Genomic DNA, 435072 nt, shown 5'->3' on the forward strand with positions numbered 1-435072 from the left:
CGACCCGTCGGACGAGGCAGCATCCCCTCGATCAACGACCACTGAGCATCCGAAAGCAACTGGAACCGCGACACGCGTCCAGACTCTCAGCCCACTCTCGAACAATTTGTCAGACACGCCCTAGACGATCACCTACAGGTAGAGCCACCAGACAGTCGCTGCCGTCGAGATAGCGTCCCCCAGCGCCGCTACCACCGTGTTGCCGGTGTTCGACCTCCCGACGTGACCGAGCGTCAGCATCAGAGACTGGTGATCAGGAGCGCCCCACGAGAGGCGGACTGAGTCTGGGATGCGCTGCCGCGTGCAGCTCGCGCGCCAGCTCGACGTGCCGTAGCCGCTAGCATCCAGCAGTGACTTTGACCTTCGTGGCTGCGTGGCTCTGGCTCATCGGCAGCGCCTATCAGGTGTTCACCCTCGGTGCGGCGTGGCGCTCGTGGGACTCTGAGATCGACGCGGCCGGAAGAAAGTACCGCGACGAGTTGGCCCCCGCCGAACAGGCTCTGCGCGAACCACTCGTGGGCGAAACGGCACACGAGCGCCGCGCGTCGCATGACGAGCGGTTCATCCACTACAAGGCCGAAGCCGACCGTCTCGCCACAGAGTTCGATAAGCGCGTCAAGCGGGGTCGGCGACAGGTCGTCCACACCTTCTTCGCCTGGATCGTGATCCTCGCCGCCGCGATCGTCGGGGTCGCCGGCACCTGGCCTGCGAGCGTCTGAAGCGCCGACCGAAGGCCTCAGGCGGGAGCAGCGCCTTCGTGCTCGGCGGTGTGTGCGCGGTAGGCGTCGGCGTTTCGCAGGATGCCGTCGCGCTCCTCGGCGGTGAGCTCGCGTCGTACTTTCGCGGGCACTCCTGCCACGAGCGATCCGGGTGGCACGATCATCCCTTCCAGCACGACGGCTCCCCCGGCGACGAGCGAGCCCGCCCCGATCACGGCGCCCGACAGCACGACCGAGCCCATCCCGATGAGCGAGCCGTCTTCGATCGTGCAGCCGTGAACGACGGCGTTGTGGCCGACCGACACGTTCTCGCCGATCACGACGGGCGAGCCATGATCGACGTGCACCGAGACGTTGTCCTGCAGGTTGCTGCCCTGCCCGACCGTGATCGTGTCGCCGTCTGCGCGCAGCACGGCGTTGTACCAGACGCTCGCGCCCGGGCCGAGGGTCACGGCGCCGATCACGCGGGCGCCGGCGGCGACGAAGGCCGACGGGTCGAGCTGCGGCGCGGAGCCGCCGACGGACAGGATGGAGGCACCTTCGGCAACGGTCATGATCCGACCCTATTGCGCTCGTGCCGCGAGTGCGTCCTCGATCGCCGCCGTGTACGCCGGCGCGAGCGTGTCGGCGAACGTCACCGTGAGGTGGTCCTGATCGCGGTAGATGTTGGCACCCCCGACGACGGGCCAGCACCTCGCGTCATCGCAGAACACGTCGGTGAAGTCGAGCAGCGTGACCCCTTCGATCCCGGATGCCGCCTCGCGCAGCGGATCCTCGGCGACGAGCAGCTCCGACCGGGGGCCGTCGCAATCCGCTTGCGCGCGCGTGCGCAGGCATTTGTTGGGGTCCGTCTCCCACACGGGGTTGTCGACGACGGTGATGACGGGGATGCCGCGATCGAGCACCTCTCCCCACGCGCCCCGATACCCCGCGACGGCCGCGTCGAACGACGAGTCGTAGCCGGCCGAGGCGTAGGGGGTCGTCGCGATCGCGGCGGTGAAGACGGCGTCGATATCGCGGTCACCCAGCGCCGCCCGCACACCATCGCGCCATTCGGTGCACGCCTCGCCGAACGCTCCGGGAGTCGACAGCGGCGTCGTGCTCCACGGGCACGCGCCCTTGAACCAGGTCGTGAGGTGCCAGCCGTTGTCGTCGGCCATCCTCTGGAACGTCGACAGCAGCTGATAGGCGTGACTGTCGCCGACGAGAGCGATCCGCGGGGCATCCGGGTCGTCCGACCCGAACTCGCACGACACGGGCCGGGCGTCGTTCAGCTGGATGAAGCACTGGGGATCCCCCGGACGATCGATGCCCGCGAAGCCCGGCGCGGGCAGGATCGTGTCCCCCGCATCCGTCTCGCCGCACGCGTCGTCGAGCACGACCGCCGCTCCGAAGCACTCCGGGGGGTTCTCGCGCAGCTCGGCGATCTCGCGCACGCCTGAATCGTAGGCCGGGGCGTTGATCGCCCACGCGCCGACAGCCGTGCCGGCCACGAGCAGCATCGCGGCGAGCGACGACCACAGCGTCACGCGCGCGGGACGCGAGGTGAGCACCTTCCAGCTGCGCGCCGGGTCCTCGACGAAGATCTTCGTCAGCCACGCGAGCACGAAGCACAGCACGAGCAGGGCGACCCGGTGATAGATCGTGAGTCCCCAGAACGGCACGGACGGCGCGATGACGATGAGCGGCCAGTGCCACAGGTACAGCGAGTACGAGATGTCGCCGACGAACTGGGCGGGGCGCAGAGACAGGATGCGCGTCGGATACCACCAGCGATCGGTATTGGATGCCGCGATGATGGCTGCGGCGCCGAGCGTCGGCAGCACCGCCATATAGCCCGGGAACGGCGTCTGCGCGTCGAACTCGAAGGCCACGTACAGCAGCAGGAGCACGCCGCCCCAGCCCAGGACGAAACTGCCCAGCGCATGGCGCACCCGCAGCATCGGGATGAGCGCGACGAGTGCTCCGACGCCGAACTGCCACATGCGCCCGAAAGTCACGAAGTACGCCGGCGCGGGGTCGGTGATCGTGAAGACGACGCAGAAGATGAACGAGATGACCGTCACGACGCCGAGGGTCACGAGCACGGCGCGTCGCCGCGCGCCGTGGAAGAGCTTCACGCCCATCCATGCGCCGAGCAGCATGATGAGCGGCCACATGACGTAGAACTGCTCTTCGAGCGACAGCGTCCAGTAGTGCTGGACCGTCGTCGGATCGCCCGCGTGGTTGAGGTAGTCCGCCGAGGTGAGCGCGAGGAACCAGTTCTCGACGTAGAACGTCGAGGCGAGGATCTCCTGAATTTCATTCGGCAGAGCCGACGTCGGCGTCAGATACGGGGTCGCGGCCGCGAGAGCGCACACGAGCAGCACGAGCAGGGATGCCGGCAGCAGACGTCGCGCGCGGCGGGCCCAGAACTGCCCGAGACGCACTGTGCCCGTCGCGGTGAGCTCCCGCATGATGTGCCCCGTGATGAGGAAGCCCGAGATGACGAAGAAGATGTCGACGCCGACGTAGCCACCTGAGAGCCTCGCCGGCCAGAAGTGGTACAGCACGACGAACAGCACGGCGATGGCGCGCAGGCCCTGCACGTGCGGCAGGAACCGGGACGGTTCGGCGTGCTCCGGCGAGCGGTCGTCCGGCTGACGCAGCACCACGCGTGAGGGCTTGCGCAGGTTTTGGGGACCGAGATCATGATCGGCAGAAGGCACGCCTCGACGTTAGTCGAGACAGCCGCGCTTGCCGCGCAGGCTCCGCGCGGTTAGCGGAGCCTTCTCTTGCTTGCGGAATGATGCCGGTTGAGTAGCGTTGGATTCGTTGGAACACCTGCGCGGGCGCGCAGCATCCGACCTGTATGGAGGCGAGAGACATGACCAAGACGAACACGACCCCCGCGACCGCTGCCGACCCCACCGTCGCCGCTGCGACCGCTCAGTTCCTCACACCCGTGGTCCTCGGGCTTCAGGGCCTCGCGGTGAACGGCAAGCAGGCGCACTGGAACGTGCGCGGCACGAACTTCATCGCGATCCACGAGCTTCTCGATTCGGTCGTCGCCAACGCGCAGGCCGGCGCCGACCAGGCCGCGGAGCGCATCGTCGCTCTCGGCCTGCCGGTCGATGCGCGTGTCGCGACGATCGCGGAGAAGACCGCCACGACCGCCGTCCCCGCGGGATTCACCCAGTGGGAAGCGCTCATCCGCAACGTCATCACCGACATGGACCGCGTGATCGCCGACACGCAGTCGGCCATCGACGGCCTCGACGAGATCGATCTGACGAGCCAGGACGTCGCGATCGCCATCAAGGAGACGCTCGAGAAGGACCGCTGGTTCCTCTTCGCGCACCTGGCCGAGTAGGCGCGACATCTCGATACGCGCCGGCGGCGCTACTCGATGACCGGGTGCACACGCCGGCGGCGCTACTCGATGACCGGGTGCACGCGCCGGCGGCGCTACTCGATGACCGGGTGCACACGCCGGCGACGCTACTCGATGACGGGGTCGGGGCCTTCCGGCCTCGGCCCCGTTCGCGTGCCGGCCCCTATCGCTGAAGGAACGCCAGTACGGCGAGCACGCGGCGATGGTCGGACCCGGAATCCTCGAGGCCGAGCTTCTGGAAGATCGCCCGCACGTTCTTCTCGACGGCGCCCACGCCGATGAACAGCCTTTGTGCGATCGTGCCGTTGCTGCGGCCCTCCGCCATGAGCTCGAGCACGTCGCGTTCACGGCGCGTGAGCGATGAGACGGGATCGGGCCGCGCGGCGATGAGCTGGCGAACGACGTCCTGGTCGAGCACCGTGCCTCCGGCGCGCACGCGCTCGACAGCATCCGTGAACTCCTCGAGTGAGGTGACACGGTCCTTCAGCAGGTAGCCGACGCTCCCGTCGCCGCCCGCGAGCAGCTCGCGCGCGTACACGCCTTCGACGTACTGACTGAGGACGAGGATGCCGACACGGGGCAGAGCCGCGCGCAGCGCCAGGGCGGCGCGGATCCCCTCGTCTCGAAAACCGGGTGGGAGCCGCACATCGAGGATCGCGACGTCGGCATCGGCGGCAGCGACACGAGCGACGATGTCCTCGGCATCACCGAACGCGCCGGCCGTGACGTAACCGGCCTCGTCGAAGAGACGCACGAGCCCTTCGCGGAGCAGAACGGAGTCCTCGACGAGGACGACCCGGGCGGGGCGGTCGGGGGCGGAACTCATCCGTTCAGGATAGGCACGGATCACGGCCCGGCGATCGGGATGTGCACGCCGACCGACGTGGGACCGCCGACCGGGCTGTCCACCACGAAGTGACCGCGCAGCCCCGCCGTCCGCTCACGCAGGCCCTCGAGACCGTGGCCGGAGGTGATCCGTGCGCCCCCGGCACCGTTGTCGACGACCCACACGTCGAGCATCGCGAGCGTGTCCGGTGTCGCGGGTCGCACGACGGCGCGCAGCGTCACGGCGGTGGCTCGTGCGTGCTTGATCGCGTTCGTGATGAGCTCGGACACCGTGAAGTACACGGTGCGGGCGACCTCGGGGGTCACAGCCGTGTCCAGATCCGGCGCGAGATCGACGTGCACGGTGAGGGGCGTCGCCGCTGCGACGGCGGCGAGCGCTGCGGACAGGCCGCGGTCCTGCAGGAGCGGCGGCGCGACTCCGCTGGACAGAGCCCGCAGTTCGTCCAAAGCGGCCTTGGCGTGCGTGCGAGCCTCACGGGCGAGATCGGCGGCAGCATCCGCGTCGCCCGCTTCGGCCCGGCGCTCGAGGGCGGCGAGGTCCATCTGCAGACGCACGAGCCGCTGCTGGGGTCCGTCGTGGATGTCGCGCTCGAGTCGGCGCAGGGCGACATCCTCCGCGTGCACGGCGGCTCCGCGCGCTGCCGCTTCGGCGCGCACTTCGTCGGCGAGGTCGTCCGAACGCCACCGGCCGAGCATGCCCGCCGCGATGGCGTGGTGCACGACCGCGAGTCCTCGCATCACCCACGGCAGGGTGATCGTGAACAGCGCTCCGGCCAGGAGGTAGAGCACGGACTCCACGACGCGCCCGTCCCACCCGCCGAACAGCCACGGCAGCGCGTCGGCGACGTACTCGCCCCACGGCGCGCCCTCGCGAGGCACGAACACACTCCAGAACCAATAGGTGAGCCCGCCCAGGCTCACGCTCAGCCACGCGATCGTGACCGAGAACGTCGCTGCGCTCACGACGGGATTCACGATCGTGCCGTGGACGAGCGAGAGCCAGTACCGCACATTCCGGATCGGACGGGTCACCGTCATCCAGAACCCGTTCTGATCCGGACGATCACGGCTCCAGACGGGCTCCTCGATGGCAGGCAGCCCCGTCAATCGCAGGATGAAGCGATCGGCGACGCCGAATCCGCGGGCGACGACGAGCGACAGGACGATGATCGGCAGACCGACGACGAGGACGATGAGACCGGCGCCCGCCGCGAACAGCGGCACGAGGACGCTGATCGATGCCATCGCGACCGCGAAGACGGCGATCAGATAGACGGCGCTTCCCGGAACGTGCTTCCACAGCGAGCCGTAGCCGGCCCAGAACCCTCGTCGGGCCGGGCGGACGTCAGTGGTCGTGGTGGTCATCGCTGTCTCCTTCGGGACGCTTCAGGGCCGGTGTCTGGCCCGGTTCGACGACCAGGAACTGTCCCATCATGCCCTGGTCCTCGTGCCACAGCAGGTGGCAGTGGTACATGTACGGCGTCGTGGGGTCGGCATGGTCGCTGAATCGCACGAGCAGGCGGTATTCGCGTCTCCACTCGAGAGCGATCGTGTCCTTCCACCCCGCGAGACGGGCGGGCGGCGGTGCGCCGTCGACGTCGACGATGCGGAACTGCGTGTCGTGGACGTGGAACGAGTGCGGGAGCGGATTGATGTTGCGCACCGTCCACAGCTCGTTCGTATCGACGACGGAGACGTGGTCGACGCGGCCCATGTCCATCTGCCGGTCGTTGATGTTGTGCCCGGACAGCTCGAACGTCCGCTCTGCGGCGATGTCCTCGGCCGCGACGGCGGGCAGTGTCGCGAGTCTGTCGGGCACATCCGGCGACGGCGCGAGGGATGCCGCGGCGCGCAGCTCCAGGACGTCGAACGAGTCCGCGCCCGCGTGCAGCTGCGGATCGGGCGACGTCGACCCGAGCACGATCCGCTCCCCGGCCGTGACGTGGACGACGATCTCGGCACGCTCTCCCGGGGACAGCGGGATGCCGGTGGCATCGACCGGCGCATCCAGAAGTCCGCCGTCCGTCCCGATCAGCTGGAAGACGCGGTCGTCGGCGAAGGCGAAGTGGTACATGCGGGCGCTCGACCCGTTGACGATCCGCAGCCGCACACGCTGTGTCGTGACCTCGAGGTACGTCGATGCCGTGCCGTTGACGAGGATCGTGTCCCCGAGCGCACCGTCGAAGGTCGTCCCGACCCGTCCGTCGAAGGAGCCGTCGCTGTGGAAGCGGCGATCCTGCACGATGAGCGGCACGTCGTCGATGCCGTAGGTGCGCGGCAGATCGAGCCCGGCTTCCTCGTCATCGCGCAGGAGGAACAGACCCGCCAGGCCTGCGTCGACCTGCTCACGCGTCCGCCCGTGCAGGTGCGGATGGTACCAGAGGGTCGCTGCGGGCTGGTCGACGGTCCACTCGGCGCGCCACGAACCGCCGGACGCGATGGCGTTGTGCGGTCCCCCATCCATCGCTGCGGGCACGTGCATGCCGTGCCAATGCACGGTCGTGGGGTCGCCGAGCTCATTCGTGACATCGACCCGCACCGATTCGCCGCGCTGCGCGGCGAGCGTCGGACCCAGATGTGCGCCGTTGTAGCCGAGCGTCCGCGTCGTCCCCTGCGAGACGATGTCGCTCGACGCCTCCTGCGCGACGAGGTCGAACACGCGCACGCCGTCTTCCATACGGCCTTCGTCCAGCGGCGGGATCGCGAGTTCGGTGTCGAACGTCGTCGTGCCGGCGGCGGGGGGCGCCGTGCGACCTACCTCGGTCACCGCCCACAGGCAGCCCGTCGCGACCACCGCCACGAGGGGCACCGCGACGAGCACGGCGAGCAGGCGCCTACGGCGCCGGTGCGGTGACGGCGCGGGTGAGACGGGTGGCGTGGGCGAAGCTGTGGACACTCATCCAGCGTCGCGGGAACGTGCGTCCCGCGGCATCCGAGCAGCATCCGAAGGTATCGGGGGGACAGCCCCCGCCCTCCGCCGCCTACCCCGCGTGCGTCACGCGTCCGGCGAGCAGCGTCGCCGCGACGCGCATGCCACGCAGCTGCGCCTCGGTCGCCTCGAGCGGATCGTGCTCGGTCAGCGCGAGGTCCGCGACGGCGCCCACCTCGATGCGTGCGCCCTTCGCCGAGCCGCCGTGTGTCGATGCCGCCAATGCCGTCGCGCGATCGACACCCTCCTCGGGACGCCACGGCTCACGGCCGTCGCGGGTGCGGAAGACGGCGGCGGCCATCGCCGCCCACGGGTCGAGCGGCGCGACGGGAGCATCCGACCCGAACAGCAGGTTCGCGCCCGTGTCGGCGAGCGCGCGCAGCGGGTAGGGCAGCGCCGTCTGGCCGGCCCAGATCGCGTCGGTCATGTCACGGTCGTCGATCGCATGCTCGGGCTGCACGCTCGCCCCGACGCCGAGGCGACCGAACCGCGGGATGTCGGCGTGCGCGACGAGCTGGGCATGCTCGATCGTGCCCCACGCTCCCGTCGCCGCGAACGCGTCGAGCGCGTGCGAGTTCGCGACGTCACCGATCGCATGGATCGCGCAGGCGATGCCCGCCCCGGTCGCGCGCGTCATGAGGCTGCGCAATGTGCCGGGGTCGACCGTGAGCAGACCGCGGTGGGACGGGTCCTCGGGGTAGGCATGCGAACAGGCGGCGGTGCGCGTGCCGAGCGAGCCGTCGGTGATGACCTTGAGCGGCCCGACGCGAACGAGATCGGATGCCGCCCCGCGGGCGACGTCGCCGGTGCGCAGCCCGTCGGCGATCGCGCGGTCGAGGAACTGCGGGTAGATGCCGTACTCGACACGCAGCGTGTCGAACCCCGATGCCAGACGACGTACCCACGCGTCCTCGTTCCACGACATGTCGAGATCGACGACGCCGACGACACCGCGGGAGGCGGCATCCCGCGCCATCGCGGCGACGAGGTCGTCGGCCACGGCCGCGTCGACGGCGTTGAGCCGGCGGGAGATCTCGAACGCGGGCTCCTCGCGGAGCATGCCGTCGCCGTCCGGCGGGTGGCCCTCACGGCGCAGGGCGGCGGAGTTGAGCCACACGCTGTGCACGTCGGCGTTGATGAGGTAGGTGGGGATGTCGCCGGTCGTGGCGTCGAGCATCTTGCGCGTCGGTGCGTCCGGCCAGAGGGCGTCGCGGAAACCGACGCCCACGCGTCGTCCGTCGGCGAGGACCGGCGCACTCCCCATGATTCGTGCCGCCTCGCGCGCGCTCGCGGCGGCGCCGAGTGCTTCTCGCTGCGCGACGAGTGCCCACTGCACGACGTGCACATGGTGGTCCCACAGCCCGGGCACGAGCCAGGACCCGTCGGCGTGAAGCGTCTCGCCTCGGTGCGCCAGAGCACCCGCCGGGGCGATGTCGGCGATGCGCCCGTCTGAGACGAAGACGTCGACGGGCCCCTCATCGGGAAGCAGCTCGCGCCCGGCACCGGCGATGCGGGCGTTCGCGATCGTCGCGATCCGCGCGCCCTTCATGCTCCCGCTCCGCGGGCCGCGGCCATCGCGTCGTGCGCGCGACGCATCTCGGCGGCGAGTGACGGATTCGCCCACGGCGCGTCTCCCGCCAGCTCGGCGATGATCGTCTCGACCACGTCGGTCGACTTGTTCTGACTCAGCTTGCGCTTGGCGACGACCTTCGACGGCGTCAGTCGGAAGCCGACGGTCCCCTTCGCCAGACGTTCGACCGCGGCGGGATCGTTCGGCGGCTCCCACATCAGCCGGGGCTGCGGCATCCCCCGTTCGAACCGCTCGACGAGCCCGTCGAGCACGCTCAGATTCTCGTCGTGCGAGAGGATCTCGGGGATGCCGGTGAGGTGTGCCGAGACGAAGTTCCAGGTCGGCACCTGGGTGCCGCCGTCGTACCACCCGGGCGAGATGTATCCGTGCGGGCCTTGGACGACCACGAGCAGCTCCCGTTCGCCGAGGCCGTGGATCAGGTCGTCGGGACGACCGACGTGCCCCACGATCGTGAGGTCGTCGCGCGTGTCGTCCAGCAGTACGGCGTAGTGGGACGCCACGAGGCCGTCATCGGTCTTGCTCACGAGGGTGACCCACGGATTCTCGTCGATGAGTCGTCGCAGCTCGGCGAGATCGGTCATCGCGAAGCTCGGGTTCTGACGCATCCCCTCAGCTTAGGTTTCACCGCTGACAATTCGGGCACCAGTAGAGCTTCCGACCGGCCGCCTCTTCGACGACGACGGACGTGCCGCAGATGCGACACGGAAGCCCCGCCCGGTGGTAGACCCAGTGGCGGTCGTCGCGGCTGGCCATGGCGGCGCGCCATTCGTCGGCACTCAGGTCGTCCATCGTCATCATCTGACCGGTCTCGACCCCGATCGACAGCAGCCTGACCCAATCGCGCCAGAGCTCGCGCACGGTCTCTTCGGGCACGTCACGACCCGGAGTGTGCGGGTTCTGGCGGGCGCGGAACAGCATCTCGGCGCGGTAGACGTTGCCGATGCCGCTCACGACCGCCTGGTCCATGAGGAGCAGCCCGATCGGGGTGGGCTTGCGGCGCACGACGGCGACGAATCGCTCTTCCCCCTCGACGACGTCGTCGACGAGCGGGTCGGGGCCGAGCTTCGCGATGGTCGCCGCCATCTCGTCGGGCGTCTGCAGCGCGCACGCCGTCGGCCCGCGCAGATCGGCGCACGTCGTGTCGGTCAGCAGCCGCAGCCGCACCTGGCCGACCACCGGCGGCGGCCACTCGTCGTCTTCGCCGGACAGGCCCGTCGTCTGCTCGGACATGCGCACGTGCACGCGCGCCCGGCGGGGCGCGCCGATCGATGTCAGCGAGTTCTCGCCCGCGGCATCCATGATCGGCTCGGCGTCGGTGGTGCCGCGCTGATTCGTCTGCCCCATGCGTCCGTTGGCGGCCGCGATCGTGGCATCCGCGACGATCTCGCCCGCGAAGTCCCATGCGCCGTACATGCCCAGATGCACGCGCAGCCAGATGCCGTCGTCGAACTCGAGGAACATCTGCTTGCCGACGGCACGGACGGCGGTCACCGTGCGACCGTCGATCACCGCTGCTCCGTCGGCGAAGCGACCCTGAGGGCTCGAGGCGGCGACGATGCGCCCCACGAAATTGCGGTCGAACTGACGGGCGATGCGGTGGACGGAATGCCCCTCGGGCATCAGCCCGCCTCGGGGTCCATCGCGTCGGCGGACTCGCCGCCGACGGCGATCGCGGCACGGGGGTCGGGTTCGAGCGATCCGTCGATCTCGAACGCGGCGATCTGCCCGATCCGGCGCACGTGACGCTCATCTCCCGGGAACGGGGTCGCGATGAAGCGGTCGATGAAGGTCGTCGCCTCGTCGAACGTGTGCTGGCGGGCGCCGATCGCGATGACGTTCGCGTCGTTGTGCTCACGGGCGAGTTCTGCCGTCGCGATGCTCCACACGAGCGCCGCGCGGATGCCGCGCACCTTGTTGGCCGCGATCTGCTCGCCGTTGCCCGAACCTCCGAAGACGACGCCGAGCGTCTCGACGCCGTCGGCCTGGTCCCGCGCGACGGCCTGCGCCGCCCGGATGCAGAACGAGGGGTAGTCATCGACGGCGTCGTACTCGAGCGGGCCGTGGTCGACGACCTCGTGGCCCTTCTCTGCGAGGTGGTGCTGCAGCTGCGTGGAGAACTCGAGGCCGGCGTGATCGGTCGCGATGTGGATGCGCATGGCACCCATCCTAGGGACGGGCACCGGCGTCAGGGCGCGACTCCCGCGGCGGCCGGCTTGAACCCCGCGCGGATGTTCTCGCAGCACGCGGGGCGGCACACGTCGAACCACGGCCCGAGGTCGGTCAGGTGGGGGCGATCAGCGGCGGGAGTCCCCCGCAGCCGCTCTTCGACGAGGTCGATCAGGCCCGAGACGAAGACGGGGTCGATGCCGGGGGTCGGCGTGCGGACGGCACGCACACCCGCTTCCTCGGCGGACTCCATCGCCTCGGTATCGAGGTCCCACAGCACTTCCATGTGGTCGCTCATGAACCCGAGCGGCACGATCGCGACGGCGGCGACGCCGTCGGCGGGCAGCTTCTCGATGACGTCGTTGATGTCCGGCTCGAGCCAGGGCTGCGTGGGCGGACCCGAGCGAGACTGGTACACCAGCTCCCACCCGACCGTCGCTGCGGCGGGGATCTCGGCGGCGACCGCGGCCATGACGACCTCGGCGACGGCGAGATGCTGCGCGGGGTAGGCGCCCAGCGGTCCGAGATCACCGTCGCGCGGTCCCGACCGTTCGGCGTCGTCTGTCGGGATACTGTGGGTCGAGAACAGCACGCGCACGGCTGCGGCGTCGATGCCGTCGGCGAGGAAACCCGAGACCGCGTCGCGCACGCCGTCGATGAAGGGCGTGACGAACCCCGGGTGGTCGAAGAACTGGCGCACCTTGTCGATCGTGACGGATGCCGCGAGGTCGGTCGCCGTCAGCACGCGTGCGAAGTCCTCGCGATACTGGCGGCAGCTCGAGAACGACGAGTAGGCGCTCGTGGCGAGCGCGAGCAGCGTCGTGTCGCCGGCGGCCGCGGCCTCGGTGACCGCCTCTTCGAGGTACGGCGCCCAGTTGCGGTTGCCCCAGTACACCGGCAGGTCGATGCCGCGCCGGGCGAGTTCGGCCTCGAGGGCCGCCTTGAGCGCCCGGTTCTGCGCATTGATGGGGCTGATCCCGCCGAAGTGGCGGTAGTGGTGCGCGACCTCTTCGAGGCGCTCGTCGGGAATCCCACGACCGCGGGTGACATTGCGCAGGAACGGGATGACGTCGTCCTGTCCCTCCGGACCGCCGAAGCCTGCCAGAAGCAGACCGTCATAGGCCAGGGGCGTCTCGACATGGGGGGCTCCGGACGCCGCGGCATCCGACGCGAACGGAACGTGCTGGCCTTCGCGAATCGTCATGCGTCCATCCTGACAGCGTGCGAGGCGTTCTCGGCCCGCGGAGCGCGGACCCGCTGACGTAGGCTGTTCGGGTTGCCGCCGTCGCCACCCGCGTCCGGCATCGACCCGATCCACAGACCACGGGAGCATCGCAGTGCCTGGAGAGAACCTCACTCGGATCGAGGCGCAGGAACGCCGCGCCGTCATCCGCCCCTCGACGACCGCGCTGAACGCGATCACGTACGACGTCGCACTCGACCTCACGAAGGGCGACGAGGTCTTCGGATCGCGCACGACCGTCCGTTTCGGCGCGCTCGAGGGTGCCGAAACCTTCATCGACCTGATCGCGCGCGAGGTGCACTCGATCACGCTCAACGGGCGCGACGTGCCGGTCTCGGCGTTCGCCGACTCGCGCATCGCGCTGACGGAGCTCGCCGCTCAGAACGAGCTCGTCATCGACGCCGACTGCCTCTACACCAACACGGGCGAAGGCCTGCACCGCTTCGTCGACCCCGTCGACGGCGAGGTCTACCTGTATTCGCAGTTCGAGGTGCCCGATTCGCGGCGCATGTACGCCGTCTTCGAGCAGCCCGACATCAAGGCGACGTTCCAGTTCACCGTGACCGCTCCCGAACCGTGGAAGGTCGTCTCGAACTCCCCCACTCCCGAGCCGAAGCGTCACGGCGACGGCACGGCCACGTGGACGTTCGAGTCGACGCCGCCGATCTCGTCGTACATCACGGCGCTCGTGGCGGGCCCCTACGAGGCGACGTTCTCCGAGCTGACGAGCACGTCGGGTCGTGTCATCCCGCTCGGCGTGTACGCCCGCAAGAGCCTCTGGCAGCACCTCGACGCCGACTACATCTTCGACAAGACGCGTGAGGGCTTCGCGTACTTCGAGGAGAAGTTCGACTACCCGTACCCCTTCGCGAAGTACGACCAGCTCTTCGTGCCCGAGTTCAACGCCGGTGCGATGGAGAATGCCGGCGCCGTCACGTTCACCGAGACGTACGTCTTCCGTTCGAAGGTGACCGACGCCGTCAAGGAGCGCCGGGTCGTCACGATCCTGCACGAGCTCGCCCACATGTGGTTCGGCGATCTCGTCACCATGAAGTGGTGGAACGACCTCTGGCTCAACGAGTCGTTCGCGGAGTGGGCCTCCACGATCGCGACCGCCGAGGCCACGGAGTGGACCGAGGCGTGGACGACGTTCAACGCGATGGAGAAGACCTGGGCCTACCGCCAGGATCAGCTGCCTTCGACGCATCCCGTCGTCGCCGAGATCACCGATCTCGAAGACGTGCAGGTGAACTTCGACGGCATCACATACGCCAAGGGCGGCTCGGTCCTCAAGCAGCTCGCCGCCTGGGTCGGCATCGAGCAGTTCTTCGCGGGCGTGGCGGCATACTTCAAGAAGCACGAGTGGTCGAACACCGAGGTCGGCGATCTTCTCGCCGAACTCGAGGAGACCAGCGGCCGCGACCTGACGACATGGGCGCGCAAATGGCTCGAGACGTCGGGGGTCAACACCCTCTCCCCCGAGATCGTGACCGACGTCGACGGGTTGATCACGCGGTTCGCGATCGTCCAGACCGCGCCCGCCGACTACCCCACGATCCGGCCGCACCGCCTCGGCGTGGGCATCTACCGGCTCCAGGACGACGCACTCGTCCGCGTGCACGATCTCGAGCTCGACGTCGACGGAGATCTGACCGAGGTGCCCGAGTTGAAGGGCGTCTCACGCGGCGATCTCGTGCTGCTCAACGACGGCGACCTCGCGTACGCGAAGATCCGTCTCGACGAGCGTTCCCTGCAGACGGCGATCGACCACCTCGGCAAGATCCACGACCCTCTCGCGCGTTCGCTCGTGTGGGGCGCTGCCTGGGATCAGACGCGCGACGCTGAAGCCTCGGCCTCGGACTACGTCGACCTGGTGCTGCGCAACATCGCGTCCGAGACCGAATCGACGACGGTCCGCACGACGCTGGCGCAGCTGCTGCTCGCGGCGAACTCGTACGTCGCACCCGAGACGCGCGCCGCCACCCGGAAGAAGGTCGCCGACGCGCTCTGGCAGCTCGCCGCGACCGCCGAGGCCGGCAGCGATAGCCAGCTGCAGTTCGCGACGTCGTTCGCCGCCGCCGCGTCGACGACCGCGCAGTGGGAGCAGGTGCGTCGGCTGCGGGACGGCGAGGACGTGCTCACGGGGCTCGAGGTCGACACCGACCTGTCCTGGCAGCTGCTCGTCTCGCTCGCCGCGGGGGGTCTCGTCACGGCGGAGGACATCGACGCCGCACTCGCCGGCGACAACACGGCGAAGGGCGGGGAATTCGCCGCACAGGCGAAGGCCGCGCTGCCCACGGGCGAAGCCAAGCGCGCAGCGTGGGATGCCCTCGTCGGCAACGACGATCTGCCCAACACGCTCGTGCGCGCGGCGGCTCTGGGATTCGGCAACCCGGCGAGCCGGGATCTGCTGCGCGACTTCGTGCCGGCGTACTTCGACATGCTGCTGCCGGTCTGGGAATCGCGCACGTACAAGATCGCGGAGTACCTGATCTTCGGGCTCTACCCGGCCGCGCTCGCGGACATCGAGCTGCGCGACGCGACGCGCGCATGGCTCGCGTCGCACCTGGACGCGCCGCCGGCGCTGCGCCGTCTCGTCGCCGAGAACCTCGCGGGCGTCGAGCGCGCTCTCGACGTGCAGGATCGCGACGCCGAGTAGACGCGTGATCATGGATGCCTCGGCTCTCGCACTCAGGCGAAGCCGAGGCATCCGTCGTTAGGATCGGGGCGATGATGTGGACCCTCGCCGACACGACCGCGCCCGACCCGGATGCGCCGGTCATCACCGATCCTCATTTCTGGGAACAGGTGCTGGCGTTCCTCGTCGAATCCGGCTGGAACATTCTGCGGGTCGCGGGCATCATCGTCGTGGCGTTCCTGATCGCGTGGGCGCTGCGACTGGTCATCCGTCGCGTCGTGCATCGCATCGTCAACGGCGCCAAGACGAAGGCCGACGTGACCGACACGATGGCGCTCGAGCGGTCGCCTCTCGCATCGGTCCGCCTCGTGCAGCGCACCCGGACGCTCGGGTCGATCCTGCAGAACATCGTCAACGTCTCGATCGTCATCGTCGCGCTGCTGCTCATCGTCAACGTGCTCGCGCCCAACGCCCTCGCCTCACTCACGCTTCTCACCGCCGCGATCGGCGCGGGCCTCGGCTTCGGCGCGCAGAACATCGTCAAGGACGTGCTCAACGGCATCTTCATCGTCGCCGAGGACCAGGTCGGCATCGGTGACGTCGTCGATCTGGGGCTGGCCACCGGAATCGTCGAATACGTCAGCGTCCGCATCACGCACGTGCGCGACGTCAACGGCACGCTCTGGTATGTGCGCAACGGCGAGATCCTGCGGATCGGCAACCTCTCGCAGGGCTGGTCGCGCGTCATCATCGACCTCGCCGTTCCCGCCGACAGCGATATCGACGCGGTCGAGCAGACCATGCTCGACACCGCCGGCGAACTGGCGAAGGATCCCAAGTGGCGCACGCGCATCCTCGAGAACCCCGAGGTGTGGGGACTCGAATCGGTGACCGGTGACGCGCTCGTGATCCGTCTGGTCATGAAGACGCGCGCGAACGCGAAGGACGACGTCGCCCGTGAGCTGCGGGTGCGTATCAAGCGCTCGATGGACGATCTGGGTGTCTCGGTCCCGCAGCTCAGCACGGTCATGCTGAGCGGTCTCGAGAGTGCCGGCCGCGTGCGCGGCTCGAATCCGCCCCGGACCAAGCCGCAGGCCACGATCAGCCCTGCGTCGGCTGCCCGGCCGGTGTGGAAGCCGAAGCGGACGCCGAAGACGCCGCCCGCAACACCCGACACACCTCCGGAGGACTCATGACGGATGCCGCATCCCCGACCTTCTTCGACGAGATCGGCGGCCACGCGACGTTCACGCGTCTCGTCGAGGTCTTCTATCGCGGGGTCGCCGACGACGACGTGCTGAAGCCGATGTATCCCGAGGAGGATCTGGGGCCCGCCGAACGCCGCCTGCTGCTGTTCCTGGAGCAGTATTGGGGCGGGCCGACGACCTACAGCCAGGAACGCGGCCACCCTCGCCTGCGAGCCCGCCACTCGCCCTTCCACGTCAACCCCGACGCGCGGGACCGCTGGCTCGCCCACATGCGGGTCGCCGTCGACGAGCTCTCCCTCTCGCCCCTGCACGAGGCGACGCTGTGGGACTATCTCGAGCGCGCTGCGCACGCCATGGTCAACACGTTCGAGCCCACCGAAATCGGCCCGTCTCCGGACGGCCGCGATTCGGCATCGATCGTGCTCACCCCGGAGTCTCCGGCCGCCGACTGAGAGACGTCCACCGACGAAGGAGTCGCCATGCCCACCACGACCCGCAGCACCGACGTGCTCATCATCGGATGGGGTCTTGCGGGGCTCGTCGCAGCGGGCGAAGCCGCCGCCGCCGGCAAGCAGGTCGTGATCATCGATCAGGAGCCGCGGGTCAACCTGGGCGGGCAGGCCTGGTGGTCGTTCGGCGGACTGTTCTTCGTCGACTCACCGGAACAACGCCGCATGGGCATCGCGGACTCGCTCGACCTCGCCCGCCAGGACTGGCTCGGCACCGCCGGCTTCGACCGCGACGAAGACGCCTGGCCACGCCGCTGGGCCGAGGCCTACCTCGACTTCGCTCATGCCGAGAAGCGCTCCTGGCTGCGCGAGAAGGGCGTCGGCTTCTTCCCGATCGTCGGGTGGGCCGAGCGCGGCGGCTATTCCGCGACGGGCCCCGGCAACTCGGTTCCCCGATTCCACGTCACGTGGGGCACGGGGCCCGGCGTCGTGGCGCCTTTTCGCGCCGCCGTGGAACAGGCCGAGGCGGTCGGCCGCATCACCATCCTGCCGCGCCACCGGGTCAGCTCGCTGTCGTTCACCGACGGCGTCGTCACCGGCGCGATCGGCGATGTGCTCGCTCCCTCGGGGGCGGCCCGGGGGCATGCGTCCTCGCGGGACGTGGTCGGCTCGTTCGAGATCGCAGCGAGCGCGACGCTCATCGCGGCGGGAGGCATCGGCGGCAACCATGACCTCGTCCGGCGACACTGGCCGCCGCGTCTGGGCACGCCACCGATGACGATGGTGACCGGTGTCCCCGCGTTCGTCGACGGGTCCATGGTCGGACCCGCGCAGAGTGCGGGTGCCCGGTTCATCAACGAGGACCGCATGTGGCATTACGTCGAGGGTCTGCAGAACTGGGACCCGGTTTGGCCGGATCACGGCATCCGGATCCTCCCGGGACCGTCCTCGATCTGGCTGGACGCCACGGGACATCGTCTGCCCGTGCCGCTCTTCCCCGGATTCGACACGCTCGGAACCCTCGCCCACCTGCGCGGGACGGGACACGATCACTCGTGGTTCGTGCTGTCGCAGAAGATCATCGAGAAAGAGTTCACGCTGTCGGGCAGCGAGCAGAATCCGGACCTGACCGGGAAGGACCTCGCGCTGCTCGCCCGCTCCCGACTCGGGAAGGGCGCCGCAGGACCCGTGCAGGCGTTCATGGACCGCGGCGCGGACTTCGTCGTGCGCGACTCGCTCGACGACCTCATCCGGGGCATGCAGGCTCTGCCGGGCGGCGACCTGATCGATGCGGCTCGTGTCCGATTCGAGGTCGAAGCCCGCGATCGGGCGGTCGACAACGACTTCACGAAGGATGCGCAGATCGCGATGCTGCGCTCGGCGCGCGCCTACCGCGGTGACCGCCTCATCCGAACGGCAGCACCGCATCGGATCCTCGACCCCGCGGCCGGTCCCCTCATCGCCGTCAAGCTGCACGTCCTGACGCGCAAGTCGCTCGGCGGCATCGAGACCGACCTCGCCGCTCGCGCGCTGTCGTCACAGGGCGACCCCGTGCCCGGCCTCTACGCGGCCGGGGAGGCGAGCGGGTTCGGGGGCGGCGGCATGCACGGCTATCGGGCTCTCGAGGGGACGTTCCTCGGGGGATGCCTGTTCTCCGGACGGATCGCGGGTCGCGCGATGGCGGCCTCCGTCTGACCGGATCAGGACCGCCCCGTGGGGCGGACCTCCGTCAGCCCGCTGCGGACCGGACCGCGTACGAGGACGTGGCCGCGCGCGAGCGTGAGTCTCGTCCAGGCACCCGCCGTGCGGATGACCGCGTGCTCCTCGCCTCCGATGAAGCCGAGCCCGAAGGCGGCGAACGCCACCCCCAGCGGCAGCCCGTCGAGCGCCTCGTCGGGGCTCCCCCACACCGATGCGCGCACGGCGCGCACGGCGTCTTCGCCCGCGTCGCGCGGCACCGCCTCGGCGACCGCGGCGATGCCCCATTGCGCCCGCGACGCGAGTGTGGCCGCGGCGATCGCTTCGCCCTGCTGCCAGCCGCCGCGCGGCGGCGAGACACCCGTCCATGCCGGCGAGAGACCGGTCTCCGGCAGCACGACGGCCGTGGCATCGTCATCGGCCGCGCGCAGCTCGCTCGCCTCGACGACGATGTCGCACACCAGTTCGGGGTCGACCGTGAGCACCCGCATCCCGAGCACCGTGGGCGTGGAATCCATCAGCCCGCGCGGCGCGAGGGGCGCGCTGGTCATCGCGAGCACGCCGTCCGCGCCGCGCAGCCGCACGGCGCCGTCCCCGAGAACGGCCGCGCGGCCGGCGAAGGTGAGCGCATCGGCAGCCGAAGCCGCGTCGCCGAAGACAAGACGTGGGGACATCCGACCTAAACTACCAAGCGGCAGCGGGGCGAGACTCCGGCCGACCAGAGATGGAGACCCCAGTGACGGATGCCCCCGAGCCCACGCACGCGAGAACGCAGGCGGATCCTGTCGCTTCGATGCTGGCCGTGCTCGACCTCGCCGATTCCGAAGCGCGCACGACCGAAGACATCTTCACGGGCGTGTCGCAGTCGATGCCGCTCGGACGCGTCTACGGCGGGCAGGTGCTCGCGCAGTCGATCGTCGCGGCGTCACGGACGCTTCCCGACGACCGCACGGTGCATTCCATGCACGGGTACTTCCTGCGCCCCGGTGACGCCGACGCGCACATCACGTTCGCGGTGGACCGCATCCACGACGGTCGTTCGTTCTCGACTCGTCGCACGCAGGCGTTCCAGGAGGGCGTGCCGATCTTCTCGATGATCGCCTCCTTCCAGGACGAGGACACGGGGCTCGAGCATCAGGCTCCGATGCCCACCGGAGTGCCCGACCCCGAGGACCTGCCCGACGTCGAATCACAGCTCGACGGGCTGCATCCCATGACGAAGCGGATGTACACGGATCGGCCGCTGGATCTGCGCCACGTCGCATCGCCGATCTACACGAAGGTGACCGGCGAGCATCGCCCCGAGCAGGCGGTGTGGATGCGGGTGCGCAGCGCGGTGCCCGACGATCCGGCCCTCCACCGCGCAGCCCTGGCGTACCTCAGCGATCTCACCATCCAGGAGGCGATCCTGCGCGCGCACGGCATTCCGTGGGCGACGCCGGGACTCAAGGTCGCGAGTCTCGATCACGCGATGTGGTGGCACCGTCCGGGGCGCGTGGACGACTGGATGCTCTACGTCCAGGAGTCCCCCAGCGCGCGCGGCGGTCGCGGGCTCGCGAACGGGCGCATCTACTCGCGCGAGGGCGTACTCATCGCGAGCGTCGCTCAGGAGGTCATGGTGCGGGTGCCGGGCGAGGGCTGAGCGGATCAGCGACGATAGCGGATCGGGTCGCCGAGGAACGGCGACAATGTCGATCGCTCGTGCGCGGTCAGGCGCGTCGGCGATCCGGCGGCGACGTCCACGAGCACCACGACGGCCGACGACCGGGCGTAGAGCACTTGCGGATCATCGCCCAGCGGGCTGAACACCTCGAAGCAGACCTCGATGCTCGAACCGCCGATCTTGCTGATCCACAGCTGCACGTCGAGCGGCCGGTGCCCGTAGGGCACGGGACGCAGGTACTCGATCTCCTGTCGGGCGACGAGGGTCGCGCGCTCGCCGCCGCCTTCGAGCACCGTCATGTCGAAGATCGCGGTCGGGGCGGCTTCGGCATCGCCTTCGGGCAGCCAGAAGGCGCGCAGACGAGCCTCTTCGAGCAGCTTGAGCATCGATGTGTTGTTGACGTGGCCGAGCGCGTCGAGGTCTCCCCACCGCAGATGGATCGGGATGTGCACTCGGCCGAGACCGGCGGCGTCAGTCACGCGTGAGCTTGCGGTATGCCGAGCGGTTCGGCTTGGCCGCGTCGGGCCCGAGGCGCTCGATCTTGTTCTGCTCGTACGCGTCGAAGTTACCCTCGAACCAGTACCAGTTGTCCGGGTTCTCTTCGGTTCCCTCGTACGCGAGGATGTGGGTCGCGATGCGGTCGAGGAACCAGCGATCGTGCGTGATCACGACGGCGCAGCCGGGGAACTCCAGCAGCGCGTTCTCGAGCGACTGCAGCGTTTCGACATCGAGGTCGTTCGTCGGCTCGTCCAGCAGCAGGAGGTTGCCGCCCTCTTTGAGCGTGAGAGCGAGGTTGAGTCGGTTTCGCTCGCCACCCGAGAGCACGCCGGCCTTCTTCTGCTGGTCAGGGCCCTTGAACCCGAACTTCGAGACGTACGCGCGCGACGGGATCTCGATCTTTCCGACCGTGATGATGTCCAGTCCGTCGGACACGACCTCCCACAGGGTCTTGTTCGGGTCGATGTTCCCCCGCGACTGGTCGACGTAGCTGATCTTGACGGTCTCGCCGATCTTGAGCTGGCCGCCGTCGAGCGGCTCGAGGCCGACGATCGTCTTGAACAGCGTCGTCTTCCCGACGCCGTTGGGCCCGATGACGCCCACGATTCCGTTGGGCGGCAGGCTGAAGCTCAGGTTGTCGATGAGCGAGCGGCCGTCGAACCCCTTCTGCAGGTTCTTCGCCTCGATCACGACGCCGCCGAGTCGCGGGCCCGGCGGGATCTGGATCTCCTCGAAATCGAGCTTGCGCGTGCGCTCGGCCTCGGAGGCCATCTCCTCGTAACGGGCCAGGCGCGCCTTGGACTTGGCTTGGCGGCCCTTCTGGTTGGAGCGGACCCACTCCAGCTCGTCGGCGAGTCGCTTGGCGAGCTTGGCGTCCTTCTTGCCCTGCACTTCGAGCCGATCGCGCTTCTTCTCGAGGTACGTCGAGTAGTTGCCCTCGTAGCCGATGAGGCGACCGCGGTCGACCTCGGCGATCCATTCCGCCACGTTGTCGAGGAAGTAGCGATCGTGCGTGATGGCGATGACGGCGCCGGTGTACTTCTGCAGGTGCTGTTCGAGCCACAGCACGCTCTCGGCGTCGAGGTGGTTCGTCGGTTCGTCCAGCAGCAGCAGGTCGGGCTTCTGCAGCAGCAGCTTGGTCAGCGCGACCCGACGCTTCTCACCGCCGGACAGGTTCGAGACCGACGCATCGCCGGGGGGCGTGCGCAGCGCGTCCATCGCCTGCTCGAGCTGCGAGTCGAGGTCCCAGGCGTCAGCGGCGTCGATCTCCTCCTGCAGCGTGCCCATCTCGGCCAGCAGCGCGTCGAAGTCGGCATCGGGGTCGCTCATCAGCGCGGAGATCTCGTTGAACCGGTCGAGCTTCGCTTTGATCGCGATGCCGTCCTGGATGTTCTCCAGCACCGTCTTGGACTCGTCGAGTTCGGGCTCCTGCATGAGGATGCCGACCGTGAACCCGGGGCTGAGCTTCGCCTCGCCGTTGGACGGCGTGTCCAGGCCCGCCATGATCTTGAGGATCGTGGACTTTCCGGCCCCGTTTGGGCCGACCATGCCGATCTTCGCTCCGGGGAGGAACGCCATCGTCACGTCATCGAGGATCAGCTTCTCGCCGACCGCCTTGCGGGCGCGGACCATCGAGTAGATGTACTCAGCCATGCGAATCCTGCTCTCCTTGGACTGCGGACGTCAGCCCCCCAGCCTACCGGCCGTGAGCAGGTCACCAGTCGATCGGCCGCGTGCGCCCGATGAGGCATCCGCCTTCGGCCAGTGCGTCGACGACCGTGGCGACGGGATCGCCGGTCGCGGGACCGACCTGCCCGATGAGACATTCGGATCCCCACAGCACCGAGAACTGCAGGCTCTCGGCGCGGTGCCCGACGGTCGAGAGGTCCTCCGTGACCTCCATCGCCGCCCTGTCGAATCCGGCCGCGGTGAGCGCGTCGATGTAGGCGCGGCCCGCGTCGTTGTGCTCCCCCGCCCACACGGCCTCGACGACCTGGCGGAAGATCGGCAGATTGTCCGAGGCTGTGCCGTCGGGAAGGAACACGACCGCGTCGGGCGTCGGCGTCTCGGTCGGTGTCGGGGGCGCACTCCCCGTCGCCGACTCAACCGGGCCGGGGGCGGTGTCGGTGCATCCGCTCAGCACCAGCAGACCGGCGCATACCGCGGCAGCTGTCGCCGTCGCACGGCGGACTCGAACAGAGTCCTTCTGAGTGGATCGGGGCACCGGAACAGTCTAGAGGCGCCGTCCCCGGCGGCCGTCGGCGGCTCAGTAGGGCACCTCTTCGAGGGATTCCGCGGTGTCTCCCGCCGGGACGGTGACCAGCGGCCAGCCCGCGTCGACGGCGTCGTCCGTGCGCGGAACGGACGGATTCTCCCATTCGCGCGATGGCGACGACGGTGCGCCGCCGGCGTGGGCCGCCTTCTCGAACGTCGTCGTCCCCCAGCGCAGATCGTGACCGATCGCCTCGGCGTCGATCTCGGCCTCTGTCCCGTGGTTCTGCGCAGTCTCCCAGTTTCGGATGCGCAGCCTTCCCGACACAAGGACGCGCTGCCCCTTCCGCAGGGACCGCGCGGCGTTCTCGCCGAGTGATCGGAAGACCGAGACGGTGTACCAGTTGGTACCCGCGTCAGCCCATTCGCCGGTCGTCTTGTCACGACGACGTTCCCCGCACGCGATTCGGAATCGCGTGTAGGGGACGCCGCCCGATGTGCTTCGCTGCTCCGGATCCGTCGCGATGTTCCCCGCGACCGTGATGGTCGTTCCGTTCATTTCTTCTCCTCTGCTCGGAGCCTTGATCGGTTGGCTCGCAGTGGTACCGGCGTGCCCGGCCGGCACCACTGCTGTCCCACCTTGGTCCGCGCGATCCGCATCCTCCGCGCGGCCGCCGGATCTGGGGAGAGAACGGCGAGCGTCCCCACCTGGGGAGGAACCGGACCGCCGCGGCGATGTCCGTGGTCGCATCTATGTTCGACGGAGGAAGGGAGAGCACATGTCCATCCAGCTCCACCCACCGGTCGCGGTCGCTCCGCGTCCGCGTCGGACCACCCCGCTCCGACTCGCATCCGCCGCGCCCGCGCTCTGGCGCGTCCTCGATCCGACGGGCCGCGTCATCGGTCACGTCCAGGCACGGAACAGTACGGGGGGCACTCGCTACCGTGCGCGTCGGTTCCACGCCGGCTCGCGCGCCTTCCGCGACCTCGGTGACTTCTGGTCGATAGACGACGCCCTGGACTGCCTGCGCTACACGCGCTGACCGCTCCGGGCGTACGAATATGGGGTTGGATGGTGCTTGTGCCACGCCGCGTCATCCAACTGCTCATCGGGCTGCTGCTCTACGGTGCCGGGTGCGCGCTCACCGTTCAGGCGGGCTTGGGTGTCGACCCGTGGACCGTCCTGGCCGAAGGCATCTCGATCCACACCGGCGTCGGCATCGGCTGGATCACGAATCTGCTCGGTTTTCTCGTGCTGCTGCTGTGGATCCCGCTGCGTCAGAAGCCGGGGGTCGGCACGATCGCGAACATCCTCGTCGTCGGCACCAGCATGCAGGCGGTCCTCACCGTCGTCCCGCCGATCGAGGGGCTGCTCGCGCAGATCGCCGTCCTGCTCGCCGGCATCCTGCTCGTGGCGCTCGCGTCGGGGCTGTACATCGGCGCCCACTTCGGACCGGGTCCGCGCGACGGTCTGATGACCGGCATGCACACGCGGCTGCGCTGGCCCATCTGGGTGTGCCGCGCCGCCGTTGAACTCACGGTGCTGTTCGTGGGGTGGCTGCTGGGCGGCACGGTCGGGCTCGGGACGGTCCTGTTCGCCGTTCTCATCGGCCCCCTCGTGCATGTCGCCCTTCCGCTGCTGGACACCCGTCGCCCGGCCCGCGGCACGCGGGCGACCACCACGCTCACAGCAGACGAGGCGCTTCCTCCTTCGCCCTGAGCGCCGCTCAGTGCTCGAGGAACTTCGGCCAGTCACTCCCCGGTGCCATCCGGGCGTGCAGCGCCTGCTTCGCCACATCCATCGAAGGGTATGTTCCGGCGGCAGCGGGCGCTCCGGCCATCGTGACGGTGTACCCCTCGTCGGATTTGCGGATGCTGCCGACCACTCCGCCAGCACCGTATGCGACCCACAATGCGTGTGATGTCTCGGTCGTGCTCATCATCGAACTCCTTCCGATGCACCAGACGCTACGCCGCCCGCGGGGAAAGAACCAGCGCATCCGCCGATTCCCGGCCGCTGTGAGCGGCCGCTACCCTTGATGACGTTGACCCCCAGTAGCTCAGTGGATAGAGCAGCGGCCTTCTAATCCGCCGGTCAGGTGTTCGAATCACCTCTGGGGGGCCGAAATCGCGTGTCCGTCCCGTCATTAGGATGGGTCCCATGGTGGGTGCCTCTGAGAATGACCGGCTTGTCTGGATCGATTGCGAAATGACCGGTCTCGATCTCGAGGTCGATGAACTCGTCGAGATCGCGATCGTCGTGACGGACTTCGAGTTGCGACCCCTCGACGGGGGCTTCCACATCGTCATCAAGCCCGATGCCTCGGCGCTCGAGCACATGAACGACTTCGTCACCGCGATGCACGAGAAGTCGGGCCTGCTCTCCGAGATCCCCGGCGGCGTCTCCGTCGCCGACGCGGAGTTCCAGGCTCTCGAATACATCCAGCGGTTCGTGCCGCAGCAGGGCAAAGCGCCCCTCGCCGGCAATACGATCGGCACCGACCGCATGTTCCTCGCGAAGTACATGCCCCGAGTCGATCGATGGCTGCACTACCGCAACGTCGACGTCTCGAGCATCAAGGAGCTCTCACGACGGTGGCATCCGCGCGCATACATCCACGCGCCGGCCAAGGACGGCGGTCACCGCGCCCTGGCCGACATCCTCGAATCGATTCGCGAGCTCGTCTACTATCGCCGGGCGGTGTTCGTTCCCGAGCCCGGCCCGACGAGCGACGACGCGCGTGCCGCTGCGGCCGCGGCCGTTTCGTCATTCTCGTCGGAGGTATGAGAGAATCTTCTGGTTGCTCGCGAAAGCGGGAGACATGGTGGGTATAGCTCAGTTGGTAGAGCGCGGCCTTGTGGTGGCCGATGTCGCGGGTTCGAGCCCCGTTACTCACCCCAAGAGAAGCGAGGCCATGGGGCATCGTATGGAGATGGATGCCGCGGCATTCGAGGAACTCGTCGTGGACGAGCTCGACAGGCTGCCCGATGAGATGGTCGACGGCCTCGACAATGTCGTCTTCGTCGTCGAAGATCGGCCCGAGGACGGCAGTCTCGATCTGCTCGGTCTGTACGACGGATGGGCGTTGACGGAGCGCGGCCAGTACGGCGGCGGTGAGCTCCCCGATCGGATCATCGTCTACCGCGAGCCGCATCTGATCACGTGCGAGACGCTCGACGAACTGCGCGATGAGATCCACACGACCCTCGTCCACGAGATCGCCCACTTCTACGGCATCGACGACGATCGGCTGCACGAGCTGGGGTGGGCGTGAAGACCCCGACGGTTCTGCCCGACACCGACCGCTCCCCCACGTCACAGCAGTTGGTCGACCGTCCGCGCCCGTGGCAGACGGTCGTGTGGAACGATCCGGTCAATCTGATGAGCTACGTCACGCACGTCTTCCGTGAGTACTTCGGCTATGCGCGGAGCGAGGCGGAACGGCTCATGCTCGCGGTGCACCACGACGGTCATGCGGTCGTGGCCGAGGGGGCGCGCGAGCAGATGGAGCTGCATACGCAGGCCATGCACGACTACGGCCTGTGGGCCACGATCCGGGAGGCACCATGACCGAACGGACGATCGTTCTCGAACTCGCCCGCATCGAAGGGGCGCACCTCGCCGACCTCGTGAACCAGTTCGACCGGCTGCTCGCCGAGAGCGACGTCGTCGGAGACCCCGCGCTTCGCCGCCTCGTCCCCGATGCGTACTCCGACCTGGAGGCAGCGAGAGAGTTCCGCTCGCTCACCGAACGCGAACTGCTCGCCCGGCGCTCCGAGGACGCGACGGTCGTCCTCGCCTCTCTCGCCGCGATCGGCGAGCTGCCGGAGGATCCGGAGGATCCTCGCCTCGTCGAAGCCGTCGAGCTCCGCCTCGATCCCGACGAGGCGCGCGCATGGCTGCGTACGCTGTCGGCGGTGCGCCTCGTGCTCGCGACGCGCCTCGACATCAGCGACGAAGACGACCACCACCCCGAGGATCCGCGATTCGGCATCTACGATTGGCTCGGCTACCGACTCGACGGGCTCGTCCGCGCCGTCGACGGGGGCTGAGCGGTCAGGGAATCTCGACGCGGACTGTCGCGAGCGCGGCCGGGTCGTTGCGTTCGATGTGGGCCTGCTCCTGCTTCGCCCATCGATCCCAGTGCGGCCGGTAGCTGTCACCGTCGCGCTCGAGCGCCCGTCGACGGCGTGATGCCGAGGGCGATTCGCACCACACGCGGACATCGGCAAGGAGCGCCGTTCCGGGCATGAGGATGCCGGCGCCCTCGATGATGAGCGGAAGGGCCGGGTCGACGGCATGGGCTTCGGCCTCACGCTCTTCGTGCCAGTCCCACCGGTTCCAGGTCCCGATCGTGCCCCGCGCGTGCGGGCGCAGGATGTCGACACGTGCGCGATCGACGCCGAGCTCGAGTCCGTCCCAACCGGGATACAGCGAATCCAGCGCGACGAGCTGCACACGGCCCGCGCCCGGCCACTCCGCGGCGGTGCGCAGCGCGAGCGACGACTTGCCGGCGCCGCTGCGTCCGTCGATGAGGATGACGGGGTTGGGCGCCTCGATCGCCTCGACGGCCTGCAGGATCCGTGATGTCGCAGCGGTCAGCGCCCGGCCGACGACGTCGGTGCTACTTCTTGAGGGCGCGGATGACACGGCTGAGCGCACGCCCGGCGACGCACACGAACGGGATCGCGACCGCCAGCAGCGAAACCAGGTTCGGCTCGAAGCGCAGGTCGTCGCCCTTGCGGACATAGGCGCCCACGGGGACCGAATAGCCGCCGCCTCCGCCGCCGCCGTTCCCCTCGTCATCGGAGCCGCCGCCGAACCCGGACCACGTCAGAGCGACCGGAATGAACGTGACACCGTTGACGTCCTGGGGTTCGCCATAGGCGCTCTTCACGCCGAGCGAGACGGATTGCTTGGAGAGTTCGAGAGCGATGTTGGGCATGCCTCCACGCTACCCGCCCGCGTCGATCGTGCCCAGAGCCGGATCACGACGCCGACGGCGGTCGAGGGTGCGAGGGCTGGGAGCCGCCGTCTCGGCGCGCACCGAGCAGAGTCGCCCGCGTGATCGCGTTCCGGCCGAATTTCGTCGCGGCTCCGTCGAGTGCGCCTTCGATCCGCCGCCATCCGTCGTCGTCATCCCACAGGGCGGGTGCGCCCGAGCCCGAGGGGCTGAGCTTCTCTGCGCGCACGCCCACGAGCCGCACCGGAAGGCCCCGGTGGACACCGGCGAACAGGTCGTGAGCGGCGCTGCCGATCCGCTGCCCGACGGCCGTGGGCTCGGCGAGCGTCTGAGACCTCGTCACCGTCGTGAAGTCGGCGAAGCGCACCTTGATCGACACGGTCGACGCCTCCCATCCGTGCTGCCGCAGACGCGCACCCACGCGATCGGCGAGGCGACGCAGCTCGGCTCTCAGAATCGTCTCGTCGGCGATGTCGTCGCGGAAGGTCTCTTCGTGCCCGATGCTCTTCTCCACCCGTGTCGTGTCGATCGGGCGCGGGTCGATCCCTCGTGCGAGATGCCACAGGCGATCGCCGAGCGCCGGGCCGAGAGCGCGATCGAGCACCTCCCGCGGCTCTTCGAGCACATCGGCGACGGTTCGGATGCCGCGGCGTTCGAGCGCGTCGCCCGCCTTGGGGCCGATGCCCCACAGCGCTCGCACGGGGCGCGGCGCCAGGAACGCCGCGGTGTCGGCAGGGGTCACGATGAGCAGGCCGTCGGGCTTTGACAGGGTCGACGCCATCTTCGCGATGTGCTTCGTGGCGGCGACGCCGATCGAGCAGGTCAGGCCGGTCTCGGCGCGCACCTGGGCGCGCAGCATCCGAGCGATCGTTCCGGGACTGCCCCACAGCCTTCGCGCACCGCGCACGTCGAGGAATGCCTCGTCGATCGACAGCTGCTCGACGAGCGGTGTGACATCGCGGAAGACGCCCATGACCTGCGCGGAAAGCGCGAGGTAGCGGTCGAAGCGCGGCGGCACGACGATCGCCGTGGGACACAGCCGGAGCGCCTGCCCGACCGGCATCGCCGAGCGCACCCCGAAGCGGCGTGCTTCGTAGGACGCGCTCGAGACGACCGAGCGGCTCTCGGGTGCGCCGATGATGATCGGCTTGCCGGCGAGCGTCGGATCATCGAGCACGGCGACGGCCGCGTAGAAGGCGTCCATGTCGACATGCAGGATGCCGGTGCCGGTGTCATCCGCACCCTGCGGTGACACCATCCGCCCGCTGCCGTCGCCTCGCCCCATGCGTCCATTCTCTCCTCGGGCACCGACATCCGGTGCCCGAGGAGAATGGTCATCCTGCCGCGCGCTCGAGGATCAGCTCGCGCACCCGCGCGGCATCCGCCTGTCCTCGCATGGCCTTCATGACAGCGCCGATCACGGCACCGGCGGCCTGCACCTTGCCGTCGCGGATCTTGGCGAGCACGTCCGGCTGCGCGGCGAGCGCGTCGTCGATGGCGGCGATGAGCGCACCGTCGTCGGACACGACGGCGAGGCCGCGCGCATCGACGATCTGCTGCGGCGTACCCTCTCCCGCGATCATGCCCTCGAGCACCTGACGAGCGAGCTTGTCGGTGAGCGTGCCCGCGTCGACGAGCTTCTGCAGCTCGGCGACCGCCGCGGGCTCGACGAGCTCGGCGGGCTCTCTGCCCTCGGCGTTCGCGACGCGCGAGAGCTCGCCCGTCCACCACTTGCGCGCGGCGGCGGGAGACGCGCCGGCGGCGACCGTGGCCTCGACCTCGGCCAGGAGTCCGGCGTTGACGACGTCCTGAAGCTCGAGGTCGGTGAAGCCCCAATCGCCCTTCAGACGCCGGCGACGCACGGCCGGCGGTTCGGGCAGCGCTGCGCGCAGCTCGTCGATCAGCTCGAGCGACGGGGCGACGGGCAGCAGATCCGGCTCGGGGAAGTAGCGGTAGTCGTCGGCGTCCGACTTCGGACGACCCGGAGAGGTCGTGCCGGTGTCCTCGTGCCAGTGGCGGGTCTCCTGCGTGATCGTGCCGCCCGCCGCGAGGATCGCGGCCTGACGCTGGATCTCGTACCGGACGGCCCGCTCGACGGAGCGCATCGAGTTGACGTTCTTCGTCTCGGTGCGCGTGCCGAGCGGTGCGGCGGGCTCACCGGCCGCGACCCGGGGGCGCAGCGACACGTTCGCGTCGCAGCGCAGATTGCCCCGCTCCATGCGGGCCTCCGAGATGCCCAGCGAGATCACGATGTCGCGGATCGTCGCGACGTAGGCCTTCGCGATCTCGGGCGCGCGGTGCTCGGCGCCGAAGATCGGCTTCGTGACGATCTCGACGAGCGGCACTCCGGCGCGGTTGTAGTCCACGAGCGAGTACTCGGCGCCCTGGATGCGGCCGGTCGCCCCGCCGACGTGCGTCAGCTTGCCGGCATCCTCTTCCATGTGCGCGCGCTCGATCGGGACGGTGACGATGTCGCCGCCGGCGAGCTCGATGTCGACGGACCCCTCGAACGCGATCGGCTCGTCGTACTGCGAGATCTGGTAGTTCTTGCCCAGATCGGGGTAGAAGTAGTTCTTCCGCGCGAACCGGCTCGAGGGTGCGATCGAGCAGCCGAGTGCGAGCCCCAGGCTGATCGAGTAGCGCACGGCGGTCTCGTTGACGGTCGGCATCGCCCCCGGCAGGCCCATGTCCACGGGAGCGACGAGCGTGTTCGGCGCCGCGTCGTGGTTCGCGGAGTTCGCAGGGTTCGCCGCCGACGAGAACATCTTCGTCTCGGTGTTGAGCTCGACGTGCACTTCGAAGCCGAGCACCGGCTCGAACTGCTCAAGCGCCTTGTCGAAATCCATCAGTTTGGCCTTCGCCATCAGAGAGCACCTCCGCTCGCATCGAGGGACGGTGCTCTGTCGAGAAGCGGTCCACCCCAGGAATCCACGAGAAGCGCCTCGACGGCGGCCCCCACTCGGTACAGGCGCGCGTCCTCGCGGGTCGGGGCGAGGAACTGGATGCCGACGGGCAGGCCGTCCTCGGCCGCGAGACCGGATGGGATCGAGATGCCCGGCACGCCCGCGAGGTTCGCCGGGATCGTCGTCACGTCGTTGAGGTACATCTGCAGCGGGTCGTCGATCTTCTCACCGAGCCTGAACGCCGTCGTCGGTGCGGAGGGCGTCGCGATGACGTCGACCTGCGCGAACGCCTCGTCGAAGTCGCGCTGGATGAGGGTGCGGACCTTCTGCGCCGAGCCGTAGTAGGCGTCGTAGTAGCCGGCCGACAACGCGTACGTGCCGAGGATGACGCGGCGCTTGACCTCGTCGCCGAAGCCGGCTTCACGCGTGGCGGCCATGACCTCTTCGACCGTCGCGGATGCGTGCGGCGTGACCCGCATGCCGAAGCGCACGGAGTCGAACTTCGCGAGGTTGCTCGACGCCTCGGCGGGGAGGATCAGGTAGTAGGCGGCGACGCCGTACTCGAAGTGGGGCGCGCTGACATCGACGATCTCGGCGCCCTGCGCCTCCATCGCCGCAAGCGCCTGCCGAAACGACGCCGCGACACCCGACTGGAAGCCGCTGTCGGGAAGCTCCCGGATGACGCCGACGCGCAGCCCCTTGAGGACGTCGCCCGATGCACCTTCGCGGGCGGCATCGGCGAACGACGGCCAGGCATCCGTGAGCGACGTGGAGTCGTGGGGATCATGTCCCCCGATGACGTCGTGGAGGAGTCCGGCATCCAGCACCGTCCGCGTGACGGGCCCGACCTGGTCGAGTGAAGAGGCCAGTGCGATCGCACCGTAGCGGCTCACGCCGCCGTACGTGGGCTTCATGCCGACGGTGCCCGTCACGTGTGCGGGCTGACGGATCGATCCGCCGGTGTCGGAGCCGAGCGCGAGCGGCGTTTCGAACGCCGCGACGGCCGCGGCGGACCCTCCGCCGGATCCACCCGGGATCCGCTCGAGGTCCCAGGGGTTGCGCGTCGGTCCGTACGCGGAGTGCTCCGTCGAGGAGCCCATCGCGAACTCGTCCATGTTCGTCTTGCCGAGCGGCACGAGTCCCGCCGCGCGTGAACGCGCGACGACGGTCGCGTCGTAGGGCGACATGTAGCCCTCGAGGATGCGCGAGCCGCTCGTGGACGGCATGTCGGTCGTCACCAGGACGTCCTTGATCGCGAGCGGGACGCCCGCGACGGGTCCGAGCCGCTCCCCCGCCGCACGGCGACGGTCGATGTCGGCCGCGACATCGAGCGCGTGATCGCTGACATGCAGGAACGCGTGCACATCGCCGTCGACGGCCGCGATCCGGTCGAGGTGCGCCTGCGTCACCTCGACGCTGGACACGTCGCCCGAGGCGATCCGGGCCGCGAGGTCTGCGGCGCTCAGCCGCGTGAGGTCGCTCACTGCTCCTCCCCCAGGATCGCCGTGACGCGGAAGCGGTCGTCCGCGGCATCCGGTGCGTTCTGAAGCACCTGAGCGATCGTCAGCATGTCGCCGGGGACATCCGGGCGGAAGACGTTCTGCAGTGGAACGGGGTGACTCGTCGCGGGCACGTCGGGGGTCGCGACCTGCGACACCTTCGCGATGTTGTCGACGATGACGTCGAGCTGACCCGTGAGGCGTTCGACCTCCTCGTCGCTCAGCTGTATGCGGGCGAGCACGCCGAGATGGCGCACGAGATCTGGGGTGATTTCCGACACCCCCCTATCCTACGAGCGCGCGCGACGCGCACCCGACCGGAATATGCTGTCCCCCGTGACGACGTACAACCCGCCGCGCCCGTGGATCGCCAGCTACGCGGCGGGAGTCCCCGCCGACCTCGAGCCCGTCTCCGGCTCGCTCGTCGACATCGTCGACGCGTCGGTACGGGACTATCCGGATGCCGTCGCCCTGCAGTTCTTCGGACGCGAGACGAGCTACCGGCACCTGCACGAGCAGATCGAGCGTGCCGCGGCGGGACTCAAAGCGCAGGGGGTGCGCGCGGGCGACCCCGTCGCGATCGTGCTGCCCAACTGTCCGCAGCACATCGTCGCGTTCTACGCGATCCTGCGCCTCGGCGCCGTCGTCGTCGAGCACAACCCGCTCTACACCCCCAGAGAGCTGCGCAAGCAGTTCGAGGACCACGGCGCGAAGCACGCGATCGTGTGGTCGAAGGTCGTCGCGACGGTTCAGGAGTTCCCCGCCGACCTGTCCGTGAGCTCGATCGTCTCGGTCGACGTCACGAAGGCCATGCCGTTCGCGACGCGCCTCGCTCTGAAGCTGCCGATCGCGAAGGCCCGGGAGGCCCGGACGGCCCTCCACGAACGCGTGTCGGGCACCATCCCGTGGGAGCAGATCGTCGGAGCCGACCCGTTGCCGCCGACGCATCCGAAGCCCGGGACGGACGACCTCGCCCTCATCCAGTACACGAGCGGCACGACGGGCACCCCCAAGGGCGCCGCTCTGACGCACCGCAACCTCCTGTCCAATGCCGCGCAGGCGCGCGCCTGGGTGCCGTCCATCGTGCGGGGTCCGGGATGCGTCGTATATGCCGTGCTGCCGATGTTCCATGCCTACGGGCTGACACTGTGTCTGACCTTCGCGATGTCGATGGGTGCGCGGCTCGTGCTCTTCCCCCGTTTCGACCCCGACATGGTGCTCGAGGTCACGAAGAAGCATCCCGCGACCTTCCTGCCGCTCGTGCCTCCGATCGCCGACCGGCTGCTCGCCGCTGCGCGCGAGAAGGGCGTCTCGCTCTCGGGGACGGAGGTCGCGATCTCGGGCGCGATGGCGCTTCCGCACGAGCTCGTCGTGCCGTTCGAGGAGGCCACGGGGGGCTATCTCGTCGAGGGGTACGGCCTGAGCGAGTGCTCGCCCGTCCTCATGGCCAATCCGGTCGCCGCGAACCGCGTGCCGGGGACGGTGGGGCTTCCGCTGCCCGGCACCGAAGCGCGCGTCGTCGACCCCGACGAGCCGACCGTCGACGTGCCGCCGGGCGAGCGCGGCGAGCTGATCGTCCGCGGGCCCCAGGTGTTCCAGGGCTACTACGGCAAGCCCGAGGAGACCGAGCGGGTCTTCGCCGACGGGTGGTTCCGCACGGGGGACATCGTCCAGATCGACGAGGCCGGCTTCGTTCGCATCGTCGACCGGATCAAGGAGCTCATCATCACGGGCGGCTTCAACGTCGCTCCGACCGAGGTCGAGATCGCACTGCGCCAGCATCCGCAGGTCGAGGATGCCGCTGTCGTCGGACTGCCCAGCGAGCACTCGGGGGAAGAGGTCGTCGCGGCGATCGTGGTCGACGGCGGCGAGGACGTCGACGTGGACGCGATCCGGGAGTTCGCCCGCGGCATCCTCACGCCCTACAAGGTGCCTCGCCGTGTCTTCGTCGTCGACGAGCTGCCCAAGTCCCTCATCGGCAAGGTGCTGCGTCGGCAGGTGCGGGACCGGCTGCTCACCCTCACGTCCGGCTCCTAGTCGCAGCCGCCGCCCAGCGCCGAGACGAAGATCACTCGGACTCCATGAGCTTGTGCAATGTCTCCAGCCGTCGTGCGCGAGTATCCGCGTCCGATGCCCCTCTTCTCTCGATGGCAGAGGAGGAGACCATACCTACGACACAGGCTCGTGCCGCTACCCCGCGTCGGGGTCGAGCACGTCGAGGGCGGCGGGCCCCTGCTCGACGAGGATGCGGAACTGCGCCGCATCGATGATGCGCACGCCGAGGTCCTCCGCCTTGGCGAGCTTGGATCCGGCGCCGGGGCCCGCCGCGACGAAGTCGGTCTTCTTCGAGACACTCGACGCGGCCTTGCCACCCGCCGCGATGATCGCTTCCTGAGCGCCTTCGCGCGTGAAGCCGTCGAGCGATCCCGTCGCGACGACCGTGAGCCCCTCGAGCACACCGCCCGCCGAGACCGCACCCGGGCCCGGATGACCCGGCGTCGCCCACCGGACACCCGCATCCGACCACTGCCGCACGATCTCCCGGTGCCAGTCGACGGCGAACCAGTCTCGCAGCGACACCGCGATGATGTCGCCCACGCCCTCCACCGCGGCGAGATCCTCAAGGCTCGCGTCACGGATCGCGTCGAGCGACCCGAACCACTGCGCGAGCGCACGGGCGGCGACAGGGCCGACGTGACGGATGTTCAGAGATACGAGGAGCCGCCACAGCTCTTTCGTCTTCGCCTTTTCGAGTTCGGCGAGCAGCTTGAGCGCGGCTTCCGACGGGAGGACTTCTCGGTGGTCCTTGCGGATGCCCGCGCGACGCCGGGCTGCGGCATCCAGCTGTTCGCTCCCTGGCGGATACTGCGCAGGCCCGAGCTTCTGAAACGGCGTGCGCCGCACGGGCTCGCCCGTAGTCTCGTCGATCTTCGGCTGGCCCGTCTCGGCGTCGCGAACGATCACGGAGATCGGCACGAGGTCTTCGAGCGTCAGCGAGAACAGACCGGCCTCGGTCACAAGCGGTGCGACGGCCGGAGGCTCCGCCTGCGTGAGCGCGGCGGCCGTCACTTCGCCGAGGACCTCGATGTCGAGTGCGCCGCGCGACCCGATGTGCTCGACGCGACCGCGCACCTGGGCCGGGCACGATCTCGTGTTCGGGCAGCGCAGGTCGATGTCGCCTTCCTTCGCGGGGGCGAGCAGCGACCCGCACTCGGGGCACCGCTCGGGCATGACGAACTCGCGCTCCGTGCCGTCCCGCAGCTCGACGACGGGCCCGAGCACTTCGGGGATGACGTCGCCCGCCTTGCGCAGCACGACGGTGTCGCCGATCAGCACGCCCTTGGCACGCACGACGTCCTTGTTGTGGAGCGTCGCCTGACGCACGACCGATCCCGCGACGTGCGCGGGCGCCATGACGGCGAACGGTGTGGCGCGTCCCGTGCGGCCCACTGAGACGACGATGTCGAGGAGTGTGGTCTGGACTTCTTCGGGCGGGTATTTGTAGGCGATGGCCCAGCGCGGTGCGCGGCTCGTCGCGCCGAGCTCGGCATGATCGGCGAGGTTGTCGACCTTGACGACGATGCCGTCGAGTTCGTGCTCGATATCGTGACGGTGCTCGCCGTAGTGGGCGACGAAGTCGGCGACCTCGTCGATGCTGTCGCACACCTTCGTGCGCGGACTGGTGGGGAGCCCCCAAGCGGCGAGGAGTCCGTAGACCTCGCTCTGCGTCGCAACCGGCGGTTCCGACCACGCCCCGATGCCGTGGACATAGAGCCGGAGGGACTCGATCCGGATGATGCCGGCTTCGAGTTCGAGCCCTTCCTTCTTGCCGAGCTGCTGCCGCAGACCGCCGCTGGCCGCATTGCGCGGATTCGCGAAGGAAGGGAAGCGTCGGGCCGCTGCGATGCGTGCCTTCTCCTCGTCGAACGGCTTCTTCGCGGTCGTGCGGGCGTCCCACCGTGCGAGCGACTCGGCGAATGCCCGCTCGCGGAAGTCAGCCTGCGCCGCGTTGAGCTTCTCGAAGGCGGCAACCGGGATGAAGACCTCGCCGCGCACTTCGACGATCGGCGGATGCCCGGTGCCCGTCAGCCGCGCGGGTATCCCCGTGACCTTCACCGCGTTCTCGGTGACGATCTCGCCGACGCGTCCGTCACCGCGTGTGGCCGCCGATGTGAGCACTCCGTCCTCGTAGCGCAGGTTGATCGCGAGTCCGTCGATCTTGAGCTCGGTGAGCCACGCGACCTCGCGACCGACCGCCGCTTGGGTCTTGCCGGCCCACTCCCGCAGCTCATCGATCGAGAACACGTTGTCGAGGCTGAGCATGCGCTCGGCGTGCTCGATCGTGTCGAGGCCCGTCGATTCAGCGGCACCGACCATCTGCGTGGGTGAGTCCTGCCCCTGCAGCTCGGGATAGAGCCGCTCGAGCTCGGTGAGGCTCCGCATCCACCCGTCGTACGTGGCGTCATCGACGATCGACGTGTCGCGCCCGTAATAGGCGTCCTTCGCATCGAGGATGAGCCCCGTCAGGCGCTCAGCCTCAGCCCGGGCGTCTTCTCGCGAGATGTTCTCCGACACGTCCGCAAGTCTACGAGCGGGCTCCGACGCGAACGGAATGCTCAGAACCGCCGGTCAGGCCGTTCTCACCGGTGCAGCCCACGACGCGGCCGGAAGACCTGTCCGATGCCCTGCCCGATCCCGTCCATGCCCCGTGTCGTCGGTGACATCGAGGATCGGCCCTCTCACCCCGCGACGGGCACGGCGGACTCGGCCCGGTCGATCGTGAACTGACCGATGACGCGGGTGCCGTCGTAGAGCACGGCGGTCTGGCCGGTGGCGACGCCGTCGAACGGGGTCTCGGGGGTGACCGTCAGACCGGAGTCGTCGAGTACCGCGACAGCCGGCACGGGGTCGGCATGGGCGCGGATCTGCACGTGGCAGGGGAACTCCCCCGCGGCCTGCGGGCGACCCGCCCACGTGTACCGGTCGCCGCCGATGCGCGCGGTCGCGAGGGCTTCCTTCGGTCCGACCACAACGGTGTTCGAGACGGGCCTGACCTCCAGGACGAACCGCGGCTTGCCGTCGGGTGCGGGCACACCGAGCTTGAGGCCTCGCCGCTGCCCGACCGTGAAGGCGTGCGCACCGTCATGCGAACCGACGACGGCACCTTCGCGGTCCACGATCTCGCCGGTCTCGGCGCCGACGCGCTCGGCGAGCCAGCCGCGCGTATCGCCGTCGGGGATGAAGCAGATGTCATGGCTGTCGGGCTTCTGCGCGACCGTGAGCCCACGCGCCTCCGCTTCGGCGCGCACGAGCGCCTTCGACGGAGTGGCGCCGAGCGGGAAGTACGTGTGCGCGAGCTGCTGGGCCGTCAGCACCCCGAGCACATACGACTGATCCTTCGCCGCATCCGATGCCCGGTGCAGCTCGAGGCCGTCGGCACCGTCGACGAGCGTCGCGTAGTGGCCGGTGCACACGGCGTCGAAGCCGAGCTCGAGCGCGCGCTCGAGGAGGGCGGCGAACTTGATCTTCTCGTTGCAGCGCATGCACGGGTTCGGTGTGCGACCGGCGCGGTACTCGGACACGAAGTCCTCGATGACGTCATCGCGGAAGCGCTCCGAGAAGTCCCACACGTAGAACGGGATGCCGAGCCGGTCGGCCGCGCGGCGCGCGTCCATGGCGTCCTCGATCGTGCAGCAGCCGCGGCTTCCCGTGCGCAGTGTGCCGCCGACTCGCGAGAGCGCGAGATGCACCCCGACGACCTCGTGGCCTGCCTCGACGGCGCGCGCGGTCGCGACGGCGGAGTCCACACCGCCGCTCATCGCCGCCAGAATTCGCATCGTTCCAGTGTAAGAGCTCGCCGATCGGTGTTCGCTGAGATCAGGAGATCCAACGTGGAGCCCGGGTACGGCTCAGCGCGCCGCGCGCGCCCGTTCGACGACCTCGGGGAGCACCGCGAGCACGGCCGAGATGTCGGCAGCGGTCGTCGTGCGGCCGAGCGTGAAGCGCAGCACCTCTCTCGCTTCGGCGTCGCTGCGACCGAGCGCCCGCACGACGTGCGACGGCTCGGGGACGCCCGCCTGGCACGCCGAGCCGGTCGAGACGGCGATGCCGCGCTGGTCGAGCAGGAACAGCAGCGTCTCGCCCGCGGCGCCGGGAAACAGCACGTGCGCGTTGCCGGGGAGGCGATCATCCGGATCACCGAGCAGCTCGACAGCCGGAACAGCCGAGCGGATGCCGCGAACCAGGTCGTCGCGCAGCGCTGCGAGCCGCGCCGCCTCCCGCGTCATCTCAGCCGCTGCGAGCTCTGCCGCGGTCGCGAACGCCGCGGCACCGGCCACGTCCTGCGTGCCGGCGCGCAGGCGGCGCTGCTGCCCGCCCCCGTGCACGAGCGGCGCGAGCCGGGCGGTGCGTGCGGTCACGAGCGCTCCCGTGCCGACCGGCGCGCCGATCTTGTGGCCCGACACGCTGAGCGCGACAAGTCCGGTCGCCGGCGCGGCATCCCCCCGCCACGTCGAGAACGCGACGGGAACGTGGCCGAACGCCGCGATCGCGTCGAGGTGCAGAGGCACGCCCGCCGCGGCCGCCGCCGAGGCGAGCGACGCCGCATCGTTGAGCGTGCCCGTCTCATTCGCCGCGACGAGCGCGGTCGCCACGGCGGCTTGCGGCAGCGCGAGCCGCCACGCATCGATCGGGATGCGTCCCCATCCGTCGAGGGACACCGGTCGGATCTCGGCGTCTTGCGCCGCGGCGAGCCATTCGGCGACATCGATCGTCGCGTGGTGCTCGCCGTCGGGCAGCACGAGCGCATCGCGACCCGGCTCCCGCGCCCACCACAGGCCCTTGAGGGCGAGGTTGACGGCCTCGGTGCCGCCCGAGGTGAACACGATCTCGATGGCGTCGCAGCCGAGGACGACGGCGAGCCGCTCGCGCGACTCCTCGAGCAGTCGCCGCGCGGCCTGTCCCTCGCCGTGGATCGACGACGCGTTGCCCACGAGCTCGGCAGCCCGCAGCCACGCTTCGCGCGACTCGGGGCGCAACGGCGCCGTCGCCGCGTGATCGAGGTAGACCGTCATGGCCCCTCCCTTCCCGCGTCGGGCACCGCCGGAGCGTTACTACTCTAGAACGCATGCATGACCCGGACGCTCCCGACTCCGCCGTGCCCTCACCGGGCCTGCTGCGTCCTGAACTCGACGGGCTCGGCGTCACGCAGGGACCCGACGGCGGCACTCTGCGCGTATGGTCGGGCGCGGCCGACGCCGTCGAACTCGTGATGTTCGACAGCGGCGATCTGGACTGGATCACCGACGAGCTGCCCCTCTCACCCGTCGGCGGAGGCGTCTGGAGCGTGACGACACCGCTGCTGCGCCCCGGCGCACGCTACGCGATCCGCGTCGACGGACCGCACGCGCCGGGCAACACCTTCAATCGGGGCACGCTGCTGGTCGAGCCCTACTCGCGGGGCTTGGACAGCGCGGGCTTCGAGGACTGGCGCTCGGTCGTCATCGACGGCGCCTTCGATTGGGGCGGAGTCGGAAAGCCGCACGTGCCGCTGGACCGCACCGTCATCTACGAGGCGCACCTCAAGGGCCTGACGAAGCGGCACCCCGCCGTGCCGCCCGCGCTGCACGGCACCTACGCGGGGCTCGGCAACCCCGCCATGATCGAGCACCTCGTCGACCTCGGCGTGACGAGCGTGCAGCTGCTGCCCGTCCACGCGTTCGCGACCGAGCCGCGTCTGCTGCAGCACGGGCTCACGAACTACTGGGGCTACAACTCGGTCAACTTCTTCACGCCGCATGCCGCCTACGCGAGCGAAGACGCCCGACGCGAAGGGCCCGAGGCCGTGCTCCGCGAGTTCAAGGGCATGGTCCGCCTCCTCCACGAAGCGGGGCTCGAGGTCATCCTCGACGTCGTGTTCAACCACACCTCCGAAGAGGGTCTCGGCGGCCCGCGCACGAGCCTGCGCGGCATCGACAATCGCGCGTACTACCGGCAGAGCGAGGACGGCGCCTACATCGACGTGACCGGATGCGGCAACTCGGTCGACACCGCGACGGATGCCGCCGCGCGACTCGTGCTGGACTCGCTGCGCTACTGGGCGAACGACGTGCAGATCGACGGCTTCCGGTTCGATCTCGCCACGACCCTGGGTCGCGACGCATCCCACGCCTTCACCCCCGACCATCCGCTGCTCCAGGCGATTCTGCACGACCCGGCGCTGGCGGGGGTCAAGAAGATCGCCGAGCCGTGGGACGTCGGCATGGGCGGCTGGCAGACGGGGAACTTCGGCGACGGCTGGCACGAGTGGAACGACCGGTATCGCGACCGGGTCCGGAACTTCTGGTTGAGCGACATCGACTACGCGCGTCGCGCTTCGACGTCACCGGTCGGCATCGGGGGCTTCGCGACACGGCTCGCGGGCTCGTCGAACACCTTCAGCGCCGAGCGCGGTCCGCTCGCGAGCGTCAACTTCGTCACGGCCCACGACGGCTTCACACTGCGCGATCTCGTCTCGTACGACGTCAAGCACAACCTCGGCAACGGCGAGCAGAACCGCGACGGCGCAGACACGAACCGCTCCTTCAACCACGGCGCCGAGGGGCCGACCGACGACGAGGGCATCCTCGCGACGCGCCGCAAAGCGATGCGCAACCTGATGGGCACGCTGCTGCTGTCCTCGGGCATCCCCATGATCACCGCGGGCGACGAGTTCGGGCGCACGCAGCGCGGCAACAACAACGCGTACTCCCACGACTCGCGCCTGACGTGGCTGTCGTGGGAGCACGCCCCGTGGCAGCAGGACCTCCACGCCCACGTGCGGCGGCTCACGCAGCTGCGCCGCGAGAACCCTGCGCTGCGACCGAGCCGGTTCGCGCGGCTCGGCGAGCACACGCCTTCGGCATCGGTCATGGAGTGGTACGACGAGCACGGTGAGACGATGTCGGGCGAACGCTGGACCGATCCCGCGCACCGCACGCTGCAGTACGTCGCGACGTCGACACCCGAGACCGAAGAGCTCAACCGCGTCCTGCTCATGGTCCACGGGTTCGAGCGACCGATCGACGTGACCCTTCCGCACATCGATGGGGTCACGCGATTCGTGTCGCTCTGGTCGAGCGTCGACGAACGCCCTGCCGGCGAGCACGACGTGCACGCGCCGGGTGAGACCGTCCGGCTCGAGGGCACCTCGATGCAGCTGTTCCGCGCGGAGTAGGCCGGCGCCCACCGCGACGGCCTGTCGCGCGCGGAGGCGGTTCGATAGGTTCGAACCGTGGTGAAGCCGTCGCGTACCGAACCCTCCCGCTCCTGGCGGAGCGCCGACGAGATCCCGCTGCGCGAGACTGCGCACGGCTCGCCGGACCGCGACACCGTGACGGCGCGAATCCCGCTCTCGCTCCCCACGCCGGCTGTCCCCGGCGGCCGCTTCCGTCCGAAGGCGTTCCGCGGCGAAGTCGTGCCGTTCCGCGTGACGGCCTTCCGCGAGGGGCACGACCGCATCGGTGTCCATGTCCGGCTCAGCGCCCCGTCCGGCGCGATGTCGCTACACAGGCTCCGCCCCCTCGGCGACGGATTCGATCGCTGGGAGGCGCTGATCGCCCCCCTCGAAGAGGGCGTGTGGACCTTCCGGTTCGAGTCGTTCGGCGACGACGTCGGCACGTGGCGGCACGCCGCCGATCTCAAGATCGCAGCGGGGGTCGACGCACCCCTCATGCGTGAGAGCGGCGCGCTCCTGTTCGACCGCGCCGCCGACGAGAAGACCAGGCCCGCCGCCGAACGCCGCGCGCTGCGGGTGGCGGCGGCCTCGCTGCGCGATCCCGAGACGACGGATGCCGCGGCCCTCGACATCGTCCGGGACTCCGACATCGCCGGGTTCTTCGAGGCACGACCGCTCATGTCGCTCGTCACGATCGGTGACGACCACGCGCTGCTCGTCGAACGCGAGCGCGCCGGGGTCGGCGCCTGGTACGAGTTCTTCCCGCGGTCGGAGGGTGCCGTGCGCCTTCCCGATGGGACAGTGCGCAGCGGCACTTTCCGCACGGCGGCCGAGCGTCTTCCGGCCGTCGCCGCGATGGGCTTCGACGTGCTGTATCTGCCGCCGATCCACCCGATCGGCAGGCGGAATCGAAAAGGGCCCAACAACACGCTCGAGGCAGGACCGACCGACCCGGGCTCGCCGTGGGCCATCGGCGCCGCGGAAGGCGGCCACGACAGCGTGCACCCCGACCTCGGCACGCTCGAGGACTTCCGGGCGTTCGTGCGCGCCGCCCGCGATGAGCGCGTCGAGATCGCGCTCGATCTCGCACTGCAGGCCTCACCCGACCATCCGTGGGTCACCGAGCATCCGGAATGGTTCACGACGCTTCCCGACGGGACGATCGCCTACGCCGAGAACCCGCCGAAGAAGTACCAGGACATCTATCCGGTCAACTTCGACAACGACCCCGAGGGCATCCGCGCCGAAGTCCTGCGCATCGTCGAGCACTGGATCGCACAGGGCGTCGAGATCTTCCGCGTCGACAATCCGCACACCAAGCCGCTGCAGTTCTGGGAGTGGCTGATCGATGCCGTGACCACGCGGCATCCGGGGGTCGTGTTCCTCGCGGAGGCCTTCACGCGCCCCGCCCCTCTGCAGGGCCTCGCGGCGGTGGGCTTCCAGCAGAGCTACACCTACTTCACGTGGCGCAACACGAAGCAGGAGCTCGAGGAGTTCCTCACCTCGATCAGTCAGGACACGGCCGACTTCCTGCGCCCCAACCTGTTCGTGAACACCCCCGACATCCTCACCGAGTACCTCCAGTTCGGCGGACGTGCCGCCTATCGCATCCGTGCGGCGATCGCGGCGACGGCCGCACCCGCGTACGGCGTGTACGCGGGCTACGAACTCTACGAGAACGTGGCGCGACCGGGCTCGGAAGAGAACATCGACAACGAGAAGTACGAGCTGAAGGTCCGCGACTGGGCGGCGGCCGAAGCGGGCGGCGACTCCCTCGCGCCCTTCCTCACGCGTCTCAATGAGATCCGGCGAGATCACCCCGCACTCGGTCAGCTGCGCAACCTCACGGTCCACTGGAGCGACGACGACGCGATCCTCGTGTACGCCAAGCACGTGGATGCCGCGCTCACGCCGACCGGCCGCAGCGACACGATCATCGTCGTGGTCAACGTCGATCCGCACTCGGCACGTCAGACGACGGTGCATCTGGATACCCGCGTGTGGGGGGTCGAACCGGGTGAACCCTACGAGGTCGAAGACCTCGTGACCGGCGCGACGTGGACCTGGACGGATCACAACTTCGTGCGGCTCGACGCATTCACCGAACCGGTGCACATCCTCCACGTCACGGAGCGCACATGATCGACGAGCACGTCCTCGACACCGTCGCGACCGGTTCGCATCATAACCCGCACGGGGTGCTGGGTCTGCACCCTGCGGCCGACGACGAGGGTGCGTCCGGCTGGGTCGTCCGCGCACGCCGGCCGCTCGCGCGCAGCGTCACCGCGGTGTTCGGCGACGGTACGCGCGTTCCCCTCGAACACGTGCGCAACGGGATCTGGGAGGGCACGCGCGGGGGTTCTGCGGGGGCGTATGAGCTGGTCACACACTATGAATCCGGTGCCGATCACGTCATCGACGATCCCTACCGGCACGGACCGACTCTCGGCGAGCTCGACCTGCATCTGATCGGCGAAGGTCGCCACGAGGAGCTGTGGCGGGTCCTCGGCTCGCACGTGCGCACGCTCGGCGACGTCACGGGGGTCGCGTTCGCCGTGTGGGCTCCGAACGCTCGTGCCGTCCGCGTCGTCGGCGACTTCAACGGCTGGGACGGCCAGGGCCACGCCATGCGCTCGATGGGCGCGAGCGGTGTCTGGGAGCTCTTCGTTCCCGGCCTCGGCGCCGGCACCGCCTACAAGTACGAGCTCCTGACGCGCGGCGGCGCATGGATCATGAAGGCCGACCCGATGGCGCGCTGGGCAGAAGTCCCCCCGGCCACGGCGTCGGTCGTGACCGAGTCGACCTACGCGTGGCGGGACCGCGACTGGATGGTCCGACGTGCCCGCACAGCCCCCGTGACGGAGCCGATGTCGGTGTACGAAGTGCACCTGGGTTCGTGGCGCCCCGGGCTGTCGTATCGCGACGCGGCAGAACCGCTCGTGGACTACGTCACCGAGCACGGCTTCACGCACGTCGAGTTCATGCCGCTGGCCGAACACCCGTTCGGCGGATCGTGGGGCTACCAGGTGACGGGCTACTACGCGCCGACGAGCCGGTACGGCACGCCCGACGACCTCCGGTACCTCATCGATCAGCTGCACCAGGCGGACATCGGCGTGATCATGGACTGGGTTCCGGGGCACTTCCCCAAGGACTCGTTCGCCCTCGCGCGGTTCGACGGCGAACCGCTGTACGAGCACGCAGACCCCCGCCGCGGCGAGCACCGGGACTGGGGAACCTACATCTTCGACTACGGCCGACGCGAAGTGCGCAACTTCCTCGTCGCGAACGCCCTGTACTGGTTCGAGGAGTTCCACGTCGACGGGCTGCGCGTCGACGCCGTCGCGTCGATGCTGTACCTCGACTATTCACGGGAGCCGGGCGATTGGGAGCCCAACGTGCACGGGGGCCGGGAGAACCTCGAAGCGATCGCGTTCCTGCAGGAGGTCAACGCGACGGCGTACCGGCGCTATCCCGGGATCGCGATGATCGCGGAGGAGTCCACGAGCTTCCCCGGCGTGACGACGCCGACCCATCAGGCCGGCCTCGGGTTCGGGTTCAAATGGAACATGGGCTGGATGAACGACTCCCTCGAGTACATCGCCCGCGACCCGATGCACAGGTCGCATCACGAGGGTGAACTGTCGTTCTCGTTCGTCTACGCCTTCAGCGAGAACTACGTCCTGCCGATCAGCCACGACGAAGTGGTGCATGGAAAGGGCAGTCTGTTCGGCCGCATGCCCGGGGATCACTGGCAGAAGCTGGCGAACATGCGTGCGTACCTGGCCTATATGTGGGGCCATCCGGGCAAGCAGCTGCTCTTCATGGGCCAGGAGTTCGGTCAGCCCTCCGAGTGGTCCGAGGGCCGCGGGCTCGACTGGTGGATCCTGGAGCAGCCGTCGCACGCGCAGCTGCTGGCCTTCGTCGGTGCGCTCAACCGCACGTACCGGGCCGAGCCGGCGCTGTGGTCACGCGACAGCGACGGGTCCGCGTTCGCACGCATCGGCGGTCCGACGTGGAACCCCGACGTCATCGCGTTCACGCGTCGGGATCGGCACGGCCGGACGGTCGCGATCGTGTGCAACTTCTCGGGTGCTCCGCTCGTCGGGTACCGGCTGGATCTGCCCGGACACGGTGTCTGGCACGAGATTCTGAACACCGATGCGCACGAGTTCGGTGGCTCGGGCGTCGGCAACGCAGGCGTCGTGCATGCCGATGCCGAAGGACGCGCCTCGCTCGCACTGCCGCCCCTCGGGGTGCTGTGGCTGCGCCACGAGCCCGACACGCACATCCCGACGCCGACACGTGGCTGACCGCGGCGTCAGAACATCAGGTTGGCCAGACGCCCCCGGGCGCGCAGAACACGAGAGTCGGCATCGCCGACCAGGTCGAAGAGCTCGAGAAGCCGCTCGCGCACCGGTCCGCGCTCGTCGGACGGCAGCGCCGCGAACAGTTCGAGCAGGCGCTCGAACGCGTCGTCGATGTGCCCGCCCGTGACATCGAGATCGGCGACGGCGAACTGCGCCGCGACACCCGTGGGCGCAGCCGCGGCCTCGGCGCGCGCCTGTTGCAGATCGAGGTCCTTGACCCGGTCGAGGAGGCGCACCTGACCGAGGCCCGCACGGGCATCGGCATCGCGGGGGTTCTCGTTCAGCGCCTGCTCGTAGGCGGCGATCGCGCGCGGGTAGTCGCCTTCTTCGATCGCGGCGAAAGCCTCGGCGTGCAGCGGCGGCAGCGGCGGTTCGACCTCTTCTGCCGGGGCGACCTCGTCGGCGTCCGCACCGGCGACGGGGACCGTGCCCGTCACTCCGTTCTGCGCCGCCAGCTGCAGCAGCTGGGCGAAGACGTCGCGCACCTGCTGCTCGGACACGGCGCCGGTGAACAGGGGTACCGGCTGACCGCCCACGAGAGCGAGCACCATCGGGATCGACTGCGCCCGGAAGGCCTGCGCCAGCTGCGGGTTGGCGTCGACGTCGACCTTGCCCAGCACGAGCTTGCCGGCGAGTTCGGTGACGACTTGTTCGAGGATCGGTCCGAGCTGCTTGCAGGGTCCGCACCATTCCGCCCAGAGGTCGATGACGACAGGCACCGTGCGCGAGAGCTCGAGAACCTGCGAGAAGGTGGCATCGGTCACATCGAAGACGAGCGACGGCGCCGCAGGCGCATCGCCGGACTCGGCGGTGGGGGCGGCGGGCCGGTTGCGCAGCGCGGACAGGTCGACGGCGCCGCGCAGTGCCGCGGCGGGAGTGGGATTGGTCAACTGATCACCTTCGCATCGAGGATGGCGGAGCCGTAGCCGAGGAGACGGATCTTCTCGGATGAGCCTTGGCCGGGGACGTAGAAGAACAGCTGGTCGCTGTAGGTCGTGCTGAATCCCGTCGACGACTGGTCGGCGCCCGCGAGCGTCTGCACGGTCGGGTTCGTCTCGAGTTTGATCACGGCGTCGGTATTGGTCGGCTTGACCGTGTCGACTTCGTGGATGTTCACAGCGACGATGGCTCCGCTCTCGAGCGTAGCGATCGCGAACGGCGGCTGCGCGCCGGCGACCGCCTCGAACGTGAGGCTTCCCGTGTTCGTCGCGGTCTGGTTGAACGCGTCGAGACGAGCCTGCCTGTCGGCGGCGATGCTCGTTCGGAACTGGTCTCCCTCGGGCTCGAACAAGCCGGCGAACTCGCTGTCCTCACCGTTGTCGACGATGTCGGCGTAGGCCGCCGCGAGCTTTTCGGGAGCCATGATGAGAAACGACGAGTCCGGCGGGATCTGCGATGCTCCGACGTACGATGCGGCCAGATCCGGCATGAGCGTCGCCGCCTCCAGGCTCGCCTGGTAGGTGAGCTTGTACGACGCCCAGGGGTCGGCCTGCGTCATGATCATGATGCTCGAGGTCTTGGACGCCTCGTCGTCGACGACCGCCATGATCGATCGCGGCCAGCCGTCGTAGGCCTGCGGCAGCAGGATCTCGACGGGCTTTGTGATGATCGGCTGCGGTGCCGCGTAGTCGGCGATCGCGCCCCGGAGGGTGTAGTTCGTCTCGCGTGTGGCCAGCACGGCGCCGTCCAGTCGCGTGGCAGCGAGCTCCGCGTCCATCGCCTGGTCCGCTTCGGCGACCGTCTCGCCGATGCGGGCCAGGATGCGCTCAGCCTGCGCCTTCGTCACGGCGGGAGACTGCTGCCCCTCCGGAACGATGACCGTCGGGGTCGGGGTGGGCGTGGGCGTCTCGCCCAGCTGCGGCCAGGCATCCGCGGTGCATCCCGAGAAGAGCAGGGCGGAGATCGTGACGACGGGAATCGCCGCGAAGGCGCGCCGCCCGCGCTCCACAGCACGGGGCTTCGGCTCGCCGGCGGAGATGACGCCCTTGTCGGGGTCCTCCAGCGCGAGATCGATCGGCTCGGTCACGGGCATGGGCAGTCCCTTGCGTCGCGGTCCGCGGGCGCGCCGCACGTGTCGGATGCCGAGGATGTACAAGACGATGCCGGCGGCCATGAAGATGCCGCCCACGGCGATGAGGGGTCCGGCCCACGGTGTGCTGTTGTCGATGGGCCACGAGATCGACACCGCGGATGGCGCGGGCTGCGTGCCGTCGGTCGCGACCAGGACGCTCATTTCGGCCGGCAGCTGCAGCGGCGCGATCAGCACGTCGCTCTCGAGGAACTCGTCGAGCCACAGATCCGATCCGATCGGCGATCGTGCCGGCGCCGCCTCGCTCTCTCCTGCTGCCGCGTCGTCTTCGGCCGTGGCCTCGTCGGCTTCATCGACCACCGGCGGTTCGGGTTCGACGAGGTCGACGACGGGGGCGCCCTCGCTGTCGAGCGTGACGCTGTTGTACGGGGTCTCGGCAAGCCACGAGACCATGTCGGAGGTCCGGCCGTAGGCGGCGAAGATCTCGCCGGGGCCCTGCGTTCGCAGCGTCTGGGTGCCCGGCATCGCGCCGAGCACGCTGCCGTCGACGAGCAGATACGGCGCGTCTTCGCTCACCGATATCTCGGTCGTCGTCGTCTTCGGGCCCTGGAAGACCGTGCGCTGGGCGATGCCCGCGCCGATCAGCACGGCAGCAAGGACGAACGCCGCCACAGCCCATACGAAACGCACGAAACACACCTCTTCCGGGTCCGCACCTGGCCTGGCGAACCCACGATCCGACATTTCAGACTAGCGAAACACGGCTGGACATCCTCCGAGAGGGAGCAATCCCGTGGCTGAGGGTCTGCACTGCGTATCCTTACGGAAGCAATCGCAGGAAAGGCGGGCCGCCGACGATGAAGGTGCACAACCCATTCCGGACGGCGTTCGTGGCGACCCTGGGGGTCGGTCTCGGACTGGTGCTCATCGGGAGCATCGAGAACCTGTCGACGATCCTGCTCTACGTCGGAACCGCCCTGTTTCTCTCGCTGGGTCTGGATCCCATCGTCGGCTGGCTTGAACGACGCAAGATGCCGCGCTGGGCGGCCGTCCTCATCACGATCTTCCTCGTCCTGGCGCTGTTCGCGGGGATCGTGCTGCTCGTGCTGCCGATCATCCTGGCCCAGATCGCACAGCTCATCGAAGTCATCTCCGACTACCTGTTCAGCCGCGACTTTCCGCAGTTCCTCGAAGAGACCACGGCCTGGCTGCAGTCGATCTTCCCCGGGCTGGATCCGGCGTTCATCCTCGATGTGCTCGACAACATCGAATCCTGGCTCATGGACAACTGGGGTTCGATCACCGGCGGTGTCATCGGTGCCGGGATGACGATCGTCGCCGGCCTCATGGGTGCATTCATCGTGCTCATCCTCACGATCTACCTGACAGCGTCGACCCCGAGCCTGAAGCGTTCGGTCTACCAGCTCGTCCCGGCATCCAAGCGTGAGCGGTTCGTCGACCTCGGTGAGCAGATCACCGATTCGGTCGGCTACTACGTCATCGGGCAGCTGAGCCTCGGCGTCATCAACGGCATCCTGAGCGCGATCTTCCTCACGATCATCCAAGCGCCGTTCCCCGCCGTGCTCGCGGTCGTCGCGTTCTTCTTCTCGCTCATTCCGCTGGTGGGAACCCTCACCGGATCGACCATCATCGTGCTGACGTGCCTCATCCCGGGCCTCGGTTCGCCCGCCACCGCCATCACGGCGGCCGTCTGGTACCTCATCTACATGCAGGTGGAGGCCTACATCGTCTCGCCGCGCATCATGAACCGCGCCGTCTCGGTACCCGGTGCGGTCGTGGTCATCGCGGCCCTCGCCGGCGGCTCGCTGCTGGGCCTGCTCGGGGCGCTCATCGCCATCCCCGTCGCCGCGAGCCTGCTCATCATCTATCGGCAGGTGGTCATACCCCGGATGAACGAGCGATAGCTGCGCTACGCGCCTTCGGCCGGCTCCCACGTGGTGGGCAGGGGCAGCGCGTCGGGGTTGACGGCGGCGACGATCTCGGTGAGCACCCGCCGGGTCTGGTTCTCGCCGACCCACAGGTGCTTGCCGCCCTCGACGGCGATGAGCTCGGCGTCCGGAACGCTCGCGAACTTCTCGGCGGCAGCATCCGGTCGCAGATAGTCGTCGAGCTCGGGCACGAGGATGACGAGCTTGCGCGGGTCCGCGTGCCACGCTGCGACTTCATCCGGCGTCGCGCGGTGCAGCGGGGGCGAGAGCAGCACAGCGCCCTCGACGTCGTGGTCGCGCCCGTACTTCAGTGCCAGTTCCGTGCCGAACGACCAGCCGACGAACCACGGCCGGGGAAGCCCGCGCTCGGTGACGAACGCCATCGCTGCGGCCACATCGAACGCTTCGGCCGCCCCGCCGTCGAACTCGCCCTCGCTCGTTCCGCGAGGCGACGTCGTGCCTCGCGTGTTGAAGCGGAGCACGGCGAGGTCGGCGAGTGCCGGAAGCCTGCCGGCGGCCTTGCGCAGGATGTGCGAATCCATGAAGCCGCCCGCCGTGGGCAGGGGGTGCAGCGTCACCAGGGTGGCGACGGGCTCGCGCTCGAGGGGCAGCGCCAGTTCGCCGACGAGCGTCAACCCGTCGAGCGTCTGCAGCTCGATGTCCTCGCGCCGCGCGGGGAGCATGATCGGTCCGCGGATCTCCATGTCAGCTGTTCCTCCAGCAGTGTTCGTGCCAGTGTCGCCGTGCCGCCAGATCGGCCGCATCGCCCATGACCCCGCCGTTACGCCACGCGACGACATGCGCCGTGCCGGACTCGATCGAGCCGCGGCATCCGGGGCACGTGTAGGCCTTGAGCGACTTCGCTGCAGCGACCGGCTGCACGCTCCATTCGACTCCGCGACGCGTCTCGGTGCGCTTCCACCCGGCGAGGAGGCGCTCGAACGACTCGTCGCCACCTTCATCGCGCCGACGGCGGTTGGACCTGGGCATCGTCAGCGACCTACCACCAGTGATTGCGGATCCAGAAGTCGTGCGCGCCCGCCCAGCTGCCGTAGCGTCCCGTCGCGTAGCCGTTGGCCCACGTGAGGTTCACCACCGGGTCGTAGGCGTTCGCGAGCTTGCCGCAGGGATAGACCTGAACGAGGCCGCATGCGCCGGAGGAACGGTTGGTCGCGTTGGGATTCCAGCCGCTCTCCCGTCCGACGATGAAGTCGACATAGCCCCAATCCGCTTCGGCGATGCCCGCAGCGGCCATCCATTCGGCGGGTGAGCCGCCGCCGCTGTACACGGGAGGAGGCGCCGGAGCGGCAGGAGCGACGCCCTCGCGTGCCGTCGGCGTCGGTGTCGGCGTCGGCGTCGGCTTGGGGGTGACATACACCGAGTAGCCGTCGCGGCCGAGATCGAGAAGCCCCTCCGCCTCGGCGGCGCTGGCCGTCATGACGCCCTCGTACGTCTGCACGTGCTCGAGCGATGCGGCGTACAGCGACGACGCGGGCTCTTCGGCGTTGGCCTGCGAGACGGCCATGCCCGCCGTGCCCGCGTATGCGGCGACGAAGCCCACGGCGGCGAACGCCGCGAAGACTCCGAGCACGCCCCGCCTTCGCGACCAGCGCGGCGTCATGGCTGACGAGCGACGCGACGGTGATGCAGAAGAAGCGGTCGCGACGTCCTGGCGGGCGGATCGCCGCGCGCGGAACATCTCATCGCCGGTAGTCACAGTGCCGCCGAGTCTACCGGCCGGTCCGGCGCCGTGCCATTCGCGTGCGGATGCTGCGCATGAGCGTCCTCTCACGTGACGGCGAGCATGACCTCGACCACCGCATCGAGCACGGCGTCGACCTGCACTTCGCGATATCCCCCGCGCTGCATGCGGAACGCGACCGAGCGCACCTGTTCGATCGTCAGCGGCTCACCTCTCTCGAGGTAGCGCGCCAGCTTGTCGGCGACGAGGTCGACCTCGTCGATGCGGTACCCGTACCGCAGGACGCCGACGGTCGCGAACCGCTTGCCGTTCGGACGGGACAGCCGGTCGAGCACGACCTGAGCGGTCTCGCGCGCGTGGTCGACCCAGGCTTCCGCGCCGAGCCGGGCCAGAGCCGCCTCCCGCTCGCGGACGGCGAAAGCGTCTTCGATGCGGCTCAGCGCCGCATCGACCGCCGCTATGGAATAGCCCTTGCGGACCAGCGGGAAGGCGACCTGGCGCACCTCGGCTGCCGTGACCCGGCCCGGGTCGTCGTCTTCGAACGCGCGGCGGGCGCGCGCGAGGAAGGCATCGACGGCGCGCTTCTCGTAGCCTTTCGCCCGGCCGCGGCTCTGCGGGAACCCGGTCGGTGTCGTCTCGGTCGTCGTCATGAGGCCACCAACGGAGTGAAGAGGTAGTAGAGCGCGAGCGCCGCCGTCGCGGACGGGAGGATCGAGTCGAGCCGGTCGAGGACTCCCCCGTGTCCGGGAAGCCACGAACTCATGTCCTTGATGCCGAGATCGCGCTTGATCATCGATTCACCCAGGTCGCCGATCGTCGCGGTGGCGAGGATGACGAGGCCGAAGACCACGCCCATCCACCATTCGATGCCGATCATGAACATCGCGATGAGCACGCCGGCGACGACGGCGGCGACCACGGCTCCGCCGAAGCCCTCCCACGTCTTCTTGGGGCTGATGCGCGGTGCCATCGGGTGGCGCCCGAAGCTGATGCCGGCGACGTACGCACCGGTGTCCGAGGCGACGGCGACGATGATGAAGCCGAGCACCCACCATTCCCCGCCGTCCTGGCGAAGCAGAACGAGCGCGAGGCTTGCGAAGAAGGGCACGTAGAGCTGGACGAACGCACCGACGAGCACGTCGGTGAGGACGTCACCGTACGTGCGGCCGTCGTGCGCGGTCATCTGCGCCAGGAGGCGCCAAATCACGATGACGGCGATGGCGACGAAGACGACGACCCACAGCAGCCACGCGTCGAGGAAGAAGCCCGCCGCGATGACGGCGGTCGCGGAGATCAGCTGCGGGATGACATCGATCCGCCAGCCGGCGGCGATGAGAGCGCGTGAGAATTCGAAGACCGCCAAGAGAGCGGCCGCGAGCGCGAAGACGGCGAAGCCCCACGAGAACAGCAGCAGCGACGCCAGCAGAACGCCGCCGATCGCGACCGCGATGACGATGGCGACGAGCAGGTCACGCCCCGTGCGCTGCTTGATACGCTCGTTGACCTCTTCGAAGTCGGTGCGCGCCTGCGCGATCTGATGCTCGAACTCGCTGCGCGCGGCTCGCACGTGCGATTGGAAGACAGCGGTGGGATCCGCCCCGTCGTCAAGGTGTCGGCGAGACTCCGCGGCATCCTTCCGCGTCTGCGGCGGAACCGGAGCCGGGGTGTCTCCCGGGTCTGATCCGGATGCCTCGGTCATGGGTCCGTCAGACCTCGAGCAGCTCTGTCTCTTTGCGCTTGAGCGCATCGTCGATCGCGTCGACGTGGGTGCGTGTGAGCGCGTCGAGGTCCTTCTCGGCCCGCACGAGTTCGTCCTCGCCGACGTCTCCCTTGAGCGCGTCGAGCTCGTCCTTCGCCTTGCGACGCAGTCCGCGCACGTGCACCTTCGCGTCCTCGCCCTTGCTCCGCACGAGCTTGACGTACTCCTTGCGACGCTCCTCGGTGAGCTCGGGCAGCGTGACGCGGACGATGTTGCCGTCGTTGGTCGGGTTCGCCCCGATGTTCGGCTGGTCGCGGATCGCCTGCTCGATGGCCTTGAGGGCCGACTTGTCGTAGGGCGTCACGATGATCGTGCGCGCCTCGAGGTTGTTCAGCGACGCGAGCTGATCCAGCGGAGTCGGAGTGCCGTAGTAGTCCACCGGGATCTTCTGGAACAGCTGAGGATTCGCGCGACCGGTGCGAACCGTCGCGAAGTCCTCCTTCGCTGCCTCGACGGCGCGGTCCATGCGCGCTCCGGCATCGGTCAAGACGTCCGCGATCACAGTGTCTCCTTCGCGTAGTGGTGCGGGGGCAAGTCTATCGGCGTGGTCCCGTCACGCCGTGACGAGTGTGCCGATCGGTTCTCCGAGCAGAGCGCGCGTGACGTTGCCTGCCGGCTCCATGCCGAACACGCGCATGTCCATGCTGTTGTCCATGCACAGGCTGAACGCCGTCGAATCGACGACCTTGAGGCCGCGCTGAAGCGCGTCGAGGTAGGTGATCCGGTCGATCTTGGTCGCCGTCGCGTCGGTCTTGGGATCCGCCGTGTAGACGCCGTCGACGCCGTTCTTGGCGACGAGCACCTCACGAGCGCCGATCTCGAGCGCGCGCTGCGCCGCGACGGTGTCGGTCGAGAAGTACGGCAGGCCGGCGCCGGCACCGAAGATCACGACGCGTCCCTTCTCCATGTGGCGCTCGGCGCGCAGCGGGATGTAGGACTCGGCGACCTGTGTCATCGAGATGGCGGACTGCACGCGCGTGGCGGCGCCGGCCTGCTCGAGGAAGTCCTGGAGCGCGAGCGCGTTCATGACGGTTCCGAGCATGCCCATGTAGTCGGCCCGGCCGCGCTCCATGCCGCGCTGGCTGAGCTCAGCGCCGCGGAAGAAGTTGCCGCCGCCGACGACGATGGCGATCTCGACACGGTCGACCGCCGCGGCGATCTCGCGTGCGATCTGGCTCACGACGTCGGGGTTGACCCCCAGCTGCCCCGCTCCGAATGCTTCGCCCGACAGCTTCAAGAGGACGCGGCGGCGTCCCGTGGCTTCATCGATCACTGTTTTCCTCTCGCCGTGTACAAACTACCCTCCGCGAACTCCGTGCATGCGAAGGGCCCGCATCGCCGAGGATGCGGGCCCTTGCGATGTCTTACGCGCCGACCTTGAAGCGGGCGAAGCCGGTCAGGGTGAGACCGGCCTCTTCGGCGACCTTCGCCACCGAGAGCTTGTTGTCCTTCGCGTAGTCCTGGTCGAGCAGCGACACCTGCTTGACGAAGGCGTTCACGCGACCGTCGACGATCTTCGGGAGCGCAGCCTCGGGCTTGCCCTCGTTGCGCGAGATCTCCGTGACGATCTCACGCTCGCGCTCGATGTCGGCGGCGGGCACCTCATCACGCGACAGGTACGAGGGGTTGGCGAACGAGATGTGCTGCGCGATGCTGCGCGCCGTCTCGGTGTCCGATCCCGTGTACGCGAGGACGACGCCGACCTGCGGGGGCAGGTCCTTGCTCGTCTTGTGCAGGTAGATCTCGAAGGCGTCACCGGTCAGCGTGCGAACGCGACGCAGCTCGACCTTCTCGCCGATGATGGCGGCCTCGTCCGAGATGAGCTCGGCGATCGTGCTGTCGCCGGCGGGCGCGGCGAGAGCGGCCTCGGCCGAGTCGGCGCCGGCGGCGATCGCGGCGTCGAGAACCTTGTCGGCGAGGGCGATGAAGCGCTCGTTCTTCGCGACGAAGTCGGTCTCGGTGTTCAGCTCGATGATCGTGACGGTGTCACCGGACTGCTTCGCGGCGACGAGGCCTTCGCTCGTGGAACGATCGGCACGCTTGGCGTTGCCCTTCGCCCCCTTGAGGCGCAGGATCTCGACGGCCTTCTCGAGGTCGCCGTCGGCCTCCTCGAGCGCCTTCTTGGTGTCGACCATGCCGGTGCCGAGCTGCTCACGCAGCGTCTTGATGTCGGCGATCGTGAAGTTTGCCATGTGGCGGCTCCTTGGTTGTGTGAGTTCTCGTGGATGTCCCGGGCCGGGTGGGGGCGGTGCACCGCACCCGGCCGGGACCTCGTCGTGTGGGGAGTCTTACTCCGCTGCTTCCTTGACGGCCTCTGCCTCGTCGGCGGCGACCTTCGCTGCGGCCTCGTCCTTGACGGGCGCCGCGGCGTCCTGGCTCGCCTCGTCGGCGGCTTCGGCAGCCTCCACGGCAGCCTCGGCCGGCGCGGCTCCGGCAGCGGCGTCGTGCGCGGCAGCACCGGCAGCGTCGGCGGCCGACTCGGTCGCGGCGATCTCGACGGCGGCGACGTCGGTCTCGACCGGCGCACCCTGCTCGAGCAGCTCGCGCTCCCACTCGGCCAGCGGCTCAGCGGCCTCTGCGGTCTCGCCCTGCGGCTGGTGACGCTGGATGAGGCCCTCGGCTGCGGCATCCGCGATGACACGCGTGAGCAGGCTCACCGAGCGGATCGCGTCGTCGTTGCCGGGGATCGGGTACTGGAACTCGTCGGGGTCGGCGTTGGTGTCGAGGATGCCGATGACGGGGATGCCGAGCTTCGTGGCCTCGTTGACCGCGAGGTGCTCGCGCTTCGCGTCGATGACCCAGATGGCCGACGGCGTCTTCTGCAGGTTGCGGATGCCGCCGAGCGACTTGTGCAGCTTGTCGAGCTCGCGCTTCTTGAGCAGCAGCTCCTTCTTGGTGAAGGGGCTCGAGGCCGGGTCGTCGAAGTCGAGCTCTTCGAGCTCCTTCATGCGGGCGAGGCGCTTGGACACCGTCTGGAAGTTGGTGAGCAGGCCACCGAGCCAGCGCTGGTTGACGTAGGGCTGGCCGACGCGGGTCGCCTGCTCGGCGATGATCTCCTGCGCCTGCTTCTTCGTGCCGACGAAGAGGACCGTGCCACCGCGGGCGACCGTCTCCTTGACGAACTCGTACGCCTTGTCGATGTACGACAGCGACTGCTGCAGGTCGATGATGTGGATGCCCGAGCGCTCGGTGAGGATGAAGCGCTTGACTTTCGGGTTCCAGCGGCGGGTCTGGTGTCCGAAGTGGACGCCGCTGTCGAGCAGCTGGCGGATCGTGACGACGGCCATGGCCGTTCTCCTGTTCTGGCGCTCGCGCGCCTCTTGCGGTTGTTTTCCGCCGACATAGGTCGGCGAGCCTGGTGCCCGGCGCACGCCCGCTCTTCATCGAAGAGACCGGTGGGAGTGGATGCCGCGCCGTCCGGTTCCGGGGAATCGTCGGCGCTCTGGGCACGCGTAGTCATCTCGATAGACGAGATGCGCCTCCAGTGTAACAGCCGGCGCTCCTCCCCAACGGGCCGTTGGACGCCGTTTCGCACGGGTTCCGGAGTGCTCGCATCTGCCGTTCGCGACGCCGCGAGAATCATCCGGGTGGAGACGAAGGCGGATGCCGCGCGCGCGAGGCGCGTCGTCGCGTTCGTGTTCGTCCTCGCGTGCTGTCTCGGCGGTGCGCAACCCGTCGGCGCATCCGGCCCTGCCGAGGACCCGTTCGATGGGTGGGACTGGCCGCTGGCCGCCTCGCGCATCGTGGCGCCGTACGCGGCTCCCGAGCACCGCTACGCCCCCGGTCATCGCGGCATCGACGTGCGGCCCGTCGGCGACGCGACCGTCGTCGCTCCCGAGGCGGGCGTCGTCGCGTTCGCGGGCGTCGTGGTCGACCGCAGCCTCATCACGATCGATCACGGTGGCGGGGTCGTGTCGACCCTCGAGCCGGTGGAGCCCGTGGTCGCGGTCGGAACCGTCGTCGAGCGCGGCGCGGTCATCGGTGCGGTGTCGGCGGGCGGACACGCGGCGCCGGGAACGCTCCACCTCGGGGTCCGGGTGGACGGCGAGTACGTCAATCCTCTGCTGTTCCTCGGCGGCGTGCGTCGCGCCGTGCTCCTCCCCTGCTGCTGAGGGGGTCAGGCGCGGGGGTGGGCCTGACGGTAGCTCGCCGTGAGCCGCTCGCTCGACACGTGCGTGTAGATCTGCGTCGTACCGAGGCTCGCGTGACCGAGCAGCTCCTGCACGGCGCGCAGATCAGCCCCGCCATCGAGCAGGTGCGTGGCCGCCGAGTGCCGCAGCGCGTGGGGCCCGACCGTTCCGCCGGCGATCGGCGACACTGCTCGGGCGACGACATCGTAGACGGCGCGGGGTCCGACCCGTCCTCCGCGGGCACCGAGGAACACGGCGCGTGCGGGGCCGGTCTCGGCCCGCGCCGCCAGCACGGGGCGCGAGCGGACGAGGTAGGCGTCGAGGGCGTTCGCGGCGGGAACGCCGTACGGCACGACGCGTTCCCGGTCGCCCTTGCCCACGACGCGCGCCGTGCGTCGCTCGCGGTCGACGTCGTCGATGTCGAGCCCGCACAGCTCGGCGACGCGCATGCCCGAGCCGTAGAGCAGCTCGAGCACGGCGTGGTCGCGCAGGGCGAGCGGGTCGCCGTCGGCGGCGGCCGCGCGCGCCGCATCCAGCATCGACGCGAGGGCGTCCGCGGCGGCCACCCGGGGAAGCGTGCGGCCGCGCCTGGGTGCGACGAGTCGCACCGTCGGGTCGGCGGTGCACAGGCCGTTCTCGAGCGCCCACGCGAAGAACCCGCGGACGGACGCCGTGCGCCGTGCGATCGTCGACCGCGCGTCACCGCGCTTGGTCGCGTGCCAGAGCCATTCCCGCAGCTGCTCGAGGTCGATCCCGGCGACATCGACCTCGCCGACGACGCGCGCGAGGTCCGCGAGATCCGCGCGGTACCCGCGCACCGTCGCGGGAGACAGCCGGCGGACGTCGGCGAGATGCCGCGCCCACCGGTCGATCGCCTCGTGCACGTGCATGTCTCCAGCATGCGGGGCACGGGCGGCGCGATCGCGGCGGCTCGCCGTCTCACCGCCGGGAGCCCGACACCATGCGCCAGCCGCGTGCGTCGCGCTCGACCTCTCCCGTCAGCTGAAGCAGGCCGAGGACGGACTCCACCTCGCCACCGCTCATGCCGGTGCGCCGGGCGACGTCGGCGGCGTCGCGCCACGAGCGCGTGCTCAGCGCGTCGCGGACGCGGCTCGTATCGTCGGTCGGCGGGCGGTCGTCCGGCGGCACGTCCGGCAGCATCGCGCGGTAGCCGAGCATCTCGAGCACGTCGGCGCTGCTCGTGATGCACTCGGCATCGAATTCGCGCAGCAGTCGATGGCAGCCCACCGACGACGCACTCGTGACCGTGCCCGGGACGGCACCGAGCGGCCGGCCCATCGCTGCGGCGTGCCCTGCCGTGTTGAGCGATCCGCTCCGGGCCCCCGCTTCGACGACGACCGTCGCGTCGGCCAACGCGGCGATGATCCTGTTGCGCTGCAGGAAGCGCCACTTGGTGGGTGCGGCGCCGCACGGCACTTCGCTCAGGAGCGCGCCGGATCCGGCGATCGCGTCGATGAGACCGCTGTGCCCGCGAGGATAGGCCTGATCCACGCCGCCGGCGAGCGAGGCGATCGTCGTGCCGCCCGCGCGCAGGGCGGCACGGTGCGCGCTGCCGTCGATCCCGTAGGCGGCGCCCGAGACGATCGTGACGCCCTGACCGGCGAGCTCCGCCGCGAGCTCGGTCGCCACATGATCTCCGTACGAACTCGCCGCGCGTGCTCCCACGATGGCGACCGACGGCGCCCCGCTCGCGAGCAGGCGCGGATCGCCGCGCACCCACAGCGCGAGAGGCGCGTGCTCGCCGAGGTCAGCCAGCACTGCCGGCCACTCCGCGTCGGAGGGCACGATCAGGCGTACGCCGACGGCCGCGGCGTTGCGCAGCGCGTCGGTGATCGGCCGCTGAACCAGGCGCGGCACCCAGCGGCCGATGTCGGCATCGCTGCGCGCCGCGTCGGCCCGTGCGCACACGTGACGCAGAGCGCCGACGGCCCCCTCGGCGGCGACGATGCGTCCGGCCGCACCGTCGCCGGGTTCGACCAGGCAGGACCACACGGCGCGGGCGTGGCGTTCCATGACGACCGCGTCATCGTCCCCGTCGCGAGCGAGCGAGGCGAGGGCGGCGCGGGCGGCATCGGGCGAGAGATCGATCCGGCTCACGGCATGAGACCTTTCTTCAGATAGAGGGCGCGTCCGACGTCGTCCAGCCCGAGCTGAGCGTGCCCGGCGAGGTCGGCGAGACTCCAGGCGACGCGCAGCACGCGGTCATAGCCGCGCAGAGTGATCCCGCCGCGGTGCAGCGCCGTATCGAGCGGTCGGCGCACCGTCGGCGACGGAGCGTGCGGACCATCGCGCAGCCACGCGCCCGAGACGGCGACGTTCACGGTCCAGGGCGTGTCGCGCAGACGGTGCGCGGCCCGCACCCTCGCGGCGATCACGCGCTCGCGCGCTTGCACCGTCGTCAGCCGAGGATGCCGCGAGTCCCGCGTCGCGACCGAGACGCGTTCAAGATGCAGCTCGATGTCGATGCGATCGAGCAGCGGCCCCGACAGGCGCCCGAGATACCGTCTGATCGCCATCGGCGTGCAGACGCACGATCCGCCGCGCACGCCGTATTGTCCGCACGGGCACGGATTGGTGGCGAGCACGAGCTGGAATCGCGCCGGGAACGCCGCCGTCACGCCGGCCCGATGGATCTCGATCGCTCCCTGTTCGATCGGTTGGCGCAGCGCATCGAGTGCCGAGCCGGCGAACTCGCCTGCTTCGTCGAGGAACAGGATTCCGCCGCTCGCACGAGCGATCGCGCCGGGTCGCACAATGCGCGACCCACCGCCGACGAGCGCTGCCATGCTGGCGCTGTGATGCGGCGCCTCGAAGGGCGGCGTGCGGGACAGCTCGGCGACGGGCCGCCCCGAGAGCGAGAGGATCGACGCGCATGCCAGCGCCGCACGATCGTCGAGGTCGGGCAGGATGCCGGGCATCCGACGCGCGAGCATCGTCTTGCCGGCACCGGGCGGTCCGGACATGAGCACGTGGTGCCCGCCGGCCGCCGCCACCACGATCGCCTCGACCGCGTCGGCCTGCCCCACGACATCGACGAGATCGAGGGGCGCTGACGGGGGCGTCACGCGCGCATCCAACGCGACGGGCGTCTCGTCATGCGCTTCGACGTCGGCGCCGTGTCGCGCGGCGACCGCGGCGAGGTTTACCGCGCCGTGCACGTCGATGCCGTTGACGAGCCGCGCCTCGGCGAGGTTCGCGTGGGGCACGACGACGCGCTGCATCCCCGCGCGTGCTGCGGCCACGACGGCCGGCAGCACACCCGGGACGGGGCGAAGACGCCCGTCGAGGCCGAGCTCGCCCACGTGCACGGTGGACGCCACCGATGCCGCGTCGAGACCGCCCTCGGTCGCGAGGGCGGCGACCGCGATCGCGACATCGAAGCCCGAGCCCTGCTTGGGCAGTGCCGCGGGCGAGAGATTCACCGTGAGACGGCGGCGGGGAAGATCGAGCCCGCTGTTCGCCGTCGCGTTGCGCACGCGCAGCACGGCTTCGCCGAGCGCCTTGTCGCCCAGGCCGATGATCCGGAAGTCGGGAGTCTGATTGGTCAGATCGGCCTCGACCTCGACGAGATGACCGTCGAGTCCCGTCAGCGCGACCGCCCACGTGCGCGCGACGGTCACGTCAGGTCCAGATCGTCGATGAGCTCGAGCCGACCGCGCGCGGGGTCGTCCCCCACGATGCCGACCGCGGCGAAACGCAATCGACGCCCTTGGACGAGCTCGCGATGCCCGGCGATCCACGCCATCGCGAGCCGCCAGAGGCGGGCGCGCTTGCGCGCGTCGATCGCTTCGAAAGGATGCCCGAATCCCTCGCCGCGTCGCGTCTTCACCTCGACGATGACGATGTCACGGGCCGTCAGCGCGACGAGATCGAGCTCACCCCCGCGGCACCGCCAGTTCCGGTCGACGATCGTGTACCCGAGGTGTTCGAGGTGCTGGGCCGCGCGTGCCTCTCCCGCGCGCCCGAGGTCGTCTTTGGCAGCCATCGACCCAGCATCGGCCGTGCGCCATCACCGCGAACGTCGTCGGCGGGATCGGTGGACCGATTCGCGAACCGGCCGCCTCGGGAGGAACCGTTGTGATCAGCTGTCGAGCGAGAGCTCGTCGGGGAGCTGGAAGTCGCGGCGCGTGAGCTCTTCGACGTTGACGTCCTTGAACGTCAGCACCCGCACGCTCTTGACGAACCTGTCGGCGCGATAGATGTCCCACACCCACACATCGCTCATCGAGATCTCGAAATAGAAGTCGTGCTCGGTGTCGCGGCGAACGACGTCGACGTCGTTGGCGAGGTAGAACCGACGCTCGGTCTCGATGACGTACTGGAACTGCGAAACGACGTCGCGGTACTCCTTGTAGAGCGCAAGCTCGAGCTCGCGATCGTAGTCCTCGAAAACGTCGTCATCCATGGTGGCTCCAGCTTAGACGCGCCGCGCCGAGGGGGCGGCATCCGTGGCTCAGAACAGCGCAGGCGCGTCGGCGATCGACCAGGATGCGCGATGGTGCGGGCTGATCCCGTGCGAGCGGATGGCCTCACGATGGCTCGGGCTCGCGTATCCCTTGTTGCGGGCCCAGTCGTACTGGGGCAGCTCGTCGTGCAGCCGTGTCATGAGGGTGTCGCGGGCGACCTTCGCGATGACGGATGCCGCGGCGGCGCTGGCGCAGTCCCGGTCGGCCTTCACGACGGGTCGAACCTGCAGTCCGACGGCACCCGCCGGCGTGATGTAGTCGTGGTTGCCGTCGAGCAGCACGATCGCCTCTTCGGGGACGACCCCGTGCGCACGCAGGTCGGCGAGGGCACGGATCGTCGCGAGGCCGAGTGCGCGCATGATCCCGATCTCGTCGATCTCGGCGGAGCTCGCCCATCCGACCGCGCTGGCGGAGACCCACTGCGCGGCACGCGCGGCGACGGCTGGGCGGCGAGGCTCGGAGACGAGCTTCGAGTCGCGCAGCCCCTCGGGCACCCGCTGACGCGAGCGCCGGGCGTCGATGACGGCGGCGCCGACGGCGACGGGACCGGCGAGTGCCCCCCGGCCGACCTCGTCGCAGGCGATCACGAGCGCGTGCTCTTTGAGCAGCCGCCGTTCCAGCGTGAGACGCGGTGCGATCACCGTCACGGCGCGTCGACCTCTTCGTCGTCGGGCACACCGGAGAAGACATCGTGGTGGAAATCCAGCAGCGAGAAGCGATCGAAGGGCCACGTGATGACGAACGCGCGGCCCACGACGTTGTCCAGCGGAACGAATCCCTTGCCCGGCTGGTTCGTGTTGTACCGCGAGTCCTTCGACCGGTTCCGGTTGTCGCCGAGCACCCACAGGCTGTCTTCGGGAACGACGACATCGAACGTGTCGGCCGAAGCGGGGCTCCCGCCGGGCAGCTTCGTGTACGACGTCTCGTCGATCGGAACGCCGTTGACGGTGAGCTGGCCGAGGGCATTGCAGCAGACGACGTGGTCCCCCGGCAGCCCGATGATGCGCTTGACGAGGTGGTCGTCGCTGTCGGGCGCGGTCAGTCCCACGAAGCCGAGGATCCCGTCGATCGCCTCGATGAACGGCGACCGTGCCGGCTGCGTCGTCAGGGGCAGCCAGCCCCCCGGATCGCGGAAGACGACGATGTCGCCGCGCTCGTAGCCGGTGAAGCGCGGCGTGAGCTCGTCGACGAAGATCCGATCGTTGACGACGAGCGTGTCTTCCATCGAGCCGGACGGAATGTAGAAGGACCGTACGACGAACGTCTTCACGAGGAAGGACACGAGCACCGCCACGAGCACGATCACGATCACGTCGCGCAGGAAGATGAGCCATCCGCGGCGACCGCCGCTCTCACTCGCCGCGTCCGCCGATGACCGAAGCGGTTCAGCCGGCGCCGTCTGCTCGGTCGTCATGGAGATCCTTCGCGGGGAGAACGCCGGGCGGCGGCGGAACCGTCCTCCAAGGTTCGCATACTCGGAGGCCGGGTGACGGCCAGGCGCGATGGATTCGGCCCGTTCCGGTCGCAGAGACGACGATGCCCCGGACACGCGGTCCGGGGCATCGTGACGGGAACGTCAGTTCTCGCGCTTCTCCTTGATCTTGGCCTTCTTGCCACGGAGGTTGCGCAGGTAGTAGAGCTTGGCGCGACGCACGTCACCGCGGCTCACGATCTCGATGTGGTCGATCACGGGGCTGTGCACCGGGAAGGTGCGCTCGACGCCCACCTGGAAGCTGATCTTGCGGACCGTGAAGGTCTCGCGCACGCCGTCGCCCTGACGGCCGATCACGATGCCCTGGAACACCTGGATGCGCGAGCGGCTGCCTTCCGTGATGTTGACGTGCACCTTGACGGTGTCGCCGGGGGCGAAGGCGGGAATGTCGGAGCGCAGCGATGCTGCGTCGACGGAATCGAGGATCTGCATGATCGTATCTCTCTGCGGCCGCCACAGGTCGACCGCGGGAAGGAATGGAAAGGATGTCGTGTGTCCGAAGCCATCGGCATGGATCCGAATGGCGGGCTCCCCTGAGGCAGAGCCGGATCAGGACACAAACAGCTATTCTGCCACGAATGACGGATGCCGCCAAAATGAGGCGGCCGCGAGGTCAGCCGCGTGTCGTGCCGGGCTTCTCGGTGATGATGATGACGTCCTCCGGCTCGGGGTCGGACCTGGTCGTCGTGGGCGGGATGTAGCCCACGCCGCTCGTGGTGCGCAGCAGGAAGCCCGAGGGCTTGGCCTGACTCCACAACTGGGACAGCTCGAACCAGAACAGGCCGAGGCCCACGACGATCGCGGCGACGAGCGTGAGCGCCCACCAGTTCGGATCGAAAAAGCCCAGGGCGATGACGAGCAGGTGCCACACCGTCAGACCGGCGACGTCGGGCCAGGTCACGGCGCGATGCGCACGGACGGTTCCTCGGGCACGGATGAGCAGGGTCAGCACGAGCTGCCAGACGAACACGCCGGGGATCGCGAGGAAGAGCACCCAGAGGAAAGCCCACGCGCCGGCATTGAAGACGCCCCAGCCGATGAGCAGCCACAGGGGCAGCACGAATGCGGCCGGGATGAGCCAGCCGAAGAACGCGCGTCGCAACCACATGTCCTCGATGCTACGCCGCGCTCGAGGCGTGCGGCGCGGTGCGCCGGCAAGGACACAGCAGATTCCCCGCGATGCGTCCGACAGAATGGACGAAGTCGATGAGAGGACACCCATGATCGAACTGCGCACTCCCGCCGAGATCGAAGCGATGCGACCGGCAGGACGATTCGTCGCCGAGACCCTGGCGACGTTGCGTGACGAGACCAGGGTGGGCACGAACCTCCTCGCGATCGATCGCCGCGCGCATGAGCTCATCCGCCGCGCCGGAGCCACCTCGTGCTACATCGACTACCACCCCTCGTTCGGCGCCAGCCCGTTCGGCAAAGTGATCTGCACGTCGATCAACGATGCCGTGCTGCACGGTCTCCCCCACGACTACGCGCTGCGCGACGGCGACCTCGTGTCGCTCGACTTCGCGGTCTCGGTCGACGGCTGGGTCGCCGACAGCGCCATCTCGTTCGTCGTCGGCACGCCCCGCGACGAAGACCTCGCCCTCATCGACACGACCGAACGCGCCCTGAGCGCAGCGATCGCCGCCGCGGGTGTCGGGCACCGTGTCGGGGACATCTCCCACGCGATCGCCGAGGTCGCTCGCGCGGACGGCTACTCGATCAACACGGATTTCGGCGGCCACGGAGTCGGCCGCATCATGCACGGCGACCCGCACATCCCCAACGACGGCAAGCCCGGCCGTGGATACCCGCTGCGCGCGGGCCTCGTGGTCGCGCTCGAGCCGTGGTTCCTGCAGACGACCGACAAGCTCGTGACCGATCCGGACGGATGGACCCTGCGCTCGATCGACGGATCGCGCGGTGCGCACTGCGAACACACGATCGCCGTCACGGAGGACGGGCCGGTCGTGCTCACCGACCGCTCGTTCCTCGGCGTCTCCTAGTCGGCCAGCAGGTCGGGCCGACGTTCGCGGGTACGTTCGAGCTGCTGATCGCGGCGCCACTGCGCCACTTTGCCGTGGTGGCCGCTCAGCAGGACGTCCGGGACGTCGTGCCCCCGCCACGATGCCGGCTTGGTGTAGGACGGGTACTCGAGCAGCCCGGCTTCGTGAGACTCCTCGACGAGACTCTCGGGGTTCCCGACGACGCCGGGGATGAGCCGGCCGGCGGCCTCGATCATCGCCATCGCGGCGACTTCTCCCCCGTTCAGGACATAGTCGCCGAGGCTCACCAGCCGCACCTCGCCGAGGGTCGCCGCATACGCGAAGACACGCTCGTCGATGCCCTCGTAGCGACCGCAGCCGAAGACCAGGTGCGGCGCGGCGGCGAACTCCCGTGCGGTCGCCTGAGTGAATCGCTCGCCGGCGGGCGACGGGAACACGAACAGGGGTGCGGATGCGGCATCCGCGACGATCGCATCGAGGGCTTCGCCCCACGGCTCGGGCTTCATCACCATGCCCGCACCACCGCCGTACGGTGTGTCGTCGACCGTGCGATGACGATCGTGCGTGTGCTCGCGCAGGTCGTGCACGCGGATATCGAGCAGGCCCGCGCCTCGGGCCCTGCCCAGCAGCGAGACCTCGAGCACGTCGAAGAACGACGGGAAGATCGAGACGACGTCGATGCGATGTGCTGAGCTCGCCGAAGTGCGATGTGCTGAGCTCGCCGAAGTGCTCACGTCAGTCCTCCGCGGACTCGTCCTCGGCGGCGGGCGGAGCGGCCGCGTCGTCGACCGTGAGGTCTTCGAAGAGCCCGGCGGGCGGTGTCACGACGACCCGCCCGGCGGCGATGTCCACATCCGGCACGATCGCCGACACGAAGGGCACGAGCACCTCGCGGCCGTCGACGAGGCCGACGACCAGCAGATCCTGCCCCGGCAGATGATCGACGCGCACCACGCGACCGACGACGGTCGCATCGCGCACGACGTCGAGGCCGACCAGCTGGTGGTCGTACCAGGCATCGTCTTCGGCCGAGACCGCCGCGGCATCCTGATCCACCCAGAGGATCGCGCGGATGAGCTCTTCGGCGGCGGAACGGTCATCGACGCCCTCGAAGAAGGCGACGGGGTGCGAGTTCATCCACCGGAACTCGCGGACGGTGAGCTGCTTGCCGTGCCACGGGGAGGAATCGGGCACCTGCAGCGTGAAGGCGGCTCCTGGAACGAACCGCCCGTCGGGGTCGTCGGTGTAGAGCTCCAGCTTGAGAGCGCCCTTGAGTCCGTGCGCCTTGACGAGGCGGCCCACACGGAGCTGGGTGCGGCCAGCGGGTGCCGCGGGCTTGGGCGAGCGGTCGTCGTGCGCCGGGGTCGCCGTGGGTTCCTCGGTCATCAGTCGTCCGCGACGTCGACGCGCACGCGGCGTCCGTCCGCGAGCGACGAGATGAGCGTGCGCAGCGCCTTGGCCGTTCGGCCGCCGCGCCCGATCACACGCCCCCGGTCGTCCGGGTGCACGCGCACCTCCAGGACGTCGCCTCGGGGCGACGTGGACGACTGGATGCGGACATCGTCGGGATGATCGACGATGCCCTTGACGACGTGTTCGAGCGCGGCGGCGAGCAACGTCTTACTCTGCGTCGGTCGCGTCGGCGGCGGGCGCTGCAGCCTCGGCCTCGGCCGCGGGCTCTTCGGCCTTCTTCTCGGCCTTGGGCTTGACGACGGACTTCTTGGAGGCGTCGATCTCGAACGGCACCTTCTCGGCAGCCGTGCGCACGGTCGACACGGCGTTCGCGTCGCCCTTGAACTTGCCCCAGTCGCCCGTCAGCTTGAGCAGCGCGAGGACCTGCTCGGTCGGCTGCGCGCCGACGCTCAGCCAGTGCTGGGCACGGTCGGAGTCGACCTCGATGATCGAGGGCTCCTCGGTCGGGTGGTACTTGCCGATCTCTTCGATGACACGGCCATCGCGCTTGGTGCGCGAGTCTGCGACGACGATGCGGTAGTAGGGCGCACGGATCTTGCCGAAACGCTTGAGACGGATCTTGACAGCCACGATTCTCCTGAAGTGTGGAAGCGGATGAACGTCGCCTGGAGCGTGGGGTGCACACCCGGCGGGAGCTCGGAGGTGGATCGCCGCATCGGATAGAGGGTCGAATGAGGCGTCCAGCCCTCTATTCTGCCAGATGACACGGGATGCCGCGAAACCACGGAGACGCGTGTCGACGCGTGCGAGACTGAGCGGATGACGGTGGCCTTCGCGACATCTGCCCGTTCTACTGTCGGGCTCGAATGGGAGCTCATGCTCGCCGACCGGGAATCGGGTGATCTCGTCCCCCGGGCGCCCGCGGTTCTCGACGCGCTCGGCGATTCCACGGCGCTCGAGCGGCACACCGTCACGGGGGAACTGCTCACGAACACCGTCGAGATCACCAGCGGCATCGGGAGCACGGTCGCCGCCGCGGTCGACGACATCGCCGATGCGATCGCCGCGATCCGCACCGTCACCGATCCACTCGACATCGAGCTGCTGTGCGCGGGCAGCCATCCGTTCGCGCAGTGGTACGACCAGCAGGTCACCGAGAAGACCCGCTACCAGACGCTCATCGAGCGCACCCAGTGGTGGGGCCGCAACATGATGATCTGGGGCATCCACATCCACGTCGGCGTCGACGACGTCACGAAGGTGTTCCCCATCATCAACGCCCTCTCGGTCTACCTTCCGCACCTGCAGGCACTGTCGGCCTCGAGCCCCTTCTGGGCGGGTGAGCGCACGGGCTACGCATCGAACCGCAGCCTGGTCTTCCAGCAGCTTCCGACGGCCGGACTGCCCTGGCCGCTGCGCGACTGGGCCGAATACGAGGAGTACCTGCGCGGGATGATCGCGACCGGCGTCATCGCCGACCCGACCGAAGTGCGCTGGGACATTCGGCCCGCACCACGCTGGGGGACCATCGAGGTCCGCGCGTGCGACGGCATGTCGACGCTTCCCGAGCTGGCCGCTCTCGCGGCCCTCGTGCAGACCCTCGTCGAGCACTTCTCGCGCGAGCTCGACGCCGGTCGGGAGCTCACGACCCTCCCGCCCTGGTTCACGCGCGAGAACAAGTGGCGCGCGGCCCGCTACGGCCTCGAGGCCGATGTCATCATCGACCGCGAGGGCACGCAGCGTCCCGTCACGGAGCATCTGCGCGAGACGATCGAACGCCTCGACGACGTCGCCGTCGAGCTCAAGTGCGCGCGCGAGTTCGGCGGTCTGGAGTCGATCCTCAGCGAGGGTTCGAGCGCAACGCGCCAGACCCTCGTCGCGGATGCTTCCGACGGCGACCTGCGCGCGGTCGTGCAGCACCTCATCCACGAGTTCCGCACCGGCCCGACGCTGCGCGAGCACCTGGCCCAGCACTGAGGATGCGCTGAGCGCGCAGCATCCGGAATCCGAGGTCAGCCGCGGCCGAGCATCTTCTGCAGTTCGGCGAGATCCTCTTCGCTCGGCGCGCCCTTCGCGCCGCCGAGCCCGAACCCCGAGCCCGTCGGAGCGGACGGCTCGGCCGCGATCCCGGCGTTCTCGGCGGCGCGCTTGGCGGGGTTGCCCGACCGCGAGCCCTTGGCCTTCTGCTTCTTGCCGCGCTTGGACGTCGCGCCGGGACGACCGCCGCCGGGGACGGGACCCATGCCCGGAATGCTCGGCACTCCCCCGCGCGCGACGGTCTTCATCATCTTCGCGGCCTGGTCGAAGCGCTGCACGAGCTGGTTGACGTCGGTCACCGTCATGCCGGAGCCGCGCGCGATGCGCAGCCGCCGCGATCCGTTGAGCACCTTCGGGTTGCGGCGCTCGACCGGCGTCATCGAGCGGATGATGGCCTCGGTGCGATCGATCTCGCGCTCGTCGAAGTCGTCGATCTGCTGCTTCATCTGGCCCATACCCGGGAGCATCCCGAGCATCTTCTTCATCGAGCCCATCTTCTTGATCTGCTGCATCTGCTCGAGGAAGTCCTCGAGCGTGAAGCTCTCGGTCGCGAGCTTCTCGGCCATCTTCATGGCCTCGTCCTCGTCGAAGGCCTGCTGCGCCTGCTCGATGAGGGTCAGGATGTCGCCGAGGTCGAGGATGCGCGACGCCATGCGGTCGGGGTGGAACGCCTCGAGGTCGTCGAGCCCTTCGCCGGTGGAGGCGTAGATGATGGGGCGGCCCGTGATCGATGCGACCGACAGCGCGGCGCCACCGCGGGCATCGCCGTCGAGCTTGGACAGCACGACGCCGGTGAAGTCGACGCCGTCCTGGAAGGCCTTGGCCGTGTTGACGGCGTCCTGGCCGATCATGGCGTCGATGACGAACAGGACTTCGTCGGGATCGGTCGCCTTGCGGATGTTCGCGGCCTGCTTCATGAGCTCGGCATCGACGCCGAGGCGACCGGCCGTGTCGATGATGACGATGTCGTGCTGCTGGCGCCGCGCGACCTCGACGCCGTCCTTCGCGACCTTGACGGGGTCGCCCACGCCGTTGCCCGGCTCGGGCGCGTAGATGGCGGCGCCCGCGCGCTCGGCGACGACCTGCAGCTGATTGACGGCGTTCGGGCGCTGCAGGTCGGCGGCGATCAGCAGCGGCGTGTGACCGTCCTTCTCGAGCTGGTGGGCGAGCTTGCCGGCGAACGTCGTCTTGCCCGAGCCCTGCAGGCCCGCGAGCATGATGACGGTCGGCGGGTTCTTCGCGAACTGCAGGCGGCGCTGCTGACCGCCGAGGATGGCCACGAGCTCCTCGTTGACGATCTGCACGACCTGCTGCGCGGGGTTGAGCGCGCGGTTGACCTCGTCGCCGAGTGCGCGCTCGCGCACCTTGGCGGTGAAGTCCTTGACGACGGGCAGCGCCACGTCGGCGTCGAGGAGCGCCCTGCGGATCTCGCGGACGGTGCCGTCGACGTCGGCCGGAGTGAGCTGTCCCTTCTTCCGGAGATTCCGGAAGGTCTCGGTCAGCCGGTCGGAGAGTGTGCCGAAAGTCGCCATGATGCCCCAAGTTTACGCGTCCCCGCACCCGACCGCCGAGCCACCCTCCGTTCGCTCACGTGCCACCGGTCGCTGAGCCTGCAGAAGCGTCGTCGGCGAGCAGCTCGGGGGTCATGCCGCCGTCATCGTCGGGGTGATGCCACCCTGTCCGTGTCCGGCATTCCGGGTTCGTCCGGTTACGCGGGTCCGAGCTCCTGGAAGAGCGTGAGCTGCAGATCGGCTGGGCCCCGCAGACGGGCGTTGAGCGAGCGCCACGGTGTCTCGCGAGCGGATGCCTCGACCTCGGCGCCCGCTGCGGCCAGTCGCTCCACGGCACCGGCCGTGTCGTCGACCTCGAGCGCGACGCGCAGTCGATCGCTCGTGCCGTCGTCGGTCTCGACCCCGTCGATGAAAGAGACCTGAGCGGAGTTCGCGAGCTCGAGCGTGGCCCTGCCCGCGTCGAGGATCACGACCCGGGCGCCGCCGTCGGCTTCGTAGGCCTCGGCCTGCGGCATCCCCACCTCATCCCGATAGAACGCGAGCGCCTCGTCGAAATCGGCCGCGTGCACGACGAGCCGGAGCTGCCGGACAGCACCCTCCGGTGCGGGTGGGAGGGTGCGCGCCGCCACATCGCACGCGAGCACGAGGAATCGCGCGAGCGACGTGCGCCCCGCGCCATCGAGCGCCCAGGTCTCGAGGGCTGCGAGCACGGCGCCTCCCCACGCGGCGCCGGCGACCTCCGCGGTGACCCGGTCCGCGCCGTGCGCGTGCAGGTGCGTCGCGACGGCGCGCGCGATGCGTGCCCGGCGGAGGGCCGCTTCGCGCGGCAGTTCGTCCTCGAGCCCCATCGCGGACGTGTTGATGACGGCCAGCGCGAGCGAGTCCGGCACGAAGCCGTCCGCGAGCGAGAGGACGGATGCCGCGAGTCCCGCGGGCCCGCACGTCTCCAGCAGCGCCTCCAGCCGGCCGATCCGCTCGTCGAGCCCGGCCCACAGCACGTCGGACTTGGAGGAGAAGTAGTTGAAGAAGCTCGACCTGCTGACGCCCGCACGTGTCGCGATGTCGACGATCGAGGTCGCCTCGAATCCCCGCTCGAGGAACAGTTCGCACGCCGCCTCGGCGAGGGTCTCCCGCGACGAGGCCTTCGGTCTGCCGGAACCCGCTGCCATGCGTTCAGGGTACGACCCTTCCCGCGGGAGTATTGTTGGACGCAATCCATCAATGCGCCAGAGGAGTACCGTGCTCGACATCGACGTCGTGGGAATCGCCCCCGTCTACATCCCGTATCTCGACGGCTGGGAGTTGCAGCGCCGGGTTCACGCCGACGTCGTCGCGCGGCGCCGGCCCGACACGATCCTGCTTCTCGAACATGAGGCCGTGTACACGGCGGGCACGCGCACGGAGGACCATGAGCGTCCGCTCGACGGAACACCCGTCATCGACGTCGACCGCGGCGGCAAGATCACGTGGCACGGCCCCGGTCAGCTCGTCGGGTATCCGATCGTGCGCCTCGTCGAGCCCGTCGACGTCGTGGGGCACGTGCGCCGGCTCGAGCGCCTGCTGATCGACGCGCTGCGCGTGCACGGCGTCGACGGCTACCAGGTCGCGGGGCGCAGCGGCGTGTGGGTTCGTCGCCCCCTGTCCGAGGACAAGGTCGCGGCGATCGGCGTGCGCGTCGAGAAGGGGGTCACGATGCACGGCTTCGCCGTCAACTGCGACAACACGCTCGCGGGGTTCCGCGGCATCGTGCCGTGCGGGATCGCGGATGCCGGGGTCACGACCATCAGCGAGGTGGTGGGCGCCGACGTCGCTCCCCGCGACATCCTCGACACGATCACGGGCGCCTTCGAAGCCGAGTACGCGGGGGTGCTCGCGTGAGCGGGTGCGGCGCGCCTGCACCGGCGAACACGGCGCCCGACGGCCGCAAGCTCCTTCGACTGGAGATCCGCAACGCGCAGACGCCGATCGAGCGCAAGCCGGAGTGGATCAAGACGCGCGCGAAGATGGGGCCCGAGTACTCGGCGCTGCAGTCGCTCGTGAAGGACGAGGGCCTGCACACCGTGTGCCAGGAGGCCGGCTGCCCCAACATCTACGAGTGCTGGGAGGACCGCGAGGCGACGTTCCTGATCGGCGGCTCGCAGTGCACGCGCCGCTGCGACTTCTGCCAGATCGACACCGGCAAGCCGGCCGACTACGACACCGACGAACCCCGCCGCGTCGCCGAGAGCGTGACGCGCATGGGCCTGCGCTACGCGACCGTCACGAGCGTCGCCCGTGACGACCTGCCCGACACGGGCGCCTGGCTCAACGCCGAGACGGTGCGGCAGATCCACGCCCGCAATCCGAACACGGGCGTGGAGCTGCTCGCGAACGAGCACAACGGGGACCCCGCGCTGCTCGGGGAGATCTTCGGCGCACGCCCGGAGGTCTTCGCGCACAACGTCGAGACGGTGCCGCGCATCTTCAAGCGCATCCGCCCCGCGTTCCGCTACGAGCGTTCGCTCGACGTGCTGACCCAGGCGCGAGCGGCGGGCCTCATCACGAAGTCGAACCTCATCCTCGGCATGGGCGAGGAACCGCACGAAGTCGTCGAAGCGCTGCACGACCTCCACGAGGCGGGCACCGACATCATCACGATCACGCAGTACCTGCGTCCCACGCCCCGGCACCTGCCGGTCGCGCGCTGGGTGAAGCCGGCGGAGTTCGTCGAGTTCAAGCTCGAGGCCGAGCGCATCGGATTCCTCGGCGTGCTGGCCGGCCCGCTCGTGCGCTCGTCGTACCGCGCGGGGCGCCTGTGGGCGCAGTCGATGCTCGCGAAGGGTCGCGAGATCCCGCCGCACCTCTCGCAGTTCGCCGAGACCGCCGAGACCGACTTCGCACAAGCCGTCTGACCCCGCCCCGCCACGCACAGCCGGTGAAGCGCGATCCCGCGAGCGCGGACCCCGCGAGCGGGACCCGGCGAGCGGGACCCGGCGAGCGGGATCCCGCGAGCACGATCCCGCGAGACTGCAACCGACCGCCGAGACTGCGGGTGGAGCCCGCTCTCTCGGCGCCCCGTTGCAGTCTCGCGGTAAAAGGGTGCTGTCAGTCGGCGCTCGTGACCGAGAGCACGTCGCCGTCGGTGCCCAGGTTGACCAGCAGAACGTCGTCGGTGGAGTCGGGATCGAGCGCGTACTCGAGCACGGCGAACGGGTCGGATCCCCCGTGCTCGTCGGCGAGGATCGTCATGCTCATGAGCTGCAGCGAGCGGATCACATCGATGTGCACATCGCCCGAGATGTCCACGAGCAGGTCTTCGAGTTCGTCGCCGAGCTCCTCCTGCTGCTGCAGGATGTACTCGATCACTTCGCTCGTGCGGTCATCGAGTTCGGCCACCATCGCGTTGCGGGCGCTGCGGTCGATCGTCTCGAGTCCCGAGATGAGCCCTGCCGCGACGTCGAGCGCCGCCGGTGACACGTCGGACTGATCGGGAGCGGTCAGATCGACCGTCACCGTCTGATCGCCGAGGTCGACCGTCTCGGACCAGAAGATCGAGCCATCGGGTCCTGATTCGAGGAGCCCGAAGTAGTCGTGTTCGATCGCCATGTCCCCATGAAACCAGCACGGCGCGCGGTGCGATAGTCCCGCACGGCGAGTCGAGGATGTCGGATGCCGCGCTCAGTCGACCAGCGACGCGGCGAAGACGTGCGGGGTGAAGCCCGTGAGGTCGCCGATGCTCTCGCCCTGCCCGAGGAGCTTGACGGGGATCCCCGTCTTCTCCTGCACGGCGAGCACGAACCCGCCCTTGGCGGACCCGTCGAGCTTCGTCAGAACGAGGCCCGTGACGCCGGCATGTTCGAGGAACGACTGGGCCTGCATCACGCCGTTCTGGCCGGTCGTGGCATCCAGCACGAGGAGCACCTCGCTGATCGGCGCCTGCTTCTCGATGACCCGTCGGATCTTCGAGAGCTCGTCCATGAGGCCGCCCTTCGTGTGCAGGCGGCCGGCCGTGTCGACGAGCACGATCTCGGTGCCGGTGCGCTTGGCGTACTCGATGGTCTGGAAGGCGACGGATGCCGGATCCTGACCCTCGTGCTCGGGTCGCACGATCGCGGCTCCTCCGCGCTCGGCCCAGGTCGCGAGCTGGTCGACAGCGGCGGCGCGGAACGTGTCGGCGGCGCCGACGACGACCGACCGCCCATAGCGCTGCAGGAACTTCGCGAACTTGCCGATCGTCGTCGTCTTCCCGACGCCGTTCACGCCGACGACGAGCACGACGGCCGGGCGCTCGGTGAGTCGCAGCGTCGTGTCGAACTTGGCGAAGTGCTCCTCGAGGGTCTCGCGGAGCATCCGCTGCAGATCGGCCGGATCGGTCGTGCGGAACTTCTCGACCTTGTCGCGCAGTTCGTCGACGATGTTCTCGGTGATGTCGGGCCCGAAGTCGGCCGTCAGCAGCGCCGTCTCGAGGTCTTCCCACGTGTTCTCGTCGATCGTGGGCTTGACGAACATGCCGCGCAGCGCGCGACCCAGCGACCAGGAGCTCTGTGCCATGCCACCAACTCTACGAGGCCGCGACCGCCGCCCCGCGCGCGCCGGCCCGGTGTCAGGACGCCGTGCGCTCCTGGATGCGCTGGCCTACGACGGCCGAGACGCCGTCCTGGCGCATCGAGACGCCGTAGAGGGCGTCGGCGATCTCCATCGTGCGCTTCTGATGCGTGATCACGATGAGCTGGCTCGAAGCCCGCAGCTGCTCGAACACGCCCAGCAGCCGGCCGAGGTTCGCGTCGTCGAGAGCGGCTTCGACCTCGTCGAGGATGTAGAACGGACTCGGCCGCGCCTTGAAGATCGCCGTCAGCAGAGCGACGGCGGCCAGTGAGCGCTCTCCGCCTGACAGCAGCGACAGCCGCTCGATCTTCTTGCCGACCGGCCGCACCGACACCTCGATGCCGGTCGTGAGCGGTTCGTCGGGGTTCGTGAGCGAGATGCTGCCGGTTCCTCCAGGGAAGAGGATCGGGAACACTTCGCCGAACGCGACCCTCGTGTCCTCGAACGCGGCGAGGAAGATCGTCTGCATCCGCTCGTCGAGCTCTTCGATGATGGTGAGCAGGTCCTTGCGCGTCTGCGACAGGTCGGCGAGCTGCTCCGTGAGGAACAGGTGTCGCTGCTCGAGCGCCGCGAACTCCTCGAGGGCGAGCGGGTTGACGCGTCCGAGCTGGGTGAGCTTGCGCTCCGCCTCCTGCAACCGGCGTCGCTGCTGCGCGCGGTCGTACGGCACCGTCTCGACCTCGGCGGGTTCGTCCGACGATATGCCCGTATCAACGGGCACGGGCTGATCCGGCCCATATTCCGAAAGCAGAATATCCTCGTCGAGCCCGAGTTCGGATGCCACGCGCTCGACGACGCCCGTCACGTGCAAGCGCTTCTCGTGGATCTGCAGCTCCAGGCTGTGCACGCTCTCGGTGAGGCCCGCGAGCCGTTCCCGCAGACCCGCCTCTCGCTCGCGCAACTGCACCAGCTCGGCCGTGAGCGCCGTGCGGGCCGCTTCTGCCGCAGCGAGTTCGACGCGCGCCTGCGCCATCGAGCGATCGACCGAATCCAGGACCGCGGGAAGCTGCGCGGCCACGCCCTCGGCGACGTCGCGCTGAGCGCGGCGGATGACGGCGCGCCGCGCGGCCTCGGCCGCAGCCTCGCGCTCGCGCTCTCGTTGCCGCACGAGCTGCGTGACGCGGGCTTCGCCGGCGCGGATGCGCTCGCGGAGGGTCTCGACGTCGAGGCGGGCACGCATCTCGCCGTCGCGTGCGGCCTCGAGCGCCGCGAGCATGCCGTCGCGGGCGGAGGCGTCGAGCATGGGCCGGGGCGCTTCGAGCGCTGTCGTGAGGCGCTCGTCGGCGACGCGGGCGGAATCCTCCGCCTCGGCGACCGCGGCTTCGGCCTGCGCGAGTCCCGCCGCGAGTCGATCGCACTCGGCGACAGCCGACTCGTGCCGCACCGTCGCTCGGTTGACCTGCTCGGCGTGGGCCGCGAGCGCCGCGTCGTGCTCCCGGAGCGTGGTGAGGGCGGCCTTGGTGTGCTGACGCGCGGCGTCCAGCCCGCGGTTCGCGTCGCCGAGGGCCTCGCGCAGCGAGTCGGCGACGACGGTCAGCTCGTCGCGCCGCTCGGCGGCGGCATCCCGCTCGGCGGCGAGCTCGATGCGGGACCTCGATGCCCCTGCGCCGGCGCGCAGCGAGTGCGGCGTACAGACTTCGCCCGCGCGCGTCACGATCGTCACGGGACGCGCGGACTCCAATGCCGGCGCCGCCGCGCGGGCGGCCGCGAGGTCGTCGGCGACCAGCACGAACGACAGGATGCCGCGCAGGCCGTCGGGTCCGCTCACGACATCGCGTGCGGGCGTGAGGCCCGCCACCGGCGACGCGCCGACATCGGGCGCGGCGGTGTCGGCGATGACGATGTCGACGACGCCCAGATCGGCGTCGCGCAGTTCGTCGGCGAGCTGGAAGGCGGTGTCGGAATCATCGACCAGGATGCCCTCGGCAACGGGCCCCAGCACGGCGGCGATCGCGGCCTCGAAGCCCGATCGCACCTGGATCGCGTCGCCGACGAGCCCCCGGAGACCGTCGCGCGCTTCGGCGAGCACCGAGGCCGACGCGCTCTTGATCTCGAGAGCGCGTCCGAGCGCCGTCGTCTGCGCCGTGAGGGCTTCGACTTCGCGCTCGGTCGCGTGCAGGCGGTCGCGCAGTGCCGCGACCTCGGTCTCGGCGTCGGTCGCCTCGCGCTGCGCCCGCTCGTACGCCGCGGCGTGTTCGGCGGCCGACCCCTCGGGCGCGAGGTCGGGCCGTACGCCGGCGAGCTCCTGCTCGGCTTCGGCTCGCCGGACGAGCGCGGCATCGAGTGCCTTCTGCTGACGTTCGACCGCCGAGCGGACGGCCGTCAGCGCCGACGCCGCGGCCTCGGCCGTGCCGCGAAGCGCCGTCAGACGCATGTCGTGCTCGGAGACGAGCGCACTCTGCGCAGCGATGTCGACGTCGAGGGCGTCGAGTTCGGCCCGTGCCCGCTTCACGTCGCGCGAGGCATCGGCTGCGGCATCCTGCGCTTCACCGAGACCGGCGCCGACGTCGTCGATCTCGGTGCGCGCGTCGTCGATCATCTCCTGCGACACCGTCGTGAGCTCGATGCGCTCGTCGTCGGCGTCGCCGAGCAGCGCGAGACGCTGCCCCGCGAGGGTGTACAGCCCGCGGACACGCTCCTGCACCCGCTCGAGGTCGAACGCGACCCGTCGGGCCGCGTCGACGGCCTCGGAGCGCTGGTCGGACTCGAGTTCGCGGATCCGGGCCCGCACGTGGTCGACCTGGTCCTGCAGCACGAGCCGCTCGGCATGACGCTCCTGCTCGTTGCGGGTGTGATCGGCCAGCTGCGTGCGCAGCGACGCGAGGTCGTCGGCGAAGAGACGCGCCTTCGCGTCGCGCACGACGGCGGCGATCGTCGCCGCCTCACGCGCGATCTCCGCTTGTCGCCCGAGCGGTTTCAACTGGCGGCGCAGCTCGCCGGCGAGGTCGCTGAGGCGCGTCAGGTTGCCTTCCATCGCCGACAGCTTGCGCAGCGTCTTCTCTTTGCGACGGCGGTGTTTGAGGATGCCGGCTGCTTCTTCGATGAAGCCGCGTCGATCTTCGGGAGTCGCCTGCAGGACGTTGTCGAGCCGGCCCTGCCCGACGATGACGTGCATCTCGCGGCCCAGACCCGAGTCGCTCAGCAGCTCCTGCACGTCGAGGAGCCGGCACGCGTCGCCGTTGATCGCGTACTCGCTGGCACCGTTGCGGAACAGCGTCCGGCTGATGCTCACTTCCGCGTACTCGATCGGCAGCGCCCCATCGCTGTTGTCGATCGTCAGCTGCACTTCGGCTCGTCCGAGGGGTCCGCGCGTTGCGGTGCCCGCGAAGATGACGTCCTCCATCTTGCCGCCGCGCAGCGTCTTGGGCCCCTGCTCGCCCATGACCCACGCGAGCGCATCGACGACGTTGGACTTGCCGCTGCCGTTCGGACCGACGATGCACGTCACGCCCGGTTCGAAGGCGAACGTCGTGGGCTGTGCGAACGACTTGAAGCCCTTGATGGTGACGCTCTTCAGATGCATGCGCGCGGCTCCGGGATGGACATTCCGTCAAAAGTAGCCGAACAGGCCCGGGATGCCGCGGCGGCGAGCCGCGACCAAGAGAGATCTCATCGCGACACGCCGAAAGTGCTTGACGCGCGTTTTCCGCGTGCGCTAGCGTGATCGACCGCGTGAGAAGTCGAAAGGAGGTCGCCATGATGATTCGCATGATCGCAGCCGGCAAGGTTCCCGCTGCCCGCCGTGCTCTCGCAGGAGCAGTCGCCTCTGCACCGGCGACCGCCTCCTTCTGCGTGTTCCTCCCCACCTTCGGCTGAGCCGACCAGGGGATGACTCTGCCTTCGGGCAGACCGGCAGCAGCTCTTCGGGCTCCCCTCGTGGCGGCCTCTGCGCCGCACCGCGCCGTCCGCGCACCACGGATCTTTCGATCCTCCGCATCCTTCCGATTCGAAAGACGACCATGTCCAAGCATCTCGTCGACGTCCGCACCCTCGATGTGCACACGTCACCCGTCCATGCCGCGTCCGTCAGCGCGTCGACGCGACCGGTTCGCCTCGCCGATCGGCTCGCACTGCGCGTCGGCCTCTGGCTGCTGCTGCACAGCACCCGCCGTGAACGCCGCGACGGCGACCGCGAGCTGCACACCCGCAGTCTCGCCAACGAGCGCAGCCGCTCCGAGCGGGAAGCCGCTCACCTGCGACAGCATCTGCTGTCACCGCGTCCGTGAGGTGGTGCGACGTCCCTGACGTCGCACCACCGAACGGCCCCCCACTCACCAAGGAATCGTCATGACCGGCACGACCCTCACGAGCTTCGAGCTCCGCCCCATCACCGTTCCCGCACACGTCGACGACCCGGACGCCGCCGACTTCGTCGAGCACGTTCGCGTGCGCAACCGCGTGTACGAAGAGATCTCAGGCCACGGCGACGAAACGATCACCGCCGCCGAGCTGCTCCCCCACTACCAGACCGAACCCGACGAGATCCGCCTGCTGTGGGCCGTCGTCCTGGACGGCGTCTTCGTCGGCCGGGTCGGTCTCGACATTCCCCAGGAAGCGGGATCGCGCACCGCTTACTGGCTCGTCGAGCTGCTGCGCGAGACCTGGAGCCGCGGGATCGGCGCGGCCGCGTACGACCTGGTCGAGCGCGTCGCGCGGGAGCACGGCCGCACCGTGCTGCAGTCGTGGGCGACGCATCCCTCGGCCGACGGTCCGCACCTGGATGCCCCGACCGGATTCGGGTCGATTCCACACGACCACGCGGCGCGCTTCTATCAGCGGCACGGGTACACGCTCGAGCAGGTCGAACGCAGCAGTGCGTTCGACCTCAAAGGTTCGTTCGACGGCGTCGAGCGCCTGCTCGACGAGGCGACCGGCGCAGCTGCCGGCTACCGCGTCGTGCAGTGGTCACCCCCCACGCCCGCCGAGTACCGCGACGGATACGCGTGGATGAAGTCCCGGATGTCGACCGACGCTCCGTCGGCCGGCATGGAGATCGATGAGGAGACCTGGGATGCCGCGCGCCTGACGCGACACGACAGTGCATACGCCGACACGGGACGACTCATGCTCGTGACGGCGGCGCAGCACATCGAAACGGGCGAGCTGTGCGCCTTCAACGAGCTCGTCGTCGGTGTCGACCGCACCGAGGCCTCTCACCAGGAGGACACCCTCGTGCTGAAGGAACATCGCGGTCACCGCCTCGGGATGCTCATCAAGTGCGCGGGCCTCATACGGTGGCGCGAGCTCGCACCGCTTTCGCCGCGCATCGTGACCTACAACGCCGAAGAGAACCGACCGATGCTCGACATCAACGAGGCGATCGGCTTCGCGCCGATCGCGTACGGCGGCGCGTGGAAGAAGGTGCTCCCGTCCTGACGCTGGCACACTGGCCGAATGCTGATTCAGACGCCGCGGCTGTCGTTGCGCGAGATGTCGGCCGCCGATCTGCCGGCGCTCCGCGCGATCCTTCAGGATGCGCCGACGATGACGGCGTACGAGGGTCCCTTCGACGATGGTGAAGTCCGGACGTGGCTCGATCGCAACCTCGAGCGCTATCGCATCGACGGCTTCGGTCTGTGGGGCGTGGACGCGCGCGCCTCGGGCGAGACGATCGGTCAGTGCGGGCTCACCCGGCAGCGCATCCTCGATCAGGACGTCATCGAGGTCGGCTACCTGTTCAACCGGGCGCATTGGCACCACGGCTACGCGACGGAGGCTGCCGCGGCGTGCCGCGACTACGCGTTCGAGACGCTCGGAGTGGAGCGGCTCTTCGCTCAGGTGCGCGACACGAACATCGCATCGATGAACGTCGCGATCCGCCTCGGGATGACCGTGCGTGGTCGCTTCGTGAAGCACTATCGCGGCGTCGCGATGCCGCACCTCGCGTTCGCCATCGACCGCCCTTCCGCGGGCTGACGGGTCACCGTCGCCGCTGGCAGCGCGGGCAGAAGTGCGACGAGCGGTTCATGAACGACACGCGCACGATGGGACGACCGCAGCGATGGCATGGTGCGCCCGTGCGACCGTATGCGTGCAGCGAGTGCGCGAAGTACCCGGCCTCACCGTTGACGTTGACGTACTGGGCGTCGAAGCTCGTGCCGCCTTCTGCGAGCGCCTTGTCGAGAACCCGGCGAACCGCGGTGAGCAGATTGCCGACCGCCCGCGACGAGAGCGCGGAGGCCGGCGATTCGGGGTGGATGCGGGCGTCCCACAGGGCTTCGTCGGCATAGATGTTCCCGATGCCGCTCACGACGGTCTGATCCAGCAGCACGCGCTTGATGGCTGAGTTCTTGCGCGCGAGGATCCGCGCGAACCCGACGTCGTCGAACGCGGGATCGAGCGGATCGCGCGCGATGTGCGCGACCTGCGTCGGCACGAGCGGGTCGGGCGTGCCGAATCCGCCGGACGCGCCATCGGGCGTCGCGACGAGGTCGTCGAGCGCGAGCGAGCCGAACGTGCGCTGATCGGCGAACACCACCGCGAGATCGCCATGGGCGGGGTGCGTGATGTCGAACCGCACGCGCTCATGACGCTCCACCGGTGCGCCGGCGGCACGAAGCAGCAGCTGGCCGCTCATTCCCAGATGTCCGACGAGGGCCTCGGACGACGCCTCGAGCGGGAGCCACAGGAACTTGCCTCGGCGAGCGGCGCCGCGGATCGTAAGCCCTGTCAGCGCGCTCTCGAAGTGCGCGCCGTCGCCCGGGTGCCGCGTGAGTGCTCGTTCGTCGAGCACCGTCACGGCGGCGATGGTCGCGCCGGAGACAGCGGGCTCGAGACCGGCGCGGACGACCTCGACCTCTGGCAGCTCAGGCACGTCCGCTGAGCTCGCGCCATGCCGTCAGCGCCGCCGCCATCTCGGCCTGCTTCTTGCTCGATCCGCCGCCGACGCGGGAGACGCCCGCGACGTGCACGGTGGCCGTGAACCGGCGGTCGTGGTCGGGACCGGTCGAACCGACCTCGTAGGTCGGCGGCGCCGAGTCCAGGCGCGCAGCGAGCTCCTGCAACGCCGTCTTGGGGTCCATCGCGGCCCCGTACCGTTCCGGGTCGTCGAGCAGCGGGCCGACGAGCCGCAGCACGAGTTCGGTCGCGGCATCCGGTCCCGCCGAGAGGTAGGCCGCCCCGATGATCGCCTCGGTCGTGTCGGCGAGGATCGAGTCCTTGTCGCGCCCGCCCGTGAGCGTCTCGCCCCGGCCGAGCTTGATGTGCTCGCCGAGACCGATCGTCCGCGCGATCTCGGCGAGGGCGACCGTCGAGACGACGGCGGCGCGTCGCTTGGCCAGCGCACCCTCTTCGAGTTCGGGATGCCGCGTGAACAGGCGTACCGTGACGGCTTGGCCGAGCACCGAATCACCGAGGAATTCGAGCCGTTCGTTGTGCGGACCCTGACCGTGCTCGTACGCCCAGGAGCGATGCGTGAGCGCGAGCGACAGAAGCTCGGGGTCGATGTCGACCCCGAGCTTGTCGGTGAGACGGGCAGAACCCGGCGTGACGGTGGTCACGGCGTCAGCCGCGATCAGACGTCGGCGACCTTGCGGCCCTTGTATTCCAGGAACAGCTCGGTGCCCTGCGAGTCGGTGACGACCTTCGCCTGGTGCGGCCGGCTGTAGACGACCTTGCCGTTCTCGATCGTCTTGACCAGCGTGGGGGCCTCGGCCTTCCACTGCGCGCGACGCGAACGGGTGTTGGAGCGGGAGACCTTCCGCTTCGGGGGGTTACCTGCCATGACTAGCTCTCTTCTGTGTTCTCGGCACCGGCACGCGGGGCGTCGGTGTCGGGGTCTGTGGTGAAGTCCTGGAGCGCGGCCCAGCGTGGATCGAGGGATTCGCGCTGCTCTGCGTCGGTGTTTTCGGCCATCCGCTCGCCCGTGGCCGGATCGAGGCCGGGGCAATCCGGCTGACACACCGGCTGAAACGGAAGCGACAGGACGATCGCATCCCTGACCGGAGTTTCAAGATCCACGTGGTCGTCTTGAACCTCGAAGTCAGATGTTTCCTCCCCAGGGTACGCGAAAAGATCCTGAAACTCGACTTCGACAGGCTCGACGATGTCGGTGAGGCACCGTCCGCACACGCCGCGGTACTCCGTGTCGATCGTCGCCGAGACGAGGATGCCCTCGTGCACCGATTCCAGTCGGACGTCGATCGTGAGGGGTTCGCCCGCTTCGACCGCGACGAGCCCCTCGCCCCACTTCTCGGGAGCGGTGAGATCGAGTACGTGCTCGCGCATCTCGCCGGCTCGGCGGACGATGTCTCGTACCGGGATGGCGAATGCGCCGGGTCTGTGCCTACTCACGGTCGTCGATCCTACCCGCGATGCGCGGCTCAGAGGCCGCGCGCGCCGGTGTCGAGGAACCGCGCGACGGGACCGGGCACATACGGCGAGACGTCGCCGCCGAGCGCGGCGACCTGGCGCACGAGCGAGCTCGAGACGAGGGCGTGCGATGGATCGGGCAGCAGGAACACCGTCTCGACATGGGCGAGATGCCGGTTCACGATCGCCATGGGCGTCTCATAGGCGACATCGACCTGCGAGCGGATGCCCTTGACGAGCACGCCGGCGTCGACATCGGTCGCGTAGTCGACGAGAAGACCCATGCTCCACGACGCGACGACGACCTCGGAGGCGATGCCCGCTTCGCTGATCGACTGTTCGAGCAGGGCGAGGCGCTGTGCGATGGGCAGCATCGCCTCTTTGTCGGGGTTGTGCACGACGAGCACGTGCAGCTGGTCATACAGGGATGCAGCCCGGCGGATGACGTCGAGATGCCCGAGAGTCGGGGGGTCGAACGAGCCGGGGACGACGGCGATCCTGGGATTCACCCCTCCAGCGTATCGTCGTGGGCGACCGGCTCGGCTCATGTGCGCGCGAGGGCCGCGCGCTCTTCGCGCCCCACCCGCCGTTCGATGGCCGCCTCGAGGCCTGGATGCCGCAGCAGTGCCGGGTCTTCTGCGAACACCCGTTCGGCGGCGATGCGGGCCTCGGCGATGAGGTCTGCGTCTTTCACGACGCGCAGCAGCCGCAGCGACGAACGGGCTCCGGACTGCGCGTCGCCGAGCACGTCGCCCTCCCCGCGCAGCTCGAGGTCGACCTCGGCGAGTTCGAAGCCGTCGAGTGTCGCCGCGACGGCTTCGACGCGGCGACGTGCGGGGCTTCCCGCTGCCGCCTCGGTGACGAGCAGGCAGAGCCCGGGAACACCGCCGCGCCCGACCCGGCCGCGCAGCTGGTGCAGCTGCGAGACCCCGAACCGGTCGGCCTCGAGGATCGCCATCGTCGAGGCGTTCGGCACGTCGACACCGACCTCGACGACGGTCGTTGCGACGAGCACGTCGACCTCTCCGCGCGCGAACGCCTGCATGACGGCATCCTTCGTCTCGGACGGCATCTTGCCGTGCAGGATCTCGACGCGGATGTCCGTGAAGGCCGGATGCCGCGACAGCAGGTCGCCGACCTGCACCACCCCCCAGCGCGTGCGCGGCGAATCACCCTCGACCGGCTCGACGACCACGTCTGCCTTCTCTTCCTTCGTGAGCGCTTCGGCGTCGATCGCCGCGCAGACGACGAACGCCTGGCGACCGAGCGCGACCTCTTCGGCGATGCGGTCCCACACGCGACCGAACCACGCAGGGCGATCGGCGAGCGGCGCCACGAACGATTCGATGCCCGCACGGCCGGCGGGCATCGTGCGGATCGTCGAGACGTCGAGATCGCCGAACACGGTCATCGCGACCGTGCGCGGGATCGGCGTCGCCGTCAGCACGAGCGCGTGCGGCGACGATCCCTTCGCGCGGAGCGCCTCGCGCTGCTCGACACCGAAGCGATGCTGCTCGTCGACGACGACGAGACCGAGGTCGGCGAATGTCGTCGACTCGCTCAGGAGCGCGTGCGTGCCCACGACGATGCGGGCCTGTCCCGACGCCGTGCGCAGCGCCGCCTTGCGCCGCTCGGCGGCCGGCAGCTGGCCCGTCAGGAGCGTCGGCATGAGCTCGGGGGCGAGCTCGGGACCCAGCATCCGTGCGATCGAGCGCACATGCTGCGCCGCGAGAACCTCGGTCGGTGCGATGAGCGCCGACTGCCCGCCGCTCTCGGCGACCTGCAGCATCGCCCGCAGCGCCACGAGCGTCTTGCCCGACCCGACCTCGCCCTGCACGAGCCGGTTCATGGGCCAGTCGCCGCGCAGGTCGCCCTCGATCTGGTCGCCGACCGTGATCTGGTCGGGGGTGCGCGCGAACGGCAGCGCAGCGTCGAAACGCTCGAGCAGCCCACCGGCCTCACGCCGCGTCGCCGACAGGGCGCGTACGAAGTTGCGCTGCTGCAGCAGGGCCGCCTGGAGCACGAAGGCCTCGTGCATGCGCAGCGTCTGCCGTGCGGCCGCATACTGCGTCTCGTCGGCGGGGCGATGGATCCACTCGATCGCCTCACGCGCCGTGACCAGGCCGTGGCGGATGCGCAGCTCGTCGGGCAGAGGGTCGGGCACGTCGCCGAGGCCGTCGAGCACGAGCTCGACGATCTTGGTGAACTGCCAGCTCGCGAGCGTGCTCGTCGCGGGGTAGATGGGGATGGGGATCGTCGCGTAGGCCTGCGCGTTCTGGCGGGCGGCCTCTTCGTCGTCGAAGAGCTCGTAGTCGGGGTGCGTCAGCTGCGTCACGCGGCGGTACTCCCCCACCTTTCCGGCGAAGATCCCGCGGCGGCCGGGCTTCAGGTCTTTCGCGCGCCACGCCTGATTGAAGAACGTCAGGCTCAGCTGCCCCTGACCGTCGCTGATCAGCACCTCGAGCAGCGTGCCCTTGCGGTTCTGCATGCGGCGCTCGTTGACCCGCACGACCTCGGCGACGATCGTGACGGGTTCGCCCAGCGGCAGCGAGGCGATCGGCGTGAGCTCGCCACGACGCGCGTACCGGCGGGGGTAGTGCGACAGCAGGTCGCCCACCGTTCGCATCTCGAACGCCTTCGCGAGCGCTGTCGCCGTCTTGCCGCCCACGACGCCGTCGAGGCGGGACTCGAGCGTCAGGGCGGGCATGCACCGAGTCTATGCAGGGCGTCGGACGTCGCCTCGTAGGCTGTGCGTGTGACCAGGATCATCGCGGGCCGTGCCGGATCGTTCGCCCTGACCGTGCCGGATGCCGGAACCCGGCCGACGAGCGATCGGGTGCGCGAATCCCTCTTCAGCGCCCTCGAGTCGGCAGGTGAGGTGGAGGGCGCCCGCGTGCTCGACCTCTATGCGGGGTCGGGCGCCCTCGGCCTCGAAGCGCTCAGCCGAGAGGCGGCCTCGGTCGACCTCGTCGAGAAGAACCCGCGTGCGGCGACCGTTGTGCAGAAGAACGCGGACCGCGTCGCCGCTGTGGACGGCGTGCAGGGCACCGTGCGCGTGCACCGCACGGCGGCCGCCGGCTACCTGCGCTCCGCGCGCGGGCCGTTCGACCTCGTCTTGATCGATCCGCCCTATGACCTGCCCGTCGACGAGCTCTCGCTCGTGCTCGACCTGCTCGTGCCGCTGCTCGCCCCCGGCGCCACCGTCATCGTCGAACGCGCGACCCGCTCGGGCCCGCCGGACCTGCCGACCGGGCTGGAGGCCGTGCGGGACAAGCGCTACGGCGACACGACGCTGTGGTGGTCGGGCACGTCAGCCGACGTGTGAGTCCCAGTCCCGGTACGGGTCCCAGCCCCCGCGGCCGGCATACGGCCGTCCGCCGACGAGCACGGGTGAGTCGCCTGCCGCAGTGACGCGGCCGATCGCCCGGAACCCCTCGGGAAGAGCGATGTCACCGGGGAACGTCGCGAGCAGCGCATGGTCTTCGCCGCCGCTCAGCTGCGCCTGATCGAGGGCGCCGTCCAGGTCGATCGTGATGCCGGAGGCCTCCGCGATGCGCGCCGCATCGAGCACGAGGCCGTCCGACACGTCCATCAGCGCCGTCGCACCGGCATCCGCGGCCACGGCGCCGAGGGGCACGGGCGGTGACGGACGCAGCTGCGCCGCGAGGTCGCGCGATTCGTCGGGCGTCAGCGTCGTCGCGTCGACGGGGGCCGGCCGACCCGCGGCATCCCGGAATCGGGAGAACAGCAGGTGCAGACCGCGGCCCGCGAGTCCCAGATCGCCCGCGACGGCGACCGTGTCGCCGGCACGCGCCCCCGACCGCAGCACGGGGGCACGGCCGTCGAGCGAGCCGAGGGCCGTGACGGCGACCGTCAGCGTGTCCGACACGGTCAGATCGCCGCCCTCGACGGCACAGCCGGGCGCGAGCGCGTCGCAGGCGGCTCGCAGCCCCTCGGCGAGCCCGTCGACGAACGACGAGCGTGTGTCATCGGGCATCGCGAGGGCGACCAGCAGCGCCGTCGGGCGCGCGCCCATCGCCGCGATGTCCGAGAGGTTGACGGCGGCGGACTTCCACCCGAGGTCGAATGCACTCGACCAGGCGAGGCGGAAGTCGGGTCCGTGCACGAGGGTGTCGACGCTCGCGACGACCCGCCCGTCGGGCATCGCCAGCACGGCGGCATCGTCGCCGGGCCCGACGAGCGCGTCCGAGGCGCCCAGGCGATCCAGGATGCGGCGCAGGATGGCCCCCTCGCTCAGGTCACCGATGCGGGGGTCGTTCGCTGCTGTCGTCACCCTCCCACGCTAACGCCGACCGGCGCCGGGGCGTCTCAGGGCCGGTTAGCCTGGAGGGGTGCGTGCATCCCGCGTCCTGTCCTCCCTCGTCGCCGCGACGGCTCTCGCCGCTGTCCTTGCGGGGTGCTCGACGACCGTCGCCCTGCAGCCCGCGCCCGATGCCAACGATCCGCTCTGCGCCGAGATCACGGTGCGCCTGCCGGGCTCCGTCGACGGCGAGCAGCGGCGCTGGACCGACGCGCAGGCGACCGGAGCGTGGGGCTCGGACGACACGTCGATCATCCTCGCCTGCGGTGTCACCCCGCCCGGTCCGACCGAAGCCCGCTGCATCACGCTGGGCGGCATCGACTGGGTGGTCGACGAGTCGCAGGCGCCGCGCTATCTCGTGACGACCTACGGCCGCACCCCCGCGATCGAAGTCTTCGTCGACAACGAGGTCGTCTCTTCCAACGCCGTGCTCGATCGACTCGGCCCCATCATCTCGGCGGCGATCCCGGCCGAGCGCGCGTGCATCAACACCAGTGACGCGCTCGAGGGCGCCGAGGACTAAGCGACCGGAGCGAGCGCCGCGTCGATGAGCTCTCCGACGAGCTCGGGGTAGGTCATGCCCGACGCGATCCAGCAGCGCGGGAACATCGAGATCGGCGTGAAGCCGGGCATCGTGTTGACCTCGTTGACGAAGAACTCGGTGCCGGTGAAGAAGAAGTCGACGCGGGAGAGCCCTTCGCCGCCGAGGGCTTCGAACGCCTGCGCGGCGATGCGCTGCATCTCGGCCTGCTCGCCCGGGTGCATGTCGGCGGGACACACGAGCTCCACGCCCGGCGCGCCCAGGTACTTCGCCTCGAAGTCGTAGAAGTCCCGGCCCGTCACGACGATCTCGCCCGGCATGCTGACCCGCGGCTCGGCGCCGTCGCGCCCCGGCAGCACGCCGCACTCGATCTCGCGACCGGACACGGCCTGCTCGACGAGCACGGTGCGGTCTTCGGCGAACGCGACCTCGAGCGCAGCGTCGAGCTCATCCCAGTCGGAGACCTTCGACACGCCCACGCTCGAACCCGCCCGGGCGGGCTTGACGAACACCGGCAGACCGAGCGAGCGGATGCGGCGTTCCCACAGGTCGCGCGCACGGGCGAGGTCGGCGCGGGTCACCGAGACCCAGGGCACGACCGGCACCCCGGCGGCCTTCAGGGCGGACTTCGTCGCGTGCTTGTCCATGCCGATCGCCGACATCAGCACACCGGCGCCGACGTAGGGCAACCCGAGCAGGTCGAGCATGCCCTGCACCGTGCCGTCCTCGCCGAACCGGCCGTGCAAAATCGGGAAGACGACGTCGACCTCTCCGAGCGACCGCGTGCCGCCCGCTTCGGTGACCCTCAGCTCGCGGGTGAGCGTCGAGTCGGGCCAGAGGATGCGCGTGCCGTTGTCGACGACCTCGGGCAGGTGCTCGGTATCGAGGGCGAACTTGTCGGGATCGTCGTCTTCGAGGACGAACGCGCCGTCACGCGTGATGCCGATCGGGATGACGCGGAAGCGATCACGATCGATCGCCCGCAGAACGCCCCCCGCCGTCGCGGAACTGATCGAATGCTCGCTGGAGCGTCCGCCAAAGAGCACCGCCACCGCCGGCCTGTCCATTCTGCGTCCTCTCCCCTTGGGGTGTGTCGTCGTCGGTCGTCAGGTGCGGCGCGATGTCGCGCGGGTTCATGGTGCCGTCGAGCACGCGCTTGACCTGCTCGACGATGGGCATCTCGACGCCCACCTCACGGGCCAGCTGCAGGATCGGAGCGACCGACGCGAGCCCTTCGGCCGTCTGGTTCATCTGCTTGACGACATCGTCGAAGCGGTAGCCCTGCCCGAGCAGTCGCCCCGCCGTGTTGTTGCGACTGAGGGGTGACTGGCACGTCGCGATGAGGTCGCCGAGGCCCGCGAGACCCTGGAGGGTGTCGGCCTGCGCACCGTAGGCGACGGCGAAGTCCGTCATCTCGACGAGTCCCCGCGTGATGATGGCCGCCTTCGTGTTCTCGCCGTACCCGACGCCGTCGACGATGCCGATCGCGACGGCGATCAGGTTCTTGAGCACGCCCCCGAACTCGGTGCCGATGACGTCGGTGTTCACGAAAGTGCGGAAGTAGGGGTTGCGTGCGCAGCGGGCGACGGCTTCGGCGGTCTCCTGGCTCGTCGACGAGATGACCGCCGCCGTCGGCTGCTCGCGCGCGATCTCGAGCGCGAGGTTGGGACCGGAGGCGACCGCGATGCGGTCGGCGTCGATGTGCAGCTCCTGCTCGATGACCTGGCTCATGCGCAGGCCCGAACGTCGTTCGACGCCCTTCATGAGCGAGACGATGGGCGCGTCGGACTTCGCCACGAGCGGTCGAACGGCCTTGAGGTTCTGTCGCAGCGCCTGGCTGGGGATGGAGAGGTAGACCTGATCGGCGCCGTCGAGCGCGTCGGACAGATGGTGGGTCGCCGACATCGAGCGGGGCAGGTTGACGCCGGGTAGGTACTCGCTGTTGCGCTTGCCCTCCTGGATCTCGTTGGCCAGCTCGGGGCGGCGCGCCCACATCGTCACGTGCGCTCCCCCGTCGGCGAGGATCTTGCCGAAGGTCGTTCCCCAACTGCCGGCGCCGATGACGGCGACGCGGGGACGTCCTGCACCGTGTCTACGACTCAAGTCGGCCCGTCTCCTTCTGACCGTGATCGGCCGGGTTCCATCGCGTCGCGGGAGCGGGCTCGCCGCGCAGCTCGCCCAGGAGCCCGGCGATCTCACCCATCAGCACGTCCGTGGCCTGCACGAGAGCGGACTGCTGGTGCTCGCGTCCGCGGAACGCGGTCAGGTCGACGGGGTCGCCGATGATGACCTGCACCCGGCGACGCGGCGGCCACAGTCGCAGCTTGCCGTAGCGCGGCATGATCTGCTGCACCCCCCACTGGGCCATGGGAATCAGCGGGATGCCGCCCTCGAGCGCGAGCCGCACCGCACCGGTCTTGCCCCGCATGGGCCACATGTCGGGCTCGCGCGTGAGGGAGCCCTCGGGGTACACGACGACTCCGCGCCCGTGCTCGACGAGCTGTTCGGACGCGGCGAGGGTCTGGCGTGCCGTCGAGGCGGATGCCTGCCGGGCGACGGGGATCATTCCGGTGCCGCGCAGCGCCGCGCCGAGCACGGGAACGCGGAACAGGCTCTCCTTCGCCATGAACCGCGGCGCGCGACCGATCTTCCACACGGCGACCGCGACGGCGACGGGGTCGAACTCCGAATAGTGGTTGGGTGCGAGCACGTACGCTCCCTCGCGGGGAAGCTTCTCGGGATTGCGGATCTCGACCTTCATCAGCACGCCCGCGAGCGGCACGACGATGCTCGCGAGTGCCCAGAACAGGCTGGGACGTCTCTTCTCGGCCGACGCGCGGAGTCGTTGAAGCGCCACCGGCTTATCCCACGACATCGAAGTCGGCGCCGAGCGCGTCGAGCTTCGCGAAGAACTTCTCGTACCCCCGGCGGATGATGCCGACGTTGCGCACGGTCGACTCGCCTTCGGCGGCAAGTGCGGCGATGACATAGCTGTACCCGCCGCGCAGGTCGGGCACCTCGACATCGGCACCGCGCAGAGCCGAGGGCCCCTCGATGACGGCGGCCTGTTCCAGCGCCCGCCGCGGCACGCGGCGCTCGGGGCTGTCGATGCCGTGCGGGTGCACGACGATGTCGGCGCCCATCTGGTTGAGTGCGTGCGTGAAGCCGAGCCGGTTCTCGTATACCGTCTCGTGCACGGTCGAGGTGCCGTGCGCCTGGGTCAGGGCGACGATGAGGGGCTGCTGCCAGTCGGTCATGAACCCGGGATGCACGTCGGTTTCGACCATGACGGGCTTGAGGTCGCCGCCGCGGCGGAACCGGATGCCGTCCTCGCGGATGTCGAACCAGCCGCCGGCCTTGCGGAAGACGTTGAGGAACGTCAGCATCTCCTGCTGCTTGGCCCCGCCGACGAAGATGTCGCCGTCGGTCGCGAGGGCGGCACACGCCCAGGATGCCGCCTCGTTGCGGTCGAAGATCGCCCGGTGGTCGTAGCCGTCGAGGCGATCCACACCCTCGATGAAGATGACGCGGTTGGGCTCGTACGAGATGATCGCGCCCATCTTCTGCAGCACGGCGATCAGGTCCATGATCTCGGGCTCGATCGCTGCGTTGCGCAGCTCGGTCGTGCCCTTCGCGCGCACGGCCGTCAGCAGCACCTGCTCGGTTGCGCCGACGCTCGGGTAGGGCAGCACGATGTTCGCGCCGTGCAAGCCGTCGGGGGCGGTGATGCGGATGCCCTCGTAGCTCTTGTCCACGACGGCGCCGAACGCGCGCAGGGCGTCCATGTGGAAGTTGATGGGACGGTCGCCGATGCGGCATCCGCCCAGATCGGGGATGAGCGCTTCACCCAACAGGTGCAGCAGCGGTCCGCAGAACAGGATCGGGATGCGGGAGGCCCCGGCGTGCGCGTCGATCTCTTCGAAGTGCGCGGCGACGGCGCCCGAGGGATCGAGGTGGATCGTGCCCTCTTCGTCGCCGTCTTCGACGCGCACACCGTGCACCTCGAGGAGCGAGCGGACGACCTGGACATCGCTGATGTCCGGAACGCCGCGCAGTGTGCTCGTCGTCTCACCGAGGAGTGCTGCGACCATCGCCTTCGTGACGAGGTTCTTCGCGCCCTTCACTTCGACCCGTCCCGAGAGTGGTCGCCCGCCGCGGATCGCGAGGATCTCTCCGGATGCTTCCTTGTTGCCCGCCGGGGCGGAGTCGTTGAGAAGGATCTTCATCCAGTGGACCTCACTTGTGTGTGACGAGGAACGGCAATGTCGTGCGGGTCTGCGCCCTTGTGGGGCGCGTCGCCTGGCTTACGGGATAGGGAGCGTCCGCGGTCGCCATGCCTCGCGGCGAGCCTCGAACTGCGCGATCTTGTCTTCGTTGCGCAGCGTGAGCCCGATGTCGTCGAGCCCTTCGAGAAGCCGCCACCTAGTGTAATCATCGATGTCGAAAGCGACGGTCGAATCACCCACCGTCGCCGTGCGGGCGACGAGATCGACCGTCATCTCGATGCCGGGCTGTGCGTCGAGCGCCGCCCAGATCGTCTCGAGGTCGTCTTCCGAGACGACACCGGTGACGAGTCCCTGCTTGCCGGCGTTGCCGCGGAAGATGTCGGCGAAGCGCGTCGATAGGACGACGGCGAACCCGAAGTCGCGCAGCGCCCAGACGGCGTGCTCGCGACTGGAGCCGGTGCCGAAGTCCTGGCCCGCGACGAGGATCGACGCACCCCGGTAGACGGGCTGGTTCAGGATGAACTCGGGATCCTGCCGCCAGCTCGCGAACAGGGCGTCCTCGAAGCCGGTCTTGGTGACGCGCTTGAGGTACACGGCGGGGATGATCTGGTCGGTGTCGACCGCGGAGCGCTTGAAGGGCACCGCGATGCCGGTGTGGCTGCTGAACTTCTCCACGTCAGAGCTCCGTTCCGATGAGGGCGGGCACGTCGAGGTCGGCAGGGCTCGACAGCGTGCCGCGCACGGCGGTCGCCGCCGCGACGAGCGGCGAGACGAGGTGCGTCCGGCCTCCCTTGCCCTGACGGCCTTCGAAGTTGCGGTTGCTCGTCGATGCGCAGCGTTCGCCGGGCGCGAGCTGATCCGGGTTCATCCCGAGGCACATCGAGCAGCCGGCGAACCGCCACTCGGCCCCGAACTCGGTGAAGATCCTGTCCAGGCCCTCGGCTTCGGCTTCCAGGCGCACGCGCGCCGAGCCGGGCACGACCATGACCCGCACGCCGTCGGCCTTCTTGCGACCCTGCACGATCGACGCGAACTGCCGCAGGTCTTCGATGCGGCTGTTCGTGCACGACCCCATGAACACGGCGTCGACGGGGACCTCCTTGAGGGGCGTGCCCGCCACGAGGTCCATGTACTCCAGGGCACGCTCGGCGGCGGCACGCTCGTTGGCGTCGGCGAAGTCCTCGGGCGAGGGGATCACGTCGCTCAACGACACCCCCTGCCCGGGGTTCGTTCCCCAGGTCACGAAGGGCTCGAGCTCGTTCGCGTCGAGGAAGACCTCGGCGTCGTACACGGCGCCCTCGTCCGAGGGCAGAGTGCGCCAGTACGCGACCGCATCCTCCCAGTCCTGACCCTGGGGCGCGTGGGGCTTGTCCTTCACATAGGCGAAGGTCGTCTCGTCGGGCGCCACCATGCCGGCGCGCGCGCCGGCTTCGATCGACATGTTGCACATCGTCATGCGCCCCTCCATCGAGAGGGCGCGGACGGCGCTGCCGCGGAACTCCAGGACGTATCCCTGACCGCCGTTGGTGCCGATCTTGGCGATGATGGCGAGGATGATGTCCTTCGCGGTGACGCCGGGCTTGAGCTCGCCCTCGACCGTGATCGCCATCGTCTTGAAGGGTTTGAGCGGCAGGGTCTGGGTGGCGAGCACGTGCTCGACCTCGCTCGTGCCGATACCGAAGGCCATCGCGCCGAACGCACCGTGGGTCGAGGTGTGCGAATCACCGCAGACCACCGTGACGCCGGGCATCGTCAATCCGAGCTGCGGGCCGACGACGTGCACGATCCCCTGCTCGGCGTCGCCGAGGGAGTGCAGGCGCATGCCGAACTCCTCGGCGTTGCGGCGCAGCGTCTCGATCTGGGTGCGGCTGGTCAGGTCGACGATCGGCTTGTCGATGTCGAGCGTCGGGGTGTTGTGGTCCTCGGTCGCGATCGTCAGGTCGAGGCGGCGGACGGGCCGGCCCTCGGCGCGCAGGCCGTCGAAGGCCTGCGGGCTCGTGACTTCGTGCACGAGGTGCAGGTCGATGTAGATGAGGTCCGGCTCGCCGTTCTCGCCCTTGACGACGAGGTGATCGTCCCAGACCTTCTCGGCGAGAGTGCGCGGGCGTTCGGACATGCCCGGAACAGTGGTGCTCATGCTGGTCGTGCTCCTTGAGATGGGGATCAAGCCCGTGACGAACTCCGCGACGAGGGAGGCCTGGAGACTAGGACTCGTCGCGGCCGCTAAGGAGAAGTCGGGCGATCCGCATCGGTGAAGCTTACCACCGGGGGCGTCAGCGGTCGTCGCCGCGGCTCTCGGGCTCGGGCTGTTCGACCGTGGGAGGTGTGCCCTTCTCCTCGGCGACGGCCGCGGCCGCGGCATCCGGAGTCTCCGCGTGACGATCGCGCGCAGACGCCACGAGGCTCGCGATCGTCGCGACCGCCATGGCCGCGATGATGACACCCAGCGACACCCATGTCGAGATCTCGGGAGCCCACTCGATGTGCTCGCCGCCGTTGATGAAGGGCAGCTCGTTGACGTGCATGGCGTGCAGGATGAGCTTGACGCCGATGAAGGCGAGGATGAACGCGATGCCGTAGTGCAGGTACCGCAGACGATCGAGCAGGTCGCCGAGCAGGAAGTAGAGCTGTCGCAGCCCCATCAAGGCGAAGATGTTCGCCGTGAACACGATGAAGGCGCTCTGGGTGATGCCGAAGATCGCGGGGATCGAGTCGACGGCGAACAGCAGGTCCGTCACGCCGATCGCCGCGAAGACGATGATCATGGGCGTCCACATCTTCTTGCCGTCGACGACGGTGCGCACCTTGTCGCCGTCGTATTCGTCGGAGATGTCGATCGTGCGGCGCAGAATGCGCACGATGAAGTTCTCGCGCTTGGCCTCGTCGTCGTGGTCGCCGCCAGGGAAGGCCTGCCGCCATGCCGTCCAGATCAGGAACGCGCCGAAGACGTAGAAGATCGGGCTGAAGTTCTCGATGACGGCGGCGCCGACGAGGATGAACAGCCCGCGCAGGATGAGCGCGATGATGATGCCCACCATGAGCACCTTCTGCTGGTAGCGGCGAGGCACCGAGAACTGCGTCATGATCAGGACGAAGACGAAGAGGTTGTCGATCGAGAGGCTGTATTCGGTCAGCCATCCCGCGATGAACTGCCCCGCGTACTCGCCACCGGCGAAGATCCACATCAACAGCGCGAAGATGAGCGCGAGGGTGACGTAGAAGACGACCCACAGGCTCGACTCCTTCGTCGAGGGGATGTGCGGGCGCTTGATGATCAGCAGCAGATCACCGATGAGGATGAGCGTCAGAACGACGAGCGAGCCGATTTCGAACCAGAGCGGAAGGACGAGGTCCATGCGGGCCTTTCGAGGGAGGGTGCGGCGAAGAACCGAAAGTCTCTCCCCGCGAGCTGATGCTCGCGACGCACACCCGGGGCCACTCTCATCGGGGCCCGTGATGACGGGTGCGCGTTGGCGGGATACTCCCTCTCGCGGGAACAACCCTACCGCCACGCACGGCAACCTGAGACGAACCGCGCGCGGGCGACACTGACATGCTGAGAGATGACGGATGCTTCACGCGCTCGACGGCGCGCGGACCGAAGGACGGGCATGACGATCGACCCCGCACGCAGTGATGCGACGCTCGTGGCGCAGGCCGCGGGCGGGAGCGAGCGTGCCTTCCGCACGCTGTACCGGACGTACGTTCGCCCCGTGTACTGGCTCGCGCACGGGCTGCTGGGCAACGCGGCCGACGCGGAGGACGTGGCACAGGAGACCTTCCTCGTCGCGTGGCGGAAGCTGCCCGGCATGGAGCTCGCGAGCGATTCGCTGCTGCCCTGGCTCGCGACGATCTGCCGGTTCCAGTCGGCCAACCGGATGCGGATGCAGCGCCGGGATCGCGAACGCACGTCGACCGCGGTCGAGGACACCTTGCCGTCCACCGTCGACGTCGAGCAGCAGGTGATCGACACCGAGCTCGCGGAGCGGATCCTGCGCGAAGTGGAAGGCCTCAGTCCGCTCGATCAGGACATCTTCCGGCTTTGCGCCGCCGAAGGCTACGCGTACCAGGCGGCGGCCGATGAGCTCGGTGTCGCACACGGCGTCGTCCGCAATCGTCTCTCCCGCATCCGGACGCGCCTCCGGACCGTCGTCAAGGAGAGCACATGAACACGTCACCCATCGACGCCGCCCTGCCGGAGCTCAGCGAGGCACGCATCGACGACATCGAGAACGCCGTCTTCGCCGACATCGCGCGCGAGCGCAGCGCCGAGCAGGCGCGCCGCGCGCGTCGTGGGCGCTGGGGCATCGCCGGTGGAGCGGCCGCCGCCGTCGTCGCGATCGCGGCGCTGATCTCACCCGCCGTCGGGGGCATGATCACCGTCACCGGCCAGTCGGGCGCCGACTCCGCCGTGCCGCTTGTCGCACCGGCATCCGATGGCGGAGCATGGGCCGAGAGCGAGTCGAGCGTCTCGCGCGAAGAGCTTGCCGGTGTCGAACTGACGCCCGAGATGGATGCGGGAGGTCACCTCGACGATGCCCGCGATGTCATCACGACGGCGTCTGCGTCGATCGTGGTCTCCGACGTCGCCGAGGCAGCGCGCTCCGTCTCCGACGCCGCCGTCGACCGCGGCGGCTACGTCGAGTCGATGAATGTCGGGACGACGGGCCGGGCGATGACCGTAGACCCCGCGACGGGCTTCGTTCACGAGCCCTATCCCCCCGTCCCGGTCGACGGCGCCTGGGTCACCGTGCGGGTACCCGCCGGCGAGCTGACAGCGCTCGTCGATGAGCTGGCGGAATTCGGCGACGTGACGGCGTCGTCCGTGCAGCGTCAGGATGTCACGGAACAGTCCGTCGACCTGTCCGCACGCATCGATGCGGCTCGGGCCTCCGTCACCCGGCTCACCGAACTGATGGCGCAGGCGGGCGACCTGTCCGACCTCATCGCCGCCGAGTCGGCTCTCGCCGAGCGCCAGTCCGAGCTGGAGTCCCTCGAGCAGCAGCTCGAGCTGCTCACGGACCAGGTGGCGCTGTCGACGCTCACGGTCTCGCTGTCGCCGGTTACCCCCGTCGTCGAGGCCGATCCTGCGGGATTCGGCGACGGCCTCGCCGCCGGCTGGAACGGACTCGTCGCGACGCTCAACGGCATCGTCATCGCGCTGGGGTTCCTCCTCCCCTGGCTCGCCGTGGTCGGCGTCGCGGGCGCGGTCGCGTGGGTGGTCGTGCGGTCCGTGCGACGGCGCAAAGCCGCGCGAACAGGCTGACCGCCGCCGCACGTGCCGCCGAGTTCGGAGATCCGCGCCGAGTTCGGAGATCGCCGCCGAGTTCGGAGATCGCCGCCGAGTTCGGAGATCCGCGCCGAGTTCGGAGATCCGCACCGAGTTCGGAGATCCGCGCCGAGTTCGGAGCCTCGACCTGGACAGGTCCGAGCTTCGCGTGAAACTCCGAGATTCGCGTGAAACTCCGAGCTTCGCGTGTAACTCCGAGCCTCGCCGGCCGCCCCGCCTGCGGTTCTCACTCTGCCGGAGCGTTAACAAGAGAAGGCCCGTCCTTACGGACGAGCCTTTTCTTGTTGGTGACCCCAGCGGGATTCGAACCCGCGTTACCGCCGTGAGAGGGCGGCGTACTAGGCCGCTATACGATGGGGCCGTTCGCGACAACCGTTCAATTGTGCCATGCCGCGGGCGCTGTTCCAAATCGGGGCGGGAGTGGCCTCGGGCCTTGCCGCGCGAGGCCCCGGCCGCTTGACTCGAGGCATGCGAGTGACCAAATTCGAGCACGCCGCGCTGCGGATCGACAAGGCCGACGGCACCCTCCTCATCGACCCGGGATCGTTCACGCTCCCCCTCGATGACCTGTCGAAAGTCGTGGCCGTCGTGCTGACGCACGAGCACCCCGACCACTGGACGAGCGAACACCTCGACCGGGTGCGCGCCGTCCACCCTGACGTGCCGATCTACGGCCCCGAGGGCGTCGCCAAGGCCGCGCCCGCATACGGGATCATCGTGGTCGAGCCCGGCGACACGGTCTCGGTGGCCCCTTTCGAGCTGCGGTTCTTCGGCGGCACGCACGCCGTCATCCACGACTCGATCCCGGTCATCGACAACGTGGGCGTGCTCGTCGACGACGCGTTCTACTACCCCGGCGACTCGTACGCCGTGCCGAAGGGCGTCGACGTCGAACTGCTGGCCGCTCCGCTCGGCGCTCCGTGGCTCAAGATCGGCGAAGCGATGGACTTCGTGGTCGCCGTCGCGCCGCGGCGCGCGTTCGGAACGCACGACATGACGCTGTCGGTCGCCGGCCGCGACATGCACCGCGCGCGTCTCGCGTGGGCGACCGAGCAGAACGGGGGAACCTTCCTCACGCTCGATCCGGGCGAGTCCACGGAGATCTGAGGCACTCGCCTAACGACAACGACGGATGCCGCGGCGGCTTCGACCCGCGGCATCCGTCGTTCGCTGTCGTAGAGACTACTCCGCGTCGAGATCGGTTTCGAGGAGGGCGACGAGTTCGTCCAGCGCCTGCTCGGCACCGTCACCCTCGGCCTTCAGCGTCACGACCGTCCCCTGCGATGCGCCCAGTCCCATGAGCGAGAGGATGCTGCCGGCGTTGAGATCCTTGCCGCCTTCGACCGCGATCGTGACGGGGATCTTCTTCTCCTGGACCGCCTGCACGAAGAGCTTCGCGGGACGCGCATGCAACCCGGAGCTGCTCGCGATGGTCGCCTGACGTTCTGCCATGGTCTCCCTCTCGTCGGAACTCATGCGGCCACAGCCGCGGCAGCCGAAGTCTCGGCCTGTTCGAGGCTCGTGCGGCCGACCCACTTCTTGAGCGCGACCACGACGAGCGCACTCACGACGGTACCGGCAACCAGCGCGACCAGGAATCCCCAGATGGGGCTGATCGCGAAGAGCACCCACACCCCGCCGTGCGGAGCCAGCGACTGCACGCCGAACGCCATCGTGAGGGCGCCCGTGACGGCGCCGCCCACCATCGAGGCGGGGATGACGCGCAGCGGGTCGGCGGCGGCGAACGGGATCGCACCCTCGCTGATGAACGACGCGCCCAGCAGCCAGGCGGCGACGCCGTTCTCGCGCTCGACCGGGGTGAAGGACGACCGCGCGAGGACCGTCGAGGCGAGCGCCATCGCCAGCGGCGGCACCATTCCCGCTGTCATGACCGCGGCCATGATGAGGTACGGCGTGGGGTTGTCGGGCGAGCCCGCTCCCAGCCCCGCGACGGCGAAGGCGTAGGCCACCTTGTTGACCGGGCCGCCGAGGTCGAAGCACATCATGAGCCCCAGGATGACCCCGACGATGATGATGCCCGCACCGCCGGCGAGGTTGGTGAGCCCGTCGTTCATGAGCTCCATGAGCGCCGCGATCGGACGCCCCAGCAACAGGATCATCAGACCGGATGCCACGATCGAAGCCAGCAGCGGAATGATGACCACCGGCATGAGACCGCGCAGCCAGCGGGGCGCATCGAGGCGTCCCAGCCACCACGCGACGACACCGGCGAGGAGTCCGCCGATGATGCCGCCGATGAAGCCGGCGCTCATGAGCACCGCGACGGCGCCCGCGACGAAGCCGGGCGCGATGCCGGGGCGGTCGGCGATCGCGAAGGCGATGTAGCCGGCGAGAGCCGACACGAGGAAGCCCATCGAGACGTTGCCGATCATGAACGCGACCGAGCCGAGGTACTGCCCGAGCGGGCCGAACGGTGAGGTGATGTCGTCGGTCGGGAGGTTCCACAGCGCGTTCTCGGTGATGACCGTCGCGGCGTTCGCCGTCACCTCGAATCCGCCGATCGCGAAGCCGAGCGCGATCAGCAGGCCGCCGCCCGCGACGAACGGGATCATGTAGCTGACGCCCGTGAGCAGAATGCGCTGGATCTTCGCGCCCCACGACAGGTTCGCCGTCGAGGTGCTCGAGGTCGCGGTGCTGCCGGCCGCGACGCGCGCCGCCGACGGGTCCTTCGCCGCCGCGACGGCCTCCGTGATCATCGCCGCGGGCTGCTCGATCCCCCGCTTCACTCCGGAGCGGACGACGGGCTTGCCCGCGAAGCGGCCGATCTCGCGGACGTCGACGTCGTTGGCGAAGATGACGGCGTCCGCGTCGTCGATGAGCTGCTGGTCGAGCGCCTTGTAGCCGCTCGACCCCTGGGGCTCGACGACGAGGTCGACCCCCGCTTTCTTGCCGGCGGCGGTGAGCGCGTCGGCGGCCATGAACGTGTGGGCGATGCCGGTCGCACACGAAGTGACGGCGACGATGCGGGCGGGGCGTCCCTCGATCTGGAGCTCGTCGTCGGCAGAGACCGCCGCCGCGGGTGCGTCGGGGGCGGCGGCCGCGGGCGCGGCATCCGCTTCGCCGATCGCGACGCGCACGATCTCGACGACGTCGTCGTTCGTCTTGGCCGCGCGCAGACCCGCCGTGAACTCGTCCTGCATGAGGCTGCGCGCGAGCTTCGAGAGCACTGCGAGGTGCGCCTCCGCCGCACCCTCGGGCGCGGCGATGAGGAAGACGAGATCCGCTGCACCGTCGGGCGCTCCGAAGTCGACTCCGGGATCCAGCCGGGCGAAGGCGAGGGACGGCGTGGTGACGGCGGCGCTCTTGGCGTGCGGGATCGCGATGCCGCCCGGCAGACCCGTCTCGTCCTTCTCTTCGCGTGCCCACGCGTCGGCGAACAGCGCCTCGGCGTCGGTCGCCCTGCCTTCGGCGGCGACGCGCGCCGCGAGGGAGCGGATGACGGCGGCCTTGTCTGGCCCCAGCTCGACATCGAGACTGACCAGTGCGGGGGTGATGGTGTCGGACACAGTGACCTCCAGGATGGGTTCTGCTTACGGGATGCGCGTGGTGGGGATGTCGTCGTCGCCGAGGTCGGCGGGCGTCGGCACTTGGGTCCCCGGCAGGGATGCCGCGGCGGAGCCGTAGCGGATGGCGCCGGCGAGGGCGTCGGATGCGTCCGCCCCGGCGCTCTCGGCGAGCAGGAAGCCGGCCAGTGAGCTGTCGCCGGCGCCGACGGTGCTCTGCACGCGGATCCGCGGTGCCGCCGCCGCCCACGCGCCATCGGCGTCGATGTAGGCCGCGCCGGCCGAGCCGAGGGTGACGAGGGCCGATCGCACACGGGCGGGGACGATCGTCCGCGCGACGTCGACGACGGTCGCCGCGAGGTCACCGTCGGGCAACGCGACCGACGCCAGCTCGGCGAGCTCTTCGTCGTTGGGTTTGATGAGATCCGGATGCCCCGACGCGACGACGGCGTGCAGAGCAGGCCCGGAGGTGTCGACCGCGATGCGCGGGGACCCGTCGCCGTGCGCGCTGCGCACGGCGCGGATCACGTCGACGTAGAAGTCGTCGCCGACACCCGGCGGCAAGGACCCCGCGAGCACGAGCCACCGCGCCCCCGCGGTGGCTTCGACCGTCGCGTCGACGATCGCCCGGGCATCCGCGTCGGCGAGGGCGGCACCGACGAGGTTGAGCTTGGTCGTCTGCCCGGAAGGATCCGTGATCGCGATGTTGGCGCGCGCGGCGCCGTCGATCGGCACGGTCCGCGCCGGCACACCGGACGCCCTCAGGGCCGAGCCGAAGGGATCGCCGTCGGCGAGGGGCAGCACGGCGAGCGTCTCGGCACCGGCTGCCGCGACGACTCGCGCCACGTTGATGCCTTTGCCCCCGGCATCCTCTCTCTGCCGAAGCGCCTGCTGGACCTCGCCCGGCCGCAGCGGTGCCGGGAGCACGATCGTGCGGTCGAGCGACGGATTGACCGTCAAGGTCACGATCATGTGAGCCACACCTCCACGTCGGCCTCCGCAAGAGCTGCGGCGAGCGGCTCTTCGGGGGCGGCATCGGTCACGAGCACGTCGATCTCGGACAGATCCGCGAACGAGACGAGCAGTTCGCGGTCGAGCTTCTCGGCATCGGTCACGACGACGACACGGCGCGCGGCGCGGACGATCGCCGACTTGACGGCGGCCTCTTCGGGATCCGGCGTGCTGAACCCGAACCCCGCGGACACGCCGTTGGTGCCGACGAAGGCGACATCCGGGCGCAGACTCTCGATCGCACGGACGGTCCCCGAGCCGACGGCGGCGGCCGTGAGCCCTCGCAGCCGCCCGCCGATGAGGGTGAGCGCGACGTTCGGGACGCTCGCGATCGTGTGGGCGATCGGAAGCGCGTGCGTGACGACGTCGATCGGCGCGCCGGGCAGGCGCGTAGCGAGCTCTGCAGCCACAGCGGCGGTCGTCGATCCGGCATCGAAGAAGATCGACCCGCGGAACCCCGGCGCGACGGCGTCCAGCGCGCGACTCGCGATCGCCGCCTTCGCGGACGCGTGCCGTCTGCGACGGTCGGCCAGCGACGGCTCGACGGTGCTGGCGCCGTCGACGGGCACGGCGCCGCCGTGCACGCGACGGAGCGCACCGGCTTCTTCGAGCAGCCCCAGGTCACGGCGCACCGTCTCGGTCGTGACCTCGAATCGACGGGCGAGGTCCACGACCCGGACACGCCCCTCTTGCGCGATGAGCCGCTCGATGAGCGCATGACGTTCGGTCGCGTACATGTGGGTCTCCCGGGAAACTTTCCCACACAGTACAACTCAGTCCCACATAAAACAAGATCTCCGGTGATCCAGAGGGCTACGAGAAGACGGCGAGGCCGTACAGCACGAAGACCATGAGATGCGCACCGCCGTGGAGGGCCGTCGTCTTCCTGCCGAGGAACGACGTGGCCGACAGCATCACCGTGATCGCGAGCAGCGCGAGATCGACCGGACTCTCGGCGAGCACCACGATCTGTCCGGTCAGCAGGCCGATCGCGAGGACGGCGGGGATCGTCACGCCGACCGTCGAGACGAGAGCGCCGTGGCAGAGATTGCTCACCCGCTGGATCTCGCCGATGTACGCGGCGCGGATCGTCGTGATCGTCTCGGGCAGGAACACGATCATCGCGATCAGGATGCCCGAGAGCGCGACGGGCGCGCCGAGGCGGCCGAGTCCTTCGTCGAGCAACGAGGCCATGTCGTGCGACAGCAGGACGATGGGAACCACCGTGAGAACGAGCACGAGCGTGCGTGCGAGCACCTCGACGCGGTGCGTCTTCAGGATCGCGCGGATATCGGCGCGCGGTTTGTCCGGTGACGACACGGATGCCGCGGGGTCCGGCGCGTCGAGCACTTCGCGGAAGTCGTCGCGCTGCGCCCCCATCTGCCGCCACAGGAAGAAGACGTACAGCGCGACGGTCAGCAGGAGGATGAGGACCGCCTGTCCAGACGTGTACGCACCGTCGACCCCGATGAGAGCGGGCAAAGCGAACGCCGTCGTGAGCAGCACGATCAGCAGCGACAGATACGACGACACCCCCGTGCGATTCGGCCGAAGCCCGCCATGACGGATGCCGCCCACCACCAGCGCGACGCCGACGACGAGGTTGAGGATGATCATCGACACGGCCATCACCGAGTCGCGCGCGATCGTCGGGTGCTCCCCCGGCCCCAGCATGACGGCCGAGATGAGGATGACCTCGATGACGACGATCGACAGCGTGAGGATGAGGGTGCCGTAGGGATCGCCGAGCCTGCGGGCCAGGTGCTCCGCCTGGGCGACGACGCCGAACGCGCATACGACGATGACCGCGATGATTCCCGCGAGCAGCGCGAACAACGTCGGAGTCGAGAGATGGCTCTGCAGAACCGGGCGCAGCAGCACCAGAACCCCGAAAGCGATCCAGCCCAGCAGCAGCTGGAGGATGGCGGCCGGCGTGAGGATCGCACGGAGATGGGAGATGACCTGCATGGATCACTGCCTCGTCTGCGGGCCGTCCCGACGAAAGTCCTGACGAACGGGTCGTCCCGCTCGATGCCTTCGACGAATCCTATCGCGCCGGTGCTCTTCACTCCGCGGACGCGATCGATCAGGATCGGAGAAGCAGACGCGCGACACCGACCGTACTGTGCTGTGCAGACACCATCCTTCCGACGGGAGAACAGCCATGAGCAAGACGAACGGATTCACTGACGACGAGCGGGCGGCGATGAAGCAGCGCGCCGAGGAGCTTCGCTCGACGAAGGGCCTGAAGGGAGCTGCGAAGCGCGCGCGGGAACTCGAGGCGTGCGTCGAGGCGATCGATGCGCTCGAGGGCACCGACAAGCAGATCGCGGTGGCCCTCAACGCGATCGTCATGGAAGAAGCGTCCCACCTCGACCCCAAGACGATGTACGGCTTCCCCTCGTATGCGCGCGACGGCAAGGTCGTCGTGTTCTACCAGCCGGCATCCAAATTCGACACTCGCTACGGCACCATCTCGTTCGACGAGGCGGCCAACATCGACGACGGCGAGATGTGGGCGACGTCGTTCGCGGTGCTGGAGATGACCCCCGCGGTCGAGAAGAAGATCCGCGCGCTCGTGAAGAAGGCGGTCAGCGACTAAGAGCGTGCACGATCGCGCAGAGCAGTGACGACGGCGCGCCCACCGGATGCACGGTGGTCGCGCCGTCGTCTCCGTTGATCGAGTCCGCCTCAGCCTCCGTACGGGCCGTACTCGACGGTCAGCGGTTCGGTGAAGCTCGCGCCGTCGCGCTCGCCCGTCGAGGTGACGGTGAGAGCACCGGCGGGCACCGACGCCGCCCTCGTGTTGAGAGAGACCGACACCGTCGCGCCGGGTCCGACGTTCGTGAACGTCTTCGACCCGAACGCGGCATCGACCTTCACCGTCACGGCGACATCCGACGGGTTGTCCACCGCGACCGACAGGTACGCGTTCGATCCGAGCGTGCGCGGCGTGACCGTGACCCGCGGGGCGTCAGGACCGGTCCCCTGCACCTGCTCGCCGTCGTAGTGCAGACGGCCCGTCTCGTCCTTGCTCCACTTCGAGAACCACTGCTCCCAGACATCCCACATCGTGTCCACCGACACGTTGTGGTCGCGCCCCGCCGTGAAGCCGTACATGTAGAGCGGAATGCCCTGGGCGTTCTCCCACCGCTGCAGCGTCGTGCGCTGGAGTTGTCCGACCCCGGTCTGCGTCGAGTCGGACGCATCCACGTGTCCGACGTGGTTGCGGTTGATCCAGTACGAGGCGACGTTGCGCACGCTGCCGGGTGCCGACAGGTAGGGGTTCCACAGGTCGATCTCGCCCATGTTCAAGAACATCGGCACGATCGAGTTCCCGGCATCCGGCGTCGGGTTCGAGGACCCGCCGTTGCCGGCGATGGCGGTGAAGTACTCCGGCATCCGGTAGGCCATGCCGTGCGTGAACATCGAGCCGTTCGAGTGGCCGATCGCGAACCGGCGGCCCGGGTCGGTGTTGTAGTCCTCGTCGATGACGGCGGTCAGCTTCTTGATGAACTCGTAGTCGTCGGCCTGCCGCTCGAGGCCGGTGTTGTTCTGGTTCCAGCCCAACGTGAGCGACGACTGGTACTGGGCACACGGTACGACGACGGTGAAGCCGTACTCATCGGCGATCTCCCACCACCGCGTGGCGTCGAAGAAGAGGGTGCATGGCTGGGTGGAACCGGCATGGACGTAGACGACGGGCGCGCCGCCTTCGGCCGCAGCCGCCTGCTCGTTCTCATAGACGACGTACTGGCGCTTCCACACCTGCCCATCGTCTTCCGTGACGATCAGGTTCTTGACGTCGACGCCGAGCTCTTCGTAATCAGGACGAGTGCCGAGCACGTTCCCGTAGATCGACGTGTTGTCGTAGCGCGTGTACGACGTCAGGAACTGCGCAATCCGCTGCGTGAGCTCGTGATCGTCGACCGCGACGTCGCCTTCCCGCACCGCGACCTGCGACACCCGCTCGCTGTAGGCGGTCGGGAAGCGGTCGGAGTCTGCCTTCTGGCGGAAGGACTGGCCGTATGCGCTGGCGGCGGCGTCGGCGACGACGTCGTTCGCGTGCTTCCAGTACGAGACCGACTCGGCGACGTCATCGGCATCGTCGTTCACGAACCAGACCGGAACGGGCACCTCGTTGTACGGCTCCGCCACGAACCGCGGGTCCGCATGCGTGTCGGTGAACCTCGGCTGCGGCGCGAAGATCTGTTCGCCGATCTCTTCGATGTCGGCGAGGTCCTCGGTGCCGATGAACACCGCACTCGCGACGAACAGCGGGTGGTTGGCGACATAGTCCTGCAGCGCCGTGCCGCCCGACCCGTATCCCGCGATGTAGTGCACACCGTGCGTCGAGTAGAAGCTCCGCGCCTCCATGACCCGCAGCGCCGCGGTGATGTACGCCGATTCCGCGGCCACGGTTCCCCACTCACCGGATTCCTGGTCGGCCTCGAGGATGAACAGTCCTTCGTTGCGTTCGTCGGCGATGTCGATCCAGCCGCTCTCATCGAGGAACTCATCGGTGTCCCAGCCATCCGGCACGCTCACGATGGTGAAGTACCCGCGCAGGTACATGTCTTCGGGGATGTACACCTTGCTCGTTCGCGTCTTGTCGCCGACCGTGACGTTCTCGACGTAGTACCCGGTGACCGGCAGCACGTTACCGCGCAGCGTGTCGATCACCGGCGGCCGTGGCCCGGTGTACGGCGCCGGGTCGAGCGAAGACCCTGACTCGATGTCGTCGGCGACGGCGGGCATCGGACCCGCGAACGCCATCGCCACCGCCACTCCGGCAGCGACGAGTCCGGCAGTCCGCTTACGTAACGAATCTCGTTTCATGTTCACGTATCCCTTGCTGATCCTTGCGAGAGCAAGCGATCACGGCGCCGGATGAGCTCTGGGAAACTGATCTCGACGGCTGCCTCGGCCTCTCGCCATTGAGCACATACGACTCTGACCTTGCAGCCCGCCACCGTTCACGGCAAGCAACCGTCCCATCCAGCGAGCCGGCGACGTCGGCGTTCGATACCGGCCAGGTCGTGAGGACACAGGCACCGGCACCGGCACCGGCACCGGCACCGGCACCGGCCGAGAAAAGCAAGAAACCCCCGGATCACCGAGGGTTTTCGTCTTGCTGGGGTACCTGGACTCGAACCAAGAACAACGGAACCAGAAACCGCCGTGTTGCCAATTACACCATACCCCACCGTGGCGCGGCAGAGCCGCGCACAAGGATCAAGTTTAGCCCGCGATCGCGCGCAGACCAAACCGGCGTGTCTCAGCCGATCTTCTGCACGAGCGCACCGAGCCGGCGGATCGATTCCGCCTTGCCGAGCAGCTCCATCGACTCGAAGAGCGGGGGCGAGACACGGCGCCCGCTGACGGCGACCCGCGGCGGACCGTAGGCGACACGGGGCTTGAGACCGAGTCCCTCGATGAGCGCCGACGACATCGCCTCCTGCACGGCCGCGGCCGTGAACTCGGCTTCGGGGATCATCTCGATCGCACCGACGGATGCCACGAGCACCTCCCCCGCGTTCGCGGGAAGTCCGCCGAGCGCGTCCTCGGCGTACTCCACCTCGTCGGTGAACAGGAAGCCCAGCATGCCGGGCACCTCGCCGAGCATCTGCACGCGCTCCTGCACAAGCGGGGAGGCTTCCGCGATGAGCGCGAGCTGGCTCGGGGTGGGCGGGTCGGCGACGACGCCGGCATCGACGAGGTACGGCACGATGCGCTCGGCGAACTCGGCGGGCTGCAGCATCCGGATGTGGTCGCCGTTGATCGACTCCGCCTTCTTCTGGTCGAAGCGGGCGGGATTCGGATTCACATCGACGATGTCGAAGGCGGCGATGAACTCGTCGAGCGAGAAGATGTCGCGATCGGGTCCGATCGACCAGCCCAGGAGCGCGAGGTAGTTGAGCAGACCCTCGTGGATGAAGCCCTTCTCGCGCTGCAGGAAGAGGTCGGCCTTGGGGTCGCGTTTGGAGAGCTTCTTCGTTCCGGTCTCGCCGAGCACGAGCGGCATGTGCCCGAACCGCGGCACGAACGTCGTGACACCGGCGTCGATGAGCGCGGAGTACAGTGCGAGCTGGCGAGCCGTCGAGGGCATGAGGTCTTCGCCGCGGATGACGTGGGTGATGCCCATGAGCGCATCGTCGACCGGGTTGGTGAACGTGTACAGCGGCTGCCCGCCGGCGCGCACGATGACGAAGTCAGGGAACGACCCGGCGGGGAAGGTCACCTCGCCGCGGATGAGGTCGACATACGTGACGTCACCCTCGGGCACGCGCAGGCGCCACGCCGGCTCGCGCCCCTCGGCGCGGAAGGCGGCCTTCTGCTCGTCGGTGAGGTGGCGGTCGAAGTTGTCGTACCCGAGCTGCTTGGCACGGCCCGCGGCCTCGTTGCGCGCGTCGATCTCGGCGGCGGTCGAGTAGCTCTCGTACACGGCCCCGGATGCCACGAGTCGCTGCAGCACGTCGGCGTAGATCTCGCCGCGCTCGGACTGGCGGTACGGCGCATGCGGACCGCCCGTCTCGACACCCTCGTCCCAGTCGATCCGCAACCATGTGAGCGCGTCGACGAGCTGACGATAGCTCTCTTCGCTGTCGCGCTCGGCGTCCGTGTCCTCGACGCGGAACACGAGCTTGCCGCCCGTGTGGCGCGCGTAGGCCCAGTTATACAGGGCCGTGCGGATCATGCCGACGTGCGGAATACCGGTGGGAGACGGGCAGAAGCGCACGCGCACGTCGGCGCCGTCGGCCGTCGTGGTGCGGGGATCGGGTGAAGAAGACATCGTCGCCCAGTCTAGTTGCGCGCGGCCGTCGCGACCGGGCCGGTCAGCGCACGGTCGAGCGCATCGAGCGCGGCGCGGACCGACGGCACGCGAGACGCTCCGTGCGCCGTCACGACGTGGAGCGTGCGGCTCTCGCCGGGCAGCGGCACGACAGTGAGTCCCGGCAGGAGCGGGAACGCGTCGACCGCGAGACGGGGCAGCGTCGCGACGCCGATGCCCTGTGCGACGAGACCCTCGACGGCGACGACGTTGTCGGTTTCGATCGCGATGCGCGGCGTGAACCCGGCGCGCCCGCAGAGCTCGAGCAGATGGCCTCGGCACCGCGGGCATCCGGCGATCCAGGGCTCGTCCGCGAGCGACGAGACCTCGAGCGTGCCGTCACGCGCGGCGGGGTGCCCCGCCGGCAGCACGGCGACGAGATCGTCGGTGCCGACACTGCGCAACGAGAGCCCGCGGGCGCTCATCCCGTGCGGGTCGTCGCGATCGCCCGGGTAGCTGAAGGTCAGCGCGATGTCGGCGCGATTCTCGCGGACGGCGTCGACCGCTTCGGGGGGCTCGGCCTCGACGTACGTGAGCGATACTCCGGGATGCCGCGCCCCGAGGTCGGCGATGAGGCGCGGCACGATCGTGGGAGACGCCGACGGAAAGCCGACGAGCCGCACGCGGCCCGAGCGCAGGCCCCGCAGTTCGGCGAGCTCTTCGGCTGCGGCATCCAATGCCGTCGTGACGGCGGGCGCATGACGCGCGAGGATCCGGCCCGCCTCGGTGAGGCGCACGCCCCGCCCCACGCGCTCCACGAGTGCGACCCCGAGTCGGGTCTCGAGCCGCTTGAGCAGCTGGCTGATGGCGGGCTGGCTGTAGCCGAGGCGAGCGGCAGCGGACGTGATCGATCCTTCGTCGGCGATCGACTTGACGACGCGCAGCGCGTGCACGTCGAAGTCACTGTCCCCCGTCATCGAATCGGTCACGCCAGAAGCATAAGCCGCCGTGATGCTCACACACCCCCTGCCGCAACCTCGCCGTCGGACGTAGGCTCACCCCGAGCGAGGAGGACGTCATGATCCGTCACCACAGACCGCACGCCGCGGCGCTCGGAGCGGTGCTCACCGCGGTGTTCGCCCTCGGTCTCGTCGCGTGCGCGCCCGACCCGGCGGGACCCGCGCCCGCGCCGACCGATACGCGTTCGCTCTCCCCCGCACCCGAGACACCCGTCCCGGAGCCGCCACAGCCGCCCGCGGCGAATCTGCCCACGTCGTGCGACCACGTCGGCTCGGCTCAGACGCGCGCCGAGACGGTCGACCCCCTCGTGCTGCAGGGCGACGGCGAGGGCTTCATCCGCCCCGTTCCCCCCGACGCCACCCTCGCGCTCGGGTGCGATTGGTTCGGCGGCGACACCACGGGCTACCTCGTGCTCATCAGCGAAGCGGATGCCGCGGCATCCGAGTCGTACATCGCATCCCTCGCCGCCGACGGCTGGTCCTGCGGACCCGGTGCCGGTGGTGGTGATCTGTGCAGCGTGACCACGCCGAACTCGCAGTACCCCGTCGACACGGTCGAAACGGTCTATACGCGCGGCGATGTCTGGATCTACCAGTCCGCGACGAATCTCGACGGCGCCGCCCTCCTGGCAGATCTGCAGAGTTCGATCTGGGAATCGTGACATCACGATGTGTGATGCATGTGATCCATAACCTGGTCTAGACGAATGAGTCGACGCGGCGGAGCCTGAGGACATGGACTCACTCGTCGCCGCGCGCGCCGCTTTCGACGGCGGACGCGGCTATCTCGCGGCCTGCACGGCGGGCTTGCCTCCCCGCGCCGCACGCGACGCCGTCATCGCGGACACCACCGCGGCAGCACGCGGCCACATCGACATCGCCGGGTACTGCGCCGTCGTCGAGCAGACGCGCGGGCACTTCGCGCGCCTCGTCGGCGTCGGTGCGGATCGCGTCGCGATCGGCGCGCAGGCGTCGGTGTTCGCCGGACTCATCGCGACCGCCGTGCCCGACGGCGGCGAAGTGCTCGTACCCGAGGGCGACTTCTCGTCGGTCGCGCGACCCTTCGCTCATGCGGGCCGGGGAATCCGGCTGCGCACGGCGCCGATCGAGCAGCTCGCCGAGGCGATCACCCCCTCGACATCGCTCGTCGCGTTCTCGATCGTGCAATCGGCGACAGGGATCGTTGCCGATGTCGACGCGGTCGTCGCCGCCGCCGACGCGGTCGGCGCCCGCACGTTCGCCGATGCGACGCAGGCGGTCGGGTGGCTGCCGGTCGACGCCGAACGCTACGACGCCGTCGTGTGCCACGCGTACAAATGGCTGTGCGCACCGCGCGGTGTCGCATTCCTCGCTCTGTCGCCCGGCTTCGCGCGCGAGCTCGAACCGATCTTCGCGGGCTGGTACTCCGGGGCCGACCCGTGGGCGTCGTGCTACGGCCACGAGTTCGACCTCGCACCCGACGCACGGCGCTTCGACGTGTCGCCCGCGTGGCAGGCGTTCGTCGGCGCCGAACCCGCGCTCGCGCTGTTCGCCGCGCTCGACCGCTCGGCCGCGTACGACGAGACCACACGGCTCGCCGCCCGCTTCCGCGACGGCATGGCGCTGCCGCATCCGCCGCGCGCGAGCGCGATCGTGACGTGGGCGGATGCCGCGGGCGACGACCTTGCGGCGCTCACGGCCGCGGGCGTCACGGCCTCGGGCCGCGCGGGCCGCACCCGGGTCGCCTTCCACATCTTCAACGACGACGAGGACGTCGAGGTGGCGCTGCGCGCGCTCGCCCGCTAATCGCGGGTCGGGGCGAGACGCCCGGACGGCGAGAGCACGAGGACGGCGATGACGGCGATCCCCGCGACGAGCGCGAGTCCGCCGTAGCCGATCCAGCCGAGCACGACGCCCGCGAGGATCGCTCCGGCGGCCCCGACGAGGCTCATCGCGAAGTCGCTCAGCCCCTGGCGCCGCGTGCGGCGGTCTTCGGCGCTCGCTTCGGTCAGCAGCGTCGAACCCGCGACGGTCGATGCGCTCCAGCCGAGCCCGAGCAGCACGAGGCCGACCGTGACGGCGGCCGTCGAGTCCTGGCCGAACGACGCTGTGAGGAGCGCCGCGACCAGAAGGGCCTGGCCGACGAGGATCGTGGGCACACGGCCGATCCGGTCGGCCAGGATCCCGAAGACGGGTGCGAGCGCGTACATGCCGGCGATGTGCAGGCTGATCGTCATGCCGATCACGACGAGGTCGGCACCGTGGTGCAGGAGATGCACGGGCGTCATCGCCATGACCGACACCATGACGCCGTGGGATGCCGCGATCGCGAAGATCGCGAAGCGCGCAACGCGCGCGCGATCCGGCTTCGCGATGCCCGCGCCGATGCTCGTCGCACGATCGGCGACGACCCGCTGCGCGAGCAGGAGCGGGTCGGGGCGCAGCACGAGCAGGTACAGCACGATCGCCAGGCCCTGCCCCGCGACGGTGAAGAGATACGGACCCGTCAGCGCAGGCATACCGATGAGCGACCCGAGTGCCTCTCCGGGCCCGGTCAGGTTCGGGCCCAGAACAGCGCCGATCGTCGTCGCCCACACGACGATCGACAGATCGCGCCCGCGGGTGCGATCTGTCGCGAGGTCGACGGCGGCGAAGCGCGACTGGAGATTGGCCGCCTGTCCGCCGCCGATGAGCAGGAACCCGGCCAGCAGGAACGGGAACGATCCGGCGCCGACCGCGGCGATGACCATCGCTACACCCACCAGAGCCACCAGCATCCCGATCGCAAGCGAGATGCGGCGGCCGAAACGGCGCGCGAACGCGGCGAGCGGCACGGCGACGACCGCCGTGCCGAACGTGACGGCCGCTGTGGCAAGACCCGAGAGCGACTCGTCACCGGATACCTCCGCGGCCAGGACGGCGCCGAGCGAGATGGTCGCCCCGAAAGCGATCCCGCCGAGGATCTGGCCGAGCGAGAGCACCCAGACGGAGCGTCGCTGGACGCGGGCGACGTCGTGCTCGAGGAGCGACGACGTGTCAGGCATCCGCGGCGCGCACGGCGTTTCGCAGGATCCCCAGCCCCGTGATGTCCACCTCGACGATGTCGCCTGGAGCGAGCGGGCCCACCCCTGCGGGGGTCCCGGTCAGGATCACGTCGCCCGGCAGCAGCGTGAAGGCCGCCGATGCATAGGCGATGACATCCGCGAGCGGGAAGATCATGTCGCTGAGCGGCGCCTGCTGCTTGACGTCGCCGTTGACCCGCGTCGTGAGCACGGCGTCGCCCGTCAGGTCGAACTCGGTTTCGATCGCGGGACCGAGCGGGCAGAAGGTGTCGAAGCCCTTCGCCCGCGCCCACTGCCCGTCGGTCTGCTGGAGGTCGCGAGCGGTGACGTCGTTGGCGATCGTGTATCCGAAGACGTGCTCGAGCGCGCGCTCGGCCGGCACGTTCTTCGCGACGCGCCCGATGACGGCCGCGAGCTCGCCCTCGAAGTCGACGCGCTCGGACTGCGGCGGGGTGACGATCGCGTCGCCGGGACCGATGACGGCCGTGTTCGGCTTGAAGAACAGCAGCGGAGCGGTCGGCACCTCGTTGCCCATCTCGGCAGCGTGGTCCTGGTAGTTGCGGCCCACGCACACGATCTTCGAGCGCGGGATGACGGGCGCGAGCAGCGCGACATCGGCGAGGGGCACGCGTTCACCCGTGGTGTCCAAGCCCGCGAACATCGGGTCACCCGCGAGCACGACGAGGTCGGCTTCGTCGACGATCCCGTACCGGATGGTCTCGTCGTGCCTGAATCGCGCGATCCGCACGGCTCAGCCGTCCAGCCGGGTGAGCCAGCCGTGCGGGTCTTCGCGTCGGCCGTACTGGATGTCGGTGAGCTCTTCGCGCAGCGACATGGCCAGCTCGCCGCGCGGCTGCACGTCTTCGAAGTCCCGACCCTTGAGCACGCCGATCGGGGTGACGACAGCGGCGGTGCCGCACGCGAACACCTCGACGATGTCTCCGGACGCCACACCCTCACGCCACTCGGCGAATGCCATCGGCCGGGCCTCGACCGTGTGGCCGCGGTCGGCGGCGAGCTGCAGGATCGAGTCGCGCGTGATGCCCTCGAGGATCGAGTCGGACTGCGGGGTGACCACGCGCCCGTCTTTGTAGACGAAGACGACGTTCATTCCGCCGAGCTCTTCGACGTTGCGGTCCTGATCGAGGAACACGACCTGGTCGCACCCGTTCTCGTGCGCCTCGGACTGCGGCAGGAGCGACGCGGCGTAGTTACCGCCGGTCTTGGCCGCGCCGGTTCCGCCGCGCCCGGCGCGCGCGTAGTCCTCACTGAGCCAGATCGAGACCGGCTGCACCCCGCCCTTGAAGTACGCGCCGGCCGGCGACGCGATGAGGTAATAGGCCACCTTGTGGGCGGGACGCACGCCGAGGAACGCCTCTTTGGCGAACATGAACGGGCGCAGATAGAGGCTCTGGTCGGCGCCCGAGGGCACCCAGTCTCCGTCGACCGCGACGAGTTCGCGGATCGACTGCAGGAAGTACTCGACGGGCAGTTCGGGCAGTGCGAGGCGCCGCGCCGAGCGCTGCATCCGCAGAGCATTCTGCTCGGGCCGGAACGTGTGCACGGAGCCGTCGGCGTGACGATAGGCCTTGATGCCCTCGAAGATCTCCTGCCCGTAGTGCAGGACGGCGGCGGCGGGATCGAGCGCGATCGGACCGTACGGCTGCACGCGCGGGCGGTGCCACCCGCCCCCGACCGACCAGCAGATGTCGACCATGTGATCCGTGAAGTTCGTGCCGAACCCGGGATTGGCGAGGATCTCTGCGCGTTGCTGCGGCGTCTTCGCCGCGAGGTTCTTGGTGACGGCGAACTCGAGCGGATCGAGGCCGGCGTCGGTGTCTGAATCGATGAGGGTCATGTCACGTCCTGGCTAGTGGGTGGCGACGCGGTGTGCGGTTACAGATTACGCCTGCAGGCGTGCTGCGATCGCGTCGCCGATCTGAGATGTCGTGCGGGTCTGGCCGCCGCGGTCGGCGATGTCGGCTTCGACGGCCCGGGTGACGCGAACGGCCTCGTCCTGCTGTCCGAGGTGGTCGAGGAGCAGGGCGATCGACAGGATCGCGGCCGTGGGATCGGCCTGCTGCCGACCCGCGATGTCCGGCGCCGAACCGTGAACGGGCTCGAACATCGAGGGGAACGTGCCGTCGGGGTTGATGTTGCCCGAAGCGGCGAGGCCGATGCCACCGGTGACGGCGCCGGCCAGGTCCGTGAGGATGTCACCGAAGAGGTTGTCGGTGACGATCACGTCGAAGCGGCCCGGGTTCGTGACCAGGAAGATGGTTGCCGCATCGACGTGCAGGTAATCTACCGCGACGTCCGGATGCTCGGATGCCACGGCGTCGACGATCCGCTTCCAGATTCCGCCCGCGTGCACGAGCACATTCGTCTTGTGTACGAGCGTGAGCTTCTTGCGCCGACGCTCGGCCAGGTCGAACGCGTAGCGGACCACGCGCTCGACGCCGAACGCCGTGTTGACGGATGTCTCATTCGCGACTTCCTGCGGCGTCCCGCGGCGGATCGACCCGCCGTTGCCGACGTACGGTCCCTCCGTGCCCTCTCGAACCACGACGAAGTCGATGTCGCCGGGCGCGGCGAGCGGTCCCGGCACCCCGGGGTAGAGCTTCGAGGGGCGCAGGTTGACGTAATGGTCCAGCTCGAAGCGCAGCTTGAGAAGGAGTCCACGCTCGATGTTCGCGTCCTTCAGCCGCGGGTCGCCGGGAACTCCCCCGACGGCGCCGAGCAGGATCGCGTCGTGACCGGCGATCGCCGAGAGGTCGTCGTCGGTGAGGGTGTCGCCCGTCTCGAGGTAGCGATCGGCACCGAGAGAGAACCTCGTCTTGTCGAAGCGGAGGTCGGTGCCCGCCGTTGCGGCATCCAGCACCTTCTCGGCCTCGGCGATCACTTCGGGGCCGATCCCGTCACCGGGGATGACGGCCAGCTTCACGACTCGCGACATTGTTTCAGCCTAGCGCCGGCGGCCCAGCGTCCCGGCAGCGATGACGGCCGCCAGGACGACGAGTCCCGCGCCGATCAGGGCCGTGACGACGACGCCCGCGTCGAAGGCGTGGGCAGCAGCGTCACGCAGCGCCTGGCCTGCCGCGCTCTCGAGGCCGTCCGCGACGTGCACGGCACCCGCGAGGGTCTCTCGCGCCGCGTTCTGGGCGGCGGCCGACAGCCCCTCGGGCAGAACGAGACTCACCCGGTACAGCGCCGTCAGGATGCCGCCGAGCACGGCCGTACCCAGCACGGCCCCGAGTTCGTAGGCCGTCTCGGAGACGGCGCTCGCCGCTCCCGCCTTCGCGGGCGGCGCGCTGGCGAGGACGAGTTCGTTCGAGATCGTCTCGGCCGCACCGATGCCGATCCCGAGGGCGACGAACGCGCCCACGAGCAGCCCGAGGCTGTCGGGCCCCGTCGCGAACGCGACGATGACATAGCCGAGCACCGAGAACGAGAGCGCAGAGGGCACGACGATGTGCGCGGGATATCGCTTCGCGATCGGCACGACCAGCAGTCCCGCCGCGATCATGGCGGCAAGCCCGGGGACGAGCGCGAAGCCGGCCATCATCGGACTCAGCCCGACGATGAGCTGCAGGTGCTGCGCGACGAAGAAGAGGAATCCGACGAGACCGACGACACTCAGCAGGTTCACCAGGAGCGCACCGCTGAAGGTGGGGTTGCGGAACAGCCCCATGTCGAGCATCGGCGTCTCGGAGCGCAGCTGACGGCGCACGAAGAGCAAGCCGAAGACGATCCCCGCCAGGAACAGCAGCGGGGCGAGACTGAGCGGCCCGTACACCGCGAGCTCCTTGATCGCGTAGACGATCGGGATCATGGTGGCCAGCGACAGCACGATGCTCACGGGGTCGATCCGACCGGGCTTCGGGTCGCGGCTCTCGGGCACGAGCAACGGGGCGAGGACGAGCAGCGGCACGAGCACGGGAACGGCCATGAGGAACACCGAGCCCCACCCGAAGTGCTCGAGCAGGATGCCGCCGACGATCGGCCCGAGAGCCGATCCGGCCGAGAACATCGACGCCCATATCGCGATCGCGATGCGCCGCTGGTCGCGGTCGGTGAAGATCGTGCGCAGCAGCGACAGCGTCGAGGGCATCAGCATCGCACCGAACACGCCCATCCCCGCCCGCGCGGCGATGAGGAGCGCCGCCGTCGGAGCGAAGGCGGCCAGCGCCGAGACGGCGGCGAACCCGGTGGCACCGAGCAGCAGCATCCGTCGTCGTCCGAACCGGTCGCCGAGGGTGCCCATCGTGACGAGGAGGCCCGCGAGCACGAGGGGATACGCGTCGATGATCCACAGCTGCTGCGCGCTCGAGGGCTCGAGATCGAGGGCGATGGCGGGCAGCGCGAAGCTCAGCACCGTGTTGTCGACCGACACGAGCAGCACGGGGAGCATGAGCACGACCAGGGCTGCCCAGCCACGCCAGCCGACACGCTGCTGGTGTTCCGCGCGAATCGCGGCCGTGATGGGGCCCGTTGTCATGAGGATGCCTTTCTAAACCGTCCAGACGGTATAGTAACAGGATGCCGACCGTGTCCGAGGCTCGCGCGTGAGCCGGCCTCCCCTCGCCCGTGAGAAGGTGCTCGACGCCTTCGAATCGCTGCTGATCGACGAAGGCGAGCGTGCCGCGACGATGGATGCCACGGCTCGCGCCGCCGGTGTCTCCAAGGGCGGCCTGCTCTACCACTTCGCATCGAAGGATGCTCTCGAGCAGGGCGTGCTCGAACGCCTGCGGCTGCTCGTTGCCGAAGACGTCGCCGCGATCCTGAAGGCACCCGAGGGCCCCGTCGCGTACTTCCTACGCTCATCGATTCTCGAAAGCACGCCGCTGGACCGGGCGATCGTGGCATCCGCCCGTCTCGCTCAAGGTGGCAACGCCGCCGCCGGTGACGCGCTGCGCGACATCCGTGAGCAGTGGGCGGACGCGATCCGGCCGTATGCGCCGGACAGCGCAGCTCTCGACCTCGTGATGCTCGTGAGCGACGGGCTCTACTTCAACACCGTGCTCGCGGGCGGTTCCCTCCCCGGCCCGACGCCTCAGGGCGCCGAGCTCGACGCACTGGTCGCCCTCGTCGAACGCGCGATCCGCCTCTGAGACGACCGGCTCACGCCGTCAGGACTCGGTGATCTCGATCTGACGGAAGAGGTCGGCCTCGATGGCTGCGCTCACCTCGTCGAGCAGGTCGTCGGGCGCGGGAGAGTCGACCGTGAGCACCGAGAGCGCCTGTCCGCCGGCCTCACGGCGCGCGATCTGCATGCCGGCGATGTTGATGCCCGCCTCGCCGAACTTCTGTCCGTAGACGGCGACGATGCCGGGGCGATCCTGATAGACCATGACGACGTGGTTGCGCTCGATCGGCAGCTCGATCGCGTAGCCGTTGATCCCGACGATCTTCTCGATCTGCTTCGTGCCGGTCAGCGTGCCCGACACCGACAGCTGCGAGCCGTCCGCGAGCGCGCCGCGCAGCGTGATGATGTTGCGGTACTCGGGACTGTCGTCGTCGACGAGCAGACGCACCTCGACACCGCGCTGCTCTGCCAACAGCGGCGCGTTGACGTACGACACCGTCTCGCTGACGATGTTCGTGAAGAGCCCCTTGAGCGCGGCGAGCTTGAGCACGCTGACGTCGTAGGCGCTGAGTTCACCGTGCACCTCGACGTCGAACGACGTGAGCGGAGAGTGCGCGAGCGCGGCGAAGATCTGGCCGAGCTTCTCGACGAGCGGGATACCGGGCCGAACGTACGGGTCGATGATGCCGCCCGCGACGTTGACGGCGTCGGGCACGAGCTCGCCGCCGAGCGCGAGACGCACCGAGCGCGCGACGGAGACGCCGGCCTTCTCCTGCGCCTCGTCGGTCGAGGCGCCCAGGTGCGGAGTGACCACGACGTTGGGCAGGTCGAGCAGCATCCGTGCGGGGCCGCCCTCGACGGGAGGCTCGGTCGAGAACACGTCCAGACCCGCGCCGGCGATCTCACCCGTCGTGAGGGCCTTGAACAGCGCCTCCTCGTCGATGAGCCCGCCGCGGGCGACGTTGACGACGTACGCGGTCGGCTTCATGCGGCGCATCTGCTCGATGCCGATCATGCCCGTCGTCTCGGGCGTCTTGGGCATGTGGATCGTGAGGAAGTCGCTCTGCTCGAGCAGTTCGTCGAGCGTGACCAGCTGAACGCCGAGGTGCTGCGCCCGCGCGCTCGTGACATAGGGGTCGTACGCGACGACGCGCATGTCGAACGCCTGCAGCCGAGCCGCGATGAGAGCGCCGATCCGGCCGAGGCCCACGATGCCGACGGTCTTCTCGAACAGCTCGGTGCCCGTGTAGGCGCTGCGCTTCCACTCCCCCTGCGCGAGGGAGGCGTGCGCCGCCGGGATGCGCCGGGCGAGCGAGAGGATGTGGCCGATCGTCAGCTCGGCGGCCGAGATGATGTTCGACGTGGGGGCGTTGACCACCATGACGCCCGCGGTCGTCGACGCCTTGATGTCGACGTTGTCGAGCCCGACGCCGGCACGGGCGACCACCTTGAGCACGGGAGCGGCTTCAAGCGCCTCGGCGTCGATCTTCGTCGCTGAGCGGACGAGCACGGCGTTCGCGTCGGCGAGTGCGGCCAGCAGCGCGGGGCGGTCCGTCCCGTCGACGTGCCGCACCTCGAAGTCGGGGCCGAGCGCGTCGATCGTGGCGGGTGAGAGTTGTTCGGCGATGAGAACGACAGGCTTCGTCACGGTGGATCCTTCGGGTGCTGTGCGACGGCAGATCAGACGGATGCCACGCCGCACGCCATTGGGACGAGGCTGGCGCCCAGCCTAGCGCGCCGCGGGAGCCGTCTCCGACCGTGTGACGCCCGGTCAGCCGACCAGCGACGTTGTGTTGAGCGTCGTGTAAGCGATGACGTTGAGCCAGAACACTGCGACCAGCGCGAGGCCGGTGAGCATGACGAGCAGCAGCTCGTGCGGCCGTCGGCGCCATCCGATCGCGAACGCCGCGCCCCACGCAAGAAGCGGGAAGACGGCGGCGAAGATCCACACGAACCAGCCGAGCGCGTTCAGCGTGAATCCGCCTTGGCCGTAGAAGGAGAGCGTTTCGACCAGGTTTCCGATCGCGTTCCACACGGCGTAGGCATAGAACAGGCCGAGCACGCCCGCAACGGTCGCGATGAGCCAAACCGGCATCGCACGCGGGGCGAAGGCCGTCGCCGAGGCGTTCGTTGTGCTGTCGCTCATTGGCCTACCGCCCCGATCATGATGAAGGGCCACGGCATGAGGAGGGCGGCACCACCGACAAGCCATGCGAACCGCACCCATGGCCGCGAGCGTCTGGCCAAGACCAGCGTCGTGCTGATCCAAAGCAGCGGCGCGAGCACGGCGAGCCAGAGGCTCCCCTGGTACATGAAGTCGGTCACGAGGAACGGGCGCCGCCCTTGCAGGCGGAGTCCGCCGATGACCCAGCCGATCGTGTAGAGCAGATAAATCCCGCCGAGCACTCCGAGACCGAGCAGCGCCGCGTTGCCGGCTTGCGCCGGAGCAGCCTCGATGAGGGCGGGCTCTTCGGTGTCAAGGGCATCGCTGCCTGCGCCGACGGCACGATACCCGTCCGGCAGCGCGGGGTATCCGCGCGGCTCGGTGGTCGAGGGGACGACTGTGCCGGACTCGGAGAGCGAGTCAGCGCCCCGTCCTCCCCCGTCATCGAGCGTCGGATCGTCGTCGCCCCAGGAGAGCGCGTCGTCTTCACGTCCGGATGTCACGCTGTTCAGCGTACTCGTCGCCCCGCGGACATGAAGGAGCCCGACTCCTTGTGAGGGTCGGGCTCCTTCCCATACGTCAGCGCGGCACTAGCGTGCCGCGCTGCCCTGATCTCGATACGCGCCTGCGGCGCTACTCGACCCCGGCACCTCTGTCAGCGCAGCTCTAGCGTGCCGCGCTGCCCTCGGTGTAACCCTCGTCAGCCTGCTTCCAGGCGAAGAGCGAGCGCAGCTCGCGGCCGACGGACTCGATGGGGTGCGACGCCGCCTTCTCGCGCAGTTCGATGAATTCCTTCGCGCCGTTGTCCTGATCGTCGATGAAGCGCTTCGCGAACGCTCCCGACTGCACGTCGGCGAGCACGGCCTGCATGTTCTCCTTGACGCTCGCGTCGATGACGCGCGGCCCCGACACGTAGTCGCCGTACTCGGCGGTGTCCGAGACCGACCAGCGCTGCTTGGCGATGCCGCCCTCCCACATGAGGTCGACGATGAGCTTGAGCTCGTGCAGCACCTCGAAGTAGGCGATCTCGGGCTGGTAGCCCGCCTCGGTGAGCGTCTCGAAGCCATACTGGACGAGCTGCGACACGCCACCGCAGAGCACAGCCTGCTCGCCGAACAGGTCGGTCTCGGTCTCTTCCGTGAAGGTCGTCTTGATGACGCCCGCGCGGGCGCCGCCGATCGCCATGGCGTACGACAGCGCGGTCGCCCACGCCGAGCCCGACGCGTCGCGCTCGACGGCGATGATGTCCGGGATGCCGCGACCGGCGACGTACTCGCGACGCACCGTGTGGCCCGGCGCCTTGGGCGCGACGAGGATCACGTCGACGCCGTCGGGCGCGTCGATGTAGCCGAAGCGGATGTTGAAGCCGTGGGCGAAGGCGAGCGTCTTGCCGGCCGCCAGGTTGGGCTTGATGTGGTCGTTGTAGATGCCGCGCTGGTGCTGGTCCGGCGCGAGGATCATGATGAGGTCGGCCCAGGCCGTCGCGTCTGCGACGTTCTTGACCTCGAAGCCCTCGTCGGAGGCCTTCTCGATCGACTTCGAGCCGTCCTTGAGCGCGATGACGACCTCGACGCCCGAGTCGCGCAGGTTGAGCGCGTGGGCGTGACCCTGCGAGCCGTAGCCGACGATCGCGACCTTCTTGCTCTGGATGATCGAGAGGTCGGCGTCGGCGTCGTAGAAGATCTCAGCCATGGTGTTTCTCCTTTTGCTTCGGTCCCCGAGCTGGTCGAGGGGTCGTGACCGGTCCTTCGACGAGCTCAGGAGCCGGAATGTGCGTATGGTCAGCTGCGCAGGACGCGCTCGGTGATGCTCTTGCCGCCGCGGCCGATCGCGAGCAGCCCCGACTGCGCGAGCTCCTTGATGCCGAACGGCTCGAGAGCGCGCAGGAAGGCGTCGACCTTGCCCTTGTCGCCCGTGACCTCGACGACGAGCGCATCGGAGGCGTAGTCCACGACCTGCGCCCGGAAGAGGTTGACGACCTCGAGCACGTTCGAGCGGCTCTGATTGTCGGCGCGCACCTTGATCAGCATGTGTTCGCGCTGCACCGACGACGCATACTCGAGCTCCACGATCTTGATGACGTTGACGAGCTTGTTGAGCTGCTTCGTGACCTGTTCGAGCGGCAGCCGGTCGACGTCGACGACGACCGTGATGCGCGACAGTCCCGGCACCTCGGTCACGCCCACGGCGAGCGACTCGATGTTGAACCCGCGACGCGCGAAGAGCCCCGCGACGCGGGTGAGCAGACCGGGCTTGTTCTCGACGAGAAGGCTCAGAACGTGCGTGGGCATCTCAGGCCTCCTCATCGAACGACGGCGAGTGGTCCCGCGCGTACTGGACGTAGCTGTTGCTGACTCCCTGCGGCACCATGGGCCACACCATCGCGTCGGCGCTCACCACGAAGTCGATGACGACGGGGCGGTCGTTCGTCTCGAGCGCGGTCTGGATCGCGGCATCCACGTCTTCTTCCTTCTCGACGCGGATCGCGAGACAGCCGTACGCCTCGGCGAGCTTCACGAAGTCGGGGATGCGCACGGTGCCGTGCCCCGTGTTGAGGTTCGTGTGCGAATAGCGGCCGTCGTAGAACAGCGTCTGCCACTGGCGCACCATGCCCAGTGAGGAGTTGTTGATGATGGCGACCTTGATCGGGATGTTGTTGATCGCGCAGGTCGCGAGCTCCTGATTGGTCATCTGGAAACAGCCGTCGCCGTCGATCGCCCACACGTGACGATCGGGCTGGGCGACCTTCGCGCCCATCGCCGCCGGTACCGAGTAGCCCATCGTGCCGGCGCCGCCGGAGTTGAGCCACGCGTTGGGACGCTCGTACTTGATGAACTGCGCGGCCCACATCTGGTGCTGTCCGACGCCGGCGGCGTAGACGCCCTCGGGTCCGGTCAGCTCGCCGATGCGCGAGATGACGTACTGCGGTGAGAGCAGACCGTCGGTGGTCGGCGCATAGCCGAGCGGGAACTCGTCCCTCAGGCCGTCGAGGTACGCCCACCAATCGGCGAAGTCGGGCGTGGTCCCCTCGACGGCGCCGCGGAAGGCGGCGTCGAGGTCGACGAGCACGTCGCGCACGTCACCGACGATCGGCACGTCGGCGGTGCGGATCTTCGAGATCTCGGCGGGGTCGATGTCGACGTGCACGACCTTCGCGTTCGGTGCGAACAGCGCCGCCTTGCCCGTCACGCGGTCGTCGAACCGCGCGCCGAGCGAGATGAGGAGGTCGGACTCCTGCAGCGCGAGCACGGCGGGCACCGTACCGTGCATGCCCGGCATGCCGAGGTGCTGCGGGTGCGAATCGGGGAAGGCGCCGCGAGCCATGAGCGTCGTCACGACGGGCACGCCGGTGGTCTCGGCGAGAGCGAGCAGTTCGGCCGCCGCCTGCGCCCTGATGACGCCGCCGCCGACGTAGAAGACGGGCTTCTTCGCCTCGGCGAGCAGCTGCGCCGCCGCCTGGATCTGCTTGCCGTGCGCCTTGGTGACGGGCCGGTAGCCGGGCAGGTCGACCCTCGGCGGCCACTCGAACGGTGCCTCGGCCTGCTGCGCGTCCTTCGTGATGTCGACGAGGACGGGACCGGGCCGGCCCGTCGAGGCGATCTCGAAGGCGGCGGCGATCGCGCCGGGGATCTCGGCGGCATCCTTCACGAGGAAGGAGTGCTTCGTGATCGGCATCGTGATGCCGACGATGTCGGCCTCCTGGAACGCGTCGGTCCCCATCAGGTTCGAGAAGACCTGGCCGGTGATGCACACGATCGGCACCGAGTCCATGTAGGCGTCGGCGATCGCGGTCACGAGGTTCGTCGCACCGGGCCCCGAGGTCGCGATCGCGACGCCGACGCGTCCGGATGCTGAGGCGTACCCCTCGGCGGCGTGCCCGGCGCCCTGTTCGTGACGCACGAGGATGTGCCGGATCTCGGAGGTGTCCATGAGCGGGTCGTAGACCGGCAGGATCGCTCCCCCGGGCAGACCGAAGACGTCGGTGACGCCGAGCATCTCGAGCGATCGGACGACGGCCTGCGCTCCGGTGAGCACGGGCGCCGAAGCGGTACGGGCGGGCGGCCGGGGAACGGCCTGTGCGGATTCGGCGGGCATGTGTGATGGTCCTCGCAGAGATCGGATCGGAATGCGGATGCCGCGGGCTCAGCCGGTCGTCGCGCCCTCAGCTGCGGAGCGCACGAGTCGGGAGTACTTGGCAAGGACGCCACGGGTATAGCGCGGAGGAAGCGGCTCCCAGCCGGAGCGGCGGGAGGCGAGCTCTGCATCGTCGACGAGTAGGTCGAGAGTGCGAGCCGCGATATCGACCCGTATCAGATCACCATCGCGCACGAAGGCGATCGGACCTGCGTCGACCGCTTCGGGTGCTATGTGGCCGATGCACAGGCCGGTTGTGCCGCCTGAGAATCTGCCGTCCGTCAAGAGTAGTACATCTTTTCCGAGCCCCGCGCCCTTGATGGCCGCGGTGATCGCGAGCATCTCGCGCATGCCGGGGCCGCCCTTCGGACCCTCGTAGCGGATGACCACGACGTCGCCCTTGTCGATCTCGCCGGCCTCGAGCGCATCCATCGCGGCGCGCTCGCGCTCGAACACGCGCGCGGGACCCTCGAAGACCGCGGCGTCGAAGCCGGCGGTCTTGACGACGGCGCCCTCGGGCGCGAAGGATCCGTGCAGGACCGTGATGCCGCCCGTGGCGTGGATGGGGTTGTCGAAGGAGTGGATGACGTCGCCGTCGACGGGATCCGGGTCGAGGTCGCGCAGGTTCTCGGCGAGCGTCTTGCCGGTCACCGTGAGCGCGTCGCCGTGCAGCAGTCCCTCGTCGAGCATCGCCTTCATGACGACGGGGATGCCGCCCTGCCGGTCGACGTCGTTCATGACGTACTGGCCGAACGGCTTCAGGTCGCCGATGTGCGGCACCTTGTCGCCGATGCGGTTGAAGTCGTGCAGGTTCAGATCGACCTCGGCTTCGCGGGCGATCGCGAGCAGGTGCAGGACGACGTTGGTGGAGCCGCCGAGCGCCATCGCGAGGGCGACCGCGTTCTCGAAGGCCTCCTTCGTGAGGATGTCCCGGGTCGTGATCCCCAGGCGCAGCAGGTTCACGACGGCTTCGCCGGAACGGTGCGCGAACACGTCGCGGCGGCGATCCGACGAGGGCGGGGCGGCGGAGCCGGGCAGTGAGAGCCCGAGCGCCTCGCCGACCGAGGCCATCGTGTTGGCGGTGTACATGCCGCCGCACGCACCCTCACCGGGGGCGAACGCGCACTCGATGCGCTTGAGGTCTGCTTCGCTCATGCGCCCCGCGAGGCACGCGCCGACTCCCTCGAAGGAGTCGATGATCGTGATCTCCTTCTCGGTGCCGTCCGACAGCTTGACCCAGCCGGGCGCGATCGAGCCCGCGTAGAGGAAGACGCTCGACAGGTCCAGGCGCGCCGAGGCCATCAGCATGCCGGGGATGGACTTGTCGCATCCCGCCAGCAGAACGGAGCCGTCGAGGCGCTCGGCCATCATGACGGTCTCGACGGAGTCGGCGATGACTTCGCGCGAGACGAGCGAGAAGTGCATGCCCTCGTGGCCCATCGAGATGCCGTCCGAGACCGAGATCGTGCCGAACTGCAGCGGGTAGCCACCGCCGGCGTGCACGCCTTCTTTCGCGCCCTGAGCGAGGCGGTCCAGGCTCAGGTTGCAGGGCGTGATCTCGTTCCAGCTCGACGCGATGCCGATCTGGGGCTTGTCCCAGTCGTCGTCGCCCATGCCGACGCCGCGGAGCATTCCGCGCGACGTCGTGGCTTCGATTCCGTCCGTGACGACACGGCTGCGAGGTTTGATGTCGATGTCAGTGCGAGACTCGGGCATCCCCTGAGTCTATTCCCGTGGGGCGCGCACGTCGGCCCCCGCGGGCGCCTGCCCCTGCGCCGCGCGGCGCTGCGCCGCGAGGTCGCCGAGCAGGCTCGCGAGTTCGTCGATGTCGGCCACGACGATACTCGCGGCGCTCGGGCCATCGCCCACGCGCACGCCGAGGTCATCTGCACCGAGACTGCGCAGCGCGTCCTCGTCGGTGACGTCGTCGCCGGCGAAGAGCACCGCGGTCGCGGCGAGCCGCTCGCGCAATGCCTGGATCGCCGAATCCTTGCCCTCGTGACGGAACGCGTACTCGACGATGTTCTTTCCCGTCCGGCGGCGCCAGTGGGGGGCTTCTGCGACGACCACCGCGTCGACGGCCGCGTGGGCCCGGTCGGCCGAGACGGGATCGGCGACGCGCGTGTGCACGCCGAGCCCGAACGTCTTGGGCTCGATCCACACGCCGTCGAGGCCTTCCGTCGCGCGACGCGCATCGGCGAGCAGGCGGTCGCGCAGGTCGGCGTCGACGACATCGGGTTCGGGATCGAGCGCGCCATCGCCCGGTACCCAGAACTCCGCCCCGTGACTGCCGGCGAGAAGGTAGATCGAATCATCGCCGTGCTCGGCGATCTCGCGCAGATCGACGAGGCTGCGACCCGACACGAATGCGACGGTCGTGTCGCGCAGCGCGGCGAGCCGCTCGATCGCTGCCCGCGCCGAGGGCAGCATCCGCGCCGTCATGGGGTCGTCGACCAGCGGCGACAGGGTGCCGTCGAAATCGAGCGCGACGAGCAGTCGATCGGATGCCGCGACCCGGCGCACGGCGTCATCGCGACCGGTCACGGCGTGCGCTCCTTCGCGGCGGCGAGGGCGTCGAGGAACGATCTCGACCATCGTGCGACGTCGAAGTCGAGGACTTTCCTGCGCAGCGCCCGCATGCGCCGGCCCTGCTCGGCCGACGGCATGTCGATCGCGCGCATGATGGTGTCCTTGAGGGCTCCGATGTCGTGCGGATTGACGCGCAAGGCGGACCCCAGCTCATCGCTCGCACCGGTGAACTCGCTCAGCACGAGCACCCCGCGGTTGTCGATGCGCGAAGCGACGTACTCCTTGGCGACGAGGTTCATGCCGTCGCGCAGGGCGGTGACGAGCATGACGTCGGCGGCGAGGTACAGCGCGACCATCTCTTCGCGCGGGAAACCCTGGTGAAGGTAGCGGATCGCGGAGTGGCCGATCGTGTCGTGGTCGCCGTTGATGCGCGTCACGGTGAGCTCGATCTCGTCGCGCAGCTCGATGTAGGCCTGTACGCGCTCGCGGCTCGGGCTCGCGACCTGCACCAGGGTGACGTCTTCGACATCGAGGCGGCCGTCGTTGATGAGCTCGCCGTACGCCTTGAGACGGTGGCGAATGCCCTTCGTATAGTCGAGCCGGTCGACGCCGAGCAGGATCCGTTCGGGGTTGCCAAGGCTTTCGCGGATCTCCGCCGCGCGGGCCCGGATGTCCGGCCGCTGTGCCATCTCCACGTAGGTCGCGGCGTCGATCGAGATCGGGAAGGCCTTCGCGAGGGCGATGCGCGAAGTGCCCTCTCCGACGGGAACGCGGATGCCGCTTGCCTTCGTCTCGTACCGCAGCTGTCGCCGCACGGCACGAGCGAAGTTGCTCGCGTCGGCGACCCGCTGGAATCCGATGACGTCGGCTCCGAGCAGCCCTTCGAGCACCTGTCGCCGCCAGGGCAGCTGCGAATACAGGCCGTATGCCGGGAAGGGAATGTGGTGGAAGTACCCGATCGTCAGATCAGGGCGTGCTTCGCGCAGCATCCGCGGCACGAGCTGCAGCTGGTAGTCCTGCACCCATACGGTGCCGCCGTGGACCGCCGCGTCCGCCGCGGCGCGCGCGAAGCGCTCGTTGACCTTGACGTAGGCGTCCCACCAGACGCGACGGTAGCGCGGCGGCGAGATGACGTCGTGATAGAGCGGCCAGATCGTGTCGTTCGAGAAGCCTTCGTAGTAGTTCTCCACGTCGGCCGCGGACAGGTCGACGGGAACGAGGTGCATGTTGCCGAAGTCGAACGGCTCGAGTGCCAGATCCGCTTGGCCGGGCCAGCCGACCCACGCGCCCTTCGTCTGTCGCATGACCGGCTCCAGTGCCGTGACGAGGCCGCCCGGAGACGGACGCCAACCTCCGGCATCCTCCCCTTCCGTGATCCGGTCGACGGGGAGTCGATTGGCGACGACGACGAAATCGGCCTGTGTCACGGTACTCCTGAGGGGCGGGGTGTGTCCTCAGGCTAACAGCGGCGCCGATCTACCCCGCGGGCCTTGACTGCCGGCCGCCGCGGTGTCAAGGGCGGCCGCCTGACCGCCAGGTGGCGCTAGCGTAAGAGCATGCGCAGATACCTCTTCAGCACGGGCCTGGTCAGCGCGATCCTGAGCGGATTCACGTTGTTGCGGTCGACACGCGACGATGCCCCGTTCACGTGGCGCACCGCCCTCGCCTGGCTGAGCTGGGGCATCACCCTCGCGCTCGCGATCGGCGCGATCGTCGACACGCGGCGCGCGTCGACCGGGCATCTCATCGCGACCGACTCCCCCGTGCACGGCAAGGAGAAGAAGCTCCTCGAGCGGCGCATCACGCGCTGAGACGGGTCAGCTCCCGAGCAGCGCGGCGCTGGCGAGCTCGTCGCGGATGATCGGTGCGAGCACCGCGGCGCCTTCCTCCGACAGCACGATCGAGTAGTGGTTGAAGCCGTCGACATGGTCGTGCACGATGTGCGGCGCCTGCGCCAGCACCTTCGCGAGATGGTCGGGAGCGTAGAGCCCGGGCTCTTCGTCCTGCAGACCCCTCGGCACCGTCAGCAGCCGCGTCGGATGTCCCAGCCCCGCCAGCGCGTCGACGAGCGTCGAGCCGGTGTTCATGTCGACGGTGTCGTCGACGGTGGTCTGATAGCTCGTCGCGGGACGCAGCCGCCCTTCGCCGTCATCGACGAGGTCGTAGGCGAAATAGGCATCCAGCTCGTCGGTCCACGCGTTCGAGAACGCGGGATGTTCGCGCCAGAACTCGAGATAGGCCTCGACGTCGGCGAACCGCATCGACAGGCGTGCGGCCGTCGGCCCCAGGATCCCGGCGACCATCGCCTCGGCGTCGAGCCCTGCGGGGGCATCGAGCGGCATACCGCCGTCGACGAGCACGAGACGGGTGACCCGGTCGGGGTGCCGGTGCGCGAACGCGAGCGCGACGAAGGCTCCCATCGAGTGTCCGACGACGAGGATGCGGTCGATTCCGAGGGCATCGAGCGTCGCGGCGAGATCGTCGGCGTGCGCCGCGAGGCCTGCGGAGCCCGCGACGGCGTTGCTGCGCCCGCGTCCGCGCAGGTCGGGAGCGATCGCACGGATGCCGGTGAGCCGGTCGACCACGAAGGGCCAGACCAGGTGCGACGACGTGACGCCGTGCACGAGCAGGACCTCGCCCGTCGTGTCGCCCGTGGGGTCCCACACGCCGACACGCAGGTCGCCGCCGGGGACGGGCACGTCGACCGCGCGGTACGCGTGCCCGCTCATCGCGCTGTCCACGCGCCGTCCATCGTGTACGACGCGCCCGTGACCATGCCGGCCTTGTCCGACGAGAGCCATCCCGCGAGCGAGGCGACCTCTTCGGGCTCGACGAGCCGCTTGATCGCCGTCTCGGTGAGCATGATCTTCTCGATGACCTCGTCCTCGCCGATGCCGTGCAGCGCCGCCTGATCGGCGATCTGCTTCTCGACGAGCGGCGTGCGCACATATGCCGGATTGATGCAGTTGCTCGTCACTCCGCGCGGACCGCCTTCGAGCGCGGTGACCTTCGACAGGCCCTCGAGGCCGTGCTTGGCGGCGACGTAGGCGGATTTGAACGCCGACGCGCGCAGGCCGTGGACGCTCGAGATGTTGATGATCCGTCCCCACCCCCTGTCGTACATCGCCGGCAGGGCCGCGCGGATGAGCAGGAAGGGCGATTCCAGCATGAGGCGCTGGATGAGCCGGAAGGCGTCCGGATCGAAGTCGGGGATGCTGCTCACGCGTTGGATCCCCGCGTTGTTGACGAGGATGTCGACGTCGAGCATCAGGTCGTCGAGAGCCGCCGTGTCCGACAGGTCGACGACCCACGGCTCACCCTGCACCTGCGAGGCGGCCTGGGCGGCGGCATCCGCGTTCAGGTCGGCCACGATCACGAAGGCACCGCGCGCCGCGAACTCCGTGGCGCACGCCAGGCCGATGCCGCTGGCGCCGCCCGTGATGAGGGCGCGCTTGCCCGCGAGGTCCTGATCGATCATGCTCGATCGCCTTCCTGCGCGGGCCGGGGGGCCAGCGCGTTGTCGATGAAGCGCATCATGGCGTCGAAGACGCCGGCGTCGAGCTCGGCGGGCGGCTTGTCGTCGGCGTCCCTCTCCCACAGCAGGAAGCGCATGCCGATGAGCTCGCCCATGCCCATGAGGGCCCACGCGGTCGTCTCCGGGTCGAGTGCACGGTCGACGTCGCCCGCCTCCTGCGCGGCGCTCAGGCCGGCCTCGTATCCCTCCACGATGCGGGAGTAGTGCAGGCGCAGCACCGCGGGTGAGACGAACTCCGCTTCGCGCACGACGCGATACAGCGCGGGATGCTCCGCGGTGAAGCGGAAGAACCCGCGAAATCCCGCGCGCTCGGCATCGAGACGCGAATCCGCGCCTGCCATCGCTTCGGACATGGAGTGGCGAACGCGCCGGTTCAGGTCGATCACGAGAGCCTCGAAGATCGCCTGCTTGCTGTCGAAGTAGAGATAGAAGGTGCCGAGGCCGATGCCGGCTCGCTCGGTCACCTTGACGATGGATGCCTCGTGGTATCCCAGCTCGGCGAAGACATGCTCGGCGGCTTCGAGCAGCCGTCGCCGCGTCGCCTCACCGCGTTTCGTCAGCGGGCGGCCGGTCGCCGAAGACACCGGGCGGTCCGTGTCGTCGATGAGCTCATCGGGCAGCGTCATGACGCACCTCTTTCGTCAGGCTCGCGGCTCGCCGTCGCAGAAGCGGGAGGGCGATCTTGTCGATCGTGGAGCGGGGCAGCTCCTCGACGATCTCGATGTGGACCGGTACTTTGAACGCCGCGAGGTTGCGGCGCGCGTGCGCGAGCACTTCGTCCACCGAGAGCACGGTACCGTCGGCAGGCACGACGAATGCGACGCCACGCTCGCCCCACACCTCGTCGACGACGGCGACCACCGCGGCCTCGGCGATGAGCGGGTGCAGCTCGAGCGCGTGCTCGACCTCGGCCGGGGCGACATTCTCGCCGCCCGAGATGTAGATGTTCTTCAGGCGATCGACGATGCGATGCACGCCGGCGGCGTCGCGGTGGACGAGATCCCCCGTGCGCAGCCAGTCCCCCACACGGGCGGCGGCCGTGGCCGGCTCGTCATCGAGATAGCCGGCGAAGACGCTCGGCCCCCCGACCCACAGCTCGCCCGTCGCCTCGCCCTCGAGCGGCAGCGACGACGCCGGGTCGACGATCCGCGTCGCCACGTGCGGGTACGGCCGGCCGACGGCACCCGGGAACGCCGACGCGTCGGCGGAGGGCAGGTGCAGCACGTTGGGCGCCGCTTCGGTGAGCCCGTAGCCCTGCGTCAACGGGATGCCGCGACCCGACCACTGCTGCTGGAGGGCGACGGGCATCGTGGCCCCGCCGACGAGGGCCAGGCGCAGCGAGCTCACGTCGGCTTCGGCCCAGCCGCGATCCGCCGCGATCATCGCGTACTGCGTCGGCACGCCCATCATGGCCGTCACGCCTCGCTCGGCGATGAGTTGCAGGGCGCGCGCAGGCTGGAACGAGCGCTCGAGCACGACCGTCCCGCCGACCCACCATGCCAGCAGCGGCTGACAGTTCCACGCCGCGACATGGAACTGCGGCAGCATCGCCAGGACGACGTCCTCGTGCGTGAGCGGCAGGGCCTGGGCCAGGGCCAGGTTGTTCCAGAAGCAGTTGGCGTGGGTCAGGACGACGCCCTTGGGCGCGGCCTCGCTGCCCGACGTGAAGATCACCAGGAGCGGGTCGTCGTCGTGCACCCGTCGCACGGGCCGGGGGGCGCGGGACCGCGGCACGACCGCCTCGATCCCCGTCGTGCCGAGCGATGCGACCGGCGGCGCGTTCCGGAGGGTGCGCAGCGCCTCACCAGCGAGGGCGGCGTGCTCGTCTTCGACGAGCACGAGCGCGGGGTCCGTGCGCATCATGATGTCGCTGAGCTCGCGCGGCGTCAGCCGCCACGAGAGCGGCACGAACGCGACGCCCGCCATCGCACACGCGAAGAAGGCCACGACGTGGTCGCTCGAGTTGCCCGACACGGTGGCGATGCGATCGCCCGGACCGTATCCGGCGCAGCGCAGCTGCTCGGCGAGCTCCGACGCGCGCAGGGCGAGCGTCGCGTAGTCGATCGTGACGCCGCGGTCGTCGATCGCGATGCGGCGCGGGGATTGCGCCACACGGTCGAGCAGCCAGCGGCCGATCGTGTGAGGGCCGTCGTCGATGAGCGATTCCGGGGTCATGACCGCACCTCGGCGGGCGCATCGACCGTGGCATCCGCGTCATCCATCGTCTGCAGGGCGCCGCGCACGCGCTCGCCCCGGCGGCGGCGCACGGCGGCATCGATCGTGCCGGCGATCCCGCCGGGGAGGAACATCACGACGAGGATGAAGAGGACGCCGAGCAGGAACAGCGGCTCGGAGAGCGGGATGCGCAGCACATCGGGCAGTCCCGCGATCGCCTCGGAGCCCGCGAGCACCGTGAGTCGCTGGTCGAGGAGGGTGTAGAGCACACCGCCCACGATGGCACCCCAGCGGAAGCCGACGCCACCGAGCACGACCATCACGAGCACCGTGATCGTGAGATCGGCGGAGACGGCGCGCGGCACGGTGCCGGATTGCAGCAGCATGTAGGCCACTCCCGCGAGGCTCGCGAGCACCGCGGCGATGACGAAGACGGCCAGGCGCACGCGGTACGGGTGCAGGCCGAGCACGCGCACACGCTGTTCGTTCTCCCGGGTCGCCCGCGCGAGGTGGCCCAGTCGCGACGTGTCGACCCACAGCGTGACGAGATAGACGATGACGAGCACGGCCAGGGCGAACCAGTACAGGTTGCGCGTGTTGACGACCCCGACGAGGAAGTCCGGAACGTGCGTCGTGTTGAGGCTGAGGCCCTCTTCTCCGCCCGTGATCTGCGAGTTGCGGCGTACGAGCACGGACCCCGCCTGCGCGAAGGCGAGCGTCACCATCGCGAACGGGATTCCCGAGACCCGCATCGCGACGGCACCGGTCGCGAAGGCGATGATCATGCCGCCGATGAGGGCGACGAAGACGCCCGGCCACAGCGGCACGCCGAAGTGCTCGAGCGCGATGCCGAGGCCGTACGCTCCCGCGCCGAAGTACAGCGCGTGACCGAACGAGAGCATGCCGCCCGATCCGAGCAGAAGGTTGTAGGACAGCGCGAGTGCGGCGAACACCATGCACAGCGAGAGCAGTGCGAGCGTGCCGGGCATGTAGGTGGGCGTGGGCAGGATTCCGGGGATGGAGATGTTCAGCAGGGGCAGCAGCGCCATGAACGCCACGAGCGCACCGCCGACGATCGCCGGCACGTACCGCCCGAGCCCCCCCGGTCCCTGAGCGCCACCCGTTCCCCGAGCACCACCCGGTCCCTGAGCGCCACCCGGTCCCTGAGCTTGCCGAAGGGTCGCCCCCTTGCGTCGAAGGATCATGCCTTCCTCCCGAGGAGTCCGGTGGGCCGCACGAGCAGGACCAGAGCGAGCAGGATGACGACGATGAAGTCGCCGGTTCCGTTGAGGTAGAAGTTCGCGAACTGCTGCAGCACCGCGACGATGACCGACGCGATCGCGGCTCCCGTGAGCGACCCGAGCCCGCCGACGACCGTCACGATGAAGGCGAAGATGAGCAGCGTCTGGCCGAGGTGGGCCGAGACGAAGGTCGAGTAGTGCATCGCGAGGACGCCCCCGATACCGGCGGCCGCTCCGCCGATCGCGAAGACGAGCGTGAACGAGCGGCGCACGTCGATGCCGAGGGCGGTCACCATGGAGCGGTTCTCGACACCGGCGCGGATGATCATGCCGTAGCGGGTCTTCTTGAGGAAGAGCACGAGCGAGGCGAGCACGAGCACGGCCGCGATCATGAGCACCCAGTAGGTGTTGGGGATGCGGGCGCCGAGGACCTCCGTCGTCTGCTTGAGCCATGCGGGCCCGGCGACGTGGATCGCATCCGTTCCCCAGATGCCCTCGAACAGGGCGACGGCGGCGAACGAGAGGCCGACCGTGACGAGCACCTGCTCGATGTGCCGCTCGTACAGCGGTCTGATGAGGACGAGCTCGGTCACGGTCGCGAACACGGCGCCGACGCCCGCGCCGACGAGGATCGACAGCAGGAACGAACCCCACGAGTCCGTGCCGAGCGACTGCGCGACCCACCAGCCGATGAAGGCGCTCAGGGTGAGGAATGCTCCGTGCGCGAAGTTCAGCACGTGCATGAGCCCGTAGATGAGACTCAGTCCGCTCGCGACGAGGAAGTAGAGGGCACCGAGACCGACACCCGTGATGAGGGTCAAGACGATCATGCTCATTTCGACTCCCCCCGGTCGGTGGATACTTCGGATGCGTGGGTCTCGGCGTGCACGCCGAGCAGGCGCCGGGTCAGGTCGTCGTCGTCGAGGATCTCGGCGGCCTGACCGGTGTGCACGACGCGGCCGCCGCCGATGACGATCGCGGGCCCGGCGAGACGGCGCACGACCTCGAGGTTCTGCTCGACGAGCAGGATCGGCACGATCTTGGATGCTTCGCGCAGAGCCTCGGTCACTTCGGAGACGATCTTCGGGGCGAGGCCCTTGGTGGGCTCGTCGACGAGCAGGATGCGGTTGTCGTTGAGCAGCGCGCGGGCGACCGAGACCATCTGCTGCTGACCGCCCGACAGCGTGCCGGCGGGCTGGTCGCGCCGCGCCACGAGATCCGGGAACAGCTCGGCGACGAACTCACGCCGCGGATTGCGCTGGCGCTCGGCGAGAGCGAGGTTTTCGGCGACGCTGAGCCTCGCGAACACCTCGCGGTCTTCGGGCACGTACCCGACGCCCCGCTGCACGATGCGGTGAGTCGCCAGCCCGTCGATCCGCTCCCCCGCCAGCGTCACGCGACCGCGGCGATGGAGGAGCCCTAAGATGCCACGGAGGGTCGAGGTCTTGCCGACGCCGTTGCGCCCGAGGACGGCCGTGATTCCCGTGGCCGGCACCTCGAATGAGACGTCTTCGACGACCTGCTGCCCCGCGATCGTGCAGCGCAGGTTCTCCACCGTCAGGATCGGTTCGGCGCTCATGCCGCGGTGCCCAGGTAGGCGCTCTGCACGAGCGGGTCGTTCATGACGTTCTGCGGCGTGTCGTAGGCGATGATGCTGCCGAAGTACATGACGGCCACCTTGTCGACGAGGCCCATGAGCACGTCGATGTGATGCTCGACCATGAGCACGGTGCATCCCTTCTCGGTGTGCAGATCGCGGATGTTCTGCACGAGGCCGGCGACGTCGCCCGAGGCCACGCCCGCCATGGGCTCGTCCAGCAGCACGATCGAGGCGTCGGTCGCCAGGAGCACCGCGATCTCGAGCTTGCGCTTGTCACCGTGCGACATGTCTCCCGCGGCCGTGTCGAGCTTGTGCGCGAGTCCCACGGCGGTGAGCTTGTCGAGGGCGAGTTCGGATGCGGCATCCGTCTTCTTCGGGAAGCCCAACAGCGATGCGGAGCCGCCGAGCGAGACCTGTGCGGCCAGGCGGACGTTCTCGAGCACGCTGAGCCGCGGGAACAGGCTCGAGGTCTGGAAGGTGCGCCCCAGTCCCGCCCGCGCACGGGCCGAGATCGACGACGACGTGATGTCGGCGCCGTCCATCAGGACGCGCCCGGACGTGGGCTTCATGATCCCGGAGATCACGTTGAACAGCGTGGTCTTGCCGGCACCGTTGGGCCCGATGACGCCGACGAGCGAGCCGGCGGCGACGTCGAGGGCGACATCTTTCAGGATCGTCGCGCCACCGATCTGCAGGCCGAGGCCTTCGATCCTGAGCGCGGACGGAACAGGGGTGTTCATGATGGTTCGCTGCCTCGGATCAACCGGCTTCGGCGGGGGCGACGTCCTCGCCCGCGACGGTGCCGACCAGTTCGGGCACGAAGCTTCCGCCGTCGGCGACGAGCTTGACCTGGTACATCTCCTGGATGAGCGCGTGGTCGCCCGCGCGGACGGTCATCGTGCCCTTCGGTCCGTCGAACTCGAAGCCCTCGAGCGCCGCGACCATCGCGTCGGGGTCGCCCTTGCCCTCCTTGATCGCCTGCACGATCATGATGGCGGCGTTGAAGCCGTCGGGGCTGAAGAGGTCTACCGTGCCGCCCTCTGCTTCGATCGCCTCGACCATCGCGGTGTTCACGTCGTTGTCGGGAGCACCGGCGAAGTAGTGATTGAGGAAGCTGATCTTCTCGGATGCCTCGCCGTAGGCGCCGAACGTCGCGGCGTCGCCGAGCCCCGTGACGACGGGGATCTGGTCCATGACACCCTGCTGGCTCATCGCCTGCCACATCGCGCCCGAGGTCGCACCCGCCCACGCGACGAACACGAGGTCGGGCTGCGCTGCGAGCACCTGCTGCGCGAACGGCGTGAACTCCGTCGCGTCTTCGGGCACCAGCACCGAGTTCACCGTCGCGCCCTGGGCGCCGAGGATCGCCTGAACGGCCGCCTCGTTGCCCGTGCCGAACGCGTTGTTCTGGGCGAAGACGGTGATCGTCTTGCCCTCGATGTCATCGAGGAAGGCACCGGCGGTCGCGACGTCCTGCGCGCTCTGGCGACCCGAGCGGAACGTGTACTCGTTGATGCCCGTGACGGCGTCCGCTGCGGCGGGACCGGCGATGTAGAGCACCTTGTTCTGCGCCGCCTGTTCGGCAACGGCGAGAGCGACACCCGATGCCGCCGTTCCGGCGATGATCGTGACGCCCTGCCCGATGAAGTCCTTGACGGCGGTGACGGCCTTGTCGGGGTCGCCCGCGTCGTCCTTGTACTCGACGACGATCGTCGTGCTGTCGACCTCGCCCGTGCCGTCCGTGGCGTAGTCGAGGCCGGCCTTGAAGGCGTCCAGGTACTGCTTGCCATAGCCCGCCAGCGGACCCGTCTCGCTCGTGACGATCCCCACCGTGACCTCGCTCGGACCCTCGGGGGTCGAGCCGTCCCCTCCGGCGTCGGCCGACGGCGCGCAGGCCGCCAGGACGAGGGCGGCCGTGGCGACCACGGATCCCAGGAGCAACTTCTTCGTAACCCGCATGTGCTTGCCTTTCACCGTTGGAAGGGATGCCCGTGAGGGCGACCTGAAAGCTGATTCAGGTATCTGAAATGTAGGCACATCCCACGCCGTCGTCAAGTCCGCCCGGGCGGCACCCGCGCAGTCGTTACCGTTTCGCGACAACGGACCCACGGGCACCTGCCCGCGGCGGGTCTACGCTGTGACGCGCGCAGGCCGCGCGGATCGCACCCAGGGAGCCCCATGACCTCGACCGCTCTTCGCCGCGCCGCGGCCGCTCTCGGCATCGTCGGCATGCTGGGACTGACGGCCTGTGCGCCCACCCCGTCAGAGGACCGGCCGCAGGCCGTCGCGACGCCCGCCGTCCACACGCATCCACCCGTGCCGACCGTCTCGCCGACGGCGACGCCGCAGCCCGAGCCGACCCACGGACTGTGCGATGCGGGAAGCATGCTCGCCATCTGGGCGCACTACGACGACGACCTCATCTTCGGCCACGGCCGCGTCATGGACGCGCTCGAAGCCGACAAGTGCGTCACGATCGCCTATCTGTCCGCGGGAGACGCGGGCCGCGGCGTCGAGTACTCCCGCGGGCGGGAGCAGGGCATCCGCGACGCGTACGACAGGCTGCGCGGCTACAGCGGCGCGTGGGGCGAAGAGGCCGACGTGCTCGAGACCGGCGTCACCGTCGAACAGTGGCGTCCCGCCGATGACCCGAGACTGGTACTGCTGTCGTTCCGGCTCGTCGACGGGAACATCGACGGCAGCGGGTTCGAGGCGATGGGCTACGAGAGCCTCGGCAAGCTCGCGGCGGGCACCATTCCGACCGTGCGCGATGTCGACGGCCCCGAGCATTTGACGATCGACGACATCACGCATTCGCTGGCCGAGATCATCGCCGACGCGGATCCCGACGAGATCGTCACCGGGATGCCCGTTGAGGCGGGCGAGCTCTCCCGCGGCGACCACTCCGACCATGCCACCGGTGCGTCGTTCGCGCGCGCTGCGTGGCGCAGCGCCGGCATCGACGCGGAGCTCGTGACGCTGGCGATCGGCTACCAGACGGCGGACTACGACGTGAACCTCGACGGCGAGACGCTCCAACGCAAGGTGGACGGGTTCTCGGCGTACGCCACCAAGGATCCGGTGACCGCGAACTGCATCGACCTGGATTCCTGCCTCGGCATGCGCTTCTTCGGCCCGCTGCTCCAGCGCGAGTACTCGCGCAGCGCGGCCGAGGTGCCCATGGACTGAACGTCGCCCGCGAAGCAGAAAAGCCCCGGTCACTGGCGAGAGTGACCGGGGCTTATCCGTGCACCCCCTGGGACTCGAACCCAGAACCCACTGATTAAGAGTCAGTTGCTCTGCCGATTGAGCTAGAGGTGCATGATTCGCGATGAGGCGAACCGAGGGTCCACATTAGCATCACGATTGCGTCACCCGGAAATCGCGGCGAGGGTTGCGCCGGTTATCCTTGATGTCGTGACCGCCCTCTCCTCTGCGTCCTCGTTCGACGTGCCGTTCGACGGCGATCTGCGGGCAGATCTCGAGCTCTCGCTGAGGCTCGCCGACGCTGCGGACGCGGCATCCATGCCCCGCTTCGACTCCCCCGATCTCGACGTGCAGGCCAAGCCTGACGCGAGCTTCGTCACGGAGGCCGACATCGCGACCGAAGAGGCGATTCGAGCGGTTCTCGCGCGCGAGCGTCCCGACGACGGCATCCACGGCGAAGAGTTCGGCACGAGCGGTTCGGGATCACGCCAGTGGATCATCGACCCGATCGACGGAACCCACAACTACCTCAAGGGCATCCCGATGTGGTCGACCCTCATCGCGCTCGCGATCGACGGCATTCCCCGTGTCGGCGTCGTGAGCCAGCCCGCGATCGGGCGGCGGTGGTGGGCGGCATCCGCACTCGGTGCGTGGACCAGCACGGCGAGCGGCGACACGCGACGGATCTCGGTGTCGGACGTCGACTCGATCGAGCGGGCGAGCGTGAGCTTTCAGAGCATCGAGCAGTGGCGGGATGCCGGTGAACTCGACGCCCTCGGCCGACTGACGTCGGCGGTGTGGCGCGACCGGGGTTACGGTGATGCGTGGCCGTACATGCTCCTCGCCGAGGGTCGTCTCGAACTCGTGGCGGAGTTCGGCGTGCAGGAGTACGACATCGCCGCGCACGTGCCGATCGTGCTCGAAGCGGGCGGATCCTTCACCGCCTACTCGGGGGCCGCCTCTCTCACGGAGCGGTCGTCCCTCGCGACGAACGGCACGCTCCACCAGCCGTTCCTCGACCTGCTGCACTCCCCCTGACCTCGTGGAGCCACCGATGACCTCACCCCGCCCTCTCGTCGCCGCTCTCACCCTCGCAGCCGCGGCATTTGCGCTGACGGGGTGTGCCGCGTCGGCGGACCCCGGCCCCGGCGGCGCCGAGACGACGGCGCCGACACCGAGTGCTTCCACGCCGGCACCGTCGGCGACGCCGACCGACGCTCCCGTGGACGCGGAACCGACGTGCGAGACGATCGTCCCCGAGAGCATCGTCGCTGATTTCGAGAGCCTCGGCTGGAGCGCGCAGGCCGACCGCTTCTACATCGGCGACCTCGAGGTCCCCGACGGGCTTCTGTGCGTGTGGGCCGACTTCGAGGCACCGGCGGGCGACCACCTGCAGCTCTTCGGCTGGGCGCCCATCGAGGAATCCGTCGCGCAGGAGGCGCAGGATTCCCTGCTCGCGCAGGGGTGGCGCCGGGAAGACGCCCCCGGGGGCGTGTACATCACCGAGCCCGCCGAGACGACGATCCAGGTCGATGACGAGGGATACGGCATGACGTACCTCTTCGTCGACGGCGCGGTCGAACTGGCGGACACCAAGCAGGGCCTCCTGTTGATCGAATGGCCGCGCGGCTAGGCCGCTCCGGCACGCTCGTCAACCCCGTCGAATCCGCCGCCCACCTCTCGTAGCCTCGGTGAGACCGACGAGAGGTCAGATCATGAGCAACACTCCGCCCGCCGCCATCATCCCGCCCAACGACCCGGAGCGCGACAGCGCCTCCCGCGACGACGGCGGACTGAAGCCCGACGATCCGATCCGCGAGATCGACGGTGAACCGACGATCGACCCCGACGTCGACCCCGATCAGGTCGACAGCGCGACCGCCGACCGTATCGCGAGCGGTGCCGGTCCGCGCGGAGATCGCGATTTCCCGGAGGAGCCCGCGCTCACCCACCCCTGATCACGGCGACAGATCGGGGCGGGCCCGCGTGCCGAAGTCGTGCCGCAGCGCGCTGAGCGCGGCCCACCACCCCGCCAGGCCGTGCACTCCGGGACCCGGGCTCGTCGACGCGCCGGCGAGGTAGACGCCCGGCAACGGCGTCCGCCAGGGGTCAGGGCTGAGGACGGGCCGTCGCAACAGCTGGTCGAAGGTCGGAGCACCCGAGGCGATGTCTCCGCCGACGTAGTTCGGATTGTGCCGTTCGACATCGAGCGCCGACCGCGAGTGCGACGCGAGGATCGTGTCGCGAAAGCCCGGCGCGAACCGCTCGATCTGGCGAATGACCGCCTCTTCGCGGTCGATGTCGCTGCCGGCCGGGACGTGCGTGTAGGTCCACAGCGTGTGGCGCCCGCGCGGTGCGCGCGTCTCGTCGAAGAGTGAGGGCTGTGCGGCGAGGACGTACGGCCGATCGGGCAGCCGTCCTCGGTTGACCTCGTTCTCAGCGTTCGCCATCTCTGTACGCGTGCCGCCGACGTGCACCGTGCTCGCCCGCCGGACTCCGTCATGGGCCCAGGGCACCGGCTCACTCAGCGCGAAGTCGACCTTCGCCACCCCGCCGCCGTAGCGGAACCGGCTGAGCGCCCGGCGATAACCGGCGGGGATCGCGTCGCCGGCCAGACGCAGCAGCGCCCGCGGAGTGACGTCGAGCAGCGTCACCCGTGCGCGCGGCAGGTCGGTCAGCGAGGTCACCTCGTGCTCGAGCACGAGTTCGCCCCCGTGCGCGCGCAGGTCGTCCACCATCGCGTCGCTGATCGCCTGGGTGCCTCCGACCGGGATCGGCCAGCCCCGCGCGTGGGCGTAGGTCGTGAGTGCGAGGCCCGCTCCCGCGCTCGCGATGCTCGGCTGCGGCAGGATCGTGTGCGCCGCGACGCCGGTCAGCAGCGCCGGGGCGACGTCTTCGCGGAACCGGACGTTCCACGCGCCGCTCCCCTGCTCGAGCGAGCGCAGGCCGAACGCGACTGCGGTCAGCGGGTGCCGCGGCACGCGCATGAGCGTCGATCCCGTGAACTCCGCGACGCGATCGGCGTGCCGCACGAGGGGGCGCAGGAGCCGTTCGTACGCGGGTCCGTCGGTCCCGAGTTCGTCGCGCGTGCGCGCGAGGTCGCGGTACGCGATGCCCGCGCGCCCACCGTCGAGCGGCTGGGCGAAAGACACGTCGGGCGTCACGAACTCCACGCGGTCGCGAAGCCCGAACTCGCGGAAGAATCGGGATTCGAACGCCATCGGATGGATCGCCGAGCAGACGTCGTGCCGGTACCCGGGCAGCGTCAGCTCGCGCGTGGCCGCTCCGCCTCCGGCCTGGTCGGCGCGTTCGTAGACGCGCACGGCGAGACCCGCGCGAGCGAGCGTGACGGCGGCGGCCAGTCCGTTGGGGCCGGCACCGACGATCACTGCGTCCAGGGAGTCCATGTTCACCACCGTCCCACACGCGCGGCCGTGAGCATGAGAGGTCGGACCGTGTCAACCCGTGGACGCCGCGAGACGGGCTCGGACAGCATGGAACGCATGACCGGACTCGCCATCATCCTGCTGATCATCGGACTCGTGCTGCTGTTCTTCGGCATCTTCGTGGAAGCCGTGAAGTTCTTGCTCTGGGTGGGCATCGTGATCCTCGTGATCGCCGTCATCGCCTGGCTCATGCGGTTCATCAGACGCCAGACCTGATGCCCGAGACCCGACCCGGAGGAGACACCATGTCCAACGACGCCTTCCCCCCTGAAGGGCCCGACTCGGCGCACGCGGATTCGGGCGACCCGAACCGAGACCGCGCGGACCTCGCCGACATGCCGCCGACCGAGGTCGACGACGACGCTGTCCGCGCGAACACCTCCGACGCGGACGACGACGCCGGAACGGACGCCGACGCGGCCCGCTCCTGAACGCTCAGTCCTCCACCGTGACCTGCGGCGCGAAGGCCACATAGCCCGCGAAGTCCCGCCCGACCCGCTCCACGGCGCTCGGGAACAGATCCGGATACGCCCAGGCGAGATCGTCGTGCTGCTCGCCGTCGACCACCACGTGGTAGTACTGCGCCGCGCCCTTCCACGGGCACGTGTACGGCGTGGAACTCTCGACGAGCGCGCCGTCGCTGATGCTCGCCGGTGGGAAATACCAGTTGCCCTCGATCCGCACGAGGTCGTCCTGCTCGGCCTCGGCGATCACGGTTCCGTCCAGCGTTGCGCGCATGCGTCGCTCCCTTCGTCTGCTTCGACACTTGTCGCCCGCGCCGTCCGACGTCAACCCCTTGCTCTCCGCACGCGTATCGGTTGGGCTCGAGACATGGACGACAGATCGATCCCCCGTGAGCCGGGGCCCGAACCCGACACGACGGATGCCGCCGAGCCCGACGACACCGACGCTCGACTCGAACCCGAGGACGCGCCGGCGATCCTCGACGAAGAGGGCCAATCCGTCGACTCCGTCGAGATCTAGGCGGCGAGGGCCTCGCCGATGAGACGAGCTGCGGAGTCGAAAGCGCCTGGATTCGGGCCCGCGAAGTTGAGCCGGATGTAACTCCCGGTCGGCTCGGCGGGGAACCATTCGTCGCCGGCTGCGATGAGCACGCCGCGCGCTTCGCTCTCCTTCGCCAGGCGGGCGAGATCGGTTCCGTCGTCAAGGCGGACCCAGAGATTCAGCCCGCCTCCTGGAATCACCTCGATGGTCGCGCCGGGGATGTGTGCGCCGACCGCGTCGACGAGCAGGTCTCTGCGCGCTGCGAGCTGTTGTCGGAGCCCCCGCAGGTGTGTGCGCCAGGCCGGCTGAGTGACGACATCCAGCGCGGCGGCCTGCAGGACGCCGCTGACGTACATCGTCTGGGCCTGCAACTCCGCCAGGAGCCGCTCCCGGACGGGGCCGCGCGCGATCACCGCTGCGACGCGGATGGCGGGCGACACGCTCTTGGTGAGGGACCGGACATAGACGACGTGCCCGTGGTCGTCGCGTGCCGCCAGCGATGCGGCATCCAATGTGATGCTGAAATCGTGCGCCCAGTCGTCCTCGATGAGGAACGCGCCGTGGGACCGAACGATGTCGAGCACGGCATCCGCGTGCGATCGTCGCCATTGCACACCGGTCGGATTGGCGAAGGTGGGCTGCGCGTAGAACCCGCGTGCACCGGTCTCGACGAACGCCCTCTCGAGCGCGTCGAGGTCGGGGCCGTCGGCACCGGTCGGGACAGGAACGAGGGTCACCCCGACCTGGCTCGCCGCGAGGATCGCGCCCCAGTACGTCGGCGATTCGACCAGCAGAGCGCCGCCGGGACCGACGATGCTGCGGAACAGCGACCCGAGACCGAGTTGACTCCCGGGCAGGATGATCACGTCACGCGCCGTGGGCGCGGCGAGCTCCGCGGACGTCTGGCGAGCGAGCTCCGCGGCGAACCAGGACCGCAGTTCGAACATCCCCGCCGACGGCGGCCGCTCCACTGCCGCATCGCTGCGCGCGGCCCGGGCGAGCGCGGATCGGACGAGCTGCTCGGGCAGGAGCTCGCGGTCGGGATAACCGGAATGCAGCGAGATCACCTCCGGCACGGTCGGCCGCAACGCTGTCGAGACCGTCGACAGCGTCGCGGGGGGCGGCCCGAGCGCCGCGGTCTGCCAGCCGTAGTCGTGGGCGCGCGCACGACGGACCGTACGGACGAACGCGCCGACGCCGGGGCGCGTCTCGATGAGTCCGTGCCGTGAGAGGGTCCGCAGCGCCTTCTGCACCGTGACGGGGCTCACCGAATGGCGCACGGTCAGGTCACGGGTCGAGGGCAGCCGGGATCCGGGCGCGGCAGCCGAAATCCACGCGCGCAGATCCGCCGCGACGCGCTCACTGCTACTCTCTTCCATGACGCACAAGAGTAGCGCTATCGCATATCCCCCGCAGCCGGTACTCCGCGCCCGGAGTGGCCTGGCGTGGGGGCTCCTCGGAGTCGTCGCGTTCTCGTTCACCGTGCCGCTCACCCGCCTCGCCGTCGAAGGCGAGAGGATGTCGCCGCTCTTCGTGGGCAGCGGACGCGCCGTGATCGCCGCTGCTCTCGCGGCAGCCGCCTTGCTTCTCACACGTCAACGCGCGCCGCGCGGCCGGGAGTGGCTGAGCGTGGCGATCGTGGCAGCAGGAGCCGTCGCGGGCTTTCCGCTGCTGACGTCGTTCGCGCTCACCACGGCCCCTGCGAGCCACGGTGCCGTCGTCATCGCGCTCCTTCCGGCGACGACAGCCGTCGTCGCCGTGCTGCGCACACGCGAACGTCCGTCGCGGTCGTTCTGGATCGCGGCAGCCCTGGGTGCCGTGGCCGCCGCCTGGTTCGCGACGATCCAGGGCGGCGGATTCGGAACCATCCACGGCACAGATGTGCTGCTGTTCATCGCGGTGATCCTCTGTGCCGTGGCGTACGCCGAAGGCGGAGTGCTGTCGAGGACGCTGGGGTCGTGGCAGACGATCTCGTGGGCGCTCGTCGTCGCGTCACCGGTGATGGCGGTGCTGACCGGGGTCGCGGTCGTCGAGCAGCCGCCCACCGCGACCGTCATCGAATGGGCCTGCTTCGCCTATCTCGGCGTCGTGAGCATGTTCCTGGGTTTCTTCGCGTGGTATCGCGGCCTCGCCATCGGCCCTATCGCGCAGGTCAGTCAGGTGCAGCTCGTGCAGGCCGTCCTGAGCATCGTGTGGGCGGCCCTGCTGCTGGGCGAGCGGGTCACGTGGACGACACTCCTCGGCGCCGCCGCCATCATCTCGTGCGCACTGATCGCGGTGCGATCGCGCAACCGCACGGGGTGATCGGCGCCGTCGATCAGCGCTCGAGCACGGTCGCCTCGACGCCCCAGCCCAGCGGGACGACGCGCGAGACGTGCCAACCGGCGGCAGCCGCGAGGGCGCCGATCGCGTCGGCGTCGCGGGGCGGCGAACCGGTGGCGGCGAAGACGTGCAGCGCTTCCTCGTCGGCGTGCGGATTCAACCCGTCGGGACGGGAATCCTCGATGACGACGGCGACGCGCGTGACGCCCGCCAGTTCGGCGAGCAGAACGGATGCCTCGGCGTCGGTCCGGTGCGCGAGCGCGCGCGCCGCGACGGCGAGATCGACGGATGCGCCGGCCCCGGAGTCACGCTCGATCCAGCTGATCTCCGTGAGATCGTCGGCTTCGGACCTCAGGGCGGCGAGGGCGGTGGCGGATTCCCAGATGTCGACGCGAGGGTTCCGCTCCGAGGCGGTGAGCGCATCGGCCACGAGCACGGCGCCCGGTCCCGTCAGCCGGACCGACGTGGCGGCATCCCATACGGGGTCGGCCATCAGCCCGTCGAGCAGGTAGGCGAGTGCGCCGGCCTCGTGCACGAGTTCGTCGTACCGCGCGGGGTCGGAGCGGGCCCAGCCATCGAGGGTCGTCCCGTGATACTCGGCCCACGGAGAGGTTCCGGTCCGCACGGCGGGCGCGAACGACGCCAGTGCGAGCAGCCGGTCGGCTTCGAGACCGTCGTACTCTTCGCGTTCGTGCTCGTCGGCGATGAGCTCTTCACCGAGGGCCCCCAGGTGCAGTTCGGCGGGGTCCCCACGCAGCACTCCGTGGGTGACCAGGGTGCCCAAGAGCAGGTCGAGGTCGCGACGCGCCAGTGCGCAGCGTGCCGCCACGTCGGTGGCTGACAGGCCCGGTGCATCCGCCACGGCGTCGACGATTCCCGTCTGCAGCGCGGCACGGACCGTCAGCCACACGAGCGGAGACACCACCGGCGGCAGCTCCGCGTCGCTCGCCGCGCCGCCGTCCGCGACCGTCTGGGGCTCGGCATGCCAGTAGCCGGTCACGTTGATGTGGGCCTTGGGAAGGCCCAGCTCGCGCGAGAGGAAGCGGCGGGCGGGCAGCAGCGCGCGGCTCTCGCCCGCGAGCCACGCATACAGCCCGGTGCCGTCGTCGCCGCACGCCCGCCGCACGATGTCGTCCAACGCGCCGGCGTCGGTGGCATCCGCCTCGATCCACTCCAGGGTGTCCTCCGCACGCACAGCGAGCTGCTGCCGTGCCGAGGGGTCTCCGATCATCACGGCGATCGTCGCGGGCACCTCGATGGGGCGCTCGTCGAGGAACCGGCCGATCGCCGGCAGAGCGGTCTCGTCGCCCACGAGCACGATGCGGGAGACGTCATCGGGAAGGATCGTCGACGACTTCGGCCCGACGAACCACAGGTCATCCCCCACCGCGGCGCGCATCGCCCACGATGCCGCGGGTCCGTCGCCGTGCAGCACGAAGTCGAGGTCGACCTCGACCTCGCCGTCGTCGTCGACACGCACGGCGCGCGGCGTGTAGTCGCGGCCCTCCCGCGTCTGACTCGGCCCCCACTCGATGCCGTGCTCGACCTGCTCCGGAAGGGCGGCGGTCACATCGCCGTCCGACGCGAAGATCAGCTTCACATGGTCGTCGAAGCCGGGGGCGGCGAACGCGGGGTGCCGCCATGCACCGCGGTCGAACGCGGCGAGCTGCTCACCGCCGATCGTGACGCGGCGCATCCGCGGGGTCACGTCGGTGACGCGACGCACCTGTACGCGGCGGACGACGAGCGGATGCGTCGAGAATGCGCGCTGGGCCATGTCAGGAGAACCGCTCCTCGATGATGTCCAGGAGCGCCAGCGCCTCGTCGTAGTCGCCGCGCAGCACCCAGTACGGAAGCACATGCACGCTGTCGCTCTGGAAGGCCGGGAGCGCGGCGTACACGGGGTTCGCCCGCAGCGCGTCGAGGTCGGCGAAGTCGCCGTTGAAGCCCATGACGAAGACGGTCGGCTGGGTGATGGTCTGGCCGACCTGCTCCGTGGAGAGCTCGAACATGTCGCCGCCCCCGCCGTACACCTCGAAGCCGCCGTCGGCGAAGATCGGCGCGGGCTCGATGCCGACCTCGGCGAACTCGGTCGGCAGGCCGAGCGACTCGACGAGCGCGTACGCCGTGCCGTCCGACGTCATGGCGAGGAAGGCCGATGGCGCCTCGGGCGGCGTGATCGCCGCGGCGACCTCCGAGGCGCGCGCGCTATAGGTCGCCAACGCCTGCTGATATTCGGCGTCGCGCTCGAAGACGCCGGCGAGGAACTCGAACTGCGCGCGCCAGTCGCCGAGATCGCGCCCGACGAGGACGGTCGGCGCGATGTCGCTCAGCTCGTCGTAGACCTCTTCGGCCTGCGCGAGGGGGAAGCCGATGCCGCCGCCGATGATGAGGTCGGGGTCGGTCGCGAGGATCGCCTCGAGGTCGAATCCGTCGACGCTCCACGGCAGGAACTCCGTGCCGTCGTCCTCGGCGTCGTCGGCCCAGAACTCCGAGTAGGTCCCCTCGGACTGGTTCGCATCCTCGGGGATCGTCGCGGTCACGGGCACGTCGAGGTTGTAGAGGTATCCCGCCAGCGCGTAGTTGAGCACGACGATGCGCTGCGGGTCGTCGGGAACCTCGACGTCGCCGTAGTCCGTCGTCACGGTGTGCGTCGTGCCCGCGGCATCCGGTGTCTCGGTCTCGGGCGCGTCGGATGATGCGGCGCAGCCCGTCAGGCCCAGGACGGCGACGAGGGCGATTGCGGCGAGCGGACGAGCGGTGTGCATGGGGCCTCGCAGTGTGGGATGTTCGATGGATGCCACCCCTCGAGGCGGCGAGTAAGGCAAGGCTATGCTTAGCTCTGTCGATTCTGAAAATCGGACACGCGCGGCCGTACCGACCCACCGTGCCCCTCCCCCGGAAACCACATGAGCCTGACGACCGTGCCGCCCCCGACGCGTTCCGCGTCGCCGCGCACAGCGAGACGGCTCATCGCTCTCGCGGGCGCGGTTCTGCTGCTCATCGTCGTCGCGACGGTCAGCCTGGCTGTCGGGTCGGCGATGCTGCCGCTCGACGTCGTCTGGGACGCCTTCTTCGCACCGGACGGGTCGCCGGCGCAGGTCACGGTGACCGAGGCGCGCGTGCAGCGCACGATCCTCGGTGTGCTCGTCGGAGCCGCGCTCGGCGTCGCGGGCGGACTCATCCAGGCACTCACGCGGAACCCGCTGGCCGATCCCGGCATCCTCGGCGTCAACGCGGGAGCCGGATTCGCGATCGTGCTCGGTGTCGCGCTGTTCGGCGTGACCCGCATCGACCAGTATCTGCCGTTCGCCTTCATCGGCGCGATCGCCGCCACGGCGCTGGTCTACCTCATCGCGAGCGGCGGCCGCGGAGCACCGACGCCCGTGCGCCTGACGCTCGTCGGCATCGCCTTCGGCGCCGTGCTCATGGGCGTGACGCAGACGCTCACCCTCATCGACCCCGAGACGTTCGATCGGATGCGCTTCTGGGGCGCGGGGACGATCGCCGACCGGCCCGAGGGCACGATCGCGACGATCGTGCCGTTCATCGTCGGCGGGCTCATCGTCGCGGCGATCGCGGCCCGTCCGCTCAACGCGCTCGCTCTCGGGGACGAGCTCGCCCGCTCGGTCGGTGTGAAGATCGGGCTCACGCGCCTGCTCGTCGTCGTCGCGGTCACGCTGCTGTGCGGTGCCGCGACGGCGGCCGCGGGGCCGATCTCGTTCGTCGGACTGATGATCCCGCACGCCGTGCGCTGGGTGACGGGGCCCGACTGGCGATGGATCCTCGCGTTCTCGGTCGTGCTCGCCCCGGCCCTCGTCCTGGTCTCCGACATCATCGGCCGGCTCGTCGTCTTCCCCGCCGAGCTGCAGGTCGGCGTCGTGACCGCGTTCGTCGGCGCACCCGTGCTCATCGCACTCGTGCGGCGTTCCCGCGCGAGAGCACTGTGAGCGCGGGCAGCGGCGTCCGGGCCGCAGCATCCGGATTCCTCGTCGTGCGCGCGGGCCCGGTCGGATTCCGCACGACGCGCCGGGCGGTCATCGTGGGCGTCGCCATCCTCGTCGTCACGATCGCGCTCGCGGCGTGGGCGCTGACCCTCGGCAGCTTTCCCCTCTCGATCGGCGACATCGTCGCGGCCTTCGCCGGCACGGCCGATGACCGCGTCTCGACGGTCGTGCTCGACTGGCGGATGCCGCGGGTCGTCGGCGCCGTCGTGTTCGGTGCGGCGCTGGGTCTGAGCGGTGCGATCTTCCAATCGCTGACGCGCAATCCGCTCGGAAGCCCCGACATCATCGGCTTCACGACGGGCTCCTATACGGGCGTCGTGGTCGTGCTGTTCCTCGGTGGCGGCGGGTACGCCGCGATGGCGTCCGGTGCGCTCGCGGGCGGGCTGCTCACGGCGTTCGCGGTCTACGTGCTCGCGTTCCGGCGCGGCGTGCAGGGGTTCCGGTTCATCGTGGTCGGCATCGCGGTATCGGCGCTGCTCGCGTCGGTCAACACGTGGTTCTCGGTCAAGGTCGACGTCGATCTCGCACTGCGCGCGGCCGTGTGGGGCGCGGGAAGCCTGGGACTCGTCGATGCGAGATCGGTGATGCTCGGGGCCATCGTGCTCGCCGTCATCGCCGCGTTCGGTCCGATGGCTCAGCGACGGATGCGACGTCTCGAACTCGGCGACGACGCCGCCGCGATGCTGGGGGTGCCGGTGGAGCGCACGAAGGCGCTCCTCATCGTGCTGGGCGTCGCAGCGATCGCCCTCGTCACGGCGGCCGCGGGACCGATCGCGTTCGTCGCGCTCGCGGCGCCGCAGATCGCGCGGCGCCTGACCGGCCACGGCGCATCCGTCGACCTGCTCGGATCCGCGCTCGTCGGAGCCGTGCTGCTGCTGGCCGCCGACGTCGTCGCGCAGCATGCGATCCCCGGTACAGCACTGCCGACGGGCGCTGTCACGGTCTGCCTCGGCGGCGGCTACCTGGTGTGGCTGCTCGCGCGCGAGAGCCGACGCAACCTGCAAGGGAGACCGGCATGACCGGAGTCGACAGGATCACGACGGGACGCCTGTCCGCGCGAAGCCTGAGCGCGGGGTACGGCGAACGCGGCGTGCTCGCGAACCTCGATCTCGACGTGCTGGACGGCGAGCTCACGGTCATCGTGGGACCCAACGCGTGCGGCAAGTCGACGCTGCTGCGCTCGCTCGCGCGTCTGATCGCGCCCACGAGCGGGCACGTGCTGCTCGACGGCGACGACATCCGACGGCTGCCGACGAAAGAGGTCGCGCGTCGCGTCGGACTGCTGCCGCAGACGTCGATCGCCCCCGAGGGAATCACGGTCGCCGATCTGGTCGGCCGGGGGCGGTATCCGCACCAGTCGCTGCTGTCATCGTGGTCGACGCAGGACGAGCGGGTCGTGGATGCCGCGATGGCTGCCACCGACGTGACAGATCTCGCGTCGCGGCACGTCGACGAACTGTCGGGCGGTCAGCGCCAGCGCGTGTGGATCGCGATGGTGCTCGCCCAGGAGACGCCGGTCGTGCTGCTCGACGAACCCACGACGTTCCTCGACATCGGGCATCAGCTCGATGTGCTCGAGCTCGTGTCGACACTGCGCGCGCAGGGCCGGACGGTCGTCGCGGTGCTGCACGAGATCAATCACGCCGCCCGTTACGCGACGCACCTCGTCGCGATGCGCGACGGACGCATCCTCGCGCAGGGTCGCCCGCGCGACATCCTCGACGAGGCACTCGTGCGCGAGGTCTTCGGTGTCGAGGCCCGGGTGTTCCCCGACCCCGACACGGGCGCGCCGGTCGTGCTCCCCCGCCGCGCCGTGCGCTGAGCGGCCCCGCAGGTTCTGCGACCGGAGCGCCTCAAAGCCGATCCCAGACACGGTGCCTCGTGAGCAGGTCGAGCATGCCGTCCACGATCGTCGAGGCGGACCCCGTGAGAACACCCGCCGCACCGCCGTCGATCCGCGCCTCGGTGAGCACGGACGCCCCCGCGTCGGTCGCGCCGATCGCCTTGCCGTGTCGGAAGGCCTCTTCGAACGCGCGCACGATCTCGGGGACGGTCGAGGGCGCGAGCGCGATGATGCCGTCGAGCTCGATGCTGGCCACCGTGTCGGCACTGCGTTGGATCGGGATGTCGCCGAGCGTTCCGCCGTGCTCGGCGATGACGAGCGGCGTGACGTCTTTCGCGTGCAGGGCCTCGCGAACGGCCTGCACCTCGGCGAGGTCGGCATCGGGGCCGGCGAGGATTCCGATGGTGCGTCCATCGACGGGCCACGTGCGGCCGATCATGCTGACCGCGGGGCTCGGCTCGAAGTCGCCGAGGACGGCGGATGCGGCGGGCGCGGGCAGACCGAGGGCATCCGCGACGGTCTGGCACAGATCGGCGTCGATGTTCGCGAGCGCGGCGAGCTGGCGTTCCTTGATCGCCCGTTCGTAGCATTTGCCGAGCTCGAACGCGTAGGCGCCCGCGACGTGCTCCTGCTCGATCGGCGTCAGGGAGAGGTAGAAGAGCCGCGCCTGTGAGAAGTGGTCGTCGAAGCTCGCGGGCTTGTCCCGCGTGATCGCGGCCTCGGGCACGACGGTCGGCACGTCGATGAACGCGCCGTCGGCCGTGCCGGCGTGGAAGGGGCATCCGCCGTCGAGGGAGTTGGGGTGGTACGGCGCGACACCGCCGTGGACCGCGGTCTGGTGCATCCCGTCGCGAAGCATGTCGTTGACGTCGGCGTGCGGGCGGTTGATCGGCAGCTGGGCGAAGTTCGGCCCGCCGAGCCGCGAGAGCTGCGTGTCGAGATACGAGAACAGCCTGCCCTGCAGCAGCGGGTCGTTCGTCACGTCGATGCCGGGCACGAGGTGGCCCGGGTGGAAGGCGACCTGCTCGGTCTCGGCGAAGTAGTTCGTCGGATTCGCGTCGAGCGTCATGGTTCCGATGATCTGCAGCGGAGCGAGTTCTTCCGGCACGAACTTGGTCGGATCGAGCAGGTCGATGCCGGCGAAGGTCTCATCCGGGGTGTCCGGCAGCACCTGGATCGCGAGGTCCCACTGCGGGTGGGCGCCCGCCTCGATCGCGTCGGCGAGGTCCCGTCGATGGAAGTCCGGGTCTTTGCCGCCGGCCATCTGCGCCTCTTCCCAGACGAGCGCGTGCGTGCCGAGCTTGGGCCGCCAGTGCAGTTTGACCAGGACGGTGTCGCCCGCCTCGTTCACCATCCGGAAGGTGTGGACGCCGAAGCCCTCCATCATCCGATACGACCGAGGGATGCCGCGATCGGACATGTTCCACATGACGTGGGCCTGCGCCTCGGTGTGCAGCGAGACGAAGTCCCAGAACGTGTCGTGCGCCGCCGTCGCCTGCGGGATCTCGCGATCGGGATGCGGTTTGACCGAGTGCACGATGTCGGGGAACTTGATGCCGTCCTGGATGAAGAAGACGGGCATGTTGTTCGCGACGAGGTCGTAGACACCCTCGGACGTGTAGAACTTCGTCGCGAACCCGCGGGTGTCGCGGGCGGTGTCCATCGACCCGCGTGATCCAACGACGGTCGAGAATCGCACGAAGACGCGCGTCTTCTCACCCGCACGCAGGAACGCGGCGCGGGTGACCGACTCGGCGGCACCGTTGGCCGTGAACGTGCCGTGCGCGGCGGCGCCGCGGGCGTGCACGACCCGCTCGGGGATGCGCTCGTGGTCGAAGTGCATGATCTTCTCGCGCAGGTGGTGGTCCTGCATGAGCACGGGCCCGCGCGGTCCGGCGCGCAGCGAGTGATCGGTGTCGCGCAGTCGGGTGCCCTGCGCCGTCGTGAGCCATTGGCCCTGCTGCGCGTTCGTCTCGACCGGTGCTCCGGTGGCAGCACCCGTAGGCGACCGGGTTTCGGGCCCGGACTGATCGGCTTTCGGGGGAAGCGGACCGCGGGGCGTCTCGGGCTCGGGCAGCGAAGGCGACTCGGATGCGGGGGCTCCGGGAATGGGCGGGTGGGCGTCGTTGCTCATGTTCGTCATGGTCCCTGGGTCGTATCGGCCCGGAGCCGGGAGACTGCCGGGGTCGGACAGGTCCCCCGAGGTTAGGCACGACGGCGCGGCTCGCTCCAGCGGGTTGACTCACCGGAAGTGCTCCCCTATGCGTCACTTCCGCGTGTGGACCTGGGTGCCTGTTCTCGGCATCGCATCGTGCATCCTGCTGCTGACTCCGCAGCGCCCCCTCGTGTGGCTCTTCGCGGGGGTGCTGCTCGCGATCGGCGTCGACTTCCTCGCCCGCTGGGGCCGGGCGCGCGGCGAGCGGTAGACCGCTGCCGTAGACGTCACCATGGCTGCGCCCTAGATTCGGCACATGATCGTGAGGATGCCGGCGGTCGAGCCGCTCGATGTCATCGGCGCCGTCGTCGTGCCGGTCGTGGCGATCCTGGTGAGCACGGGCATCGCGGTCTGGCTCGCGCGTCGCGAGCGCACGGCGAGCGAGCGTGCGCACACCCGCGTCGAGATCGTCGCGCTCGTGCGAGCGCTCACCGACCTCGAACGCACCGCGGCCCGGAACGACCACGATGGCGCGCGCGAGGCCTCGGTGCGCTTCTCGTCCACCCTGAACGCGTTCACGGCGCACCTCGAGAAGAAGGATCTCGCCGTGCCGCGCTATCTCGCGATCGTCATGAACCGGGGCATCGAGACCGGTGACCTCGAGAAGATCGGCCGGACCGCACTCTTCCTCAGCAACTGCGTCGATTCGTGGCTGCGCGGCACGGTGACATCCGCGCAGTTCGCGCAGCACACTCCCCCGGACACCAACGAGGTCTGGCAGGACGACGTCGATCTGGCCGGATGGGCTCAGGCGATCGGCATCGAGACCCGCTGATGTCAGACGGCGCCGTGCGTGTGCATGCGCTCGCCGTCGGCGTTGAAGATGCTCAGCACCTCGGCGGGGCGCGAGCCCGCGGCGCTCAAGGCATGCGGCGTGCGGGTGTCGAACTCGGCGGCCTCGCCGCGCGCGAGCACGAGATCCTGCGCGCCCAGCCGCAAGCGGAGCCGGCCGCTCAGGACATAGAGCCACTCGAACCCGTCGTGCACCTGAAGATCCGGTAGCTCGGTCACGGGCGGGTAGGTGATCTTGAAGGTGCTGACGGGCGAGTCCTCGAGCGCCAGCGGTGCGATCACGAGCCCGTTGCGCCGGATCACCGGCCGCCGCACGCGCGGATCGGCGGACTCGTCGCGCACGAGGTCGTCGATCCGGATCCCGAGCTGGCGCGTCACGGGCAGAAGCAGTGCGAGGCTCGCCTGACGCTTGCCGGACTCGAGCCGCGACAGCGTGCTCACCGACACGCCAGACCGCGTCGCGACCTCTTCGAGCGTGAGCCCCTTGGCCTGTCGGACGTCGCGCAGGCGCCGTCCCACGTGTGCGAGTTCATCCGTCACGGATCCTCCTCTTTGCCATTTCGGCAAACGCGATTGCCAATCAGCAGTCTGCCATGCACGCTATGAGGCATGGAACAGTGGGATGCCCTCGTGATCGGAGCCGGCGCGGCCGGTCTCAGCGCCGCGCAGATGCTCGGCCGGTCGCGCCGACGGACGCTCGTCATCGATGCGGGATCGCCGCGCAACCGCTTCGCGGCGCGTGTGCACGGCGTGCTGGGACAGGACGGCACGCCGCCGGCCGAGCTCCTGGACCGGGGCCGTGTCGAGCTCGATCCCTATGGAGTCGTCGTGCGCGCAGCATCCGTTCTTCGCGTTGAAGAGCACCCGACGGGTGTCACGGTCGCACTCGACGACGGCAGCAGGGAGTCCGCGCGAACCCTCGTCGTCGCGACGGGGATCACCGATGATCTGCCGGACATCCCGGGACTCGCCGAGCGCTGGGGTACCGGCGTGCTGCACTGCCCGTACTGCCACGGGTGGGAGGTCCGCGATCGCCGGTTGGGCGTGCTGATCGTCTCGCCGCTTCAGGCGCACCAGGCGCAGCTCGTGCGGCAGTGGAGCGACGACATCGTCGTCTTCGGCGGCGTCGAGCCCGATGTCGAACGGCGATTGCGTGCGCGGGGCGTCGAGATCGTGACCGAGCCGGTCGTCGAGGTGCTCGGCGACGGCGCCGACGTCACGGGCGTCCGGCTGCGCGACGGCCATACGGTGCCCGTCGACGCGATCTTCACGATGGGCGGCGCTTCACCGCACGACGGATTCCTCGCGGGTCTCGACCTCGAACGCACCGAAACCCCGTTCGGCGCGTTCCTCGCGGTGGATGCCACGGGCCGGACGAGCTCCCCGCGCATCTGGGCTGCCGGCAACGTCGTGAGCCCGATGGCGAACGTGCCGCAGTCGATGGGTGCGGGAGCCATGGCGGGCGCCGCTGTCAACGGCGCGCTCGTCGACGAGGATTTCGCGAGTGCGGTGGAGTCGCCGGCCGAACATTGGGAGGAGCGCTACGCCACCCCGATGTGGTCGGGGCGACCGAACCGCACGCTGGTCGACGTCGCCTCCGGACTCGACCCCGGCCGCGCGCTCGATCTCGGCTGCGGCGAGGGCGCCGACGTGATCTGGCTCGCCGAGCAGGGGTGGGATGCCACGGGCCTCGACATCTCGTCGACCGCGGTGGCGCGGGCTCGGGCCGCGGCCGACGAGGCCGGGGTGACGGCGCGCTTCGAGGTCGCGGATCTGAGCGAGTCGGTGGCCGAGGGCTCGTACGACCTCGTCACCGCGTCGTTCTTCCACTCATCGGTCGAGCTGGACCGCACTGGCGCGCTGCGGCGGGCGACGGATCTCATCGCGCCGGGTGGGCGCTTGCTGATCGTCTCGCACGGCGGTCCTCCGCCGTGGGCAGGGCCCGGTCACGACCACGTGTTCCTCTCGCCCGCTGACGAACTCGCCGCGCTCGCGCTCGACGCGGCTGCGTGGATCACTGAACTCGCTGAAATCCGGACTCGCGAGGTGACCGCCCCCGACGGCTCAGCCTCGACGCTCGACGACACCGTCGTGCTGGTGCGCCGGCGGGTGTGAGCCGCGGCGGGGGTGCCGGCGTTCTCAGCGCGCCTCTCGACGCACTGGGGCGGGAGCCGTTCGGGTGCCGTCTAGAGCTCGAACCTCCCCCGTGGTGCCCTCACCTGTTGCCGGAGAAGCGGACCGCGGCGCGCACCTGAGCGGCGGCGCTTGCGCCGAGTCCGAGCGGCCAGCGCTGCATGATGTATGCCGCAGCATCATCCACAGTCAGCTGCCGGGTGGAGTTCCCGACGCGAACCCATAGTTCAGGCGGCACATTCCTGCCGGGTCGCAGGTACACCGGCGACGGTGACGCAGTCATCTGCACCCGGCAGACGGTGCGGGCAGGCTCGCCGTCGACCTCCGCGAAGTCGACCTCCACGAGGGCGGCGGCAGCGGTCCCGAGCGTCGTCGTGATCAGATCACGCAGCCACAACTCGAACCGATCGACATCCGGGGTCTTCAGCGTCGCCAGGTCGGAGTCGAGCCCGAGGGGCGTTCCGTGATCGTCGACACCGATGAGCAGCACACCACCATCCGCGTTGAGGAACGCCGCAGCCGTCTTGGCGACCACGTGCTCCATCCGCTCGTCCTTCTGACCGGTGCGGAGATTGACGCGGGCGGTGGACTTGAACTCGATGGTGCCCGACTCCCCTGCCGTGAGCAACTCGGCCACAGTGGCACGCACCGGCTTCTGCAAATGCGCGGCGGCCGCCCCATAGCCCGCGATGAACAGGATCGACACGCCCAGCGGCAGGATCAACGCGAGCGGGCTGCTGAGGTGCGGATCCGGCGCGACCAGATCGGCGAGCAGGAGCCCCGCAACGATCCCGATGATCGACAACACGATGGCCGTCGACCAGCGCAGCCGCGCACGACGACGCAGGAGCAAACGCGCGGCACCCGAGAACCCCCAGGCAAGGAGGAGGGCGACCAGGATCGCTACACCGACCACCCACAGCGGCACCCGGGAGAGGATGTCTCCGTCCACAGTCAGCTTCATCTCCTCGCGCAGCAACAGAAGTTCCCATTCAACCTAGGGCCAATCGGACGCTGACCGTTCTCCTTCGACGTGCGGGTGCCGCACGCAGAGGCATCAGCACGATCCCGATCTTCTGCAGGTGCTGAGGGTGAGCCCCGAAAGTGCGGGCACACTGTGGGTCGCGAAACGGCGCCGGGCGCAAGCAAACGAAAAGGGCCAGAAATCCGCGTGATTCCGCGGGCTTCTGACCCTCTTCCGTGACAGCGGCTTGTGGAGATGGGGGGAATCGAACCCCCGTCCATCGCTGAGTCTCCGCGCATTCTCCGGGCGCAGTCTGTGCAGACGTTCTACTCGGCCCCGACCTTTGTCACAGACAACTAAGTCGACAAGCCCAGCCTGGGAAGAGTCCCGCGTGACGTCCAGACGCCGTCACGCAGCAAGATTCCTAGATGACGCCAGGAACCGTGTCGGAATCAGCCACGGCCTGACGGACTATCGGGCTCGCTTATGCAGCGAGGGCGAAGTCGTTGCGCTTTGAATCGGCAACTATAGGTTTGCAGGGAGCGTTCACGAGATAACCCTGCATCCTCGGCCCGCTTCTCGTGGATTCGCAAGCAATGTCGAAACCGATCATCCCCGTGAACCTTCTCTCGAAGGGAACCGCTGTCACTCTGTGGAGTTGTCATTCCCCGGGTGAACCCGAGCATCCCAGGCTACAACAGATCACTCTCCCCCGCCATTCCCGCGGCGCGCTCTGACCGCTACTCTTGCGCCATGAGCCAGCAACGTCGTGGCCGAACTTCTGCAGTGACCGTCGCCCTGTGCCTCGCCTTCGCTCTGGCCGGATGCTCCGCAGGCACTGCGCCCGCGGCATCCACCACTCCTTCTCCCACTGCGACGGCCACTCCTACGCCCACCCCCACCCCGACACCCACTCCCGAGCCGCTCGCACTCACGTGCGACACGATCATCACGCCAGAGGCCGTCGCCGACTTCGCCGCGTTCGGCTGGACGGGACAAGAACGTCCGAACGGACCGTGGACCGTCGGCAGCGAGCCTTTCGAGGACGGCCTGGCGTGCCAGTGGATGCTGGACCACTCGGTCGCCACCGACAACTTCTCGTGGTTCGGATGGGCGCCGATGGATGCCGCGCAGGCGGCCGCCGTCACCAGCTCGCTGACCGACAGCGGCGAATTCCTGTCCGACGAGACGCCCGACGGGGTCTATCTGACGATCGACCCGAGCCTCGCGATGGTGACCGACGAGAACGGCTACGGCATCACGTACCTTCTCGCGGACGGGTGGATCGCGGGGGCCGGCACGCGCGCGGAGCTGATGCTCGTGCGCGTGCCCGAGGGGTGGGCGCCGGAGGGCGACTGAACGCAGCCACGCGTAGAGTCTCAGCATGAGCGAAGTGATCATCACCGTCCGCGGAGAGCACGAGACGCGCGTCGCGCCCGAAGAGGCCGTCGCGACCCTCACGGTGCGGACCGAGGGGCCCGAGCGCGGCGACGTCGTCGAGCGGATCTCCGCGCTCACCGCACCGCTGCGCGACGACCTCGCCGCGCGAAAGCTCGCGGGCGGACTGGCCGACTGGTCGAGCCAGCGCGTCTCTCTCTGGGCGAACCGCCCGTGGAACAACGAGGGCAAGCAGCTCTCGCTCGTGCATTACGCATCGGTCGAGGTGACGGCCACCTTCACCGACTTCGCGGCGCTGTCGTGGTGGCTCACCGAGGTGGCCGAGCGCGAAGGGGTGCAGATCGACGGGGTCGCCTGGCGCTTGACGCCGAACTCCGAACGGCACGCCGAGGCCGCTGTCGCGGCGCAGGCCGTGCGCGTCGCGGTCGATCGCGCGACGGCCTACGCCTCGGCCGTCGGGCTGACGACGGTGACCCCCGTCGAGCTCGCCGATGTAGGCCTGCTCACGCGCGGCGGCGACGGAGGCGGGGCGGCTCCCGAGATGCTGCGCATGGCGAAGGCGTCGTTCAGTGCGGATGCCGCGGCTCCGGCCTTCGAGTTCGAGCCCGATGACATCGTGGTCTCTGCCGCGGTCGAGGCGCGGTTCACGGCGCAGTGACCCGCGACGGGTGACCGCGGCTCAGTCGCCGAGGCGGTTGCGGGAGCGCATGGCGCGCTCGGCTTCGCGCTTGTCTTCGCGCTCGCGGATCGTCTGCCGCTTCTCGTACTCGCGCTTGCCCTTCGCGACCGCGATCTCGACCTTCGCTCGTCCGTCCGAGAAGTACAGCTTGAGCGGCACGAGCGTATAGCCGCCCGCCGACACGGCGTGCGAGAGCTTCACGATCTCGTCTTTGTGCAGCAGCAGCTTGCGCGTGCGCTTGGCGGCGTGATTCGTCCAGTGCCCCTGCGAGTACTCGGGGATGTGCACCGCATCGAGGAACGCCTCTCCTCCATCGATGTAGGCGTAGCCGTCGGTGAGGTTCGCACGCCCCTGGCGCAGGGACTTCACCTCGGTGCCCGTGAGCACGAGCCCCGCCTCGTACGTCTTCTCGATCGCATAGTCGTGGCGCGCGCGGCGATTGGTCGCCACGACCTGCTCCCCGCGTTCCCTGGGCATGAGTGCTCCTCGATATCGGATGCCGCATCCACCGGTTCGGCGCACGACAGCCCGTCAGTCTATCAACGGAGCGTGCTCGCGAGAATCAGGCGCGTAGCCATCGCCTGATCGCGAAGCCCGCGGACAGCGCCGCGAGGGCGATCCCGATCACGATCAGGATCGGCACGACGAGCCACGCCTCGGTCATCCCGACCCAGGTCGTGACGAAGTTGACGCGGTCGCGCAGGTAGCCGTTGACGCCGAAATGGACACCCGCCAGCACCGTTCCCGACGCGAGCACCGACCCGATGAGCGCGGCGAAGACGCCCTCGAGCACGAACGGTGTCTGGATGAACCGATTGGATGCACCGACCAGGCGCATGATCCCGATCTCTCGTCTCCGGGCGAACGCCGACAATCGGATCGTCGTCGCGATCAGAAGGACCGCCGCGATGAGCATGAGACCCGCGATGCCGACCGCGATATAGGTCGCGACGGTCAGGGCCGCGAACAGCGGCTCGAGGTACTGCATCTCGTCGCGCACCTCTTCGATGCCCGGGGTGCCCGAGAACGCTTCGACGATGACGTCGGATTGGCGCTGGTCGACGAGGTTGATGATGAACGTCTCGTTGAGGCTCTCGGGCGCGACGACGCTCGCGTAGTCCTCGCCGAGCAGGTCGATGACGTTCTGGTAGGCCTGCTCGCGATCTTCGAACTCGACGCCGCGGATGAGTCCCGCCAGCGCGGGGCTCTCGAGTTTGGCTTCGACATCGGTCAGCTGTTCGGGAGTGGCGACGCCGTCGGTACAGGTCGCCTCGGTCGAGACGTCGGTGCACATGAAGATCTTGACCTGTGCCCGATCGACCCAGAAGTCGCGCATCGTGCCGATCTGCATCTGCATGAGCACGGCGGCGCCGACGAAGGTGAGCGAGACGAACGTGACGAGCACGACGGACACGACCATCGACGCGTTGCGGCGCAGACCCGAGAACGCTTCGGAGAGAATGAGCCCGACCCTCATGATGTCGGCCCCACTTCGTCGTCGCGATCCGCGTCGGCAAGCCCCAGCCGGTCGGCGAGGCCGAGCTCCGAGACATCCATCTCGATCGCCTCGACGACGGGAATCGGATTCGTGCGCGGGGTGGTCTGTTCCGGAGCGGGCTGCGGCTCGGCGACGGGCGCCGGCGCCGGCTGCTCAGCGGCAGGAGCCGTCTCCTCCGCCTGCGCGAGCTGCTCGGCGGACTCGATGATCGCAGCATCCGTCGCCGCCACGGCACGCGCTTCGAGCGCGGGCTCGGCCGCATCGGTCGCGGCGGCGACGGCGGCGTCGACGGCTTCGGAGTCGACGACGCCGGTCTCGACGATCTCGCGGTGCAGCTCGAGTACAGCAGTGAGGGCGGCGACGGCGGCCGCGCCCTTCTCCGGTTCGGGCGCCAGGCTCGGAATGGCAGAAGTGTCGCCGTATCCGCCGTGGCGCTCGTCACGCACCATCTCGCCGTGGCGCAGTTCGATGACGCGCCGCTGCATCTGATCGACGAAGCCGGCCTCGTGGGTCGCCATCACAACGGTCGTCCCGCCCGCGTTGATGCGCGAGAGCAGCTGCATGATGTCGACGGATGTCGCGGGGTCGAGGTTTCCGGTCGGCTCGTCGGCGAGCAGCACCTGCGGTCGGTTGACGAGCGCCCGCGCGATCGCGACACGCTGCTGCTCACCGCCCGAGAGCTCGTGAGGGAACCGCTTCTCCTTGCCCGCGAGGCCCACGAGCGCGAGCACCTCGGGCACGGCCTGCTGCACGAATCCGCGCGACGAGCCGATCACCTGCAGGGTGAACGCGACGTTCTGGAACACCGTCTTGGTCGGAAGCAGGCGGAAGTCCTGGAACACGGCGCCGATGTGACGGCGGAAATAGGGCACCTTGCGGTTGGACAGCGTGCGCAGATCCCGGCCGAGCACGACGACGCGACCTTCCGAGGGCACCTCCTCGCGAAGGATCAGTCGCAGGCACGACGACTTCCCCGAGCCGGAGGCGCCGACGAGGAAGACGAACTCCCCGCGTTGCACCTCGAAGTCGACTTCGCTCAGGGCGGGCCTCGGGGTGCCACGGAAGCGCTTCGTGACGTTTTCGAACCGGATCATGGCTCATCGAGCCTAAGCGGGCTCGGTGCGGGCGCTCCCAGCGACACCCGAGAGGCGGCATCCGAGTGTTCGGATCACAGCGTGGCACAGACCCCCGCGGCGGGCATCGCTTCCTCCACAGAACGGCACGAAAGAAGTTCTCCACAGATTTTCGAAATGACCTCGGATCTGGGTGAAATCGAGGCCCGAATGTCGGAGGGGGTCACCAGGATGGAGGCATGAACCCGCTCCTGGCACAGCTCGACTCGCTCGATGCGCTCGCGAGCGAGATGCTCGAGCGGCACAGCGACGATGACGGCCTGCGGCGGGCATCCGATGAGCAGGTGCTGCTCGTGCTGTCGGCAGCGGCACGGGTGCAGCGCCGCCTCGATGCGCTGCTGATCGAAGCGGGCGACGAGGTCGCGGCACGGTCCGAGACCGGAGTCGTCGAAGATCGGATGACCTCGCGATTCGGATGCCACGACGTCAACGAGCTGCTGCAGCGCACGACGCTGCTGGGTCCGGCGTCCGTCGGGCGCCTGCTGCGCGCGACGAAGGGCGTGTGCGGTGAGCGCGCGCTCGTGAGCGGCGAACGATTGGAACCGAAGCTCCCGGCGCTGCGTCGCGTGATGCTCGACGGCGCAGTGGGCGTCGACGGCGTGCTGGCGATAGCGACACCCCTCCTCGCGACAGGACGCCGGGCCTCACGCGAAGCGCTCTGCGAAGCCGACCGGCTGCTCGCGGCCGTGGCGACCGGTGAGGGGCCCGACGGGGCGCCACCGGCGTGCGCGGATCTGTTGCGGGTCCAGGCTCAGGCGTGGCAGATCGCGCTCGACCAAGACGGTGCCGAGCCCCGCGATCGCCTCGCCGCGTATCGACGCGGTGTCACGCTCGGAGCACCGACCGACGCGGGCGTGCCCATCCGCGGAACGCTCATGCCCGAAGTCGCGGCGCAGTTCCAGCGACTCTGCGACGCCATACTGTCGCCCCGCGTCGACGGCGTGCGCTTCGTTGACGAGCCGGCTCACGCCGACGATCCACCCGGGCCGGCCGACACCCGCTCGCGCGCGCAGAAACAGCACGACGTGCTCGCGACCGTGTTGACGGTGGCCGCAGCGAGCGGCGAGCTGCCGACGATCGGCGGCGCCGCACCCACTCTCGTCGTCTCGGTGCGCGAAGAAGACGCCGCGCGCGGCACCGGCTACGCGCACATCGACGGTTTCGGGCGGCCCGTCTCGATGGAGACGGCCCTGCACATCTCCTGCGGATCGGTCATCCAGCGCATCACGATGAACGACGAAGGCCGAATCCTGCGGCTCGGAACCGAAGAGCGCGTCTTCAACCGCCGTCAGCGTCGGGCGATCGCGCTCCGCGACGGCGGGTGCGTGATCCCCGGGTGCGGTGTTCCGGCGGCCTGGTGCGAGATCCACCATGTGATGGAGCACGCGGCAGGCGGACCCACACACACCGATAACGGCGTGCTGGTCTGCTGGTTCCATCATCGATTCCTCGAATCCAGCGGCTGGTCGATCCGCATGGTGCGGGGTGTGCCCCAGGTGCGCGCACCACTGTGGTACGACTCCAGCGGTCGATGGCGGGCCGTCACGACCTCGCCGACCCGGCTTCAAGACGCGGTACTCAGAACCTGACGGCGCCCGCCCCCTCTCGCGATCGATTCCCGCTCGACGGGCGGCGACTCAGCGCGCGATTCAGACGACTTCCTGGCGTGGGTGCGGGGCGTGCCGCAGATACGCGACGCCGTGCATGTCACCGGCCCGCACGACTACCTGCTTCGCGTGCGCGTGCGCGACATGAGTGACCTCGATCAGCTGCTTCGCAAGATCAAGAAGGATGCCGGCGGCGCACAGACGCAGACGCGCCTCGCGCTGCGCTGAGACATCAGTCGTCGTCGTCCTTGCGCTTGCGCCAGCGGATGCCGGCCGAGATGAGCCCGTCGAGCTCTCCGTCGAACACCGACGCCGGGTTGCCGACCTCGAAACCGGTGCGCAGGTCCTTCACGAGCTGCTGCCCGTAGAGGAAGTACGACCGCATCTGGTCGCCCCAGCTCGCGGTGATGACACCGGCGAGCTCCTTCTTCTTCGCTGCTTCCTCTTCGCGCTTGAGCAGGAGCAGGCGCGTCTGCAGCACTCGCATGGCGGCAGCGCGGTTCTGGATCTGCGACTTCTCGTTCTGCATCGACACGACGATCCCCGTCGGCACGTGCGTGAGTCGCACCGCCGAGTCGGTCGTGTTGACCGACTGGCCGCCCGGGCCCGACGAACGGAACACGTCGACGCGGATGTCGTTCTCGGGGATCTCGACCTCGACGGCCTCTTCCATGACCGGGATCACCTCGACCGCCGCGAACGAGGTCTGGCGCTTGTCGGCCGATCCGAAGGGGCTGATGCGCGCGAGGCGGTGCGTGCCGGCCTCGACCGACAGCGTGCCGTAGGCATACGGGGCGTCGACCTCGAACGTCGCCGACTTGATGCCCGCGCCTTCGGCGTACGACGTGTCCATGACCTTGACGGGGTACTTGTGGCGCTCAGCCCAGCGCAGATACATGCGCAGCAGCATCTCGGCGAAGTCGGTCGCATCGTCGCCGCCCGCGCCGGAGCGGATCGTGACGACGGCCGAGCGCGAGTCGTACTCGCCGTCGAGGAGCGTCTGCACCTCGAGCTGACTGATGACTCCCTCGAGCTCGGCGAGCTCCTTGCGGGCTTCGTCGGCCGAGTCCTCGTCGTCCATCTCGAGAGCGAGCTCGATGAGCACCTCGAGGTCGTCGAGGCGCCGCTCGATGCCGGCGATGCGCTTGTATTCGGACTGGCGGTGGCTGAGCGCGCTCGTGACCTTCTGCGCCTTCTCGACGTCGTCCCACAGGTCGGGCGCGCCGGCGGCCTCGCTGAGGCGCGCAATCTCGCCGGTGAGTGCGTCGACGTCCACCACGGCGCGAATGTCGTCGAAGGTGGAACGCAGCGCCTGGATGTCGTCGGAAAGATCGAGTTCGAGCATGGCACTCCAGAGTAACGTGGATGGGCGTGACCGATCACTCCGACCCCGTCCGCGCACGTGACGTGCTGTGGCGGTTCGGCCCCATGGTCTATGCGCCGACCGTGCTCTTCGCCTTCGGCGAGGGCGCCGTGATCCCGCTCATCCCGGTCATCGCCGCGCAACTGGGCGCCGATCTCGCGACCGCCGCGCTCGTGGCATCCGCTCTCGTCGTCGGACAGCTCTGCGGAAACCTGCCCGCAGGCTGGGCCGTCGCGCGCATGGGCGAGCGGCTCACGATGGCGATCGCCGGCACGGTGGCCCTCGCGGGCGTCGTCGTGCTCGCACTCGCCCCATCTCTCGGCCTCTTCGCGCTCGCGGTCCTCCTGATCGGCTTCTGCGCCGCCGCCTTCGGCCTGGCACGCCACTCGTTCATGACGACTCGGGTGCCGATCGCCTTCCGCGCGCGAGCGCTCTCGCTGCTGGGCGGGACGTTCCGCTTCGGCATGTTCATCGGCCCGTTCGCCGCCGCCGCGCTCCTGGCGATCTTCGGTGACGAGCACGCCGCGATCTGGCTCTTCGCGGCGTGCCTCGTCGCGACGGTCCTGCTCGTGCTTCTCGGGCCCGACCCCGAGAAGCAGTTCGCGCCCGTCTCTCCGGCGCCGCTCGCCGACCCCGCCATCGTCGAGGACACCGGCGAGCCGGTCACCGGCTCGATCCCGACCGCCGCGCCCATCGGGGTGTTCCGCACGATGTGGCGCTATCGAGGGGTTCTCGCCCGGCTCGGCAGCGCCGCGGCATCCCTCTCGGCCGTCCGTTCGGCGCGCCAGGTCGTGCTGCCGCTGTGGGGCTACTCGATCGGTCTCGACGCGCAGACGATCGCGCTGGTCGTCGGGGTGTCGGGCGCGATCGACTTCGCCCTGTTCTACGCGAGCGGTCAGGTGATGGACCGCTTCGGACGCCTGTGGGCCGCACTCCCGGCCATGATCCTCATGGGCGCCGGCTTCGTCGCGCTGTCGTTCACCCACGACCTCGAGCAGTCGGCGATGTGGTTCGCGCTCTTCGCCGCCGTCCTCGGCGTCGGCAACGGCCTCTCCAGCGGCATCCTGCTCACACTGGGGGCGGATGCCGCACCCAAGACCGATCCCGCACCGTTCCTCGGCTCCTGGCGCACGCTCACCGATGCGGGCGGCGCGGTCGCGCCCCTCGTGGTGTCGGGCGTCGCCGCCGCGGCATCCCTCTCGGTCGCGACCGGCGTGATCGGCGTCGTCGGTCTCATCGGCGCACTCGCCTTCATCCGCTGGGTGCCGCGCTTCACGCCGTCGTAGCATCGGATGACCCGCCGCCGAAACGGAGGAGCTCGATGTCCGAACAGCACCATCTCGCCGACGAGGACTACAAGGTGGCCTGCACCGGCTACCCGAAGGGAATCCAGTACCGCGTCGAGGACCCCATGAACGGTCTGTCGTACGACTTCGACGGGTTCGTCGACGGGCACCTGGTCTGGACGATCGCGGACTACACCCGGCAGTTCGACGGAGCGGGCCCACTCGAGGGCGGCTTGGAAGGGGCGTATCGCGACAGTGCCGGGCTGCAGAACGCGGTGCGCCAGGGCTACCCGGTGACGTGGTTCGTGCAGCGGGCCGCCGACGCGAACCGGCTGCGCGCGATGATCGAGGACGCGGGATACAGCTCGATCTTCGTCCGGCACCTGCCGATCGAGTGATTCGCCGCGGCGCGGTCAGAGGGCGAACTCGCCGCGGTCCGGCCTAGCTCTGGATCATCCCGCCCTTCGGCCAGGCCCCTTCCGTCACGCGACGCTGCAGGATCTGCCGGATCGCCTTGTTCGCCGCGATCCGCTCCCCCGTGACGACCGGCGGTGGAGCATCCTCGGCCGCCGACACGCGCACTCGCAGCGGATCCGCGTCCGTCGGGCTCGTGTAGATCTCGTACTCGGCCGAGGTCGCGTCCTGCGAGATCTGTCGGTACTTCAGGTACACAGCCACGTCGGCACTCCTTTCGCGCGGCGGGCCGTCGCACCTCGCCATCGTCCACGCTGACGGATTCGGGGCGGATCTCCGAGCCGACACGCCCAGCCCGGCGGCGTGTCGGCGCCACGATCCGCCCCGAACCTGTCCGTCAGCGCAACGCCGTCCGACTCGTCGCGGTGGCCTGCAACGGCACCCCCTCGGGCACGAAGAGCGTGAAGACCGGCGGATGCCACTCCCCCGCCACCGTCACCCGCGCCGAGACACCGTCGGGCGTCGCCGCCGACACCACGCGCGCGTCGCTCGCGACGACGTCGAGAAGAGCGGATGCCTGCGCGTACACGTCATCGGAGGTCAGGCGCGCGACCGGCTCAGCGCCCGAGATCTCGAGCGTGAAGCCGTCCGCGCCGGCGAGAGCGGCGGCATCCGCGATCGCATCGAGCCGCTTCTGCGCGAGATACAGGCTCGTGGCGTCGACGCACACGAACACCGTGACGACGGCGAGCAGCGCGTACCCGATCGTGAGGAGCAGCACGCTGCCCTGGTCGTCGCGGGCGAGACGGCATCGCAGCCACCCGATCACGGCGCACCCCACAACCGCGAGACCTTCTGCACCGCGCTCGCCTCGACGGGCACGGCGGCGACGCGGTCGAGCCCGAGCACAGACGGCGCGAACGGCAACGGCACCGTCGTGCGCAGCGACACCACGACGGTCGCCCCCGGCGCGGGGCACGGTACGACGGCGGGCGCACACGCGATCGAGACATGCACGCGTTCGGCGTCCATGCCGTACTCGCGCACGACGGAATCGAGCACGGCATCCGCGCGCGCACCGGCATCCGTCGCATCATCCGCCGTCGAGATCGCGCGCGCGATGTGCCGCGCCGCGGCCTCGGCGCCGAGCGACTGCGCCTGGATCATGCCCAGCGCCACGACGAGGTAGAGCACCGGCACGAGCAGCACGACACCGACCAGGATGAACTCCAGCGCCGCCGAGCCGCGCTCGAGGTCGTCGACCTCACCCGAACGACTCGAGGGGCGCATGCGCCGTCACCTCCAGCATCCCGGGCGCGCCCCACAGCCCGACGAGCGGCAGCGTCGCGCGCACCGTCACGGCGACGGTGTCGTGGCCGAGGGTACGGACCGCGGCCACCCGCACGTCGGTCGCGTAGCCGCCTCCGACCGTGCGCGTGAGAATCTCGCGGGTGCGACGCTCACCGTCGAGGGCGTTCGTGTCGGCGAGCGCCGCGTGGTACGCCCCCTCGACCGCCGCGTCGTGCACGACGTTGCGCACGTACACCGCGAGCCCGAACTGCAGCACGCCGAGCGTGAGCGCCGTCAGCAGCACCCCGACGAGCACGAACTCGACCGGCGCCGATCCCCCGTCATCGCGCAACGCCGCGACGAGGCGAGAGCGGATGCCGCGCATCAGAACCCGGCGACACGCGAGATCGCCTGCTCGAACAGCCCCGCGAGCGCGGGCCCGGCGAGCGCCCAGATCACGACGACCAGTCCGGCCGTCATGAGGGTGATGAGCACCCATCTGACGATAGAGTGGCACCTATGAGTAAGCGTGCCGCAATCTACGCCCGGATCAGCCGGAAGGACAAACGCGTCCCGAAGGTCGAACATCAGATCGCGCTGTGCGAGTCCATCGCGGCGGGTGAGGGCTGGACCGTGGACCCGGCGCACATCTTTCAGGACGACGGGATCGCGGCCTCGGGCCGGGAGATTGACGACACGACTATCGAAAATCGGCCCGGCGCTCGGGCTCTGTTGTCAGCCATGCGCGCGGGATCGTTCGACGTGCTAATCGCGGTCGAAGGCGAGCGTCTGGCGCGCACGTACCTTGACGGAATCGAGTTCATCCAAGCGAGTGACAAGGGCGGCGTGACGTGGTTCCTTGAAACAGACGGCCCGCTCGATCCGTCGTCGCCTGCGGGCGAAGAGACTGCGGTCAGCATCTTTGCGTCCGGTCGTCGTGAGGGCCGCGTGCGCGGGGTGCGACAGAGACGCCGATACGACCGCGAGCGGGCCGCAGGGATGCCGCTGTGGGGTGCTCGTCCGTTCGGATGGGAGCCCGACAGGATCACCGCCCGCGCGGATGAGGCGGACCTGATTCGGAGCGCCGTTGCTGACTATCTCGGCGGCGAACGCTCGCTGCTCCGAATCGCGAAAGACTGGAACGCGGCGGGTGTCAAGACGGACGGCATGATGCGCGAGCGCAAGGGCCGTGATGGCATCACCCGCCAGCCGCGAGGCCTGTGGACCGCGACTACAGTTCGGCAACTGCTACTCCGCGACCGGAACGCCGGTCGGCTGGTGCATCGAGGCGTCGAGCTTCCGCAAAGTCAGATCGAGGCGATCATCACGCGTGTGCAACTGGACTCGCTCCGGTCGAGGATCAAGTCTGGAACACCCGTCGGAGAACGGGCGCAGACGTTGCTCGGGGGCCTGATCCGCTGTGAGTGCGGAGCCCCTATGCACGGCACTGTCGGCTACTCCCAGAGGAAAGGAGGCACGCGCCATGAATACAAGCACTACAAGTGCTCTCAGACTCTCTACGACAAGACCCGACGGCACGCAACCATCGTTCAGGCGATGGCGGACGATCTCATCATCGCCATGCTGTGGGCGGATCTCTATAGCGGCAAGCTAACTGTTCCGGGCGACGACATCGCGAGCGCGTTGGAGAGTGTGACCGCACGTCTCGCGGCCAACTCCGAGAGTCGGGATCATGTGGGCTCTGTGCTGATAGACCGCCGCCAAAAGTCGATTCACGGTCAGGCATTGGGGAGCCTCGCCACGCTCGATATCGAGCGCGAGGCGCTGGAACTGGAGCGCGACGGGCTAGTCGCACGTGCGGCGGAGGGCGGCGCGCTCGCGGCGTTCCTGACCGAATGGCGGCAGTCCCCCGCGGGATTCAATGACACTGCGGAGCGCGACGCGTGGCAAGGCCGATTTTGGGCCTTGTGGGAGGGCATTCCCATCGAACGGAAGCACGCCATGATTCGTGCCCGATATCGGCCCGTAGTCAAGGTTGGTGGACGGGGCCCCGCGCGCATCTCGCTTTCGGAGCTCCCAGGCACCACGACGCAACGTCGAGACTGATTCCCCACGCACCATCACGCGGACTCCGAAAACGTCGCGGTCTAGTCGGTCGGCTTGCGCGTCCAGCGCTGACGGGGCGCGTTCCAGTCGAGCGACGCCCACCCGTCGAGCTTTCGGAATGCGGCAGTCACATCCGGCGAGATGTTGCGGCGGTGACGCTTGCTCAGGACGATCCATTCCTCGCCCGCCTCGCGTGCAAGCTCATCCCGCACGCCGTTGTACCGGGCGTACCCCATCTGCTCGATGTGGCGCTCGATGATCGACAAGAGTTCTTCGGCGGCGGCGTGGGCATCCATGTGCGCGACTGTAGCGCGTTCCACGGCATCGAGATCTCGCCACCCTGTGCCGACACCCGGGAGCCAGGTTCCCGGCGTAGATCAAGCTGGAGACCATGCCGCACGAGCGGAGAGCACGCCTCGGGCGGCGGTGCCGCTAGTGTGCGAGACGTGAGTAACCGATCTTCTGTGACGCCGCGTAGGTCTGGGCGACTCGGATGGATCATCGGCGCGGCATTGCTGGTGCTCGCTGTCGGCGTTCCCTGGGCGTGTAGCTCGGCGCAACAGGCGGGATGGGATGCCGCCTCAGGCACGCGGTCAGTTCTCGTGGAGGGTCAGCGGGTCGGAGACGGGTACGTGATCAGCGACACCGCGGTCATCGAAACCTGGGCCAAGGATCACGAGATCAGTGTTCGTATCCCCGTCACGCGCGCACAGGACAGTCCCAATCGGACTCCGCAGATGGAAGTCGCGGTGGGAGACGGATTGGCGCGATGCGAAGTTTCCCGCTCGTTCCTGTGGTCGGCGGCGGAGGGCTCGACGCTGAGCCTCTATTGTGACGGCGTGTATCTCGATCTTGCGCAGTTGGGGGAGATTGATTCGATCACGCTCATCTCTCACGGTTAGAAACGATTCCCCGGCCAAGCGCCGAGCCAACTCTCGCCCGTAGGGAGGAGTCGCGGGTTCTTTCGGCGCATGTTCACCCGGAGCCGCGTCCAGACTGGGCCGGAGACCCCCGGACCGTGAATCGCGCCGCCATCCTCTAGCTCAGGCGCACCGCTCCGCACTCCGAACACTCCCAGCGCGGGCGCTCCGGCGTCCCAGCGGGGTGCAATCGGTCGAGCGTCGGGCACGCCTGGCAGAGCGGCGCATCGAGGTCGTGAGTCACGCCGGCCAGGTTATGCGCTCAGCGTCGATCTGCGGCGCCATGTTGGCCAGGCTGTGGACAACTCGCACTGGCCGGGGCTATCGGCGTAGATCGAGCTGGGGAACTTGCCGCACGACTGCCGCGGGCGCCTATACCCTGGCGTCGTGTCGGAAACCGTCTATGTCGCGCTCATCACTGGCGGATTCACTCTTGCAAGCGGAATCATCGGCATAATACTGACGCACCGCTACAGTCAGCGCCAGGCAGATTCCGCGCGACGCGAGGAGCGGCGCCGCGATGTGCGCGCGCTCGTCGCCCAGCTAGTCAGCGCTGGCACGGTCTACGCGAAGATGACGGGGGATCTCGTGCCGATCTACTACTCGGCGGCGGGTGATCCCAACTTTTGGATGGAATGGCCCGACACAGACTCGGGGCGCGAGCAACGCGAGAATGCCCAGACTGTTCGACGCATCGCGGGAGAACTGCGCCTCATGGTCAGAGATTCCGCATTACTTGATGCCCTATCTGGAGCAATGACGTTATTCGCGGACGGCACCGCCATGAGCGCACTGCTAGCCGAGTCGAAACGCACGGGCGGTCAGATCGTGGACGGCGGCGCGGTGGGGGACGTGTTCGCGTACTACCGCACCCTCGGCGACGCGTTCGTAGCCGTGGAGAATCGAGCCGCCGAGTTGCTCCGGGGGGATCTCTAGACAGGGAGATGCCCCCGACCCGAGACGGGGGCGGTTCGGATGACATCGAGCTAGTCGGCAGGGATCTCGCGATAGAGCGATGCACCCGACCCACCGAACTTGGTCCCGGCGCGACTAGTCGGTGCGGAGGTCGTCCTGGCGCGGGCCGTAGTTGGGCGGCTCGCCATTCACGCCCGCGACCGGTTTACCGTCCGGGCGCACGAGGGGCACGTGGCACGTCGCGCAGATGATCCACGCCTCGTCATCGTCGAGCGGCGCGTGGTGACCGCGCGCAAGGCATTCCGCCGCGCCGTCTGCTTGGCGTTCGTTGAAGCTCAGCACCATGCCGATTGTCTCGTCATCGTCCACGAAATAGCCGTCGTCGCGGCGCACCCATAGTCCCGCCGTTTCAAGCTCGACGGCACTAACGGTCGTCTCTGCGGAGATGGAATCGAGGTAGTCGTCGGACACGAATCCCGGCGTTCCCCGCTGGAAACTCTCGATGATCGCGAACGTGTGCAACTGGAATGCCGGGATACTCAGGGGCGGCAACTCACCCGCCTGCAAGAAGTTCTCGCCGTCGTTCTCGTCGTCCATCATCACAGCTTGTCAGACGGGCGCGAGCGCTGAAGAGTCAGGGGTAGATCCGCTGAGGGATGTCGTTGACGTCGGTCGAGTCCGCCCCACCTGGATAGACCATCGTCTGTGCCGGAGTGCGCGTGCCCGCCGTCCCGCCGCATGCCCAGTCTCCACCGGGGTAAGTGCCACGGAAGTCCCACGCGGTGCCCGAGTAGTTCTCATCGCTGACATCTGTGGCAGTGATTTCGCTCGGGTCGACGTCGGCCCATTCCGCCACCTGTTCGATGCATTCTGTGATCATCACCTCGGGCTGAAGCGTTACGGGCGCGGGACGCGTCGCGTTCCCGATGAGGTTCCCGGTGATGGGCACAATGAAGATTAGAGCGACAACGGCGATAACGCCGATGCATCCGATACCAGAGCAACCCAAGCCCCTCTTGGGTGTAGGCGGCTGGCCAGCGCTGGACGCACCGGATGACGCAGGCGGCGTCGTAGGGCGTGCGGCGGGGCGCTCGCTGAGAGGCCGGTCGTCACTCACTAGACCGTCTCGACAACCGCTGTCAGCACATAGTCGGCCATATTGCCGCGACATGTGATCGAGATGATGCGGCACGCCGGGTAGCTCTCCAGGCGTTGCTTCAGTTGTTGTGGTGCCTCATCGTATGCGCGGGACGCGTGTGAGTACGGCCCCCGAATGACGATGACATCTTGTTGCGGCACCAGTGCCATGCGTTCCCCCAGACATTGCGAATTCTCCCATCATGCCGCCTCGGCGGTTTCTAGGAAACGTGGCGGGTTGAGCCGGTAGGCGGGGCGTGATGCGTGATCTTGGGCGCCCGGGTTAGCCGAGCGCTGACGCGACCGCGTAGGCGCTGGAGCGCTCCAGCCGACCGCGCGCGCGGTCGTAGCGGCGCGTCGTACGCGGGTCGGCGTGCCCCATCGAGTCTTGGAGATCGGCAAGCGTCACCCCAGCGTCGAGTGCGAGCGTCGCGTGCGTGTGTCGGAGCGAGTGCGGCGACACGGCCCCGTCGATCCCGGCGCGGCGGGCGATGCGCTGAACCGTGCGGAACGCCTCGGATGCCGCCCAGCGCTTGCCGGTCGCCGTCGTGAACAGGGGCGCGTCGGCGCTCGCCGCGTCGGCGGTTACGATCTCTTGCCCCGCGGCGGCGGACGCGCCGAGATAGACGCTGAGTGCCGCGACGGTCTGAGCCGGTAGCGCGAGCTTGGCCACCTTGCCCCCCTTGCGCGTCACGACGAGTACGCGGTGCCCGTTGTCGTGCTGGAGATGGGCACGATCCGCGCCGAGCACCTCGGAGAGCCGCGCGCCGCTCATGACGAGCAACGACACCAGCGCGAACGCGCGCGGGCCGTCAGCCTCCGCGGCGTCGAGGAACGCCAGCGCCTCACTCTTGCTCAGGCCGCGCGTGGCGCTGTGGTCGGCGTCGACGCGAGGGCGCACAACGCGGCGCACAGGGTGAGCCTCGGCATGGGGCATCGCCCCCTCGATGCTCGCGTAACTGTAGAACGACGACGCCGCCGCGAGCTTGCGCGCGACGGTCGAGGCGGCGCCGGTCAGCGTGAGGCGATAGGCGTCGAGATGGCGGCGTTCGGCTTCGAGCGCGTCGAGGTCGAACGAGTCGAGGAACGCGAACATACCGCGGATGTCGCCCCTGTACGCACGCCGTGTGTGCTCGGAGCCAAGGGACATGAGCCACGCCCCGGTGAGCGCCGCGTGGCGGTCGGCGTTGGTCGTTTGCGAGAAGTTCGCGAGCGTCATCATGCTCACATGATAACTGACATTATCGCGTGGGCGCAGAGCGCTCCGAAAACGGGCGCGGCCCCGGCATCCGCCCCCCAGGAGGAAGAGCGGGACCGGGGCCACGGGTCGGCGGCGGAGTCCGCCGACAGGAGCCGCGCGAGGGGTCGAGATCCCGAGCCACTACCCGCGCGCGGCGGCTCAGGGGAAGTGTGTGCGCCGGATCGCTTCGAGGATCTCCGGCCGAAAGCCGATCAGCTCGCCGCGCTCGCCGAGCACGTGGATCGCATCCGCGACGCGCACGTACAAAATCGCCTCGTGCTCGTCGTGCACATACTCCGCCGCGCCCGGCAGGCCATAAGCGCGAACGCCGACGTGCACGACGACATCGCCTGAGATCGTCGGCGCGATGATCCGCGGCGTCGGCATCGCGTCGGCGATCTGACGGGCGCGAACACTCGGCCCCGCGGTGGTCATGCGACCAGCTCCCGCGGCTGGCTCGGCATCCGCCATCGACCAGCCCAGTATCCATAGCGAGTTGTCGGCGGCATCACGTCCGCGAACGCCTCACACGGCCCGAACAGGGGGCACCGGGCGCATATCGCGGCAAGTGTCGCGCGCTCAGCACTGTTCATCTCGTCGGGCGTGAATCGATCATCATCCGCGCACCCTGGCGTCGTGTGCCCTAGAGCGTCCTGCAATGCGTCCCAGGCCTCAGCGGCTCGGCCAAAGAGGGTGCCTGCGCGCGCGCCCGCCATGTCAGCCCACTCCCGGCACGTCGCGGCGCAGGAGCTTGCCGAAATGATCGAGAGTCATGAGCACGTAGCTCTCGGCGGTCGGTCGGCCATGGCGACGCTGAACGACGGCGCCGATTTGGTCACCCGCATCGGCCGCCCGACGTCCTGCTACGTCGAGATCTTCGGAGAGCCGCATGCGGTGCTCAGCGGACGCGAGGACTGTCACCCCCGGCACGCCGAGGACGTCGCCCGTCACGTTCGCGAACGTCTCAGACGGTCGCCGCGCTGAGATGCGTGGCCGGATCGGCGATCTCAGCTCGGCGCTGAGGTATCCCGCGATGCTGTCGCGCCAGGCCTGCGCGCGAGTGCGTCGGTTGAACTCGGTTGTCGTGCTCATCTCAGCGCTTTCCCTCAGCACGCGCCCGCGCGAACGCCTCGGCCTGCTCACTGGCGGCATGCTCGCTCGGCGTTCCGTAACGCTGCTTGTTTGTCGTGAACGACGTCTTGCGGCCCGGTCCGTAGACCCTCTCGACTTCGGCCAGCGCGGCCCGCTGTTCGGCGGGGCTGTCCTGCGCCCAAGCCCGGCGACGTGCCGTCTCCCGAGCCTCCGCCCACTCTTCGGAGCCAAACCTCCAGGGCACGAAGTCTTCGGCGGGGCGTCCCGGGCGGAGCATCACTTTGCCCCAGCGCCGAACCTGTTCGGCCTCATCGTGCACCCATGCGGGCCAGCCGATCCGCCCGTGCCGATCCCGCGATGCCTCGATCATCGCCGCGGTGACGACGAACGTCTGTCCCGGCCTGAGGGTGACAAAGCGCCCGCCGAGAACGCCCCCTGTCGAGGTGGAGATCGTGAGTCCGTGCGCAACGCAATAGACCTCCTCCCCGGGCGAAACGATGCGGGGTGCGGCGTCGTCTGCCGCGAGGATGTCATCGAGATCCTGCGGCGTAGTCGCGTCAGTCATGTTGTCTCCAATGTGAGTGTTGTTTCTGAAATCGAGCTGGCGGCACCGCGCACGAGCGCGGCGATGTCTGGGCGGTCGTCCCGGTCGAAAGCGGCGGCGACGGCCTCGGCGACGTGGGCGTCGTCGCGGGCGAGCACGACAAGTGCACGAGCGATGCTCGCCGCGTCCCTCAGCTCATCTGCGGTGCGGTCGTGATCAACGCCGAATCGCTCGGCGAGCGCGACAAGTGCGCGCATCTCGGCCTCTCCGAGCCGGGCGCCAAGCCAGGCGTTCCCTGCGGCGTACGCGACTCGGCGGGCGTCTCGGGCATCGTTTGCGATATCCGCCATTCGCTCAACAAGCGCCGCGGGGCGCATCTCGGGCGAGCGGGTGATCGACTCGGCGAGCGCGGGGCGGAGATGCCACCGGAGGTGCCGATAGAGAGAATCGCGACTCACCCCGAACTGTTGCACGAGTCGCGTGATGGGAGCGCTCTGCGCAAGCAACGCATCGATGGTCCCCAGCTCGCTGTGCGCACATACGCGGCACGACGCCCCGTAGGGCGAGGCGTTGCTGAGCGGCGCGAGATCGGACATGCGAGCAGATTACGCACAAAGTTCAAATATTGCCAAGTTGAATAGCAGTATGCACATGTTACGCGCTACGGAAGTGCCAATATGCACGTTACGCGTTACGGGCGATCAAACACGCCGCGTGCGATGAGGGAGTCCAGCTCGACGGGCGGCGCGCACACGCCCGTCACGGCCCATGATCGGCGGCGATAGGTCCCGCTCTCCAGCTCGTGCACGAGGGTGAGTGCGTCGGCGACGCCCTGCCTCACGAGATCCCAGAGCACCGAGGCGGAATCCGTGCCGTGAGGGCTCACACGCTCTTTTGTGATGTAGTCCACGGCATCGGAGTGGGCGCCGTAGCGCCTGACGTCCTGCCCCTCCGCACTCGCCGCGACGTCCAGGCGGTCGGCTTTCGACAGGTAGCGGTTGCGTAGCTCGACATCGAACGCGACAACCTCAGACGGCGTCAGTTCGTTTCGGAAAACGAGCATGGTGTGCGCGTGAGGGTGCCACCCACTCGCGGAGTACTTGCACTCGATCACCCGGGCTGTGCCCATCACCCCGCGGCGCGCAAGCCATCCGCCGCCCGTCGTCGCTTGAATCACGCGCACGAGATCGGCTCTCAGCGGCCCGAGGGCCGCGCCTAGCATGCTCGGGACGGTCGCCGTCCACAGGAGGACCGTTCCGAACCGCACGTGACTGAGCCGTGCCATGAGATCGCGGCGAAGCTGTGCCGCTCGGGCGGTCGAGCAGATAGCGCAGAGCGCCAGGCCGCAATCATGCCCAGCCGCACCGCATCGCCGGATTGCTCGGCGTGTGGAGTACTCCCGCTGAAGCGCGTTTAGCTCGTAACGTGCATCGGGTTGCGCATAACGTGTGCTCTCGTTCGCGCCTATAGTTACGACGTCTTGATGGATGAACCAGGGTGCATCTTTCGTGAACGGGTAGCGGCGCCGTGAGGTCGTCGGAGTCGACATAGAGTCCCGTCTCGTGCGGCGCCGCTCGCAAGATCCCGGAGCGGCGGCACAAGCGCCCCGAGGCCGCTCACGGTACATGGCGAGATCGCCGAAGTCGAGCAAAAACCCCAGGTCGTAAGTCATAACGTGTTCACGTTTCTGGAAACGTGATGCCCGCGGCACGAGAATGCCCCCGCTCTCGTGGCTTGCGTAGGCCAGAGCGGGGGCGGCATCGAGACGAGTCGACGCGAGCGACTGTACACGGCGGAAGCGCCTGACGTGAGCCGCGCTCACGCCACGCACTACAAAGCGGAAACAGATGAGATCGACACCACGAAAGCGGAGGTAGCGCCGATAGCTGTGGTTTGCCGCCAGGGGAAGTCTCCCTCTCCCCGAGCCAATCAGTTCACGTCGCCGAGTCGAGGGTGGGAGGGATCCAGCTCACAGTGTTTGTCGCGCCATCGACTCAGAACGCCGGGTCGTCGGGATCGTCAGGTAGGGCCCCCGCGACCTCAGGGTTGAACAGAGTGTCATTCAAGTAATCTTCATCGTCCTCTCCAGTGACGCTAGAGAGCATCTTCCGCGACCAGTTGTCGAAGCCACTTGACGTCCGTGGGGTGATCACCGACTCAAAGTCGCCCGGGACGAGAGCGCCGCGCGCGAGCGCGCGCTCGACTACCTTGCGGATGCTAGGAATGTCCGGATTGCCCGTACGCCCCGGACGCGGATTCCCGCCAACAGCCCTGCGTACTTCCGTCCTCAGCGATCTGAGTTGCTCCATCACTTCGAGGTTGCTCTGGGCTACCGGATCAGCACTGTCCCCTAGCTGGACAAACAACCTGGCGTCCGTCAGCGGGGTGCGTACCTTCGCAGGATTCGTCAACGCATAACGCGCGAAGTCCCCCAGCGCCTTCTGAGCGATCTCCAACTCGTCAGGATCCTGCACGTTGTACTGGATGAGCCTCATATCTTTGAGGTCGAACGCAGGTTCCTCATCGTCGCGCTGAATATGAACCGTCGGACGGGCGTAGCCATGAGCAATCGCCACCTCGTAGTAGACGTTCGGGTTGTAGCCGGAAAGATCCGCGACGATGAGGTCAGCCTCGATGATCGACTCGATGATCTGAGAGGTGATCGAACCCGGATTCGAGTCCTCGTCGCCGCGCTTGATCTCGTAGTCCTCCTCCAGTGCCTTACGGATGAGGTGTTTCAGGACCTGGTCGGCGGCTTTGCGGACCTCGGAACCCGAACCGCCAATCGGCGAAATCACGAAACAGATTGGCTTCTTGCCAGGTTTGGTCGATGAGGGCATGGTTCGCATTCTGTTGGATCTACTAATTGTCCGCAACATTCCAGAACTGCTGCGGCGCCGTCATAGGTGGCAGTGCTTTTGCACCCAGCCGGGCACATCGCCGCGCTCGTCGTCGCGGAGGTCCTGCAGTGCGGCGTGCGCACGGGTGAAGAGGTATCGCATGAGAGTCCTTTCCTACGGGTCAGCCGATTCCGAGTCGGAGCATGAACACCCCGGGGAAGACGGCGAAGATCACACTGAGCGGCAGGATCAAGAAGACGAGCGGCAGGAGCATGACGATCTCCTTGCGCGCCGCGCGTTCGAGCAGGCCGCGCTTGGCGTCCTCGCGCGCGTCGAGCGCCTGCGCGTGCAGCACGTGCGCGAGGGGCGCGCCGCGCTCGATCGCGGCGACGAGATGGTCGACCCCGCGTGAGAGCGCGGGCACGTCGAGTCGCTCCGACAGACGCGCCAGCGATTCCGGCAGCGACGACCCCGTCCCCACCGCGAGGACGACGCCGCGCACCTCGGCGGACATGTCCCCCGCACCGATGTCGCCGACACGTCGGAGCGAATCGAGGATGCCCTCGCCCGCTGACAGGCACAGCGCGAGGAACTCCCACAGGGTCGGCAGCTCCTCTTCGAGCCGCGCGACGCGGGCGCGCGCGGCACGGGTCAACACGACGTCGCACACGACGACGGCGACGAGCCCGACCACGGGCGGCAGGATCCACGCGCTCGCCGACGCACGGCCGACGAGCGCGAGTCCGACCATGAGCACGCCGCCGAGACCGACACCGACGATCCCCCAGGTCAGCTGACGCCCGCGGAACATCGCGGCATCCATCGCCCAGTCCGCCTGCCGCAGCCGCCGCTCGAGCGACGACGCACCCCCGACGGCACGCGCGAACCGCATCTGCGCCGCTCGCCACAGCGCGAACAGGTCCGGCGCCGCCGGCACGGTGGTGCCGCGCGGGTCGGTCACGTCCCGGATATACGGCCCGACACGCTGTGCGAGAGACATCGCTCCCCAGCGCGGGGCGACGGCGACGAGCAGGCACACTCCGACGCCGAGACCCGCGCCCAGGACGACGGCGACGGCGACATCGGTCACGGCGCTCATGCGAACCACCGCCGCGGCTCGGCGAGGCGCCCCATGCGCAGCATCACCCGGTATGCGATGACCGAGACGACGGCTCCCGCGACCACGAGCACGACGCCTTCCGCGCTCGCGTAGGCGCTCGCCCCCTCGGGCCGCATCGCGAGCAGCGTCAGAATGACCCACGGCGCCGCGACGCCGAGCACCGCCGCACCCCGGATCCACGACTGCCGCGCCTCGACCTCGGCGCGCAGCGCCGCATCGGCGCGCACCGATGCGGCGAGCGAACGCAGCACGGGTCCGAGCTCGGTGCCGCCGACCTGGCGGGCCATCCGCAGCGTTTCGACGATGCGGTCGGCGACGGGGTCGGCCAGCGCGGCCTTGAGCTGCCGCGCGCTCGAATCGAAGTGACCGGATGCCGCCAGGTCGCGCCGGTACGCCGAGAACCCGGCGCGCAGCTCGATGGGGGCGCAGTCCGCGAGGCTCGCGACGGCGTCGGGCAGCGACATGCCGGCACGCACGGAGGCGATGAGCAGATCGCACACATCGGGCCAGAGGCGGCGCCGGGAACGCTGCCGCCGAGTCCGCTGCGCGCGCACCGCCACGACCGGCGCGAACCCGCCCGCTCCCGCGGCGATGACGGCGAGCGGTGCGACCGGAACGACGAGCCACGCGACGGCGCCGCCGAGCGATGCCGCGCACACCGACACCGCCGCGAGCTGCCACGGGGCGACCCGTCCGAGCCCCGCCTCCTCGAGCAGTCGCGTGATGCGCGTCCTCTCGGCAGCGGGCGATCGACGGATGCCGTCCGGCCAGAGCCACGGCGACAGCGCGAGCAGCATCCCGGCCGCGAGGCTCGCACCGAGCACGACGGTCATGACTGGTCCGCCCGATACAGCGTCCGCGCGGCGATGAGCCCGCCCTCGACACCCGTCGGCGCGATGATCTCGGCGACGCGACGGCGACCCCCGGCATCCCGCACGCAATGCGCGACGAGGTCGACCGAGCCCGCCACCGCCGGCATCACGAAGCCCGCGTCGATGTTGCGCCCGGCCAGCAGCGGGAGCGCGACGAGCTTCGTGAGCGCCTCGCGCGCCGAATTGGCGTGGATCGTCGCGGCACCGGGAACCCCCGTGTTCAACGCCAAGACGAGATCGAGCGCCTCGGCATCGCGCACCTCGCCGACGACGAGCCGGTCCGGGCGCATCCGCAGCGCCTCTTTCACAAGGCGTCGCAGCGTCACCTCGCCCGTGCCCTCGAGACTCGGCTGCCGGCCCTGCAGCGCGACGAGGTCGGGAGCGTCCACGGCGAGCTCGAAGGTCTCCTCGACCGTGACGATCCGGTGCCCGAGCGGGCAGGCCGCGATCAGCGCGCCGAGCAGGGTCGTCTTGCCCGCGTGCGTGGCTCCCGAGACGAGGATGCTGCGCCCCGCACGCACCGCATCCGTGAGAAGCCGCGCGCCCTCCGGCCGCAGGGCTCCAGACGCGACGAGACCGGCCAGGTCGCGGAACGCGGGCAGGAACTTCCGCAGATTGAGCGCCCAGTGCCGACGTGTGATGTCCGGGATGACGACATGCAGCCGGCTGCCGTCCGGCAGTGAAGCGTCGACGAAGGGCTGCGACAGGTCGATGCGGCGGCCCGAAGCGTGCAGCATCCGCTCGACGAGGTCGCGCACGACCGTGTCGGTCAGTGCGAGCGGCACGCGCTCGGACACCCCGCCCCGGGCGACGAAGATGCGGTCGGGAGCGTTCACCCACAGCTCTTCGACCGTCGGGTCGTCGATATAGGCCTGCAGCGGACCGTAGCCCGCGACGGCGGCGAGCGCCTCGCGCGCGCACGCCGCCTCGTCGTCGACGGGCACGAGTCCGCGGGCGAGCGCGAAATCGTTGTGACGGCGGACTTCGTCTCGCGCGACGCGCGCGGCGAACTCGGGGTCGCGCGAGGGGTCGCTCTGCTCGCGCCGCAAGCGCTCGCGCACGCGCTCGGCGACCAGCGCGGCGGCAGGCGCGGCGCGCTCCGCGGCGGCGGCAGGGGCGACGATGAAACTCACCGGAGCATCCTCGCAAGCGGCTCGATCGGCGCGGCGAAGTTATCCACAGCACGCACTTCTGGTGATGGCGGCGATCGGCAGGCAGGATGGAGACATCCAGGGAAAGGAAACCCATGTCCGTCGAGAAGAACCTTCCCCTTCCCGCGCGCGGTGCGCTCGGAGTGCTCGCGATCGTGCAGGTGGCCTTCGCGTTCCTCGCCTTCTGGGATCTGGCACACCGCGACAAGCGCGAGGTGCGCGGCCCCAAACCTGCCTGGGTGCCCGCGATCCTCGTGAATTGGATCGGTCCGGCGACCTACTTCCTCTTCGGAATCAAGCACTGAGATCCGGGGGTCAGCACCCCGTGCGACGTCGGCGCGCGTCAGTAGACTTGTCTCACTCGCGGGAGTGGTGGAACTGGTAGACACGCAGGATTTAGGTTCCTGTGCCTCCGGGCGTGTGGGTTCGAGTCCCACCTTCCGCACGCACATTCGTGCCCTTCCGACCGTGAAAGATCGACCTCGACGGGACCCCTCGTGCAGCACCTCTCCCTGATCCCGTGGCTCGACCCTGCGATGATCATCGCCGCCGCGGGCCCGTGGGCACTGGCGGTGGTCTGCTTCATCGTGTTCGCCGAGACCGGACTGCTCGTGGGCTTTCTGCTGCCCGGCGACACGCTGCTCATCATGGCCGGCCTGCTGTCGCATCCGATCCCCGGCGCCGAGAACGGCGTCTTCGGCGTCAGCGCCTGGGTCGTCGCGCTCCTGATCGGACTGTCGGCATTCGTCGGCGGAGAGGTCGGCTACCTCATCGGGCACAAGGGCGGTCCGGCTGTCTTCGAGCGCAAGGAATCAGGCGTGTTCAGCCGCCGCAACGTCGAGCGCACCAACGCGTTCTTCGAGCGGTACGGCGGGCTGACCGTCATCCTCGCCCGGTTCGTGCCGATCGTGCGCACCTTCGCTCCCGTCGCCGCCGGCGTCGGCCATATGCCGTGGCGGCGCTACTCGCTGTACAACTTCATCGGCGCCGTCATCTGGGGCTTCGGCCTCACGATGATCGGCTACGCGATCGGCTACATCCCCGTCGTCGGCGACCTCGTCGCCGAGTACATCGACGTCATCCTGCTGCTCGCCGTCGGGGGCACCGCGATCTTCGTGCTGTGGCACTTCCTCGCCGAGCGGCGCAAGGCCCGCAAGGCCGCTGCGGCCGGTGACGCCGAGACCGACGCGGCCGAAGCCGAGGAGCTCGTCCTCGACCCCGAGGTGTTCGACGAGACGCCCGAGGGCGACACGAAGGCCTGACCGGCCTCACGAAGCCTTCTTCTTGCCGCCCGCCTTCTTCTTCGCGGGCTTCTTCTCGCTCTTCTTCTGCGTCGTCGCCCCGCCGCCGTTCCGCGCCGCCCGTGACCGTTCGACACTGGCCCGCAGCGCGTCCATGAGGTCGATGACCTCGCCACCGGCATCCGCCTCTTCGCTCTCGCCGAAGGTCTCTGCGGTGTCGAGCGCGTCGCCCTTGTCGAGCTTGGCCTCGATGAGCGTGCGCAGCTCGCGCTGGTAGTCGTCGGTGAAGTCCTCGGGCGCGAAGTCGCTCGCGAAGCTGTCCACGAGGGATGCCGACAGCTCGAGCTCCTTCGCCGAGATCCGCACGCTCTCATCGAGCGACGGGAACTCAGCCTCGCGCACCTCGTCGGCCCACAGCAGCGTCTGCAGCACGAGCACATCGCCGCGCACGCGCAGCGCCGCGAGCCGGGTCTTCTGCCGCAGCGAGAACTGCACGATCGCCGTGCGGTCCGTCTGCTCGAGCGTGCGGCGCAGCAGCACGTACGCCTTGGGCGAGGCTGAATCCGGCTCGAGATAGTAGGCGCGGTCGAACAGCAGCGGATCCACCTGCTCGCTCGGCACGAACTCGACGACGTCGATCTCGCGGCTGCGCTCGGACGGCAGCGAGGCGAAGTCCTCTTTCGTGAGCACGACGGTCTTCTCACCGTCGTCGTAGGCCTTGTCGATGTCCTGGTACGGCACGACCTCGCCGTCGATCTCGCAGACGCGCTGATACCGGATGCGCCCGCCGTCCTTGTTGTGCACCTGATGCAGCGACACGTCGTGATCCTCGGTCGCGGAGTAGACCTTGACCGGCACGTTCACGAGACCGAAGGTCAGCGCACCCTTCCAGATCGCTCTCATCTCACCAGTAGACACCCGTCACACGCCCCGTGGCTAGCCTCGCCGCTCCCCTTGACAGGCACGGCAGGATGGGCGCATGGCGAAATCGGCCGGTGAGCTCGTGCGGATCGACGGCCGCCGCCTGCGCGTGACCAATCTCGACAAGATCATGTATCCCGAGACGGGCACGACCAAGGGCGAGGTGATCGACTACTACACGCGCATCGCGCCGCTCCTGCTCCCGCACATCGTCGGCAGACCCGTGACGCGAAAGCGGTGGGTCGAAGGGGTCGGCACCGAGGAGCATCCCGAGCCGGTCTTCTTCGCGAAGGATCTCGAGCGCGGCGCTCCCTCCTGGGTCGCGCGGCGACCGATCGAGCATTCGGGCGGAGCCAAGGACTACCCGCTCGTCGGCGATGTGCCCACGCTCGTCTACCTCGCGCAGGTCGCGAGCCTTGAGCTGCACGTGCCGCAGTGGCGCTTCGCACCCGACGGCGGACGCGGCGACGCCGATCGGCTCGTGCTCGACCTCGACCCGGGTCCCGGCGTGGGTCTCGCCGAATGCGCCCTCGTCGCCGGCTGGGCGCGCGGCATCCTCACCGGCATGGGACTCGAGCCGTACCCCGTGACGAGCGGCAGCAAGGGCATCCACCTCTACGCGGCGCTGCCCGCGGGGCAATCCACCGAGGCCGCCTCAGCCCTCGCCCGCGAACTGGCGCGCGCGATCGAGGCCGACCAGCCCGAGCTCGTCGTGAGCAGCATGAAGAAGTCCGAACGCAGCGGCAAGGTGCTCATCGACTGGAGCCAGAACAACGGCGCCAAGACCACGATCGCGCCGTACTCGCTCCGTGGCCGCCCGCACCCGACCGTCGCGGCACCGCGCACGTGGGAGGAGCTCGACGATCCCGATCTGCGGCACCTCTCGTTCGACGAGGTCCTCGAGCGCATGGCGGGCATCGGCGACCCGATGGATGCCCTGGGCTTCCACGCCGGTGCGCGCGAAGCCGAGCACGGTCCCCTGTCGGCCTACATCTCCAAGCGCACGGCGGGGCGCACCCCCGAGCCGGTGCCCGCCAATCCGCTCGGCGAGACGCCCGACACCGACATGCCCGTCTTCGTCATCCAGGAGCACCACGCGTCGCGCCTGCACTGGGACTTCCGCCTCGAGCGCGACGGCGTGCTCGTGAGCTGGGCCGTGCCGCGCGGGGTTCCGCACTCCTATCGGCGCAACAGCCTCGCCATCATGACCGAGGACCACCCGATGGACTACGCGTCGTTCGAGGGAACGATCCCGGCGGGCGAATACGGCGGCGGGACCGTCACGATCTGGGACGAGGGCCGCTACGAGCTCGAGAAATGGCGCGACGACGAGATCATCGCAACGCTTCAGGGCCGCCCCGGCGGACCGCTCGGGCGCGTGCGTCTCGCGCTCATCCGCACGGAGGGCGAAGGCGAGAAGTCGAGCTGGCTGCTGCACCGCATGAAGACGGATGCCGCGGGTCGGCCGCAGCCCGACGCCACGCCCGTCTCACCCTCCCGCCAGGGTGACGAGGACGAGCCCCCGCGCATGCCCGGAAGGCCGGCGCCGGCATCGGCATCGGCATCGGCATCGGCATCGGAGCAGGAGCAGGAGCCACCCGCCACCGACACGGTCTGGCCGCCCCCGCCGAACGACCTGCGTCCCATGCACTCCGCGCCGGCGACCCCCGGGATCGCGCGCGCCGCCGCGTCACGGTGGGGTGCGTGGGTCGAGGTCAAGTGGGACGGCATACGCGCCGTCGGAGTGCGAGACGACAACGGCCTGCGTCTCGTCGCCCGCAGCGGCAACGACATGACGCATCGGTATCCCGAGCTCACCGCCGTCGACGACGGTCTGGGCGGTGCCCGCACCGTCGTCGACGGCGAGCTGGTCGCGCTCGAGCCCGACGGGCGCCCGAGCTTTCCGCTGCTGCAAACCCGCATGAACCTCGAGCGGTCCGGTGACATCGCGCGCGAAGCACGCCGCACGCCCGTGCGCTACTACCTCTTCGACGTGCTCGTGCACGAGGGGCGCGACGTGACCCGGCTGCCGCTGCGCGAACGCCGCGGCATCCTCGAGACGCTCGCGGCACAGGCGATCCCTGCGATCGCGGTGCCGCCCGTCTTCGACGACGTCGACGCCGCCCTCGATGCGAGTGAGCAGCTGCGGCTCGAGGGAATCGTCGTGAAGGATCCCGCGTCGACGTATCGGCGCGGCATCCGTTCGGAATCCTGGCTGAAGATCAAGCTCACACAGACGCAGGAGGTCGTCATCGCGGGGATCCGCCCGGGCAAGGGCGGCCGCGCCGGCACGTTCGGCTCCCTGCTGCTCGGCATCCCCGGCGCCGACGGCCTGCAGTATGCCGGCCGGGTCGGCACGGGTTTCAGCGACGCCGCACTCGCCCACCTGCTGCGCGTCCTCACCCCGCTGCGCACCGACGAGAACCCGCTCACGGGAGTACCGCCGGCTGACGCACGCGATGCGCTGTGGGTGCGTCCCGAACTCGTCGGAGAGGTCGAGTACGGAGAGTTCACACCGGGCGGAATCCTGCGCCATCCACGGTGGCGGGGCTTACGCCCCGACAAGACCCCCGACGCGGTGAGGCGCGAAAGCTGACGCGCCTCACGCGTGCGCGTCGTGCTCGACGTGCCCGGCCGGTTCGAGCTGGAACGTCGAGTGCTCGACGTCGAAGTGGTGCGCGAGGCAATCCTGCAGCGCGACGAGCAGCGCGCCCGTACCGTCGCGGAACACCGACTCGTCGACGACGACGTGGGCGCTGAAGACCGGCGCGCCGCGCGTGAGCTGCCACACGTGCACGTCGTGAACGTCGACGACGCCGTCCTTACTCAGCAGGTGCGTGCGGATCTCGGCGACCTGCATGCCGCGCGGCGTCGACTCCGACAGCACCGACGCGACCTCGCGCAGGAGCGAGACGGCGCGCGGCACGATGAGCGCCGCGATGAACAGCGAGGCGATCGCGTCCGCGGGCACCCAGCCGGTCACGATGATGACGACGGCGGCCGCGATGACGGCGGCCGAGCCGATCAGGTCACCGAGCACTTCGAGGTACGCCCCGCGCACGTTGATGCTGCGCCGCTGTGCCGAGCTGAGCAGCCACAGCGCGACGGCGTTGGCCACGAGACCGACGACCGCGACGACGAGCATGAGCCCCCCGCGGATCTCGATCTCGCCCGGGTCCACGAGACGCCGGATCCCCTCGACCGCGACCCAGACCGACAGCACGATGAGGATCACGCCGTTGACGAGGGCGCCGAACACCTCGGCGCGCTGGTATCCGAACGTGCGCCGGTCATCTGCCGGGCGGGCCGCGACAACGCTCGCGACGAGGGCGATCAGCAGCGCCGCGGCATCCGTGAACATGTGCGCCGCGTCGGCGAACAGCGCGAGCGAGCCGGTGAGCACGGCCCCGACGACCTGCACGACCATGACGACCGACGTGATCGCGAGCGAGATCGCGAGCAGGCGACGGTTGCTCGCCCCGCGGATGCCGCCCGGCGCGTGATCATGCATATGCCCAGGCTAGGCCGGGTTCACTCGCGCCCGGGCATCGAGCCGCCAGTCGGGAATGAGTACGGTTCTCAGTCTCACCCGTGCGGGAGCCGTTCGAGGAGCGGGACGAGAGCGGTGAAGGCCCGAGCGCGGTGCGAGGCGGCGTTCTTCTGCTCGGCCGTCCACTCGGCGACCGTGCGGTCCGCGGCGGCGCCGTCGGGCTGCTCGTCGGGCACGAACACGGGGTCGTAGCCGAATCCGCCCTCACCCGCCGCTTCGCGGGCGATGCGTCCCGGCCAGCGGCCTTCGACGACGTCCTCGCCGCCCGTCGCGGGGTTCACGAGGGCGATCGTCGAGACGAAGCGGGCCGTGCGGTGCGGGTCGGCGATGTCGGCGAGCTGGTCGAGCAGCAGCTCGCGGTTCGCGACGGCATCCTTCGCATGACCGGCCCAGTACGCCGAGAAGATGCCGGGCGCCCCGCCCAGCACGTCGACGCACACGCCGGAGTCGTCGGCGAGCGCCGGCAGACCCGTGTGCGCAGCCGCCGCACGTGCCTTGATGAGCGCGTTCTCGGCGAAGGTGACGCCGTCCTCGACCGGTTCGGGGCCGTCGTAGCCGACGACCTCGAGGTCGGGGCGCGTCGCCGCGACGATCGCCTGGAACTCCGCGACCTTGTGCGGGTTGTGCGTCGCGAGGACGACCCGTCCGCTCATGAGGCTGCGAGCGCGGCGGTCTGCATGTCGCGCAGGTCGGCGCATCCGGCGAGACCGAGCTCGAGCATCGCGTCGAGTTCGCGCTTGTCGAACGGGGCGCCCTCGGCCGTGCCCTGCACCTCGACGAAGAGTCCGCGGCCGGTCACGACGACGTTCATGTCGGTGCCCGCGCGCACGTCTTCGACGTAGGCGAGGTCGAGCATCGGCTCACCGTCGATGATGCCGACCGAGACGGCGGCGACCGAGTCGAACAGCGGTGTGGCCTTCTGGGCGATGAACTTCTTCTCGCGGCCCCACTCGATCGCGTCGGCGAGGGCGACGTACGCGCCCGTGATCGCCGCCGTGCGGGTGCCGCCGTCGGCCTGCAGCACGTCGCAGTCGATCACGATCGTGTTCTCGCCGAGTGCCTTCGTGTCGACGACCGAGCGCAGTGCACGGCCGATGAGGCGGGAGATCTCGTGGGTGCGCCCGCCGACCCGGCCCTTGATGCTCTCGCGGTCGTTGCGCGAATTGGTCGCGCGCGGCAGCATCGCGTATTCGGCCGTGACCCAGCCCTTGCCCTTGCCCGTCAGCCAGCGCGGCACGCCGTTCGTGAACGACGCCGTGCAGAGCACCTTCGTGCCCCCGAACGAGATGAGCGCCGAGCCCTCGGCGTGCGCGCTCCACCGGCGCTCGATCGTGATGGGTCTGAGCTGCTCGGGCGTGCGGCCGTCGGCGCGGACGATCTCGGTCATGCGGGGTTCCTCTCGGGTGTGCGGTCCCCGGGGCGGGGCTGCACGATCGGGGTCAGGGGGTCGGTCGGGGAAGGTCGATCGCGCCGGTCTGCACGAGCTGCACGTCACGCACCTCGCGGCCCATCAGACGGTGGGCGAGGCGCAGGAACTCATCGGCCGACGCACCGGTCGCTTCGTACGTGTGCCGGGGCGTGGCATCCGGGCCCGCGAGCAGGGTGCGCGACACGAGCTGGCGGTAGACGTCTTTCGCGGTCTCGGTGTCGCTCGAGACGAGGCTGACGCCCTCGCCCATGACGTAGCTGATGGCGCCCTCGAGGAACGGGTAGTGGGTGCAGCCCAGCACGAGCGTGTCGACGCCCGCGTGACGCAGCGGCGCGAGGTACTCCTCGGCGACGGCGAGCACATCGGGGGAATCGGTCACGCCGGCCTCGACGAAATCGACGAAGCGCGGGCACGCCTGGGCGAAGACGGTGAGGTGCTCGTTGACCTCGAGCATGTCCTGGTAGGCGCGGGAGCCGATCGTGCCGGCCGTGCCGATGACGCCGATGCGGCCGTTGCGGCTCGTCGACATGGCGGTGCGCACAGCGGGACCGATGACCTCGACGACGGGCACGTCGTAGCGTTCGCGCGCGTCGCGCAGCATCGCCGCCGATGCGGTGTTGCACGCGATGACGAGCATCTTCACGCCCTGCTCGACGAGCGTGTCCAGCACCTCGAGCGCATACCGGCGCACGTCGGCGATCGGCTTGGGACCGTAGGGCGAGCGCGCCGTGTCGCCGACATAGAGGATCGATTCGCGCGGCAGGAGGGCCGACACGGCCCGGGCGACGGTGAGCCCGCCGACTCCGGAGTCGAAGATCCCGATCGGCGCGTCATTCACGATGCCCCAGCCTACGCCAGCAGATCCCGTGCGATCGGCAGGACCCCCCTTGCCGGAGACCAGCGACACGACACGCGCCGCACTCCATCGTGCAGACGGCCTCCGTGCGCGGCTCACTAGGCTGACCCGCATGCACGCCTCCAGCGCCCTGTTCACCGACCGGTACGAGCTGACGATGCTCGACGCGGCTCTGCGCGACGGCACGGCCGCGCGCCGCTGCGTCTTCGAGCTGTTCGGGCGCCGCCTGTCCGGCGGGCGCCGCTTCGGCGTGGTCGCGGGCACCGGCCGCCTGCTGAGCCTCATCCGCGACTTCCGCTTCGGCGACGACGAACTGCGCTTCCTGCGCGACGAACGGGTGGTGGATGCCGCAACCCTCGACTACCTCGCCGAGTACCGGTTCACCGGCTCGATCACCGGCTACCGCGAGGGCGAGCTGTACTTTCCCGGCTCCCCCATCCTGACCTTCGAGGGCACCTTCGCCGAGGCCGTCGTGCTCGAGACCCTCGCCCTCAGCGTCATGAACCACGACTCCGCCGTCGCGACGGCCGCCGCCCGCATGAGCATCGCGGCGGGCGATCGACCTCTCGCCGAGATGGGCTCGCGCCGCGCGGGCGAAGCATCGGCGGTCGCCGCGGCGCGCGCTGCCTACATCGCCGGCTTCACTGCGACGTCCAACCTCGAGGCGGGGCGCACGTGGGGCATCCCCACGATGGGCACCGCCGCCCACTCGTGGACGCTCCTGCACGACTCCGAAGAGGACTCGTTCCGGTCGCAGATCGCGGCGCTCGGCGTCGACACGACGCTGCTCGTGGACACGTACGACATCCGCCGCGGCGTCGAGACGGCGATCCGGGTCGCCGGCACGGGCCTCGGCGGAGTACGGCTCGACTCGGGAGACCTGCCGATCGTCGCGGCCGACGTGCGCGCGCAGCTCGACGAACTCGGCGCGACCGGCACGACGATCACCGTCACGAGCGACCTCGACGAGTTCGCGATCGCGTCTCTGGCGGCCTCGCCCGTGGACTCGTACGGCGTGGGGACGTCGGTCGTGACGGGGTCGGGCGTGCCCACCGCCGGGATGGTCTACAAGCTCGTCGCCCGGCAGGATGCCGCGGGCGGTTGGATCCCCGTCGCGAAGGCGTCCGCCGACAAGGCCTCGATGGGCGGACGCAAGGCGGCGTTCCGCGAACTCGACGAGGGCACCGCGACGAAGGAGATCATCGTCGTGTCCGACGGCTTCGAAGCGCTGCGGACCCCCGCCGAGCATCCGGACGCGCGGGCCCTGCAGGTGCGCTTCGCCGAGGGCGGCGAGATCGACCCCGGGTTCGAAGGACGAGACGGCGTCGAGGCGGCGCGCCGTCATCACGGGCGCGTGCGCGAAGAGCTACCCGTTCGTGCGCTCGCGCTCAGCCGGTCCGACCCCGCGATCCCGACGGCCTACTTGTTCAGCGACTCGTAGATCTCTTTGCACGTGGGGCAGACCGGGAACTTCTCGGGGTCGCGCCCCGGGGTCCACTTCTTGCCGCACAGTGCGCGCACGGGCTTGCCGGTGATGGCCGACTCGAGGATCTTGTCCTTCTTGACGTAGTGCGAGAAGCGCTCGTGATCGCCGGGCTCGATCGATTCCTCACGGATGAGCTCTTCGAGTTCGCGGTCGAGGGTGGCCAGCCCGCCCTGGTCAGGGCTGTCGAGAGGGGTGCTCATGGTTCGCCAGTCTAACGGCGTGCCCGCACTGCAGGGCGGCGATCCGGATGCCGCGGCATCCGCTCAGCCGGTCGATTCGGCGAACTCCATGACCCGGCCGCCGCGCCGTTCGAAGAGCACCGACCCGACCGCGATGCCGAGCACGAAGACGCCGAGTCCGATGCCGAGCCCGCCCCACAGCGCGAGAGTGAGGCGTGTCTCGTCACCGTTCATCGCCTGCCAGCACCACCACAGGGCCGGGATGGAGCATGCGATCGCACCGAGCATGACGACGGTCTGCGAGATCGCGCCGGCCGCGCCCGTGCGCTGCGGCTGCTGGAAGGGGCTCTCCCCCGGACGCGACACGGCGTAGGGGGCGAGCACGGATGCGACGCACGAGAGTCCGAGCGCCGAGAAGAAGAGCGACGCGGTGACGCCCGCGAGCGCGGGCAGCACCGTGGGATCGCCGTGCAGCGCGACCGTGATCGGCACGGCGACCGCGAGCAGCGGCAGACCGATGAGCAGAACGGGGACGATCCGGCCCAGGCGGTCGGACCAGCCGCGCACGCCGCTGGCGATGTGCATCCAGACGGCGGTCGAATCGTAGGCGACGTCGTTGTGCGGGAGCCAGCCGAGGAAGAGCGCGGCGAAGAGCACGGGCACGAGCACGGCGGTCTCGAACGGCACGCCGGCCACGATCAGCGGCACGACCGTCACGACGGCGGCGACGGGGATCACGATGACGTTCATGAGGTAGCGGCGGTCCCGCGACCAGTACAGCAGGCTGCGCGCGGCGATCGCTCCACCGGGGGTGCCGGGTGCGACGGCGAACCAGCCGAGGCCCGTGCGCTCGCGCACCGACAGCGGACGCTCCGTCGTCGTGAGCAGTCGCCCGACGATCCAGCGCCACGCCGCCGCGAGGATCACGAGGGTGAGCAGCGCCACCAGGACCGCCGGCCACACATCCGCGTCGTCGGCGGCCGCGCGGCCCGGGATCGCCCATGCGGCGCCGAGCGGCGTCACGGCGAGCACACCGACGGCATCGGCGAGCGCGGCGGGCACGGTGCCGTCCCATTCGAGCGACCCGAGGAAGACCCCCGTGGGCACGAGCACGACGACGACGAGAAGAACGAACAGTCCCGTCAGCTCGCGTGTCCGCCGTTCGCGCAGGAAGAGCGAGGTGAGTCCCATGAACACCCGCGCCATCAGGACGCACGTCGTCACTCCGAGCACGACGGAGGAGATTCCCGCCGTGAGCGGCGACCCGTGCTCGCCCCAGACGACGGCGGACGTCACCGCGACCGCGATCAGGGCCATGACGGGGACGCTCACGAACCCGACGAGGGCGAGTACTGCGGCGAGCCGTCCGTGCGCGAGTGAGAGCAGTGCGAAGCGGCGCGGATCGAGCGGGTCGTCGACACCGCCGATGACGGGTCCGAGCGCGAAGCCGAGAGTGAGCGCCGATCCCCCGATCACCGTGACGGCGAAAAGGGCTTCGGGCGCGGCATCCGTCATCGACACGAGCGCCCAGCAGGCCGCGGAGATCACGGCGGCGAGAAGGATCAGCGCCATCGCGATGCGGGCCGTGCGGCCCGTGCTCCCCCGCAGCGCGCCGACGAGCAGCGCGAGCCTCAGCCGGAGAACGTGTGCAGCCACTCGAGGCCCTCCACGTCGCTCAGGCCACCGGCCAGTTCGATGAAGCGCTGTTCGAGGGTGAGCTCTCCGCGGACCTCGTCGACCGTGCCCTCGGCCAGCACCTGGCCCGACACGATGACGGCGACGCGCGTGCAGACGCGCTCGACGAGTTCCATGCCGTGGCTGGACAGGATGACGGTGCCGCCGTGCGCGACGTACGCCGACAGGATGTCGAGGATGACGGCGCTCGAGACGGGATCGACGGCCTCGAACGGCTCGTCGAGCACGAGTACGCGCGGCGAGTGGATCATGGCGCCCGCCAGCATGACCTTCTTGAGCATGCCCGCCGAGTAGTCGCTCACGACGCGGCCGAGCGCGTCGGTGAGGTCGAAGGCCCGCGCGAGGTCGGCCGTGCGGCTCTCGACGACGGCCCGCGGCAGCCCGCGCAGCACGCCGTAGTAGTAGAGCAGCTGCCGGCCGGTCAGCCGGTCGAACGTGCGCAGCCGGTCGGGCAGCACACCCATGAGCCGCTTCGCGGCAAGAGAATCGGATGCCGCGTCCACGCCGGCGATGCGGATGACACCCCGATCGGGGGTGAGCAGCCCGGCGATCATGGACAGGGTCGTCGTCTTGCCCGCGCCGTTCGGCCCGACGAGGCCGTAGAACGTGCCGGTCGGCACCGTGAGGTCGATCTCTTCGACGGCCCGCGTGTCGCCGAAGCTCTTCGAGACGCCGCGCAGGCTCAGCGCCGCCGAGTCGTCCTCTGCGGCGAGCTCGGCCTGGGCTTCGGCGAAGACGGCCGCGAGGGCGTCGCTGTCGTCGACCGACGACTCCGGTTCGGCGACCGGCTCATCGAGCCCGGAGAGAAGGACGTCGGCGTCGGTGGGCACGGGCTCGAAGTCGACGGGCACAGGCTCGGCGTCGACCGGCACGGGCTCGACGTCGACGGGCACAGGCTCGGCGTCGACCGGCACGGGCTCGACGTCGACGGGCACAGGCTCGACATCGGTAGGCACAGGCTCGACATCGACCGGCACAGGCTCGACGTCGGTAGGCACCGCTGCCGCTTCGACGGGCGCGAGCGCGGGCGAGGCATCGGCTGAGCGCGGCTCGGGAGCGGCCTCGGGTGAGGACTCGACGAAATCGACGTCGGAGGACTCGACGTCAGGTTCGACGGTGTCGATGTCGGAGGACTCGACGCCAGACTCGACGATGTCGGCTTCGGAGAACTCGTCGCCCGGATCGACCGCCGTCGCGGTCGACGTCGCCACGGTGTCGGGCTCGACCTCGGTCACTTCGGAAATCGGGGCGGGCGGCGGTGTCTCGAACGCCGCCGCGGCCACATCGGCTGCGACGTTCGGTTTCGGCGGCGCGACCGCCGCGGGCGGCAGCGTCGGTGCGGGCGGCAGGGGCGGTGTGACCGGCACGGGCGGTAGAGGCGGTGCGACCGGCACGGCGGCTGCAGCGACGTCGGCGGGCGGAACAGGCGGCGCCACGGGCGCAGCGGCTGCGGCGACGTCGGCCGGCAGTTCGGGCTTGGGCGGCACCGTGATCGTGTCGGCGGCATCACCGAATTCGTGAGGCAACGGCGGCGGGGGTCCCGGATCGGCCGGGTTCATCGCCCGCGGACCAGCGGTCCGAGAGGGCCGGGAGCCGCGCTTCTTCGACGTGCCCGAGGCCGTGGCATCCGCCGACGACGCTCGTGTCTTCGACAACTCGACGATGCGCCCTCCACTCCCGTGCGTGACAGTCTCTTCCGGCTCGTCCGGAAGCGGCTCGTGTGGCACCGGCAGAAAGGCTGTCACCGTTCAACGGTATCAACCGGGTGCGACATGATCGCAATGGATGTCATCACGTTTCGGACAGTTCGGCTATCACGAATCTGCAACGACGGTCAAGCATCCTGCCCCTTCCCAGACACCGTCGTTAGCATTGACGCCGGCACGAAGGAGTGTCGTGTCGGCGAACAGTCGATGAATCTCACACTCCAGGAGCAGAACGTGACTCTTCAGACCGTCATCCTCGCGGCCGGCATGGGCTCGCGGCTCGGCCGCAGCCTCCCCAAGCCGCTGACCGAGCTGAACGATGGCCGCAGCATCATGCAGCAGCAGCACGACAACATCCGAGCCGCGTTCGGCGACGAAGCGCGCATCACGACCGTCGTCGGCTACCGTGCCGAGACGATCGTCGAGGCCTTCCCCTCGGCCGACTACGTCTACAACGACCGCTACGACCAGACGAACACGTCCAAGAGCCTGCTGCGCGCGCTCACCAAGACCGGCCGCAGCGGCGTGCTGTGGATGAACGGCGACGTCGTCTTCGATCCCCGCATCCTGGGGCGCGCGATCGAGTTCATCCAGCGGGACCAGTCCTTCGTGACCGTGAACACCGCCAAGGTGAGCGATGAAGAGGTCAAGTACACGGTCACGGCCGAGGGCTTCATCGACGAGCTCTCCAAGACGGTCAAGGGCGGTATCGGCGAGGCTGTCGGCATCAACTACATCTCCAGCGCCGACAAGAAGGCGTTCGTCCGCCAGCTGTCGCGCGTCGAGGACCAGGACTACTTCGAGCGCGGACTCGAACTCGCCATCGCCGAAGACGGACTGCTGCTCGAGCCGATGGACATCTCCGACCTGTACGCGGTCGAGGTGGACTTCGCCGAGGACCTCGAGCGCGCGAACCTCTTCGTCTGATCTCAGCGGGCATCCACAGTGGCGATCCTAGGATCGGCGTGATGGCCGAGAAGGTGCACCGCATCCACTCCCTGCCCCAGGACGCTCCCTGGGCGGGAGGACTTCCGCCCGTCGGCTCAGAGGAGCACCCGCGGGCCGTGCGCCTGCTGGACCGCGTGCTCGCGATACAGCGACCGGCGGTGCTGGCGCACCTGCGCAGCATCCGTCTGCGTCATCCGCACGCGACGAGCGACGGAATCGTCCGGATCCTCGAGCGGCGCTATCTCGCCGCCGTCACGACGGGCGGCGCCGCCGTGGGGGCGACCGCCGTGATCCCGGGCGTCGGCACGAGCGTGACGCTCGCGCTGAGCGGGGTCGAGACCGTCGGGTTCCTCGAGGCGACCACGCTGTTCGCGCAGTCCGTCGCCGAGGTGCACGGCATCCCCGTCGCCGATCCGGAGCGTGCGCGAGCGCTCGTGCTGACGCTCATGCTCGGCAAGGAGGGCACCGACCTCGTCGCCCAGCTTGCGGGGCAGGCGTCGGGCAAGGGCATCGGGCGCGACAGATACTGGGGCGAGCTGGTCACCAAGACGCTCCCCCGCGCGGCGGTCGGGCCGCTCGTGGATCGGCTCAAGACGGCGTTCGTGCGGCAGTTCGCGACGCGCGGCGGCGCTTCGTGGATCGGCAAGGCCCTGCCCTTCGGCGTGGGCGCCGTCGTCGGCGGTGCCGGCAACAACATCCTCGGGCGACGCGTGCTGGTCAATTCGCGGCGCGCCTTCGGGATGCCGCCGCTCACACTTCCGGCGGAAATCGAGCCGCGCCCCGGCGCCGCCTCGCTCGAGACCACCGCCGGACGCGCCGTGCGCCGGGCGGGCGGCGCGATCGCCGGCGGCGTCGTGAAGGGGGCCTCGGCGGTCGGCGGGGCAGCCCGCACGGTCGGCGGCGCGGCCCGCACGGTCGGCGGCGCGGCCCGCACGGTCGGACGTGCCGTGACGCCGCGCCGGCGCACCGGCGAGATCGCGGCCGGCGCAGACCCCGACGACCACGGCGACGACTGAACGGAGACGGACATGGGACTGTTCCAGCAACGCCCCGAAGAGCCCACCGAGTGGGCGGGCCTGCCCTCGGAGCCGGCGAAGGCGCAGCCGCCCGCCGCGCACCTCGACGCGTCGACGTCGCTCGATTCCCTCGGCCTCGCCCCCGGCTCGACCGCCTCGGTCTCGGTCCCCCTCCCCGCCCCGGAGTCCTGACCCGGACGGGCGTCCCGCCGACCCCCGGCCCCGCATGCCGGACCCCCGGACCCCGACCCCGGAACCCGGACCCCGCATGCCGGAACCCGGACCCGGGCCCCGACCCCCGGACCCCGACCCCGGAACCCGCGAGACTGCAACGGGCCGCCGAGACTGCGGGTATCACCCGCAGTCTCGGCCTCCCCGTGCAGTCTCGCGGTAAGGGTCAGACGGTGAGTTCGTCGTCGAGCTCGGCCTCGTCGGACTCGATCTGCTCGCTCCCGTCGGTCGCCGCGCGGGCGTGCCAGGTCTCCCACTCCGCCATGAGCCAGCGGATCGCGTCGTGGAACCGCGCCGTCGCTGCCCCCGGCGCCGTGTCGCCGAAGTAGTGCCTCGCCCACTGATCGAGACGGGTCGTCGCATCGGGATCGCCGAGGACCCGCGCCGTCTCGGCGACGATGTCGGGCGCGGCCGAGACCGTGAGCCATTCGCACGCCGACAGGTAGCCGTGCGTGTCGATCACCGCGTCGGGGTCGACGGGTCGCGTGATGAGCAGCGGCTTGTCGGCGGCGAGACGGTCGTAGACCATGGCGGAGATGTCGACGACGGCGACGTCGGCCGCCGCGAGCTGCCACCCGAGCTCCGGGCCGTCGTCGTAGACGTGATGCGCGGACGGGTCGCGGTCGTTCGCCGCCGCGATGGCCGCGATGATCCGCCGGTCGGCGGCACCGTAGGCGGCATCCACGACTCCCGAACGCGGATGCGGGCGGTAGATCACTCGATGCTCGCCCGAGCTGAGCAGTGCGTCCACGAGCGCTTCGCCGTGCGTCACGATCGACCCGTAGTGCGCCGAGGGGCGGTCGCCCTCCCACGTCGGGGCGTACAGCACGACCGTCCGCCCGTCGGGAGTATAAGGAAGCATGCCGGAGTAGTGGTCGGCCTGCGGACGCCCGATCTCGATCGTGCGGGCCTCGATGTCGTAGTCCCACAGCACGCGCGCGAGGCGCTGCCGCGCAGCATCCCCCGCCACGAGGGCGTAGTCGTACGCCTTGTACTGATTCGTGGTCATGTACATCTTGTCGGACTCGCCGTGATTGATGAACACGTGCCAGCGCCTGCCGTACCGGAACATCTGGAAGTTGCGGGTGTTCTGGTTGACGTACAGCACGACGCGGATGTCCTGTGTCGCGAGGTAGCCCTCGAGGTCGCGCACGGTCGGCACGAACGCGACCGGCAGGGCACCGTCGGCGACGAGCGACTGCGCACCCGTCGCGGCGCGACTGAGCACGACGACCGGCCAGATCTTGGCGAGTTCGGTCAGCGGTCGGTACCACTGCCGCATCTGGTACATGTTGACATCGCCGTCGGCGAAGTACACCGCGACGCGGAAATGGTCGCTCGGCTGCGGCGGACGACCGGCCAGTCGACGGCGCACGTCGATGACGGCGGCGCGATTGGTGATCGCCTTCCGCACGAGCGCGATGGCCTTCTTGGCATCCGAGACGACTCCCACCCCTCCAGGGTACCCACGGGCTGGTCTGGCATGATCGACGGGTGCACGAGACTTCCCGCGGACGCAGGGACGCCCCCGCGGTGGATCCGGGATCGGGCGTCACCTTCGTGATGCCGGTGCTCAACGAACGCGACTATCTCGAGCGTGCCGTCGAGACGGTGCTCGCGCAGGATGCCGACGAGCCCATCGAACTCGTACTGGCACTCGGGCCCTCGACCGACGGCACGACTGAGCTCGCGCGGGAGCTCGCGGCCCGCGAGCCGCGGATCGTGCTCGTCGACAACGACGCAGCCGACATCCCCGTCGGGCTCAACCTCGCGATCCGCGCGGGTGCGTACCCGACGATCGTGCGGGTCGACGCGCACTCCGAGCTCGAGCCCGGCTACACGCGGCACGCGATGGCGGTGCTCGACGAGACTCGCGCCGCCAACGTCGGCGGCATCATGCGCGCCGACGGGCGCGCGCCGTTCCAGCGCGCCGTCGCCCGGGCGTACAACTCGCCGATCGGTCTGGGCGGGGGCGCCTATCACGGGGGCGCTCAGGCCGGCGAGGCGGAATCGGCCTACCTCGGCGTCATGCGCCGCGCCGTGCTCGAAGAGGTCGGACTCTTCGACGAGTCGATCCGCCGCGGCGAGGATTGGGAGCTCAACCTGCGCATCCGGCGCGCCGGCTACCGGGTGTGGTTCGACCCCGCGCTGTCGGTGACGTACTGGCCGCGCGAGAGCTGGTCACGCCTCGTTCGCCAGTTCTTCGCGACGGGGCGCTGGCGTGGCGAGCTGGTGCGCCGGTTCGGCCGCGGCAACTCGCTGCGCTTCTTCGCTCCTCCCCTGCTCGTGCTGGTCGTCGCGCTCGCGCTCATCGTCGGCGTGCTGCAGGCGACGGGGCTGCTCAGCGGGTGGCCCGGGCTCCTGGCATCCGTCGTCTACCTGCCGATCGCGGCGTACGCGCTGCTCGTCATCGTCGTCGCGGCGGGGCGAGGCGGGGGCACGGGATGGCGCGACAAGCTGTGGACGCTCGCGGTGCTGCCCTCGATGCACCTGTCTTGGGGGACGGGCTTCGTCATCGGCGTGCTGCGCGGCGCGAACGACACCGTCGACACGTCGCGTCTCGGCGACCGCAACACTCCCCTGCCGTAGCGCTACGCAGCGTCGACGAAGCCCTGGTCCAGGATGCGCGCGACGACTCGTTCGGCGGCATGCCCGTCGTCACGCGCGTTGAAGCGCTCGCGCCATCGCGCGTACTTCCCGGCGTACGCGGCCGGATCGTGCTCGCGCATCGCGGCGACGAGCTCGTCCTGCGTGCCCACGACGGGCCCCGGCGCGTGCGCCGCGAGATCGAAGTAGAACCCGCGCAGCTCACCGCGGTAGTGCTCGATGTCGGGCACGAGGAAGAAGAGCGGCTTGCCCGTCACGGTGTAGTCGAACATGATCGATGAGTAGTCGGTGACGAGCGCATCGGCGCAGAGCAGCAGCAGCGATGTGTCCGGGAACCCCGTCACATCCACGACACGGGGGCCGACCGCGTCGGATCCCGGTGCGAGCGTGCGGGAGTGTCCTCGCACGAGGACGACGGCATCGAGGGCGACGGCGAGCGCCGCCGGATCGATGAAGTCGACGATCTCTTCGCGGTCATCGCGCCAGGTCGGCGCGTACAGCACGATCTTCTCGTCGGCGCCGATCCCCAGGTCGCGACGCGTCGCCGCGCCGTCACCGGTCGTCAGGACGTCGTTGCGCGGATAGCCTTCGACCCAGATCGGGCGACGCAGGAATGCGTACGCCTTGCCGAGGACGCGCGAGGCGTACGGATTCTGCGCCAGCAGCACGTTCCAGCGACGCGATTCCTTCACGACGGCCGCCATGCGCCGCGGGTCGAACCCGGGGCGGTGCAGCGCGAGCCGCTTGAGGGGTGTGCCGTGCCAGGTCTGCAGCACGACCTGACCGCGGCGACGGGCGAACCGGCGACGCAGCCAGTCGTTCACGACCAGCAGACGGGATGCACCGCGCGCACGCCACCACTCCGGGCTGCCGTCCACGACGGGGATGCCGCCCTCCGGCACGGGCACCGAGAGATCGACGACGCTCCAGTACCGCGTCACGTGTGGCGCGCGGCGTGCCAGCTCCCGATCGATCGCGAGCGGATTGCAACTGGCGTTGCGGCCGTAGAAGCTCTCGAAGAAGACGGCGTTCTCGAGGCTCGTCGGTCGCGTGGCATACCGGCGCTCGAGGGCCTCCTGCCCTTCACCGGAGTCGTAGGCGGGGTCGATCGGCGGTCCGACGCGCACCGTGCGCCCGTCGAGACTCGCCCGCAGCGGACCGAGCTGCGTCAGCGGCAGCGCCGGGATCTCACCCGGCTCGATACCCGACACCTCGAGCCGGTAGGTCCCGATCGGAAGAGGCAGCGCGGGCCCTCCCCACCGTGACGCGACGAGCGGCACGATCGCGCGCCAGGTCTTGCCGCGCCCCGTGAGGGTCGCCGACGTGCGTGCGCGCGAGCCGATGAGATCGACGGATGCCGGTCGCTCACCGGTCCCCGAGAGCACGAGGGCGGGCGCCCCCGCGGCAGCGTCGAACCTCGCGTCGGTCATCGTCGTCCTCTCCTCCGCGGGTGACGGGCCAGAATCGCACGGTACACCCTCTCGGCGTTCCGCCCGTCGTGGAAGGCGTGGAAGCGCGCGCTCACGGCACGCGACAGACCTCGCCGCCGAGCATCCTCGTCGTCGTCGCCGAGCAGCCGTGAGAGCTGCTCCGCCGCGCCGGTCCAGCTCTCGGCCGCATCGCCGCCGGCGACATCGGCGTACGTGCCGTAGAAGCCGCGACGTCGCGCGTATTCGACGAGGTCGGGCGCGAGATACACGACCGGCAGCGGCACGAGTGCGGCGTCGAAGACGAGCGAGGAGTAGTCGGTCACGAGCGCGTCGAGGCCGGGCAGCAGCGGCGTGACATCCGGAACGAGATCGCTTCCGATGGCGCGCACCCGGTCCGTCGTGGAGGGCGGCGCGTACTCGCCCGCCCCGAGGGGGTGCGAGCGCACGAGCAGCACGGCGTCGTGCTCTTCGAGCGCGTCGACGAGCACGCGCCACTGCTCCGCCGACGGGATCGCGGGGTCGACGGCGCCGTCGCGCCACGTCGGCGCGTAGAGCACGAGCCGCGATGACGCGATGTCGCCGACGAGCTCCGACACGCGCGCCCGCGCGGCCGCACGACGCTCGTCCGCCGTGCCCTGCGACAGCACGTCGACGCGAGGCTCGCCCGTCACGGGGATGCGGTCATCGCCCAACGCGAAGGCCGACTCGAGCCGCCCGCGGACGACATGCGATGCGGCCGGCAGCAGCCGGATGCGCTGCGCCGCCCCGCGGAACATGGCGCCGAGGGCGCGCCGGGCGACCCCGGCGATGGGACGCAGCACCGTCGGCACCCGCAGGGTCTCGGGCGAGTCGAGCCCGATCCGCTTGAGCGGGATGCCGTGCCACAGTTGCACGACGAATGCGCCGGAGACGGCATAGCGGTTGACGTCGCCGAAGCCGTGCGTCACGACGACGACGCCGGCGCGCGCCGTGCGCCAGAAGCCGCGCAGCGAGTTCTTGCGCACCTGCGGGATGCCGCGAGCCGCGGCATCCCTCGCCTCACGTTGCGACGCGACGAGCCACCGCATGCGGTGGTCTCCCCCGCTCGCGGTCTGCCACAGCGCGAGCGCGCCATCGCCGATGCCCGTGGCGCATCCGAAGACCCACTCGTCGCGTGCCCGCGGAATCAGGAGCGTCGCGAGACGCCCGGCGGCGTAGAGCGGGAGTGCGGCGAGCTTCTGCGCGTTCCCCGCACCGAACGAGAAGGACGCCACCTTGCGAGCCTATCGCGCGGTGGCGTCCTTCGCCGGGAGAGGTTACGGCAGCTCGCCGAGCGTCACCTCGACCGTGCGCGTCTCGCCGTCGCGCACGAACGTGACGGTCGCGTCGCTGCCGGCGGCGGCGGCGCGCACCTGCGCCGTCAGATCGACGGAGTCGGTGATGGGGAACCCGTTGAAGCCCGTGACGATATCGCCGACGCGCAGGTCGGCTTCGGCGGCCGCGCCGCCCTCGACGATCTCCTGGATGTAGGCGCCCGTCATCGTCGCCCCTTCGACGTAGGCGGCCGCGCTCACGCTGGCACCCAGCAGTCCGTGCGTCGCGGTGCCGTTCTCGATGAGCTCGCCCGTGATGCGCTCGACCACGTTCGAGGGGATCGCGAAGCCGACGCCGATCGAACCGGCCGCACCCGAAGAACCGCCCGCCGAGGCGATCGCGACGTTGATGCCGATGAGCTTGCCCTCGGCGTCGACGAGGGCGCCGCCGGAGTTGCCCGGGTTGATCGCGGCATCGGTCTGGATGACGGAGATCTTGATGCTCTCGGCTGCCTGACCGCCGCGCTGGCCCTGTCCGAAGTCGAAGAAGAAGGGCGTCTCGCCCTGCTCGCCGCCGCCCTCGCCCTCGGTGTCGTCCGAGTCGGGCGCGGCGGCCGAAGCGATCTCGATCGAGCGGTTGAGCGCGCTCACGATGCCCGTCGTCACGGTGCTCGACAGACCGAGCGGCGCACCGACGGCGATCGTCTCGTCGCCGACGTTCAGGTCAGACGAGTCGGCGAACTCGATCGGGGTGAGGCCTTCGGCATCGACGAGCTTGATGACCGCGAGGTCGTAGGTCGGGTCGGTTCCGACGACCTCGGCGTCGTAGACGCGTCCGTCCGATGTCGTGACGCGCACCGACGCTCCCCCCGTCGCGCCGTCCAGGGTCACGACGTGCGTGTTCGTCACGACATAGCCGTCGCTCGTGAGCACGACGCCCGATCCGGTGCCCGAACCGCTTTGGCTCGCGGCCGCGATCGTCACGACGCTCGGCACGACCTTCGCGGCGATCGCGGTCGTCTGCCCGACCGCGTCGGTGTTGTTGACCGTGACGGTGCCGGGCCCGGTCGCCGGGATCGCGATGCTCGGGGCGAACAACTGCAGACCCGCGTAGCTTCCGCCGAGGCCGGCCGCTCCACCGACGAGGGCGGCGGCGACGATGAGTCCGGCCACCTTGCCCGCGCCGGACTTCGGCTTCTTGGCCGTCTCCGGGGCACGGGGCACGTCGCCGAGGGGCAGCGTCGGCTGCGTGTCGGCGGGGCGGCCGAACGAGCCTCCGTACGGAGGCTGACCCCCGTAGACCTGCGGACGAGGCGGCGCGGCGTAGCCGGCGTGCGGCTGACCCGCGTAAGCCTGCGGGCGAGGCTGACCGGGCGCCTGCAGGACGTATCCGGGAGGCACGGGTCCGGGAGCGACGGGGCGCGTCGACGGGGCCGCCGCCGAGGACGCACCGGGCTGAGCCGGGCTCGAGGGGGCAGCGGGCTGAGCCGGGCTCGAGGACGCGGCGGGCTGAGCCGCAGTCGAGGGCGCAGCGGGCTGAGCCGGGCTCGAGGGCGCAGCGGAGGGTGTGCCCGACGCAGGTGCGCTCGGCCCGGCGGCGGCCGACGGGGCGCCGTTCGCGCTCGAGCGGTCGGGATTCGAGGAGACCGCACTCGATCCGGCGGGGATCTGCGGTCCCGCGGGGATCTGCGGTGCGGCGGGGGTCGACGGCACGGGCGGTGCGGACGACGCGGGCGGCGCAGCATCCGTCGCCTCGCTCGCCGCGGGTGAGGAGGGAGTCGCAGCGGACGCCTCGGCGGTCGCCGGAGTGTCGGAGGTGTCCGGGGTGGCGTCGACGGGACGGTCGTCGTTGTTGTCGCTCATGAGTGCTCCTTCTGCTGACATGATCCACCCTGCCGCGCCGACCTGTGCGTTTCTTATGCCGCGGATGAGATGGATCTATGCGATCGGAGTGGATCGGACGAGTACCGTGGAGCAGCATGCAGCAGATTCACGGCGCGTGGCGCCGCACGGCCCAGGGAGCGGGACTCGTCGACGGGGACGGCACGATCCGGCCCACGATCTTCGCGGAGATGTCGGCGCTGGCGGCCCAGACCGGAGCGATCAACCTGGGTCAGGGCTTCCCCGATGAGGACGGCCCCGCGGAGGTGCTCGAGGCCGCTCGCGAGGCGATCGCGAACGGCGTCAACCAGTACGCCCCGGGGCGCGGCATGCCCGACCTGCTGCACGCGATCGCCGAGCATCAGGAACGCTTCCACGGCATCTCGCTCGATCCGCACCGCGACGTGCTCGTGACGGCCGGGGCGACCGAGGCGATCGCGGCCGCCCTGCTCGCGCTCACCGGCGACCCCGATGACGAGATCGTCGTCTTCGAGCCGTTCTACGACTCGTACGCCGCCGTCACGGCCCTCGCCGGTGCGCGGCTCGTCCCGGTGCCGCTGCGCTGGCCCGACTTCCAGCCCGATCTCGACGATCTGCGACGCGCCGTCACCGACCGCACCCGCGTCATCCTCGTCAACGACCCGCACAATCCGACCGGCGCCGTCTTCACACGCGAGGTGCGCGAGGAGATCGTGCGGCTCGCCGAGCACCACGACTGCGTCATCGTCACCGACGAGGTCTACGAGCACCTCGTCTTCGATGCGAAGCATGTGCCGATCGCGACGATGCCGGGCGCCTGGTCGCGGACGCTCACGATCTCGTCCGCGGGAAAGACCTTCTCGACCACGGGGTGGAAGATCGGCTGGATCAGCGGTCCCGCCGACCTCATCGACGCCGTCATCGCCGTCAAGCAGTTCCTCACCTACACCAACGGCACGCCCTTCCAGCCCGCGATCGCGACGGGTCTGCGACTGTCCGACGCGTTCTTCGCGGGGATCGCCTCGACGCTGCGCGCAAAGCGCGACCTGCTCGGCGACGGACTGCGTGCCGCCGGGTTCGCCGTGTCGGAGCCGGCCGGGTCGTACTTCACGGTCGTCGACGCCGCGCCGCTCGGCGCGACCGACGCCGACGAGTTCTGCCGGAACCTCCCCCGCCGCGCCGGCGTCGTCGGCATCCCGCTCACGGCGTTCGTGGCGCCCGAGCACCGGCCCGAGTTCGCGACGCTCGTCAGGTTCGCCGCGTGCAAACGCGTCGACGTGCTGCAAGAGGCGGCATCCCGCCTCGCCGTCCTTGCGGACTGACGGCAGCGCGTCAGTCGCGGGGGACGACGGCGAACCGTCGCAGCGCGAGCGCGGGATTGACCCGGCGCACGCGCGCGACGGCGTCGCGGTCGAGATGAGCCACGGCGATGTCGGTCGCCGTCCCGACGGCGGCGATCTCGATCCCGGTCGGGTCGACGACCATCGACAACCCGACCCCGAGGGGCGGCGGGTGGTCGGCGGCGGCGACGAACAGCGTGTTCTCGATCGCCCGCGCATGCAGCAGGGTGCGCCAGTGATGCTCTTTGAGCGGGCCGCGCACCCACTCGGCGGGAACGAGCACGACGTCGGCGCCCGCATCGGCGAGGAGCCGTCCGAGCTCGGGAAAGCGCAGGTCGTAGCACGTCATGAGCCCGAACGTGAGGCCGTCGGCCTCGAACGTCTGCGGCGCCCCGAGCTCGCCCGGCTCGACCCAGTCCGACTCCCGCTGGCCGAACGCGTCGTACAGGTGCAGCTTGCGATACGTCGCCACGACGCCCGTCGCGTCCACCGCGACGACGGTGTTCCGCACACGACGCGCATCGCCGGCTCGCTCGAGCAGGCCCGCGACGATGTGCAGCCCGTGCGCGGCCGCGAGTCGGGTCAGCTCCCGCGTGAACGGGCCGTCGACATCCTGCGCGTGTTCGGCGAGAGTGGCGTCGAACGGGTCGACGAAGTAGCTGGCGTACTCGGGAAAGAGCACGAGGCGCGCTCCCCGGGCGGCGGCCGCCTCGACGAGCTGCGCGATGAGGTCGAGATTCGCCGCCTCGTCGGCCGTCGGCGCGAACTGGGCGACGGCGATCGGGGTCGCGTCGGACAGGTTCATGCGTTCTCCTTCGAGGCGTGCCGGATGCGGACGATCACGGGGGTCGCGATCCACAGGACGACCAGCACGACGGCGAGCGCGATCGTCGTGATGACGGCCGCACCGGTGCCGAGCACGACGTCGAAGACGAACGCGACGACGCCGAGCAGCAGGGTCGCGACGGTCGCGAGACACGTGATGAGCGCCGTGTGACCGTAGACGACGACGTCGCGCTTGGCCCGCTGCTGGAACAGCGTGCGGTGCAGCGCCACGGGGGCCAGCGCGACGATGGCGCTCAGGGCTGCGAGAACGACGAGCACGAGGTAGAGCACCCTCTGCCCGCCGTCGAGATCCGCGAAGGCGGGCTGGAACGCGAGAGCGAGCAGGAATCCGGTGAGGATCTGCGCGCCGGTCTGCATGACGCGCAGCTCTTGCAGCACCTCGATCCAGTTGCGATCGGCGCGCTCGGCCGGGGTCTCGTCGCGCCCGTCGTCCCTGTCATCGAGGGGATCGCGGTCGCGCTCAGTGGCCATGCCCTCATCCTCCCGCCCGCCGCCCCGCCCCGGCAACCCGCCATTGACCGCGAGACTGCATCCGCAGCTCGAGACAGTGGGGTTCACCCGCACTCTCGGCGCGCCGTTGCAGTCTCGCGGTCAGGAGGGGGCGGTTCGGGGGCGGGAGAAGCCGTGGTAGAGTAGTCGACGTGCCGCGGGGTGGAGCAGTTCGGTAGCTCGCTGGGCTCATAACCCAGAGGTCGTAGGTTCAAATCCTGCCCCCGCAACCAGTAAGAAGAAGGCGTCCCGCACGGGGCGCCTTCTTCGTTTCCGCCTAGTCTTCTTCGTTTCCGCCTAGCCTTCTTCGTTTCCGTCTAGACCGGGTCGACCGCTTCGCCGATGTCGCCGAGGAACCGCGAGATGACCGCGAGATCGGCCTCGCTGTACTGCTCTGCGACGCCGCGCATGGCGCGCAGCCGCTCCCCGAAATGGTGATAGAACGCTTCGCGGGACTCCTGCGTCAGCACGACGATGCGCGCCCGTCGGTCACTCGGGTGCGGGCGACGCTCGAGATGACCGGATGCCGTCAGCCTGTCCAGCAGCTTCGTCGTCGACGCCGTCGTGATCCGCAGATGGCGGGCGACATCGTGCGGACTGACCGCGTCACCGCGCTGCTCCCGCATGATCAGCATGCGAAGAGCGGCGAGATCGGTCGCGTTCATGATCATGTCGCCCTTCATCCCGCCGTGCATGCGGTCCATGGCGTCGCTGAACGCGCGTATCGCTTGCAGCACCTCCATGACAGCATGGTCATGGGTGCTCTGGGGGCTCCAGGGCTGCGGCATGTGGACGCTTCCTCCCTTCCCGTTGTAACATCGCCACGACGTAATAGCTAGATAAACTAGCAAACTGGAGGATGAGGATGCTGGAAACCGAGTACGTTGTGCTGCTCGACGACGACGGCGAGGCGATCGGCACCGCACCCAAGAGCAGCGTCCACGGTACCGAAACCGCGCTGCATTTGGCATTCTCGTGTCACGTGCTCAACGACGAGGGCCAGGTTCTCGTCACGCGGCGCGCCCTCGACAAGAAGACCTGGCCGGGCGTCTGGAGCAACTCCTTCTGCGGTCACCCCCGCCCCGCCGAGCCCGTCGTCGCCGCCGTGCACCGTCGTGCCGAGTACGAGATCGGCCTCACGCTCACCGACATCGAGCTGGCCCTCCCCCTCTTCCGCTACCGTGCGACCGACGCCAACGGCATCGTCGAGCACGAAGTGTGCCCCGTCTACACCGCCCGCACATCCGCAGAGCCCGTACTCAACCCGCTCGAGGTCATGGACGCGAGATGGGTCGATCCCGCCGACCTCGCCGCATCGCTGCGCACGACGCCGTGGGCCTTCAGCCCGTGGCTCGTACTGCAGTCCCAGCAGCTGCAGCTCTTGAACGGCGTCGAGATGCAACGCCGCGCGTCATGATCGGCGTCGCCTCCCACATCGACGTCGACGCCCCGATCGACGAAGCACTCGCCCGCCTGCGGACCCGTGCCCTCGGACCGGGATTCGACGCCCTCGCCGCTGCCGCCTCGCGCGCCGCGCGCGGCGGAAAGCGGATGCGGCCGCGCCTGGTCGCGGCATCCTTCGAGGCCTTCGGCGGCGATGCCGCGTCGACGCCCGCGCTGGCTCCCGTCGCCGCCGCATTCGAGCTGCTGCACGCGGCCTTCGTCGTGCACGACGACGTCATCGACCACGACATCGAGCGGCGCGGCGTGCCCAACGTGGCGGGCGAGTTCCGCGCGCGGGCTCTCGACAGCGGGGCGGATGCCACGGGCGCGGCGCTCCTCGGAGACACGGCCGGCATCCTCGCGGGCGACATCCTGCTGCACGAGGCGTCGCGCCTGGTCGCACTGGCGGGGCTGCCCCCGCCCACGCTCGCCCGGATCTACGACCTTCTCGACGACGCCGTCCACGTGTCGGCGGCCGGCGAGCTCGCCGACGTCGAGAACAGCGTCACGGGCGGGCAGGTCCCCTCATCCACCTTGCTCGACACGGCGCACGACAAGACGGCCGTCTACTCGTTTCGCGCACCCCTCGGAGTCGGTGCCATCCTCGCCGGCGCCCCCGACGACGCCCGTCAGCTGCTGCAGCGCATCGGCGGGCGGCTGGGCCTGGCGTACCAGCTCGTCGACGATCTCATCGGCGCCTTCGGCGATGAGACGCAGGCCGGCCGTGCGATCGGCGGCGACCTGCGCGAGGCGAAGCAGACCCCGCTCGTCGCCCTCGCGCGCGACACGGCGCAGTGGACGCGCGTGAGCGACGCCCTCGCGCTCGCGCACACGGGGCCCATCGCCGTGCGTGACGCGCAGATCGCCCTCGAGGCCAGCGGAGCGCGCGACAGCCTGCGTGAGCTCATCGCCGACACCCTCGCCGGCGTGCGCTTCTCGGCCGGGGACGCCGTGCTGCCGCCCCGCGTGGGCACGTTGCTGAGAGAGCTCGCCGACCGCGTCGAAGAGCGGGTGCCGTGACCGACCGCACCGTCCGCCAGGGCGGTCCGACCGGACTGCGCCTCTACGACCGCACGGCGCGTGACGCGGCCGCTGTCGTCATCTCCGCCTACTCGACCTCGTTCGGACTCGCGGGGCGTCTGCTCGGCGCGCGGCCACGCCCGCACGTGCGCAACATCTACGCGCTCGTCCGCGTCGCCGACGAAGTCGTCGACGGTCCCGGCGAAGCGTCGGGCCTGACGGCCGACGAGGTACGCGAGGTCCTCGACGCGCTCGAGGTGGAGACCCTCCGGGCGATCGATCGCGGCTTCAGCGCGAACCTCATCGTGCACGCCTTCGCCCGGACGGCGCGGGAGTGCGGCATCCGCGAGGATCTCGTGCGTCCCTTCTTCGAATCGATGCGCACCGACCTCGCCACGACGCAGCACGATGCCGCATCGCACGACGACTACGTCTACGGCTCGGCCGAGGTCGTGGGCCTCATGTGCCTGCGGGTCTTCGTCAACGCCGGCTCGCCGCGTCCCGCGGATCCCCCGGCCGACCTCGTCGACGGAGCGCGGCGCCTCGGCGCGGCGTTCCAGGACGTCAACTTCCTGCGCGACCTCGACCACGACGAGGGCGCGCTCGGGCGCGACTACCTCGGCATCGACGGCGCCGAGACGACCCGCACCGACGTGCTCGACCGCATCGACGGCGACCTCGCGGCGGCCGCCTCGGTCATCCCCCGACTCCCCCGCGACTGCCGCGCCGCGGTGACGGCCGCGCACGACCTGTTCGCGGCGCTGTCCGGGCGCCTCCGCACCTCGGGCTACACCGCGGGGCGCGTACGCGTTCCCGACCCCGTCAAGGCAGCCATCGCCGCGCGTGCGCTGCTCGGCGCCGCACCGCGAAGGACGCGCACATGACCGGTACGACCTCCACCATCGTCATCGGGGGCGGCATCGCGGGGCTCGCGACCGCCGCACTGCTCGCCGCCGAGGGCCACCGCGTGACGCTCGTCGAGGCGCGCGACGAGCTCGGCGGGCGCGCCGGCTCGTGGGAGCACGACGGCTTCCGCTTCGACACCGGCCCCAGCTGGTACCTCATGCCCGAAGTGTTCGACCACTTCTTCCGGCTGCTGGGCACGAGCGCGGCAGAAGAGCTCGATCTCGTCCGTCTCGACCCCGCGTACCGGGTCTACAGCGAGGGCGCCGAGCTGGTCGACGTGCACTCCGGGCGCGAGCAGGCCACGGCCCTGTTCGAGAGCATCGAGCCCGGCGCCGGTGCGCGTCTGGAGACCTACCTCGACTCCGCCGCCGATGCGTACGACCTCGCCGTCACGCGCTTCCTCTACGACACGTACGAGACGACGTCGGGCCTGCGCGACCGCGAGATCATCAAGCGCCTGCCGACCCTCGCGCCGCTGCTGACCCGCACGCTCGCCTCGCACGTCGACCGCCGATTCACCGATCCGCGTCTGCGGCAGATCCTCGGCTACCCCGCCGTCTTCCTCGGCGGCTCGCCTTATGGCGTGCCGAGCCTCTACCACCTGATGAGCCACCTCGACCTCGGCGACGGCGTGCTCTACCCGCGCGGAGGCTTCACCGAGGTCATCTCCGCCATCGAGCGCTGCGCCCGCGCCCGCGACGTCGAGATCCGCACGGGCAGCGAAGTGGTCGAGATCCTGACGACGGATGCCACCGCCACCGGCATCCGTCTGGCCGACGGCACCGTGCTCGACGCCGATCGCGTCGTCTCGACGGCCGATCTGCACCACACCGAGACGAAGCTGCTGCCGCCGCAGCTGCGCTCCTACCCGGAGCCGTGGTGGCGCTCGCGCACGCCGAGCCCCGGCGCGCTGCTGGTGATGCTGGGCGTACGCGGAGACCTGCCGCAGCTCGCCCACCACACGCTGCTGTTCACGAGCGACTGGCGGACCAACTTCGAGGCGATCTTCGGCAAGGACACCCGCATCCCCGACCCCGCATCGCTGTATGTGTGCCGCCCGAGCGCGACCGACGACTCGGTCGCCCCGCCGGATCACGAGAACCTCTTCGTGCTCGTCCCGGTGCCCGCCGACCCCGGCCTCGGCCGTGGCGGGATCGACGGCGCCGGCGACGCCCGGATCGAGCGCGCCGCCGATGCCGTCATCGAGCAGATCGCGCAGTGGTGCGGCATCCCGGATCTGGCCGAGCGCATCGTCGTGCGCCGCACGGTCGCGCCGGCCGACTTCGAGGCCGATCTGCACGCGTGGCGAGGCAATTCCCTCGGCCTCGCGCACACGCTGGGTCAGAGCGCCGTCTTCCGGCCCCGCAACGTCTCGAAGAAGGTCGACGGGCTCATGTACGCGGGCACCTCGGTACTGCCGGGGATCGGGCTGCCGATGTGCCTCATCTCGGCGGAACTCATCGTCAAGCGCCTGCGCGGTGACCGCACCCCCGGTCCGTTGCCCACGCCGCGACGTGCGAGAGTGTGAGTGTGCCCGGCCTCTACCTCGTCGCGATCCTCGTCAGCGCAGCCGGCATCGCCGCTTTGGACGCGCGCTGGCGCCTGGCGGCGTGGCGCACGCCCGGCCGCACCCTGGCAGCCGTGGCGATCGGCACGGCGTTCTTTCTCGCGTGGGATGCCGCCGGGATCGCCCTCGGCGTCTTCGTCAAGGGCGACAGCCCGCTGCTGCTGGGGATCGACCTCGCCCCGCACCTGCCGGTCGAAGAGCCGGTGTTCCTGGCCTTCCTCTGCTATCTCGGCCTCGTCGCCTACGCCGCTGCCGATCGCTTCGTCGCGCGTCGGCGCGCCGCTGCCGAGTCGGGGGGCAGGTCATGACCTACCCGTTGCTCGTCCTGCCCTTCGTCGCCGTCACGGCGATCGTGACGCTCGCCACGGTCCGCCGTCCCCGTTTCGGACAGCGTATGGCGGCGTCGGGCATCGCCGCACTCGTGCTGGTCGTCCTGACGGCGGTCTTCGACAACCTGATGATCGCGGCTGACCTGTTCACCTACCCCGAACAGCACTTGAGCGGCATCCGCATCGGGTTGGCCCCGATCGAGGACTTCTCGTATGCCGTGTGCGCCGCCTTCCTGGTACCCGCCGTGCACACGCTGCTGACCCGACGCACTCCCCGAGAGGCATGATGCGCGCCCGCACCGTCCTCGCGCAGCTGTTCGTCTCGTCTCGGCCCGTCAGCTGGATCAACACCGCCTATCCGTTCGCGGCGGCCTACCTGCTCACGACGCGGTCGATCGATGCCACGCTCATCATCGGCACGCTCTTCTTCCTGATCCCCTACAACCTCGCCATGTACGGGATCAACGACGTCTTCGACTACGAATCGGATCTGCGCAACCCGCGCAAGGGCGGAGCGCACGGCGCGATCCTCGACCGCCGCCTGCACCGCGCCACGCTGTGGGCGGCCGCACTGTCGTCACTCCCGTTCGTGGTGTATCTCGTCATCGTGGGCTCACCCCTGTCGTGGCTCGTGCTCGCGATCAGCCTCTTCTTCGTCGTCTTCTACAGCGCGCCGCCGCTGCGGCTGAAGGAAGTCCCCTTCGCCGACTCGGTGACCAGCAGCATCCACTTCTTCTCACCGGCCGTCTATGCGCTCGTGCTCGCCGGTGCGGCGTGGACGTGGCAGCTCGCGGCGATCATCGTCGCGTTCGCGCTGTGGGGCATCGCCTCGCACGCCTTCGGCGCCGTGCAAGACGTCTTGGCCGACCGGGAAGCCGGCATCGCCTCGATCGCGACCGTCCGTGGTGCTCGCTGGACGGTGTGGTTCGCGCTCGTCGCCTATGCCGCCGCAGGCCTCGCGATGCTCGCCACGGCGTGGCCCGGTCCGCTCGCGGCGATCGTCGTCCTGCCCTACCTCGCGACCGTCTGGCCGCATCACCGCGTGACGGATGCGACGGCGGACACCGCGACCCGCGGGTGGGACCGGTTCCTCTGGCTCAACCAGTTCGGCGGCTTCGTCGTGACGCTGCTGCTCATCTGGTACGCGATCACGACGGCCTGATCCGGCGGCGAGCCGGGCCTTCGTGGACGCACTCTCCGCGCCCGGCGAGGGCCAGTCTGCAGAGGCCGCCCGCGACCATCAGGGTCGGCGCAGCCCGGCGAGCGTGACGAACCACACGACGAAGAACGCCCCCGCCGGTGAGGCGGGGGCGTTCTTCGTGCGATCAGCGTTCGCCGAAGGCGATGAGCTTCTCGACGGCGGCGGTCAGTCGCTCATCCGCCTCGGCGAAGGCGGCGAGGTCGCCGGCCTGCAGCGCCGTGTTGCGGTCGATCATGGCCTGACGTGCCTCTTCGAGTGCCGTGGCGTAGTCGCCTGCCGGCGGTGTCGGCGCGGGCTGCTCGGTGCCGGGCTCGGTCGGGCTCGGCGTCGGGGTGGGTGTCGGAGCGGGGGTCTCGCCCTCGTCGGGAACGACCTCGCCGTCACCCGTCGTCGCACCCGAATCGCCACCGAACAGCGAGTCGAGTGCTTCGCTCAGCGTGTCCTCGAAGGCGATGTCATCGCCGAACGCGACGAGCACCTTGCGCAGCTGCGGCAGCTGGGTGCCCTCGGCCGCCTGCACGAAGACGGGCTGCACATAGAGCAGTCCACCGCCGACGGGCAGGGTCAGCAGGTTTCCGTTGAGCACTTCGGACTGGCCGATCGTGAGCACGTTGATCTGCTGCGACACCGTGGGATCCGAGTCGAACCGGTTCTGCACCTGGCCGGGGCCGGGCACCGTCGTCTCGGCCGCGATCTCCAGCATCCGCAGCTTGCCGTAGTTCTCGCCCTTCTTGCCCGCTTCACCGCCCGCGTTGGAATCGGCCGCGAGGTACCCCATCAGGACGTTCCGACTCTCGGCGCCCGTCGAAGACGACGGGATGAAGGTCGTGAACATCGAGAACGACGGGTCGTCCTGGCCCGGCATCTGCATCGTCAGGTAGTACGGCGGCTGCAGGGCGTTCTCGTTCTGCGGGTCGGCCGGGGTCGCCCAGGCGTTGTCACGCTCGTAGAACGACTGCGCGTCGTCGACGTGGTACACCTGCAGCATCGCGCGCTGCACCTTGAACAGGTCGGTGGGGTATCGCACGTGCGAGATGAGATCGGCCGGCATGTCCGCGATCGGCTTGACCTCGGTCGGGTAGACGTTCTGCCACGTCTGCAGCACGGGGTCCTCCGGCTCCCACGCGTACAGCGTGACCGAGCCGTCGTAGGCGTCGACGGTCGCCTTGACCGAGTTGCGGATGTAGTTGATGTCATCGAGCGCGAAGCGCGGCTGCGTGTTGTTCGAGTCGGCGATCGCGTCCGACAGCGACACGGTCGTCGAATACGGGTAGTTCGAGCTCAGCGTGTAGCCGTCCACGACCCACTTGATGCGTCCGTCCACGACCGTGGGGTACGGGTCGCGGTCGAGCTCGAGATACGGGGCGACCTTCGACACGCGCGTGAGCGGGTCGCGGTCGTAGAGGATCTGCGACTCGGCGTTCACGCCGTCCGCGAAGAGGATCTGCTCGGACTGGAACTTCAGCGCGTAGATGAGGCGGTTGAAGACGTTGCCGACCGAGGGTCCGCCGTCGCCGTCGAACGTCGTGCGCGGTCCCGCGTTGCCGTCGCTGCCCGACGGGTAGTCGAGCTCGATCGGGTCGGTGCCCTCGGGCGCGCCGACGATCGAGTAGGGCGGCGACGACTCGCCGAAGTACACGCGCGGCTGGAAGTCCGGGTTGTCCGAGAGGAAGCCCGCCGCCGGGATGCCGCGCTCGAGGAAGACGGGGTTTCCGTCGACCGTGCGCTCGTTGCCGGCTGCCGCGATCATGCCGTAGCCGTGGGTGTAGACGAGCGTCTCGTTGACCCACGAGGATCCGGCGCCGAGCTGATCGATGTTCAGCTCGCGGACCGACACGATCGTGTCCTGCATCTCACCGTCGATCTCGTAGCGGTCGACGTCGAGGGGGTTCTGGAACTGGTAGTACGGACGGTACTGCTCGAGCTGGCGCACCGTCGGTCCGATGATGGCGGGGTCCATGATGCGGATCTGCGTCGTGGTGGCGGCGTCGGCGCGCAGCTGACCCGCGTCGGCGGTCGTCTCGGCGGAGAATTCGGTCTTCTCGAGTTCGTCGATCCCGTACGCGGCCTTCGTGCCCTCGAGGTTGCGCTGATAGTACTCGCGCTCGTACGCGGCCTGGTTGGGCTGCACCTGGAAGGTCGTGACGACCCACGGGTAGCCGACGCCCAGCACGATGGCGACGACCACGAGCAGCGCCGTGCCGATGAGGGGGAAGCGCCAGCGGCCGATGACGGCCGTGACGAAGAACAGGATCGCGACGATCACGGCGACGATCGCGAGGATCATCTGACCCTGGATGACGGCGTTGACCTCGGTGTACCCGGGGCCCGTGATCCGCCCGCCGGCGCCGGGCTGCACGAGAGTCAGATAGCGGTCGATCCACAGGCTGACGCCCTGGACGAGCAGGTAGAGACCCGCGAGGACGGCGAGCTGGATGCGCGCGGACTTCGAGATGCGCAGCTCCTTCTGCCCGATGCGCACCGAGCCGTACAGGTACGACACGAGCGCGGTGACGAGCAGGCAGATGAGCAGGGTCGCCGAGACGAAGCCCACGACGGCGGCGTAGAAGGGCAGCGCGAACATGTAGAAGCCCGAGTCGAGCCCGAACTGCGGGTCGCTGTCGGCCGTCGCGACGCCGTTGATCCACATCCACGTGGTCTGCCACTGCGCCGACGCGGAGAAGCCGGCGAAGAAGCCGAAGAAGATCGGGATGCCCCACATCGCGAGCCGACGCAGCGGCTCGACCACTTCCTGATAGCGGTCGAGCTGCGAGCTCAGGCGCGCGTAGACGGGCCGCAGCCGGTAGGCGAGCTGGATCGCTCCCCACACCGGCACCGCCATGCCGAGGAATCCGACGACGAACATGATGACGCGCGCGGTCCACTCCGTGAGGAGGACACCGTCGAATCCGAGCTGCTCGAACCACAGCCATTCGGAGTACAGGTTCGCGAAGACGAAGAACGCCACCACCAAGGCGGCGATGATGGCGAGCGAGATCGCGATGATCCGGCGGGAGCGGGGGGGCGTGGCCTGGTTCGGCGCTGAGGTCGTGGTCACCTCCCCATCCTACGCGGCAGGATTCTGGGGTTTCGCCGAGTCCGCCACGGCGAGGCCGCTCAGCCGGTCGTGCAGGTCGGCAGCGCGTCGAGGTCGCCGTCCTCGCGGACGGCCTCGAGCACGTCGAGGGCGTCGTCGAGCGTCGCGACCGAGAAGACCCGCAGACCATCCGGCACGTGGCCCACGACCTCGCCGCAGTTGGACTGCGGCGCGAGGAACCAGTCGGCACCGGCATCGAGCGCGCCCCACATCTTCTGACGGATGCCGCCGATCGGACCGACCGTCCCCTCGGCCGAGATGGTGCCCGTGCCGGCGAAGCTCTCGCCGCCGGTGAGCTCCCCCGGCGTGAGGACGTCGATGATGCCGAGCGCGAACATCATGCCCGCGCTGGGCCCGCCGACGTTGTCGATCTGGATCGTGACGTCGAAGGGGAACTCGTACTCATTGGTCAGCGTGACCCCGATGCGCCACACGGCGCCTTCGGCGCCCGCCGTCTCACGCGGAGTGAGCCGCACCGTGCGCTGCGCCCCGTCGCGTTCGATCTTGAGCGTCATCGTCGCACCGTCGCCCGACTCCACGAGGGCGCGCAGTGCCGCGGCATCGGCCACCGGCTCGCCGTCGGCGCTCACGATGACGTCCCCGACCTCGAGGACGCCCTCGGCGGCCGAGTCGGGAGCGATCGCGTGCACGAGCAGCGTTCGCCCGACGTCGTAGCCCAGCTCGATCAGGGCCGCCGCGGTGGCCTCCTGCTGCGAGTCGACCATGAGCGCGGCGCTCTCCTCGGTGCGCTCCTCACTCGTCTGCCCCGCCGGGAAGACCGAATCGATCGGCAGAACCGCCCGTGTCTGGTCGAACCAGGCCAGCGCGAGCTCGAACCACGACGGCGTTCTCTCGCGGTTGCCGACGACCTGGACGGTGAGCAGATCCAGCGCACCGGAGGTCTCGTGGGTCTCGGCCCCGTCGACCGAGATGAGCGGCACCTCTTCACCGTCGGCGGTCGATGCCGTCCCGAGCGTGTTGTATACCGGCCCCGGACGCTGCACGACGTACGAGGTCGGCAGGAAGGTCAGCACGAGCAGCACGACCATCGCGAGGGCGAGCGCCCACAGACCCGCGAGGACACCGCGCGTCATGCGACGGCGGCGGGGACGGATCGAGACGTTCTCGTCGAAGAGCGCCACGGCGGAACCTTCCTGTGCCTGGTCGTTCGCGACCGGCGTAAGGCGTTCAGCGTGCTGCCGGGGAGTGCGAGGGGATGCTGCGACTAGCGTAGATCCTGACGTCATGAACCGGCTGAAAGGCGCCTGAAGTGTCAGACGACGACCGCAACCCCGAAGACGATCTGCAGGAGCTGCTGCGTCAGCTGTTCGGAGGTCAGGGCGTCGACTTCGACCCCGAACAGCTCTCCCGGCTCACCGGCATGCAGATCGATCCGGCCATGATGCAGATGGTCATGCGCCACCTGCAGGGCGCTTTCGAAGGCGGCGAGGACGACGGCATCTCCTGGGATGCCGCCCGGCGCCAGGCCCTGCACATCGCCAACCAGGACGGCCTCGGTGTCACGACCGGAGAGCGCACGGATCTCGACCAGGCGTTCGCGCTCGCGACGCTGTGGCTGAGCGAGGCGACGACGATCTCGGATCTCGCCGCTCCCGCGCGCGCGATCACGCGGGGCGCATGGGTCGAGGCCACGCTCCCGGTCTGGCAGGAGCTCGCCGCGCCCGTCGCGACGAGCATGGCCGACGCGATGACCTCGGCACTCAGCGAGCAGGCGCCCGATGACATGCAGAGCATGATCCAGGGCGCCGGCAAGCTCATGCGCCTCGTGGGCGGGTCGCTCTTCGCGGCGCAGCTCGGCCAGGTCGTCGGCAACCTGTCGAAAGAGGTCGTGTCCGGCGGCGATGTCGGCATTCCGCTCATGCCCGATGGCGACGCCGCCATCCTGCCGCAGAACTTCGCCGATTTCGGCCGCGATCTCGAGATCCCCCACGACCAGCTCGCACTCTTCGTCGCGACGCGTGAGCTCGCCCACGCACGGCTCTTCCGGCACGCGCGTTGGCTGCGCCTGCACGTCATCTCCCAGGTGACCGAGTTCGCCCGGGGGGTGCACGTCGACACCGACGCGCTCGAAGAGCTCGCGGCGCGTTTCGACCCCGCCCAACCCGACGAACTGCGTCAGGCCATCGAGAGCGGCGCGCTGCTGCCCCAGCGCTCCGAGGCCCAGACCGCCGCCCTCACCCGGCTCGAGAACCTGCTCGCGACGATCGAGGGCTGGGTCGATGTCGTGACCGAGAACGCGCTCGCACGCCTGCCCTCCGCCGACCGGATCTCCGAGGTCGTCCGCCGTCGGCGTGCCGTCGGCGGACCGGCCGAACGGGCACTGGGTTCACTCGTGGGTCTCGAACTGCGGCCGCGCCGCATGCGCGAAGCCGCCGCGATGTGGCGCGCCGTGACGGACGCCGTCGGCGTCGCCGCTCGCGACGCCCTGTGGGACTATCCCGACCTCATGCCCACCGCCGAGGACATCGACGACCCCGCCGGTCTCGTCGCGCGGCTCGAGGCCCGCGCGCGCGGAGAAGCACCCGCCCGCGACGAGATGGATGACGCGCTCGAGCGACTTCTCGCGGGCGAGGAGGCCGAGAACGGCACTCCCGGCGACGACGCTCCCGAAGACGGCACCCCCGAGGACAATCAGCCGGTCTGAGTCGATCGGCTCCTCCCCAGGGGCGCCGCCCTGTGGATTACCGCCCGCGCGACGGCGTGGCGCGGCATGATCTCGTCATGCTCCGCCTCGATCCCGCGCATCCGCCCGTGTGGCGCACCCCCTCGACCCTGCAGTTCGGTGCCGATGCGCGCGCGATCCTCACCGACACCGTCCCGTGGCAGGAACGGCTCGTGCGCGAACTCGAGATCGGCATCCCCGATTCCGCGGTCGATCCCGTCGCCCTCGCGCTCGGGGCGCCGGAGGGCGGGGCGAGCGCGCTGCTCGACGTGCTGCGACCCGTACTCATCGCCGACGAGCCGCTCCTGCGCGTGCGCGCCGTCCTCGCACCGTCACCGGTGTTCGAGTCCGCTCTCGTCGCGGCTGTCACGACGGGTCTCGCGTCGACCGGAGTGCAGATCGTCGACGACCCCGCGGCGGAACCGCCCGACATCGCCGTCGTCATCGCGCATCACGCCGTCGAGCCCCGCCTCGTGAGCGGGTTCATGTCCGCCGACGTGCGACACGTGCCGATCGTCTTCTCGGGACACGGGGCCGACGTCGGGCCGCTCGTCACTCCCGGGCGCACACCGTGCACGTCATGCCTGGCGGCGCATCGGCGCGATGCGGACGCCGCCTGGCCCGCCGTCGCAGCCCAGCTCGCTCACCGCGCGGTGCCCGCGATCGCGGGCAGTCTCGCCCTCGAGGCGGGCATCGCGGTCATGCACCTCATCCGCGAGGATGCCCGGCACCCGGAGCGCTCGTCGACGACCTCGCTGGTGCTGCACCGCGACCGCGCGCACCGCGAGATCCGGATGCATCGACCGCACGCAGAGTGCCGCTGCCGATCTCTCGCAGGAACCGCGAGGGCTGCCGGTTCCGGTGCCCCCGCGCCCACGACAGAGCGAGCGTACGCGCGGCCCGCGTGATGCCGACGTAGGCGAGCCGTCGCTCCTCGTCGACCTGCTCGAAGGTCGTCGCGTAGCTGATCGGAAGCTGACCCTCGGCCACCCCCACGAGGTGCACGTGGTCCCACTCGAGGCCCTTCGCGGCGTGCAGCGTCGCGAGAGTCACGGTGCGCAGGGCGGGTTCGTCGTGCGTGCGCGCACGCGCCATGAGCTCGTCGGTGAAGGCGCGCAGCGTCGTCGTCGCGGGTGCTTCCTCGGCCAATCGCAGCACGGCGGCACGCGCCTCCCACGCATCGCGCAGAGCACCCCCCGCTTCGGGCGGATCGTCGGTGAGCCCGCGTGAGCGCAGGATGTCGCGGACGGTGTCGACGAAACCCGTCGCGATCGGCGCGACCGTCGCCGCACGCAGCTCCATGATCGCCTGGCGCACTTCGGGCAGGTCGAAGAAGCGACGACCGCCGAGCACCGTCACCGCAACACCGGCGTCGGCGAGGGCGCGGCTGATCTCCGCCGATTGGGCGTGCGCGCGATAGAGCACGGCGATCCCGCGCGGGTCGACGCCGTCCTGAAGCTGCGCGCGGACGCGGGCCGCGACACCGCGCGCCTCGGACTGGTCGTCCGGGTACTCCGTCACGGTCGGTGCAGGTCCCTCGGCGGCGGCACGCTCGGCGGCGGTCAGGTGCAGTGCGCCGGGACGACCGCGCATGAGCGCGTTCGCGACCGCGAGGATCGCGGCATCCGATCGGTAGTTCGTCTCGAGCCGCACGACAGTGGCATCGGCATGCCTGCTCTCGAACTCGAGGAGGTACTTCGCCTCGGCACCCGTGAACGAGTAGATCGTCTGGCTCGCGTCGCCGACGACGCACAGATCCTTGCGCTCGCCCAGCCACAGTTCGAGCAGCCGATGCTGCAGGGGCGAGACGTCCTGAAACTCGTCGACGGTGAAATGCCGATACTGCTCGTGCACCGCCCGCGCGACCTGCGGCTCGGCCTCGAGCATGCCCGCGCACGAGAGCAGGACGTCTTCGAAGTCGATCTGGCGCCGCTCGTCTTTGAGTCGCTCGTACGCGCGCTGCAGATCGATGACCCGATCCACCGGCAGCCGGCCGACACCACGAGGGCGAGCGGCGGCGTACTGGTGCGTCGAGCGCATCGTGACCTTGCGCCACTCGATCTCGGAGGCGACGTCCCGCAGCGTGGGCGTGTCCAGATCGAGCCCGATGCCGTCGGCGGCATGTGCGAGCAGACGCACCTTGTTGTCGACGATCCGCGGCATGGTGTCGCCGGCGAGAGTCGGCCAGAAGAAGTTCAACTGCGCCAGCGCCGTCGCGTGGAATGTGCGGGCCGCGACGCCCTCGACGCCGAGGGCTCGCAGCCGCCCGCGCATCTCGCCCGCTGCCTTGGCCGTGAAGGTCACCGCCATGACGCGCCCGGGCGAGTACGCCCCGACGTCGACGCCGTGCGCGATGCGATGCGTGATGACCCGGGTCTTTCCCGTGCCGGCACCCGCGAGCACCGCGACGGGACCCCGCAGCGTCGTGACGGCTTCGCGCTGCCGGTCGTCGAGTCCCTCCAGCGCGCGATCGGTCACGACCGGCCCCCGTGCCAGCCGCTGATGAGGCGATGGGCGATCGAGGCGGGCCCCGGCAGCAGGATCTCGCTGCGGCCGGCGAGCGCGTCGCCGACCTCGTCACGCGTGAACCAACGCACGGCCGCGATCTCCTCGCCGTCGGCGAGCGCCGCGTCGTCGTCGACGGCCGTCGCGAAGAAGCCGAGCATGAGCGAACGCGGGTACGGCCACGCCTGCGAACCGCGGTAGCGCACGTCGACGACGTCGACGCCGGACTCCTCGCGCACTTCGCGGTGCACGGCCGCTTCGAGCGACTCCCCCGCCTCGGCGAACCCGGCGAAGCACGAGAAGCGGTCGGCGCTCCACAGCGCGTTCGAGCCGAGCAGTACGCGATCGGCGTCGGTCGCACTCGTGACGGCGACGATGACGGCGGGGTCGGTGCGCGGGAAGTGCTCGCGTGCGCACCCGGGACAGCGTCGCGACCAGCCCGCGTTCTCGACATCGCACCGTGCGCCGCAGGCGGGACAGTGCGGCGCTTCGCGCAGCCACCGGCCGAGGCTCACCGCCGCGACGAACGCGTCCGCGTCTTCTCCCGCGAGAGCGCCGCCGGCGGTGCGCAGGCCGGCCCAGCCCTGCGGCGCGTCGAACGGGTCGAGCTCGGCGGGTTCGACGGCCGCGGCGAGCAGCGCGGCGCCGTCGGACGCACGGCCGATGAAGCCCCACTCCGCACCGTGCGGAGCGGCATCGGCGGCGACCCAGTGCAGTCGATCGGGGCCGGCCAGCGGCGCCGCGTCTCCCGCGACGACGAGCACGCGCGTCGCGGGGTCGGCTCGCGCGTCGTCGATGAGACCAGGGACAGCGCGCTCGTGGGCGGACCGGTCGAGGGCTCCGTCACGCACATCGCGCACCGTCATGCAGGCCCTTTCACATCTGTTCGCAGACCGTGGCCACCGGACACCGGGTCGTGGTGTGCGGGCGTGGCGCGAGGACGGCCCGGCGCGCCCCACCTAACCTGGGCACATGGCACGCTCTCCGTTCACTCTAGCCGCGTCCATAACGTCGGCTCTTCCCCGGGTCGGCGTCGTCGGAGTGGGCACGCTGACCGAGGGCGCGGGCGGTCGATACGACACCGCCGTCGCCGATCTCGAGGACGGTCGGCGCGTCGTCGTCCGTGTTCCGACCGAGCCCGCGGCCGGTGCCGAGCTCGCCGCCGAGGCGCGCGCACTACGCGCGCTGACGCCCGGAGTGCGCAGCCTGTTGCCGTTTCGCGCCCCCGAGCTGCTGGGCGAGACGGCGCTCGACGGTGAACGGGTCGCCGTCGTCGACTTCCTCCCCGGGTATCGCGTCGACCCGGGGCATCTTCCCGCGGGGCGAGGTGCTGCCACGTCGCTCGGCGAAGCGCTCGCGGCCGTGCATTCGCTGCCCACGTCGGTCGTGCGCACCGAGGGGCTTCCCGTACGCACTCCCGCCCAGGTGCGCGACGACGTCTCCCGCCTCGTCGACCGCGCCATCGCGACGGACGTGCTCCCGCCTGCGCTCGCGGACCGCTGGCGGCGCGCGCTGACGGCAGAGGAGCTGTGGCATTTCGAATCGGCCGTCGTGCTCGGCGGCATCGGGTCGGCGTCGTTCCTCTTCGAAGATGTCGACGACGCCCCTCGCGTCACGGGTCTGCTCGAGTGGCACGGTCTGGCGGTGGGTGACCCCGCGATCGATCTGCAGTGGCTCGCCACGGCGCCCGCCGCAGCCGACGACGTCTACGCGGCCTACACGGCGCACAGCGAACGCGCCCCGGATGCCCGTGTGCGCGAACGCGCACGACTGTACGCCGAGCTCGAGTTCGCGAAGTGGCTCATCCATGGCCACGAATCCGAGCGCCCCGACATCGTGGACGATGCCTCCGCGCTGCTCGATTCGCTCGCGGCGAGTGTCGGCGCCGAAGACCTCGTCGCCGACGGGCACCTCGACGTCGACGATGCGATCGCCCTGCTCGATCGCCTGCCCGCGGCATCCGCCGTGCCCGTCGACACCTCGATGCAGACCGACGCCTACGATCCCGAGCAGCTGTCGCAGTGGATCGCCGACGAAGACGACGAGGCGCCACGAGAGACGGACGCCGCCGAGACGGATTCCGACGCGGATGCCGCCGAGCCGGCGTCATCCGGTGGGATGGAGTGGACCCCCGACGACGTCTCGACGGGACCCGTCGATGTCACGCCGCGCCGCGCGGACGACGGCGATGCGGTCGCCGACGCGGAGCGCGCATCCGACGCCGCGCTGCGCCGCTGGCTCGCGGACTGATCGCGGGACTCACCCGCGCAGGATGACGCCGTCCGAGACGTAGTACAGCACGACGTCGATCCGTTCCATCGGCACCCCGTGCTTGGCGTGGTAGGCGCGACGGTACAGCTCGAGCTGCAGCATCCGTTCACGTCGCTCGGCCTCCGTGCGCGGCGAGGCGCCCGTCTTCCAGTCGACGATCTCGATGCGATCGCCGCGGCGGTACACGGCGTCGAGCTTGCAGATGATGACGTGCGGACGCCCGTCGAGGTCGGTCTCGGTGAAGTCGATCTCGGTCTCGACCTCGAGCGGCCGCAGCGGCGCCCACTCCGATGCCAGGAACCGTTCGCGCAGCACCGCGAGCGCGTCGGCGTCTTCGGCGGAGGCCTGCGTGTCGGGGAGCTCGTCGTCGGTCTCCCACAGCGCATCGTCGATCGAGCCGCTGAGCCCGACATGACCCGAGCGCTGCTCGACCCACGCGTGGAAGAGCGTCCCGAGGCGCGTCTGGCGGAAGGGCCGCTCGGGCATGGGCCGCGCGAGCCGGGCGAGCGTGCCGTCGTAGTCGGCCACGAAGTCCTTGTAGCGGGATGCCGCGATCCGCACGGGTGCGACGGGTGCCGGTGCCCCGCGCCGCGCCTCGCGCTCGGCCAGGAGCAGTGCGACATCGTCGTCGGGGCGTGCCGGCGGAGCATCGAGGGCGGCACGGGCCACGCCCGCCGCGCGCTCGACGACGTCCCGGCGCGACCCGAGCGGGTCGATGGGCCAGCGCAGCAGTCGCCGCTCGCCCGCGTACGGGTTGTCGCCGATCTCTTCGTCGGGACGGGCGACATCGAGCGCGTCGGCGATCTCGAGATAGAACGTGCTGCACGCCCGGGGCCGCTTCGTACCCGACCAGCTCGCGCCGGTGAGCAGCAGGTGCTCCCGTGCTCTCGTGACGGCGACATAGGCCAGGCGACGCTCCTCTTCGAGGTGCCGTGCCTTGTTGGCCGCGACGAACTCGTCGTACGCCTGCTTCAGCTCCTGCTGCGTGTCGCAGCTGCTCCAGGGCAGCACGGGCAGCCACCGCGCGTCTCCGCGGAACGCGTACGGCAGGATGCCGAAGCGGAGCCACGCCTTGGCATCTCGCGACGTGCCGGGCAGCTCGTCGGTCACCAGGCGCACGACGGCGACGGCGTCCCACTCGAGCCCCTTCGAGCCGTGGATCGTGAGCAGCTGCACGACGTCGTCCTCGGGCGGCTCGGTCCGGGGCGCGAACTCGTCGAGCTGCTCGGCGTGGTCGAGCCATGCCAGCAGGCTCGACAGCGAGCCGGTCTCGTCTGCGGCGAGGAAGGCGTGCACTTCGTCGACGAAGGCACGCAGCTGCGCGGCGGCGATGCGGGCGGGGCCGCGCGCCTCGTTGGCGGCCAGTTCGACATCGAGGCGCAGTTCGCGCTCGACCAGGCGCACGAGCTCGGGGATCGGCATGCCGGCCGCCTGCCGCAGGCCCGCGAAGACGGCGGCCGCCTCGCGCAGTCGCTCACGCGCTTCGGCGGTGAAGCCGGCGAGCCATCCGTGATCGGGCTTGTGACGCAGCACGAAGTCGAGGGCGTCGACGAGCGACCCGTCGTCGTCGGCCGCGCTGCCGCGGATCGCCGCGATCACGTCGGGCGCGAGCGGCTGCAGGGCGGCGTCGTGACGGGCGATCCGTCGCGCGAGGCCGGCGAGCTCACGCAGGTCGGGCAGGCCGATCCCCCACCGCGGTCCGGCGAGCAGCCGGATGAGCGACGAGCCGGCCCCGGGGTCGCTCAGAACCCGCAGCGCGCTCACGACGTCGACGACCTCGGGGGTCGAGAGCAGACCGCCGAGCCCCAGGATCCGGTGCGGGATGCCGCGTCGCCCGAGCGCGTCGCCGAAGCGCACCATGTGCTTCTTGCTGCGGAACAGGATGGCGCCGGTCGTCGTGTCCCCCCGTGCAGCACGTTCGGCCCGCACCCGGTCGAACCATGCCGCGACGCTCTCGGCTTCGCTGTCGAGGTCGGCCTCGAAGACGAGCTCGACAGCTCCTTCCGGTGCCGCCGGTCGGGCACGCAGCTCATCGACGGGAACAGGCGCCGTCGCCGCGAGCGGCGCGAGCACGGCGTTGGCCGCGGTGAGCACGGACGTGCTGTTGCGCCAGCTCGTCGCGAGCGAGAAGCGCGCGCAGTCCCCGCGGGCGAACGCCTCGGCGAAGCCACCGAGATTGCCGGCGCTGGCCCCGCGCCACCCGTAGATCGCCTGGTGCGGGTCACCGACGGCCATGACGGCGGTCTGCGCGAAGACGCCCGACAGCAGATCCGTCTGCACGACCGACGTGTCCTGATACTCATCGAGCAGGACCACGCGGAACCGATCGCGCAGATCCTGCGCCACGACGGGGTGCGCGCGCACGGCTTCGAGCGCCCCCGCGACCTGGTCGGAGAAGTCGATGACCCCCAGACGGCGCTTCTCGGCGGCGTAGTCGCGGGCGAGGTCTGCCAGGAGTGCGAGCGCGTCGACCTTCTCGACGGCCTGCGCGACGTCGGCGTAGACGACCGTGCCCTTGCGGGTCGACGGCAGCTGCAGGACCGTGCGGAACCGCTCGGGGAACGCGGCGAGATCGTCGAAGTCGACGAGGTTGTCGACGCCGTCGCGCGCGATGCGCAGGGCGCCGTCGATGATCGAGCGCACCGCCTCGGCGCGCATCTCGAGTCGCGGGTCGTCGGAGGCGAACACGACGCGCCGCATGAGCAGCCACGCGGCGGATTCCGACAGCACGGCCGCTTCGGAATCGCGACCGATCCGCAGCGCATTCTCGCGCACGATCTGATCGGCGAAGCTGTTGTAGGTCGCGACCGTGGGCCGGTCCAGCAGCGCGTCGTCGTCGGTCGTCTGCGGCATCGCCGACGTCACCGCCGCGAGAGTGTCCAGCGACGCGAGGCGCAGCAGCGTCCGGCGCGAGCCGTCGGGAGTCTCGCGCTCGAGCCGGCCGAAGACGTCGAGTCGGCCTTCGGCGTGCAGGGCGGGCAGATGCGGGAGAAGGCCCCGGCGTTCGAACTCGCCGAGCCGCGCGAGACGACGCTGGATGCGCTCGGAAAGCTCACCGGCGGCCTTGCGCGTGAAGGTGAGCCCGAGCACCTCGTCACGGCGCACGAGTCCGTTCGCGACGAGCCAGACGACGCGACCGGCCATCGTCTCGGTCTTTCCGCTGCCGGCCCCGGCGACGACGAGCGCGGGGGCGAGCGGCGCCTCGATGACGGCGGCCTGCTCATCGGTCGGCGGGAACTGTCCCAGCGCGGCGGCGATGACCCGTGCCGAGAGCACGGGCGCGGCGGGGGCCGTCATGACGCGCTCACCGCGCCGATCGTGTGGATCCGGCACAGCCCGTACGCGTGCTCGTCGCGGCAGTGCTCTTCGAAGGGAGCCGCGAACATCGTGCCGCGCATCGTCGTGACGGCCGCTCGCACGCGCTCGAGGAAGGCCTCACGTCGCTCATCGTCGAACGGCGGCTGCCGCGGGGTGGCGTAGTCGACCCTGGTGGATGTGGGCTTCAGCACGAGCAGCTGGGCGCCGCCGGGGGGCAGCCCCGCGGCGGCGGGGATCGCTCCGCCCTCGAACGCCAGCTGGTACGCCGCCAGCTGCGGGTTGTCGACGACCTTCGCGTCGGTCTGCGGCTCGTTCTTGCCCGTCTTGAGGTCGACGATGACGACCTCGCCCTCTGGTGTGCGCTCGACTCGGTCGATGTATCCCGACAGGATCACGCGGTGCTCGCCCGTGGCGTCGTCGACGTCGATGGGCACCTCGAAGTGCGGCTCGGCGCTGATCAGCGCGCCACCGGCGTCTTCGAAGCGGCGCAGGTAGAGGTGCAGTCTGTGCACGAGGTCGCGCGCGCGCTGCTTCTCGGCCCGTGCACGCCATTCCGCCTCGAACGACAGTTCGCCCCACCTCGTCTCGACCTGCCGCCATAGGGCGGTCTCGTCATTCGTCTCGGCGTGTTCGAGAGCCGCGTGGATGATCGTGCCGACGCCCGCCGTCGTGCCGCCGGGGTCGCCGCCCAGATCGGCGATGACCCAGTTGAGCTCGCACTCCTCGAGGGCGTGCAGACGCGACGGCGAGACGCGGATGTCCTCGCGTGCGAGGTCGCGCAGCGGACCGTCCGAGGTGACGGGCCTCACGCCGAACCACTCCCGCGGATGTGCGCCGGCGACACCCGCGTCGGCGAGGAGCGCCAGCTGATGTGCCGCGTGATCGGATGCCGCCGAGCCCGGCGCCGTCGTGAGGGTGCGGCGGTGCCGTGCGACGAGGCCGCGCAGCGACAGCGGATGCTCGACCGTGTGCTGCTGGGCGGGAGGCAGCAGCTCGAAGAAGGGGCTCGGTCCGGTGTCGTCGTCGTCGACGGCCGTCACGATGACCCGCGCGGTCGCGCGCGACAGCGCACGGGCGAGCAGACGCAGCTCATCGTGCATCGCGGCGCGGCGCCGATCGACCGTGCCGGCCGGCTCGTCCGGCGCGCGCCGGGCCGCGCCGGCCAGCCGCCACGTCTCGAGCAGGCTGCCGCGCAGCCGCGTGTTGGGCCAGACGTTCTCCTGCACGCCCGCAACGACGACGGTGTCGAACTCGAGCCCGAGCGAGCCCGCGGGGGTGAGGATACGCACACTGTCGTCGATGCTCGGCGCGTCGAGTCGGTCTTCGGCGACGTCCGTGTCGAGGATGCCGCGCACGAAGACGCGCGGATCGGCGTCGAGGGATCGCTCGACGAATCGCTTCGCCGCCTGGAAGAGCGCGACGAGCGCATCGAGGTCGCGGTCGGCCTGCTCGGCCAACGGGCCGCTCCCCCGCGCGAGCTCGCCCCAGCCGCGTTCGAGACCGCTGCGCTCCCACGCCGTCCAGAGCAGCTCGTGCGCCGTCGCTCCGCGTTCGAACTCGGCGCGCAGCTCGGCCAGCGTGCGCGCGAGCACGGCGCCGCGCCGCGCTTCGCGCGTGTCGATCAGGTCGAACTCGATCGGCTGGACCATCGCCGACAGCAGCAGGTCGCGACCCGGCCGGTCACCGCCGACCGCGAGCTCGCTGTGGCGCAGAGTCGAGATGAGGCGGCGCAGCTGGATCGCATCGAGGCCGCCGTAGGCGCCCGTGAGCACCGCCGCGACGTCGTCGAAGGTCCACGCGCCGTCCATCGCGATCTCGGTCAGGCGCAGCAGGTCTCGTACGGCGCGGTGCAGGCCGAGCGCGCGCCCGGGTCCCGCCGACCGCGCGGGAACGTCGCGGGCGGCGAGCTCGGCCTCGAGCGCGGTCACCTGCCGCGTGTCGTGGGCGATCACGGCGCAGCGGCTCCACGCGACGCCGTCGTGCACGTGGCGCTCTCGCAGCAGCCGCGCGATCGCGTCGTACTCCTCTGCCGCGGAGCGCACCGTCAGAGCGCGCACCGAGTCGTCCGGCTCGGCGGTGCCGGGACCGCCCCGGTGCGCGACGATCCCGACGGCGCCGATGCGCTGCGTCACCCGCCGCACGGTCTCGGCCTGCCAGGTCGATCCGCGATGACATGTCTCGAGCACGTGCAGATCGCCCAGGCTCGACGCGAGCCGGGCGAAGTTCTCGGGGGTCGCCCCGCGGAAGGCGCCCGATCCAACATCGGGGTCTCCGAAGGCGAGGACGGCGACGTCGCGGTGGCGCAGGGCCTCGACGAGCTCGACCCCGCCGAGCGTGAGCTCCTGCGCGTCGTCGACGAGCACGACACGGATGCCGTCGACCGCGTCGAGGCCGGGCACGCCTTCGCGCAGCAGGCCGACCGCTTCGCGCACGAGGCCCGCCGCGTCGCGGTGCGCGCCGCGCATGTCGGCGCGCACGTCGAGGTACTCCCGGAAGAACGACGCGAGCGAGCTCCACGCGTCGATGCCGTCGCGTTCGGCGAGCGCCTGCAGCCGGGGCGCGTCGATCCCGAGCGTCGTGCACTCGGCGAAGAACGTGCGCACCTCGGTGCGGAAGCCCGGCGTCGACCGGATTCCGGCATCGAGCCACGCCGGCCAGCGTGCGCGACCGGTCGCTTCGTCTTCAGCGTCGCCTTCGAGCAGGTCGTGGATGATCTGGTCCTCATCGCCGCCGGTGAGCAGCTGCGGCGGCTCGCCGCCCGCCGTGACGGATGCCGCGCGCACGATCTGGAACGCGAAGGAGGCGACCGATCGCGCGAGCGGTCCGGACGTCGCGCGCCCCACGGCGAGCGCGAGACGGTCGCGCAGCGCGGTCGCCGTCTGCCGCGACGGCGTGAGCACGACGATCGCATCGGGGTCGACGCCGCGCGCGACGAGCGCGCCGACGCGCGCGACGAGCGTCGCCGTCTTTCCGCTGCCGGGCATGCCGGCCACGGTGCCGGACGCGTCGAGAGCGAGTTCGACGACGGCGCGCTGGGACGCGTCGGGCGACGCGGCATCCTGCCCTGGAACCATGACCACGACGCTAGCGCGCGGCACGGACATCGCCCGTTCGCCGAGAGCGTCGGCGCGACGCGGAGGAGCGTCGGCGCGGTGTCGTAGAGTTGCCATGCCCCCGGGGACCGGCCCCGGCACGCAGGAGGTCATTCACGTGGAGATCCGCATCGGCATCGCCAACACGGGACGCGAGCTCACGTTCGAGACGAACGAGCCCGCCGCCGACGTCAAGAAGTCCGTCTCCGCCGCGCTCGACGCGGCCGCGACCCACGTCACCTTCACCGACGTCAAGGGCAATGCGTACATCGTGCCCACGGCAGGCCTGGCCTACATCGAGGTGGGCACCGAAGAGTCCCGCCGCGTCGGATTCGTCGCCTGACGGCCATGCAGATCCTGCTCGCACTCATCGTCGGCGCGGTCATCGGCGTCGGCCTGCACTTCCTCGTCAGCGACCGTCCCACGCGCGGTGTCGTCGTCGCACCGATGCTCGGCGCCGCCGCGGCCGGCCTCGCCTGGACGATCCTCACCTGGTCGGGGATCGGCATCGACTCCCCGTGGCCCTGGCTGTCGGCGCTCGTGGTGCCCGCCGTCGTCGTGTGGCCGGCGCTGGTCGTCCTCGCCCGCACGCGTCTCGCGCACGATGAGCGCGCCCGCACGCGGTTGAAGATCGGCTGACCCCCGCGCGGCTACGCCGCGAGGCCCATCGCGTCCATGCGGCGCGAATGGGCCGCCATGAGCTCGGTGAACACGGGCTCGACCTTCTCCTCGTCCGCGATGCGCAGGCCGCCCGGACGCAGCGCGGCACGCGCGATGAGCAGCGTGTCGCCGACGAGCCGTCGCCCCCACATCGCCAGGAGCGACTTCCACTCGGGGTCGCTCTCGATCGTGGCGCCGATGATGTCCACGATCGCCTGGCGGTCATCATCGGCCTGCAGGATGCGCGCGACGATGCGTCCGGTCTCGGCGTAGCTCGACGCGAGCGCCAGGTAGAAGTCGTCGAGCATCCCGGCCGTGATGTGCACCGACAGCATGGTCTCCTGCGGTCTTCCGCCGTGCGTGGCCCGACGGAAGTCGTCGAGCGGCTCGCGGAAGGGCAGCATGATCGCCGTCGGGTCGTCGCCTCGTTCGCGGATGACGGCGACGAGCTCCTGGTGCTTCGTCAGCGCCGCGCCCGCCGCACGCGAAAGCGATTCCTTCTCGGCGAGCTCGGGGGTCAGCGCGATCAGCTCGCTGAGCGTCTCGAAGAACCCGAGCTGCAGATACGCGGCCTGCCCGAGGAACGTGTCGATGTCCGGAGCGAGCTCCTCGAAGTCGACGCGCGTCGCCCCGCCGAAGTCACCCCGCGCCCGGAGCGAGAGGGCTTTCGTCGCGGGTGTCTTGCGCTGCCAGAACCACTTCACCACGCCACAAGACTACGGCTGCGGGCCCCGCCGGCTCACGGTCGGTATCCTTGAGGGGTCCCGGCGACGGATCGGGACCCCCGCGCCTGTGGCTGAGTGAAGGGCGTGGACCACTCATCCCGGCGGCTTCTCACCGCCAGACAGGCTCATATCGTGACGACTTTCGCCGAACTCGGCGTCGATCAGGACATCGTCGATGTCCTCGCGGCCAAGGGCATCGTCGATGCCTTCCCCATCCAGGAGCAGACGATTCCGCTCGGGCTTCCCGGCCAGGACATCATCGGCCAGGCGAAGACGGGAACCGGCAAGACGTTCGGATTCGGCATCCCCGTCGTCCAGCGGCTGGGCAAGGACCCCGAGCACGGTGTCAAGGCGCTCATCGTCGTGCCGACCCGCGAACTGTGCGTCCAGGTCTACGAAGACATCGACATGCTGACGTCGGGCCGTTCGACGAGCGTCGTCGCGATCTACGGCGGCAAGGCGTACGAAGGTCAGATCGAGCAGCTCAAGGCCGGCGCGCAGATCGTCGTCGGCACGCCGGGCCGGCTCATCGACCTCAACAATCAGCGGCTCCTGGACCTCTCGAACGCGACCGAGGTCGTGCTCGACGAGGCCGACAAGATGCTCGACCTGGGATTCCTCCCCGACATCGAGAAGATCTTCTCGAAGGTCCCCGCGGTGCGCCACACGCAGCTGTTCTCGGCCACGATGCCGGGCCCCATCGTCGCCCTCGCTCGTCGCTTCATGACCAACCCCATCCACATCCGCGCGACGGACCCCGACGAGGGCCTCACGCAGGCCAACATCAAGCACCTCGTCTACCGCGCGCACTCGCTCGACAAGGACGAGATCATCGCCCGCATCCTCCAGTCGGAGGGCCGCGGCAAGACCGTCGTCTTCACGCGCACCAAGCGCGCGGCGCAGAAGCTCGTCGACGAGCTCAACGACCGCGGCTTCAACGCGGGCGCCGTGCACGGCGACATGAGCCAGGAGGCGCGCGAGCGCTCGATGGCCGGGTTCAAGGCCGGCAAGAAGGACGTGCTCATCGCGACCGACGTCGCCGCGCGCGGCATCGACGTCGACGATGTGACGCACGTCATCAACCACACGATCCCCGACGACGAGAAGACCTACCTGCACCGCGCCGGCCGCACGGGCCGTGCGGGCAAGACCGGCATCGCCGTGACCTTCGTCGACTGGGACGACCTGCACAAGTGGGCGCTCATCAACCGTGCCCTCGAGTTCGGCCAGCCCGAGCCCGTCGAGACCTACTCGTCGAGCCCGCACCTGTTCAGCGACCTCGACATCCCCGAGGGAACGAAGGGCCGCATCGCGACGGCGCCGAAGACCCAGTCCGTCAAGACGCAGCGCCCGGCCCGGGCCGCCGACGCCGCCGCCGAGGCGGGGGCGGCCGATGTCGGCACGAGCCGTCGTCGCCGGCGCCGCCGCGACTCGTCCGAGAAGGTCGGGGCGACGTTCGCCGAAGGCGGCGAGACGGCCGCGGCACAGAGCACCTCCGAGGCCTCCGGCACCGAGCGCGATGCGGACGGCGCCGGAACGCACGACGGCGGCGGCAAGGAGCACCACGACGGCAACCCGTCGCCGCGGCGACGCCGTCGGCGCCGCGGGCCCCGCTCGGGTCAGGCGCCCGCAGCGAACGCCTGATCTCGGATCGTTACCCACGAGGCCCGCGGGGCCCGCGAGGGCGCGCTATCGTGAGCGCTGACGGCGCAGGGGCGCCGTCGTCCCCGTCAGAAAGGCACGATCGTGCGATTCTTCGAAACCGTCGAATACCAGGGCTTCTGGGGTTCCTTCTGGGACCTCATCTGGTGGTTCCTGTGGGCCTTCATCTTCGTGGCGTACCTGTTCGCGCTGTTCGCGATCATCTCCGACCTCTTCCGTGACCACAAGCTGAGCGGGTGGTGGAAGGCCGTGTGGGTCTTCTTCCTGATCTTCTTCCCGTTCGTCACGGCCCTCGTCTACCTCATCGCCCGCGGCGGCGGGATGGCCGAGCGCAGCGCGACGCAGGCGCGACAGATCCAGCGCGCGCAGGACGACTACATCAAGCACGTGGCGGGCTCCAGTCCCGCCGACGAGATCGCGAAGGCCAGGTCGCTCCTGGATGCCGGGACGATCTCGCACGAGGAGTACGAGCACCTCAAGGCACGGGCGCTGGCCTGACCTCGCCGTGCTGCAGCGCCCTCGTCCCCCTCAGGGGTGGACGGGGGCGCTTCCCGTTCCGAGCTCGATGAGGCGCTGCACCATGTCGTCCGACGTCGTGTTCTCGCCCGGCACATTGGGCTTGCCCAGGCCGTGGTAGTCGCTCGAGCCCGTCACGACGAGGTCGCGGTCCGCGACGATCCGGCGCAGCATCCGGATGCCGGGCTCGACGTTCTCGCGGTGTCCCAGCTCGAAGCCCGCGAGACCGGCGTCGAGCATGCGACGCAGCAGCGCACGCGGAAGAACCCCCGCCCGCCCCGCGGGGTGGGCGATGATCGGCACTCCCCCGGCAGCGACGACGAGTTCGACCGCCGTGACCGGATCCGGCGCGTACAGGTCGACGTAGTACGCGCCGCGCGGACTGAGGATGCTCGAGAACGCCTCGGTGCGGTCGCGCACGAAACCTCGCGCGACGAGGGCATCGGCGATGTGCGGGCGGCCCACCGTCGCGCCGTCGATCGTCTGGGCGAGGATGTCGTCCCAGTGCAGGTCGTAGTCGCGCCCGATGCGATCGGCCATGAGGCGCGCACGATCGAGCCGTGACGAGCGGATGCGATCCGTCATGGCCCGCAGGCCCGCGGCATCCGGATCGATGAGGTAAGCCAGGATATGGACGCTGCGCCACTCGTGGCGAGCCGACAGCTCCATGCCGGGGAGGAACGTCATGCCCAGCGACGTCGCCGCTTCGGCCGCCTCCGCCCACCCCGCCGTCGTGTCATGGTCGGTGAGCGCCGCCGTGCGCAGGCCGTGACGGTGCGCGGCCTGCAGGACGAGCGCCGGCGCCTCGGTGCCGTCGGAGTGCGTCGAGTGCAGGTGCAGGTCACTCGGACCCTCGAACCGTCGCGTCGCCTGCACCTGTCCGAGCGTAGTCGGGGTGGCGGCATCCGTCGGGCCGACTCTCGGCACGGGTGCGCGGATCTCCCAGCAGCCTGACATAGAGTCGCGTTCGTGTTTCGGCTGCTGGGTGTCCTGGTGACCGTCCTGTGCGCGATCGCGGCTGCGGTTCTGACGTGGCCGGGCTTCTTCCGCGTCGATCGGTTCTTCCCCGTCGCGCAGCTGATCTCGTTCCGCAGCGTTCTCGTGCTCGCCTTCGTCGTGGCGACCGTCGTCGCGCTCCTCCTCGCGATCGCCCGCCCGCTGCGCGCCTTCGCCCTCTCGCTCGCGGTCGTCTCGGCCCTGGCCGCCGTCGCGGGGGGCGTCACGGTCGTCTCGCGCGGTCTGGGTGTGACGGAACTGCCCCCGACGACCGACACGAGCGTGCGCGTCCTGACCTGGAACACCGCCGGCCCCGCGACGGGGCCGGACGCCATCGCGCAGCTGGCCGTCGCGATGGAGGCCGACGTCGTCACTCTTCCCGAGACGACGATCGAGACCGGCGAGCAGGTCGCGATCGCGATGCGCGAGCTCGGTCACCCCATGTGGGCGCATCACGCCGCCGACCCCTCGGCCGAGTGGGATGCCGGCTCGACGACGATCCTCATCTCACCCGAACTCGGGGACTACTCCGTCATCGAATCCTCGCGCGACGGTTCGAGCAACACCTCGACCGTGCCGAGCGCCGTCGCGATGCCGACGGCCGGCGACGGCCCCATCATCGTCGCGGCCCACGCCGTCGCGCCCCGACGCGAGTACATGCAGGCGTGGCGTGACGATCTGCGCTGGCTGGCCGACCAGTGCGCCGGATCGAACGTCATCATGGCGGGCGACTTCAACGCCACGGTCGACCACATGACGAGCCTCGGCATGGACGGCGGCACGCTGGGACGGTGCCGCGACGCCGCGCTCGAGACCGGGAACGGGTCCGTCGGCACCTGGACGACCGAGATCCCGCCGCTCGTGGGCGCACCCATCGACCACGTCATGGTGTCCGAGCACTGGCGGGCGACGGGGTCCCTCGTCGTGACCTCGCTCGACGGCGCGGGAAGCGATCACCGCCCCCTCGTCGTGCAGCTGGAGCCGGTCGAGTGAGAGCCTCTCGGCACCGCAGGACGTGCCAGACTTGAGGGCATGAGCACTGCAGGCGACATCCCCGCCGTCGCGTCCGTCGCGACGACCGAGACCAGCGAGCCCCCCACCAACTCGAGCACGAACCGGCGTCAGCCCTTCGGCCGGGGATTCCTCGACACGATCTCCGGCGGCTGGGCCGACCGCGCCGACATCGTCCCCGAACAGCGCGAGCAGGCGCGCTATGCCGCGGCCCGGCGGGACGCCGTGTCGGCGGCCTTCCCCGGCGCGCGTCTGGTCATCCCGGCGGGTGAGCTCAAGCAGCGCAGCAACGACACCGACTATCCCTTCCGAGCGCACTCGGCGTTCTCGCACCTGACCGGCTGGGCCTCCGACGCCGAGCCGGGTGCCGTGCTCGTGTTCGAGCCGACCGCCGACGGCCACGACGTCACGCTGTACTTCCGCGAACGCGCCGACCGCACGACGAGCGAGTTCTACTCCGACGCCTCGATCGGCGAGTTCTGGATCGGACCGCGTCCCGCGATCGGCGGCGTCGCGGCAGACCTCGGTCTCGCGACGGAGCGCATCGAGCGGCTCGAGCGTCGCGAGGGCGATCTCGTGGTCGAAGAGGACGCCCAGCTCACCCGCTTCGTCTCCGAGCTGCGCCTGGTGAAGGACGAGTACGAGCTCGCACAGCTCCAGCTCGCCGTCGACGTCACCGCCAAGGGCTTCGACGACATCGTGTCGAACCTGCCCGCGATCATCGACCACCCGCGCGGCGAACGCGTCGTCGAGGGCGTCTTCCACCGGCGCGCGCGCAGCGACGGCAACGCGGTCGGCTACGACACGATCGCGGCATCCGGACCGCACGCGTGCTACCTGCACTGGACGCGCAACGACGGCGCCGTACTCCCCGGCGATCTCATCCTCATCGACGCGGGCGCCGAGGTCGACAGTCTCTACACCGCCGACATCACCCGCACGCTGCCCGTCGACGGGCGCTTCAGCGAGGTGCAGCGACGCGTCTACGAGACGGTCCGCGAAGCGGCCGACGCCGCCTTCGCCGCAGCCCGTCCCGGTGTGCCGTTCCGCGCCCTGCACGAGGCCGCGATGCAGGTCCTCGCGACGCGCGTCGCCGAATGGGGCCTGCTTCCCGTGACGGCGCAGGAGGCCCTCGACGCCGACGCCGGAGGCCACCACCGTCGCTACATGGTGCACGGCACGAGTCACCACCTCGGCATCGACGTGCACGACTGCGCCCAGGCGCGCCGCGAGATGTACTACGACGGCCTGCTCGAACCCGGCATGGTGTTCACGATCGAGCCGGGTCTGTATTTCCAGATCGACGACGTCACGGTGCCCGAGGAGTACCGGGGCATCGGCGTGCGCATCGAAGACGACATCCTCCTCACCGAGGACGGCCCCGTGAACCTCTCGGCCGGTATCCCGCGCACGGCCGACGAGGTCGAGGCCTGGATCGCCCGTCTGAATCCCTGACCCGACCGGCCGGTGCCGGGTTCCGCGCGATGCGCAGGACGCCCGGCCCGGTCAGGCCCGGATCGGCGCGTTCGCGTCGTCACCCGTCACGCCGGATTCTGCACGGTGCGCGGTTCGGGCCCGCGACGGCGCAGGAACTCCGCGACGATCGGCGCGAGCTCTGCCCCGATCTCGTCTGCCGGGCGCTTGCGCCCTGCGACCTCGAACGAGTGCCCGCCGCCCTCGATCCACGTCAGCTCGGCGTCACGGCAGGCGGCGACGGCGTCGACCAGCTGATCGTGCGGATCGACGAACGGGTCGTTCGTGCCCGAGAGGAAGAGCTGCGGCGGCACGATCTCGGGCAGGTGCGCGGTGCGTGCCTTCGAGCGGTCGCCGGGTGGATGCAGCGGATAGCCGAGGTAGACGAGCCCCGCAGGCTCGATGACCCCCTCCGCTGCGGCCATCGATGCCATCCGTCCGCCGTACGACTTGCCGCACGCCCACACGGGCACCTCGACGTGCGCCGACAGCCACGCGTGCACGGCGCCCCATGCCGCGACGGCGTGCGCCGCGGGACCGGGCATGCGCCGCCCCGCTTGCGCATACGGCAGGTTGAAGCGCAGCGTCGCGATCCCCGCGGCGGCGAGAGCGTCGGTGAAGCCGATGAGGAAGGGATGCCGGTACCCGGCGCCCGCACCGTGTGCGACGGCGACGGCGGCCCAGGCGTCCTCGGGCAGCGCGACGTCGGACGAGAGTTCGACGGTTCCCGTTCGCAGCGCGACCGGGATGACCTCGTCAGCGCTCGCTGACATCGCCCGCCGTCGTCGGCTGCTCGCCCGCCGTCTCGGGTGACGGCGGGTCGACGGGGAGCCGCTCACCGTACTGCGGTGGGCCCTGCACGACGGGCGCCGCTGCGGCAGGCGGCGCGGCGGCGTGGGCGGCCTCTCCCAGCACTTCGCGCGCCCGCTGCGCGCTGCTCGGCGCGACGGCGATCTCGTAGCGGTCGGCCACGACCTGCATGACCGACGCGAAGTCCCGCCGACGGCGCACGAACGAGTACGTGACCAGGCTCAGCAGCATCCCGATCGCGATGCCCACGAACAGCACGCCGACGAAGGCCTGGATCGGCACGGAGGGCGAGCCGATCACGAGGATCGCGGCGAACAGCAGCCCGAGCAGGAGCCCGTTGATGGCCCCCGTCCGCGCAGCGGCGGCGTATCCCAGCCGGCCCGTGACGCGCTCGATCGAGCGCAGACCCTGACCGACGATGGCGACGTCCCGAGCCCGCACGTCGGCGGCGATGAGCTCGGACACCGCCTTCTGAGCGCGTTCGTAGGTCGGATAGCTCGCGATGGTCTGCCCGACCTCGCCGAGCCCCTTCGGCACGCGTCCGCCCAACATGGTCATTGCCCCATCCTCCCACGCACCCCCGGGCTACGCTTGATCGCGTGAGCACACAGAGGGTTTTCGTGGCGCGCCTGGCCGGGTGCGCCGTCTTCGACCCTGCCGGCGATCGCCTCGGCAAAGTGCGCGATGTCGTCGTCATCTATCGCAAGAACGACCCCCCGCGCGTCATCGGTCTCATCGTCGAGATCCCCGGTCGACGCCACGTCTTCGTCTCGATCGGGCGCGTGACCTCGATCGCGCTGGGCCAGGTCATCACGACGGGGCTCATCAACGTGCGGCGCTTCCAGCAGCGCGGCGGCGAGGTGCGTGTCATGGCCGAACTCCTCGGTCGGCGGGTCACCCTCGTCGACGGGTCGGGCGACGCCGTCATCGAGGACGTCGCCGTCGAACGCAACCGCGCGGGGGAATGGGACGTCGGCCAGCTCTTCCTGCGGCGTCCGCGCACGAGCGCGTCGCCCTTCGCGAAGGGCCCGACAACCTTCGCCGCCTGGTCCGAGGTGCGCGAGCGCGGTGCGCAGGGCGCGGCGCACTCCGCCGAGCACCTCGTCGCGACGTACTCCGATCTCAAACCCGCCGACCTCGCCAACACGCTGCTCGACCTGCCCGACGAGCGCCTCCTCAAGGTCGCCGAAGAGCTGTCGGATCACCGCCTCGCCGACGCGCTCGAAGAGATGCCCGAAGACGATCAGGTGCACATCCTCGAGGCGCTCGGCGACGAGCGCGCCGCCGACATCCTCGATGCGATGGAGCCCGACGACGCCGCCGACCTGCTCGGGCAGCTCTCCGAGGAGCGCTCGGAAGAGCTTCTCGACCTCATGGAGCCCGAAGAGGCCGAAGACGTCCGCGCCCTGCTGCAGTACGGGCCCGACACGGCGGGCGGTCTCATGACGAGCGACCCCATCGTGCTGTCGGCCGACGCGACGGTCGCCGAGGCGCTCGCCCTCATCCGCCGCCACGAGCTGCACCCCGCCCTCGCCGCCGCGGTCTTCGTCACGTTGCCTCCGTTCGAGACTCCGACGGGGCGGTTGCTCGGCACGGTGCATTTCCAGCGGATGCTGCGCTATCCCCCGCACGAGCGGCTCGGGGCGATCGTGGACGACTCCCTCGACCCGGTCGCCGCGACCGCATCCGCTCCCGAGGTCGCGCGCCTGCTCGCGAGCTACGACCTCGTCTCGGTGCCCGTCGTCGACGAGGCCCGACGTCTCGTCGGCGCCGTGAGCGTCGACGATGTGCTCGACTACCTGCTGCCGGATGACTGGCGCTCGCACGACAGCCACGACGCCTCCGCCGTCCTGGGAGAGCCGCGGTGATGGCCCGCGCGCCGCGCCGCACGCCGGCGCTCGATGCTCCGCGTGGCCGCTCCGGCATGCTCGCGCCGCGCGCGCCGCAGCCCTCGCGCGACCGGTTCGGCCGGGCCACGGAGTGGATCGCCCGCAACATGGGCACGCCGGCGTTCCTGCTGGGTCTGACCCTCTTCTGCGCCGCGTGGCTCGCATGGAACACCCTCGCCCCGGCTGAGGCGCGCTTCGATTCGGCCGCGAACGGGTTCACGGCGCTGACGCTCATGCTGTCTCTGCAGGCGTCGTACGCCGCCCCGCTCATCCTGCTCGCGCAGAACCGGCAGGACGACCGCGACCGCGTGCAGATCGAGCAGGACCGTCAGCGCTCCGAGCGCAATCTGGCCGACACCGAGTACCTCGCTCGCGAGATCGTGGCCCTGCGCATGGAGATCGCCCACTACCGCTCCGACGCCGTGACGAGCGACGCCCTGCGCACCGAGCTGCGCGCCTTCCTCGATCAGCTCGACGAGCGCGACGGGCGACGCCGAGAGGACCCATCGTGACCACCGAGCACACCGACGCCGTCCGCCGCGCCGTCGGCGCCGTCATCGATCCCGAGCTGCGTCGCCCGCTCGCAGAGCTCGACATGCTGCGCGACATCTCCGTCACGGACTCGGTCGCGCACGTCGGGATCGCACTGACGATCGTGGGATGCCCCGCCGCCGATCGCATCTCCCGTGAGGTGCGCGCCGCCGCTGGATCGGTGGACGGGATCTCGTCGGTCGAGCTCGAGGTCGGTGTCATGTCGCCCGCTGAGCGCGCGGCGCTCACCGAGAAGCTGCGCGGCGGCCGCGCTCCGCGCGAAATGCCGTTCGGACCCGACTCGCTGACGCGTGTCATCGCCGTCACGAGCGGAAAGGGCGGCGTCGGCAAGTCGACCGTCACCGCCAACCTCGCCGTCGCCCTCGCCGAGCGCGGCCTGTCGGTCGGTCTCATCGACGCCGACGTGCACGGCTTCTCGATCCCCGGTCTCCTCGGGCTCATCGACGCTGACGGCGGCGCCCCGCAGCCGACCCGCATCGACGACCTCATGCTGCCGCCCGTCGCCTACGGCGTGAAGGTCATCTCGATCGGCATGTTCCTGCGACGCACGGGCGATGACGCGCCGCTCGGCGCCGTCGCCTGGCGCGGGCCCATGCTGCACCGCACGGTGCAGCAGTTCCTCACCGACGTGCACTTCGGCGACCTCGACGTGCTGCTGCTGGACATGCCGCCCGGTACGGGCGACGTCGCCATCTCCGTCGGCCAGCTGCTGCCGAACGCCGACGTGCTCGTCGTCACGACGCCGCAGCCGGCTGCCTCCGACGTCGCCGTCCGCAGCGGCCTCGTCGCCCGCCAGACGGGTCAGCGCGTCATCGGCGTCGTCGAGAACATGGCGGCGATGACCCTGCCCGACGGCTCGAGTCTCGCGCTGTTCGGCGAGGGCGGCGGCGCCGAGGTCGCGGCGGCCCTGTCGGCGCCCGACTCCCCTGTGCCGCTGCTGGCATCGGTTCCGCTGAGCACAGCCCTGCGCGCCGATGGGGATGCCGGCACGCCGGTCGTCGTCGCCGACCCCGCCGATCCCGCGGCACAGGCGATCGACGCCCTCGCTGACGCGATCGCGGCGCGGCCGCGCGGTCTCGCGGGCCGATCGCTGCCGGTGAACCCGAGCTGACCTCAGGTCGCCTCCGAGTCGAACGGCGGTGTCTCGTCGGCGCGGAAGGGACTCGATGCGCGCGGCGCCGCGACGGGCGGTGTCGCGACGGCGGGGCGCGAGATGCCGCCCGCCGAGGCGACGGGAGCATCGTCGAGCAGCGCTTCGCGGATGATCCGCCGCGGATCGTACTGGCGGGGATCGAGGGTCTTCCAGTCGACGTCGGCGAAATCCTCGCCCATCTCGTCCTGCACCCGGGTCCGCGCCGTCGTCACCCATTCGCGCGCACGCCGCGTGAGCCCGCCGAGCGCCTCGGCGTAGCGGGGCAGCCGCTCGGGTCCGATGACGAACGCGGCGATGAGACCGATCAGCAGCAGCTTCTCGATCGTGAGGCCGAAGAACATGACAGAAGGTTACCGTCGCGCCTGGCGTCCCGGCGCCCGAGCGCGACGTAGGCTGAGCGCGGAGGAAGCCAGAATGCGCGAATACGACGCGAATCAGCGATTCGTCGCCGAAGTGACGACCGAGCCCGAACACATCGCCCGGGCCCGTCAGCACGCCCTCGAGCTGGGGGCCGAGCCCATCAGCGCGGCCGTCGGCGCGCAGTGCGCCGTGCTCTCCGCGGCGTCGCAAGCGCTCAACATCGTCGAGATCGGCACGGGCGCAGGTGTCTCCGGTCTGTGGCTGTTGCACGGCTCCCCGCGCGCGACTCTGACGACGATCGACAACGAGCCCGAGCACCTGGGCGCTGCCCGTCAGGCATTCGCCGACGCGCGTGTGCCCGCGGCCCGTGCCCGCTTCATCACGGGGCGCGCGGCAGACGTGCTCCCTCGCATGAACGAAGCGTCCTACGACATCGTCCTGGTCGATGCCGACCCCGAGGGCGTGATCGAGTACGTCGAGCACGGCCTCCGCCTCGTGCGCACGGGCGGCCTCGTGCTCGTTCCGCGCGTCCTCCACGGCGGCGCCGTGGCCGACCCGGTTCGTCGCGATCCCGTCACCGCCGCCTACCGCTCCCTCATCCAGGAGACGCAGTCCTCGCCCGCGGTGATCGGCGCGCTCGCGATCGCGGGTGAGGGGCTTCTGCAGCTGACGACCGTCGCCACGGAAGAGACCTCGGGGCGCGGCATCCGGGGGAAATGACGGAACGGCCGGTCCGAAGACCGGCCGTTCGTTTCGTCTCTGCGGCTCAGGCGGCGTTCACGACTCCGCTGAGCACGTCGTAGAGCTCCTTGGCCTCAGCGTCGTTCACGGAGACGACGAGGCGTCCGCCCCCTTCGAGCGGAACCCGCACGATGATGAGTCGGCCTTCCTTGACGGCCTCCATCGGCCCGTCTCCGGTTCTCGGCTTCATGGCTGCCATAGCGGCTCCTTTTCCTCAGGTCTGCCCGTCAAGTTTACCGAAGAGAAGGCTCGTGCCCCGCGTGGTCTCTTCGCGGGTCACGGAATCTGCCAATACGTGTTCGCGATCGCGTACATGTTGTAGATCCACCACCACTGCCCGGCGAGGCAGGCGACGAGCACGCCGCCGCGCCACCAGGGCGATCGCGGCAGGGCGGCGGCACCCCACAGGGGCGAAAGCGGCACGAGCAGGCGGAAGATGCTCGACTGCGGAAAGAACACCAGCAGCAGATAGACGAGGTAGCTGGCGGACCACAGCCGCAGGTCGGGACCGAGTCGCCGCACGTGCGGTTCGAACAGCAGCAGTGCCGTGACCCCCGCGATCGCGACGCCGAGCGCGATGTAGCCGGTGACCGCTCCCGCGCCCCAGGCCTCGAACCAGAAGCCCGCGGCCTGCACGAACCCGTCGAAGGGCACGAACTGCGCGTCGGCGTCGGCGATCCAGTTGCGACGCCACGCGAGTTCTGTCGCGAGGTAGGCGCCGGGGTCGCCCGTCGCGATGGCGGCGAGCACCTGCCAGGAGAACCCCACGACGACGGCCAGAAGACCCGTCGCGACGATGTGCACGATGTGCGATACCGGCAACGGCTCACGACGGCGGATGATCCAGCGATGGATGCCGTGCAGTCCCAGCAGCAGCGCGAAGGCGAGCACCCCCGGACGCGTGTAGCCCATCAGGGGGATCAGCAGGTAGAGCCACGCGTAGCGGCGCTCGAGGACGCACCGCAGCGACAGGAAGAGCCAGAGCAGGAACAGCGATTCGGCGTAGCCGACCTGGAACAGGGCCGCGAGCGGCCCGCACGCGAAGAAGACGACGGCCCACATCGTGGCGGACCCGCCCAGCCGGCGGCGCAGCAGCCCGTGCAGCGCGAGGCAGGCGAGGTAGCCCGCGACGAGCGAGACGACGACGGCGCCGGCACCCCACGAGCCGAGCGGAAGCCCCACGATCCGCGCGAGGTAGGCGTAGACCGGCATGAACGCCCATGCGTTCTCGCCCACGTCCCCCGCATCGGTGACGGGCAGGTCGCTCGGATAGCCCTCGACCGCGACGAGCCAGTACCACTGGGCATCCCAGCCCAGCACGAAGGTGCTGAGGGACGGGTTCTGGCCGTAGCGGGAGCCGGGGCCCGACAGGGATGCCGCGAGAACGAACAAGCCCGTCGTGATGAGCCGCGCGACGACGTAGACGAGGCCGATCCGCACGGCCACCGGCACCGTGCGCCACGTCTCCCGGACGCGTTGCGTCGTGCGGGGTGTCAGCGCAGCCACGTCCGCAGCCCGCGTTCCACCTCGATGATCTGCGCGAGCGGCACACGCTCCTCGTCGTGGTGGGCGAGGTGGGGGTCGCCGGGCCCGTAGTTGACGGCGGGCACGCCCATCGCCGAGAAGCGGGCGACATCGGTCCACCCGTACTTCGGCCGCGGCTGCGCGCCGACGGCCGCGAGGAACTCCCGAGCGAGCGGCGCGTCCAGGCCCGGGCGGGCGCCCGCCGCGAGGTCGACGACCTCCAGGTCGAATCCGGCGAAGACATCGCGCACGTGCTGCTCGGCCTCGACGACGTCACGGCTCGGGGCGAAACGGTAATTGACCTCGACCTCGCACGCATCCGGGATCACGTTGCCCGCGATGCCTCCGCCGATGCGCACGGCATTGAGGCCCTCGCGGTAGTCGAGTCCTTCGACGGCGACGTCGCGCGGACGGTACTCGGCGAGCCTGGTGAGGATCGGCGCGGCCTTGTGGATCGCGTTCTCGCCGATCCACGCGCGCGCACTGTGGGCCCGCACGCCGTCGGTGCGCACGATCGCGCGGAGATTGCCGTTGCAGCCGCCCTCGACCTGCCCGTTCGACGGCTCGCCGAGGATCGCGAAGTCGGCCTGGAACAGGTCGGGCCGCGTCGCGGCGAGGCGCGTCAGTCCGTTGAGGTCGGCGTCGACCTCTTCGTGGTCGTACCACATCCAGGTGATGTCGACGCGGGGGTCGGCGAGATCGTGGGCGAGCTTGAGCTGGACGGCGACTCCGGCCTTCATGTCGACCGTGCCCCGGCCCCACAGGTGGGGCTCGCCGTCGAGGACGATGTCGCGGGTCGGCACGTTGCCGTTGATGGGCACGGTGTCGATGTGCCCCGCGATCGCGACGCGCTGCGCGCGCCCGCGGTTCGTGCGGGCGACGATCGTGTCGCCGTCGCGGTGCACCTCGAGGTGCGGCAGCGCGGTCACGGCCTCGTGGATCGCGTCGGCGAGCGCGGTCTCATCGTCCGAGACGCTCGGGATGTCGCAGATCGTGCGGGTGAGGTCGATCGAGGTCGCGGTGAGGTCGAGCGCCGGCATCCCCCGATCCTATCGACGGATGCTGCTCCTCCCGGCCGGAGCAGGGGCTGTGCCCCGATACGGTGGAAGCATGAGCGACGAGCGATCGGTATGGGGCCTGGGCCTGGCGACGAGGGCTGAGAACGGGACGATCCTGGACACGTGGTTCCCGTCCCCCGCGGCGGGGCGTCTGCCCCTGGGCTACGACCCGGCGATGCCGCCCGACGACCTGGAGCGACTGGCCGTCCCCGACCCGCGGCGCGCCGTGACCGCCGAAGTGATCGCGCTCGACATCGACCTGGATGCACCGCCCGCCTCGACCTCCGATGCCTACCTCCGCCTGCACGCGCTGTCTCACCGCCTCGTGCGCCCCAACGAGGTGAACCTCGACGGCGTCTTCGGCCACCTGCCCAATGTCGCGTGGACGAACGCGGGCCCCGTGCACCCCGACGACCTGACGCGCCTGCGTCCGCTCCTCCTTCGCGACGGCGTGCAGGTGCAGTCGCTCGACAAGTTCCCCCGCCTGCTCGACTACGTCACTCCGGCCGGCGTGCGCATCGCCGACGCGAGCCGCGTGCGCCTCGGCGCATACCTCTCCCCCGGCACGACCGTCATGCACGAAGGCTTCGTGAACTTCAACGCGGGCACGCTCGGCGCATCGATGGTGGAAGGTCGCATCTCGCAAGGCGTCGTCGTCGGCGACGGCAGCGACGTCGGCGGGGGCGCCTCGATCATGGGCACCCTCTCGGGCGGCGGCTCGCACAAGGTGTCGATCGGCGCGCGGACGCTCCTCGGGGCGAACGCCGGCATCGGCATCTCACTCGGCGACGACTGCGTCGTCGAGGCGGGCCTGTATGTGACGGCGGGCTCGAAGATCGTCCTGGCCGACGGACCGCCCCGCCACGACAACTCCCGGCCCGTCGTGAAGGGCTCCGAGCTGTCCGGTCACGACGGACTCCTCTTCCGTCGCAATTCGCTCACCGGCGCGATCGAGGCCGTCCGCCGGACGGGCGTCGGCGTCACCCTCAACGAGGCGCTCCACGCGTAGGCTTCGGACATGACGCAGCGCCTGGCGAAGAAGACGTACGAAGACGAACTGCGGCGGCTGCAGGCGCAGCTCGTCGACATGCAGGCCTGGGTGCAGACGACCGGCGCCCGCGTCGTCGTGATCTTCGAGGGGCGGGATGCCGCGGGCAAAGGCTCGACGATCAAGCGCATCTCCGAGTACCTCAATCCCCGCGTGACGCGCATCGTCGCGCTGCCGTCGCCGACGGAACGCGAGAAGACCCAGTGGTACTTCCAGCGCTATATCCCGCACCTGCCCGCCGCCGGTGAGATCGTGCTGATGGACCGGTCCTGGTACAACCGCGCCGGTGTCGAGCACGTCATGGGCTACTGCACCAACGCGCAGTACCACCGCTTCCTGCACCAGGCGCCCATCTTCGAGCGGATGCTGGTCGAAGAGGGCATCCTGCTGCTGAAGTACTGGTTCAGCGTGTCCGACGTCGAGCAGGAGAAGCGCTTCCGCTCTCGCAACGACGACCCGATGCGCCGGTGGAAGCTGAGCCCGAACGACGTCCTGTCGATCACGAAGTGGGAGGACTACTCCCGCGCGAAGGACACGATGTTCGTGCACACCGACATCCCCGAGGCGCCCTGGTTCGAGGTGGACAACGAAGACAAGCGGCGCGGGCGGATCAACATGATCCATCACCTGCTGTCGAGGATCCCCTACGAGGTCGTCGACCGGGAGCCGATCGAGATCCCCGAGCGTCCCGCGTCGGGCGGCTACGAGCGTCCTCCTCGCGATGAGGAGAGCCTCGTGCCCGACTACGCTTCGACGCTCTCGCACGGCTGACGCGCGCGGTCAGCTCGCGCACCACGCCACCGCCGTCAGGCCTGCTCGTCCTCTTCGGGCTCGAAGGTCGACTTCACTCCTGTGTAGCCGGCGGCGACGCCGTCGGGATCCGACGGGATCGTGCTGTCCTTGCCGAGACCGTCGGCCTTGGGCTCGGCCTGGTCGTCTTCGTGCTCGGAGGCGTTGTCGAGGGCCTCGTCGCTCGCGCTGGGCTCACGGTCGTGGTTCATGGGAGTCCTCCTCGTCGTGCGTGAGAAGAGCCTGTCATGAACCTCGCGCGGCGCGAAGGGGTTGACGAACGGGCGAGCGCGCGTCAGGCGATGCCGGGGTAGCCGCGCTCGGCGGCGCCGATGTACAGCTGCTGCGGGCGGCCGATCTTGGTCTGCGGGTCGTTGATCGACTCGCGCCACTGCGCGAGCCAGCCCGGCAGGCGCCCGATCGCGAACAGCACCGTGAACATGCGCGTGGGAAACCCCATCGCCTTGTAGATGACACCCGTGTAGAAGTCGACGTTCGGGTAGAGCCGGCGCTCCTGGAAGTAGTCGTCGTTGAGCGCGATCTCCTCGAGCTCCTTCGCCAGGTCGAGCAGCGGGTCGTGCACCCCGAGCTCGCGCAGCACCTCGTCGGCCGACTCCTTGACGAGCTTGGCCCGCGGATCGTAGTTCTTGTAGACGCGGTGCCCGAAGCCCATGAGCTTGACGCCGTCTTCCTTGTTCTTGACCCGCTCGACGAAGCGCTGCACGCTCTCGCCCGAGTCGCGGATGCGCGCGAGCATGTCGAGCACCGCTTCGTTCGCGCCGCCGTGCAGCGGGCCGTAGAGGGCGTTGATGCCGGCCGAGATCGACGAGAACTGGTTGGCGCCGGTCGAGCCGACCAGGCGGACGGTCGAGGTCGAGGCGTTCTGCTCGTGGTCTTCGTGCAGGATGAGCAGTCGCTCCAGCGCACGGGACATGACGGGGTTGACCTCGTAGCCCTCGCTCAGGACGCCGAAGTTGAGCTTGAGGAAGTTGTCGACGAAGCTCAGCGAGTTGTCGGGATAGAGGAAGGCCTGCCCGACGCTCTTCTTGTGGGCATACGCGGCGATGACCGGCAGCTTCGCGAGCATTCGCACCGTGTTCAGCTCGACGTGCTCGGGATTGTGCGGGTCCGACTCGTGCTCGTAGTAGGTCGACAGCGCCGAGACGGCGGATGACAGCACCGACATGGGGTGCGCCGTGTGGGGAAGGGCCGAGAAGAAGCGCTTGAGGTCTTCGTGCAGCAGCGTGTGCCGGCGGATGCGGTTGTCGAAGTCGGCGAGTTCGTCGGCGGTCGGCAGCTCACCGTAGATGAGCAGCCACGCCACCTCGAGGTAGGTGCTGTTCTTCGCGAGCTGTTCGATGGGGTACCCGCGATAACGCAGAATGCCCTCGTCGCCGTCGATGTAGGTGATGGCCGACTTCGTCGCCGCCGTGTTGACGAATCCGTAGTCCAGGGCGGTGTGGCCGGTCTGCCGCGTGAACGTCGAGACGTCGACGACGGGAGCACCGTCGGTCCCACGCAGTACCGGGAACTCCGCCGTGCGATCCCCGATCGTGAGGATGGCCTTGTCCTGCTGGGTGCTCGCGTCGCTCACGCCGCCTCCTCGCGATGTCCTGGGTCTGCGGTGGGGGTGCCCGTTCGGGTGGCGGCCCGTCAGGGTCGCTGTCGTCGGACTGCTGCAGAGGCGAGGGATGCCACGCCGCTGCGCCCCTACAGCCTAGTCGGCTCGACACACAGCTTCGGACACCGCCAAAGGTCTGGGGAATCCGATGGAGGATTCCTCCTGCCGCCGGCGAACCGTCAGACCTCGGACGCCGCGCGCAGTCGCTGGGCCGCGGCGGCGATGCGCTCGTCGGTCGCCGTGAGCGACAGACGGACGTGCCGCGGATGGTGCGCGCCGTAGAAATGCCCCGGACCGGCGAGGATCCCGAGCTCGGCCAGGCGATCCATGCTCTCCCACGCGTCGCGGTCTTCCGTCGCCCACAGATACAGGCCCGCTTCGCTGCCGTCGATCCGCAGGCCCGCCGCCTCGAGCGCGGGGCGCAGCACGTCACGCCGCGCGCGATAGCGCTCCTTCTGTGCGGCGACGTGCTCGTCGTCGGCGAGTGCGGCCGCCATGGCACGCTGCACGGGTGCCGGCAGCATGAGGCCCAGATGCTTGCGGCCCGTGAGCAGTCGGCCGACGAGCGCGGGATCCCCCGCGAGGAACGCGGCCCGATAGCCGGCGAGGTTGGACTGCTTGCTGAGCGAATACGCCGCGAGGATGCCGTGCAGGTCGCCGTCGGTGACCCGCGGATCCAGCGCGGAGGGGATGAGGGCGCGGTCCCACGGTGCATCCCAGCCCAGCTCGGCATAGCATTCGTCCGAGGCGAGGACGGCGCCCAACCGGCGCGCCCGCTGCACGGCAGCCCGCAGCGCCGCGACGTCGAGCACGCGCCCATCGGGGTTTCCCGGCGAGTTGACCCACACGAGCCGTGTCTCGTCAGGCCACTCCGCGGGATCGTCGGATGCGAAGGGTGTCGCCCCGACGAGCCGTGCACCCACTTCGTAGGTCGGGTACGCGGCCGTGGGGTGCACGACGACGTCGCCGGGGCCGAGGTCGAGCAGCAGCGGAAGCAGCGCGACGAGCTCTTTCGAGCCGACCGTCGGCAGCACGTTGTCGGGTGTGAGTCCCGCCACGTCGCGGCGGCGCTCGTACCACTGCGTGATCGCGGCGCGCAGCGCCGGCGTGCCCATCGTCTGCGGATAGGCATGCGCGTCCGTCGCCGATGCGAGTGCCTGAGCCACGACGGCGGGCGTCTCGTCGACGGGTGACCCGATCGACAGATCGACGATCCCGTCGGGGTGGGCGCGGGCGCGCTCGGCGAACGGAGCGACGGCGTCCCACGGGTAGTCGGCGAGGTCGGCGACCCCCATGCTCAATGCTCCTGCGGCGGCAGTGCGGCCACGATGGGGTGGTCCTTGGGGATCACGCCGGTCTTGGCAGCACCCCCGGGCGAACCGATGTCGTCGAAGAACTCGACGTTGGCCTTGTAGTAGTCCTGCCACTCCTCGGGGACGTCGTCTTCGTAGTAGATCGCCTCGACGGGGCAGACCGGTTCGCAGGCACCGCAGTCGACGCATTCATCGGGGTGGATGTAGAGCATCCGCTCGCCCTCGTAGATGCAGTCGACGGGGCATTCGTCGATGCAGGCACGGTCTTTGAGATCCACGCAGGGAAGGGCGATCACGTACGTCACGCCTGCCAGTCTAGTTCGCCTGCGCAGCACCTCGGTCGATCGGCGGAGCCGCCACCGGCAGCCGTGAAGGCCACGCGACGACGAGCACGACGATGATCGGCAGGGCGAGCGTCCACACGGTTCCCAACGCGGATTCGGGCACGATGACCGACCCGCCGGGGCCTCGCCCCGAGAAGACGAGGGTCGCGATCGTCATGCCCAGCCCCGTCGCGAGGGCCGCCCAGCGGTCGCCCGTCAGCAACCGCACGGCGACGACGAGCGCCCCGCACCCCAGCAGTCCGAGCACCACTCCGAGAGGGATCCCGATGACGACGTACGCGTGCGCGATCGTGCCCGCGAGGCCGTACGCGGCGCCCACGGCCAGAGCGACGATCCACGTGCTGACACGCGTCCACGAGAAACCCACCGGGTCAGCCTACGCCGCCCATCCCCACAGCCGCAGGAGGGCCGCGACGATCGCGGCGGCCACGACCACGACGAGGAACGGTGCGCGCAGCAGGAGCAGACCCGCCGCGACGAGCACGGCGGGCACGCGGGCGTCGACGGTCACGTCCTGCCCGACCCCGAAGGTCTGCACGGCGACGAGCGCGGCGAGCAGGGCGACGGTGAGCAGATCGGCCGTGCGCGCCGGGCGGGGCGCGTCGAACCAGCGCGGCGGAACGAGGTATCCGAGCGTCTTGAGCGCGACGCACACGATGGCCGCGACCAGCACGGCGGTCCACATCGTCATGGCAGTCCGTCCCTCTCCGGCACGTCCCCGCCGGCCCCCGCGCCCGGAGCAGGACCGGCCTCAGGGCCCGTGCCAGGCTCGCCCAGCCAGTTGAACCATCCGACGACGATCGCCACGACAGCGGCGACGAGCACGGGCAGCCCGGGCATGAGCGCGGGGGTGAGGATCGTGGCGACGACGGCCGCGGCGATCCCGACGGCGATCGGCTGCCGGCGGCGCAGGCGCGGCCACAGCAGCGCGAGGAAGGCGGCCGCGGCCGCGGCATCCAGTCCGTAGGCTTTCGGATCCCCCAGCACGTCGCCCAGCAGGGCGCCCGCGAGCGTCGACAGGTTCCAGCCGACGTAGATGCCGATGCCGGTGACCCAGAAGCCGATCGAGCGCGCGTGCCGTGTGCGCTGGGCGAGCGAGACGGCCGTCGACTCGTCGATCGTGAAGTGTGCGGCTGCGGCGCGCTTGAAGACGCCGCCGCCGATGACGTGCGACATCCGGATGCCGTACGCGACGTTGCGGATGCCGAGGAGCGACGCCGACGCGATCGCGGCGGGCGCGGCGGCGAGTCCCCCGGCGCCGATGACGCCGACGAAGGCGAACTGCGACCCGCCCGTGAACATGAGCAGGCTCAGGACGCAGGTCTGCCAGACGTCCAGTCCGGAGGCAACCGCGAGCGCGCCGAACGAGATACCGTACGCGCTCGTCGCGAGGGCGACGCCGAGTCCCTCGCGGGCCGCACGACGCGCCTCACCGGGCTCGTGCGCGTCGTCGAAGGTGGGATCCAGCGTCACTCGATGAGCCTACCGACCCCCGCCGCCCCGGCGTGCCATCAGGCGGTCAGGCGTTGGCGTCCTGACGCTTCAGGCGCGACGTCGCGCGGCCGCGCTCGGTCTGGCCCAGGATCACCTTGCGGATGCGCACCTTCTCGGGGGTGACCTCGACGCATTCGTCGTCGCGCGCGAACTCGAGGCTCTCCTCGAGCGAGAGCTGGCGCGGCGGTGTCATCGATTCGAACGTGTCCGCCGTCGAGGAGCGCATGTTGGTGAGCTTCTTCTCTTTGGTGATGTTGACGTCCATGTCGTCGGCGCGGGAGTTCTCGCCGACGACCATCCCCTCGTAGACCTCTTCGGTGGGCTGGACGAAGAAGCTCATCCGCTCCTGCAGCGCCATCATCGCGAACGGCGTCGCGACACCCGAGCGGTCGGCGACGATCGACCCGTTCTGGCGGGCCTGGATGTGCCCGGCCCAGTCGTCGTAGCCGTGCGAGATCGCGTTGGCGATGCCCGTGCCGCGCGTGGTCGACATGAACTCCGTGCGGAAGCCGATGAGACCGCGCGAGGGTACGACGAACTCCATCCGCACCCACCCGGTGCCGTGGTTCGTCATGGTCTCCATGCGTCCCTTGCGCGCCGCGAGCAGCTGCGTGATCGAACCGAGGTACTCCTCGGGGGCATCGATCGTGAGGTGCTCGAACGGCTCCTTCACCTTGCCGTCGTCGCCGCGGCGCGTGACGACCTGGGGCTTGCCCACCGTCAGCTCGAAGCCCTCGCGGCGCATGTTCTCGACGAGGATCGCGAGGGCCAGCTCACCGCGGCCCTGCACCTCCCAGGCGTCGGGACGGCCGATGTCGACGACCTTGAGCGAGACGTTGCCGATGAGCTCGCGGTCCAGGCGGTCCTTCACCATGCGCGCCGTGAGCTTGTGACCCTTGACCTTGCCGACGAGGGGCGACGTGTTCGTGCCGATCGTCATCGAGATCGCCGGATCGTCGACCGAGATCGCCGGCAGCGGCCGTACGTCCTCGGGGTCGGCGATCGTCTCGCCGATCGTGATGTCCTCGATGCCGGCGATCGCGACGATGTCGCCCGGGCCGGCGGATTCGGCAGGGTACCGCTCCAGCGCGCGGGTCTTCAGCAGCTCCGTGATGCGGGCGTTGGCCTGGGATCCGTCGTGGCGCACCCACGCGACCGTCTGCCCCTTCTTCAGGGTGCCGTTGAAGACGCGCAGCAGCGCGAGACGGCCGAGGAACGGGTTCGAGTCGAGGTTCGTCACCCACGCCTGCAACGGCGCCTCATCGTCGTAGGACGGAGCCGGCACGTGCTCGAGGATCGCGCCGAAGAGCGGTTCGAGGTCGGCGTTGTCCGGAAGTTCGCCGTTCGCCGGGCGGTTGCGAGAGGCGGCGCCGGCGCGACCGGACGCGTAGACGACGGGCACATCCAGGAGCGCGTCGACGTCGAGGTCGGGCACATCGTCGACGAGGTCCGAGGCGAGGCCGAGCAGCAGGTCGTGCGCTTCCTCCTCGACCTCGGCGATGCGCGCGTCGGGGCGGTCGGTCTTGTTGACCAGGAGGATGACCGGCAGCTTCGACTCGAGTGCCTTGCGCAGCACGAACCGCGTCTGCGGGAGCGGGCCCTCGCTCGAGTCGACGAGCAGCACGACGCCGTCGACCATCGACAGCCCGCGCTCGACTTCGCCGCCGAAGTCGGCGTGACCGGGAGTGTCGATGACATTGATCGTGACGGGCACGTCGGAGTGCGCCCCGTTGTAGGTGATCGCCGTGTTCTTGGCGAGGATCGTGATGCCCTTTTCGCGCTCGAGGTCGTTCGAGTCCATCGCGCGCTCTTCGAGGTGCTCGTGTGAGCCGAACGAGCCCGTCTGACGCAGCATCGCGTCGACGAGCGTGGTCTTGCCGTGGTCGACGTGGGCGACGATCGCCACGTTGCGGAGGTCCGGACGGAGGGCACGCGCCATGAGAGGGATCCTTGCGAGGTCTGGGAAGCGGAGAGGCCGAAACTCGAGGGTCCGACGTTCCAGTTTATCGCAGACGCCTGGGCGGCTCCCGTACGTACGCGCCGCGGAGTGTCAGACCGCGTCGCCCTCGGCCCGCAGCAGCTGGTGCCGCAGTGTTCGACGCGCGGCCTGCACGTCGGGATCGGGCACGGGGATCGCGGCGATGAGCCGCTGCGTGTACGGCTCCTTCGGATCACGCAGGATCTGGTCGCGCGTGCCCTGCTCGGCGATCCTGCCGTGGTGAAGCACGATGATCCGGTCGGCCATCGCGTCGACGACGGCGAGGTCGTGACTGATGAACAGGCACGCGAACTTGTGCTCGGACTGCAGCTGGAGCAGCAGTTCGAGCACGTGCGCCTGCACCGACACGTCGAGGGCGCTCGTCGGCTCGTCGGCCACGAGCAGTCGCGGCTGCAGGGCGAGGGCACGGGCGATCCCGACGCGCTGCTTCTGCCCGCCCGACAGCTCGTGCGGGTAGCGGTTGCGGTAGCTGCGCGGAAGGTGCACTTCGTCGAGCAGGGTCTCCACGCGCTTGTCGAGCGCCGCGCCCTTCGCTTCGCGAGCGAGCAGGATCGGCTCGCCGATGCTCTCGCCGATCGGCAACCGCGGGTTGAGGGATGACGACGGGTCCTGGAAGACGATGCCGACCTTGCGGCGCAGCGACGCGATCGTCTTCCGCGAGCCCGAGCTGATGTCGATGCCGTCGACGACGAGCGTGCCCTCGGCGATCGGCTGGAGGCCGATCGAGGCGCGCCCGATGGTCGACTTCCCCGAGCCGGATTCCCCGACGAGACCGACGATCTCGCCCTCGCCGATCGCGAGCGAGACGTCGTCGACGGCGCGGAACGCCGCCACGCGCCCGCGCTTGCCGTACTCGATCGACACCCCGGAAAGCTCCAGCACGGGCTCCGAGACGACGGCGACGTCGGCCGCGCGCTCGCTCCCCGCGGTGCCGGCCTCGACCACGTCGACGACGTGCGCGAGGCTCTCGACCACATCGACGACGTCTCCGCCCGCGCCCTCGCCGAGGCGCGGCACGGCGGCCAGGAGCGCGCGGGTGTACGCATGGCGGGGGTGCTCGAGCACCTGCCGCACGTCGCCCTGCTCGACGATCTCGCCGTCCTTCATCACGACGATCCAGTCGGCGAGGTCGGCGACGACGCCCATGTCGTGCGTGATGAGCAGGATCGCGGAGTCCAGGCGGTCGCGCAGATCCCGCAGCAGATCGAGGATCTCGGCCTGGACCGTCACGTCGAGCGCGGTCGTGGGCTCGTCGGCGATGAGAAGAGCGGGATCGAGGCTGATCGCCTGCGCGATCATGGCGCGCTGGCGCTGGCCGCCCGAGAGCTGGTGCGGGTACGAGGCGAACGCCTTCTCGGGATCGGGCAGTCCCACCAGACCGAGCAGCTCGATCGCGCGTTCCCTCGCCTCGGACGGACTCTTCGACGTGTGCGCCCGGATCGCCTCGACGACCTGGAAGCCGACCGTGAGGACGGGGTTGAGCGCCGTCATGGGCTCCTGGAAGATGGCGGCGACCTGCGGCCCCCGCAGCTGGCGCAGCTGGCGCGGACCCATTCCCACGATCTCGCGGCCGTTCACCTTGATGCTGCCCCGGACGCGGCTGTTGCGCGGCAGCAGGTCGAGGACGGCCATCGAGCTCGCGCTCTTGCCCGACCCCGACTCCCCCACGACGGCGACGACCTGGCCGCGTTCGATCGCATAGGTGAGGTTCTTGGCCGCGGGCACCCAGACGTCGTCGACGGCGAAGTCGACGCTGACGTCGGTCATCTCGAGGGCGGCGCCGTTCGGCTGCTCGGTCGTGCTCATGAAGAGATCCTCCCTGTCCCGCGACCGAGGCGACCCGGGTGCGGGGATGACAGAATGACCGGATGCCGCGGCTCGTCTTCCGTCCGATGTTCAATCGAGTGCTGAGCGTCACGATCTGGGTGGCGCTGGCCGCCCTCGCGGTGACCGCCCTCGTCGTACCGGCCGCGGGCGAGGCGGCACCCGGACTGCTCGTGGGTGCGGCATCCGCGGGTGTGCTCGTGTGGGCGCTGCTGTGGGCGCCGTTCGTCGCGGTCGATGACGACCGGGTGACGATCGCGAACGTCGTCGTGGAGTACCGCGTGCCGTGGGCCGCGGTCATCCACGTCGAGACGCGCTACTCGCTCCTCGTGCACACGCCCGGTCGTCGCATCAGCGCGACCGCTGCACCGGCGCCGGGCGCCATGGCGGGGGTCCGCGCCGCGCGCGCGCATCGGCGATCGGAAGCGGCCTCGGCCCCCGGCATCCGCCCGTCGGACCTGCCGACGACCGACTCGGGCCGCGCCGCCGATCTCGTGCGCAGGCGCTGGCAGGAGGGTCTGCGCACCGGTCGCGTCGAGTCGGGTGTCGCCGGTGAGACGCCCGTCGCCGTGAGCCCGCGCACGCTGTCGGTCGCGGCGATCGTCGCCGGGGTCGCGGGACTCGTGTGCGCGGCGCTGCTGATCTGACGCGCTCATGTGCGCTCTCGCCGACTCTCGACCGGCTCCTTCGTCCGCCGCAGCGAGAAGCGCTTCTGGCGCGGGTCGAAGGCGTCGCGCAGGCCGTCGCCGACGAAGTTGATCAGCAGGGCGAGCAGGACGATGAACGTCGCCGGCCACCAGAACAGCCACGGACGCGTCTGGAACGCGGACTGGTTGTCCGAGATGATGAAGCCGAGCGAGACGTCCGGCGGACGCACGCCGAGGCCGAGGTAGCTCAGCGCCGTCTCGAGCAGGATCGCCGCCGCCGCCAGCAGCGTCGCCGCCACGATCACGACGCCGATCGCGTTGGGCAGGATGTGCTTGAAGATGATGCGGGCGTCGCTGGCGCCGGCGACACGTGCCGCTTCGACGAACTCGCGTTCGCGCAGCGTCAGGAACTCGCCGCGCACGAGACGTGCGATCGTCATCCACGACACCATCGCGAGGAAGAACGCGAGCGGCCAGACGCCCAGGCCGCCGGTCGCGCGTCCGACGACGGCGCCGATGACGAGCACGGGGATGACGATGAAGACATCGGTGACCCGCATGAGGATCGAGTCGACGATGCCGCGGTAGTACCCGGCGATCGCCCCGATGACGGTGCCCACGACCGTGCCGACGATCGAGATGACGAACATCACGACGATCGAGTTCTGGATGCCGCGCATCGTCATCGCGAAGTAGTCGATGCCGATGCGGTCCTGCCCGAACGGGTGCTCCCCCAGCGCGATGCCCGCACCGCCGAGCCACTGCGGGATGAGCGAGATGGTCGGTGCCCCGCCGTTCTGCTGCGTGTTGAGCGTCGTGTAGTTGTGGTGCCACCAGCCCGGGATCGGCCCGATGCCGATCGCCGAGATCGAGAAGATCGCGATCAGCAGGAACAGGATGCCGGAGACCACCGACACGCGATTGGCGAAGAAGCGACGCAGGATGAGCCGCCCCTGGCTCACTCCGACCGTGTTCTCGTCGTCGGGCGCCGCGGCCGGGGTCGGCGGCTCGGGCATGATCTGCTGGCTCATCGGACGACCTCCCGGGACGAGCGGTTCTCGGCGATCATGCGGCCACCCGCACTCGAGGATCGAGCGCCGCGTAGGCGAGGTCGGCGAGGAAGTTGAAGACGATCGCGGTGATCGCGATGACGAGGAAGTACCCCATGACGGGGTTGACGTCCACGCGCGTGATGCCCAGGACGAAGAGCGAGCCCATGCCGCTGATCGCGAAGACGCGTTCGGTGATGACCGCGCCGCCGAGCAGGGCGCCGACGTCGGTTGCGATGAGCGTCACGATGGGGATGAGCATGTTGCGCAGGGCGTGCCGCATGACGACCGTGCGCTCGGGCAGGCCCTTGGCGCGCGCCGTGCGGATGTAGTCCTGGTTCATCACCTCGAGCAGGCCCGCGCGGGCGTACCGCGTGTAGCCGGCGAACGAGATCAGCAGCAGGGCGACGGTCGGCAGCAGCAGGTGGGTGAAGCTGTCGATGCCCGTGAGCCACACGTCGCCGTTGAAGCCGGGGGTGCTGGCGCCCACGGTGGCGATGGGGCGGTTGTTGATCCGCGGGTTGGCCATGTACTCGGGCCAGGACTGCATGTACCGGTCGAGCACGACGAAGCCGCTCGACACGAAGGCGACGATGCCTCCGATGCGCGCCGCCATCCCGCGGTCGGGTCCGCCCAGCAGGAGCCCCGATCCGATGCCGACGGCGATCGCCACGAGCCCGAGGATGATGAGGGTGCCGAGCGTCGACACGTTGAACAGGCCCTGCAGGGCGAAGTAGCAGACGTAGGCGATCGCGCCGTTGAGGGCGGCGATCATGAGGGCGCGGCGGTTCTCGAGCCCCGCCAACAGCGCCGTGGTCAGCACGACGGTCCCCCCGATGAGGAGGAAGAGGCCGACGGGGCCGAGTCCGGGCTGGCGGAACCAGTCGACGATGTCGAAGTAGATGAGAAGAGCCGCCGTCACGCCGCCCGAGGCGACGGCGACGACGAGGCGCCGGCGAACCGGGCCGCCGATCATCGCCTGCCAGACGATGGCGCTGACGACCGCGACGAGCGCGATCACCCAGGCGGGGATGGTCGTGGCCGATTGCAGGAAGTCGTTGAACCCGATCGCGAGGAATTCCTTCAACAGCACCGCGATGAGGAACGAGGGCAGCGAATACAGGAAGAAGCTCAGCAGGGTGACGCTGAAGTCGAAGCCGCTGTACTGGCGAAGCGCGGTGACGATACCGACCGCGACGCCGAGCACGATGGCGATGAGGAACGCAGCGGTCACGAGCTGCAGCGTCGAGGCCATCGCCGGCGGCAGGATGTCGGTGACGGCGGCGTTGGAGATCGTGAGGCCGAGGTCGCACGTGCCGACGAACGGGACGAGGCACTGGGCCGCTCCGCCGAGCCACAGGAAGTAGCGCAGCACGGGAGGCACATCCAGGTCGAGCGCGTTGATCCGCGCCGCGATGAGCTGATCCCGGTTCGGCGCGTTGCTTCCCTCGAGGTCCTGCAGCGGGTTGCCGGAGTTCGCCGCGAGCACGTACATCAGGAAGGATGCCGCGAGCAGTACCAGGATCGAGACGGCGATGCGTCTGAGGACGAATCCCACCATGGGGTATCCGGTCTCCTTCGATCGGGTCGAGGCGAGCGCCTCGACGGACTGATTCCCGAACGACAGGCAGGAGGCGCCGGAGCCGTAGAAGACTCCGGCGCCTCACTGCCCGCCACACGGGTGTCATGCCCGGGGCATCAGCCCGCGAGCGTCCACTCCTGCGCATTCCAGACGATACCCGTCTGACCGCCGAAGTGCTCGATACCGGTGACCGAGCCGTTGTCGGCGAACAGACCCGGCAGCTGGAAGAGCGGCAGACCGAAGAAGTCGGCCGCGGTGTGCGCGTCGATCTCGATCTTGATCTCGGTCAGGCGCTCGGGGTCGAGCGTGACCTGGCTCTCGTCGGCCAGGGCGTTGACCTCGGCGTTGTTGTAGTTGTTGTAGTTGCCGCCGCCGCCGTTCTTGAAGATCTGCGGGAGCGCCGCGTTGCCGGCACCCGGCGAGATCCAGCCGAAGATCGACGCGTCGTAGCTGCCGCTGCCCAGGAGCGAGCTCCAGTCGGGCGAACCGGCGTCCTCGATCACGAAGCCCGCCTCCTGCGCCGACTGCTGGATGGCGCGGAAGCTGTCGACACGGTTCGGGTTGTTCGTGTTGTAGAGGATGCGGACGGTCGGGGTCGCACCGGCGAGCAGCTCGCGAGCGCCCTCGATGTCCGGCTCGTCATAGGCGTCGTAACCGCTCGCGGCGACGGCGTCGGGGTAGGCGGCATCCGTCGGCAGGAAGATCTGCGAGTTGAGCACACCGGCGTCGGGGTTGACGGGGGTGATGATCGACTCGAGGATCTGCTGGCGCGGGATCGTCTTCATGAACGCCTCGCGCACGTTCGCCTCGGCGAACACACCCGTGAAGTTCAGGTCGAGGTGGTCGTACGACAGCTGGTCGCCCGCGTGGATCGTGGCACCGGCGTTGTCCAGCGCCGTCAGCGTGTCAGCCGACGCCTGCGGGTAGATCGCGTTGACCTCACCGTTCTGCAGGGCCGTGACCTGGGCGTTCGAGTCGCCGATGAAGCGCATGATGAGCTGGTCGTACGAGGGCGACAGGTCACCGGTGTACTCCGGGTTCTTCTCGAGCGTGATGCTCGACTCCGGGACGAAGTCGGTCACGATGAACGGTCCGCTGCCGACGAGGAGGCTCTCGTCGGTCGGCATCGCCGTGACGTCGTAGCCGGTGTTCCAGAAGTCGGCGGCCGCCTTCAGGACGGGGTTCGCCTCGACGGGAGCGTCGACGTCGCCCTCGGGCATCTCTTCGATCGTCGAGATGAACTCCTCGAGCGACACTCCGGCCTTCTCGGCGAGCACGTGCGCGGGCTTGCCGATCGGGTTGACCAGCTCCCAGTCCACGTACGGGGTGTCGTAGGTGATCGTCATCGAGAGGTTGTCGTCGCTGATCTCGGGGAACGACGTCGTGTCCAGGCCCGCCGTGCTGCCGGCGAGCGAGAAGTACTGGGTGCCGCCGTTGGTGACATCGCCCGTCGCGGGGTCGATGATGGCGTCGTTGAAGTAACCCGAGTTGATCGCCCAGTTCACGAGCATGTCGTCGGCGGTGATGTCCTCGCCGTCCGACCACTTGAGGCCCTCGTTGAGGGTGTACTGCACCGTCAGCGGGTCTTCCGAGACCTGCTCGTAGGTGCCGAAGTCCTCGTTCTTGATCAGGGTGTAGTCCTGGTCCAGACGGACGAAGCCGCCGAGGCCGAGGCCTCCGCTGACGCCCGTCAGGTAACCGACCATGCCGTTCGTGTCGAGGTTCGCCTCGGGGGTGTCGCCGTTGAACGACGTGAAGGCGTTGGTGGTCGCGATCGTGATCGTGCCACCCTGCGTCTCGGGAGTCTCTTCATCGTTGCCACCGCCGTCGGTGGTGCAGCCGGCGAGCGCGAGAGCCGCAACCGCGACCACGCCCCCGACCACCACGGCGCGAGAGCGCCGGATCTGGATAGTCACATTTCCTCCTGTGCAAGGTTGAGTGCCCGGTATGTGCTACCCGGACACGACACGGACACCGTAAGCACGCGCCGATGACGGCGCAAAACACCTGTGCAAACCGTTACAGATCCTTAACTCGGCGTGACCGCGGTGTGACATTCTTGACAAGATGCGCTCCCATCGCCCCGCCGAGATCCTCGCCCCAGGAGCGCAGCGGACGCGTACGAAATGGGAGATCGGGCTCGTCCTCGCCGTCACGGTCGGGCAGTCGGCCGTGTACTCGGTCATCGCCCTCGTCCGGGCGCTGCTCCGCCCGGCGCCGATCGGCGATCAGCAGACTCAGCTGAACCCGCCGCGCGATGACGCCGCGATCTGGGACGCCGTCTACCAGCTGCTGTCGGTGTTCTTCGGTCTGTGCCTCGTGGCGCTCGTCGTCTTCCTGCTGTGGGAACCCGGGACGAATGCGCTGCGGCGCATCGGGCTCGACTTCCGGCGCTTCGGCGGCGACCTCGGTCGCGGCATCCTGCTCGCCGCCGTCATCGGCGTGCCCGGCCTCGGGCTCTATGCGGCCGGACGCGCGCTCGGCATCACGGTGCAGGTGCAGGCATCGCCGCTCGACGCGGCGTGGTGGGCGGTGCCGCTGCTCGTGCTCGCGGCGCTGCGGGCAGGGCTGACCGAAGAGGTCATCTTCGTCGCCTACCTGTTCGACCGGCTCCGGCGCCTGGGGTGGGGGTGGTGGACGATCATCCTCTCGACCGCGGCGCTGCGGGCCGCTTACCACGCCTATCAGGGCTTCGGTGCGATCATCGGAAACTTCGTCATGGGCGTCGTGTTCGGCTGGTGCTACCGCCGATGGGGTCGCGTCATGCCCCTCGTCATCGCCCACACCGTCATCGACGTCGTCGCCTTCGTCGGCTACCCCCTCGCCGTCGTGCTCTGGCCGGCGCTCTTCGCCCCGCTTCCCTGACCCCCGCTTCTCCCGCGAGACTGCAACGGCGCGCCGAAACAGCGGGGTTCACCCACGGTCTCGGCGCGCCGTTGCAGTCTCGCCGGTAGGGGGCGGATGCTGCGGGGTGGGCGGGTGCGCCGGTTCCTCCCCAGGGCGGGCGTGACGTCGCGCGTCCACGGATCGCACCGTCGAGCACCGTGGGCCGAGCGCGGGCGCCCACAGTCTGTGCATGGTGTTCACGTCGACTCTCGCTCGGGGGCGCGCCGCGCTCGCGCCGAGCCCCATCGCGCTGCTGCGTTCGTCCGAGTTCGCTCATCCCGAGCGGCAGGTCGCCTCGGGCGACCTCGTGCGGGTGCGCCGCGGCATCCTGGCACCGGGGCCGCAGTGGCACGCGCTTGCGCCCTGGCAGCGGTATCTCGCCCGCGTGCACGCCGTCATGCTGACCCACCCCGGCGTCGTACTCTGCCTCGAGTCCGCGGCGGCGGCGCAGGGGCTCCCGGTCTTCGGGGACCCGGGCACCGTGCACATCCTCGCCGGCGGTCACGGAACGTCGCGGATGGGCGGCGGCGTGCGAGTGCACACGACGGCGGGCGACCGGGCGATCGACGATCTGGGCGGAGCATTCGTCACGACGGCGATCGACACCGTGGTCGACCTCGCACGCCTGCGACACGGTGCCGTGGGCCTCGCGGTGGCGGATGCTGCGCTCCGCGCCGACCCGTCGGTCACGGTCGAGATGCTCGTGGCGGCGAACGAGGCCCGGCCCAGCAGCCGCGGACGACGCGCCGCGCGATGGCCCCTGCACCGCCCGGCGCCGCTCGCCGAGACGCCGCTCGAGTCGGTCAGCCGCGCCGTCGTGGAGTGGCTCGGGTTCGAGGAGCCCGAGCTGCAGCGCGAGTTCCGCACCGATGACGTCGTGGACCGCTGCGACATGTGGTGGCCGCGCGCGCATCATCGGCGAGGCCGACGGCGAGGTGAAATACGACGGGTCGCTGCAGAACCCCGCGACGGCGATCCGCAACGAGAAGAGCCGCGATCGTCGCCTGCTGACCCACGCGGCGAGGATCGCGCACTGGGGGTGGCCCGACGCGGTGCACGTCGATCCGCTGCGCACGACGTTGCGCGCCGCCGGGCTGAGGCCGATCCGGCCGGAGTCGTCGCCCGAGCTCTACGCCCTGCGGGCGGCGGTGCGTGCGCCGCATCCCTCCCGCGCCTCCGGCTGAGCCGGGCGCGGCACCCGCGCCGCATCACGGCCGCCCGCACCTCACCCGCGAGACTGCATCCGGGCGCCGAGACTGCGGGTGAACCCCACGGTCTCGGCCTCCCGTTGCAGTCTCGCGGTCAAGGGGGTGTCAGGCGAAGGCCTCGATCGGCGGGCACGCGCACACGAGGTTGCGGTCGCCGTACGCCTGGTCGATGCGGCGCACGGGCGGCCAGTACTTCGCGCGCACGAGCGAGCGCACGGGGTACACCGCCTCGGCCCGGGTGTACGGGTGCGTCCACTCCCCCTCGATCGCCGCCGCCGCCGTGTGCGGCGCGTTCACGAGCGGGTTGTCGTCGGCCGGCCACCGACCCGCGGCGACCGCGTCGGCCTCGGCCTTGATCGCGATCATGGCCTCGATGAACCGCTCGATCTCGGCGAGGTCCTCGGACTCCGTCGGCTCGACCATGAGCGTTCCCGCGACGGGGAACGACATCGTCGGCGCGTGGAAGCCGTAGTCGATCAGCCGCTTGGCGACATCGTCGACCGTGATCCCCGTCGCGTCGCGGAGCGGGCGCAGATCGAGGATGCACTCGTGCGCGACGAGCCCGGCCTCGCCCGTGTACAGCACAGGGAAGTGGTCCCGCAGCCGCGCGGCGATGTAGTTCGCCGACAGCACGGCCGTCGCCGTCGCCTCGCGCAGCCCCGCCGCGCCCATCATGCGCACGTAGGCCCACGAGATCGCGAAGATGCTGGCCGAACCCTGGGGAGCCGCCGAGATCGGACCGCCGTCGAAGACGAACCCTCCCGCGTGATCCTTGCGCTGCGAGAACGGATGCGACGGCAGATACGGCGCGAGATGCGCCTTCGCCGCGACCGGTCCGACACCGGGGCCTCCCCCGCCGTGCGGGATCGCGAACGTCTTGTGCAGGTTGAGGTGCGAGACGTCACCGCCGAGGTCGCCGAACCGCGCGAACCCGAGCAGGGCGTTGAGGTTCGCGCCGTCGACGTAGACCTGCCCGCCCGCATCGTGCACGGCCTGCGTGATCTCGAGCACGTCGTGCTCGTACACGCCGTGCGTCGAGGGGTAGGTGATCATGAGCGCCGAGAGCTCGTCGGCGTGCGCCGCGATCTTGGCGCGCAGGTCGTCGAGGTCGACGTTGCCGGCCTCGTCGCACGCGACGACGACGACCTTCATGCCGGCCAGGACCGCGGATGCCGCGTTGGTGCCGTGCGCCGACGAAGGGATGAGGCACACCGTGCGCGCGGCCTCGCCGTTCGCACGGTGATATGCCCGGATCGCCATGAGTCCGGCGAGCTCGCCCTGCGAGCCCGCGTTGGGCTGCAGCGAGACGGCGTCGTACCCCGTCACTTCGGCCAGCCACGTCTCGAGCTGCTCGATGAGCGCGAGATAGCCGCGCACGTCGGCTTCGGGAGAGAACGGATGCACCCGCGCGAACTCCGGCCACGTGATCGCGGTCATCTCGGTCGCGGCGTTGAGCTTCATGGTGCACGACCCGAGCGGGATCATGCCGCGGTCCAGCGCATAGTCGCGGTCGGCGAGCAGCTTGAGGTAGCGCATCATGGCGGTCTCGGAGCGGTGGGACGAGAAGACCGGGTGCGTCAGGTACTCGTCGTCGCGCCGCAGCGACGCCGGCACGCCCGCGAGCGGCGTCGCGTCGGCGAACGGCACGGCACGCTCGCCCTGGTCGCCGCCGCCGAGGAACTCGCCCTCGGGGAGCCCGAACGCCCACGCCACGGCGGCGAGGTCTTCGTCGGTCGTCGTCTCGTCCACCGAGATGCCCACGGTCGCGTCATCCGCCCAGAACAGCTGATAGCCGCGTTCGCGCGCGCGATCGATGACGCGGCGCGACGGCCCCGGCGTGACGACGCGGAGCGTGTCGAAGAACGAGTCCGACCGCACCGAGAGGCCGTACGAGCGCAGCCGTTCGGCGAGCGCCTCGGCCTTCTTCGCGACGTCGGTCGCGATCGCCTTCAGTCCGTCGGCACCGTGGTACACGGCGTACATCGCCGCCATGACGGCCAGCAGCACCTGCGCCGTGCAGATGTTGGAGGTCGCCTTCTCGCGGCGGATGTGCTGTTCACGCGTCTGCAGCGACAGGCGGTACGCGGGCTGACCCGCGGCATCCACCGACACGCCGACGAGTCGCCCGGGCAACTGGCGCTCGAGCCCCGACCGCACGGCCATGTAGCCCGCGTGGGGGCCGCCGAAGCCGAGCGGCACGCCGAAGCGCTGCGTCGTGCCGACGGCGACATCGGCGCCGAGCGACCCCGGCGAGCGCAGCAGCGTGAGCGCGAGCAGGTCGGCCGCCGCGACGACGAGTCCTCCGGCGACATGCGCCGCGTCGATGACTCCCGACGGGTCCCACACGCGACCGGATGCACCGGGGTACTGCACGAACACGCCGAAGAGGTCGTCGGGCAGCGTCGCGCCGTCGGCGAGGGCGAGCTCGACGAGCTCGACACCGACGGCGTCGGCCCGCGAGCGCAGGAGCGCCCTGGTCTGCGGCAGCGCGTCGGCGTCGACGACGAAGACGTTCGAGCGCGACTTCGACGCGCGTCGGGCGAGCAGCATCCCCTCGACGACGGCGGTCGACTCGTCGAGCATCGACGCGTTCGCCGTCGCGAGACCCGTGAGATCGGTGACCATGGTCTGGAAGTTGATGAGCGCTTCGAGCCGGCCCTGTGAGATCTCGGGCTGATACGGCGTGTACGCGGTGTACCACGACGGATTCTCGAGCACGTTGCGCGTGATGACCGACGGCGTGAAGGTGTCGTAGTAGCCGAGACCGATCATGGGGCGCGCGGAACGATTCTGCGACGCGAGGACCCGCAGTTCGGCAAGCGCCTCGGCCTCGGTCGCCGCCGCCGGGATGTCGCTCGTCTCGCGCGGGGAGACGTGAATGGATGCCGGGACGGCGGTCTGCACGAGAGCGTCGAGCGAGTCGTACCCGAGCTCGTAGAGCATGGCGCGCTGCGCCGCGGCATCCGTTCCGATGTGCCTCGCCGCGAACTGGCCCGTCACGCGTCGCCGCCGGTGAGGGCGACGTAGGCGTCGCGGTCGAGGAGCCCCTCGGCCGCCGTCGCGTCGACGCGGATCTTGAGCAGCCACGCCGCACCGTACGGGTCGGAGTTGACCAGCGACGGGTCGTCGATGACGGCCTGGTTGACCTCGACGACCTCGCCGGTGAGCGGAGCGTAGAGCTCGCCGACGGACTTCGTCGACTCGATCTCGCCGACGATCGTGCCCGCCTCGACGGCGGATCCCGCGTCGGGAAGCTCGACGAAGACGACGTCGCCGAGCTTCTCGGCGGCGTAGTCGGTGATGCCGACCGTCGCGATGACGGCATCAGCCGGCACCTGCCCTGAGCCTGTCGAAGGGTCCGCGAAGGCGATCCACTCGTGTTCGGCGGTGTACTGAAGACTGTTGATGTCGGTCACGGGTTTCTCCGATAGAAGGGCATGGCGGTGACGGTCGCGGGGATGCGGGTTCCGCGCACGTCGATGGACAGTTCGGTTCCGGGCTCGCTCGCGCCGGGCGAGACGTACGCCATCGCGATGGGGTGCCCGAGGGTCGGGCTGAGAGCACCCGAGGTGATCTCGCCGACGGGCGTGCCGTCGTGCAGCACGGCGTAGCCGGCGCGACCCGCGCGGCGACCTTCGGAAACGAGCCCGACGAGGACGGGTGCGCCCGAGGCGACGACGCTCTCGAGCGCCGCACGCCCGACGAAGTCGGCGGCCTTGGTCTTGAGCGGCACGACGCGGCCGAGGCCGGCCTGAGCCGGCACGATGTCGAGCGAGAGCTCATGGCCGTACAGCGGCATCCCCGCCTCGAGGCGCAGGGTGTCGCGCGCGGCCAGACCCGCCGGGACGAGACCGAGCGGCTCGCCCGCGGCCAGCAGCGCATCCCACAGGGCGCCGGCCTGCGACGCGGCGACGCTCAGCTCGAAGCCGTCTTCGCCCGTGTAGCCCGTGCGGCTGACGAGCACGGTGGCGCCGTCGAAGCGCATGCCCATCGCGGTGTAGTACGGCAGGGACTCCAGCGTGTGGCCCATCGCGACGGCGTCGTCGTGCTCGAGCCCGGCCGTCGCGCGGAGGATCTCCTGCGCGCGGGGCCCCTGCACGGCGATGAGCGCATCGTCGGTCTCGGCGATCTCGACGTCGAACCCTTCGCGCCGGTCCTGCAGCGCGGCGCGCACGGCGTCGCGGTTGCCCGCGTTGGCCACGAGCAGCAGCTCCTCGGGCGCGGTGCGCGTCACGATGAGATCGTCGACGATGCCGCCGGTCGGCGCGAGCACCATCGTGTACTTCGCCTTCGACAGGGCGAGCTTGCGGGGATCGAACGCGAGCGCGTAGGCGAGGAAGTCCTCGCGGTCGGCACCTGTCACACGGAACTGCGCCATGTGCGAGATGTCGAAGATCCCGGCGGCCGAGCGCACGGCGTGGTGCTCGGCGAGATCGGAGGTGTAGCGCACGGGCATCGACCACCCGCCGAAATCGGTGAAGGACGCACCGAGCGCCTCGTGGCGCTCGCGCAGCGGGGTCGAGCGTAGGTCGGACATGAGTTCTCCCGTCGAGCAGTCGGGTCGGACACCACGCGGCGTCCGGGGAACTCCCCCTCTGTCATAGGCCTGAGAGCTTCGCCGGCGAACCGGCTTTCTCCTTCGGCGGATGCGTGCTCACCAGCTCGCGCGCATCACTCTCCAGAGCGGCCGGACGTGGGCGGTACGCGGACCTGAGAGATTGGCGGGGAGGCTTGCTCCTTCGGTGCCCGCTCCGTCGCCGGATCGGGGCTCTCCCGCACACGTCATGCGGCCTGTCTTCAATTACTCCGCCAGCATAGCGGGCTCACCCGACACAGCGCCCCGACGAGACGGCGTCGGAGTAGCCGGGGGCCGCCTCGGCGACGGGGGTGAGCTCGGCCATCGTCATGGCGTAGCCGCGCGTGTCATCGCCCTCGGCGCGCGCGAACACGACACCGGCGACCTCGCCGCCGGCCGTGAGAAGCGGTCCGCCCGAGTTCCCCGGCCGCACGGTGGCCTGCAGCGCGTACACCTCGCGGGGAGTGAGCCCCTCGTCGTGGATGTCGGCGACCGGTACCGTGCCGACCGAGAGGACGCTCGCGGGGTTCGACGTGAAGGGTCCGCCGTGCGGGTATCCCTGCACGGCGCCCGCTGCCCCGGGCGCGAGCGTGGGCGAGCGCGGCAGTGGCGCCGCACCGAGGTCGTCGACGGCGATGACGGCGAGGTCGTCGACGGGGTCGAAGTACACGATCCTGCCCTCGCGCGCCGCCGCGCCGGGAAGCTCGACGATGGGCACATCGACACCCGCGACGACGTGCGCGTTGGTCACGACACGGTCGGGGGCGACGACGAAGCCGCTTCCTGTCGCGCTGAGACCGCACGAGTACGCGGTCCCCGAGACGCGGGCGACGGATGCCGCGGCCCGCTGCAGCGCCGGATCGTCGAGTGCGACCGGCGGTGCCGGCTGTGCGCCGCCCGGACCGAGCAGATCGCCCAGACGCGGAAGCCCGTCGTCGAGCACGGTCGAGCGAAGCTCCGCCAGCGCGGCGTCCACGGGCGCCGGGGTGAGCGCATCGAGCACCTGCAGCACGCGGGACGACGCGACGGCGGTCGAGATCCCCGGAATGCCGACGGCGGAGACGGCGGGCGCCACGAGCACGAGCGCGAGGGCCGCGACGACGACGCTCGCGATCCCCCCGAGGAACCGTTCGATGCCGCGCAGCTTGAGCCGGTCCGTGCCCGAGCGCAGCGCCGTGCCGATCACCGAGCCGATGAGCGTGCCCGCGACGAGAAGGCCCACGGCCGAGGCGAGCACGGCGACGCCGCGCCACGCCGACGAGGGCACCCACGCGCTCACGAGAGGCGTGAGCCAGAACGCGGCGATGCCGCCCGCGACGAGCCCCGCGAGCGTGCCGACGCTCGCGAAGAACCCGCGCCGGATGCCGCCGACGAGGGCGAGCACGAGCAGCACGACGAACAGGACATCGACGATGATCACGCGCGTCCCCCTCTCCGCGACAAGCGTAAGCACGTCGACCGACAAAACGCCGGTTTGCGTTGGCGTCGCCCGGACCCTACGATCGCTTGCGGGAGTTAGGGTCACGATGACACGAACACGAGCGACGGCGGATGCCGCGCCCTCGGGCGCCGCAGACGAGGCGACGCGCGTCGCCGTCTCGACCGTCATCTTCACGCTGCGCCGCGCGGCCGGCGCGGAGCACGCATCGCTCGCCCTGCCGCTGGTCCGCCGCACGCGCGACCCCTACGCGGGCCTGTGGGCGCTGCCCGGCGGCTGGCTCGACGTGACCGAGAGCCTCGATGCCGCGGCATCCCGCACTCTCGCGGAGACGACCGGCCTCGCGCCCAGCTATCTCGAGCAGCTCTACGCCTTCGGCGCCGTCGACCGCTCCCCCACGCGGGTCGTGTCGATCGTCTACTGGGCGCTGCTGCGCGCCGACGACGCCGCGACGGGACTCGTCGACCCCGCGGTGCACGACCCCGAGAACGTCGGCTGGTTCGATGCGTCATCCCTGCCGCCGCTCGCCTTCGACCACGGCGAGATCATCGACTACGCCCTGTGGCGCCTGCGCAACAAGGTCGGCTACAGCCGCATCGCGCACGGTCTGCTCGCCGACGAGTTCACGCTCGCCGAGCTGCGCGCCGTGTACGAGTCGATCCTCGGCCGGCACCTGGATCCGGCGAACTTCCGTCGGCAGGTCGAGAACTCCGGCACCCTCATCCCGACGGACCGCTTCCGCACGGGCAGCCACCGACCCGCACGGCTGTACCGCTACAACCAGAACGTCGAGCTCACCGACCGCGGTCCGCTCGGCGCTCGCGACTGACCCGACCCGAACGGAGCACCCGGCATGCCCGCCGTCAACATCACCCTGCAGCCGCGTCGGCAGCTCGACGCATCGGTCGACCACCTGATCCAGGACATCGTCTCGGGCGCATCGGCCGACGAGACCTGCAGCACGGATCTCGCGGCAGGCCCGTGGGACTTCGACGCGCGACCCGGCTACGGTCCGGGCTCGTCGATGGGCGACGTCATCCCGACGGGAGCGCCGCGCCAGGGCGAGCTGCCCCGCGCGTACCGCGAGGCATCCGACGACGAGCTGCACGCCCGCATCGTCGCGGCGAAGCAGACGCTCGGCGACCGCGTCGTGGTGCTCGGCCACTTCTACCAGCGTGAAGAGGTCGTGCGTCACGCCGACTACGTGGGCGACTCGTTCCAGCTCGCGAACGCGGCGCTCGAGCATCCCGATGCGGACGCGATCGTCTTCTGCGGCGTGCACTTCATGGCCGAGACCGCCGACCTGCTGTCCCGCCCCGAGCAGGCGGTCATCCTGCCGAACCTCGCGGCCGGGTGCTCGATGGCCGACATGGCCGACATCGACCAGGTCGAGGAGTGCTGGGAGCAGCTCGAAGACGTCTACGGCGACCTCGCCGCCGTGGATGCCGACGGCCGCGTGCCCGTCATCCCCGTCACCTATATGAACTCCTCGGCCGCGATCAAGGGCTTCGTGGGGCGGCACGGCGGCATCGTGTGCACGTCGTCGAACGCGCACACGGTGCTCGAATGGGCCTTCGCGCGCGGGCGCCGCGTGCTGTTCTTCCCCGACCAGCACTTGGGGCGCAACACCGCGAAGGCGATGGGCGTGCCGCTCGAGCAGATGCCGCTGTGGAATCCGCGCCGACCTCTGGGCGGTGCATCCGTGGCCGAGCTCGAAGACGCGCGCGTCATCCTGTGGCACGGGTTCTGCTCGGTGCACCGCCGGTTCTCGGTCGAGCAGATCGACAAGGCGCGTGCCGAGCATCCCGGCGTGCGCGTCATCGTGCACCCCGAATGCCCCATGGAGGTCGTCGACGCCGCCGACGAGTCGGGGTCGACCGACTACATCCGTCGCGCGATCGAGGCGGCGACCGAGCCCACGACGTTCGCGATCGGCACGGAGGTGAACCTCGTCCAGCGCCTCGCGGCGGCGAACCCGCAGCACGAGATCTTCTGCCTCGACCCCGTCGTGTGCCCCTGCTCGACGATGTACCGCATCCACCCCGGGTACCTCGCCTGGGTGCTCGAGGGGCTCGTCGCCGGCGAGGTGGTCAACCGGATCACCGTTCCCGCGGACGTCGCCGATCCTGCTCGCGTCTCGCTCGAGCGGATGCTGGCGGCCAAGCCCCCGGCTCGATGACTCCGCCGCCCGGCTCCCCCGCTCCCACGCCCGCCTCGGCGGGGCGGCCACCCGCCTCGGCGGCGCCACCACCCGCCTCCGTGAGCCTCCACCCGGCCCCTGAGCCTGCCGAAGGGTCGCCGCACATCGTCGTCGTCGGCAGCGGCATCGCCGGGCTCACGACGGCGATCCGCGCGACAGACCGCGGGTGCCGGGTCACCCTCGTGACGAAGGACGAGCTCGAGCACGCCAACACGCGCTTCGCGCAGGGCGGCATCGCGGGGGTCATGTTCGGCGACGACCGCATCGACGACCACATCGCCGACACCCTCACGGCCGGAGCCGGGCTGTGCGATCCCCTCGCTGTGCGTGTGCTCGCCGAAGAGGGACCGGCGCGCATCCGTGACCTGGTCGCGGCCGGTGTCGCCTTCGACCGGGGCGCGGACGGCGGCTTCGTGAAGGGGCTCGAGGCCGCGCACTCCTACCCGCGCATCCTGCACGCCGGCGGCGATGCGACGGGGACCGCGATCGAGTCCGCGCTCGTGATGCAGGTGCGCGCGGGCGGTATCCGCGTCGTCGAGCACGCCTTCCTCGTCGACCTCGTCGTGCACGACGGTCGCACGACAGGGGTCGAGCTGCTCGCGGGCGGCGCCTCGACGGGGGCTCCGCGGCGCGAGGTCGTCGCGGCGGATGCGGTCGTGCTCGCGACGGGCGGTGCCGGCCGACTCTATGCGCACACGACCAATCCGTCGGTGGCGACAGGCGACGGCATCGCCGCGGCGCTGCGGGCCGGTGCGCGGATCGACGATCTGGAGTTCTTCCAGTTCCACCCGACCGTCGTCGGCGGCGCAGACGCCTTCCTGATCTCCGAGGCCGTGCGCGGCGAAGGCGCGACGCTCATCGACGAGGAGGACCGGCGGTTCACGTTCGATGCGCACCCCGACGGCGAGCTCGCGCCGCGCGACGTCGTCGCCCGGGCGATCGCGCGCCGGATGGAGCGGCAGCACGGGCGGCCCGTCCGCCTGGATGCCACGCACCTCCACTCCGACGATGCCGACGAGCGTGCGGCGTTCCTCGCCCGGCGCTTTCCGACGATCGACGCCGCACTGCGCGCGCGGGGCTTCGACTGGGCACGCACGCCTGTTCCCGTCACCCCCGCAGCCCACTACCTGATGGGCGGTGTCACGACCGACCTCGACGGCCGCACCACGGTTCCCGGCCTCTATGCCGTGGGCGAGGTCGCCCGCACGGGAGCCCACGGGGCGAACCGTCTCGCTTCGAACTCGCTGCTCGAAGGCGCCGTCTTCGGCGCCCGCGTCGCCGACGTCGTGGCCACCGACGCGGCATCCGGCTCCTGGCCTCGCTCCCGCCGCTTCGTGCCCCCCTCTCCCGTCGCTCCCCGGCGGCGTTCCGCGGGGCCCCACCCCGACCGCCCGCACGGCGCGCCCGGCGAGCCACCCGCCGCCCAGCCGTTCTCGCGCGAGGCGCTGCAGCGACTCATGTGGGAGTACGCCGGACTCGTGCGCGACGCCGACGGCCTCGAGCACGCGGCGGGCGTCCTCGCGAGCTGGCGCGACGAACGCCGCACGCCGGGATGCATCGCCGAGTTCGAGGACGAGAACCTGCTCGTCGTCGCCTCGGCGCTCGTCGACGCGGCCCTCGCGCGGCGCGGATCGGTCGGCGCGCACTTCCGCGCCGACGGCGGTGCGCCCGTTCCCGCGCGGTCCCGAGCCGTGCTCCCGACAGCCCGTTCGACCACCCCCGTGCACCCGATCCGCACGCACCAGCCCGAGGAGGCCGTCCCGTGTTGAGCCCCGCCACGATCGACCGTGTCGTCGCCGCAGCGCTCGAGGAGGATGCGCCGTGGGGCGACCTCACGAGCCAGACCCTCATCGCGTCGACCGCGACGGCGCACGCCGACCTGGTCGCCCGCGAAGCCGGCGTCTTCAGCGGCGGAGCGGTGGTCGCCGCGGCGTTCCGGCTGACCGATCCCCGCATCGGGGTCGAGCTCGTCGTCGAGGACGGCGCGTGGTTCGAGCCCGGCACCGTGCTCGCGACCGTGACGGGCCCCGCTCGCGGCGTGCTCCAGGCCGAGCGCATCGGTCTCAACTTCGCGCAGCGCATGTCGGGTGTCGCGACCCTGACGGGCCGCTACGTCGCCGAGGTCGCGCACACGGGTGTGCGCATCGCCGACACCCGCAAGACGACGCCGGGGCTGCGTGCCTTCGAGCGCAAAGCCGTGCGCGACGGCGGCGGCCGCAACCACCGCCATTCGCTCTCGGACGCCGTCATGGCCAAGGACAACCACCTCGCCGTGCTGGGCGGGTCCGTCACCGATGCGCTGCGCGCAGCGAAGGACCTGCTCCCCCACACGACGCACATCGAGGTCGAGGTCGATCGTCTCGACCAGATCGAGCCCGTGCTGGCCGCGGGAATCGGCACGATCATGCTCGACAACTTCTCGCTCGACGACCTGCGCGCGGGGGTCGCGCTCGTCGCGGGTCGCGCGACGGTCGAGGCGTCGGGCGGTGTCGACCTCGGCACGGTGCGCGCGATCGCCGAGACCGGCGTCGACGTCATCTCGGTGGGCGCCCTCACCCACTCGGCCCGTGCGCTCGACCTCGGCCTGGACGTGCGCATCGAGGCGCCGTGACGATGCGCTATCTCGACAATGCCGCGACGACGCCCGTGCGCCGCGAAGTGCTCGAGGCGATGATGCCGTTCCTCACGCACGGGTACGGCAACCCGTCGAGTCACCACACGATCGGCGAAGCCGCCGCCGACGCTCTCACCGACGCTCGCCGGCGGGTCGCGCGCGTGCTCGGGATGCGGGCATCCGACATCGTCTTCACGTCGGGCGGCACCGAGGCGAACAATCTCGCCGTCAAGGGCATCGCCCTCGCGGCCGCGGGCAAGCGGCACATCGTGACGACGGCCATCGAGCACGAGTCGGTCCTCGAGGCGGTCCGCTATCTCGAGCGTCTGCACGGCTTCGAGACGACCTTCGTCGCGGTCGACGACACGGGCCTCGTCGCTCCCGACGCGCTCGCCGCGGTCCTCCGCGACGACACGGCGCTCGTCTCGGTGGGCTACGCCAACAACGAGGTCGGCACGATCCAGGATGCCGCGGCCCTGGCCGCCGTCGCGCACGCGCGCGGCATCCCGTTCCATCTCGACGCCGTCCAGGCGGCCGGCTGGCTGCCGCTGGCCGGCACGGGTGCCGACGCCCTGTCGATCGCGGGGCACAAGCTCGGCGCACCGAAGGGCACCGGCGCGCTCGCCGTGCGCGGACGGATCCCGCTCGAGCCGCTGCTGCACGGCGGGGGGCAGGAGCGCGGCCGCCGCAGCGGCACGCCGGACGTCGCGGGCGCCGTCGGCCTCGCGACGGCGCTGGAGCTGGCCGAGAACGGACGGGCAGAAGCGGCCGCACGCGTGCGGGCGCTGTGCGATGCGTTCGTCGCGGGGGTGCTCGGGAGCGTTCCGTCGGCGCGCCTCACGGGGCACCCCGTCCGGCGGCTGCCCGGCACGGCGAGCTTCACGTTCGCCGGAACGAGCGGCGAGGCGGTCCTCCTCGAGCTCGAACGACGCGGCATGGTGAGCTCGAGCGGCTCCGCGTGCGCGGCGGGCAGCGACGAGGCATCCCACGTCCTCGTCGCCCTCGGCGTCTCGCCAGAGGTCGCCCATACGGCGGTGCGCGTCACGCTCCCGCACGACGCGCGGCTCGATCCCGGCGAACTGGCAGCCGACGTCGCCGCGTCCGTGGCGGCGGTAGCATCGGGCGGGTGAGTCCCGCCGTCACGGTCATCGTCCCCGGCTTCGACGTCGCACCCTACGCGGCCGAGGCGATCGACTCGCTCAGGGACCAGACCCGCGTCGACTGGACGGCCGTGCTCGTCGACGACGGCTCCACCGACGAGACGGGTGCGATCTTCGACGCGGCCGAGGCGATCGACTCGCGCTTGCACGTCGTGCATCACCGCGAGCGGTCGGGCCTGGGCGCAGCCCGAAACACGGGCCTCGCGCTCGTGCGGACACCGTTCGTCGGCTTCCTCGACGCGGACGACGTCATGATGCCGGATGCCCTCGACCGCCTCGTCGGCACGCTCGAGCGCACGGGCAGCGACCTCGTCGCGGGCGCGTACGTGCGGCTGCGGCCGGACGGGGCGGGAGGCTATGCGCCCGGACCCGTGCAGCCGTGGGTCGCCGCCGCGACCGACCCCGCGCGCGACGGCACGAGCCTGGCCGCACACCCCGAGGCATCCGGCAACATCGTGGCCTGGTCCAAGATCACGCGTGCCGACATGTGGCGGGATCTGCGGTTCCCCGTCGATCGGGCGTACGAGGACCAGATCGTCGCACAGCTGCTCTACACGCGTGCGCGGGCGTTCGATGTCATCCCCGACGTCGTCGTGCGCTGGCGTGAGCGCGCCGACGGCACCTCGATCACGCAGCGCACGCGTGCCCTGCCCGTGCTGCGCGACTATCTCGACGCGCTCGCGGCCGGCATCGACGTGCTGGATGCCGCGGGGCAGCCGGCGGCCGTCGCGGCACGCGTCGACCTCATCCTCGCGATGGACCTTCCGCCTCTCGTCCGCGTCGCCGACAGCCACCCCGACCCTGCGTACCGCGGCGAGCTCGCGGCGTTCGCGCGGCGGCTCGCCACCCGCACGACGGGCGTCCCCGACGAGCTCGCGCGTGTCCTGACCTGGTGAGCCGTCGGAGCCGCTGAACGCATCAGCGGTCGGGCGCCCGGTCGGCACGGCGGTCGGGCAGCGCGGCGGGCGGGTCGGACCCTTCGGCCTCGAGAATGCGGGATGCCGCCATCTGCTCGGCCGCGAGCTCGCTGTACAGTCCCCCGGCCGCGAGCAGTTCGGCGTGCGTGCCCGATTCGACGATGCGCCCCGCTTCGACGACGTGGATGACGTCGGCACCGATCACGGTCGACAGCCGGTGCGCGATGGACAGCGTCGTGCGGCCCCGGGCCGCGGCATCCAGCGCCTCTTGCACCACGCGCTCGGACACGGTGTCCAACGCCGACGTCGCTTCGTCCAGCAGCAGCACGGGCGGGTCCTTCAGCAGCACGCGCGCGATGGCGATGCGCTGCTTCTCGCCGCCGGACAGGCGGTATCCGCGCTCGCCCACGACGGTGTCGTAGCCGTCTTCGAACCCCGCGACGACGTGGTGGATGTTCGCGGCCCGGCACGCCGCTTCGAGCTCGGCGTCGGTGGCGTCGGGCTTGGCGTAGCGCAGGTTCTCGCGGATCGTCGCGTGGAAGAGGTAGGTCTCCTGCGACACGATGCCGACGTCGTCGATGATCGACTCCTGCCGCAGTCGCCGCACATCGGCTCCCGCGAAGAGCACGTCACCGCCGGATGCCTCGTACATGCGCGGCGTCAGGTAGAGGATCGTCGTCTTGCCGGCACCCGACGGACCCACGAACGCGACGTGCTGCCCCGGCTCGACCGTGAACGAGACGCCGCCGAGCGTCGGGCGCGCGTCGGGCGCGGCATCCGGATAGCGGAACACGACATCGCGGAACTCGATGCGTCCGGCAGGTCCCGGGGCGTCGGCGACCGAGATGGCGTCGGGCGCGTCGCGGATCGCCGGCACGAGGTCGAGGTACTCGAAGATGCGGGCGAAGAGGGCGCGCGAGGTCTGCAGGTCGAGCGCGACCCGCATGAGCCCCATGAGCGGCTGCAGCAGCCGGGCCTGCACCGTCGTGAACGCCACGACGGTGCCGGCGGTGATGAGGTCGGTGCCGCCCGTGATGAAGTAGCCCGACACGAGATAGATGACGGCCGGCACGCTCGACATGAGCACCTGCACGACGGCGAAGAACCCCTGGCCGCTCATGGCGCGGCGCACCTGCAGCACGACCTGGTTGCGGTTCTCCTCGGCGTAGCGCGCCGACTCGGTGCGCTGACGGTTGAACGACTTCGACAGGAGGATGCCCGAGACGCTCAGGGTCTCCTGCGTGATGGCGGACAGCTCGGACAGCGACTCCTGCGTCTCGCCGGCGATGCGGGCGCGAACCTGGCCGACGCGGCGCTGCACGATGATGAGGAACGGCATGAGCACGACCGCGACGATCGTGAGGCGCCAGTCGATGAGGATCATCGCGACGAGCGACGCGATGACCGTGACGACGTTGCCGAGGATGCTCGTGACGGTGTTGGTCAGCACGCCGGCGACGCCGCCGACGTCGTTCTGCAGCCGCGACTGGATGACGCCGGTCTTGGTGCGCGTGAAGAAGCCGAGCTCCATCGACTGCAGGTGCTCGAACAGGCGCACGCGCAGATCGCCCGTCACGGCGTTGCCGACCGTCGAGGTCAGCCACGTCTGCACGACGCCGACGCCCGCCGACAGCAGGAACAGCCCGATCATGATGAGCACGAGTCGCCAGAGCAGCCCGAGGTCCGGGGCGCCGCCGTCGACCGGGAAGAGCGCGTCGTCGAAGATGCGCTGCACGATGAGCGGCGGGATCACCGCGATCGCGGCGCCGATGACCACGAGCACCGCCGTGACGACGATGCGGCCCCGGTAGGGGCGGAAGAGCGCGACGATGCGCGGGCCCAGGTGCGCGACGCGCGGCGCCTGCGCATTGAGCTTCTTCTGGGCCGCGAAATCGAGGGGGCGTCCTCCACCCCCACCGCGTCCGCCAGCCATGCTCATGCGCGTCAGCCTAACGAGGGGATGCGACAGCCCCGGCTAGGCTTGCTGCATGACCTCGACCCCCGAGAACCCCCACACCGACGGCGAAGACCTCGTTGAGCTGCGCGAAGAGATCGATCAGCTCAAGGCGATCCCCGAGGAGGAGCTCGTCAGCCCCACGCCGACGATCGCCGAAGAGATCGAGCCGGTGCCGCACCCGACGAACGCGATCGGCAGCGAGCAGTGGGACAAGCCCGTCGAAGACGAGTCCCTCGAGCAGGAATGACTCCGCGCGTCAGCCGAGATCGATCACGAGGTTGACGACGGTGCCGATGATGACGGCGCCGAAGAGGTAGGCCAGGAGCGTCTGGCCGATCACGATGCGGCGCAGCTGGTTCGTGCGCACCGTCGTGTCACCGACCTGGTAGCCCGTGCCCACCGACAGCGCGACGTACGCGAAATCCGTGTAGCAGGGGTCCTCCTCCTGATTGAAGCCGATCCCGCCGACGGGCTCCGAATAGTAGATGTGGGCGAGGCGCAGCGTGTAGTCGATCTGGATGATCATCCAGGATGCCGCGACGCTGAGCACGGCGATCACGGCCAGCGCGTACGACTCCAGCTCGGGTGAGCGGCCCGTCTCGATCAGGACGATCCCGACCGCGCCCAGGCTGACGATGCTCCCGACGACGGCGACGATCCGGGCGACCGGCCGACCCGGGTCCTCCGTCACGGCGTGCGCACGCGTCGTGGCGGCATCCATCGGCCAGATCACGATCGCGAGCCACACGCTCGCGGTGAGGGCGAGCGCTCCCCAACCGGCGACGAGGCCGGCCGCGATTCCGAGCCACATCGTGACGGCGATGCAGACGGCCACGCCCACGATGATCGCGACGGCCGCGCGCAGCGCGATGCTGGAGGGGGCGGAAGCGGCCATATCCGAATGCTTCCATGCGCATCGGGAATGCGATGTCGGACCGCGCCGTTATCCTGGAAGCTTTCCGCCCGAGGGCGGTCTCTCTCCCCTGCTATCCCACCACCTCGAGGAGTGCCGCATGGCCACCGACACCGCGCCGTCCATGAAGACGGCGCCGGCGCCGTCGGGCGCGATCCTTCGCCCCGAAGAGAGCCGCGTCATCTGGCTGCTCCTGGGCGCGGCCTTCGTCGCGATCCTCAACGAGACGACGATGGGTGTCGCGATCCCGCACCTCATCGACGACCTCGGCATCACCGCGCTCGCGGCGCAGTGGCTCACGACGGCGTTCATGCTCACGATGGCCGTCGTCATCCCGATCACGGGGTTCCTGCTGCGGCGCTTCACGACGCGCACGATCTTCGTCGCGGCGATGTCGCTGTTCTCGGGCGGAACGCTCATCGCGTTCCTCGCGCCGGGCTTCGAGCTGCTGCTCGTCGCCCGCGTCGTGCAGGCGTCGGGAACGGCGATCATGATGCCGCTGCTCATGACGACGCTCATGACGATCGTGCCGCCGCACTCGCGCGGCCGGATGATGGGGCGCGTCTCGATCGTCATGGCGCTGGCCCCCGCGATCGGCCCGTCGATGTCCGGCCTACTGCTGGACACGGTGGGCTGGCGGTGGATCTTCGGCATCGTGCTGCCCATCGCACTGGTGTCCCTCGCGGTCGGCGCGCGGTGGATCCACAATCTCGGCGAGACGACGCGCGCGCCGATCGATGTCCTCTCGATCGTCCTCTCGGCGTTCGGCTTCGGCGGACTCGTCTACGGGCTGAGCCAGATCGGCGGAGCGGGCGCCCACGGCAGCGGTGCCCAGGCCGCCGCGGCGAGCACCGTCTCGACCGTGTCGCTCATCGTCTCGCTGTCGGTCGGCGTCGTCGCGCTGGGCCTGTTCATCTGGCGCCAGGTGCTGCTGCAGCGCGTCGACGATGCGCTCCTGGATCTGCGCGTCTTCCGCTCGGCGAACTTCTCGTTCTCGGTCGGGCAGATGCTGCTGATCTCGCTCGCCTTCTTCGGTGTCATCACGGTGCTGCCGCTGTACATGCAGCGGGTGCTGGGGATCTCGGCGCTCGAGACGGGTCTCGTCGTGCTTCCGGGGGCGCTCGCCATGGGTTTCGCGGGTCCGTTCATCGGGCGCATCTACGACCGGTGGGGCACGCGTGTCCTGCTTGTGCCCGGCGCGTTCGTGGTCGTGGGTCTGCTGTGGTTCTTCACGACGCTCACCGAGACGACCCCGATCTGGGTCGTCGCGGTCGCCCAGACGATCCTGTCGATCGGTCTCGCGCTGTCGTTCACGCCGCTGTTCACGGCGTCGCTGGGCTCGCTCGAGCCGCGCTTCTATTCGTACGGGTCGGCGATCGTCAGCACGGTGCAGCAGGTGGCCGGAGCCGCCGGCATCGCGCTGCTCATCACGATCATGGAGAGCGTGACCGCCGGCGCCGTCGCCGACGGTGTCGAAGCGACCGCGGCAGGTGCCGCGGGAGCGCGCGCGGCGTTCCTGACGGCGGCGATCGTGGCGCTGCCGATCCTCGTGGGAGCTTTCCTCGTGCGCAAGCCCGCCGATCAGATCGGCGCTGTGCCGCCCGCACACTGACCGGGGCGGAGCCGCTCCCGCGTCAGTGGTGGATGAACGCCTTCAGCGCGACGAGGACGAGCCCGAACGCCGCCGTGATGAGCGCGCTCACGATGCGCGGCCACACGTGCTTCGTCCAGCGTGAGACGGCGAACCAGCCGAGCAGTCCGAGAAGGGCCGTGTCCACGAACAGCGCCGTCCAGATGGCGGTGTCGTCTTCGAACACGCGCCAGACGCCCAGCAGCAGGATGACCAGCGGTGGAACAGCGGCCACCAGCATCCCGAGCGAATGCCGTGCCGAGGCGCGCAGACTGGGGAAGAACCCGGCGACGCCGTCGGTCGCCGCAAGGCGGGCGAGGGTGCCGGCGTAGATGTGCGCCGCATAGAACACCAGAACCGTCACGATGACGGTGATGAGTGCGTTGAGCGACGTGCCGACCAGGCTGTTGCTGACGACGATCATCCCCGAGACGAGGATGAGCCCGTACACAGCCTCTTCGGACTGCATGACCCGGGCGACGCCGGGACGGAGCAGTCGACGGTCGGTCACGACCGGACGTGCGACGGCGGTGTCGTCAGTTGGTGCCACAGCTGCTGCCACCGCAGCAGCTGCCGGCGGCGGTGTCGGTCACGGTCAGCAGGTTCTTGTCGTCGGGCTGAGCGGTCGTGGGCGTGGTGAGAGGCGAAGTCGTCATGGCGTCCATGCTACCCACGCGCACGCGATCCCGGGTCGCACCCGCGCATTGGCATGCGCCGTGCGCGGACGCAAGCCCCTCCGGCCCCTGTCGCGGCCCGCCTACCGTGGAGAAGCACCCACCGACACGAATGGAGACATCATGCCCCGCATCGCAGGCAAGAAGATCGCGTTCCTGCTGACGGACGGTTACGAGGACAGCGAGCTCACGTCACCCTGGGAAGCGGTCACGACCGAGGGCGGCCAGGCGACGCTCGTCTCGCCCGCCGACGGCTCGGTCTCGGGCAAGAAGGGCCACGAGCAGACGATCGATCTGCCCGTCGCGAGCGCGGAAGCCTCGGACTTCGACGCTCTCGTGCTGCCCGGCGGCGTCGTGAACGCCGACCATCTGCGCATGGACGAGGACTCCGTCGCCTTCGCCCGAGCGTTCTTCGAGCAGCACAAGCCCGTCGCCGTCATCTGTCACGGCGCGTGGATCCTCATCGAAGCGGGCGTCGTCGACGGGCGCACGATCACGAGCTATCCGAGCCTCAAGACCGATCTGCGCAACGCCGGTGCCGATTGGGTCGACGAAGAGGTCGTCGTCGACAGCGGCCTCGTGTCCAGCCGCACCCCCGATGACCTTCCCGCCTTCAACGCGAAGCTCCTCGAAGAAGTCGCCGAAGGCGCGCACGAGGGCCAGACCGTCTGACGCCTACGCGAGACTCTTGCGCAGGTACACCTCGGCGATGCCCCCACCCTGCTCCACACGCTCCGACTCGACGTAGCCGAGACGTTCGTACAGGCGCAGGTTCGCTTCGCTGAGCGAGCCGGTGAACAGCTCGGCCACGCGGCATCCGACCTCGCGACCGCGCTCTTCGACGGCTTCGAGCACCGCCGAGCCGACGCCCCCACCCTGCACGTCGGGCGCGATCGCGATGCGTCCGACCAGAAGGAGCTCGCCGTCGGCACGCGCCCGTGCGGCGCCGACGACACGCGTGCCAGCGACGGCGACGCACCCGAGGTTCTCTTCGAGCTCGGCTGTCAGCTCATCGAGGGTCTGCGTCAGCGCGGGCATGTGCGGGTCGCCGTAGACGAGGGCCTCCTGCACGAACGCGGCACGCTGCAGCGTCAGCACCTCACCGGCGTCGTCGACGGCGATGGGGCGGATGCGGAACGACGTCATGTCCCGATCGTAGGCGCCGCGTGGTGCGGCGGGTGCGACCGCTCGAGCGCAGAGCCCTCGACGTCGACGTTCGGCAGGACGCGATCCAGCCACGCCGGCAGCCACCACGCCGACCGGCCGAGCAGGTGCATGACGGCCGGCATGAGCACGAGCCGCACGACGAAGGCGTCCAGCAGCACGCCGATCGCGAGGCCGAAGCCCATCGACTTGATGATGGTCGACTCCGACGTGATGAAGCCCGAGAAGACGGCGATCATGATGAGCCCCGCCGCGATCACGACGCTGCGACCGGCCCGGAAGCCCTGCGCCACGGCGAGGCGTGCCGGCGAACCGTGCACGTACGCCTCCCGCATCCCCGTCGCGAGGAACAGCTGGTAGTCCATCGCCAGACCGAACAGGATGCCGACGAGGATGACGGGCAGGAAGCTCAGCACGGGTCCGGTGCTGTGGATGCCGAACAGCTCCGCGCCCCAGCCCCATTGGAAGACCGCCGTGATGGCGCCGAACGTCGCGAACAGCGACAGGATGAACCCGCCCGTCGCGACGAGAGGTACGAGCAGCGAGCGGAACACCATGATCATGATGAGGAACGACAGCCCCACGACGACCGTCAGGTAGAGCGGCAGCACATCCTGCAGCGACTCCGAGATGTCGATGTTGATCGCTGCCTGGCCCGCGACGCCGAGCGGCTCGCCGTCGACGTCGAGTGCCCGCAGGTCGCGCACGAGGGCATCGGTCGACAGGCTCGTCGGACCCTCGTACGGCACCACCTGGAACGCCGCGAGACGGCCGTCGTCTGAGACGGCGATCGGCGCGACAGCCACGACGTCGTCCTGATCGGCGAGCAGTGCGCCGACGTCGAGCTGACGCTCGAGGATCTCGTCGTCGCCGAGGTCTGCAGGAAGCACGGCGGTCACGAGGAGCGGACCATTCGCCCCCTCGCCGAAAGCGGCCTCGGTCGCCGTGAACGCGCGATAGGCGCTCGAGCCGGCGGGCTCGGATGCGCCGTCGGGCAGTCCGAGCCGCATCGACAGTGCGGGCACGGCGACGATGAGGAGCACGACGACCGCGACGAGCGAGGTCAGGACGGCGCGCACGGTGGACATCGTCCGGACGGGCTTGGACACGACGTCCGCCGTGCCGATCCGGGCACGAGCGCGCCGCGAGAGCAGCCGCTCACCGGCGAGGCCGAGCAGCGCCGGGGTGAGGCTGATGGCGATGAGCACGGCGATCGCGACGCTCACACCGCCGACGGTTCCCATGAGACCGAGGAACGGGATGCCGGTGACATTGAGCGCGAAGAGCGCGATGACGACCGTGGCACCGGCGAAGACGACGGCGTTGCCGGCCGTGCCGTTCGCGAGCGCGATCGAATCGGTCGTCTCCACCCCCTGCAGCAGCTGCTTGCGGTGGCGATAGATGATGAAGAGCGAATAGTCGATGCCGACCGCGAGCCCCAGCATGACGCCGAGCACGGGCGTGACCGAGGCCATCTGCACGGCGCCCGAGAACGCCAGCGTCGACAGCGCCCCGATCGCGACGCCGACGATCGCCGTGACGATCGGGAAGGATGCCGCCAGGAGCGATCCGAGCATGACGATGAGCACGATCGCCGCGATCGCCACACCGACGATCTCGCCGACGCCGAGGATCTCGGGCACCCCCTGCGAGATGTCTGTCGAGAACGACACGTCGACGCCGTCGATCGGCTCGGACTCGAAGTGCGCGATGACCCCCTGCTTCGATTCCTCCTGCAGTTCGAGCCGCGGCTCTGAGAATGCGACGTTGACGAGCGCCGTCGAGCCGTCTTCCGACACGACGCGGATGCCGTCGGCGAGCGCCAGCAGCTCGGCTCCGCGCTCGAGCTGCGTCTCGGCGGCGTCGAGGTCCGCGCGGCCCGTGTCGATCTTCTCCTGCTCGACGCTCAGCACGGCGCGCTGCTCGTCGAGGAGCTGCTGCTGCGCGTCGAGCTGGGCCGTCGGGAAGCCCGCCGCCTCGGCCTGTGCACGCCCCGCGTCGAGCTGCGCCTGTGCGTCATCGAGCTGTCCCGCGCCGGCGTCGAGCTGCGCCTGACCCGCATCGAGCTGCGCCCGTCCGTCGGCGATCTGCTGGCGGCCGTCGGCGATCTCGGCGGCCCGGGCGGCGCGCTCCTGCTCGGTGTCGAAGGGGTCGATGACGTCGGTGACGTCGGTGAGCCCGCCCGCCGAGGCGACGAGGTCGCTGATCGCCGCGCGCTGACCGTCGGTCAGCTCCGATCCGTCCTCCGTCGCGAAGACGACCGTGCCCGATGCCCCGCCGTACTCGGGCAGACGCTCTTCGAGCTCCTCCAGCACGGCGCCCGATGCCGTCCCCGGCACGTCGAAGCTCGAGCTCAAGCCCTTGAACCCGATGAGGAAGCCCCCGACGGCGACGGCGATGATGACGAGCCACGCCGTGATGACGGTCCAGGCGCGGCGGGACGCGAAGGCCCCCAGTCGATACAGCAGTTCAGCCACGCGGCATCCTCTCGAGTTGTCCCTTAGATGATACGCACCGTCTCGTCTTGACGATGCTCCGTAGGATGACGCGCATGACCCGTGTGCGAACCGGACCCGTGCGCAGCGAGGCGGCGCGGCTCGCGATCCTCCGAGCGACGGCGCGTCAATTCGCGCAGCGCGGCTACGACCACCTCACGATCGAGGGCATCGCCGCCGACGCCGGCGTCGGCAAGCAGACGATCTACCGGTGGTGGGGATCCAAGAGCGCCCTGGTCGCCGAATGCCTGCTCGAGGGGATGCTGCTGCCCGATCGCCTCGCGCCGTCGGACACCGGAGACATCAGGGCAGACCTCACCGCCTGGGTCGATGAGGTGCTGTCTCTCCTCGAGCACGCGCAGGGCGAGGGGCTGCTGCGCTCGCTCGTGGCTGCGGCGGCCGAGAACGCCGAGGTCGGAAAGCGCCTGCGCGACAGCCTCACGGGGTCCGAGTCGCTCGCCGGCAGGCTCGAGGCCGCCGTCGGGCAGACGCCGAACCTCACGCCGGCAGCACCCTTCGACGAGATCATCGAGTCACTCGCCGGCGCGCTCGTCCTGCGGGCCCTGAGCCGTGCCCCGCGGGTTCCCGGCGATGCCGCCCGTCTCGTGGCGGCGTCTCTGGGCCCGGCCTGACCGGCCTCTCACTCGGCGTCCGGCGGGCAGGCCGCGCTGATGCGGCCCCATTCCTCCGGCGACAGGTCGGTGACGAAGCCGTACGCCGTCCACGCGTCGGGGGTGTCGTAGAGCGCCGCGAACTCGCGCCGCGACGGCAGTTCGGGAACGTCGATGCCCTGCGCCCGCAGGCAGCTCGCGATGCGCATCTCGACCGGGTACCACCGCAGACCGCGCAACTCACGGATGCGGTCGTCGTATTCGGCACGCACCGTCGCGGCGCACGCCCTGACGGCCGCGGCGTGACCTTCGCGCTCGTCGGTGAAGCCCAGCGTGCCGGTCGCTTCATCCCATTCCACCTGCCACGCGTCTGCTTCGAGGCAGTCGATGACGGCGCTCGTACTGTCGGTGAGCCACCCCTCCCCCTGCACGATCGTCTGGAAACGCACGGGATCTGCCGGCTCGGGCGCGGCGATGGTCGTCGCGACGGCGGCCGAGACAGCGGCGGTGACGGCCACCACCGCGACGAGGATCGCGGCGAACCGCCATCGTCGGCGCGCAGACACGGGCGATTCCTGCGCCGGCACCCCACCGGAGGGCAGGTCGGGCGCCGCATCGGGCACGACGGCGTCACCGGCGTGCGCCCGGTCCTCCAGCTGCTGCAGCCTGACGAGGGCGCTCGGGTCATCCCGCAGATCGCCGTCGGGCGCGTACGCGCGAGCTCGCAGCCGGGCGAGCTCGCGGATCTCCTGCGCATCGAGCACACGCCCATCATGCGCGGACGAGACGCGCCATGCCAGCATCCGTTCTAAGCCGTGCTACACTCGGACCATCCTGCCTGGCACACGCGACCCGTTCCACCTTCTCACAGTGGAGAAGCATCGCTGTAACGCGCTCTTCGCGGCCCGCCGGCCCTTCATCTCATCATCACCTGCGCTTCGGGTTCTCACCCTTTCGCAAGCTTGGACCACTTCTTGTTCGACAGCATTTCGACTGCTGCCCTCGCGCCTGACACCACGCCGCAGTGGCGTCAGGCCGACGACGGCGTGCACGTCGCCACATTCGCCGGAGAATACGCCGGCTTCACCGACACCACATCCGGCGGTGTGCACGCGCACGGCGCCCGCGGCCAGAGCCTCGGTCTGCACAGCACGCAGAGCAGTGCACGTGCCGCCGTCGCGGCGTCCCTCATCACTCCGGAGCCGTCGCACACGCGACTGGCTCCGCACCCCCGTCCGCGTCGCATTCGTTGGCGCGGCACAACCGGTCGCTCCGGCGGCCCGAATGGTAAAAGGAAAGACACGATGGCCACTGGCACCGTGAAATGGTTCAACTCCGAAAAGGGATACGGGTTCATCGCACCCGATGACGGCTCCGCCGACCTTTTCGCTCACTTCAGCGCGATCGCGGCCGATGGCTTCAAGGAGCTCCGCGAAGACCAGAAGGTCGAATTCGACGCAGAGCGTGGCCCCAAGGGCATGCAGGCGGCGAACATCCGTCCCCTCTGATCCACGCGTTCAACGAGGCCCGTCCCCTACCCGGGGGCGGGCCTCGTGCCATTCACCCCACGTCACCGTCGACATAGAACCAGCGTCCCCCCTCGCGCACGAAGCGCGATCGCTCGTGCAGCACGCCGACACCGCCCTCGTCGGCGAGATACGTCGCCCGGAACTCGACGATGCCCGTCTGGTCGCCCGGCCCGCCCGCGACCGTGTCGATGATCTGCAGACCGCGCCAGCGCGGATTGTCGCCCAGGTCCAGCGACTCCGGTCGGGTGGACGGATGCCACGTGTGCCGCAGCCACGCGGCATCCGCTCGTCGGAACGCGTCGAAGCGCGAACGCATCAGTTCTTCGGCGGTCTCGGGTTCGCGGGACATGGGACCATCCTGCTCGATACTCTGTCGGTCATGACCGCACACCGCGTGACCGCGCCCGATCCGGCCCCCGGCGAGAAGGTGAAGGGGCCCGCTTCGTACTTCCCGAGCATCGAGCAGACCTACGGGCGCCCGATCCAGGAATGGCTCGATCTCGTCGCCGACCGGCTCGATGACGAGCCGCACATGCAGGTCGTCGCCTGGCTGAAATCCGAGCACGGCCTCGGCCATGGCCACGCCAACGCGCTCGTCGCCTATGCGAAGGCCCAGCTGGCCGACTGATCAGCCCGCGGCGGACACGGTCGCGTCAACCCCCTCGCGCTCGGGCGGCAGTTCGCGCAGGCTGAACGCGTGCGATGGGAGGACCTGTGACCGAGAACACGCGCACCGTCATCACCCGTTCCAACCGCGGGCAGTGGGAGAACATCGTCGAGGGGCACCCCGACCTGTCCCGCAGCTATACGAGCCGTGAAGAGGCCGTCGACGAGGGTCGAGCGGTCGCAGACCGCCTCGGCTGGTCGCACGACGTCGAGGACGCCGAGCCCACGGGGGCGATCACCGACCCGCAGCACGGCGACGAGCGGCCGTAGACGGATGGGCGACCGCGAACATGACGTCGTCCTGCTCGGAGCGACCGGCTTCGTCGGGCGCTTCACGGCCCGCCATCTCGCGCACTCTGCTCCACCGGGCGTCCGCATCGCCGTCGCGGGCCGGTCGCGCGAGCGTCTGAACGCGCTGAAGCGCGACCTCGGCGTCGAATGGCCGATCGTCGAGGTCGACACGGCGGACGACGCGGCCGTTGCGCGGCTCGCGGCGTCGACGTCGGTCGTCGCCACGACGGTGGGACCGTACCTGCGCTACGGAGTCGAGGTCGCTGCCGCCTGCGCCCGCGCGGGCACGTCATACGCCGACCTGTCGGGCGAGAGCATCTTCGTCGCGCGCAGCATCGAACACAATCACGCGGCCGCCGAGGCGAGCGGCGCGCGGATCGTGCACTCGTGCGGTTTCGATTCCGTTCCGTCCGACCTCGGACTGGGGATCGCTCACGCAGCGGCAGGCGGCATACCGATCGTCGAGGCCACGGTGCGGGTGCGTTCGCTGCGCGGCGGTGTCAGCGGGGGCACGATCGACTCCCTGCGACAGCAGATGAAGGAAGCGCAGTCGGATGCCGCGGCTCGCCGCATCGTCGCGGATCCCTATGCCCTCACGCCCGGCCCCGCGGTTCGTCTGCCGCGTCCGTCCTCGAGCGGCGCGTCCAGAGTCGGAGCCTCATGGCAGGCACCGTTCGTCATGGGCGCGTACAACCAGCAGATCGTGCAGCGCTCGAACTACCTCACGGGGTGGAGCTACGGCCAGCTCATGAGGTATCGCGAGGTCGTCGCCACCGGCCGTGGCGTTCCGGGCGCGATCCGTGCAGCCGGCATCGCTGCAGGCACGGCGGGTCTCGTCGGCGCGCTGTCGTTCCCGCCGACGCGGGCACTGCTGGATCGGGTGCTCCCGGCTCCGGGGACCGGACCGGACGACGAAGCGATCGAGCGCGGGCGGTTCACCATCGAGGTCGACGTGTACCCCGTCGACGGCGAACCGGTGCGTGCTCGGGTGGCGGCACCGTTGGATCCGGGATACAGCGGCACGGGCGTCATGCTCGGCGAATCGGCGCTGAGCCTGGCATCCGATGATCTTCCCGATCGTGCCAGCGTGCTCACCCCCATGGTCGCGATGGGCGACCACCTCGTGGAGCGTCTGCGGGCACATCGCTTCACCGTGTCGGTCGAGTCGCTGCGCTGAGCGTCGCCACGAGGATGTCCGCGCCTGTCAACCCCACCGGAACCCGCTGCTCGGACGCATATCGTTTCTGTTCGACGTGTGAGACGACAGGAGCACGATGGCCCGCACCGACGACCACCGGGTCCGCGTGAGCGTGATCGTTCCCGTCTTCGAGCCGAAGCAGTCCTTCGACGACCTCATCCGCTCGCTCGACGATCAGACGATGGATGCCGCTGAGTACGAGGTGCTCCTGTGCGACGACGGTTCGGGCGAGGACACGCGGGCCCGGCTCGCCGACGTCGCCCGAACGCGTGAGCACGTCCGCGTCCTCACGCTGGAGCACTCGGGATGGCCGGGGACGCCGCGCAACCACGGCATCGACGCGGCGCGCGGCCGCTACGTCTTCTTCGCCGACCAGGACGACCGGCTGTTCGACGACGCCCTGCGGCGGATGTGCGACGAAGCGGATGAACGTGCATCGGATGTGCTCGTCGGCAGGGTCGTAGGTGTCGGCCGTCGGATCCCCGAAGCGATCTTCCGTCGCGACATCCCCCGCGCCGAGCTGGGACGGGACCCGCTGCTTCAGTTGCTGACCCCGCACAAGCTGTTCCGCACGTCGTTCCTGCGAGACAACGGCATCCGCTTTCCCGACGGCCGCGTGCGGCTCGAGGATCACCTGTTCGTCATGCGCGCGTATTTCGCCGCGTCGACGATCTCGATCCTCGCGTCGGAGTCGTGCTACGCGTGGCGGAAGAACGAGGGCAGCGCGAGTTCGTCGCGCATCGATCCGGAGACGTACTTTCCGTCCTTGGCCGCCGTGCTCGACGTCGTCGAGGCGAATACGGCGCCCGGAGAGCTCCGGGACGATCTGCTGCGGCACTGGTTCCGCGGAAAGATCCTGAAGCGCATCGAGGGCGGCCGCATGCTGCGCTATCCCGACGAGTACCGGGACCGGTTCCTCGACGTCGTGATCCCGCTGGTGCGCGAGCGCTTCGGGGTGGGCGTCGCCGCCGGTCTGTCGTTTCCGCACCGGGTGCGCTCCGAACTGCTGCGCGCGGGGCGACGTGACGATCTGATGGCTCTCGCTCGATTCGAGTCCGATCTGGAGTGTCGCGCGGAGCTGGTCTCGGTGCGATCACGCCTCGGCCTGCTGACGCTCGGCGTCCACGTGCGGGTGCGGAGCGACGGGACGGATGCTCTCGTCTTCGACAGCGAGGGCGTGTGGCGGGCGCCGGATGCGCTCGGCGCGCTCACTCGTGAGGTTCGAACCGCGCGGCGGGACCTGAACGCGAGCCGCGTGGAGCTCGTGCTCACCGAGGATGGGGGGGTCCGCGTCATCGGTCGGTCACGGTTGCGGGCGGGCGAGGCGCACATCGCTCTGGACCCGGCCATCGCCTTCGACCGGGTGAGGGACGGCACGCTGAGGGCACACGTCCGGTGCGCCGGCTGGACGTTCGATGTGCTTCTGCGGGGGTCCCCGGCGCTGCGCGAAGAGCATTCCCCGACCGGTATCACGTGTCGGATCGAAGTCGGCGACGACGGCGCGGTCCGCGTGCGACCCGCACGCGTCGACACCCGTTGGGGTGTTTTAACCGCACGCGGATTGCGCGGCGTGCGACGCTTCGCCGGCCGCGTGCTGCCCCCGGGCATCAAGCGGAGGCTGACGGACAAGCTCCTGCGATGAGCCGGTCGGCGACCTAGCGCGGAGTCGGCGGAGCCGCTTCGCCCCGTCGAGCAGTGTCGGCGTCGAGCAGTGTTCGGGCGAGGACGGTCGAACCGGCGACAGCGGCCGGCATCGTCGCGACAGCGCCGCCGGGAACGAGGAAGCAGAGCTGCGTGGCGACGCCGAACCCGAGCGCCCGGGCGCGGTGCCGGCGCAGCAGATCCTTGCGTGCCGCCGGCAGGATGCCGCGGGCAGTGAGCGCGCGCGATGTCAGCTCCGTGGCCAGCAGCCAGCCGGTGAGAAGCAGCCCGAGGATCGTCGCGAGGATGCCCCCGACCACGGGGATGAGCCCCGTCAGCGCCGCGAGCAGTGCGATCGCTGCTCCTCGAGCGATCAGCCCGACGGTGTCGCACACGGAGCGCCAGAATCCGTAGGCCGCGCCGACGCCGGCGTCGCCGAGATCCTCCTCGACCGCCTGCCAGATGCGGTCGTAGAAGGGCTCGCCGATGAGCAGTGTGAGCGCCGTGAACGTGACGGCGACGAGCACGAGGGCGGCGCCGAGCAGCGCCGTGCCGATCGCGATGCGGATGACGGTGGCCCACAGCGCCGGCCACGATCCGGCGAAAGGCGTCAGTGCTTCGGTCAGCCCCGGCAGCGACACGGCGAGCGCGATGAGTCCCGCGAGGAACAGGGCCCCGACGATCGCCGCGGGCACGAGCCCGAGGACCATGAGCCCGGGGCGTTTCGACCAGTAGCCGAACCCGCGCCCCAGCAGCGCGACCCCCCGCCCGAACTCTCGCATCGGCTCAGCTTAGGCGCCGCGTGTCGCGAGGTCTGGCGCGACGTCGTCGCCGGATGCTCAAAAGCACGCCACCGTCAAGGGGGTGCGTCGCGCATGCGCGCGAGTCCAAGGTGACGGCATGACCAGCCACACGAACCACCATCTCGCTCTCGATCCCGACCGGGCCGAGGCGATCGAGAACGTCGTCGAAGAGGTGGCCGACGAGATCCGCCACGGCCAGGTGTCCGGTGACGTGAGCCACCTGCTCGGCCAGCGGCTCGATGCCGCGGGCATCGCACTGCCACCCGAGGCCGTCGAGGACCTCGCCGAAGACATCGAGACCGAGGTGTCCCTCTGACCCCGAGTGCTCCCACGCAGGGCCGGAGATCATGTCGTCGGCGCGAGAGACGCGCCCGGTAGGGCACCATGGAGTGACCCACCCCGGCGAACAAACGGAAGCTCTCCAGTGAAGATCATCGACCTGCAGCGGTTTCTGGCGCTCGTCGCCGACGACCTCCACGTTCCGCGGGCGGCCGCGACTCTCGGCATCCCGCTCGCTGCGCTTCACTCTTCGATCGAAAGGCTCGAGGCAGAAGTCGGGCATCCGATCATCAACTGCGCGAAATCCGGATGGGTTCTCACCGACGCGGGGATGCTGCTGCTCGAAGAAGCGAAGCGCCGAACTGCCGACGCCCCTGCTCCGGGAGCGAAGTCGTCCGCACCAGCAGGCGGCAAGGCGAAAGCGTCGAAGGGCAAGGGCCGCGCTCCGGTCGTGAAGGGTCAGCCGAAGCCGTACAAGAAGCGTCAGGGGCGGTAGCGGCTCGAGCTACAGCTCGGTCACCTGACCGGCATCCACCCGCCACTGCCGATCGGTGCGCACCGTCGACAGCATCCGCCGGTCGTGGGTCACGAGCAGCAGCGTGCCGTCGTACGACTCCAGCGCCTGCTCGAGCTGTTCGATCGCCGGCAGGTCGAGGTGGTTCGTCGGCTCGTCGAGCACGAGCACGTTGACTCCCCGTGCCTGCAGCAGAGCGAGCGCGGCACGCGTGCGCTCGCCCGGCGACAGCTCGTCGACAGGGCGCAGCACGTGATCCGCCTTGAGCCCGAACTTCGCCAGCAGCGTGCGCACCTCCCCCGCCGCGAGGACCGGCACGAGAGCCTCGAACGCATCGGCGAGCGGCTGTGAGCCGGCGAACGCCGAACGTGCCTGATCGATCTCGCCGATCTGTACATTCGCGCCGAGCGAGGCCGTGCCCGCATCGGGCGTCTGTGCGCCCAGCAGTGCGCGCAGCAGCGTCGACTTTCCGGCGCCGTTGGGTCCCGTGATGCCGATGCGCTCCCCCGCGTTCACCTGCAGCGACACCGGCCCGAGCGTGAACGAGCCCTGCCGGAGCACCGCGTCGCTGAGCGTCGACACGACGGTGCTCGAGCGCGGGGCTGACCCGATCGTGAATTCGAGCTGCCATTCCTTGCGCGGCTCGTCGACCTCGTCGAGCCGCGCGATGCGGCTCTCCATCTGACGCACCTTCTGCGCCTGCTTCTCGCTGGACTCCGTCGCCGCCTTGCGCCGGATCTTGTCGTTGTCGGGGGACTTCTTCATCGCGTTGCGCACGCCCTGGCTCGACCACTCGCGCTGCACGCGCGCCCGCGCGACGAGGTCGGCCTTCTTGTCGGCGAACTCATCGTACTTCTCGCGCGCGTGTCGACGAGCCGTCGCGCGCTCCTCGAGATACGAGTCGTACCCGCCGCCGAAGACGCGGTTCGAGTTCTGCGCCAGGTCGATTTCGAGCACTCGTGTCACGCACCGTGCGAGGAACTCTCGGTCATGGCTGACCAGCACGACGCCGCCGCGCAGTCCCCGCACGAACGTCTCGAGACGCTCGAGTCCGTCGAGGTCGAGGTCGTTCGTGGGCTCGTCGAGAAGCACGATGTCGAAGCGCGACAGCAGGAGCGCCGCGAGCCCGACGCGCGCCGCTTGCCCGCCCGAGAGCGACGTCATGAGCGCGTCCCCGCCCACATCGAGACCGAGATCGGCGAGGAGGGCCGGCATCCGCTCGTCGAGATCGGCCGCTCCGCTCGCGAGCCAGCGTTCGAGGGCCGCCGAGTAGACGTCGGATGCTGCGGAGTCGGTGCCGTCACCGAGAGCGGATGCCGCGGCATCCATGTCTGTCGTCGCTTCGGCGCATCCCGTGCGACGTGCGATGTACTCGGCGACCGTCTCACCCTCGACGCGCTCGTGCTCCTGCGGCAGCCAGCCGACGAAGGCATCGGTGGGCGCGAGCGAGATGCTGCCGGCCTGCGGCTCGTCGATGCCCGCGAGTATCCGCAGCAGGGTCGACTTGCCCGCCCCGTTCGCGCCGACGACGCCGACGACGTCTCCGGGCGCGACGGTCAGATCGAGCGAATCGAAGAGCGTGCGATGGCCGTGGCCGCCCGCGATTCCACGTGCGACAAGGGTTGCGGTCATTGCCCAATCCTCTCAGCTCGGGTGGCCTCTCGAGCTTGTCAACCCCCGCGCGATGCCTCGCTGCTTGCGGGACTCTGGAGCTGACGGGAGGAGTACCCCATGACCGATCCCACACCTGACCCGCATGGACCGCTCCGGCTGCCCGACCAGCAGCCGACGCCGAATGCGACCGATCTCACCAACCAGGCCGCGCTCCAGACGGGCGCGAGTTCGCGCTGGCTCGTGCCGGCGGGCGTACTCGCCGTCGTGGCGGTCGTGCTCTACTGCTTCGCCTTCCAGATCCAGGTCGTGCTGCCCATCATCGGCCTCGTCTTCGTGATCGTGATGTGGCTCGTGATGTTCGCGACGGCGCGCAGGGGGCACGACCGGGTCGCGACCAATCGCCGCCTCGCCTGGCTCATGGGCGGCCTCGCCCTGGGCGCGCTGCTCGTCTCGCTCGGCATCTACGTCGTCGAGTCCACGCGACTGCCCTGGACCTGAACCGACCCGAAGGCGGATGCTGCGAAGCGAGGTCTGCGCCCGCTCGCGTGACTCATGAGTGCTCGACCAAGGCCGCGCCGAGTCGGGTCGATTCCAGGCGTCTCCCGAGGTCATCGGCGCGAAGACGGACGACGCGGAGCGGTATCTCGCGCCTGTGGACAACACAGAGGCGATGTCGGAGGCCCCGCGTAACCTTAGTACATGCATTCGAACCGGTTGATCGGCCTCACCGACGCAGACAGCGCGAAGCTGGCCGAGATCGTCGCCGAGGTCGAGAAGACGCAGGCGGTCATCGCCGCAGCTCAGGCCGCCCAGACCCGCGCGCTCGCCCGCGCCGGGCACCTCGCCCGCGCCCAGTCCGCGCGCAGTCGGGCCAGCGTCCGAGAGCACGACATGGTGCTGCGATCGATCGCCGCCGAAGTCGCCGGTGTGCTGCGCCTGACCGACCGATCCGTGCAGCGCCAGATCGGCGACGCGACCGAATTGGTCGAGGACTACCCCGCGACCCTGCAGACGTGGGAGGCGGGTGAGATCACCCGCGCGCACGTCCGGGTCATCACCGAGACCGGCACGCACCTGCCCCCCGACCAGCGCGGGGCGTTCGAACTCGACGCACTGCGCCGGTGCGCGGTCGAAACCCCCGGGCGGGTGCGGCGCGAACTCGAACTCCTCGCCGAGCATCTCCACCCCCGTACCCTCGCCGAGCGGCACGCCGACGCCGCCGAACAACGCACCGTCTGGATCGTGCCGATCGGCGACGGCATGTCCGACCTCTGTGCGACCCTGCCCTCGCTCCTCGCCGATGCGATCTACGACCGCCTCACCCGACAAGCCCGCAGCATCACCGACGCGCGCACACGCGCCGCGGCCGACGCGCGGAAACGGATCGCGGCCGCTGACGGCATCGATGACGGCGATGAGAAACCAGTCGATGAGGAAACCCTCCGGCTCCAGCTGATCGCCTCCGACACCCGCACGACGAACCAGCTGCGCACCGACCTGCTCGCAGACATGCTTCTCACCTCGGCGCCAGGCGCCGACCCGACTCGCACCGACGACGGCCCCGGGCGCCTGGGCGCCATTCGCGCGAAGGTTCAGATCGTCGTTCCCGTCCTCACGCTCCTCGGCTCAGACACCGCACCGGCCGACCTCGTCGGCCACTCCCCCATCGACCCCGCCACCGCCCGCGAGCTCGCCGCCGCCACACGCAGCCCCTGGGAACGCGTCCTCACGCACCCCATCACCGGCACCGTCCTCCACGTCGACACCTACCAGCGCACCACAGCCATCGACCGCTACCTCCGAGCGCGCGACCAACACTGTCGCTTCCCCGGCTGCCGCCTTCCCGCCATCCGCTGCGAAGTCGACCACACGATCGACGCCGCCCTCGGCGGGCCCACCGACGTCCGCAACCTCGCCCATTTCTGCCAACGGCACCACAGCATGAAGCAATTCACCCCATGGAAAGTCGAACAGCTCCCCGACGGGGTGCTGAGATGGACCTCACCACTGGGACGCGACTACCTCGAGCATCCCCCGTCCCTCGGCGTGCATTTCCGACCCGACGACGGACCACCCGCACCCTTCTGATCCGCCCGCGGGTCCGGCGGTCGCTGCTTGTCGACTCGCGCCTACGACTCGGCGTCGATCCTCTGCGCCAGCGCGACGATGATGCCTTCGGGACCGCGTACATATGCCATGCGCCACACACCTTCGTACTCGCCCATACCGCCGACGAGCGCGTACCTGTCCGTCGCGAGCTGCGCGATCGTCGCGGGAAGGTCATCGACTTCGAAGGCCACGCTTCGCAGACCCAGCTCGTTCGCCATCGGCGCGATAGATCCCGGCACCATGTCCGGACGCTCGAAGCTCGACACCTCGATCATCGTGCCGCCCTTCGGCGGTCGCAGCATGACGATCTCGCTGCGTGACCCCGGGATGCCCGTCACCGTGTCGATGAACTCGCCCTCGACGACCGTGCGGCCCTCGATCTCGAGGCCGAGACCCACGAAGAACCCGACCACGAGGTCGAGGTCGCGGACGGTGACCCCGATGTGGTCGAAGCGCACGATGCGTGGCATCCGGTCCTCCTCAGTCCCAGTCGAGATACTCCTCGATGATGACCGCGGTCTCAATGGGGTGCGTCAGCGGGAAGAGATGCCCGGCGCCCTCCACGGTTTTGATGCTGGCACGCTCGGGCGCCGTGGACTGCAGCCGCTCGCCGTTGGCGGGCACCGTGACCTCGTCACCGTCGCCCTGGACGATCAAGACCGGGATCACCGGCGCGAGAGGGATGTCTTCGTCTTCGACCCCGAGAAGAAGCAGCCCGTTCGCGCGGTCGCCGTGCGCCGAGACGACGGCACGCGCGACCGTGCCGCCCGAGCCGTGTCCGCCGACCCACGTGTGGTCCAGGCCGAGGTGGTCGATCACCGCGATGACGTCCTGCACCCGTTCGTCCAGGTTCGCAGCATCCGGACGGAGACCGATCCGGATGACGTGGAACCCCGCCTCTTCGGCGAGGTAGTGCGCGACGATGGCCAGGAGGTCCTGCTCCGACTCGGGGAGCAGGACGAGCTTGACGGGGCCCTCACCTTCTTCGACGAACGGGATGCTGCGGCCCTCGGGTTCGAAGATCTGGGTGTCTGTCATGGGTGGGGGTCCTCTCGCGTGGCGTGGCCTCCCTCAAGGGTATTAGGCCGACGGGGCACGGACCGGACCGCGCGCGCGGCTACGCGCCCGGCCGAATCGCCACATCGACGACCTGCGCGTCGCGTGGCAGATCGAGCGCCGTCAGGATGCTCGTCACGACCGACTCGGGGTCGATCAGGCCGGCCGTGTCGTACTCGCGGCCCTCCTGCTCGTGGACACGCTGCTGCATCGGCGTGGCGGTCCGCCCGGGATAGACCGACGTCACCCGAACGCCGTGCGGCGCCTCTTCCTGGCGCAGCCCGTCGGCGAGCGCCTTGAGGCCGTGCTTCGAAGCCGCGTACGCGGCCCACTCCGGCGACGTGCGCAGGCCCGCGCCCGAATTGACGAAGAGCACCTGACCCTTCGCCGCGCGCACGGCCGGCAGCAGCAGCCGCGTGAGCTCGGCCGGAGCGATCAGGTTGACCGTGAGCTGGCGATCCCAGAGTGCCGTCGGCATGTCGGCGACGGCACCGAGATCGACGACTCCGGCGATGTGCGACAGCGTGTCGATCCGTGCGGGCAGATCCTGCGGCGACAGCGCGTCGGCCAAGCCGGCCGGGTGAGCGAGGTCGGCGACGACGGTACGCGAACCGGGGAACTGCGTCTCGAGCTCACGCGCCCGCTGCGCATCGCGGGCGAGCAGAACGAGGTCATCTCCGCGCGCGAGCAGGCGGGCGGCGAGTGCCGCGCCGATACCCGATCCGGCGCCGGTCAAGAAGTGCGTCGACATTGCTCCATCGTCACACACACGCGTATCCACGCGGCCCCGGCTGATCGAGGACACCTTCTGTCCTCCTGAGGTGACAGGGTGACTCCATGAGAACTCCCGAGACCGAGCCGGTTCCGCTGGTCGTCGCGGACGCCGATGCCTGGCGCGCGTGGTTGATCGCTCATGAGCACGACTCCGACGGTGTCTGGCTGATGCTCGCGAAGAAGGGTGTCGCATCCCCGACCTCGGTCACTTACGCCGCGGCGCTCGAAGAAGCGCTGTGCAGCGGCTGGATCGACGGACAGAGCAAATCCATCGACGACCAGGTCTACCGCCAGCGGTTCACTCCGCGCCGCGCACGCTCGATCTGGTCGCAGCGCAACGTCGGCATCGTCGCGCGGCTCGATGCCGAGGGGCGTCTGCGCCCGCGCGGGGCCGCAGAGATCGAGCGCGCGAAGGCAGACGGCCGCTGGGACCGCGCCTATGCCGGTTCGGCGACGGCGGAGCCGCCCGCCGCCCTGGTCGCCGCTCTCGAGGGGGCGCCGGAGGCACGGGCCGCGTTCGCCGCGCTGAGCCGCTCCGAGCGCTACAGCGCGTTGCATCCGCTCCTCGTCGCGGCGACGCCCGCGACACTCGAGCGGCGCATCGAGAAACTCGTCGCGCGGCTCCTGTCCGGATGAGTGCTAGCGGTCGTCGGCGCAACGCAGCTGCGCGCCCACGATCACGAACAGAGCGCCGAGCCCGACGACGAACGCACTCACGCCATACGCGAGCACGGAGGTCATGAGGGATGTGCGCAGCGAAGCCGCCGTCGAAAGCGCAGAGCTCTGGTTGCGCAGTTCGCGCGCCTCATCACTGTCCGCGTCGACACCGCGCAGCGCGGCGCTGATGTCGGCGAAGGTGCGTCCGTCGGCGCCGCGTTCGGCGTTGGTCTTGATGACGAGCGCTTCGACGTAGGCCGATGCCGGACCCTGCACCCGCTTTCCCGCGAGCGCGGGGGCATTGGGAGGGATCGTGATCTTCTCATCACGCAGCTGCTTCGTGACGGCGAACCACGCTCCGGCGCCGGCCGTCGCGAGCAGGGAGCCCGCCGCAACACCGAGCGTTCCGACGCGGCGGAGGGCGGAAGCAGTGCGCACCGAGGTCATCGATGATCCTTTCGCAGGGGGGGCGACGAGAACGAAGCGTCAGCACGTCAGCCTACGGACCCGATCCCGTCGATGGGTAGTGACGACGCGTTCGAAGCCGATCAGATCTTCACCATCCGCGAGGTAGACGAGCCGAAGCGGGTCGGCTATGTGCGCCGCGAGCGGTGGGACGGTGGACCGCTGGCGGGACCGGGTGCAGGCGCCGTCATAAAGTCGCGGATCCGGAGAGGATGACCTCGGCCTGCCCGCCGACCCAGAGCTTGCCACCGTCCGCGCTGATGTGGATGCGGCCGCGTCGGCCCATCGCGGTGCCCTGCGCGGCGAGATAGGGTGCGTCGGCGCGGCCCGTCGCGATAAGCCATTCCGCGGCGGCGGCGTTCAGACTCCCCGTCACTGGATCCTCGCGCAGCGCGCCATCACCCTCGGTGAAGAACGCCCGCAGTTCGAACGCGCTATCCGATCCCGCATCGTGTGCGCCGATGATACCGATGTCCCACCGGCCCGGGTGCGCCGTCGCATCCGGGCGCAGTGCCAGCACCGTGTTCGCGTGGTCGAGCAGGACTCCCACCCACCCAGGCCCGTTGTCGAGCCACTCCGCGTCTACAACCTGCTCGCGCTCGACCCCGAGAATCTCGACCAGTGTGGTCAGAAGTCCCGGATCAACGGGGCCCGAACGCTGTCGATGCGGCGCGGAGAAGGCGAGCCTGTTCCCCTGGATTCGGACGGGAACCAGCCCGGCGCTGCACTCCTGCATCACGACATCCCGCTGCTTCGGAACGCCTCCCGCCGTCAGCCAGGCGCGCGCGGTTCCGAGCGTGGGGTGCCCGGCGAACGGCAACTCTGTGTTCAAGCTGAAGATGCGCACCCGGTAGTCCGCCACGGTGTCCGTCGGCGGCAGCACGAAGGTGCATTCGGACAGGTTCGACCACACCGAGAACCTCCGCATCGCCTCTTCGTCGAGTCCTTCAGCATCCAAGACGACCGCGACGGGATTGCCTGTGCAGGGATACTCACCGAACACATCGACCTGACTGAATCTGCGGTTCATGCGCCGAGTCCTCCCGCTGGTGTCGCTCATCGAGCACAAGGTCCCTGACCTTTCGGGTCGTGCCAGAGTTGATGCTATGACACGTGCAGTCGAGCAGTGGGAAGCCTCCGTCGCCGATCTCTGGGACCGCTTCGACTCGTTCGAGCGCGATGAAGGCGTGGCCGCGATGCGCGAAGTGGCCGAAGCATGCCCCGCCACAGATGGTCGGGCGGCATTCGAACTCGCCGGCATGTATGACTCGATGGGCTTCGAAGCTGAAGCCGGCGCAGAATACGAGCGGGCTCTCGAGCTCGGCCTCGACGATGCCCGGCACGCGCAGCTCGCCGTCCAGTACGGATCGACCCTGCGCAACCTCGGCCGGCTCGACGAAGCGATCGCCGTCCTTCAGGCCGCCCCGACCCATGAATCGACAGGTTCCGCACCCCGCGTCGTGCTGGCTCTGGCGCTCCATAGCGCCGGCCGCAAGGACGAAGCCCTCCGCGTCGCCATCGAAGCGCAGATCGATGCGCTCCCTCGCTACCGGCGTTCGATGCGCAATTACGTCGCCGCGCTCACCGAGTCGGAGACCTCAGCCGAGCCGAATGGACGCTGATCTCCACAGGCGCCCTCAGATCGATCAGTGGGCAGCTGACCCAGACGTCAAGCCGGAACTCGACGACACGTTGAAGCGGAACTCCACGACGTCGCCGCAGCCAACAACCTTCGATGTGAACGCCGCCATGGTCTGAACGCAGACGGCTACTGGAAGTAATCCTCGTCGACCTCAACAGCACTGAATCGCTGTTTCTCCTGGACACCCACCCGGTAAGCGATCATCAGATCAACAAGCTTCGCTCCGTCGATCAGGATGATGCGCGACTGCACCTTCTGCGCGTAGTCACTGGCACCGGAGGTGAAAGCACTCGTGGTCAGGAACACTCCACGAGAGGCCCCGAAGCCATGGAGCGCTCCGACGAATGCCTGAATAGACTCGCGCCCGACGTTGTTTCCTGCTCTGTATCTCTTCGCCTGAATGTAGACCTGATCGAGCCCAAGGGCATCCTGATCGATCAACCCGTCGATTCCTTCATCGTTGCTTCCACCGATGCGTTTGCCGCGCTGGGCCGCTCCGCCGTAGCCCATCTTCAGGAGCAGATCCACGACTGCCTGCTCGAAGAAATCAGGATGACTGTTCCTCAATCGATCGAGAAGGTCCTCACCGACCCTGGCTTCAATCCGAGCCACAGCATCTTCGATGACTTCGATGGGATCGGAAATCTCGTCGGAAGTCTCCGGTGTTTCGCTCGGTGACGCCTTGGACTTCTCAGGCCAGAAAGGCGCGAAGACCTCTCGCGCGAGAGCGTAATCGAATCCATTCGGATAATCCGCCAGTGCTTTCCTGCCTGCATCGTTGATGACGTAGCGGCCACGTTCGGGTTTATCGACCCATTGCGCCTTCCCAAGATGACTGAGCACCCATCCCATACGCTGCTCGTAACGAGTCCCGCCCGACTTCAGCGTTTCGGCACGTGCGTCATCGCCGATGCTGGCGTGCTCCGCAACGGCGTCGAAAATCTCGCGCCGCTGATAGTTCCTACCGTCGGAAAGCACCCTCAGCGTGGGAACAGTCAAGACCGGCCAGATCGGTACGAGCGAAGCATCTTCGGACATGTTTGCATTCTCCCCGATGAACGTGAGGTGCCTCGACCGCTATCGACGGACGGGAACTCCGCGTCCCGCCTGACTCACGCGACCTTCAGCGGCGTGATAGCCGCGACCTTATCGCGCAGGACGCGACGCTCGAGCCGCAGCTCGTAGTTCGATTGCAGGTTCATCCAGAACTCCTCGGATGTCCCGAAGTACCGGGCCAGACGGATCGCCGTATCAGCGGTGATCCCCCGCTTACCGTGCACGATCTCGTTGATCCGGCGCGGCGGCACGCCGATCGACACTGCGAGCTTGTTCTGAGTGATCCCGAAGCCCTCGATGAAGTCCTCCATCAGGATTTCTCCCGGGTGGATCGGCTCGATCAGGTCACTCTCAGTGGTAGTCGACGAGTTCGACATCTTCGGCACCTCCCTCTCTCCAGACGAAGCAGAGACGCCATTGCGCGTTCACGCGGATGCTGTGCTGCCCGCGTCGGTCGCCGAGCAAACGCTCCAGGCGGTTGCCTGGTGGGACCCTGAGGTCCTCGACATCCTTGGCCGCATGAATCAGCTCGAGCTTCCGCAAGATCGCCCGCTGCACCGTCCGGTCAACGCGCTTGACATACTGCTCATGCCAGATGCGCTCGGTGTCCGTGCTGCCGAACGATCTGGTCACGAGACCACTGCATAACGGACACCGTCATTAACGGTATACGTTAAACCTAAACTCCACCACTTTCCCGTCGGCCGATGGCATCATTCCGCAGCCGCCTCAGGCAGCACGCACACCAGACGATCGAGGTCACTTCGGAGGCCTCGACGGAACTGGAGGCCGACGATAGGCTCAAGCAGCCGCGCCAGGCCCTTCAGACGCACCTCCAAGCATCCCTGGACCGCTGCCCCCTTCTCGTCGGGCAGGACGCGGTAGCTGCCTCCACCGTTCCACGGGTTGCCGTCGAGTCGCCATGCGACATACTCTCCATCGATCAGCTCGGTGACGGTCCATTTCATGGTGAGCGACCGGGAGCCCATCGACACGTCGGTCTCACCGTCAACACCAATCGCGGGCAGGTCGGCATCGACGTATCGGGAACCGACGATCGACTGCCGCCACTTCGTTTCGTTCGACACGTCCGCGAGGAAGTCGAAGACCGCCTTCGCCGGCCGCTCGACGTGCACCGCGTGCATCGACCTCACTTCTTTCCGCCAGAGGTTAGTCCACTACGGAACTCCACGACGTCGCCATCCTGCATGACGTAGTCCTTGCCCTCGAGCCGAGCCTTGCCCTTCGCGCGAGCTTCGATCACCGATCCGGTCGCGACGAGGTCGTCGAACGAGATGACCTCGGCCTTGATGAAGCCCTTCTCGAAGTCCGTGTGGATGACACCGGCGGCCTGCGGAGCCTTCCAGCCCTTGCCGATCGTCCACGCGCGCGCTTCCTTCGGTCCCGCCGTCAGGTAGGTCTGCAGCCCGAGCGTGTCGAAGCCGATGCGCGCGAGCTGGTCGAGTCCCGACTCTTCCTGACCCGTGGATGCCAGGAGCTCGGCGGCATCCTCGGGGTCGAGGTCGATGAGCTCCGACTCGATCTTCGCGTCGAGGAACACGGCCTTCGCCGGGGCGACCAGAGCGTCGAGCTCGGCCTTGCGCGCAGCATCCGTCAGCACTGCCTCATCGACGTTGAAGACGAAGATGAACGGCTTCGCCGTGAGCAGTCCGAGCTCCTTGATCGGTTCGAGGTCGATGCCCGACGCGGACAGCAGCACGCCGCGCTCGAGCGCGTCCTTCGCGGCGCGCGCGGACTCGAGCACCGAGGGGTCGAGCTTGCGGCCCTTGACCTCTTTCTCGTAGCGCGTGATCGCCCGCTCGAGCGTTTCGAGGTCGGCGAGCTGCAGCTCGGCATTGATCGTCTCGAGGTCGTTGCGCGGGTTCACGCCGCCCTCGACGTGAACGACGTCGTCGTCGGTGAAGCCGCGCACGACCTGCGCGATCGCGTCTGCCTCGCGGATGTTCGCGAGGAACTTATTGCCGAGCCCCTCCCCCTCGCTCGCACCGCGCACGATGCCGGCGATGTCGACGAACGACACAGCGGCGGGAAGAATGCGCTCGGAACCGAAGATCTCGGCGAGCGTCTGCAGCCGCGGATCCGGCAGGTTCACGACCCCGATGTTCGGCTCGATCGTCGCGAACGGGTAGTTCGCCGCGAGAACCTGATTCTTGGTGAGGGCGTTGAAGAGAGTGGACTTGCCGACGTTGGGCAGGCCGACGATGCCGATAGTGAGAGCCACGGGGGTCGAGTCTACTTCGACGGATGCTGCGAATCCCTCGACCCGTCGTTTCGCCACGGCGCGGCGCGCCTGGCGGTTCGGCCGCAGTGCCCGCGTAAGGGTGGTCACGTGCCTCTGGATTTCACCGCGATCGACTTCGAGACGGCGAACTCCAGCAGCGCGTCCGCCTGTGCTGTGGGGCTGGTGCGGGTGCGCGACGGCCAGGTTGTGGAGCAGGCCGGATGGCTCATCCGCCCGCCGGCGGGACACGACGCATTCTTCGAGATCAACACGCGCATCCACGGGATCCGCGCTGAGGACGTGGCGGACGCGCCGACGTGGAGCGAACAGCTCGACGACCTCGCGGCCTTCGCGGGAGCCGACATCCTCGTCGCCCACAACGCCGGATTCGACATGTCCGTGCTGCGACGGGCGTGCGAGGCGACGGGCGACGAGTGCCCGCCCTACCGCTACGCATGCAGCCTGCAGGTCGCACGGAAGGTGTACCAGCTCGAGTCGTATCGACTGCCTTTCGTCGCCGCCGAAGCAGGCTTCGCCGACTTCGCGCACCACAATGCGACAGCCGACGCCCTCGCGTGCGCGCATGTCATGATCGACGCGGCGCGGCGCATGGGCGCTTCGGACATCGATGCGCTGGCCGCGGGCGCGAGCGTACGGGTGTCACAGATCGCCGTCGCGGCGGAACCTGCGGCGGCGGTCACGTTCGTCGCCTGAGTCCGGCGGAGCGCGCGGGGTCGCGCGAGCGGATCGCGGACACCGCACCGGTGTCGGAGCGGCGATGTCGGAAGGCCACGGCACGATGGGCGTATGGACGCATTCAGCATCACGCTCGTCGTCATCGGCTGTCTCGTGCTCGGGGCGGTCGTCGGGTGGTTCGGGGGCAGCAGCCGCCGCGCTGCGACGGCCGCGCGCGAGCAGTCCGACCTGCGCGCGCAGCTCGCCGCCGCCGACGCGGCGCGGCTGGGGGTGCAGGCGCAGCTCGACCACCAGCACGCCCTCTACCGCGAACTCGCCGCCCAGACCCGCACCGACCAGGCCGCACGCGAAGAGCGTGAGCGACGCGAGCACGCGGTGCTGCGCGCGCTCGCCCCGGTGCAGGAGTCGTTGCAGACCATGCAGTCCAAAGTCGACGATCTCGAACGCGACCGACACTCGCAGTTCGGGGCGCTGGCAGAGCAGCTGCGTCGCGCGCACGAGTCCGACGAAGTCCTGCGGGCCACGACCGAATCGCTCGCCGGCGCACTGCGGTCGGGGGTCACCCGCGGGGTCTGGGGCGAGACCCAGCTGCGCCGCGTCGTCGAAGCCGCCGGCCTCATGCGCTACGTCGACTTCGATCTGCAGACCACGATCGAGTCGGATGCCGGTGCGGGACGCCCCGACATGGTGATCCGGCTTCCCGGCGAGAAGGCGATCGCCGTCGACGCCAAGGTGCCCCTCGATGCGTATCTCGAAGCGAGCTCGATACCCCTGACGGCGCAGGGCGCCGAAGCTGCGCGCCGTCGCACGCTGCTCGACAAGCACGTCAAAGCCGTCCGGGCGCACGTGGATGCCCTCGCGAAGAAGGCGTACTGGTCAGGACTCGCCTCGAGCCCCGAGTTCGTGGTCTGCTTCGTGCCGAGCGAGTCGCTCCTCGCGGCAGCCCTCGAAGAAGACCCCGCGCTGCTCGATCACGCCTTCGCGAAGCGCGTCGCCCTCGCGTCACCGGTCAACCTGTGGGCGGTGCTGAAGACGGTGGCCTACGCGTGGACGCAGCAGGATGTCACGCAGGAGGCCCGCGCGCTGTTCGACCTCGGCAACCAGCTGTACGAACGACTGGGGCTGCTGGCCGGTCACGCCGACGATCTGCGACGCGCGATCGAGCGGACGGTCGACAGCTACAACAAATTCGCCGGCTCGCTCGAGTCGCGCGTGCTCGTCACGGCGCGACGATTCCCCGGGATCGACGAGACCAAGCTCGACGCCGTGTCCGCACCCGCCGCGATCGAGAAGTCGACGCGACGACTGACCGCTCCCGAACTGCTCGAAGGTCTCGAAGCGTCAGAGAGGATCGAGTCGAGCGCCGCCGACGTGGGCGAACTGCGCGAGCGACTCACTCTGCCGGAGTGAGCCTCAGGCTCCACCCGGAACAAAACTCAACAGCGTGATCACCGCCGCCGAGACGAACACGAAGGCCCCGATCATCCACCAGGGACTCGGCTCGTGACCCTCGTCACGCCGCACGCGCAGCAGCACATCCGGCCGGCGTGCGGGGTCGAGTGCGTCGGCGACGACGGCGTGGGCTCCGGTCTGCGGACCCGTGGTGCCTGATTGCGGTGACATCGAGAGCCTCCTCGAATCGGGGAACAGCGACGTGTCGTCGCTGACACCACTGCCGATTGTGCCAGACGCGCCCGAGAAAACCCGGCAAGCCGCATCACATCAGCCACTCGAGTCACAGCGGTCACACCGAGTACACCCCGGAAAGATCCGAGAATCGCAGGTCAGAGCGGGATCAGAGCCACTTCGACACGAGGTGCTCCGACGACACGCGGCGCAGCGTGCCCGACGCTCCGCGCAGCACGACGCTCTCGGTGTACACGTACTGGTCGTCGCGACTCACGCCGGCGACGAGCTGTCCGTCGGTGACCCCTGTCGCGACGAAGATCGTGTTGTTGCCGCGCACCAGGTCGTCGGCCTCGTACACGTGATCCCCGAGCTTGAGGCCCGCGTCGATGCCGCGCTGCTTCTCGTCGTCGTCGCGTGCCCACAGGCGCCCCTGGATGTGCCCGCCGAGTGCCTTGATGGCACACGCCGTCACGATGCCCTCGGGGCTTCCGCCGACGCCGACGCACATGTCGGTGCGCGAGTTGTGCCGCGCCGCGTTGATCCCGCCGGCGACGTCGCCGTCGGTCATCAGGCGCGTACCGGCTCCGGCTTCGCGGATCTCCTCGATGAGCTGCTCGTGGCGCGGGCGGTGCAGCACCGAGACGACCATCTCGTCGATCGGCTTGCCCAGCGCCTTCGCGAGCAGACGGATGTTCTCGCCGATCGGCAGACGGATGTCGACGACCCCGACGCCGGCGGGGCCGGTCACGAGCTTGTCCATGTAGAACACGGTCGAGGCATCGAGCATCGTGCCGCTGTCGGAGACCGCGATGACCGACAGGGCGTTGTTGCGCCCTGCGGCGGTGAGCGACGTGCCGTCGATCGGGTCGACCGCGACGTCGCACTTCGGCCCGCGGCCGTTGCCGACGCGCTCGCCGTTGAAGAGCATGGGCGCTTCGTCCTTCTCGCCCTCGCCGATCACGATCGTGCCGTCGAAGTTCACCGTCGTGAAGAACGCGCGCATCGCGTCGACGGCCGCGCCGTCGGCATCCTCTTTCCGCCCACGACCGATGAAGGGCACGGCGCGGATCGCGGCGGCCTCCGTCGCACGGACGAGCTCGAGAGCGAGATTTCGGTCGGGATGCAGCGGACTCATGTCGGCGGTCAGACTCACCATGGCGCCAGCCTATTCCAGCAGCGAGGAGAACCCGCGCCGTTTCACGCGCCGACCACGGAAGGAATTCACGAACTTTCACGCACGGCAGGTCAGGGTGAAGCCGGGCACGACTACCCGGCCGCCGTCTGCCCCCTTCGCTAAAGTCGAAGGTACGCGAGAGCCCATCGACCGCTAGGAGCACTCATGCCCGTCGCCACCCCCGACCAATACGCCGAGATGCTGGACCGCGCGAAGGCCGGAGGCTTCGCGTACCCCGCCATCAACGTTTCGAGCTCGCAGACGATCAACGCCGTTCTCCAAGGCCTCACCGAGGCCGGGTCCGACGGCATCCTGCAGGTCACGACCGGCGGCGCCGACTACTTCGCCGGACACACGGTCAAGGCCCGCGCGACCGGCGCGCTCGCTTTCGCGCGCTACGTCACCGAAGTCGCCAAGAACTACCCCGTCACGGTCGCGCTGCACACGGACCACTGCCCGAAAGAGGCGTTGCCGAGCTTCGTCATGCCCCTCATCGAGGCATCCGAAGAAGAAGTGCGCGCGGGGCGCAACCCGATCTTCCAGTCGCACATGTGGGACGGCTCGGCCGTGCCGCTCGACGAGAACATCGAGATCGCGAAAGACCTCCTGCCGCGCCTGAAGAACATCAACGCGATCCTCGAGGTCGAGATCGGGGTCGTCGGCGGCGAAGAAGACGGCGTCACGCACGAGGGCTCCAACGAGGCCCTCTATACGACCGTCGCCGATGTGACGAAGGCCGTCGAGGCCCTCGGTCTCGGCGAGAACGGCCGTTACATCTCCGCGCTCACGTTCGGCAACGTGCACGGCGTCTACAAGCCCGGCAACGTCAAGCTGCGCCCCGAACTGCTCGGCGAGATCCAAGAGGGCATCGCCGCGAAGTTCGGCACGGGCCCGAAGCCCCTCGATCTCGTCTTCCACGGCGGCAGCGGGTCCAGCGACGAAGAGATCGCCACCGCCGTCGCCAACGGCGTCATCAAGATGAACATCGACACCGACACGCAGTACGCGTTCACCCGCTCGATCGCGGGCTACATGTTCTCGAACTACGAGGGCGTCCTCAAGGTCGACGGCGAGGTCGGAAACAAGAAGCAGTACGACCCGCGGGCATGGGGCAAGATCGCGGAATCCGCGATGGCCGCCCGCGTCGTCGAAGCGACGCAGCAGCTCGGATCGCACGGCAAGAGCCTCGGCGCGTGACGGCTTCCGCCGAGCCTGTCGCTTCGGTCACCGAGCCTGTCGCTTCCGGTCGCTGAGCCGGTCGAAGTGCGGATGCCGCGGCCCGGCCGGGTCGCGGCATCCGTCATCTGCGCGCAGAAGCCTCAGGGCGCTCGGAAGACCTCGAGCACGGTCGGGGCGTCCTCCGGGCGGTGCGTCACGACGATCTCGTCGCCCGCCTGCACGCGTCCGGTCGTCACGACCCGCAGGTAGGGACCGAGGCGTCCGGCGGCGGAGAAGCGCTTGACCCATCCCCGCTCGTCGTCGCCGCCGACCCAGCGCGCGAACGTCTGGCAGGGCGTGCGCGGCATCGTCACCTCGACCTCGACGCGATCGCCGATGCGCCAGCGCTCTCCGATGCGCGCGGCGTTGACGTCGATCCCCTCGGTGCGCAGGTTCTCACCGAACCAGCCGGGCGCGAGCTGTCGACCGAGCTCGCTCTCCCAGAACCGGGCGTCTTCCTGGGCGTACGCGTAGACGGCCTTGTCGAGCCCGCCGTGGTGTTTGCGATCGGCCTGCACGTCGGCGTACACGCCATAGGCGCCGATCCGCACGGGGCCCGCCACGGCGCGCTTGTCGATGCCGGTGACGCCGACCGACCCGACATCGGAGCGCAGCTGGTGCACAGCGCAGACGGCGACGAGTCGAGGCGTGGTCATCGGACCGCCGTGACGTATTCCTGGAATGCGGGGTCGCCCATGAGCGGCACCATGAGGCACAGGCTCACGATGAAGAACGTCACGACGCCGCCGACGATCGGAATCCACCACGACACGCGGCCCGCTTTCAGCCGCTTCCACGACAGCATGAACGTCGCGATGTAGCCGGCGACGAGGACGATCGCCGCGACGAGGCCCCACTGCCGCGCAGCCGCGAGGTTGGTGAACGCGCCATCGATGCCGAGCAGTTCGTAGGAGTTCTCGAGCGCGGACGCCAGGTCGAGGTAGCTGAACAGCGAGATCAGCACATTGGCCGCGCCGACCGCGAGCAGCAGGATCGTCGCGAGCCGATTCGCCGGCGATACGCTGCGGCGCGGTTCCGGCCCGGGCGCGGCGGCGATCGGTTCGGGATCGGATGCCTCGGGCACGACACCCGCCGAGAGAGCTTCGGTCACGTCGGGCTGCTGGATGCGGGCGCGCTGCTCTTCGGGCGACGCGTACTCGCCGAACCTCGGCCGTTGCCGGCCGTCGGGCCCTACTTCGGGCGCGTAATCGCTCACGCGCGGATCCGCCCGCCGACAGCGCGGGGGTCGCGCTTGCCGTTGACATCCTGCCGCAGCTCCTTGGGGAGCGAGAAGAGCAGATCCTCCTCGGCCGTGCGCACCTCCTCGACGTCGACGTAGCCCGCGTTCGCGAGGTCTTCGAGCACTTGCTGCACGAGCACTTCGGGTACCGAAGCGCCACTGGTCACCCCGACCGTCTCGACGCCGTCGAACCACGCCTGCTCGATCTCGTCGGCGTAGTCGACGCGATACGCCGCCTTCGCGCCGTACTCGAGCGCTACTTCGACCAGTCGCACACTGTTGGAGGAGTTCGCAGATCCGACGACGATGACGAGGTCGGCATCCTTCGCGACCTTCTTGATGGCCACCTGACGGTTCTGCGTCGCGTAGCAGATGTCATCCGACGGCGGGTCCTGCAGGTGCGGGAAACGCACGCGCAGACGCCGCACGGTCTCCATCGTCTCGTCGACCGACAGCGTCGTCTGGGACAGCCACACGATCTTGGAGGAGTCCTTGACCTCGATCGTGTCGGCTTCGTCGGGAGAGTTCACGATCGTGACGCGCTCGGGAGCGTGGCCCGCCGTTCCCTCGACCTCTTCGTGGCCCTCGTGGCCGATCAGCAGGATCTCGAAGTCGTCCCGCGCGAAGCGCACCGCCTCGCGGTGCACCTTCGTCACGAGCGGGCACGTCGCGTCGATCGCGCTCAGGCCTCGATCGGATGCCGCGTTGACGACGGCGGGAGAGACGCCGTGCGCACTGAAGACGATGTGCGCACCCGCGGGCACCTCGTCGACCTCTTCGACGAAGATCGCTCCGCGCTGCTCGAGCTCGGTCACGACGTGGATGTTGTGCACGATCTGCTTGCGCACGTAGACGGGCGCCCCGTACCGCTCGAGAGCCTTCTCGACGGCGACCACCGCTCGGTCGACACCGGCGCAGTACCCGCGCGGGGCGGCGAGCAGCACCTTCTTGTGTCCGGGCACGGGGATATCCTGGAGACGCTCGCGCCGCCGCGGAACGCGGGGCACCGCCATCCGCACGATCGGGTTCGCAGACACAGCAGTCACGTGCATGAGTCTACGGCCGGACACCTGAACGAAGGCCGGGTCACGCCGCGACGCGCGCCCGCACGAGAGGACCGCATGACGACCTTCCAGGCCGCCCCTGTGCCGGGCGAGGCTCCCCCGCCCGATTCCGTGCACCCGCGCGAGTCGTCCCGCGAGTCGCCGACGTCGGTCTCCCGGCTCAACGACACGATCCGCGGATTCGTCACGAAATGGGGCTCGGTGTGGGTCGAAGGCGAGATCACCTCGTGGAACCTGCGCGGCGGCAACGTCTTCGGGCGGCTGAAGGACCTCACGACGGACGCTGCGATCTCGTTCCGCCTGTGGTCCTCGACGCGCGAGCGCCTGCCGGCCGACCTCAAGGTGGGCGACCACGTCGTCGCGTGCGTCAAGGCCGACTACTTCGGGCGCACGGGCGACTTCAGCTTCGCCGTGTCGGCCATGCGCCACGTGGGCCTGGGCGACCAGCTCGAGAAGCTCGAGCGTCTGCGCGCGCAACTGAGGTCGGAGGGACTGTTCGATACCGCACGCAAGCGGCCGCTGCCGTTCCTCCCCCACCTCATCGGCCTCATCACGGGCGAGAACTCCGACGCCGAGAAGGACGTGCATCGTAACGCCGAGCTGCGCTGGCCGCACGTGCGTTTCCGCACGATCCACGCCGCCGTGCAGGGTGACCGTTGCGTGCCCGAGACGCTCGCGGCGCTTCGGACCCTCGATGCCGACCCCGAAGTCGACGTCATCATCGTCGCGCGGGGTGGTGGCGATCCGCAGACTCTGCTGGGGTTCAGCGACGAGCGCCTCGTGCGGGCCGTCGCCGCGGCATCCACTCCCATCGTGAGCGCGATCGGACACGAGAACGACCATCCGATCCTCGACGACGTCGCCGACCTGCGGGCGTCCACGCCGACCGACGCGGCCAAGCGGGTCGTGCCCGACGTCGCCGAACAGCGCGCGTACGTCGCGCAGCTGCGCGCGCGCCTGACGACACGGCTGACGCAGCGCATCGGCCACGACATCGCACAGCTCGAACAGCTGCGCTCACGTCCCGTGCTGCGTTCGCCCGAATCGCTCTTGACCACGCGCGCGCACGAGCTGCACCTGCAGTGCGCGCGAGGTCGCGACGTCATCGACCGAGCCCTGGAACGACAGGGCCGCCGTACCGCCGAGCTGCGGGCGACGCTGCGCGCACTGTCCCCCGCTGCGACGCTGGCGCGCGGCTACGCGATCGCGCACCTCGGCGACGGCGTGATCGTGCGCGATGCCGAGCAGGCTCCGGCGGGAGCACATGTCGCCGTCACGGTCGCGCGAGGGTCGTTCGCCGCGCGGTCGGAGGGCCCGCTGGACGAAGGGGATGCGGCGGGGGCCTCGCCCGCTGCGAACTAGGATGGAGCCCATGACCGACTCGACCGCCGCGGCAGTCTCGGACCTCTCGTTCGAGCAGGCGCGCGACGAACTCGTCCGCGTCGTCGCCGAGCTCGAACAGGGTGCTCCGACCCTCGAGCACTCGCTCGCACTGTGGGAGCGCGGCGAAGCGCTCGCGGCTCGGTGCGAGGAGTGGCTGCTGGGCGCCAAACGACGGCTCGAGGCCGCGCGCAGCACATCCGAGCCGGACGCGGAGGCGTGATGGCCCCGCGCCAACCACGGGTCGTGGCCGAGCTCGGCCGCCCTGAGACACCCGACGAGACCGCCAGCCGCAAGGCCGAGGCGTCCCGCGTCTACCGGTCGAGCCAGACCACGCGCAACCTCATCGCGGCGCTGCTCGTGACGATCGCGATCGTCGCGGTCATCGTGCTGGGCGTGCCCCGCGGCACTCCTCCGCCGCGGGATCCGATCGACGTCGCGGCGACGGCCGAGAGCATCGGCGTCGCCGAGGGCCACACAGCGATCGCCCCCGATCTGCCGGCGGCGGATTGGGTCGTCAACCGCGCGGCGGTCGAGGGTGACGGCTCGGTCCGCGCCTGGACGATCGTCTACGCCCCCGCCGACGAAGACATCCCCGGCTTCCTCCGCGTCGCGCAGGCCTTCGACGCCGACGACGGCTGGGCTGCCCGGATCCTGTCGGGCTCGGCACCGACCGGCACGCAGTCCATCGGCGGCGTGACCTGGGACCGTTACGATCTCGACGCCTCGCGCACCGGCAACATCACGGTCGCCCTCGGTGCGACCGCCGGCGACGACACGATCCTCATCTACGGCACGGCTGCCGACCCCCTGCTCGAAGACATGGCGGCCGCGGTCGCCGACGAAGTGCTGGCTCTGCGAAAGGACGCCGAATGAACGGGATGCCGACACCGCAAGAAGCGTGGGACGAGATGCGGCGCGGCAACGAGCGATTCGTGGCAGGCGCACCCCGCCACCCTCATCAGGGTGCCGATCGCCGGCACGAGCTCGCCACGGGGCAGCGTCCGCACGCGACCCTCTTCGGGTGCTCGGACTCGCGCCTCGCGGCCGAGATCATCTTCGACAAGGGCCTGGGCGACCTGTTCGTCATCCGGAACGTCGGCCAGGTGATCTCGGAGTCGGTCGTGGGCAGCATCGAGTACGCCGTCGAGGTGCTCGAAGTCCCCCTCATCGTCGTCCTCGGCCACGACGAGTGCGGCGCCGTCGCCGCTGCGATCGAGAGCACACAGCTCGACGCCCCCGCGCTCGCACCGCAGATCTGGCGTCAGATCGCGCCCATCGTGCCCGCCGCGCGACGCGTGATCCGCGAGCAGACGGTGCACGGCATCCGGCCCGAGAAGGTGGACCCCGAACTCGTCGGCCGAGAGCATCTGCGCGACACCGTCTCGTCGCTGCTCAACGCGTCCGAGCTCATCAGCCTGGCCGTCGCCGAGCAGCGCGTCGGCATCGTGGGCGCCAACTACCGCCTGGCCGAGGGGCTCGCCGCCCCGGCCATCAGCCTCGGCGTCTCGACCGACGCCTGACCCACCCAGATACGAGAGGAACGACGCCGTGACCGACATCGAGTACCGCATCGAGCACGACACCATGGGAGAAGTCCGGGTGCCCAAGGACGCTCTCTATGCCGCGCAGACGCAGCGCGCCGTCGAGAACTTCCCGATCTCCGGAGACCGCCTCGAGCCGGCGCAGATCGCCGCTCTCGCGCGCATCAAGAAGGCCGCGGCTCTCGCGAACGCCGAGCTCGGCACGCTGGACTCCGGGGTCGCGAACGCGATCGCTCGCGCCGCGGACCGCATCATCGCGGGTGAGTTCGCCGACCAGTTCCCGATCGACGTCTATCAGACCGGCAGCGGCACGTCGTCGAACATGAACATGAACGAGGTGCTCGCCAAGCTCGCGACGCTCGACCTCGGGCAGCCGGTGCACCCGAACGATCACGTCAACGCGTCGCAGTCGTCGAACGACGTGTTCCCGACGTCGGTGCACATCGCCGTGACGCAGGAGCTCATCGACGACCTCATCCCGGGTCTGGACCACCTCGCCGTCGCGCTCGAGGCGAAGGCCGAGGCATGGCGCAACGTCGTCAAGTCGGGCCGCACGCACCTCATGGACGCCACCCCCGTCACCCTCGGCCAGGAGTTCGGCGGCTACGCCCGGCAGATCCGCCTGGGCATCGAGCGGGTGCAGGCCGTTCTTCCGCGCGTCGCCGAGGTTCCCCTCGGCGGCACCGCCGTCGGCACCGGCATCAACACGCCGCTCGGGTTCCCGCAGAAGGTGCTCGAGCTCATCGTGAACGACACCGAGCTGCCCATCACCGAGGCGAAGGACCACTTCGAGGCGCAGGCGAACCGCGACGGTCTGGTCGAAGCATCCGGCGCCCTGCGCACGGTCGCCGTCTCGCTCACCAAGATCAACAACGACATCCGCTGGATGGGGTCGGGGCCCAACACGGGTCTGGGCGAGCTGCACATCCCCGACCTGCAGCCGGGCTCCTCGATCATGCCCGGCAAGGTCAACCCCGTCGTGCCCGAAGCCGTGCTCATGGTGTGTGCGCGGGTCATCGGCAACGACGCCACGATCGCCTGGGCCGGCGCGTCCGGCTCGTTCGAGCTCAATGTCGCGATCCCCGTCATGGGCTCGGCGCTGCTCGAGTCGATCGAGCTGCTCGCCAACGCGTCCCGCCTGCTCGCCGACAAGACGATCGACGGGCTCGAGGCCAACGTCGACCGCGCGGCGGCCTTCGCCGGCATGTCGCCGTCGATCGTGACGCCCCTCAACAAGCTCATCGGATACGAGGCTGCGGCCAAGATCGCGAAGCACTCGGTCGCCAACGGGATCACGGTGCGCGAGGCCGTCCTCGACCTCGGCTACGTCGAACGGGGCGAGCTGACGATCGAACAGCTCGACGAGAAGCTCGACCTGCTGTCGATGACCCATCCCGGCTGATCGGATTCGAACACCACACGGGCGCTCCGGGGTCCATAATCAGGGAGTGGCCCGAACACCACGCCCGATCTCCGCGCGCGTCCGCATCCTTGGTGCGGTGCTTGTCGTCGCCTGCGTCGGGCTCGCGATCGTCGGCGGGGTGACGTTCCTCGTGCAGCGCGCCTGGGTCGTCACCGAGATCACCGAGCGCCTCGAGGCGCAGGTCGCACGGCTGCAGACGGTGGCCGACGCCCCGACGTCGTCGACCCCCCAGGACGGGTCGGCGCAGACGGCGGTCGAGAACATCGCCGTCGCCGACTTCCCGTCCGTCGACGCGTACCTCGAGGCGGTCGTCGCGCGTCTCGTGCCCGCCCGGAACGAGGCCTCGATGGCGATCGTCGACGGCGTCCCCCGGTTCGTGCCGTCGACGCTGTCGGGCTTCGACATCTCGGACGACCAGGACTTCACCGACCGCGTCGTCACCGAGACGGCGTCGGGCGCCACGGTGATCGGCACGGCGGTGACCCCCCGCGGATCGCTGCGCTACATCGCGATCCCGATCCGCATGGACGGCGACCCGCAGGAGGGCGTGTATGTGCGCGCCGTCGACATGGAGGCCGAGCTCGAGCCGGTGACGGCGGCCATCGCGACCTACGGCATCGCCGCCGTCGTCGTGCTCGTCGCGATGGGCGTCGTGGGCTGGTTCGTCACGGGACGCCTGCTCTCGCCGATCCGGCACCTGCGCGAGACGGCCGACAGCATCACCCTGACCGACCTGTCGCCGCGCCTGCCCGCCGTCGGAAACGACGAGATCGCCGACATGTCGCGCACCGTCAACTCGATGCTCGACCGTCTCGAGGGTTCGGTCGACGTGCAGCGTCAGCTGCTCGACGATGTGCGGCACGAGCTGAAGACACCCATCACGATCGTGCGGGGCCACCTCGAGCTCATGAATCCGAGGGATGCCGCCGATGTGACCAGCGCCCGGCAGCTGGGCATCGCGGAGCTCGACCGCATGACGCGGCTCGTCGAGGACATCGACCTGCTCGCGAGCGTCGAGGGGGGCTCGTTCGCCGTCGACCGCATCGATCTGGCCGCCCTCACGCAACGCGTCGGCGAGCTCGTCGCCGTCATCCCGGGGCACGTCTGGCGGGTCGAGCACGTCGCACGCGGCCGCATGATGGGCGACCACGACCGCTTGCTGCAGGCGTGGCTGCAGCTCGCCGAGAACGCCGCCAAGTACACCGCCGAGGGTTCGGCCATCGAGCTCGGCAGCGACAAGGACGCCACCGGCATCCGTCTCTGGGTGCGAGACCACGGCAGCGGCATCCCCCCGGCGCAGCGGCACCGCATTTTCCGCCGCTTCGATCGCGCGCACGGCAAGCGCAGCGTCGGCGGATCCGGCCTGGGCCTGGCGATCGTCGATGCGATCGCCAAGGCGCACGGCGGACACTGCGCCGTCACGGACTCCCCCGGCGGCGGCGCGACCTTCACGATCCACCTCCCCGTCCCGGTCTCGACGACGGAGTTCCCCGCACCCGTCCGCGCCGGCGACGTCGTGCTGCAGCGAGAGGCTTCGGGATGACCACCATTCTGATCATCGAGGACGAACCGCACATCGCGGCGTTCATCGCGCGGGGGCTGAAGACCGCCGGCTACGACACGATCCTCGTCGAAGACGGTGCCGAGGGGCTCGAGGCCGCCCTCAGCGGCGCGGCCGATCTCGTGCTGCTGGACATCGGGCTTCCGACGATGGACGGCCTCGAGGTGCTCCGCGAGCTGCGCGCGCGGGCCACCGGGATCCCGGTCATCATGCTGACCGCGCGGTCGAGCACGCGCGACACGGTCGAGGGTCTGGATGCCGGTGCGAGCGACTACGTCGCGAAGCCCTTCACGTTCGACGAACTCCTCGCGCGCGTGCGCTCACGGCTCCGCGAATCCGCCCAGCAAACCGGCATGCTGGTGAGCCACGGCGACGTCGTGCTCGACGTGCTCGCACGCCGCGTGACCGTCGCGGGGGTCGCCGTCGAGCTCTCGGCACGCGAGTTCGCCCTCGCCGAGCAGTTCCTGCGCCATGCGGGCAGCGTGCTCAGTCGCGAGCAGCTGCTCAGCAGCGTCTGGGGGCTCGACTTCGATCCCGGTTCCAACGTCGTCGACGTCTACGTCCGCTACCTGCGGGGCAAGCTCGGTGCACACCACATCACCACCGTGCGCGGCGAGGGCTACCGCTGGGAATAGTCCCGCGCACGAGAGAAGCCCCCGACGCTGGGGACGTCGGGGGCTGGAAGGCCGGTCTTGGGGGAAGCCGGCCGCACATCAATCGCGGAAGTCTGGGGAACCGTGCGATCGATCTCTCTTCGAGCCGTCTCCGGTCAGGGGTTTCTCGGAAACGGACGGTGTCACCGCCGGAGCGGAGGTCTGGGGGCGCGGCTTCGCCTCGCCGAAGCGGCTGGGGCGATCTTCGCGACCGTAGCTGTCGTCGTGGTCGTCGGGACGCGCGGGATGTGAGCGGTCGCCGTCGTCGCCTCGATCGGGGCGTGTCGCGGGGGCGGGGGGAAGCGCCGCCGCGGGCGGCGCAGCGGGCGAGATGACCACCGGCGCAGGCGCGGGCACGGTGCGCGTGACGGGCGGGTCCACCTCGTGCGGCACGGCGGGAGCGACGACATCGACCGGCGGTGCCACCTCGGTCGGCGGGGCCGGGGGTGGGGCGGGGATGTGCGTCGTCAGCGGACCGACGGGCTCGACGACAGGGTCCGTGACCGGCTCGGTCACGGCAGAGACGTCGGCGGGCCCGGCAGCGGGGCGCGGAGTGACGGTGAGCTGCGGTGCGGGCCGCACGTGGACCATGGCGGATTCGACCGGTTCGCCGGGCGATTCCGCGAGAACGGCGGTATTGGTCACGGCCACGGTGGCGACGACGGCGGCCGTCACCGCGAACGCGGTCGTGCCTCCGATCGCGATCCGTGCACGCGTGTCCACGAGAGCCCCCTTCGAGTCCGCGATTTCACGGACCCTTCAATGGTGACAGAGCGCACCCCCTGCGTGACCCCCTTCCGGGTGAGACTTCTCTCATGCCGGCATTCGGATTCAGGCCATCTCACCGGCCTCGAGCAGGTCGGTGACCAGCGCTGCGATCGCCGAGCGCTCGGATCGGGTGAGGGTCACATGTGCGAACAGTCCGTGTCCCTTCAGCGTCTCGATGACCGACGCCACACCGTCGTGCCGCCCCACGCGCAGGTTGTCGCGCTGCCCGACGTCGTGTGTGAGCACGACGCGGGAGTTCTGCCCGATGCGACTGAGGACCGTCAGCAGGACATTGCGTTCGAGCGACTGCGCTTCGTCGACGATGACGAACGCGTCGTGCAGCGACCGCCCGCGGATGTGCGTCAGGGGCAGCACCTCGAGCAGGCCTCGCTCGATCACTTCGTCCAGCACGTTGCCCGAGACGACCGATCCGAGCGTGTCGTAGACCGCCTGGCCCCACGGGTTCATCTTCTCCTGCTGGTCCCCCGGCAGGTATCCGAGCTCCTGCCCGCCGACGGCGAACAGCGGCCGGAAGACGATGATGCGCTTCTGCTGCTGGCGCTCGAGCACGGCCTCGAGGCCGGCACACAGGGCGAGGGCCGATTTGCCGGTGCCCGCGCGGCCTCCGAGCGACACGATGCCGACTTCGGGATCCAGCAGCAGGTCGATCGCGATGCGCTGCTCGGCGGAGCGGCCATGCAGCCCGAAGACCTCGCGGTCCCCGCGCACGAGTGCGAACGATCCGTCGCCCGTCACCCGGCCGAGCGCCGATCCGCGCTCGGAGTGCACGATGAGTCCTGTGTTGACGGGGAGCCCGTGCACGTCGGCGCTCTCGGCGACTTCGCTCTCGTACAGGTCGCTCATCTCGTCGCCCGAGACGTGGATGTCGGCGATGCCCGTCCACCCCGAGTCGACCGCCTGCTCGGCGAGGTACTCCTCGGCGCTCACGCCGAGCGATGCCGCCTTCACGCGCATCGGGAGGTCCTTCGAGACGACGGTGACCTCGTGCCCGTCCTGCGCGAGGTGCATCGCGATCGCGAGGATGCGGGTGTCGTTGTCGCCCAGGCGCATGCCCTGGGGCAGCACGGTCGCGTCGGTGTTCGACAGCTCGACGCGCAGCGAGCCGCCCTCGCCCACGGGCACGGGGAAGTCGAGGCGGCCGTGCTCGACGCGCAGCTCGTCGAGGTGACGCAGCGCCTGACGCGCGAAGTACCCGATCTCGGGATCGTGACGTTTGCCCTCGAGTTCGGTGATGACGACGACCGGGATCACGACGCTGTGCTCGGCGAAGCGGAAGAACGCCCGCGGATCGCTCAGCAGCACCGAGGTGTCCAAGACGTAGGTGCGCAGCGTCTGGTCGGTCGGATCGACGCCCGACAGTTCCTGATCGCTCTGCTTGTGTGGTGCTCGTGTGGTCACAACCCACTCCCCGCCCCCGGGTGGAGAACCCGGCAGTCACGAGTCGACCAGGTGTCACGAGTCGCGATCCATGGGGCCGACCCGACCGGGCACGGTGCCCGATGCGACGAACGTACGTCTGCCGTGCGGCATCCGGCGCGTCCGACACGCCGCCGACGGGTTACGCGTCGGTGAACACGCGTGTCACCACACGCGCGCCGCAGCGAAGGCCGCGAGGGCGTCGCCGAAGAGCCGCAGCGTGTCGGCGGTCGTTCCGACGTGCGGTGACACGCGCACCTGACCGAAGCGCGCCGTGACGGTGAGGCCGTGGTTCTCGAGCGACGCGGCGAGAGGAGCGGCATCCTGCGGCGCGGGGGCGAGCGTCACGATCCCGCCGCGACGCCGGGCTTCGCGCGGGGTGACGACGGGCACGTCGTAGCGCTCCGCCGTGCGGACGACCTCGGCGGTGCGCCCCGCGAGCTCCGCCTCGATCGCGGCGACGCCGACGTCGCGCACGTCGCGCAGGGCGGTCGCGAGACGCGCTGCGTCGAGGGTGTCGGGGTACGCGACCGTGAACGAGCGGGCGGATGCCGCCGGCAGCGGCACGACGTCGGAGAGCGGATCCCCCTCGACGCCCGCGAAACCCGAGAGCACCGGCTCGAGCCGCTCGAGCGCGCGTTCGCCGAACCATGCGAACCCCGTGCCCTTGCCGGCGCGCAGCCACTTGTAGCCGTTGGCGCAGACCACGTCGGCGGCGAGGTAGTCCGCCTCCACGGCGCCGAAGCCCTGCACGGCGTCGACGATGAGCAGGCGGTCTCCGATGACGTCGCGCAGCGCCGTCAGGTCGGCTCGATAGCCCGTGCGGAAGTCGACGAGGCTCACGGCGACGGCACGCGTGTCGTCGGTCAGCGCAGCGCGCACGACGTCGGGCGTGACGAACCCGTCGTCGGGCTCGACCCACTGCGGCGTGATGAATCCGCGTGCGTCGCTCGCGCGCGTCGCCGCGACCGTGAGCGACGGGAACTCGCCGCGCGAGAGCACGAGACCGCCGCCGGTCAGCCCGTACAGCGCGTGCATGAGGCCGTACGTCGTCGACGGCTGCAGCGTCACCTCGTCGGGGTCCGTCCCCATGAGCTCGGCGATGAGCTCCTTCGCCTCGCGAACGTGGTCGGCGACGAGTTCGATGCTCGAGCGGCGAGCCGAGCCGAGCATCTCGATGTCAGCCTGCGCCTCGCTGCGCACCGAGGGCGAGAGCGGGCCGAACGCGGCCCAGTCGAGATAGCCCGGTTCGCCGTCGAACGACTGCTGGAACGCCTCGAGGTCCATCATCGTCAGCCTCCGAATCGGCGGTCGCGATCGGTGTAGTCGCGGATCGCCCGCAGGAAGTCGACCTCTCGCAGGTCGGGCCCCAGCGCCTCGACGAAGTAGAACTCCGAGTGCGCGGACTGCCAGAGCAGGAAGTCGCTCAGTCGCTGCTCGCCCGACGTGCGGATGACGAGGTCGGGGTCCGGTTGCCCCCCCGTGTAGAGGTGCTCGCCGATCTGCTCGGGAGTGAGGCTCTCGGCGAGCTCCTCGAACGATCCGCCCGAGGTCGAGTGCGCCGCGATGATGCTGCGCACCGCGTCGACGATCTCGCCCCGACCGCCGTAGCCGACGGCGAGGTTCACGTGCAGCCCCGTATTGCCCTTCGTGCGCTCCTGCGCATCGTCGAGCACGCGCGCCAGATCCGGCGGCAGCAGCTCCGACCGGCCCACGTGCTGCACGCGCCAGTCGCGTTCGCGCGACAGTCCGTCGGCGAGTTCGGCGATGATGTCGATGAGATCGGACAGCTCGCGGGAATCCCGCTTGACCAGGTTGTCGTTGGAGAGCAGGTACAGCGAGACGACGTCGACGCCGATCTCGTCGCACCAGCCGAGGAAGTCGCGCATCTTCGCCGCACCGGCACGGTGCCCGTGCGCGGCCGACTCGTAGCCGAGCTGCCGCGCCCAGCGCCGGTTGCCGTCGATCATCATCGCGACATGCCGCGGCACCGCCGCTGCATCCAACCGGCGACGGAGCCGGTTGATGTACAGGCGATAGAGGGGCCCTCGGCCCTCGTTCGACGAAGCGCGCGCCACACGCCTACGCTACCGCCCGCGGGCACGCGGCATGTTCGTCACGGCATACACCGACGCGTAGCCTGAGCACGTGACCAGCCGCAACGGTGTTCCCGCAGAACCCGACGTCCCGGGACTGCCTCTCATGGAGGCCGCGGCCGTCGATGCCGCGACGCCTGAGATCCGGCCGACCTGGCGCGGCTGGATCCATGCCGCGACCTTCCCCGTCGCGATCGTCGCGGGGATCGTGCTCATCGTGCTGGCGCAGGGCGGCCCCGCGAAGTGGGCTTCCGCCGTCTTCATGGCGACGTCGCTGCTGCTGTTCGGCAACTCGGCGCTCTATCACCGGTTCGACTGGGGTCCGAAGACGAGGATCATCCTCAAGCGGATCGACCACGCCAACATCCTGCTGCTCATCGCCGGCACCTACACGCCGATCGCCGTCCTCGCGCTGCCGACGTCGCAGACCGTCATCCTGCTCTCGCTCGCGTGGGGCGGCGCGCTCCTGGGGATCCTGTTCCGGGTGTTCTGGATCGACGCACCGCGATGGCTCTATGTCGCGCTGTACCTCGTGCTGGGCTGGGCGGCCGTCATGTACATCGTGCCGCTCTTCCAGGCCAACCCGGCCATGATGATCCTCGTCATCATCGGGGGTCTGCTCTACACGGTCGGCGCCGTCGCCTACGCGCTCAAGCGCCCGAATCCGTGGCCCGGGCACTTCGGGTTCCACGAGATCTTCCACGTCTGCACCGTGCTGGCGTTCCTCTGCCATTGGACGGCGTGCCTGCTCATCGCGCTGCAGCCGGCCTACCACGGCCCCTGAGCCCGCTACGGGCGCGGGGGAACCCGCGGATCCTCGTCGGGCTCGGCAGCATCCCGTCGCCCGTCCGCATCGAGGGCCTCGGCCTCTTCGCGCAGCTCGTCGGCGATGTCGGCACGTACGCGACCCCGGCGGATGCGACGCAGCATGTCGAAGATGAGCAGGAAGACCGCCACGACCACGAGCACGATGACGGCGAAGCCCAGCGGACCGGGCGTCACAAGGGATGGGTCGACCGTCATGCTCGGCGTCGGCTGGGGGTCGGCGGTCGCGAGCGCGGCGATCACGTCGTGCATGGTGTCCTCGATCCGCGCCGGAAGCGCATAGCCTGGATGTCCAGCCTAATCTTCCCGACAGGACCGCGATGACGACCCAGGACATGCTCGATCGGCGCTACGGCCGACGCGGTCGCGGGGGCTCGCGGGCGCTCGTCATCATCGGCATCGCGCTCGCCGTCGTCGCCGTGGGACTGTTCTCCTGGATGACGGTGGCCTCGTCTCTCGACTCCGTCGATGCCGACACGACCGGCTTCGACCTCGTGGATGAGCGCACGGTCGTGCTCGATTTCCAGTTCACCTCTCCCCCGGGCCGCAGCGTCGCGTGCGTCCTCGAAGCGCAGGACGAAGAGCACGGCGTCGTCGGCTGGAAGGTCGTCGAATACGAGGCGTCCGACATGCACGGCCGCGCGTACCGCGAGGTCATCCCGACGACCGCGCCCGCGGTGTCGGGGTTTGTCAACGACTGCTGGGTGACGTAGTCTTTTCCCGTTCACGCCCTGGCCAGCGCCGGGGCGTTCGACGTACCGGCCCCCCACAGCAAGGAGATCGACGTGTCCAGCGATGCCCCGGTGACCTTCCTCACCCAGGATGCCTACGACCGTCTCGCCGCCGAGCTCGAGCAGCTCTCGACCGTCGGCCGCGAGGAGATCGCCAAGCGGATCGAAGCCGCGCGCGAAGAGGGCGACCTCAAGGAGAACGGCGGCTATCACGCCGCGAAGGATGAACAGGGCAAGCAGGAGGCCCGCATCCGCACGCTGCAGCAGCTGCTGAAGGACGCGACCGTCGGCGAGGCGCCCGAGAGCACGGGCGTCGTCGAATCCGGCACGGTCGTGACCGCGATCGTCGCCGGCGGCGAAGAGGTCTTCCTGCTCGGCAACCGCGAGATCGCCTCCGGCTCGGAACTCGACGTGTACAGCGAGGCCTCGCCCCTCGGTTCGGCGATCCTCGGTCTCACGGAGGGCGAGAAGACGTCGTACACCGCTCCCAACGGCCGCGAGATCGCGGTCGAGGTCGTGAAGGTCGAGACCTACGCGGGGCAGTGACCCCTCGCCAGGCTCCGCGCCCCCTCGACAGGCTCAGGGATCAGCCGCGAGACTGCATCCGCACGGCGAGACGACGGGGTTCACCCGCTGTCTCGCCGTGCCGTTGCAGTCTCGCGGTCATTGTTCGACGATGGCGGGGTGGAAGCCGGCCTCTTCGAGCACCGCGATGACGTGGGCGCGGTGCTCCTCGCCGCGCGTCTCGACGCTGAGCTGCAGGATGACCTCGCTGATCTGCAGGCCCTGACCGTGCCGCGTGTGCAGCACCTCGATGACGTTCGCTCCGGCATGCGACACGAGCTCTGAGACCCGCGCGAGCTGACCCGGACGGTCGGGCAGCGGGATCCGCAGCGACGTGTACCGATCGGATGCCGCGAGCCCGTGCGCGACGATGCGCTGCAGCAGCAGCGGGTCGATGTTCCCGCCCGACAGCACGCTGACGGTCGTGCCCGTGGCCTGCACCTTGCCGGCGAGCATCGCGGCGACGCCGGCGGCGCCCGCGGGCTCGACGACCTGCTTCGCGCGCTCGAGGAGCACCAGGAGCGCCCGGGCGATGTCGTCTTCGGAGACCGTCACGATCTCATCGACGACTTCACGGACGATGTCGAACGTGAGATCCCCCGGTCGCGCCACGGCGATGCCGTCGGCGATCGTGGGTCGTGTCGCGACCTCGAGCGGATGACCGGCGGCGATGGAGGGCGGGAAGGCCGCAGAGTTCTCGGCCTGCACTCCGATGACGCGGATCGTGCGTCCCACCGCGGCAGCGCGCGCCTTGAGAGCCGCGCCGACACCCGCGATGAGTCCTCCCCCGCCGATGCCGAGCACGACGGTCTCGAGTTCGGGCAGCTGGTCCCACAGTTCGATGCCGAGGGTTCCCTGCCCCGCGATGATGTCGAGGTGGTCGAAGGGGTGGATGAGGACGGCACCCGTGCGTTCGGCGAACTCCGCCGCGAGCCGCAGCGGCGTCTCGACCGTCGCGCCCTCGAGCACGACCTCGGCGCCGTAGCCGCGCGTCGCGAGGAGCTTGGGCACGGGCACCCCGAGCGGCATGAAGATCGTGGCGGGGATGCCGAGCTCCTGCGCCGCGAGCGCGACACCCTGCGCGTGGTTTCCCGCCGAGGCTGCGACGACACCGCGGGCGCGCTCCTCGGCGGTCAGCCGCGACAGACGGTAGGTCGCTCCGCGGATCTTGAACGATCCCGTGCGCTGCAGGTTCTCGAGCTTGAGGTGCACGGGCACCCCGAGCAGCTCGGACAGATGCTGCGACGCGTCCACCGGAGTGGGCGAGATGACACCGGCCAGCGAGGCCGCGGCGTCTTCGAACGCCGCGAGCGCAGGGACAGCCGACCGGGTCTGAGACGTGTTCACGCGCGTGTCCTCCTGGGGCGTGGGACGGTGCTCCAGATGAAGTCACCGGTGGGTGGCGCGCCGGTCTCCCAGGAGCGCTTGCTGAGATAGACCGCCACGACGTTCGCGAATGCCGCCAGCGGCACGGCGAACAGCGCCCCCGGGATGCCGGCGATCATGGCACCGCCGGCGACGACGATGACGATCGCGAGCGGATGCACCTTGACGGCGGCCCCCATCAGGAGCGGCTGCAGGACGTGACCTTCGATCTGCTGGACGCCGAGGACGACCACAAGCATCCACAGCGCGATCCACGGACCGTTGTAGACGAGGGCGAGGAACACCGCGACGGCGCCCGTCAGCACGGCTCCCACGATCGGGACGAAAGCGCCCAGGAACACCAGGACGGCGACGGGGATCGCCAGCGGCACGCCCAGCAGGAACGCGCCGAGTCCGATCCCGACGGCATCGATCGTCGCGACCAGCAGCTGCGTGCGGGCGTAGTTCACGACCGTCACCCAGCCGGCCTTCGCCGCGCCGTCCACGGCGCGGCGGGCGCGCCGGGGGAACAGTCGCGTGGCCCACTTCCAGATCCCGGCGCCGTCGGCCAGGAGGCACAGCAGGATGAACACGGCGAGCAGCGATCCCGCGGCGACATGACCCAGCGTCGTGCCGAGCGCCAGCGCACCCGACCACAGCAGCTGCCCCTGTTCCTGCATGAGCTGACCCGCCTGCGCCAGGAGGTCGTCGATCTGCTGCGCCGTGAGGTGCAGCGGGCCGTCGATGAGGTACTGGCGGAACTGCACGACCGCCTCGACCGTGCGCGTCTGCACCGACGCCCACTCCCTGCTGATCTGCCAGCCCACGAGCCACAGCAGTCCCGACACGATGGCGAGCGTGCCGACGACCGAGATGACGATCGCGATCCATTTCGGGAGGCCTCGGCGCAGCATCCACGAGAATGCGGGCCAGAGCAGCGCCGTGACGAGGATCGCGACGAGGAGGGGGATGACGAGGAGCTTCAGCTGGATGATGAGCCAGATCGCGACGCCGATGGCCGCCGCGATGACGAGCAGGCGCCACGAATACGCCGTCGCGACGCTCAGACTCCGCGGTACGGTGCGCCCCGCGTCGGTCGTGACGACCCGGGTCCGATCGCGCAGCGCGTCGAACAATGAGCCGCGAGGCTGGGGAGCGTCGGACTCCGACTCCGTACTGCTCATCCGACAAGTCTAGGACCGGCGCATTCCGCAATCACCATGCACCGCAGCGACGTCGGCGGCCGTCATTAGGCTGACCGCGTGAAGTCCTCACTCAGTCGCGCCGAAGCCCGCCGCATCGCCGTCGCCGCGCAGGGGTTCGCTCGCCCGCGCCCCGCCGCCGTCGGCACACGACAGCTCAATCTCGCCCTCGCCCGCATGGCGACTCTGCAGATCGACTCGGTCAACGTCTTCGCGAGATCTCACTACATGCCGCTCTTCTCGCGCCTCGGGCCGTACGACCCCGCACTTCTGGATCGATTGCTGTTCGCGCGACGCCCGCCCTACCTCGAATACTGGGCGCACGTCGCGGCGTTCATCCCCGCGACCGACTGGCCGCTGTTCCGGTTCCGGATGGATGCCCTGCGCGAGAAGTACGGCACGGGTCCCGACACGTGGTTCCACGCGCATCGCCCGGTCGTGGACTGGGTGCGCGCCGAGCTCGCCGATCGCGGACCACTGCGCCCCGCGCAGATCGAGTACGACGCGCAGCGCGGCACGCGGGGTCAGTGGTGGGACTGGGACGTCGTCAAGCGCGCACTCGAGCAGCTGTGGCTCTTCGGCGAAGTGGCGATCGCCGGCAGGCGGGGCTTCGAGCGCCGGTACGCCGTGGCCGCCGATGTCGTGCCCGCCGCGGCGTTCGCCGCCCGTGTGCCGCGTGACGAGGCCGTCCGCGAGCTCGTGCGGCGCGCAGCGCGCGCCTACGGGGTCGCGACAGCGGCCGATCTGGCCGATTACTGGCGGATCAGCGACCGCCGCGCCGTCCTCGCGGCGGTGCACGACCTCGTCGATTCGCACGAGCTGCGCCCGGTCACGGTCGAGGGCTGGACGACGGGCGACCGCCCCACCCCCGCCTGGCTGCACGTCGATGCCCGGCTCCCCCGGCGCATCGACGCGAGCGCGATCCTGACGCCGTTCGACCCGCTGGTGTGGTTCCGCGACCGCACCGAGCGCCTGTTCGACGTCGAGTACCGGATCGAGATCTACACGCCCGCGCACCGCCGCCGCTTCGGCTACTACTCGCTGCCGGTACTGCAGGGCGACGACGTCGTCGGCCGCGTCGATCTCAAGGCCGACCGCGCGGCATCCCGTCTGCTCGTCCAGTCCGCGTGGTGGGAGCACGGTCATCCTCCGGATGCCGCGGCCCGGCTCGCGCACGAGCTGCAGGCCGCCGCGGCCTGGCAAGGTCTGGACACGCTGTCGGTGTCACGATGGGGCGACGCCACCGACGACCTCGCCGCCGTGCTCCCCCGTGCCGAGCGCCACGATGCAGGACCGGTCGCGGCGGGTTAGCGTGGCACTGTGCAGCGCCGTGTCATCGCAGGGATCGTCGCCGGCGTCGCGGTGGTCGCGATCGGCGCCGGCATCGCGGCGTGGACGCTGACGCGGCCGCCCTCCGCCGACGATGTCGCCGACCGCTATCTGCGCGCCCTCTCGAACGGCGACTTCGCCGCCATCGCGCCGCTGCTGCCCGAGTCGGTCGATGCCGGACACCTCGAGACGGCCTTCGCCGGGGCGACCGGGCACCTCACCGACTACACCGTGACGCTGACCGGCGACGGCGACGCGGTCAGCGCGAGAGCCGACGTCCTCCTCGGTGGCGCGGACGGCGTCGTCGTCTTCGGTCTCGCCCGCACCGATGACGGCTGGACTCTCGCACAGGACTTCCTCGCGAGCCTCGAGGTGAGCACGACGCTCGGCGATTCCGTCCTCGTCGGCGACGCCCTCGCGCCCGCGGACGAACCGATCGCTCTGCTGCCGGCCGTCTATCCCGTCTCAGCGGCGCCCGCCGGTATCCTCGAGGGGGACATCGAGGTGACCGCGACGAACGACGAGCCGGTGACGGCGGCGCTCGACCCGACGCTCGCGCCCTCTGCGACCGACATCGCCCAGCGACGGCTCGACGACTACGCCGCGCAGTGCACGGCGCCGGCGGCGACGATCCCGGAACGCTGCGGGCTGCGCGCACCGTGGGCCGCAGACCTGCGCACACTCGACGCCGTCGCGTTCCGCGTCGAGACCCTGCCGTCGCTGCGCATCGCCGACGACGGCCGATCGTTCGCCGCGACCGGCGGCGCCGTCGTGGCGACGGTGACCGGCACGACGAGGGCAGGGTCCGCCGCATCCTTCACGTATCGATCGGAGGACTGGTCGATGTACGGAACGGTCCGCTTCGAGGGCGAGCAGATGGTGCTGCTCGTCGACTGACCGACAATCCGAGGTCGAATCCGTGCGACAGATGACGCACATCAGAGGCCTTCGGCGCGACACTCTGCCAAGACATACCAGAATGGACGCGGTTCAACAAGACTTCCATCCCCGCGCGCGCGACGCTATGCAGGAAGTATGACAATATCCCCACCTCTACCCGAAACGGCTCGGAGGCGCCGCGGCACAGTAGCCGCGACCGTCACCGTCGCGGCTCTCGCAGCGGCCCTGCTCAGCCCCACGGCGGCATCAGCTTCCGCCGCCGACCCCGTCATCACCATCGAAGACGGCGTCACGCAGCCCGTCTTCGACTACGGCACGGCCGTGCGCGAACGCGTCTTCATCCCCGTCGAGGGTGTCGACCAGGACAACGACGGTGTGACCGACGTCACCTCGGTCGACATCATCCGCCCGGCGCAGGCCTCGGCGGACCTCAAGGTCCCGGCCATCATCGACCCCAGCCCCTACTACACGACCCTCGGACGCGGCAACGAGTCCCAGCGTCTGACCGACATCGACGGCGACGGCGTCGCCGACCTGTTCCCCCTGTTCTATGACAACTACTTCGTGCCGCGCGGCTACGCCGTCATCCACGCGCAGATGAACGGCACGGGCTGGTCGACCGGCTGCCCCCACCACGGCGGTGCGGGTGACATCGAGAGCATGAAGGTCGTCGTCGACTGGCTCAACGGTCGCGTCCCCGCCTTCAACGCCGCCGGCGACGCTGTCGCGGCGACGTGGCACAACGGCAAGTCGAGCATGATCGGCAAGTCCTACGACGGCACGCTGGCCAACGGCGTCGCCGCCACGGGCGTCGACGGCCTGTCCACGATCGTCCCGATCGACGCGATCAGCGACTGGTACCGCTACTCGCGCACGAACGGCATCCGCCACAACACGAACTACCCGGCGAGCCTGTCGAACACCGTCACCAACCCCGAGCGTCGCGCCCTGTGCGCCCCGTCGCGTGCCGTCTTCAACGACATCGACGGTGACGAAACGGGCGACATGAACCCGTTCTGGGACGAGCGCAACTACCTCAACGGCATCGACAACGTCAAGGCGTCGGTCTTCGCGATCCACGGGCTCAACGACGACAACGTCCGGATGAGCCAGTTCGGCGACTACTGGGAGGCCCTCAGCGAGCGCGACGTGCCGCGCAAGGTGTGGCTGCCCCGTCTCGGCCACATCGACCCGTTCGAGTTCCGTCGTGAGGTGTGGGTCGACACGCTGCACCGCTGGTTCGACTACTGGCTGCACGGCATCGACAACGGCATCATGAACGAGCCGCAGTCCACCGTCGAGTTCGGTCCGTCCGAGTACGTCGACGAAGCATCGTGGCCGGCCCCCGGCACCGAAACCGTCGAGCTGAACCTCTCGGGCGCGACGCAGGGCGCCGCCGGCGCGCTGCGCATGGCACCGGTCGCCGGTGCGACGACGCTCTCGTACACGGGCGGCTCCAACGCGCCCGGCGAGAACTCGTTCATCCCGAACCCGGAGAACCCGCAGGCCAACCGCGTCGTGCTGCTCTCCGAGCCGCTCACGGCGGACCTGCGCGTGTCGGGCACGCCCGTCGTCAAGCTCGACGCGTCGCTCAGCCAGGAGCAGTCGAACCTCGCCGCGCTCCTCGTCGACTACAGCACCGACGTGCGCACCCCGCGCTCGCCCGGTGACGGCGTGCTGACCACCGAGGTCCGCACGTGCTGGGGCGCCGCGAGCGAGCATGACAACGCGTGCTACCTCGAGGCTGAGCGTCGCTCGGCATCGTCGGACTTCTGGCGCCTGTCGCGCGGCGCGCTGGACTCGTCGAACCGTGAGGGCATCGCCGAGGGCCAGGCCTCGCCGGTCGTCCCCGGTCAGAAGTACGACTTCGACTGGAAGATGGAGCCGTACGACCACGTGTTCAAGGCCGGCTCGCGCATCGGCGTGATCCTGACGACGAACCTGTCGGGCTACCAGGCCGGTTCGCCCAACGCCACGGTCACGTTCGACGCGACCACGTCGACGATCGCGCTGCCCATCGTGGGTGGCTCGGGCGCCGCGTCCGCCGCCGGTCTGAACACCGTCGCCCTCGATGCAGCCGTCACGTCGCGCTGCCTCGCCGGCAAGGTGTACAACTCGGTCTCGGTCACCAACAACGACTCCGTCGCGGTGAACATCTCGGTCACGAGTGAGCACGGCAGCAAGTCGTTCGTCTCGGTGCAGCCGGGCAAGACCGCTGCGGTCTCGATCAACACCCGCACGGCGACGCTGACCGCGGGCGAGATCGGCATCAGCGGCAACGCTGACGGTCGCACCGACCGCACCACCTCCGTCACCTACCCCGCATTCACCTGCGGCTGATCCATCCCTGACGCCGGCCGCGGCATCCTGGTTCGCCAGGGTGTCGCGGCCGTCGCCTTTGGTGCAGGACGGATAGCGGCACGTGACACCTGGCACGGCCCGTCACGGCGACCGTACCGTCGCGGTGACAGCGGACCTACCCGCTCGCACCGTCGCGGAGACAGCGGACCTGCCCGCTCGCACCGTCGCGGAGACAGCGGACCGACCCGCTCGGCCCGGTCAGGGGAACGCGACCCCCTCACATACCGCCAGGCCGCACGGTGGACCGAGCCCTGGAGCCGCACCCCACGGCCGAACCCGCGCGCCGCCGCGATCCGCGTTCACCTGCCGCGCACGACTGGGCCCACTCGGGGCGTCACACCGGTCGCGTCAGAACTGCACGCGCGGCGGCTCTGAGATGGCCGCGCCGTCGACGACCTCGAAGAACTCGCGCTCGTGGAACCCGAGGTTCCGGGCGAAGAGATTGTTCGGGAACACCTTGATCTTGGTGTTCAGTTCGCGCACGCCGCCGTTGTAGAACCGGCGCGATGCCTGGATCTTGTCTTCCGTATCGACGATCGACTGCTGCAGGTGCAGGAAGTTCTGGCTCGCTTGCAGCTGCGGATACGCTTCGGCGACGGCGAACAGCGACTTGAGCGCCTGTTGCATGTGCCCTTCGGCCACGCCCGTCTCGACGGGACCCGTAGCGTTGAGCGTCTCGGCGCGGGCCCTCGTGACGTTCTCGAAGACGGCCTTCTCGTGCGCCGCGTAGCCCTTCACCGCCTCGATGAGGTTGGGCAGCAGATCGGCTCGGCGTTTCAACTGCACCGTGATGTCGGCCCACGCTTCGTCGACGCGGACGTTCAGCTGCACAAGCGAGTTGTACGTCGCCCAGAGGTAGACACCGGCGATGACGACCAGCGCCACGACGATGAGAACCGGAATGAGCCATTCCCACATAGCCACAAACTCCGTTCGAAAGATCACCTCATCCTAACGGCGGCACCCTCGCCGACACCGGCGGCTGGGGAGACTCCCAGCTACTCCCCGAGCACGCGTTCGAGGTAGGAGTTGTGGAACATGCGCGTCGGATCGAGTCGATCCCGCACGGCGACGAAGTCGTCGAACCGCGGGTAGCGCTCGCGCAGAGCCGCGGCATCCAGCGTGTGCAGCTTGCCCCAGTGCGGGCGTCCGCCGTAGCGCAGCAGAATCTCCTCGGCGGCTTCGAAGTACTCCGTCGGGTCTTCGCGCACGTACCGGTGCACCGCAATGTAGGCAGTCTCGCGCCCCGACGCGGTCGACAGCCACAGATCATCGGATGCTGCGAACCTGACCTCGACGGGAAACGAGATGCGCCACCCCTCGTCGGCGATGAGAGCGCGCAGGGAGGCGAACGCGGGAACGACGTGCTCGGCGGGCAGCGCGTACTCCATCTCGCGGAACCGCACCGTGCGTCGGTGCGCGAAGACGCGCGCCGAGCGGTCGGTCTGCTCGCGTGTGCCCGTCAGCCTCGTCGCGGCACGCGACACCGCGGGCACGACGGCGGGCAGCACCGACCCGAGCGCGCACGTCGCGCGGTACACGCCGTTGGCCAGGAGCGTCTCGTCGACCCAGCGGCCGACGACCGGCAGCGGCCGGCGCACGTCGCTCTCGGGCAGGCGCGTCAGGGTCTTCGTCAGCGCAACCTCGGTGTGCGGGAACCAGAAGAACTCCATGTGGTCGGCCTCGCGCGCGCGCACCGCGAGCCCGTCGACGACGTCATCGAGCGGCTCGCGACGTTCGACGGCGTGCAGCAGGAACGCCGGGACGCACTGGATCGTGATCTCGACGAGGATCCCCAGCGCCCCGAGCCCGAGCGCGACGGCCGGCAGCAGGTCGGCGTTCTCGTTCTCGTCGACGGTCATCCGCTCGCCGTCGGATCGCACGAGGGTGACACCGGTGACCTGCGTCGCGATACCGCCGAAGCGCGCGCCCGTGCCGTGGGTGCCCGTCGATATCGCACCGGCGAGCGATTGCCTGTCGATATCGCCCAGGTTCTGCATCGCGAGCCCGTACCGCGCGAGCAGACGCGGAATCTGGTGCAGCCGCGTGCCCGCCAGAAGCGTCACGCGCGCCCGGTCGCGGTCGACGCGCACGAGACCCGTGAGATCGGTCAGATCCAGCAGCACACCCGGCGCGACGGCGATGCCGGTGAAGCTGTGACCTGCGCCGACGGCCTTCACCCGCAGCCCGCGCGCCGCGGCGGACCGCACGGAGCGCTGCACGGCCGAGACCGATCGCGGGAACTCGACGCGTTGCGGCCGCACCGACGCCGAGCGCGCCCAGTTCTGCCATGTTCCGCCGGGGCGCGTCACAGGAACGCCTTGCCTTCGCCTCGGTACGTCGGCAGCTGCTCCACGATCGCCCCGTCCTCGATGACGTGATACCGGTCGATGCGTTCCGCGAGCTCGCCGCTCTTCGCGTGGCGGAACCAGACCCGGTCGCCGACGGCCAGCATGCGCGCCGCCTCGCCCTGCAGCGGGGTCTGCACCTCGCCGGCGCCCTCGCGCGGCAGCATCCGCAGTCCTTCCGGCCAGACGGCACGCGGCTGCCTGCTCGCCGAGGGCGGTCCCGAGGCGATCCAGCCTCCGCCGAGCACCGTGGCGATGTCGGGGCGGGGCTTGCGCACGACCTCGAGGGCGAACGCCGCGGCGGGCGCCGGCTCGAACGCGCGATAGCCGTCGAAGAGGTGGCCCGCGAGCAGGCCGCTGCCGGCGGTGAGTTCGGTGACCGATTGATCGGATGCCGTGCGCTCGAGCGAGCCCGTCCCGCCGGCGTTGACGAATTCGATCGGCGCGACATCGCGCAGTGCTGCGACGATCGCCGCGCGCCGCTCCGCCAGCTCGTGCGCCGAGCGGCGCTGCATCCACCGGATGACGCCGTCGCCGGCCCCGGTCGCGTCGCCCTGCCCGGCGATCTGCGCTTCGTACATCATCAGTCCCACGAGACGGAAGCCGTCGCGAGCCGCGATCGAGCGAGCGAGGGATGCCACCTCCCCCGGCTCGTGGAGGGGCGAGCGGTGCACGCCGATATGGCCGAGTCCCGGCGCGCACCACGACGCATCGGCGTCGATCGCGACGCGCAGCCGGGGGCGCGTACCGGGCGCGGCGACGGCGTCGACGAGGTCGAGCTGCGCGGGATCGTCGACCATGAGCGTGATGCGCGAGGCGGCCGGCTCGTCGGCGGCGAGTGCGGCGATCGCGGCACGGTCGGTCGTGGGATAGCCGAGCACGACATCGTCGTGCGTCTCGGCGAGCCAGAGTGCCTCGGGCAGCGTGAAGCCGAGGATGCCGCGATATCCGGCGAGGGCGAGCGTCGCGTCGAGCACGCCGCGCACGCGCACCGACTTGCTCGCGACGCGAATGGGCACGCCGCCCGCACGCACGAGCATGTCGAGGGCGTTGTGCCGGATCGCGGCGAGGTCGATCACGCCGACGGGGCCCGAGAGGTCGGCCACGGCACGGGTCAGCAGCGTCCAGTGCCGGGCGGGGTCGGGCCAGGTGGGGGTCGAGACGTCCGCCGCGAGCAGGTCCATGCGCCCCAGCCTACGAGGCCGTTGTGCGCGGCGCGCGAGTGCGGTTCGATGTCGGCATGACCGCTGCCATCCACTACCTCGCTCCGGGCACGAGTCGCCCCGCGTGCGGCGATACGAGCCCCGACGCGCCGGTGACCTCATCCGTGACGCTGGTGACGTGCACGGCGTGCGCACGCGTCGTCACGACGCCGCGCCGACCGACGCCGCACGGGCGCACGAACTGACGCGTCCGTGTGAGAGCACCGCGGCGTGCCGAGCCTCGGGCGGCGTGGGCCCACCCGCACGGGTTCTCGTCAGCTCCGGAACACGGCGCCGCAGCCGCCCGATGGGCGACAGCACCGCCGTACCCCCGGTGGGACTCGAACCCACACTGAAGCGATTTTAAGTCGCCTGCCTCTGCCATTGGGCTACGGGGGCGTCGTCAGCTGACGACACCCACGCTATCGGTCAGCCCGAGACGGCCGCCTTCTCGGCGTCGGCGCGCTTCGCTTCGGCCGGCTTGCCCTGGTCGCGCGGCTCGGCCGGCGGGGTGACGGCCGGCTGCGGCGGACGCGGACGCGCGGCGAACTCCTCGAAGACATAGCGCGGGTTCTGCACGGTCTCGAGGTTGACGAGGTCGCGACCCAGCCAGAAGTTGTTCCACCAGCCCCACAGCACGCGCCACTTGCGCTCCCACGACGGCATCGCGAGGCCGTGGTAGCCACGGTGGGCGAGCCAGGCGATAAAGCCCTTGAGCGCGATGTTGCCCGACTGGAAGACGCCGTTGTACAGGCCGAGACCCGCGACGGCACCCATGTTGTGGTGGACGTACTCGCGCGGCAGCTCACCGCGCAGGACGCCGACGAGGTTCTTCGCGAGCAGCTTGGCCTGCCGCACGGCGTGCTGCGCGTTGGGCACGCAGTACCCGCCGACGCCGCCGCCCGAGAGGTCGGGCACGGCCGAGATGTCACCGGCCGCCCAGGCGCCCTCGACGATCTCCTCTTCCGTGCCGACGCGCAGGTCGGGCCGGGTGCGGATGCGGCCGCGCTCCTCGACGGGCAGGTCACTGCCGCGCACGACGGTCGGGTTCGCCATGACGCCGGCGGTCCAGATGATGAGGTCGCTCGGGATGGTCTCGCCGGTGGACAGCTCGATGTTGCCGTCGACGGCACCGGTCACCTGCGTGTCCAGGTGCACCGAAGCGCCCCGCTCGGCGAGGCTCTTGAGCACCCACTCGCTCGTCTTGAGCGATACCTCGGGCATGATGCGGCCCATCGCCTCGACGAGGTGGAAGTGCGTGTCCTCGAAGGTGATCTGCGGGTAGCTCTTCACCAGCGAGGACGCCAGCGAGCGCAGCTCGGCGAACACCTCGATGCCGGCGAATCCGCCGCCGACGACGACGACCGTCAGCAAGCGGTCGCGCTCGGGGCCGGGGGGCAGGACCGACGCCTTGTCGAAGTTCGACATCAGCCGGTCACGGATCGCGACGGCTTCTTCGATCGTCTTCAGGCCGATCGCGTTGTCGGCGATGCCGGGGATCGGGAACGTGCGCGACACCGCACCGGCGGTGACGACGATCTGGTCGTACTCCTGCTGGTAGGGCTCACCCGCCACGGGAGTGATCGTCGCGACCTTGCGGGCGTGATCGATACCGGTCACCTTCGCCGCGATCACCGCCGTGCGCTTGAGGTGACGACGCAGCGCGACGACGGAGTGGCGCGCTTCGATCGAACCGGCCGCGACCTCGGGGAGGAAGGGCTGGTAGGTCATGTACGGCAGCGGATCGACGATCATGACTTCCGCTTCGCCCTTGCGGAGGAGCTTCTCGAGCTTCCAGGCGGTGTAGAAGCCCGCGTATCCGCCTCCGACGACGAGGATTCTGGGCACGGTGTTGCTCACGGCGGGGAAAACTCCTCGTGGATCAGCGGCTCGGCGCGCGGGACGCCATTCGGATGCGTCGGACAGTTGCAGTGACGCCGAGCCCCATCAGTATAGCGGTGGAGGTGAGTGCCAGAAGCGGGAGCGTGCCGTAGAGCAGCGTCTCGTAGGACGGCAGGAGAGGCGACGTCTCGATCCGACCGTCGGCGACCGGCGGGAGCGGATCGACATCGACGGGGCCGCCGGTCGGCGTCGGTGCGGGTGCAGCATCCGCGCGTCGGTAGAGCCGGATCCATTCCTGCAGACTGCCCATCGGGTTGGCCACGACGGCGGGCACCTCGGCGGCCACCGCCGCGGCGGCGTCCACGAGGCCGTAGCCGTAGAGCGGATCGGGATGCGACGTCGCGGCCGGCGCGGGGCGCGTCGTGCGGACGATGCGGTTGATGACGTTGTTGGCGTCGAGGTCGGGATGCGCCGAGCGGACCAGGGCCGCGATGCCGGCGACGATGGGCGCGGCGCCGCTCGTTCCGTCCCACAGCACCACCCGCCCGTCGGCCGAGACGCCGAGCAGCTTCTCGCTCGGTGCGGAGACGCCGATCGTGATGCCCTGCGTCGAGGCATCCAGGCTCGCGCGCCCCTCGGGGTCGACACCGCCGACGGTGAGCACGCCCGGGATGGTCGCGGGGGCGCCGACGCGCGATGTGCCGCTCGCGCGGTTTCCTGCCGCGACCACGACGACGACGTCGTTCTCGTACGCGTAGAGGAATGCGTCGTCCCAGCTCTTGTCCCAGTCGGGCACGTTCGTCGTAAGTGAGAGGTTGATCACGTCGGCGCCGTTGTCCACCGACCAGCGCATCGCCTGGGCGATCTGGTCGACGAACGGCACGGATGCCGCGGCCCCGAAGCCGACCGAGACCGACAGCAGCTCCGCCTCGGGCGCCACGCCGATCATGCCGGCGCCCGGCCCCGTGCCGCGCGCCGCGGCGAGCGAAGCCACCCAGCTGCCGTGATTGCGGTCGATCGTGCCGACCGGCTTGCGCCCGTCCGGACTCCCTGTGCCGGACACATCGATGCCGTTCACGACGGCGCCCTCGAACTCGACGGGACCGCGCGCGATGCCCGTGTCGATGATCGCGATCCGCACGCCCTCACCGCGCGTCGTCTGCCATGCCTCCTCGATGCCGTACTCGTCGAGCCAGTACTGCATGCCGCGGATGGGGTCGATCTCGGGCGCGTCCGTGGTCGAGGGGGCGGGGGCGAGCGGTGCGACGACGGCGAGGGACAGGGCGAGCGCGCCGGTCGCGAGCGCGCCGAGCCTCACCCCGCGGCTCCCGGTCGGGCGCACACGCAGCGTTCGGGAGACCACGACGACAGCGCGAGTGCGCGATCGCCGAAGGGATTGACTCCGGGTCCTGCGGCGAGCGTGTGCGCCAGCACGGCGTGCAGGCACTTGATGCGGGTCGGCATGCCGCCGGCCGAGATGCCCTCGATCTCGGCGACGTCGCCGTACGGCGCACGGTCGGCGAGGTACGCGTCGTGTGCGCGCTGGTAGGCCGCGCGCAGATCGTCGTCGTCGGCGAGCTCGTCGGTGAACTGGCGCATGACCTGACCGGCTTCGAGCGTCGACATGGCCGCGGTCGCGGCGGGATGCGTCAGGTAGTAGAACGTCGGGAACGGCGTGCCGTCGTCGAGGCGCGGCGCCGTCGCGGCGACGGTCGGGTTGCCGCAGGCGCACCGCGCGGCGACGCCGACGACACCGCGGGCGGGACGCCCGAGCTGTTCGCGAAGAACCGTCAGATCGGCGTCGGTCACGGGCGGATAGGGAGGCGTCGGCACGTCCTCCAGGGTACCGGCCACGGCTGGGGCGCCGCTGGATCGCCTCACCCGGAAGGCGACTCGTCGGGGGCGGGGTCGGGCACACCCACCGTGGGCGGGGCGACGGTCTGCGCGAGCCCCGCTTCGGTGAGCGAGCGGACGAACTGCGACATCCAGTCGGTGCGCGTCTGCTCGACCTCTTCGCTCACGGGATCCAGTTCCTGCGGACGCTGATCGGCCGGCAGATCGTTGTCCACGAGGTAGATGACCTCGCCGGGCTTGACGTAGTACAGCCGTTCACGAGCCTGCGTCGTGATGTAGGCCGGATCGCGCCAGCGCTCCCGCTGCTGCTCGAGCGCGGTCACCTCTTCGCGGCTCACCTGCACCGAGCGCTCGAGCGCGGCGATCTGCTGCCGCTGCCCGATGTAGGTGCCGATCGTGGGCACGAGCACGAATGCGGCGAGCACGACGAGCCCCAGCATGATGACCATGAATCCCGACAGTCGGATGCCGCCGAGCCATTGCCGGACGTCGACCTGGCGCGCTTCACGCGTGCGGCGGGCGCGAGCAGGGGGAGCCGTCGTCTTGGCCACGGCTCCCCCTTCTCCTCGCGGTCGGTGATCGAGCAGCCCGCCTCAGCGCCCACCCGGTGACCGAGCAGCCCGCCTCAGCAACCCACCCGGTGATCGAGCAGCCCACCTCAGCAACCCACCCGGTGATCGAGCAGCCCACCTCAGCAACCCACCCGGTGATCGAGTAGCCCACCTCAGCAACCCACCCGGTGATCGAGTAGCCCGCGCAGCGGGCGTATCGAGATCTAGTCCTTGAACCGAGGGAAGGCCGAGCGACCCGCGAAGACCGCGGCGTCGCCGAGGTCTTCCTCGATGCGCAGAAGCTGATTGTATTTCGCGACGCGCTCGCTGCGGGCGGGCGCGCCGGTCTTGATCTGACCGCAGTTGACGGCGACCGCGAGGTCGGCGATCGTCGTGTCCTCGGTCTCGCCCGAGCGATGCGACAGCATCGAGCGGTAGCCGTTCTGCGTCGCGAGGGCGACGGCGTCGAGCGTCTCGGACAGCGTGCCGATCTGGTTCACCTTGACCAGGAGGGCGTTTCCGACACCGAGGTCGATTCCCCGCTGCAGCCGCTCGGGGTTCGTCACGAACAGGTCGTCGCCGACGAGCTGCACTTTCGAGCCGAGCTTGTCGGTGAGCGCCTTCCAGGCATCCCAGTCGTCTTCGGCGAGGGCATCCTCGATCGTGACGATCGGGTAGTTCGCGACGAGGTCGGCGAAGTAGTCGGTGAGCTTCTCGGCCGACCACGGCTGTCCCTCGACGGTGTAGACGCCGTCGTTGAAGAACTCCGTGGCGGCGACGTCCAGGCCCACGGCGATGTCGGTGCCGGGCGTGTAGCCGGCCTTCTCGATCGCGCGCATGAGGAAGTCCAGCCCCTCGCGGTTGCTCGGCAGGTCGGGAGCGAAGCCGCCCTCGTCGCCGAGTCCCGTCGCGAAACCCGCCGCCTTCAGCTCGCCCTTGAGGACGTGGTAGACCTCGGTGCCCCACCGCAGCGATTCGCCGTAGGTCTCGGCGCCGATCGGCGCGAGGAAGAACTCCTGGAAGTCAATCCCGTTGTCGGCGTGCTCGCCGCCGTTGATGACGTTGAACAGCGGCACCGGCAGGACGTGCGCGTTGGGACCGCCGAGGTAGCGGAACAGCGGCAGGTCGGCGGCGTCGGCGGCCGCCTTCGCGACGGCGAGCGAGACGCCCAGGATCGCGTTGGCGCCGGCACGGGACTTGTTCTCGGTGCCGTCGGTCTCGATGAGGATCTCATCGACGATGCGCTGCTCGCTCGCCTCGACTCCTTCGAGGGCGGGTCCGAGCTCGTCGATGACGGCGGCGACGGCCTTCTGGACGCCCTTTCCGCCGTAACGGTTCGCGTCGCCGTCGCGCAGCTCGTACGCCTCGAATGCGCCCGTCGATGCGCCGGAAGGGACCGCCGCACGCTGGACGGTGCCGTCATCGAGCAGCACCTCCACTTCGACGGTCGGGTTGCCGCGCGAATCCAGGATCTCGCGCGCGCCTACAGCCTCGATCAGTGCCACAGGGGACTCCTTAGGTCGTGGAGGTGGGGATCGGCGGAGCGTCGTCGGTCCGTCGGTGCGAGTCTAGTGATCGGATGCCGCTCCCCGAAGGGCGGCCCCGCTGAGCGGCCCCTGAGCCTGCCGAAAGGTCGCGATGCGCCGGTCTCGCTCCCCGCCGCTAAACGACCAGTGCGATGGCGACCCCGTCCCAGCCCTTCGCGTCGAGCGTCTGGATCGCCGTCGCGTCGAAGCGGGGATCGCGGCCGAGCATCTCGATGCCGCGCTGCACTCCGATGATCTGAGGGTCCTCGGTCGCGGGGTTGGCGACCTCGCCCGAGCGCACCGTGTTGTCGACGATGACGATCGTGCCGGACCGACCCAGCCGCGCCGCCCAGTCGAGATAGATGGTGTTCGACTCCTTGTCGGCGTCGATGAAGACGAGGTCGAACGGTTCGCCGCCCTCGAGCGTCGGCAGCACGTCGGCTCCGCGCCCCAGCCTGATCTCGACGCGGTCGCCCACCCCGGCGCGATCGAGGTTCCGGCGTGCGACCTCGGCGATGCGCGGCTCGGCCTCGATCGTGACGACGCGACCGTCGTCGGGGAGCGCCCGCGCGAGCCAGATCGTCGAATAGGCACCCAGGGTGCCGATCTCGAGCACGCGGCGCGCGTTGGACATGCGCGCGAGGAGGTGCAGCAGCTTGCCGTTGACCGGGGCGACCTCGATCGACGGCAGGTCCGCCGCGTTCTGCTCGGCGACGGCGCTTTCCAGGCCGGGATCGTGCCCGATGAGCGTGTCGGTCAGGTAGGCGTCGACGCGGCGCCAGGACTGCGGGTCGGGAAGGGGTTCGCTCACCCGTCCAGACTCACCGGGCACCCGGCATCCGTCAACCCGTGAACGCGAACGGATCGATGACGGGCACGCCGGCACCCACGAAGTCGTCGGTGCTGCGCGTCGCGACGGGATGCTGCCGCGGTAGCCGCGTTCGAGTTCATCGATCCACGATCCGATGCGGCCCGCTCGCGCGTGCGGCCATCGTGTTCAGGAGCGCGGCGCCGGTTGCTGCATCGTCGACCGTGACGACGAAGGTGCGTCCGTTCGACCTCGTGACCTCGATGCACGACCCCGTTCGCAGCACGACGCCGAATCGGCGGTCGGGCGACCAGCGCATGCCCCAGCCGCCGAACTCGGCCATGGGGTTCACGTGCGACGCCGTCGCCGCCGTGACGTCGCTCGCGGCGATCCGGAACCGAGGGACCCCGAGGGCCGAGCGCACGGTGAGCCCGGACGCGTCCACGACGACGTGGAAGACCGTGTTGGACGCGGCGAGGAGCGCGATCAGTGCGCCGAGCCCGAGAACGATCCAGGCCGGCCCCGACTCCCCCGCGAGGATCATCCCGATCCCGATCGCGACGAGCAGCACGACTCCGCCGGCGAGCACGAGGACTCCCCCGCGCGACATCACGGCCGTGCGGATCCAGACCGCCTGCGCGTTGTCGGCGAGCGGCAGCGGGTCGGCCGTCGCGACGCGGGGGCGCGGCATCCCCGCCGGCAGCGCTGCCCGGGCGATCGCGCCGCCGATGACTCCGGCCACGGCGCCGGCGAGCATGCTCAGCCAGATCGCCGGGGCATCCGTCGCGTTCTCGATGCCCACCTGCGTGAGCACCGTCGAGGTCATCATCACGACGATGAAGGCCGTCGTGCCGAGCGACACACCGCCGATGAAGCGGTAGGAGCCGCCGCGCTGGCCCCAGCGCGGATCGACGCGGCTCTGCATCAGCGCGGACCCCACGACGATGAGCGGTAACAGGATTCCGATCACCGCCGTCATGGCGAGGGCCAGCCAGGCGGGTGCGTACCCGTCGGCCTGCCCGTCCAGCCCCCAGTGGATCGCGATCCGCGCGGGAAGGCGCGGCAGGCAGATCGCCTGGATGATGACGCCGACGACGGCGAGCACGATGGGCGCGATCAGTCCGACGGCACGCAGGCGGGCGGAGACGGGACCGGTCATGGGGTCTTCCTGTCGTCGGAGCGCGCGGCATCGCCCACGCGCGCGGTCTCGCGCACGAGCGCGGCGAGGCTGTCGGGAGACAGCCCGAGTTCGGCTGCCCGACCCACGAGCGCCACGATCTCGGCGTGCAGACCCGACAGGGCGCCCACGGCGGGTGTCGCAACCGCGCCGCGACCGCGCCGCAGTTCGATCAGGCCCTCGTCGCGCAACTGCTGGTAGGCGCGCAGCACGGTGTGCACGTTGATGTCGAGCGCGCCGGCCACATCGCGCGCCGAGGGAAGGCGGTCCCCTGCCCGGATGCGCCCGGCCGCAGCGTCAGCGCGCACCGAATCCGCGACCTGCCCGAACAGCGGCACGTCGCTCTCGGCGTCGATGGTGATGAGCATGCACTTACTCTAGTTCATATAGAACAATAGACCTTTCTCACCTGTTCGGGTTGTGCCTCATGCACAAGCGATGTGCGCGCCCCGAGCCCGCACGCCACGATGATCGGATGCGCATCACGCCCCGTCGCCTCGCCATCGGCATGAGTCTGTGGATCCCGAACCTCTTCAGCGGAATCCGGGTGCGGCGATTCTCAGACGACTGGACGAGCGCGACCGTGGAACTGCACGTCAACCTCGTCACCCGCAACTACGTCAAGACGGCATTCGGCGGATCGATGTCGGCGATGACGGATCCGTACTTCTTCATGCTCGTCATGCATCAGCTCGGCCGTGACTACGTCGTGTGGGACACGCGCGGCGAGATCGAGTTCGTCAAGCCGGGCCGCGGTGTCCTGACGGCTCACTTCCACGTTCCGGTCGAGAAGGCCGACGATCTCCGCGACCGCGCGCGCGGCGGCGCGAAGGTGCTCGAGTGGTTCGAGACCGACATCGTCGACGCCGAGGGCGACGTCGTCGCACACGTGAGGCGCGAGGTCTACGTCCGCGAGAAGCGGCGGGTCACGGAGCGGGCGAACTGAGCCGACTGTGCGCCCTGATTCTCACGTGTCGTGCTCGATGACCCCGGCGTCCTGCCGGTGATCGTCGGGGTCTCCCGGCGGGAACACCGCCACCTCGGGCCTGCTGCGCAGGAACAGGGCGCTGACGACCGTGCCGCCCCACACGATGATGATCGATAGGACGAGGAACGTGATGGCGAGGGGGGTCATCGGGACGCCTTCCGCTGAGCCGACGGGGTGACGGGTGCCGGCGGGAATGCCGGCCAGGGCTCGAAGTCGTCGGGCGAGCGCTTCCAGCGAAGCAGCGGCAGGATGATGGCGCCGACCACGATGACGACGATCGTGCCCCACCCGAAGGCCAGCAGGTACCACTCGGGCAAGCCCCCGTACCCCTCGGTGACGAGCACGATGATGCGCTGCACGAGCATGTAGCCGAGCACGATGGGCCCGAGGACGCCGATCAGGAAGACCCACCAGCCGCCGACGCGGAAGGTCGACAGGGCGTTGAGGTGGTAGCGCAGCTCGGGGCCCTTGCGGGCGACCCACACGACGAGGATCGTGAGGAACACCGCCGACGCGACGATCCCGATGTTGTTCGCCCACTGGTCGACCGTGTCGAGCGCGAGCAGGCCCGTCGTGGTCGAGAAGATGAGGATCGACAGTGCCGCCGACACGACGCCCACGCCGATCGATGCCGTGCGCCGCGTCCATCCGAACTTCTCCTGCACGGCCGCCGAGACGACCTGCAGGATCGATACGAGCGATGTGAACCCCGCGAGCGTCAGCGAACCGAAGAACAGGCACCCGAAAATGGGGCCGCCGGGCATCTGGGACACGATGGCGGGGAACGTGATGAACGACAGCCCGACACCCGTGAGGCCTTCGAGTTCACCGACCGCGATGCCCTGCTGGAAGGCGAAGAAGCCGAGCGTGGCGAAGACGCCGATGCCGGCGAGGATCTCGAACGACGAGTTCGAGAACGCGACGACCAGACCCGGCGTCGTGAGGTTCGACTTGCGGCGGCGATACGACGCGTAGGTCACCATGATGCCGAACGCGATCGACAGAGAGAAGAAGATCTGACTGTATGCCGCGATCCACACGTTCGGGTTCGCCAGCGCCTCCCAATCGGGCGTGAAGAGGGCGTTGAGGCCCTCGGCGGCGCCGTCGAGGAAGAGCGCGCGCACGACGAGCACCGTGAAGGCGATGACGAGCACGGGCAGCGCGATCATGTTGGTGCGCTGCACGCCCTTCGCGACACCGGCCGCCATCACGACGATCGCGACGACCCAGACGATCGCGAGCGGGATGAGCACGCCGGGAACGAAGTCGAGGCTGAAGCCCGGTTCGGCGACCTGCAGATAGTCGTTCATGAGGAACCCGCCCGGATCGTCGCCCCAGCGCAGATCGAACGAGAAGACGAAGAAGCTCAGGGCCCACGCGATGACGGCCGTGTAGTAGAGGGCGATGACGAACGCGATCATCACCTGGAACCAGCCGAGGGCCTCGAAGAAGCCCTTGCCGCGGCGGGCGAGCCGACGGAAGGCGGTCGGCGAGGCCCCGCGGAAACGGTGGCCGATCGCGTAGTCGAGGAACAGGATCGGGATGCCGGCGGTCAGCAGCGCGATGATGTACGGGATGAGGAAGGCGCCGCCGCCGTTCTCGTACGCCACTCCCGGGAACCGCCAGATGTTGCCCAGACCGACCGCCGAACCGATCGCGGCGATGATGAATCCGACCTGTCCGGTCCATTGCTCACGAGGCTTCTCGACGCTCGCTCCGTTGCGTGAATCGGATACGGCCACAGGTAACTCCCTTGTCAGTGTGACTGCCAGTGTGTCTGCCGGTGCCGCAGCATCGGCCACTCCGGTCCCCGGCACGCTACCAGTCCGGCGCAAGCGCGCGCGACTGGCGCGGCGGGCCCGGCTCAGCCCAGCGGCTTGATGTCGAGTTCGGCGCGCGTCGCGCCGGCCGCGACGGTCGCGAAAGCCGTGTAACCGTCGGATGCCGCGCGCTCGAGCAGCGCCTTGAGGTTCTTGGTGCGCTGCTCCAGGCGCACGCGCGAGCCCTCGGCGATGAGTGCGGCCTTGATCGCGATGAGCTCGTCCGGTGCCGCATCGCGGTCGTGCACGAGCACGATCGCCGAGGCTGCGGCATCCGCGCGCTCCTGCACGAGGTCGACGATGCGCTCGAAGCCGATCGAGAAGCCGACGGCGGGCGCGTCCTGGCCGAGGAAACGGCCGATCATGCCGTCGTAGCGGCCGCCGCCGCCCAGCGAGTAGCTGACCGAGGGGTGGGCGAGCTCGAAGATCGTGCCCGTGTAGTACCCCATGCCGCGCACGAGGAAGGGATCGAACACGAGCGGGATGTCGCCGGCCGCGGCCGCTGAGCCTGTCGCCCCTGAGCTTGTCGCCCCTGAGCCTGTCGCCCCTGAGCCTGTCGCCCCTGAGCTTGTCGCCCCTGAGCTTGTCGCCCCTGAGCTTGTCGCCCCTGAGCTTGTCGAAGGGCGTGCCGCCACGACGGCCGCGCCGATGCCGACGAGGTGCGCGACGATGTCGTCGGGGGCCCCCTCGGGCAGCAGCTTTCGGATCTGTCGCTCGCCGTACGGGTTGTATTCCAGCGTCATGGGTCGGGTGAGGAACGACTCGAGGCCGTCGACCGCGTCCGGTGTCGCGCCTCGTTCACGCAGCTCGCTCACGACGCCGGACGGCCCGATCTTGTCGAGCTTGTCGATCGTGATGAGCACGCCGGGCCGCTCGTCGGGGGCGAAGCCGAAGCGGTCCAGCATCCAGTCGAGGATCCGGCGGTCGTTGATGCGCACCGTTCCGCCCTCGAGACCGAGGGCGTCGAGCGTGTCGAGGGTCGCGACGACGAGTTCGGCTTCGGCCCGCGCCGACGCGTCGCCGATGATGTCGATGTCGCACTGCATGAACTGGCGGTAGCGCCCCTTCTGCGGGCGCTCGGCACGCCACACCGGCGCGATCTGGATCGCCCGGAACACGGTCGGCAACTCGCCGCGGTGGCTGGCGTAGAACCGCGCGAGCGGGACGGTCAGGTCGTACCGCAGCCCGAGGTCGGTCAGAGCCGCGGGGTCGTCTGCGGCGGCACGGATCGCCTCGGCGTCGAGACCGCGTTTGAGAACGTTGTAGGCGAGCTTCTCGTTGTCACCGCCGATGCCCGCGTGCAGGCGCGCGTACTCCTCCATGACGGGGGTCTCGATCTCGTCGAACCCGTGCGCACGGTAGCGCTCGCGGATGACGGCGAGCACACGCTCGCGACGGGCCTTGTCGGCGGGGAGGAAGTCGCGCATGCCGCGCGGCGGATTGACGGATGCCACGGGGTCATTCTTCCAGGTCCACCGCGTGCACAACGTCAGGACCACCGCGTGCACAACGTCAGGACCACCGCGTGCACAACTCCTCATGGATTTCGCGGGGCGGCGTTCTCGACGTGCATCCAGCGGTTCGGTGAGGAGTTATGCACGCTCCGCGTCGCGGATGTCGCGCTCGAGGCGGCGCACCCGCACGCGCAGCGCGCGCTCGGCGTCCCACCCGTTCGCGCGGGCGGCGACGACGAGCCCGAGCAGCGCGTCGCCGAGCTCCGCCTCGGTCGTCGGCCCTTCCGCGAGCTCAGGGACCGGGGGCAGTCCGGGCGCCTCGGCCGTCGACCCTTCGGCACGCTCAGGGACCGGGGGCAGTCCCGGGTCAGGGACTGGGGGCGCGGCGGGGTCTGGTCGCTGAGCGTGTCGAAGCGTCGTCGCCTTGCCCAGGAGCTTCTGCGCGAGCGCGAGGGAGGGCATCCGGTCGCTGACGCCGTCGAGGACGCTCGTGCGCTCGTTCTTCTCGGCCGCTTTCGCGGCGTTCCAGTGCATGAGCACCTCATCGGAGGTCCGCGCGACGGCGTCGGCGAAGACATGCGGATGCCGCCTCACCATCTTGTCGGTGAGCCCCCGGGCGACGTCGTCGATGTCGAACGGCTCGACGGCGTCGCGCGAGGCGATCTCGGCGTGGAACAGCACTTGCCAGAGCAGGTCGCCGAGCTCTTCGCGCAGCTCGGCGGGCGTGCCGTCCTCGACCGCATCGATGACTTCGGCGCTCTCCTCGACGAGGTACGGCACGAGGTCGCGATGATCGATCTGCTGCGTCCACACACAGCGATCCCGCACGGCGCGCATCGTCTCAGCCGCGGCACGGAGGGCATCGGGCTGCGCGCGCGGGTCGGGTGCGGCATCCGTCACGCGATCTGGCCCTTCGTCTCCTCCTGCGGCGGCAGCTCCTCGTCACGGGTCTCCGGCGAGGTGCGGCGATAGTGCAGCGCGCGCTGTGCGACGAGCGCCGCCGCCAGCACGATCGAGATCACCGATCCTGCGAGCACGCCGAGGGTCGCCTCGTCGCGCACGAGCGGGCTGTCCGCGAAAGCGAGCTCGGACAGCAGCAGCGAGACGGTGAAGCCGATCCCGCCCAGCGCGCCGGCGGCCACGAGGTCCATGAGTGCGAGATGGGGGGCCTTGCCCCGGTTGCCGATCCGCAGCGAGATCCACCCGGCGAGCGTGATGCCGAGAATCTTGCCCACGGGCAACGCCAAGAGGATGCCCCAGAACGCCGGTGAGAGCTGAGCGGGCGACACCATCGGGATCACCACGAGTGCGGCCGAGAAGGCGAACAGCGGCAGGACGAGCCCGTTGACGAGCGGTTCGAGGGCGTGCCGCGTGCGCAGCGCCGGCGGCTGCGCCATGACCAGACCGAGCGCCACACCGGCGATCGTCGCGTGGACACCCGAGAAGTAGACGAGCAGCCACGTCGCGATGCCGAGCACGATCAAGGCGCCGATGATGAGACCGTCCGCGCGCGAGCCGAGCATGCGGCTCAGCACGGCGAAAATCGCAACGGCGACCACGGCGAGCGCGAGCAGGCCGACGTTGACGTCGTTCGTGAAGAGCACGGCGATGAAGACGATCCCGACGATGTCGTCGAGGATCGCCAGCGCGAGCAGGAAGATCCGGATGCCACTGGGCAGCCCCTTGCCGAAAACGGCGAGCACGCCCAGGGCGAAGGCGATGTCGGTCGCGGTGGGGATCGGCCACCCGCCGGCGGCGTCGGACCCGCCGGCGAAGAGCAGGAACACCCCGATCGGCACCAGGACTCCCCCCGCAGCCGCGATCGCCGGCTGCAGGGCCTTACGCGCGGAGTTGAGCTCGCCCGCTGTCAGCTCGTACTGCAGCTCGATCGCGACGACGAAGAAGAAGATCGCGAGGAGGCCGTCCTGCACCCAGTGGCCGACGGACATCTCGAAGACGCCCGGGATGCCGAGGTACGTGCCTTTGATCTCGGCGATGGCGGGACCGATCGGCGAATTGGCCAGGACCAGGCCGAGGATGGCAGCGGCCAGCAGGATGACGGCGGGGAATCGTGCGGAGCGCAGCAGGGACATGGGCCTCTTTCGGGTGAGTCGGCAGGGTACGGCAGCACCGTGCCGACCAGACTTCCCGGCTCACCGCCGCCCAGTGTACCGAGCCTTCCGAGACCGCCGCGGCGGATCAGTCCACGCGCGTGTCGTGCGCGTGGCGGGCGAGGCTCTGGCCGTAGCGCTCGGTGAGCTGCACCATGAGATCGGGGGTCTCGGCGTCGAGTCCGAAGACGTAGCCGGGGAAGTCGAGTTCGCGCTGCGCCGCCCAGATCTCCTCGTGCCGCTCGGGAGGCAGGATCCGGGCGGGCTCACCGACGGCGACCCAGCCGATCGGCACGACCGACTCGGGCGGCAGGGTCGTCCGCAGGTGCACGACCGCATTGATGCGGATGTCGCTGCGCGCGCCGATCCGGGCGCCGTTGAAGATGCGGGTCCCCGTCGCGAGGAACACCTCGTCCTCGATCGTCGCGCCCGACACGCTCGCCATCGGCCCGACGAGCACATGGTCGCCGATGTGCACCGGGTTCGTCGCGGTCGCGCGTACGAGCGCGTTCTCCATGACGATGACGTCATGCCCGAGCGTGACGGGACCGCCCTCCGACGTGATGACCGCTCCGTGCAGCACTTGGCACTCGGCGCCGATCTCGACGTCGCCGCTGATGACGGCGGTCGGTGCGATGACCGCCGTGGGGTGGATGCGGGGCCCGACCCCGAGATGCTCGAACCTCATCGTTCCTCCTCGGTCGGCGCTCAGCGTAGCGCGCTCTCGTGCGCGTGGCATCCGCTCATGAGTCGCGCGCGTTAGGCTGAGGTCTCCCGTCCGTGCCGATGCGCGTCACCCGCGCACCCCCGGGCAGCCACGCATAATCCGCGTCGCACCCGGCAGCCCACGAACCCGTGGGTGGGGATCGCCGGTTCCGGGTGCCCATCGCTCCGGCCAGAAAGTGCTCTCCGTGACCGAAACGCTCGCCGCTCTTCCGCCCGCCGTCACCGAGGTGTTCGACACGGTTCAGGCACGCAACCCCCACGAACCCGAGTTCCTCCAGGCCGTGCATGAGGTGCTGGAGTCGATCGGCCCCGTGCTCGAGGAGCATCCCGAGTTCGTCGATGGCGGCATCGTGGAACGGCTCGTCGAGCCCGAGCGGCAGATCCTGTTCCGCGTGCCATGGGTCGATGACGGCGGGCGTCTGCGCGTCAACCGCGGGTTCCGTGTGCAGTTCTCGTCGGTGCTCGGTCCGTACAAGGGCGGCCTGCGCTTCCACCCATCCGTGAACCTGTCGATCGTGAAGTTCCTCGGCTTCGAGCAGGTCTTCAAGAACGCGCTCACGGGGCAGGGCATCGGTGGTGCCAAGGGCGGCAGCGACTTCGACCCGCACGGCCGCTCCGACGCCGAGGTCATGCGCTTCTGCCAGTCCTTCATGAACGAGCTGTACCGCCACCTCGGCGAGCACACCGACGTCCCTGCCGGTGACATCGGCGTCGGGGCGCGCGAGATCGGCTACCTGTTCGGCCAGTACCGCAGGATCACGAACCGCCACGAGTCGGGCATGTTCACCGGCAAAGGCGTGCAGTGGGGCGGTGCCGAGGTCCGCACCGAGGCGACCGGTTTCGGCGCGGTCTTCTTCGCGCAGGAGATGCTGGGTGTGCGCGGTCAGTCCCTCGCGGGGCTGCGCGTCGGCGTCTCCGGCTCGGGCAACGTCGCGATCTACGCGATCAAGAAGGCGTGGCAGCTGGGCGCGACTCCGGTCACGGCTTCGGACTCGTCAGGCTACGTCGTCGATGACGCCGGCATCGACGTCGAGCTGCTGCGCCAGGTGAAAGAGACCGAGCGTGCGCGCATCGGCGAGTACGCCGCTCGTCGACCGTCGGCACGTTTCGTCGAGGGGGCCCGCCCGTGGGAGGTGCCCGTCGACATCGCGATCCCGTCGGCGACGCAGAACGAGCTCGAAGAGCAGGATGCCCGCGCCCTCATCGGCAACGGCGTGCGCGCGGTCGCCGAGGGTGCGAACATGCCCTCGACACCCGGTGCCATCGCCGCGTTCCAGTCCTCCGACGTGATGTTCGCGCCGGGCAAGGCCGCCAACGCGGGCGGCGTGGCGACGTCGGCGCTCGAGATGAGCCAGAACGCCTCTCGGCAGCGGTGGAGCTTCGACGACAGCGAATCGCGCCTGCGCTCGATCATGAAGGACGTCCACGACTCCGCCTTCGACGCCGCCGCGCGGTACGGCCGCCCCGGTGACTACGTCGTGGGCGCGAACTCGGCGGCCTTCGAGCGCGTCGCGCACGCGATGCTCGCGCAGGGCGTCATCTGACGCTTCTCCGCGCGGGTTTCGCGGCGGTTCGCAGGAAGCCCAGCCGGTGTGAGCGCTCGCATCCGCGGGTGAAACGGCTCCTGTCAGAGGTGGTGCTGCGGAACGCACGCCTCTGCACCTTCGGGGATTCGTGGCCGGGTGACGACGAGGACCTTCGGAGGCGTCGGGCTGATCGTCTGCGCCGTCCCCGAGATGCTGCAGACCGGCCTGCTCGGCACGCCGGGCGCCGTCGTGGGGTGCCGCCCGGTGCCGGTCCGCGGACGTCGACGTGTTCTGGTCGGCGCGAGACGCGCATTTCTTTTCCTTTTTTCTTCGCGCCCCCCTTCCATTACTCGAAGATATGTACTACACTGGAGCCAGTTCTCGCGCACGTGCCCATCTCGCGCTTGACCGTCCACTCTCTGTGTTTGGAGCGCTCATGGGGCACGACCTGTCGACCGACACCGGCTGGACGACCGCGCTCGATGACCTCGTATCCGACATGCTCACCACCCGTCGGCAGATCGCAGCACTCGAGGCGCGGCAAGAGCAGCTGCTCTCCGACGCGGTGGACCTCTCCCTCGCTCGCGTCGCGCAGGGCAGAGCAGCCGGCCGCCGCATGTCGCGCAGCGACCTGGCCGTTCGCGAAGTCGCGGCCGAGCTGGGCGCGGCGATGCGGGTGACGGATCGAACCGTGCAGTCCCGGATGGGGGATGCCGCGACACTCACGAGTCGCTTCGCCGCCACCTTCGCCGCGTGGCAGGCAGGGCGCATCGACGCGGGACATGTCCGAGTGATCCTCGACGCCGGCTCTCCCATCGCCGATGCCGACACTCGTGCCCGATACGAAGAGACGGTGATCGCGGTGGCGGAAGCCGAAGCGCCGGGCCGACTGCGCGCGATGGCGCGGGCGGTCGCCGCCCAGCTCGACCCGGATGCGACTGTCGAGCGGCGGCGCCGGGCCGTCGCGGACAGGTGCGTTCGGCTCATCGACCTCGACGACGGTGTCGCGCGGATCATCTCGGACCAGCCGGCAGCGCTCGCCTACGCGATCCGCGACCGGCTGACCGAGATGGCCCGCGCCATCGTGAACGACAACGCCGCGGCCGATAGCGGGCCCCGCTCGCTCGAGGCGCGCGACAGCGACGGCCACGACGAGACGGGATCCGTCGTCGTCACGGAACCCGTCGTCGTTACGGAACCCGTCGTCGTCACCGGCCCGTCCGACGGTACGCTCGCCGACGCGGGCGACAGTACGCTCGCCGGCCCATCCGACGGCACGCTCGCCGGCGCCGGCGCGGACGCGGGCGCGAGGATCGCGGGATCCGGCAACGCGCACGCCGCATCGACCGACAGCGACGCCGACGGTGCGGCGTGGACCGGCGACGAGCACGGTGCGGCATCCGAACCCCGCGACTCCCGGACGATGGACCAGATTCGCGCCGACCTCTTCGCCGACCTGCTTCTGGCCGGCGCGCCGGCTGCACATGGCGAGGGTGACGCGCTCGCCGCGATCACGGGGCACGTCCAGGTCACCGTCCCCGCGCTCACCGCCGCGGGCTCCGGCGCCGAGCCCTACCTCTTGGCCGGGTACGGTCCCATCGATCCCGACACCGCTCTCCGTCTGGCGGGCCACGCGAAGGGGTGGGACCGCGTCCTCACTCATCCGCATACCGGTGCCGTGCTCGCCGTCGACCGGTACCGGCCCGACAAGAAGCTCCGCCGACACTTGCGGGCGCGCGACGAGCGCTGTCGGGCTCCCGGGTGTCGGCGCCCGGCGATCCGCGCCGACGTCGACCACACGAAGGACGCCGCGAAGGGCGGGGCGACCTGCGAGACCAACCTCGGTCACTTCTGCAGGCGCCATCACACGCTCAAACACCACACGGCGTGGCGCGTCGAGCAAGGACCGGGCGGGGTCCTCGAGTGGTACTCCCCCACGGGCCGTCGCTACCAGGACCGACCACCGTCGACGGTCAGATTCGTCCCGACGGACTGGCTGGCGATCGCCACCACGAGCACGGACGAGGGCGGACCGCCCGCGCCCTTCTGAGCCGGCACCCGGCCCCTCGGCAACACCCGCCCCCTCGGCGGCACGCGCGAATCGGCATCCCCCGCCGCCTCGGCAGCACCCGCCGCCTCGGCAGCACCCGCTCCCTCTGCGGCACTCGCCCCCCTCGGCACGACCCACCCGCTCGGCAGCACCCGCCGCCTCGGCAGCACCCGCCGCCTCGGCAGCACCCGCTCCCTCGGCAGCACCCGCTCCCTCGGCAGCACCCGCCCGCTCGGCAGCACCCGCTCCCTCTGCGGCACTCGCGCCCCCTCGGCAGCACCCGCCCCCTCGGCAGCACCCGCCCCCTCGGCAGCGCCCGCCGCCTCGGCAGCCCCACCCCTCGGCAGCACCCGCGAGCCGGCAACCCCCGCCCTCTCGGCGGCACGCGCGACGATGGCGAGGGCTCAGCGCGCCGGCCATGCCCTCCGCGCGCCGGGCGGGGTCATCCTCCGGCAGCGGCCTCGGCTGGCGCAGCATCCTTCAGCGGCCACAGCTGATCGAGCAGCTGATCGACCCACGCGATGAGCTCCGCATCGCGCAGCGCCTCGCCGCCCGCCGTCGGCAACGGCACGACGAGCGCGTCACCGCCCGAGATGAGCTTCGCCTTGGGATGCAGCCGCTGCAGCCGCACGCGCATCGAGTCCGGCAGATGCGCCGGCGCGATGCGCAGGTTCGGACCCATCGCGACGACGTCGGCGAGCCCCGCGCGAGCGGCGCGTCGGCGCAGGCGGGCGACCGCGATGAGCCCGTCGACGTCGCCCGGCATGTCGCCGTAGCGGTCGGTGAACTCGTCGACGACGAGGTCGATCGCGTCGTCCTTCGCGCTGAGGGATGCCGCGGCCGAGAGCTTCTGATAGGCCTCGAGCCGCAGCCGTTCGCTGTCGATGTACGACTCGGGAATCCGCGCCTGAACGGGCAGCTCGAGCCGCAGCTCGGTCGGGCCTTCGACGTCGTCGCCGCGGAACGTCGCGACGGCCTCGCCGATCATGCGCAGGTACAGGTCGAACCCGACCCCCGCGATGTGGCCGGCCTGTTCGGCGCCCAGAAGATTGCCCGCGCCGCGGATCTCGAGATCCTTCAGCGCGACCTGCATTCCCGACCCGAGGTCGTTGTTGACCGCGATCGTCTCGAGACGGTCCGCTGCCGTCTCGGACAGCGGCTTCATCTCGTCATACAGGAAGTACGCGTACGCCCGCTCGCGCGCGCGGCCCACACGCCCGCGCAGCTGGTGCAGCTGCGACAGCCCGTACTTGTCGGCCCGATCGATGATGATCGTGTTGGCGTTGGAGATGTCCAGCCCCGTCTCGACGATCGTCGTGCACACGAGCACGTCGAACCGGCGCTCCCAGAACGCGTCGACGACCTCTTCGAGCGCGTGCTCGCCCATCTGACCGTGCGCGACGGCGATGCGCGCCTCGGGCACGAGCTCGGCGAGGTCGGCGGCGACCCGCTGGATCGACTGCACGCGATTGTGCACGAAGAAGATCTGTCCTTCGCGCAGCAGCTCACGACGGATCGCCGCCGCGATCTGCTTGTCATTGCGCGGACCGACGAACGACAGGATCGGATGCCGGTCCTCGGGCGGCGTCTGCAGCGTCGACATCTCGCGGATACCGGTGACCGCCATCTCGAGCGTCCGCGGAATCGGCGTGGCACTCATCGCGAGGATGTCGACGTTCGTCTTCAGCTTCTTGAGCGCGTCCTTGTGCTCGACGCCGAAGCGCTGCTCCTCGTCGACGATCAGGAGCCCGAGGTCTTTGAAGATGACCTTCTCGGTCAGGATGCGGTGCGTTCCGATGACCATGTCGATCGTGCCGTCGGTGAGCCCCGCGAGCACGTCGCGCGCCTGCTTGTCGGTCTGGAACCGGGACAGCGCCTTGACCTTGACGGGGAACCCGGCGAACCGCTCGGAGAACGTCTCCAAGTGCTGCTTGACCAGGAGCGTCGTCGGCACGAGCATCGCGACCTGCTTGCCGTCCTGGATCGCCTTGAACGCGGCCCGCACAGCGACCTCGGTCTTGCCGAATCCGACGTCGCCCGACAAGAGCCGGTCCATCGGGATCGGCTTCTCCATGTCGGCCTTGATCTCATCGATCGTCTGCAGCTGGTCAGGAGTCTCGGCGAACGGGAAGGCCTCTTCGAGCTCGCGCTGCCACGGCGTATCGGGTCCGAACGCATAGCCCTTCGCGGCCATCCGCGCCGAATAGAGCTTCACGAGCTCGACCGCGATGTCGCGCACCGCCTTGCGCGCCTTGCCCTTGGCCGCCGCCCAATCGCTGCCGCCCATCTTCGACAGCGTCGGCGCCTCGCCCCCGACGTAGCGCGAGAGCAGGTCGAGCTGATCCGTCGGCACGAAGAGCTTGTCGCCGGGGTAGCCGCGCTTGGAGGGCGCGTACTCGAGCACGAGGTACTCCCGCACGCTCTTGACGGGATTGCGCCCGCCGCTGGACACCTCGCGCTGCGTCAGCTCGACGAAGCGCCCGATGCCGTGCGTCGCGTGCACGACGTTGTCCCCCGGCTTGAGCTGCAGCGGATCGACCACGTTCTTGCGACGCGACGCGAGCTTCTTGACGACACGCTGGTCTCCGCCGATCGTGCGCCCGTAGAACTCGGTCTCCGTGAGCACAGCGAACTTGGCGTCTGCCACCTCGAATCCGCGTTCGAGAGGCGCCGCGACGATGTGCGCCACACCGGCATCCGGGATCTCGCTCAAGGTGTCGACCTTGCGAGCCGCGATGCCGCGTTCGGCGAGCACGTCGCGTGCGCGATCCACCAGCCCCGCACCCGATGCCGCCACGACGACGCGCCATCCGTCGGCGAGCAGCTGGCCGACGTGCGCCGTCGCGCCGTCGACGTTGCCCTGGAACGAGGGCACGGATGCGCCGGGCACGCGAAGCGCGGAGGCCTGCTCGAGAGCGACGTCGATGTCGATGTCCTCGCCGGCCTCCTGCGCTTCTCGAAGCGCGGCGATCGCGTCGGAGGCGCCCGAGTCGAACGCGCTCAGCGTCCACCACACGGCGCGGCGCGCGTGCGCCGCCTCGCGCAGGTGCGGCAGCGTGACGAAATCGCCCGCGCCGAGGTCGATCGGCGCCTCGGCACCCGCCGTCGCGGCATTCCACGCCGCCTCGAGGAACTCGCGGTTCGTCTCGCCGAGCGTGATGGCACGCGTCACGGCACGCTCGGGATCGACGAGCGCGATGGCGGCGCCCTCGGGCAGGTAGTCGGCGAACGTCACGATGCGATCCGCGACGGCCGGAAGAAGGGATTCCATCCCCTCGACGGGGATCCCCTCGGACATCTTCTCGAGCATGCCCCGCAGACCGGGGAAATCCTCGGCGAGAGCGCCGGCACGGGCACGGACGTCGGGCGTGAGCAGCAGCTCGCGGCTGGCGATGAGCTGCACGGCGGGCACGTCGCCGGGAAGCGAGCGCTGATCGGCGACCGAGAACGCGCGGATCTGGTCGACCTCGTCGCCGAAGAACTCGATGCGATACGGGTGGGGCGCCGTGGGCGGGAAGACATCGAGGATGCCGCCGCGCACGGCGAACTCGCCGCGGCGCGACACCATGTCCACGCGCTGGTAGGCCAGCTCGACCAGGCTCAGCGCGATCGTCGCGAGATCGTGGTCGCGCCCGCCGACAGCGAGCTCGACGGGCGGCACGTCGGTGAGCCCCGCCGCGAGCGGCTGGATCGCGCCGCGCACCGAGGTCGTCACGACGAGCGGCGAGGTGCCCTCCCACCGTGCGATGCGGCCGAGCACATCGAGCCGATTGCCGACGATCTCGGCCGACGGGCTGAGACGTTCGTGCGGCAAGGTCTCCCACGCGGGGAAATGCATGACCTCAGCGCCGGGAAGCACGGAGGCGAGCGCGGGCCCGAGCGCATCGGCGCGGCGACCCGTCGGGGTGATCACGAGAAGCATCGGCGGGTGTCCTGCCGCGCGGCGTCTGTCGAGCAGCGCCGCCAGCAGCGGGGCATCGAGGCCTTCGACGAGCGAGAAGTCGGCGTCGGCGGATGCTGCGCCCGCGGCATCCCGGAAGGACTCAGCCTGTTCGAGGGCGCGCACGATCCCGGGAACTGTCACCGCAGAAGTCTACGCGGGACGGCGGACATGCGCGCCGCGCGGCGCTCGTAGGATGAACGGATGAGCGATCGACAGCACCTCGGCAACGTCCCGATGGGTGCGCCCTACGCTCCGCCGTACGTCCTGCCGCGCGCCGTCGCGATGCCGCCTCCTCCCCCGCAGCCTCGCGCCGCGACGACCGGGATCGTCGCGCTCGTGGCCGCACTCGTGGCATCCGTCGTCGCGCCGCTCGTCGTCGCGTTGGCGGCGTACGGCATCGGTTCGGCGGGGATCGACTTCGTCCGGCTCGTGAGCGGGCCGAACCTCGACTGGGCGGCGCTGAGCCCCGTACGCGACATCGTGCTGCTCGCGGAGGTCGCGGGATGGGCGGGCACGACGGCCGGGATCTGGGCTCTCGTGCAGGGCATCATCGCGATCGCGACCGGCGCGGGCCGGGGTCAGGGCATCACCGCTGTCGTCCTCGCCGTCGGCGGCCCGGTCATCTTCGCCGTCGCCGCGGTCGGCGCACTCGCGCTCGGGCTGGCGGCCGCCCCGTACTGAACCGCGTCACACGCGCGGAGCGTGGTGCTTCTGCTGCGCCGCGAGCAGCCCCTCGCCGACGAGCTGCTCGACGGCGTCAGCGGCGTCGGAGAGCAGAATGGGCAACGTCTTGCGCTCGGTGGTGCCGAATGGGTCGAGGACCCAGTCCGCGGCATCCTGACGCCCCGGAGGTCGCCCGATGCCGACGCGCACGCGCGGGAACTCCGGCGTGCCGAGGGCCTTCGCGACGTCGCGCACGCCGTTGTGACCGCCGTGACCCCCGCCCGTCTTGAGCTTCAGGCTGTCGAACGGGATGTCCAGTTCGTCGTGCACGACGATGACATGGCCGGGTTCGATGCCGTAGAACTTCGCGAGCCCGGCGACCGGGCCCCCTGAGACGTTCATGAAGGAGTTCGGCTTCGCCAGGATCAGCTTCGCCCCGCCCGGCCGCAGCCACGTCTCGGCGATGCGAGCGTTCGCCTTGTGCGCCTTGAAGCCCTCGCCGCGTCGTGCCGCGAGTTCGTCGACGACGAGCTGCCCCACGTTGTGTCGGGTCGTTTCGTAGCGCGGCCCTGGATTGCCCAGGCCCACGACGAGCCATGCGTCTGCCATGCCCACCATCCTGCCCGAACGGCCGCCGCCCGAACGCCGAAGGGGTGCGTCGCCCTGTCGGACGACGCACCCCTTCGTGAGCGTGCGGAGTCTTACTCGGCGCTCTCGGCCGACTGCTCTGCGGCGACGGCGGCATCCGCCTCGGCGATCTCATCCTCAGCGGCGATCGCGGCGGCGGGCACCGAGATGGCGACGATGAGCGTCTCGGGGTCGGCGATGAGCGACGAGCCCTTGGGCAGCGTGAGGTCGGCGGCGGTGATGTGCGCGCCTTCCTCGAGGCCTTCGATGTCGACCTCGATGCTCTCGGGGATGTGGGTCGCCTCGGCCTCGAGCAGGATCGTCGGTGCGTCGAGGTTGGCGATCGTGCCCGGGTAGGACTCGCCGAGCACGACGACGGGAACGTCGACCTGGACCTTCTCGCCCTTCTTCACGACGAGCAGGTCCATGTGCTCGATGATCTGGCGCACGGGGTCGCGCTGCACGTCCTTGACGAGCGTCAACTGCGACGCGCCGTCGATGTCGAGGTCGAGCAGCGCGTTGGCGCGGCGCACGAGGAGCGACACCTGGTGGCCCGGCAGTGCGACGTGCACGGGGTCGGTGCCGTGGCCGTAGACGACGGCGGGGATCTTGCCCTCGGCGCGGAGGCGACGGGCGAAGCCCTTGCCGAAGCTGTGGCGGGTCTCGGTGGCGACCTTGTTGTCGAGTTCGTTCGACATGATGTTCTCCTTGGGGCACGCGGCCCGTTCGCTCTTCGGGCACCGCGCTTCTCGCGGGCCCACGTATGGGGGTCTCGACTCGAACGCGAGCGCGTGAGGAAACCTGAAAGGCCTGCACACCCCCGTCGATAACGGATGCCGCGACGTGCCGCCGTGGCGGCATGCGACGATCCCTCGCCGAAGTCCACCCCGAGTCTACCAGCGCTCCCGCTACGATGATGAACGGACCATCCTGCCCCGACCCAGAGGACCCGTGACCATGGACACTCAGCTCGCCACGACCGTCATGATGGGGCTCATCGGCCTCATGAGCGCCCTCGGGCTCATCGCTCTCGTCGGGGCGTTCTGGTCGATGGGCCGTCAGGCGTACCGCAAGGACTGATCGCGCCGGCCGCCGTCCGTACCCGCGCGATCGCGCCACGCGTTGCGCCCCGAACCGTCCCCTCATCGAACCCAGGAGCACGTGTGACGCAGAGCGACCCCTCGACCAGCAACGACATCTCGACCGATCGCGACGATCAGCCGGGTTCGGCTCCCGCGCACGAGGGCGCGCCGCGCCCCGAAGAGGTCGAACGCCCGGTCCCGGAACCGGAGGGTCCGGATGCCGCGCCCGCCGCGACGGCGAACATCGGTGTCGTGGGGCTTGCGGTGATGGGGTCGAACCTGGCGCGCAACCTCGCGTCGCGCGAGGGAAACACCGTCGCGGTGTTCAACCGCACGTACGCCAAGACCGAGGAGCTCGTCACGGCGCACCCCGAGGCGGGGTTCGTCGCGACCGCGTCGTACGAGGAGTTCGCCGCATCGCTCGTGCGCCCGCGGACGGCGATCATCATGGTCAAGGCGGGCCCGGCGACCGACGCCGTGATCGACTCGCTCGTGTCGGTGTTCGAGCCCGGTGACATCATCGTCGACGGCGGCAATGCCCTGTTCACCGACACGATCCGCCGCGAGAAGGCCGTGCGCGACACGGGCATCAACTTCGTCGGGATGGGAGTCTCCGGCGGCGAGGAGGGCGCGCTGCTCGGGCCCTCGCTCATGCCGGGCGGTTCGGACGAGTCCTGGATCACGCTGGGACCGATCCTGCGGTCGATCGCCGCGGTCGCCGAGGACGAGCCGTGCGTGACGCACGTGGGTCACGACGGCGCAGGGCACTTCGTGAAGATGGTGCACAACGGCATCGAGTACGCCGACATGCAGCTCATCGCCGAAGCGTACGACCTGATCCGGCGAGCGACGGGCAAGAGCCCCGCCCAGATCGCCGACATCTTCGCCGAGTGGAACACCGGCGAACTCGAGTCCTACCTGATCGAGATCACCGCCGAGGTGCTCCGCCAGACGGATGCTGCCACGGGCGAGCCGCTCGTGGACGTCATCCTCGACCAGGCCGGCGCGAAAGGCACCGGCGCGTGGACGGTGCAGACCGCGCTGGACCTCGGCGTGCCGGTGTCCGGGATCGCGGAAGCGACCTTCGCCAGGTCGCTGTCCGCTCAGGCCGGACAGCGCCCCTACGGTGTGAACCTTCCCGGACCCGACCGCGACCTCGACGTCAGCGACGTGGACGCGTTCATCGAAGACGTCCGCTTGGCGTTGTACGCGTCGAAGATCGTCGCGTACTCGCAGGGGTTCGACCTCATCCGCGCCGGCGCCGCCGAGTACGGCTGGGCGATCGACCTCGGCGCCATCTCGAAGATCTGGCGGGCCGGGTGCATCATCCGTGCCCAGTTCCTCAACCGCATCGCCGACGCCTACACGCAGGACCCCGGGCTGCCCCTGCTCATGGCCGCCCCGTACTTCGACGAAGCGCTCGGCCGGGCACAGGGTGCGTGGCGACGCATCGTCGCGGACGCCGCAGCCAGTGGCATCCCCTCTCCCGCGTTCGGTTCGTCGCTGGCCTATTACGACGGGATCCGCGCCACGCGCCTGCCCGCCGCGCTCATCCAGGGCCAGCGCGACTTCTTCGGTGCCCACACCTACCGCCGCATCGACCGCGAGGGCACCTTCCACACCCTCTGGTCCGGCGACCGCACCGAGATCGACGCCGAAGACACCCACTGACCCCCACCCGCGAGACTGCACCGGGGCGCCGAGACTGCGGGGTTCACCCGCTGTCTCGCCCCGCCGTTGCAGTCTCGCGGTCAACGGGTTCATAGGGAGCGCACAGCCGGCGCATAGCGCTCGCCATAGGAAACCCATAGGTGCGGGCGCAGAATGGGAGGCGTGAACGCCACTCCCTCCCTGCACCGGCCCGACGGCACCGCCCTGCGCGTGCTCGTCGTCGACGACGAGCAGATGCTCACCGACCTGCTCTCGATGGCGCTGCGGATGGAGGGCTGGGAGGTGCGCGCCGCGTCCTCGGGCACCGAGGCACTGCAGGCGGCGCGCGAGTTCGAGCCCGACGTCATGGTGCTCGACGTCATGATGCCCGACCTCGACGGGATGGCCGTGCTGCAGCGGCTGCGCCAGTCGGGCGACAACGTGCCCGTGCTCTTCCTCACGGCGAAGGACGCCGTCGCCGACCGCGTCGCGGGCCTCACGGCGGGCGGCGACGACTACGTCACGAAGCCGTTCAGCCTCGAGGAGGTCGTGGCACGCCTGCGCGGACTCATGCGCCGCGCCGGCACGGCGCACCCGAGCGGCAGTGAGCCGATCCTGCGCGTCGGCGACCTCAGCCTCAACGAGGACAGCCACGAAGTCGAGCGCTCCGGCACCGAGATCGAGCTCACGGCGACCGAGTTCGAGCTGCTGCGCTTCCTCATGCGCAACCAGCGCCGCGTCGTATCCAAGGCCCAGATCCTCGACCGCGTCTGGAACTACGACTTCGGCGGGCGCTCCTCCGTCGTCGAGCTCTACATCTCGTACCTGCGCAAGAAGATCGATGCGGGCCGCGAACCCCTCATCCACACCGTGCGCGGCGTCGGGTACATGATCAAGGCCCCGCAGTGACGGATGCCGCGGCCCCGGCACCGCCGACGGGTCGGCGCCCCTGGACTCTGCAGAACCGCCTGATCGGCACGGTCGTCGCGATCGTCTCGCTCATCCTCGTGCTCGTCGCGGTCGCGATGAGCGCGATCCTGGGCACCGTCCTCGAGCAGCGCCTGAACGCGCAGCTGACGTCGACCGCGAACCGCACGGCGCTGTGGATCGGGCCGATGCTGAGCGCGGGGATGACGGCCGCCGACGTGCTGCGCGAGAACCCGCAGCCGGCCGGCTCGCTGCTGGCGATCTCGTCGCCCTTCGGCGAGGCCACGGCCGCTGTCGTGCAGGACGACGGCACCGTCGCGACGCTGGATGACGACCAGATCTCGCAGATCGCGCAGGGACTGCGCGTGCAGGGGCCCATCGTCGCCTCGATCGACGACGTCGGCACGTACCGGCTCGAGCCCCTCCGCGCGGGAGCGACCGTCGTCCTGGTCGGGCTCTCGCGCGCCGATGTCGCCACGACGATCGGCCAGATGCTCACGACGATCACCCTCCTCACGCTCGGTGGCCTGATGCTGCTCAGCGTCGCGACGGCGTGGACGATCCGCGTGGGGCTCGCGCCGCTGCGCGCCGTCGCCGACACCGCGGCACGGGTTTCGGCGCTGCCGCTCGCCGAGGGCGCCGTCTCGCTCACCGAGCGCGTGCCGGCCGCGCAGGCCGATCCGCGCACCGAGGTCGGGCGAGTCGGCGAAGCCCTCAACACGATGCTCGACCACGTCGCGGTCTCGCTCGACGCGCGTCAGCGCAACGAAGAGCGGATGCGGGCATTCGTCGCCGACGCGAGCCACGAGCTGCGCACGCCTCTCGCCTCGATCCGCGGGTACTCCGAGCTGTCGCTGCGGGCCCTTCGGCAAGCTCAGGGACCGGCTGTGGCTCAGGGACCGACTGTGGCCGCGGCACGCGGCGGGGCTCAGGGACCGGCCGAGGCCCAGGGACCACGCGGCGCCCAGGGACCGGGTGGCGCGCCCGAGGTCACCGGCATCGCGTGGGAGACGACGGAGGCGTCGCTCGAGCGCATCCAGGCGCAGTCGCTGCGGATGACGGCGCTCGTCGAGGACCTGCTGCTGCTCGCGCGTCTCGACGAGGGGCAGGAGCTCGTCTACGGCTCAGTCGACCTGTCGCGCCTCGTGATCGATGCGACCGGCGATGCCCAGGCCGCGGCATCCGATCACGAATGGTCGCTCGACCTCGATGAGAACCCCGTCGTCGTCGCGGGCGACGCCGGGCGCCTCACGCAGGTCGTCGCCAACCTGCTCGCCAACGCGCGCATCCACACCCCCGAGGGCACGCACGTCGCGGTCTCGGTGCGGCACGACGGCCGAGAGGCCGTCGTGAGCGTGCACGATGACGGCCCCGGCATCGACCCCGCCGTCGCCGACGAGCTGTTCCAGCGCTTCTCGCGCGGCGACCGCTCCCGCGCACGGCAGACGGGCGGCACCGGCCTCGGCCTGTCGATCGCGCAGGCGATCGCGCGCGCCCACGGCGGCACGCTGTCGGTGCGATCGGCGCCGGGCGACACGACGTTCGAGCTGCGACTGCCCGCGGCCCGGCCGGCCGACCCCCACGCCGACCCCGCGACGACGCCGGCTCAGTAGCCGCTGAACGCGTCGGTCGTGATCGAGCGCGCCCGCTCGAGCGCGGGCGCCAGGTCGGCGATCAGGCCGGGTGGACCCGAGATGTACGCGTGCCGCGACGCGATGTCGGGGACGACCTGCACGAGCCCGCCGGCGTCGAGACGCACACCGCGCGCCCACGCCCAGTGCGACGGCAGATCCGCGGGCCGGTCCCGTGTGAAGACGACGACGGGCACGCCCGTCGCTTCGAGCTCGGGGCGATAGGCCAGCTCCGACGACTCGGATGCCACGTACACGAGCACGACATCGCGGTCCTCGGCGGCGAGCTTCGCGGCGCGCAGCTGAGACACGAACGGCGTGACGCCGATGCCCGCCGCGACCATCAGGAGGGGCGCGGTCGTGCGCTTGGGCAGGACGAAGTCTCCCCACACGCCCGTGACGGGCAGCGCCGTGCCGGCCTCGACGGCCGCGAGCGCGCGCTTGTACGAACTGGGCGGCTTCGCCCCCTCGCCCTGGGCCTCGCGGAACGCGACCCGCACGAACGGCATGTCCTGCGGCGCCGAGGCGATGCTGAACTCGCGTCGGGTTCCGCGCGCGTCGGGGTGGTGGTGCGGCACCTCGAGCTCGAGGTACTGGCCGGGCACGAACCGCAGCGGACGACGGGCGAGGAAGGTCAGCTCGCGCACGGTCGGTGTGAGCTGCGTCCGGGAATCGAGGACGAGCCGCACGGACGAGCGCACCGCGAACGCGAAGGCGACGAGGTTGCCGATGATGAGCGCACGCTCCTGGCCGAGACTCATGGCGCCGAGGTCGATCGGCCAGCCCGCGAGGATGCCGACGACGGCCGCGACGATGAACTGCTGACGGCGCCGCGGCGGCAGCGTGAGCGGCTCGGACAGCATGAACGCGCCGAGGAACAGGAAGGGCGACGACGACAGGATCGGCCAGAAGATGTCGCCGATCTCGGTCGACACACCCGCCGCCTCGTACTGCGCGGCCGTGCGCATGACGGCGACGCCGACCGCGACGACGAGGAAGACGGCGATCACCCGCAGCTTCTCGGTGCGCCACAGGACGACGATGCCCAGCAGCGCGACGGGGCCGGCCATCGCGGGTGTGCCCACCCACCACGACGGCATCCCGAGCGCGGGGACGGCCAGCGCGACGAGCGTCAGCACCGTCGCGCCGACGGCGGCGGGATTGAGGATGTGCCGCCCCTGCCACGCGAGGACGTACTTCGAGAGGGATGCCACGGTCGCGGCCAGCGCGATCCCCGCGAGCCCGGCGAGATCGAGCGTCGGTCGCAGCACGAACAACAGGATGTGCGCCGTGATGAGCGAGGACTCCAGACGCCACGGCAGCGAGAGGATGCGCTGAGCCGCGGCATCCACCCCCACGCAGACGCCGGCCAGGACCGCGAGCGTCGCGAGCAGCTCGAGCGGTCCGGGAGCCACCTGGCCGAAGAACGACAGCACGAGCGCGATCCCGCCGAGCACGGCGAGCGCGAGCAGCACGAGACGGTACATCGACACGCGGCCGAGGACCGCGAAGACACGACTCCACAGGACGGTGAACGAGCCCAGCACGTCACACCACCTCGCGAGAGGCCTGGGCGGACGTGCGAGGGCGCGGCGAAGACGTGTCGGTCACGGTTCCACGGTACTGCCCGCAGCGAACAGCTCGGCCCGGCAGCCCGGCGACCATTCCACCCGGCCGTCGGTCATCATGCGCACCCAGTGGACGCCCCACTCGTGCGCGAGCCGCGGGCCCCCGTCGAAGAAGAGCGCCGTCGCGATCGCATCGGCCCGCAGCGCCGTCGCCGCGACCGCCCACGTCGCCGCGATCGCGCGCACGGGCTCTCCCGTGCGCGCATCGAGCACATGATGCAGGCCGTCGCCCCACGCACGCCGGTTGGTCGCCGAAGCGCACAGCGCGGCGTCCTCGACCTCCCACACCCCGAGGACGCGGCGGGCGTCGAAGGGGTGCTCGAGGCCGATCCGCTCCCGGACGCCGTGCATCGCCATGTCACCGCCCGCGTCGACGACGACGACGCGATGTCCCGCACGGCGGAGGAGTGCCGCGACGAGGTCGACGAGGTGCCCTTTGCCGACGGCGCCGACATCGATGAGGGCCGGACGGCGCAGCGCCAGCCGCTCATCGTCCCAGGTGAGCTGCGCCCGCCAGTCCGACGGAGCGGAGCGCGCGCCGCGATCGACGAGCGAGAAGTCGGCGTCGTACCCGCGCTGGGCGAGTGCGTCGCCCACGAGCGGCTGCACGGCGCCGGCTGTGGCCTCCGAGAGCGCGGTGTACGCGTCGAGCATGACGCGGGCATCCCCGGGAGCGGGCGCTTCTCCCCCGTCACGAGCGAGCCGGGCGACGAGCGAATCGGCGCGGAAGCGCGACCACGTCTCGTCGAACGACGAGATGACGGATGCCACGTCCCGCCGCACGGCATCGCTCACCCGATCGGGGGTCTCGACGAGCCACTCGGTGCCGATCGCGGCGAAACGCCAGTGCTCGCGGAGCGTCACCGTCTCAGTCCGCGGCGTCGGCCTTGATCGCCTCGAGCGCCTCGGCGAATCCGCCGCTCGTGAGCGAGGACCCCGCGACGCGGCTGACCGAGACCTCGTCGAGAGGCTTTCCCACGACTTCGCCCGAGATGCCGCCGATGAACTGCCCCTGGAACTGCGCGGATTCGGCGCGCTGCGGGTCGCCCACGACCGACACGTCGGTGACGACGTCGTCGGCGAGCGTCACGGTCACCGTGATCGTCTCGACCGATTCGGGCGTCGCGTAGGAGCCCTCCGCCGTGTACACGCCGTCGGCGTACGGTCCCGCGACCCGATCGCCGTCGGCCCCGGCAGAGGTGGAAACGCAGCCGGCGAAGCCGAAGGCACCCGCGATTCCGACCGCCGCCGCGGCGAGCGTGCGCGTGCGAACCGTCACGCCGCCCCGTCGAACATGCTCGTGACCGAGCCGTCCTCGAAGACCTCGCGGATCGCACGGGCGAGCAGCGGCGCGATCGGAAGGACCGTCAAGTGGGGGAAGCACTTCTCGGGCGGCAGGGGGATCGTGTCGGTCACGACGACCTCGTCGATCGCGTCGCTCTGCAGTCGCTGGGCGGCGGGATCGCTGAAGACGGCGTGGGTCGCCGCGACGATGACGCGTTCGGCGCCGTTCTTCTTGAGCGCCTCGGCTGCCTTGACGATCGTGCCGCCCGTGTCGATCATGTCGTCGACGAGCAGGCAGACCCGGCCGTCGACGTGGCCGACGATCTCGTTGACGCTCACCTGGTTGGCGACGTTGGGGTCGCGACGCTTGTGGATGATCGCGAGCGGTGCGCCGAGGCTGTCCGACCACTGGTCGGCGACGCGCACGCGTCCCGTGTCGGGCGAGACGACCGTCAGCTTCTCACGGTCTTCGGCGGACAGGGTGCGCTGGAAGTACTCCAGCAGCACGGGCTTGGCGAAGAGGTGGTCGACCGGGCCGTCGAAGAATCCCTGGATCTGGGCGGCGTGCAGGTCGACGCTCATGATGCGGTCGGCACCGGCCGTGCGCAGCAGATCCGCGACGAGACGGGCGCTGATGGGCTCGCGTCCGCGGCCCTTCTTGTCCTGCCGCGAATACGGGTAGTACGGCATGACGACCGTGATGCGCTTGGCGGAGGCCCGCTTGGCGGCATCCAGCATGATGAGCGTCTCCATGAGCCACTCGTTGACCGGCGGACCGAAGGTCTGGATGAGGAAGAAGTCGCACCCGCGGATCGAGACCTCGAAACGGGTGAGGATCTCACCCGAGGCGAAGGTGCGGTGCTCGGTCGGCACGAGCTTCGTCCCCAGACCCTGGGCGACATCACCTGCCAGCTCGGGGTGCGAGCGACCAGCCGCGACGACGAGCCGCTTCTTGGTCTTCGCGACCAGACCCGGAGTCGTGTCCCCCGAGTGATCGCGATCAGCCGTCTTGTTCTTGCGCCCCATCGTCCGCTTTCTGTGCGGACCGAGCCTTGGCCGCGACGTCCGCGGCACCGGTTCCCGGTCTGTTCATCTCGACCCACCCCTCGACGTTGCGCTGGGGGGAGACGCTGAGGGCCAGGGCACCCGCGGGAACGTCCTTGCGAACGACGGCTCCCGCCCCGGTCTTCGCGCCATCTCCGATCCTAACGGGCGCGACGAAGACGTTATGCGACCCCGTGTGCACCTCGTCGCCGAACTCGGTGCGATGCTTGGCGAGGTCGTCGTAATTGGCCGTGATGGCGCCCGCGCCCAGATTGACGTGGCGTCCGATCGTCGCATCGCCGATGTACGACAGGTGCGGAACCTTGCTGCCCTCGCCGATCGTGGTGTTCTTCGTCTCGACGAAGGTTCCGATCTTGCCGTTCTCGCCGAGGATCGTGCCGGGGCGCAGGTACGAGAACGGACCGACCGTCGCTCCCGCGCCGATGACGGCGAGCGTCGCGTCGGTGCGCTTGACGGTCGCCCCCTCCCCCACTTCGCAGTCGGACAGCGTCGTGTCGGGCCCGATGACGGCGCCCGAGGCGATCGTCGTCGCCCGCAGCAGGTAGGTGTTCGGCAGGATCGTGACATCGGGCGCGAGCGTCGCGTCGACGTCGATCCACGTCGTCGCGGGGTCGAGGATCGACGCGCCCTCGAGCTGCCAGCGACGCACCGTGCGCGCGTTGAGCAGACGCGCCGCCTCGGACAGCTGCACGCGGTCGTTGACCCCGAGCGCGACGGCGGCGTCGGGCGCCGGCGTCGCGGCGACCTGCTCGTCGGCACCGCGCAGCAGACCGACGACGTCGGTGAGGTACTTTTCGCCCTGCGCGTTGGCGGTGCCCACGCGCGAGAGCTGCACGCGCAGCGACGCCGCGCGGAAGACGTAGACCCCGGCGTTGATCTCGGTGACGGCGCGCTCCTCGGGCGTGGCATCCTTCTGCTCGACGATGCGGGCGACGGCGCCCGACTCGTCGCGGATGACACGGCCGTAGCCGGTCGCGTCATCGAGGATGGCGCTCAGCACGGTCGCGGCGGCCGCGCGCGCACGGTGCGTGTCGAGCAGTGCCGTGAGCGTGTCGGCGTCGAGCAGCGGCACATCGCCGCTGAGCACGAGCACATCGCCGTCGAAGTCCGGGATCGCCTCGAGCGCGACCTCGACGGCGCGGCCGGTGCCGGGGATGTCGTCCTGGTCGACGACGACGGCCTGAGCGTCGGTGTCGACGACGGCCTGCGCGACACGGTCGCGATCGTGGCGCACGACGACGAGGACCGACGCGGGCGAGAGGGCGCGGGCCGTGCGCACGACGTGTCCGACGAGCGGACGACCGCCGATCGGATGCAGCACCTTGGGCAGCGCCGACTTCATGCGGGTGCCCTGCCCCGCGGCGAGAACGACGACGGCCAGCGGTGTGTGCGTGTTCGACATGCTCCGCCGCCAGGATTCGAACCTGGGCCTAACAGCTCCAAAGGCTGTCGTGCTGCCGTTACACCACGGCGGACCGGCCGCGACCGCGGCACCTGACAAGTCTGCCACGACGCAGGCGGATGCGATGATGGGCGGGTGGCGGACAAGTCGGACGAAGTCGATCGCATCGTCGAGGCGTGGATCGCGCAGCGCCCCGACCTCGACTTCTCGCCGCTGGAAGTGCTCTCGCGCGTCGACCGGCTCTCTCGCCACCTCGACCGCGCGCGGCGCGATGCGTTCCGCCGCAGCGACCTGGAGCCGTGGGAGTGGGACGTGCTGTCGGCCCTGCGGCGCGCGGGCGAGCCGTTTCAGCTCAGCCCCAAGCAGCTGCTGCAGCAGACGCTCGTCTCGAGCGGCACGATGACGAACCGCATCGACCGGCTCGTCGCCCGGCGGCTCGTCCGGCGCGAAGCCGACCCGGATGACGGTCGCAGCATCCTCGTCACGATCACCGATGACGGCCGCCTGCGCGTCGACGCGGCCATCACGCGCCTCGTCGACGCCGAGGCGACGCTGCTCGCGACGCTCTCGCGCGCCGACCGCGACCGCCTCGCCGGCCTGCTGCGCAAGCTGAGCCTCGGCTTCGACCGCTGAGCGCATCCGGGCAGGCGTCGCCGCCGGCCCGGATGCCACGGGTCAGCGTCCGACGGACTCCGCGAGGTCGGCACCGGCCGACTCGTCGAGATAGCGCTCGAGGCTGTCGTCGAGCTCATCGATCCACGGCGTGTGGTGCTGCACCGCGATCGTGCCGGTCATGACCGAACGGTAGGTGCGGTCACGGTAGCCCATGATGTCCTCGGCCTTGTCATCCTTCCACGCGAGGAAGATCTCGACGACCTCATCGATGTCGAACATCGGGTAGTCGGTCGCATCGATCAGGTCGCGGATGTAGTCGCCCTGGAACCGGATCTCATCGGCGGCGCTGGCGATCGCATGGAACCGCGCGAGCCAGTGATCGATGTCGATCTGCCGCGTCGCGGCATCCGGAAGCTGGATGCGCCCGAGGATGATGTCGCGCACGAACCAGGCCTGGGCGTCGAACATGTTGAACGTGAACCACTGGTCCTGTGCGCCGAGGTAGAACACGTGCGGGTTGTCCTGCCACACGATGCCCTTGTACAGCCCCGCGGGGTAGACGCAGTTGCGCGACTCGAGGGCGAGCTCGTCGGGGAGGAAGGGGTACTTGTGCAGGTAGCCCGTGCACAGGATGACGGCGTCGATCTCGGCGACGCTGCCGTCCGAGAAGTACGCCGTCGACCCCTCGAAGCGATCGATGAGCGGACGCTCCTCGAACCCGTCGGGCCAGTCGTATCCCATGGGCTGCGTGCGATAGCTCGCGATGACGCGTCCGGCGCCCATCTTGTAGGCCTGGCTGCCGATGTCCTCGGCCGAATAGCTCGAGCCGACCACGAGTACGGTGCGGTCCTTGAGCGCCTCGGCGCCGCGGAAGTCGTGCGCGTGCATGATGATGCCGGGGAACGTCTCGACACCGGCGATCTCGGGCTGCGACGGGAAGGAGAAGTGACCGGATGCCACGATGATGCGATCGAACTCCTCGCTCGTGGTCGAGCCGTCGACGAGGTTCTCGCTCGCGAGCGTGAAGGTCTCGGTCTCGGGGTGGTAGTCCACCCAGCGCACGACCGTGCTGAAGCGCACCGCTGCGCGCAGGCCCGCTTTCTCGACGCGGCCGTTGATGTAGTCCCACAGCACCTCACGCGGCGGGTAGGACGAGATCGGCTTTCCGAAGTGCTCGTCGAAGCTGTAGTCCGCGAACTCCAGCGCCTCCTTGGGGCCGTTCGACCACAGGTTGCGGTACATGCTGGAGTGGACCGGCTCGCCGAATTCGTCGAGACCGGTGCGCCACGTGTAATTCCACTGGCCGCCCCAGTCCTCCTGCTTCTCGAAGCAGACGATCTCGGGAACTTCTGCGCCCGCCTGTTCTGCAGCGTGGAAGGCTCGCAGCTGCGCCATTCCGCTGGGACCGGCGCCGATAATCGCTATTCTCATGTATTCGTATCCTCTAGTTGCGTATCACTTGCATCTGCGTCATCGCATACATCTGCACCGCTGCGGCACGGGGAAGAAACACCACGCGCGCCGTCCGGGTTTCGGTGCTGACCGTCTTCCAGGGTATCAAGCACGCGATCAGCGGTCTTTTCCGGGTGATTGCGGGTCGTGCGCAACGCACTGCGCGGGCCCGCCCCCGAAGGGACGGACCCGCGCAGCGCTGTGGCGAGGACCGGTTACGAGCCCTGGTACGGCGCGAAGACCGTGAAGGTCTCGTCCGTCTCGAGGTTCGTCACCGTGACGGTCGCCTCACCGTCGGCGACGGACGCCGACCGTGAGTTGAGCGAGACGGCGACGGTCTTGCCCGGCGCGACCGACGAGAACGACTTCTTGCCGAAGGCCGTCTCGACGGTGATGTCCACCGGGGCATCCGCGTCGTTCCTGACCGAGACGCTCACGTACGCCGTGCTGCCCAGCGACCGCGTCGCGGTGCTGGCCGTGACGGCGAGCGAGTCTGCGAGCTCTCCGCAGTCACCGACCGTCGCGCCGCCCAGGGCGTTCGTCGCGCCGAAGTCGCTCAGCGCGGCGCTGTTCGCGTCGCACGTGAGCGTGCCGTACACGGTGTTGCCCGCGAACACGGGGCCGTACTCACCGGCGAGCCTGCTGAAGCGCTCGTTGGCGGTGACCTGCGTGTTGCCGGACAGCTCGACGCCACGACGGAACGTCGTGCCCGCCGCGGTGACGTCGCGCTCGACGCCGCTGATCGTCGCGGAGCCCTCGACGGTCGATCCGAAGATCTGGAACGTCTCGGCCCCGTCGACGGCGAGCGCACCCGAGATGACCGTGTCGGTCACCATGACGGATGCATCGCCCGTGACGGTGAGGGCACCGGCGATGTCGGCATCGGTGATGCACGTGGCACCCTCGGTGAGCGTGACGGACTCGAGCGCGCCGGTCAGCGTCTGGGTGCACTCCAGTGCCGCGCCGGGCAGTGCCGTCGCGGTGTACGAGTCGGCGTCGCCGATGTTGCCGGCGGCGTCGATCGCGCGGTGCTCGACGACGTGCGTGCCGAACCCGGGGATGAAGCCGCCCAGCGGGTGGTCATCCGGAAGGGTCTGCTCGAACGCGGCCTTGCTCAGTCCGCCCGAGCCGAGGTTCCCGTAGGTGAGGGCCTTCAGGTCGGTGCCGGAGTGGCGGAAGCGGAACGGCGAGTCCGGCATCGGCTGCTCGGGGAAGCCCGAGTAGTCGAGCCATCCGTCGCCGTTCAGCCGCAGCTGACCGACGACGTAACGCTCACTGTCGTACCCGGCGGTGGAGTCCGTCGGGTCGAGCTTCATGTCCCATCCCCCGAAGTAGATCGGGTGAGCATCGGTCGTCGAGGTCGCGAGCGACTCCGACAGCGTCCGCGGGGCGGTGGGCATGACGGCGTCGATCTTCCACGCCTGCGTCGCCGGGGCGACGTCGGGGTTCGCCGGGTCGGTGACCGAGACCGTGAGGTCGTAGGTTCCCGCGCCGAGGTCGAGCGCGCCCAGGTCGAGCGTCGTGCGCGTGCCGGACTGCACCTCGGCGCCATCGATCTTCCACGTCACCGTGGGGATGCGGTCGCTCGGGTGGTTCGTGCGGACGAAGACGACCTCGTCGCGTGCGAGCGGCGTGGACGTGAGGCTGGCCGAGGTGATCTCCGCACCGGGAGCCGACGGGACGACGGCCTCCGCACCGATGGTCCACTGCCGGGTCTGCACGAAGCGCGGGCCGTTGTAGCCCGAGTCGGTCGCGGTGTTGTTGGCCGACGGGATGCGGACCCAGTCGATGCCGTCGGGACCGACGGGGTCGCGGACCTCGACGTGGACCGTCGTGCCCTCGGGCAGGTCGAGCTCGCCGAGGTCGAGGCTGCGCTCGGGGCCCGACGCGATGATCTCGCCCTCCGGACCGCCGGCGCGCCACGTCACCGTGAGCTCGTGGAAGCGCGGCTGGCCGGACTCGGTCCACAGGACGCTGTCGGCGGGCACGACACCCTCGGGCGTCGAGGTGACGACCATCTGACCCGAGTCGCGCAGGCCCGTGATGCGGGCGACCATGTGCTCGAGACCGATCTGGTCGAAGTCGTATCCGACCCAGCGCATCATGGAGTGCTCGCTCGGACGGTACTGACCGCAGGGGTACAGGCCGCCGGATTCGTACAGGCCGATCCTGCCGCCCGAGCGGCTCTCTTCGCCGAGCCAGCGGAACCACTTGTGCTCGTCGGCGATCATCTGCTCTTCGGACGTGTACGTCGTGTGGTGGAAGCTCGTGCCCGACTCGGCACCCGTGTAGCACTGGCGGACGACGTCGCGCGAGTTGTAGGGGTACTCGTCGCGCAGCGTTCCGAGCGAGTGGCCGAGCTCGTGCAGCGAGACGACGGGACCCTGCGGGGAGCCCGCCGAGGTCGTCGCGTCGCGGCCGCCGATGCCGCCGTACGTGAAGGTGTTGGCCAGCGCGAGCGTCTGCACGTTCTGCGCCGTGCGCGGGATTCCCAGCAGCGGCGCGACGTAGTCGTCGAGGATCCGGCGCTGTGCCTGGATGCCCGTCTCGCACGGGTCGACGCCCTCGGGGTAGCGGCCGGCCTGCGACTCGCAGTCGACGGGGGCGCGCCCGTAGGTGATGCCGCGGGCGAGCGGGTCGTTGCAGCCGCTCAGAGTGAGGCGAAGTGCCGTGTTCTTGGTCGCGAGGGGTCCTTCGCGCTCACCCGTGTCGCGGATCGTGCCGTCGGGGTGACGCACGCGGCCGTCGGGGTCGCAGTGCACGCCGTAGTCGATCGACGCGAGCTGCACGGCGTAGATGTTGATGTAGTTCTTGTAGCTGCGGAAGGGCTCGGTCCCCCACAGCACGCCGAGATTGCGGTCGAGGTCGGCCATGAACAGGCTCTGCTGGTCGGCCTGGTAGCCGTCACCGAAGACGACGAGGTTCAGTCGTTCGCTGGGGTCGCCGGTCACCTGGATCGGCACGACGTTGGGCTCGGGCAGCGGGTCGACCGCCGTCGCCGTCGCTGTCGCGGCACCGCCGACGACGAGCGTTGCGGTCATCGCGACCGTCGCGAGTACCGCGCCGATCCTCGATGACGCTCTTCTGGGGGATTTCAACACGTGGACCTTCCTTTTCCGGGACGCTTCTGTGCGCCGTCACGGATCCGCACCGCTTCGTAGGGGTGCAATGGGGTTCGCCGGGCGGGGGCCCGGTGACGTGTAACACGCTACTGAAGGGGCCCGACAAAGACCATCGACAGACGTCGCACCCTCAGTAATGTTTGACATATCACAGAGGACCCTGCGACGATTCGGGCACGTCTCCTGGATTCCACAGCGGCACGACGTCGTGACAGCACCACCGGAGTCCGGACGACCAACGCAACCGCGACGCACGATGCCCCGCGGCGAAGCGGGCACGTGCTCGGACCCGACACACGTCGACGAAGGGACCCTTCACTGTGAGACTCAGAACCCCGGCCGCCGTGGCCGTCCTGGTATGCGCCGGGCTCGTCTCGGCCGCCGCGACCAGCCCCGCGACAGCGAGCACCGCGCAACCACCCGGGATCGTGATCGCCGATGGGGTGACCCAGCCCGTGCACGGCTACACCGATGCCGTGCGCGAACGCGTATGGGTCAAGGCCGGCATCGACAGCGACCGCGACGGCGTCGAGGATCTGATCCGCGTCGACATCATGCGGCCGGCCGCGACCGAAGAGGGTCTGAAGGCCCCCGTCATCATCGACAACTCGCCGTACTACACGACACTCGGACGCGGCAACGAGTCCGAGTTCAAAGCCGACGTCGACGGCGACGGCCTCAACGACCGGTGGCCCCTCTACTACGACAACTACTTCGTGCCGCGCGGCTACGCCGTCGCCCTGGTCGACATGACCGGAACCGCCGGCTCGACCGGCTGCCCGACGATCCAGGGCGAGTCCGAGAACATGTCCGGCCCCGCCGTCGTCGACTGGCTCAACGGCCGCAACACCGCCGTCGATGCGGATGGCGAGCCCGTCGTCGTCGACTGGCACAACGGCAAGTCCGGCATGATCGGCAAGTCCTACGACGGCGCGCTCGCGATGGGCGCGGCCGTGTCCGGCGTCGAGGGTCTCGCGACCGTCGTCCCGATCGGCGGACCGTACAACTACTACGACTACACGCGCACGAACGGCCTCGTGCAGCGCGGCAACAACTACCTGCGCTCCCTCGCCACGACGATCACGAACGACGACCGCGAGCGTCAGGCACGATGCGCGCCCGTGTGGGATGAGATCGACGCGGCGGACGGCGATGAGAACGGCGACTACTCCCCGTTCTGGTACGAGCGCAACTACCTCGACAAGGTCGACGAGGTGACCGCGTCGGTCTTCCTCGTGCACGGCCTGCAGGAGGAGAACGTCCGCGCCGACCACGCCTCGAAGATGTGGGCCGCCCTCGGCGAGCACGACGTCGAGCGCAAGATGTGGCTGTCGCGCACGGGCCACATCGAGCCCTTCGACTTCCGCCGCGGCGAATGGGTCGACACGCTGCACCGCTGGTTCGACCACTACCTGCTCGACATCGACAACGGGATCGACGCCGAGCCGATGGTCGACGTCGAGGTCGAGGGCGGCGTATGGGAGCAGCACGCGAACTGGCCCATCGACGGCACCGAGCACGTGGAGGTCTACCTCCGCGACGGCGCCGGCGGCGCCGGGTCGTTCGCCCTGACGCCCGCTCCGGGCGAGGCGACGGTCGCGTCGTTCGTCGACAACCCGAGCCAGACCGAGGCGCAGGCCATGAACAACCCCGAGACGACATCGGCGTCGCGGCTCGCCTTCCTCTCCGACCCGCTCGCCGAGGACCTGCGCATCTCGGGCACGCCCGTGGTCGAACTCACGGCCGCCTCCAGCCAGGACGTCGCGTACGTCGGCGCCATGCTGGTCGAGTACGGTCCGACCGAGCAGAACGACCGCGCGGGCGACGGCATCCGGCAGAACACGACGGCACCCGAGACCTGCCATGGCGAGGCGTCCGAGCACGATGACGCCTGCTACCGGATCGTGGACTACCGCCCCATCACGACGAACCAGTGGCGTGTCACGAAGGGGGCCATGGATGCCCGCAACCGCTTCTCGCTCGAGCAGGCCGCGCCGCTCGTCCCCGGTGTCGCGGAGAGCCTGAGCTTCCCGATGCTCCCCGAGGACTACACCTTCTCGGAGGGCAACCGCATCGGAGTGATCCTCGTCGGGTCGTACCGGTCGTACTCGGTCGAGACACTGCCATCCCGCCCCGAGATCACCGTCGACATGACACTGAGCAGGATCAGCCTCCCCGTCGTCGGCGGCACGCAGGCGGCCTCGGATGCCGGGATCGAAGCCCTCGCGGGAGACGTGACGGCCACGACGCGCACGCTCGGCGGCACGCCGTACGTCAGCGTCACGGCCGCCAACGACGCCGAGGTTCCCGTCGACATCACCGTCGAGACGGACTTCGGCACGAAGACGTTCTCCTCGGTCGCGCCGGGCAAGAGCGTCGCCGTCTCGTTCAACACGCGCTCGGCATCGGTCGGCGCGGGCACGGCGACGGTCACGGTGACCGGACTCGTCGACGGCGAGACCATCACCGTCACCAAGACGGCGTCCTACCCGGCGCGGTGAGTTCCGGCGGTGGGGGTGCGCTCCCGCATCCCCACCGCCGGCTGATCACTCCACGAGGCCGGACAGCTCGAACCAGCGCTCCTCGACCGCATCCCGATCGGTCTCGAGCGAGGTGATCCTCGCCATCTCGGCGGCCAGGCCCCCGTAGTCGGCCTGATCGTGATCGGCGAGCGCCGTGCGCGCCGTCGCGATCTGCTTCTCGAGCTTCTCGAGACGGCGCTCCAGCGACGCGATCTCCTTCTGCATAGCCCGAAGCTCCGCACCGGTCAGCTGCGGTGCATCCGGTATGTCAGCGGATGCCGCGGCGCGGCCGGCCGCAGGAGCCTGACGCTCGCGCTCGCGCAGCCGCAGGTACTCGTCGACGCCCCCCGGCAGGTGGCGCAGGTGCCCGCTCAGGATCGCGAACTGCTGGTCGGTGACCCGTTCGATGAAATAGCGATCGTGGGATACGACCAGGAGCGTGCCGGGCCACGTGTCGAGCAGGTCCTCCATCGCGGCGAGCATGTCGGTGTCGAGATCGTTCGTGGGCTCGTCGAGGATCAGCACGTTCGGCTGCTCGAGGAGGATCAGCAGCAGCTGCAGGCGACGCTTCTGCCCGCCCGAGAGGTCCTTCACGGGCGTCGACAGCTGCGCGCTCGAAAAGCCCATCTGCTCGAGGAGCTGACCCGGGGTGAGCTCCTGGGCCTTCGAGCCGGCACCGAACGTGTACGAGGTCCGCAGGCCCGCGATGACGACCCGCACGGGATCGTCGAGGTGCTCCTCGAGTTCGTCCAGGCGCTGCGTCAGCGTCGCCACCTTGACGGTCTTGCCGCGCTTGACCCGACCGGTCGTCGGCTCGACCTCACCCGACACCAGCCCGAGGAGCGTGGACTTGCCGGCGCCGTTGACGCCCAGGATGCCCGTGCGCTCCCCCGGCGCGATACGCCACTCGAGGGGATGCAGCACGACGCGATCGCCGTAGCTGACCGAGGTGTCGAGCAGATCGACGACGTCCTTGCCGAGGCGCGTGACGGCGAGCGACTGCAGCTCGGTCTTGTCGCGGATCTCGGGGACGTCGGCGATGAGCTCGTTGGCCGCATCGATGCGGAACTTCGGCTTGGACGTGCGCGCGGGGGCTCCTCGCCGCAGCCACGCCAGCTCCTTGCGGGCGAGGTTCTGGCGTCGCGCCTCGATCGTCGCCGCCTGCCGGTCACGCTCGACGCGCTGCAGGATGTATGCGGCGTATCCGCCGTCGAAGGGCTCGACGATGCGGTCGTGCACCTCCCACGTCGATGTGCACACCTCATCGAGGAACCACCGGTCGTGGGTGACGACGAGCAGGCCGCCCTGGTTCGCCGGCCACCGGCGCTTGATGTGCTCGGCGAGCCAGGCGATCGCCTCGACGTCGAGGTGGTTCGTCGGCTCGTCGAGGAAGATGACGTCGTGGTCCCCGACGAGCAGCTGCGCGAGCGCGACGCGGCGGCGCTGGCCGCCGGACAGGCCCGTGACGGGACCGTCCCACGCGATGTCGGCGAGCAGCCCGGCGATGACGTCGCGCACGCGCGAGGATCCCGCCCACTCGTACTCCGGCGTGTCGCCGACGACGGCCTCGGCGACCGTGCCGGTCTCGCCGAGGGTGTCGGACTGGTCGAGGACCCCGACGCGGACGCCGCCGCGCACCGTGACGCGGCCGCCGTCGGGTTCGAGCCGGCCGGCGAGCATCGCCAGGAGGCTGGATTTGCCGTCGCCGTTGCGGCCGACGACGCCGATCCGATCGCCTTCGTCGATGCCGAGCGAGACGGAGTCGAACACGACCTTGGTGGGGAACTCGAGGTGCAGGGCTTCCGCCCCGAGAAGATGCGCCATATCCCTCCCAGGCTAGGCCCCCTTGACCGTGAGACTGCACCGGGGCGCCGAGACTGCGGGGTTCACCCGCAGTCTCGGCCGTCGGTTGCAGTCTCGCGGGTAGTGGGCGGGGGTCAGTACCAGAACGACAGGCGGGGGGCGATGGGCCACGAGAGGATGGCGGCGGCGCGAAGCGCGTCCGAGGACACGACGCGTCCGGCGGCGGCGAGCGTCGCCAGCGAGACGCCGCCGAGGTAGACCGCTGCCAGCTCGGCCGCCCCGAGAGCGACCGTGACGGCGGCGGCCGGCCCCTCGCCGGAGATGCGCGACACCCGCGCCGTGCCGTCGGCGGCGACATCGAGCAGGTGTCGCCCGCCGGCGAAGTCGAGCGGGTCGGTCACATCGAGCACGACCCGGCCGGGCACCGCATACCGCCGCGCCTCCAACGCCGCCGCGACGTCGAGGATGCGCACGTACTGGTGGTCGTTGACCGTCACGGTCGCGGCGCGCTGGTCGCTGATCATCCACCGCAGCGGCTCGTCGACCGACAGCTCCTCGGCACGCACCTCGGCCACGAGGTCGAGCTCGAGCAGGAACCGCCACAGCGCGGCGTACGCGTCGTCGCCGTCGGCGACGAGGTAGTGCACCGACGCCGTCGCCTTCGTGAAGTCGTCGTGGTTCTCGCGCAGCCCGTAGACCGCGACTCCGCGCACCTCGCCGGTCGCGTCGGTGTACTGCACGGCGCGCTTGTCGCCGGGCTTGTCGGCATCGGGGCGCGTGCCGGCGAAGGCGTCCCAGTGCGATGCCGGCACGTCGATCTCGCCCGCAACGCGCAGCCGCGCCCGCTCGTGCACGACGGGCATGAGCTCGCGGGCCCGCTCACGCGAGACGAAGTCGACTCGCCCGTCCGGGCGCGGCCCGATCCACCCGGCGCGCGCCGTCTCGATCCGCCACGACGCGCTCATCGCCGCCGGCGCGAAACCGTAGCGACCGTAGAGCGTGGACTCGCTCACCGTGAGCATCGCCATGGGCACACCGGCATCCTTCGCGGCGCGCAGCTCGCCCTCGAGCATGGCCCGCGCGATCCCCCGGCGACGGTGCGTCGGCGAGACCGTCACGGCCGAGATGGCGCACGACGGGATGCCGCCACCACCGGGCACCGCGAGGTCTCCGACCCACGACGCGATCGTGCCGACGGGTGCGTCCGCCATGGGCGTCGTCGGATCGTAGACGCCCGTCAGGCGCCGGTACCCGCTGCGCTCGCGGATCGCCGCGATCTGGTCGTCGGTGCGCTCGCCGTCCTGGAACCCGCGTCGCACGACCTGCAGCCACGGCGCGAAGGCATCGGAGTCGACGCCGACCCGGCGATAGTCCAGTCCGTTCGCGGCGAGCCGTTCGGCCGATGCGGAATCCACCGCACCCTCACGGAACGCCGTGACGAGGGCGTCTTCGGACAGGCTCATGGGCGTTCTCCTCTGTTATTCGCGGCCCGATCGAGGTCAGGCGTGGATGATGCGCGCGCCGGCGACCGGCCCGTGCACGTGCAGGGCTTCGTGACCGGCGGCCGACAGTGTCACCTGCAGATCGAGCGCGGACTCGGCATCGTGCGTGAGAAACGCGATCGTCGGTCCCGACCCCGACACGATACCGGCGAGCGCCGACGCGCTCGACTCCCCCAGCTCGAGAAGCTCGCGCAAGTCGGGGCGCAGCGAGAGGGCGGCCGCCTGCAGGTCGTTGCGCAGCACGTCGGCCAGCGCCGCCGCGTCGCCCGCGCGCAGCGCCTGCAGCACGATGGGCGCGACGTCGGGGGCATGATCGACGCGTCGGATGCCGGTGCGCGTGCGCAGTTCGTCGAGATGCCCGTAGACGCTCGGCGTGGACAGGCCGTCATCGGACGGCACGATGACCCAGTCGAACCGGCCCTTCGCGAGCGCCGGGCTCAGCTGATCGCCCCGGCCCGTGCCGACCGCCGTGCCGCCCAGCAGGGCGAAGGGCACATCGGCGCCGAGCCTCGCCGCAAGCCGGTGCAGCTCGGTGCTGCCGAGGTCGGTGCCCCACAGCGCGTCGCACGCGACGAGCGCGGCCGCGGCATCGGCCGAGCCCCCGCCCATGCCTCCTGCGACGGGCACGTGCTTGGCGATGTCGAGGTGCACGCCGCCGGCGTGACCCGCCTTCTGCGCGACGAGTCGTGCCGCCCGCAGCGCGAGATTGCGGTCGTCCAGCGGCACACCCGAGACGTCGACGGAGCCCGACACCGAGAGGGTGAATTCGTCGGAGTGCGACGCGACGACGTCTTCGTACAGCGAGACGGCCTGGTACGCCGACGCGACGTCGTGATACCCGTCGTCCTGCACGCTCCCCACCTCGAAGAAGACGTTGAGCTTGCCCGGAGCACGCACACGCACGTGATCGCTCGTGAATGCGTGGGTCACGTGTCCTCCGCCTTCTGCCGCAGGTCGCGCTGACCGCCGGCAGCGAGGGCGTCGATGCGCGCGAGCTCGTCCGCCGCGAAAGGTGCACCGCCGGCGGCGGCCGCGTACGGACGGTGCCGGTCGCCACCGCGGGCGAGGTGGGGATGCACGTCGGTCACGGATCCAGGCTACCGACCGACGCGCGCGATGCGCAGGTAGTCCTCGACCGTGAGGTTCTCGCCCCGCGCCGTCGGGGCGACGCCGGCAGCCTCGAGCACGACGCTGGCTTCGGCCGCCGACCCACCCAGCACGCCGGAGAGCGCCTGGCGCAGCATCTTGCGGCGCTGCTGGAATGCGGCGTCGACGATGCTGAACGTGCGGCGACGCTCGTCCTCGGTCCCGCGCGGCTCCGCGTCGCGTTCGAAGGCGACGAGCACGCTGTCGACGTTCGGCACGGGCCAGAACACGTGGCGGGACACCGTGCCGGCGAGCCGCCACGTTCCCCACCACGCCGCTTTGACGCTGGGCGAGCCGTAGATCTTCGATCCGGGGCCGGCCGCGAGCCGCTCCCCCACTTCGGCCTGCACCATGACCACGCCGCGCTGCAGCCCCGGGAACGTCTCGAGGAAGTGCAGCAGGACCGGCACGCTCACGTTGTAGGGCAGGTTGGCGACGAGCACCGTCGGGTCGCCGGGCAGATCGGTCACCCGCAGCGCATCGGCGTCCACGACCGTCAGGGCACCCGCGGGCACACCGTGGGCGCGAGCGGTGTCGGCCAGTCGCGCAGCGAGCCGGTGGTCGATCTCGACGGCCGTGACGGCGGCACCGGCCTCGAGGATCGCGAGGGTCAGCGAGCCCAGACCGGGTCCGATCTCGACGACGCGCTCGCCCGCCGTGACGCGCGCGACGTGCACGATCTTGCGCACGGTGTTGGCGTCGACGACGAAGTTCTGCCCCAGCTTCTTGGTCGGGGTGACATCGAGTTCGGCCGCGAGCGCGCGGATCTCGGACGCACCGAGCAGGGTCACGGACATGCGTCAACTGTAGTCACGCGGGTGGGCGCGGCTTCGCCGACCGGCCGCCGCCGCACGCACCCCTATGATCGGGGCCATGACGAACAACTCCAAGTCGCACGAACAGATCCGCGAAGAGCGCGAAGCCGCTCAGAAGGAGAAGGAGCGCCTCGAGGCTGCGGAGCAGAATCGACTCGACGACGAGGCCCGCCCCGAGTAGCACTCGGCCACCGCCGGGGTCGGCGCCCCTCATAGGATGACGGGATGCCTTCCCCCGGCGAACTCATCGCACCACGCCGACTCGGCAGGGATTTCCGGTGGCTGCTCGCCTCGTCCTGGACGAGCAACCTCGGCGACGGGATCGCCCTGGCGGCATCCCCTCTCCTGATCGCATCGCTGACGTCGTCGCCGCTGCTCGTGGCCGCCGGAGCGATGATGCAGTACCTCCCCTGGCTGCTCTTCGGCCTGCTCGCGGGATCCGTCGCCGATCATCATGACCGACGGCGACTGGTCATGATCGCCAACGCCTCGCGCGCCGTCGTGGTCACGGGACTGGTCGTGTTCCTCCTCACCGGCCAGGTGACGGTGGTGATCGTGCTCGCGGCGGCGTTCCTCTACGGCACGGCCGAAGTGTTCGCCGACTCGGCGGGCGCGACGCTGCTGCCGATGCTCGTGCGCCCCGTCGACCTCGGCACGGGCAATGCGCGGCTGCAGGCGGGGTTCCTCGTCGGCAATCAGCTCGCGGGGCCGCCCCTGGGCGCGTTCCTCTTCGCGGCGGGTTCCTTCTGGCCCTTCCTCACCCAGATCCTGTGCGTGTCGCTCGCCGTCGTGCTCATCTCGCGCATCGCGCGCACGCCCGTGCCGCCGAAGGAGCATCCGGCGCCCCAGGCGAAGCCCCGCCCGATCCGCGAAGGGCTCGCGTGGCTGCGCGACAACCCGCCGGTGCGCACGCTCGTCGTCATCATCCTCGTCTTCAACGTGACCTGGGCAGCTCCCTGGGGCATCCTCGTGCTCTACGCGACCGAGCACCTCGGCATGGGCGCCGTCGGCTTCGGAACCCTCATGACGGCGTCGGCGCTCGGCGGCATCATCGCGACCCTGTGCTTCGGATGGCTCGAGCGGCACGTGTCGTTCGCGACGCTCATGCGCGTGTGCCTGACGCTCGAAGTGCTCATGCACCTCGCGTTCGCCCTCACGACCTCGCCCGTCGTCGCCTTGGCGCTCATGTTCGGCTTCGGCGCGTACGCGTTCGTGTGGGGCACGATCTCGACGACCGTGCGCCAGCGACTCGTGCCGCTGCACCTGCAGGGCCGCATCGCCTCGGTCAACATGGTCGGCGTGTTCGGGGGGCTCGTGATCGGCCAGCTGATCGGCGGCCTGCTGGCACAGGGGTGGGGCCTCACGGCGCCGTGGTGGTTCGCGTTCGCCGGGTCGGCGATCACGCTGGCCGTCGTGTGGCGGTCGATCTCGCACATCGCCGCGTCCCGCCCCGTCCTCGACGACGGGGAGCCGGATCAGTCCTCGAAGGCCCCGTAGACCTCGAGCGTGTTCGCGGCCAGCTGCGCGCAGAGCTCGTCGAGTTCGACGCCCAGTTCGACGGCCATGAATCGCACCGTGACGGGGATGAGATACGGCGCGTTCGGACGACCGCGATGCGGCACGGGCGTCAGGAACGGTGCATCCGTCTCGACGAGGATCCGCTCGCGCGGGGTCGCCTTCAGGGCATCCCGCAGGGTCTGGGCGTTCTTGAACGTCACGTTCCCCGCGAAGGACAGGTAGTACCCGTTCTCGGCGGCGATCGCGGCCATCGCCGCGTCGCCCGAGAAGCAGTGGAAGACCGTGCGCTCGGGCGCGCCGACCCTCGCGAGGGTCTCGAGCACGGCGTCGTGAGCCTCGCGGTCGTGGATCTGCATCGCGATGTCGTGCTTCTTCGCGAGGGCGATGTGCGCCTCGAAGCTCTCGAACTGCGCCGGCAGTCCCTCGTCGCCCGTGCGGAAGAAGTCGAGACCCGTCTCGCCGATGGCGCGCACGCGCGGCTGCTCTGCGAGCTCGTCGATGACCGCGATCGCCTCGTCCAGTCGTTCCGCCGCCCGGTAGGCGGGAGCCTCGTTGGGGTGGATCGCGACGGCCGCCAGCACGCGAGGATGGGATGCCGCAGCCCACGCCGACCAGCGGCTCGAGTCGATGTCGCCACCGGCCTGCACGACGCCGGCGACGCCGACCCGGGCGGCGCGCTCGAGCTGCTCGTCGAGGCTCAGCGACGTGTCGCCGTCGTCGATCTCGAGGTGCGCGTGGTTGTCGTAGACGGCGACAGGCAGCGGCTCGGGCGCGTCGGGCCAGCGCACGTCGCCGCGGCCCTCCTGCGAGCGCGTGCGGACGTACTGCGACGGGTCGACGTCACTCACGCGCTCTGCTCGATGCGGGGGAACAGCGGCGCGAGGCCGTTGACGCTCGTGCCGGCGCGCAGAGCCCCCCACTGCCCCGCCTCGCGGATGGGCTGGTCGATGAGGCGCCCGAGCGACTCGCCGGCGCCCAGGGCGACCCACAGCTTCTCGGTCGCTTCGGGCATGACCGGCGACAGCAGCACCGCGAGGGCGCGCAGGCCCTCGGCGGCCGTGTAGAGCACGGTGCCCAGGCGCGTGCGCTGAGCGTCGTCCTTCGCGAGCGCCCACGGCTCGTTCTCGGTGATGTAGAGGTTGAGGTCATCGACGATCGTCCAGATCGCGTGGATGGCTTCGTCGATGCGGAACCGCTCGATCGCGTCGTCGGCCGCGGTGGCGGCATCCGCCACGATCTGCTGCACGCGCAGATCGCGCTCGGTGTATTCGCCCGCCGGCGGCACGATTCCCTCGAAATACCGCTCGATCATGGCCGTCGTCCGGGATGCCAGGTTGCCGAAGCCGTTCGCGAGCTCGGCCTGGTAGCGGGCCGAGAGATCCTCCCACGAGAACGAGCCGTCCTGGCCGAACGCGATCGCCGAGAGGAAGTAGAACCGGTAGGCGTCCGATCCGAAGACGTCGGTGATCTCGGACGGCGCGATGCCGGTGAGCTTCGACTTCGACATCTTCTCGCCGCCGACGAGCAGCCAGCCGTGCGCGAAGACGCCCGCGGGAACATCGACGCCGGCGGCCATGAGCATCGCCGGCCAGATGACGGCGTGGAAGCGCAGGATGTCCTTGCCCACGACGTGGTACGCCGGCCAGCGCCGGGCGAACTCGCCTGCCGGCCCCGAGCCGTTCGACGCGTCGTCGCCGTATCCCACGGCCGTCGCGTAGTTGAGGAGGGCATCGACCCAGACGTAGATGACGTGGGATTCGTCCCACGGCACCGTGATGCCCCAGTCGAACGTCGACCGCGAGATCGAGAGGTCCTTGAGCCCGCTCTTGACGAACGAGACGACCTCGTTGCGCGCGGATTCGGGGCGGATGAAGTCCGGCACCGAGCTGTACAGCTCGATGAGCCGGTCCTGGAACTCGCTGAGCTTGAAGAAGTAGTTCTTCTCCTGCAGCAGCTCGAGCGGCTTGGAGTGGATCGCGCAGACCTTGAGCCCTTCGAACGCCCCCTCGCCCTCGACGATCTCGGCGTCGGTCTTGAACTCCTCGCAGCCGACGCAGTACAGCGCCTCGAACTCGCCCGCGTAGATGTATCCGCGGTCGTAGATGGCCTGCACGAACTGCTTGACGCGCTCCTCGTGGCGGGGCTGCGTCGTGCGGATGAAGTCGTCGTTGGCGACATCGAGGGTCTCCAGCAGCGGGAACCACGATTCGCTCACGAGCTTGTCGACCCACTCCTGGGGCGTGGACCCGTTGGCGGCGGCGGCCCGCATCATCTTCTGGCCGTGCTCGTCGGTGCCCGTGAGCATCCAGGTGTCATCGCCCGCCTGGCGATGCCAGCGGGCGAGCGCGTCGACGGCCACGGTCGTGTAGCCGTGGCCGATGTGGGGCACGTCGCTCGGGTAGTAGATCGGCGTCGTGATGTAGAAGCTGCGGCCGGAAGTCACCCTTGAGATTCTAGGCCGGTTGGATGCCGCGCCTCGCGCTATGACGGCCGCGCTCGCCGCGCGAGCGCTTCCTGGTAGAGCTCCCGCGACGAGTGGCCCGTGTGCGCGGCGACCTCGGTCGCGGCATCCTTCAGGCGCGTTCCCGCCGCGACGAGGTCGAGCACGTGCGTCACGGCGTCGGCGAACGGGACCTCGCGCGCCGCGGCGCCGGCGACGACGATGACGAGCTCGCCCCGCACGCCCTGCTCGGCCCACGTGACCAGTTCGGCGAGCGTCCCCCGCGCGACCTCTTCGTGCAGCTTCGTCAGTTCGCGGCAGACGGCGGCCCGCCGGTCTGCTCCGAACGTCGCCGCCATGTCGGCCAGCGTCGCGGCCGCTCGCGACGGCGCGTCGAAGAACACCATCGTGCGCGGTTCGCCCGCGAGCGCCGTGAACGCGGCCGTCCGCTCGCCGTGCTTGCGTGCGACGAACCCCTCGAACGTGAAGCGGTCGGTCGGAAGGCCCGCGACGGCGAGCGCCGTGACGACGGCACTCGGACCGGGGATGGCGGTGACGTCGACCCCCGCCTCGGCGGCGGCGGCGACGAGCCCGTAGCCGGGGTCGGAGACCGTGGGCATGCCGGCATCGGACAGCACGAGCACGTCCTGGTCGCGGGCGAGTTCGACGATCTCGGGCGCGCGCTCCTTCTCGTTGTGGTCGTGCAGCGCGATGAGCTTCGGCCGGTTGCCGATCCCGAGCGCCGCGAGCAGCCGCTGCGTCGTGCGGGTGTCCTCGGCCGCGACGATCGTCGCCTGCTCGAGCGCCTCGACGAGACGCCGCGACGCGTCGCCCAGATTTCCGATGGGGGTCGCCGCGAGGATGATCACGCCGCCAGCATAGGCTGGTCGCCGTGACGTCGATCGCCGAGCCGCTGCCGCCGCTCGCGCGACCCACCCTCTACGACGGCTGGATGGCGCGACTGTCCGCCGTCCCGCGCACGGCGCGGTTGTGGCGCTGGCTCGCACCCGCCCTCGTCACGCTCGTCGCGGCGATCCTGCGCCTGTGGAACCTCGGGCATCCCGGCACCCTGATCTTCGACGAGACCTATTACGTCAAGGATGCCTGGACGCAGTGGAACCTCGGGTATGCCGCCTCCTGGCCGGACGACGCCGACGCGAGCTTCGTCGCGGGCGACACCGACGTCTTCCTGACGTCGGGCAGCTTCGTCGTGCATCCGCCGCTCGGCAAGTTCCTCATCGGCGCCGGCATGGCGCTCTTCGGCCCGGAGTCGGCCTTCGGCTGGCGCATCGCCGTGGCCGTGTTCGGCATCGCGACCGTGCTCGTGCTGTACCTCGCGGCGAAGTCGCTCTCGGGATCGATCGCCTTCGCCACCGTGGCATCCGCTCTCATGGCGGTCGACGGTCTCGCGATCGCGATGAGCCGCGTCGCCCTGCTCGACGGCATCCTGACGTTCTTCGTTCTGCTCGCGTTCTGGTTCATCGTGCGGGACCACCGGCGTACGGCGACCCGGTTCGCCGCGGCGCTCGCGGCACGCGACCACGGCGACGACCCGCCCGCGTGGGGGCCCGTCCTGTGGAACCGGCCGTGGGTGATCGCGGCGGGCGCCGCGGTCGGCGCCGCGACCGCCGTGAAGTGGTCGGGCCTGTATGTCGCGGCGGGTCTGGGCATCTACCTCGTCGTCGTCGACGCGCTCGCCCGGCGCCGCGCCGGCGTCATCTTCTGGCCCACCGATGCCGCCTTCCGCCAGGGCGTCGTGACCTTCGTGCTGTTCATCCCGGTCGCCGCCGCCGTCTATCTGGCGTCGTGGACGAGCTGGCTCACGACCGACGGCGGTTACGGGCGCCGCGCGCTCGAGGGCTCCGACGGCGGCGGAATCGGCTCTGCCCTGGCGAATCTGTGGGCGTACCACGAGCAGATCTACGGCTTCCACGTCGGTCTTGTGAGCGCCCACGGCTACGCGAGCCCCGCGTGGCAGTGGCCCCTGCTCATGCGTCCGACGTCGATGTACTTCCAGAACGACGACCAGGTCGTGCAGAACATCTACAGCATGCCGAACCCGCTCGTCTGGTACGCCGCCGTCGCCGCCGCGGTCTACCTCGTGTGGCGCTTCGCCGTGTCGCGGGACTGGCGCATCGCGCTCGTGCTGACAGGCATCGCCGTGACGTACGTGCCCTGGCTGCTGTATCCCGAGCGCACGATCTTCCAGTTCTACACCGTCGCGATCCTGCCGTTCCTGCTGCTCGCTCTGACGTTCGCGCTGCGCGACCTCGCCGGTGCGGGAAGCACCGACGGCTACCGGCGACGCTCGGGCCAGCGCGTCGTGTGGGTCTACCTCGCCGTCGTGCTCGTGGTCGCGGCGTTCTGGTACCCGATCGTCACGGCGACCGCCGTGCCGTACGACTTCTGGCGCCTGCACAACTGGATGCCCACCTGGATCTGACGGGCTCGGGGGCGCTCCCTGAAGCGGTCGTCAGCGGGCGGGTGGCGACGCGGATGCCGCGGCCCGCACGGCATCCGGCAGCGCCGCCAGGATCCGCTCGATCGCGGCATCGTCGTGGGCTGCCGTGAGGAACCACGCCTCGAACACACTCGGCGGCAGCGATACGCCGGCGTCGAGCATCGCGTGGAAGAAGGGCGGATAGCGCCACGCCTCCTGCGCGCGGGCGTCGTCGTAGTCGCGCACGGGGTCCGGACGGAACGCGAGCGAGAAGAGGCTGCCCGCGTGCGAGACGACGTGGGCGACGCCCTCGGCGGCCAGTGCCTCGCCGAGCGCCGTCGAGACCGTGCGAGCGGCACCGTCGACACGGTCGTAGACGTCGGCATCAGCGAGACGCAGCGTCTCGAGGCCCGCCGCGACGGCGAGCGGATTGCCGCTCAGGGTGCCCGCCTGGTAGACGGGGCCGAGCGGCGCGAGCAGCTCCATCAGGTCGGTGCGGCCGCCGATCGCCGCCAGCGGCATCCCCCCGCCGATGACCTTGCCGAAAGTCACGAGGTCGGGGCGCCACTGCTCGCCCGCGGCGCGCTCCAGCCCCCACCAGCCGGCCGGTCCGACGCGGAAGCCCGTGAGCACTTCGTCGAGGATCAGCAGCGCGCCGTTCGCGTGCGCCGTCTCGCTGAGGAACGCGTTGAAGCCGGTCTCGGGCGCGAGGATGCCGGCGTTGGCCCCGGCCGCCTCGGTGATGATCGCCGCGATGCGACCCGGGTGCGCCGCGAACGCCGCGTCGATCGCGGCACGGTCGTTGTAGGGCAGCACGAGCGTGAGCGCCGCGACGTCGGCCGGCACTCCCGCCGAGCCCGGCAGCCCGAGCGTCGCGACACCGGAGCCGGATTCGGCCAGCAGTCCGTCGGAGTGCCCGTGGTAGTGCCCCGCGAACTTGATGATGACGTCGCGTCCGGTCGCGCCGCGCGCGATGCGGATCGCGGTCATGGTCGCCTCGGTGCCCGTCGAGACCAGCCGCAGGCGGTCGATGCCGCGCACGCCGTCGACGCGCAGCCGGTCGATGACGAGCTCGGCCAGCTCCGTCTCGGCCGGTGTCGAGGCACCGAACGACAGGCCTCGGGATGCCGCCTCCTGCACGGCGGCGACGACCCGGGGGTGCGCGTGGCCGAGCAGCGCGGGGCCCCACGACGCGACGAGGTCGACGTAGTCGCGGCCGGCGACGTCGCGCACGGTGGCCCCGTTCGCGCGAACGATCGACAGGGGCGTGCCGCCCACCGAGCCGAAGGCGCGCACGGGCGAGTTCACGCCACCGGGGATGACGGCCCGTGCCCGGATTGCGGCGTCGTCGTTCGTCGTCATGCGCAGAGCCTCTCGGCGGCCTCGATGGCCCAATAGGTCAGGACGGCGTCGGCACCGGCGCGCACGATCCCGACGAGCGATTCGTCGATCGCGCGGGCGCGGTCGATCCAGCCGTGGGCGGCTGCCGCCTCGATCATGGCGTACTCCCCCGACACCTGGTACGCCCAGACGGGCACGGGTGCCGATGCCGCCGTTTCGGCCAGCACGTCGAGATAGCTCATGGCGGGCTTGACCATGACGATGTCGGCGCCTTCGGCGATGTCGAGATCGACTTCGCGCAGCCCCTCGCGGCGGTTCGCGGGGTCGAGCTGGTAGGTGCGGCGGTCCCCCACGAGCGTGGACTGCACCGCTTCGCGGAAGGGCCCGTAGAACGCCGAGGCGTACTTCGCGGCGTACGCGAGGATCGCCGTCTCGTCGTGGCCGGCGCCGTCGAGCACGGCACGCACCGCAGCGACCTGGCCGTCCATCATGCCGGACAGCCCCAGCAGTCGCGATCCGGCGCCGGCCTGCGCGAGAGCCATGTCGCGGTACCGCTCGAGGGTCTCGTCATTGTCGACGCGGCCGTTGTCATCCAGCACGCCGCAGTGGCCGTGGTCGGTGAACTCGTCGAGGCACAGGTCCGTCTGCACGACCAGCGTGTCGCCGACCTCGGCGGCGGCGACGCGCGTGGCAACGTTGAGGATACCGTCGTCGTCGGTCGCCCCCGAACCGACGGCGTCCTTGTGCTCGGGCACGCCGAAGAGCATGATCCCGCCGATGCCCGCCGTCGCGGCGCGGTGCAGTTCGCGCTTCAGCGAGTCGAGCGAATGCTGCACGACGCCGGGCATCGAGCTGATCGGCACGGGCTCGCTCGCTCCTTCCCGCACGAAGAGCGGCAGCACGAGCTGTGCGGGGCTCACGCGGGCCTCTTGCACGAGCCGGCGCCAGGCCGCATTCGCGCGCAGTCGGCGCGGGCGGACGGAGGGGAAAGCGCTCATCGGGGGTCCTCGTAGAGACGGGCACGCAGGGGCGCCAGTTCGGCGGCTCCCGCGGCGAGCAGTTCATCGGCGACGCGGTGGGCGATCTCGAGCGCCGTGACGTCGCCGATGTAGGCGGCGTGCGAACTCGTGAGCTGATCCCCGCCGTCGGGTCGGTAGACCCGCGCCGAGAGGAACAGCATCCCGTCCTCGACGAACGCGTGGGCACCGACGGGAGCCGCGCACCCCGCTTCGAGCCTGGCCAGCACGCCCCGCTCCGCTTCGGCCGCGACGCGTGACGGACGGTGGTCGACCCGCGCCGCGAGACGCTCGTCGCCCGCGCGGGTCTCGACCGCGAGCGCCCCCTGTGCGGGGGCCGTGGGCCAGCCGTCGAGGTCGAACAGCTCGGTCACGACCCCGAGCCGATCGAGCCGCCCGAGACCCGCCGCGGCGAGCACGACGGCGTCGAGATCGGTGCCGACCCGGCCCAGGCGCGTGTCGATGTTGCCGCGGATGTCGATGAGGTCGAGGTCGGGTCGGCGCCTCGCGAGCTGCGCGCGGCGGCGGGGCGACCCCGTGCCGATCCTCGCCCCCTCGGGCAGGGTGTCCAGCGTCAGGGCGTCGCGGGCGCACAGTGCGTCGCGTGCATCCGCCCGCTTCGGCACCGCGGCGATCGACAGTCCCTCGAGAGGGCTCGTGGGAAGGTCCTTGAACGAGTGCACGACGGCATCGATCTCGCCGGCCAGGAGCGCCTCGCGCAGCGCGGCCGCGAAGACGCCCGTGCCGCCCAGGGCCGACAGCGACGCCGTGGACCGGTCACCCTCGGACACGATCGGCACGAGCTCGCCGCCGAGGGCATCGGCGACGGTCGCGGCTTGGGTCATCGCGAGGGCGCTCGCGCGCGTGCCGATCCGCAGCACGCTCATGGCGACGTCGCCCCGGTCACGCGAGCACCTCACCCAGCTCATCGGGTGTGATGAGGCGACCCGTGAAGAACGGCACCTCTTCGCGCACGTGACGGCGCGCTTCGGTGAACCGCAGGTGCCGCATGAGGTCGACGAGCTCGATGGGATCGTCGGCTTCGAGGCCGAGCAGCCACTCGTAGTCGCCCAGCGCGAAGCTCGCGACGGTGTTCGACTGCACGCCCGGGTACTCGCGGCCCTTGCGGCCGTGGTCGGCGAGCATCGCGCCGCGCTCGGCGGGCGGCAGCAGGTACCACTCGTAGCTGCGCACGAACGGGTACACCGTCAGCCACCCCTTGGGCGGCAGGCCGCGCGCGTAGGCGGGTGAGTGGTCGCGGCTGAACTCGGCGTCGCGGTGCACGCCGAGCGCGTTCCACGTCGGCAGCAGCGGCGAGAGCTCGAGCGAGCGGCGCAGCGTGCGCAGGTCGGCCTGCAGACCGTCGGCGGTGTCGCCGGTGAGCCACAGCATCACATCGGCGTCGGCGCGCAGGCCCGAGACGTCGTAGACGCCGCGCAGGCTGGGTACGCCCGCCGAGATCTCGGCGAAGCCGGAGCCCGTGGCGGGTGCGGGGTGCGGGTCGCGGCGGAACACCGCCCACAGCGTGTAGAACGTCGTCGGATCGGTGCCTTCGTTCGCAGAACTCACCCGTCCATCCTCCTCCTTTTCCGACCGGGTGCGACCCGTCACGTCGACGTCGTCATCGCCGCGGCCGTCCGCTCGGCGTGCGCGACGACGCCGGCAAGGCCCGTGCCGGCGACGCCCTCTCCCACCGAGACGATGTCGTCGCGGTACGGCTGCACGCCGCGTTCCCAGGCCTGCACGGCAGCATCCGTCACCGTCTGGACCGGCGCGCCGAGCAGCTTCTGCGCGTCGGCGACGGCGCACGCGACAGCGTCGCCGGCGGGGTCTCCGTCATAGGACAGCCGCACGGCGTGCCGAGCTCCGAGCGCGTCGGCTGCCCACCTCCACTTCGCGGTGATGTGGGTCAGGGCCCGTGCCCCCACACCCGGCGCGTCGGCGGCCACGAGCAGTCCCGTGCCGCGCGGTGCGGCATCCCAGGCCGGAGCGTCCACGACGAGCGTGACGAGCGTGAGTCGCCGCCGCTGACCGGGTGCCGAGAAGGCGCGCACGGCGGTGCCGTCGAGGCGTTCCCCGTCGACGACGACGCCACGGGCATCGAGCGCGGTGACGTCGACGCCCGTGCGCACGTCGACGCCGAGCCGGTCCGCGTCGGCGGCGAGGGCCGTGACGAGGCGGTGCATCCCGCCGCGCAGGCCCCCGACCTGCGTGCCGGCCGGCGCCTGAGCGCGCAGCGCCTGCACGGCCGCCGCGAGCGATCCGCGGGCCGCGAGCTCGGCGCGCAGCCGGGGCGACACCGCATCGACGGGCAGGGCGTCGGGCTCCCTCGAGTGCACGCCGCGCACGACGGGGGCGACGAGCCCGTCGACGACGCGGGACCCCATGCGGGCACGCACGAGCGCGCCGAGGGATGCCGCATCCCGGCCGATCCGCGCGGGCAGGGCCCGATCGAGCGCAGCCCGCCAGGCCCCGAGTCGTCCGATCGCGCGGACGACGTCGTGCGCGAGCGGTGTGCCCGGAATGCCCAGCACGCCGGCGACCGGCAGCGGCACGGCGGTCCCGTCGGCGCGGTGCAGCCACGCGGGCGCGGGAGTGGGCGACACGACCTCGAGGCCGAGCTCGCCGGCCAGCGCCGCGACGGCACCGCCGCGCGTCGCGAACGATTCGGCGGCGGCGTCCAGTATCACTCCGGCGAGCGGCAGCGGCTGCACCTGCCCGCCGAGCCGGTCGGCGCGCTCCAGCAGCACGACGTTCCGGCCCGCGAGGGCCAGACGGCGCGCGGCGACGAGGCCCGCGACGCCGCCCCCGACGACGATGACGTCAGAGCTCATGCACCAGGTCGACGATGCGCGTCAGCACGGTGGGGTCGGTCTCGGGCGGCACGCCGTGGCCGAGGTTGACGATGTGCGCCGGAGCCGCCGAGCCGCGCTCGACGACGTCGCGCACGTGACGCTCCACGATCTTCCAGGGCGCCGTGAGCAGGGCGGGGTCGATGTTGCCCTGCAGCGGCATCGTGCCGCCCAGGCGCCGGTTCGCGACGTCGAGCGGCAGGCGCCAGTCGATGCCGATGACGTCGGCTCCGACCGCCGGCGTCGCGTCGAGTGCCTCCGAGAGACCGAGGCCGAAGTGGATGCGCGGCACGTCGAGCCCGCGCAGCCAGTCCATCGTGCGGCGCGAATGCGGCATCGCGCGGCGCACGTAGTCGTCGCGCGAGAGCGACCCCGCCCACGAGTCGAAGAGCTGCACGACGCTCGCCCCGGCGAGCACCTGTGCGCGCAGGAAGGCCCCCGTCACATCGGCGCACCAGTTCAGCAGCGTCGCCCACGTGTGCGGGTCGCTGCGCATGAGCGCGCGCGTGCGCAGCTGGTCCTTCGACGGTCCGCCCTCGATGAGGTAGCTCGCGACGGTGTACGGCGCTCCGCCGAAGCCGATGAGCGGGGTCTCGCCGAGCTCGGCGACCGTGCGCGCGACGGCCTCCGAGATCGGCGCGAGCGCGTCGGGTTCGAGCGGACGCAGCGCCAGGACATCGGATGCGGAGCGCACGGGGTTCGCGATCACGGGGCCGCGTCCGGGCACGATGCTGACGTCGACGCCGGCGAGCAGGACGGGAACGACGATGTCGCTGAAGAAGACGGCGGCGTCGACGCCGTGGCGCCGGACGGGCTGCAGCGTGATCTCGGAGGCGAGCGCCGGAGTGAGGCACGACTGGAGCATCTCGGTGCCGGCCCGCAGCTCGCGGTACTCCGGCAGCGAGCGGCCCGCCTGACGCATGAACCACACCGGCAGGGTCTCGGGCCGGTCGCCGCGTGCGGCGCGGACGAGCCGGGCCTCGCTCGTCCTGCCGTCGCGCAGGGGGTGGGTGTCGGGAAGGACTGTCACATCGGAGAGCACACAGCCAGGCTACGACCTCGCGCCGTTACAATCTCCGGGTGCTGTTCTGTCTGACGGCGAATCACCGCAACACCGAGTTCGAGGTCCTGGACCGCATCTCGCGTGTCGCCGAGGCGACCGCCGCCGACCTCACCGACGCGCACGACTTCGTGCGCGGAGCGGTCGTGCTCGCGACGTGCAACCGGTTCGAGACGTATCTCGAGATCGACGAGCCCCTCACGGGCGCCGTCGCCGTCGCGCGCGAGGCCGTGCTCGATCAGCTGGCGCTGCCCGACGCCGACATCTCCGCGCTGCGTGCGTCGGCGGTGACCGTCGCGGGCGACGACGTCGTGCGCCACCTCTTCTCGGTGAGCTCGGGCTTGGAGTCGATGGTCGTCGGCGAAGGCGAGATCAGCGGTCAGGTGCAGCGCGCGCTCGCGGCGGCACGCCGCGGCGGCACGGCGAGTCCGGCCCTCGAGCGCGTCTTCCAGCGTGCCGCGCACGCGACCCGCGCCGTCCGCGCGCGGGCCGATGTCGCCGCGGGCGGCCGCTCCCTCGCCCGGCTCGCGCTCGAACTGGCCGACACGCGCGTGTCCGATTGGCAGAGCACGCCGGTCCTCATCGTCGGCACCGGCCAGTACGCCGCGACGACGATCGCCGCCCTGCGTGCCCGCGGAGCCGCCGACGTTCGCGTGTATTCCGCGACCGGTCGCGCCGAGCAGTTCGCCGCACGCTACGGCATCCGCGCCGAGCACGATCTGCGCACGGCGATCGGCGGCGCCCGCATCGTCCTCACCTGCACGACGCGCTACACGGTCGTCGCCGACGACGTGCCCACGGGCGCCCCGCGCCTCATCATCGACCTCGGCCTGCCGCGCAACGTCGATGCCGCCGTCACCGACCTCGACGGGGTCGAACTGCTCGACCTCGAGCTGCTGGGCCGGCACGCCGCGCTTCCCGAACTCGGCGCGGGTGCGCACGAGATCGTCGGGTCGGCAGCGGCCGCCTTCACGGCCGAAGCGGCGGCGGCTCCCGCCGTCGTCGCGGTGCGCTCGCACATCCAGGCCGCCCTCGACGACGAGCTCGCCCGGGTCGCCGCCCGGGGCGGCGACCCCGCCACCGAGGCGGCGCTGCGTCACCTCGCCGGGGTCATCTCGCACACCCCGTCGGTGCGCGCCCGCGAGTACGCCGAACAAGGACGCCTCGACGAGTACGAGCGCGCGCTCGGGATCGTCTTCGGCATCGACGTGCCCGCCCAGGCCCGATGCCCGCGCGGGCTCGAAGCGATCTGACCGTCGTCGCACCGGCATCCCACCGGCACCAGGCGAGCACCGACAACACACCGGCGCCCCCGACGGAGAGTCGAGGGCGCCGGTGTGACGTGTCACGCGGCGGTGGACCTCCGGACACGGATCAGAAGGATCGTCGCCCCGGCCAGCAGCGCCAGGCCCGCGAGCCCCGCGACCCACGGCGTGCCGAGCGAACCGGTGAGCGGCAGCTCTCCGCGCACGAGGGTCACCTCATCCTCCTCACCGCACGCGCCCTTCGCCAGCACGACGGGTCCGTCGGCGCCTTCGGGCGTGTGCTGCAGGGTCGCGACCCAGAGCTGGCGTCCTTCCTTGCTCGCCGTGAGGGCGGGCGAGGCGAAGACGCCCGAGCCGACGATCGAGGTGCGACCCGTGTCGACGAGGGTCTCGGCCGTGCAGGTCGGCGCCTGATTGTGCGCGTTGTGGAACACCTCGAAGACGATCTCGGCCGCCACGTCGTCGCCGAGTCCCTCGACGAACGCCTCGTCGCGGTAGGTGTCGCCGATCCCGACCGACGGCGTCGCCTGCGTGCGCAGCGACGGCTCGCTCACGACCGTCGTCTCGTGCGCCAGGCCGCACTCGCCCTCATCGAGCACGATCGGGTCGTCCTCGGCGTCCGCACGCCACCACAGGTACTCGACGCTGTAGTGCGTGCCCGCTTCGGTGACACGGATGCCGGGCGAGGTGTACTCCCCCGCCTGCGTGATGACGATGGGCCGGTTGCTCGTGTCCCCCACGAGGGAATCCGCCGTGCAGGACTCGATCGGGGCGACCCCGTCGACAGCGCGGTACAGCTCGAACGTGACGTACGTCTCACCGTCGGCGGGCACCAGTCCGTCGACGATCGCGACATCGTGCACGAGACCGGCGTAGCCGATCGTCTCGGGCGCGAGCGAGCCGATCGTCGGCACGGGGGCCGAGGTCATCTCGCTCTCGATGCCGCACTCGCTGACCATGATCTCCCGTCCCTCGACGTCGTCGGCGCGGTGCTGCCACGCGTAGTCGCCGAAGGCCGGCACGACCGGCGCCGTGAACGTGTAGCGTCCGACGGCGTCGATGTGTAGCGTCTCGCTCTGCCAGACGAGGTTCGCCGCCTCGCACGCGCCGAATGCCTCGACGTCTTCGGGAACGCGGTACAGCGCCGTCGAGATCTCGGCACCGCCGGTGGGCAGCACGTCGGCGACGATGACGGTGTCCAGGGCCGTGCCGCCCTTCTGCGCCGTCGGCTGCGCCTGCGACGTGATGTTCGGCACCATCGTCATCTGGGTCTTCTCTCCGAACAGCTCGTGCCGCTCGTAGGTCGGACCGTGCTGCAGGTAGGCGATCGTCTGCGCGGACTGGTCGGCACCGACGATGCTCCACACCGCGGTGTAGTGACCGGGACCGGGCAGCTCCCACTCCGACTCGACGCGATACGACTGCGACGGGCCGATCGCGGGGTCGGTCACGACCGTGAGACCGCCCACATCCACCGCGTCTTCGGGGATCTCCGTCGTGGGTGAGGTGGGCTGAGTGGGCGTCTTGTAGACGCGGGCCGTCGCCGTGATCGTGGCGAACGCGCCGCCCGCCAGGCGCGGCCACTCGTTGAGCGACGTGCCGAAGGTGACGTGGTCGACGAACGTGCCACCGGGTGCGTAGACCTGCTCGACCTGCGTCGTGATGTGCGGCGCGAAGGTCACCGTGCGACCGACCGTGTCGCTGCCGGTGACGCGGAATGTTCCCGCGCCGCCGGGGCCGACGGCGGCCTGCTGGCCCGGCGTCGTCCACAGGTGCAGCGCCGGGGCGTATCCCGACCCGAAGGTGCCCGAGCCCGAGATCCGGTACGCGGCGCCGTCGTGCGTCGGCGGAACGCCGCGCACGGGGTAGGCGACGCCCTGCCGCATGCCGGCGAGCGAGCCGCTGCCGGTCGAGACGAAGGTGCCGTTCGTGAGCGAGACGGTTCCCGTCGCCGATGTTCCCACCATCGTGACCGTACCGGCGTAGTTGTTGGCGGCGTCGGTCGTGAAGACGAGGGTGCCCGAGCCGTTCACGGCCCCGGCGGTGACGTTCGCGACGGCCGCGAGCAGCTGCTGCGCACGGGCTTGGATCGCGCCGACGGTCGCCGAGCCGACGAGTCCGACGAGCTTGTAGTTGATGTACCCGTTGAGGTCGTGCGTGCCGTTCCAGCCGCTGGAGCTGTAGGTCGCACCCGGGTTCGCGAGGTGCTTGACGACGAACGAGACCGCCGAGGCGTTCACGTTGTCCCAGCTCTGCCCGTACTGCGTGACGATCGTGTTGATCTTCGCCGCGGCGTCGCCGCTGATGGTCGCCGTCCCGAACGGGCTGTCCGAGATGATCGATGAGTGGATGCCGGCGGAGCTCGTCGCCCCGGTGGGGTTGGCGGCGCCGGGCACGATGCAGTAGATGAGGCTCCCGTCGGGGGCGACGAAAGCGCCCTCCCAGCCGATCTGGCTGCTCGGCCACGTGCCGAAGCCGGGACCCTGTGAGGCCGCCGACGCGCTCTGCACGCCGACGACCGCGCCGGTCGCGACGATCGCCGTCGCGAGGATGGTCGCGACCAGCCGCACGGCTCGGCGCGTGAACGTGCGCCGTGCCCGCAGCATCCGCCGGGTGACGGTCGTGACGTCGGCTCGATCGCGAGCCGCTTTCCGGATGGACATGATTCTTCCCTTCGTTCGTTTCAGAACGACGGTAGGAATCCGTTCCGGCGCGAGCTCGCGAGCGAGCCCTCATGCCGTGCCGCAGCGGTGATTGTGCGTGCTCGGTGGCCGGATTGCCGTGCTCCGATCAGGCACCGAGGCTCAGCCGGCGCGCAGCCGGGCGGGGTCGGTCGTGGGAAGGCGGCACGCGAAATCGCGGCAGTCGTAGGCGGTCGCGCGGTCGTCGACCGCGGCCTTGTCGGCGAACAGTGCGAACCCCGCGCGCGCCCAGGCGGCGGCCTGTTCGGCGGTGACGACCGCGACGACGTCGGCGTCGAGGCCGTGCGCGGCGCGCGCGAGCGGGTCGCCCGCGTCGCCGATGACGACGACCTGTCGCGGCGGTCCCGCGAGAAGCGCCGCCACCCGCAGGAGTGCGCCGTGCGCGAGCGGCTGGGCGAGCGCGGCGGCGGTGTGACGGGCGATCAGCCGCTCGGCGGCGAGCCGCGACGCGTCGCCGGCGCCGAGCAGCCAGAGCTGCGTGGCCGCGTCGGCGAGCGCAGCCACGCCCGAAGGCTCGTCGCCGTCCGATGCCGCGTCCGGGGCGCCGACACCCTGCGCCGCGAGGACGGGATCACCGCCGCCGGGGACCGTCGCCTCGTCGCCGACGAGACACGCCTCGACGAGCCCACGGGCCCGCACGGCCGCGGCCGGGTCACCCGTCGCGACGGCGAGTGCGACCAGGCCGGTCGCGAGCTGGCCGTAGTCGGCGAGCGTCGCGACCGCCTGGGACGGGATCTCGTCGAGTGACGCCCGCACGAGCGTTCCGTCGGGGCGGGTGTTCGCGCCGAGCACGGCATCCGCCGCCCACGCGGCCGCCGAGATCCACTCGTGCTCGCCGAAGCGGGCGCCGGCGCGGGCGAGGGCGCCGATCGCGAGGCCGTTCCATCCCGTCACGATCTTGCCGTCGACCAGCGGCGGCTCGAGGCCCGCGCGGTCGTCGCGCCGGTAGTACCCGCCTTCGCTGCGAGCACCGTCGATCCACGATTCGGAGTCCTGCGCCGCGCCGAACCCTCCCGACGGCTGCTGCAGCACGCCCGTGAGGAAGGCGACGATGCCCCGCGCCGTGCGCTCGTCGCCGGTGTCGCGGGCGATGTCGAGCAGCAGTGCGTTGTCGGTCAGCATCCGCTCGTAGTGCGGCACGGTCCAATCGCGCCGGGTGGCGTACCGGAAGAAGCCGCCCTCGACCGGGTCGCGCAGCGGTGAATCCGCCATGGTCCGAAGCGCCCGGTGCGCGACGGCGGCCGCCGCGGGCTCGGTCGTGCGCACGAGCCGGCTGAGCAGGAAGCCCAGCCCCGTCGCGACGGGGAATTTGGGTGCTCCCGCGTCGCCGCTCCAGAATCCGGCGTGCTCGGGGTCCTCCCGCGTCGCGAGGGCGCGCGCCGCGGCGCGCAGCCCTGCGGCATCGGGAAGCGCGCCGGTGCGGTCGTGGGCGTTCGCCCGGACGTCGGAGAGAGCGTCGAGGATCGCCTCGGCCGTGCCGTCGACCTGACCACGACGCTCCGTCCACGCTTCTCGCACGGCCGCGAGCACCTGACGGAACGCGGGCAGGCCGCCGCGCGGCTCGGGCGGGAAGTAGGTCCCGGCGAAGAACGGGCGCCCCTCGGGCGTCGTGAAGACCGTGAGCGGCCAGCCGAGGCTCGGGGTGAACGCCGCCGCGGCGGCCATGTATGCGGCGTCGACTTCGGGATGCTCCTCCCTGTCGACCTTGATCGCGACGAACCCCGCATCGAGGTCGGCCGCGGTGGCGGCATCCGCGAAGGACTCCCGTGCCATGACGTGGCACCAATGACAGGTCGAGTAGCCGATCGACACGAGAACGGGCACGTCGCGCCGTCGCGCCTCCGAGAACGCCGCCTCGCCCCACGCGTGCCACGCGACCGGGTTGTCGGCGTGGGCACGCAGATAGGGGCTCGCCGAGAGCGAGAGGCGCTCGTTCATGTCATGGCCCGGGTGTGGTCAATTCAGGTCGTTCGGGTGGGTTCCGACGCGACCCGTGCCGTCACCCGGGTCGAGCGCGTCGATCGCCGCCATCTGGGCGTCGGAGAGGGCGAAGTCGAAGATCCGGAAGTTCTCGCGCAGCCGGTCGGGGTTGACCGACTTCGGAAAGACGATGTTCCCCTTCTGGATGTGCCAGCGCAGCACGACCTGCGCGGGCGTGCGCCCGTGCGCCGCGGCGGCGTCGTGCACGGCAGGAGTGCCGAACAGGTCGTACTTGCCCTGTCCGAGCGGGCCCCACGCCTCGATGCGGATGCCCCGCTCAGCGCACCACGCGACGACATCGCGCTGCTGGTAGGCGGGGTGCAGCTCGATCTGGTTGACGGCGGGCAGCTTCTGCGTCGCGTCGACGACGCGCTCGAGGTGCTCGACGAGGAAGTTCGACACGCCGATCGAGCGCACGGGTCCCGTGTCGCCGAGGGCCGCGAGCTTCGTCCAGGCGTTCACGAACTGGTCATTGGCGGGCGCGGGCCAGTGCACGAGATACAGGTCGACATAGTCGAGGCCCAGCTTCGCGAGGCTCTCGTCGAGCGCGGCGCGCGGGTCGTCGCCGGCCTGCCGGTCGTTCCACAGCTTCGTCGTGATGAACAGCTCGTCGCGCGGGATGCCGCTCCTCGCGATCGCGGCTCCGACGCCCTCTTCGTTGCGGTAGATCGCGGCGGTGTCGATGTGGCGATACCCGAGCGACAGCGCCTCGGTGACGACCTTCTCGGTCTCCGTGGGCGGCACCTTGAAGACGCCGTAGCCGAACTGCGGGATGTCGTGCCCCGAGTTGAGCGCGATGCGCGGCACGTCGGCGAGGTGCTCCGCCGTGACGTCGGCGCGGTGATCTGCGTGGTGGTCTGCCATGCGAACAGCCTACGACCGGGGTGCGCCCGGCCGCCGTGCGATCTGCAGGATCCGGTGCCACAGATCTCGCCCGGAAGCCCCGTGGCAGCACTCCCGGGAACCCGCCCTCCTGCGGATCGCCCGCGTACGCCCGCCGAAGCGGCCCGCGGCAGATACGATCGAGGGCTGTGTCCGCGCCAGAACCTGTCATCTCGTACCCGCCGGAGCTGCCCGTCAGCGCCGCGCGGGACGACATCGCGCGCGCCATCCGCGACCATCAGGTCGTCATCGTCGCCGGCGCGACGGGGTCGGGAAAGACGACGCAGCTGCCGAAGATCTGCCTCGAGCTGGGTCGCACGCGCATCGCGCACACGCAGCCGCGCCGGATCGCGGCGCGCACGATCGCCGAGCGCGTGGCCGAAGAGCTCCAGGTGCCGCTGGGCACGACGGTGGGCTACAAGGTGCGCTTCACCGACAAGGTCACCGACGACACCCGCGTCGCCGTCATGACCGACGGCATCCTGCTCAACGAGATCCACCGCGACCGGCTGCTGCGCCGCTACGACACGATCATCATCGACGAGGCGCACGAGCGCTCGCTCAACGTCGACTTCCTGATCGGGTACCTCACGCGCATCCTGCCGAAGCGCCCCGACCTCAAGGTCGTCATCACGAGCGCGACGATCGACCCCGAGAGCTTCGCGAGGCACTTCGCGAGCCCTTCGACAGACTCAGGAACCGGTACAGGCTCGGGAACCGCTGCTCGGCCTGCGCCCGTCATCGAGGTGTCGGGACGCACGCACCCCGTCGAGATCCGCTACCGCGCGCCCTCCGACGCGGATGCCGGCGCCGAGCGCGACGACGTCGACGGCATCACGGCCGCCCTGCGTGAGCTCGACCGGGAACCCGCCGGCGACGTTCTGGTCTTCCTGCCGGGCGAGGCCGAGATCCGCGATGCGATGGATGCCGTCCGCGGCATGTATGCGAAGGATGCCGTGCCGACCGAGGTCCTGCCGCTCTACGGGCGCCTCTCGGCAGCCGAGCAGCACCGCGTCTTCGAGCGATCGCGCGTCGCGGGCGTGCGGCGTCGCGTCATCCTGGCGACGAACGTCGCCGAGACGAGCCTCACGGTTCCGGGCATCCGTTACGTCATCGACACGGGGACGGCCCGCATCTCGCGGTACAGCAACCGCACGAAGATCCAGCAGCTGCCGATCGAGCCGATCTCGCAGGCGTCGGCCCAGCAGCGCTCGGGTCGCGCCGGGCGCACGGCGCCGGGCATCGCGATCCGGCTCTACTCCGAAGACGACTTCGCGACGCGCGACGAGTTCACCGAGCCCGAGATCCTGCGCACGAGCCTCGCGTCGGTCATCTTGCAGATGCTCGCCCTCGGGTTCGGCGACATCGAGCGGTTCCCCTTCCTCACCCCGCCCGACTCGCGCGGAGTGAAGGCGGCCGTCGACCTGCTCACGGAGCTGGGGGCGGTCGACCCTTCGGCAAGCTCAGGGACCGGGGGGCGTACGGAGACCGGGCGGCTCACCGAGATCGGGCGCGAGCTCGCTCGGCTGCCGATCGATCCCCGATTCGCCCGCATGATCGTCGAGTCCCGCCGGACCGGCGTCCTGCCCGACGTCCTCGCGATCGTCGCGGGACTGTCGATCCCCGACGTCCGCGAGCGACCGGAGGAACGCCGCGAAGAGGCCGACCGCCTGCACGCTCGGTTCACCGATCCGACGAGCGACTTCATCTCACTGCTCAACCTGTGGAACCACCTGCTCGACAAGCAGCGCGAATTGGGCTCGAGTGCCTTCCGGCGCATGTGCCGCGCCGAGCACCTGAACTACGTGCGCGTGCGCGAATGGGTGGATGTGCACCGGCAGCTCACGGCTCTGCTCGGCCGGTCGAAGCGCGACCGCGCCTCGGCGAGCGATGCATCCTCCGCCGGTGATGCGGATGCCCTGCACAAGGCCATCCTCTCCGGACTGCTCTCGCACATCGGCATCCTCGACGAACGCGCGACGGGCCGGAACGACGCCGGATCGAAGGGTGCGAAGGGCAAGAGCCTCGCTCCGGCGACCTATCTCGGCGCGCGCGGAACGCGGTTCTCGATCTTCCCGGGGTCGGGCCTCAAGAAGAAGCGACCCGGCGCCGTCATGGCCGGCGAGCTCGTCGAGACGAGCCGCCTGTTCGCCCGCACCGTCGCGGCGATCGACCCCGCGTGGGCCGAGCCGCTGGCGGGCGACCTCGCGAAGCGGCAGCTGAGCGAACCGCACTGGTCGAAGGCATCGGGCGCGGCATCCGCCTACGAGAAGGTGACGCTCTTCGGCGTCGAGATCATCCCCCGTCGCCGCGTGCAGCTCGCCCGGTTCGACCGTCCCCTCGCGCGCGAGTTGTTCGTGCGCCACGCGCTCGTCGAAGGCGAGTGGGATTCGTCGCACATCGACAAGCGGCTGACGGCGTTCGAGCGGCGCAATCTCGAGCTGCGCCGGCGGCTCGAGAAGATCGAGGAGCGCGAGCGCCGCCGCGACATCCTCGTGGGCGACGAGGCCGTCTACCGCTTCTACGACGCGCGCATCCCCCGCGATGTGTTCGACGCGCGCTCATTCGAGGCCTGGTGGCGGGATGCCGCGACCACGACGCCGCGCCTGCTCGACATGGCCGAGGCCGATCTCATCGACGACGCGTCCCGCGGCGACGAACGCGACTTCCCCGCGCGCTGGCGCCAGGGCGATCAGGTGCTCTCGCTCGCCTACCGTTTCGAGCCGGGTGCGCCCGACGACGGCGTCACGGTGATCGTTCCCCTCGCGCTTCTCGCGCAGCTGCGGCCCGACGGCTTCGACTGGCAGGTGCCGGGCCTGCGCGACGAGCTGGTCACGGCGCTGCTGCGCGCGCTCCCGAAGACGATCCGGCGCCACGTCGTGCCCGCCGCCGACTGGGCCGCTCGCTTCGCCGAAGAGCTCCCGGGCCTCGGCCCCGAGGCGCACGACGGGCTGCCCCCGACCTCGCTTCTCGACGCGCTCGCGACGCGCATCCAGCGGGTCGCGAATCAGCCCGTCACCGCCGCCGATTTCGACCTGGAGCGGGTGCCGTCGCATCTGCTCGTGTCGTTCCGCGCCGTCGACGAGCGCGGGCGCCCGGCCGGATCGGCGCGAGACCTGGGCGACCTGCAGCGGCAGCTCTCCGACCGGGCGCGCACGGCCGTCTCCCGTTCGCTGACGCCGAGGAAGGACGCGAGGGCTCCTGGCCCGGCCGTCCCGCCGACCGCGGCCGCCTCCCCCGGCGTCACGGAGCGCTCCGGCATCACCGACTGGGACGTCGGCGACCTGGCCGACGTCGTCGACACGAAGGTCGCCGGCGGTGTCGTGCGGGGCTATCCCGCGCTCGTCGACGAGGGGGCGAGCGTCGCGCTGCGCATCGAGGCGACCCCCGAGGCTGCGGCCGCCGCGACGCGCGCGGGCGTGCGCCGGCTCGTGCTGTTGACGGCGCCCTCCCCCGCGGCCTATGTGCTGGAGCACCTCACCTCGGCCGAGAAGCTCGCGCTCGCGGCATCCCCCTATCCGTCGGCGAAGGCGCTCATCGAGGATGCGCGCGTCGCGCTGGCCGATGCCGTCATCGCGCGCACCGTGCCGGACGGCGTCGTACGCACGCGGGCCGCGTTCGAGACCGTGCGCGATGCGTTCTCGCGGGTCGTCGTCGACGAGCTCTTCCAGGCGGTGTCGCTCGTCGCCCGCATCCTGACGGCCGTGCGCGAGGTCGAGCGCGCCGTGCGCGAGCAGAACTCGCTGACCCTCCTCGCAGCGCTCAACGACGTCAAGGCGCAGCTTGCCGGACTCGTCTTCCCCGGCTTCGTCGCGCGCACGGGTCTCGACCGCCTGGGACACCTTCCGCGCTACGTGCGCGGTGCCCTCGAGCGCGTCAGGAGCCTCGCCGACAGCCCGGGACGCGACCGTCAGCGGCAGAACGAGTTCGAACGCGCCGCCGCGCTGTATGCCGAAGCGGGCGGCACGATTCCGCCCGCCCCCGACGCGTCCGCCTCGCTCACGCGCGTGCGCTGGCTGCTGGAGGAGTATCGCGTGAGCCTCTTCGCCCAGGCGCTCGGCACGGCGGAGCAGGTCTCGCTCCAGCGCATCCAGAAGGCGCTGCGGGAATAGCGGGTCGCGGCGGGCGGGTTGTCCCGGGCATGGCACACGCGATCGTCTACACCGAGTTCGGCGGACCCGAGGTCCTGCATCAGATCGACATCGACGCGCCCGCTCCCGGGCCGGGCGATGTGACGGTGCGGGTCGAGGCCGCGGGCATCAACCCGATCGATGCGAAACTGCGGTCGGGACGGCGCGCATCGGCGCCGCTCGACGGACCGCGGCGCGTCGGTGCCGACGGCGCCGGGGTCGTGACGGCGGTGGGTGCCGACGTCGATGGCCTGCGCGTGGGCGACGCCGTCGTCTTCTCGGGTGTCTCGGGCGCCTACGCCACCGAGATCACCGTCCCCGCCGCCAGCGTCGTACCGCGGCCCGGCTCGGTGAGCGCCGAGCTCGGGGCCGCCCTCGGCATTCCGGCCGGAACGGCCTACCAGTCGGTGCGCTCGCTCGCGGTCGGCCCGCGCGACACGCTCCTCGTGCACGGCGGCTCCGGCTCTGTGGGCCAAGCGGCGATCCAGTTCGCGGTGCTCGCCGGCGCGACCGTCGTGGCGACGACGTCCGAGCGCCGTTTCGATCGCGTGCGCGCGCTCGGCGCGCTCCCCGTCGCGTACGGCGACGGACTCGTCGAGCGCATCCGCGCCGTGGCCCCGGACGGGATCACGGTCGCCCTCGACGCCGCCGGCACCGACGAGGCGCTGCACGCGTCGCTCGAACTCGTCGCCGACCGCGAACGCATCGCGACGATCGTTCGAGGGGCGGATGCCGCGGGCCTGGGCATCCGCGCATTCTCGGGCGGCAGCCCCCAACCGCTCACACCGCAGCAGCAGGCGTGGCGTGCCGAGGCCGTGCCCGTCGCACTCGCCCTGCTCGCCGCGGATCGCTTCTCGGTCGAGCTGGGCCCGTCGTTCCCGCTGCGCGATGCCGCCGACGCCCAGCGCGCCGTCGAGGCCGGCACCGACGGCAAGGTGACGCTCCGGCCGTGACTCCCTCGACCTCGGGCCCCCACGCCGCCCCGTGTTGACCGCGCCCCCACAACCCCGCCCCGCGTCGACCGCACCCCCCAACGCCGCCCCGCATTGACCGCGAGACTGCAACGGCGCGCCGAGACTGCGGGTGATACCCACGGTTTCGGCGCCCCGTTGCAGTCTCGCGGGTTGGGGGTGGGGGTCGGTACGCTCGACAGATGACTGCACTGCGCTGGGGCATCCTGGGGCCCGGCGGCATCGCCCGCGCGTTCGCCCGCGATCTGCACACGGCCGACCTCGACCTCGTCGCTGTCGGGTCGCGCCGGCTCGACAACGCCCGCGCGTTCGCCGACGAGTTGGGGGTTCCGCGCGCGCACGGGTCGTACGACGCGCTCGTCGCCGATCCCGACGTCGACATCGTCTACATCGCGACGCCGCATCCCTTCCATGCGGAACAGGCGATCCTCGCGCTCGACGCGGGCAAGCACGTGCTGGTCGAGAAGCCCTTCACGATCAATGCCGCCGAAGCCGCCCGCGTGCGCGACACCGCCCGCTCCATGGGACTGCTCGCCATGGAGGCGATGTGGACCCGTTACCTGCCGCACATGGCGCGCATCCGCGAGCTGCTCGCCGAGGGCGCCGTCGGCACGGTCCGCGCACTCACGGCCGATCACACGCAGCGCATCAGCTCCGACCCGGCCCATCGCCTCAACGCCCTCGAGCTCGGCGGTGGCGCCCTGCTCGACCTCGGGATCTACCCGGTCTCGTTCGCGTGGGATGTCCTCGGCGCACCCGCGACGATCGCCGCATCGGCGACCCTCGGCCCGACCGGCGCCGACGCCGAGATCGCGACGATCTTCACCTACCCTTCGGGAGCGATCGCGACGACACTGTCGGCGGCGCACTCGGCGGGGCCGAACACGGCGCACATCATCGGCACGGATGCCCGTATCGAGATCGACCCCGTCTGGTACAGGCCGACGTCGTTCCGTCTCCTGGGCCCCGACGGCGCTGTGCTCGAGGGGTTCGCGTCGCAGGTCGAGGGCGGGGGCATGCAGTACCAGGCTCTCGCGGCGGAGCGCTTCATCGCGCAGGGCATGACCGACAGCGACGTCCTGCCGATCGACGAGACCGTCGAGATCATGGCGAGCCTCGACGCCGTCCGTGAGATCATCGGTCTTCACTACCCCGGAGAGAACTGAACATGCCAGACCTGCTCCAGCCGCGCGTGGCCGTCTACCTCGACTTCGACAACATCGTGATGTCCTGGTACGACCGCGTGCACGGCCGCAACGCCTATTCGCGTGACCGCCAGCGCATCGCCGAAGACGCCTCGGCGCCCGAGACCGCAGAACGACTCGCTGCGGCGCGCATCGACGTCGGCGCGATCATCGACTACGCGGCATCCTTCGGGACACTCGTGCTCACGCGGGCGTACGCCGACTGGTCGGCCCCCGTCAACGCCGAGTACCGCTCGCAGCTCGTCGCTCGCGCGGTCGACCTGGTGCAGCTGTTCCCCGCCGCGGCATATGCCAAGAACGGCGCCGACATCCGCCTCGCGGTCGACACGGTCGAGGACATGTTCCGCCTGCCCGACCTGACGCACGTCGTCATCGTCGCCGGTGACTCCGACTACGTGCCGCTCGCCCAGCGCTGCAAGCGGCTCGGACGGTTCGTCGTCGGCGTCGGCGTGGCCGGATCGACCGCGAAGTCGCTCGCCGCCGCGTGCGACCAGTTCGACGCCTATGACGCCCTTCCGGGCGTGACGCCGCCCGCGACCGGCAAGTCCGACGGCACGACCCGCCGCTCCCGCCAGAAGGCGAAGGACCCGGGCGCCGATCTGCTCGAGCGGGCGCTGCGCCTCGAGAACGACAAAGACGACGACAAGTGGCAGCACGCGTCCGAGGTCAAGAGCCTCATCAAGCGTCTCGACCCCGCGTTCAGCGAGAAGGCGGTCGGACACAAGAGCTTCACCGACTTCGTCAAGGCCCACCCGACCGTCGCCGAGGTCGACGAGTCGTCGAACATCGTGCTCATCCGCCTGGCCGGCGATCGTCGCTAGTCGCGCTCATCCGCCCGAGCCGGGGATCGCTGACGCGGCTCATCCGCCTGGCCGGGGATCGTCGCTAGTCGCGCTCAGCCGCCCACCTCGGCGACCCAGGCCGGGACCAGCTCGGTCGCCCGGCCCGTGCGGGCCTCGTCGAACGCCGCGGAGCCGTCACCGGGCTCGAGGTTGAGTTCGAGAGTGCGGGCGCCGGAGGCCGACGCGAGCGCGACATATCCGGCGGCCGGGTAGACCGAGCCCGACGTGCCGATCGAGACGAACAGGTCGCATGCCGTGACCGCGCGCTCGATGCGATCGAGCCCGTACGGCATTTCACCGAACCAGACGACATCGGGGCGCAGCATCCGCTCTGCGCATTCGGGGCACGGCGGCCGGTCGCTCAGATCCGCCATCCAGACCGGACGCGCGCCGCACGCGCGACACCGTGCCCGCACGAGCTCGCCGTGCATGTGCACGAGGTTCCGGGTTCCGGCCCGCTCGTGCAGGTCGTCGACATTCTGCGTCACGACGAGCAGCTCATCGCCGAGGCGCGATTCGAGCGCCGCGAGCGCGCGGTGTGCGGCGTTGGGCCCAGCCGCCAGCGCTGCCCGACGACGCGCATCGTAGAAGCGCAGCACGGTGTCGGGGTCGCGCGCGAACCCCTCGGGTGTCGCGACGTCGTCGACGTCGTACCCCTCCCACAGCCCGCCGGTGTCGCGGAAGGTCCGCAATCCGCTCTCGGCCGACACTCCGGCACCGGTTAGCGCGACGATGCGGGTCATGGCAGCAGCCCACGCAGCACGTCGATCGTGTCGGCGTCGGCGGCCGTCTTGTCGAGCCGGTACCCCTTGACCCGCGCGAACCGCAGCGCGACACCGCCGGGATACCGCGTGGAGCGCTGCACGCCGTCGATCGCGATCTCGACCACGGTCTCGGGGCGCACGAAGACGGTGTGCGCCGTGCGGCGGGTCTCGATCGACGGGAAGTGCTCGGTCTGCCAGCGCAGCAGCTGGTCGGTGAGCCCCTTGAAGGTCTTGCCGACCATGACGAACCCGCCGGGGTCACCGAACTCCCCGGCGGGATCGCGGGCGCCGAGGTGCAGGTTCGACAGCATGCCGGTGCGGCGACCCGAGCCGGCCTCGACGCCGAGGACGACGAGATCGAACGTCAGCACGGGCTTGACCTTGATCCAGGTGCGTCCGCGGCGCCCCGCCGTGTACGGCGAATCGACGGCCTTCACGACGACGCCCTCGTGGTGCGCAGCGAGGGCGTCGTCGGCGAACGCATCGGCCGCGGCGGGATCGGCGGTCACGATGCCGGGCACCTGCCACGCTCCCGCGATCCGCTCGAGCTCGCGGCGTCGTACCTCGAGCGGCTCGTCGATCAGGTCGCGCCCGTCGACGTGCAGCAGGTCGAAGAACCAGGGGCGCAGCGCGATCGCCGCGGCATCCGTGGTCTCGGAGCCGAAGCGCGCCATCGTGTCCTGGAAGGCCCGGGGACCGCCGTCTTCGTCGAGCGACAGCGTCTCGCCGTCGAGGATGAGCTGCTGCGCGGGCAGGCGGCGCACGACCTCGACGATCTCGGGCAGGCGGTGCGTCACATCGGCGAGGGTGCGCGTGAACACGCGCACGTCGTCACCGTCACGGTGCACCTGGATCCGCGCGCCGTCGAGCTTGAACTCGACCGAAGCGGCGCCGCCCAGGGTGGTGATCGCCTCGCCTGCCGTCGGCGCCGTCCCCGCGAGCATCGGCAGCACGGGACGCCCGACGACGAGACCGACCGCGTCGAGCGCGTCGGCCTGCTCGGTGAGTGCGATCCGCGCCGTCTCACCCAGATCACCCGACAGCATCGCGGCGCGGCGCACGGCGGCGACGGGACGCCCCGCCGCCTTCGCGACGGCGTCGACGAGCACCCCCTCGAGCGCGCCGGTGCGCAGCTCGCCGAGGATGACGCGGGCGACGAAGTCCCACTCCGTCGCGGTCGTGCGCGCGGCGAGCGATTCGAGGGTCGCCCGGCGCACCGCGGCAGAACCCGGCCCCTCGGCGCGTGCGAGAGCTGTCAGCGCGGCATCGACATCCGCGAGAGTGAGGGCGGGCTCGGCGGCGTGCACGACGTCGACCGTCGACAGGCTGCGCCAGCCGATCCCGAGCCGGCCCTGCCGGGGCTTGGCGACGAGGTAGCCGATCGCGATCGGAATCTCGGCCGCGTCGAGGCCGGCCAGCACGTCGGCGAGCGCGGCGACCTTGGCCAGACGCGACGACGTCGCGGCGGCGGCATCCGTCGCGCTGACGAGCCGGAACAGGAGCATTCCCGCATTCTGCCACCGGCGGCGGACACGGTGTCGGCCGCCGAGCCCGACACCCCGTGCGCCCGACGAGCTCCGTCGACACGCGCACCGGACTCGCCATGAGACGACCGCGCGGCCCGCCGCCCTGCGGTCACACGCGGGCGCCGGCCGGAGACTCACCGCCGAGCGGACCTCGTGCTCCACAGCGCCCACACCACGAGCACGGGCTGAAGCAGCAGGCGGAGGAACCGCGCCCGATCGGTGCGCAGCAGGGGCGCTGAGCGCCCCGTCCGCCACTGGTGCACGTTGCCGGGGAACACCGCGACGAAGAACGCCGCGATGATCGCACCGATGCGGGCACGTTCGCGCGGAAGCACGACCAGCGCCCCGCCGAGCGCGATCTCGACGACACCCGAGGCGACGACGATCGTGTCCTTGTCGGTGCGCAGCAGCTCTGTCGCCCACTCCGGAACGACGATGCGGTACCCGCGGCGCCCCCACGTGAGATGCGAGACGCCCGCGACGACCAGAAGCACAGCGAGCGCCCCGCGTGCCGCGCTGCGCCAGATCACCGCACGGCCGATCGCACGTCATCGATGAACCGCACGTATTCGTCGGCCGTGTCACCGGCCGTCATGACGCGCAGCACGAGCTCGTCGGCGGCATCGCGATACCGAGGGATGCTGCCCGTCAGCGCCGTCGGTTCGATCGTCGTGTCGCGGGCGCCGATGCCGACCCGGTCGAAGTGCGAGCGGTAGACCGCATAGCCCGCGTAGGTGTCGGCCTCGGCGCGCAGCCGCCCGACCGCGGCCGGATCCGACGCCGCGCGCACATAGAGCGCGACGTGGGTGTCCGGGGCGCCGTCGTGAGCTTCGGCGCTCTGCGCCCGTGCGAGCTCCGGCGTCAGCCAGCTCAGCAGCAGACCATCGGATGCCGCGGCCCCGAGCCGTCGCATGCGCGGGCCGAGTGCACCGACGACGATGCGCGCCGACGTGCCGGCGCGCAGTTCGGCGACGGCGTCCCGCACGCGATCGACGGCGCCCGTGCGCGCCTGGCCCGAGCCGATGCCGAGCACGAGCCGGTCCTGCGGCAGTCCCGCCGCGCGCTCGAGGATCTCGCGGGGCGAGCGCCGGTCGACGGGCAGCACTCCCGTGGCCAGCACGAGGCGGTCGGTCGCCTCGGCGGCTGCGGCGAGCACCGCGAGTGCATCATGGCCGACCGTGTCGTTGACCCACAGGGCGCGCAATCCCGCGCGCTCGGCGGCGCGAGCCGTCGCAGCGGCGACGGCCGGGCCGGCCGCTGCGGCGATCCCGATCGACAGCGCGCCGGTCACGGCGTCGTCCCGACGCTGCGCGCGACGTCTCCCGCGTGCGCGTAGAAGCCCGCGAGGTCGGTCTCGCCGCCCGCGGGCTGCAGGACGACGGCGTCGACTCCCGCCGCGAAGAACTTTCGCGCGCCGTCTGCGACGTCGTCGGCAGAGCCCCACAGGACACGACCCTCCGCGGCATGATCGGGGAACTCGGCACGAGCGCGGTCCTCGGAGCCGTTGCCGAAGGCGGCGTGCACGTATGCCGCGATCTCGTGATCGCCCGCGCGTCCCGAGGCTGCGCGCCCCTCGCGCACGGCCGCGATCCGCACCGCGAGCTCGTCGGGTGTGAAGCCGCCGACCAGCACGGTCCCGTCCGCGACCTCGCCGCTCAGCCGCAGGGTCTTGGGCCCCTCTGCGGCGGCGTAGAGGGGCGGTGGCGTCGCGGGTGGCCAGTCCAGTTGCACGGCGTCGAGCGTGACGTACCGGCCCGACACCGAGACCTCGTCACCGGCGACGAGTGCGCGCACCGCCGGGACGTATTCACGCATGAGGGTGAGGGGCGACGCGACACGAGCGCCGACCTGTCCCATCCAGTCCAGCACTCCGTGCCCGAGTCCCGGCAGGAACCGCCCGGGGAACATCCGCTCGATCGTCGCGATCTCCATCGCCGTGAGGGCAGCATTCCGCAGCGGCATGGGGGCGATGCCGAGTCCGACCGTGAGTGTCTCGGTCCAGGCGAGGGCGGCGGCCGCCGTCGTGAAGCCCGTCTCGCGGAAGCAGTCCTCCCACACCCACAGTTCGGGGAGCCCTGCCGTCTCGGCTGCCTCGACCGCCGCACGAAGCGCTTCGGGAGGATTCTGGTACGGACTGAAGATCGCGCCGATGCGTGCCATGCACCCACTCTGACATCCCTCGCCGATCAGGCGGCGGCGGCCAGCGGTGCGCCCGACATCGCGACGAGGCCGTCGGCGGTGGCATCCACCGTCACGGAACCGCCTTCGGTGAGGGTGCCCGTCACGAACAGCTCGGCGAGCCGGTCATCGACTTCGCGCTGGATGAGCCGGCGCAGCGGCCGCGCCCCGTATTCCGGCTCATAGCCGTGCTCGGCGAGCCACTCGATCGCCGCGTCGGTCACCGCGAACGTCACGTCACGCCGCGCCAGTCGGGCCTCGGTCGCGCCGAGCAGCAGGTGCACGATCGTGCGCAGCTGCGACTTCTCCAGCTTGCGGAACAGCACGATCTCGTCGATGCGGTTGAGGAACTCCGGTCGCATCGCTTCGCGCAGCTTGCCCATGACCCGATCGCGCAGGTCCTTCTCCGACCCGAAGCCGGTGGACCCGCCGCCGTCGGCGAGGAAGCCGATGGCTCCGCCGCGCGACGCGAGGAACTCCGAGCCGAGGTTCGAGGTCATCACGATCACCGTGTTGCGGAAGTCCACCGTGCGCCCCTGGCCGTCGGTGAGACGGCCGTCGTCGAGCACCTGCAGCAGCAGGTTGAAGACATCCGGATGCGCCTTCTCGATCTCGTCGAACAGCACGATCGAGTACGGATTGCGCCGCACACGCTCGGTGAGCTGCCCGGCTTCGTCGTACCCGACGTAGCCGGGAGGGGCACCGACGAGTCGCGACACGGTGTGCCGTTCGCCGAACTCGCTCATGTCGAACCGGATCACGCTGTTCCCCGACCCTGCCACGCCGGTCCCTGAGCCTGTCGCCCCGGACCCTGAGCCTGCCACCCCGGTCCCTGAGGTTGTCGCCCCGGTCCCTGAGCCTGCCGCCCCGGTCTCTGAGCCTGTCACCCCGGTCCCTGAGCTTGTCGAAGGGTCGTCGAACAACGAGCTCGCGAGCGCCTTCGCGAGCTCCGTCTTGCCGACTCCGGTCGGACCCAGGAAGAGGAACGATCCGACGGGACGGTGCGCGTCACCCATTCCCGTGCGACTGCGGCGCACGGCCTTCGCCACGGCCGCGACGGCGTCGTCCTGCCCGATGACGCGCGCGTGCAGCTCGTCCTCGAGGCGCGCGAGCCGGTCGCGTTCCGATTGGGTGAGACGGGCGACGGGGATGCCGGTGGCGCGACTGATCACGCCCGCGATCTCGGGCTCGTCGACGACATGCTGCGTCGCGTCCCGCTCGACGCGCGCGGGGCTCTCGGCCGCGTGCTCGATCTTCGCCTGCACGGCCGCGATCTCGTCGCGCAGGCGCGAGGCCTCTTCGTAGTGCTCGGCCGAGACGGCGGCGTTCTTGTCCGCCTCGAGCGATGCGAGCTGCGTCATGAGCGCGCTCACGTCGACCTTCGCGCCCAGGCGCAGCCGCAGGCGCGCACCGGCCTGGTCGATGAGGTCGATCGCCTTGTCGGGCAGCACGCGCTCGGTGAGATAGCGATCGCTCAGCTCGACGGCGGCGCGCAGCGCCTCGTCGGTGTAGACGATGCCGTGGTGGTCTTCGTAGGCGGGCTTGAGCCCGTGCAGGATGCGCACGGCGTCTTCGACCGACGGCTCGCCGACGCGGACGGGCTGGAAGCGGCGTTCGAGCGCGGAGTCCTTCTCGATCACGCGGTACTCCGTGAGCGTCGTCGCGCCGACGAGGCGCAGGTCGCCGCGGGCGAGACGCGGCTTGAGGATGTTGCCGGCGTCCATCGAGCCCTCGCCGCCGCCTCCCGCGCCGACGACCGTGTGCACTTCGTCGATGAAGACGATGAGCTCGCCGTCCTGCGCGGCGATCTCGTCCATGGTGCCGGTGAGCCGCTCTTCGAAGTCGCCGCGGTAGCGCGTGCCCGAGAGCATGGCGGGCAGGTCGAGCGCGATGACGCGCTTGTCGCGCAGCTGGTCGGGGACCTCGCCGGCCGCGATCGCTCGCGCGAGACCTTCGACGACGGCGGTCTTGCCGACGCCGGCCTCGCCCACCAGGACGGGGTTGTTCTTCGTGCGTCGACTGAGGATCTCGATCGTCTGCTCGATCTCGGCGGCGCGGCCGATCACCGGATCCAGCTCGCCCGCCCGAGCGAGCGCGGTCAGGTCGGTGCCGAACCGGTCGAGCATCGGCGTGCCGGATGCCGCGGCATCCGGTTGCTGCTCGGAGCCCACGCCGCCCGGGGTGACGGTCTCGCGCGCTCCCTGTGTGAGTGCCTCGGCGGTCACGCCGGCGTGCGCCAGCACCTGACCGGCGGGGGTGTCCTGGGCGAGCACGAGCGCGAAGAAGAGGTGCTCCGGATCGACGTAGGTCGACCCGGACGAGCGTGCCACCTGGAACGCGTGGAACAGAGCGCGCTGCACCGACGGTGTAACAACGGCACCCTCGACACCGGCGGCACCGGATGCCGCGGGCAGACGCTCTTCGGTCGCGCGGGCGATCGCGGCGGGATCGGCGCCGATGCGCTCGACGGCGTCCTTCGCGGGCGATTCCGCCACGAGCACGCGCAGCACGTGAAGCGCGTCGAGCTCGTGCTGGCCGCGCTCGAGCGCGAACCGGCCGGCGCGCTGCAGGATCTCCTGCGTGCGCGAGCCGAGGAAGCGGCTGAGGTCGATCGAGCGACCCGCTCGGGCGCGCTCGCCCGCGAGGTACCGCGCGAGGAACTCGTCGAACGAGCCGTCGTTGGCGTCGGATCCGGTCGAGGGGGTGAAGTCTTCGGGCATGCCATCTCTCCTGTGAAACTTGAGTAGAGGACTATCAACTTACAAAGTTGAGCATAGTCATATCAAGTTCAACGAGCGTCCGCGACGCCTATTCCCTGACGCGATCGCCCAGGGCGAACAGCACACGCGGTTTCGCGCGGCACGTCATTGCGGACGATCGATGTCCTCGACGACGTCTACCGTGAACGTGCCATCCGGAAGAACGAGAGGAATCCCTCATGGACTGGAAGATCGAACTCATCTTCGTGCCGGTGACCGATGTCGACCGCGCGAAGGACTTCTACGTCACGATCGGCTTCATCGCCGACCACGACGAGACCCCGGTCGAGGGGCTGCGGTTCGTGCAGATGACACCGCCCGGCTCGGCGTGCTCGATCGCGTTCGGCACGGGTCTCGGCGGTTCGCTCGAACCCGGCCGGCAGGACACGATCCAGGTCGTCGTTCCCGACGCCGACGAGGCGCTCGCGCATCTGCACGGTGTCGGCGTCGACGCGAAGGGCGTCGACGAGCAGTCGTGGGGACGCTTCGTCACCTTCGACGATCCCGATGGCAACACGTGGACGCTGCAGGAACTCCCGGACTACGGGGCCTGATCAGTGCCGCCCACCCGGCGGGCCGATGATCAACAGCACGACGAACACGAGGATCACCGCGAGCGCCAGCAGGATCGCCAGCACCCACGGCCGGCGCAGGAACCAGCGCATGAGCCGGTCGTGCCACGCGGCATCCCGCGGGTCGGTCGTCTGCTCCAGCCGCCACGCTCCGCGGAGCCGGCCCGAGCGGTGCAGCCAGATCTCCATCGGGATCGTCGCGTACGGCACGATCGCGCTCACGATGGCACTGATCGTCGGGCCCGGACGCCAGCGCTGGTTCTTAGCGACGAGGATCGCCGTCGCCCCATACGACAAGAACACGAACCCGTGGATGCCGCCGCCGATCGTCGTCGCGATGGACAGGTCGAGCGTCGCCCGCAAGATCAGACCCGTGATGAGGAGCGTCCACGAGATCGCCTCGGCGATCGCCAGCGTGCGGAACAGGGTCTGGGGCGTGCGGAACACGGGTCTCCTCGGGTAGGGGGGGGTGCGTTCAAGCCTACGTTCGCGCGTGACCTGCCGACGACACCGGATGCCGCGGACTAGCGTGGAGCGGTGATGTTCTCGCTCGACGACCTGCGACGCTGGCCCGACCTCGACGCACCCGGGCTCGTCGCGGTGGACGCCGCCGACCGACTGCTGCTGGACGAGTCCGGGGGCGAGCTCGCCGACCTCGCCCCCGGTGAGCTCGCCGTGATCGGCGACGCGTACGGCGCCCTCGCCCTCGGCGCCGCCGCGCAGGGGGCCCGGGGCATCCGCGTCCACCAGGACGCTCTGACGGGCGAGCGGGCGCTCGCCGCCAACGCCGAGCGCGCGGGGCTCTCCGACGCGTTCGTCTCGCACGGTCTCGATGCGTCGCTCGTGGCCGGTGCCCGCGTCGTGCTCGTCCGGCTCCCCCGTTCCCTCGACGCGCTGCGGGATATCGCTGCGCTCATCGCCGCCCACGCGGCATCCGATGTGGTCGTCTTCGCCGGCGGGCGCATCAAGCACATGACGCTCGCGATGAACGAGGTGCTGCGGGCGAATTTCGACCGACTCGACATCACGCACGCACGCCAGAAGTCACGGGTCCTGATCGCTCGCGGCCCGCGTGACGGGCACGACCCCACGCCTCGCACACGGGAGCACGATGGCCTCGTCGTCTGCGCGTTCGGCGGCGCGTTCGCCGGACCGTCGATCGACATCGGCACGAGGCTGCTGCGGGATCACCTGCCCGATCGCGTTGCCGCTCCGGCGATCGACCTCGCCTGCGGCACGGGCATCGTCGCGACCTCGCTCGCGCTGCGTCACCCCGACCTGACCGTGTACGCGTCGGACGAGTCGGCGGCGGCGGTCGCCTCGGCCCGCGCGACGGCCGCGGCGAACGGCGTCGCCGACCGCGTGCGGGTCGCGCGCGACGACCTGCTCGGCGCGCTCGCCGCACACAGCGCCGGCTTCATCGCGCTCAATCCGCCGTTCCACAGCGGCAGCGCCGTGACCGAAGACCTCGCGGAGCGCTTCTTCCGGGATGCCGCGCGGGTGCTCCGCCCCGGCGGCGAGCTGTGGACCGTGTTCAATTCGGGCCTGCGCTACCGCGCGGCGCTCGAGAAGATCGTCGGTCCGACCCGTCAGATCGCGCGCAACGCGAAGTTCACCGTCACCGCGTCCACGCGGCGGTGACACGCCGCGGCGTCGCAGACCGACAGCACGTCGAGGATCAGGCGCTCTCGCCGGACTGCTCGCGCCGACGCCGGGCGAGTTCGGCGCGCAGCCGGTCCTCTTCGATCTCCCGCTCGAGCTCGGCGAGCTGCTGCTCGGTCGTGCGCACGTCGTGACGGATCGGGGCCGGGGCCGGGGCCGGCTGGGTCCGCGGTCGCGCGGCGGGGCGCGGCATCCGCGGACCGTCTTCGGGGTAGACCCGTCCGAGCGTGAACCACAGCACGCTGCCGATGATCGGCAGCAGGATCACGATGATGATCCACATCGTCTTGGGCAGGTGCTTCACCTGGAAATCGTCGCGACGGATGATGTCGACGAGCGAGAACACCATCACGCCGATGACGAGGAGCGAGAGAAGAGGCATCGGGGTCAGCCTAGCGGGGCGCGGAGAGCCGGTTGCCGGCGGCTCCCGAGCGGAACGTCGGGTCGGGATCGTTCCACGTCTCGATCGTCTGGGCGACCCAGAAGGCCGCGAAGAGCACGAGGGCGGCGGCTTCTCCGAGGAAGACCGGGGAGATCCCCCACGGCTCGGGCACCGCGGCGCCGAGAGAGCCGGCGATGACCACCGCGAGCAAGGCCAGCAGGATGGCGACGATCGCGATCGCGATCGTCAGATAGACGGCTCGATATCCGAACGCACGCGCACGACCGGCGTCGATCCCCGATGCGAGGGCCGCGAGCGCGATGAAGGCGAAGAACGAGGCTGCGGCGATGACGTGGCCGACCCGCAGAAAGCTGTCGGATGCCGCGAACCACCACACCGTCGTGGCGGCGATGAGCACCCCTGAGACGACGAGCGTGAGCAGTCGTCTCGACACCGCTCCCTGCACGATGGCCAGCACGAACACGCTCCCCCAGCCCACAGCCGCGGTCACCAGCAGCGCCGTCATGCCGGTGGCGACCGCCGGCACGAAGGCCTCGGGCACGCACGGCTCGACACCGCTCGGGCACGTGAGCGTGAGGCCGGGCACGTCACCCGCGAAGACCGGTGCCGGCACGACCGCGATCAGCGGGGCGACGATCGCGGCGAGGTCCAGCGACACCTGCCCGAAGCTGCGGCCGGACAGCACCAGCAGCGCGAGGGCGACGGCGAAGACACCACCGACGAAGATCGGGCCGGCCGCGGTGTAGTACGCCGCGCTCACCGAACCGAGCGGGCCACTGTCGATCCACTGCACCGCGATCGCCGCGGCGAGCATCACCACGATGCCGACGAGCGACAGCCGGACGTAGCGATACGTGCGCTGCAGCGAGGTGCTCGCTGCGGACATCGTCATGCTCGCGTCGCCTTCGTCGGCGGGGCGAGCGTGAGCGTCACGAGTCGAGCGTGCGCGAGGAGCGGCGTGTCGGCTCCGGCGCTGGCTTCCATCTCGTCGCCCAGCGTGCCCTGCCATGCCTGCCGGGTCAAGCGATCTGTCGCTCGGGTGATCGCGGCCAGTGCGCCACACGTCCCACGAAGCAGCCCGATTTTCGCTACAACTGATGCTGATGCACGGTCGTCTGCGGGAGAGATCTCGTCAGGGTGGCGCCGTGGCGCATCGCCGGTGAAGGGACCCCGTTGAACAGCACAGCCCCCGGCCGCCGCTGGGCGACGACGGTCGCGGTCATCGCGACGGCGACCGTGCTCATCGGCGCGGCCGGGGGCGCGGCGACGATGGCCATCACCACGGATGCCGGTGGTCGGTCGACTCCCTCCCCCGCGGCATCCTCACCCCGCCCGACACCGACTCCCACGCCCCTCACGGTGCAGCAACAGCTGCTCGCGTCGACCGACGACCCGCACGCGTGCGTCGTCACCTTCGCCGGCGACGGGATCGCCGATCCGCCGATGCTGCAGACGCAGGGGGCGCTCTACACCGGACTGCCCATTCCGGCGCAGGACGGTGCTGTCTTCGCCGGCTGGTACGCGACGTCGACGGATGCCGCGGCCCACGCGGTCCCCGGGCGGATCAACGGGTCGGAGGCCGTCGAATGCACCGCCCAGCAGGTCACGCTGCACGGCTCGTGGATGTCCCCCGAGCTCAACGCCGCAGAGGGCGCGCGCATCCCGATCCTCATGTACCACCAGTTCACCGCGAAGCCGGAGGGCGAAGCGGGCTGGCTGCGCGGAAATTACGCGTACATCGGCGACTTCGACGCGCACATGGGCCACATCGCCTCCACCGGCTTCTATCTGCCGACCTGGGACGAACTGTCCGCATTCATCGACGGGCGACTGTTCCTGCCGAATCGCTCGGTCATCGTGACCGACGATGACGCCGATCAGACCTGGTTCGATCTCGCGGCGCCTGTCGTCGATGCACACGAGGTGCTCTCCACGTCGTTCATGGTCACGGCGTACCGGCAGGATCCGGCGCCGTCGCCCTACGTGCTCCGCCGGTCGCACACGCATGACATGCACCAGGCGGGCGCGAACGGCGACGGCCGGATCGTCAACTGGTCGGTGCCCGAGATCGTCGCCGACATGGAGACGTCGGGCGCTGCTCTCGGCGTGAAGGAAGTCATGGCCTACCCCTTCGGGCACTACAACGACACCTCGAAGGAAGCGCTGAGGCAAGCCGGCTGGGAGCTGGCCCGCACGATCGAACCGGGCTATGTGTCGATCGGAACCGACAAGCTCGCCCTGCCGACGGTGCGCATCAACTACGGAATGGGTCTCGACGCGCTCACCGACCTCATCGGCTGACGCTGACGCTGACGACCAGTCGCGCGTCGACCAGAACGCCCAGGCGACGAGCACCGGCTGGAAGAACAGCCGGACGAGGCGCTTGCGGTCGGTGTCGAGCCCGAAGCCGTCGCGCTTCAGGCGCCACTGCTCGATGTTGCCGGGGAAGACGGCGATGAAGAACGCGGCGAGGATCGCTCCGATCGTGCGGCGCGAGCGCGGCAACGCCACGAGCGACGCGCCGAGCATGACCTCGACGACACCGGATGCCACGACCACGCCGTCTTTGTCCATGACTCGGGCCGTGAAGTCAGGCACTTGCGCCTGGAACTCCTTACGGGCCCAGAACAGGTGGCTGATCCCCGCGAAGACCATGGATCCGGCCAGCAGCCAGCGTGCGATCGCCTTCATCGGCTCACTCTCGTCTCGAGCTCGGTCGATCGGAGGGATCCTCCGACGCTTCGCTCACGGTATCCCAGGCCGCCGACTGCGCAGACGTGTTGCGTCATCCCCGGGAGGTATGCGATGTCGTCCGCGCGGGCGATGTGCCGCGGGAAACGTGCCGAGATGCTGGAACCATGACGAAGAACCGCCCCGCCACCGCCGTTGCCGCCCTCCTGCTCGCCGCCTGCACCGCCGGCATCCTCAGTGGGTGCTCCACCGCGAACGACCTGCTCGAGCGGAAGGTCACCACCCACCACGACAACGTCGCGGAGATGGCGGAGGGGGCGGCCGTGTCCGCGGATTGGGTTCCGGAGGACGCAACCGAGATCACCGTCCGCACGCCGGTCGAGACCGACAGCGGAGCGGCGGTCCTGCTCCTCACGTCGGCATCCGACCTCGCTGCCCCGTGCGCGGAGGCCGAACGCAACTCCAGCCCGACACTCACGCTCGAGAACGCCCCCGACGCGTACAAGGCCAAGACGGTGTTCGTGTGCGGCGAGTGGAGCGTCATCCGCTCCGGCGGTCAGTGGTTCGGGTGGACCCCGAACACCGGGGACGCTCGCCCGCAGTGAGTGTCAGCACGGGCGACGCTACGGATCCGTTCTGTCGCGTCGCGGAACGCCGTCACACCTCGGTGCAGGCGTCGCCGGATGAAGGGTCGCCGTAGAGCACGAGGGCGGTCCCGGTGGCATCGAGAACCGAGACGTAGGCTGCCCCGAGGCGAATCGCTTCCTCACAGAGCGCCAGCGCCGCCTGCGCTTCCGGGCTGCCGGGCTCGCCGCGCGGGGTGGGGATGCTGGTGGAGATCTCCCAGCGCCCCGGCCCGGTCTCCCGCACACCCGTGGCCTCGGGAGCGACGATGTTCAGTGAGGTCAGCGTGTCGCCTTCGGCCGGTGCGTCATCCGACGGCGCGTCGTCCGTCGGCGCTGCCTCGGTCGGCGCATCCGCTGTCGGCGTCTCGGCCGCCGGCGTCTCGGCCGCCGGTGTCGGCGTGCCGGCCACCGTCGCGGTTCTGCTCGGCGTGGCCGTCGGCGACGGGTCCGACCCTGCACAGCCGGTGAGCACGAAGACCAGGGCGGCGGCGGGGACGAGCACAGAACGCTTCATACGTGCCACGGTAGCGGCGCCCTGAGTTCTAGAAGTCCCAGTCGTCGTCTTCGGTGGCCTCGGCCTTGCCGATGACGTACGACGAGCCCGAACCCGAGAAGAAGTCGTGGTTCTCGTCGGAGTTCGGCGAGAGCGCGGACAGGATCGCGGGGTTCACGTTCGTCACCGACGACGGGAACATCGCCTCGTAGCCGAGGTTCATGAGCGCCTTGTTGGCGTTGTAGTGCAGGAACTTCTTGACGTCCTCGGTCAGGCCGACGTTGTCGTAGAGGTCCTGCGTGTACTGCACCTCGTTGTCATAGAGCTCGTAGAGCAGCGAGAACGTGTAGTCCTTGAGCTCGTCGCGCCGAGCCTGGTCGACCGTTTCGAGCCCGCGCTGGTACTTGTAGCCGATGTAGTAGCCGTGCACGGCCTCGTCGCGGATGATGAGGCGAATGAGGTCGGCCGTGTTCGTGAGCTTCGCCTTCGACGACCAGTAGATCGGCAGGTAGAAGCCCGAGTAGAACAGGAACGACTCGAGCAGCGTCGAGGCGACCTTGCGTTTGAGCGGGTCATCGCCACGGTAGTAGTCGACGATGATCTGCGCCTTCTTCTGCAGATTGACGTTCTCGGTCGACCAGCGGAAGGCCTCGTCGATCTCCTTCGTCGAGCACAGCGTCGAGAAGATCGACGAGTAGCTCTTGGCATGCACCGACTCCATGAAGGCGATGTTCGTGTACACGGCCTCTTCGTGCGGGGTGAGTGCGTCGGGAATGAGCGACACCGCGCCGACCGTTCCCTGGATCGTGTCGAGGAGCGTGAGCCCCGTGAACACGCGCATCGTCATCGTCTGCTCGTCGGGGGTGAGCGTGTTCCACGACTGGATGTCGTTGGACAGCGGCACCTTCTCGGGAAGCCAGAAGTTGTTCACGAGGCGGTTCCACACCTCGAGGTCCTTGTCGTCCTGGATGCGGTTCCAGTTGATCGCCTGGACGTGGTCCAGGAGCTGCAGCTTCTCGGGGGCCATCAGAGTCCTTCAGTTCTTCGTCGGTTCGCAGTTCTTCGTCAGTTCGGCGATCTCGGTACGCCACCTTCGGCGGCTACTCGATCACCGGGAGGGATCACTCACAACGTGCAGGAAACGCACTCGTTCATGTCGGTGCCCTCGAGCGCCAGCTGCCGCAGGCGGATGTAGTAGATCGTCTTGATGCCCTTGCGCCACGCGTAGATCTGCGCCTTGTTGATGTCGCGCGTGGTGACGGTGTCCTTGAAGAACAGGGTGAGCGACAGGCCCTGGTCGACGTGCTGCGTCGCCGCGGCATACGTGTCGATGACCTTCTCGTAGCCGATCTCGTACGCGTCCTCGTAGTACTCCAGGTTCTCGTTCGTCATGAACGGCGCCGGGTAGTAGACGCGACCGAGCTTGCCTTCCTTGCGGATCTCGACCTTCGATGCGATCGGGTGGATCGAGGACGTCGAGTTGTTGATGTACGAGATCGAACCGGTCGGCGGGACGGCCTGCAGGTTCTGGTTGTAGATGCCGTACTCCTGGATGCTGGCCTTCAGCGCCTTCCAGTCCTCTTGGGTCGGGATGTGGACATCGGCGAAGAGCTCAGCGACGCGCTCGGTCTGCGGCATCCACTGCTGGTCGATGTACTTGTCGAAGAACTCCCCCGACGCGTAGGTGGAATCCCAGAACCCGTCGAAGACCTCGCCCCGCTCCTTCGCGATGAGGTTGGACGCACGCAGCGCGTGGTACACCACCGTGTAGAAGTAGATGTTCGTGAAGTCCAGCCCCTCTTCCGAGCCGTAGTGCACGTGCTCGCGGGCGAGATAGCCGTGCAGGTTCATCTGCCCGAGTCCGATCGCGTGCGAACGGTCGTTGCCGTCTTCGATCGAGCGCACCGAGGCGATGTGGCTCTGGTCGCTCACCGCGGTGAGCCCCCGGATCGCCGTCTCGACGGTCTGGCCGAGGTTGCCGCCATCCATCGCGAGGGCGATGTTCATCGACCCCAGGTTGCAGGAGATGTCCTTGCCGATCTGGTCGTACGACAGGTCCTCGTTGTACGTCGTCGGGGTGTTGACCTGCAGGATCTCGCTGCAGAGGTTGGACATGTTGATCCGGCCCTTGATCGGGTTGGCCCTGTTCACCGTGTCCTCGAACATGATGTACGGGTAGCCCGACTCGAACTGGATCTCGGCGATCGTCTGGAAGAACTCGCGCGCGTTGATCTTGGTCTTCTTGATGCGCGCGTCGTCGACCATCTCGCGGTACTTCTCGGTGACGGAGATGTCGCCGAACGGCACGCCGTAGACCTTCTCGACGTCGTAGGGCGAGAACAGGTACATGTCCTCGCCGTTCTTGGCGAGCTCGAACGTGATGTCGGGCACGACGACGCCCAGCGACAGCGTCTTGATGCGGATCTTCTCGTCGGCGTTCTCACGCTTGGTGTCGAGGAAGCGCATGATGTCGGGGTGGTGGGCGTTGAGGTAGACCGCCCCCGCGCCCTGACGCGCACCGAGCTGATTGGCGTAGCTGAAGCTGTCTTCGAGCAGCTTCATGACGGGGATGATGCCCGACGACTGGTTCTCGATCTGCTTGATCGGCGCGCCGGCCTCACGGATGTTCGACAGCAGCAGGGCGACACCGCCGCCGCGCTTGGACAGCTGCAGCGACGAGTTGATGCCGCGCGAGATCGACTCCATGTTGTCTTCGATGCGCAGCAGGAAGCACGAAACGAGCTCGCCGCGCTGTGCCTTGCCCGAGTTGAGGAACGTCGGCGTCGCCGGCTGGAAGCGCCCCGAGATGATCTCTTCGACCAGATCCATGGCGAGCTTCTCATCACCGTCGGCGAGGCCGAGGGCGGTCATGACGACGCGGTCCTCGAAGCGCTCGAGGTAGCGCTTGCCGTCGAAGGTCTTGAGCGTGTAGCTCGTGTAGTACTTGAAGGCGCCGAGGAAGGTCTCGAACCGGAACTTCTTCGAGTACGCGAAGTCGTTGAGCTTCGAGATGAAGTCGAACGAGTACTTCTCGAGCACGGCCGGCTCGTAGTACTCCTTCTCGACGAGGTAGTCCAGCCGTTCCTTGAGCGAGTGGAAGAACACCGTGTTCTGGTTCACGTGCTGCAGGAAGTACTCCTGCGCCGCGCGCTTGTCCGCGTCGAACTGGATCTTGCCGTCGGCGTCGTACAGATTCAGCATCGCGTTGAGGGCGTGGTAGTCCAGCCCTTCGAACGCGGGGTTGTGCTTGAAGTCGGTCCGCGCCTCGGTCACTGCAGATTCCACCATTGTTCCAATCCGTCGCTCACGCGATCGATGTCGTCCGGCGTGCCGAATACTTCTAGCCGATACAAGTGGGGCACACGGCACTTGCGGCTGATGATGTCGCCGGCGAGGCAGAACGCATCGCCGAAGTTGGTGTTCCCCGCGGAGATGACTCCGCGGATGTGACGACGGTTTCGCTCGTCGTTGAGGAACCGGATCACCTGCTTGGGAACGGCCCCCTTCTCTTCGCCGCGGCCCTGGCCGCCCCCGTAGGTGGGGGTGACCAGGACGAACGGCTCGTTCACGAGAAGGGGTTCGTGAGAGGAATACAGCGGGATGCGCTCGGCACGCATGCCCAGCTTCTCGATGAAGCGGGCGGTGTTGCCGGAAACGCTCGAGAAGTACACCAGCAGCGGTGCCTCAACGGCGACCTGCATGGTCTTCCCCCTCAGTGATGTGTTCCTGATCAGAGACGAGACGCGAGCTCGTCGATCTTGTCGGGACGGAAGCCCGACCAGTGGTCCTCGTCGGTGATGACGACAGGCGCCTGCAGGTAGCCGAGCGCCTTCACCTGCTCGAGGGCCGAGGGATCCTCGGACAGGTCGAGAACCTCGTATTCGAGGCCCTTCGAGTCGAGTGCCCGATACGTCGCGGTGCATTGCACGCACGCCGGCTTCGTGTAGACCGTGATCGCCATATGGATCCGTCTCCCCCTTACATTCGATGCTTTCCGGCGGTTTCCCCCCACCGGGAGTCCAATACTACATATGGGTACCGACATTCGATAGCACCACAAGGTCTAGTAGTTACATCCGTGTAGTTTTCCACCGTTCTCTACAGGTACAACACAAGTTGTCCACCGATTCATCCACAGGACGCGCCCTGTCTTCGGCGTCCGAAAAGACCAGGATCACGCCTGTTTCGGATGACCGGACACTCGAACGATCCACAGGTGGGACGCTACGAGGGGGTTCCGACATCGGATCGGCCTGTGGATGGACGCCCTGGCGTGTCGTCGGCGTGTCGGTCGGCAGCATCCGAAGGCACTACCTTTGATCCGTGGCGGGGTACCGGGAGCTTCTGCGCACGCCCGGGGTCGGGCGCATCATGGCAGCACAATTGACGGCTCGCTTCCCCAACGGGATGACGAGCCTGGCGGTGCTGCTGCACATCGAGCACGTCACCGGCTCGTACGGTGCCGCCGGCCTCGTGCTCGCGGCCACCTCGATCGGGCAGGCCGTCGCGGGACCCGTGACGAGTCGCTGGATGGGCCGGTGGGGCATGCGGCGCGTCATCTCGATCGCCCTCGCCGTCTGCGTGCTCGCGATCCTCTCGATCGCCCTGTTCGTCCTGCCCGTGCCGCTGTACATGGTGCTCGGACTCATCGCCGGCCTGTCGACGCCGCCCGTCCAGTCCGCCGTCCGCACGATCTACCCGAAGATGGTCACGGCCAAGCAGCTGACGCCGCTGTACTCGCTGGACGCGTCGCTGCAAGAGGTCATCTGGATCCTCGCGCCCGTCGTCATCACGTTCGTCGCAACGCAGGTGGGAACCGTCCCGGCGCTCCTGGTCGTCGTGGTCGTCCTGGTCGGCGGCGGCACGTGGTTCCTCTTCTCCCCCGAGCTCGGGCGCGTGCGGATCCCGCCGAGCCGCCGCGGAATCGGGCGCGTGCTGGCCAAGCCGCCCGTCCTGCTCGCGACGGTCGTGGGCTTCCTGCTGATCGGCGCGTGCGCCGCCGTCGAAGCCGGCGTCGTCGCGACATTCGACCACGGCGGCCTCGAGGCGGGTCTCGTGCTCGCCGTCTTCGCGTTCGGCAGCCTCGGCGGCGGCCTCGCCCTCGGCCACCTGCCGATGGGACGCTGGTCGATGGCGCGGCGCCTCGCCATCGTCACGGTGGGCCTGTCGCTCACGATGCTCTCGCTCGACGTGTGGTGGCTCGGCGGCACCCTCGTCCTCGCCGGCATCGGGATCGCCCCCGCCCTCGCCGTCATCTTCGCGATGACCTCAGCGAGCGTGAAGTTCAGCGAGACCGCCGAAGCCTACGGCTGGGTCGGCACGGGACAACTCATCGGCGCCGCGACGGGGTCGGCGATCGCGGGCTTCCTCATCGACGACATCGGCCCGAGCGGCGCCTACATCGCCGGGACCGGGTTCGCGGCGGTCGGGCTGCTCGTCGCCGTCGTCTTCGTGCGCTGGTTCCCCGACCTGCGCCATCGCGACGTGAGCCCGATCCCCGACACCGAGCCGACCTCGACGATCACGGGGCCGATCGCCCGACCCTGACGCGATCATCCTCGAGAGGTACGCGGATCGTGCCGCAGACGGATGCCGCGGCCCCGGCCCCGTTCGTAGCGTCGGAGTGTGACGAACAACGTCTTTCCCCTCGGAGCCTTCGTGCTCACGCTGCTGGGCAACATCCTCGTGCTCATCGTGCTCGCGACGGCCGCCGTCACCGTGCTCGCATCCGCCGTCGTCGTCTTCGGCGGCGACGTCCTCGGCCTGTGACGGGAGGCACGCCCTCGACGATGACGCGGGGCGGCATACCCTGGAAACATGCCGACTCCCCTGACTCTCCCCCGCCTGTCGTGGGGTGATCCCGCTGCGGAGCGTCGCGCTCTGCTCGTGCACGGTCTCGGGTCGAACGGCGCGCTCATGTGGCGCTACGGCGTGGCTCTCGCCGACGACGGCTGGCACGCGATCGCGATCGACCTGCGCGGCCACGGCACGGCGCCGCGCGCCCTCGACTACACGATCGCGGCCTACGCCGCCGATCTCGCGCTGACACGGCCCGACGACGCCGGCGCGTGGGACCTCGTGATCGGCCACTCGCTCGGCGCGGCGGCCTCGACCTCGGCGGCAGCGGCGGATCCCGCGTGGACGCGCCGGCTCGTGCTGATCGACCCCGCCGTCCACCTGAGCCCGCGCGACCGCGACATCGTCCGCAACAGCCAGGAGCGCTCCTTCGCCGACCCCACCGCAGCCGCCGTCCGCGCTGAGCACCCGACGTGGCACGAGAACGACGTCGAGCTCAAGGCGCTTTCGGCACAGCAGGCCAGCCGGTGGGCGGTCGAGCAGACGAGCGTCCAGAACCCGGCGTGGGACGAAAGGGAGGCGGCATCCCGTCTGTCGGTTCCGACCCACATCATCGCGTCGGATCCGAAGGTCTACTCGATCTTCGCGGGTGAGCTCGCCGCCGAGGTGCTCGCGAATCCGCGGGTGACGATGTCCGTCGTGACGGGCGCCGGGCACTCGCCGCACCGCGACAAGCCCGAGGACACCATCCGGCATCTGAGAGAGGCACTGTCATGACGACCTTCGACCCCGCCGGCATGCTGCCCGATGAGCTGCTCGAGCGGTTCCGTGCTCGAGCGGTGATCCACGACCGTGAGAACACGTTCCCCGACGAGGACCTCGCCGAGCTGACGGCGATCGGCTACCTCGCGATCCTCGTGCCGCGCGAACTCGGAGGTGCGGGCCTCGGCCTGGCCGAGGCATCCGTTCTGCAGCAGCGCCTCGCGACGGCCGCACCGGCCACGGCGCTCGCGATCAACATGCACCTCGTCTGGACGGGGGTCGCCAAGGTGCTCGCCGATCGTGGCATCGACAGCATGCGGTTCGTGCAGCAGGGCGCCGCCGCCGGCGAGGTGTTCGCGTTCGGGATCAGTGAGGCCGGCAACGACCTCGTGCTGTTCGGCAGCGACACGGATGCTGCGCCCCGGGCCGACGGCGGGTACGCGTTCACCGGGACGAAGATCTTCACCTCGCTCGCACCCGTCTGGACGCAACTGGGGCTGCACGGCCTCGACAGGACCTCGCCCGATGCCCCGCAGCTGGTGTACGCCTTCGTTCCGCGGTCGGAGGCCGTCGTGACGCGCGACGACTGGGACACGCTCGGCATGCGCGGCACGCAGTCGCGCACGACCGAGTTGCACGGCGCCGTCGCGCCCGCCGACCGGGTCGTGCGACGGGTGGCGCCGGGGCCGAATCCCGATCCGATCGTCTTCGGCATCTTCAGCGTCTTCGAACTGCTGCTCGCCTCGGTCTACACCGGCATCGCACGGCGAGCGCTCGACGTCGCCGTCGAGACGGTGCGGCAGCGCACGTCGAAGAAGACGGGCACGACGTACAGCCAGGACCCGGACATCCGCTGGCGCATCGCCGATATGGCCCTCGCCTACGACGCGCTGCCGCCGCAGATCGAGGCGCTCTGCCGCGACGTCGACGGGCTCGTCGACCACGGTCCGCGCTGGTTCACGCTGCTGAGCGGCGTCAAGCACCGAGCCGTGACGATGGCGAAGTCCGTCGTCGACGACGCCGTGCTCGCGGCGGGCGGTTCGTCGTACTTCAGGCGGTCCGAGCTCAGCCGGCTCTACCGCGACGTGGTCGCGGGGCTCTTCCACCCCTCCGACCCCGAGTCCGCCCACGCGACGGCCGCCTCGGCCTGGCTCGGGCCGCTCGAGTCCTGACGGCGACGGGGTCGCGGCGGTTGCGCGTCGACAGACCTGACCGACCACCCTCCCCGTCGGCTCGCCACCCGACCTGCCCTCGGCCCCGCCGCGTCGGCCTCCGCCCGCCGCGCCCCGTGCGAAGATGACGCCATGGCGCGCACCCCGACTCATCTGCTGAGTCCGGCCGATCAGGAGCGGCGTCGCGGACTGCGCTTCATGAAGGGCGTCGCGCTCGGCGCGCTGATCTTCATGGCGATCGTGTTCGTCGTCGCCTTCGTCTTGCAGCAGCAGGCCCCGTGGCTCGCCTACGTGCGGGCTGCGGCGGAGGGCGGCATGGTCGGCGCCCTCGCCGACTGGTTCGCCGTGACGGCGCTGTTCCGCCACCCGCTCGGGATTCCGATCCCGCACACCGCGATCATCCCGAACCGCAAAGACGAGATCGGGCGCACGCTCGGCGAGTTCGTCGAGACCGAGTTCCTGCGCGGCGACGTCGTGCGCACCAAGCTCGAGGCGACCGCGCTGTCGGCGCGGCTCGGCGAATGGCTCTCGCAGCCGGACCATGCCGACCGCATCGCCGCCGAGGCGTCGGTGATGGCAGCGGGCGTGCTCAGCGCGCTGAGCGACGACGACGTGCAGCATGTCATCGAAGATCTCGCCCGCGAGCACCTCATCGCCCCCGAGTGGGGCCCGCCGCTCGGCGACTGGCTCTCGCGCATCGTCGACGCCGACGCGCATCACGCCGCGGTCGACCTCGCCGCCGACAGCATCGCGACGTGGCTCGAGAACAACCAGGAGGCCTTCGCGGGACTGCTCTCGCGCCGTCTGCCGGGCTGGCTCCCCTCGGTCGCGCACCGGCTCATCGACGACACCGCCTACCGTGAGGCGACGAAGTTCGTCGCGGCGGTCCGCGCCGATCCCCGGCATCCGGCACGTCTCGCGATCGACGGATACCTCGTGCGCCTCGCCGACAACCTCCGGCACGATCCCGCGACGATCGGCCGGTTCGAAGACGCCAAGGCGGCGGTGTTCGACAGCCCGCGCGTGCGCGATCTCGCGGCGCAGGCGTGGGGCACGGCCAAAGCCGGGCTGCTGCGTTCGCTCGCCGATGCCGACAGCCCGCTGCGTCGTCGCGCGGCGGCGGCCCTCGCCGAGGTCGGCGAACGGCTCACGACGGATGCCGCCCTGCAGGGCCGCGTGGACCGCTGGGCGACGGATGCCGCGGTGTTCCTGGTCGACCGCTACCGCCACGACATCGCCTCGATCATCTCCGACACGGTCGAGAAGTGGGACGCGGCAGAGACGACCGAGAAGATCGAGCTCATGGTGGGCCGCGATCTGCAGTACATCCGCCTCAACGGCACGGTCATCGGAGCCCTGGCGGGTCTGGCGATCTTCACGATCGCGCATGCGCTGCTGGGGTGAGACGGCGTAGCCTGATGCCGTGGACGCCGACCAGCTCCTCTTCTCCTACGGCACGCTGCAGCGCCCCGACGTGCAGCTCGACACCGTCGGCAGGCATCTCGAGGACGAACCCGATGTCCTGCCGGGGTACCGGCTCGACTACGTCGAGGTTCAGGACCGACGTGTCGAGGATGCATCGCAGCGTCGCCGGCAGCCGATGCTGCGGCCGACCGGTGATCCGCTCGACAAGGTCGTGGGGCGCACGATGTGGCTGACCGAATCGGAGCTCGACGCGTGCGACGAGTACGAGGCGTCGCTGTACCGGCGCGTCGCGGTCGTGCTCGCCAGCGGCCGCTCGGCGTGGGCCTACGTCGCGAACTGACTGCAGTAGCGTGAGAGGGATGGCTCTCTCTCACGATCCCCTCTGGCCTCGCGCGGGCGATTGGCCGCCCGCCGGAGACGAGACGACGGATGCTGCGATCCTCGGCGTCCCCGCACACGCGACGTCGCTGTCGCCGACCGGCGCCCACGCGACCCCCGCCGCCGTGCGGGAGACGCTGCAGCGGTTCAGCCCGACCGTGATGGGACCGCCCCCGGTCGATCTGGGCGCCCTGCACGTCGTCGACGGAGGAGACGTCGACGACCCCGACGGGCCCGCCGGCGAGCAGCGCACCGAGGAGCGCGTGCGGGCGCTCGCGGCACGGTCTCGACGGGTCATCGCCGTCGGCGGCGACAACTCCATCACGTACGCCGTCGCCCGAGGCGCCGGCGCCTCGGGCCTCATCACCCTCGACGCCCATTTCGACCTGCGCGACGGTGTGTCCAACGGGTCCCCCGTGCGCCGGCTGATCGAGGCCGGATTCGACCCGCGCCGCATCGTGCAGCTCGGCATCGCCGACTTCGCGAACTCCTTCGCCTACGCCCGCCGCGCCGCCGACCTCGGGATCACCGTCGTGACGCTCGATGACCTGCGCCGCCGCGGGATCGCCGAGGTCACGGCCCACGCGCTCGAGGTCGCGGGGGCCGGGGGTGGCGGCATCCATCTCGATATCGACGTCGACGTGTGCGACCGCTCGGTCGCGCCGGGGTGTCCCGCGTCGCTGCCGGGCGGGCTCGCCGCGTGGGAGCTGCGCGCGCTCGTGCGCGGCATCTCGACCGATCCGCGCGTGCGGTCGGCCGACATCGTCGAGGTCGACGCGACGGCCGATGCCGCGGACGGGCGCACGGTGCGCCTCGCGGCGCTGTGCGTGCTCGAGCTGCTCGCCGGGCTCGCGGGAGCGGCGTCGTGACCCGGCTCGTGCTCGTGCGGCACGCCAAGTCCGACTGGGGCGATCCGGCCCTGGACGATCACGATCGTCCGCTCAACGCGCGCGGACTGCGGGATGCCCCGCGGATGGCCGAGCGCCTCGCGGCGACGGGGCTGCGGGTCGACGCGCTCCTGTCGAGCACGGCGCTGCGCGCCGTCACGACGGCGGACTTCTTCAGCGGCGCGCTGGGCGTGCCGGTGCAGCAGCAGGAGCGGCTCTACGGAGCCCCGGCGTCGCTGCTTCTGCGTGCCGCGGCCGAATCGGGGGCCCGGTCGGTCGTGGTCGTCGCGCACGACCCGGGCATGAGCGTGCTCGCGGGCGAGCTGTCCGGCGGCGGGATCGGACACATGCCGACGTGCGCCGTTGCGACCTTCGGATGGGATGTCGGCGACTGGGACGTCGCGACGAGCGTCGACCCCGAAGAGTGGACGTGGAGCACGCCGCGCTCAGAGTAGGGCGCCGTCCTTCCACACCGCGTCGATGAGCGGGACGCCCGGCCGGTAGGCCAGGTGCACGCGCGTCGGGGCGTCGAGCAGCGCGAGGTCGGCCCGCAGGCCGGGAGCGATCACGCCGATGTCGGCGCGGCGCAGTGCGCGGGCTCCGCCCGCCGTCGCCGCCCAGACGGCCTCGGCCGGCGACATGCCCATCTCGCGCACGGCGAGCGCGATCATGAGCGGCATCGAGCTCGTGAAGCACGACCCCGGGTTGCAGTCGCTCGCGAGGGCGACCGTGACGCCGGCGTCGATGAGCCGCCGCGCGTCGGGGTACGGCTGCCGGGTCGAGAACTCCACGCCCGGCAGCAGGGTCGCGACGGTCTCGGATGCCGCCAGCGCGGCGACGTCGGCATCGGAGAGGTACGTGCAGTGATCGACGGATGCTGCGCCCGAAGCCACCGCGACGAGCACACCGTCGCCGTGGCCGAGCTGATTGCCGTGCACGCGCGCCTGAAGGCCTCGTGCGATGCCCGCCCGCAGGATCCGCTCGGACTCTTCGGGGGTGAAGGCGCCGCGCTCGCAGAAGACGTCGATCCAGCGAGCGTGCGGCGCGCACGCGTCGAGCATCTCACCGCACACGAGGTCGACGTAGGCGTCGCGGTCGTCGGCGAACTCGGCGGGCACGACGTGCGCGCCGAGGAACGTGACCTCGTCGGTCATTTCGGCCGCGATTCGCGCGAGTCGCTCCTCGTCGTGCACCGACAGGCCGTAGCCCGTCTTGACCTCGAACGTCGTCGTGCCCTGGGCGTGCAGCTCGTCGGCGAAGCCGGCGAGACGGGCACGCAGCTCGTCGTCAGTCGCGGCGCGGGTGGCGGCCACGGTCCGCCGTATGCCGCCCGCGGCATACGGCACGCCGGTCATGCGGGCCTCGAACTCGTCGGCCCGGTCTCCGCCGAAGACGAGGTGCGTGTGGGAGTCGACGAACCCCGGGATGACCGCGCGCCCCCCGGCATCCACCGTTGACCGCGAGACTGCAGCGGGAGGCCGAGACTGCGGGTAATACCCACGGTCTCGGCCGCCGGTTGCAGTCTCGCGGTCGATGGATGCCGCGGGTCGGGCGTCGGACGCGGGGCGCCCGGCCGCGGAGTCCGGGCCGCGCCCGGCGGCGGGGTCGGGGCCGCGCCCGGCGGCGGGGCCGGGGCCGCGCC

425 protein-coding genes, 9 tRNA genes, 1 other RNA gene, 2 pseudogenes and 2 riboswitches are annotated in these 435072 nt (G+C 69.9%); of the genes and pseudogenes, 164 read left to right on the forward strand and 273 right to left on the reverse strand.

Features of this window, described 5'->3' with window-relative positions:
- Positions 1 to 350 precede the first annotated feature (350 nt).
- Entirely contained in the window at positions 351 to 719 is a 369-nt protein-coding gene (locus tag ACWICD_RS03095) for a hypothetical protein (protein ID WP_376127512.1), read from the forward strand.
- A 17-nt stretch (positions 720 to 736) separates the two neighbouring features.
- Here the strand turns inward: ACWICD_RS03095 and ACWICD_RS03100 are convergent, their stop codons facing one another.
- Entirely contained in the window at positions 737 to 1273 is a 537-nt protein-coding gene (locus ACWICD_RS03100) for a gamma carbonic anhydrase family protein (RefSeq protein ID WP_376127514.1), read from the reverse strand.
- Between the two features lie 9 nt (positions 1274 to 1282).
- Positions 1283 to 3427: an acyltransferase family protein gene (locus ACWICD_RS03105; protein ID WP_376127515.1), complete on the reverse strand. Its 2145-nt coding sequence runs from the start codon at positions 3425 to 3427 to the stop codon at positions 1283 to 1285.
- Between the two features lie 158 nt (positions 3428 to 3585).
- On the opposite strand from ACWICD_RS03105, the gene ACWICD_RS03110 reads away from it, so the two are divergent.
- Positions 3586 to 4071 (forward strand): Dps family protein, encoded by a 486-nt coding sequence (locus tag ACWICD_RS03110; protein ID WP_376127517.1) that lies wholly within the window; start codon positions 3586 to 3588, stop codon positions 4069 to 4071.
- Between the two features lie 184 nt (positions 4072 to 4255).
- Here ACWICD_RS03110 and ACWICD_RS03115 read toward each other — a convergent pair whose 3' ends face one another.
- From ACWICD_RS03115 to ACWICD_RS03150, 8 genes are all read right to left on the reverse strand, one after another.
- On the reverse strand, positions 4256 to 4918 hold the full coding sequence (locus ACWICD_RS03115) for a response regulator transcription factor (protein WP_376127519.1): 663 nt from the start codon (positions 4916 to 4918) through the stop codon (positions 4256 to 4258).
- A gap of 20 nt (positions 4919 to 4938) precedes the next feature.
- Entirely contained in the window at positions 4939 to 6303 is a 1365-nt protein-coding gene (locus ACWICD_RS03120; protein ID WP_376127521.1) for a sensor histidine kinase, read from the reverse strand.
- The gene (locus ACWICD_RS03125) at positions 6284 to 7834 is read right to left on the reverse strand and encodes a multicopper oxidase family protein (protein ID WP_454139237.1); all 1551 of its coding nucleotides are present in this window, start codon (positions 7832 to 7834) and stop codon (positions 6284 to 6286) included. Before ACWICD_RS03125 ends, ACWICD_RS03120 begins: the two co-directional genes overlap by 20 nt.
- Positions 7835 to 7919: 85 nt before the next feature.
- Positions 7920 to 9416 carry an amidohydrolase gene (locus ACWICD_RS03130; RefSeq protein ID WP_454139238.1) on the reverse strand — a complete coding sequence of 499 codons (1497 nt, stop codon included), beginning with the start codon at positions 9414 to 9416 and terminating at the stop codon, positions 7920 to 7922.
- A complete protein-coding gene (locus tag ACWICD_RS03135; RefSeq protein WP_376127526.1) occupies positions 9413 to 10063 on the reverse strand; it encodes an FMN-binding negative transcriptional regulator in 651 nt (216 codons plus the stop codon). The genes ACWICD_RS03130 and ACWICD_RS03135 overlap by 4 nt, the downstream gene beginning before the upstream one ends.
- A gap of 16 nt (positions 10064 to 10079) precedes the next feature.
- A complete protein-coding gene (locus ACWICD_RS03140) occupies positions 10080 to 11078 on the reverse strand; it encodes an Fpg/Nei family DNA glycosylase (RefSeq protein WP_454139239.1) in 999 nt (332 codons plus the stop codon).
- Positions 11078 to 11614, reverse strand: a complete 537-nt coding sequence (locus ACWICD_RS03145) for a ribose-5-phosphate isomerase (RefSeq protein WP_454139240.1) — start codon at positions 11612 to 11614, stop codon at positions 11078 to 11080. The genes ACWICD_RS03140 and ACWICD_RS03145 overlap by 1 nt, the downstream gene beginning before the upstream one ends.
- A 29-nt stretch (positions 11615 to 11643) precedes the next feature.
- On the reverse strand, positions 11644 to 12828 hold the full coding sequence (locus tag ACWICD_RS03150; protein ID WP_454139241.1) for a ferrochelatase: 1185 nt from the start codon (positions 12826 to 12828) through the stop codon (positions 11644 to 11646).
- Positions 12829 to 12961: 133 nt separating this feature from the next.
- Here ACWICD_RS03150 and pepN point away from each other — a divergent pair, with 133 nt between their 5' ends.
- The 4 genes from pepN to ACWICD_RS03170 all read left to right on the forward strand — a co-directional run bounded on the left by pepN (position 12962) and on the right by ACWICD_RS03170 (position 18857).
- Positions 12962 to 15526, forward strand: a complete 2565-nt coding sequence (pepN, locus tag ACWICD_RS03155) for an aminopeptidase N (RefSeq protein WP_454139242.1) — start codon at positions 12962 to 12964, stop codon at positions 15524 to 15526.
- Positions 15527 to 15600: 74 nt separating this feature from the next.
- Positions 15601 to 16701 carry a mechanosensitive ion channel family protein gene (locus ACWICD_RS03160; protein WP_376127642.1) on the forward strand — a complete coding sequence of 367 codons (1101 nt, stop codon included), beginning with the start codon at positions 15601 to 15603 and terminating at the stop codon, positions 16699 to 16701.
- Complete coding sequence (locus tag ACWICD_RS03165; protein ID WP_376127535.1) at positions 16698 to 17165, forward strand: globin; 468 nt, start codon at positions 16698 to 16700, stop codon at positions 17163 to 17165. The genes ACWICD_RS03160 and ACWICD_RS03165 overlap by 4 nt, the downstream gene beginning before the upstream one ends.
- Before the next feature lie 27 nt (positions 17166 to 17192).
- Positions 17193 to 18857, forward strand: a complete 1665-nt coding sequence (locus ACWICD_RS03170) for an FAD-binding dehydrogenase (RefSeq protein ID WP_454139243.1) — start codon at positions 17193 to 17195, stop codon at positions 18855 to 18857.
- Positions 18858 to 18862: 5 nt separating this feature from the next.
- On the opposite strand, the gene ACWICD_RS03175 is transcribed toward ACWICD_RS03170, so the two are convergent.
- Positions 18863 to 19534, reverse strand: a complete 672-nt coding sequence (locus tag ACWICD_RS03175) for a hypothetical protein (RefSeq protein WP_376127538.1) — start codon at positions 19532 to 19534, stop codon at positions 18863 to 18865.
- A gap of 119 nt (positions 19535 to 19653) precedes the next feature.
- On the opposite strand from ACWICD_RS03175, the gene ACWICD_RS03180 reads away from it, so the two are divergent.
- Complete coding sequence (locus ACWICD_RS03180; RefSeq protein ID WP_376127644.1) at positions 19654 to 20502, forward strand: acyl-CoA thioesterase; 849 nt, start codon at positions 19654 to 19656, stop codon at positions 20500 to 20502.
- A 5-nt stretch (positions 20503 to 20507) separates the two neighbouring features.
- Here ACWICD_RS03180 and ACWICD_RS03185 read toward each other — a convergent pair whose 3' ends face one another.
- From ACWICD_RS03185 to ACWICD_RS03200, 4 genes are all read right to left on the reverse strand, one after another.
- Positions 20508 to 21002 (reverse strand): acyl-CoA thioesterase, encoded by a 495-nt coding sequence (locus ACWICD_RS03185; protein WP_376127539.1) that lies wholly within the window; start codon positions 21000 to 21002, stop codon positions 20508 to 20510.
- Entirely contained in the window at positions 20995 to 22674 is a 1680-nt protein-coding gene (gene ettA / locus ACWICD_RS03190) for an energy-dependent translational throttle protein EttA (protein ID WP_376127540.1), read from the reverse strand. The genes ACWICD_RS03185 and ettA overlap by 8 nt, the downstream gene beginning before the upstream one ends.
- Before the next feature lie 61 nt (positions 22675 to 22735).
- Positions 22736 to 23245, reverse strand: a complete 510-nt coding sequence (locus ACWICD_RS03195) for a DUF6993 domain-containing protein (RefSeq protein ID WP_454139244.1) — start codon at positions 23243 to 23245, stop codon at positions 22736 to 22738.
- 42 nt (positions 23246 to 23287) lie between these two features.
- A complete protein-coding gene (locus ACWICD_RS03200) occupies positions 23288 to 23791 on the reverse strand; it encodes a single-stranded DNA-binding protein (RefSeq protein ID WP_454139245.1) in 504 nt (167 codons plus the stop codon).
- Positions 23792 to 24011: 220 nt separating this feature from the next.
- On the opposite strand from ACWICD_RS03200, the gene ACWICD_RS03205 reads away from it, so the two are divergent.
- Positions 24012 to 24275 carry a hypothetical protein gene (locus tag ACWICD_RS03205; RefSeq protein ID WP_454139246.1) on the forward strand — a complete coding sequence of 88 codons (264 nt, stop codon included), beginning with the start codon at positions 24012 to 24014 and terminating at the stop codon, positions 24273 to 24275.
- Between the two features lie 38 nt (positions 24276 to 24313).
- The gene (yczE, locus tag ACWICD_RS03210) at positions 24314 to 24952 is read left to right on the forward strand and encodes a membrane protein YczE (RefSeq protein WP_376127646.1); all 639 of its coding nucleotides are present in this window, start codon (positions 24314 to 24316) and stop codon (positions 24950 to 24952) included.
- 7 nt (positions 24953 to 24959) lie between these two features.
- Here the strand turns inward: yczE and ACWICD_RS03215 are convergent, their stop codons facing one another.
- Positions 24960 to 25172, reverse strand: coding sequence for a methyltransferase (locus ACWICD_RS03215; RefSeq protein ID WP_376127548.1), 213 nt, complete (start codon positions 25170 to 25172; stop codon positions 24960 to 24962).
- A 109-nt stretch (positions 25173 to 25281) separates the two neighbouring features.
- Between ACWICD_RS03215 and ACWICD_RS03220 the strand changes: the two genes are divergently transcribed.
- From ACWICD_RS03220 to ACWICD_RS03245, 6 genes are all read left to right on the forward strand, one after another.
- Positions 25282 to 25354: transfer RNA gene (locus tag ACWICD_RS03220), tRNA-Arg, on the forward strand.
- Between the two features lie 39 nt (positions 25355 to 25393).
- Positions 25394 to 26020: an oligoribonuclease gene (gene orn, locus ACWICD_RS03225; protein ID WP_454139247.1), complete on the forward strand. Its 627-nt coding sequence runs from the start codon at positions 25394 to 25396 to the stop codon at positions 26018 to 26020.
- Positions 26021 to 26057: 37 nt separating this feature from the next.
- A tRNA-His gene (locus ACWICD_RS03230) sits at positions 26058 to 26133 on the forward strand.
- Positions 26134 to 26159: 26 nt separating this feature from the next.
- Entirely contained in the window at positions 26160 to 26507 is a 348-nt protein-coding gene (locus tag ACWICD_RS03235; protein WP_376127648.1) for a metallopeptidase family protein, read from the forward strand.
- A 14-nt stretch (positions 26508 to 26521) separates the two neighbouring features.
- Positions 26522 to 26803 (forward strand): ATP-dependent Clp protease adapter ClpS, encoded by a 282-nt coding sequence (gene clpS, locus ACWICD_RS03240; protein ID WP_376127650.1) that lies wholly within the window; start codon positions 26522 to 26524, stop codon positions 26801 to 26803.
- Positions 26800 to 27285 (forward strand): DUF2017 family protein, encoded by a 486-nt coding sequence (locus tag ACWICD_RS03245; protein ID WP_454139248.1) that lies wholly within the window; start codon positions 26800 to 26802, stop codon positions 27283 to 27285. The genes clpS and ACWICD_RS03245 overlap by 4 nt, the downstream gene beginning before the upstream one ends.
- A gap of 4 nt (positions 27286 to 27289) precedes the next feature.
- On the opposite strand, the gene ACWICD_RS03250 is transcribed toward ACWICD_RS03245, so the two are convergent.
- Genes ACWICD_RS03250 through gatC form a run of 6 tightly spaced genes read right to left on the reverse strand, consistent with a single transcriptional unit; the run spans position 27290 to position 32879 of the window.
- Complete coding sequence (locus ACWICD_RS03250; RefSeq protein WP_454139249.1) at positions 27290 to 27883, reverse strand: hypothetical protein; 594 nt, start codon at positions 27881 to 27883, stop codon at positions 27290 to 27292.
- Positions 27858 to 28178, reverse strand: coding sequence for a hypothetical protein (locus tag ACWICD_RS03255; RefSeq protein WP_376127554.1), 321 nt, complete (start codon positions 28176 to 28178; stop codon positions 27858 to 27860). The genes ACWICD_RS03250 and ACWICD_RS03255 overlap by 26 nt, the downstream gene beginning before the upstream one ends.
- A gap of 43 nt (positions 28179 to 28221) precedes the next feature.
- On the reverse strand, positions 28222 to 29481 hold the full coding sequence (gene dinB / locus ACWICD_RS03260; RefSeq protein WP_454139250.1) for a DNA polymerase IV: 1260 nt from the start codon (positions 29479 to 29481) through the stop codon (positions 28222 to 28224).
- A gap of 49 nt (positions 29482 to 29530) precedes the next feature.
- Positions 29531 to 31060: an Asp-tRNA(Asn)/Glu-tRNA(Gln) amidotransferase subunit GatB gene (gene gatB, locus ACWICD_RS03265; protein WP_454139251.1), complete on the reverse strand. Its 1530-nt coding sequence runs from the start codon at positions 31058 to 31060 to the stop codon at positions 29531 to 29533.
- Positions 31060 to 32583 carry an Asp-tRNA(Asn)/Glu-tRNA(Gln) amidotransferase subunit GatA gene (gatA, locus tag ACWICD_RS03270; protein WP_376127560.1) on the reverse strand — a complete coding sequence of 508 codons (1524 nt, stop codon included), beginning with the start codon at positions 32581 to 32583 and terminating at the stop codon, positions 31060 to 31062. Before gatA ends, gatB begins: the two co-directional genes overlap by 1 nt.
- A complete protein-coding gene (gene gatC / locus ACWICD_RS03275; RefSeq protein ID WP_454139252.1) occupies positions 32580 to 32879 on the reverse strand; it encodes an Asp-tRNA(Asn)/Glu-tRNA(Gln) amidotransferase subunit GatC in 300 nt (99 codons plus the stop codon). Before gatC ends, gatA begins: the two co-directional genes overlap by 4 nt.
- Before the next feature lie 43 nt (positions 32880 to 32922).
- Here gatC and ACWICD_RS03280 point away from each other — a divergent pair, with 43 nt between their 5' ends.
- Entirely contained in the window at positions 32923 to 34635 is a 1713-nt protein-coding gene (locus ACWICD_RS03280) for a long-chain-fatty-acid--CoA ligase (protein ID WP_454139253.1), read from the forward strand.
- 153 nt (positions 34636 to 34788) lie between these two features.
- On the opposite strand, the gene ligA is transcribed toward ACWICD_RS03280, so the two are convergent.
- From ligA to ACWICD_RS03295, 3 genes are all read right to left on the reverse strand, one after another.
- Positions 34789 to 37173: an NAD-dependent DNA ligase LigA gene (gene ligA, locus ACWICD_RS03285; protein WP_454139254.1), complete on the reverse strand. Its 2385-nt coding sequence runs from the start codon at positions 37171 to 37173 to the stop codon at positions 34789 to 34791.
- Between the two features lie 164 nt (positions 37174 to 37337).
- Positions 37338 to 38435 (reverse strand): tRNA 2-thiouridine(34) synthase MnmA, encoded by a 1098-nt coding sequence (gene mnmA, locus ACWICD_RS03290; protein ID WP_454139255.1) that lies wholly within the window; start codon positions 38433 to 38435, stop codon positions 37338 to 37340.
- 72 nt (positions 38436 to 38507) lie between these two features.
- The gene (locus ACWICD_RS03295) at positions 38508 to 39671 is read right to left on the reverse strand and encodes a cysteine desulfurase family protein (RefSeq protein WP_454139256.1); all 1164 of its coding nucleotides are present in this window, start codon (positions 39669 to 39671) and stop codon (positions 38508 to 38510) included.
- 53 nt (positions 39672 to 39724) lie between these two features.
- Between ACWICD_RS03295 and glgX the strand changes: the two genes are divergently transcribed.
- The 3 genes from glgX to glgB are packed head-to-tail and all read left to right on the forward strand — an operon-like array spanning position 39725 to position 46125.
- Entirely contained in the window at positions 39725 to 41812 is a 2088-nt protein-coding gene (gene glgX / locus ACWICD_RS03300; protein ID WP_454139257.1) for a glycogen debranching protein GlgX, read from the forward strand.
- Positions 41813 to 41869: 57 nt separating this feature from the next.
- The gene (locus ACWICD_RS03305) at positions 41870 to 43954 is read left to right on the forward strand and encodes a maltotransferase domain-containing protein (RefSeq protein WP_454139258.1); all 2085 of its coding nucleotides are present in this window, start codon (positions 41870 to 41872) and stop codon (positions 43952 to 43954) included.
- The gene (gene glgB, locus ACWICD_RS03310; RefSeq protein ID WP_454139259.1) at positions 43951 to 46125 is read left to right on the forward strand and encodes a 1,4-alpha-glucan branching protein GlgB; all 2175 of its coding nucleotides are present in this window, start codon (positions 43951 to 43953) and stop codon (positions 46123 to 46125) included. Before ACWICD_RS03305 ends, glgB begins: the two co-directional genes overlap by 4 nt.
- A gap of 8 nt (positions 46126 to 46133) precedes the next feature.
- Here glgB and ACWICD_RS03315 read toward each other — a convergent pair whose 3' ends face one another.
- Both ACWICD_RS03315 and ACWICD_RS03320 read right to left on the reverse strand, forming a co-directional pair.
- Positions 46134 to 47072 carry a tetratricopeptide repeat protein gene (locus ACWICD_RS03315; protein WP_454139260.1) on the reverse strand — a complete coding sequence of 313 codons (939 nt, stop codon included), beginning with the start codon at positions 47070 to 47072 and terminating at the stop codon, positions 46134 to 46136.
- Positions 47069 to 48901 (reverse strand): glycosyl transferase, encoded by a 1833-nt coding sequence (locus tag ACWICD_RS03320; RefSeq protein WP_454139261.1) that lies wholly within the window; start codon positions 48899 to 48901, stop codon positions 47069 to 47071. Before ACWICD_RS03320 ends, ACWICD_RS03315 begins: the two co-directional genes overlap by 4 nt.
- A gap of 167 nt (positions 48902 to 49068) precedes the next feature.
- On the opposite strand from ACWICD_RS03320, the gene ACWICD_RS03325 reads away from it, so the two are divergent.
- Positions 49069 to 50136 (forward strand): AI-2E family transporter, encoded by a 1068-nt coding sequence (locus ACWICD_RS03325; protein ID WP_376127580.1) that lies wholly within the window; start codon positions 49069 to 49071, stop codon positions 50134 to 50136.
- A gap of 5 nt (positions 50137 to 50141) precedes the next feature.
- On the opposite strand, the gene ACWICD_RS03330 is transcribed toward ACWICD_RS03325, so the two are convergent.
- The 9 genes from ACWICD_RS03330 to rpsB all read right to left on the reverse strand — a co-directional run bounded on the left by ACWICD_RS03330 (position 50142) and on the right by rpsB (position 56908).
- Positions 50142 to 50864, reverse strand: coding sequence for an alpha/beta hydrolase (locus tag ACWICD_RS03330; protein WP_454139262.1), 723 nt, complete (start codon positions 50862 to 50864; stop codon positions 50142 to 50144).
- A gap of 1 nt (position 50865) precedes the next feature.
- Complete coding sequence (locus tag ACWICD_RS03335; RefSeq protein WP_454139263.1) at positions 50866 to 51150, reverse strand: hypothetical protein; 285 nt, start codon at positions 51148 to 51150, stop codon at positions 50866 to 50868.
- A gap of 10 nt (positions 51151 to 51160) precedes the next feature.
- Entirely contained in the window at positions 51161 to 51751 is a 591-nt protein-coding gene (locus ACWICD_RS03340) for an aggregation-promoting factor C-terminal-like domain-containing protein (RefSeq protein WP_454139264.1), read from the reverse strand.
- A gap of 197 nt (positions 51752 to 51948) precedes the next feature.
- Entirely contained in the window at positions 51949 to 52512 is a 564-nt protein-coding gene (locus ACWICD_RS03345; protein WP_454139265.1) for a DivIVA domain-containing protein, read from the reverse strand.
- Positions 52509 to 53561, reverse strand: a complete 1053-nt coding sequence (locus ACWICD_RS03350) for a phosphatidate cytidylyltransferase (protein ID WP_376127590.1) — start codon at positions 53559 to 53561, stop codon at positions 52509 to 52511. The genes ACWICD_RS03345 and ACWICD_RS03350 overlap by 4 nt, the downstream gene beginning before the upstream one ends.
- A 7-nt stretch (positions 53562 to 53568) precedes the next feature.
- A complete protein-coding gene (gene frr, locus ACWICD_RS03355) occupies positions 53569 to 54123 on the reverse strand; it encodes a ribosome recycling factor (protein ID WP_376127592.1) in 555 nt (184 codons plus the stop codon).
- A gap of 51 nt (positions 54124 to 54174) precedes the next feature.
- Complete coding sequence (gene pyrH / locus ACWICD_RS03360; RefSeq protein WP_376127594.1) at positions 54175 to 54894, reverse strand: UMP kinase; 720 nt, start codon at positions 54892 to 54894, stop codon at positions 54175 to 54177.
- 91 nt (positions 54895 to 54985) lie between these two features.
- On the reverse strand, positions 54986 to 55813 hold the full coding sequence (gene tsf, locus ACWICD_RS03365) for a translation elongation factor Ts (RefSeq protein ID WP_376127595.1): 828 nt from the start codon (positions 55811 to 55813) through the stop codon (positions 54986 to 54988).
- A gap of 96 nt (positions 55814 to 55909) precedes the next feature.
- Complete coding sequence (rpsB, locus tag ACWICD_RS03370; protein ID WP_376127597.1) at positions 55910 to 56908, reverse strand: 30S ribosomal protein S2; 999 nt, start codon at positions 56906 to 56908, stop codon at positions 55910 to 55912.
- A gap of 300 nt (positions 56909 to 57208) precedes the next feature.
- On the opposite strand from rpsB, the gene ACWICD_RS03375 reads away from it, so the two are divergent.
- Entirely contained in the window at positions 57209 to 57733 is a 525-nt protein-coding gene (locus ACWICD_RS03375) for a peptidoglycan DD-metalloendopeptidase family protein (RefSeq protein WP_454139266.1), read from the forward strand.
- Positions 57734 to 57738: 5 nt separating this feature from the next.
- On the opposite strand, the gene ACWICD_RS03380 is transcribed toward ACWICD_RS03375, so the two are convergent.
- The 9 genes from ACWICD_RS03380 to ACWICD_RS03420 form a co-directional block, all read right to left on the reverse strand.
- A complete protein-coding gene (locus tag ACWICD_RS03380; RefSeq protein ID WP_454139267.1) occupies positions 57739 to 58641 on the reverse strand; it encodes a tyrosine recombinase XerC in 903 nt (300 codons plus the stop codon).
- A gap of 49 nt (positions 58642 to 58690) precedes the next feature.
- Positions 58691 to 59869: a DNA-processing protein DprA gene (gene dprA, locus ACWICD_RS03385; RefSeq protein ID WP_454139269.1), complete on the reverse strand. Its 1179-nt coding sequence runs from the start codon at positions 59867 to 59869 to the stop codon at positions 58691 to 58693.
- The gene (locus ACWICD_RS03390; RefSeq protein ID WP_454139270.1) at positions 59866 to 61392 is read right to left on the reverse strand and encodes a YifB family Mg chelatase-like AAA ATPase; all 1527 of its coding nucleotides are present in this window, start codon (positions 61390 to 61392) and stop codon (positions 59866 to 59868) included. The genes dprA and ACWICD_RS03390 overlap by 4 nt, the downstream gene beginning before the upstream one ends.
- On the reverse strand, positions 61389 to 61757 hold the full coding sequence (locus ACWICD_RS03395; protein ID WP_376127606.1) for a YraN family protein: 369 nt from the start codon (positions 61755 to 61757) through the stop codon (positions 61389 to 61391). Before ACWICD_RS03395 ends, ACWICD_RS03390 begins: the two co-directional genes overlap by 4 nt.
- A gap of 96 nt (positions 61758 to 61853) precedes the next feature.
- Positions 61854 to 62177 carry a DUF2469 domain-containing protein gene (locus ACWICD_RS03400; protein ID WP_376127607.1) on the reverse strand — a complete coding sequence of 108 codons (324 nt, stop codon included), beginning with the start codon at positions 62175 to 62177 and terminating at the stop codon, positions 61854 to 61856.
- Between the two features lie 48 nt (positions 62178 to 62225).
- On the reverse strand, positions 62226 to 62885 hold the full coding sequence (locus tag ACWICD_RS03405) for a ribonuclease HII (RefSeq protein WP_376127609.1): 660 nt from the start codon (positions 62883 to 62885) through the stop codon (positions 62226 to 62228).
- A complete protein-coding gene (gene lepB, locus ACWICD_RS03410; RefSeq protein WP_376127611.1) occupies positions 62882 to 63652 on the reverse strand; it encodes a signal peptidase I in 771 nt (256 codons plus the stop codon). Before lepB ends, ACWICD_RS03405 begins: the two co-directional genes overlap by 4 nt.
- Positions 63653 to 63814: 162 nt before the next feature.
- Positions 63815 to 64162, reverse strand: a complete 348-nt coding sequence (gene rplS / locus ACWICD_RS03415) for a 50S ribosomal protein L19 (RefSeq protein ID WP_376127612.1) — start codon at positions 64160 to 64162, stop codon at positions 63815 to 63817.
- 181 nt (positions 64163 to 64343) lie between these two features.
- Positions 64344 to 64838, reverse strand: a complete 495-nt coding sequence (locus ACWICD_RS03420) for an MFS transporter permease (protein ID WP_376127613.1) — start codon at positions 64836 to 64838, stop codon at positions 64344 to 64346.
- A 112-nt stretch (positions 64839 to 64950) separates the two neighbouring features.
- Between ACWICD_RS03420 and map the strand changes: the two genes are divergently transcribed.
- Positions 64951 to 65733 carry a type I methionyl aminopeptidase gene (gene map / locus ACWICD_RS03425; RefSeq protein ID WP_376127615.1) on the forward strand — a complete coding sequence of 261 codons (783 nt, stop codon included), beginning with the start codon at positions 64951 to 64953 and terminating at the stop codon, positions 65731 to 65733.
- Here the strand turns inward: map and trmD are convergent.
- From trmD to rpsP, 4 genes are read right to left on the reverse strand one after another with little or no spacing between them, the layout of a single operon-like run.
- Positions 65730 to 66467, reverse strand: a complete 738-nt coding sequence (gene trmD / locus ACWICD_RS03430; protein ID WP_454139271.1) for a tRNA (guanosine(37)-N1)-methyltransferase TrmD — start codon at positions 66465 to 66467, stop codon at positions 65730 to 65732. The genes map and trmD overlap by 4 nt on opposite strands.
- A 1-nt stretch (position 66468) precedes the next feature.
- Positions 66469 to 67119: a ribosome maturation factor RimM gene (gene rimM, locus ACWICD_RS03435; RefSeq protein WP_454139272.1), complete on the reverse strand. Its 651-nt coding sequence runs from the start codon at positions 67117 to 67119 to the stop codon at positions 66469 to 66471.
- Entirely contained in the window at positions 67119 to 67349 is a 231-nt protein-coding gene (locus ACWICD_RS03440; protein WP_376127620.1) for an RNA-binding protein, read from the reverse strand. The genes rimM and ACWICD_RS03440 overlap by 1 nt, the downstream gene beginning before the upstream one ends.
- A gap of 4 nt (positions 67350 to 67353) precedes the next feature.
- Positions 67354 to 67776 (reverse strand): 30S ribosomal protein S16, encoded by a 423-nt coding sequence (gene rpsP, locus ACWICD_RS03445; RefSeq protein ID WP_376127622.1) that lies wholly within the window; start codon positions 67774 to 67776, stop codon positions 67354 to 67356.
- 189 nt (positions 67777 to 67965) lie between these two features.
- Here rpsP and ACWICD_RS03450 point away from each other — a divergent pair, with 189 nt between their 5' ends.
- On the forward strand, positions 67966 to 69123 hold the full coding sequence (locus ACWICD_RS03450; protein WP_376127624.1) for a glutamate--cysteine ligase: 1158 nt from the start codon (positions 67966 to 67968) through the stop codon (positions 69121 to 69123).
- Between the two features lie 35 nt (positions 69124 to 69158).
- Here ACWICD_RS03450 and ffh read toward each other — a convergent pair whose 3' ends face one another.
- Together ffh and ACWICD_RS03460 are read right to left on the reverse strand one after the other, a co-directional pair.
- Positions 69159 to 70715, reverse strand: a complete 1557-nt coding sequence (ffh, locus tag ACWICD_RS03455) for a signal recognition particle protein (protein ID WP_376127626.1) — start codon at positions 70713 to 70715, stop codon at positions 69159 to 69161.
- A 176-nt stretch (positions 70716 to 70891) separates the two neighbouring features.
- Positions 70892 to 71863: a TetR family transcriptional regulator gene (locus tag ACWICD_RS03460; RefSeq protein ID WP_454139273.1), complete on the reverse strand. Its 972-nt coding sequence runs from the start codon at positions 71861 to 71863 to the stop codon at positions 70892 to 70894.
- A 52-nt stretch (positions 71864 to 71915) separates the two neighbouring features.
- Here ACWICD_RS03460 and lipB point away from each other — a divergent pair, with 52 nt between their 5' ends.
- Both lipB and lipA read left to right on the forward strand, forming a co-directional pair.
- A complete protein-coding gene (lipB, locus tag ACWICD_RS03465; protein WP_454139274.1) occupies positions 71916 to 72572 on the forward strand; it encodes a lipoyl(octanoyl) transferase LipB in 657 nt (218 codons plus the stop codon).
- The gene (gene lipA / locus ACWICD_RS03470; protein WP_376127632.1) at positions 72569 to 73585 is read left to right on the forward strand and encodes a lipoyl synthase; all 1017 of its coding nucleotides are present in this window, start codon (positions 72569 to 72571) and stop codon (positions 73583 to 73585) included. Before lipB ends, lipA begins: the two co-directional genes overlap by 4 nt.
- A gap of 193 nt (positions 73586 to 73778) precedes the next feature.
- On the opposite strand, the gene ACWICD_RS03475 is transcribed toward lipA, so the two are convergent.
- The 3 genes from ACWICD_RS03475 to smc form a co-directional block, all read right to left on the reverse strand.
- Positions 73779 to 74279, reverse strand: coding sequence for a DUF2004 domain-containing protein (locus ACWICD_RS03475; protein WP_376127634.1), 501 nt, complete (start codon positions 74277 to 74279; stop codon positions 73779 to 73781).
- Positions 74280 to 74351: 72 nt separating this feature from the next.
- Entirely contained in the window at positions 74352 to 75224 is an 873-nt protein-coding gene (gene ftsY, locus ACWICD_RS03480; RefSeq protein WP_376127636.1) for a signal recognition particle-docking protein FtsY, read from the reverse strand.
- 52 nt (positions 75225 to 75276) lie between these two features.
- A complete protein-coding gene (smc, locus tag ACWICD_RS03485) occupies positions 75277 to 78801 on the reverse strand; it encodes a chromosome segregation protein SMC (protein ID WP_454139275.1) in 3525 nt (1174 codons plus the stop codon).
- Between the two features lie 436 nt (positions 78802 to 79237).
- Here smc and ACWICD_RS03490 point away from each other — a divergent pair, with 436 nt between their 5' ends.
- From ACWICD_RS03490 to ACWICD_RS03500, 3 genes are all read left to right on the forward strand, one after another.
- A complete protein-coding gene (locus ACWICD_RS03490; RefSeq protein WP_376127640.1) occupies positions 79238 to 79504 on the forward strand; it encodes a hypothetical protein in 267 nt (88 codons plus the stop codon).
- 61 nt (positions 79505 to 79565) lie between these two features.
- Entirely contained in the window at positions 79566 to 80654 is a 1089-nt protein-coding gene (locus ACWICD_RS03495; RefSeq protein ID WP_376130648.1) for a GNAT family N-acetyltransferase, read from the forward strand.
- Positions 80655 to 80672: 18 nt separating this feature from the next.
- Positions 80673 to 81194, forward strand: coding sequence for a GNAT family N-acetyltransferase (locus ACWICD_RS03500; protein WP_376130645.1), 522 nt, complete (start codon positions 80673 to 80675; stop codon positions 81192 to 81194).
- A gap of 4 nt (positions 81195 to 81198) precedes the next feature.
- Here the strand turns inward: ACWICD_RS03500 and mutM are convergent, their stop codons facing one another.
- From mutM to ACWICD_RS03530, 6 genes are all read right to left on the reverse strand, one after another.
- Positions 81199 to 82092 (reverse strand): bifunctional DNA-formamidopyrimidine glycosylase/DNA-(apurinic or apyrimidinic site) lyase, encoded by an 894-nt coding sequence (mutM, locus tag ACWICD_RS03505; protein ID WP_376130642.1) that lies wholly within the window; start codon positions 82090 to 82092, stop codon positions 81199 to 81201.
- Positions 82085 to 82777, reverse strand: coding sequence for a ribonuclease III (gene rnc / locus ACWICD_RS03510; RefSeq protein ID WP_376130639.1), 693 nt, complete (start codon positions 82775 to 82777; stop codon positions 82085 to 82087). The genes mutM and rnc overlap by 8 nt, the downstream gene beginning before the upstream one ends.
- 14 nt (positions 82778 to 82791) lie before the next feature.
- Positions 82792 to 83001 (reverse strand): 50S ribosomal protein L32, encoded by a 210-nt coding sequence (gene rpmF / locus ACWICD_RS03515; RefSeq protein WP_019179169.1) that lies wholly within the window; start codon positions 82999 to 83001, stop codon positions 82792 to 82794.
- A gap of 2 nt (positions 83002 to 83003) precedes the next feature.
- Positions 83004 to 83504, reverse strand: a complete 501-nt coding sequence (locus ACWICD_RS03520; protein WP_376130651.1) for a YceD family protein — start codon at positions 83502 to 83504, stop codon at positions 83004 to 83006.
- A 95-nt stretch (positions 83505 to 83599) separates the two neighbouring features.
- Positions 83600 to 84097 carry a pantetheine-phosphate adenylyltransferase gene (gene coaD / locus ACWICD_RS03525; protein ID WP_376130634.1) on the reverse strand — a complete coding sequence of 166 codons (498 nt, stop codon included), beginning with the start codon at positions 84095 to 84097 and terminating at the stop codon, positions 83600 to 83602.
- A 35-nt stretch (positions 84098 to 84132) separates the two neighbouring features.
- Positions 84133 to 86295, reverse strand: a complete 2163-nt coding sequence (locus ACWICD_RS03530) for an ATP-dependent DNA helicase RecG (RefSeq protein WP_376130631.1) — start codon at positions 86293 to 86295, stop codon at positions 84133 to 84135.
- Between the two features lie 48 nt (positions 86296 to 86343).
- Here ACWICD_RS03530 and rsmD point away from each other — a divergent pair, with 48 nt between their 5' ends.
- Positions 86344 to 86913: a 16S rRNA (guanine(966)-N(2))-methyltransferase RsmD gene (rsmD, locus tag ACWICD_RS03535; protein ID WP_376130628.1), complete on the forward strand. Its 570-nt coding sequence runs from the start codon at positions 86344 to 86346 to the stop codon at positions 86911 to 86913.
- On the opposite strand, the gene thiL is transcribed toward rsmD, so the two are convergent.
- Positions 86899 to 87882 carry a thiamine-phosphate kinase gene (gene thiL, locus ACWICD_RS03540; RefSeq protein ID WP_454139276.1) on the reverse strand — a complete coding sequence of 328 codons (984 nt, stop codon included), beginning with the start codon at positions 87880 to 87882 and terminating at the stop codon, positions 86899 to 86901. The two genes, rsmD and thiL, sit on opposite strands and share 15 nt — an antisense overlap.
- 58 nt (positions 87883 to 87940) lie before the next feature.
- On the opposite strand from thiL, the gene ACWICD_RS03545 reads away from it, so the two are divergent.
- Positions 87941 to 88432, forward strand: a complete 492-nt coding sequence (locus tag ACWICD_RS03545; RefSeq protein WP_376130622.1) for a DUF3515 family protein — start codon at positions 87941 to 87943, stop codon at positions 88430 to 88432.
- On the opposite strand, the gene ACWICD_RS03550 is transcribed toward ACWICD_RS03545, so the two are convergent.
- The 7 genes from ACWICD_RS03550 to ACWICD_RS03580 form a co-directional block, all read right to left on the reverse strand.
- A complete protein-coding gene (locus tag ACWICD_RS03550; protein ID WP_454139277.1) occupies positions 88429 to 89517 on the reverse strand; it encodes a D-alanine--D-alanine ligase family protein in 1089 nt (362 codons plus the stop codon). The genes ACWICD_RS03545 and ACWICD_RS03550 overlap by 4 nt on opposite strands.
- Positions 89417 to 90553, reverse strand: coding sequence for an NAD(P)H-dependent glycerol-3-phosphate dehydrogenase (locus ACWICD_RS03555; protein ID WP_376130616.1), 1137 nt, complete (start codon positions 90551 to 90553; stop codon positions 89417 to 89419). Before ACWICD_RS03555 ends, ACWICD_RS03550 begins: the two co-directional genes overlap by 101 nt.
- Positions 90543 to 91325 (reverse strand): lysophospholipid acyltransferase family protein, encoded by a 783-nt coding sequence (locus ACWICD_RS03560; protein WP_454139278.1) that lies wholly within the window; start codon positions 91323 to 91325, stop codon positions 90543 to 90545. Before ACWICD_RS03560 ends, ACWICD_RS03555 begins: the two co-directional genes overlap by 11 nt.
- Positions 91312 to 92676 carry a UDP-N-acetylglucosamine 1-carboxyvinyltransferase gene (murA, locus tag ACWICD_RS03565; protein ID WP_376130610.1) on the reverse strand — a complete coding sequence of 455 codons (1365 nt, stop codon included), beginning with the start codon at positions 92674 to 92676 and terminating at the stop codon, positions 91312 to 91314. The genes ACWICD_RS03560 and murA overlap by 14 nt, the downstream gene beginning before the upstream one ends.
- Before the next feature lie 78 nt (positions 92677 to 92754).
- On the reverse strand, positions 92755 to 93351 hold the full coding sequence (gene leuD / locus ACWICD_RS03570; RefSeq protein WP_454139279.1) for a 3-isopropylmalate dehydratase small subunit: 597 nt from the start codon (positions 93349 to 93351) through the stop codon (positions 92755 to 92757).
- A gap of 1 nt (position 93352) precedes the next feature.
- The gene (leuC, locus tag ACWICD_RS03575; RefSeq protein ID WP_376130604.1) at positions 93353 to 94813 is read right to left on the reverse strand and encodes a 3-isopropylmalate dehydratase large subunit; all 1461 of its coding nucleotides are present in this window, start codon (positions 94811 to 94813) and stop codon (positions 93353 to 93355) included.
- Between the two features lie 136 nt (positions 94814 to 94949).
- Positions 94950 to 96032, reverse strand: a complete 1083-nt coding sequence (locus ACWICD_RS03580; protein ID WP_376130601.1) for a TerC family protein — start codon at positions 96030 to 96032, stop codon at positions 94950 to 94952.
- Between the two features lie 255 nt (positions 96033 to 96287).
- On the opposite strand from ACWICD_RS03580, the gene ACWICD_RS03585 reads away from it, so the two are divergent.
- Complete coding sequence (locus ACWICD_RS03585; protein WP_454139280.1) at positions 96288 to 96845, forward strand: RNA polymerase sigma factor; 558 nt, start codon at positions 96288 to 96290, stop codon at positions 96843 to 96845.
- The gene (locus ACWICD_RS03590) at positions 96842 to 97942 is read left to right on the forward strand and encodes a DUF4349 domain-containing protein (protein WP_454139281.1); all 1101 of its coding nucleotides are present in this window, start codon (positions 96842 to 96844) and stop codon (positions 97940 to 97942) included. The genes ACWICD_RS03585 and ACWICD_RS03590 overlap by 4 nt, the downstream gene beginning before the upstream one ends.
- 309 nt (positions 97943 to 98251) lie before the next feature.
- Here the strand turns inward: ACWICD_RS03590 and ACWICD_RS03595 are convergent.
- A tRNA-Glu gene (locus ACWICD_RS03595) sits at positions 98252 to 98327 on the reverse strand.
- Positions 98328 to 98434: 107 nt separating this feature from the next.
- On the opposite strand from ACWICD_RS03595, the gene ACWICD_RS03600 reads away from it, so the two are divergent.
- The gene (locus tag ACWICD_RS03600; RefSeq protein WP_454139282.1) at positions 98435 to 99073 is read left to right on the forward strand and encodes an MBL fold metallo-hydrolase; all 639 of its coding nucleotides are present in this window, start codon (positions 98435 to 98437) and stop codon (positions 99071 to 99073) included.
- 75 nt (positions 99074 to 99148) lie between these two features.
- Here the strand turns inward: ACWICD_RS03600 and ACWICD_RS03605 are convergent, their stop codons facing one another.
- From ACWICD_RS03605 to ACWICD_RS03625, 5 genes are all read right to left on the reverse strand, one after another.
- Entirely contained in the window at positions 99149 to 99418 is a 270-nt protein-coding gene (locus ACWICD_RS03605; RefSeq protein WP_376130590.1) for an HPr family phosphocarrier protein, read from the reverse strand.
- Between the two features lie 20 nt (positions 99419 to 99438).
- Entirely contained in the window at positions 99439 to 101493 is a 2055-nt protein-coding gene (locus ACWICD_RS03610; protein WP_454139283.1) for a PTS fructose transporter subunit IIABC, read from the reverse strand.
- 24 nt (positions 101494 to 101517) lie between these two features.
- Positions 101518 to 102462, reverse strand: a complete 945-nt coding sequence (locus tag ACWICD_RS03615; RefSeq protein ID WP_454139284.1) for a hexose kinase — start codon at positions 102460 to 102462, stop codon at positions 101518 to 101520.
- Entirely contained in the window at positions 102459 to 103238 is a 780-nt protein-coding gene (locus tag ACWICD_RS03620; protein WP_454139285.1) for a DeoR/GlpR family DNA-binding transcription regulator, read from the reverse strand. Before ACWICD_RS03620 ends, ACWICD_RS03615 begins: the two co-directional genes overlap by 4 nt.
- A 76-nt stretch (positions 103239 to 103314) precedes the next feature.
- On the reverse strand, positions 103315 to 104469 hold the full coding sequence (locus ACWICD_RS03625; protein ID WP_454139286.1) for a calcium:proton antiporter: 1155 nt from the start codon (positions 104467 to 104469) through the stop codon (positions 103315 to 103317).
- 196 nt (positions 104470 to 104665) lie between these two features.
- Here ACWICD_RS03625 and ACWICD_RS03630 point away from each other — a divergent pair, with 196 nt between their 5' ends.
- The gene (locus ACWICD_RS03630) at positions 104666 to 105103 is read left to right on the forward strand and encodes a hypothetical protein (protein ID WP_376130576.1); all 438 of its coding nucleotides are present in this window, start codon (positions 104666 to 104668) and stop codon (positions 105101 to 105103) included.
- An 89-nt stretch (positions 105104 to 105192) separates the two neighbouring features.
- Here ACWICD_RS03630 and ACWICD_RS03635 read toward each other — a convergent pair whose 3' ends face one another.
- From ACWICD_RS03635 to ACWICD_RS03650, 4 genes are all read right to left on the reverse strand, one after another.
- Positions 105193 to 107340, reverse strand: a complete 2148-nt coding sequence (locus tag ACWICD_RS03635) for a hypothetical protein (protein ID WP_454139287.1) — start codon at positions 107338 to 107340, stop codon at positions 105193 to 105195.
- Positions 107341 to 107635: 295 nt separating this feature from the next.
- Positions 107636 to 107707: transfer RNA gene (locus ACWICD_RS03640), tRNA-Gln, on the reverse strand.
- Positions 107708 to 107779: 72 nt separating this feature from the next.
- Positions 107780 to 109294, reverse strand: a complete 1515-nt coding sequence (gltX, locus tag ACWICD_RS03645; protein ID WP_376127957.1) for a glutamate--tRNA ligase — start codon at positions 109292 to 109294, stop codon at positions 107780 to 107782.
- Positions 109295 to 109305: 11 nt separating this feature from the next.
- A complete protein-coding gene (locus ACWICD_RS03650) occupies positions 109306 to 110250 on the reverse strand; it encodes a LysR family transcriptional regulator (RefSeq protein WP_376127964.1) in 945 nt (314 codons plus the stop codon).
- Between the two features lie 101 nt (positions 110251 to 110351).
- On the opposite strand from ACWICD_RS03650, the gene ACWICD_RS03655 reads away from it, so the two are divergent.
- Together ACWICD_RS03655 and ACWICD_RS03660 are read left to right on the forward strand one after the other, a co-directional pair.
- A complete protein-coding gene (locus tag ACWICD_RS03655) occupies positions 110352 to 110954 on the forward strand; it encodes a hypothetical protein (RefSeq protein ID WP_454139288.1) in 603 nt (200 codons plus the stop codon).
- Between the two features lie 73 nt (positions 110955 to 111027).
- A complete protein-coding gene (locus tag ACWICD_RS03660) occupies positions 111028 to 112077 on the forward strand; it encodes an aminotransferase class V-fold PLP-dependent enzyme (protein WP_454139289.1) in 1050 nt (349 codons plus the stop codon).
- On the opposite strand, the gene ACWICD_RS03665 is transcribed toward ACWICD_RS03660, so the two are convergent.
- From ACWICD_RS03665 to ACWICD_RS03685, 5 genes are read right to left on the reverse strand one after another with little or no spacing between them, the layout of a single operon-like run.
- Complete coding sequence (locus ACWICD_RS03665; RefSeq protein WP_454139290.1) at positions 112074 to 113315, reverse strand: MFS transporter; 1242 nt, start codon at positions 113313 to 113315, stop codon at positions 112074 to 112076. The two genes, ACWICD_RS03660 and ACWICD_RS03665, sit on opposite strands and share 4 nt — an antisense overlap.
- Positions 113308 to 114081 carry a fumarylacetoacetate hydrolase family protein gene (locus tag ACWICD_RS03670; RefSeq protein ID WP_376127949.1) on the reverse strand — a complete coding sequence of 258 codons (774 nt, stop codon included), beginning with the start codon at positions 114079 to 114081 and terminating at the stop codon, positions 113308 to 113310. Before ACWICD_RS03670 ends, ACWICD_RS03665 begins: the two co-directional genes overlap by 8 nt.
- 3 nt (positions 114082 to 114084) lie before the next feature.
- Positions 114085 to 115191 (reverse strand): branched-chain amino acid aminotransferase, encoded by a 1107-nt coding sequence (locus ACWICD_RS03675; RefSeq protein ID WP_376127947.1) that lies wholly within the window; start codon positions 115189 to 115191, stop codon positions 114085 to 114087.
- 45 nt (positions 115192 to 115236) lie between these two features.
- On the reverse strand, positions 115237 to 116289 hold the full coding sequence (locus ACWICD_RS03680) for a 3-isopropylmalate dehydrogenase (RefSeq protein ID WP_376127945.1): 1053 nt from the start codon (positions 116287 to 116289) through the stop codon (positions 115237 to 115239).
- 9 nt (positions 116290 to 116298) lie between these two features.
- Positions 116299 to 117831 (reverse strand): MFS transporter, encoded by a 1533-nt coding sequence (locus tag ACWICD_RS03685; RefSeq protein WP_454139291.1) that lies wholly within the window; start codon positions 117829 to 117831, stop codon positions 116299 to 116301.
- Positions 117832 to 117898: 67 nt separating this feature from the next.
- Between ACWICD_RS03685 and ACWICD_RS03690 the strand changes: the two genes are divergently transcribed.
- Positions 117899 to 118444, forward strand: a complete 546-nt coding sequence (locus tag ACWICD_RS03690) for a TetR/AcrR family transcriptional regulator (protein ID WP_454139292.1) — start codon at positions 117899 to 117901, stop codon at positions 118442 to 118444.
- Positions 118445 to 118462: 18 nt separating this feature from the next.
- Here the strand turns inward: ACWICD_RS03690 and serA are convergent, their stop codons facing one another.
- The 9 genes from serA to ACWICD_RS03735 form a co-directional block, all read right to left on the reverse strand.
- Positions 118463 to 120067 carry a phosphoglycerate dehydrogenase gene (gene serA / locus ACWICD_RS03695; RefSeq protein WP_454139293.1) on the reverse strand — a complete coding sequence of 535 codons (1605 nt, stop codon included), beginning with the start codon at positions 120065 to 120067 and terminating at the stop codon, positions 118463 to 118465.
- 123 nt (positions 120068 to 120190) lie between these two features.
- On the reverse strand, positions 120191 to 120565 hold the full coding sequence (locus tag ACWICD_RS03700) for a bacitracin resistance protein (protein ID WP_376127937.1): 375 nt from the start codon (positions 120563 to 120565) through the stop codon (positions 120191 to 120193).
- Complete coding sequence (locus tag ACWICD_RS03705; RefSeq protein WP_454139294.1) at positions 120562 to 121086, reverse strand: DNA polymerase III subunit gamma/tau; 525 nt, start codon at positions 121084 to 121086, stop codon at positions 120562 to 120564. Before ACWICD_RS03705 ends, ACWICD_RS03700 begins: the two co-directional genes overlap by 4 nt.
- A 163-nt stretch (positions 121087 to 121249) precedes the next feature.
- Positions 121250 to 122275, reverse strand: coding sequence for a ketol-acid reductoisomerase (ilvC, locus tag ACWICD_RS03710; protein WP_454139295.1), 1026 nt, complete (start codon positions 122273 to 122275; stop codon positions 121250 to 121252).
- Positions 122276 to 122364: 89 nt separating this feature from the next.
- Complete coding sequence (ilvN, locus tag ACWICD_RS03715) at positions 122365 to 122874, reverse strand: acetolactate synthase small subunit (protein ID WP_376127931.1); 510 nt, start codon at positions 122872 to 122874, stop codon at positions 122365 to 122367.
- 1 nt (position 122875) lies between these two features.
- Positions 122876 to 124678, reverse strand: a complete 1803-nt coding sequence (locus ACWICD_RS03720; protein WP_454139296.1) for an acetolactate synthase large subunit — start codon at positions 124676 to 124678, stop codon at positions 122876 to 122878.
- Between the two features lie 48 nt (positions 124679 to 124726).
- Positions 124727 to 126433: a dihydroxy-acid dehydratase gene (gene ilvD / locus ACWICD_RS03725; RefSeq protein ID WP_376127927.1), complete on the reverse strand. Its 1707-nt coding sequence runs from the start codon at positions 126431 to 126433 to the stop codon at positions 124727 to 124729.
- A gap of 9 nt (positions 126434 to 126442) precedes the next feature.
- Positions 126443 to 127261 carry a trehalose-phosphatase gene (gene otsB, locus ACWICD_RS03730; RefSeq protein ID WP_454139297.1) on the reverse strand — a complete coding sequence of 273 codons (819 nt, stop codon included), beginning with the start codon at positions 127259 to 127261 and terminating at the stop codon, positions 126443 to 126445.
- On the reverse strand, positions 127258 to 128673 hold the full coding sequence (locus ACWICD_RS03735) for an alpha,alpha-trehalose-phosphate synthase (UDP-forming) (protein WP_454139298.1): 1416 nt from the start codon (positions 128671 to 128673) through the stop codon (positions 127258 to 127260). The genes otsB and ACWICD_RS03735 overlap by 4 nt, the downstream gene beginning before the upstream one ends.
- Positions 128674 to 128802: 129 nt before the next feature.
- Here ACWICD_RS03735 and ACWICD_RS03740 point away from each other — a divergent pair, with 129 nt between their 5' ends.
- Positions 128803 to 129057, forward strand: coding sequence for a hypothetical protein (locus ACWICD_RS03740; RefSeq protein ID WP_376127921.1), 255 nt, complete (start codon positions 128803 to 128805; stop codon positions 129055 to 129057).
- Between the two features lie 6 nt (positions 129058 to 129063).
- Here ACWICD_RS03740 and ACWICD_RS03745 read toward each other — a convergent pair whose 3' ends face one another.
- From ACWICD_RS03745 to ACWICD_RS03785, 9 genes are all read right to left on the reverse strand, one after another.
- Complete coding sequence (locus ACWICD_RS03745) at positions 129064 to 129975, reverse strand: alpha/beta fold hydrolase (RefSeq protein ID WP_454139299.1); 912 nt, start codon at positions 129973 to 129975, stop codon at positions 129064 to 129066.
- The gene (locus ACWICD_RS03750) at positions 129972 to 130724 is read right to left on the reverse strand and encodes a 3-hydroxybutyrate dehydrogenase (RefSeq protein WP_454139300.1); all 753 of its coding nucleotides are present in this window, start codon (positions 130722 to 130724) and stop codon (positions 129972 to 129974) included. The genes ACWICD_RS03745 and ACWICD_RS03750 overlap by 4 nt, the downstream gene beginning before the upstream one ends.
- On the reverse strand, positions 130721 to 131407 hold the full coding sequence (locus tag ACWICD_RS03755) for a TetR/AcrR family transcriptional regulator (protein ID WP_454139301.1): 687 nt from the start codon (positions 131405 to 131407) through the stop codon (positions 130721 to 130723). The genes ACWICD_RS03750 and ACWICD_RS03755 overlap by 4 nt, the downstream gene beginning before the upstream one ends.
- Complete coding sequence (locus ACWICD_RS03760) at positions 131391 to 132956, reverse strand: class I adenylate-forming enzyme family protein (protein WP_454139302.1); 1566 nt, start codon at positions 132954 to 132956, stop codon at positions 131391 to 131393. Before ACWICD_RS03760 ends, ACWICD_RS03755 begins: the two co-directional genes overlap by 17 nt.
- The gene (locus tag ACWICD_RS03765) at positions 132953 to 134005 is read right to left on the reverse strand and encodes a branched-chain amino acid ABC transporter permease (protein ID WP_376127962.1); all 1053 of its coding nucleotides are present in this window, start codon (positions 134003 to 134005) and stop codon (positions 132953 to 132955) included. Before ACWICD_RS03765 ends, ACWICD_RS03760 begins: the two co-directional genes overlap by 4 nt.
- Before the next feature lie 152 nt (positions 134006 to 134157).
- Positions 134158 to 135033 carry a branched-chain amino acid ABC transporter permease gene (locus ACWICD_RS03770; RefSeq protein ID WP_376127911.1) on the reverse strand — a complete coding sequence of 292 codons (876 nt, stop codon included), beginning with the start codon at positions 135031 to 135033 and terminating at the stop codon, positions 134158 to 134160.
- Positions 135030 to 135776 carry an ABC transporter ATP-binding protein gene (locus tag ACWICD_RS03775; protein ID WP_454139303.1) on the reverse strand — a complete coding sequence of 249 codons (747 nt, stop codon included), beginning with the start codon at positions 135774 to 135776 and terminating at the stop codon, positions 135030 to 135032. The genes ACWICD_RS03770 and ACWICD_RS03775 overlap by 4 nt, the downstream gene beginning before the upstream one ends.
- Positions 135773 to 136537: an ABC transporter ATP-binding protein gene (locus tag ACWICD_RS03780; RefSeq protein ID WP_454139304.1), complete on the reverse strand. Its 765-nt coding sequence runs from the start codon at positions 136535 to 136537 to the stop codon at positions 135773 to 135775. The genes ACWICD_RS03775 and ACWICD_RS03780 overlap by 4 nt, the downstream gene beginning before the upstream one ends.
- 19 nt (positions 136538 to 136556) lie before the next feature.
- Complete coding sequence (locus ACWICD_RS03785; RefSeq protein WP_454139305.1) at positions 136557 to 137756, reverse strand: substrate-binding domain-containing protein; 1200 nt, start codon at positions 137754 to 137756, stop codon at positions 136557 to 136559.
- A 219-nt stretch (positions 137757 to 137975) separates the two neighbouring features.
- Here ACWICD_RS03785 and ACWICD_RS03790 point away from each other — a divergent pair, with 219 nt between their 5' ends.
- Positions 137976 to 138986 carry a PIG-L family deacetylase gene (locus ACWICD_RS03790; protein ID WP_454139306.1) on the forward strand — a complete coding sequence of 337 codons (1011 nt, stop codon included), beginning with the start codon at positions 137976 to 137978 and terminating at the stop codon, positions 138984 to 138986.
- A 59-nt stretch (positions 138987 to 139045) separates the two neighbouring features.
- Here the strand turns inward: ACWICD_RS03790 and ACWICD_RS03795 are convergent.
- Positions 139046 to 139118: transfer RNA gene (locus ACWICD_RS03795), tRNA-Lys, on the reverse strand.
- A gap of 96 nt (positions 139119 to 139214) precedes the next feature.
- On the opposite strand from ACWICD_RS03795, the gene ACWICD_RS03800 reads away from it, so the two are divergent.
- The 3 genes from ACWICD_RS03800 (at position 139215) to ACWICD_RS03810 (ending at position 140962) form a co-directional block, all read left to right on the forward strand.
- The gene (locus tag ACWICD_RS03800; protein WP_454139307.1) at positions 139215 to 140042 is read left to right on the forward strand and encodes an inositol monophosphatase family protein; all 828 of its coding nucleotides are present in this window, start codon (positions 139215 to 139217) and stop codon (positions 140040 to 140042) included.
- A gap of 16 nt (positions 140043 to 140058) precedes the next feature.
- The gene (locus tag ACWICD_RS03805; RefSeq protein WP_454139308.1) at positions 140059 to 140637 is read left to right on the forward strand and encodes a hypothetical protein; all 579 of its coding nucleotides are present in this window, start codon (positions 140059 to 140061) and stop codon (positions 140635 to 140637) included.
- 82 nt (positions 140638 to 140719) lie between these two features.
- Positions 140720 to 140962, forward strand: coding sequence for a hypothetical protein (locus tag ACWICD_RS03810; RefSeq protein WP_454139309.1), 243 nt, complete (start codon positions 140720 to 140722; stop codon positions 140960 to 140962).
- Here ACWICD_RS03810 and ACWICD_RS03815 read toward each other — a convergent pair whose 3' ends face one another.
- On the reverse strand, positions 140963 to 142411 hold the full coding sequence (locus ACWICD_RS03815; RefSeq protein ID WP_454139310.1) for a phytoene desaturase family protein: 1449 nt from the start codon (positions 142409 to 142411) through the stop codon (positions 140963 to 140965).
- Between the two features lie 96 nt (positions 142412 to 142507).
- Between ACWICD_RS03815 and ACWICD_RS03820 the strand changes: the two genes are divergently transcribed.
- Both ACWICD_RS03820 and ACWICD_RS03825 read left to right on the forward strand, forming a co-directional pair.
- The gene (locus ACWICD_RS03820) at positions 142508 to 142666 is read left to right on the forward strand and encodes a hypothetical protein (RefSeq protein ID WP_376127893.1); all 159 of its coding nucleotides are present in this window, start codon (positions 142508 to 142510) and stop codon (positions 142664 to 142666) included.
- 29 nt (positions 142667 to 142695) lie between these two features.
- Positions 142696 to 142881 (forward strand): hypothetical protein, encoded by a 186-nt coding sequence (locus tag ACWICD_RS03825; protein ID WP_454139311.1) that lies wholly within the window; start codon positions 142696 to 142698, stop codon positions 142879 to 142881.
- Between the two features lie 4 nt (positions 142882 to 142885).
- Here ACWICD_RS03825 and ACWICD_RS03830 read toward each other — a convergent pair whose 3' ends face one another.
- Positions 142886 to 143188: a DUF427 domain-containing protein gene (locus ACWICD_RS03830; RefSeq protein WP_454139312.1), complete on the reverse strand. Its 303-nt coding sequence runs from the start codon at positions 143186 to 143188 to the stop codon at positions 142886 to 142888.
- Between the two features lie 93 nt (positions 143189 to 143281).
- Here ACWICD_RS03830 and ACWICD_RS03835 point away from each other — a divergent pair, with 93 nt between their 5' ends.
- Positions 143282 to 143434: a hypothetical protein gene (locus ACWICD_RS03835; protein ID WP_376127887.1), complete on the forward strand. Its 153-nt coding sequence runs from the start codon at positions 143282 to 143284 to the stop codon at positions 143432 to 143434.
- Here ACWICD_RS03835 and ACWICD_RS03840 read toward each other — a convergent pair.
- The gene (locus ACWICD_RS03840) at positions 143431 to 144834 is read right to left on the reverse strand and encodes an aminotransferase-like domain-containing protein (protein ID WP_454139313.1); all 1404 of its coding nucleotides are present in this window, start codon (positions 144832 to 144834) and stop codon (positions 143431 to 143433) included. The two genes, ACWICD_RS03835 and ACWICD_RS03840, sit on opposite strands and share 4 nt — an antisense overlap.
- Here ACWICD_RS03840 and ACWICD_RS03845 point away from each other — a divergent pair.
- The gene (locus ACWICD_RS03845; RefSeq protein WP_454139314.1) at positions 144833 to 145759 is read left to right on the forward strand and encodes a DMT family transporter; all 927 of its coding nucleotides are present in this window, start codon (positions 144833 to 144835) and stop codon (positions 145757 to 145759) included. The genes ACWICD_RS03840 and ACWICD_RS03845 overlap by 2 nt on opposite strands.
- A 13-nt stretch (positions 145760 to 145772) precedes the next feature.
- On the opposite strand, the gene ACWICD_RS03850 is transcribed toward ACWICD_RS03845, so the two are convergent.
- Together ACWICD_RS03850 and ACWICD_RS03855 are read right to left on the reverse strand one after the other, a co-directional pair.
- Positions 145773 to 147554, reverse strand: coding sequence for a siderophore-interacting protein (locus ACWICD_RS03850; protein WP_454139315.1), 1782 nt, complete (start codon positions 147552 to 147554; stop codon positions 145773 to 145775).
- A 1-nt stretch (position 147555) separates the two neighbouring features.
- On the reverse strand, positions 147556 to 148581 hold the full coding sequence (locus ACWICD_RS03855) for an ABC transporter substrate-binding protein (RefSeq protein ID WP_454139316.1): 1026 nt from the start codon (positions 148579 to 148581) through the stop codon (positions 147556 to 147558).
- Between the two features lie 105 nt (positions 148582 to 148686).
- Between ACWICD_RS03855 and ACWICD_RS03860 the strand changes: the two genes are divergently transcribed.
- The 3 genes from ACWICD_RS03860 to ACWICD_RS03870 are packed head-to-tail and all read left to right on the forward strand — an operon-like array spanning position 148687 to position 151606.
- Entirely contained in the window at positions 148687 to 149727 is a 1041-nt protein-coding gene (locus tag ACWICD_RS03860) for an iron chelate uptake ABC transporter family permease subunit (RefSeq protein WP_454139317.1), read from the forward strand.
- Positions 149724 to 150803 (forward strand): FecCD family ABC transporter permease, encoded by a 1080-nt coding sequence (locus ACWICD_RS03865; RefSeq protein WP_454139318.1) that lies wholly within the window; start codon positions 149724 to 149726, stop codon positions 150801 to 150803. Before ACWICD_RS03860 ends, ACWICD_RS03865 begins: the two co-directional genes overlap by 4 nt.
- Positions 150800 to 151606 (forward strand): ABC transporter ATP-binding protein, encoded by an 807-nt coding sequence (locus ACWICD_RS03870; protein WP_454139319.1) that lies wholly within the window; start codon positions 150800 to 150802, stop codon positions 151604 to 151606. The genes ACWICD_RS03865 and ACWICD_RS03870 overlap by 4 nt, the downstream gene beginning before the upstream one ends.
- Before the next feature lie 31 nt (positions 151607 to 151637).
- On the opposite strand, the gene ACWICD_RS03875 is transcribed toward ACWICD_RS03870, so the two are convergent.
- Complete coding sequence (locus ACWICD_RS03875) at positions 151638 to 153761, reverse strand: catalase (RefSeq protein ID WP_454139320.1); 2124 nt, start codon at positions 153759 to 153761, stop codon at positions 151638 to 151640.
- A 127-nt stretch (positions 153762 to 153888) separates the two neighbouring features.
- Here ACWICD_RS03875 and ACWICD_RS03880 point away from each other — a divergent pair, with 127 nt between their 5' ends.
- Both ACWICD_RS03880 and ACWICD_RS03885 read left to right on the forward strand, forming a co-directional pair.
- The gene (locus tag ACWICD_RS03880; protein WP_454139321.1) at positions 153889 to 154053 is read left to right on the forward strand and encodes a hypothetical protein; all 165 of its coding nucleotides are present in this window, start codon (positions 153889 to 153891) and stop codon (positions 154051 to 154053) included.
- 45 nt (positions 154054 to 154098) lie between these two features.
- Positions 154099 to 154617 carry a hypothetical protein gene (locus ACWICD_RS03885; RefSeq protein WP_454139322.1) on the forward strand — a complete coding sequence of 173 codons (519 nt, stop codon included), beginning with the start codon at positions 154099 to 154101 and terminating at the stop codon, positions 154615 to 154617.
- A 2-nt stretch (positions 154618 to 154619) separates the two neighbouring features.
- Here ACWICD_RS03885 and ACWICD_RS03890 read toward each other — a convergent pair whose 3' ends face one another.
- Positions 154620 to 155174 (reverse strand): helix-turn-helix domain-containing protein, encoded by a 555-nt coding sequence (locus tag ACWICD_RS03890; protein ID WP_454139323.1) that lies wholly within the window; start codon positions 155172 to 155174, stop codon positions 154620 to 154622.
- Between the two features lie 69 nt (positions 155175 to 155243).
- Here ACWICD_RS03890 and ACWICD_RS03895 point away from each other — a divergent pair, with 69 nt between their 5' ends.
- Positions 155244 to 156749, forward strand: a complete 1506-nt coding sequence (locus tag ACWICD_RS03895) for an FAD-dependent oxidoreductase (RefSeq protein WP_454139324.1) — start codon at positions 155244 to 155246, stop codon at positions 156747 to 156749.
- Between the two features lie 100 nt (positions 156750 to 156849).
- On the opposite strand, the gene ACWICD_RS03900 is transcribed toward ACWICD_RS03895, so the two are convergent.
- On the reverse strand, positions 156850 to 157746 hold the full coding sequence (locus tag ACWICD_RS03900; protein WP_454139325.1) for an AlbA family DNA-binding domain-containing protein: 897 nt from the start codon (positions 157744 to 157746) through the stop codon (positions 156850 to 156852).
- Between the two features lie 232 nt (positions 157747 to 157978).
- Positions 157979 to 158348: a transfer-messenger RNA gene (gene ssrA / locus ACWICD_RS03905) on the reverse strand.
- Positions 158349 to 158484: 136 nt separating this feature from the next.
- Between ssrA and ACWICD_RS03910 the strand changes: the two genes are divergently transcribed.
- Together ACWICD_RS03910 and ACWICD_RS03915 are read left to right on the forward strand one after the other, a co-directional pair.
- A complete protein-coding gene (locus ACWICD_RS03910; RefSeq protein WP_454139326.1) occupies positions 158485 to 159090 on the forward strand; it encodes a hypothetical protein in 606 nt (201 codons plus the stop codon).
- A 25-nt stretch (positions 159091 to 159115) separates the two neighbouring features.
- The gene (locus ACWICD_RS03915) at positions 159116 to 159787 is read left to right on the forward strand and encodes an SIMPL domain-containing protein (protein WP_454139327.1); all 672 of its coding nucleotides are present in this window, start codon (positions 159116 to 159118) and stop codon (positions 159785 to 159787) included.
- 21 nt (positions 159788 to 159808) lie between these two features.
- On the opposite strand, the gene smpB is transcribed toward ACWICD_RS03915, so the two are convergent.
- The 3 genes from smpB to ftsE form a co-directional block, all read right to left on the reverse strand.
- Entirely contained in the window at positions 159809 to 160285 is a 477-nt protein-coding gene (smpB, locus tag ACWICD_RS03920; protein ID WP_376127857.1) for an SsrA-binding protein SmpB, read from the reverse strand.
- A gap of 85 nt (positions 160286 to 160370) precedes the next feature.
- Entirely contained in the window at positions 160371 to 161285 is a 915-nt protein-coding gene (gene ftsX / locus ACWICD_RS03925) for a permease-like cell division protein FtsX (protein WP_454139328.1), read from the reverse strand.
- Positions 161282 to 162400 (reverse strand): cell division ATP-binding protein FtsE, encoded by a 1119-nt coding sequence (ftsE, locus tag ACWICD_RS03930; RefSeq protein ID WP_454139329.1) that lies wholly within the window; start codon positions 162398 to 162400, stop codon positions 161282 to 161284. Before ftsE ends, ftsX begins: the two co-directional genes overlap by 4 nt.
- Before the next feature lie 218 nt (positions 162401 to 162618).
- Between ftsE and ACWICD_RS03935 the strand changes: the two genes are divergently transcribed.
- Together ACWICD_RS03935 and ACWICD_RS03940 are read left to right on the forward strand one after the other, a co-directional pair.
- Entirely contained in the window at positions 162619 to 164028 is a 1410-nt protein-coding gene (locus ACWICD_RS03935) for a DUF222 domain-containing protein (RefSeq protein WP_454139330.1), read from the forward strand.
- Positions 164029 to 164049: 21 nt separating this feature from the next.
- A complete protein-coding gene (locus ACWICD_RS03940; RefSeq protein ID WP_454139510.1) occupies positions 164050 to 164274 on the forward strand; it encodes an Lrp/AsnC ligand binding domain-containing protein in 225 nt (74 codons plus the stop codon).
- Positions 164275 to 164278: 4 nt separating this feature from the next.
- On the opposite strand, the gene prfB is transcribed toward ACWICD_RS03940, so the two are convergent.
- Entirely contained in the window at positions 164279 to 165391 is a 1113-nt protein-coding gene (gene prfB, locus ACWICD_RS03945; RefSeq protein WP_376127845.1) for a peptide chain release factor 2, read from the reverse strand.
- Between the two features lie 20 nt (positions 165392 to 165411).
- On the opposite strand from prfB, the gene ACWICD_RS03950 reads away from it, so the two are divergent.
- Together ACWICD_RS03950 and ACWICD_RS03955 are read left to right on the forward strand one after the other, a co-directional pair.
- A complete protein-coding gene (locus tag ACWICD_RS03950; protein WP_376127843.1) occupies positions 165412 to 166695 on the forward strand; it encodes an MFS transporter in 1284 nt (427 codons plus the stop codon).
- Between the two features lie 35 nt (positions 166696 to 166730).
- A complete protein-coding gene (locus ACWICD_RS03955; RefSeq protein ID WP_454139331.1) occupies positions 166731 to 167093 on the forward strand; it encodes a hypothetical protein in 363 nt (120 codons plus the stop codon).
- A gap of 43 nt (positions 167094 to 167136) precedes the next feature.
- Here ACWICD_RS03955 and ACWICD_RS03960 read toward each other — a convergent pair whose 3' ends face one another.
- The 5 genes from ACWICD_RS03960 to ACWICD_RS03980 form a co-directional block, all read right to left on the reverse strand.
- Positions 167137 to 167373 (reverse strand): hypothetical protein, encoded by a 237-nt coding sequence (locus ACWICD_RS03960; protein ID WP_454139332.1) that lies wholly within the window; start codon positions 167371 to 167373, stop codon positions 167137 to 167139.
- A gap of 133 nt (positions 167374 to 167506) precedes the next feature.
- Positions 167507 to 167938, reverse strand: coding sequence for a pilus assembly protein TadG-related protein (locus tag ACWICD_RS03965; RefSeq protein WP_454139333.1), 432 nt, complete (start codon positions 167936 to 167938; stop codon positions 167507 to 167509).
- Entirely contained in the window at positions 167935 to 168399 is a 465-nt protein-coding gene (locus ACWICD_RS03970; protein ID WP_454139334.1) for a TadE family protein, read from the reverse strand. The genes ACWICD_RS03965 and ACWICD_RS03970 overlap by 4 nt, the downstream gene beginning before the upstream one ends.
- Positions 168374 to 168784 (reverse strand): TadE/TadG family type IV pilus assembly protein, encoded by a 411-nt coding sequence (locus ACWICD_RS03975; RefSeq protein ID WP_454139335.1) that lies wholly within the window; start codon positions 168782 to 168784, stop codon positions 168374 to 168376. The genes ACWICD_RS03970 and ACWICD_RS03975 overlap by 26 nt, the downstream gene beginning before the upstream one ends.
- Positions 168784 to 168987, reverse strand: coding sequence for a hypothetical protein (locus ACWICD_RS03980; protein WP_454139336.1), 204 nt, complete (start codon positions 168985 to 168987; stop codon positions 168784 to 168786). The genes ACWICD_RS03975 and ACWICD_RS03980 overlap by 1 nt, the downstream gene beginning before the upstream one ends.
- Between ACWICD_RS03980 and ACWICD_RS03985 the strand changes: the two genes are divergently transcribed.
- Complete coding sequence (locus tag ACWICD_RS03985) at positions 168919 to 170466, forward strand: recombinase family protein (RefSeq protein WP_454139337.1); 1548 nt, start codon at positions 168919 to 168921, stop codon at positions 170464 to 170466. The two genes, ACWICD_RS03980 and ACWICD_RS03985, sit on opposite strands and share 69 nt — an antisense overlap.
- Positions 170467 to 170507: 41 nt before the next feature.
- On the opposite strand, the gene ACWICD_RS03990 is transcribed toward ACWICD_RS03985, so the two are convergent.
- A complete protein-coding gene (locus tag ACWICD_RS03990; protein WP_454139338.1) occupies positions 170508 to 170762 on the reverse strand; it encodes a hypothetical protein in 255 nt (84 codons plus the stop codon).
- A gap of 336 nt (positions 170763 to 171098) precedes the next feature.
- Here ACWICD_RS03990 and ACWICD_RS03995 point away from each other — a divergent pair, with 336 nt between their 5' ends.
- The gene (locus tag ACWICD_RS03995; RefSeq protein ID WP_454139339.1) at positions 171099 to 171368 is read left to right on the forward strand and encodes a hypothetical protein; all 270 of its coding nucleotides are present in this window, start codon (positions 171099 to 171101) and stop codon (positions 171366 to 171368) included.
- A 405-nt stretch (positions 171369 to 171773) separates the two neighbouring features.
- Positions 171774 to 172322: a hypothetical protein gene (locus tag ACWICD_RS04000; RefSeq protein ID WP_454139340.1), complete on the forward strand. Its 549-nt coding sequence runs from the start codon at positions 171774 to 171776 to the stop codon at positions 172320 to 172322.
- A gap of 114 nt (positions 172323 to 172436) precedes the next feature.
- Here the strand turns inward: ACWICD_RS04000 and ACWICD_RS04005 are convergent, their stop codons facing one another.
- The 13 genes from ACWICD_RS04005 to ACWICD_RS04065 form a co-directional block, all read right to left on the reverse strand.
- The gene (locus ACWICD_RS04005) at positions 172437 to 172898 is read right to left on the reverse strand and encodes a hypothetical protein (protein WP_454139341.1); all 462 of its coding nucleotides are present in this window, start codon (positions 172896 to 172898) and stop codon (positions 172437 to 172439) included.
- 37 nt (positions 172899 to 172935) lie between these two features.
- Positions 172936 to 173181 carry a hypothetical protein gene (locus ACWICD_RS04010; protein ID WP_454139342.1) on the reverse strand — a complete coding sequence of 82 codons (246 nt, stop codon included), beginning with the start codon at positions 173179 to 173181 and terminating at the stop codon, positions 172936 to 172938.
- Between the two features lie 236 nt (positions 173182 to 173417).
- Positions 173418 to 173609: a hypothetical protein gene (locus ACWICD_RS04015; RefSeq protein ID WP_454139343.1), complete on the reverse strand. Its 192-nt coding sequence runs from the start codon at positions 173607 to 173609 to the stop codon at positions 173418 to 173420.
- A 112-nt stretch (positions 173610 to 173721) separates the two neighbouring features.
- Positions 173722 to 174660 carry a tyrosine-type recombinase/integrase gene (locus ACWICD_RS04020; RefSeq protein ID WP_454139344.1) on the reverse strand — a complete coding sequence of 313 codons (939 nt, stop codon included), beginning with the start codon at positions 174658 to 174660 and terminating at the stop codon, positions 173722 to 173724.
- A gap of 177 nt (positions 174661 to 174837) precedes the next feature.
- Positions 174838 to 175113: a hypothetical protein gene (locus tag ACWICD_RS04025; protein ID WP_454139345.1), complete on the reverse strand. Its 276-nt coding sequence runs from the start codon at positions 175111 to 175113 to the stop codon at positions 174838 to 174840.
- 282 nt (positions 175114 to 175395) lie between these two features.
- The gene (locus ACWICD_RS04030; protein ID WP_454139346.1) at positions 175396 to 175770 is read right to left on the reverse strand and encodes a hypothetical protein; all 375 of its coding nucleotides are present in this window, start codon (positions 175768 to 175770) and stop codon (positions 175396 to 175398) included.
- A gap of 1 nt (position 175771) precedes the next feature.
- Positions 175772 to 176335 (reverse strand): hypothetical protein, encoded by a 564-nt coding sequence (locus ACWICD_RS04035; RefSeq protein WP_454139347.1) that lies wholly within the window; start codon positions 176333 to 176335, stop codon positions 175772 to 175774.
- On the reverse strand, positions 176332 to 176910 hold the full coding sequence (locus ACWICD_RS04040; protein WP_454139349.1) for a hypothetical protein: 579 nt from the start codon (positions 176908 to 176910) through the stop codon (positions 176332 to 176334). Before ACWICD_RS04040 ends, ACWICD_RS04035 begins: the two co-directional genes overlap by 4 nt.
- 95 nt (positions 176911 to 177005) lie before the next feature.
- Positions 177006 to 177581, reverse strand: a complete 576-nt coding sequence (locus tag ACWICD_RS04045) for a hypothetical protein (protein ID WP_454139350.1) — start codon at positions 177579 to 177581, stop codon at positions 177006 to 177008.
- A gap of 727 nt (positions 177582 to 178308) precedes the next feature.
- The gene (locus ACWICD_RS04050; protein ID WP_454139351.1) at positions 178309 to 179154 is read right to left on the reverse strand and encodes a hypothetical protein; all 846 of its coding nucleotides are present in this window, start codon (positions 179152 to 179154) and stop codon (positions 178309 to 178311) included.
- 181 nt (positions 179155 to 179335) lie between these two features.
- Entirely contained in the window at positions 179336 to 180253 is a 918-nt protein-coding gene (locus tag ACWICD_RS04055) for a type II secretion system F family protein (protein ID WP_454139352.1), read from the reverse strand.
- Positions 180250 to 181107 (reverse strand): type II secretion system F family protein, encoded by an 858-nt coding sequence (locus ACWICD_RS04060; protein WP_376127808.1) that lies wholly within the window; start codon positions 181105 to 181107, stop codon positions 180250 to 180252. Before ACWICD_RS04060 ends, ACWICD_RS04055 begins: the two co-directional genes overlap by 4 nt.
- On the reverse strand, positions 181104 to 182279 hold the full coding sequence (locus ACWICD_RS04065; protein WP_454139353.1) for a CpaF family protein: 1176 nt from the start codon (positions 182277 to 182279) through the stop codon (positions 181104 to 181106). Before ACWICD_RS04065 ends, ACWICD_RS04060 begins: the two co-directional genes overlap by 4 nt.
- Before the next feature lie 113 nt (positions 182280 to 182392).
- Here ACWICD_RS04065 and ACWICD_RS04070 point away from each other — a divergent pair, with 113 nt between their 5' ends.
- The 3 genes from ACWICD_RS04070 (at position 182393) to ACWICD_RS04080 (ending at position 183559) form a co-directional block, all read left to right on the forward strand.
- On the forward strand, positions 182393 to 182602 hold the full coding sequence (locus ACWICD_RS04070) for a PLDc N-terminal domain-containing protein (RefSeq protein WP_454139354.1): 210 nt from the start codon (positions 182393 to 182395) through the stop codon (positions 182600 to 182602).
- Positions 182603 to 182660: 58 nt separating this feature from the next.
- Positions 182661 to 182742, forward strand: a tRNA-Leu gene (locus ACWICD_RS04075).
- Positions 182743 to 182833: 91 nt separating this feature from the next.
- Complete coding sequence (locus ACWICD_RS04080) at positions 182834 to 183559, forward strand: DedA family protein (RefSeq protein ID WP_376127960.1); 726 nt, start codon at positions 182834 to 182836, stop codon at positions 183557 to 183559.
- Between the two features lie 6 nt (positions 183560 to 183565).
- Here ACWICD_RS04080 and ku read toward each other — a convergent pair whose 3' ends face one another.
- Positions 183566 to 184441 (reverse strand): non-homologous end joining protein Ku, encoded by an 876-nt coding sequence (gene ku / locus ACWICD_RS04085; RefSeq protein WP_454139355.1) that lies wholly within the window; start codon positions 184439 to 184441, stop codon positions 183566 to 183568.
- A gap of 76 nt (positions 184442 to 184517) precedes the next feature.
- Here ku and ACWICD_RS04090 point away from each other — a divergent pair, with 76 nt between their 5' ends.
- Positions 184518 to 187055: an ATP-dependent DNA ligase gene (locus ACWICD_RS04090; RefSeq protein ID WP_454139356.1), complete on the forward strand. Its 2538-nt coding sequence runs from the start codon at positions 184518 to 184520 to the stop codon at positions 187053 to 187055.
- 6 nt (positions 187056 to 187061) lie between these two features.
- Here ACWICD_RS04090 and ACWICD_RS04095 read toward each other — a convergent pair whose 3' ends face one another.
- From ACWICD_RS04095 to murI, 4 genes are all read right to left on the reverse strand, one after another.
- Positions 187062 to 187970 carry a cation diffusion facilitator family transporter gene (locus ACWICD_RS04095; protein ID WP_454139357.1) on the reverse strand — a complete coding sequence of 303 codons (909 nt, stop codon included), beginning with the start codon at positions 187968 to 187970 and terminating at the stop codon, positions 187062 to 187064.
- Positions 187971 to 188044: 74 nt separating this feature from the next.
- Positions 188045 to 188662: an RdgB/HAM1 family non-canonical purine NTP pyrophosphatase gene (gene rdgB / locus ACWICD_RS04100; RefSeq protein WP_454139358.1), complete on the reverse strand. Its 618-nt coding sequence runs from the start codon at positions 188660 to 188662 to the stop codon at positions 188045 to 188047.
- On the reverse strand, positions 188659 to 189396 hold the full coding sequence (rph, locus tag ACWICD_RS04105) for a ribonuclease PH (protein WP_376127795.1): 738 nt from the start codon (positions 189394 to 189396) through the stop codon (positions 188659 to 188661). Before rph ends, rdgB begins: the two co-directional genes overlap by 4 nt.
- 52 nt (positions 189397 to 189448) lie before the next feature.
- Entirely contained in the window at positions 189449 to 190276 is an 828-nt protein-coding gene (murI, locus tag ACWICD_RS04110) for a glutamate racemase (RefSeq protein WP_376127794.1), read from the reverse strand.
- 130 nt (positions 190277 to 190406) lie between these two features.
- Here murI and ACWICD_RS04115 point away from each other — a divergent pair, with 130 nt between their 5' ends.
- Positions 190407 to 191735: a nicotinate phosphoribosyltransferase gene (locus ACWICD_RS04115; protein ID WP_454139359.1), complete on the forward strand. Its 1329-nt coding sequence runs from the start codon at positions 190407 to 190409 to the stop codon at positions 191733 to 191735.
- Here the strand turns inward: ACWICD_RS04115 and ACWICD_RS04120 are convergent.
- The 3 genes from ACWICD_RS04120 to ACWICD_RS04130 all read right to left on the reverse strand — a co-directional run bounded on the left by ACWICD_RS04120 (position 191714) and on the right by ACWICD_RS04130 (position 195399).
- Positions 191714 to 191980, reverse strand: coding sequence for a DUF3039 domain-containing protein (locus tag ACWICD_RS04120; protein ID WP_376127791.1), 267 nt, complete (start codon positions 191978 to 191980; stop codon positions 191714 to 191716). The genes ACWICD_RS04115 and ACWICD_RS04120 overlap by 22 nt on opposite strands.
- A 63-nt stretch (positions 191981 to 192043) precedes the next feature.
- On the reverse strand, positions 192044 to 193615 hold the full coding sequence (locus tag ACWICD_RS04125) for a hypothetical protein (RefSeq protein WP_454139361.1): 1572 nt from the start codon (positions 193613 to 193615) through the stop codon (positions 192044 to 192046).
- Entirely contained in the window at positions 193591 to 195399 is a 1809-nt protein-coding gene (locus ACWICD_RS04130; protein WP_454139362.1) for an ATP-binding cassette domain-containing protein, read from the reverse strand. Before ACWICD_RS04130 ends, ACWICD_RS04125 begins: the two co-directional genes overlap by 25 nt.
- A gap of 195 nt (positions 195400 to 195594) precedes the next feature.
- Between ACWICD_RS04130 and ACWICD_RS04135 the strand changes: the two genes are divergently transcribed.
- From ACWICD_RS04135 to ACWICD_RS04145, 3 genes are read left to right on the forward strand one after another with little or no spacing between them, the layout of a single operon-like run.
- Positions 195595 to 196287, forward strand: a complete 693-nt coding sequence (locus ACWICD_RS04135; protein ID WP_376127786.1) for a phosphocholine cytidylyltransferase family protein — start codon at positions 195595 to 195597, stop codon at positions 196285 to 196287.
- 41 nt (positions 196288 to 196328) lie between these two features.
- The gene (locus tag ACWICD_RS04140) at positions 196329 to 197324 is read left to right on the forward strand and encodes a hypothetical protein (RefSeq protein ID WP_454139363.1); all 996 of its coding nucleotides are present in this window, start codon (positions 196329 to 196331) and stop codon (positions 197322 to 197324) included.
- A 12-nt stretch (positions 197325 to 197336) separates the two neighbouring features.
- Positions 197337 to 197516, forward strand: a complete 180-nt coding sequence (locus ACWICD_RS04145) for a hypothetical protein (protein WP_454139364.1) — start codon at positions 197337 to 197339, stop codon at positions 197514 to 197516.
- Positions 197517 to 197721: 205 nt separating this feature from the next.
- Here ACWICD_RS04145 and ACWICD_RS04150 read toward each other — a convergent pair whose 3' ends face one another.
- On the reverse strand, positions 197722 to 199008 hold the full coding sequence (locus ACWICD_RS04150; RefSeq protein WP_454139365.1) for a CDP-glycerol glycerophosphotransferase family protein: 1287 nt from the start codon (positions 199006 to 199008) through the stop codon (positions 197722 to 197724).
- A gap of 110 nt (positions 199009 to 199118) precedes the next feature.
- On the opposite strand from ACWICD_RS04150, the gene ACWICD_RS04155 reads away from it, so the two are divergent.
- Positions 199119 to 200144 carry a glycosyltransferase gene (locus ACWICD_RS04155; RefSeq protein WP_454139511.1) on the forward strand — a complete coding sequence of 342 codons (1026 nt, stop codon included), beginning with the start codon at positions 199119 to 199121 and terminating at the stop codon, positions 200142 to 200144.
- A gap of 2 nt (positions 200145 to 200146) precedes the next feature.
- On the opposite strand, the gene ACWICD_RS04160 is transcribed toward ACWICD_RS04155, so the two are convergent.
- The 3 genes from ACWICD_RS04160 to ACWICD_RS04170 are packed head-to-tail and all read right to left on the reverse strand — an operon-like array spanning position 200147 to position 204747.
- Positions 200147 to 201592 carry a CDP-glycerol glycerophosphotransferase family protein gene (locus ACWICD_RS04160; protein ID WP_454139366.1) on the reverse strand — a complete coding sequence of 482 codons (1446 nt, stop codon included), beginning with the start codon at positions 201590 to 201592 and terminating at the stop codon, positions 200147 to 200149.
- The gene (locus tag ACWICD_RS04165; RefSeq protein WP_454139367.1) at positions 201589 to 202845 is read right to left on the reverse strand and encodes a CDP-glycerol glycerophosphotransferase family protein; all 1257 of its coding nucleotides are present in this window, start codon (positions 202843 to 202845) and stop codon (positions 201589 to 201591) included. Before ACWICD_RS04165 ends, ACWICD_RS04160 begins: the two co-directional genes overlap by 4 nt.
- A 42-nt stretch (positions 202846 to 202887) precedes the next feature.
- Positions 202888 to 204747 (reverse strand): trypsin-like peptidase domain-containing protein, encoded by a 1860-nt coding sequence (locus ACWICD_RS04170; RefSeq protein WP_454139368.1) that lies wholly within the window; start codon positions 204745 to 204747, stop codon positions 202888 to 202890.
- Positions 204748 to 204863: 116 nt separating this feature from the next.
- On the opposite strand from ACWICD_RS04170, the gene ACWICD_RS04175 reads away from it, so the two are divergent.
- Entirely contained in the window at positions 204864 to 206066 is a 1203-nt protein-coding gene (locus ACWICD_RS04175) for an aminotransferase class I/II-fold pyridoxal phosphate-dependent enzyme (RefSeq protein WP_454139369.1), read from the forward strand.
- 10 nt (positions 206067 to 206076) lie between these two features.
- Here ACWICD_RS04175 and ACWICD_RS04180 read toward each other — a convergent pair whose 3' ends face one another.
- Positions 206077 to 206889 carry a carbon-nitrogen hydrolase family protein gene (locus ACWICD_RS04180; RefSeq protein ID WP_376128401.1) on the reverse strand — a complete coding sequence of 271 codons (813 nt, stop codon included), beginning with the start codon at positions 206887 to 206889 and terminating at the stop codon, positions 206077 to 206079.
- Positions 206886 to 207401: a DUF6328 family protein gene (locus ACWICD_RS04185; RefSeq protein ID WP_376128399.1), complete on the reverse strand. Its 516-nt coding sequence runs from the start codon at positions 207399 to 207401 to the stop codon at positions 206886 to 206888. Before ACWICD_RS04185 ends, ACWICD_RS04180 begins: the two co-directional genes overlap by 4 nt.
- Positions 207402 to 207575: 174 nt before the next feature.
- Between ACWICD_RS04185 and ACWICD_RS04190 the strand changes: the two genes are divergently transcribed.
- A tRNA-Met gene (locus ACWICD_RS04190) sits at positions 207576 to 207652 on the forward strand.
- Positions 207653 to 207736: 84 nt separating this feature from the next.
- On the opposite strand, the gene ACWICD_RS04195 is transcribed toward ACWICD_RS04190, so the two are convergent.
- A complete protein-coding gene (locus tag ACWICD_RS04195; RefSeq protein ID WP_376128397.1) occupies positions 207737 to 208162 on the reverse strand; it encodes a MarR family winged helix-turn-helix transcriptional regulator in 426 nt (141 codons plus the stop codon).
- Between the two features lie 122 nt (positions 208163 to 208284).
- Here ACWICD_RS04195 and idi point away from each other — a divergent pair, with 122 nt between their 5' ends.
- Genes idi through ACWICD_RS04230 form a run of 7 tightly spaced genes read left to right on the forward strand, consistent with a single transcriptional unit; the run spans position 208285 to position 213846 of the window.
- Positions 208285 to 208836, forward strand: coding sequence for an isopentenyl-diphosphate Delta-isomerase (gene idi / locus ACWICD_RS04200; protein WP_376128395.1), 552 nt, complete (start codon positions 208285 to 208287; stop codon positions 208834 to 208836).
- A complete protein-coding gene (locus tag ACWICD_RS04205; RefSeq protein ID WP_454139370.1) occupies positions 208833 to 209882 on the forward strand; it encodes a polyprenyl synthetase family protein in 1050 nt (349 codons plus the stop codon). Before idi ends, ACWICD_RS04205 begins: the two co-directional genes overlap by 4 nt.
- Positions 209879 to 210766, forward strand: coding sequence for a phytoene/squalene synthase family protein (locus ACWICD_RS04210; protein ID WP_454139371.1), 888 nt, complete (start codon positions 209879 to 209881; stop codon positions 210764 to 210766). The genes ACWICD_RS04205 and ACWICD_RS04210 overlap by 4 nt, the downstream gene beginning before the upstream one ends.
- Positions 210763 to 212316 (forward strand): phytoene desaturase family protein, encoded by a 1554-nt coding sequence (gene crtI / locus ACWICD_RS04215; RefSeq protein WP_454139372.1) that lies wholly within the window; start codon positions 210763 to 210765, stop codon positions 212314 to 212316. The genes ACWICD_RS04210 and crtI overlap by 4 nt, the downstream gene beginning before the upstream one ends.
- 2 nt (positions 212317 to 212318) lie before the next feature.
- On the forward strand, positions 212319 to 212663 hold the full coding sequence (locus ACWICD_RS04220) for a lycopene cyclase domain-containing protein (protein WP_376128387.1): 345 nt from the start codon (positions 212319 to 212321) through the stop codon (positions 212661 to 212663).
- On the forward strand, positions 212660 to 212971 hold the full coding sequence (locus ACWICD_RS04225) for a lycopene cyclase domain-containing protein (protein ID WP_454139373.1): 312 nt from the start codon (positions 212660 to 212662) through the stop codon (positions 212969 to 212971). The genes ACWICD_RS04220 and ACWICD_RS04225 overlap by 4 nt, the downstream gene beginning before the upstream one ends.
- Complete coding sequence (locus ACWICD_RS04230) at positions 212971 to 213846, forward strand: prenyltransferase (RefSeq protein WP_454139512.1); 876 nt, start codon at positions 212971 to 212973, stop codon at positions 213844 to 213846. Before ACWICD_RS04225 ends, ACWICD_RS04230 begins: the two co-directional genes overlap by 1 nt.
- A 163-nt stretch (positions 213847 to 214009) precedes the next feature.
- On the opposite strand, the gene ACWICD_RS04235 is transcribed toward ACWICD_RS04230, so the two are convergent.
- A complete protein-coding gene (locus ACWICD_RS04235) occupies positions 214010 to 216943 on the reverse strand; it encodes a UPF0182 family membrane protein (protein WP_376128384.1) in 2934 nt (977 codons plus the stop codon).
- Between the two features lie 59 nt (positions 216944 to 217002).
- A complete protein-coding gene (locus ACWICD_RS04240) occupies positions 217003 to 218124 on the reverse strand; it encodes a YlbL family protein (protein ID WP_454139374.1) in 1122 nt (373 codons plus the stop codon).
- Positions 218125 to 218252: 128 nt separating this feature from the next.
- Between ACWICD_RS04240 and ACWICD_RS04245 the strand changes: the two genes are divergently transcribed.
- Positions 218253 to 219647: a zinc-dependent metalloprotease gene (locus tag ACWICD_RS04245; protein ID WP_376128381.1), complete on the forward strand. Its 1395-nt coding sequence runs from the start codon at positions 218253 to 218255 to the stop codon at positions 219645 to 219647.
- Between the two features lie 726 nt (positions 219648 to 220373).
- On the opposite strand, the gene ACWICD_RS04250 is transcribed toward ACWICD_RS04245, so the two are convergent.
- Positions 220374 to 222143: an ATP-dependent helicase gene (locus ACWICD_RS04250; RefSeq protein ID WP_454139375.1), complete on the reverse strand. Its 1770-nt coding sequence runs from the start codon at positions 222141 to 222143 to the stop codon at positions 220374 to 220376.
- Positions 222140 to 223036, reverse strand: a complete 897-nt coding sequence (nudC, locus tag ACWICD_RS04255) for an NAD(+) diphosphatase (RefSeq protein ID WP_454139376.1) — start codon at positions 223034 to 223036, stop codon at positions 222140 to 222142. The genes ACWICD_RS04250 and nudC overlap by 4 nt, the downstream gene beginning before the upstream one ends.
- Before the next feature lie 106 nt (positions 223037 to 223142).
- On the opposite strand from nudC, the gene ACWICD_RS04260 reads away from it, so the two are divergent.
- Positions 223143 to 224420 (forward strand): phosphotransferase, encoded by a 1278-nt coding sequence (locus tag ACWICD_RS04260; protein WP_454139377.1) that lies wholly within the window; start codon positions 223143 to 223145, stop codon positions 224418 to 224420.
- Between the two features lie 9 nt (positions 224421 to 224429).
- Here ACWICD_RS04260 and ACWICD_RS04265 read toward each other — a convergent pair whose 3' ends face one another.
- Entirely contained in the window at positions 224430 to 227738 is a 3309-nt protein-coding gene (locus ACWICD_RS04265) for an ATP-dependent DNA helicase (RefSeq protein WP_454139378.1), read from the reverse strand.
- Positions 227735 to 230833, reverse strand: coding sequence for an ATP-dependent helicase (locus tag ACWICD_RS04270; protein ID WP_454139379.1), 3099 nt, complete (start codon positions 230831 to 230833; stop codon positions 227735 to 227737). Before ACWICD_RS04270 ends, ACWICD_RS04265 begins: the two co-directional genes overlap by 4 nt.
- 136 nt (positions 230834 to 230969) lie before the next feature.
- On the opposite strand from ACWICD_RS04270, the gene ACWICD_RS04275 reads away from it, so the two are divergent.
- Both ACWICD_RS04275 and ACWICD_RS04280 read left to right on the forward strand, forming a co-directional pair.
- A complete protein-coding gene (locus ACWICD_RS04275; RefSeq protein ID WP_376128411.1) occupies positions 230970 to 231194 on the forward strand; it encodes a DUF3107 domain-containing protein in 225 nt (74 codons plus the stop codon).
- Between the two features lie 5 nt (positions 231195 to 231199).
- Positions 231200 to 231490, forward strand: a complete 291-nt coding sequence (locus tag ACWICD_RS04280) for a hypothetical protein (RefSeq protein WP_376128369.1) — start codon at positions 231200 to 231202, stop codon at positions 231488 to 231490.
- Between the two features lie 11 nt (positions 231491 to 231501).
- On the opposite strand, the gene ACWICD_RS04285 is transcribed toward ACWICD_RS04280, so the two are convergent.
- A complete protein-coding gene (locus tag ACWICD_RS04285; RefSeq protein WP_454139380.1) occupies positions 231502 to 232218 on the reverse strand; it encodes a ferritin-like fold-containing protein in 717 nt (238 codons plus the stop codon).
- Between the two features lie 150 nt (positions 232219 to 232368).
- Here ACWICD_RS04285 and ACWICD_RS04290 point away from each other — a divergent pair, with 150 nt between their 5' ends.
- Together ACWICD_RS04290 and ACWICD_RS04295 are read left to right on the forward strand one after the other, a co-directional pair.
- Complete coding sequence (locus tag ACWICD_RS04290; protein WP_454139381.1) at positions 232369 to 233880, forward strand: DEAD/DEAH box helicase; 1512 nt, start codon at positions 232369 to 232371, stop codon at positions 233878 to 233880.
- Positions 233881 to 233982: 102 nt separating this feature from the next.
- The gene (locus tag ACWICD_RS04295) at positions 233983 to 234396 is read left to right on the forward strand and encodes an SHOCT domain-containing protein (RefSeq protein WP_376128364.1); all 414 of its coding nucleotides are present in this window, start codon (positions 233983 to 233985) and stop codon (positions 234394 to 234396) included.
- A 30-nt stretch (positions 234397 to 234426) separates the two neighbouring features.
- Here ACWICD_RS04295 and ACWICD_RS04300 read toward each other — a convergent pair whose 3' ends face one another.
- Positions 234427 to 235290 carry a PHP domain-containing protein gene (locus ACWICD_RS04300; protein WP_454139513.1) on the reverse strand — a complete coding sequence of 288 codons (864 nt, stop codon included), beginning with the start codon at positions 235288 to 235290 and terminating at the stop codon, positions 234427 to 234429.
- 93 nt (positions 235291 to 235383) lie between these two features.
- Between ACWICD_RS04300 and ACWICD_RS04305 the strand changes: the two genes are divergently transcribed.
- Positions 235384 to 236403, forward strand: a complete 1020-nt coding sequence (locus ACWICD_RS04305; RefSeq protein WP_454139382.1) for an endonuclease/exonuclease/phosphatase family protein — start codon at positions 235384 to 235386, stop codon at positions 236401 to 236403.
- A 39-nt stretch (positions 236404 to 236442) separates the two neighbouring features.
- Positions 236443 to 237876 (forward strand): aminopeptidase P family protein, encoded by a 1434-nt coding sequence (locus ACWICD_RS04310; protein WP_376128360.1) that lies wholly within the window; start codon positions 236443 to 236445, stop codon positions 237874 to 237876.
- A gap of 86 nt (positions 237877 to 237962) precedes the next feature.
- Here the strand turns inward: ACWICD_RS04310 and ACWICD_RS04315 are convergent, their stop codons facing one another.
- Both ACWICD_RS04315 and ACWICD_RS04320 read right to left on the reverse strand, forming a co-directional pair.
- On the reverse strand, positions 237963 to 238667 hold the full coding sequence (locus ACWICD_RS04315; protein WP_454139383.1) for an alpha/beta hydrolase family protein: 705 nt from the start codon (positions 238665 to 238667) through the stop codon (positions 237963 to 237965).
- Positions 238651 to 239262 (reverse strand): general stress protein, encoded by a 612-nt coding sequence (locus ACWICD_RS04320; protein WP_376128356.1) that lies wholly within the window; start codon positions 239260 to 239262, stop codon positions 238651 to 238653. Before ACWICD_RS04320 ends, ACWICD_RS04315 begins: the two co-directional genes overlap by 17 nt.
- 41 nt (positions 239263 to 239303) lie before the next feature.
- Here ACWICD_RS04320 and ACWICD_RS04325 point away from each other — a divergent pair, with 41 nt between their 5' ends.
- Genes ACWICD_RS04325 through ACWICD_RS04335 form a run of 3 tightly spaced genes read left to right on the forward strand, consistent with a single transcriptional unit; the run spans position 239304 to position 242256 of the window.
- On the forward strand, positions 239304 to 240572 hold the full coding sequence (locus ACWICD_RS04325; RefSeq protein ID WP_376128354.1) for a magnesium transporter MgtE N-terminal domain-containing protein: 1269 nt from the start codon (positions 239304 to 239306) through the stop codon (positions 240570 to 240572).
- Positions 240572 to 241105, forward strand: a complete 534-nt coding sequence (locus ACWICD_RS04330; protein ID WP_376128353.1) for a DUF1003 domain-containing protein — start codon at positions 240572 to 240574, stop codon at positions 241103 to 241105. The genes ACWICD_RS04325 and ACWICD_RS04330 overlap by 1 nt, the downstream gene beginning before the upstream one ends.
- Positions 241102 to 242256: an Mrp/NBP35 family ATP-binding protein gene (locus ACWICD_RS04335; RefSeq protein ID WP_376128351.1), complete on the forward strand. Its 1155-nt coding sequence runs from the start codon at positions 241102 to 241104 to the stop codon at positions 242254 to 242256. The genes ACWICD_RS04330 and ACWICD_RS04335 overlap by 4 nt, the downstream gene beginning before the upstream one ends.
- A gap of 2 nt (positions 242257 to 242258) precedes the next feature.
- Here the strand turns inward: ACWICD_RS04335 and ACWICD_RS04340 are convergent, their stop codons facing one another.
- Positions 242259 to 242639, reverse strand: coding sequence for a Sec-independent protein translocase family protein (locus ACWICD_RS04340; RefSeq protein ID WP_376128349.1), 381 nt, complete (start codon positions 242637 to 242639; stop codon positions 242259 to 242261).
- 73 nt (positions 242640 to 242712) lie between these two features.
- Here ACWICD_RS04340 and ACWICD_RS04345 point away from each other — a divergent pair, with 73 nt between their 5' ends.
- Positions 242713 to 243378: an O-methyltransferase gene (locus ACWICD_RS04345; RefSeq protein WP_376128347.1), complete on the forward strand. Its 666-nt coding sequence runs from the start codon at positions 242713 to 242715 to the stop codon at positions 243376 to 243378.
- A 46-nt stretch (positions 243379 to 243424) separates the two neighbouring features.
- Here ACWICD_RS04345 and ACWICD_RS04350 read toward each other — a convergent pair whose 3' ends face one another.
- The 3 genes from ACWICD_RS04350 to dapE all read right to left on the reverse strand — a co-directional run bounded on the left by ACWICD_RS04350 (position 243425) and on the right by dapE (position 245963).
- A complete protein-coding gene (locus ACWICD_RS04350; RefSeq protein ID WP_163620836.1) occupies positions 243425 to 243598 on the reverse strand; it encodes a DUF3117 domain-containing protein in 174 nt (57 codons plus the stop codon).
- Between the two features lie 77 nt (positions 243599 to 243675).
- Positions 243676 to 244905, reverse strand: coding sequence for a hypothetical protein (locus ACWICD_RS04355; protein ID WP_376128346.1), 1230 nt, complete (start codon positions 244903 to 244905; stop codon positions 243676 to 243678).
- Entirely contained in the window at positions 244893 to 245963 is a 1071-nt protein-coding gene (gene dapE, locus ACWICD_RS04360; protein ID WP_376128344.1) for a succinyl-diaminopimelate desuccinylase, read from the reverse strand. Before dapE ends, ACWICD_RS04355 begins: the two co-directional genes overlap by 13 nt.
- A gap of 70 nt (positions 245964 to 246033) precedes the next feature.
- On the opposite strand from dapE, the gene dapD reads away from it, so the two are divergent.
- Entirely contained in the window at positions 246034 to 246990 is a 957-nt protein-coding gene (gene dapD / locus ACWICD_RS04365; RefSeq protein WP_376128342.1) for a 2,3,4,5-tetrahydropyridine-2,6-dicarboxylate N-succinyltransferase, read from the forward strand.
- Positions 246991 to 246999: 9 nt separating this feature from the next.
- Complete coding sequence (ppk2, locus tag ACWICD_RS04370; RefSeq protein ID WP_376128340.1) at positions 247000 to 247800, forward strand: polyphosphate kinase 2; 801 nt, start codon at positions 247000 to 247002, stop codon at positions 247798 to 247800.
- A 35-nt stretch (positions 247801 to 247835) separates the two neighbouring features.
- On the opposite strand, the gene ACWICD_RS04375 is transcribed toward ppk2, so the two are convergent.
- The 9 genes from ACWICD_RS04375 to ACWICD_RS04415 all read right to left on the reverse strand — a co-directional run bounded on the left by ACWICD_RS04375 (position 247836) and on the right by ACWICD_RS04415 (position 256395).
- On the reverse strand, positions 247836 to 248030 hold the full coding sequence (locus tag ACWICD_RS04375; protein WP_376128339.1) for a hypothetical protein: 195 nt from the start codon (positions 248028 to 248030) through the stop codon (positions 247836 to 247838).
- Between the two features lie 83 nt (positions 248031 to 248113).
- Complete coding sequence (locus ACWICD_RS04380) at positions 248114 to 249412, reverse strand: citrate synthase (RefSeq protein WP_454139384.1); 1299 nt, start codon at positions 249410 to 249412, stop codon at positions 248114 to 248116.
- 206 nt (positions 249413 to 249618) lie between these two features.
- Positions 249619 to 250734: a succinyldiaminopimelate transaminase gene (gene dapC / locus ACWICD_RS04385; RefSeq protein WP_454139385.1), complete on the reverse strand. Its 1116-nt coding sequence runs from the start codon at positions 250732 to 250734 to the stop codon at positions 249619 to 249621.
- Between the two features lie 2 nt (positions 250735 to 250736).
- On the reverse strand, positions 250737 to 251057 hold the full coding sequence (gene fdxA, locus ACWICD_RS04390; protein WP_376128333.1) for a ferredoxin: 321 nt from the start codon (positions 251055 to 251057) through the stop codon (positions 250737 to 250739).
- 10 nt (positions 251058 to 251067) lie between these two features.
- Complete coding sequence (locus tag ACWICD_RS04395) at positions 251068 to 251463, reverse strand: histidinol dehydrogenase (RefSeq protein WP_454139386.1); 396 nt, start codon at positions 251461 to 251463, stop codon at positions 251068 to 251070.
- Between the two features lie 9 nt (positions 251464 to 251472).
- Positions 251473 to 251787, reverse strand: coding sequence for an AzlD domain-containing protein (locus ACWICD_RS04400; RefSeq protein WP_376128329.1), 315 nt, complete (start codon positions 251785 to 251787; stop codon positions 251473 to 251475).
- The gene (locus ACWICD_RS04405) at positions 251784 to 252569 is read right to left on the reverse strand and encodes an AzlC family ABC transporter permease (protein WP_454139387.1); all 786 of its coding nucleotides are present in this window, start codon (positions 252567 to 252569) and stop codon (positions 251784 to 251786) included. The genes ACWICD_RS04400 and ACWICD_RS04405 overlap by 4 nt, the downstream gene beginning before the upstream one ends.
- Positions 252570 to 252615: 46 nt before the next feature.
- Positions 252616 to 254529, reverse strand: a complete 1914-nt coding sequence (gene typA, locus ACWICD_RS04410) for a translational GTPase TypA (protein ID WP_454139388.1) — start codon at positions 254527 to 254529, stop codon at positions 252616 to 252618.
- A 111-nt stretch (positions 254530 to 254640) separates the two neighbouring features.
- Entirely contained in the window at positions 254641 to 256395 is a 1755-nt protein-coding gene (locus ACWICD_RS04415) for a dipeptide ABC transporter ATP-binding protein (protein ID WP_454139389.1), read from the reverse strand.
- A 62-nt stretch (positions 256396 to 256457) separates the two neighbouring features.
- Between ACWICD_RS04415 and ACWICD_RS04420 the strand changes: the two genes are divergently transcribed.
- Positions 256458 to 257060, forward strand: a complete 603-nt coding sequence (locus ACWICD_RS04420; protein WP_376128322.1) for a PH domain-containing protein — start codon at positions 256458 to 256460, stop codon at positions 257058 to 257060.
- Between the two features lie 5 nt (positions 257061 to 257065).
- On the opposite strand, the gene ACWICD_RS04425 is transcribed toward ACWICD_RS04420, so the two are convergent.
- The 3 genes from ACWICD_RS04425 to ACWICD_RS04435 all read right to left on the reverse strand — a co-directional run bounded on the left by ACWICD_RS04425 (position 257066) and on the right by ACWICD_RS04435 (position 261607).
- A complete protein-coding gene (locus tag ACWICD_RS04425; protein ID WP_376128320.1) occupies positions 257066 to 258091 on the reverse strand; it encodes an ABC transporter permease in 1026 nt (341 codons plus the stop codon).
- Between the two features lie 34 nt (positions 258092 to 258125).
- A complete protein-coding gene (locus ACWICD_RS04430) occupies positions 258126 to 259670 on the reverse strand; it encodes an ABC transporter permease (protein WP_376128318.1) in 1545 nt (514 codons plus the stop codon).
- Between the two features lie 137 nt (positions 259671 to 259807).
- A complete protein-coding gene (locus ACWICD_RS04435; RefSeq protein ID WP_376128316.1) occupies positions 259808 to 261607 on the reverse strand; it encodes an ABC transporter family substrate-binding protein in 1800 nt (599 codons plus the stop codon).
- A 151-nt stretch (positions 261608 to 261758) separates the two neighbouring features.
- Here ACWICD_RS04435 and ACWICD_RS04440 point away from each other — a divergent pair, with 151 nt between their 5' ends.
- Both ACWICD_RS04440 and ACWICD_RS04445 read left to right on the forward strand, forming a co-directional pair.
- Positions 261759 to 262556 (forward strand): CPBP family intramembrane glutamic endopeptidase, encoded by a 798-nt coding sequence (locus ACWICD_RS04440; RefSeq protein WP_454139390.1) that lies wholly within the window; start codon positions 261759 to 261761, stop codon positions 262554 to 262556.
- 890 nt (positions 262557 to 263446) lie between these two features.
- A complete protein-coding gene (locus ACWICD_RS04445; RefSeq protein ID WP_454139391.1) occupies positions 263447 to 263761 on the forward strand; it encodes a hypothetical protein in 315 nt (104 codons plus the stop codon).
- A 129-nt stretch (positions 263762 to 263890) separates the two neighbouring features.
- On the opposite strand, the gene gcvP is transcribed toward ACWICD_RS04445, so the two are convergent.
- The 4 genes from gcvP to ACWICD_RS04465 form a co-directional block, all read right to left on the reverse strand.
- Positions 263891 to 266728 (reverse strand): aminomethyl-transferring glycine dehydrogenase, encoded by a 2838-nt coding sequence (gene gcvP / locus ACWICD_RS04450; protein WP_454139514.1) that lies wholly within the window; start codon positions 266726 to 266728, stop codon positions 263891 to 263893.
- Between the two features lie 53 nt (positions 266729 to 266781).
- Positions 266782 to 267201, reverse strand: a complete 420-nt coding sequence (gcvH, locus tag ACWICD_RS04455) for a glycine cleavage system protein GcvH (RefSeq protein ID WP_454139392.1) — start codon at positions 267199 to 267201, stop codon at positions 266782 to 266784.
- A complete protein-coding gene (gene gcvT, locus ACWICD_RS04460) occupies positions 267198 to 268322 on the reverse strand; it encodes a glycine cleavage system aminomethyltransferase GcvT (RefSeq protein ID WP_376127253.1) in 1125 nt (374 codons plus the stop codon). Before gcvT ends, gcvH begins: the two co-directional genes overlap by 4 nt.
- A gap of 48 nt (positions 268323 to 268370) precedes the next feature.
- Positions 268371 to 268473, reverse strand: a riboswitch (glycine riboswitch).
- Positions 268474 to 268571: riboswitch (glycine riboswitch) on the reverse strand.
- A gap of 37 nt (positions 268572 to 268608) precedes the next feature.
- Positions 268609 to 269781 carry a MarP family serine protease gene (locus ACWICD_RS04465; RefSeq protein WP_376127251.1) on the reverse strand — a complete coding sequence of 391 codons (1173 nt, stop codon included), beginning with the start codon at positions 269779 to 269781 and terminating at the stop codon, positions 268609 to 268611.
- 106 nt (positions 269782 to 269887) lie between these two features.
- Between ACWICD_RS04465 and ACWICD_RS04470 the strand changes: the two genes are divergently transcribed.
- The 6 genes from ACWICD_RS04470 (at position 269888) to ACWICD_RS04495 (ending at position 276669) form a co-directional block, all read left to right on the forward strand.
- Entirely contained in the window at positions 269888 to 270628 is a 741-nt protein-coding gene (locus tag ACWICD_RS04470) for an NUDIX hydrolase (RefSeq protein WP_376127249.1), read from the forward strand.
- A gap of 24 nt (positions 270629 to 270652) precedes the next feature.
- On the forward strand, positions 270653 to 271978 hold the full coding sequence (nadA, locus tag ACWICD_RS04475; RefSeq protein WP_454139393.1) for a quinolinate synthase NadA: 1326 nt from the start codon (positions 270653 to 270655) through the stop codon (positions 271976 to 271978).
- Between the two features lie 80 nt (positions 271979 to 272058).
- Positions 272059 to 273768 carry an L-aspartate oxidase gene (nadB, locus tag ACWICD_RS04480; RefSeq protein ID WP_454139394.1) on the forward strand — a complete coding sequence of 570 codons (1710 nt, stop codon included), beginning with the start codon at positions 272059 to 272061 and terminating at the stop codon, positions 273766 to 273768.
- The gene (gene nadC, locus ACWICD_RS04485; protein WP_454139395.1) at positions 273762 to 274610 is read left to right on the forward strand and encodes a carboxylating nicotinate-nucleotide diphosphorylase; all 849 of its coding nucleotides are present in this window, start codon (positions 273762 to 273764) and stop codon (positions 274608 to 274610) included. Before nadB ends, nadC begins: the two co-directional genes overlap by 7 nt.
- A gap of 2 nt (positions 274611 to 274612) precedes the next feature.
- Positions 274613 to 275743 (forward strand): cysteine desulfurase family protein, encoded by a 1131-nt coding sequence (locus ACWICD_RS04490; RefSeq protein ID WP_454139515.1) that lies wholly within the window; start codon positions 274613 to 274615, stop codon positions 275741 to 275743.
- Complete coding sequence (locus ACWICD_RS04495; protein ID WP_376127242.1) at positions 275740 to 276669, forward strand: glycosyltransferase family 2 protein; 930 nt, start codon at positions 275740 to 275742, stop codon at positions 276667 to 276669. Before ACWICD_RS04490 ends, ACWICD_RS04495 begins: the two co-directional genes overlap by 4 nt.
- A 22-nt stretch (positions 276670 to 276691) precedes the next feature.
- On the opposite strand, the gene ACWICD_RS04500 is transcribed toward ACWICD_RS04495, so the two are convergent.
- Positions 276692 to 278623, reverse strand: coding sequence for an ABC transporter ATP-binding protein (locus tag ACWICD_RS04500; protein ID WP_376127272.1), 1932 nt, complete (start codon positions 278621 to 278623; stop codon positions 276692 to 276694).
- A 55-nt stretch (positions 278624 to 278678) separates the two neighbouring features.
- On the opposite strand from ACWICD_RS04500, the gene ACWICD_RS04505 reads away from it, so the two are divergent.
- Entirely contained in the window at positions 278679 to 278894 is a 216-nt protein-coding gene (locus ACWICD_RS04505; RefSeq protein ID WP_376127240.1) for a hypothetical protein, read from the forward strand.
- 9 nt (positions 278895 to 278903) lie between these two features.
- On the opposite strand, the gene ACWICD_RS04510 is transcribed toward ACWICD_RS04505, so the two are convergent.
- Complete coding sequence (locus tag ACWICD_RS04510) at positions 278904 to 279542, reverse strand: DUF1345 domain-containing protein (protein ID WP_454139396.1); 639 nt, start codon at positions 279540 to 279542, stop codon at positions 278904 to 278906.
- Positions 279543 to 279660: 118 nt separating this feature from the next.
- Between ACWICD_RS04510 and ACWICD_RS04515 the strand changes: the two genes are divergently transcribed.
- Positions 279661 to 281172 (forward strand): DHA2 family efflux MFS transporter permease subunit, encoded by a 1512-nt coding sequence (locus ACWICD_RS04515; protein WP_454139397.1) that lies wholly within the window; start codon positions 279661 to 279663, stop codon positions 281170 to 281172.
- Between the two features lie 22 nt (positions 281173 to 281194).
- On the opposite strand, the gene ACWICD_RS04520 is transcribed toward ACWICD_RS04515, so the two are convergent.
- Positions 281195 to 281740, reverse strand: a complete 546-nt coding sequence (locus ACWICD_RS04520) for a hypothetical protein (RefSeq protein WP_376127235.1) — start codon at positions 281738 to 281740, stop codon at positions 281195 to 281197.
- A 247-nt stretch (positions 281741 to 281987) separates the two neighbouring features.
- Between ACWICD_RS04520 and ACWICD_RS04525 the strand changes: the two genes are divergently transcribed.
- Entirely contained in the window at positions 281988 to 282536 is a 549-nt protein-coding gene (locus tag ACWICD_RS04525) for a type 1 glutamine amidotransferase domain-containing protein (protein ID WP_376127234.1), read from the forward strand.
- 3 nt (positions 282537 to 282539) lie between these two features.
- Here the strand turns inward: ACWICD_RS04525 and ACWICD_RS04530 are convergent, their stop codons facing one another.
- Together ACWICD_RS04530 and ACWICD_RS04535 are read right to left on the reverse strand one after the other, a co-directional pair.
- Positions 282540 to 283010 carry a GNAT family N-acetyltransferase gene (locus ACWICD_RS04530; protein ID WP_454139398.1) on the reverse strand — a complete coding sequence of 157 codons (471 nt, stop codon included), beginning with the start codon at positions 283008 to 283010 and terminating at the stop codon, positions 282540 to 282542.
- A complete protein-coding gene (locus tag ACWICD_RS04535) occupies positions 283007 to 285505 on the reverse strand; it encodes an MMPL family transporter (protein WP_454139399.1) in 2499 nt (832 codons plus the stop codon). Before ACWICD_RS04535 ends, ACWICD_RS04530 begins: the two co-directional genes overlap by 4 nt.
- A 74-nt stretch (positions 285506 to 285579) precedes the next feature.
- Between ACWICD_RS04535 and ACWICD_RS04540 the strand changes: the two genes are divergently transcribed.
- Entirely contained in the window at positions 285580 to 286155 is a 576-nt protein-coding gene (locus tag ACWICD_RS04540; RefSeq protein WP_454139401.1) for a TetR/AcrR family transcriptional regulator, read from the forward strand.
- Positions 286156 to 286163: 8 nt separating this feature from the next.
- On the opposite strand, the gene ACWICD_RS04545 is transcribed toward ACWICD_RS04540, so the two are convergent.
- Positions 286164 to 286898, reverse strand: a complete 735-nt coding sequence (locus tag ACWICD_RS04545; protein WP_454139402.1) for a hypothetical protein — start codon at positions 286896 to 286898, stop codon at positions 286164 to 286166.
- A 540-nt stretch (positions 286899 to 287438) separates the two neighbouring features.
- On the opposite strand from ACWICD_RS04545, the gene ACWICD_RS04550 reads away from it, so the two are divergent.
- The gene (locus ACWICD_RS04550; RefSeq protein ID WP_376127225.1) at positions 287439 to 287642 is read left to right on the forward strand and encodes a cold-shock protein; all 204 of its coding nucleotides are present in this window, start codon (positions 287439 to 287441) and stop codon (positions 287640 to 287642) included.
- Between the two features lie 52 nt (positions 287643 to 287694).
- On the opposite strand, the gene ACWICD_RS04555 is transcribed toward ACWICD_RS04550, so the two are convergent.
- Positions 287695 to 288012 (reverse strand): YchJ family protein, encoded by a 318-nt coding sequence (locus ACWICD_RS04555; RefSeq protein ID WP_376127223.1) that lies wholly within the window; start codon positions 288010 to 288012, stop codon positions 287695 to 287697.
- A 30-nt stretch (positions 288013 to 288042) separates the two neighbouring features.
- On the opposite strand from ACWICD_RS04555, the gene ACWICD_RS04560 reads away from it, so the two are divergent.
- The 4 genes from ACWICD_RS04560 to ACWICD_RS04575 all read left to right on the forward strand — a co-directional run bounded on the left by ACWICD_RS04560 (position 288043) and on the right by ACWICD_RS04575 (position 291460).
- Positions 288043 to 288291, forward strand: a complete 249-nt coding sequence (locus tag ACWICD_RS04560) for a DUF4287 domain-containing protein (RefSeq protein WP_454139403.1) — start codon at positions 288043 to 288045, stop codon at positions 288289 to 288291.
- 86 nt (positions 288292 to 288377) lie between these two features.
- Positions 288378 to 288599, forward strand: coding sequence for a DUF2188 domain-containing protein (locus tag ACWICD_RS04565; protein WP_376127219.1), 222 nt, complete (start codon positions 288378 to 288380; stop codon positions 288597 to 288599).
- A gap of 4 nt (positions 288600 to 288603) precedes the next feature.
- Positions 288604 to 289797, forward strand: coding sequence for a saccharopine dehydrogenase family protein (locus ACWICD_RS04570; RefSeq protein WP_454139405.1), 1194 nt, complete (start codon positions 288604 to 288606; stop codon positions 289795 to 289797).
- 97 nt (positions 289798 to 289894) lie between these two features.
- Positions 289895 to 291460: a glycosyltransferase family 2 protein gene (locus ACWICD_RS04575; RefSeq protein ID WP_454139407.1), complete on the forward strand. Its 1566-nt coding sequence runs from the start codon at positions 289895 to 289897 to the stop codon at positions 291458 to 291460.
- 13 nt (positions 291461 to 291473) lie between these two features.
- On the opposite strand, the gene ACWICD_RS04580 is transcribed toward ACWICD_RS04575, so the two are convergent.
- A complete protein-coding gene (locus ACWICD_RS04580; protein WP_376127214.1) occupies positions 291474 to 292241 on the reverse strand; it encodes an EI24 domain-containing protein in 768 nt (255 codons plus the stop codon).
- Between the two features lie 118 nt (positions 292242 to 292359).
- Here ACWICD_RS04580 and ACWICD_RS04585 point away from each other — a divergent pair, with 118 nt between their 5' ends.
- Positions 292360 to 292578: a hypothetical protein gene (locus ACWICD_RS04585; RefSeq protein ID WP_376127212.1), complete on the forward strand. Its 219-nt coding sequence runs from the start codon at positions 292360 to 292362 to the stop codon at positions 292576 to 292578.
- A 108-nt stretch (positions 292579 to 292686) separates the two neighbouring features.
- Positions 292687 to 293037: a LysR family transcriptional regulator gene (locus tag ACWICD_RS04590; RefSeq protein ID WP_454139409.1), complete on the forward strand. Its 351-nt coding sequence runs from the start codon at positions 292687 to 292689 to the stop codon at positions 293035 to 293037.
- 9 nt (positions 293038 to 293046) lie between these two features.
- Here the strand turns inward: ACWICD_RS04590 and ACWICD_RS04595 are convergent, their stop codons facing one another.
- Entirely contained in the window at positions 293047 to 294687 is a 1641-nt protein-coding gene (locus ACWICD_RS04595) for an ABC-F family ATP-binding cassette domain-containing protein (protein WP_454139411.1), read from the reverse strand.
- A gap of 99 nt (positions 294688 to 294786) precedes the next feature.
- Here ACWICD_RS04595 and ACWICD_RS04600 point away from each other — a divergent pair, with 99 nt between their 5' ends.
- Positions 294787 to 295167 carry a hypothetical protein gene (locus ACWICD_RS04600; protein ID WP_454139413.1) on the forward strand — a complete coding sequence of 127 codons (381 nt, stop codon included), beginning with the start codon at positions 294787 to 294789 and terminating at the stop codon, positions 295165 to 295167.
- Between the two features lie 201 nt (positions 295168 to 295368).
- A complete protein-coding gene (locus ACWICD_RS04605; protein WP_454139415.1) occupies positions 295369 to 296757 on the forward strand; it encodes a DUF222 domain-containing protein in 1389 nt (462 codons plus the stop codon).
- A gap of 41 nt (positions 296758 to 296798) precedes the next feature.
- On the opposite strand, the gene ACWICD_RS04610 is transcribed toward ACWICD_RS04605, so the two are convergent.
- The 3 genes from ACWICD_RS04610 to ACWICD_RS04620 form a co-directional block, all read right to left on the reverse strand.
- Positions 296799 to 297248, reverse strand: coding sequence for a VOC family protein (locus ACWICD_RS04610; RefSeq protein WP_454139416.1), 450 nt, complete (start codon positions 297246 to 297248; stop codon positions 296799 to 296801).
- Positions 297249 to 297258: 10 nt separating this feature from the next.
- Entirely contained in the window at positions 297259 to 297816 is a 558-nt protein-coding gene (locus ACWICD_RS04615) for an alpha/beta fold hydrolase (RefSeq protein WP_376127200.1), read from the reverse strand.
- A 79-nt stretch (positions 297817 to 297895) separates the two neighbouring features.
- Positions 297896 to 298585 (reverse strand): SDR family oxidoreductase, encoded by a 690-nt coding sequence (locus ACWICD_RS04620; protein WP_454139417.1) that lies wholly within the window; start codon positions 298583 to 298585, stop codon positions 297896 to 297898.
- An 86-nt stretch (positions 298586 to 298671) separates the two neighbouring features.
- Between ACWICD_RS04620 and ACWICD_RS04625 the strand changes: the two genes are divergently transcribed.
- A complete protein-coding gene (locus ACWICD_RS04625; RefSeq protein ID WP_454139418.1) occupies positions 298672 to 299244 on the forward strand; it encodes a YdeI/OmpD-associated family protein in 573 nt (190 codons plus the stop codon).
- 3 nt (positions 299245 to 299247) lie between these two features.
- Here ACWICD_RS04625 and ACWICD_RS04630 read toward each other — a convergent pair whose 3' ends face one another.
- The gene (locus ACWICD_RS04630) at positions 299248 to 299712 is read right to left on the reverse strand and encodes a hypothetical protein (protein WP_454139419.1); all 465 of its coding nucleotides are present in this window, start codon (positions 299710 to 299712) and stop codon (positions 299248 to 299250) included.
- A gap of 205 nt (positions 299713 to 299917) precedes the next feature.
- Complete coding sequence (locus tag ACWICD_RS04635) at positions 299918 to 300790, reverse strand: PhzF family phenazine biosynthesis protein (protein WP_454139420.1); 873 nt, start codon at positions 300788 to 300790, stop codon at positions 299918 to 299920.
- Here ACWICD_RS04635 and ACWICD_RS04640 point away from each other — a divergent pair.
- Positions 300780 to 301352: a tetratricopeptide repeat protein gene (locus ACWICD_RS04640; RefSeq protein WP_376127191.1), complete on the forward strand. Its 573-nt coding sequence runs from the start codon at positions 300780 to 300782 to the stop codon at positions 301350 to 301352. The genes ACWICD_RS04635 and ACWICD_RS04640 overlap by 11 nt on opposite strands.
- A gap of 146 nt (positions 301353 to 301498) precedes the next feature.
- On the opposite strand, the gene ACWICD_RS04645 is transcribed toward ACWICD_RS04640, so the two are convergent.
- The 5 genes from ACWICD_RS04645 to ychF all read right to left on the reverse strand — a co-directional run bounded on the left by ACWICD_RS04645 (position 301499) and on the right by ychF (position 304670).
- Positions 301499 to 302410 (reverse strand): restriction endonuclease, encoded by a 912-nt coding sequence (locus tag ACWICD_RS04645; RefSeq protein ID WP_454139421.1) that lies wholly within the window; start codon positions 302408 to 302410, stop codon positions 301499 to 301501.
- A 74-nt stretch (positions 302411 to 302484) separates the two neighbouring features.
- Positions 302485 to 302805, reverse strand: a complete 321-nt coding sequence (locus ACWICD_RS04650; protein WP_376127187.1) for a HigA family addiction module antitoxin — start codon at positions 302803 to 302805, stop codon at positions 302485 to 302487.
- The gene (locus ACWICD_RS04655) at positions 302780 to 303061 is read right to left on the reverse strand and encodes a type II toxin-antitoxin system RelE/ParE family toxin (protein WP_454139422.1); all 282 of its coding nucleotides are present in this window, start codon (positions 303059 to 303061) and stop codon (positions 302780 to 302782) included. The genes ACWICD_RS04650 and ACWICD_RS04655 overlap by 26 nt, the downstream gene beginning before the upstream one ends.
- Positions 303062 to 303141: 80 nt before the next feature.
- Positions 303142 to 303573 (reverse strand): SRPBCC family protein, encoded by a 432-nt coding sequence (locus tag ACWICD_RS04660; RefSeq protein ID WP_454139423.1) that lies wholly within the window; start codon positions 303571 to 303573, stop codon positions 303142 to 303144.
- Between the two features lie 5 nt (positions 303574 to 303578).
- Positions 303579 to 304670, reverse strand: coding sequence for a redox-regulated ATPase YchF (gene ychF / locus ACWICD_RS04665; protein WP_454139424.1), 1092 nt, complete (start codon positions 304668 to 304670; stop codon positions 303579 to 303581).
- A gap of 108 nt (positions 304671 to 304778) precedes the next feature.
- Between ychF and ACWICD_RS04670 the strand changes: the two genes are divergently transcribed.
- Complete coding sequence (locus tag ACWICD_RS04670) at positions 304779 to 305384, forward strand: 3'-5' exonuclease (RefSeq protein ID WP_454139425.1); 606 nt, start codon at positions 304779 to 304781, stop codon at positions 305382 to 305384.
- Positions 305385 to 305477: 93 nt separating this feature from the next.
- A complete protein-coding gene (locus ACWICD_RS04675) occupies positions 305478 to 306776 on the forward strand; it encodes a DNA recombination protein RmuC (RefSeq protein WP_454139426.1) in 1299 nt (432 codons plus the stop codon).
- A gap of 3 nt (positions 306777 to 306779) precedes the next feature.
- On the opposite strand, the gene ACWICD_RS04680 is transcribed toward ACWICD_RS04675, so the two are convergent.
- Entirely contained in the window at positions 306780 to 306989 is a 210-nt protein-coding gene (locus ACWICD_RS04680) for a UDP-N-acetylmuramyl pentapeptide phosphotransferase (RefSeq protein WP_376127176.1), read from the reverse strand.
- Between the two features lie 172 nt (positions 306990 to 307161).
- The gene (gene glpX, locus ACWICD_RS04685; RefSeq protein ID WP_454139428.1) at positions 307162 to 308151 is read right to left on the reverse strand and encodes a class II fructose-bisphosphatase; all 990 of its coding nucleotides are present in this window, start codon (positions 308149 to 308151) and stop codon (positions 307162 to 307164) included.
- 183 nt (positions 308152 to 308334) lie between these two features.
- Here glpX and fbaA point away from each other — a divergent pair, with 183 nt between their 5' ends.
- Complete coding sequence (fbaA, locus tag ACWICD_RS04690) at positions 308335 to 309366, forward strand: class II fructose-bisphosphate aldolase (RefSeq protein ID WP_376127172.1); 1032 nt, start codon at positions 308335 to 308337, stop codon at positions 309364 to 309366.
- Between the two features lie 122 nt (positions 309367 to 309488).
- Here fbaA and ACWICD_RS04695 read toward each other — a convergent pair whose 3' ends face one another.
- Genes ACWICD_RS04695 through ACWICD_RS04705 form a run of 3 tightly spaced genes read right to left on the reverse strand, consistent with a single transcriptional unit; the run spans position 309489 to position 311640 of the window.
- The gene (locus ACWICD_RS04695) at positions 309489 to 310043 is read right to left on the reverse strand and encodes an MOSC domain-containing protein (RefSeq protein ID WP_376127170.1); all 555 of its coding nucleotides are present in this window, start codon (positions 310041 to 310043) and stop codon (positions 309489 to 309491) included.
- On the reverse strand, positions 310040 to 310603 hold the full coding sequence (locus ACWICD_RS04700) for a DUF6264 family protein (protein ID WP_454139429.1): 564 nt from the start codon (positions 310601 to 310603) through the stop codon (positions 310040 to 310042). Before ACWICD_RS04700 ends, ACWICD_RS04695 begins: the two co-directional genes overlap by 4 nt.
- Positions 310600 to 311640 (reverse strand): 4-hydroxy-3-methylbut-2-enyl diphosphate reductase, encoded by a 1041-nt coding sequence (locus tag ACWICD_RS04705; RefSeq protein WP_454139516.1) that lies wholly within the window; start codon positions 311638 to 311640, stop codon positions 310600 to 310602. The genes ACWICD_RS04700 and ACWICD_RS04705 overlap by 4 nt, the downstream gene beginning before the upstream one ends.
- A gap of 108 nt (positions 311641 to 311748) precedes the next feature.
- On the opposite strand from ACWICD_RS04705, the gene xseA reads away from it, so the two are divergent.
- The 7 genes from xseA to ACWICD_RS04740 all read left to right on the forward strand — a co-directional run bounded on the left by xseA (position 311749) and on the right by ACWICD_RS04740 (position 318234).
- A complete protein-coding gene (gene xseA, locus ACWICD_RS04710; protein WP_454139430.1) occupies positions 311749 to 313053 on the forward strand; it encodes an exodeoxyribonuclease VII large subunit in 1305 nt (434 codons plus the stop codon).
- A 1-nt stretch (position 313054) separates the two neighbouring features.
- A complete protein-coding gene (locus tag ACWICD_RS04715; protein WP_376127165.1) occupies positions 313055 to 313294 on the forward strand; it encodes an exodeoxyribonuclease VII small subunit in 240 nt (79 codons plus the stop codon).
- On the forward strand, positions 313294 to 313947 hold the full coding sequence (locus ACWICD_RS04720) for a DUF4245 family protein (RefSeq protein WP_454139431.1): 654 nt from the start codon (positions 313294 to 313296) through the stop codon (positions 313945 to 313947). The genes ACWICD_RS04715 and ACWICD_RS04720 overlap by 1 nt, the downstream gene beginning before the upstream one ends.
- On the forward strand, positions 313944 to 314594 hold the full coding sequence (locus ACWICD_RS04725) for a carbonic anhydrase (RefSeq protein ID WP_376127161.1): 651 nt from the start codon (positions 313944 to 313946) through the stop codon (positions 314592 to 314594). Before ACWICD_RS04720 ends, ACWICD_RS04725 begins: the two co-directional genes overlap by 4 nt.
- Before the next feature lie 28 nt (positions 314595 to 314622).
- Positions 314623 to 316017: a class II fumarate hydratase gene (locus ACWICD_RS04730; RefSeq protein WP_376127159.1), complete on the forward strand. Its 1395-nt coding sequence runs from the start codon at positions 314623 to 314625 to the stop codon at positions 316015 to 316017.
- Between the two features lie 97 nt (positions 316018 to 316114).
- Positions 316115 to 317581, forward strand: a complete 1467-nt coding sequence (locus ACWICD_RS04735; RefSeq protein ID WP_454139432.1) for an ATP-binding protein — start codon at positions 316115 to 316117, stop codon at positions 317579 to 317581.
- Positions 317578 to 318234: a response regulator transcription factor gene (locus ACWICD_RS04740; protein WP_454139433.1), complete on the forward strand. Its 657-nt coding sequence runs from the start codon at positions 317578 to 317580 to the stop codon at positions 318232 to 318234. Before ACWICD_RS04735 ends, ACWICD_RS04740 begins: the two co-directional genes overlap by 4 nt.
- A 78-nt stretch (positions 318235 to 318312) precedes the next feature.
- Here ACWICD_RS04740 and ACWICD_RS04745 read toward each other — a convergent pair whose 3' ends face one another.
- From ACWICD_RS04745 to ACWICD_RS04760, 4 genes are all read right to left on the reverse strand, one after another.
- Positions 318313 to 318975 (reverse strand): hypothetical protein, encoded by a 663-nt coding sequence (locus ACWICD_RS04745; RefSeq protein WP_454139434.1) that lies wholly within the window; start codon positions 318973 to 318975, stop codon positions 318313 to 318315.
- A gap of 108 nt (positions 318976 to 319083) precedes the next feature.
- On the reverse strand, positions 319084 to 320439 hold the full coding sequence (locus ACWICD_RS04750) for a PhoH family protein (protein WP_454139435.1): 1356 nt from the start codon (positions 320437 to 320439) through the stop codon (positions 319084 to 319086).
- Positions 320440 to 320622: 183 nt separating this feature from the next.
- Entirely contained in the window at positions 320623 to 321747 is a 1125-nt protein-coding gene (locus ACWICD_RS04755) for an aminotransferase class V-fold PLP-dependent enzyme (RefSeq protein WP_454139436.1), read from the reverse strand.
- 2 nt (positions 321748 to 321749) lie between these two features.
- Positions 321750 to 322535 (reverse strand): isoprenyl transferase, encoded by a 786-nt coding sequence (locus ACWICD_RS04760; RefSeq protein ID WP_376127149.1) that lies wholly within the window; start codon positions 322533 to 322535, stop codon positions 321750 to 321752.
- 124 nt (positions 322536 to 322659) lie between these two features.
- Between ACWICD_RS04760 and trhA the strand changes: the two genes are divergently transcribed.
- Entirely contained in the window at positions 322660 to 323337 is a 678-nt protein-coding gene (gene trhA, locus ACWICD_RS04765) for a PAQR family membrane homeostasis protein TrhA (RefSeq protein WP_454139517.1), read from the forward strand.
- A 5-nt stretch (positions 323338 to 323342) separates the two neighbouring features.
- Here the strand turns inward: trhA and ACWICD_RS04770 are convergent, their stop codons facing one another.
- Positions 323343 to 323630 (reverse strand): hypothetical protein, encoded by a 288-nt coding sequence (locus tag ACWICD_RS04770; protein WP_376127147.1) that lies wholly within the window; start codon positions 323628 to 323630, stop codon positions 323343 to 323345.
- A 68-nt stretch (positions 323631 to 323698) separates the two neighbouring features.
- Between ACWICD_RS04770 and ACWICD_RS04775 the strand changes: the two genes are divergently transcribed.
- Positions 323699 to 324091 carry a DUF4307 domain-containing protein gene (locus ACWICD_RS04775; protein ID WP_376127145.1) on the forward strand — a complete coding sequence of 131 codons (393 nt, stop codon included), beginning with the start codon at positions 323699 to 323701 and terminating at the stop codon, positions 324089 to 324091.
- A gap of 72 nt (positions 324092 to 324163) precedes the next feature.
- Positions 324164 to 324655, forward strand: a complete 492-nt coding sequence (gene greA, locus ACWICD_RS04780) for a transcription elongation factor GreA (RefSeq protein ID WP_376127143.1) — start codon at positions 324164 to 324166, stop codon at positions 324653 to 324655.
- 117 nt (positions 324656 to 324772) lie between these two features.
- On the opposite strand, the gene ilvA is transcribed toward greA, so the two are convergent.
- Positions 324773 to 326020 (reverse strand): threonine ammonia-lyase, encoded by a 1248-nt coding sequence (gene ilvA / locus ACWICD_RS04785; protein WP_376127141.1) that lies wholly within the window; start codon positions 326018 to 326020, stop codon positions 324773 to 324775.
- Entirely contained in the window at positions 326017 to 327222 is a 1206-nt protein-coding gene (locus tag ACWICD_RS04790) for an AI-2E family transporter (RefSeq protein ID WP_454139437.1), read from the reverse strand. Before ACWICD_RS04790 ends, ilvA begins: the two co-directional genes overlap by 4 nt.
- 78 nt (positions 327223 to 327300) lie before the next feature.
- Between ACWICD_RS04790 and ACWICD_RS04795 the strand changes: the two genes are divergently transcribed.
- From ACWICD_RS04795 to ACWICD_RS04805, 3 genes are all read left to right on the forward strand, one after another.
- Complete coding sequence (locus ACWICD_RS04795) at positions 327301 to 328551, forward strand: winged helix-turn-helix domain-containing protein (RefSeq protein WP_454139438.1); 1251 nt, start codon at positions 327301 to 327303, stop codon at positions 328549 to 328551.
- A 9-nt stretch (positions 328552 to 328560) separates the two neighbouring features.
- A complete protein-coding gene (locus ACWICD_RS04800) occupies positions 328561 to 329466 on the forward strand; it encodes a hypothetical protein (protein WP_376127136.1) in 906 nt (301 codons plus the stop codon).
- A 138-nt stretch (positions 329467 to 329604) separates the two neighbouring features.
- Positions 329605 to 331809, forward strand: coding sequence for a CocE/NonD family hydrolase (locus ACWICD_RS04805; RefSeq protein ID WP_376127134.1), 2205 nt, complete (start codon positions 329605 to 329607; stop codon positions 331807 to 331809).
- Between the two features lie 369 nt (positions 331810 to 332178).
- Here the strand turns inward: ACWICD_RS04805 and ACWICD_RS04810 are convergent, their stop codons facing one another.
- The 3 genes from ACWICD_RS04810 to ACWICD_RS04820 all read right to left on the reverse strand — a co-directional run bounded on the left by ACWICD_RS04810 (position 332179) and on the right by ACWICD_RS04820 (position 335362).
- Positions 332179 to 332748: a LemA family protein gene (locus ACWICD_RS04810; protein WP_454139439.1), complete on the reverse strand. Its 570-nt coding sequence runs from the start codon at positions 332746 to 332748 to the stop codon at positions 332179 to 332181.
- An 80-nt stretch (positions 332749 to 332828) separates the two neighbouring features.
- Complete coding sequence (locus ACWICD_RS04815; RefSeq protein WP_454139440.1) at positions 332829 to 334142, reverse strand: D-arabinono-1,4-lactone oxidase; 1314 nt, start codon at positions 334140 to 334142, stop codon at positions 332829 to 332831.
- On the reverse strand, positions 334139 to 335362 hold the full coding sequence (locus ACWICD_RS04820; protein ID WP_454139441.1) for an alanine racemase: 1224 nt from the start codon (positions 335360 to 335362) through the stop codon (positions 334139 to 334141). The genes ACWICD_RS04815 and ACWICD_RS04820 overlap by 4 nt, the downstream gene beginning before the upstream one ends.
- 56 nt (positions 335363 to 335418) lie before the next feature.
- Between ACWICD_RS04820 and ACWICD_RS04825 the strand changes: the two genes are divergently transcribed.
- Complete coding sequence (locus ACWICD_RS04825) at positions 335419 to 335586, forward strand: hypothetical protein (RefSeq protein WP_454139442.1); 168 nt, start codon at positions 335419 to 335421, stop codon at positions 335584 to 335586.
- Between the two features lie 120 nt (positions 335587 to 335706).
- Here ACWICD_RS04825 and ACWICD_RS04830 read toward each other — a convergent pair.
- The 9 genes from ACWICD_RS04830 to ACWICD_RS04870 form a co-directional block, all read right to left on the reverse strand.
- Positions 335707 to 335779, reverse strand: a tRNA-Leu gene (locus ACWICD_RS04830).
- A 30-nt stretch (positions 335780 to 335809) separates the two neighbouring features.
- On the reverse strand, positions 335810 to 337228 hold the full coding sequence (locus ACWICD_RS04835; RefSeq protein ID WP_376127265.1) for an NAD(P)/FAD-dependent oxidoreductase: 1419 nt from the start codon (positions 337226 to 337228) through the stop codon (positions 335810 to 335812).
- A gap of 34 nt (positions 337229 to 337262) precedes the next feature.
- Positions 337263 to 338540 carry a S8 family peptidase gene (locus ACWICD_RS04840; RefSeq protein WP_376127124.1) on the reverse strand — a complete coding sequence of 426 codons (1278 nt, stop codon included), beginning with the start codon at positions 338538 to 338540 and terminating at the stop codon, positions 337263 to 337265.
- Positions 338537 to 339055, reverse strand: a complete 519-nt coding sequence (locus ACWICD_RS04845; protein WP_376127123.1) for a DUF501 domain-containing protein — start codon at positions 339053 to 339055, stop codon at positions 338537 to 338539. The genes ACWICD_RS04840 and ACWICD_RS04845 overlap by 4 nt, the downstream gene beginning before the upstream one ends.
- Before the next feature lie 44 nt (positions 339056 to 339099).
- Complete coding sequence (locus ACWICD_RS04850) at positions 339100 to 339627, reverse strand: FtsB family cell division protein (RefSeq protein WP_376127121.1); 528 nt, start codon at positions 339625 to 339627, stop codon at positions 339100 to 339102.
- Positions 339628 to 339851: 224 nt separating this feature from the next.
- Positions 339852 to 341132: a phosphopyruvate hydratase gene (gene eno / locus ACWICD_RS04855; RefSeq protein WP_376127119.1), complete on the reverse strand. Its 1281-nt coding sequence runs from the start codon at positions 341130 to 341132 to the stop codon at positions 339852 to 339854.
- Positions 341133 to 341289: 157 nt separating this feature from the next.
- A complete protein-coding gene (locus ACWICD_RS04860) occupies positions 341290 to 341964 on the reverse strand; it encodes an O-methyltransferase (RefSeq protein WP_454139443.1) in 675 nt (224 codons plus the stop codon).
- Positions 341965 to 342100: 136 nt separating this feature from the next.
- The gene (locus ACWICD_RS04865; protein WP_454139444.1) at positions 342101 to 343120 is read right to left on the reverse strand and encodes a DUF1648 domain-containing protein; all 1020 of its coding nucleotides are present in this window, start codon (positions 343118 to 343120) and stop codon (positions 342101 to 342103) included.
- Positions 343117 to 343506 carry a GntR family transcriptional regulator gene (locus ACWICD_RS04870; protein WP_454139445.1) on the reverse strand — a complete coding sequence of 130 codons (390 nt, stop codon included), beginning with the start codon at positions 343504 to 343506 and terminating at the stop codon, positions 343117 to 343119. The genes ACWICD_RS04865 and ACWICD_RS04870 overlap by 4 nt, the downstream gene beginning before the upstream one ends.
- 107 nt (positions 343507 to 343613) lie before the next feature.
- On the opposite strand from ACWICD_RS04870, the gene ACWICD_RS04875 reads away from it, so the two are divergent.
- A complete protein-coding gene (locus ACWICD_RS04875) occupies positions 343614 to 344084 on the forward strand; it encodes a PaaI family thioesterase (protein ID WP_454139446.1) in 471 nt (156 codons plus the stop codon).
- Positions 344085 to 344105: 21 nt separating this feature from the next.
- On the opposite strand, the gene ACWICD_RS04880 is transcribed toward ACWICD_RS04875, so the two are convergent.
- The 6 genes from ACWICD_RS04880 to ACWICD_RS04905 all read right to left on the reverse strand — a co-directional run bounded on the left by ACWICD_RS04880 (position 344106) and on the right by ACWICD_RS04905 (position 350199).
- Positions 344106 to 344273 carry a methionine/alanine import family NSS transporter small subunit gene (locus tag ACWICD_RS04880; RefSeq protein ID WP_454139447.1) on the reverse strand — a complete coding sequence of 56 codons (168 nt, stop codon included), beginning with the start codon at positions 344271 to 344273 and terminating at the stop codon, positions 344106 to 344108.
- The gene (locus ACWICD_RS04885) at positions 344270 to 345868 is read right to left on the reverse strand and encodes a sodium-dependent transporter (protein ID WP_376127107.1); all 1599 of its coding nucleotides are present in this window, start codon (positions 345866 to 345868) and stop codon (positions 344270 to 344272) included. The genes ACWICD_RS04880 and ACWICD_RS04885 overlap by 4 nt, the downstream gene beginning before the upstream one ends.
- 122 nt (positions 345869 to 345990) lie before the next feature.
- Positions 345991 to 347373, reverse strand: a complete 1383-nt coding sequence (locus tag ACWICD_RS04890; RefSeq protein ID WP_454139518.1) for a histidine--tRNA ligase — start codon at positions 347371 to 347373, stop codon at positions 345991 to 345993.
- A gap of 165 nt (positions 347374 to 347538) precedes the next feature.
- A complete protein-coding gene (locus ACWICD_RS04895) occupies positions 347539 to 348300 on the reverse strand; it encodes a MazG nucleotide pyrophosphohydrolase domain-containing protein (RefSeq protein WP_376127106.1) in 762 nt (253 codons plus the stop codon).
- Positions 348297 to 349493, reverse strand: a complete 1197-nt coding sequence (locus ACWICD_RS04900) for a Na+/H+ antiporter NhaA (protein ID WP_454139448.1) — start codon at positions 349491 to 349493, stop codon at positions 348297 to 348299. The genes ACWICD_RS04895 and ACWICD_RS04900 overlap by 4 nt, the downstream gene beginning before the upstream one ends.
- 106 nt (positions 349494 to 349599) lie before the next feature.
- Positions 349600 to 350199: a gamma carbonic anhydrase family protein gene (locus ACWICD_RS04905; protein ID WP_376127102.1), complete on the reverse strand. Its 600-nt coding sequence runs from the start codon at positions 350197 to 350199 to the stop codon at positions 349600 to 349602.
- Positions 350200 to 350422: 223 nt separating this feature from the next.
- On the opposite strand from ACWICD_RS04905, the gene gdhA reads away from it, so the two are divergent.
- On the forward strand, positions 350423 to 351781 hold the full coding sequence (gene gdhA, locus ACWICD_RS04910) for an NADP-specific glutamate dehydrogenase (protein WP_454139449.1): 1359 nt from the start codon (positions 350423 to 350425) through the stop codon (positions 351779 to 351781).
- 418 nt (positions 351782 to 352199) lie between these two features.
- Positions 352200 to 353813, forward strand: a complete 1614-nt coding sequence (locus ACWICD_RS04915) for a DUF222 domain-containing protein (RefSeq protein WP_454139451.1) — start codon at positions 352200 to 352202, stop codon at positions 353811 to 353813.
- A gap of 442 nt (positions 353814 to 354255) precedes the next feature.
- On the opposite strand, the gene mfd is transcribed toward ACWICD_RS04915, so the two are convergent.
- The gene (gene mfd / locus ACWICD_RS04920; protein ID WP_454139452.1) at positions 354256 to 357897 is read right to left on the reverse strand and encodes a transcription-repair coupling factor; all 3642 of its coding nucleotides are present in this window, start codon (positions 357895 to 357897) and stop codon (positions 354256 to 354258) included.
- A 60-nt stretch (positions 357898 to 357957) separates the two neighbouring features.
- On the opposite strand from mfd, the gene ACWICD_RS04925 reads away from it, so the two are divergent.
- A complete protein-coding gene (locus ACWICD_RS04925) occupies positions 357958 to 358437 on the forward strand; it encodes a hypothetical protein (RefSeq protein ID WP_454139454.1) in 480 nt (159 codons plus the stop codon).
- A 6-nt stretch (positions 358438 to 358443) separates the two neighbouring features.
- Here the strand turns inward: ACWICD_RS04925 and pth are convergent, their stop codons facing one another.
- Both pth and ACWICD_RS04935 read right to left on the reverse strand, forming a co-directional pair.
- Positions 358444 to 359028: an aminoacyl-tRNA hydrolase gene (gene pth / locus ACWICD_RS04930; RefSeq protein WP_454139456.1), complete on the reverse strand. Its 585-nt coding sequence runs from the start codon at positions 359026 to 359028 to the stop codon at positions 358444 to 358446.
- A 92-nt stretch (positions 359029 to 359120) separates the two neighbouring features.
- Positions 359121 to 359744, reverse strand: coding sequence for a 50S ribosomal protein L25/general stress protein Ctc (locus ACWICD_RS04935; protein ID WP_376127091.1), 624 nt, complete (start codon positions 359742 to 359744; stop codon positions 359121 to 359123).
- A 259-nt stretch (positions 359745 to 360003) separates the two neighbouring features.
- On the opposite strand from ACWICD_RS04935, the gene ACWICD_RS04940 reads away from it, so the two are divergent.
- From ACWICD_RS04940 to ACWICD_RS04955, 4 genes are all read left to right on the forward strand, one after another.
- Positions 360004 to 360126 carry a hypothetical protein gene (locus tag ACWICD_RS04940; protein WP_454139458.1) on the forward strand — a complete coding sequence of 41 codons (123 nt, stop codon included), beginning with the start codon at positions 360004 to 360006 and terminating at the stop codon, positions 360124 to 360126.
- A 245-nt stretch (positions 360127 to 360371) separates the two neighbouring features.
- Positions 360372 to 361799, forward strand: a complete 1428-nt coding sequence (gene gndA, locus ACWICD_RS04945; protein WP_376127261.1) for an NADP-dependent phosphogluconate dehydrogenase — start codon at positions 360372 to 360374, stop codon at positions 361797 to 361799.
- 162 nt (positions 361800 to 361961) lie between these two features.
- Positions 361962 to 362687: a response regulator transcription factor gene (locus tag ACWICD_RS04950; RefSeq protein WP_376127087.1), complete on the forward strand. Its 726-nt coding sequence runs from the start codon at positions 361962 to 361964 to the stop codon at positions 362685 to 362687.
- Positions 362684 to 364318 (forward strand): sensor histidine kinase, encoded by a 1635-nt coding sequence (locus ACWICD_RS04955; protein WP_454139460.1) that lies wholly within the window; start codon positions 362684 to 362686, stop codon positions 364316 to 364318. The genes ACWICD_RS04950 and ACWICD_RS04955 overlap by 4 nt, the downstream gene beginning before the upstream one ends.
- On the opposite strand, the gene ACWICD_RS04960 is transcribed toward ACWICD_RS04955, so the two are convergent.
- The 6 genes from ACWICD_RS04960 to ACWICD_RS04985 all read right to left on the reverse strand — a co-directional run bounded on the left by ACWICD_RS04960 (position 364312) and on the right by ACWICD_RS04985 (position 369788).
- Positions 364312 to 365880 (reverse strand): FAD-dependent oxidoreductase, encoded by a 1569-nt coding sequence (locus tag ACWICD_RS04960; protein ID WP_454139519.1) that lies wholly within the window; start codon positions 365878 to 365880, stop codon positions 364312 to 364314. The genes ACWICD_RS04955 and ACWICD_RS04960 overlap by 7 nt on opposite strands.
- Before the next feature lie 63 nt (positions 365881 to 365943).
- Positions 365944 to 366828, reverse strand: coding sequence for an FAD:protein FMN transferase (locus ACWICD_RS04965; RefSeq protein ID WP_454139461.1), 885 nt, complete (start codon positions 366826 to 366828; stop codon positions 365944 to 365946).
- A gap of 4 nt (positions 366829 to 366832) precedes the next feature.
- A complete protein-coding gene (locus ACWICD_RS04970; RefSeq protein WP_454139463.1) occupies positions 366833 to 367243 on the reverse strand; it encodes a hypothetical protein in 411 nt (136 codons plus the stop codon).
- On the reverse strand, positions 367240 to 368274 hold the full coding sequence (locus ACWICD_RS04975; protein ID WP_376127080.1) for a ribose-phosphate diphosphokinase: 1035 nt from the start codon (positions 368272 to 368274) through the stop codon (positions 367240 to 367242). Before ACWICD_RS04975 ends, ACWICD_RS04970 begins: the two co-directional genes overlap by 4 nt.
- Positions 368249 to 369715, reverse strand: coding sequence for a bifunctional UDP-N-acetylglucosamine diphosphorylase/glucosamine-1-phosphate N-acetyltransferase GlmU (gene glmU / locus ACWICD_RS04980; RefSeq protein ID WP_376127079.1), 1467 nt, complete (start codon positions 369713 to 369715; stop codon positions 368249 to 368251). Before glmU ends, ACWICD_RS04975 begins: the two co-directional genes overlap by 26 nt.
- A 1-nt stretch (position 369716) precedes the next feature.
- Positions 369717 to 369788: transfer RNA gene (locus ACWICD_RS04985), tRNA-Gln, on the reverse strand.
- Between the two features lie 62 nt (positions 369789 to 369850).
- On the opposite strand from ACWICD_RS04985, the gene ACWICD_RS04990 reads away from it, so the two are divergent.
- Positions 369851 to 370348: a MarR family winged helix-turn-helix transcriptional regulator gene (locus ACWICD_RS04990; protein WP_376127077.1), complete on the forward strand. Its 498-nt coding sequence runs from the start codon at positions 369851 to 369853 to the stop codon at positions 370346 to 370348.
- A gap of 42 nt (positions 370349 to 370390) precedes the next feature.
- Here the strand turns inward: ACWICD_RS04990 and ACWICD_RS04995 are convergent, their stop codons facing one another.
- On the reverse strand, positions 370391 to 371761 hold the full coding sequence (locus tag ACWICD_RS04995; protein ID WP_454139465.1) for an NAD(P)-binding domain-containing protein: 1371 nt from the start codon (positions 371759 to 371761) through the stop codon (positions 370391 to 370393).
- Between the two features lie 236 nt (positions 371762 to 371997).
- A complete protein-coding gene (locus ACWICD_RS05000; RefSeq protein WP_454139467.1) occupies positions 371998 to 374823 on the reverse strand; it encodes a M64 family metallopeptidase in 2826 nt (941 codons plus the stop codon).
- A 401-nt stretch (positions 374824 to 375224) separates the two neighbouring features.
- Here ACWICD_RS05000 and ACWICD_RS05005 point away from each other — a divergent pair, with 401 nt between their 5' ends.
- Positions 375225 to 377405, forward strand: a complete 2181-nt coding sequence (locus tag ACWICD_RS05005; RefSeq protein WP_454139469.1) for a CocE/NonD family hydrolase — start codon at positions 375225 to 375227, stop codon at positions 377403 to 377405.
- Between the two features lie 45 nt (positions 377406 to 377450).
- Here the strand turns inward: ACWICD_RS05005 and ACWICD_RS05010 are convergent, their stop codons facing one another.
- The 5 genes from ACWICD_RS05010 to rsmA form a co-directional block, all read right to left on the reverse strand.
- On the reverse strand, positions 377451 to 379250 hold the full coding sequence (locus tag ACWICD_RS05010; RefSeq protein ID WP_454139470.1) for an ABC-F family ATP-binding cassette domain-containing protein: 1800 nt from the start codon (positions 379248 to 379250) through the stop codon (positions 377451 to 377453).
- 113 nt (positions 379251 to 379363) lie between these two features.
- Entirely contained in the window at positions 379364 to 380692 is a 1329-nt protein-coding gene (locus ACWICD_RS05015; protein ID WP_454139471.1) for a GNAT family N-acetyltransferase, read from the reverse strand.
- Positions 380693 to 380728: 36 nt separating this feature from the next.
- The gene (locus ACWICD_RS05020; protein WP_454139472.1) at positions 380729 to 381661 is read right to left on the reverse strand and encodes a 4-(cytidine 5'-diphospho)-2-C-methyl-D-erythritol kinase; all 933 of its coding nucleotides are present in this window, start codon (positions 381659 to 381661) and stop codon (positions 380729 to 380731) included.
- Positions 381658 to 381819 (reverse strand): hypothetical protein, encoded by a 162-nt coding sequence (locus tag ACWICD_RS05025; protein WP_376130047.1) that lies wholly within the window; start codon positions 381817 to 381819, stop codon positions 381658 to 381660. The genes ACWICD_RS05020 and ACWICD_RS05025 overlap by 4 nt, the downstream gene beginning before the upstream one ends.
- Positions 381820 to 381828: 9 nt before the next feature.
- Positions 381829 to 382674 carry a 16S rRNA (adenine(1518)-N(6)/adenine(1519)-N(6))-dimethyltransferase RsmA gene (gene rsmA / locus ACWICD_RS05030; protein WP_454139473.1) on the reverse strand — a complete coding sequence of 282 codons (846 nt, stop codon included), beginning with the start codon at positions 382672 to 382674 and terminating at the stop codon, positions 381829 to 381831.
- Between the two features lie 76 nt (positions 382675 to 382750).
- Between rsmA and ACWICD_RS05035 the strand changes: the two genes are divergently transcribed.
- Both ACWICD_RS05035 and ACWICD_RS05040 read left to right on the forward strand, forming a co-directional pair.
- The gene (locus tag ACWICD_RS05035) at positions 382751 to 382873 is read left to right on the forward strand and encodes a hypothetical protein (protein WP_376130053.1); all 123 of its coding nucleotides are present in this window, start codon (positions 382751 to 382753) and stop codon (positions 382871 to 382873) included.
- A gap of 44 nt (positions 382874 to 382917) precedes the next feature.
- Positions 382918 to 384189, forward strand: a complete 1272-nt coding sequence (locus ACWICD_RS05040; RefSeq protein WP_376130056.1) for an MFS transporter — start codon at positions 382918 to 382920, stop codon at positions 384187 to 384189.
- Here ACWICD_RS05040 and ACWICD_RS05045 read toward each other — a convergent pair.
- The 3 genes from ACWICD_RS05045 to rsmI are packed head-to-tail and all read right to left on the reverse strand — an operon-like array spanning position 384168 to position 387519.
- On the reverse strand, positions 384168 to 385058 hold the full coding sequence (locus ACWICD_RS05045) for a TatD family hydrolase (RefSeq protein WP_376130059.1): 891 nt from the start codon (positions 385056 to 385058) through the stop codon (positions 384168 to 384170). The two genes, ACWICD_RS05040 and ACWICD_RS05045, sit on opposite strands and share 22 nt — an antisense overlap.
- The gene (gene metG / locus ACWICD_RS05050) at positions 385055 to 386653 is read right to left on the reverse strand and encodes a methionine--tRNA ligase (protein WP_454139475.1); all 1599 of its coding nucleotides are present in this window, start codon (positions 386651 to 386653) and stop codon (positions 385055 to 385057) included. Before metG ends, ACWICD_RS05045 begins: the two co-directional genes overlap by 4 nt.
- A 38-nt stretch (positions 386654 to 386691) precedes the next feature.
- Positions 386692 to 387519 (reverse strand): 16S rRNA (cytidine(1402)-2'-O)-methyltransferase, encoded by an 828-nt coding sequence (gene rsmI, locus ACWICD_RS05055; protein ID WP_376130065.1) that lies wholly within the window; start codon positions 387517 to 387519, stop codon positions 386692 to 386694.
- Positions 387520 to 387542: 23 nt separating this feature from the next.
- Between rsmI and ACWICD_RS05060 the strand changes: the two genes are divergently transcribed.
- The gene (locus tag ACWICD_RS05060) at positions 387543 to 389093 is read left to right on the forward strand and encodes a dolichyl-phosphate-mannose--protein mannosyltransferase (RefSeq protein ID WP_454139476.1); all 1551 of its coding nucleotides are present in this window, start codon (positions 387543 to 387545) and stop codon (positions 389091 to 389093) included.
- 30 nt (positions 389094 to 389123) lie between these two features.
- On the opposite strand, the gene hemL is transcribed toward ACWICD_RS05060, so the two are convergent.
- The 6 genes from hemL to hemE are packed head-to-tail and all read right to left on the reverse strand — an operon-like array spanning position 389124 to position 395341.
- Positions 389124 to 390452 (reverse strand): glutamate-1-semialdehyde 2,1-aminomutase, encoded by a 1329-nt coding sequence (gene hemL, locus ACWICD_RS05065; protein WP_454139478.1) that lies wholly within the window; start codon positions 390450 to 390452, stop codon positions 389124 to 389126.
- Positions 390449 to 391429: a porphobilinogen synthase gene (gene hemB, locus ACWICD_RS05070; protein WP_376130074.1), complete on the reverse strand. Its 981-nt coding sequence runs from the start codon at positions 391427 to 391429 to the stop codon at positions 390449 to 390451. Before hemB ends, hemL begins: the two co-directional genes overlap by 4 nt.
- Positions 391426 to 392376: a hydroxymethylbilane synthase gene (gene hemC, locus ACWICD_RS05075; RefSeq protein ID WP_376130076.1), complete on the reverse strand. Its 951-nt coding sequence runs from the start codon at positions 392374 to 392376 to the stop codon at positions 391426 to 391428. The genes hemB and hemC overlap by 4 nt, the downstream gene beginning before the upstream one ends.
- Entirely contained in the window at positions 392351 to 393016 is a 666-nt protein-coding gene (gene hemQ / locus ACWICD_RS05080) for a hydrogen peroxide-dependent heme synthase (protein ID WP_376130079.1), read from the reverse strand. The genes hemC and hemQ overlap by 26 nt, the downstream gene beginning before the upstream one ends.
- 38 nt (positions 393017 to 393054) lie before the next feature.
- Complete coding sequence (locus ACWICD_RS05085) at positions 393055 to 394281, reverse strand: protoporphyrinogen/coproporphyrinogen oxidase (RefSeq protein WP_454139480.1); 1227 nt, start codon at positions 394279 to 394281, stop codon at positions 393055 to 393057.
- Entirely contained in the window at positions 394271 to 395341 is a 1071-nt protein-coding gene (hemE, locus tag ACWICD_RS05090) for a uroporphyrinogen decarboxylase (RefSeq protein WP_376130085.1), read from the reverse strand. The genes ACWICD_RS05085 and hemE overlap by 11 nt, the downstream gene beginning before the upstream one ends.
- A gap of 38 nt (positions 395342 to 395379) precedes the next feature.
- On the opposite strand from hemE, the gene ACWICD_RS05095 reads away from it, so the two are divergent.
- Positions 395380 to 396612 (forward strand): glutamyl-tRNA reductase, encoded by a 1233-nt coding sequence (locus ACWICD_RS05095; protein WP_376130088.1) that lies wholly within the window; start codon positions 395380 to 395382, stop codon positions 396610 to 396612.
- Between the two features lie 92 nt (positions 396613 to 396704).
- Here the strand turns inward: ACWICD_RS05095 and ACWICD_RS05100 are convergent, their stop codons facing one another.
- The 3 genes from ACWICD_RS05100 to ACWICD_RS05110 all read right to left on the reverse strand — a co-directional run bounded on the left by ACWICD_RS05100 (position 396705) and on the right by ACWICD_RS05110 (position 402170).
- Positions 396705 to 399287, reverse strand: a complete 2583-nt coding sequence (locus ACWICD_RS05100) for a hypothetical protein (RefSeq protein ID WP_454139482.1) — start codon at positions 399285 to 399287, stop codon at positions 396705 to 396707.
- 141 nt (positions 399288 to 399428) lie between these two features.
- Positions 399429 to 401264, reverse strand: coding sequence for a thioredoxin domain-containing protein (locus ACWICD_RS05105; RefSeq protein ID WP_454139484.1), 1836 nt, complete (start codon positions 401262 to 401264; stop codon positions 399429 to 399431).
- A gap of 18 nt (positions 401265 to 401282) precedes the next feature.
- The gene (locus ACWICD_RS05110) at positions 401283 to 402170 is read right to left on the reverse strand and encodes an aldo/keto reductase (RefSeq protein ID WP_454139485.1); all 888 of its coding nucleotides are present in this window, start codon (positions 402168 to 402170) and stop codon (positions 401283 to 401285) included.
- A 167-nt stretch (positions 402171 to 402337) separates the two neighbouring features.
- Here ACWICD_RS05110 and hrpA point away from each other — a divergent pair, with 167 nt between their 5' ends.
- From hrpA to ACWICD_RS05130, 4 genes are all read left to right on the forward strand, one after another.
- Entirely contained in the window at positions 402338 to 406300 is a 3963-nt protein-coding gene (gene hrpA, locus ACWICD_RS05115; protein WP_454139487.1) for an ATP-dependent RNA helicase HrpA, read from the forward strand.
- Between the two features lie 29 nt (positions 406301 to 406329).
- Positions 406330 to 407271, forward strand: a complete 942-nt coding sequence (locus tag ACWICD_RS05120; RefSeq protein WP_454139489.1) for a quinone oxidoreductase family protein — start codon at positions 406330 to 406332, stop codon at positions 407269 to 407271.
- Positions 407272 to 407471: 200 nt separating this feature from the next.
- Complete coding sequence (locus ACWICD_RS05125; protein ID WP_454139490.1) at positions 407472 to 408455, forward strand: Gfo/Idh/MocA family protein; 984 nt, start codon at positions 407472 to 407474, stop codon at positions 408453 to 408455.
- Between the two features lie 2 nt (positions 408456 to 408457).
- Positions 408458 to 409315 (forward strand): NYN domain-containing protein, encoded by an 858-nt coding sequence (locus tag ACWICD_RS05130; RefSeq protein WP_376130107.1) that lies wholly within the window; start codon positions 408458 to 408460, stop codon positions 409313 to 409315.
- A 74-nt stretch (positions 409316 to 409389) separates the two neighbouring features.
- Here ACWICD_RS05130 and ACWICD_RS05135 read toward each other — a convergent pair whose 3' ends face one another.
- From ACWICD_RS05135 to ACWICD_RS05165, 7 genes and pseudogenes are all read right to left on the reverse strand, one after another.
- Positions 409390 to 410079: an NAD-dependent deacylase gene (locus ACWICD_RS05135; protein ID WP_454139491.1), complete on the reverse strand. Its 690-nt coding sequence runs from the start codon at positions 410077 to 410079 to the stop codon at positions 409390 to 409392.
- Positions 410076 to 411605, reverse strand: coding sequence for an ATP-dependent DNA ligase (locus ACWICD_RS05140; protein ID WP_454139492.1), 1530 nt, complete (start codon positions 411603 to 411605; stop codon positions 410076 to 410078). Before ACWICD_RS05140 ends, ACWICD_RS05135 begins: the two co-directional genes overlap by 4 nt.
- A 155-nt stretch (positions 411606 to 411760) precedes the next feature.
- Positions 411761 to 412153 carry a DoxX family protein gene (locus ACWICD_RS05145; RefSeq protein WP_454139520.1) on the reverse strand — a complete coding sequence of 131 codons (393 nt, stop codon included), beginning with the start codon at positions 412151 to 412153 and terminating at the stop codon, positions 411761 to 411763.
- Entirely contained in the window at positions 412153 to 412917 is a 765-nt protein-coding gene (locus ACWICD_RS05150; RefSeq protein WP_454139493.1) for an LLM class flavin-dependent oxidoreductase, read from the reverse strand. Before ACWICD_RS05150 ends, ACWICD_RS05145 begins: the two co-directional genes overlap by 1 nt.
- Positions 412914 to 413786 (reverse strand): LLM class flavin-dependent oxidoreductase, encoded by an 873-nt coding sequence (locus ACWICD_RS05155; protein WP_454139494.1) that lies wholly within the window; start codon positions 413784 to 413786, stop codon positions 412914 to 412916. The genes ACWICD_RS05150 and ACWICD_RS05155 overlap by 4 nt, the downstream gene beginning before the upstream one ends.
- 26 nt (positions 413787 to 413812) lie before the next feature.
- Positions 413813 to 414802, reverse strand: a pseudogene (locus ACWICD_RS05160) (AAA family ATPase); the annotation flags it as partial.
- Positions 414803 to 415072: 270 nt separating this feature from the next.
- Positions 415073 to 416524, reverse strand: a pseudogene (locus ACWICD_RS05165) (Clp protease N-terminal domain-containing protein); the annotation flags it as partial.
- 218 nt (positions 416525 to 416742) lie between these two features.
- On the opposite strand from ACWICD_RS05165, the gene ACWICD_RS05170 reads away from it, so the two are divergent.
- Positions 416743 to 417117, forward strand: coding sequence for a VOC family protein (locus tag ACWICD_RS05170; protein WP_454139495.1), 375 nt, complete (start codon positions 416743 to 416745; stop codon positions 417115 to 417117).
- Here ACWICD_RS05170 and ACWICD_RS05175 read toward each other — a convergent pair whose 3' ends face one another.
- Positions 417118 to 417582, reverse strand: a complete 465-nt coding sequence (locus ACWICD_RS05175) for a DUF3817 domain-containing protein (protein WP_376129436.1) — start codon at positions 417580 to 417582, stop codon at positions 417118 to 417120.
- Positions 417583 to 417675: 93 nt separating this feature from the next.
- Between ACWICD_RS05175 and ACWICD_RS05180 the strand changes: the two genes are divergently transcribed.
- Entirely contained in the window at positions 417676 to 418776 is a 1101-nt protein-coding gene (locus ACWICD_RS05180; protein WP_454139521.1) for a class I SAM-dependent methyltransferase, read from the forward strand.
- Positions 418777 to 418813: 37 nt separating this feature from the next.
- On the opposite strand, the gene ACWICD_RS05185 is transcribed toward ACWICD_RS05180, so the two are convergent.
- From ACWICD_RS05185 to ACWICD_RS05195, 3 genes are read right to left on the reverse strand one after another with little or no spacing between them, the layout of a single operon-like run.
- Entirely contained in the window at positions 418814 to 419179 is a 366-nt protein-coding gene (locus tag ACWICD_RS05185) for a PLDc N-terminal domain-containing protein (protein ID WP_376129434.1), read from the reverse strand.
- Positions 419180 to 419189: 10 nt separating this feature from the next.
- Positions 419190 to 420092, reverse strand: coding sequence for a hypothetical protein (locus ACWICD_RS05190; protein WP_454139496.1), 903 nt, complete (start codon positions 420090 to 420092; stop codon positions 419190 to 419192).
- Positions 420089 to 420223: a hypothetical protein gene (locus ACWICD_RS05195; protein WP_454139497.1), complete on the reverse strand. Its 135-nt coding sequence runs from the start codon at positions 420221 to 420223 to the stop codon at positions 420089 to 420091. Before ACWICD_RS05195 ends, ACWICD_RS05190 begins: the two co-directional genes overlap by 4 nt.
- Positions 420224 to 420373: 150 nt before the next feature.
- Here ACWICD_RS05195 and ACWICD_RS05200 point away from each other — a divergent pair, with 150 nt between their 5' ends.
- Positions 420374 to 421501, forward strand: coding sequence for a polysaccharide deacetylase family protein (locus ACWICD_RS05200; RefSeq protein WP_454139498.1), 1128 nt, complete (start codon positions 420374 to 420376; stop codon positions 421499 to 421501).
- A gap of 557 nt (positions 421502 to 422058) precedes the next feature.
- Entirely contained in the window at positions 422059 to 422496 is a 438-nt protein-coding gene (locus tag ACWICD_RS05205) for a hypothetical protein (protein ID WP_454139499.1), read from the forward strand.
- A 52-nt stretch (positions 422497 to 422548) separates the two neighbouring features.
- Here the strand turns inward: ACWICD_RS05205 and ACWICD_RS05210 are convergent, their stop codons facing one another.
- The 5 genes from ACWICD_RS05210 to nrdH all read right to left on the reverse strand — a co-directional run bounded on the left by ACWICD_RS05210 (position 422549) and on the right by nrdH (position 426971).
- A complete protein-coding gene (locus tag ACWICD_RS05210; RefSeq protein WP_454139500.1) occupies positions 422549 to 423031 on the reverse strand; it encodes a hypothetical protein in 483 nt (160 codons plus the stop codon).
- Between the two features lie 28 nt (positions 423032 to 423059).
- Positions 423060 to 424037: a class 1b ribonucleoside-diphosphate reductase subunit beta gene (gene nrdF, locus ACWICD_RS05215; protein ID WP_376129417.1), complete on the reverse strand. Its 978-nt coding sequence runs from the start codon at positions 424035 to 424037 to the stop codon at positions 423060 to 423062.
- A gap of 98 nt (positions 424038 to 424135) precedes the next feature.
- On the reverse strand, positions 424136 to 426298 hold the full coding sequence (gene nrdE / locus ACWICD_RS05220; RefSeq protein ID WP_454139501.1) for a class 1b ribonucleoside-diphosphate reductase subunit alpha: 2163 nt from the start codon (positions 426296 to 426298) through the stop codon (positions 424136 to 424138).
- The gene (gene nrdI / locus ACWICD_RS05225) at positions 426280 to 426711 is read right to left on the reverse strand and encodes a class Ib ribonucleoside-diphosphate reductase assembly flavoprotein NrdI (protein WP_376129412.1); all 432 of its coding nucleotides are present in this window, start codon (positions 426709 to 426711) and stop codon (positions 426280 to 426282) included. Before nrdI ends, nrdE begins: the two co-directional genes overlap by 19 nt.
- 29 nt (positions 426712 to 426740) lie before the next feature.
- Positions 426741 to 426971: a glutaredoxin-like protein NrdH gene (gene nrdH / locus ACWICD_RS05230; RefSeq protein WP_376129410.1), complete on the reverse strand. Its 231-nt coding sequence runs from the start codon at positions 426969 to 426971 to the stop codon at positions 426741 to 426743.
- A 362-nt stretch (positions 426972 to 427333) separates the two neighbouring features.
- On the opposite strand from nrdH, the gene ACWICD_RS05235 reads away from it, so the two are divergent.
- The 8 genes from ACWICD_RS05235 to ACWICD_RS05270 all read left to right on the forward strand — a co-directional run bounded on the left by ACWICD_RS05235 (position 427334) and on the right by ACWICD_RS05270 (position 433885).
- A complete protein-coding gene (locus tag ACWICD_RS05235; protein WP_454139502.1) occupies positions 427334 to 428557 on the forward strand; it encodes an MFS transporter in 1224 nt (407 codons plus the stop codon).
- Between the two features lie 78 nt (positions 428558 to 428635).
- On the forward strand, positions 428636 to 428779 hold the full coding sequence (locus ACWICD_RS05240) for a hypothetical protein (protein WP_454139503.1): 144 nt from the start codon (positions 428636 to 428638) through the stop codon (positions 428777 to 428779).
- Between the two features lie 48 nt (positions 428780 to 428827).
- The gene (locus ACWICD_RS05245; RefSeq protein ID WP_376129407.1) at positions 428828 to 429583 is read left to right on the forward strand and encodes an alpha/beta fold hydrolase; all 756 of its coding nucleotides are present in this window, start codon (positions 428828 to 428830) and stop codon (positions 429581 to 429583) included.
- Positions 429580 to 430740, forward strand: coding sequence for an acyl-CoA dehydrogenase family protein (locus ACWICD_RS05250; RefSeq protein ID WP_454139504.1), 1161 nt, complete (start codon positions 429580 to 429582; stop codon positions 430738 to 430740). Before ACWICD_RS05245 ends, ACWICD_RS05250 begins: the two co-directional genes overlap by 4 nt.
- Before the next feature lie 132 nt (positions 430741 to 430872).
- A complete protein-coding gene (locus ACWICD_RS05255) occupies positions 430873 to 432144 on the forward strand; it encodes a DUF445 domain-containing protein (protein ID WP_454139505.1) in 1272 nt (423 codons plus the stop codon).
- Between the two features lie 19 nt (positions 432145 to 432163).
- Positions 432164 to 432505, forward strand: coding sequence for a gamma-glutamylcyclotransferase family protein (locus tag ACWICD_RS05260; RefSeq protein ID WP_454139506.1), 342 nt, complete (start codon positions 432164 to 432166; stop codon positions 432503 to 432505).
- A 19-nt stretch (positions 432506 to 432524) separates the two neighbouring features.
- Positions 432525 to 433412: an arginase family protein gene (locus ACWICD_RS05265; RefSeq protein ID WP_454139507.1), complete on the forward strand. Its 888-nt coding sequence runs from the start codon at positions 432525 to 432527 to the stop codon at positions 433410 to 433412.
- The gene (locus ACWICD_RS05270) at positions 433409 to 433885 is read left to right on the forward strand and encodes a SixA phosphatase family protein (protein WP_454139508.1); all 477 of its coding nucleotides are present in this window, start codon (positions 433409 to 433411) and stop codon (positions 433883 to 433885) included. Before ACWICD_RS05265 ends, ACWICD_RS05270 begins: the two co-directional genes overlap by 4 nt.
- Here the strand turns inward: ACWICD_RS05270 and hutI are convergent.
- Positions 433877 to 435072 (reverse strand): imidazolonepropionase (gene hutI / locus ACWICD_RS05275; RefSeq protein ID WP_454139509.1); only part of this gene is annotated, 1196 nt, incomplete at its 5' end. The genes ACWICD_RS05270 and hutI overlap by 9 nt on opposite strands.

This window comes from Microbacterium sp. NPDC055357 (assembly GCF_053644835.1).

What these genes read in the sequence shown, in the direction of transcription:
- ACWICD_RS03215 (WP_376127548.1), bottom strand. Translation starts at nt 25,172, where the DNA reads ATGAGCACGACCGAGACATCACACGCATTGTGGGTCGCATACGGTGCT.
- ACWICD_RS03180 (WP_376127644.1), top strand. Translation starts at nt 19,654, where the DNA reads ATGCTGGCCGTGCTCGACCTCGCCGATTCCGAAGCGCGCACGACCGAA.
- ACWICD_RS04570 (WP_454139405.1), top strand. Translation starts at nt 288,604, where the DNA reads ATGGGCGACCGCGAACATGACGTCGTCCTGCTCGGAGCGACCGGCTTC.
- ACWICD_RS04805 (WP_376127134.1), top strand. Translation starts at nt 329,605, where the DNA reads ATGACAATATCCCCACCTCTACCCGAAACGGCTCGGAGGCGCCGCGGC.
- ACWICD_RS04310 (WP_376128360.1), top strand. Translation starts at nt 236,443, where the DNA reads ATGAGCACTGCAGGCGACATCCCCGCCGTCGCGTCCGTCGCGACGACC.
- ACWICD_RS04425 (WP_376128320.1), bottom strand. Translation starts at nt 258,091, where the DNA reads ATGAGCCAGCAGATCATGCCCGAGCCGCCGACCCCGGCCGCGGCGCCC.
- ACWICD_RS03650 (WP_376127964.1), bottom strand. Translation starts at nt 110,250, where the DNA reads ATGACGGGGGACAGTGACTTCGACGTGCACGCGCTGCGCGTCGTCAAG.
- ACWICD_RS04705 (WP_454139516.1), bottom strand. Translation starts at nt 311,640, where the DNA reads ATGGCGGTGCCCCGCGTTCCGCGGCGGCGCGAGCGTCTCCAGGATATC.
- ACWICD_RS04120 (WP_376127791.1), bottom strand. Translation starts at nt 191,980, where the DNA reads ATGAGCACCCCTCTCGACAGCCCTGACCAGGGCGGGCTGGCCACCCTC.
- ACWICD_RS04540 (WP_454139401.1), top strand. Translation starts at nt 285,580, where the DNA reads ATGACCCGTGTGCGAACCGGACCCGTGCGCAGCGAGGCGGCGCGGCTC.
- glpX (WP_454139428.1), bottom strand. Translation starts at nt 308,151, where the DNA reads ATGGTGAGTCTGACCGCCGACATGAGTCCGCTGCATCCCGACCGAAAT.
- ACWICD_RS04610 (WP_454139416.1), bottom strand. Translation starts at nt 297,248, where the DNA reads ATGCCACGCATCGTGCGCTTCGACCACATCGGGGTCACCGTCCGCGAC.
- ACWICD_RS04020 (WP_454139344.1), bottom strand. Translation starts at nt 174,660, where the DNA reads ATGATGACGCTCGCGAACTTCTCGCAAACGACCAACGCCGACCGCCAC.
- ACWICD_RS03160 (WP_376127642.1), top strand. Translation starts at nt 15,601, where the DNA reads ATGTGGACCCTCGCCGACACGACCGCGCCCGACCCGGATGCGCCGGTC.
- rpmF (WP_019179169.1), bottom strand. Translation starts at nt 83,001, where the DNA reads ATGGCAGGTAACCCCCCGAAGCGGAAGGTCTCCCGCTCCAACACCCGT.
- ACWICD_RS04040 (WP_454139349.1), bottom strand. Translation starts at nt 176,910, where the DNA reads ATGTCCGATCTCGCGCCGCTCAGCAACGCCTCGCCCTACGGGGCGTCG.
- ACWICD_RS04505 (WP_376127240.1), top strand. Translation starts at nt 278,679, where the DNA reads ATGACCTCGACCCCCGAGAACCCCCACACCGACGGCGAAGACCTCGTT.
- ACWICD_RS03590 (WP_454139281.1), top strand. Translation starts at nt 96,842, where the DNA reads ATGAACACGTCACCCATCGACGCCGCCCTGCCGGAGCTCAGCGAGGCA.
- ACWICD_RS03615 (WP_454139284.1), bottom strand. Translation starts at nt 102,462, where the DNA reads ATGATCGTGACCTTGACGGTCAATCCGTCGCTCGACCGCACGATCGTG.
- ACWICD_RS03835 (WP_376127887.1), top strand. Translation starts at nt 143,282, where the DNA reads ATGGACGACAGATCGATCCCCCGTGAGCCGGGGCCCGAACCCGACACG.
- ACWICD_RS04015 (WP_454139343.1), bottom strand. Translation starts at nt 173,609, where the DNA reads ATGGCACTGGTGCCGCAACAAGATGTCATCGTCATTCGGGGGCCGTAC.
- ACWICD_RS04260 (WP_454139377.1), top strand. Translation starts at nt 223,143, where the DNA reads ATGGCACGCTCTCCGTTCACTCTAGCCGCGTCCATAACGTCGGCTCTT.
- idi (WP_376128395.1), top strand. Translation starts at nt 208,285, where the DNA reads ATGCTGGAAACCGAGTACGTTGTGCTGCTCGACGACGACGGCGAGGCG.
- ACWICD_RS04880 (WP_454139447.1), bottom strand. Translation starts at nt 344,273, where the DNA reads ATGACCCCCCTCGCCATCACGTTCCTCGTCCTATCGATCATCATCGTG.
- ACWICD_RS04320 (WP_376128356.1), bottom strand. Translation starts at nt 239,262, where the DNA reads ATGACCATGTTGGGCGGACGCGTGCCGAAGGGGCTCGGCGAGGTCGGG.
- ACWICD_RS05110 (WP_454139485.1), bottom strand. Translation starts at nt 402,170, where the DNA reads ATGGCAGACCACCACGCAGATCACCGCGCCGACGTCACGGCGGAGCAC.
- ACWICD_RS03420 (WP_376127613.1), bottom strand. Translation starts at nt 64,838, where the DNA reads ATGTGGTTGCGACGCGCGTTCTTCGGCTGGCTCATCCCGGCCGCATTC.
- ACWICD_RS03780 (WP_454139304.1), bottom strand. Translation starts at nt 136,537, where the DNA reads ATGAACACCCCTGTTCCGTCCGCGCTCAGGATCGAAGGCCTCGGCCTG.
- ACWICD_RS04025 (WP_454139345.1), bottom strand. Translation starts at nt 175,113, where the DNA reads ATGACCACCGCGGGGCCGAGTGTTCGCGCCCGTCAGATCGCCGACGCG.
- ACWICD_RS05155 (WP_454139494.1), bottom strand. Translation starts at nt 413,786, where the DNA reads ATGGCACGCATCGGCGCGATCTTCAGTCCGTACCAGAATCCTCCCGAA.
- ACWICD_RS04055 (WP_454139352.1), bottom strand. Translation starts at nt 180,253, where the DNA reads ATGAGCGCCGTGACCGATGTCGCCGTCGCCGTCGTCCTGGGCGCGGGT.
- xseA (WP_454139430.1), top strand. Translation starts at nt 311,749, where the DNA reads ATGACGACCTTCCAGGCCGCCCCTGTGCCGGGCGAGGCTCCCCCGCCC.
- ACWICD_RS04005 (WP_454139341.1), bottom strand. Translation starts at nt 172,898, where the DNA reads ATGGACGACGAGAACGACGGCGAGAACTTCTTGCAGGCGGGTGAGTTG.
- ACWICD_RS03850 (WP_454139315.1), bottom strand. Translation starts at nt 147,554, where the DNA reads ATGGCCCAGCGCGCATTCTCGACGCATCCGCTCGTCGTCCGCCGCGTA.
- ACWICD_RS03600 (WP_454139282.1), top strand. Translation starts at nt 98,435, where the DNA reads ATGCGAGTGACCAAATTCGAGCACGCCGCGCTGCGGATCGACAAGGCC.
- ACWICD_RS03625 (WP_454139286.1), bottom strand. Translation starts at nt 104,469, where the DNA reads ATGCAGGTCATCTCCCATCTCCGTGCGATCCTCACGCCGGCCGCCATC.
- ACWICD_RS03130 (WP_454139238.1), bottom strand. Translation starts at nt 9,416, where the DNA reads ATGAAGGGCGCGCGGATCGCGACGATCGCGAACGCCCGCATCGCCGGT.
- ACWICD_RS04145 (WP_454139364.1), top strand. Translation starts at nt 197,337, where the DNA reads ATGGGACTGTTCCAGCAACGCCCCGAAGAGCCCACCGAGTGGGCGGGC.
- ACWICD_RS03685 (WP_454139291.1), bottom strand. Translation starts at nt 117,831, where the DNA reads ATGACAACGGGCCCCATCACGGCCGCGATTCGCGCGGAACACCAGCAG.
- glgB (WP_454139259.1), top strand. Translation starts at nt 43,951, where the DNA reads ATGATCGACGAGCACGTCCTCGACACCGTCGCGACCGGTTCGCATCAT.
- ACWICD_RS04180 (WP_376128401.1), bottom strand. Translation starts at nt 206,889, where the DNA reads ATGAACCTGTCCGACGCGACCCCGATCGCCGTCGCCCAGTTCGCGCCG.
- ACWICD_RS03830 (WP_454139312.1), bottom strand. Translation starts at nt 143,188, where the DNA reads ATGCGCGCAACGCTGGACGGAACCGTGATCGCCGAGGCCGAGCAGGAC.
- ACWICD_RS04470 (WP_376127249.1), top strand. Translation starts at nt 269,888, where the DNA reads ATGACACGAACACGAGCGACGGCGGATGCCGCGCCCTCGGGCGCCGCA.
- ACWICD_RS03475 (WP_376127634.1), bottom strand. Translation starts at nt 74,279, where the DNA reads ATGGCGATCGAACACGACTACTTCGGGCTCCTCGAATCAGGACCCGAT.
- ACWICD_RS03880 (WP_454139321.1), top strand. Translation starts at nt 153,889, where the DNA reads ATGCGTCACTTCCGCGTGTGGACCTGGGTGCCTGTTCTCGGCATCGCA.
- ACWICD_RS04770 (WP_376127147.1), bottom strand. Translation starts at nt 323,630, where the DNA reads ATGCACGACGTGATCGCCGCGCTCGCGACCGCCGACCCCCAGCCGACG.
- gcvP (WP_454139514.1), bottom strand. Translation starts at nt 266,728, where the DNA reads ATGCTCTACGAGCTCGGGTACGACTCGCTCGACGCTCTCGTGCAGACC.
- ftsE (WP_454139329.1), bottom strand. Translation starts at nt 162,400, where the DNA reads ATGATCCGGTTCGAAAACGTCACGAAGCGCTTCCGTGGCACCCCGAGG.
- ACWICD_RS05120 (WP_454139489.1), top strand. Translation starts at nt 406,330, where the DNA reads ATGGCACACGCGATCGTCTACACCGAGTTCGGCGGACCCGAGGTCCTG.
- ACWICD_RS04595 (WP_454139411.1), bottom strand. Translation starts at nt 294,687, where the DNA reads ATGACCGCAACCCTTGTCGCACGTGGAATCGCGGGCGGCCACGGCCAT.
- ACWICD_RS05255 (WP_454139505.1), top strand. Translation starts at nt 430,873, where the DNA reads ATGGCGCGCACCCCGACTCATCTGCTGAGTCCGGCCGATCAGGAGCGG.
- ACWICD_RS04035 (WP_454139347.1), bottom strand. Translation starts at nt 176,335, where the DNA reads ATGACTGACGCGACTACGCCGCAGGATCTCGATGACATCCTCGCGGCA.
- ACWICD_RS03135 (WP_376127526.1), bottom strand. Translation starts at nt 10,063, where the DNA reads ATGCGTCAGAACCCGAGCTTCGCGATGACCGATCTCGCCGAGCTGCGA.
- ACWICD_RS03860 (WP_454139317.1), top strand. Translation starts at nt 148,687, where the DNA reads ATGAGCCTGACGACCGTGCCGCCCCCGACGCGTTCCGCGTCGCCGCGC.
- ACWICD_RS04555 (WP_376127223.1), bottom strand. Translation starts at nt 288,012, where the DNA reads ATGTCCCGCGAACCCGAGACCGCCGAAGAACTGATGCGTTCGCGCTTC.
- ACWICD_RS04615 (WP_376127200.1), bottom strand. Translation starts at nt 297,816, where the DNA reads ATGACAGACACCCAGATCTTCGAACCCGAGGGCCGCAGCATCCCGTTC.
- ACWICD_RS04205 (WP_454139370.1), top strand. Translation starts at nt 208,833, where the DNA reads ATGATCGGCGTCGCCTCCCACATCGACGTCGACGCCCCGATCGACGAA.
- ACWICD_RS03910 (WP_454139326.1), top strand. Translation starts at nt 158,485, where the DNA reads ATGAGCCAGCAACGTCGTGGCCGAACTTCTGCAGTGACCGTCGCCCTG.
- ACWICD_RS05245 (WP_376129407.1), top strand. Translation starts at nt 428,828, where the DNA reads ATGCCGACTCCCCTGACTCTCCCCCGCCTGTCGTGGGGTGATCCCGCT.
- ACWICD_RS03700 (WP_376127937.1), bottom strand. Translation starts at nt 120,565, where the DNA reads ATGAGCGACAGCACAACGAACGCCTCGGCGACGGCCTTCGCCCCGCGT.
- hemL (WP_454139478.1), bottom strand. Translation starts at nt 390,452, where the DNA reads ATGACGACGAACGACGACGCCGCAATCCGGGCACGGGCCGTCATCCCC.
- ACWICD_RS03350 (WP_376127590.1), bottom strand. Translation starts at nt 53,561, where the DNA reads ATGACCGAGGCATCCGGATCAGACCCGGGAGACACCCCGGCTCCGGTT.
- ACWICD_RS03675 (WP_376127947.1), bottom strand. Translation starts at nt 115,191, where the DNA reads ATGACCCTCATCGATTCAGACACCGACGCCGGCCTCGATCCGCTCGAG.
- ACWICD_RS05185 (WP_376129434.1), bottom strand. Translation starts at nt 419,179, where the DNA reads ATGCCTCTTCTCTCGCTCCTCGTCATCGGCGTGATGGTGTTCTCGCTC.
- ACWICD_RS03785 (WP_454139305.1), bottom strand. Translation starts at nt 137,756, where the DNA reads ATGCGGGTTACGAAGAAGTTGCTCCTGGGATCCGTGGTCGCCACGGCC.
- ACWICD_RS05250 (WP_454139504.1), top strand. Translation starts at nt 429,580, where the DNA reads ATGACGACCTTCGACCCCGCCGGCATGCTGCCCGATGAGCTGCTCGAG.
- ACWICD_RS05100 (WP_454139482.1), bottom strand. Translation starts at nt 399,287, where the DNA reads ATGTCCATCCGGAAAGCGGCTCGCGATCGAGCCGACGTCACGACCGTC.
- ACWICD_RS04440 (WP_454139390.1), top strand. Translation starts at nt 261,759, where the DNA reads ATGCGCTCCCATCGCCCCGCCGAGATCCTCGCCCCAGGAGCGCAGCGG.
- ACWICD_RS03985 (WP_454139337.1), top strand. Translation starts at nt 168,919, where the DNA reads ATGAGTAAGCGTGCCGCAATCTACGCCCGGATCAGCCGGAAGGACAAA.
- ACWICD_RS03115 (WP_376127519.1), bottom strand. Translation starts at nt 4,918, where the DNA reads ATGAGTTCCGCCCCCGACCGCCCCGCCCGGGTCGTCCTCGTCGAGGAC.
- mnmA (WP_454139255.1), bottom strand. Translation starts at nt 38,435, where the DNA reads ATGCGAATTCTGGCGGCGATGAGCGGCGGTGTGGACTCCGCCGTCGCG.
- ACWICD_RS04525 (WP_376127234.1), top strand. Translation starts at nt 281,988, where the DNA reads ATGCCCCGCATCGCAGGCAAGAAGATCGCGTTCCTGCTGACGGACGGT.
- ACWICD_RS04340 (WP_376128349.1), bottom strand. Translation starts at nt 242,639, where the DNA reads ATGTTCTTCGGCCTCACGATCGAGAAGCTGCTGCTGATCGGTCTCATC.
- ACWICD_RS04345 (WP_376128347.1), top strand. Translation starts at nt 242,713, where the DNA reads ATGCGCGAATACGACGCGAATCAGCGATTCGTCGCCGAAGTGACGACC.
- ACWICD_RS04175 (WP_454139369.1), top strand. Translation starts at nt 204,864, where the DNA reads ATGCAGCAGATTCACGGCGCGTGGCGCCGCACGGCCCAGGGAGCGGGA.
- ACWICD_RS03380 (WP_454139267.1), bottom strand. Translation starts at nt 58,641, where the DNA reads ATGCACGTGCACGAGGCGATCGACCGGTGGGCGCGGCATCTCGCCGAC.
- ACWICD_RS03980 (WP_454139336.1), bottom strand. Translation starts at nt 168,987, where the DNA reads ATGTTCGACCTTCGGGACGCGTTTGTCCTTCCGGCTGATCCGGGCGTA.
- ACWICD_RS05180 (WP_454139521.1), top strand. Translation starts at nt 417,676, where the DNA reads ATGTTCTCGCTCGACGACCTGCGACGCTGGCCCGACCTCGACGCACCC.
- ACWICD_RS05000 (WP_454139467.1), bottom strand. Translation starts at nt 374,823, where the DNA reads ATGACCGCAACGCTCGTCGTCGGCGGTGCCGCGACAGCGACGGCGACG.
- ACWICD_RS03330 (WP_454139262.1), bottom strand. Translation starts at nt 50,864, where the DNA reads ATGGAGATCCGCGGACCGATCATGCTCCCCGCGCGGCGCGAGGACATC.
- ACWICD_RS04400 (WP_376128329.1), bottom strand. Translation starts at nt 251,787, where the DNA reads ATGACGATGTGGACCGCCGTGCTGGTCGCGGCCATCGTGTGCGTCGCG.
- ACWICD_RS04195 (WP_376128397.1), bottom strand. Translation starts at nt 208,162, where the DNA reads ATGGAGGTGCTGCAAGCGATACGCGCGTTCAGCGACGCCATGGACCGC.
- glmU (WP_376127079.1), bottom strand. Translation starts at nt 369,715, where the DNA reads ATGTCGAACACGCACACACCGCTGGCCGTCGTCGTTCTCGCCGCGGGG.
- lipB (WP_454139274.1), top strand. Translation starts at nt 71,916, where the DNA reads ATGCGCCAGAGGAGTACCGTGCTCGACATCGACGTCGTGGGAATCGCC.
- ACWICD_RS04530 (WP_454139398.1), bottom strand. Translation starts at nt 283,010, where the DNA reads ATGACGTCGTTCCGCATCCGCCCCATCGCCGTCGACGACGCCGGTGAG.
- ACWICD_RS05210 (WP_454139500.1), bottom strand. Translation starts at nt 423,031, where the DNA reads ATGAAGCGTTCTGTGCTCGTCCCCGCCGCCGCCCTGGTCTTCGTGCTC.
- ACWICD_RS03345 (WP_454139265.1), bottom strand. Translation starts at nt 52,512, where the DNA reads ATGACGACGACCGAGACGACACCGACCGGGTTCCCGCAGAGCCGCGGC.
- ACWICD_RS03335 (WP_454139263.1), bottom strand. Translation starts at nt 51,150, where the DNA reads ATGCCCAGGTCCAACCGCCGTCGGCGCGATGAAGGTGGCGACGAGTCG.
- ACWICD_RS04550 (WP_376127225.1), top strand. Translation starts at nt 287,439, where the DNA reads ATGGCCACTGGCACCGTGAAATGGTTCAACTCCGAAAAGGGATACGGG.
- ACWICD_RS04115 (WP_454139359.1), top strand. Translation starts at nt 190,407, where the DNA reads ATGCACGCCTCCAGCGCCCTGTTCACCGACCGGTACGAGCTGACGATG.
- ACWICD_RS03810 (WP_454139309.1), top strand. Translation starts at nt 140,720, where the DNA reads ATGAGCAACACTCCGCCCGCCGCCATCATCCCGCCCAACGACCCGGAG.
- nrdF (WP_376129417.1), bottom strand. Translation starts at nt 424,037, where the DNA reads ATGGCCCCCGAGAAGCTGCAGCTCCTGGACCACGTCCAGGCGATCAAC.
- ACWICD_RS03550 (WP_454139277.1), bottom strand. Translation starts at nt 89,517, where the DNA reads ATGGACAGGCCGGCGGTGGCGGTGCTCTTTGGCGGACGCTCCAGCGAG.
- ACWICD_RS04630 (WP_454139419.1), bottom strand. Translation starts at nt 299,712, where the DNA reads ATGACCTCGGTGCGCACTGCTTCCGCCCTCCGCCGCGTCGGAACGCTC.
- ACWICD_RS04490 (WP_454139515.1), top strand. Translation starts at nt 274,613, where the DNA reads ATGCGCTATCTCGACAATGCCGCGACGACGCCCGTGCGCCGCGAAGTG.
- ACWICD_RS03975 (WP_454139335.1), bottom strand. Translation starts at nt 168,784, where the DNA reads ATGCGCGGCATCCGCTCTCGCCTCGTCGCGGCGTTGCGCGATGACGGG.
- ACWICD_RS03150 (WP_454139241.1), bottom strand. Translation starts at nt 12,828, where the DNA reads ATGACGATTCGCGAAGGCCAGCACGTTCCGTTCGCGTCGGATGCCGCG.
- ACWICD_RS04170 (WP_454139368.1), bottom strand. Translation starts at nt 204,747, where the DNA reads ATGAGCGACAACAACGACGACCGTCCCGTCGACGCCACCCCGGACACC.
- ACWICD_RS04925 (WP_454139454.1), top strand. Translation starts at nt 357,958, where the DNA reads ATGAGCGATCGACAGCACCTCGGCAACGTCCCGATGGGTGCGCCCTAC.
- ACWICD_RS04660 (WP_454139423.1), bottom strand. Translation starts at nt 303,573, where the DNA reads ATGCACGCGGTGCACGTCGAGCGGCCGGCGAAGGCGGTCTTCGACTTC.
- ACWICD_RS03245 (WP_454139248.1), top strand. Translation starts at nt 26,800, where the DNA reads ATGACCGAACGGACGATCGTTCTCGAACTCGCCCGCATCGAAGGGGCG.
- ACWICD_RS03840 (WP_454139313.1), bottom strand. Translation starts at nt 144,834, where the DNA reads ATGGAAGAGAGTAGCAGTGAGCGCGTCGCGGCGGATCTGCGCGCGTGG.
- ACWICD_RS03520 (WP_376130651.1), bottom strand. Translation starts at nt 83,504, where the DNA reads ATGCGCGAGCACGTACTCGATCTCACCGCTCCCGAGAAGTGGGGCGAG.
- ACWICD_RS04080 (WP_376127960.1), top strand. Translation starts at nt 182,834, where the DNA reads ATGATCATCGCCGCCGCGGGCCCGTGGGCACTGGCGGTGGTCTGCTTC.
- ACWICD_RS03200 (WP_454139245.1), bottom strand. Translation starts at nt 23,791, where the DNA reads ATGAACGGAACGACCATCACGGTCGCGGGGAACATCGCGACGGATCCG.
- ACWICD_RS03875 (WP_454139320.1), bottom strand. Translation starts at nt 153,761, where the DNA reads ATGAGCAACGACGCCCACCCGCCCATTCCCGGAGCCCCCGCATCCGAG.
- rplS (WP_376127612.1), bottom strand. Translation starts at nt 64,162, where the DNA reads ATGCAGATCCTCGATTCCGTCGACGCAGCATCGCTGCGCTCCGACATT.
- ACWICD_RS03100 (WP_376127514.1), bottom strand. Translation starts at nt 1,273, where the DNA reads ATGACCGTTGCCGAAGGTGCCTCCATCCTGTCCGTCGGCGGCTCCGCG.
- ACWICD_RS04720 (WP_454139431.1), top strand. Translation starts at nt 313,294, where the DNA reads ATGGCCCCGCGCCAACCACGGGTCGTGGCCGAGCTCGGCCGCCCTGAG.
- fbaA (WP_376127172.1), top strand. Translation starts at nt 308,335, where the DNA reads ATGCCCGTCGCCACCCCCGACCAATACGCCGAGATGCTGGACCGCGCG.
- ffh (WP_376127626.1), bottom strand. Translation starts at nt 70,715, where the DNA reads ATGGCGACTTTCGGCACACTCTCCGACCGGCTGACCGAGACCTTCCGG.
- gltX (WP_376127957.1), bottom strand. Translation starts at nt 109,294, where the DNA reads ATGTCTTCTTCACCCGATCCCCGCACCACGACGGCCGACGGCGCCGAC.
- ACWICD_RS03235 (WP_376127648.1), top strand. Translation starts at nt 26,160, where the DNA reads ATGGAGATGGATGCCGCGGCATTCGAGGAACTCGTCGTGGACGAGCTC.
- ACWICD_RS03400 (WP_376127607.1), bottom strand. Translation starts at nt 62,177, where the DNA reads ATGGATGACGACGTTTTCGAGGACTACGATCGCGAGCTCGAGCTTGCG.
- ACWICD_RS03395 (WP_376127606.1), bottom strand. Translation starts at nt 61,757, where the DNA reads ATGGCTGCCAAAGACGACCTCGGGCGCGCGGGAGAGGCACGCGCGGCC.
- rimM (WP_454139272.1), bottom strand. Translation starts at nt 67,119, where the DNA reads ATGACCGAGGAACCCACGGCGACCCCGGCGCACGACGACCGCTCGCCC.
- ACWICD_RS03145 (WP_454139240.1), bottom strand. Translation starts at nt 11,614, where the DNA reads ATGCGCATCCACATCGCGACCGATCACGCCGGCCTCGAGTTCTCCACG.
- trhA (WP_454139517.1), top strand. Translation starts at nt 322,660, where the DNA reads ATGGAGGCCGCGGCCGTCGATGCCGCGACGCCTGAGATCCGGCCGACC.
- ACWICD_RS03280 (WP_454139253.1), top strand. Translation starts at nt 32,923, where the DNA reads ATGCTGTCCCCCGTGACGACGTACAACCCGCCGCGCCCGTGGATCGCC.
- dapE (WP_376128344.1), bottom strand. Translation starts at nt 245,963, where the DNA reads ATGCCGGCGCTCGACCTCACCGCGACCTCGATCGACCTCACCCGCACG.
- dapD (WP_376128342.1), top strand. Translation starts at nt 246,034, where the DNA reads ATGAGCGACGAGCGATCGGTATGGGGCCTGGGCCTGGCGACGAGGGCT.
- gatB (WP_454139251.1), bottom strand. Translation starts at nt 31,060, where the DNA reads ATGGCGAAGGCCAAACTGATGGATTTCGACAAGGCGCTTGAGCAGTTC.
- rdgB (WP_454139358.1), bottom strand. Translation starts at nt 188,662, where the DNA reads ATGAGCGGACGGGTCGTCCTCGCGACGCACAACCCGCACAAGGTCGCG.
- ACWICD_RS04155 (WP_454139511.1), top strand. Translation starts at nt 199,119, where the DNA reads ATGCCGGTGCTCAACGAACGCGACTATCTCGAGCGTGCCGTCGAGACG.
- ACWICD_RS03585 (WP_454139280.1), top strand. Translation starts at nt 96,288, where the DNA reads ATGACGATCGACCCCGCACGCAGTGATGCGACGCTCGTGGCGCAGGCC.
- ACWICD_RS03760 (WP_454139302.1), bottom strand. Translation starts at nt 132,956, where the DNA reads ATGACCCCGGAATCGCTCATCGACGACGGCCCTCACACGATCGGCCGC.
- ACWICD_RS05140 (WP_454139492.1), bottom strand. Translation starts at nt 411,605, where the DNA reads ATGCTCCTGTTCCGGCTCGTCAGCGCGACGGATGCCGCCGCCGCGACG.
- rph (WP_376127795.1), bottom strand. Translation starts at nt 189,396, where the DNA reads ATGACCGAGATCGTCCGCGCCGACGGCCGCACGCCCGAGCAGCTCAGA.
- ACWICD_RS03560 (WP_454139278.1), bottom strand. Translation starts at nt 91,325, where the DNA reads ATGTCGTGGGATAAGCCGGTGGCGCTTCAACGACTCCGCGCGTCGGCC.
- ftsX (WP_454139328.1), bottom strand. Translation starts at nt 161,285, where the DNA reads ATGAGGGTCGGGCTCATTCTCTCCGAAGCGTTCTCGGGTCTGCGCCGC.
- ACWICD_RS04865 (WP_454139444.1), bottom strand. Translation starts at nt 343,120, where the DNA reads ATGACCGGTCCCGTCTCCGCCCGCCTGCGTGCCGTCGGACTGATCGCG.
- ACWICD_RS04500 (WP_376127272.1), bottom strand. Translation starts at nt 278,623, where the DNA reads ATGGCTGGCGGACGCGGTGGGGGTGGAGGACGCCCCCTCGATTTCGCG.
- ACWICD_RS04140 (WP_454139363.1), top strand. Translation starts at nt 196,329, where the DNA reads ATGGCCGAGAAGGTGCACCGCATCCACTCCCTGCCCCAGGACGCTCCC.
- ACWICD_RS03885 (WP_454139322.1), top strand. Translation starts at nt 154,099, where the DNA reads ATGATCGTGAGGATGCCGGCGGTCGAGCCGCTCGATGTCATCGGCGCC.
- ACWICD_RS05190 (WP_454139496.1), bottom strand. Translation starts at nt 420,092, where the DNA reads ATGACGATGTCCGCAGCGAGCACCTCGCTGCAGCGCACGTATCGCTAC.
- ACWICD_RS04420 (WP_376128322.1), top strand. Translation starts at nt 256,458, where the DNA reads ATGCCGCGGCTCGTCTTCCGTCCGATGTTCAATCGAGTGCTGAGCGTC.
- ACWICD_RS04740 (WP_454139433.1), top strand. Translation starts at nt 317,578, where the DNA reads ATGACCACCATTCTGATCATCGAGGACGAACCGCACATCGCGGCGTTC.
- ACWICD_RS04820 (WP_454139441.1), bottom strand. Translation starts at nt 335,362, where the DNA reads ATGGACCTGCTCGCGGCGGACGTCTCGACCCCCACCTGGCCCGACCCC.
- ACWICD_RS05015 (WP_454139471.1), bottom strand. Translation starts at nt 380,692, where the DNA reads ATGAGCCTGTCCGAAGACGCCCTCGTCACGGCGTTCCGTGAGGGTGCG.
- leuC (WP_376130604.1), bottom strand. Translation starts at nt 94,813, where the DNA reads ATGAGCACCACTGTTCCGGGCATGTCCGAACGCCCGCGCACTCTCGCC.
- ACWICD_RS03815 (WP_454139310.1), bottom strand. Translation starts at nt 142,411, where the DNA reads ATGGACTCCCTGGACGCAGTGATCGTCGGTGCCGGCCCCAACGGACTG.
- ACWICD_RS04430 (WP_376128318.1), bottom strand. Translation starts at nt 259,670, where the DNA reads ATGGTGGGATTCGTCCTCAGACGCATCGCCGTCTCGATCCTGGTACTG.
- ACWICD_RS04890 (WP_454139518.1), bottom strand. Translation starts at nt 347,373, where the DNA reads ATGCGCGACTTCCTCCCCGCCGACAAGGCCCGTCGCGAGCGTGTGCTC.
- ACWICD_RS03495 (WP_376130648.1), top strand. Translation starts at nt 79,566, where the DNA reads ATGACCGGCACGACCCTCACGAGCTTCGAGCTCCGCCCCATCACCGTT.
- ACWICD_RS04715 (WP_376127165.1), top strand. Translation starts at nt 313,055, where the DNA reads ATGGAGCCCATGACCGACTCGACCGCCGCGGCAGTCTCGGACCTCTCG.
- ACWICD_RS04825 (WP_454139442.1), top strand. Translation starts at nt 335,419, where the DNA reads ATGACCGCTGCCATCCACTACCTCGCTCCGGGCACGAGTCGCCCCGCG.
- ACWICD_RS04515 (WP_454139397.1), top strand. Translation starts at nt 279,661, where the DNA reads ATGGCCACCGACACCGCGCCGTCCATGAAGACGGCGCCGGCGCCGTCG.
- ACWICD_RS04620 (WP_454139417.1), bottom strand. Translation starts at nt 298,585, where the DNA reads ATGTCGACGCACTTCTTGACCGGCGCCGGATCGGGTATCGGCGCGGCA.
- ACWICD_RS03500 (WP_376130645.1), top strand. Translation starts at nt 80,673, where the DNA reads ATGCTGATTCAGACGCCGCGGCTGTCGTTGCGCGAGATGTCGGCCGCC.
- ACWICD_RS04625 (WP_454139418.1), top strand. Translation starts at nt 298,672, where the DNA reads ATGAGAACTCCCGAGACCGAGCCGGTTCCGCTGGTCGTCGCGGACGCC.
- ftsY (WP_376127636.1), bottom strand. Translation starts at nt 75,224, where the DNA reads ATGGCACAGAGCTCCTGGTCGCTGGGTCGCGCGCTGCGCGGCATGTTC.
- ACWICD_RS04315 (WP_454139383.1), bottom strand. Translation starts at nt 238,667, where the DNA reads ATGTCAGCGAGCGCTGACGAGGTCATCCCGGTCGCGCTGCGAACGGGA.
- gcvT (WP_376127253.1), bottom strand. Translation starts at nt 268,322, where the DNA reads ATGTCCGACCTACGCTCGACCCCGCTGCGCGAGCGCCACGAGGCGCTC.
- ACWICD_RS03325 (WP_376127580.1), top strand. Translation starts at nt 49,069, where the DNA reads ATGAAGGTGCACAACCCATTCCGGACGGCGTTCGTGGCGACCCTGGGG.
- ACWICD_RS04645 (WP_454139421.1), bottom strand. Translation starts at nt 302,410, where the DNA reads ATGTCCGAAGATGCTTCGCTCGTACCGATCTGGCCGGTCTTGACTGTT.
- ACWICD_RS03790 (WP_454139306.1), top strand. Translation starts at nt 137,976, where the DNA reads ATGACCTCGACCGCTCTTCGCCGCGCCGCGGCCGCTCTCGGCATCGTC.
- ppk2 (WP_376128340.1), top strand. Translation starts at nt 247,000, where the DNA reads ATGACGCAGCGCCTGGCGAAGAAGACGTACGAAGACGAACTGCGGCGG.
- ACWICD_RS03775 (WP_454139303.1), bottom strand. Translation starts at nt 135,776, where the DNA reads ATGAGCGCCGAACCGATCCTGACGGTGGAGAACCTGCGCTGCACGATC.
- ACWICD_RS05105 (WP_454139484.1), bottom strand. Translation starts at nt 401,264, where the DNA reads ATGAACGAGCGCCTCTCGCTCTCGGCGAGCCCCTATCTGCGTGCCCAC.
- ilvN (WP_376127931.1), bottom strand. Translation starts at nt 122,874, where the DNA reads ATGCCCACGCACGTTCTGAGCCTTCTCGTCGAGAACAAGCCCGGTCTG.
- ACWICD_RS03450 (WP_376127624.1), top strand. Translation starts at nt 67,966, where the DNA reads ATGACGGTGGCCTTCGCGACATCTGCCCGTTCTACTGTCGGGCTCGAA.
- ACWICD_RS04070 (WP_454139354.1), top strand. Translation starts at nt 182,393, where the DNA reads ATGTCCGTCGAGAAGAACCTTCCCCTTCCCGCGCGCGGTGCGCTCGGA.
- smpB (WP_376127857.1), bottom strand. Translation starts at nt 160,285, where the DNA reads ATGCCCAGGGAACGCGGGGAGCAGGTCGTGGCGACCAATCGCCGCGCG.
- ACWICD_RS04445 (WP_454139391.1), top strand. Translation starts at nt 263,447, where the DNA reads ATGACGTCGTGGACCGCTGCGACATGTGGTGGCCGCGCGCGCATCATC.
- ACWICD_RS03605 (WP_376130590.1), bottom strand. Translation starts at nt 99,418, where the DNA reads ATGGCAGAACGTCAGGCGACCATCGCGAGCAGCTCCGGGTTGCATGCG.
- ACWICD_RS03580 (WP_376130601.1), bottom strand. Translation starts at nt 96,032, where the DNA reads ATGGACCTCGTCCTTCCGCTCTGGTTCGAAATCGGCTCGCTCGTCGTT.
- ACWICD_RS03955 (WP_454139331.1), top strand. Translation starts at nt 166,731, where the DNA reads ATGTCCGAACAGCACCATCTCGCCGACGAGGACTACAAGGTGGCCTGC.
- ACWICD_RS03170 (WP_454139243.1), top strand. Translation starts at nt 17,193, where the DNA reads ATGCCCACCACGACCCGCAGCACCGACGTGCTCATCATCGGATGGGGT.
- lepB (WP_376127611.1), bottom strand. Translation starts at nt 63,652, where the DNA reads ATGACGACCGAGCAGACGGCGCCGGCTGAACCGCTTCGGTCATCGGCG.
- ACWICD_RS03990 (WP_454139338.1), bottom strand. Translation starts at nt 170,762, where the DNA reads ATGGATGCCCACGCCGCCGCCGAAGAACTCTTGTCGATCATCGAGCGC.
- ku (WP_454139355.1), bottom strand. Translation starts at nt 184,441, where the DNA reads ATGAGAGCGATCTGGAAGGGTGCGCTGACCTTCGGTCTCGTGAACGTG.
- ACWICD_RS04775 (WP_376127145.1), top strand. Translation starts at nt 323,699, where the DNA reads ATGACGACCCAGGACATGCTCGATCGGCGCTACGGCCGACGCGGTCGC.
- ACWICD_RS03205 (WP_454139246.1), top strand. Translation starts at nt 24,012, where the DNA reads ATGTCCATCCAGCTCCACCCACCGGTCGCGGTCGCTCCGCGTCCGCGT.
- crtI (WP_454139372.1), top strand. Translation starts at nt 210,763, where the DNA reads ATGACCGGTACGACCTCCACCATCGTCATCGGGGGCGGCATCGCGGGG.
- ACWICD_RS05135 (WP_454139491.1), bottom strand. Translation starts at nt 410,079, where the DNA reads ATGACCCGCATCGTCGCGCTAACCGGTGCCGGAGTGTCGGCCGAGAGC.
- ACWICD_RS04940 (WP_454139458.1), top strand. Translation starts at nt 360,004, where the DNA reads ATGGACACTCAGCTCGCCACGACCGTCATGATGGGGCTCATCGGCCTC.
- ACWICD_RS03740 (WP_376127921.1), top strand. Translation starts at nt 128,803, where the DNA reads ATGCGCAGATACCTCTTCAGCACGGGCCTGGTCAGCGCGATCCTGAGC.
- ACWICD_RS03970 (WP_454139334.1), bottom strand. Translation starts at nt 168,399, where the DNA reads ATGCGCCCCTCGAGTCGTTCGGGTGAGGTCGACGACCTCGAGCGCGGC.
- ACWICD_RS03770 (WP_376127911.1), bottom strand. Translation starts at nt 135,033, where the DNA reads ATGAGCATGATCGTCTTGACCCTCATCACGGGTGTCGGTCTCGGTGCC.
- ACWICD_RS03460 (WP_454139273.1), bottom strand. Translation starts at nt 71,863, where the DNA reads ATGGCAGCGGGTTCCGGCAGACCGAAGGCCTCGTCGCGGGAGACCCTC.
- ACWICD_RS04030 (WP_454139346.1), bottom strand. Translation starts at nt 175,770, where the DNA reads ATGAGCACGACAACCGAGTTCAACCGACGCACTCGCGCGCAGGCCTGG.
- ACWICD_RS03750 (WP_454139300.1), bottom strand. Translation starts at nt 130,724, where the DNA reads ATGATCGATCAGGACCTCGCGGGCAAGCGCGCCCTCATCACGGGCGGC.
- ACWICD_RS03680 (WP_376127945.1), bottom strand. Translation starts at nt 116,289, where the DNA reads ATGTCGCGAGTCGTGAAGCTGGCCGTCATCCCCGGTGACGGGATCGGC.
- ACWICD_RS04935 (WP_376127091.1), bottom strand. Translation starts at nt 359,744, where the DNA reads ATGTCGAACGAACTCGACAACAAGGTCGCCACCGAGACCCGCCACAGC.
- ACWICD_RS04675 (WP_454139426.1), top strand. Translation starts at nt 305,478, where the DNA reads ATGGACGCATTCAGCATCACGCTCGTCGTCATCGGCTGTCTCGTGCTC.
- ilvD (WP_376127927.1), bottom strand. Translation starts at nt 126,433, where the DNA reads ATGCCCGAGTCTCGCACTGACATCGACATCAAACCTCGCAGCCGTGTC.
- ACWICD_RS04230 (WP_454139512.1), top strand. Translation starts at nt 212,971, where the DNA reads ATGCGCGCCCGCACCGTCCTCGCGCAGCTGTTCGTCTCGTCTCGGCCC.
- ACWICD_RS04575 (WP_454139407.1), top strand. Translation starts at nt 289,895, where the DNA reads ATGGCCCGCACCGACGACCACCGGGTCCGCGTGAGCGTGATCGTTCCC.
- ACWICD_RS04375 (WP_376128339.1), bottom strand. Translation starts at nt 248,030, where the DNA reads ATGAACCACGACCGTGAGCCCAGCGCGAGCGACGAGGCCCTCGACAAC.
- ACWICD_RS05205 (WP_454139499.1), top strand. Translation starts at nt 422,059, where the DNA reads ATGACGAAGAACCGCCCCGCCACCGCCGTTGCCGCCCTCCTGCTCGCC.
- ACWICD_RS03665 (WP_454139290.1), bottom strand. Translation starts at nt 113,315, where the DNA reads ATGCCTGACACGTCGTCGCTCCTCGAGCACGACGTCGCCCGCGTCCAG.
- ACWICD_RS05040 (WP_376130056.1), top strand. Translation starts at nt 382,918, where the DNA reads ATGCCTTCCCCCGGCGAACTCATCGCACCACGCCGACTCGGCAGGGAT.
- ACWICD_RS04225 (WP_454139373.1), top strand. Translation starts at nt 212,660, where the DNA reads ATGACCTACCCGTTGCTCGTCCTGCCCTTCGTCGCCGTCACGGCGATC.
- ACWICD_RS05130 (WP_376130107.1), top strand. Translation starts at nt 408,458, where the DNA reads ATGCCAGACCTGCTCCAGCCGCGCGTGGCCGTCTACCTCGACTTCGAC.
- ettA (WP_376127540.1), bottom strand. Translation starts at nt 22,674, where the DNA reads ATGGCTGAGTACATCTACTCGATGGTCCGCGCCCGCAAGGCGGTCGGC.
- ACWICD_RS03720 (WP_454139296.1), bottom strand. Translation starts at nt 124,678, where the DNA reads ATGCCCGCCGAATCCGCACAGGCCGTTCCCCGGCCGCCCGCCCGTACC.
- ACWICD_RS04975 (WP_376127080.1), bottom strand. Translation starts at nt 368,274, where the DNA reads ATGGGGCGCAAGAACAAGACGGCTGATCGCGATCACTCGGGGGACACG.
- map (WP_376127615.1), top strand. Translation starts at nt 64,951, where the DNA reads ATGATCGAACTGCGCACTCCCGCCGAGATCGAAGCGATGCGACCGGCA.
- ACWICD_RS04650 (WP_376127187.1), bottom strand. Translation starts at nt 302,805, where the DNA reads ATGTCGAACTCGTCGACTACCACTGAGAGTGACCTGATCGAGCCGATC.
- ACWICD_RS04510 (WP_454139396.1), bottom strand. Translation starts at nt 279,542, where the DNA reads ATGGCCGCTTCCGCCCCCTCCAGCATCGCGCTGCGCGCGGCCGTCGCG.
- ACWICD_RS04270 (WP_454139379.1), bottom strand. Translation starts at nt 230,833, where the DNA reads ATGGTTCCAGGGCAGGATGCCGCGTCGCCCGACGCGTCCCAGCGCGCC.
- ACWICD_RS03530 (WP_376130631.1), bottom strand. Translation starts at nt 86,295, where the DNA reads ATGCCCGCCCTGACGCTCGAGTCCCGCCTCGACGGCGTCGTGGGCGGC.
- nudC (WP_454139376.1), bottom strand. Translation starts at nt 223,036, where the DNA reads ATGACGGTGCGCGATGTGCGTGACGGAGCCCTCGACCGGTCCGCCCAC.
- ACWICD_RS04875 (WP_454139446.1), top strand. Translation starts at nt 343,614, where the DNA reads ATGCGCATCACGCCCCGTCGCCTCGCCATCGGCATGAGTCTGTGGATC.
- typA (WP_454139388.1), bottom strand. Translation starts at nt 254,529, where the DNA reads ATGGCGCGTGCCCTCCGTCCGGACCTCCGCAACGTGGCGATCGTCGCC.
- ACWICD_RS04725 (WP_376127161.1), top strand. Translation starts at nt 313,944, where the DNA reads ATGAACGGGATGCCGACACCGCAAGAAGCGTGGGACGAGATGCGGCGC.
- nrdE (WP_454139501.1), bottom strand. Translation starts at nt 426,298, where the DNA reads ATGGTGGAATCTGCAGTGACCGAGGCGCGGACCGACTTCAAGCACAAC.
- ACWICD_RS04900 (WP_454139448.1), bottom strand. Translation starts at nt 349,493, where the DNA reads ATGTCCCTGCTGCGCTCCGCACGATTCCCCGCCGTCATCCTGCTGGCC.
- ACWICD_RS04050 (WP_454139351.1), bottom strand. Translation starts at nt 179,154, where the DNA reads ATGCCCTCATCGACCAAACCTGGCAAGAAGCCAATCTGTTTCGTGATT.
- rpsB (WP_376127597.1), bottom strand. Translation starts at nt 56,908, where the DNA reads ATGGCCGTCGTCACGATCCGCCAGCTGCTCGACAGCGGCGTCCACTTC.
- ACWICD_RS04280 (WP_376128369.1), top strand. Translation starts at nt 231,200, where the DNA reads ATGCAGATCCTGCTCGCACTCATCGTCGGCGCGGTCATCGGCGTCGGC.
- ACWICD_RS03825 (WP_454139311.1), top strand. Translation starts at nt 142,696, where the DNA reads ATGTCCAACGACGCCTTCCCCCCTGAAGGGCCCGACTCGGCGCACGCG.
- ACWICD_RS04160 (WP_454139366.1), bottom strand. Translation starts at nt 201,592, where the DNA reads ATGACCGACGCGAGGTTCGACGCTGCCGCGGGGGCGCCCGCCCTCGTG.
- ACWICD_RS03870 (WP_454139319.1), top strand. Translation starts at nt 150,800, where the DNA reads ATGACCGGAGTCGACAGGATCACGACGGGACGCCTGTCCGCGCGAAGC.
- ACWICD_RS03110 (WP_376127517.1), top strand. Translation starts at nt 3,586, where the DNA reads ATGACCAAGACGAACACGACCCCCGCGACCGCTGCCGACCCCACCGTC.
- ACWICD_RS04755 (WP_454139436.1), bottom strand. Translation starts at nt 321,747, where the DNA reads ATGATGGACCTCGAGGCGTTCCAGCAGTCGTTCGACGGCGAACCGGGC.
- ACWICD_RS04185 (WP_376128399.1), bottom strand. Translation starts at nt 207,401, where the DNA reads ATGGCCACTGAGCGCGACCGCGATCCCCTCGATGACAGGGACGACGGG.
- ACWICD_RS03630 (WP_376130576.1), top strand. Translation starts at nt 104,666, where the DNA reads ATGAGCAAGACGAACGGATTCACTGACGACGAGCGGGCGGCGATGAAG.
- ACWICD_RS04915 (WP_454139451.1), top strand. Translation starts at nt 352,200, where the DNA reads ATGGGGCACGACCTGTCGACCGACACCGGCTGGACGACCGCGCTCGAT.
- nrdH (WP_376129410.1), bottom strand. Translation starts at nt 426,971, where the DNA reads ATGGCGATCACGGTCTACACGAAGCCGGCGTGCGTGCAATGCACCGCG.
- dinB (WP_454139250.1), bottom strand. Translation starts at nt 29,481, where the DNA reads ATGGGGCGAGGCGACGGCAGCGGGCGGATGGTGTCACCGCAGGGTGCG.
- ACWICD_RS03805 (WP_454139308.1), top strand. Translation starts at nt 140,059, where the DNA reads ATGACCTCACCCCGCCCTCTCGTCGCCGCTCTCACCCTCGCAGCCGCG.
- dapC (WP_454139385.1), bottom strand. Translation starts at nt 250,734, where the DNA reads ATGGGGGTCGCCGACCTCGCCGACTACCCGTGGGACGCCGTCGCTCCG.
- ilvC (WP_454139295.1), bottom strand. Translation starts at nt 122,275, where the DNA reads ATGGCTGAGATCTTCTACGACGCCGACGCCGACCTCTCGATCATCCAG.
- ACWICD_RS04905 (WP_376127102.1), bottom strand. Translation starts at nt 350,199, where the DNA reads ATGAGGTTCGAGCATCTCGGGGTCGGGCCCCGCATCCACCCCACGGCG.
- ACWICD_RS04095 (WP_454139357.1), bottom strand. Translation starts at nt 187,970, where the DNA reads ATGCATGATCACGCGCCGGGCGGCATCCGCGGGGCGAGCAACCGTCGC.
- ACWICD_RS04695 (WP_376127170.1), bottom strand. Translation starts at nt 310,043, where the DNA reads ATGACCACGCCTCGACTCGTCGCCGTCTGCGCTGTGCACCAGCTGCGC.
- rsmA (WP_454139473.1), bottom strand. Translation starts at nt 382,674, where the DNA reads ATGTCCGTGACCCTGCTCGGTGCGTCCGAGATCCGCGCGCTCGCGGCC.
- ACWICD_RS05170 (WP_454139495.1), top strand. Translation starts at nt 416,743, where the DNA reads ATGGACTGGAAGATCGAACTCATCTTCGTGCCGGTGACCGATGTCGAC.
- ACWICD_RS04585 (WP_376127212.1), top strand. Translation starts at nt 292,360, where the DNA reads ATGACCAGCCACACGAACCACCATCTCGCTCTCGATCCCGACCGGGCC.
- ACWICD_RS03745 (WP_454139299.1), bottom strand. Translation starts at nt 129,975, where the DNA reads ATGAGCGGGCACGCGTACCGCGCGGTCGACGTGCCCGTCCCCGGCGGC.
- ACWICD_RS04090 (WP_454139356.1), top strand. Translation starts at nt 184,518, where the DNA reads ATGGCGAAATCGGCCGGTGAGCTCGTGCGGATCGACGGCCGCCGCCTG.
- ACWICD_RS03255 (WP_376127554.1), bottom strand. Translation starts at nt 28,178, where the DNA reads ATGCCCAACATCGCTCTCGAACTCTCCAAGCAATCCGTCTCGCTCGGC.
- ACWICD_RS04790 (WP_454139437.1), bottom strand. Translation starts at nt 327,222, where the DNA reads ATGAGCAGTACGGAGTCGGAGTCCGACGCTCCCCAGCCTCGCGGCTCA.
- ACWICD_RS04060 (WP_376127808.1), bottom strand. Translation starts at nt 181,107, where the DNA reads ATGACCGTCGTGCTCGGTGCGAGCCTCGCGGCCGGGATGCTGCTCGCG.
- ACWICD_RS03895 (WP_454139324.1), top strand. Translation starts at nt 155,244, where the DNA reads ATGGAACAGTGGGATGCCCTCGTGATCGGAGCCGGCGCGGCCGGTCTC.
- ACWICD_RS03140 (WP_454139239.1), bottom strand. Translation starts at nt 11,078, where the DNA reads ATGCCCGAGGGGCATTCCGTCCACCGCATCGCCCGTCAGTTCGACCGC.
- hemC (WP_376130076.1), bottom strand. Translation starts at nt 392,376, where the DNA reads ATGAGCTGGGTGAGGTGCTCGCGTGACCGGGGCGACGTCGCCATGAGC.
- ACWICD_RS04810 (WP_454139439.1), bottom strand. Translation starts at nt 332,748, where the DNA reads ATGTGGGAATGGCTCATTCCGGTTCTCATCGTCGTGGCGCTGGTCGTC.
- ACWICD_RS04680 (WP_376127176.1), bottom strand. Translation starts at nt 306,989, where the DNA reads ATGTCACCGCAATCAGGCACCACGGGTCCGCAGACCGGAGCCCACGCC.
- smc (WP_454139275.1), bottom strand. Translation starts at nt 78,801, where the DNA reads ATGCATCTGAAGAGCGTCACCATCAAGGGCTTCAAGTCGTTCGCACAG.
- ACWICD_RS03655 (WP_454139288.1), top strand. Translation starts at nt 110,352, where the DNA reads ATGATCCGTCACCACAGACCGCACGCCGCGGCGCTCGGAGCGGTGCTC.
- ACWICD_RS04605 (WP_454139415.1), top strand. Translation starts at nt 295,369, where the DNA reads ATGCATTCGAACCGGTTGATCGGCCTCACCGACGCAGACAGCGCGAAG.
- nadA (WP_454139393.1), top strand. Translation starts at nt 270,653, where the DNA reads ATGCCCGCCGTCAACATCACCCTGCAGCCGCGTCGGCAGCTCGACGCA.
- ACWICD_RS05085 (WP_454139480.1), bottom strand. Translation starts at nt 394,281, where the DNA reads ATGAGCTCTGACGTCATCGTCGTCGGGGGCGGCGTCGCGGGCCTCGTC.
- ACWICD_RS03765 (WP_376127962.1), bottom strand. Translation starts at nt 134,005, where the DNA reads ATGGCGCTGCTGCCCCTGCTGAACATCTCCATCCCCGGAATCCTGCCC.
- murA (WP_376130610.1), bottom strand. Translation starts at nt 92,676, where the DNA reads ATGAAGATCCTTCTCAACGACTCCGCCCCGGCGGGCAACAAGGAAGCA.
- ACWICD_RS03295 (WP_454139256.1), bottom strand. Translation starts at nt 39,671, where the DNA reads ATGACGGTCTACCTCGATCACGCGGCGACGGCGCCGTTGCGCCCCGAG.
- ACWICD_RS05125 (WP_454139490.1), top strand. Translation starts at nt 407,472, where the DNA reads ATGACTGCACTGCGCTGGGGCATCCTGGGGCCCGGCGGCATCGCCCGC.
- ACWICD_RS04580 (WP_376127214.1), bottom strand. Translation starts at nt 292,241, where the DNA reads ATGCGAGAGTTCGGGCGGGGGGTCGCGCTGCTGGGGCGCGGGTTCGGC.
- ACWICD_RS04560 (WP_454139403.1), top strand. Translation starts at nt 288,043, where the DNA reads ATGACCGCACACCGCGTGACCGCGCCCGATCCGGCCCCCGGCGAGAAG.
- ACWICD_RS03820 (WP_376127893.1), top strand. Translation starts at nt 142,508, where the DNA reads ATGACCGGACTCGCCATCATCCTGCTGATCATCGGACTCGTGCTGCTG.
- tsf (WP_376127595.1), bottom strand. Translation starts at nt 55,813, where the DNA reads ATGGCAAACTTCACGATCGCCGACATCAAGACGCTGCGTGAGCAGCTC.
- ACWICD_RS04995 (WP_454139465.1), bottom strand. Translation starts at nt 371,761, where the DNA reads ATGAGAATAGCGATTATCGGCGCCGGTCCCAGCGGAATGGCGCAGCTG.
- ACWICD_RS04330 (WP_376128353.1), top strand. Translation starts at nt 240,572, where the DNA reads ATGGCCCGCGCGCCGCGCCGCACGCCGGCGCTCGATGCTCCGCGTGGC.
- ACWICD_RS03950 (WP_376127843.1), top strand. Translation starts at nt 165,412, where the DNA reads ATGGGCGTGACCGATCACTCCGACCCCGTCCGCGCACGTGACGTGCTG.
- ACWICD_RS03935 (WP_454139330.1), top strand. Translation starts at nt 162,619, where the DNA reads ATGAACCCGCTCCTGGCACAGCTCGACTCGCTCGATGCGCTCGCGAGC.
- ACWICD_RS03165 (WP_376127535.1), top strand. Translation starts at nt 16,698, where the DNA reads ATGACGGATGCCGCATCCCCGACCTTCTTCGACGAGATCGGCGGCCAC.
- orn (WP_454139247.1), top strand. Translation starts at nt 25,394, where the DNA reads ATGGTGGGTGCCTCTGAGAATGACCGGCTTGTCTGGATCGATTGCGAA.
- ACWICD_RS03915 (WP_454139327.1), top strand. Translation starts at nt 159,116, where the DNA reads ATGAGCGAAGTGATCATCACCGTCCGCGGAGAGCACGAGACGCGCGTC.
- glgX (WP_454139257.1), top strand. Translation starts at nt 39,725, where the DNA reads ATGCATGACCCGGACGCTCCCGACTCCGCCGTGCCCTCACCGGGCCTG.
- hemB (WP_376130074.1), bottom strand. Translation starts at nt 391,429, where the DNA reads ATGAGCGCTTTCCCCTCCGTCCGCCCGCGCCGACTGCGCGCGAATGCG.
- ACWICD_RS03620 (WP_454139285.1), bottom strand. Translation starts at nt 103,238, where the DNA reads ATGTACGCGACCGAACGTCATGCGCTCATCGAGCGGCTCATCGCGCAA.
- ACWICD_RS03490 (WP_376127640.1), top strand. Translation starts at nt 79,238, where the DNA reads ATGTCCAAGCATCTCGTCGACGTCCGCACCCTCGATGTGCACACGTCA.
- ACWICD_RS03635 (WP_454139287.1), bottom strand. Translation starts at nt 107,340, where the DNA reads ATGAAACGAGATTCGTTACGTAAGCGGACTGCCGGACTCGTCGCTGCC.
- prfB (WP_376127845.1), bottom strand. Translation starts at nt 165,391, where the DNA reads ATGCTCGAACTCGATCTTTCCGACGACATCCAGGCGCTGCGTTCCACC.
- ACWICD_RS03120 (WP_376127521.1), bottom strand. Translation starts at nt 6,303, where the DNA reads ATGACCACCACGACCACTGACGTCCGCCCGGCCCGACGAGGGTTCTGG.
- ACWICD_RS03660 (WP_454139289.1), top strand. Translation starts at nt 111,028, where the DNA reads ATGGACTCACTCGTCGCCGCGCGCGCCGCTTTCGACGGCGGACGCGGC.
- nrdI (WP_376129412.1), bottom strand. Translation starts at nt 426,711, where the DNA reads ATGCAGGTCGCCGTTGAGGCACCGCTGCTGGTGTACTTCTCGAGCGTT.
- ACWICD_RS03755 (WP_454139301.1), bottom strand. Translation starts at nt 131,407, where the DNA reads ATGACGCTGCCCGATGAGCTCATCGACGACACGGACCGCCCGGTGTCT.
- ACWICD_RS04870 (WP_454139445.1), bottom strand. Translation starts at nt 343,506, where the DNA reads ATGCTCATCACCATCGACGCCGAGAGCGACGTGCCGCTGTTCGGGCAG.
- ACWICD_RS04415 (WP_454139389.1), bottom strand. Translation starts at nt 256,395, where the DNA reads ATGAGCACGACCGAGCAGCCGAACGGCGCCGCCCTCGAGATGACCGAC.
- ACWICD_RS03175 (WP_376127538.1), bottom strand. Translation starts at nt 19,534, where the DNA reads ATGTCCCCACGTCTTGTCTTCGGCGACGCGGCTTCGGCTGCCGATGCG.
- ACWICD_RS04010 (WP_454139342.1), bottom strand. Translation starts at nt 173,181, where the DNA reads ATGATCACAGAATGCATCGAACAGGTGGCGGAATGGGCCGACGTCGAC.
- ACWICD_RS04350 (WP_163620836.1), bottom strand. Translation starts at nt 243,598, where the DNA reads ATGGCAGCCATGAAGCCGAGAACCGGAGACGGGCCGATGGAGGCCGTC.
- ACWICD_RS05010 (WP_454139470.1), bottom strand. Translation starts at nt 379,250, where the DNA reads ATGGCGCATCTTCTCGGGGCGGAAGCCCTGCACCTCGAGTTCCCCACC.
- ACWICD_RS04635 (WP_454139420.1), bottom strand. Translation starts at nt 300,790, where the DNA reads ATGAGCGACACCAGCGGGAGGACTCGGCGCATGAACCGCAGATTCAGT.
- pth (WP_454139456.1), bottom strand. Translation starts at nt 359,028, where the DNA reads ATGGCAGACGCATGGCTCGTCGTGGGCCTGGGCAATCCAGGGCCGCGC.
- ACWICD_RS03845 (WP_454139314.1), top strand. Translation starts at nt 144,833, where the DNA reads ATGACGCACAAGAGTAGCGCTATCGCATATCCCCCGCAGCCGGTACTC.
- ACWICD_RS05265 (WP_454139507.1), top strand. Translation starts at nt 432,525, where the DNA reads ATGGCTCTCTCTCACGATCCCCTCTGGCCTCGCGCGGGCGATTGGCCG.
- ACWICD_RS04600 (WP_454139413.1), top strand. Translation starts at nt 294,787, where the DNA reads ATGACCGATCCCACACCTGACCCGCATGGACCGCTCCGGCTGCCCGAC.
- ACWICD_RS05035 (WP_376130053.1), top strand. Translation starts at nt 382,751, where the DNA reads ATGACGAACAACTCCAAGTCGCACGAACAGATCCGCGAAGAGCGCGAA.
- ACWICD_RS04265 (WP_454139378.1), bottom strand. Translation starts at nt 227,738, where the DNA reads ATGACGGCCCCCGCCGCGCCCGTGCTCTCGGCACGGGTCATCGCCGCC.